Annotated in this window: 390 protein-coding genes, 9 tRNA genes, 5 rRNA genes and 1 pseudogene (2 of these 405 running past the window's edge); 172 read left to right on the top strand and 233 right to left on the bottom strand. The window is 30.4% G+C overall.

Annotation, left to right across the window (positions count from 1 at the left end; translation table 11 throughout):
• A protein-coding gene (locus CXF68_RS07005) for a crotonase/enoyl-CoA hydratase family protein (RefSeq protein WP_101043632.1) crosses the window boundary here: on the top strand, nt 1-35 show its end. Its footprint begins 673 nt before the window's first position; only the last 35 of its 708 coding nucleotides appear in the window; the start codon falls outside the window, past its left edge; the stop codon is at nt 33-35.
• A gap of 8 nt (nt 36-43) precedes the next feature.
• On the opposite strand, the gene CXF68_RS07000 is transcribed toward CXF68_RS07005, so the two are convergent.
• Nucleotides 44-649: a DUF1684 domain-containing protein gene (locus CXF68_RS07000; protein WP_101043630.1), complete on the bottom strand. Its 606-nt coding sequence runs from the start codon at nt 647-649 to the stop codon at nt 44-46.
• A gap of 496 nt (nt 650-1,145) precedes the next feature.
• Here CXF68_RS07000 and CXF68_RS06995 point away from each other — a divergent pair, with 496 nt between their 5' ends.
• The 12 genes from CXF68_RS06995 to CXF68_RS06940 all read left to right on the top strand — a co-directional run bounded on the left by CXF68_RS06995 (nt 1,146) and on the right by CXF68_RS06940 (nt 14,959).
• Entirely contained in the window at nt 1,146-1,376 is a 231-nt protein-coding gene (locus CXF68_RS06995) for a hypothetical protein (protein ID WP_028888642.1), read from the top strand.
• Between the two features lie 402 nt (nt 1,377-1,778).
• A tRNA-Thr gene (locus CXF68_RS06990) sits at nt 1,779-1,852 on the top strand.
• Nucleotides 1,853-1,953: 101 nt separating this feature from the next.
• Complete coding sequence (gene udk / locus CXF68_RS06985) at nt 1,954-2,559, top strand: uridine kinase (protein ID WP_101047396.1); 606 nt, start codon at nt 1,954-1,956, stop codon at nt 2,557-2,559.
• Nucleotides 2,560-2,561: 2 nt separating this feature from the next.
• Nucleotides 2,562-2,879 (top strand): septum formation initiator family protein, encoded by a 318-nt coding sequence (locus CXF68_RS06980; protein WP_101043628.1) that lies wholly within the window; start codon nt 2,562-2,564, stop codon nt 2,877-2,879.
• Nucleotides 2,879-4,228, top strand: coding sequence for a methylmalonyl-CoA mutase subunit beta (locus tag CXF68_RS06975; RefSeq protein WP_101043626.1), 1,350 nt, complete (start codon nt 2,879-2,881; stop codon nt 4,226-4,228). Before CXF68_RS06980 ends, CXF68_RS06975 begins: the two co-directional genes overlap by 1 nt.
• Nucleotides 4,221-6,284 (top strand): methylmalonyl-CoA mutase, encoded by a 2,064-nt coding sequence (gene scpA, locus CXF68_RS06970; protein WP_101043624.1) that lies wholly within the window; start codon nt 4,221-4,223, stop codon nt 6,282-6,284. The genes CXF68_RS06975 and scpA overlap by 8 nt, the downstream gene beginning before the upstream one ends.
• Nucleotides 6,285-6,422: 138 nt before the next feature.
• Nucleotides 6,423-7,313 carry a sterol desaturase family protein gene (locus CXF68_RS06965; RefSeq protein ID WP_101043622.1) on the top strand — a complete coding sequence of 297 codons (891 nt, stop codon included), beginning with the start codon at nt 6,423-6,425 and terminating at the stop codon, nt 7,311-7,313.
• Nucleotides 7,314-7,450: 137 nt separating this feature from the next.
• A complete protein-coding gene (gene asd / locus CXF68_RS06960) occupies nt 7,451-8,329 on the top strand; it encodes an archaetidylserine decarboxylase (protein ID WP_101043620.1) in 879 nt (292 codons plus the stop codon).
• A 107-nt stretch (nt 8,330-8,436) separates the two neighbouring features.
• Nucleotides 8,437-11,583: a cytochrome c biogenesis protein CcsA gene (gene ccsA / locus CXF68_RS06955; RefSeq protein ID WP_101043618.1), complete on the top strand. Its 3,147-nt coding sequence runs from the start codon at nt 8,437-8,439 to the stop codon at nt 11,581-11,583.
• Nucleotides 11,584-11,640: 57 nt separating this feature from the next.
• Nucleotides 11,641-12,156, top strand: a complete 516-nt coding sequence (locus tag CXF68_RS06950; protein WP_101043616.1) for a hypothetical protein — start codon at nt 11,641-11,643, stop codon at nt 12,154-12,156.
• Nucleotides 12,157-12,195: 39 nt separating this feature from the next.
• Nucleotides 12,196-14,094, top strand: coding sequence for a nucleoside-diphosphate sugar epimerase/dehydratase (locus CXF68_RS06945; protein ID WP_101043614.1), 1,899 nt, complete (start codon nt 12,196-12,198; stop codon nt 14,092-14,094).
• A 13-nt stretch (nt 14,095-14,107) separates the two neighbouring features.
• Nucleotides 14,108-14,959 carry an N-acetylglucosamine kinase gene (locus tag CXF68_RS06940; protein ID WP_101043613.1) on the top strand — a complete coding sequence of 284 codons (852 nt, stop codon included), beginning with the start codon at nt 14,108-14,110 and terminating at the stop codon, nt 14,957-14,959.
• On the opposite strand, the gene murF is transcribed toward CXF68_RS06940, so the two are convergent.
• Both murF and gldJ read right to left on the bottom strand, forming a co-directional pair.
• Entirely contained in the window at nt 14,956-16,209 is a 1,254-nt protein-coding gene (murF, locus tag CXF68_RS06935; RefSeq protein ID WP_101043611.1) for a UDP-N-acetylmuramoyl-tripeptide--D-alanyl-D-alanine ligase, read from the bottom strand. The genes CXF68_RS06940 and murF overlap by 4 nt on opposite strands.
• Before the next feature lie 67 nt (nt 16,210-16,276).
• Nucleotides 16,277-17,986, bottom strand: a complete 1,710-nt coding sequence (gene gldJ / locus CXF68_RS06930) for a gliding motility lipoprotein GldJ (RefSeq protein ID WP_101043609.1) — start codon at nt 17,984-17,986, stop codon at nt 16,277-16,279.
• 333 nt (nt 17,987-18,319) lie between these two features.
• On the opposite strand from gldJ, the gene porV reads away from it, so the two are divergent.
• The 5 genes from porV (at nt 18,320) to CXF68_RS06905 (ending at nt 24,659) form a co-directional block, all read left to right on the top strand.
• A complete protein-coding gene (gene porV / locus CXF68_RS06925; RefSeq protein ID WP_101043607.1) occupies nt 18,320-19,396 on the top strand; it encodes a type IX secretion system outer membrane channel protein PorV in 1,077 nt (358 codons plus the stop codon).
• An 82-nt stretch (nt 19,397-19,478) separates the two neighbouring features.
• Nucleotides 19,479-19,961 (top strand): cytidine deaminase, encoded by a 483-nt coding sequence (cdd, locus tag CXF68_RS06920; protein ID WP_101043605.1) that lies wholly within the window; start codon nt 19,479-19,481, stop codon nt 19,959-19,961.
• A gap of 158 nt (nt 19,962-20,119) precedes the next feature.
• Nucleotides 20,120-21,184 (top strand): 3-oxoacyl-ACP synthase III family protein, encoded by a 1,065-nt coding sequence (locus tag CXF68_RS06915; RefSeq protein WP_101043603.1) that lies wholly within the window; start codon nt 20,120-20,122, stop codon nt 21,182-21,184.
• Between the two features lie 62 nt (nt 21,185-21,246).
• Nucleotides 21,247-22,782 (top strand): glutamine-hydrolyzing GMP synthase, encoded by a 1,536-nt coding sequence (gene guaA / locus CXF68_RS06910; RefSeq protein ID WP_101043601.1) that lies wholly within the window; start codon nt 21,247-21,249, stop codon nt 22,780-22,782.
• Between the two features lie 26 nt (nt 22,783-22,808).
• A complete protein-coding gene (locus CXF68_RS06905) occupies nt 22,809-24,659 on the top strand; it encodes a LysM domain-containing protein (protein WP_101043599.1) in 1,851 nt (616 codons plus the stop codon).
• 58 nt (nt 24,660-24,717) lie between these two features.
• Here the strand turns inward: CXF68_RS06905 and galE are convergent, their stop codons facing one another.
• The 46 genes from galE to CXF68_RS06680 all read right to left on the bottom strand — a co-directional run bounded on the left by galE (nt 24,718) and on the right by CXF68_RS06680 (nt 71,216).
• Nucleotides 24,718-25,728, bottom strand: coding sequence for a UDP-glucose 4-epimerase GalE (gene galE, locus CXF68_RS06900; protein ID WP_101043597.1), 1,011 nt, complete (start codon nt 25,726-25,728; stop codon nt 24,718-24,720).
• An 18-nt stretch (nt 25,729-25,746) separates the two neighbouring features.
• A complete protein-coding gene (locus CXF68_RS06895) occupies nt 25,747-26,712 on the bottom strand; it encodes a UDP-GlcNAc--UDP-phosphate GlcNAc-1-phosphate transferase (RefSeq protein ID WP_101043596.1) in 966 nt (321 codons plus the stop codon).
• A gap of 9 nt (nt 26,713-26,721) precedes the next feature.
• Complete coding sequence (gene rfbB, locus CXF68_RS06890; protein ID WP_101043594.1) at nt 26,722-27,768, bottom strand: dTDP-glucose 4,6-dehydratase; 1,047 nt, start codon at nt 27,766-27,768, stop codon at nt 26,722-26,724.
• The gene (gene rfbD, locus CXF68_RS06885; RefSeq protein ID WP_101043592.1) at nt 27,765-28,634 is read right to left on the bottom strand and encodes a dTDP-4-dehydrorhamnose reductase; all 870 of its coding nucleotides are present in this window, start codon (nt 28,632-28,634) and stop codon (nt 27,765-27,767) included. The genes rfbB and rfbD overlap by 4 nt, the downstream gene beginning before the upstream one ends.
• 2 nt (nt 28,635-28,636) lie before the next feature.
• Nucleotides 28,637-29,191: a dTDP-4-dehydrorhamnose 3,5-epimerase gene (gene rfbC, locus CXF68_RS06880; protein ID WP_101043590.1), complete on the bottom strand. Its 555-nt coding sequence runs from the start codon at nt 29,189-29,191 to the stop codon at nt 28,637-28,639.
• Nucleotides 29,188-30,063 (bottom strand): glucose-1-phosphate thymidylyltransferase RfbA, encoded by an 876-nt coding sequence (gene rfbA, locus CXF68_RS06875; protein ID WP_101043589.1) that lies wholly within the window; start codon nt 30,061-30,063, stop codon nt 29,188-29,190. The genes rfbC and rfbA overlap by 4 nt, the downstream gene beginning before the upstream one ends.
• A 1-nt stretch (nt 30,064) precedes the next feature.
• Nucleotides 30,065-30,964: an NAD-dependent epimerase/dehydratase family protein gene (locus CXF68_RS06870; protein ID WP_101047394.1), complete on the bottom strand. Its 900-nt coding sequence runs from the start codon at nt 30,962-30,964 to the stop codon at nt 30,065-30,067.
• 13 nt (nt 30,965-30,977) lie between these two features.
• Entirely contained in the window at nt 30,978-32,126 is a 1,149-nt protein-coding gene (locus CXF68_RS06865) for a glycosyltransferase (protein ID WP_101043587.1), read from the bottom strand.
• Between the two features lie 33 nt (nt 32,127-32,159).
• On the bottom strand, nt 32,160-33,032 hold the full coding sequence (locus tag CXF68_RS06860; RefSeq protein ID WP_101043585.1) for a glycosyltransferase family 2 protein: 873 nt from the start codon (nt 33,030-33,032) through the stop codon (nt 32,160-32,162).
• A 3-nt stretch (nt 33,033-33,035) separates the two neighbouring features.
• Nucleotides 33,036-33,935, bottom strand: a complete 900-nt coding sequence (locus tag CXF68_RS06855) for a glycosyltransferase family 2 protein (protein WP_101043583.1) — start codon at nt 33,933-33,935, stop codon at nt 33,036-33,038.
• 6 nt (nt 33,936-33,941) lie between these two features.
• The gene (locus tag CXF68_RS06850) at nt 33,942-34,877 is read right to left on the bottom strand and encodes a UDP-glucuronic acid decarboxylase family protein (protein WP_101043581.1); all 936 of its coding nucleotides are present in this window, start codon (nt 34,875-34,877) and stop codon (nt 33,942-33,944) included.
• A 6-nt stretch (nt 34,878-34,883) separates the two neighbouring features.
• Nucleotides 34,884-36,203 carry a UDP-glucose/GDP-mannose dehydrogenase family protein gene (locus CXF68_RS06845; protein ID WP_101043579.1) on the bottom strand — a complete coding sequence of 440 codons (1,320 nt, stop codon included), beginning with the start codon at nt 36,201-36,203 and terminating at the stop codon, nt 34,884-34,886.
• Nucleotides 36,204-36,217: 14 nt separating this feature from the next.
• Nucleotides 36,218-36,991: a hypothetical protein gene (locus CXF68_RS06840; protein ID WP_157821867.1), complete on the bottom strand. Its 774-nt coding sequence runs from the start codon at nt 36,989-36,991 to the stop codon at nt 36,218-36,220.
• A 441-nt stretch (nt 36,992-37,432) separates the two neighbouring features.
• Nucleotides 37,433-38,383 (bottom strand): NAD-dependent epimerase/dehydratase family protein, encoded by a 951-nt coding sequence (locus CXF68_RS06835; RefSeq protein WP_101043575.1) that lies wholly within the window; start codon nt 38,381-38,383, stop codon nt 37,433-37,435.
• The gene (locus CXF68_RS06830; protein ID WP_101043574.1) at nt 38,358-39,611 is read right to left on the bottom strand and encodes a glycosyltransferase family 4 protein; all 1,254 of its coding nucleotides are present in this window, start codon (nt 39,609-39,611) and stop codon (nt 38,358-38,360) included. Before CXF68_RS06830 ends, CXF68_RS06835 begins: the two co-directional genes overlap by 26 nt.
• Nucleotides 39,612-39,617: 6 nt before the next feature.
• Nucleotides 39,618-41,186, bottom strand: a complete 1,569-nt coding sequence (locus tag CXF68_RS06825) for a lipopolysaccharide biosynthesis protein (protein ID WP_101043573.1) — start codon at nt 41,184-41,186, stop codon at nt 39,618-39,620.
• A gap of 117 nt (nt 41,187-41,303) precedes the next feature.
• Nucleotides 41,304-42,560 carry a hypothetical protein gene (locus CXF68_RS06820; protein ID WP_101043572.1) on the bottom strand — a complete coding sequence of 419 codons (1,257 nt, stop codon included), beginning with the start codon at nt 42,558-42,560 and terminating at the stop codon, nt 41,304-41,306.
• Between the two features lie 3 nt (nt 42,561-42,563).
• Nucleotides 42,564-43,415, bottom strand: coding sequence for a CatB-related O-acetyltransferase (locus CXF68_RS06815; RefSeq protein ID WP_101043571.1), 852 nt, complete (start codon nt 43,413-43,415; stop codon nt 42,564-42,566).
• A 1-nt stretch (nt 43,416) separates the two neighbouring features.
• The gene (locus tag CXF68_RS06810) at nt 43,417-44,715 is read right to left on the bottom strand and encodes a DUF4910 domain-containing protein (protein ID WP_198553765.1); all 1,299 of its coding nucleotides are present in this window, start codon (nt 44,713-44,715) and stop codon (nt 43,417-43,419) included.
• Entirely contained in the window at nt 44,712-45,689 is a 978-nt protein-coding gene (locus CXF68_RS06805; protein WP_101043570.1) for a sulfotransferase, read from the bottom strand. Before CXF68_RS06805 ends, CXF68_RS06810 begins: the two co-directional genes overlap by 4 nt.
• Nucleotides 45,690-45,712: 23 nt before the next feature.
• Nucleotides 45,713-46,972 carry a sulfate adenylyltransferase subunit 1 gene (locus CXF68_RS06800; protein ID WP_101043569.1) on the bottom strand — a complete coding sequence of 420 codons (1,260 nt, stop codon included), beginning with the start codon at nt 46,970-46,972 and terminating at the stop codon, nt 45,713-45,715.
• A 20-nt stretch (nt 46,973-46,992) separates the two neighbouring features.
• Nucleotides 46,993-47,898 carry a sulfate adenylyltransferase subunit CysD gene (cysD, locus tag CXF68_RS06795; RefSeq protein WP_101043568.1) on the bottom strand — a complete coding sequence of 302 codons (906 nt, stop codon included), beginning with the start codon at nt 47,896-47,898 and terminating at the stop codon, nt 46,993-46,995.
• Entirely contained in the window at nt 47,891-48,487 is a 597-nt protein-coding gene (cysC, locus tag CXF68_RS06790; protein ID WP_101043567.1) for an adenylyl-sulfate kinase, read from the bottom strand. The genes cysD and cysC overlap by 8 nt, the downstream gene beginning before the upstream one ends.
• A complete protein-coding gene (locus tag CXF68_RS06785; RefSeq protein WP_101043566.1) occupies nt 48,480-48,716 on the bottom strand; it encodes a DUF2061 domain-containing protein in 237 nt (78 codons plus the stop codon). The genes cysC and CXF68_RS06785 overlap by 8 nt, the downstream gene beginning before the upstream one ends.
• A complete protein-coding gene (gene cysQ, locus CXF68_RS06780; RefSeq protein WP_232771621.1) occupies nt 48,716-49,528 on the bottom strand; it encodes a 3'(2'),5'-bisphosphate nucleotidase CysQ in 813 nt (270 codons plus the stop codon). Before cysQ ends, CXF68_RS06785 begins: the two co-directional genes overlap by 1 nt.
• Before the next feature lie 12 nt (nt 49,529-49,540).
• Nucleotides 49,541-50,581 (bottom strand): pseudaminic acid synthase, encoded by a 1,041-nt coding sequence (gene pseI / locus CXF68_RS06775; protein ID WP_101043565.1) that lies wholly within the window; start codon nt 50,579-50,581, stop codon nt 49,541-49,543.
• Nucleotides 50,578-51,600 (bottom strand): GNAT family N-acetyltransferase, encoded by a 1,023-nt coding sequence (locus CXF68_RS06770; protein WP_101043564.1) that lies wholly within the window; start codon nt 51,598-51,600, stop codon nt 50,578-50,580. Before CXF68_RS06770 ends, pseI begins: the two co-directional genes overlap by 4 nt.
• A 5-nt stretch (nt 51,601-51,605) precedes the next feature.
• Complete coding sequence (locus CXF68_RS20810) at nt 51,606-52,913, bottom strand: aminotransferase class III-fold pyridoxal phosphate-dependent enzyme (RefSeq protein ID WP_198553764.1); 1,308 nt, start codon at nt 52,911-52,913, stop codon at nt 51,606-51,608.
• A 1-nt stretch (nt 52,914) separates the two neighbouring features.
• On the bottom strand, nt 52,915-53,670 hold the full coding sequence (locus CXF68_RS20805) for a cytidylyltransferase domain-containing protein (RefSeq protein ID WP_198553763.1): 756 nt from the start codon (nt 53,668-53,670) through the stop codon (nt 52,915-52,917).
• Nucleotides 53,671-54,546: an aldo/keto reductase gene (locus CXF68_RS06760; RefSeq protein ID WP_101043563.1), complete on the bottom strand. Its 876-nt coding sequence runs from the start codon at nt 54,544-54,546 to the stop codon at nt 53,671-53,673.
• Nucleotides 54,547-54,549: 3 nt separating this feature from the next.
• A complete protein-coding gene (gene pseC / locus CXF68_RS06755) occupies nt 54,550-55,704 on the bottom strand; it encodes a UDP-4-amino-4,6-dideoxy-N-acetyl-beta-L-altrosamine transaminase (protein ID WP_101043562.1) in 1,155 nt (384 codons plus the stop codon).
• A gap of 3 nt (nt 55,705-55,707) precedes the next feature.
• Nucleotides 55,708-56,739, bottom strand: a complete 1,032-nt coding sequence (pseB, locus tag CXF68_RS06750; protein ID WP_101043561.1) for a UDP-N-acetylglucosamine 4,6-dehydratase (inverting) — start codon at nt 56,737-56,739, stop codon at nt 55,708-55,710.
• A gap of 138 nt (nt 56,740-56,877) precedes the next feature.
• Nucleotides 56,878-57,984: a Wzz/FepE/Etk N-terminal domain-containing protein gene (locus CXF68_RS06745; protein WP_101043560.1), complete on the bottom strand. Its 1,107-nt coding sequence runs from the start codon at nt 57,982-57,984 to the stop codon at nt 56,878-56,880.
• Between the two features lie 10 nt (nt 57,985-57,994).
• Nucleotides 57,995-60,421 carry an SLBB domain-containing protein gene (locus tag CXF68_RS06740; RefSeq protein WP_101043559.1) on the bottom strand — a complete coding sequence of 809 codons (2,427 nt, stop codon included), beginning with the start codon at nt 60,419-60,421 and terminating at the stop codon, nt 57,995-57,997.
• A 285-nt stretch (nt 60,422-60,706) separates the two neighbouring features.
• A complete protein-coding gene (locus tag CXF68_RS06735; protein WP_101043558.1) occupies nt 60,707-61,642 on the bottom strand; it encodes a Gfo/Idh/MocA family oxidoreductase in 936 nt (311 codons plus the stop codon).
• Nucleotides 61,642-62,925, bottom strand: a complete 1,284-nt coding sequence (locus tag CXF68_RS06730; protein ID WP_101043557.1) for a nucleotide sugar dehydrogenase — start codon at nt 62,923-62,925, stop codon at nt 61,642-61,644. Before CXF68_RS06730 ends, CXF68_RS06735 begins: the two co-directional genes overlap by 1 nt.
• 113 nt (nt 62,926-63,038) lie before the next feature.
• Nucleotides 63,039-63,113, bottom strand: a tRNA-Val gene (locus CXF68_RS06725).
• Nucleotides 63,114-63,138: 25 nt separating this feature from the next.
• Nucleotides 63,139-63,216: transfer RNA gene (locus tag CXF68_RS06720), tRNA-Val, on the bottom strand.
• Between the two features lie 68 nt (nt 63,217-63,284).
• Nucleotides 63,285-64,493 carry a folylpolyglutamate synthase/dihydrofolate synthase family protein gene (locus CXF68_RS06715; protein ID WP_101043556.1) on the bottom strand — a complete coding sequence of 403 codons (1,209 nt, stop codon included), beginning with the start codon at nt 64,491-64,493 and terminating at the stop codon, nt 63,285-63,287.
• 110 nt (nt 64,494-64,603) lie between these two features.
• Entirely contained in the window at nt 64,604-64,828 is a 225-nt protein-coding gene (locus CXF68_RS06710; RefSeq protein ID WP_157821865.1) for a hypothetical protein, read from the bottom strand.
• A 374-nt stretch (nt 64,829-65,202) separates the two neighbouring features.
• Nucleotides 65,203-66,021 carry an energy transducer TonB gene (locus CXF68_RS06705; RefSeq protein ID WP_101043554.1) on the bottom strand — a complete coding sequence of 273 codons (819 nt, stop codon included), beginning with the start codon at nt 66,019-66,021 and terminating at the stop codon, nt 65,203-65,205.
• Nucleotides 66,022-66,023: 2 nt separating this feature from the next.
• A complete protein-coding gene (locus CXF68_RS06700; RefSeq protein ID WP_101043553.1) occupies nt 66,024-66,416 on the bottom strand; it encodes a biopolymer transporter ExbD in 393 nt (130 codons plus the stop codon).
• A gap of 31 nt (nt 66,417-66,447) precedes the next feature.
• Nucleotides 66,448-67,134, bottom strand: coding sequence for a MotA/TolQ/ExbB proton channel family protein (locus CXF68_RS06695; protein ID WP_101043552.1), 687 nt, complete (start codon nt 67,132-67,134; stop codon nt 66,448-66,450).
• Nucleotides 67,135-67,245: 111 nt separating this feature from the next.
• Nucleotides 67,246-68,718: a sodium/proton antiporter NhaB gene (gene nhaB / locus CXF68_RS06690; protein WP_101043551.1), complete on the bottom strand. Its 1,473-nt coding sequence runs from the start codon at nt 68,716-68,718 to the stop codon at nt 67,246-67,248.
• A 15-nt stretch (nt 68,719-68,733) separates the two neighbouring features.
• Nucleotides 68,734-69,966: a Glu/Leu/Phe/Val dehydrogenase dimerization domain-containing protein gene (locus tag CXF68_RS06685; RefSeq protein WP_101043550.1), complete on the bottom strand. Its 1,233-nt coding sequence runs from the start codon at nt 69,964-69,966 to the stop codon at nt 68,734-68,736.
• Nucleotides 69,967-70,154: 188 nt separating this feature from the next.
• Entirely contained in the window at nt 70,155-71,216 is a 1,062-nt protein-coding gene (locus CXF68_RS06680) for an anhydro-N-acetylmuramic acid kinase (protein ID WP_101047388.1), read from the bottom strand.
• A gap of 89 nt (nt 71,217-71,305) precedes the next feature.
• On the opposite strand from CXF68_RS06680, the gene CXF68_RS06675 reads away from it, so the two are divergent.
• Nucleotides 71,306-72,448: an acyl-CoA dehydrogenase gene (locus CXF68_RS06675; RefSeq protein WP_101043549.1), complete on the top strand. Its 1,143-nt coding sequence runs from the start codon at nt 71,306-71,308 to the stop codon at nt 72,446-72,448.
• A 198-nt stretch (nt 72,449-72,646) separates the two neighbouring features.
• Here the strand turns inward: CXF68_RS06675 and CXF68_RS06670 are convergent, their stop codons facing one another.
• The 8 genes from CXF68_RS06670 to CXF68_RS06635 all read right to left on the bottom strand — a co-directional run bounded on the left by CXF68_RS06670 (nt 72,647) and on the right by CXF68_RS06635 (nt 82,255).
• Nucleotides 72,647-73,429, bottom strand: a complete 783-nt coding sequence (locus CXF68_RS06670; RefSeq protein WP_101047386.1) for a tRNA pseudouridine synthase A — start codon at nt 73,427-73,429, stop codon at nt 72,647-72,649.
• Nucleotides 73,430-73,431: 2 nt separating this feature from the next.
• Nucleotides 73,432-74,613 (bottom strand): acetate/propionate family kinase, encoded by a 1,182-nt coding sequence (locus tag CXF68_RS06665; RefSeq protein WP_101043548.1) that lies wholly within the window; start codon nt 74,611-74,613, stop codon nt 73,432-73,434.
• Between the two features lie 2 nt (nt 74,614-74,615).
• The gene (pta, locus tag CXF68_RS06660) at nt 74,616-76,712 is read right to left on the bottom strand and encodes a phosphate acetyltransferase (protein ID WP_101043547.1); all 2,097 of its coding nucleotides are present in this window, start codon (nt 76,710-76,712) and stop codon (nt 74,616-74,618) included.
• A gap of 397 nt (nt 76,713-77,109) precedes the next feature.
• Nucleotides 77,110-77,218: ribosomal RNA gene (gene rrf, locus CXF68_RS06655) — 5S ribosomal RNA — on the bottom strand.
• A gap of 100 nt (nt 77,219-77,318) precedes the next feature.
• Nucleotides 77,319-80,202: ribosomal RNA gene (locus CXF68_RS06650) — 23S ribosomal RNA — on the bottom strand.
• Nucleotides 80,203-80,423: 221 nt separating this feature from the next.
• Nucleotides 80,424-80,497, bottom strand: a tRNA-Ala gene (locus CXF68_RS06645).
• Between the two features lie 86 nt (nt 80,498-80,583).
• Nucleotides 80,584-80,657: transfer RNA gene (locus CXF68_RS06640), tRNA-Ile, on the bottom strand.
• A gap of 80 nt (nt 80,658-80,737) precedes the next feature.
• Nucleotides 80,738-82,255 (bottom strand): 16S ribosomal RNA (locus CXF68_RS06635).
• The 16S, 23S and 5S rRNA genes sit together here with 2 tRNA genes alongside, the layout of an rRNA operon.
• A gap of 823 nt (nt 82,256-83,078) precedes the next feature.
• On the opposite strand from CXF68_RS06635, the gene thrS reads away from it, so the two are divergent.
• The 5 genes from thrS to CXF68_RS06610 all read left to right on the top strand — a co-directional run bounded on the left by thrS (nt 83,079) and on the right by CXF68_RS06610 (nt 86,973).
• On the top strand, nt 83,079-85,025 hold the full coding sequence (thrS, locus tag CXF68_RS06630) for a threonine--tRNA ligase (RefSeq protein ID WP_101043546.1): 1,947 nt from the start codon (nt 83,079-83,081) through the stop codon (nt 85,023-85,025).
• A 73-nt stretch (nt 85,026-85,098) separates the two neighbouring features.
• On the top strand, nt 85,099-85,617 hold the full coding sequence (gene infC, locus CXF68_RS06625; protein ID WP_101043545.1) for a translation initiation factor IF-3: 519 nt from the start codon (nt 85,099-85,101) through the stop codon (nt 85,615-85,617).
• Nucleotides 85,618-85,659: 42 nt separating this feature from the next.
• On the top strand, nt 85,660-85,857 hold the full coding sequence (gene rpmI / locus CXF68_RS06620; RefSeq protein ID WP_101043544.1) for a 50S ribosomal protein L35: 198 nt from the start codon (nt 85,660-85,662) through the stop codon (nt 85,855-85,857).
• A 92-nt stretch (nt 85,858-85,949) separates the two neighbouring features.
• Complete coding sequence (gene rplT / locus CXF68_RS06615; RefSeq protein WP_101043543.1) at nt 85,950-86,294, top strand: 50S ribosomal protein L20; 345 nt, start codon at nt 85,950-85,952, stop codon at nt 86,292-86,294.
• A 94-nt stretch (nt 86,295-86,388) separates the two neighbouring features.
• A complete protein-coding gene (locus CXF68_RS06610; protein ID WP_232771620.1) occupies nt 86,389-86,973 on the top strand; it encodes a tRNA (guanine-N1)-methyltransferase in 585 nt (194 codons plus the stop codon).
• A 697-nt stretch (nt 86,974-87,670) separates the two neighbouring features.
• On the opposite strand, the gene CXF68_RS06605 is transcribed toward CXF68_RS06610, so the two are convergent.
• Nucleotides 87,671-89,347 (bottom strand): formate--tetrahydrofolate ligase, encoded by a 1,677-nt coding sequence (locus tag CXF68_RS06605; RefSeq protein WP_101043541.1) that lies wholly within the window; start codon nt 89,345-89,347, stop codon nt 87,671-87,673.
• Nucleotides 89,348-89,553: 206 nt separating this feature from the next.
• Between CXF68_RS06605 and secDF the strand changes: the two genes are divergently transcribed.
• The 3 genes from secDF (at nt 89,554) to obgE (ending at nt 94,862) form a co-directional block, all read left to right on the top strand.
• Nucleotides 89,554-92,541, top strand: coding sequence for a protein translocase subunit SecDF (gene secDF, locus CXF68_RS06600; protein ID WP_101043540.1), 2,988 nt, complete (start codon nt 89,554-89,556; stop codon nt 92,539-92,541).
• Between the two features lie 87 nt (nt 92,542-92,628).
• Nucleotides 92,629-93,747 carry an adenylate kinase gene (locus CXF68_RS06595; protein WP_101043539.1) on the top strand — a complete coding sequence of 373 codons (1,119 nt, stop codon included), beginning with the start codon at nt 92,629-92,631 and terminating at the stop codon, nt 93,745-93,747.
• Between the two features lie 125 nt (nt 93,748-93,872).
• Nucleotides 93,873-94,862, top strand: a complete 990-nt coding sequence (obgE, locus tag CXF68_RS06590) for a GTPase ObgE (protein ID WP_101043538.1) — start codon at nt 93,873-93,875, stop codon at nt 94,860-94,862.
• A gap of 245 nt (nt 94,863-95,107) precedes the next feature.
• Here the strand turns inward: obgE and CXF68_RS06585 are convergent, their stop codons facing one another.
• The 12 genes from CXF68_RS06585 to surE all read right to left on the bottom strand — a co-directional run bounded on the left by CXF68_RS06585 (nt 95,108) and on the right by surE (nt 109,955).
• Nucleotides 95,108-95,734 (bottom strand): hypothetical protein, encoded by a 627-nt coding sequence (locus tag CXF68_RS06585; RefSeq protein ID WP_101043537.1) that lies wholly within the window; start codon nt 95,732-95,734, stop codon nt 95,108-95,110.
• 67 nt (nt 95,735-95,801) lie between these two features.
• Entirely contained in the window at nt 95,802-96,815 is a 1,014-nt protein-coding gene (locus CXF68_RS06580; protein WP_101043536.1) for a hypothetical protein, read from the bottom strand.
• 74 nt (nt 96,816-96,889) lie between these two features.
• Nucleotides 96,890-98,209 carry a RagB/SusD family nutrient uptake outer membrane protein gene (locus tag CXF68_RS06575; protein WP_101043535.1) on the bottom strand — a complete coding sequence of 440 codons (1,320 nt, stop codon included), beginning with the start codon at nt 98,207-98,209 and terminating at the stop codon, nt 96,890-96,892.
• An 11-nt stretch (nt 98,210-98,220) separates the two neighbouring features.
• Nucleotides 98,221-101,529, bottom strand: coding sequence for a SusC/RagA family TonB-linked outer membrane protein (locus tag CXF68_RS06570; RefSeq protein ID WP_101043534.1), 3,309 nt, complete (start codon nt 101,527-101,529; stop codon nt 98,221-98,223).
• Between the two features lie 2 nt (nt 101,530-101,531).
• Nucleotides 101,532-104,057: a zinc-dependent metalloprotease gene (locus tag CXF68_RS06565; RefSeq protein ID WP_101043533.1), complete on the bottom strand. Its 2,526-nt coding sequence runs from the start codon at nt 104,055-104,057 to the stop codon at nt 101,532-101,534.
• A 97-nt stretch (nt 104,058-104,154) separates the two neighbouring features.
• Complete coding sequence (locus tag CXF68_RS06560) at nt 104,155-105,768, bottom strand: sensor histidine kinase (RefSeq protein ID WP_101043532.1); 1,614 nt, start codon at nt 105,766-105,768, stop codon at nt 104,155-104,157.
• Nucleotides 105,769-105,773: 5 nt separating this feature from the next.
• On the bottom strand, nt 105,774-106,541 hold the full coding sequence (locus tag CXF68_RS06555) for a LytTR family DNA-binding domain-containing protein (protein WP_101043531.1): 768 nt from the start codon (nt 106,539-106,541) through the stop codon (nt 105,774-105,776).
• A 126-nt stretch (nt 106,542-106,667) separates the two neighbouring features.
• Entirely contained in the window at nt 106,668-107,162 is a 495-nt protein-coding gene (locus CXF68_RS06550) for a C40 family peptidase (RefSeq protein WP_101043530.1), read from the bottom strand.
• 3 nt (nt 107,163-107,165) lie between these two features.
• Nucleotides 107,166-107,681 (bottom strand): C40 family peptidase, encoded by a 516-nt coding sequence (locus tag CXF68_RS06545; protein ID WP_101043529.1) that lies wholly within the window; start codon nt 107,679-107,681, stop codon nt 107,166-107,168.
• Nucleotides 107,682-107,790: 109 nt separating this feature from the next.
• Nucleotides 107,791-108,900 carry a lipid-A-disaccharide synthase gene (lpxB, locus tag CXF68_RS06540; protein ID WP_101043528.1) on the bottom strand — a complete coding sequence of 370 codons (1,110 nt, stop codon included), beginning with the start codon at nt 108,898-108,900 and terminating at the stop codon, nt 107,791-107,793.
• Between the two features lie 9 nt (nt 108,901-108,909).
• Nucleotides 108,910-109,197, bottom strand: coding sequence for a hypothetical protein (locus CXF68_RS06535; RefSeq protein WP_101043527.1), 288 nt, complete (start codon nt 109,195-109,197; stop codon nt 108,910-108,912).
• Nucleotides 109,185-109,955, bottom strand: a complete 771-nt coding sequence (surE, locus tag CXF68_RS06530; RefSeq protein ID WP_028887182.1) for a 5'/3'-nucleotidase SurE — start codon at nt 109,953-109,955, stop codon at nt 109,185-109,187. Before surE ends, CXF68_RS06535 begins: the two co-directional genes overlap by 13 nt.
• Nucleotides 109,956-110,311: 356 nt before the next feature.
• Between surE and CXF68_RS06525 the strand changes: the two genes are divergently transcribed.
• A complete protein-coding gene (locus tag CXF68_RS06525) occupies nt 110,312-112,432 on the top strand; it encodes a carboxy terminal-processing peptidase (RefSeq protein WP_101043526.1) in 2,121 nt (706 codons plus the stop codon).
• 47 nt (nt 112,433-112,479) lie between these two features.
• Here CXF68_RS06525 and CXF68_RS06520 read toward each other — a convergent pair whose 3' ends face one another.
• The gene (locus CXF68_RS06520; RefSeq protein WP_101043525.1) at nt 112,480-113,274 is read right to left on the bottom strand and encodes a DUF2797 domain-containing protein; all 795 of its coding nucleotides are present in this window, start codon (nt 113,272-113,274) and stop codon (nt 112,480-112,482) included.
• 66 nt (nt 113,275-113,340) lie between these two features.
• Here CXF68_RS06520 and CXF68_RS06515 point away from each other — a divergent pair, with 66 nt between their 5' ends.
• The 3 genes from CXF68_RS06515 (at nt 113,341) to CXF68_RS06505 (ending at nt 116,019) form a co-directional block, all read left to right on the top strand.
• Nucleotides 113,341-114,849: a GH3 auxin-responsive promoter family protein gene (locus tag CXF68_RS06515; protein ID WP_101043524.1), complete on the top strand. Its 1,509-nt coding sequence runs from the start codon at nt 113,341-113,343 to the stop codon at nt 114,847-114,849.
• Between the two features lie 3 nt (nt 114,850-114,852).
• On the top strand, nt 114,853-115,413 hold the full coding sequence (locus CXF68_RS06510) for a Crp/Fnr family transcriptional regulator (protein ID WP_101043523.1): 561 nt from the start codon (nt 114,853-114,855) through the stop codon (nt 115,411-115,413).
• A gap of 66 nt (nt 115,414-115,479) precedes the next feature.
• Complete coding sequence (locus CXF68_RS06505; RefSeq protein ID WP_101043522.1) at nt 115,480-116,019, top strand: hypothetical protein; 540 nt, start codon at nt 115,480-115,482, stop codon at nt 116,017-116,019.
• On the opposite strand, the gene CXF68_RS06500 is transcribed toward CXF68_RS06505, so the two are convergent.
• Genes CXF68_RS06500 through CXF68_RS06480 form a run of 5 tightly spaced genes read right to left on the bottom strand, consistent with a single transcriptional unit; the run spans nt 115,988 to nt 119,640 of the window.
• The gene (locus CXF68_RS06500) at nt 115,988-116,464 is read right to left on the bottom strand and encodes a hypothetical protein (protein WP_101043521.1); all 477 of its coding nucleotides are present in this window, start codon (nt 116,462-116,464) and stop codon (nt 115,988-115,990) included. The genes CXF68_RS06505 and CXF68_RS06500 overlap by 32 nt on opposite strands.
• A gap of 36 nt (nt 116,465-116,500) precedes the next feature.
• Entirely contained in the window at nt 116,501-117,013 is a 513-nt protein-coding gene (locus CXF68_RS06495) for a tetratricopeptide repeat protein (RefSeq protein WP_198553762.1), read from the bottom strand.
• Between the two features lie 12 nt (nt 117,014-117,025).
• Nucleotides 117,026-117,754 (bottom strand): lipopolysaccharide assembly protein LapB, encoded by a 729-nt coding sequence (locus CXF68_RS06490; RefSeq protein WP_101043519.1) that lies wholly within the window; start codon nt 117,752-117,754, stop codon nt 117,026-117,028.
• A gap of 6 nt (nt 117,755-117,760) precedes the next feature.
• Nucleotides 117,761-119,275, bottom strand: a complete 1,515-nt coding sequence (locus tag CXF68_RS06485) for an energy transducer TonB (protein ID WP_101043518.1) — start codon at nt 119,273-119,275, stop codon at nt 117,761-117,763.
• Nucleotides 119,272-119,640 (bottom strand): BlaI/MecI/CopY family transcriptional regulator, encoded by a 369-nt coding sequence (locus tag CXF68_RS06480; RefSeq protein WP_101043517.1) that lies wholly within the window; start codon nt 119,638-119,640, stop codon nt 119,272-119,274. Before CXF68_RS06480 ends, CXF68_RS06485 begins: the two co-directional genes overlap by 4 nt.
• 147 nt (nt 119,641-119,787) lie before the next feature.
• Between CXF68_RS06480 and CXF68_RS06475 the strand changes: the two genes are divergently transcribed.
• Both CXF68_RS06475 and lysS read left to right on the top strand, forming a co-directional pair.
• Entirely contained in the window at nt 119,788-120,288 is a 501-nt protein-coding gene (locus CXF68_RS06475) for a DUF456 domain-containing protein (RefSeq protein ID WP_101043516.1), read from the top strand.
• A 354-nt stretch (nt 120,289-120,642) separates the two neighbouring features.
• Nucleotides 120,643-122,340, top strand: coding sequence for a lysine--tRNA ligase (lysS, locus tag CXF68_RS06470; protein ID WP_101043515.1), 1,698 nt, complete (start codon nt 120,643-120,645; stop codon nt 122,338-122,340).
• A 255-nt stretch (nt 122,341-122,595) separates the two neighbouring features.
• On the opposite strand, the gene CXF68_RS06465 is transcribed toward lysS, so the two are convergent.
• The 5 genes from CXF68_RS06465 to CXF68_RS06445 all read right to left on the bottom strand — a co-directional run bounded on the left by CXF68_RS06465 (nt 122,596) and on the right by CXF68_RS06445 (nt 129,653).
• Nucleotides 122,596-123,672, bottom strand: coding sequence for a M12 family metallopeptidase (locus CXF68_RS06465; RefSeq protein ID WP_101043514.1), 1,077 nt, complete (start codon nt 123,670-123,672; stop codon nt 122,596-122,598).
• A gap of 479 nt (nt 123,673-124,151) precedes the next feature.
• A complete protein-coding gene (locus CXF68_RS06460; protein WP_101043513.1) occupies nt 124,152-125,081 on the bottom strand; it encodes a M12 family metallopeptidase in 930 nt (309 codons plus the stop codon).
• An 815-nt stretch (nt 125,082-125,896) separates the two neighbouring features.
• Nucleotides 125,897-126,829: a M12 family metallopeptidase gene (locus tag CXF68_RS06455; protein ID WP_101043512.1), complete on the bottom strand. Its 933-nt coding sequence runs from the start codon at nt 126,827-126,829 to the stop codon at nt 125,897-125,899.
• 549 nt (nt 126,830-127,378) lie between these two features.
• Nucleotides 127,379-128,308, bottom strand: a complete 930-nt coding sequence (locus tag CXF68_RS06450) for a M12 family metallopeptidase (RefSeq protein WP_101043511.1) — start codon at nt 128,306-128,308, stop codon at nt 127,379-127,381.
• Nucleotides 128,309-128,867: 559 nt separating this feature from the next.
• Complete coding sequence (locus CXF68_RS06445) at nt 128,868-129,653, bottom strand: energy transducer TonB (protein WP_101043510.1); 786 nt, start codon at nt 129,651-129,653, stop codon at nt 128,868-128,870.
• A gap of 208 nt (nt 129,654-129,861) precedes the next feature.
• Between CXF68_RS06445 and CXF68_RS06440 the strand changes: the two genes are divergently transcribed.
• The gene (locus tag CXF68_RS06440) at nt 129,862-130,290 is read left to right on the top strand and encodes a GNAT family N-acetyltransferase (protein ID WP_232771619.1); all 429 of its coding nucleotides are present in this window, start codon (nt 129,862-129,864) and stop codon (nt 130,288-130,290) included.
• A gap of 80 nt (nt 130,291-130,370) precedes the next feature.
• On the opposite strand, the gene CXF68_RS06435 is transcribed toward CXF68_RS06440, so the two are convergent.
• Complete coding sequence (locus CXF68_RS06435; protein WP_101043509.1) at nt 130,371-132,404, bottom strand: YgiQ family radical SAM protein; 2,034 nt, start codon at nt 132,402-132,404, stop codon at nt 130,371-130,373.
• Between the two features lie 121 nt (nt 132,405-132,525).
• Between CXF68_RS06435 and CXF68_RS06430 the strand changes: the two genes are divergently transcribed.
• Both CXF68_RS06430 and CXF68_RS06425 read left to right on the top strand, forming a co-directional pair.
• A complete protein-coding gene (locus CXF68_RS06430; RefSeq protein ID WP_101043508.1) occupies nt 132,526-134,385 on the top strand; it encodes a peptidase M61 in 1,860 nt (619 codons plus the stop codon).
• Nucleotides 134,386-134,787: 402 nt separating this feature from the next.
• Nucleotides 134,788-135,723, top strand: coding sequence for an ImmA/IrrE family metallo-endopeptidase (locus CXF68_RS06425; protein ID WP_101043507.1), 936 nt, complete (start codon nt 134,788-134,790; stop codon nt 135,721-135,723).
• A 75-nt stretch (nt 135,724-135,798) separates the two neighbouring features.
• Here the strand turns inward: CXF68_RS06425 and CXF68_RS06420 are convergent, their stop codons facing one another.
• The 6 genes from CXF68_RS06420 to CXF68_RS06395 all read right to left on the bottom strand — a co-directional run bounded on the left by CXF68_RS06420 (nt 135,799) and on the right by CXF68_RS06395 (nt 141,975).
• Nucleotides 135,799-136,431, bottom strand: coding sequence for a MarC family protein (locus CXF68_RS06420; protein ID WP_101043506.1), 633 nt, complete (start codon nt 136,429-136,431; stop codon nt 135,799-135,801).
• A gap of 38 nt (nt 136,432-136,469) precedes the next feature.
• Complete coding sequence (locus tag CXF68_RS06415; protein ID WP_101043505.1) at nt 136,470-137,093, bottom strand: DsbA family protein; 624 nt, start codon at nt 137,091-137,093, stop codon at nt 136,470-136,472.
• A 92-nt stretch (nt 137,094-137,185) separates the two neighbouring features.
• Nucleotides 137,186-137,725: an OsmC family protein gene (locus tag CXF68_RS06410; RefSeq protein WP_101043504.1), complete on the bottom strand. Its 540-nt coding sequence runs from the start codon at nt 137,723-137,725 to the stop codon at nt 137,186-137,188.
• A gap of 14 nt (nt 137,726-137,739) precedes the next feature.
• Nucleotides 137,740-139,506: an aminotransferase class I/II-fold pyridoxal phosphate-dependent enzyme gene (locus CXF68_RS06405; RefSeq protein ID WP_101043503.1), complete on the bottom strand. Its 1,767-nt coding sequence runs from the start codon at nt 139,504-139,506 to the stop codon at nt 137,740-137,742.
• Between the two features lie 4 nt (nt 139,507-139,510).
• A complete protein-coding gene (locus CXF68_RS06400; protein WP_232771618.1) occupies nt 139,511-140,962 on the bottom strand; it encodes an aldehyde dehydrogenase family protein in 1,452 nt (483 codons plus the stop codon).
• Entirely contained in the window at nt 140,962-141,975 is a 1,014-nt protein-coding gene (locus CXF68_RS06395; protein WP_101043502.1) for a homoserine dehydrogenase, read from the bottom strand. Before CXF68_RS06395 ends, CXF68_RS06400 begins: the two co-directional genes overlap by 1 nt.
• A 116-nt stretch (nt 141,976-142,091) precedes the next feature.
• Here CXF68_RS06395 and CXF68_RS06390 point away from each other — a divergent pair, with 116 nt between their 5' ends.
• The 3 genes from CXF68_RS06390 to CXF68_RS06380 all read left to right on the top strand — a co-directional run bounded on the left by CXF68_RS06390 (nt 142,092) and on the right by CXF68_RS06380 (nt 147,447).
• Nucleotides 142,092-142,562, top strand: coding sequence for an Lrp/AsnC family transcriptional regulator (locus tag CXF68_RS06390; protein WP_101043501.1), 471 nt, complete (start codon nt 142,092-142,094; stop codon nt 142,560-142,562).
• A 276-nt stretch (nt 142,563-142,838) separates the two neighbouring features.
• Nucleotides 142,839-146,006: a TonB-dependent receptor gene (locus tag CXF68_RS06385; protein ID WP_101043500.1), complete on the top strand. Its 3,168-nt coding sequence runs from the start codon at nt 142,839-142,841 to the stop codon at nt 146,004-146,006.
• A gap of 13 nt (nt 146,007-146,019) precedes the next feature.
• The gene (locus CXF68_RS06380) at nt 146,020-147,447 is read left to right on the top strand and encodes a RagB/SusD family nutrient uptake outer membrane protein (protein ID WP_101043499.1); all 1,428 of its coding nucleotides are present in this window, start codon (nt 146,020-146,022) and stop codon (nt 147,445-147,447) included.
• A gap of 212 nt (nt 147,448-147,659) precedes the next feature.
• Here the strand turns inward: CXF68_RS06380 and CXF68_RS06375 are convergent, their stop codons facing one another.
• Nucleotides 147,660-148,277, bottom strand: coding sequence for a glycoside hydrolase family 19 protein (locus CXF68_RS06375; protein ID WP_101043498.1), 618 nt, complete (start codon nt 148,275-148,277; stop codon nt 147,660-147,662).
• A 214-nt stretch (nt 148,278-148,491) separates the two neighbouring features.
• Between CXF68_RS06375 and CXF68_RS06370 the strand changes: the two genes are divergently transcribed.
• From CXF68_RS06370 to CXF68_RS06335, 8 genes are all read left to right on the top strand, one after another.
• Nucleotides 148,492-149,805 (top strand): hypothetical protein, encoded by a 1,314-nt coding sequence (locus CXF68_RS06370; RefSeq protein ID WP_101043497.1) that lies wholly within the window; start codon nt 148,492-148,494, stop codon nt 149,803-149,805.
• A gap of 316 nt (nt 149,806-150,121) precedes the next feature.
• Nucleotides 150,122-151,123 (top strand): nucleotidyltransferase, encoded by a 1,002-nt coding sequence (locus tag CXF68_RS06365; RefSeq protein ID WP_101043496.1) that lies wholly within the window; start codon nt 150,122-150,124, stop codon nt 151,121-151,123.
• A gap of 1 nt (nt 151,124) precedes the next feature.
• A complete protein-coding gene (locus CXF68_RS06360) occupies nt 151,125-152,021 on the top strand; it encodes an S-4TM family putative pore-forming effector (protein WP_101043495.1) in 897 nt (298 codons plus the stop codon).
• Nucleotides 152,022-152,377: 356 nt separating this feature from the next.
• Entirely contained in the window at nt 152,378-153,046 is a 669-nt protein-coding gene (locus CXF68_RS06355; RefSeq protein ID WP_101043494.1) for a hypothetical protein, read from the top strand.
• A gap of 181 nt (nt 153,047-153,227) precedes the next feature.
• Nucleotides 153,228-153,638 carry a hypothetical protein gene (locus CXF68_RS06350; protein WP_101043493.1) on the top strand — a complete coding sequence of 137 codons (411 nt, stop codon included), beginning with the start codon at nt 153,228-153,230 and terminating at the stop codon, nt 153,636-153,638.
• A 376-nt stretch (nt 153,639-154,014) separates the two neighbouring features.
• Nucleotides 154,015-154,656, top strand: coding sequence for a hypothetical protein (locus CXF68_RS06345; RefSeq protein ID WP_101043492.1), 642 nt, complete (start codon nt 154,015-154,017; stop codon nt 154,654-154,656).
• Between the two features lie 94 nt (nt 154,657-154,750).
• Nucleotides 154,751-155,434 carry a response regulator transcription factor gene (locus CXF68_RS06340; protein WP_101043491.1) on the top strand — a complete coding sequence of 228 codons (684 nt, stop codon included), beginning with the start codon at nt 154,751-154,753 and terminating at the stop codon, nt 155,432-155,434.
• A 297-nt stretch (nt 155,435-155,731) separates the two neighbouring features.
• Nucleotides 155,732-156,109, top strand: a complete 378-nt coding sequence (locus CXF68_RS06335) for a hypothetical protein (protein WP_101043490.1) — start codon at nt 155,732-155,734, stop codon at nt 156,107-156,109.
• Nucleotides 156,110-156,113: 4 nt separating this feature from the next.
• On the opposite strand, the gene CXF68_RS06330 is transcribed toward CXF68_RS06335, so the two are convergent.
• Complete coding sequence (locus tag CXF68_RS06330) at nt 156,114-156,449, bottom strand: helix-turn-helix domain-containing protein (protein ID WP_101043489.1); 336 nt, start codon at nt 156,447-156,449, stop codon at nt 156,114-156,116.
• A gap of 93 nt (nt 156,450-156,542) precedes the next feature.
• On the opposite strand from CXF68_RS06330, the gene CXF68_RS06325 reads away from it, so the two are divergent.
• Nucleotides 156,543-157,289 (top strand): SDR family NAD(P)-dependent oxidoreductase, encoded by a 747-nt coding sequence (locus CXF68_RS06325; RefSeq protein ID WP_101043488.1) that lies wholly within the window; start codon nt 156,543-156,545, stop codon nt 157,287-157,289.
• Nucleotides 157,290-157,363: 74 nt separating this feature from the next.
• Here CXF68_RS06325 and CXF68_RS06320 read toward each other — a convergent pair.
• Nucleotides 157,364-157,445, bottom strand: a tRNA-Leu gene (locus CXF68_RS06320).
• Nucleotides 157,446-157,546: 101 nt separating this feature from the next.
• Between CXF68_RS06320 and CXF68_RS06315 the strand changes: the two genes are divergently transcribed.
• The 4 genes from CXF68_RS06315 (at nt 157,547) to CXF68_RS06300 (ending at nt 164,484) form a co-directional block, all read left to right on the top strand.
• Nucleotides 157,547-158,935 (top strand): dipeptidase, encoded by a 1,389-nt coding sequence (locus CXF68_RS06315; protein WP_101043487.1) that lies wholly within the window; start codon nt 157,547-157,549, stop codon nt 158,933-158,935.
• Between the two features lie 508 nt (nt 158,936-159,443).
• Nucleotides 159,444-160,544 carry a DUF4407 domain-containing protein gene (locus tag CXF68_RS06310; protein ID WP_101043486.1) on the top strand — a complete coding sequence of 367 codons (1,101 nt, stop codon included), beginning with the start codon at nt 159,444-159,446 and terminating at the stop codon, nt 160,542-160,544.
• A 61-nt stretch (nt 160,545-160,605) separates the two neighbouring features.
• Nucleotides 160,606-162,513, top strand: coding sequence for a DUF3857 domain-containing protein (locus CXF68_RS06305; RefSeq protein ID WP_101043485.1), 1,908 nt, complete (start codon nt 160,606-160,608; stop codon nt 162,511-162,513).
• A gap of 6 nt (nt 162,514-162,519) precedes the next feature.
• Nucleotides 162,520-164,484, top strand: coding sequence for a DUF3857 and transglutaminase domain-containing protein (locus tag CXF68_RS06300; protein WP_101043484.1), 1,965 nt, complete (start codon nt 162,520-162,522; stop codon nt 164,482-164,484).
• Nucleotides 164,485-164,542: 58 nt separating this feature from the next.
• On the opposite strand, the gene CXF68_RS06295 is transcribed toward CXF68_RS06300, so the two are convergent.
• The gene (locus tag CXF68_RS06295; protein WP_101043483.1) at nt 164,543-165,001 is read right to left on the bottom strand and encodes an Lrp/AsnC family transcriptional regulator; all 459 of its coding nucleotides are present in this window, start codon (nt 164,999-165,001) and stop codon (nt 164,543-164,545) included.
• A gap of 160 nt (nt 165,002-165,161) precedes the next feature.
• Between CXF68_RS06295 and CXF68_RS06290 the strand changes: the two genes are divergently transcribed.
• Nucleotides 165,162-166,376, top strand: a complete 1,215-nt coding sequence (locus CXF68_RS06290; RefSeq protein ID WP_101043482.1) for an aminotransferase class I/II-fold pyridoxal phosphate-dependent enzyme — start codon at nt 165,162-165,164, stop codon at nt 166,374-166,376.
• Between the two features lie 47 nt (nt 166,377-166,423).
• Here the strand turns inward: CXF68_RS06290 and CXF68_RS06285 are convergent, their stop codons facing one another.
• The gene (locus CXF68_RS06285; protein ID WP_101043481.1) at nt 166,424-167,446 is read right to left on the bottom strand and encodes a metal-dependent hydrolase; all 1,023 of its coding nucleotides are present in this window, start codon (nt 167,444-167,446) and stop codon (nt 166,424-166,426) included.
• Between the two features lie 81 nt (nt 167,447-167,527).
• On the opposite strand from CXF68_RS06285, the gene nhaC reads away from it, so the two are divergent.
• On the top strand, nt 167,528-169,012 hold the full coding sequence (gene nhaC, locus CXF68_RS06280) for a Na+/H+ antiporter NhaC (protein WP_101043480.1): 1,485 nt from the start codon (nt 167,528-167,530) through the stop codon (nt 169,010-169,012).
• A gap of 424 nt (nt 169,013-169,436) precedes the next feature.
• On the opposite strand, the gene CXF68_RS06275 is transcribed toward nhaC, so the two are convergent.
• Both CXF68_RS06275 and CXF68_RS06270 read right to left on the bottom strand, forming a co-directional pair.
• Nucleotides 169,437-169,691, bottom strand: a complete 255-nt coding sequence (locus CXF68_RS06275) for a hypothetical protein (RefSeq protein WP_101043479.1) — start codon at nt 169,689-169,691, stop codon at nt 169,437-169,439.
• A 37-nt stretch (nt 169,692-169,728) separates the two neighbouring features.
• Nucleotides 169,729-171,693 (bottom strand): putative porin, encoded by a 1,965-nt coding sequence (locus CXF68_RS06270; protein WP_101043478.1) that lies wholly within the window; start codon nt 171,691-171,693, stop codon nt 169,729-169,731.
• A 149-nt stretch (nt 171,694-171,842) separates the two neighbouring features.
• On the opposite strand from CXF68_RS06270, the gene CXF68_RS06265 reads away from it, so the two are divergent.
• Together CXF68_RS06265 and CXF68_RS06260 are read left to right on the top strand one after the other, a co-directional pair.
• On the top strand, nt 171,843-172,442 hold the full coding sequence (locus tag CXF68_RS06265) for a ribonuclease HII (protein WP_101043477.1): 600 nt from the start codon (nt 171,843-171,845) through the stop codon (nt 172,440-172,442).
• Between the two features lie 33 nt (nt 172,443-172,475).
• Entirely contained in the window at nt 172,476-173,525 is a 1,050-nt protein-coding gene (locus tag CXF68_RS06260) for a nucleoid-associated protein (protein ID WP_101043476.1), read from the top strand.
• A 137-nt stretch (nt 173,526-173,662) separates the two neighbouring features.
• Here CXF68_RS06260 and CXF68_RS06255 read toward each other — a convergent pair whose 3' ends face one another.
• From CXF68_RS06255 to CXF68_RS06245, 3 genes are all read right to left on the bottom strand, one after another.
• Nucleotides 173,663-174,253 (bottom strand): alkylphosphonate utilization protein, encoded by a 591-nt coding sequence (locus CXF68_RS06255; RefSeq protein WP_101043475.1) that lies wholly within the window; start codon nt 174,251-174,253, stop codon nt 173,663-173,665.
• Nucleotides 174,254-174,803: 550 nt separating this feature from the next.
• Nucleotides 174,804-175,334, bottom strand: a complete 531-nt coding sequence (gene rimM / locus CXF68_RS06250; protein WP_101047380.1) for a ribosome maturation factor RimM — start codon at nt 175,332-175,334, stop codon at nt 174,804-174,806.
• 19 nt (nt 175,335-175,353) lie between these two features.
• Nucleotides 175,354-175,857, bottom strand: coding sequence for a 30S ribosomal protein S16 (locus tag CXF68_RS06245; protein ID WP_101043474.1), 504 nt, complete (start codon nt 175,855-175,857; stop codon nt 175,354-175,356).
• 396 nt (nt 175,858-176,253) lie between these two features.
• Between CXF68_RS06245 and dnaE the strand changes: the two genes are divergently transcribed.
• Nucleotides 176,254-180,627: a DNA polymerase III subunit alpha gene (dnaE, locus tag CXF68_RS06240; RefSeq protein WP_101043473.1), complete on the top strand. Its 4,374-nt coding sequence runs from the start codon at nt 176,254-176,256 to the stop codon at nt 180,625-180,627.
• Between the two features lie 42 nt (nt 180,628-180,669).
• Here the strand turns inward: dnaE and CXF68_RS06235 are convergent, their stop codons facing one another.
• The 20 genes from CXF68_RS06235 to CXF68_RS06145 all read right to left on the bottom strand — a co-directional run bounded on the left by CXF68_RS06235 (nt 180,670) and on the right by CXF68_RS06145 (nt 212,169).
• On the bottom strand, nt 180,670-182,097 hold the full coding sequence (locus tag CXF68_RS06235; protein ID WP_101043472.1) for a hypothetical protein: 1,428 nt from the start codon (nt 182,095-182,097) through the stop codon (nt 180,670-180,672).
• A gap of 126 nt (nt 182,098-182,223) precedes the next feature.
• Nucleotides 182,224-183,048 carry a hypothetical protein gene (locus CXF68_RS06230; protein WP_101043471.1) on the bottom strand — a complete coding sequence of 275 codons (825 nt, stop codon included), beginning with the start codon at nt 183,046-183,048 and terminating at the stop codon, nt 182,224-182,226.
• Nucleotides 183,049-183,053: 5 nt separating this feature from the next.
• Entirely contained in the window at nt 183,054-184,406 is a 1,353-nt protein-coding gene (locus tag CXF68_RS06225) for an ATP-binding protein (protein WP_101043470.1), read from the bottom strand.
• A 230-nt stretch (nt 184,407-184,636) separates the two neighbouring features.
• The gene (locus CXF68_RS06220; protein ID WP_101043469.1) at nt 184,637-185,374 is read right to left on the bottom strand and encodes a hypothetical protein; all 738 of its coding nucleotides are present in this window, start codon (nt 185,372-185,374) and stop codon (nt 184,637-184,639) included.
• Nucleotides 185,375-185,384: 10 nt separating this feature from the next.
• Nucleotides 185,385-189,392, bottom strand: coding sequence for a hypothetical protein (locus tag CXF68_RS06215; RefSeq protein ID WP_101043468.1), 4,008 nt, complete (start codon nt 189,390-189,392; stop codon nt 185,385-185,387).
• A gap of 3 nt (nt 189,393-189,395) precedes the next feature.
• A complete protein-coding gene (locus tag CXF68_RS06210) occupies nt 189,396-190,784 on the bottom strand; it encodes a DUF4157 domain-containing protein (RefSeq protein WP_101043467.1) in 1,389 nt (462 codons plus the stop codon).
• An 18-nt stretch (nt 190,785-190,802) separates the two neighbouring features.
• On the bottom strand, nt 190,803-193,019 hold the full coding sequence (locus CXF68_RS06205) for a contractile injection system tape measure protein (RefSeq protein WP_101043466.1): 2,217 nt from the start codon (nt 193,017-193,019) through the stop codon (nt 190,803-190,805).
• Nucleotides 193,016-198,166 (bottom strand): hypothetical protein, encoded by a 5,151-nt coding sequence (locus CXF68_RS06200; protein WP_101043465.1) that lies wholly within the window; start codon nt 198,164-198,166, stop codon nt 193,016-193,018. The genes CXF68_RS06205 and CXF68_RS06200 overlap by 4 nt, the downstream gene beginning before the upstream one ends.
• A 46-nt stretch (nt 198,167-198,212) precedes the next feature.
• Nucleotides 198,213-200,930, bottom strand: coding sequence for a hypothetical protein (locus tag CXF68_RS06195; RefSeq protein WP_101043464.1), 2,718 nt, complete (start codon nt 200,928-200,930; stop codon nt 198,213-198,215).
• Nucleotides 200,918-204,100 (bottom strand): baseplate J/gp47 family protein, encoded by a 3,183-nt coding sequence (locus tag CXF68_RS06190; protein WP_101043463.1) that lies wholly within the window; start codon nt 204,098-204,100, stop codon nt 200,918-200,920. Before CXF68_RS06190 ends, CXF68_RS06195 begins: the two co-directional genes overlap by 13 nt.
• A gap of 7 nt (nt 204,101-204,107) precedes the next feature.
• On the bottom strand, nt 204,108-204,521 hold the full coding sequence (locus tag CXF68_RS06185; RefSeq protein ID WP_101043462.1) for a GPW/gp25 family protein: 414 nt from the start codon (nt 204,519-204,521) through the stop codon (nt 204,108-204,110).
• 6 nt (nt 204,522-204,527) lie between these two features.
• Nucleotides 204,528-204,818 carry a PAAR domain-containing protein gene (locus CXF68_RS06180; protein ID WP_101043461.1) on the bottom strand — a complete coding sequence of 97 codons (291 nt, stop codon included), beginning with the start codon at nt 204,816-204,818 and terminating at the stop codon, nt 204,528-204,530.
• A gap of 4 nt (nt 204,819-204,822) precedes the next feature.
• A complete protein-coding gene (gene vgrG, locus CXF68_RS06175) occupies nt 204,823-206,568 on the bottom strand; it encodes a type VI secretion system tip protein VgrG (protein WP_101043460.1) in 1,746 nt (581 codons plus the stop codon).
• On the bottom strand, nt 206,569-207,255 hold the full coding sequence (locus CXF68_RS06170) for a hypothetical protein (RefSeq protein WP_101043459.1): 687 nt from the start codon (nt 207,253-207,255) through the stop codon (nt 206,569-206,571).
• Nucleotides 207,255-207,416, bottom strand: a complete 162-nt coding sequence (locus CXF68_RS20800; RefSeq protein ID WP_198553761.1) for a DUF5908 family protein — start codon at nt 207,414-207,416, stop codon at nt 207,255-207,257. Before CXF68_RS20800 ends, CXF68_RS06170 begins: the two co-directional genes overlap by 1 nt.
• Before the next feature lie 2 nt (nt 207,417-207,418).
• Complete coding sequence (locus CXF68_RS06165; protein WP_028887244.1) at nt 207,419-207,859, bottom strand: phage tail protein; 441 nt, start codon at nt 207,857-207,859, stop codon at nt 207,419-207,421.
• On the bottom strand, nt 207,859-208,305 hold the full coding sequence (locus CXF68_RS06160; RefSeq protein ID WP_101043458.1) for a phage tail protein: 447 nt from the start codon (nt 208,303-208,305) through the stop codon (nt 207,859-207,861). Before CXF68_RS06160 ends, CXF68_RS06165 begins: the two co-directional genes overlap by 1 nt.
• Nucleotides 208,306-208,348: 43 nt before the next feature.
• A complete protein-coding gene (locus CXF68_RS06155) occupies nt 208,349-210,502 on the bottom strand; it encodes a phage tail sheath C-terminal domain-containing protein (protein ID WP_232771617.1) in 2,154 nt (717 codons plus the stop codon).
• A 21-nt stretch (nt 210,503-210,523) separates the two neighbouring features.
• On the bottom strand, nt 210,524-211,594 hold the full coding sequence (locus CXF68_RS06150; protein WP_101043456.1) for a hypothetical protein: 1,071 nt from the start codon (nt 211,592-211,594) through the stop codon (nt 210,524-210,526).
• Entirely contained in the window at nt 211,594-212,169 is a 576-nt protein-coding gene (locus tag CXF68_RS06145) for a DUF4255 domain-containing protein (RefSeq protein WP_101043455.1), read from the bottom strand. The genes CXF68_RS06150 and CXF68_RS06145 overlap by 1 nt, the downstream gene beginning before the upstream one ends.
• Nucleotides 212,170-212,396: 227 nt before the next feature.
• On the opposite strand from CXF68_RS06145, the gene CXF68_RS06140 reads away from it, so the two are divergent.
• The gene (locus CXF68_RS06140; protein ID WP_101043454.1) at nt 212,397-212,759 is read left to right on the top strand and encodes a hypothetical protein; all 363 of its coding nucleotides are present in this window, start codon (nt 212,397-212,399) and stop codon (nt 212,757-212,759) included.
• Nucleotides 212,760-212,815: 56 nt separating this feature from the next.
• Here CXF68_RS06140 and gldA read toward each other — a convergent pair whose 3' ends face one another.
• The 9 genes from gldA to CXF68_RS06095 form a co-directional block, all read right to left on the bottom strand.
• The gene (gene gldA, locus CXF68_RS06135; protein WP_101043453.1) at nt 212,816-213,709 is read right to left on the bottom strand and encodes a gliding motility-associated ABC transporter ATP-binding subunit GldA; all 894 of its coding nucleotides are present in this window, start codon (nt 213,707-213,709) and stop codon (nt 212,816-212,818) included.
• 131 nt (nt 213,710-213,840) lie between these two features.
• Nucleotides 213,841-214,329 (bottom strand): dihydrofolate reductase, encoded by a 489-nt coding sequence (locus CXF68_RS06130; protein WP_101043452.1) that lies wholly within the window; start codon nt 214,327-214,329, stop codon nt 213,841-213,843.
• A gap of 20 nt (nt 214,330-214,349) precedes the next feature.
• On the bottom strand, nt 214,350-214,535 hold the full coding sequence (locus CXF68_RS06125) for a hypothetical protein (protein ID WP_101043451.1): 186 nt from the start codon (nt 214,533-214,535) through the stop codon (nt 214,350-214,352).
• A gap of 62 nt (nt 214,536-214,597) precedes the next feature.
• The gene (locus CXF68_RS06120; protein ID WP_101043450.1) at nt 214,598-215,422 is read right to left on the bottom strand and encodes a thymidylate synthase; all 825 of its coding nucleotides are present in this window, start codon (nt 215,420-215,422) and stop codon (nt 214,598-214,600) included.
• Between the two features lie 36 nt (nt 215,423-215,458).
• Complete coding sequence (locus CXF68_RS06115; RefSeq protein ID WP_101043449.1) at nt 215,459-218,341, bottom strand: VIT domain-containing protein; 2,883 nt, start codon at nt 218,339-218,341, stop codon at nt 215,459-215,461.
• 111 nt (nt 218,342-218,452) lie between these two features.
• A complete protein-coding gene (locus CXF68_RS06110) occupies nt 218,453-220,207 on the bottom strand; it encodes a NupC/NupG family nucleoside CNT transporter (RefSeq protein ID WP_101043448.1) in 1,755 nt (584 codons plus the stop codon).
• A 13-nt stretch (nt 220,208-220,220) separates the two neighbouring features.
• A complete protein-coding gene (locus tag CXF68_RS06105; RefSeq protein WP_101043447.1) occupies nt 220,221-220,829 on the bottom strand; it encodes a bifunctional nuclease family protein in 609 nt (202 codons plus the stop codon).
• 145 nt (nt 220,830-220,974) lie between these two features.
• Nucleotides 220,975-221,928 (bottom strand): electron transfer flavoprotein subunit alpha/FixB family protein, encoded by a 954-nt coding sequence (locus CXF68_RS06100; RefSeq protein ID WP_101047378.1) that lies wholly within the window; start codon nt 221,926-221,928, stop codon nt 220,975-220,977.
• A gap of 84 nt (nt 221,929-222,012) precedes the next feature.
• The gene (locus CXF68_RS06095; RefSeq protein ID WP_101043446.1) at nt 222,013-222,753 is read right to left on the bottom strand and encodes an electron transfer flavoprotein subunit beta/FixA family protein; all 741 of its coding nucleotides are present in this window, start codon (nt 222,751-222,753) and stop codon (nt 222,013-222,015) included.
• Nucleotides 222,754-222,970: 217 nt separating this feature from the next.
• Here CXF68_RS06095 and CXF68_RS06090 point away from each other — a divergent pair, with 217 nt between their 5' ends.
• The 4 genes from CXF68_RS06090 (at nt 222,971) to CXF68_RS06075 (ending at nt 229,656) form a co-directional block, all read left to right on the top strand.
• Nucleotides 222,971-223,954, top strand: coding sequence for a pyruvate dehydrogenase complex E1 component subunit beta (locus tag CXF68_RS06090; protein ID WP_101043445.1), 984 nt, complete (start codon nt 222,971-222,973; stop codon nt 223,952-223,954).
• Between the two features lie 14 nt (nt 223,955-223,968).
• Nucleotides 223,969-226,533, top strand: coding sequence for a DUF5686 family protein (locus CXF68_RS06085; protein ID WP_101043444.1), 2,565 nt, complete (start codon nt 223,969-223,971; stop codon nt 226,531-226,533).
• A 90-nt stretch (nt 226,534-226,623) separates the two neighbouring features.
• Complete coding sequence (locus CXF68_RS06080; RefSeq protein WP_101043443.1) at nt 226,624-227,151, top strand: inorganic diphosphatase; 528 nt, start codon at nt 226,624-226,626, stop codon at nt 227,149-227,151.
• 117 nt (nt 227,152-227,268) lie between these two features.
• Nucleotides 227,269-229,656, top strand: a complete 2,388-nt coding sequence (locus CXF68_RS06075) for a sodium-translocating pyrophosphatase (protein WP_101043442.1) — start codon at nt 227,269-227,271, stop codon at nt 229,654-229,656.
• A gap of 76 nt (nt 229,657-229,732) precedes the next feature.
• Here CXF68_RS06075 and CXF68_RS06070 read toward each other — a convergent pair whose 3' ends face one another.
• The 5 genes from CXF68_RS06070 to CXF68_RS06050 are packed head-to-tail and all read right to left on the bottom strand — an operon-like array spanning nt 229,733 to nt 234,343.
• Entirely contained in the window at nt 229,733-230,581 is an 849-nt protein-coding gene (locus tag CXF68_RS06070) for a biotin-dependent carboxyltransferase family protein (RefSeq protein ID WP_101043441.1), read from the bottom strand.
• Nucleotides 230,574-231,308 (bottom strand): 5-oxoprolinase subunit PxpB, encoded by a 735-nt coding sequence (gene pxpB, locus CXF68_RS06065; protein WP_198553760.1) that lies wholly within the window; start codon nt 231,306-231,308, stop codon nt 230,574-230,576. Before pxpB ends, CXF68_RS06070 begins: the two co-directional genes overlap by 8 nt.
• Nucleotides 231,286-232,020 (bottom strand): 5-oxoprolinase subunit PxpA, encoded by a 735-nt coding sequence (gene pxpA, locus CXF68_RS06060; protein WP_101043440.1) that lies wholly within the window; start codon nt 232,018-232,020, stop codon nt 231,286-231,288. The genes pxpB and pxpA overlap by 23 nt, the downstream gene beginning before the upstream one ends.
• Nucleotides 232,021-233,247, bottom strand: a complete 1,227-nt coding sequence (locus CXF68_RS06055) for an Nramp family divalent metal transporter (RefSeq protein ID WP_101043439.1) — start codon at nt 233,245-233,247, stop codon at nt 232,021-232,023.
• On the bottom strand, nt 233,240-234,343 hold the full coding sequence (locus CXF68_RS06050; protein ID WP_101043438.1) for a DUF2891 domain-containing protein: 1,104 nt from the start codon (nt 234,341-234,343) through the stop codon (nt 233,240-233,242). The genes CXF68_RS06055 and CXF68_RS06050 overlap by 8 nt, the downstream gene beginning before the upstream one ends.
• 79 nt (nt 234,344-234,422) lie before the next feature.
• Between CXF68_RS06050 and CXF68_RS06045 the strand changes: the two genes are divergently transcribed.
• From CXF68_RS06045 to CXF68_RS06005, 9 genes are all read left to right on the top strand, one after another.
• Entirely contained in the window at nt 234,423-235,745 is a 1,323-nt protein-coding gene (locus tag CXF68_RS06045) for an anthranilate synthase component I family protein (RefSeq protein WP_101043437.1), read from the top strand.
• Between the two features lie 28 nt (nt 235,746-235,773).
• Nucleotides 235,774-236,700 (top strand): sterol desaturase family protein, encoded by a 927-nt coding sequence (locus tag CXF68_RS06040; protein ID WP_101043436.1) that lies wholly within the window; start codon nt 235,774-235,776, stop codon nt 236,698-236,700.
• Nucleotides 236,700-236,933: a hypothetical protein gene (locus CXF68_RS06035; RefSeq protein WP_101043435.1), complete on the top strand. Its 234-nt coding sequence runs from the start codon at nt 236,700-236,702 to the stop codon at nt 236,931-236,933. The genes CXF68_RS06040 and CXF68_RS06035 overlap by 1 nt, the downstream gene beginning before the upstream one ends.
• Before the next feature lie 3 nt (nt 236,934-236,936).
• Nucleotides 236,937-237,758, top strand: a complete 822-nt coding sequence (locus CXF68_RS06030) for an alpha/beta hydrolase (protein WP_101043434.1) — start codon at nt 236,937-236,939, stop codon at nt 237,756-237,758.
• Nucleotides 237,759-237,777: 19 nt separating this feature from the next.
• Nucleotides 237,778-239,091: a tRNA lysidine(34) synthetase TilS gene (gene tilS / locus CXF68_RS06025; RefSeq protein ID WP_101043433.1), complete on the top strand. Its 1,314-nt coding sequence runs from the start codon at nt 237,778-237,780 to the stop codon at nt 239,089-239,091.
• 26 nt (nt 239,092-239,117) lie between these two features.
• Complete coding sequence (locus CXF68_RS06020; RefSeq protein WP_101043432.1) at nt 239,118-241,085, top strand: cytochrome c biogenesis protein CcdA; 1,968 nt, start codon at nt 239,118-239,120, stop codon at nt 241,083-241,085.
• 71 nt (nt 241,086-241,156) lie between these two features.
• Complete coding sequence (locus CXF68_RS06015; protein WP_101043431.1) at nt 241,157-241,738, top strand: DUF4126 domain-containing protein; 582 nt, start codon at nt 241,157-241,159, stop codon at nt 241,736-241,738.
• A 59-nt stretch (nt 241,739-241,797) separates the two neighbouring features.
• Nucleotides 241,798-243,336: a YifB family Mg chelatase-like AAA ATPase gene (locus CXF68_RS06010; protein ID WP_101043430.1), complete on the top strand. Its 1,539-nt coding sequence runs from the start codon at nt 241,798-241,800 to the stop codon at nt 243,334-243,336.
• A 74-nt stretch (nt 243,337-243,410) separates the two neighbouring features.
• Entirely contained in the window at nt 243,411-244,424 is a 1,014-nt protein-coding gene (locus CXF68_RS06005) for a TlpA disulfide reductase family protein (RefSeq protein ID WP_101043429.1), read from the top strand.
• 405 nt (nt 244,425-244,829) lie between these two features.
• On the opposite strand, the gene ahcY is transcribed toward CXF68_RS06005, so the two are convergent.
• On the bottom strand, nt 244,830-246,146 hold the full coding sequence (gene ahcY, locus CXF68_RS06000) for an adenosylhomocysteinase (RefSeq protein WP_101043428.1): 1,317 nt from the start codon (nt 246,144-246,146) through the stop codon (nt 244,830-244,832).
• Nucleotides 246,147-246,209: 63 nt separating this feature from the next.
• Here ahcY and CXF68_RS05995 point away from each other — a divergent pair, with 63 nt between their 5' ends.
• From CXF68_RS05995 to CXF68_RS05955, 9 genes are all read left to right on the top strand, one after another.
• Nucleotides 246,210-246,836 carry a 4'-phosphopantetheinyl transferase superfamily protein gene (locus CXF68_RS05995; protein WP_101043427.1) on the top strand — a complete coding sequence of 209 codons (627 nt, stop codon included), beginning with the start codon at nt 246,210-246,212 and terminating at the stop codon, nt 246,834-246,836.
• Nucleotides 246,837-246,918: 82 nt separating this feature from the next.
• On the top strand, nt 246,919-247,179 hold the full coding sequence (locus tag CXF68_RS05990; RefSeq protein ID WP_101043426.1) for a thiamine-binding protein: 261 nt from the start codon (nt 246,919-246,921) through the stop codon (nt 247,177-247,179).
• Nucleotides 247,163-247,795, top strand: a complete 633-nt coding sequence (pnuC, locus tag CXF68_RS05985; RefSeq protein WP_101043425.1) for a nicotinamide riboside transporter PnuC — start codon at nt 247,163-247,165, stop codon at nt 247,793-247,795. Before CXF68_RS05990 ends, pnuC begins: the two co-directional genes overlap by 17 nt.
• Complete coding sequence (locus CXF68_RS05980; protein WP_101043424.1) at nt 247,756-248,409, top strand: AAA family ATPase; 654 nt, start codon at nt 247,756-247,758, stop codon at nt 248,407-248,409. Before pnuC ends, CXF68_RS05980 begins: the two co-directional genes overlap by 40 nt.
• Nucleotide 248,410: 1 nt before the next feature.
• Entirely contained in the window at nt 248,411-248,815 is a 405-nt protein-coding gene (gene arfB / locus CXF68_RS05975; protein WP_101047374.1) for an alternative ribosome rescue aminoacyl-tRNA hydrolase ArfB, read from the top strand.
• 381 nt (nt 248,816-249,196) lie between these two features.
• A complete protein-coding gene (locus CXF68_RS05970) occupies nt 249,197-251,521 on the top strand; it encodes a TonB-dependent receptor (RefSeq protein ID WP_101043423.1) in 2,325 nt (774 codons plus the stop codon).
• A gap of 68 nt (nt 251,522-251,589) precedes the next feature.
• The gene (locus CXF68_RS05965) at nt 251,590-252,744 is read left to right on the top strand and encodes a hypothetical protein (protein WP_101043422.1); all 1,155 of its coding nucleotides are present in this window, start codon (nt 251,590-251,592) and stop codon (nt 252,742-252,744) included.
• A gap of 197 nt (nt 252,745-252,941) precedes the next feature.
• Nucleotides 252,942-253,529, top strand: coding sequence for a 2OG-Fe(II) oxygenase (locus CXF68_RS05960; RefSeq protein ID WP_101043421.1), 588 nt, complete (start codon nt 252,942-252,944; stop codon nt 253,527-253,529).
• Nucleotides 253,530-253,570: 41 nt separating this feature from the next.
• Nucleotides 253,571-255,229 carry a HEAT repeat domain-containing protein gene (locus CXF68_RS05955; protein ID WP_101043420.1) on the top strand — a complete coding sequence of 553 codons (1,659 nt, stop codon included), beginning with the start codon at nt 253,571-253,573 and terminating at the stop codon, nt 255,227-255,229.
• Between the two features lie 52 nt (nt 255,230-255,281).
• Here the strand turns inward: CXF68_RS05955 and CXF68_RS05950 are convergent, their stop codons facing one another.
• The 13 genes from CXF68_RS05950 to CXF68_RS05890 all read right to left on the bottom strand — a co-directional run bounded on the left by CXF68_RS05950 (nt 255,282) and on the right by CXF68_RS05890 (nt 271,789).
• Complete coding sequence (locus tag CXF68_RS05950) at nt 255,282-255,557, bottom strand: heavy-metal-associated domain-containing protein (protein ID WP_101047372.1); 276 nt, start codon at nt 255,555-255,557, stop codon at nt 255,282-255,284.
• The gene (locus CXF68_RS05945; protein ID WP_101043419.1) at nt 255,554-255,937 is read right to left on the bottom strand and encodes a rhodanese-like domain-containing protein; all 384 of its coding nucleotides are present in this window, start codon (nt 255,935-255,937) and stop codon (nt 255,554-255,556) included. Before CXF68_RS05945 ends, CXF68_RS05950 begins: the two co-directional genes overlap by 4 nt.
• A 5-nt stretch (nt 255,938-255,942) precedes the next feature.
• Nucleotides 255,943-257,349 (bottom strand): rhodanese-like domain-containing protein, encoded by a 1,407-nt coding sequence (locus CXF68_RS05940; protein ID WP_101043418.1) that lies wholly within the window; start codon nt 257,347-257,349, stop codon nt 255,943-255,945.
• Nucleotides 257,350-257,357: 8 nt separating this feature from the next.
• Complete coding sequence (locus CXF68_RS05935) at nt 257,358-259,088, bottom strand: SulP family inorganic anion transporter (protein ID WP_101043417.1); 1,731 nt, start codon at nt 259,086-259,088, stop codon at nt 257,358-257,360.
• Nucleotide 259,089: 1 nt separating this feature from the next.
• Nucleotides 259,090-260,112: a Holliday junction branch migration DNA helicase RuvB gene (gene ruvB, locus CXF68_RS05930; protein ID WP_101043416.1), complete on the bottom strand. Its 1,023-nt coding sequence runs from the start codon at nt 260,110-260,112 to the stop codon at nt 259,090-259,092.
• A 152-nt stretch (nt 260,113-260,264) separates the two neighbouring features.
• Nucleotides 260,265-262,052: a cbb3-type cytochrome c oxidase subunit I gene (locus CXF68_RS05925; protein ID WP_101043415.1), complete on the bottom strand. Its 1,788-nt coding sequence runs from the start codon at nt 262,050-262,052 to the stop codon at nt 260,265-260,267.
• Nucleotides 262,053-262,080: 28 nt separating this feature from the next.
• Nucleotides 262,081-263,088, bottom strand: a complete 1,008-nt coding sequence (locus tag CXF68_RS05920) for a cytochrome c oxidase subunit II (protein WP_101043414.1) — start codon at nt 263,086-263,088, stop codon at nt 262,081-262,083.
• 148 nt (nt 263,089-263,236) lie between these two features.
• Nucleotides 263,237-264,799 carry a quinol:cytochrome C oxidoreductase gene (locus tag CXF68_RS05915; protein WP_101043413.1) on the bottom strand — a complete coding sequence of 521 codons (1,563 nt, stop codon included), beginning with the start codon at nt 264,797-264,799 and terminating at the stop codon, nt 263,237-263,239.
• A gap of 22 nt (nt 264,800-264,821) precedes the next feature.
• Nucleotides 264,822-265,370, bottom strand: coding sequence for a cytochrome c (locus CXF68_RS05910; RefSeq protein ID WP_198553759.1), 549 nt, complete (start codon nt 265,368-265,370; stop codon nt 264,822-264,824).
• Between the two features lie 9 nt (nt 265,371-265,379).
• Nucleotides 265,380-265,907, bottom strand: coding sequence for a DUF3341 domain-containing protein (locus tag CXF68_RS05905; RefSeq protein ID WP_101043412.1), 528 nt, complete (start codon nt 265,905-265,907; stop codon nt 265,380-265,382).
• Nucleotides 265,897-267,297 carry an NrfD/PsrC family molybdoenzyme membrane anchor subunit gene (gene nrfD, locus CXF68_RS05900; protein WP_101043411.1) on the bottom strand — a complete coding sequence of 467 codons (1,401 nt, stop codon included), beginning with the start codon at nt 267,295-267,297 and terminating at the stop codon, nt 265,897-265,899. The genes CXF68_RS05905 and nrfD overlap by 11 nt, the downstream gene beginning before the upstream one ends.
• A 27-nt stretch (nt 267,298-267,324) precedes the next feature.
• Entirely contained in the window at nt 267,325-270,465 is a 3,141-nt protein-coding gene (locus tag CXF68_RS05895; RefSeq protein ID WP_101043410.1) for a TAT-variant-translocated molybdopterin oxidoreductase, read from the bottom strand.
• A gap of 31 nt (nt 270,466-270,496) precedes the next feature.
• Nucleotides 270,497-271,789, bottom strand: coding sequence for a c-type cytochrome (locus tag CXF68_RS05890; RefSeq protein WP_101043409.1), 1,293 nt, complete (start codon nt 271,787-271,789; stop codon nt 270,497-270,499).
• Nucleotides 271,790-272,004: 215 nt separating this feature from the next.
• On the opposite strand from CXF68_RS05890, the gene CXF68_RS05885 reads away from it, so the two are divergent.
• The gene (locus CXF68_RS05885) at nt 272,005-272,367 is read left to right on the top strand and encodes an SPOR domain-containing protein (RefSeq protein ID WP_101047368.1); all 363 of its coding nucleotides are present in this window, start codon (nt 272,005-272,007) and stop codon (nt 272,365-272,367) included.
• A gap of 79 nt (nt 272,368-272,446) precedes the next feature.
• Here CXF68_RS05885 and CXF68_RS05880 read toward each other — a convergent pair whose 3' ends face one another.
• Nucleotides 272,447-274,345 carry a hypothetical protein gene (locus CXF68_RS05880; RefSeq protein ID WP_101043408.1) on the bottom strand — a complete coding sequence of 633 codons (1,899 nt, stop codon included), beginning with the start codon at nt 274,343-274,345 and terminating at the stop codon, nt 272,447-272,449.
• A 76-nt stretch (nt 274,346-274,421) separates the two neighbouring features.
• A complete protein-coding gene (locus tag CXF68_RS05875) occupies nt 274,422-275,348 on the bottom strand; it encodes a PfkB family carbohydrate kinase (RefSeq protein WP_101043407.1) in 927 nt (308 codons plus the stop codon).
• Nucleotides 275,349-275,421: 73 nt separating this feature from the next.
• Between CXF68_RS05875 and CXF68_RS05870 the strand changes: the two genes are divergently transcribed.
• The 5 genes from CXF68_RS05870 (at nt 275,422) to CXF68_RS05850 (ending at nt 278,932) form a co-directional block, all read left to right on the top strand.
• Nucleotides 275,422-275,847 (top strand): SufE family protein, encoded by a 426-nt coding sequence (locus tag CXF68_RS05870; RefSeq protein ID WP_101043406.1) that lies wholly within the window; start codon nt 275,422-275,424, stop codon nt 275,845-275,847.
• A gap of 11 nt (nt 275,848-275,858) precedes the next feature.
• Nucleotides 275,859-276,179, top strand: a complete 321-nt coding sequence (locus CXF68_RS05865) for a DUF59 domain-containing protein (protein ID WP_028887299.1) — start codon at nt 275,859-275,861, stop codon at nt 276,177-276,179.
• 82 nt (nt 276,180-276,261) lie between these two features.
• A complete protein-coding gene (locus CXF68_RS05860) occupies nt 276,262-276,777 on the top strand; it encodes a DUF2480 family protein (RefSeq protein WP_101043405.1) in 516 nt (171 codons plus the stop codon).
• 72 nt (nt 276,778-276,849) lie between these two features.
• Nucleotides 276,850-277,764 (top strand): DUF3078 domain-containing protein, encoded by a 915-nt coding sequence (locus CXF68_RS05855; RefSeq protein WP_101043404.1) that lies wholly within the window; start codon nt 276,850-276,852, stop codon nt 277,762-277,764.
• A gap of 94 nt (nt 277,765-277,858) precedes the next feature.
• Nucleotides 277,859-278,932 carry a CNNM domain-containing protein gene (locus CXF68_RS05850; RefSeq protein ID WP_101043403.1) on the top strand — a complete coding sequence of 358 codons (1,074 nt, stop codon included), beginning with the start codon at nt 277,859-277,861 and terminating at the stop codon, nt 278,930-278,932.
• A gap of 422 nt (nt 278,933-279,354) precedes the next feature.
• Here CXF68_RS05850 and CXF68_RS05845 read toward each other — a convergent pair whose 3' ends face one another.
• From CXF68_RS05845 to CXF68_RS05750, 22 genes are all read right to left on the bottom strand, one after another.
• Nucleotides 279,355-282,273, bottom strand: coding sequence for a TonB-dependent receptor plug domain-containing protein (locus CXF68_RS05845; RefSeq protein WP_101043402.1), 2,919 nt, complete (start codon nt 282,271-282,273; stop codon nt 279,355-279,357).
• Nucleotides 282,274-282,305: 32 nt separating this feature from the next.
• Nucleotides 282,306-283,112, bottom strand: a complete 807-nt coding sequence (locus CXF68_RS05840) for an energy transducer TonB (protein ID WP_101043401.1) — start codon at nt 283,110-283,112, stop codon at nt 282,306-282,308.
• 125 nt (nt 283,113-283,237) lie between these two features.
• The gene (locus tag CXF68_RS05835) at nt 283,238-285,859 is read right to left on the bottom strand and encodes a TonB-dependent receptor domain-containing protein (RefSeq protein ID WP_232771616.1); all 2,622 of its coding nucleotides are present in this window, start codon (nt 285,857-285,859) and stop codon (nt 283,238-283,240) included.
• A 115-nt stretch (nt 285,860-285,974) separates the two neighbouring features.
• Nucleotides 285,975-286,646, bottom strand: a complete 672-nt coding sequence (locus tag CXF68_RS05830; protein ID WP_232771615.1) for an energy transducer TonB — start codon at nt 286,644-286,646, stop codon at nt 285,975-285,977.
• Nucleotides 286,647-286,837: 191 nt separating this feature from the next.
• The gene (locus tag CXF68_RS05825; protein WP_101043398.1) at nt 286,838-287,506 is read right to left on the bottom strand and encodes an energy transducer TonB; all 669 of its coding nucleotides are present in this window, start codon (nt 287,504-287,506) and stop codon (nt 286,838-286,840) included.
• Between the two features lie 325 nt (nt 287,507-287,831).
• Entirely contained in the window at nt 287,832-289,034 is a 1,203-nt protein-coding gene (gene hflX, locus CXF68_RS05820; protein WP_101043397.1) for a GTPase HflX, read from the bottom strand.
• 65 nt (nt 289,035-289,099) lie between these two features.
• Nucleotides 289,100-289,666, bottom strand: a complete 567-nt coding sequence (locus CXF68_RS05815) for a uracil-DNA glycosylase family protein (RefSeq protein ID WP_101043396.1) — start codon at nt 289,664-289,666, stop codon at nt 289,100-289,102.
• Between the two features lie 318 nt (nt 289,667-289,984).
• Entirely contained in the window at nt 289,985-290,344 is a 360-nt protein-coding gene (locus CXF68_RS05810) for a Na(+)-translocating NADH-quinone reductase subunit F (protein ID WP_101043395.1), read from the bottom strand.
• The gene (locus CXF68_RS05805; protein ID WP_101047366.1) at nt 290,344-291,696 is read right to left on the bottom strand and encodes a DEAD/DEAH box helicase; all 1,353 of its coding nucleotides are present in this window, start codon (nt 291,694-291,696) and stop codon (nt 290,344-290,346) included. The genes CXF68_RS05810 and CXF68_RS05805 overlap by 1 nt, the downstream gene beginning before the upstream one ends.
• A 278-nt stretch (nt 291,697-291,974) precedes the next feature.
• Complete coding sequence (locus tag CXF68_RS20795) at nt 291,975-292,145, bottom strand: hypothetical protein (protein ID WP_198553758.1); 171 nt, start codon at nt 292,143-292,145, stop codon at nt 291,975-291,977.
• Nucleotides 292,146-292,159: 14 nt separating this feature from the next.
• Nucleotides 292,160-297,277, bottom strand: coding sequence for an Ig-like domain-containing protein (locus tag CXF68_RS05800; RefSeq protein WP_101043394.1), 5,118 nt, complete (start codon nt 297,275-297,277; stop codon nt 292,160-292,162).
• A gap of 265 nt (nt 297,278-297,542) precedes the next feature.
• A complete protein-coding gene (locus tag CXF68_RS20790) occupies nt 297,543-297,713 on the bottom strand; it encodes a hypothetical protein (RefSeq protein WP_198553757.1) in 171 nt (56 codons plus the stop codon).
• Between the two features lie 14 nt (nt 297,714-297,727).
• Nucleotides 297,728-303,289, bottom strand: a complete 5,562-nt coding sequence (locus tag CXF68_RS05795) for a T9SS type A sorting domain-containing protein (RefSeq protein WP_101043393.1) — start codon at nt 303,287-303,289, stop codon at nt 297,728-297,730.
• Nucleotides 303,290-303,547: 258 nt separating this feature from the next.
• Entirely contained in the window at nt 303,548-304,279 is a 732-nt protein-coding gene (locus CXF68_RS05790) for a LytTR family DNA-binding domain-containing protein (RefSeq protein WP_232771614.1), read from the bottom strand.
• A gap of 3 nt (nt 304,280-304,282) precedes the next feature.
• Nucleotides 304,283-305,035 carry a sensor histidine kinase gene (locus CXF68_RS05785; RefSeq protein WP_101043391.1) on the bottom strand — a complete coding sequence of 251 codons (753 nt, stop codon included), beginning with the start codon at nt 305,033-305,035 and terminating at the stop codon, nt 304,283-304,285.
• Nucleotides 305,028-305,351 carry a hypothetical protein gene (locus CXF68_RS20495; protein ID WP_157821863.1) on the bottom strand — a complete coding sequence of 108 codons (324 nt, stop codon included), beginning with the start codon at nt 305,349-305,351 and terminating at the stop codon, nt 305,028-305,030. Before CXF68_RS20495 ends, CXF68_RS05785 begins: the two co-directional genes overlap by 8 nt.
• 497 nt (nt 305,352-305,848) lie before the next feature.
• Nucleotides 305,849-307,162, bottom strand: coding sequence for an NADH:ubiquinone reductase (Na(+)-transporting) subunit F (gene nqrF / locus CXF68_RS05775; RefSeq protein ID WP_101043389.1), 1,314 nt, complete (start codon nt 307,160-307,162; stop codon nt 305,849-305,851).
• Nucleotides 307,162-307,896, bottom strand: coding sequence for an NADH:ubiquinone reductase (Na(+)-transporting) subunit E (nqrE, locus tag CXF68_RS05770; protein WP_101043388.1), 735 nt, complete (start codon nt 307,894-307,896; stop codon nt 307,162-307,164). The genes nqrF and nqrE overlap by 1 nt, the downstream gene beginning before the upstream one ends.
• A 63-nt stretch (nt 307,897-307,959) precedes the next feature.
• Nucleotides 307,960-308,604 (bottom strand): NADH:ubiquinone reductase (Na(+)-transporting) subunit D, encoded by a 645-nt coding sequence (locus CXF68_RS05765; protein ID WP_101043387.1) that lies wholly within the window; start codon nt 308,602-308,604, stop codon nt 307,960-307,962.
• A 2-nt stretch (nt 308,605-308,606) separates the two neighbouring features.
• Nucleotides 308,607-309,347 carry a Na(+)-translocating NADH-quinone reductase subunit C gene (locus CXF68_RS05760; protein ID WP_101043386.1) on the bottom strand — a complete coding sequence of 247 codons (741 nt, stop codon included), beginning with the start codon at nt 309,345-309,347 and terminating at the stop codon, nt 308,607-308,609.
• Between the two features lie 2 nt (nt 309,348-309,349).
• Nucleotides 309,350-310,555, bottom strand: coding sequence for an NADH:ubiquinone reductase (Na(+)-transporting) subunit B (locus CXF68_RS05755; RefSeq protein WP_101043385.1), 1,206 nt, complete (start codon nt 310,553-310,555; stop codon nt 309,350-309,352).
• 3 nt (nt 310,556-310,558) lie between these two features.
• Complete coding sequence (locus tag CXF68_RS05750) at nt 310,559-311,911, bottom strand: Na(+)-translocating NADH-quinone reductase subunit A (RefSeq protein WP_101043384.1); 1,353 nt, start codon at nt 311,909-311,911, stop codon at nt 310,559-310,561.
• 157 nt (nt 311,912-312,068) lie between these two features.
• Here CXF68_RS05750 and CXF68_RS05745 point away from each other — a divergent pair, with 157 nt between their 5' ends.
• Genes CXF68_RS05745 through CXF68_RS05735 form a run of 3 tightly spaced genes read left to right on the top strand, consistent with a single transcriptional unit; the run spans nt 312,069 to nt 314,841 of the window.
• A complete protein-coding gene (locus CXF68_RS05745; RefSeq protein ID WP_101043383.1) occupies nt 312,069-313,289 on the top strand; it encodes a DUF5103 domain-containing protein in 1,221 nt (406 codons plus the stop codon).
• A gap of 50 nt (nt 313,290-313,339) precedes the next feature.
• Complete coding sequence (apaG, locus tag CXF68_RS05740; protein WP_101043382.1) at nt 313,340-313,726, top strand: Co2+/Mg2+ efflux protein ApaG; 387 nt, start codon at nt 313,340-313,342, stop codon at nt 313,724-313,726.
• Nucleotides 313,726-314,841 carry a DUF3667 domain-containing protein gene (locus CXF68_RS05735; RefSeq protein WP_101043381.1) on the top strand — a complete coding sequence of 372 codons (1,116 nt, stop codon included), beginning with the start codon at nt 313,726-313,728 and terminating at the stop codon, nt 314,839-314,841. Before apaG ends, CXF68_RS05735 begins: the two co-directional genes overlap by 1 nt.
• Nucleotide 314,842: 1 nt before the next feature.
• On the opposite strand, the gene CXF68_RS05730 is transcribed toward CXF68_RS05735, so the two are convergent.
• Genes CXF68_RS05730 through CXF68_RS05720 form a run of 3 tightly spaced genes read right to left on the bottom strand, consistent with a single transcriptional unit; the run spans nt 314,843 to nt 318,577 of the window.
• On the bottom strand, nt 314,843-316,174 hold the full coding sequence (locus CXF68_RS05730) for a hypothetical protein (RefSeq protein WP_101043380.1): 1,332 nt from the start codon (nt 316,172-316,174) through the stop codon (nt 314,843-314,845).
• A 4-nt stretch (nt 316,175-316,178) separates the two neighbouring features.
• A complete protein-coding gene (locus CXF68_RS05725) occupies nt 316,179-317,897 on the bottom strand; it encodes a hypothetical protein (RefSeq protein ID WP_157821862.1) in 1,719 nt (572 codons plus the stop codon).
• 8 nt (nt 317,898-317,905) lie between these two features.
• The gene (locus CXF68_RS05720) at nt 317,906-318,577 is read right to left on the bottom strand and encodes a hypothetical protein (RefSeq protein ID WP_101043378.1); all 672 of its coding nucleotides are present in this window, start codon (nt 318,575-318,577) and stop codon (nt 317,906-317,908) included.
• A gap of 405 nt (nt 318,578-318,982) precedes the next feature.
• On the opposite strand from CXF68_RS05720, the gene pruA reads away from it, so the two are divergent.
• Nucleotides 318,983-320,608 carry an L-glutamate gamma-semialdehyde dehydrogenase gene (gene pruA / locus CXF68_RS05715; RefSeq protein ID WP_101043377.1) on the top strand — a complete coding sequence of 542 codons (1,626 nt, stop codon included), beginning with the start codon at nt 318,983-318,985 and terminating at the stop codon, nt 320,606-320,608.
• A gap of 145 nt (nt 320,609-320,753) precedes the next feature.
• A complete protein-coding gene (locus CXF68_RS05710) occupies nt 320,754-323,588 on the top strand; it encodes a pitrilysin family protein (protein ID WP_198553756.1) in 2,835 nt (944 codons plus the stop codon).
• A 161-nt stretch (nt 323,589-323,749) separates the two neighbouring features.
• Here CXF68_RS05710 and CXF68_RS05705 read toward each other — a convergent pair whose 3' ends face one another.
• Nucleotides 323,750-324,394: a YceI family protein gene (locus tag CXF68_RS05705; RefSeq protein WP_101043376.1), complete on the bottom strand. Its 645-nt coding sequence runs from the start codon at nt 324,392-324,394 to the stop codon at nt 323,750-323,752.
• A 263-nt stretch (nt 324,395-324,657) separates the two neighbouring features.
• Between CXF68_RS05705 and CXF68_RS05700 the strand changes: the two genes are divergently transcribed.
• The 7 genes from CXF68_RS05700 to CXF68_RS05670 all read left to right on the top strand — a co-directional run bounded on the left by CXF68_RS05700 (nt 324,658) and on the right by CXF68_RS05670 (nt 331,874).
• Nucleotides 324,658-325,572, top strand: a complete 915-nt coding sequence (locus CXF68_RS05700) for a glutaminase (RefSeq protein ID WP_101043375.1) — start codon at nt 324,658-324,660, stop codon at nt 325,570-325,572.
• A gap of 162 nt (nt 325,573-325,734) precedes the next feature.
• Nucleotides 325,735-327,000, top strand: a complete 1,266-nt coding sequence (locus CXF68_RS05695; RefSeq protein WP_101043374.1) for a DNA cytosine methyltransferase — start codon at nt 325,735-325,737, stop codon at nt 326,998-327,000.
• Entirely contained in the window at nt 326,997-328,076 is a 1,080-nt protein-coding gene (locus tag CXF68_RS05690) for an HpaII family restriction endonuclease (RefSeq protein ID WP_101043373.1), read from the top strand. Before CXF68_RS05695 ends, CXF68_RS05690 begins: the two co-directional genes overlap by 4 nt.
• Before the next feature lie 59 nt (nt 328,077-328,135).
• Nucleotides 328,136-329,257 (top strand): chromate efflux transporter, encoded by a 1,122-nt coding sequence (chrA, locus tag CXF68_RS05685; protein ID WP_101043372.1) that lies wholly within the window; start codon nt 328,136-328,138, stop codon nt 329,255-329,257.
• Nucleotides 329,258-329,325: 68 nt separating this feature from the next.
• Nucleotides 329,326-330,558: a DEAD/DEAH box helicase gene (locus tag CXF68_RS05680; RefSeq protein WP_101043371.1), complete on the top strand. Its 1,233-nt coding sequence runs from the start codon at nt 329,326-329,328 to the stop codon at nt 330,556-330,558.
• 299 nt (nt 330,559-330,857) lie between these two features.
• The gene (locus CXF68_RS05675; protein WP_101043370.1) at nt 330,858-331,256 is read left to right on the top strand and encodes a heme-binding protein; all 399 of its coding nucleotides are present in this window, start codon (nt 330,858-330,860) and stop codon (nt 331,254-331,256) included.
• 39 nt (nt 331,257-331,295) lie between these two features.
• Nucleotides 331,296-331,874, top strand: coding sequence for a hypothetical protein (locus CXF68_RS05670; RefSeq protein WP_101043369.1), 579 nt, complete (start codon nt 331,296-331,298; stop codon nt 331,872-331,874).
• Nucleotides 331,875-331,985: 111 nt separating this feature from the next.
• On the opposite strand, the gene CXF68_RS05665 is transcribed toward CXF68_RS05670, so the two are convergent.
• Nucleotides 331,986-332,585, bottom strand: a complete 600-nt coding sequence (locus CXF68_RS05665; RefSeq protein WP_101043368.1) for an NAD(P)H-dependent oxidoreductase — start codon at nt 332,583-332,585, stop codon at nt 331,986-331,988.
• A 93-nt stretch (nt 332,586-332,678) separates the two neighbouring features.
• On the opposite strand from CXF68_RS05665, the gene CXF68_RS05660 reads away from it, so the two are divergent.
• The 4 genes from CXF68_RS05660 to CXF68_RS05645 all read left to right on the top strand — a co-directional run bounded on the left by CXF68_RS05660 (nt 332,679) and on the right by CXF68_RS05645 (nt 335,542).
• Nucleotides 332,679-333,587, top strand: a complete 909-nt coding sequence (locus CXF68_RS05660; RefSeq protein WP_101043367.1) for a LysR family transcriptional regulator — start codon at nt 332,679-332,681, stop codon at nt 333,585-333,587.
• A gap of 486 nt (nt 333,588-334,073) precedes the next feature.
• Nucleotides 334,074-334,403, top strand: coding sequence for a helix-turn-helix transcriptional regulator (locus tag CXF68_RS05655; RefSeq protein WP_101043366.1), 330 nt, complete (start codon nt 334,074-334,076; stop codon nt 334,401-334,403).
• Nucleotides 334,404-334,451: 48 nt separating this feature from the next.
• Entirely contained in the window at nt 334,452-334,919 is a 468-nt protein-coding gene (locus CXF68_RS05650; protein ID WP_101043365.1) for a DUF6428 family protein, read from the top strand.
• Nucleotides 334,920-334,936: 17 nt separating this feature from the next.
• Complete coding sequence (locus CXF68_RS05645) at nt 334,937-335,542, top strand: protein-tyrosine-phosphatase (protein WP_101043364.1); 606 nt, start codon at nt 334,937-334,939, stop codon at nt 335,540-335,542.
• A 75-nt stretch (nt 335,543-335,617) separates the two neighbouring features.
• Here the strand turns inward: CXF68_RS05645 and rsmG are convergent, their stop codons facing one another.
• Nucleotides 335,618-336,247 carry a 16S rRNA (guanine(527)-N(7))-methyltransferase RsmG gene (gene rsmG, locus CXF68_RS05640; RefSeq protein ID WP_101043363.1) on the bottom strand — a complete coding sequence of 210 codons (630 nt, stop codon included), beginning with the start codon at nt 336,245-336,247 and terminating at the stop codon, nt 335,618-335,620.
• 146 nt (nt 336,248-336,393) lie between these two features.
• Here rsmG and CXF68_RS05635 point away from each other — a divergent pair, with 146 nt between their 5' ends.
• The 3 genes from CXF68_RS05635 to CXF68_RS05625 all read left to right on the top strand — a co-directional run bounded on the left by CXF68_RS05635 (nt 336,394) and on the right by CXF68_RS05625 (nt 339,684).
• On the top strand, nt 336,394-337,485 hold the full coding sequence (locus CXF68_RS05635) for an acyl-CoA desaturase (protein WP_101043362.1): 1,092 nt from the start codon (nt 336,394-336,396) through the stop codon (nt 337,483-337,485).
• A 23-nt stretch (nt 337,486-337,508) separates the two neighbouring features.
• Nucleotides 337,509-338,696, top strand: coding sequence for a pyridoxal phosphate-dependent aminotransferase (locus CXF68_RS05630; protein WP_198553755.1), 1,188 nt, complete (start codon nt 337,509-337,511; stop codon nt 338,694-338,696).
• 136 nt (nt 338,697-338,832) lie between these two features.
• Nucleotides 338,833-339,684, top strand: a complete 852-nt coding sequence (locus tag CXF68_RS05625) for a hypothetical protein (RefSeq protein WP_101043361.1) — start codon at nt 338,833-338,835, stop codon at nt 339,682-339,684.
• Nucleotides 339,685-339,737: 53 nt separating this feature from the next.
• On the opposite strand, the gene CXF68_RS05620 is transcribed toward CXF68_RS05625, so the two are convergent.
• On the bottom strand, nt 339,738-340,220 hold the full coding sequence (locus CXF68_RS05620) for a retropepsin-like aspartic protease (RefSeq protein ID WP_101043360.1): 483 nt from the start codon (nt 340,218-340,220) through the stop codon (nt 339,738-339,740).
• A gap of 34 nt (nt 340,221-340,254) precedes the next feature.
• Between CXF68_RS05620 and CXF68_RS05615 the strand changes: the two genes are divergently transcribed.
• A complete protein-coding gene (locus tag CXF68_RS05615) occupies nt 340,255-341,019 on the top strand; it encodes a TatD family hydrolase (RefSeq protein WP_101043359.1) in 765 nt (254 codons plus the stop codon).
• A complete protein-coding gene (locus tag CXF68_RS05610; RefSeq protein ID WP_101043358.1) occupies nt 341,012-341,512 on the top strand; it encodes a methylated-DNA--[protein]-cysteine S-methyltransferase in 501 nt (166 codons plus the stop codon). The genes CXF68_RS05615 and CXF68_RS05610 overlap by 8 nt, the downstream gene beginning before the upstream one ends.
• A gap of 180 nt (nt 341,513-341,692) precedes the next feature.
• Here the strand turns inward: CXF68_RS05610 and CXF68_RS05605 are convergent, their stop codons facing one another.
• The gene (locus tag CXF68_RS05605) at nt 341,693-342,145 is read right to left on the bottom strand and encodes a nucleoside deaminase (protein WP_101043357.1); all 453 of its coding nucleotides are present in this window, start codon (nt 342,143-342,145) and stop codon (nt 341,693-341,695) included.
• A 62-nt stretch (nt 342,146-342,207) separates the two neighbouring features.
• On the opposite strand from CXF68_RS05605, the gene CXF68_RS05600 reads away from it, so the two are divergent.
• Nucleotides 342,208-342,975 carry a UDP-2,3-diacylglucosamine diphosphatase gene (locus CXF68_RS05600; RefSeq protein WP_198553754.1) on the top strand — a complete coding sequence of 256 codons (768 nt, stop codon included), beginning with the start codon at nt 342,208-342,210 and terminating at the stop codon, nt 342,973-342,975.
• A gap of 64 nt (nt 342,976-343,039) precedes the next feature.
• Here CXF68_RS05600 and CXF68_RS05595 read toward each other — a convergent pair whose 3' ends face one another.
• Nucleotides 343,040-345,691: a TonB-dependent receptor gene (locus CXF68_RS05595; RefSeq protein ID WP_101043356.1), complete on the bottom strand. Its 2,652-nt coding sequence runs from the start codon at nt 345,689-345,691 to the stop codon at nt 343,040-343,042.
• A 209-nt stretch (nt 345,692-345,900) separates the two neighbouring features.
• On the opposite strand from CXF68_RS05595, the gene CXF68_RS05590 reads away from it, so the two are divergent.
• The 11 genes from CXF68_RS05590 to CXF68_RS05540 all read left to right on the top strand — a co-directional run bounded on the left by CXF68_RS05590 (nt 345,901) and on the right by CXF68_RS05540 (nt 357,086).
• Nucleotides 345,901-346,890, top strand: a complete 990-nt coding sequence (locus CXF68_RS05590; protein WP_101043355.1) for a MoxR family ATPase — start codon at nt 345,901-345,903, stop codon at nt 346,888-346,890.
• Between the two features lie 8 nt (nt 346,891-346,898).
• Nucleotides 346,899-347,762, top strand: coding sequence for a DUF58 domain-containing protein (locus CXF68_RS05585; RefSeq protein ID WP_101043354.1), 864 nt, complete (start codon nt 346,899-346,901; stop codon nt 347,760-347,762).
• A gap of 30 nt (nt 347,763-347,792) precedes the next feature.
• Nucleotides 347,793-348,707, top strand: a complete 915-nt coding sequence (locus CXF68_RS05580; RefSeq protein WP_101043353.1) for a hypothetical protein — start codon at nt 347,793-347,795, stop codon at nt 348,705-348,707.
• Nucleotides 348,694-349,701 (top strand): VWA domain-containing protein, encoded by a 1,008-nt coding sequence (locus CXF68_RS05575; RefSeq protein ID WP_101043352.1) that lies wholly within the window; start codon nt 348,694-348,696, stop codon nt 349,699-349,701. The genes CXF68_RS05580 and CXF68_RS05575 overlap by 14 nt, the downstream gene beginning before the upstream one ends.
• 2 nt (nt 349,702-349,703) lie before the next feature.
• Nucleotides 349,704-350,750 carry a VWA domain-containing protein gene (locus CXF68_RS05570; protein ID WP_198553753.1) on the top strand — a complete coding sequence of 349 codons (1,047 nt, stop codon included), beginning with the start codon at nt 349,704-349,706 and terminating at the stop codon, nt 350,748-350,750.
• A 9-nt stretch (nt 350,751-350,759) separates the two neighbouring features.
• A complete protein-coding gene (locus tag CXF68_RS05565; protein ID WP_101043351.1) occupies nt 350,760-351,563 on the top strand; it encodes a tetratricopeptide repeat protein in 804 nt (267 codons plus the stop codon).
• A gap of 51 nt (nt 351,564-351,614) precedes the next feature.
• Nucleotides 351,615-353,378 carry a BatD family protein gene (locus tag CXF68_RS05560; protein WP_101043350.1) on the top strand — a complete coding sequence of 588 codons (1,764 nt, stop codon included), beginning with the start codon at nt 351,615-351,617 and terminating at the stop codon, nt 353,376-353,378.
• Nucleotides 353,378-354,130, top strand: a complete 753-nt coding sequence (locus CXF68_RS05555; RefSeq protein ID WP_101043349.1) for an SH3 domain-containing protein — start codon at nt 353,378-353,380, stop codon at nt 354,128-354,130. Before CXF68_RS05560 ends, CXF68_RS05555 begins: the two co-directional genes overlap by 1 nt.
• Nucleotides 354,131-354,180: 50 nt before the next feature.
• On the top strand, nt 354,181-354,483 hold the full coding sequence (locus tag CXF68_RS05550) for a hypothetical protein (RefSeq protein WP_101043348.1): 303 nt from the start codon (nt 354,181-354,183) through the stop codon (nt 354,481-354,483).
• A gap of 99 nt (nt 354,484-354,582) precedes the next feature.
• Nucleotides 354,583-356,445 carry a SulP family inorganic anion transporter gene (locus CXF68_RS05545; RefSeq protein ID WP_101043347.1) on the top strand — a complete coding sequence of 621 codons (1,863 nt, stop codon included), beginning with the start codon at nt 354,583-354,585 and terminating at the stop codon, nt 356,443-356,445.
• Between the two features lie 11 nt (nt 356,446-356,456).
• A complete protein-coding gene (locus CXF68_RS05540; RefSeq protein ID WP_101043346.1) occupies nt 356,457-357,086 on the top strand; it encodes a carbonic anhydrase family protein in 630 nt (209 codons plus the stop codon).
• 53 nt (nt 357,087-357,139) lie between these two features.
• Here the strand turns inward: CXF68_RS05540 and CXF68_RS05535 are convergent, their stop codons facing one another.
• On the bottom strand, nt 357,140-357,655 hold the full coding sequence (locus CXF68_RS05535) for a CvpA family protein (protein ID WP_101043345.1): 516 nt from the start codon (nt 357,653-357,655) through the stop codon (nt 357,140-357,142).
• 99 nt (nt 357,656-357,754) lie between these two features.
• On the opposite strand from CXF68_RS05535, the gene CXF68_RS05530 reads away from it, so the two are divergent.
• Complete coding sequence (locus tag CXF68_RS05530; protein WP_101043344.1) at nt 357,755-358,111, top strand: hypothetical protein; 357 nt, start codon at nt 357,755-357,757, stop codon at nt 358,109-358,111.
• A gap of 40 nt (nt 358,112-358,151) precedes the next feature.
• Here CXF68_RS05530 and CXF68_RS05525 read toward each other — a convergent pair whose 3' ends face one another.
• Complete coding sequence (locus CXF68_RS05525; RefSeq protein ID WP_101047356.1) at nt 358,152-358,946, bottom strand: SDR family oxidoreductase; 795 nt, start codon at nt 358,944-358,946, stop codon at nt 358,152-358,154.
• A 127-nt stretch (nt 358,947-359,073) separates the two neighbouring features.
• Here CXF68_RS05525 and CXF68_RS05520 point away from each other — a divergent pair, with 127 nt between their 5' ends.
• On the top strand, nt 359,074-360,450 hold the full coding sequence (locus CXF68_RS05520) for a TlpA disulfide reductase family protein (protein WP_101043343.1): 1,377 nt from the start codon (nt 359,074-359,076) through the stop codon (nt 360,448-360,450).
• A 56-nt stretch (nt 360,451-360,506) separates the two neighbouring features.
• Here the strand turns inward: CXF68_RS05520 and CXF68_RS05515 are convergent, their stop codons facing one another.
• The 3 genes from CXF68_RS05515 to CXF68_RS05505 form a co-directional block, all read right to left on the bottom strand.
• Nucleotides 360,507-360,866: a YraN family protein gene (locus tag CXF68_RS05515; RefSeq protein WP_101043342.1), complete on the bottom strand. Its 360-nt coding sequence runs from the start codon at nt 360,864-360,866 to the stop codon at nt 360,507-360,509.
• A complete protein-coding gene (locus tag CXF68_RS05510; RefSeq protein WP_101047354.1) occupies nt 360,867-361,781 on the bottom strand; it encodes an LD-carboxypeptidase in 915 nt (304 codons plus the stop codon).
• Between the two features lie 328 nt (nt 361,782-362,109).
• The gene (locus CXF68_RS05505; RefSeq protein WP_101043341.1) at nt 362,110-362,889 is read right to left on the bottom strand and encodes a hypothetical protein; all 780 of its coding nucleotides are present in this window, start codon (nt 362,887-362,889) and stop codon (nt 362,110-362,112) included.
• A gap of 420 nt (nt 362,890-363,309) precedes the next feature.
• Here CXF68_RS05505 and metG point away from each other — a divergent pair, with 420 nt between their 5' ends.
• The 3 genes from metG to CXF68_RS05490 all read left to right on the top strand — a co-directional run bounded on the left by metG (nt 363,310) and on the right by CXF68_RS05490 (nt 367,718).
• On the top strand, nt 363,310-365,376 hold the full coding sequence (gene metG / locus CXF68_RS05500; RefSeq protein ID WP_101043340.1) for a methionine--tRNA ligase: 2,067 nt from the start codon (nt 363,310-363,312) through the stop codon (nt 365,374-365,376).
• A 71-nt stretch (nt 365,377-365,447) separates the two neighbouring features.
• Entirely contained in the window at nt 365,448-366,896 is a 1,449-nt protein-coding gene (locus tag CXF68_RS05495; protein WP_101043339.1) for a hypothetical protein, read from the top strand.
• Between the two features lie 48 nt (nt 366,897-366,944).
• A complete protein-coding gene (locus CXF68_RS05490; RefSeq protein ID WP_101043338.1) occupies nt 366,945-367,718 on the top strand; it encodes a hypothetical protein in 774 nt (257 codons plus the stop codon).
• Nucleotides 367,719-367,789: 71 nt separating this feature from the next.
• Here CXF68_RS05490 and CXF68_RS05485 read toward each other — a convergent pair whose 3' ends face one another.
• Together CXF68_RS05485 and CXF68_RS05480 are read right to left on the bottom strand one after the other, a co-directional pair.
• Nucleotides 367,790-368,890: a serine hydrolase gene (locus CXF68_RS05485; RefSeq protein WP_101043337.1), complete on the bottom strand. Its 1,101-nt coding sequence runs from the start codon at nt 368,888-368,890 to the stop codon at nt 367,790-367,792.
• An 87-nt stretch (nt 368,891-368,977) separates the two neighbouring features.
• A complete protein-coding gene (locus CXF68_RS05480) occupies nt 368,978-369,769 on the bottom strand; it encodes a LytTR family DNA-binding domain-containing protein (RefSeq protein ID WP_101043336.1) in 792 nt (263 codons plus the stop codon).
• Nucleotides 369,770-369,872: 103 nt separating this feature from the next.
• Here CXF68_RS05480 and CXF68_RS05475 point away from each other — a divergent pair, with 103 nt between their 5' ends.
• Nucleotides 369,873-372,005 (top strand): Tex family protein, encoded by a 2,133-nt coding sequence (locus CXF68_RS05475; protein ID WP_101043335.1) that lies wholly within the window; start codon nt 369,873-369,875, stop codon nt 372,003-372,005.
• A 23-nt stretch (nt 372,006-372,028) separates the two neighbouring features.
• On the opposite strand, the gene CXF68_RS05470 is transcribed toward CXF68_RS05475, so the two are convergent.
• Together CXF68_RS05470 and CXF68_RS05465 are read right to left on the bottom strand one after the other, a co-directional pair.
• On the bottom strand, nt 372,029-372,886 hold the full coding sequence (locus CXF68_RS05470; RefSeq protein WP_157821861.1) for a YitT family protein: 858 nt from the start codon (nt 372,884-372,886) through the stop codon (nt 372,029-372,031).
• A 146-nt stretch (nt 372,887-373,032) separates the two neighbouring features.
• The gene (locus CXF68_RS05465) at nt 373,033-373,368 is read right to left on the bottom strand and encodes a single-stranded DNA-binding protein (protein ID WP_101043333.1); all 336 of its coding nucleotides are present in this window, start codon (nt 373,366-373,368) and stop codon (nt 373,033-373,035) included.
• Nucleotides 373,369-373,527: 159 nt separating this feature from the next.
• Here CXF68_RS05465 and CXF68_RS05460 point away from each other — a divergent pair.
• The 3 genes and pseudogenes from CXF68_RS05460 to CXF68_RS05450 all read left to right on the top strand — a co-directional run bounded on the left by CXF68_RS05460 (nt 373,528) and on the right by CXF68_RS05450 (nt 376,768).
• Nucleotides 373,528-374,070 (top strand): annotated as a pseudogene (locus CXF68_RS05460) (GNAT family N-acetyltransferase).
• Nucleotides 374,060-374,410, top strand: coding sequence for a hypothetical protein (locus CXF68_RS05455; protein ID WP_101043332.1), 351 nt, complete (start codon nt 374,060-374,062; stop codon nt 374,408-374,410). Before CXF68_RS05460 ends, CXF68_RS05455 begins: the two are co-directional and overlap by 11 nt.
• 57 nt (nt 374,411-374,467) lie before the next feature.
• On the top strand, nt 374,468-376,768 hold the full coding sequence (locus CXF68_RS05450; protein ID WP_101043331.1) for a M20/M25/M40 family metallo-hydrolase: 2,301 nt from the start codon (nt 374,468-374,470) through the stop codon (nt 376,766-376,768).
• A 59-nt stretch (nt 376,769-376,827) separates the two neighbouring features.
• Here CXF68_RS05450 and pyk read toward each other — a convergent pair whose 3' ends face one another.
• From pyk to CXF68_RS05425, 5 genes are all read right to left on the bottom strand, one after another.
• The gene (gene pyk / locus CXF68_RS05445; RefSeq protein WP_101043330.1) at nt 376,828-378,255 is read right to left on the bottom strand and encodes a pyruvate kinase; all 1,428 of its coding nucleotides are present in this window, start codon (nt 378,253-378,255) and stop codon (nt 376,828-376,830) included.
• A gap of 3 nt (nt 378,256-378,258) precedes the next feature.
• Nucleotides 378,259-378,729 carry an IPExxxVDY family protein gene (locus tag CXF68_RS05440; protein WP_101043329.1) on the bottom strand — a complete coding sequence of 157 codons (471 nt, stop codon included), beginning with the start codon at nt 378,727-378,729 and terminating at the stop codon, nt 378,259-378,261.
• An 84-nt stretch (nt 378,730-378,813) separates the two neighbouring features.
• Complete coding sequence (rnc, locus tag CXF68_RS05435; RefSeq protein ID WP_101043328.1) at nt 378,814-379,551, bottom strand: ribonuclease III; 738 nt, start codon at nt 379,549-379,551, stop codon at nt 378,814-378,816.
• A gap of 6 nt (nt 379,552-379,557) precedes the next feature.
• On the bottom strand, nt 379,558-380,808 hold the full coding sequence (gene fabF / locus CXF68_RS05430; protein ID WP_101043327.1) for a beta-ketoacyl-ACP synthase II: 1,251 nt from the start codon (nt 380,806-380,808) through the stop codon (nt 379,558-379,560).
• A 6-nt stretch (nt 380,809-380,814) separates the two neighbouring features.
• Nucleotides 380,815-381,051: an acyl carrier protein gene (locus tag CXF68_RS05425; protein WP_004569249.1), complete on the bottom strand. Its 237-nt coding sequence runs from the start codon at nt 381,049-381,051 to the stop codon at nt 380,815-380,817.
• A 177-nt stretch (nt 381,052-381,228) separates the two neighbouring features.
• On the opposite strand from CXF68_RS05425, the gene CXF68_RS05420 reads away from it, so the two are divergent.
• Nucleotides 381,229-381,798 carry a phosphoribosylglycinamide formyltransferase gene (locus CXF68_RS05420; RefSeq protein WP_101043326.1) on the top strand — a complete coding sequence of 190 codons (570 nt, stop codon included), beginning with the start codon at nt 381,229-381,231 and terminating at the stop codon, nt 381,796-381,798.
• Nucleotides 381,791-382,426 carry a viroplasmin family protein gene (locus CXF68_RS05415; protein WP_101043325.1) on the top strand — a complete coding sequence of 212 codons (636 nt, stop codon included), beginning with the start codon at nt 381,791-381,793 and terminating at the stop codon, nt 382,424-382,426. Before CXF68_RS05420 ends, CXF68_RS05415 begins: the two co-directional genes overlap by 8 nt.
• 46 nt (nt 382,427-382,472) lie before the next feature.
• On the opposite strand, the gene CXF68_RS05410 is transcribed toward CXF68_RS05415, so the two are convergent.
• Nucleotides 382,473-382,820, bottom strand: a complete 348-nt coding sequence (locus CXF68_RS05410) for a toxin-antitoxin system YwqK family antitoxin (protein ID WP_028887386.1) — start codon at nt 382,818-382,820, stop codon at nt 382,473-382,475.
• Between the two features lie 159 nt (nt 382,821-382,979).
• Between CXF68_RS05410 and CXF68_RS05405 the strand changes: the two genes are divergently transcribed.
• The 3 genes from CXF68_RS05405 (at nt 382,980) to CXF68_RS05395 (ending at nt 384,489) form a co-directional block, all read left to right on the top strand.
• Nucleotides 382,980-383,180, top strand: coding sequence for a dodecin family protein (locus CXF68_RS05405; protein WP_101043324.1), 201 nt, complete (start codon nt 382,980-382,982; stop codon nt 383,178-383,180).
• Between the two features lie 122 nt (nt 383,181-383,302).
• The gene (locus CXF68_RS05400) at nt 383,303-383,674 is read left to right on the top strand and encodes a DUF1304 domain-containing protein (RefSeq protein WP_101043323.1); all 372 of its coding nucleotides are present in this window, start codon (nt 383,303-383,305) and stop codon (nt 383,672-383,674) included.
• Nucleotides 383,675-383,676: 2 nt separating this feature from the next.
• Entirely contained in the window at nt 383,677-384,489 is an 813-nt protein-coding gene (locus CXF68_RS05395) for a mechanosensitive ion channel family protein (protein ID WP_101043322.1), read from the top strand.
• On the opposite strand, the gene tsaB is transcribed toward CXF68_RS05395, so the two are convergent.
• The 10 genes from tsaB to cyoE all read right to left on the bottom strand — a co-directional run bounded on the left by tsaB (nt 384,486) and on the right by cyoE (nt 391,822).
• The gene (gene tsaB / locus CXF68_RS05390; protein ID WP_101043321.1) at nt 384,486-385,163 is read right to left on the bottom strand and encodes a tRNA (adenosine(37)-N6)-threonylcarbamoyltransferase complex dimerization subunit type 1 TsaB; all 678 of its coding nucleotides are present in this window, start codon (nt 385,161-385,163) and stop codon (nt 384,486-384,488) included. The genes CXF68_RS05395 and tsaB overlap by 4 nt on opposite strands.
• Before the next feature lie 90 nt (nt 385,164-385,253).
• Nucleotides 385,254-386,588, bottom strand: coding sequence for a TolC family protein (locus tag CXF68_RS05385; protein ID WP_101047352.1), 1,335 nt, complete (start codon nt 386,586-386,588; stop codon nt 385,254-385,256).
• A 217-nt stretch (nt 386,589-386,805) separates the two neighbouring features.
• Nucleotides 386,806-387,018: a hypothetical protein gene (locus tag CXF68_RS05380; RefSeq protein ID WP_101043320.1), complete on the bottom strand. Its 213-nt coding sequence runs from the start codon at nt 387,016-387,018 to the stop codon at nt 386,806-386,808.
• Complete coding sequence (locus CXF68_RS05375; protein WP_101043319.1) at nt 387,011-387,532, bottom strand: DUF420 domain-containing protein; 522 nt, start codon at nt 387,530-387,532, stop codon at nt 387,011-387,013. Before CXF68_RS05375 ends, CXF68_RS05380 begins: the two co-directional genes overlap by 8 nt.
• 1 nt (nt 387,533) lies before the next feature.
• Nucleotides 387,534-388,181, bottom strand: coding sequence for an SCO family protein (locus CXF68_RS05370; protein ID WP_101047350.1), 648 nt, complete (start codon nt 388,179-388,181; stop codon nt 387,534-387,536).
• Entirely contained in the window at nt 388,168-388,848 is a 681-nt protein-coding gene (locus tag CXF68_RS05365; RefSeq protein WP_101043318.1) for a hypothetical protein, read from the bottom strand. The genes CXF68_RS05370 and CXF68_RS05365 overlap by 14 nt, the downstream gene beginning before the upstream one ends.
• 62 nt (nt 388,849-388,910) lie before the next feature.
• On the bottom strand, nt 388,911-389,252 hold the full coding sequence (locus CXF68_RS05360; protein ID WP_101043317.1) for a cytochrome C oxidase subunit IV family protein: 342 nt from the start codon (nt 389,250-389,252) through the stop codon (nt 388,911-388,913).
• A 19-nt stretch (nt 389,253-389,271) separates the two neighbouring features.
• Complete coding sequence (locus tag CXF68_RS05355) at nt 389,272-390,255, bottom strand: cytochrome c oxidase subunit 3 (RefSeq protein ID WP_101043316.1); 984 nt, start codon at nt 390,253-390,255, stop codon at nt 389,272-389,274.
• Nucleotides 390,256-390,311: 56 nt separating this feature from the next.
• On the bottom strand, nt 390,312-390,896 hold the full coding sequence (locus CXF68_RS05350) for a cytochrome c oxidase subunit 3 (protein WP_101043315.1): 585 nt from the start codon (nt 390,894-390,896) through the stop codon (nt 390,312-390,314).
• A complete protein-coding gene (gene cyoE / locus CXF68_RS05345) occupies nt 390,896-391,822 on the bottom strand; it encodes a heme o synthase (RefSeq protein ID WP_198553751.1) in 927 nt (308 codons plus the stop codon). The genes CXF68_RS05350 and cyoE overlap by 1 nt, the downstream gene beginning before the upstream one ends.
• A gap of 150 nt (nt 391,823-391,972) precedes the next feature.
• Here cyoE and CXF68_RS05340 point away from each other — a divergent pair.
• From CXF68_RS05340 to CXF68_RS05240, 20 genes are all read left to right on the top strand, one after another.
• Nucleotides 391,973-392,044: transfer RNA gene (locus CXF68_RS05340), tRNA-Gly, on the top strand.
• A 52-nt stretch (nt 392,045-392,096) separates the two neighbouring features.
• Nucleotides 392,097-392,180: transfer RNA gene (locus CXF68_RS05335), tRNA-Leu, on the top strand.
• Between the two features lie 66 nt (nt 392,181-392,246).
• Nucleotides 392,247-392,330, top strand: a tRNA-Leu gene (locus CXF68_RS05330).
• A gap of 254 nt (nt 392,331-392,584) precedes the next feature.
• The gene (locus tag CXF68_RS05325) at nt 392,585-393,292 is read left to right on the top strand and encodes a DUF547 domain-containing protein (protein WP_101043313.1); all 708 of its coding nucleotides are present in this window, start codon (nt 392,585-392,587) and stop codon (nt 393,290-393,292) included.
• A 63-nt stretch (nt 393,293-393,355) separates the two neighbouring features.
• Nucleotides 393,356-393,691: an arsenosugar biosynthesis-associated peroxidase-like protein gene (locus tag CXF68_RS05320; RefSeq protein ID WP_028888674.1), complete on the top strand. Its 336-nt coding sequence runs from the start codon at nt 393,356-393,358 to the stop codon at nt 393,689-393,691.
• 138 nt (nt 393,692-393,829) lie between these two features.
• Complete coding sequence (gene arsS / locus CXF68_RS05315) at nt 393,830-394,885, top strand: arsenosugar biosynthesis radical SAM (seleno)protein ArsS (protein ID WP_101043312.1); 1,056 nt, start codon at nt 393,830-393,832, stop codon at nt 394,883-394,885.
• An 8-nt stretch (nt 394,886-394,893) separates the two neighbouring features.
• Nucleotides 394,894-395,319, top strand: a complete 426-nt coding sequence (locus tag CXF68_RS05310; RefSeq protein WP_101043311.1) for a hypothetical protein — start codon at nt 394,894-394,896, stop codon at nt 395,317-395,319.
• Between the two features lie 4 nt (nt 395,320-395,323).
• On the top strand, nt 395,324-395,818 hold the full coding sequence (locus CXF68_RS05305; protein ID WP_101043310.1) for a rhodanese-like domain-containing protein: 495 nt from the start codon (nt 395,324-395,326) through the stop codon (nt 395,816-395,818).
• Nucleotides 395,811-396,413, top strand: coding sequence for a TIGR04282 family arsenosugar biosynthesis glycosyltransferase (locus CXF68_RS05300; protein ID WP_101043309.1), 603 nt, complete (start codon nt 395,811-395,813; stop codon nt 396,411-396,413). The genes CXF68_RS05305 and CXF68_RS05300 overlap by 8 nt, the downstream gene beginning before the upstream one ends.
• Before the next feature lie 67 nt (nt 396,414-396,480).
• Nucleotides 396,481-397,296, top strand: a complete 816-nt coding sequence (locus CXF68_RS05295) for a purine-nucleoside phosphorylase (protein ID WP_101043308.1) — start codon at nt 396,481-396,483, stop codon at nt 397,294-397,296.
• The gene (locus CXF68_RS05290; protein WP_101043307.1) at nt 397,296-397,718 is read left to right on the top strand and encodes a DoxX family membrane protein; all 423 of its coding nucleotides are present in this window, start codon (nt 397,296-397,298) and stop codon (nt 397,716-397,718) included. The genes CXF68_RS05295 and CXF68_RS05290 overlap by 1 nt, the downstream gene beginning before the upstream one ends.
• Nucleotides 397,719-397,721: 3 nt before the next feature.
• Complete coding sequence (gene arsM / locus CXF68_RS05285; RefSeq protein ID WP_101043306.1) at nt 397,722-398,690, top strand: arsenosugar biosynthesis arsenite methyltransferase ArsM; 969 nt, start codon at nt 397,722-397,724, stop codon at nt 398,688-398,690.
• A 323-nt stretch (nt 398,691-399,013) separates the two neighbouring features.
• Complete coding sequence (locus CXF68_RS05280) at nt 399,014-400,672, top strand: erythromycin esterase family protein (protein ID WP_157821859.1); 1,659 nt, start codon at nt 399,014-399,016, stop codon at nt 400,670-400,672.
• Nucleotides 400,673-401,173: 501 nt separating this feature from the next.
• Nucleotides 401,174-402,628, top strand: a complete 1,455-nt coding sequence (locus CXF68_RS05275; protein ID WP_101043304.1) for an NAD(P)/FAD-dependent oxidoreductase — start codon at nt 401,174-401,176, stop codon at nt 402,626-402,628.
• 30 nt (nt 402,629-402,658) lie between these two features.
• Complete coding sequence (locus CXF68_RS05270) at nt 402,659-404,860, top strand: transglycosylase domain-containing protein (RefSeq protein ID WP_101043303.1); 2,202 nt, start codon at nt 402,659-402,661, stop codon at nt 404,858-404,860.
• 66 nt (nt 404,861-404,926) lie between these two features.
• Nucleotides 404,927-405,490 carry a Crp/Fnr family transcriptional regulator gene (locus CXF68_RS05265; protein WP_101043302.1) on the top strand — a complete coding sequence of 188 codons (564 nt, stop codon included), beginning with the start codon at nt 404,927-404,929 and terminating at the stop codon, nt 405,488-405,490.
• Nucleotides 405,491-405,599: 109 nt separating this feature from the next.
• On the top strand, nt 405,600-406,022 hold the full coding sequence (locus tag CXF68_RS05260; protein WP_101043301.1) for a DoxX family protein: 423 nt from the start codon (nt 405,600-405,602) through the stop codon (nt 406,020-406,022).
• A 431-nt stretch (nt 406,023-406,453) separates the two neighbouring features.
• Complete coding sequence (locus CXF68_RS05250; RefSeq protein WP_157821858.1) at nt 406,454-406,771, top strand: hypothetical protein; 318 nt, start codon at nt 406,454-406,456, stop codon at nt 406,769-406,771.
• Nucleotides 406,772-406,812: 41 nt separating this feature from the next.
• Nucleotides 406,813-407,016: a hypothetical protein gene (locus CXF68_RS05245; RefSeq protein ID WP_101043299.1), complete on the top strand. Its 204-nt coding sequence runs from the start codon at nt 406,813-406,815 to the stop codon at nt 407,014-407,016.
• Nucleotides 407,017-407,322: 306 nt separating this feature from the next.
• The gene (locus CXF68_RS05240; RefSeq protein WP_101043298.1) at nt 407,323-407,955 is read left to right on the top strand and encodes a hypothetical protein; all 633 of its coding nucleotides are present in this window, start codon (nt 407,323-407,325) and stop codon (nt 407,953-407,955) included.
• Between the two features lie 460 nt (nt 407,956-408,415).
• On the opposite strand, the gene radA is transcribed toward CXF68_RS05240, so the two are convergent.
• From radA to panC, 4 genes are all read right to left on the bottom strand, one after another.
• Entirely contained in the window at nt 408,416-409,777 is a 1,362-nt protein-coding gene (gene radA / locus CXF68_RS05235) for a DNA repair protein RadA (protein ID WP_101043297.1), read from the bottom strand.
• A 176-nt stretch (nt 409,778-409,953) separates the two neighbouring features.
• Complete coding sequence (locus CXF68_RS05230; protein ID WP_101043296.1) at nt 409,954-410,901, bottom strand: lysylphosphatidylglycerol synthase transmembrane domain-containing protein; 948 nt, start codon at nt 410,899-410,901, stop codon at nt 409,954-409,956.
• Nucleotides 410,902-410,907: 6 nt separating this feature from the next.
• The gene (gene panD / locus CXF68_RS05225; protein ID WP_028888691.1) at nt 410,908-411,258 is read right to left on the bottom strand and encodes an aspartate 1-decarboxylase; all 351 of its coding nucleotides are present in this window, start codon (nt 411,256-411,258) and stop codon (nt 410,908-410,910) included.
• 50 nt (nt 411,259-411,308) lie between these two features.
• Nucleotides 411,309-412,154, bottom strand: coding sequence for a pantoate--beta-alanine ligase (panC, locus tag CXF68_RS05220; protein WP_101043295.1), 846 nt, complete (start codon nt 412,152-412,154; stop codon nt 411,309-411,311).
• A 96-nt stretch (nt 412,155-412,250) separates the two neighbouring features.
• Between panC and CXF68_RS05215 the strand changes: the two genes are divergently transcribed.
• The 3 genes from CXF68_RS05215 to glmS are packed head-to-tail and all read left to right on the top strand — an operon-like array spanning nt 412,251 to nt 416,532.
• Nucleotides 412,251-413,069 carry a glycogen/starch synthase gene (locus CXF68_RS05215; RefSeq protein WP_101043294.1) on the top strand — a complete coding sequence of 273 codons (819 nt, stop codon included), beginning with the start codon at nt 412,251-412,253 and terminating at the stop codon, nt 413,067-413,069.
• A 7-nt stretch (nt 413,070-413,076) separates the two neighbouring features.
• Entirely contained in the window at nt 413,077-414,666 is a 1,590-nt protein-coding gene (locus CXF68_RS05210; RefSeq protein WP_101043293.1) for a DUF4270 family protein, read from the top strand.
• Nucleotides 414,667-414,675: 9 nt separating this feature from the next.
• Nucleotides 414,676-416,532, top strand: coding sequence for a glutamine--fructose-6-phosphate transaminase (isomerizing) (glmS, locus tag CXF68_RS05205; protein WP_101043292.1), 1,857 nt, complete (start codon nt 414,676-414,678; stop codon nt 416,530-416,532).
• A 64-nt stretch (nt 416,533-416,596) separates the two neighbouring features.
• On the opposite strand, the gene CXF68_RS05200 is transcribed toward glmS, so the two are convergent.
• Together CXF68_RS05200 and gdhA are read right to left on the bottom strand one after the other, a co-directional pair.
• A complete protein-coding gene (locus tag CXF68_RS05200; protein WP_101043291.1) occupies nt 416,597-417,553 on the bottom strand; it encodes an endonuclease/exonuclease/phosphatase family protein in 957 nt (318 codons plus the stop codon).
• 83 nt (nt 417,554-417,636) lie between these two features.
• A complete protein-coding gene (gene gdhA / locus CXF68_RS05195; RefSeq protein WP_101043290.1) occupies nt 417,637-418,980 on the bottom strand; it encodes an NADP-specific glutamate dehydrogenase in 1,344 nt (447 codons plus the stop codon).
• Between the two features lie 225 nt (nt 418,981-419,205).
• Here gdhA and pheS point away from each other — a divergent pair, with 225 nt between their 5' ends.
• The 4 genes from pheS (at nt 419,206) to CXF68_RS05175 (ending at nt 423,459) form a co-directional block, all read left to right on the top strand.
• Nucleotides 419,206-420,225 (top strand): phenylalanine--tRNA ligase subunit alpha, encoded by a 1,020-nt coding sequence (gene pheS, locus CXF68_RS05190; RefSeq protein ID WP_101043289.1) that lies wholly within the window; start codon nt 419,206-419,208, stop codon nt 420,223-420,225.
• Nucleotides 420,226-420,294: 69 nt separating this feature from the next.
• Nucleotides 420,295-420,690, top strand: a complete 396-nt coding sequence (locus CXF68_RS05185) for a hypothetical protein (protein WP_101043288.1) — start codon at nt 420,295-420,297, stop codon at nt 420,688-420,690.
• A gap of 145 nt (nt 420,691-420,835) precedes the next feature.
• Nucleotides 420,836-421,954, top strand: a complete 1,119-nt coding sequence (locus CXF68_RS05180; RefSeq protein ID WP_232771613.1) for an SDR family oxidoreductase — start codon at nt 420,836-420,838, stop codon at nt 421,952-421,954.
• Nucleotides 421,955-422,091: 137 nt separating this feature from the next.
• Nucleotides 422,092-423,459, top strand: a complete 1,368-nt coding sequence (locus tag CXF68_RS05175) for a sodium:alanine symporter family protein (RefSeq protein WP_101043287.1) — start codon at nt 422,092-422,094, stop codon at nt 423,457-423,459.
• Between the two features lie 200 nt (nt 423,460-423,659).
• Here the strand turns inward: CXF68_RS05175 and CXF68_RS05170 are convergent, their stop codons facing one another.
• The 3 genes from CXF68_RS05170 to CXF68_RS05160 are packed head-to-tail and all read right to left on the bottom strand — an operon-like array spanning nt 423,660 to nt 426,688.
• Complete coding sequence (locus CXF68_RS05170) at nt 423,660-425,555, bottom strand: ATP-binding protein (protein ID WP_101043286.1); 1,896 nt, start codon at nt 425,553-425,555, stop codon at nt 423,660-423,662.
• Nucleotides 425,556-425,586: 31 nt separating this feature from the next.
• On the bottom strand, nt 425,587-426,291 hold the full coding sequence (locus tag CXF68_RS05165) for a M50 family metallopeptidase (RefSeq protein ID WP_101043285.1): 705 nt from the start codon (nt 426,289-426,291) through the stop codon (nt 425,587-425,589).
• Nucleotides 426,292-426,343: 52 nt separating this feature from the next.
• A complete protein-coding gene (locus tag CXF68_RS05160; RefSeq protein ID WP_101043284.1) occupies nt 426,344-426,688 on the bottom strand; it encodes a HopJ type III effector protein in 345 nt (114 codons plus the stop codon).
• A gap of 153 nt (nt 426,689-426,841) precedes the next feature.
• On the opposite strand from CXF68_RS05160, the gene aspS reads away from it, so the two are divergent.
• Nucleotides 426,842-428,596, top strand: coding sequence for an aspartate--tRNA ligase (gene aspS / locus CXF68_RS05155; protein ID WP_101043283.1), 1,755 nt, complete (start codon nt 426,842-426,844; stop codon nt 428,594-428,596).
• Nucleotides 428,597-428,654: 58 nt separating this feature from the next.
• Here the strand turns inward: aspS and CXF68_RS05150 are convergent, their stop codons facing one another.
• Entirely contained in the window at nt 428,655-429,107 is a 453-nt protein-coding gene (locus CXF68_RS05150) for an RDD family protein (RefSeq protein ID WP_101043282.1), read from the bottom strand.
• Between the two features lie 465 nt (nt 429,108-429,572).
• On the opposite strand from CXF68_RS05150, the gene CXF68_RS05145 reads away from it, so the two are divergent.
• From CXF68_RS05145 to CXF68_RS05135, 3 genes are all read left to right on the top strand, one after another.
• A complete protein-coding gene (locus tag CXF68_RS05145; protein ID WP_101043281.1) occupies nt 429,573-432,065 on the top strand; it encodes a DUF2339 domain-containing protein in 2,493 nt (830 codons plus the stop codon).
• Nucleotides 432,031-433,293, top strand: a complete 1,263-nt coding sequence (locus CXF68_RS05140; RefSeq protein WP_101043280.1) for a hypothetical protein — start codon at nt 432,031-432,033, stop codon at nt 433,291-433,293. Before CXF68_RS05145 ends, CXF68_RS05140 begins: the two co-directional genes overlap by 35 nt.
• Nucleotides 433,294-433,362: 69 nt before the next feature.
• The gene (locus CXF68_RS05135) at nt 433,363-435,138 is read left to right on the top strand and encodes a chloride channel protein (protein ID WP_101043279.1); all 1,776 of its coding nucleotides are present in this window, start codon (nt 433,363-433,365) and stop codon (nt 435,136-435,138) included.
• Here the strand turns inward: CXF68_RS05135 and glpQ are convergent.
• Genes glpQ through CXF68_RS05100 form a run of 7 tightly spaced genes read right to left on the bottom strand, consistent with a single transcriptional unit; the run spans nt 435,128 to nt 441,344 of the window.
• Entirely contained in the window at nt 435,128-436,114 is a 987-nt protein-coding gene (gene glpQ, locus CXF68_RS05130; RefSeq protein ID WP_101047346.1) for a glycerophosphodiester phosphodiesterase, read from the bottom strand. The two genes, CXF68_RS05135 and glpQ, sit on opposite strands and share 11 nt — an antisense overlap.
• 5 nt (nt 436,115-436,119) lie before the next feature.
• Nucleotides 436,120-437,658, bottom strand: coding sequence for a polyamine aminopropyltransferase (locus CXF68_RS05125; protein ID WP_101043278.1), 1,539 nt, complete (start codon nt 437,656-437,658; stop codon nt 436,120-436,122).
• A gap of 5 nt (nt 437,659-437,663) precedes the next feature.
• Nucleotides 437,664-438,428 (bottom strand): hypothetical protein, encoded by a 765-nt coding sequence (locus CXF68_RS05120; protein ID WP_101043277.1) that lies wholly within the window; start codon nt 438,426-438,428, stop codon nt 437,664-437,666.
• A 2-nt stretch (nt 438,429-438,430) separates the two neighbouring features.
• The gene (locus tag CXF68_RS05115) at nt 438,431-438,916 is read right to left on the bottom strand and encodes a DUF4178 domain-containing protein (protein WP_157821857.1); all 486 of its coding nucleotides are present in this window, start codon (nt 438,914-438,916) and stop codon (nt 438,431-438,433) included.
• Between the two features lie 2 nt (nt 438,917-438,918).
• Nucleotides 438,919-439,719 carry an ion transporter gene (locus tag CXF68_RS05110; protein ID WP_198553749.1) on the bottom strand — a complete coding sequence of 267 codons (801 nt, stop codon included), beginning with the start codon at nt 439,717-439,719 and terminating at the stop codon, nt 438,919-438,921.
• Nucleotides 439,720-439,721: 2 nt separating this feature from the next.
• The gene (speD, locus tag CXF68_RS05105; RefSeq protein WP_028888714.1) at nt 439,722-440,084 is read right to left on the bottom strand and encodes an adenosylmethionine decarboxylase; all 363 of its coding nucleotides are present in this window, start codon (nt 440,082-440,084) and stop codon (nt 439,722-439,724) included.
• 48 nt (nt 440,085-440,132) lie between these two features.
• Nucleotides 440,133-441,344 (bottom strand): aminotransferase class V-fold PLP-dependent enzyme, encoded by a 1,212-nt coding sequence (locus tag CXF68_RS05100; protein WP_101043274.1) that lies wholly within the window; start codon nt 441,342-441,344, stop codon nt 440,133-440,135.
• A gap of 92 nt (nt 441,345-441,436) precedes the next feature.
• Here CXF68_RS05100 and CXF68_RS05095 point away from each other — a divergent pair, with 92 nt between their 5' ends.
• The 4 genes from CXF68_RS05095 to CXF68_RS05080 all read left to right on the top strand — a co-directional run bounded on the left by CXF68_RS05095 (nt 441,437) and on the right by CXF68_RS05080 (nt 445,731).
• Complete coding sequence (locus CXF68_RS05095) at nt 441,437-442,762, top strand: serine hydrolase (RefSeq protein WP_101043273.1); 1,326 nt, start codon at nt 441,437-441,439, stop codon at nt 442,760-442,762.
• A gap of 4 nt (nt 442,763-442,766) precedes the next feature.
• Nucleotides 442,767-443,108, top strand: a complete 342-nt coding sequence (locus tag CXF68_RS05090) for an SdpI family protein (RefSeq protein ID WP_101043272.1) — start codon at nt 442,767-442,769, stop codon at nt 443,106-443,108.
• Between the two features lie 26 nt (nt 443,109-443,134).
• Nucleotides 443,135-443,761 carry a tetratricopeptide repeat protein gene (locus tag CXF68_RS05085; protein WP_101043271.1) on the top strand — a complete coding sequence of 209 codons (627 nt, stop codon included), beginning with the start codon at nt 443,135-443,137 and terminating at the stop codon, nt 443,759-443,761.
• Nucleotides 443,762-443,898: 137 nt separating this feature from the next.
• Nucleotides 443,899-445,731, top strand: coding sequence for a hypothetical protein (locus tag CXF68_RS05080; RefSeq protein ID WP_101043270.1), 1,833 nt, complete (start codon nt 443,899-443,901; stop codon nt 445,729-445,731).
• Nucleotides 445,732-445,805: 74 nt separating this feature from the next.
• On the opposite strand, the gene CXF68_RS05075 is transcribed toward CXF68_RS05080, so the two are convergent.
• The gene (locus tag CXF68_RS05075) at nt 445,806-446,483 is read right to left on the bottom strand and encodes an SCO family protein (protein ID WP_101043269.1); all 678 of its coding nucleotides are present in this window, start codon (nt 446,481-446,483) and stop codon (nt 445,806-445,808) included.
• 156 nt (nt 446,484-446,639) lie between these two features.
• Between CXF68_RS05075 and rseP the strand changes: the two genes are divergently transcribed.
• Nucleotides 446,640-447,989 carry an RIP metalloprotease RseP gene (rseP, locus tag CXF68_RS05070; protein ID WP_101043268.1) on the top strand — a complete coding sequence of 450 codons (1,350 nt, stop codon included), beginning with the start codon at nt 446,640-446,642 and terminating at the stop codon, nt 447,987-447,989.
• A gap of 315 nt (nt 447,990-448,304) precedes the next feature.
• Here rseP and CXF68_RS05065 read toward each other — a convergent pair whose 3' ends face one another.
• The 4 genes from CXF68_RS05065 to CXF68_RS05050 form a co-directional block, all read right to left on the bottom strand.
• A complete protein-coding gene (locus CXF68_RS05065; protein WP_101043267.1) occupies nt 448,305-450,113 on the bottom strand; it encodes a lysophospholipid acyltransferase family protein in 1,809 nt (602 codons plus the stop codon).
• A gap of 56 nt (nt 450,114-450,169) precedes the next feature.
• Nucleotides 450,170-451,417 (bottom strand): aspartate kinase, encoded by a 1,248-nt coding sequence (locus tag CXF68_RS05060; protein WP_101043266.1) that lies wholly within the window; start codon nt 451,415-451,417, stop codon nt 450,170-450,172.
• The gene (locus tag CXF68_RS05055) at nt 451,404-451,889 is read right to left on the bottom strand and encodes a GNAT family N-acetyltransferase (protein WP_101043265.1); all 486 of its coding nucleotides are present in this window, start codon (nt 451,887-451,889) and stop codon (nt 451,404-451,406) included. Before CXF68_RS05055 ends, CXF68_RS05060 begins: the two co-directional genes overlap by 14 nt.
• Nucleotides 451,890-452,064: 175 nt before the next feature.
• On the bottom strand, nt 452,065-453,654 hold the full coding sequence (locus CXF68_RS05050) for a hypothetical protein (protein ID WP_101043264.1): 1,590 nt from the start codon (nt 453,652-453,654) through the stop codon (nt 452,065-452,067).
• Nucleotides 453,655-453,847: 193 nt separating this feature from the next.
• On the opposite strand from CXF68_RS05050, the gene fbp reads away from it, so the two are divergent.
• Complete coding sequence (fbp, locus tag CXF68_RS05045) at nt 453,848-454,870, top strand: class 1 fructose-bisphosphatase (protein WP_101043263.1); 1,023 nt, start codon at nt 453,848-453,850, stop codon at nt 454,868-454,870.
• 122 nt (nt 454,871-454,992) lie between these two features.
• The gene (locus CXF68_RS05040) at nt 454,993-455,601 is read left to right on the top strand and encodes a superoxide dismutase (protein ID WP_101043262.1); all 609 of its coding nucleotides are present in this window, start codon (nt 454,993-454,995) and stop codon (nt 455,599-455,601) included.
• Nucleotides 455,602-455,672: 71 nt separating this feature from the next.
• Here CXF68_RS05040 and CXF68_RS05035 read toward each other — a convergent pair whose 3' ends face one another.
• From CXF68_RS05035 to CXF68_RS05020, 4 genes are all read right to left on the bottom strand, one after another.
• On the bottom strand, nt 455,673-456,155 hold the full coding sequence (locus CXF68_RS05035; RefSeq protein WP_101043261.1) for a thioesterase family protein: 483 nt from the start codon (nt 456,153-456,155) through the stop codon (nt 455,673-455,675).
• A gap of 53 nt (nt 456,156-456,208) precedes the next feature.
• Nucleotides 456,209-456,802, bottom strand: a complete 594-nt coding sequence (locus CXF68_RS05030) for a TetR/AcrR family transcriptional regulator (protein ID WP_232771611.1) — start codon at nt 456,800-456,802, stop codon at nt 456,209-456,211.
• Between the two features lie 92 nt (nt 456,803-456,894).
• Nucleotides 456,895-458,043 (bottom strand): cystathionine gamma-synthase, encoded by a 1,149-nt coding sequence (locus tag CXF68_RS05025; RefSeq protein ID WP_101043260.1) that lies wholly within the window; start codon nt 458,041-458,043, stop codon nt 456,895-456,897.
• A 49-nt stretch (nt 458,044-458,092) separates the two neighbouring features.
• A complete protein-coding gene (locus tag CXF68_RS05020) occupies nt 458,093-458,548 on the bottom strand; it encodes a DinB family protein (protein ID WP_101043259.1) in 456 nt (151 codons plus the stop codon).
• A 43-nt stretch (nt 458,549-458,591) separates the two neighbouring features.
• Between CXF68_RS05020 and CXF68_RS05015 the strand changes: the two genes are divergently transcribed.
• Complete coding sequence (locus CXF68_RS05015; RefSeq protein ID WP_101043258.1) at nt 458,592-458,939, top strand: arsenate reductase family protein; 348 nt, start codon at nt 458,592-458,594, stop codon at nt 458,937-458,939.
• Between the two features lie 110 nt (nt 458,940-459,049).
• Here the strand turns inward: CXF68_RS05015 and CXF68_RS05010 are convergent, their stop codons facing one another.
• From CXF68_RS05010 to CXF68_RS05000, 3 genes are all read right to left on the bottom strand, one after another.
• Nucleotides 459,050-459,943, bottom strand: a complete 894-nt coding sequence (locus CXF68_RS05010) for an IS1595 family transposase (protein ID WP_101043257.1) — start codon at nt 459,941-459,943, stop codon at nt 459,050-459,052.
• A 367-nt stretch (nt 459,944-460,310) separates the two neighbouring features.
• A 5S ribosomal RNA gene (rrf, locus tag CXF68_RS05005) occupies nt 460,311-460,419 on the bottom strand.
• Nucleotides 460,420-460,519: 100 nt separating this feature from the next.
• Nucleotides 460,520-461,373, bottom strand: a 23S ribosomal RNA gene (locus CXF68_RS05000) (it continues 2,030 nt past the right edge of the window).

Genomic DNA, 461,373 nt, shown 5'->3' with positions numbered 1-461,373 from the left:
TAAAAAACGGATTAACACCTCCTGCTATAAAATAAAAATAGTTTTATTTCACATACGCCTTTACTCCTGCCTTTATATCAATATCTAGATAATTATCTCTGGGAGTTATAGGGCATGAATACCTATTACTATAAGCACAATAAGGATTATATGCCGTATTAAAATCAATAACTATAGTTCCTGTTTCACTTTCATCAGTAGTTAAAACATCAATAAATCGACCTCCTTCATAAGAGGTTTTCCCATTGGTATTATCTAAAAAAGGCAAAAACAAGTGATCTATATATTCCAGCTGCGGCTTCAACTCTTGGTAAATAGCTAAATCAAAATCTTTTTCATCAATAGAGAAAGAAACGATTCCGTACTTTTTATATACAGCAACCCTATCGGTTGTAGTAGGAAAACTAAATGTAGGCGCATCTGGTGTTTTAACAATTTTCGCAATTATCCTATACTTATCATCTTGCCTAAAAAAACTTAATCCTTTAAATTTTTTCAAACCCTTTTTAGTTAAAGGCGATATAGTAGCGTCCTTAAACTTAGCATTCATTTCTTTTTGAAAACTAGAGTTCCCACTATTTTTTCTTTTCTTCTGACTACTGCATGACTGAATAGTAATTATAAGAATTAACAGTAAAATATTCTTCATTAAATTTATCTTTTTAAACTTTTGGCACCTCTATTAATATAGTTCTAATAATCCACTTTCGTTTATCTGCTTCAGTTAATTATTTTTTAAACAAAAGACACCAATAAAAAAACTCGTTTTAATCAAAACTAAACACATCAAAAATACTATATTTTCATCTATTTATTCATAATCTGATGCTGTTTAACCAAGAAAACCTCTGTTTTTTATTAAAATTGCGTTAATAAATTTGATATATTAATAAAAAAATACTATATTTAGCTAAGTAGATTACATCTATAATTGATAAAAAAAGAGAAAATCAGGCTCTAAAGAACTATATAAATAAAATTTATAAATAAATAAAACAATTTGATCGTTTTATTACAAATTATAATAAAGATTAATATATATTTGTCGCCCATTTTACTTTATGATTTGGCCATTTTGTTTAAAACAAAATCAATTACCAGACTAAAATCTAAAAGATAATTTAATTAATATAAGTAAGTATTTTATGAATTCAGAATTAATTAGCAAAGCAGATGAATTTGAGCACAGAAAATTCAAATTTATTACTACTAGCGATAGAATATTAGCTTCAAGAGAAGTCAAAGCCTTAATACTAGAAATAAACGACGTATATAAAGAAACGAAAGACACGGCTCTTATGGACGCTATGAAACGATTGACAGTTGTAAAACAAAGAATTGAAAAACGATTAAAAGGTAAACCCTTAACTGCATAAATTTAGCACAACAATAAATAACGCTTTGTTGCGTTTAGTATGATGAGAAGAATAATCTTCATCAATTATTGTTCTCAATAATATTTATTCTTGATAAAAGTTCTAGTGTATAACTAGAACTTTTTCTTTTTTCATAACTATAGGCATGTAGCAAAATTATTAAAAAGCACTTTTTCAAAACAATAAAGTGAAGTAAAAAACCAATAACCTCTTCCTTTTTATTATTTTTTTTAGCAAAAAAAAATATTTTTTTTCAACTCAAAAAAAACATATACTAATAAGAATCAATCAATTAATAACCTCTTCTAAAAAAGGGTAAAAACATCACTTAAAAAAAAATAAAAAAAAGTTTGCCAGTATCCAAAAACATTATATATTTGCATCGCTTTTAAAGGCAAACAAGCCGATGTAGCTCAGCTGGCTAGAGCAGCTGATTTGTAATCAGCAGGTCGTGGGTTCGAGTCCCTCCATTGGCTCATAAACAAAAAAGTGCTAACTTAAGTTAGCACTTTTTTTATGCACATATTTTATTAAATTTGTTTCCATAATTTTATCTTAATAAAGTTCAATGAAAAATATATTTGTAATAGGAATTGCGGGAGGAACTGGAAGTGGTAAAACAACCGTCGTTAATCAAATAATAAACGAGCTCCCTCAAGATGAAGTATGTATTATATCTCAAGACTCATACTACAAACAAACAGATAATTTAAGCTACGAAGAGCGCACAAAAATAAATTTTGATCATCCTAGAGCCATCGACTTCGAATTGCTTGTTAAACATTTAAGCGATTTAAAGAGTAATAAAATCATTGAACAACCTATTTATTCTTTTGTAGCACACAACAGAACAAAAGACACTATAAAAACACACCCTCGAAAAGTTATAATTATTGAAGGTATTTTAATTTTTAACAGCAAAGAATTAAGAAATCTTTGCGATATAAAAGTTTTTGTTCATGCTGATGCTGATGAACGATTGATAAGGCGTCTACGCAGAGATATTAAAGAACGAGGTAGAGATATTGATGAGGTTTTAAGTAGGTATCAAAGCACATTAAAACCAATGCACCAACAATTCATTGAACCCACAAAAAACTATGCTGACATTATCATACCTAATGACAGATACAATACTGTAGCTATAGATATCGTTAGAACAGTAATTAACGATCGCCTATAATTATGAACTTAAAATCAATAAAAAACAAACCCTCTTTTAAAATAGCAACAAACATTTATGTTGTTATTTTAACTGTATTTGTTATATGGATGCTTTTTTTTGATGAAAATTCTTACCTTACACATAGAGAATTTAATAAAGAAATTAAAGAACTAGAAGTTTGGATAGATTACCATAAAAACAAAATTGAGAAAGACAAAGAAACCATAAAAAAGCTTCAAAACGACCTTCAACTAGAGCGTTATGCTCGTGAAAGGTATTTAATGAAAAAGGAAAATGAAGATATTTATATTATCGAATTTGATACCATACAAAAATAATGGACAATTATCTATTTAACGAATTTAGAGAAATTAGCGCTCCTGAATGGAAGCAAAAAATTCAAGTAGACCTAAAAGGAGCTGATTATAATGATACGCTGCTGTGGAAAACAGATGATAGAATTACCGTTAAACCTTTTTACACAAAAGAAGACAGAACCAACGCAAAAATAGACACCTCCGAAAAAGGGTTCGCTATTTGTCAGTCAATTTACATTGAAAACGAAGAAAAAAGTAATTCATCAGCTATAGACTCCTTAAAAAGAGGAGCTAAATCAATCGAATTTAAAGCTAAAAAAAAATTTGATTACAAAACTCTTTTAAGAGATTTAGATTTAAAAAACACAATACTCTATTTTAATTTAAAATTTATAGACGCTGATTTCACTATTAAATTATCTGACTACATAAAATCAAAAAACTGCTATTTTAATATAGATATAATTGGCAATTTAGCGAGTAGTGGTAATTGGTTTACAAATTTAACAGACGACCACAAAGAACTTGAGAGAATCGTTGATAAAACAAACAACTCTGTTTGCATAAACACCTCTGTATATCAAAATGCTGGAGCAAGTATTACACAACAATTAGCATATGCTCTTGCGCATGCAAATGAATATTTAAACCATTTCGGAAGTAAAATAGTTAATAAGATACACTTTAACTTTTCTGTTGGGAGTAATTACTTTTTTGAAATATCAAAACTAAGAGCTTTTAGAGTTTTATGGACATCTCTATTGAAAGAATACGATGTTAAAAACAATAAAACTCACTTATTTGTATTGCCAAGCTTACGAAATAAAACGCTATACGACTATAACGTAAACATGCTACGCACAACATCAGAATGCATGAGTGCTATTTTAGGCGGAGCAGATACTGTTAGCAATATTTCTTATGACGACTTTTTTCATCACTCTAATGAGTTTGGCGAACGTATTTCAAGAAATCAATTACTAATACTACAACTAGAAAGTGAGTTATCTGAAGCTCAAAATTTTGCCAATGGAGCTTACTACATAGAATCAATCACTCATCAAATTTCTCAAAACGCACTAGAAGTCTTTAAAACAATTGAAAAAGGAGGTGGCTTCTTAAAACAACTAAAAGAAGGTATTATTCAAAGAAAAATTAAAGAATCAGCGAACAAAGAACAACTAAAATTTGACTCTGGAGAAATCGTTTTATTAGGATCTAATAAATTACAAAACGATAAAGACAGCATGAAGGATGATTTAGAGCTTTTTCCGTTTGCTAAAATTAGAAATGACCAAACGCTTATTCAACCAATTATTCAAAAAAGGTTAGCCGAAAAGTTAGAACAAAAACGTTTACACGATGAGTAGAAAAGACGTATCAAAAATACAACTAGACAAAAGTCAAAATTCAAATACTGAAAACAAACAACACGAAGGCTTTATTGCAGGTATTGCACCAAACTTACGCGGCCCTTACTCTACAATGTATGTTCGTAGACCTTGGACTATTCGTCAATATGCAGGATTTTCAACAGCTGAAGAAAGTAATGCTTTTTATAGAAGAAATTTAGCCGCTGGTCAAAAAGGGCTTTCTGTTGCTTTTGATTTAGCTACACACCGTGGCTATGATTCAGATCATGAACGCGTACAGGGTGATGTTGGTAAAGCTGGTGTAGCTATTGACTCAGTAGAAGACATGAAAATTCTATTCGATCAAATTCCTTTAGATAAAATGTCTGTTTCAATGACAATGAATGGAGCCGTTTTACCTATTCTTGCTTTTTATATTGTTGCAGCAGAAGAACAAGGTGTCGCTCCAGAACTCTTGTCTGGAACTATTCAAAATGACATTTTAAAGGAGTTTATGGTACGTAACACATACATTTACCCACCTACCCCATCAATGAAAATTATTGCAGATATTTTTAAATATACGTCTGCCAATATGCCTAAATACAATTCAATCTCTATTTCAGGTTACCACATGCAAGAAGCTGGTGCTACTGCCGAAATAGAATTAGCCTACACCTTAGCGGATGGATTGGATTATATCAAAAAAGGGCTCGAGTCGGGTATGGACATTGACTCTTTCGCCCCTAGGCTATCTTTTTTCTGGGCAGTTGGAATGAATCATTTTATGGAAATTGCAAAAATGCGTGCAGCGAGAATGTTATGGGCTAAAATTGTAAAACAATTCAATCCTAAAAACCCAAAATCATTAGCTTTACGAACACATTGCCAAACAAGTGGATGGTCTTTAACAGAGCAAGACCCCTTTAACAATGTTGCCAGAACAACAATTGAAGCTATGGCTGCTGCTTTTGGCGGTACACAAAGCTTACATACAAATGCTTTAGATGAGGCAATTGCATTACCTACAGATTTTTCTGCACGTATTGCTCGTAACACACAAATATATTTACAAAAAGAAACTCATATTACTAAAACTGTTGACCCTTGGGCCGGAAGTTATCATCTTGAACAACTAACTGAAGACATAACCAGCAAAGCTTGGGAATTAATCAAAGAAGTTGAAGAATTAGGAGGAATGACGAAAGCCATTGAAAAAGGAATTCCTAAAATGCGTATTGAAGAAGCTGCCGCTAAAAAACAAGCTAAAATTGATAGCAATCAAGATATAATTGTTGGGGTTAATAAATATCAATTAGAACAAGAAGATCCCTTACATATTTTAGAAGTTGACAATGAAGCCGTACGTTTATCCCAAATCAACAGACTAAATGATATAAAATCTAAAAGAGATCAATCTAAAGTTAAAAAATCTTTATTCGATTTAACTGAATGCGCAAAATCAAATGATGGAAACTTATTAGATCTAGCTATTAAAGCAGCTAGAAACAGAGCTACCTTAGGTGAAATTTCTGATGCTTTAGAAAGTATATTCGGTCGCCACAAAGCTGTTCATAAAACTATTTCAGGTGTGTATAGTAAAGAAATAAAAGACGATAAATTATTCAAAAAAGCGATCAAACTTGCCGATAAATTTGCTGAGCTTGAGGGTAGACGACCTAGAATTATGATTGCTAAATTAGGTCAAGACGGTCATGATCGTGGCGCAAAAGTTGTTGCTACTGGCTATGCCGATTTAGGGTTCGACGTAGATATAGGTCCTTTATTTCAAACCCCACAAGAAGCTACAAAACAAGCTATTGAAAATGATGTTCATATTTTAGGAATATCTTCTTTAGCTGCTGGCCATAAAACATTAGTACCACAAGTAATTGGTGAATTAAAGAAATATGGAAGAGAAGACATAATGGTAATTGTTGGAGGTGTAATTCCTGCACAAGATTATCAATTCTTATTCGATGCTGGCGCTGTAGGAGTTTTTGGTCCTGGAACAAAAATAGCACAAGCTGCCATCGACATGTTAACTATTTTAATTGATAGTACAGAGGAGTAAAACGTTATCAATGACGCTTATTTATTTTATAATCTAAAAACAAAATAGCTAAGCGTCTTTTTTTTTTCTACAAACGTCTTTTTCTTCATTAAAGTCTTACTAATATTACATTAAAAATCAATTAAACTTGTTTTTATAATGTACTCCAATTTTGTAAACTTGCTAGAAAAGATATCTACTATCACCACTCCTTTATTATTTATTGTAATAATAATTGAATTAATATTTCTTTTTGTAGGGAAAAAAATAAAATTAAAAAAAGAAAGCCTAGTTAGCTTACTATGCCTTGCTTTTGGCACCATTCCTTACTTACTTTTCTATGCTTCTTTAGAATTAAATGTAATGAATTGGGTTTACGAAAACCTAAGAATATTCACACTTAAAAACACTTGGTATGTCTGGCTACTTGGCTTTTTGTGTTATGACTTTATGTGGTGGGTTGTGCATTACGCAGGACATAAAGTAAGAATTCTTTGGTGTATCCATGGCGTACACCACACACCAAAAGAAATGAATATGAGCGTTGCTATTAGAGGCTCTCTATTTGACTTCGTACAGTATTTTCATATACTAGCCTGGTTACCAATAATTGGACTTAACCCATACATGATTCTAACAATAGATTTATTATCTCGTCTATATGGCGTTTTCACGCATTTAAACGAAACCAGATTCAGAAAAACACCAATACTAAACAAACTACTTATTACACCAATGCTACATCGTGTACATCATTCTAGTAACAGTACTTATTTAGACACCAACTTTTCTAATGTTTTCTCTATTTGGGATCGATTATTTAAAACTTACCAAGAAGAATTAGATCATGTGAAACCTGTTTACGGAATTACAGCTGACGAAAGTAAAACAATTAATACCGAAAATGTTTTTAGTAGCCAATTTGGATTATTCAAAGACTTAATAAAAGATTTAAAATCTACCAACAGCCTAAGTAATAAAATAAAATACTTAATTATGCCTCCCGACTGGAAACCATCCCCTAACAACACTTGCAAAAAACTAGCATAAATTAAAAATAAAATCAATATCAAAAGGAAAATAAAATAAGTAGTATATTATATTCTTGTTTTCTAACTTTGTGTTTTTTTAATAATCTCGGCTATTACCTTTTCCAAAACCTAATACCGTTTTAATAATTTTTTCAAATGCAAATACAATTCATCGATAGAAAATCTGGTAATTTAATTACAGAAAAACCACCTGGTGAAGGTTTTTTAAAATTATTATACAATAATCCGTTTGGAAAAATGGCTATCTTACCAATTGCCAAGCGTAAATTCCTATCAGCTTGGTACGGCAAAAAGATGAACAAACTAGGTTCTGTAAAAAAAATACCTTCTTTTGTAAAGCAATTAAATATTAATATGACTGAGGCTGAAAAGTCTATTTCAGATTTCACTTCATTTAATGATTTTTTCTATCGAAAATTAAAACCAACAGCAAGACCTATTGAAAATGGGTTTACTTCCCCTGGTGATGGAAAAATGTTAGCTTTTGAAGATATATCAGACATTCATAACTTTTTTGTAAAAGGACGACAATTTACACTAAAAGAGTTTTTAGGCAGTCACGAGTTAGCTAAAAAACACAAAAACTCTTCTTTGATTATTTTAAGACTAGCTCCAAATGATTACCATCGCTATCATTTCCCGTTCGCTGGAACGCCTTCTCAGATGATAAAAATAAAAGGGGATTATTTTTCTGTTTCGCCATATGCATTAGCATCAAACTTTACTAAAGTTTTTTGTGAAAACAAACGTGAATACTGCATTTTATCAACTAAAGAAAAAGGGGATATTATAGTAGCGCCTGTTGGTGCCACAATGGTAGGAACAATTATCGAAACTTTTAAACCACACCAATCAGTAAAAAAAGGTGATGAAATGGGGTATTTTGCTTTCGGAGGCTCAACAATTGTATTACTTGCTGACAAAAACAAGCTAAAAATTGATTCAGACATTATTAAAAACACCAAAAATCGTATTGAAACTTTTGTTAAAATGGGAGAAAAAATAGGTTTATAACACATTTAATTTTAACGATTCCTTTCTTTTAAAAATGACAGAAATCATAAAATTATTAGCGCATTAATACGTAAATTTGCCAAGTTTTACACTTAGCAGATTTACAGATGAAAAAAATCTTAGATATTCTTTACTCTACCCGCTTAACGGCTGTTTTATTTTTATTATTCGCCGTAGCTATGGGAGTCGCAACTTTTATAGAAAATGATTTCGGAACACAAACCTCAAAAGCTTTAATTTATAATACTTGGTGGTTTGAATTGATAATGCTATTTTTTGTTGTCAATTTTTTTGGAAATATTTTCAGATACCGTTTATTCAGAAAAGAAAAATGGGGAGTTTTACTCTTTCATACTTCTTTTCTACTAATTTTAATTGGTGCAGGTGTTACTCGTTACATCAGTCATGAAGGAATTATGATTATTGACGAAGGAGAAACTACCAATACTTTTTTTTCGGATACTAATTATTTGAATGTTATTGTAGACAATAATAAGTTTCAAAAAGAAACAAATAACGAATTATTACTTTCTGCATGGGGTAGCAATTCAGCTAAGTTTACGGAGACATTTCAACCCAATAAGAATGAAACACAACATAACATTACGTTTAAACTAGTTGAATATATTCCATGGTCTGAAGAGAAATTAGTGCTCGATGAAAATGGAGTTGAACATTTGTTTCTAGTTGAGAGTTCAAGCGGAAGCAGACATGAACACTATATAAAAAGAGGTACAACCCAAAATATTCATAACATACTTGTTAGTTTTGATGTAAAAGAAAATAATGCTTCTGTCAATTTTTTCTATGAAGATGATAATTTAAAAATGGTCTCTAAAGATAATGGTGATTGGCTTCGAATGTCTGATCAAAAAAGAGGGCAAATTGTTAAAGATAGTGCGCAACATTTTCAATTTTTAACACTTCATACTATAAAAGGATTACAATTTGTTATCCCTAAATCTCCTGAAAAAGGAATTATGAAAACACTTTCAGGAAAAAAAGACGATAAAAAGTACGACACCGTTATTTTTGATGTTACTGCTAATGGAGAAACAAAAAGGGTTGATTTTTATGGAGGTAAATTTAATGTTGATAATATAGAAGAGTTTAATTTAGGTGACTTAAATTTTAGGGCTTGGTATGGTGCTAAAAAATTACAAATACCTTTTAATGTAAAATTAAACGATTTTCAATTAGAAAAGTACCCAGGCTCAGAAAGTGCAGCAGCTTATGCTAGTGAAATTACTGTTATAGAAGAAAAAGAAACTTTTGATTTTAGAATTTTCATGAACAATATTTTAGATTATAAAGGCTACAAATTATTTCAATCTAGTTATAAAATTGATGGTGAACATGAACAGACTCACCTCTCTGTAAATCACGATTTTATAGGTACTTGGATTACTTACATTGGGTACTTCTTGTTATTCTTTGGCTTAATCTGTATTTTATTTATTAAAAATACTCGTTTCGATGATTTAAAAAAAGCCTTAAATAAGGTAAAAGCAAAGAAAGCAAGTTTATCAGTAATCATATTATTTTTCTCTTTGAATACAATTGGTCAAGAGCATGAGGCTCATAAACCAAAACAATTTTCAGAGTCACAAATAGATTCTATTTTAACAACCAACAAAGCAAGCTTAGAGCATACGACTAAATTTAGTTCTTTAGTAATACAAGATGTTGGAGGAAGAATGAAACCCACACATACTTTAGCTTCTGAATTACTTAGAAAAGTAGCACACACCAATAATTTTAAAGGGTTGAATCCTACACAAGTTTTGCTTTCTATAACAGAGATGCCAATGCTTTGGTTAAATGTTCCTTTTATTTATTTAGAAAAAGGAAACACACAAATAAGAGAACTTCTTGGTGTATCGAAGGATACTAAGTATGCTAAATTCATTGATTTCTATGATGATAAAGGGACTTCTATAATAGGCAAACGAGTGGTAGAAGCTCAAAAGAAAAAGATTAAAAGTAAGTTTGATACAGACATCATTAAAATTGAACAAAGGGTTTGGTTATTATCTCAAACTTTAGGTGGTGGCTTGCTAAGAATATACCCAATACCTAATGATAAAAACAACAAATGGGTGTCACAGCCAGAAACATTAAATGCGGGTTTTAAAGGAACAGACTCTGTATTTGTTCGCCAATCACTACCTGTTTATATGCAACTTTTACAAAGTTCAAAAAAATCAGGAAATTATACTGAAACCAATAAGGTTTTAGACGGAATTAAAAAATTTCAAAAGAAATTTGGGAAAGAAGTATATCCTTCTGAAGATAAAATTGAATTAGAGATTGCATACAATGAATTCAATGTTTTTAATCGATTAATTAAGTATTATGGATTATCAAGCATCCTTTTAATTATCTTTTTAATAACTCAAATTCTTTCATCTAAAAAATGGATTAATTATATAGTAAAAGGTTTAATTATTTTTATTATAGCTTTCTTTATTCTACATACTTTAGGACTACTTTCTAGATGGTACATTAGCGGAAGTGCTCCTTGGAGTAATGCTTATGAAGCAATTGTATTTGTTGCTTGGGCAACTATGTTATTTGGCTTGTTACTTGGTCGAAAATCAACACTAACAATAGCAGCTGCTACTTTCATTACAGCTATTACCTTGTTTTTTGCAAGTCTGAATTGGTTAGATCCAGAGATAGCAAATCTTCAACCTGTATTAAATTCTTGGTGGTTAAAAGTCCATGTTTCTATTATTGTGGGAAGTTATGGACCGTTTTCTCTAGGAATGATTTTAGGTGTTTTCACTTTATTCTTAATGATTTTCACAAATTCAAAGAACAAGAAGAAAATGGATCTTCATATAAAAGAACTAACAATTATTAACGAAATGTCTATAACTGTTGGATTGGTAATGTTAACCATAGGTACCTTTTTAGGAGGTATGTGGGCTAACGAAAGTTGGGGGCGTTACTGGGGATGGGACCCTAAAGAAACTTGGGCATTAATATCAATCATGGTGTATGCATTTGTTTTACACATGCGTTTAATCCCAGGATTAAGAGGTCGTTATACTTTTAATCTTTGGTCTATTATTGCTTATGCATCTATAATGATGACTTTTATGGGAGTAAACTTTTATTTATCTGGGTTACATTCATACGCTAGTGGAGATAAGGTAATCACTCCTACTTCAGTTTATTACTCAATTGCTTTTGTTTTTATTTTAGGTTTATTTGCTTGGTTTAAATATAAAAAGTTTTATAAAAAATAAACATATTAATATTTTAACAGAAAGATGTACTTTTGTGCATTGATTAAAAAGAAAAACATGTTCAATAAAAACATAAAGTTAGTTATAGCCGCAATCATAGCCTTGTGGGGAGTTTATGAATTTACTCAAATTCATATTATGAATGGAATTTCTATTCTTTTACTTGCTGGTCTTTTCGTATTTTTTTACTTTAAAAATGAATTCATTTTACTTGCATTCATGCAATTACGTAAACAAAATTTTGAAGGTGCTAAAAAATGGTTAGATTATATAAAAAACCCATCGACTGCTTTAATTCAAAAACAAGAAGGCTATTATAATTACTTACACGGAATTATGCTAAGTCAAACTAATATAACCCAAGCAGAAAAATTCTTACGTAAATCTGTTAAACTAGGTTTAGCAATGGATCATGACTTGGCAATGGCTAAATTACAACTGGCAGGAATAGCTATGACTAAACGCAGAAAACGTGAAGCTACAAACTTAATGGCTGAAGCAAAAAAGTTAGACAAACACGGTATGCTAAAAGAACAAATGCAAATGATGAAGCAGCAGATGAAGAAAATTTAATTTTCCTTATTTATTGTTTTTAAACTTTAACTGAAAAGAATGCGAAAGAAACTGGTTTTAAAAGCTTTTGAAAAATATGCTTCACGATGGGTCGTTTTAACTATAGATATCATTTTGATATGTATCTCATTTATTTTAGCATATACTGTTCGTTTTAATGCTAGTTTGAATTTTGATATTGAAAACTTATATTATCAAATTCCTTTTATTGCTTTTATTGCCCTCATCAGCTTTCTTTCTGTTGGTTCATACCGAGGTATCATTAGACACACAGGAACTCGTGATGCTTTTAATGTATTTGTTGGTGTGACTTTACTTTCAATGATTACAATTAGTATTGTTTTAATTAACACTACTTTTAAAATAATTCCAAGTTTTACTATTCCTAAAGCTATTGTAATAATACATTATTTAATATCTATTCTGGTTTTAATTATCAGCAGATATGTTTTTAAAGCTTTTTTTGAGATCATGTCTACAGAATTAAGTACCATAACTAATGTACTCATTTACGGTGCAGGTAATTCTGGACTAATTACCTACGGAGCACTAAATAGAGATACGAAAAACAAATACGAAGTAATTGGTTTTGTTGATGATGACGAAAAAAAAATTGGTAAAAAAATTGATCGAATTAAAATTTATAACGGTCAAAAAATAGATAAAGATTTTATCACGAGTAAGCACATTAATGAAATTATAATTTCTATTCAAAAAATAAAACCAGATAAACTTCTTTACTTAACAGACAAGTTATTACAATTAGGTGTAAAAGTTAAAATTGTACCTCCTCTCTCCAAATGGATTGATGGTGATTTAGAAGCTAATCAAATTAAAAGTATTAAAATTGAGGATTTACTTGATAGAAAACCAATTTTAATTGATAACCCTATAGTTAAAAGAGATGTAAACAATAAAGTTATTTTAGTAACTGGAGCTGCTGGATCAATTGGGTCTGAAATATCAAGACAACTTAGTTTATATCAACATAAACAACTGGTATTAATCGACCAAGCTGAATCTCCTTTATATGATTTACAACAAGAACTTCTTCAAAAAGGAAGAAAAAACATCACTTTTATAGTAGCTGATGTTAGAGATACTGTAAGAATGTCTCTAATATTTAAAGATTATAAACCTCAAAAGGTTTTTCATGCAGCTGCCTATAAACATGTACCATTAATGGAGACCAGCCCTTACGAAGCTGTAAAAATAAACATAGCTGGCACAAAAAACATAGCAGACTTATCCATAAAAAATAATGTTGAACGTTTTGTTATGGTTTCAACAGACAAAGCTGTAAACCCTACCAATGTTATGGGAGCAACTAAACGAGTAGCTGAAATGTACATTAGTTGCTTGAGTAATTCTAACGATCATAATACTAAGTTTACGATAACTCGTTTTGGTAATGTTTTAGGATCTAATGGCTCTGTTATCCCTCTTTTTAAACGTCAAATTGAAAACGGTGGTCCTTTAACTGTTACCCATAAAGAAATTACTCGTTACTTTATGACAATTCCTGAAGCATGTAGTCTGGTACTAGAAGCTGGAACCATGGGTAATGGTGGAGAAATATATATTTTTGACATGGGTAAATCTGTAAAAATATATGAAATTGCTAAGAGAATGATTTATTTATCTGGTTTAAATTTCCCAGACGATATTGATATTAAAATAACTGGTTTACGTCCTGGTGAAAAATTATATGAAGAGCTTTTAGCTAACGGAGAAGACACAGCTCCAACATATCATGAAAAAATAATGATCGCTAAAAATCTACAAATAAACGCTCTTGCTATAAGCAATAAAATTAAAGACTTATGTGACTCTAACAAAGATCATAATAATGAAAAAATAGTACAATTACTTAAGATAATTGTCCCTGAATACAAGTCGAAAAACTCAATCTATGAGCAATTAGATAATATTCAATAAAATATAATATTTAATGATTTTAATAGCAGATGGGGGCTCTACGAAAGTAGATTGGATTCTTCTTAACGCCAATAAAGAAGAAATTTTCAGGATTAACTCATTAGGTTTAAACCCTGCTGTTCTTAATGAAAGTGAATTACAAAAGAGAGTTGATAGTATTTCTAAACTCTCAAAAGTAAAAGAAAATGTAAAAAAAATTTACTTTTATGGAGCTGGTTGTGGTACTAAAAAAGCAGTTGCTGTTTTATATAAAGTGTTACAATTAAATTTCACAAATGCACAAATAATTATTTCTGAAGATATGCTTGCCGCTGTCTATGCATGTACTCCAAAAGAACCTGGAATTGTTTGTATTTTAGGTACAGGCTCTAATAGTTGCTATTATGACGGTTATAAAGCTAATAAACTCGCTCAATCATTAGGATATACAATTATGGATGAAGCTAGTGGTAATTATTTTGGAAAACTACTACTTAGAGACTTCTATTATAAAAAAATGCCTGAAAGTATCGCTAAATCATTTGAGGAAGAGTTTAATCTTAATGTTGATTTCGTTAAAACAAATTTATACTTAAAAGCAAATCCTAATATGTATTTAGCTTCATTTGCTAAGTTTATGTTTGATTATAAAAATGAAAAATATATTAATAAATTAATAAAAAAAGGTTTTCGAAAGTATTTTAAATATCAAGTACTACCCTACAATAAAGGAAAGGAAACTTCTATCTATTTTATCGGTTCAATTGCATACTATTTTAGAGATATACTAAAAAAGGTAGCTTTAAAAAATAATTTGGTTATTACTGACGTAATCCAACGTCCAATTGATAACCTGGTAAGATTTCATCAAAATAATAATTTTTAACACAACTCAACAACTCTTTCTAAAGCCATACTTCTTGACCCTTTAATAAAAATAGTGCTTTCTTGTAAAGGTTCATCTAAAAGGTATTTTTCTAGTTCTAAAAAAGTTTTAAATTTTTTATATTTCGTTATTGTTTTATTGAAGTTTTCTCCTACAAGAATTAAATTATCAAACTCAAGTTTTGCAACTAAATCTACAGTTTTTTGATGCTCATCAGCACTAAAATCACCTAACTCAAACATATCACCAAGAATAACTGTTTTATGAGCTCCTTTATACATTTTAAAGCTATCTAGTGCTGCTTTCATACTTGTTGGATTTGCATTATATGCATCTAGTATAATTGTATTCCTCTTTGTCTTTATAATTTCTGAACGGTTATTTGAAGGAATGTAATTTTCTATAGCTTCTTTTATATTCTCTTCAGAAATATTAAAATGATTACCAATGGTAATAGCTGCTGATATATTTGAAAAATTGTATGAGCCAATTAAGTTACTTTGAATTTCAACGGATTTAAAAGATAATTTAACAAACGGGTTTACTTCAATAAAAAGAATAGATTCTTCAAATAAAACTATATCAGCTTTTTCTGTTTTCTCTAATTGAATTGTGTCGCTAGGGTTTACAAAAATTAGTTTTTTATTTCTGATTAAAAAAGTATATAATTCAGATTTTGCTTTTATTACCCCATCTAAAGAACCAAAACCTTCTAAATGTGCACTACCAAAGTTAGTGATATATCCAAAATTAGGTTTTACCATATTTGATAAAAAAGCGATTTCTTTAGCATGGTTTGCCCCCATTTCTATAATACCTATTTCAGTCTCTGAATTCATAGATAACAAGGTTAATGGTACTCCAATATGGTTATTTAAGTTACCTACTGTTGCTCTAGTATTATACTTTGACGATAATACACTATTTATAAGTTCTTTTGTTGTTGTTTTACCATTACTACCAGTTAAAGAAATAATAGGTATATCTAGAAAATCACGATGAAAACTTGCTAATTCCTGAAGTGTTCTTAACACATCATCAACCAAAATTATATTCTCTGACGTTTTAAATTCTAATTCATCAACAATCGCAAATTTTGCCCCTTTAATTAAAGCTTCTTTTGCAAATTTATTACCATTAAAGTTATTTCCTTTTAATGCAAAAAAAATAGTATTTTTTCTTATCCTCCTTGTATCAGTATCAACTAAACAATGTTGAGTATATAATTTATGTAAATCCGCTATCTTCATATTGTAAAAATAAAAAACCTCATTGAAATTCAATGAGGTTTATAAATATAAATTTTATTCGTTTTTATTAATTTTTATACTTTGGTGTAGCTGTTTTACGCTTATTTAACATCATTGGCCCCATTTTATCTGTTGCACATCTAAAGCCTATAAAGTTTGTAGCCATATATTCAGGGAAATATCTTCTCTGAGCAGGATCTAACCAGTATTCTCTATCTGCCCAAGAACCACCTTTATATACTCTAGATTTATCACTAACTAAAGTAGTTCTTCTTTTTGAATCGTATTTATAGTTATTAATAGCATTCCCTAGAGAATCTAATTCTTTTTCAGGCTTTTGCGGTGAATTATACATTCTTGATGCAAGATCTAATTGATCTTTATCTAACTCATAATCTTTTGATGATGCTTGATCTCCATCTCCTAAACTTGAATTATTTGCTAAATTATAATTTCTTCTCATGTAAGTATCCTCTTTTGTAATTGGGATATACTTAACACTTCCAGGTAAATCTTTTGGTACAATTCTACCATTTTCTAAAGTATCATATTCGACCTCACCTAATTCATCTCCAACGATAACTACTTTTCCGTTTTGATCTATTAATTTCTTAGTAAAAACATTTCCTCTAAAATAATTAAAATCATTTGCTTCAGAATCAATTATAGGTCGATAAACATCTTCTACCCATTCAGCAACGTTCCCTGACATATCATATAAACCAAAAGCATTTGGCGGATAACTTTTAGCTGCATTAGGAATATCAGAACCATCACTACTCCAACCAGCAATACCACTATAATCACCTTTACCTTGCTTAAAGTTAGCTAATTGATCTCCTCTTCTTCTCTTATCTCTATCTCTTGTATATTTACCAGTCCAAGCATATTTCTTTCTACCTCTAATATTATTATATTCACGGTTTTCAAAAATAGCTTTTGCTGCATATTCCCATTCAACTTCAGTAGGAAGCCTAAATTTCTGAGCTAATATACCGTCTGATGATGTTACTTGTCTTCCAGAAAAAGCATCTTTAGATGGTTTTGGTTCTCCTTTTTTTCTAGGTAATGGAATTCCTTTTTTGTAAATAGTTGAATCCCCATCAAATAATGCATAAGGATTCGTTAAATATGTATCTGTATCAAAATTATTCTTTCCTTTAAAACTTAACGAATCTTCTTTAAAGATATTTTTTATAACACCTTTATCCATTAATATTTTTAAATTAACTGCGTTTGTACGCCATTTACAATATTTATTTGCTTGTAACCAACTAACACCTACAACTGGATACTCAGCATACGAAGGGTGTCGCAAATAACTTTCAGATAACAAATTAGTATTTCCTAATCCTTTTCGCCAAACTAAAGTATCTGGTAAAACAGATTGGTAAATGTTTTTAAATTGTGGTTCTTCTGGAGGGAATATATCTTTAGTGTACTGCATAAATAATCCATATTCTGCATTTGTAACTTCAGTTTCATCCATATAGAAAGAACGTACGTGCATTTTTTTCGGAGTAGTATTCCAATCAAACATTACATCATCTTGTACCAGTCCCATTGTAAAACTACCACCTTCAATATGTACCATTCCAGGAGGAGCTTTCTTACTGTTTCTCTCCTCACCTTTAATATAACCACCATAACTAGGGTCATTAAAGTTCCATCCTGTTAGGGAAGATTTACCTGAACCACCACTTTTACCACTTTTACAAGAAGTAACAAACAAGCTAATGATTACCAATAAACTAAATAATTTAAATGTACTTTTCATCTATTTTCAACTATTTTAAGGGTGCCGCAATTTACAATATTTCTAATTCCTTACAACTAAATTGCAAACAAATTACAGCGTAAAGAACTTACTTATGTAAGATTAAAACGAGATTGTTTGACGTTTAGTATTACGAATTTAAGAAAAAGATTAAAATATCTAGCCTAAATCTTATAATTTTATAATCATATTTGTTTTATTTTAAGATTTAAGAACTATAGAACATAATAATTCTTACTCTGTATCGTTAAAGTAATTATTAAAATTAAAGAAACTGTAGCAGATTTTTAAGAAAATCATATATTTGCTGAACTAAACTAATCGAATTTGTACATGAAAAAATTATCATTTTTATTGTTTTTTGCATGTTTTGCCCTTCAAACCAAAGCACAACAAATCACAACCGCAACTCCATTTTTATTAATATCATCTGATGCTCGTGCTGGAGGTATGGGAGATGTAGGTGTAGCAACATCTGCTGATGCCTTTTCTATTTTCCACAACCCTGCTAAAACAGTTTTCAATAAAAACAAAATAAGTGTTGGTTTAAATTACACACCATGGTTACGTAATTTAACTGATGATATTTTTGTTGGAAACGCTTCATATGTAAATAGATTTAAAGAAAACGCTGCTTGGGGAGTAGATATTAAATATTTTTCTCTAGGAGAAGTTGAATTAACAGATCAAAGTGGTGTAGGTACTGGAACTGAAAACCCAAATGAATTTGCTATCTCTGCTATTTACTCAATGAAATTGAGTGAGAAATTCTCTATGGGAATTGGTTTAAAATACATCAATTCTAACTTAGACATTAATGATAGTAATGTTAATGCTGTTAATTCATTTGCTGTTGATGTGTCTGGTTACTACCAATCTGACGAAAAAAATTACGGAAACTTCAATGGGCGTTATCGTTTAGGTTTCAATATTGCTAATATTGGACCAAAAGTAGAATACACACCTGGTCAAGAAAATTTCATTCCAACCAATGCTAAATTAGGTGGTGGTTTCGACTTTATATTAGATAGCAAAAACATTGTTGGTCTTAATTTAGAATTCACCAAATTATTAGTACCATCAAGTCCTAATTCAACAAGAGGTTGGTTTGACGGAATGTTTACTTCTTTAGGTGATAGAGGTTTTAGTGAAGAACTTAAAGAAACAACTTGGGCATTAGGAGCTGAGTATTTATACAACAATGCGTTTGCACTTAGAGCTGGTTATTTTCATGAAAGTGAAGAAAAAGGTCAAAGACAATTTTTAACTTTAGGAACTGGTTTTACAGCTAAAGCATTTACGTTAGATTTATCTTATTTGGTAAACACATCTTCCGTAAATAATCCATTAGAAAACACTTTACGATTCTCTTTATCATTTGATTTAGGAGAAATATATGAAGATTATTAATAAATTAATTTATTTTTAATAAATTCGTGTAATAAAAAAAGCAGTCTATCTAGACTGCTTTTTTTGTCCAATACTATTTCTCATGAAAAAAATAGAAGTAAAAACTTCAGCTACCGTTTTTAATACATTATCAGAATTAGATCAAGAAGATCAATTATTAATGAATAAAGCTATTGAAGCAAGAGCAAAAGCATATGCTCCATATTCTAAATTTAAAGTAGGTGCAGCTTTTTTATTAGAAAACGGCACCATTGTTTTAGGAAATAATCAGGAAAATGCGGCATATCCTTCTGGTATGTGCGCAGAGAGAGTTGGTGTTTGGAAAGTAGGTTCTGAATTTCCAGGGATAAAAATAAAAAAAATAGCAATTACAGCTGCCTCTGAAAACACTATCGTTAATAAACCTGTTGGACCTTGTGGGGCGTGTAGACAAACTTTATCTGAATATGAAATTAACCAGAAAGAATCTATAGAAATTATTTTTATGGGAGAGGTTGGAGAAATTATTAAAACAACGTCTTTACTCTCTTTACTGCCTTTTTCATTCGATAGCTCGTATTTATAAACAGTAACAAATTCAAAAAAAACACCATTTTTTTTTAGAACATCTAATTATAGCTTGGTTTTTTAAGAATTATATAATTCTTAAAAAATGACTACTAATTAATATCTTAATCTGATTAAAAATGCTTTAATTGTATTATAATATCCTAAAAAATCACAATGGCGTCAGCAGTAATTACTGGAACAGGTTCATATATACCTTCGATAAAAAAAGATAATAGTCAATTTTTAGAAAATTCTTTTTTGAATACCGATGGAACCTCTTTTGAAAGTACCAATACTATAATTATTGAAAAGTTCAAATCAATAACTGGTATTGAAGAGCGTCGTTATGCTAAAACAGCATACAATTCATCTGATTTAGCATTTTTTGCAGCTAAAAATGCTATAAACGATGCAAATATAAATCCTGAAGATCTAGACTATATTATATTTGCTCATAATTTTGGAGACGTAAAAGAAGGTGCTATTCAAAGTGATATCCTTCCTAGTTTAGCTAGTCGTGTAAAGCACTTACTCCAGATAGAAAATCCTAATTGTGTTGCTTATGACATTTTATTTGGGTGCCCTGGATGGATCGAAGGAGTTATTCAAGCACAAGCATTTATAAAAGCTGGTATTGCTAAAAAATGTTTGGTTATTGGTAGCGAAACTCTTTCTAGAGTTGTTGATAAATTTGACCGTGATTCGATGATTTACAGTGATGGAGCCGGTGCTTGTGTTCTTGAACTAAAAGAAAATAGCAATAGTGGTATTTTAAGCCACGCTACTCAAACCTTTACTAAAGACGAAGTTTATTTTTTATTCTTTGGAAACTCTTTTAATAAAGGTCTAGATCAGAATGTGCGTTATATTAAAATGCAAGGACGTAAAATTTATGAATTTGCTTTAAATAATGTACCAAAGGCAATGAAATTTGCTTTAGACAAAAGCAAAATTGATATTAGTGAGGTTAAGAAAATATTTATCCATCAAGCAAATGAAAAAATGGATGATGCTATTATTAAACGGTTTTATAGATTATACAAAAAACCTCTACCTAATGACATAATGCCTATGAGTATTCATAAATTAGGGAATAGTTCAGTTGCTACAGTTCCAACTTTATTAGATTTGGTTTTAAAAGGAAATATAGAAAATCAAGAAGTAAAAGAAGGAGATATTATTATACTTGCCTCTGTTGGTGCAGGAATGAATATAAATGCAATTGTTTACCGCTATTAAAAAACTTCAAAAAATCTAAAATCAAATACTTAAAATCTAAAATCTAAGTACTATTTTTGCGCATGCAACAACACAACGTACTTATTTTAGATTTCGGATCGCAATACACACAACTTATTGCGCGCCGCGTTAGAGAATTGAACATTTATTGTGAAATTTATCCATATAACAAGATACCAAAAAATTTAAACGACTTTAAAGCTGTAATTTTATCAGGTAGTCCAAACTCTGTTAGGGCTGAAGGTGTATTACATCCAGACTTATCAGAAATTAGAGGCAAAAAACCTTTACTTGCTGTTTGTTATGGTGCTCAGTACCTAGCACATTTTTCTGGTGGATTAGTAGCTCCATCTAATACGCGTGAATATGGTAGAGCAAATTTATCATATGTAAAAGAAAACGAAGTCTTCTTTAGTGGTATTTCTACAGGAAGTCAGGTTTGGATGAGTCATTCAGATACAATTAAAGAACTACCTACTGGTGGAGCTTTATTAGCAAGTACTCATGATGTAGATAATGCCGCTTATAAAATTGAAGGAGAAACAACGTATGCTATTCAATTTCATCCAGAAGTATATCATTCTACTGATGGTAAGCAATTGTTAGAAAACTTTTTAGTTACTATAGCTGGTGTAGCTCAAACATGGACTCCAGATTCATTTGTTGACGAAACGGTTAAAGGAATACAAGAAAAAGTAGGAGATGACAAAGTTGTTTTAGGACTTTCAGGCGGTGTAGATTCTACTGTTGCTGCTGTTTTATTGCACAAAGCTATTGGTGAAAATTTACATTGTATTTTTGTTAACAATGGTTTACTTCGTAAAGATGAGTATAAAAATGTATTAAAACAATACGAAGGAATGGGGTTAAACGTTAAAGGAGTAGATGCTTCTGATCGTTTCCTGAAAGATTTAGCAGGATTATCTGATCCGGAAGCAAAACGTAAAAGTATTGGTAAAGTTTTTATTGAAGTTTTTGATGATGAAGCTAACCAAATTGAAAACGCAAAATGGTTAGCGCAAGGTACTATATACCCTGATGTTATTGAATCAGTTTCTGTTAATGGAGGTCCATCTGCAACAATAAAAAGTCATCATAATGTAGGAGGTTTACCTGATTTTATGAAACTAAAGATAGTAGAGCCTTTACGAATGATTTTTAAAGATGAAGTACGTCGCGTAGGTGCTTCTATGGGTATAGATAAAGACTTATTAGGTAGGCACCCTTTTCCTGGACCAGGTTTAGGTATTAGAATTTTAGGAGATGTTACTTCTGAAAAAGTTCGTATTTTACAAGAAGTAGATGCTATTTTTGTTAATGGATTAAAAGAAGATGGTTTGTATGATAAAGTTTGGCAAGCTGGAGCGATGTTATTACCTGTAAACTCTGTTGGAGTAATGGGTGATGAAAGAACATACGAAAAAGTAGTTGCTTTACGAGCTGTTGAAAGTACAGATGGTATGACCGCAGACTGGGTAAATTTACCCTATGAGTTTTTACAAAGAATATCAAATAAAATAATAAATAATGTAAAGGGTGTTAACCGTGTTGTTTACGACATTAGTTCTAAACCACCTGCGACCATTGAATGGGAATAAAGTTCTTATAATAAAAAATAATGTAGATGAAGAAATTTCAATTTTTACTTTTAATTTGTATTTTAACCTTTACCGTTTCCTGTGGTCAACAAAAACGGTATATAACCTATAAAATCCAAGAAGGAGAAACAATACGTGACATTGCTAAACGACTGGATATGAAAACGAAAGATTTACTTCGTTTAAACCCTGATGTTGGCCGAAGACCTGAAGCGAATACACTAATTGTTATTCCTAATCCAAAGATAAAAAAGGGAATTTCTTCACCTTCTTCTGATGATAAAGGTGAAGTCGTTATTACTGACTCTGAAAAACTAGAGAACTCAGATAATAACTCTAATGAAAATTCAAAAAATGATATTTTTCAACAAACAGTATATGAATATGACACCCATACTGTTGCCACTGGAGAAACTGTTTATAGAATAACTAAAGAATATAATATTTCTAAAGATGATTTAATTAAATGGAATCCTGAATTCCCTGGAATTAAAAATAATGACTTAAGTATTGGTCAGGTTTTAAAGGTAAAATCAATTGAAAAAATAATTACAATTGACAGGAAAGAAGTTTTAATAAAATTTTTAACTCATACTGTTAAGAGTAAAGAAACGGTTTACAGTTTAACTCGATTTTATAATATTTCAAAGGAAGATTTAATTCGTTTAAATCCCGAATATCCGAATATAGCAAACAATGAGTTGTCTATTGACCAATTATTAAAGATCAAACCTATTGAAGATGTTAACCCTAATGAAAACTATGCTTTTTACAAAGATAGTATTCAAGAAAATACATCTATTAACTTATCAATACTACTTCCTTTTAAAGCTAAAGAATACAGCTTAGCTTCCGCAACAAACATATTTAATAAGAAAAAAAATAAATATGCTTCTTTAGCCAATATGGTTACCGATTTTTATTTGGGTGCTGAAATCGCCATAGATTCAATTAAAAAACAAGGTATTTATGTAAATGTAAATCTTTTTGACACAGGTAATAGAGGCGATAATATTTCAGTAATTTTAGATGAAGGTAAGTTAGATAATACTGATGTTGTTATTGGTCCTTTTTATTCAGAAAAAACGGAAACTATAGCGAATAAAGTTAATATCCCTGTTGTTTTCCCCCATTTTTCGAATAAACAACAAAAATTTTCTTCTCCTAAACTTATTAAGTCGGCTCCTGATAAAAATAATTATACTGATTATTTAATTTCTTATTTAAAAGAAACCTACAATGGTGAAGAAATTTTTGTTGTTGGTGATGGTACAACTAACTCTAATCAGAAAGTAGAAAAAATTCTTAGTAGATTAAAAACTCATGATTCAATTAAAAAAATTCATGTTTTAAAACCAAAAGATGGCTATATAAAAAGAAATCTTTTCACTAGAAAAATGGCTATAAAAAAGCAGAATTGGGTTATCGTAACATCAGATAAAAATGCTGCCGTAGCAGATGTTTTAAATAGTATGATTGGCTTACCTGATGATATTAATATTCATGTCTTTGCGATAGAAAAGAACAAAGCTTATAATAAAATAGATAATAATAAATTAGCTAGTGTAAATTTCACATATGTATCCGATGTTTTTACAGATGATTCTTCTGAAAACGTAAAAGTGTTTAACAAAAATTATAACAAAAAAAACAACACAATTCCTTCTGATTATGCTATTAAAGGTTTTGATGTTACCTATGATGTGCTAATGCGATTGGCTTCAGGAAAAAAACTAATAACAACTTTTAAAGAAGGAGTATCTCTCCGTGTAGAAAACAAATTTGATTATTACAAAAAAAGCTCAGGCAGTATTACCAACAAAGGTTTATTCGTTGTAAAATACAATGCGGATTTAAGTTTAACAAGACTTAAATAATACTCATAAAAAAGCGGTAAAATTTAAAATCTTACCGCTTTTTTATTTTTAAAGAACCTTATTTTTGTTTCTCTTGCCATTTCCATGAAGACAATAATGCTTCTTCTAATTTTTTTTCACTTCTCCACCCCAATACTTCATTCGCTTTAGTTGTATCTGCATAAGCAGCTATAATATCTCCTAAACGCCTTTCAACTATTTCATAATTTAGTGATTTTTGAGATATTTTTTCAAAAGTTTTAATAACTTCCATTACAGAACTTCCTTTACCTGTACCGATATTAAATGTTTCAAAATTTTGATCATTTTTTTTATTTATTAATCGCTCTACGGCTTTTACATGAGCCTTAGCTAAATCAACTACATGAATATAATCACGTACAGCTGTTCCATCTATAGTAGGATAATCATCACCAAAAACTAGTAATTTTTCTCGATCACCTATTGCTGTTTGTGTTATGTAAGGAATTAAATTTTGTGGTACGCCGATAGGTAATTCTCCTATTTTAACGCTTTCATGTGCTCCTATTGGGTTAAAATAACGTAGTGCTATTGCATTTTTACTATAAGCATTACAACTTTCTTTGATTATTTCTTCACCAATTTGTTTTGTATTTCCATAAGGAGATTCAGCAGGTTTTATAGGTGCTTTTTCTGTAATAGGTAATTCATCTGCTTGACCGTATACTGTACATGATGAGCTAAATATAAAATTATCTATATTTCTATCACGCATTTCTTGGAGCAAATACACCAGACTATTTATATTATTCTCATAATAATCTAATGGTTTCTCAACACTTTCACCAACAGCTTTAAATGCAGCAAAGTGAATGATTCCATCAATTACATTCTCTTCAAAAAACTCTTTTACTACCTTTTTCTCTCTTAAATCTAATTGACTAAAACTTGGTTTTATTCCTGTTATTTCAGTTATACTATCTAATACATTTATTTTGCTATTAGATAAATTATCAATAATGATTACTTCGTATCCCGAATTTTGAAGTTCTACTACAACATGAGATCCGATAAATCCCAAGCCTCCGGTGACTAATATTTTTTTCATTTTTTCTTTTTTTCTTTTTTATACTGATAAAAGCTTTCTTCTTTCAATCATCTTAAACAAGATAAGGTAAACTAATATAAAAACTGAAATACAAAAAAGCATAATTATTAATTGATTAACAACACTTAATGTATACCCAAAATATATAATTATACAGATGAGAACTTGAGTAGATGCGTAAAGAACAGCTACTTTTAGGTGCGATAATTTCATTATATGTATCAACTTTTGATAAATATGTTTTCTGTGTGGTTCCATCACATTTTCTCCTATAGACTTCCTATAACCTAATGTTAAAATCGCATCTACACCATAAATTAAAACAAATAATAACAATATTGGTGATTTTAATTCTTTCATAAAACAAACACCTATAAAAAAAATTAATACAGATATAGAAATACTTCCTATATCTCCAGCAAACATCCTTGCCTTTTTCCTAAAATTATAAAAACCAAAAACTAGTAATGACAATATCACATAGATTATTAAATTATGATCAATTATATGTTCATTTAAGTTAATAAAAAATAACCCCAATAAAATAACAATACTATATAAACCTGTTATACCGTTAATTCCATCCATAAAATTATAGATATTTATGAAGCCCACTCCTATAATTAAGAAAGGTATAAATAATAGAAAATCACTTGCAGTAAACCCAATTTGAATCAAACAAAATCCTATCGATATAAATTGAAAAGGTAGTCTTATAGTAGAGCTTAAAGTTACGATATCATCAATAAAACTAACAATAGCAATTAAAGAGATTCCAATTACGAAAAAAGGGTACTGAAAGTCTGATAAAAAAAAATAGATTAATACTGCTAAAAAAAATAAAACACCTCCACCTCTTACTGTTTGCATCGTATGCGAACTCCTATGATTTGGTTTATCTATTATATTAAATTTATTAGCTAATCTAAAATAAATTATAGACAGAAAGATTAAACTAATTAATACTATGAAATACTCAATCATTATTATATTTTAGTTGTACATTTCATCATAATATGTTTGATAATCACCACTAGTTATGTTATCAATCCATTCTTGATTTTCTAAATACCATTTTACTGTTTTTTCTATTCCTTCTTCAAACTGTAATGAAGGTTCCCAGCCTAGCTCATTCTTTAACTTAGATGAATCTATAGCATATCTTTGATCATGACCAGCCCTATCAGTTACATATGTAATTAATTTTTCTGAAGTACCTTCTGGTCTTCCAAGTAACCTATCAACTGTACTTATTAAAACCTTGATTAAATCAATATTTCTCCATTCATTGAACCCTCCTATATTGTAAGTATCTCCTAATTTACCATTATGAAATATTTCATCAATGGCTCTTGCATGATCGTTTACAAATAACCAATCTCTTACATTATCCCCCTTTCCATATACTGGTAAAGCTTTATTTTTACATATATTATTTATAAATAAAGGGATTAGTTTTTCAGGAAACTGAAAGGATCCGTAATTATTAGAACAATTAGAAATTACAGTAGGAAAACCATATGTATCCTGAAAAGATCTTACAAAATGATCTGAGGAAGCTTTAGATGCTGAATATGGAGAATGAGGATCGTAAGAAGTATTTTCTGTAAAGAAACCTTCTTCTCCTAAACTTCCATATACTTCATCTGTTGAAACGTGATAAAAAAGTTTGTCTTTAAAATCTTCTTTCCATTTGTTTTTTGCTGCTTGTAATAAACTTAAAGTTCCCATTATATTTGTTTTTGCAAATGAAAAAGGGTCTTTAATAGATCTATCAACATGAGATTCTGCAGCTAAATGAATGACCCCATCAATATTAAAATCAACAAATAATCTTTCCATTTTCTCATAATTACAGATATCTTCTTTAACAAATCTGTAATTAGATTTATCTTTTATATCATTTAAATTCTCTAAATTACCAGCATAGGTTAACTTATCTAAGTTAATAATATTATAATTAGGATATTTATTCACAAATAATCTTACGACATGAGAGCCTATAAAACCAGCTCCTCCAGTAATTAATATATTTTTCATTTTTTTTCTTTTTGTAATTCCTTAATACATTCTTTTAATGAATTCCTCCAATACGGTATGTCAATATTGAAATCTTTTTTAATCTTTGCCTTATTCATAAGAGAATAATTAGGCCTTTTTGCAGGTGTTGGATACTCTTTTGTTTCTATCGGATAAACATTACATTTAATATCTGCCATTTCCATTATGGCTATAGCAAAATCATACCAAGAGGCAACTCCTTCATTTGAATAATGATACAACTTCGAATTTAAATCAATTTTTTCTATATCCAATAAACTTACACATAATTCAGCTAAATCTCTTGCGTAAGTTGGAGAACCTATTTGGTCAAAAACAACACCAAGTTTATCTCTTTCTTTACCTAGATGCAACATTGTTTTAACAAAATTACTTCCAAAACTCGAATACAACCAAGACGTTCTAATAACAACACCCTCAATACTCGAACTTAAAACATATTCCTCACCAACTCTTTTAGTTTCTCCATAAACTCCAACAGGCCTTACTTCTTGACTTTCATTATATGGTATAAAACTTTCTCCATTAAAAACATAATCTGTAGAAATATGAATAATTTTTCCGTTGACTTTCTCTAAGGCTAACACTAAGTTATGAACACCTAAAGCATTTACATCAAATGACTTAACATACTCTTTTTCAGCCTTATCCACAAATGTATAGGCTGCGCAGTTTATTACTAATTCTATTTTATTTTTAACTATATATTTTTCTACTAATAATACATTAGTAATATCAAGATCTATTGAAGTTTCAAAAAAAAAATTGTGTAGCCTTTTCTTTTTAGAAACACTCCTTATTTCCGACCCTAATTGGCCAGTAGCACCCGTTACTAAAACATTCATAATTAAGACTTAAAAGGGCTTGTAAATTCATTAAAATATTGAAGTTTTGTGTCTTTCTCAGACAACTTAATGTCAGCTTCATTAAACCTCCAGTCAATACCTAAATCTTTATCATCCCACTTTATACCACAATCATAAGCTGGAGCATAACTATTATCTACTTTATAAGAAAAAATTGCTTCTTCAGATAAAACCATAAAACCATGAGCAAACCCTCTAGGTATAAATAATTGCTTTTTATTATCTTCAGATAATTCAACTGTTATATGTTTTCCATATGTTTCCGAACCAGTTCGAATATCAACGACAACATCAATAACAGCACCTTTAATACATCTTACTAATTTTGCTTGCGCAAATGGCGGTTTTTGAAAATGCAACCCCCTTAAAACTCCTCTAATTGACTTAGATTCATTGTCTTGAACAAAATCTACCTTTCCTATATTTTTCTCAAATTCATCTTTATTGAATGATTCTAAAAAATAGCCCCTGTCATCTTCAAAAACTGAAGGCTCGATAATTACAACTTCAGCAATCCCTGTTTCTACGAATTTCATTCTTTAATAAGGTTCAATAAATATTTACCGTACGCATTTTTATTCAATGGTTTTGCTAATTTTTTTACTTGATCTGCATCTATATATTTCATATAGTAAGAAATCTCTTCCAAACAAGCAACTTTTAACCCTTGACGCTTCTCTATTGTTTCTATGAATTGCCCAGCTTCCATAAGAGAATCATGCGTACCTGTATCTAACCAAGCGTAACCTCTTCCCATTAGCTCTACTTTTAAGTTATCCTGATTTAAATAAGCTTGGTTTACTGATGTTATTTCTAATTCTCCTCTATGAGAAGGTTTAACTTCTTTTGCTATTTGCACTACATCATTGGGGTAAAAATAAAGCCCTACTACTGCATAATTTGATTTAGGATTATTTGGCTTTTCTTCTATAGAAGTCACATTTCCTTCATTGTCAAATTCAGCAACTCCATATCTTTCAGGGTCTTTTACATAATACCCAAAAACAGTTGCTTTCTTTTCTTTTTCAACGTTAAAGCGTGCATTTTGAAGCATTTTAGTTAGCCCATCCCCATAAAAAATATTATCACCAAGAACTAAACAAACATCATCTTCTCCTATAAATTTATCACCAATGATAAATGCTTGAGCTAATCCATCAGGGCTTGGTTGTACTTTATAACTTAGTTTGATTCCTAAATCTTCACCGTTTCCTAATAGTTTTTCAAAATTAGGTAGGTCTTCTGGTGTTGAGATAATTAAAATTTCTCGTATGCCGGCCAACATTAAGACTGATAGTGGATAATAAATCATTGGCTTGTCATATACTGGTAACAACTGTTTTGATACTCCTTTTGTTATTGGATACAACCGTGTTCCACTTCCTCCTGCTAATATGATTCCCTTCATTTTATTTCTTTTTAAAAGAATTTATTGTTTTTATCATCCCTTCTTCTGAAGAAACTGGTAATATTTTTTTTATTGAGTTCTTTACTTTAAGATTACTAACTACATAATTACTCGTTAGTTTTTGTAATTTTTCATTATTAATTGGTAGCCGTATTATATCTCCTAATTTAGCGACAAAGCTAATAATAAATTTAGGAACTTTAAATATTCTTGTTTCGACACCTAATTCATTAGAAATTAAAGTAATTATTTCATTTGTAGAAAGCGTTTTATCATCTGCTAAATTATATATTCCACTAGAAATTTTATCATTACTTAGAAATTCATTAACACAAAACATTAAATTATCTATACTTAGAAATGATCTTTGATTTGGATAATTCCCTAAGGGCCATGGAATTCTTTTTTTAACAAGTTTATATAATAAATTTAAATTCCCTTTATTATTAGGGCCATGAATCATACAGGGTCTTAAAATATAGGCTCTTTTATTAACAGGTAATTTTTTATTTAAAATATATTCTTCTGCTTTTTGCTTTGACAATCCATAATGTGTTTTTGGGTTTGGAATATCTTCTTCTTTTAAACTTTCTTTAACCTCGTCTGCACAAGCCTTAACAGTACTCATAAAAATAAAAACACTTAGATCTGATTTTATGAAAGAATCAAACAATTGCTTCGTTAACTCAAAATTAGACTCATAATAATCATTTGGAGTAGATACATTTCTTAAATCATGTGCTTTACCTGCCAAATGAATCAGAGCATATCCCTGAAGAAAAAACTCTTGAACAGGCTTATACCTAGCACTTAAAGATGACACACTAAATTTAGAATTATCAAAATATTCCAATAGATTAGTACCTACAAAACCTGAAGTTCCTGTTATTGTTACTTTCATATTATTATATAGATTACAACAATGATTTATAAAACTTGTCATGTAAAGAGTAAATTACATCCGCAGAAAAATATTTGAGTACTCTACTTCTTGCATTTAACTTCATTTCATTTAATTTTTTTGAATTTTGATATAAATTAGTCATTTCTACAGAAAACTTATTTATATCCTTAAATGGAACTAAAATACCTGAATAATCATGTTCAATAGAGTCAGAAAGGCCTACAATATCAAATCCAACACATGGAATACCTAATGCAGCTGCTTCAATAACGATTGTCCCAAACCCTTCACTACTACTGGGCAAACATAATACATCGCTTGCAGCAATATATTTTTCATGATTTTCAACTATATCTAAACTAATAATTTTGGATTCAATTTTTTTATGTTTCTCGAACAATTCATCTAGATAGCCTTCTGATTCATCTGGCCCAATAAAAAGTAGTTTAACATTAGGAAAATGTGTGATTTTAGCAAAACTTTCAATTAATTCTACTATTCCTTTAACTATTGATTTTCTAGCTAAAAATAAGTATACAAAATCATTGTTTTTTATCCCTAAATCACTTCTTAAAAGATTCCTGTCTTTTATTATATTGATATCAAATTTTTTTAAATCCACCCCAGAAAGAGATCCCTTACCAAGGTTCTGTATTGGTTTTCCATCAATATGAAACCCATTTTCATACAAGAAATTAGATTGTGACGGACTATCTGTAAGACAAACAGTTGATAACCTAAAAATTAATTTATCAATACTTTTATAAAATTTTCTAATACCTCCTTTTTTTGTTGCCCAAACTTGCCCTGTAAAAGTATGAATTCTTATAGGACAAAATGTAATGTACCCAGCAATTGAGGTTAAAAACCCTGATTTAGGCATTATCGAATGTACAATTGTAGGACGGACCTTTATACAAATAAAAATTAAAACAATTAATGCTTTAAAATCATAAAAAATTGATGTTTTTCTTAGGATTTTATTATCAATAAACGTAACGTAAGGATATTCTTTCTTAAATCGGCTAACGTTATTCCCTGTTACAAATAATTCATAATCGTTTTCGCTTCTTTCTATGAAATTTTTTAAATGCCATGGAACAACTTCTGCCTGTGTAACAACCCTAAGTAATCTAACTTTATTTTCATTACTACTCATTTTCAATAAACATTTCTACAAATTAATAAAAAATCACATTGGTAGATTTATACTTTTTATGTTTTCAATAATTCCTTTTAACTTATTTTTCTCTTTTAAATCTAATTCTTCGTTTCTCCTTTTGGTCAAACTCCCTTGTAAATTAAACATCCCAAAGAGTCTATAAATAAAAGCTTTAAAGTACGTTTTAATAATTTCTTTTTTTAATTCATTCTTTGATAAAATACCACCTCCATAAGTGTATATTATTTTTCGTATAGTTTTTATTGCTCTAATATAATTAGCTATATTTATCTTTCCCTCTCTAACAATGTATAAAGGTTCTTTAACACGTTTAAATTTCGAAAATTTATAAGTCCTAATCCAAAGTTCACAATCTTCTCCTCTAACATAACTAGCATCATATTTATTTTTAAGATACCACTCCTTTTTCCCAACTACACTTGCGTGTAAAAGCATCGCCTTTCCTAATATCTCTTTTGGATTATATTTTATAGGAACAATTCCTCTTTTACCTTCTGGTTCTCCTTTTTCACTTATTGAATAAGTACCTGTATCTACTAGATCTACTAGATTATCAGATAAGAAAACATTCATCTGCTTTGAAATTCGTTCTGGATGCATTAAATCATCCGCATCCATTCTTGCGATATAACTTCCTTTAGCAATAGTAGGTGCTTGATTCAATCTAAACACTAAGCCTTTATTAACTCCGTCACTTACAACTCTTACTCTCGGGTCTATTATACTTTTAGCTATTTTCAAGCTTTTATCTACTGATCCATCATCAAGAAGTATTAATTCCCAATTTTGATATGATTGATTAAATACGGATTTTATAGCATCTAAGAGTGTTGTTTCATTATTATAAAATGGAATAACAATGCTTATTAATGGTTTGTCCATTATTTATAATTTTAAATATTTTCTAAATCCTAACAGGATGATATTAATCGACCTCAATTTTATTGGTATAGTTCCTTTAAATAAAGATTTAATTAAAAAAGAATATCCTTGAGACAAATCTCCCTTTCTAATCAAGATATTTCCTATCTGATAATTCAAAGCAGCTTCTATTTTATCTTTATCAACTTTACGCTTCTCTTTGTCTATAAAATATTGATATAAACTTTTAAATCTATTTATTTGTCTTTCATCATGGCAAGTTATATTATCATCACCTAATCTATAAAACCCTAAAGCAACTTGTAAATAATGGAACCTTACTCTTTTTTCAGCTAATATTAGCCATAATTGAAAATCTTCAACTCCAATAATTTCTTTTTGTTCTTTAAATCTTACATTACCTTTAAAACATTTACTTCTTATACAGGTTGAAGAAGTTGGGATAGCATTTAAATTAAATAACATATCATGATAAGGATCATTTCTTTTTAAATCTCGAGAAGTCATTTTACTATTAACCGCTCCTTTTTTAAAAATATTCAAATCATGATATATAAAATCTATTTTATCTAAATCTAACTTTAATATTGTTTCTAATCTATCCTTAGTATACCAATCATCAGAATCTAAAAAGCAAATCCATTCACCTTTAGCAGAATCTAGCCCTATATTTCTAGGACGGGCTGGACCTCCCCAATTTTCATTCCAAAAATACTGAACATTTAATGTATCTTCAAACTCTTTAGCTATTTCTCGAGAGTCATCATTACTCCCATCATCACAAATCAGTACTTCAAAATTTTTGTAAGTCTGATTTTCTAATGAGATCAAGCATTCTTTTAATTCTTCAGCTCTATTATAAGTCGGTATAATAATTGAAAATTTATATGAAAATACTGACATATTTCTTTATATAATAGATTTAAAATAATCGATAGTTTTTATCAAACCACTTTCAAGATTAACATCTGGATACCATCCTTCTAATTTTTCTTTTGCTAGTGAAATATCTGGTTTTCTTTGCTGTGGATCATCAGATGGTAATGGCATAAAAATTAATTTCGATTTTGACTCCGTAAGTTCAATTACTTTTTGTGCTAATTCAAGCATCGTAAATTCATCTGGATTCCCTGTATTTATAGGCCCTGTAACATCCTCAGAGGTATTCATCATCCTAACCATAGCCTCAACTAAATTATCAACATATTGAAAACTACGAGTTTGAGTTCCATCTCCATAAATAGTAATATCTTCTCCTCTTAAAGCTTGCACTATAAAATTCGAAACAACTCTACCGTCTTCTGGATTCATTCTTGGGCCATATGTGTTAAATATTCTGATGATTTTAATCCTCACCTGGTTTTGACGGTGAAAATCAAAAAAGAGCGTTTCTGCGGCTCTTTTTCCTTCATCATAACAAGAACGAATTCCTATCGGATTTACATTTCCCCAATAATTTTCTTTTTGAGGGTGTACATTAGGGTCTCCATAAACCTCACTAGTAGACGCTTGTAAAATCTTTGCATTTGTTCTTTTTGCCAAACCTAACATATTCATTGCTCCATAAAAAGAAGTTTTCATTGTTTTTATGGGATTTGATTGATAGTGTATTGGAGATGCTGGACAAGCTAAGTTATAAATCTCATCCACTTCTGCATAAAAAGGCTCTACAATATCATGTCTAATCAATTCAAAATTTTTATTTTCTAACAAATGATATATGTTAGATTTTGCCCCTGTAAAATAATTATCTAAACACAAGACTTCGTGTCCATCGTTTAAAAGTCTTTCGCATAAATGTGACCCTAAAAAACCTGCTCCTCCTGTAATAAGTACTCTCTTCATTATATTTTATTTTTTCCCTATGCATAAATATTTAAATCCATGAGATTGAATCTCTTCTGAATTATATATATTTCGTCCATCAACTATAATATTTCCTTTCATTGTTTTCTTTATAACGTCCCAAGAAGGCAACCTAAATTCTTTCCATTCTGTCATTAACACAACAGCATCAGCATTAAGAGCAGCTTCGTAAATATTTTCACAATAAACAACTTCTTCTCCAATTCTACGTTTTGTTTCTTCTATAGCAATAGGATCGAATACCTTAATCGTTGCTCCAGCATCTAATAACTGTTGGATAACTATTAATGAAGGGGCTTCTCTCATATCATCAGTTCCTGGTTTAAAAGCCAACCCCCAAAGTCCTATAATTTTCCCTTTTACGTCTCCTTTAAATTCTTTTTTTAATTTCTCAAAGACAATTTGTTTTTGATTTTCATTTACTTCTTCAACAGCTTCAATAAGAGTCATTTTATATCCATTCTCTTTACCTGTTTGTGCTAATGCCTTCACATCTTTCGGAAAACAAGAACCTCCATAACCTGTACCTGCATACAAAAACTTACTACCTATTCTAGTATCTGACCCTATTCCTTTTCTAACCATATCGACATCAGCTCCTACTATCTCGCACAAATTTGCTATTTCATTCATGAAAGAAATTCTAGTTGCTAACATACCATTAGCTGCATATTTAGTCATTTCTGCTGAAGCAACATCCATAAAAATAATCGGAAAATCATTTAGTGTAAATGGCTTATATAATTTCTCCATCATTTTACGAGCTTCATTCGAATCTACACCAATAACAACTCTATCTGGGTTTAAGAAATCTTTAATAGCTGCACCTTCTTTTAAAAATTCTGGATTAGAAACTACATCAAAATTCATCGAGTTTAGGCCTCTTTTATCTAACTCCTCTTTAATTACCTCCTTTACTTTTATTGCTGTTCCAACTGGGACCGTACTTTTAGTTACTAAAACAAAATATTCTGTAACATATTTACCTACAGTTTTTGCAACATCTAAAACATATTTTAAATCTGCAGAGCCATCATCATCAGGGGGTGTACCAACTGCACTAAATATAACGGGAGTGTCTTTTAGAGATTCTTTTAATGATGTTGAAAAAGATAACCTTTTATCTTTTACATTTTTATGTACTAATTCTTCAAGCCCAGGCTCAAAAATAGGCATAATCCCATTTTTTAAATTATTGATTTTATCCTCATCAATATCTACACAGGTAACATTTGTACCCATTGCAGCAAAACAAGTTCCAGTAACCAAACCTACATATCCAGTCCCTACAATTGTTATCTTCATATTCCTTATTTTTTTTATTTTAATCTTAAATTATTCCGTTCCTCTAACCATCTAGCTACTAATAAATTTACAATTATTAACGGAGTAAATAAAATCACTGCTCCATTTAAAAAAATAAGAACAGTAAGCATATACCATTTAGTTTTTCTTGTGCAATATACTATAAATATCAATATTAGTAGAGTTGAAACAATTCCTAATTCTATCACATTCTTAATAATTTGATTTGACTCTCCTTTATCAAATACTCTTTCAATGTATCCTGGCGACCTTCCAAAAAACAAATCTGGGACAGAAGAATTTGCTATTAATAATAATGACACGAATGCTCTTTCTTCCCTATCGTCAGCTGATGATGTTCCTAAACTTTCAATAATTTTATCTTTTGGTAAAATCAAAATAGCACTTATAAAACCAATTATTAAGAATATATTAACTGTCTTTTGTTTTAATCTTAATTTAGCTAAAATTAAATTTGCTCCTTGTATTCCATAAACAACAATTAACACCACCCAAGACATTGTTGAAAAAGTAGAGATAATTGCTAAAAAAATTATAATTCTAGCAATCAGCCTTTTCTTTTTATCTTTAAAATAACTTGATATTAAAAAAAAATTCGATGTAAAAAAGAAAGCTGTGTAACTTGGTTCAAAAAAATAACCAGCAACCCTACCTATTGATCCCCATTCAAAATATTTCAAATTCACATATCCTAATATTGGGTAGTAATAATAAGTGTAATACTCTTCATCTCCAATCTTTTCTAATTGATAATTAAGTATATCCAAATTAAAAAAAAGGAAAGACATGATTGCTATGATCGCTAATGAAAAAAGAAGTATTAAATAAAATTTAATAATTAAAAAACGGACCCTTTTTATTCGATTAACTCCTATAAATGTACAAACACCTAAAAGCATATAAAAAAAATAATACATCGCTAAAGAGAGTGAATTCCCTACATACAACCAATAAACTAAGCAAAATATATAAAAAATAAAAAAAGGAAGGTAATAATAAAAAAAACGGACTCTCTTATATACAAGAAAAAAAGAAATAGTTGCCAATATACAAAGCGTAGGAACTCTTATGTAAAAACTAACATCTAAAGAAATGATAAAAGGCGCCGAAGCAAATATCAATACTATTAAAAAAAAAGAAAAAATTAATTCTAAAAAATTAAATTTCATTGTAAAATACTTAAAACTATATATATATTACTATCCTTATTACTTTAACTGAGATTTCTCCCATAAAATTGTATCTCTTATTGCTTTATCTAATTCAGTAAACTCAAAATTTAAAATAGATTTTAATAATGAAATATCCAAACAAAATTCTCTTACATCAGATGTTTTAGACTCAACGTATGTAACGTTAAAATTAAGTGTATTACTTTTAATAATGTTTAAAATTGTATTTAATTGTATAGACACCCCTGAACCAATATTAATTGTTTTATTGCTTATCTTTTTTTCTATTAATTTAACTACAATATTTATTAAATCTTTTATATATATATAATCTTTTGACTGCTTACCATCTCCCCAAACTGAGAATACATTTTTATTTACTGCTTTTCTAGCAGCTATGTTAATTGCCCCTTGATTTTTTGACTTATGAAACTGGCCGAAAGGATTAGATATCCTTAAAATTAAGTAGCTAATATTATGTTCTCTTTGATATAAATATAAGTATTTTTCTATAGTTAATTTAATAATACCATATGAGCTTATTGGCATACATAATTCGTTTTCACTCGTTATACCTTGTTTTTTCTCACCATACACTGCACCTCCCGAAGAAATATATAAAATGAAACGACAACTAAACTCTTTCATTACATCTAATAAATTTATCGTCGCTAACAAGTTATCATCAATATCTTTTTTTATATTCTGATTTGATGATACTGGTATTGAAGAAGATGCTAAATGAAAAACTTTTGTTATTTTCCATTTAGAGAATATTCTTTTAAGAAATATATCGTCGCTGTAATTTCCTTCAAAATAATGTATGTTCTCATACATTTTCTCAGGTAAACTTCTTGAAATAACTAAAATATTATTACACCTTACTTGATCATTATTAACATAATAATCAAGTAAATTTTGGCCTATAAAGCCTGTACCTCCAATAATTAATATTGTTTCGTTATCTAATAGCATCTTCGTAAACATTTTTTAAAGATAATCCATAATTTTCAGGAGAAAATTTTTTATATCTATTCTTCGCATTTATTGATAAACTATGTCTTAAATCTTTGTTGTTATAAAGGTTTAAAATTTCACGTGATAGATTTTCTATAAAGTTCTTTAGATTATTTTCAATTAAAATACCATTTGCTTCAGATTCTATTACTTGAGTAATTCCTGCAAAATCTGTAGCAATGATAGGTTTACCTAAACCTAATGCAGAAAGCAACACAAGAGGCATGTCTTCATCTCTAATAGAAGGCAGCATAAAAACGTCTGCTAAATCTATATAATCTTCACTATTATCCTTGTATCCTAAAAGAAAGACATTCTTTTGTAAATCTAATTCAGTAATCTTATCTTTTATGAGGTCCTCATCTTCTCCATTTCCAACTAACAGACACACTATTTTTTCTTTAATTTTTGGTTGCTTTTTTATTAATAAAGCAATTGCATCAATAAGATATTTCTGACCTTTTCTTTCTGTAAGAAAACCTACTTGAGTTAAAATAAAACTATTTGCCGAAATACTTAATTCATCACAAATTTCGTTTTTTGTTTTTTGCACTTTTACCATTGGTGCACAATTATTAACTATTCGAATTTTACCTTCAGAAAAGCCTCTATTTTTTATTAATGTATTTTTCGCCTTTATAGAAGCATTAATAAAATAGAAAACCTGTTTATTTATAAATTGGTCTATTAACTTAACGAAAAAACCTTTTCTTATTCTTGCTTGATTATTTACTTGATAAATAATTTTTCTTTTAATCGTTAAGTAATTTGCAAAAACCAAAACATTACATGTTTTAGCTCCTGGATATCCTCCATTATTAATATGAATAAGATCTGGTTTAGACCTTATTAAGAAAAATATTAATGTTATTAAGTTCCAAATGAAATATAATTTTAATTTTTCTAAAATATAGAACGGTAATTTAAATATAGTTTTAATTAAAAAATGTACTCTTAGACAATTTATTCTATGGAATAAGGATTCGTTTGACAGTAAAAATAAAGGGTAATTATCATTTCTATCAAATACATTATCATTTTGAAGCCCTAACTCATATTTATTATATTTTCTATAAGAAAAAAGGAATTTATAATGTTCATTTAAAACCTTATTTTTCAATAAAAAAGTCATTAGTTTTTCACTTCCACCATAGATATAGCAATCACTAAAGATTAATATTCTTTTATTTCGTGTCATATTCCCTTATCTTTTTAAAGTTTTCAGAACTTGAGATCGCCAATTATTAGAAGATAAATAATGTATTATAAATGCTCCTACAACAATTACTCCAATGGATAACATAACTATTAATAAATTAATTTTATTCTTTTCAAAAGGTAAATAATTCTTTATTAAGATTGCTGATATTATTAAAAAAAGTAAAGACAAAAACATTGGTTTAAATATAATCAATATAGATTTCCAAAAACTCATCCCCATATATCTCATCATTATTCTATAATAAAAAACCATAGAAATAGTAAAAGCTGTAAATTTAAATATAGCAAACGCTAATACTCCGATATGTGATACAGACAAAATAATTCCTATCCAAAATATAAATGGAAGAAGAGCTGCTAAATAATATAATTCCTTTAATCTTTCTTTTGCTACCAACAAATTACTTATTGGATAGGTGATAAAAGCAAAAAGATAGCACATTATAAGTAATTGAGAGATATACACGGAATTACTATAGTTCTCACCAACCCAGCACAAAATAAGAGGTTTTAAAAGCATTGCCATTGTTAGTATAGGAAACACGACTACTGGAGCTAACATAACTACTATATGTTTTAAAAATGACTTAAGTCCTTCTTCATCATCAAGACCTATAAAATGATTAAAACGTGTGTTAAATGGCGAAAATAAAATACCAAAAATACTTCTAAAAAAAGTTAATACAGTTAATCCTATTGCATAAACTGCTACTTGATTTACACCTAAAAACTTTCCAATTATTACAGAATCTAACTCATAATATAAAATCCAAGAAAAAGTTATGAAAAGACTCGCAAAAGCTAACTTCTTAGTTTTATTAAACACCTTTTTATTAAATTTCAATGAATTGATTAATAACTTGAAATCATATTGATACCTTTTTCTTGCTATTATTAGAGCAAAAGATGATGTCGCTAAATTTACTATTTGTGTAAAAAGAAAATAACCTATAATATTATACTTCCCATTATTAAAAAACCACAAAACAGAAATAATTTTTAATAAGCTTCCAACAATATTAATCCTCTGGCAAATAAAATCATCTAATCTTATTCCAAAAATCATTTGAGAAAGCCTTTGAAGTAATGTAACAATTGTAAAAAGCCCTAAAATTAACAACAATGTTGACGCTATATATTCTTGACCATTTCCTTTAATATCTTTTATAAAAAATGTAGGATAAAAACTAACTATTATGAAAAAAGAAGAAAATAACAATAAAAATATAAGCAAGACAAAACTAGTAAAACCAATTGTTTTTATTTCATTCTCTCTATCTCCTTTAGCAAAGTATTCAGTTGCATATTTTTTACCAGCACCTACAAAACCAAAGTCAGCATAGGTTAAAAATATTGAAAAAGAGATGCATATAGTATATACCCCATATGTAGTTTTATCTGAAGTTAAATATGGTATAACAATAAATAATGTCAAAAAATTCAGCAATAAAGAAACTCCTTGCCAAAAATATATTTTTAAATAGTTTTTAGAATATGATTTTTGCACTATAGTTTTATAATTGTATTGATTATTTTTTTCATAAGTAAACATTCGATTTATTAAATGTTAAAAACTTATAATTAGTTTTCTGATTGGATTCTTTTAATAAAAAATTTTATTAGTTAGCGACTCCTTAAATCGAACATATTTTAGTAGTAATCTTTTTCATTAAATAATTTTTTTAAAAAAGCTTAAATCTTTTGGGGTTTTTGCAAAATCATTATAAACAGAAACGTCCATTTTTCTTTTTTCTTTTATAATTATTTCCAATTCTTCTTCAGAGTTTGCAATTGGTATTTTCGGGTTTAGTCCATCTAAAGGTGGTGTAGGAAATACTCCATAGACGTTTTTACCATTAGTTAAAGGTTCGTAAACAAGATAATTAACAGAATAATGTAAAGAATCTATTAAAGAAGTTGAAACTGGTCCTATTACTAACGTTGCTCTTTTTAAAGACTCTGAAAACACAAGTTTATCCTCCACAAAAAAATCATTATCAATATATTTTTCATACCAAGAAAAATTTTCTGAAGGATGTGGTCTTAATAAAACTTTCTTTACGCCTATTTTTTCAAGAACTTTCTGTATTGAATATAAATACATTATAGCATTACCTCTATCTTCCATTTGGTGGTGACTTTGGGGACTAACTCCTGTTAAACTTTTAGTAAGTACTGTTATATTTTCTAAACTAAATTTTAATTCTTTAGGACACGTATTGTAAATAGGGTGACCTGAGATAAAAAATTTAGAAGGATCATATCCATTCTTAACAAAAGCATCTACTTGCGCTTGTCCCCATTGAATGGAATAATCTGTCCTATTACTCATAATACCATCATATCTATTAGGCATACCTCCATGAGCCCAAAATATAGTTGGTAATTTTAATTCTTTAAAAATATGTATAGCCATTTTCTCAAAAAAACCTACGTCTTGTGGTAAAATTAAAGCTTCGTATTTATTAGCTATACACTCTTCTTTAAATAATACAGAAAATTCATTAATCAAAGAAAAAAAATCTTTACTTATTAAATAATTAAAATCTTTTAGTTCAAAGTATCTATTAATTTTTTTAGTTAAAAAATATAATTTAGAAGAACTTTCTATTTTCATAGCCCTCGTAAAATTCCAACAAGGATTATATACATCGTATCCAATAATTTCTAATTGCTTATTCCATGAAGAATAAGCTGAAGACAGTATTTTTTTTTGTCCTTTTGATTTTGATTTTTTAAAAAAAATGATAGCCACAAACTCTAAAAAATCTCTAAGTTTTCTTTTAATAGGATTCTTTTTGTGTTTTTTAAATTGATCGCCATAGTAATATATTTTACTACCAATATTATACCTGATTAAATCAACTTTCTCAGCATTTTCTTTATCAAGATTTTCTATAAGATAATCTATAAGATCTTCTTTCATACTCTATTTTAATTTTATTAAATCTTTCAAATTGCCTTTAAAATCATTAAAATTTGTATCAAAGAAGGCTTTATTTTGTTTTATTTTTTCAAAAGACCAATCCCACCAATCTATTTCTAACAATTGATTTATTATTTTTTTATCAAACCTAAATTTTATAAGTTTTGCCGGAGATCCAACATAAATACCATAAGGTTGTAAACTCTTTGTTACTATGGATTTTGAGCCTATTACACAACCATTAGGAATACTAACACCAGGCATAATCATTACATCTCTACCTACCCAAACATCATTTCCTATATATATGGATTTATTTTCTTTTAAGTGTTCTATCTCTTTACAGAAATTAGGTAAGAAAATATTAGTTTTATTTTCTACTAATCTAGAATTACTATGAAGATTAAAAGTTGTTGCAAAACTTAAAGGATGGTTTATATTAGAAGTGAAAAATTCAACTCCGTTAGCAATAGATGTAAAACTACCGATTTCAAGGTTTTCACTACCATTTATTTCACAAGCTCCACTTACATAGGATGAATTTCCTATTTGAACTTCCACATTACCATTTACTGAGCATTTACCTAAATAAGATTTTGATGTTTTTCCGTCAATAGTCCATCCAAAAATTTCATGGTATGAAACTTTTACTGGTTCTATATATTTATTACCTTCTTTTATTTTTAGCTTATCATGAAAGTAATCTAATGTATTATCAAACAGATTCCTTAAACTTCCTGTATCTTCTTTTAAGAAACTTTTAGAACCTCCAAGGAAATAAAACATATCTTTATTTGATTGAGACCTAATACAATGATCGCTTTTAAACTTTATAAAACTTTCTTCTTTAGACATTTCAATCAACCTTTACAATTACTTTTGCGACCATTAATTGTTTAATTATTGAAATACATTTACCTCCGTCTGCCTCTATTATATTTGCCACATCAATAAGATCTTTTTCACCATCAGAATAGGCTATAATATTCATCATAACTTCTATTTTCTTTTGAGTATCAATCGTACTAATATTAGGGTATAATCCACGTTTTCCTAATTGAGGCTCACAAGGTAAAGCTACTTTATATTTATAGTTATTTTCTAATAAATAAATAGATTTTCTATGGATTTCATAACCTCCTAATAATCCTTTTGGAGAAATATAATTAAGATTATCTAAAGAAGTATGGTATTCTTTGTATTCCCCATATTTTGATCTCATTAAATTTATTATCGGAAGATCTACCCCAACACTAGAATACTGTCTTTCATCACTACCTCTTTCTAAAAAACTATACATCTTAAAATTATCATTTGTATGATTTTTTAGAACATTTAACCCTATTTTATCAAACAAACTATTGCCCCATTTAGAAGTTAATATAGAAAAATTATTATCATCTCCTACACAGGTAACAACAAAACCACCTAATACATTTTCTTTTAAAGATTTAAAATTTTCACTGATATATGCTACAGATCCAATTGTTTCTGGCACAAAAACTATACGATAAGTATATCTCAATTGATCCTGTTCCTTCAACCATTTTACCAATTGCATTGTTACAACTGGTCCTGATAATTCATTATTCGCCATTGAAGGATGACATATATAGGTCGAAATCAAAATTTCTTTACTTTCTGTTCCTGGAAGTATTATTTCAGCATAATTTAACTCTCCTTTTTCTAACTTAGAGTCAATTACGATTTTATAATCCCCCTCTTTTAATTGTAATCTTTCATTTTCTGAAATACAGAAGCCCCAGTTTTCATTATAATAGCTAGTTACGTAAGGTATTGCATTGGGCATTTCTTTTATTGTATGTAAATGCAATTGTAAATCATCTAAAGAAACAGTTTCATTTATAGGTATAGAATACCCCATTAAGTGAAGGTTATTTTCTTTAAAATTAGCTATTTTTTTTCCTTGTGGTGTTTCTATATAGGCATCTTTAACATTCCATTCATTTGGTATTTCCCAATCAAAAACTTGTTCTCCACTTGCAATACTTTTTACAGTTAATTCTGGTAGAACATTCTTTATATAGCGTAATGTTTCTCTAACTCCTTCACCTGTTAAACTTCTATTTATTGGAAATAAATCTGTAGCCCATTTGTACATTAAATCTCCAATTTCTATTTGTTTTGTATTCATAAACTTAGGAATCTATCACTAAAGAAATATTTATAATTTTGCCATTTATAGAATTCTGCCGCTATAATTGCGCTATCATTATAGTCAAATTTTAAATCAAATTCAAACTGCTTCATTAGTTCTCCTAAATGAAATTCAATAACCTTTGCTTCTTCTTCTGAAATTCTTTCACTCCATCTACCAATATTTTTATTGGTTACTGTATTAAACTTATTTCCGTCAAAATTATTCCCTTTTATTTCATTTCCAAGACGTGTCGGAACTAATAAAGAATCTTTAAAACTAATTCCTAGAAATTTTATTATTTCTTTTATTTCTGCATCTATGTTATTTACCAACTGAGTAAAATTAACAAAAATATACTTTTCTTTTCCGTATTTATTAATATTCGCTAATCCCATTTCTAATCCAAACCTAGTTCTATAAATTAAACTAGCTAATGTTTGTTTTTCATCCTCCCCCATTTTAGAGTAATATTTTTTTACACCCGATTTTAAAGCGGCATAATTATCTCTTGGATCTCTAACTAAATGAAGAAATTTAGCATTGGGAAACCAATTAAAAATCTCATTACTATAAATTTCTATACTCGTTTCTTTTATTACGGGTATTCTATTAGGCTTATCCATAACCTTTGAAAAGGCTTCCATTAGTTTTGTTATAATAATTTTCATGTCACATAAATCACTGTTTTCTAAAGATTCAAAAAACAACTCTCTAAATGACTGAATATTTATAGCATTAGATAAGTTTTCATTTTTTAATTGAAATTCTAAATCTTTAAACAGGACTATATCTAATCGTTCTAACCTTTCATTATCTGAATAATTATCAGATAGATATACTGGAAAATATGCATAAAGTAAATTTAAATCTGAAGGGTAAACTAAAAGTTCATTATGCCCGTCAAACAAATTATGAAACATAGTTGTTCCACTTTTTCTATGACCACAAATAAAAATTGGATCTTTCATTAATAAAGTATTTTGTTATAAAATTAATTTACAATCATTCCAGCTGCAACAGTTTCATTTGTAGCTTCATCAACTAAAATAAACCCTCCTGTAGATCTGTTTTGCAAATATTCATCAACCATCATTGGAGCAGTAGTTCTAATTTTCACTTTACAAATATCATTCATATTTAAATCTTTGCTATCTTCAATCCTTTTAATTGTATCGATATCAACTTTATAAATAACTTCTTTTATTATCGCTTTTTGGTCGTTTGTAGTATGTTTTATAATATATTTAGCTCTTGGCCTAGCACTTTTTTCATTAAACCAACAAAGCATTGCTGTTATATCTTGAGTTACTTCTGGTAAATTGTTAATTTTCACGAGCATATTCCCTCTACTAACATCTATATCGTCTTCTAAAGTTATTGCGACTGACATTTGAGAGAAAGCTGTTTCTATTTGTTTATCAAAGAAATTTATTTCTTTGATTTTTGACTGAAATCCAGATGGTAGAACTCTAACATCGTCCCCTATTCTAAAAATCCCACTAGATACTCTACCTGCATAACCTCTATAGTCTCTATATTCATCTCTTTGTGGTCTTAGTACCGTTTGAACTGGAAACCTAGCATCTATCATGTTATGATCGCTACTGATATGAATAGTTTCTAATGTATGTAACAATGGTGCATTTTGATACCAATTCATGTTCTCTGATCTGTGAACTACATTATCTCCTTCTAAAGCACTAATTGGAATGTACCTAACATCTTTTATTGTCATTTTTGATGATAACTCTTCGTATTGACTTACAACATCATTAAATACCTCTTCTTTGTATGCTACTAAATCCATTTTATTGACACATACAATAATATGTGATATATTTAACAAAGATGCTATATAAGAATGTCTTTTAGTCTGCTCTATAACACCTTTTCTTGCATCTATCAATATAAGTGCTACATTTGCAGTTGAAGCTCCAGTTACCATATTTCGGGTATATTGAATATGACCAGGTGTATCAGCTATAATAAATTTACGTTTTGGTGTCGTAAAGTATCTATAAGCTACATCTATAGTAATACCTTGTTCTCTTTCATCTTTTAAACCATCTGTAAACAATGCTAAATCTACTGTTTCATGTCCTCTTCTCTTGCTTGTTTTTTCTATGGCAGAAAGTTGGTCTTCAAAAATTGATTTAGAGTCATATAATAATCGCCCTATTAAAGTACTTTTACCATCATCAACACTACCTGCCGTTGTGAAACGTAATAATTGGTTTTTTTCTATTTCCATTTTTTAAATACTTTCAATAATTAAAAATAACCTTGTTTTTTTCTATCTTCCATAGCCGTTTCTGATCTTTTATCATCGGACCTGTTTCCTCTTTCAGTTTCTTTCATTGCGGCAACTTCATTAACAATTTTCTCTAAGGTATCAGCATCACTTTCTATACCTCCTGTTATTGTTATGTCTCCAAGTGTTCTAAACCTTATTCTTTTTTTAAAAATTTCTTCTCCTTCTATTTTTGGAAGGTGCTCGGACAACGGAATCCAACTGTTTGATCTCCAAACAACTTTTCTTTCATGAGCAAAATATAAAGAAGGAATTTCAATTTGTTCTCTTTTAATATAGTTCCATACATCCATTTCGGTCCAATTACTAATTGGAAACACTCTAAAGTTTTCTCCCATATGCATTCTGCCATTAAAGACATTCCATAATTCTGGTCTTTGGTTTTTAGGTGTCCATTGACCAAACTCATCTCTATGAGAAAAAAACCTTTCTTTTGCTCTTGATTTTTCTTCATCTCTTCTTCCTCCTCCAATAGCACAATCTATCTGATTATCTTCAATAGCATCTAATAATGTTCTAATTTGCAAGCTATTTCTTGTAGCGTTTTTCCCTTTTTCTTCTATAACCCTTCCTTCATCTATAGCATCCTCTACAGAACCAACTATTAACTCTACATTGAGACTAGTTACAAGTTTGTCTCTAAAATCTATTGTTTCAGAGAAATTATGTCCTGTATCTATATGCATTAATGAAAAAGGTATCTTACTTGGGTAAAATGCTTTTTTAGCTAAATGTGCTAAAACTATTGAATCTTTTCCTCCAGAAAATAGTATTACTGGATTTTTAAATTGTGCATATACCTCCCTTAAAACAAAAATAGCTTCAGATTCTAGTTCATCTAAATAATTTAAAAAGTACTTATTCATTTTTTAGCTTTTTATTTACTACAGTCATTATCTTTATAACAGACTCTTCAATTGACATTTTTTCTGTGTTTATCTCAACATCTGGGTTGATTGGTTCTTCATAAGGAGCATTTATCCCTGTAAAGTTAGTTATCTCTCCATTACGTGCTTTTTTATACAACCCTTTTACATCTCTTCTTTCACATTCTTCTAGAGGTGTATTTACAAATACATCAATAATATTATCTTTTCCAACAATTTCTTTTATATATTCTCTATCTTGACGATAAGGTGATACAAAAGCAGATAAAACAACGGTTCCTGCATCCACAAATAAATTTGATATTTCAGAAATTCTTCTAATATTTTCTTTTCTATCTTCTGGAGAAAAGGTTAAATCCTTATTTATTCTCCTACGTATATTATCTCCATCTAGCAGATAAGTGCTTACGTCTTTTTTATAAAGTTCCAATTCTAAAGCATTAGCAATAGTAGATTTCCCAGAACCAGAAAGTCCTGTAAACCATATTAAAAAAGAGTTGTGTCCATTTTTACTATGTCTATCTTTTTTTGTTATAGTAAAACTATGAGGAATAATATTTTTAATCATTCTTCCATTTTTTAAACTTTCTTTTAATCAGCCCAAAATCAACTTTATACCAAGCTCTCTCATGCAAATAGTATAACCCCATTTTTATCAGAAATTCCCATCCACCTACTTTTAACCCAATCATTGGATCACCTGAAATTAACCAAGCTAATATAACAGTTGTTCCAGTGGCTATTAGCCTCCAAGTAATTGTTTTAGCAACATGCCTTTTTCTAGATATATCTTTCATTATTTACAAATAAACCAAGGGTTTAATAGATTTTTTTTATTGTATGTCAGTTCTTCTTTAGTATCTTCTCCGATTATACTAACACCACTTGCGTTACAAATAGCATGCGCTGCTGCTGTATCCCATTCCATTGTAGGTGCAAATCTAGGATAAATATCTGCTTTATCCTCAACAACCAAACAAAATTTCAAAGAACTTCCTTTAGAAACAACTTCAACTTTAAATCTTTTTGCTCTTAAATTATCTATAAAGGTTAAAGTTTCATCATTCATATGAGATCTGCTGCCAACAACTTTTATTTTTTCCTTTTCTATTTTATCCCTTTTCTTTATTAAAACAGACTCATTGAATAAGAAATCATCAGAAATACTCTCTTTATTAATATCAATTACATAAGCTTTTCCTTTTTCTACATCAGCATAATATAATTTCTCTTCTACAGGTATATATATAACTCCTATAATAGGTTTACCATTATCTATTAACGCTATGTTTACTGTAAATTCTCCATTCCTTTTTATAAATTCTTTAGTCCCATCTAATGGATCTACAATCCAGCATTGTTTCCATTTTTTTCTTACTTCGTAATCTATTTGTGTATTTTCTTCACTAATTATAGGAATATTTGTGGTTTCTAAATACTTATTAATTACATCGTTTGCATTTTTATCAGCAGCTGTTAGAGGAGATAAATCGTCTTTAAGTTCATAATTAAATTTTTCATTATAAACTTTAAGAATCTCATGTCCAGCATATATAGAAGCTTTAATAGCTACCATTAGATTATTGTTAATTAAAAGATTTTTATTCATTTAAATAAATGTTTATTTAATAATATCTGTTAATTTTAATCTAGATCCTTTATCTAAATTTACTTTTATTTTTTTCCCTAAGATTTCATTATAATATTTAGGGTGTAATCCAAAACCTGGACGAATAGACCTAATGTTTTTTTCTGTAATTATATCACCTGCTTTAGTATCTTCTACAACATATAGTGACCTACTAAAATCTCTACCCTTTTCTTGTTTCTGGGTTAAATTATAATCAATAATTCCGATAGATTTTTCAGCATCTCTAACTGACTTTACCATACTTGTAAATTCTTTTTCATCCATAGAAAAAGAAGCATCAGCACCACCTATAGACCTATCTAAAATAAAATGTTTCTCTATTATTTTAGCACCAAAACATGTTGCTACAATTGGGCCAGTTGCCCCCAATGTATGATCAGATAAACCACTTATCACTCCATATTTAGTTCTTAAATCCTTGACCATAGAAAGATTTGCTTCTTCTAACGGTGCTGGGTAACTTGATGTACATTTTAAAAGAGCTATTGTATTATTTCCCATTCTTCTACATGCATCTAATGCTAACTCAATATCTTCTTCTTTAGCTATTCCTGTTGAAATAATTATAGGTTTTCCTTTTGATGCTACGTATTCTATTAATGGTATATCTGTTATTTCAAATGAAGCTATTTTATATGCTGGCGTATTTAGCGTTTCCAAAAAATCAACAGCCGTTTTATCAAAAGGAGAAGAGAAACAAACTAATCCTTCTTCTTTAGCTACCTTATATAATTGTTCATGCCATTCCCATGGGGTATATGCTTCTTTGTATAATTTATATAAGTTTTTACCTTCCCAAATTGTTCCTTTTATTAAAAAATCTTCTTTATTACAATCAAGAGTAATTGTATCTGCTGTATATGTCTGTAACTTAATACAATCTGCACCAGAACGTTTTGCTGCACGTATAGTTTCTATTGCTGTATTTAGGTCTCCATTATGATTTGCAGAAAGTTCTGCTATAATAAATACCTTACTTTTTTCATTTATCTCAAAAGAATCTATCTTCATTTTGTTTTATTTATATAATGAAAACTTTTATGTTTTTCATATTCTACAATATTTTCTAATTCAAAGCCTGAATTTTTAAAAGCTTTTTCCGATTTTGTATTTTCAATTTTTATAAATGCATTAATTATAAAATTTGGGTTTAAACCTAGAAAATACTCTGATGCAATTTTTAAGGCTTTACTTGCATAATTATTACCCCTATGTTTTTTATCTATTGAAAGCCCTATTAATGCTTCTCTCTCTTCTGTTTTTTGAATTCTGATTTGACCTATATTCTGTTTCTCTGAATTTTGAAAAATTAACAATAAAGTTTTACTATCTTTAATTTTAGATTTGAACCATTTAACATGATCTTCAAAATTCACTTTATTTGAATTATATGATTGGTTTCTTACTTCAGAGTCATTTAACCATTTAAAATAATCATCTGCATCATCAAATTTCGCTTCTCTAAAATACAGATATTCTTTATTTATTTTCGAATGAATAACAACATCTATGTATTCTTCATTAAATAGACAATGATCTTTAAGTATAGCTTCTTTACAGAATAGTGAATCTTCTAAAGCTTTGTATAAATTTGGTCTTAAATCAAATGCATAAGTAAAAATTTTATATAAATTTAATTCTTCAAAAGCTACCTTTTGCAATAAATTTAAAAAAGTTGACCAATGATATTTAAAATACTCTTTCTCTAGACTAGTATTCATTATAAAGGAAATTTCTGCATTTTTATCAATCCAATTAATATGCACTAAGCCTCCATATCCAATGCATACATCATTTTCTAGGTAAGAAAATAGAATTTGATTTGGTTTATTATCATTAAAAATTTGAGAAATAACATTTGAGAAATAATTATTTTGATCTTCTAATGTTAACAGTGTCTGCTGTCTTAAATGATACATTTGTTCATTTCTCCAATTCATTATATTAATTCTGTCTTCGTAACGAATAGGAATTATTTTAAAATTGTTCTTTTCAAAAAATTGTGTATTTAAAACTTTATATCCATTCATAAAATTTAATTCAGTCTTTTAAATCCTCCATGGCAAACAGGTCCTTCTATTAATCTGTCTATCTCCATTTCAGCTCTCTCACATTTATCTATTATATTAAAAATTGAATCCAATTCAAACAAATAATTATCTATAATAACCTTACTGTGAGCTGTAGAACTGTACAAAACTGTTGATGCTAAATAACCTTTTTTTAACATCTCTTGAGTTATATAGGTTTTATATTTTAACGCATCTTTTGATACAAAAGAAAAACCTGTTAATGCTGGTATTCCAAAAGTATCTATACTAATATGGTGCTTTTCAGCTATAGATTTCCATTGTTTAGTTACATAACTTCCCATTTCTGTAATGTAATTCCATGGTTGCTCTTTTTCAAAAACTTCCAAAGTTTTTAAAGCTGCCGCTGGCCCAATTCGTTCAGTCCAAAAAGTAGAGCTAATAAAAGTGTTCTGTGCAGCTTCCATAACTTCTTTTTTACCAACTACAGCTGTTAAAGCATATCCATTAGCTATTGTTTTTCCTAATACAGTCATATCAGGCTCAACACCATACTTTTTAAAAATAGGACCATACGTCTCTCTAAAACCTGAAGTACATTCATCAAAAATTAAAACAATATTATTATCTGTAGCTAGTTTTCTTACTTTTTGTAAATAACCTTCCTTGGGAGCTTGATTACGTTGAACTTCCATCTTAATCACTCCAATACTATGATTTTTAACCAAGTTCTCTAACTCCTCATAATCATTATACAAAAAAGGTAAAACACTACCCTTTAAAGAATTAGGAACACCTGCAACATCCAGACCAGGTAATAAATGCTGATCTAAACCTTCATCATTTCCTAAATTTGTAGATAAATACCAATCATGCCAGCCATGATAACCACAAATGGCAACTTTATCTTTACCGCTTGCAGCTCGGGCAATTCTTATTGCAATAGCATTCGCTTCACCTCCAGTTCTAGCAAAACGTACCATATCTGCCCACGGATTTATCTCTATCAATTTTTCAGCTAAATAAACTTCTTCTGGACAACTAAAAGTAGACATATTTCCTGTTTTAACCACATTAGAAACCACGTCATCTACTTCTTTATTTCCGTACCCTAAAATATTAGTTCCAATTCCCATAATTGAAACATCTGTATATTTATTATCATCTAAATCCCAAACATAACATCCTTTAGCTTTTGAATAATAAGAAGGCCATTTATCAGGCAAGAACATTTCTGGTCTTTTTGAAAGTAACATAGTACCACCTGGAATTATTTTTTTTGCTTTCTTATATAAATCTTGACCAGTGTTCATATTATTCTTTTTTTAATGATTTTTTATATCCTTCATTTCTTATTATTGACTGGTTTATTGATCTTATTTCTTGATTATTTAAATAAAAATCTGCGTATGTTTTCCAGCCCTTTTCTACTCCCAATTTGGCAATCACCTCACTAATAGCCTCTAAATCTGACTGTTCATCAACAGTAAGTCTAACATGATTATAATTTTCTTCTAAAAAATGGTTATCAGAACTAAATAATTTTCCATCTTTATAAGATGAATTATTTCTAATATAAGGCGTCACATGTTCTCTTTCTGATTTTAAATCAGCCTCTTTCCATGCTTTTTCTAATGCTTTAAAAGTAAATACTTCTATATCTTGGCCATCTGGATAACGTTCTAACAGCACATTACTATAGTAATCTAATTTTTTATTAATTGCTATTTCTACTACTTCATCTATTAATTTAGGGTCTATAAGAGGACAATCTGAAGTTAATCTAACAATATAATCAGGTTTTACATCTTTTACTGTCTGATAAAAACGGTCTAAAACATCTTCTTCACTCCCTCTTGAATAATTAACTTTAAATTCTTTTGCCAAATCTACAATACAATCATCAGATTTATTAGTTGTAGTCGCAATATATATATCATCTATTTTCTTTGATTGTTTAATTCTATCAACATGAATTTGTAATAATGTTTTATTTTCAATTTCTAGAAGTACCTTTTTCGGTAATCTAGTAGAACCTGATCTGGCTTGTGTTATAGCAATGACTCTCATTTAATTCCAATTTGAAGGATTCAACATTTTTTTTTCTTTAACATGTATTGAATCAATTAATTCATGCGGTATCATTAAACAATTTTTACTATTTAGAATGTTTGTTTTCAATTGTTCTGGTGTATCAACCCCTATCAAAACATAATCTATATAGTTTTTTTGTAAAGCATATTGTAAAGCTAAACTTTCAATCTTTATGTTATTCGTTAAACTTATTTCTTTTAGTTTTTTAATATATACTTGCAGTGGAAATATATTTACCGACAACTTATCTATTTCTTTAAAAAACAAACCTTGTAAAAAAACAGATCTTGTATGAACTTCTATATTATTTTGTTTTGCTTTATCTAAAATAGGTTTTCTTATATATTCATTATCTAACAAATTAAATGGTATTTGAATCAAATCAAATTCTGGATAATTTGTTATAATATCTTCTACTTCTTGATTATCATAAAGTGAAACACCTACTTTTTTTATAATCCCTGTTTTTTTTGCTTCTAGAATAGTTTCATACAAGTTAATATTATCTTTAAAACTTTCATAATTATGAAACATATACCCATAAAGTGAATCACAGCAAAGTATCTTGCAATTATTTTTTATATGAGCTAAAAACTGATCTTTTCTTAGTTTTTTATTTGCTGATAATTTAGTAACTATATTAAACTTTTTTTGAGGAAATAAACGGTGAAATTCACCTATAACTTTTTGAGAATCTCCATACGCTTCAGCAGTATCTAAAATGCGAATACCACTATCATAAGCAACTGTTAAAATATCAAAAGCTTCTTCTAATGATGGTTTTCCTTTTGTATTATTAACTCCATAATCCAACCCTAGCTGAACTGTTCCTAAGATGATTTTATGTATCATGGTTTACTTACGTTTTATGTAATCAAATACTTTTTGGATTACATATATCTGTTCCTCATTTTTTAAACTAGGATACATAGGTAAACTAATGCATTTTGAATAATAAGCTTCAGAATTATTCAAATCAGCAGCTCCATATCCAATTTGTTTATAATATGGTAATGTATGCACAGGTATATAATGGACTTGAGCAAAAATTTGTTGATCTTTCAAATAGTCATACAATCCCTTTCTATCGTCAACTTCAATCACAAATAAGTGGTGGGCATTGTAAGCTCCTATTGGTAATTTTTGATATTTTATTTTTCCTTCAAAGTATTTTTTGTAAACCTCAGAAATTTCATTGCGTCTAAGAACTCCTTTATCGTTTTTCGATAATTGAGTAATTCCTAAAGCTGATTGAATATCTGTTAATCGATAATTATATCCTAACTCTTGCATTTCATAGAACCATCCCCCATGATTCTCTGACATATTGTCTTTAGTAATTCCATGGCTTCTTAATTTAGATAACCTATCATACAACTCTTTAGAGTTTGTTGTTACCATTCCTCCTTCTCCACATGCAATATGCTTTACTGGATGAAAAGAAAAAACACCTACATCAGCATAATTACCATTACCACAATTTTGTTTATTTCCTTTTGAATCCGTAAAATATCCACCTGGAGCATGACAAGCATCTTCTAACACCCATAAGTCATGTATATTTGCTAGCTTTCTAAACTCTTCCAAATTTACAGGAAGACCAGCAAAATCTACCGGAATAATCCCTTTAAAAAAACCTTTTGGCTTACTCTCTATAAGTTTTTTAGTGCTTTCAACTGATAATAGGTACGTATCAGGCTCAATATCTGCAAACCAAACTTCTCCACCAACATATCGTATACAATTTGCAGAAGCGGCAAATGTAATAGGTGTTGTGATAACTCTATCACCTTCTTTTAAACCCAAAGCAGAAACGGCAATGTGTAATCCTGAAGTTGCATTATTAACTGCAACGGCATATCTTGAACCAACATACCTTGCAAACTTTTCTTCAAATTCTTTAACTTTTGGTCCTTGTGTTAAAAAATCAGCTGTAAGTGTATCTACAACTGCATCAATGTCATCTTGCTCAATATGTTGTTTTCCATAAGGAATATTCTGCTTTAGCATATACTATACTTTAAAATTAATATCTACATGTTTTATTACCAAGCTTCTTAAACTTTCAACTGTTTCCCATTCACTATTATTACCTGAATCGTATGAGAACCCTTCTGGAACATCTACTCCATTAAATGCTTTCTTATACTCTTCTTTTGTATATTCAGAATAAGGTGAATTCTGAGGTAAAATTGCATAATACTTACCTAAGTCAACCGTGTTGTAAGAATCTGAAGAAGTAATCATCTCTTCATGTAATTTCTCTCCTGGTCTTATCCCTACTACTTTTTGCTCTAATTCTGGTGCGATAGCTGTAGCAACATCAGGAATTCTATATGAAGGAATCTTTGGTACAAAGACCTCTCCTCCCCATGCTTTATCTATAGCATAGAAAACCATCTCACATCCATCTTCTAAAGAAATATTAAAGCGTGTCATCCTATCGTCTGTAATCGGTAAAAAATCAGCTCCATTTTTCTTTTTATTTAAGAAAAATGGCATAACAGAACCATTAGACCCCATCACGTTTCCATAACGAACGACAGAAAACTTTATGTTTCTTTTTCCTTTAATATTGTTAGCTGCTATAAACAATTTATCTGATGCTAATTTTGTTGCTCCATATAAATTGATTGGAGCAGCAGCTTTATCTGTAGATAGCGCTACTACACTTTTAACCCCGCACTCTAACGCTGCATCTATTACATTTTCTGCTCCATTAATATTTGTTTTCACACACTCCATCGGGTTATACTCTGCCAAATGCACGTGTTTCATAGCTGCCGCATGTATAACAATATCAATCCCTTCAAATGCTCTAACTAATCTATTTTTATCTCTTACATCACCAATAAAATATCGTATTTGTGAATATTGTTCTTCAGAAAACTCTTGAGCCATTTGAAAATGTTTTTGCTCATCTCTAGAAAGAATAACTAGTTTTTTTACATCAGGAAACCTATTTAAAATTAATTTAGTAAACATTTTACCAAATGAACCTGTCCCTCCTGTAATCAAAATTGATTTATTATTTAAATCTAACATACTATCTTATTTAACAATTCTATAATTTTTTACCTTTCCTTATCTAAATCGTATACAATATTTTTATATTAGACACCAATATAAGAAAGAACTTTTTTTTCTATAAAAACACATCTTTGAAGCTAACAAAATAAATTACTAATGGGTTACTTTGTTATCAGTATTTAGACTCTTTAACCATTTCTTACCTAAAAGAAAACCCATACCAAAGACAGTTCCTAAAAACAACCAAATGAATAAAATCATAATCCTCTTAGGTTTTGATTTTATCACTGGTACACTTACAGGCTCTATTATTGTAAATATAGGTGTATTCTCTTTTAATTTAATTTTTTGTGTTTCTAATTGTTTTGCTAGTTCAGAATAAATACTGAAAGCTAAATTAGACTCTGATTGAAGGCTTTCTAAACGTGATTGAGACCTAGACGTAATCAATCCTTGATTTCGATCTCTAAAACTAGCTAAAACAGCTTGTTTTTTACTAAAATCTTTTTTTAATTCATTATACCTCTCTTCAATAAACGTATATTCTTCTTTAGTTTTCTGTATTTTAAAATTAGTTATTGACTTTTGTAATAACTCACGTGCTTTTTGTGCCATTTGTGCCGAAGGCAAAGCTTCTGGCATTGAAAAAGAAATTTTAATGAATCTTCCTTTTTTATTGTTATCTATCCCTAATTGCCCTTTTAATTGTTTAAAAAGACTATACTCTTTTACAGATACTCTATAGATAGAATCTTCAGGCATCTCAGTTATGCTATTATTATTATTAGGATCTTTCTTGAATAAATTAATCACTTTACCTGGTAATCCTATGGTGTAATTTCTTATTACAGAGAGAATGTTATTTTTTTTATATTTTTCATAATACTCTCTATAAGTTATTTCTTCTTTTACATTCGAAAATTTTAAAGAAACATTTAATAATTCTCTTTGAAAAGGTACACTTTGCACAATTTGAGGATACAAAGCAGTAGAAAGACCTCCTGTAGATCCTCCTCCTAAGTTAATTCCTGCAATAGCTGCTAACCCCCCTAAATTACTTCCTACTTTACTTCCACCTGTTTGGAGAACAACTGTCGTTGAAGCAACATACTGTTTTTCAGAAAAGATAGCTATAAATAAACCTATTACACCAAATATAGTAACAAAACGAATTATCGTTTTTTTACCTCTCCAAATCGTTCTAAACAACTCTGATAAATCAATCTCCTCTTCCGAATTGTGAATTTTATCCTTTTCCATGATCACTTAATTACTTATCCGTTAAACTCTTTACCAAAACCCCTAGGGTTGCTAAACCTGTTGTGATTGCAATAATCTCCTGTGTTGATATCTTCTTAACATTTTCAGGCTTGTTAGGTATCAAAATTACAGATCCTGGTTTAACATCTGGATATGATTTAAAAAACAAAAAACGCTTAGTTGTCTTTATGTCTCCATTCGCATGAATTACATAAGCCCTACTCTTTTTTGCATTTGCAGAAAAGCCTCCAGAGTTTTCTATATAATGTTTAAAGTTTTTTCCTTTTTCATATCTTACTAATGAAGGAGACAATACTTCTCCTTCGACTTTTACGGTTTGCCTTTCTGATGGAATAAAAAGTTCATCCCCTTCCTCTAAAATTAAATCAAATTTTGAATTCTCAATACCTTTATTTTCTAAAATTTTCTTTAAATTTATACCGATTTTAAATGTCTTTTTTACTTCATCAGAGGTAACACTCAATGTATCTTTTTTTGCAAAATCAGAAATCATTTCTAATTGCTTTTCGTCTTCTAATGCATTATTCTTTCTTGTTAAAAAAGCACCTTCTATATAAGCAAACTTAGTTAACCCGCCTGCTTGTTTTATTAAATCAGAAATTTTTTCGTTTTTTGCACCTATAGAATATTCTCCTTCAAAATTAGCCTCCCCTTTAATAAAAACAGTTTTCTGCTCAGTATATCCTTTTAAATAACGAACAGAAACAACGTCAAAAGGCTGCAAAATAAAATTATTACTAGCAGTACCTTCTAAGTTTTGACCTGCTTTAAGATCAAAATTCTCACTAATTGTTTCAAAACTACCATCTTTTAATCTTCTAGAGACATCAATAGTATTAGAATCTGCACCGTCTTTTAATCCACCTCCAAGTACAATTAAATCTTCTACTTGCATCCCTCTCATAAAATCAAACTTATCTGCTTTATTTACTGCTCCATTAATTGTGATAAATTCTTTTTCTTTTAATTCTTCTTTATTAAAAATATAAATACTATCATTTTCTCTTAAAAATAAGTTTTTATTTTTATTTCTCAAAGAGAATGAAATAGTTTCTTTATTTGTTTCATCATAGGTTCTGACTATAATCCCTCTATCTAAGAAAGCTTCTCTGGTTACCCCTTCTGCCTTCTTTAATAAAGCACCAACTGATAAATTTTCTTCATACTCGTAGTTTCCAGGTTGAAATATTGCCCCTGCTATAATTATTCTGTTAGAAAATTCATCAGCAATTTCATTTATTTTTATAAAATCACCATCTTTTAACTTTTCAATAGACAACTCTTTAAATGGAATTTCTACTATTTCTTTTTGTATGCCGCTTACTCTTTCTATAACTATATTCTGTTTGTAAGCGTTCGAAACGAAACCACTACAATACCTTAACAGGTCTGCAACTGTTTCAGATTCTTTCATTTCGTACAAACCTGGCCTTTTAACAGCTCCTTCAATCGTAACTAATTTCTCATAAGGCTTTATAATAATAACATCTTGATCTTGTACCGTTATATTTCCAGCTTCAGATCCGTTTACTAAAAAATCGTAAAAATCAAAATCAGCTATCTTTTGTCCAGCTCTAAAAAGCCTAACATTTCTAAAAGTTCCATTTTTAGTAGGTCCTCCAGCAGCATACAATGAATTTAAAACTGTTGAAAAAGCACTCAATGAATACGAACCTGGAACTTTTACCTCACCAACAATACTCACTTGAACATTTCTAACTTCTTTAATAGATACCGCTATGTTAACTTTGTTATAGCTATTAGATGAAGCTCCAATTCCTGAATAAATTCTTTTTAAATAGTTTTTAATTTTAGCTCTTACGGCTTTAATTGGCAAACCTATTAAATGAATATTACCAACACCTTGGATATTAATAGCTCCTTGCCTATTAACTTTTTTCTCATAATTAGCTTCAGCTGCTCCCCATAAATCAACAGAAAGAATATCTCCCGCTCCTACAATATAATTTTCTGGTGTTGCTACATTTAAATTGGGGGTAAATGAAATATTTGGGTTATTAAAAAAGTCATACCCAAAAAGTTTTTCTTTTTTTTCTTCCTTATCCTTTTCTTCTCCAGTTAGTCCAAAATATAGACCTTCTTCTTCTTTTTCTTCATTTTCATTAACTTTTTCTTCATTTTTACTCAAACTAGTATTTCCAAGGTTCCTAATTCTAGTCTGAAGTTTTTGAGCTTGTAGTTCTGACATCCCCCTAGTTTTAGCAATCGACAATGCCTGTTCTAAAGTATAGCCCTCTTTTTTTATTTTACTCCAATAATTAGCAACTTCTTTATCTGAAAGATTATCTACTTCAATTTGGCTCAAGTTACCTTGAATATCTTGAGCTTTAATTGTATTAATACATAAACTAAGCAATAAGAATATTAATAAAATATTTAGCTTTTTTAATATCATTTTTTTATTTATTTCCCGATTGAATAACACTCTTTTTTTTCTAAAAAACCACCTAAAACATACTGATTTCGGCCGTCAAAGATAATGGTATTTTTCATTAGTTCTAACTTTTTATTAAAATGAGAATAATGAAATTATTTTCATTATTAAACAATAATACTTCTAAGCTCTGAATTTATTTACACTTATCACAACAAATAAAGTACCATCATTTATTATTTAAAAAAACAAATTCACAATTATTATTAAAAGTCATAAAAAACGACTTACTTAATTCTGTTATCTTTATCTTACAAAATAATGTTTCTCTCCAAAATTAACCAACTCAGCATTCCTTATACCATGTACTATTTCAATTGATGACTTAGCATCTACTAAACCAAAACCGCGCCCTTTTAAAATCCCTTTATAACTTTCTGTATGTAATTCTGTAAAACCTCCACTAAACTCAATTTCATCACCATCAACAGTAATTGAACGGTAAGTTCGTTGCTGCTTCTCTTTAACTTCTATAGGTAAAGAATTTTCATCTATTGATAAAAACCAACGCACTCTAGCCTTTTCAAACTCTAAATATCCTGCAGATTTATCTTTCTCTCTTAAATGCACTATATTTTCTTGTACTTCTCCAAAAACCCAAGAGAGCATATCGTAAAAATGAATTCCAATATTTGTTGCTATTCCTCCTGATTTACTTTCATCTCCTTTCCAAGAGACATCATACCAATTTCCTCGAGAAGCAATATATGTTAAATCAACATCGTATTTACCTTTTTTACTTTCAGAATCAACTTTTTTCTTTAACGCAATAATACTTGGGTGTAATCGTAATTGCAATATTGTATTTACTTTATTTTCTGATTCTTTCTCTATAGCTTGAAGAGCCTCTAAATTCCAAGGATTCAATACCAAAGGTTTTTCACAAATAGCATCAGCCCCTCTTCTTAATGCCATTCTAATATGTGAATCATGTAAGTAGTTTGGTGTACATATGCTTACATAATCAAGCTGTACACCTTGTTGCCGTTTAATTTTTTCTATGTAACGATCAAATCGTTCAAACTCTACAAAAAAATCAGCTTTCGGAAAATAACTATCCATCACACCAACACTATCAAATTTGTCGAGAGCTGCTACTAAATTATTATTAGTATCCTTTATAGCTCTTAAATGACGTGGAGCAATATATCCTGCTGCTCCAATTAAAGCAAAATTCTTCATTATAATGTTTTATCTATTAACTCTTTAGGTAGAAAATTCTTCACATCATAAACAACTCCTTTATTTTTCTTTAACCTAGATAAATCAATTTGTTTAAATTCATTGTGCGACACTGCTAAAACGACAGCATCATATTTCTTATCATACAAATTAGGCTTCAACCCTAAATCATACTCGGTAAAAACTTCTTCTTTTCTAGCCCAAGGATCATAAATATCTACAGCAACCCCATAGCTTTTTAAAGCATGATATACATCAATTACTTTTGTGTTTCTTATATCTGGACAATTCTCTTTAAAAGTGATTCCTAAAATTAAAATTTCAGCATTTTTCACTTTTACATCTTCTGAAATCATTAATTTCACAACTTCTGACGCCACATGATTCCCCATACTATCATTCAATCTTCTACCAGATAAAATTATTTCAGGGTAGTACCCAAATTGTTGTGCTTTTTGAGCCAAGTAAAAAGGATCAACACCAATACAGTGCCCACCAACTAATCCTGGCTTAAAAGGTAAGAAATTCCATTTTGTAGAAGCTGCTTCTAAAACTTCGTTGGTATTAATATTCATTAAGTTAAATATTTTAGCCAACTCGTTAACAAAAGCAATATTAATATCTCTTTGACAATTCTCTATAATTTTTGAAGCTTCAGCAACCTTTATAGAGGGAGCCATATGAGTTCCAGCCTTAATTACCGATTTATATAAATCGTCAATTTTTTTTGCTATTTCTTCGGTAGAACCAGAAGTAACTTTTAAAATATTTTCAACTGTACGAATTTTATCACCTGGACTTATTCTTTCTGGAGAATATCCCACATAAAATTCTTTGTTTAATTTTAAATTTGATACAGCTTCAAGTACAGGAACACAATCCTCTTCTGTAGCTCCAGGGTACACTGTAGATTCATATATAACAGTATCACCTATATTAAGAACAGTTCCTATTGTTTTACTCGCACTTAATAATGGGGTTAAGATCGGTTGATTATTTTTATCTACAGATGTTGGAACTGTTACAATATAATAATTACACTGCTTTATATCTTCTGAATTAGATGTAACAAATAATCCTTTTTTATTAGAATTCTCATCTACTAAAACAGATTTCAATAATTCATTATCAACTTCCAGTGTTACATCTACACCTGACTTTAATTCTTGAACCCTTTTAGTTTTTATATCAAAACCAACAACGGAATATTTAGCTGCAAATAACCTAGCCAATGGTAAACCAACATAACCTAATCCTATAATTGCAATTTTGGGTGTATTCATCTTTTTCGTTACTAAAAATACCTTGTAAATAGCCTACAAAAGTACAAAAAACATTATCAAACAAAATATTATAAACAAAAAAAAGTCTCATCAAAATTTGATGAGACTTTCAGTGGGCGCGAAGGGATTCGAACCCCTGACCCCTTGGGTGTAAACCAAGTGCTCTGAACCAACTGAGCTACGCGCCCGTTTGCAATTAACTTTAAGACTTATTGGTGGGCGCGAAGGGATTCGAACCCCTGACCCCTTGGGTGTAAACCAAGTGCTCTGAACCAACTGAGCTACGCGCCCTTATGTGCTAATTGCGGGTGCAAATATACAATCCTTTTAGAGACTCACAAATTTTTTTTACGTTTTTTTTATAAAACTTGAGCAACAACGAACGTGCTCCCCCCTATATAAATCACATCTTGGCTCCCTGCATTCAATTTGGCCACTTCAAAAGCCTGACTAACAGAAACAAACGATTCTCCTATTAAATTATACTCATTAGCCTGCTTCTTTAATTTTTTTTCTGACAAACCTCTTACAATATCTGGTTTACAAAAATAATAAGTTGCATTTTTCGGAAAAAGAGGTAATACCTCATTCAATTTTTTATCAGAAACTACCCCTAAAACAATATGCAAATTTTCATACTTTTCATTTTGAAGCTGTTTTAAGGTATAATTTAATCCCTCTTTATTATGAGCTGTATCACAAATAACTTTAGGTTCTTCTTCCAAAATCTGCCAACGACCTTTTAAATTTGTGTTTTTCACCACATTTAACAAACCTTTTTCTATATGTTTTTCTAAAACATTAAAATCTTTAAGTTGTTTTACTGTTTTTATCGCTGTTAATATATTTTTAGATTGATAATCCCCTAACAAATCTGTTTTATAATCGTCCTCTTCATCAGAAGCAAATAAAATTTCAGAATTACAACCTTTTGCTTTAGTTAAAAAAACTTGTTTAACTTCCTCTTGTTTCTCCCCTATAATAACAGGAATTCCATTTTTTATAATACCAGCCTTTTCATATGCAATTTCAGGTAACGTTTCTCCCAAAAACTGTGTATGATCCAATCCTATGTTTGTTATCACCGAAACTTCAGGGGTTATAATATTAGTAGAGTCTAATCTTCCACCCAAACCTACTTCAATAATTGCTATGTCTACTTTTTGATTTACAAAATAATCAAACGCCATACCTACTGTCATTTCAAAAAACGACACCTTTTGTTTCTCTAAAAATTCTTTATTTTCTGAAATAAAAGCAACAATATTTTCATCAGGAATTTCTATACCATTAATTCGAATACGTTCTGTGAAATTCTTAAGGTGTGGAGATGTATACAGGCCTACTTTATAACCTGCTTCCTGTAAAACAGATGCTATCATGTGACTTGTCGAGCCTTTTCCGTTAGTACCTCCTACATGAACCGATTTAAACATCTTTTCTGGATTTCCTAACTCATTACTTAAAGCTTGAATATTAGTTAAATCTTTTTTAAATGCTGTTTTACCTTGACGCTGGTACATTGGCAATTGTGTAAACATCCAATCTAAGGTTTCTTGATATGTCATATGTATTATTTATAAACTATGTATGGAGCAATATATGCTATAATTATGTAATGTCTTTTAAGACTGAAAAAACGTATTATATGCTCACATATATTTATGTTTAATGTTTTCTATATTAATGGTGGTGGTGGTGGAGATATTTCAATTCTTCTATTTAGAAATACATTTAGTTTCAAAGAATCAGATGAATGTTCTTGAATTTCGTTAAACGCAGCAACTACTTTCATTAATAAAAAATCAAGCTCATCTATTTTACATGTTAAGGAAACAACAAGCTTTTCAGGCGAATCTGAGTACTTGTCATTTTTTCCATGATTTAATAAATCCTTCTTCAATATACTTTTTAGATCACCTATAGGGTATTTCTTTTCTTTTAGTATACTTTCTTTTGAAATACTCAAAATATTCTTAAATTTCAAAAAAGGCGGCCCTCCCTTACCAAAAATTGTTGATACTAAAATATTATATTCTTGTTTATTCTTTTCTAATTTGAAGTAAGCTTTTTTATCATAGTAATTTACCCCCTCTAAACTATCAATTAGATCCTCAAAGTTTTTAAATGATTTAAAGTTTAATACTTCATAGTTTTCTTTTTTAGGAAAGGAAATTTCACTGGGATAATAAAACCTTCTTCAATTCCTTTCTTACTGTTTTCACAATAAAACAGGAGTAGTAATACTATTATTAGTTTCAATTTTGTAAAATACAACTATTGAGACAAAGAGAACTTGTAGATAATTGTTCCTCTTTGTTTTGATGGGGCTTTACCATCTGCATTCCATCTTGTTTTTAAAGCAGCTTCTTTAGCAGCTTTCTCTAAACATGCAGCAGAGCTAGTACTTCCTTTTACACCACCAACCTGAGCTTTAATAACTTTTCCGTTTTGGTTAACTTCAATATTTACCACAACAGTACCCTCTTCTTCACAATTTGGTTTTTTTATAGGCTTAGATAATGCTTTTCTTCCTGCTAAATTATAATTACCCCCAGATCCACTTCCTGAATTACCGTAATATTTATTAGAATTCGAATTTCCATTCTCATTACCTTTTACACCTTCTTTGTTATCATCTCCTTCTCCTTTCGTTGCACCGTCTTTAGAGGCACCATTTAAAAGACTATTTAGAGCATCCGTTGTTTGTTTTGATGGCTTTGGTTTTTGTTCTTTTATTATTTTTTTAGGCGTTTCTTTTACTTCTTTCTTTTCTTCTTCTGCTTTCTCTATAGCAGGAACATTTTTAGCACTATCATCAGTGATTACTTCTTCTTGAATAGTCTCTTGTGAAGTTTCTTTTACTTGCTCTTTAACAGTTTCTTCTTGTTGCTCTTGTGCAGCTTGTTTTTTGGTATTCTGCACAGGTTCTCCACTACCTACTTCGGAGATTCCAAAATTAATTGCTAGTCCGTATTCAATTGGTGGATCTAGATACGTCATTCCATAGTTAAACACCCCAACTACCAAAAGCATTAGAATAATAGCAGTGATAATTGCTGATTTACGTTTATGTTCTGTATTTAAAACTAACATTATTATTTACCTTTAACAGCTAAAATCATTTTTAATTTATTTCTATTTGCGATATCTATAATTTTCATCACATTTTTATATGGCGCATTTTGATCTCCTCTAATTACTACCGTTTTCTTTTTATCTGCTCCTACTTTTGTAAGTATCGTTCTTTCTAAATTAACTTCGCTTACTTTTGTTTTATCAATATAAAAAGAAGATTTGTCAGTTATACTAACAGCTACTGCTGTATTATTTTCTGTTTTCCCTCCTGCTTTTGGTAATAACACATCAATTGCGCTCACTGTAACTAATGTTGATGTTAACATAAAAAAGATTAATAATAAGAAAACAATATCCGTCATAGACGACATATTAAAACTTGGATCAACTTTATTTCTTCCTTTTAAATTCATTTTATTTATTCTAAAATTAAAAGACTAATTATTATACAGGTTCATTTAACAAATCTAAAAACTCTACAGATTTGGCTTCCATTTGATATACAACTTTATCTGTACGAACGACTAAGTGATTATAAGCAATATAGGCAATAATACCTACAATTAAACCTCCTACAGTTGTTGTCATTGCAGTATACAACCCATCTGACAGTAGCTTTATATCTATTTGTCCTCCTGAATTTGCTATTTCATGTATAGCAACTATCATTCCAATTACAGTACCTAAAAAACCAATCATCGGTGCAGCACCAGCAATTGTTGCTACTACTGAAACATTTCTTTCTAATTGATATACCTCTAATTTTCCTGCATTTTCTATTGCCTTGTTAATATCTTCTAACGGCTTTCCTATTCTTGAAACCCCTTTACCAATTAATCTTGCCGTTGGTGAATCTGTGTTTTCACATAATGCTTTTGCACTTTCTAACTTACCATTAGTTACATGATCTCTTATTTGGTTCATGAAGTTTTCATCAACTTTAGAGGCTGCTTTAATAGCGAAAAAACGTTCAAAATAAATATAAAGTGCTACCGCTAATAACACAAATAAAATCGCAATTATAACTTGTCCTCCAACACCACCATCTATAATTAAATTATAAATTGATAATGTTTTTTCTTTTGTTACTTCTTCTAGCAACTCTGTTTGTTCTTGAAAATTAGCTATCATTAAATTAATTTTATAAATATATTAACGGTTATCTTGTTTATTAATTGCTTAAAAAAATCCTGAATTTTTTTAAAAACTCAGGATTCTTTAATTAAATCATTATCATTTTATTTATCCTAACACAAATTTCACCATAACATACCCTAATGTTCCTAAAACTATAGTATATGGTAATGCCATTTTCACCATTTTACCATATGATAAATTTATTAATGGTGCTAATGATGATGTCAATAAGAATAAAAATGCAGCTTGACCATTTGGCGTAGCTACACTTGGTAAATTTGTACCTGTGTTAATAGCAATTGCTAATTTTTCAAAATGCTCTCTAGTAATAACTCCATTTTTAAAAGCTTCTTGTACTTCACCTATGTAAACCGTTGCAACAAAAACATTGTCACTTATTGCTGATAATACACCGTTTGCAAGGTAAAATAACCCTGGTTGTGAAGCTGGATCTTGATCTAGTGCCCAAGCTATTATTGGTGTGAATAAATGTTGATCATGAATCATTGCTACAATTACAAAAAATACCACTAACAAACCTGTAAAGGGTAATGCCTCTTCAAACGCTGGTCCTAATTGATGCTCATCAATCATCCCCATAAATGCCGTTTGAACAATAATTAAAGCTAAACCAATAAAACCAACAGGTGCAATATGTAATGCTAAACCTGCAATTAACAATATAGCAGAAGTAGCTTGTACTATTAAACCATACTTTTCTTTATCTGTACGTTTACTATCTTCTTCTTCTGTATATTTTTCAATTATACTTGCAGCTATTTTAGGCAACTTAGCACCAAAACTAAACCATCCCGTAAGTTCAAGAACAACTGTAGTTGCCATACCTGCAAATAATACAGGAATCGTAATTGGAGCCATTTGCTTAAAGAATTCTATAAAATCCCAACCTAAGCGTTCTCCTATTAATAAATTTTGAGGTTCACCAACTAAAGTACATACACCTCCTAGCGCCGTACCTACAACACCATGCATTATTAAACTACGCAAAAAGCTACGAAATTGCTCTAGTGTTTCTCCACTTAATTCATCTCTATCTAAAATTCCATCTTCGTTATAATCTTTTGCACTCGAATGAATTTTATGATACACTCCATAAAAACCAACTGCAACGCTAATTAATACTGCTGTTACCGTTAATGCATCTAAGAAAGCCGATAATAATGCTGATAAGAAAACAAATAATAATGATAAAAGAACTTTTGATTTTATTTTAGTGAATACTTTACTAAAAATAAACATTAATAAAGGTTTCATAAAATAAATCCCAGCCACCATAAACACTAAAAGTAATATTACTTCTAAGTTCTGACTAACTTCATGATATGCATTTTTCGGTGTCGTTAATCCTAATGCTATTGCTTCTATAGCTAATAAGCCCCCCGATTGTAATGGGTAACATTTTAAAGCCATTGCCAGAGTAAAAATAAACTCCCCTATAAAAAGCCATGCCGTAATTGTTTTTCCTAATATGAACAACGAAAATATATTGAAAATTAAAAAACCAATCATGGTCATTTTAAACCATTTCGGACTATTACCTAAAAAATTTTTAAACATATCTTTTTTTATTATTTATATCAATTCTTTTAATGCTATTTCAAATGCTGTTGAGCAAATTTTTGTTTTTGATGCACTCTTTGCAAATGATCTTTGTAATGCCTTTTTTATAATATTTGATGTATCATCAAATATTGCTTTATCTTCCATAGGTAAAGCTACTTTAGCTTCCATTAAATAAGCAAAAACTCTGGCAATACCACAATTAGAAATAAAATCTGGCAATAAACTTAAATGACTATCTGTATATTCCATAATTGGTCCAAAGAATATTTCCTTATCAGCAAAAGGTACATTTGCTCCTGGAGAAATCACTTCCAAACCTGTATCAATCATTTTTTGTACTTGCTCTTGAGAAACTAACCTTGAAGCTGCAGCTGGAACAAATATTTCCGCTGGTAAACTCCATATTTTTTGATTAATTTCATCAAAAGGAATCATTTCACTAGAAACTAACTTATTTCCGTCTTTCGCTAAAAATAAATCCTTCATTTCCTCCATAGAAAATCCATTTTCATTTATAACCCCTCCTTCTCTATCAATAATACCAACAACTTTTGCTCCTAATTGAGTTAAATAATATGCTGCTGCTGAACCTACATTACCGAAACCTTGAACAATTGCTCTTTTCCCAGAAATAGTTCCCCCATAAATATTATAATAATGTTTAACTGCTTCGGCAACACCATAACCAGTTAACATATCTGCAACCGTATATTTTCTAGATAAATCTGGTGAAAATTGTTTATCTTCTATCACCTTAATTACACCTTGACGTAATTGGCCTATTCTATTAATTTTATCTGCTTCTGTTGGCTTAAAATGTCCATTAAAAATTCCTTCTTGAGGATGCCAAACTCCACAGCTTTCTGTAATTGGAATTACATCTTTATCTGCATCAACATTTAAATCTCCTCCTGTACCATAATAATGTTTTAATAGCGGAGTAACTGCTTTATACCAACGCTCTAAAACACCTCTTTTTCTTGGATCATTAGGATCAAAGTTAATTCCTGATTTTGCACCTCCAATTGCTGGTCCAGAAACAGTAAACTTAACTTCCATTGTTTTTGCTAAAGATAAAACTTCGTTCTTATTTAATCCTTTACGCATTCTAGTTCCACCTCCAGCAGCTCCTCCTCTTAAAGAGTTTATTACAGTCCATCCTTCAGCTTCAGTTTCTTGATCTCTCCAGTGAAAAACAATTTCTGGTTCTTTTTGCTCGTATATTTTAAGTAAATCTTTCATAATATTCTTTAATAAATTTTCAACTTTAATTTGTTATAATCTTTAAAATAATCTGTGTAAAATGTTCTCGCTAGGAGAAGCTAAAGCTGTCTCATTTAAAAAATTTTATTTATTTAATTTAGGTTTAAAAACATACTGTCACAAAACTACCATAAAAAAAATAATAGGTCAAATTTTTTGATTCTAAATTACTGCGGATTAAAAATAACACCTGCTGAATGATTTTTTCTTGCGCCTGTTACACTACTTAAACAATTCACTTGATTATCAACACGTAACAATCCTAAAAAAGCAAAAATTAAAGCTTCTTTATAATTAATAAGCTCTATCGTCTGAATTTCTACTTTCCTTTTTGAATAAAATTCTATTCTTTTCATTAAAAAAGAGTTAAAAACACCTCCTCCTGTTATTAAAAGAGCGCCATTATTCTGAATTATTTTTCCTATTTGAATAGCTGAATGTTCTATAAATGTTCTTAAAATAATTGAAATATTTTTTTCTTTCCCATCAATTATTGGTAAAATATTTGACAGCACCCACTCTAATCCTAGAGATTTAGGTGCTGTTTTTTTATAAAATTCTAAAGAATTTAATTCTTTTAATAAATCTTCATTTATCTTTCCTTTAGCCGCAATATTCCCTTTATCATCATAATCAAATCCTAATTTTTGAACATAATGATTTAACACAATATTTACAGGACAGATATCAAACGCAATTCTATGCCCTTTTTCTTTAAATGAAACGTTTGCAAAACCACCAAGGTTAACACAAAACTCATAATTAGAAAATAATAATTCATCACCAATAGGAACTAATGGAGCTCCTTGTCCTCCAAAATTAACATCTTGCGTTCTAAAATCACAAACAACTTTTTGATTCGTTATTTCAGATATTATTTTTCCACTACCAACCTGAAGTGTAATACCTTTATCTGGTTGATGTAAAATTGTATGGCCATGAGAAGCTATAAAATCAAGATCTACAATATCATTTTTTTCAATAAAAAAATTAATTTCTTTTCCTAATAATTTACCATATTCTATATCAAGTATGATTAGATCTTCTTTAGAAAAATGAATGGCTGTTTTCAGTTCATTTTTCCATTTATCGCTATAAGAAATAGTATTAGCTGCTAATATTTTAAAACTCTTATAATTCTTTTTATTAAACTTAACATAAACTAAATCAATTCCATCTAATGATGTCCCAGACATCAAACCTATTGTAAAGCAATAATCTCCATTCATATATGTAAAAATAATAAAACTCTGTTGAAAATATGCCATTAAAAAAGTATATTTGTAGACATTTTTTACGAATATAATAATCATATATAATGGATTTTAGTTTAACAGAAGAACATATAATGATTCGTGATGCAGCTCGTGATTTTGCTCAAAACGAATTATTACCAGGAGTAATTGAAAGAGATAATGCGCAAACCTTTCCAGACGAATTAGTTCGTAAAATGGGTGAAGTTGGTTTTTTAGGTATTATGGTAGATCCTAAATACGGAGGAAGCGGAATGGATGCTATTTCTTATGTATTAATAATGGAAGAACTTTCTAAAATTGATGCTTCTGCCTCTGTTATGGTTTCTGTAAACAACTCTTTAGTATGTTATGGCTTAGAAGCTTATGGAACTGAAGAACAAAAACAAAAATACTTAACAAAATTAGCTACAGGTGAGCAAATAGGTGCTTTTTGTTTAAGTGAACCTGAAGCGGGTTCTGATGCTACCTCTCAAGCAACAACTGCTGAAGATAAAGGCGATTATTACTTATTAAATGGTACTAAAAACTGGATTACCAATGGTGGTCGTGCAGGTGTTTATTTAGTAATTGCGCAAACTGATCGTAGTAAAAAACATAGAGGTATCAACGCTTTTATTGTAGAAGCCGGAATGGAAGGTTTTCACGTAGGTCCTAAAGAAGATAAATTAGGAATTCGTGGTTCTGATACACATACTTTACAATTTAACGATGTAAAAGTACCTAAAGAAAATAGAATTGGTGAAGACGGATTTGGTTTTAAATTTGCCATGAAAACTTTATCAGGTGGTAGAATTGGTATTGCTGCTCAAGCATTAGGTATTGCTTCTGGAGCTTACGAATTAGCTTTAAAATATTCTAAGGAGCGTAAAGCATTCGGAACTGAGATTTGTAATCATCAAGCAATTGCTTTTAAATTAGCTGATATGCATACAGAAGTTGAAGCTGCTAGAATGTTAGTTATGAAAGCTGCCTGGGATAAAGACCAAGGTAATAATTACGATATGTCTGGGGCTATGGCTAAATTATATGCCTCTAAAGTTGCGATGGAACAATCTGTTGAAGCTGTGCAAATTCACGGTGGTAACGGTTTCGTAAAAGATTATCATGTTGAACGTTTAATGCGTGATGCTAAAATTACTCAGATTTACGAAGGAACATCGGAAATTCAGAAAATTGTAATTTCAAGAGGAATTATTAAAGGATAAAACCTCTCTATACGAGCGGAGTCGAGAACTATAAATTTTAAAGTCCATCATTAATTTGATGGACTTTTCTTGTATTGAGCGTAGTCGAAAGATGGGCGTTACCACAAGGGTCGCGCTTTCCGTACTCGCTTTTTATTCATACTTCATAAAAGAGCTCAGTCAAAACTTCAATCGCTAACGCAACGTGTACTTATGTCGCTAATCTTTAAATTCAATGTTATGTAAATGCAAACCAGAAGCTGGGGCAATATTCTTTATAAACTCAATATCTGATGCAGGATTTAAACTTTCTTTAATAAAATTTAAATCAACCTCTCCTTTACCTAAATCATGTAATCCACCCATAATTAAACGAATTTGATTTCTCAAAAAACCTTCTCCTCTAACTATTAATACAAAGCTTTCTTTTGGAAAAAAAGAAGCCGTTAATTCAGTGTTTTTTTCAATTCTACAAGACACAATTTCTCTTTCAACCTTAGTTTCTTCAGATGGTTTTGTACAATATCTTTTAAAATTATGTAATCCTTCAAAGAACTTGGCTCCTTCTTTCATCAAATCAACATCTAAATTTTCTCTAAACCTAGTTAAAAATGGAGCAGCATATGGATGATTTTTTTCTCCGTATGAAAAGTAATATCGATATTCCTTTAACTTCGGATGCTGAATAATATTGAAATTTCTATCAATATCTTCAATCTTTAAAGCTCTCATGTCTCCAGGAGCATTTGCATTAAAGTCTATCATAAATTGATCAAAATCTACTTTCTCATCAATAAACAATTGAAAAGCAAAATGAGTTGCAGATACTCTTGCGTCAGTTCTACCAACACCCAAACTTTTAAGACGAATTCCTTTATAGATAAACTTTAATGTTTTGTCTAAAAAAAGATGTCCCGTTTTTAAGTTTGGTTGCTTTTGCCATCCATGAAACCTGAATCCTAAATATTGAAGCGTAACTAAATACGTGTGCTTATAATTCATCATTATAATAAACCGTATGATTGTTTCGCTATTTCTAACTCTTCATTTGTAGGAATTACTAATATTTTTACATTAGATGTTTCTTTATGAATTTCTGTTAATACTTTTGCTCGCATATCGTTTTTAACTTCATCTAATTCTATCCCGAAAAACTCCATAGAATTACAAACTAATTTTCTAATAAGAACTGAGTTCTCACCTATACCTGCTGTAAAAACAATAGCATCTAACCCATTCATAGCTGCAATATAAGAACCTATATACTTTTTAATTCGGTATGCATTCATGTCTAAAGCTAACTGACAATTTTCATCTCCTTTTTCCGCCGCAGCTTCAATATCTCGCAAATCACTAAATCCAGTTAACCCCAGCATTCCGCTTTCTTTTTGCAACATACTATTTACATAATTCACATCATAACCAAGATTATTTATCAAATAGAAAATTAAAGAATGATCAATATCACCACAACGTGATCCCATAATTAGTCCTGTTACTGGCCCGAAACCTAAACTATGATCAATACTATTTCCGTTTTCGATAGCAGTAATACTACAACCATTTCCTAAGTGAATTGTAATAATTTTAGATTTTTCTTTACCTAAATACTCAATTGTTTTTTCCGATACATATTTATGACTCGTTCCATGAAAGCCATATAATCGAATTTTATCTTCTTCTAAAAATTTATTCGGAATTGCATATTTATATGCTTTTACAGGGATCGTTTGGTGAAACGCTGTATCAAATACTGCAATTTGTTGAGCCTTTGTAAATATAGTTTCTGCAACTTTTATCCCTTCTAAATTAGCTGGGTTATGTAATGGTGCTAATGAAAATAATTCCTCTATTTTTTCCTTAACTTCATCTGTTACAACCGTAGTTTTTGTAAATGAATTTCCTCCATGCACAACTCTATGAGCTACTATTTGAATATCATCTGTAGAGGCTATTACACCTACATTTTTATCAAGCAATAAACCAACTACTTTTTCTAAACCTGCTTTATGATCTTTAATTTCAATTGCTTCTTCAATATCATTCTTTACTGATTTGTAATGAACATTACCTACTTCTAATCCAATTCTTTCTATCAATCCAGAACAAATCACTTCTTGTTGTGGCATTTCAAATAATTGATATTTTATAGATGAACTACCAGAATTTATTACTAATATTTTCATATTTATTTATCTTGAGCTTGAATTGCAGTTAAAATTATCGTGTTAAAAATATCATCAACAGTACATCCTCTACTTAAATCGTTTACAGGTTTATTTAATCCTTGTAACATTGGACCAATTGCTAATGCACCAGTTTCTCTTTGTACTGCTTTATAAGTATTGTTCCCTGTATTTAAATCTGGAAAGATTAATACATTTGCTTGGCCTGCTACATCTGAATTTGGTAATTTCTTTTTACCAATAGCTGGGTCAACTGCTGCATCGTATTGAATTGGTCCTTCAACTTTTAAATCTGGTCGTTTTTCTTTAATAATTTCTGTTGCCCTTCTAACTGTATCGACATCTTCTCCTTTTCCAGAAGCTCCAGATGAATAAGATAACATTGCAATTTTAGGATCAATTCCAAAAGCAATACTAGAATCCGCAGATGAAATTGCTATTTCAGCTAATTCTTCTGCTGACGGATTTGGATTAATTGCACAATCTCCAAAAACAGAAACCCTATCTTCTAAACACATAAAAAAAATAGATGAAACTACTGAAAATCCAGGTTTCGTTTTCACAAACTGTAATGCTGGTTTAATAGTATGTTGAGTAGTATGCGCTGCCCCAGAAACCATTCCATCTGCAAGGCCTTTATGTACCATCATTGTTCCGAAATAAGAAACATCTCCCATTAAATCTTCTGCCATTGCAGGGCTTAATCCTTTATGTTTTCTTAATTCATATAATGTATTAGAGAAATCGTTGAAATAATCAGACTCAATCGGATTGATAATTTCGGTTTTATCAAAATCAAAAGAAATGTTTAATCGTTTTATCGAAGCTTCAATGTTTACTCTTTTACCTAAAATAGTTAATTTAACAATATCTGATTTTTGAAGTTGTGAGGCAGCTATTAAAATCCTGTCATCATTTCCTTCAGGCAGTACAATATGTTTTCTTACTTCTTTTGCTTTTTTAAACAGATTGTATTGAAACATTCTTGGTGTAAGAATATCTGTTCCTTTATAACTTATTAATTTATCATTCAGCGTTTTAACATCTACGTATGTTTCAAATATATTTAAAGACATTTTAATTTTGTCAACATTCTCTGCATATATATGAGATCGAACATTTCCTAATTTAGTCGTAACAGCAAAAGTTCCTTCTTTAACCCATAAAACAGGTACAATTTTTTCTAAACCTTCAATTAATTTAAGTATTGATGGATTTAATTCAATACCACCAGTAAGTACGATACCAGATATTGAAGGATAATTCGTAGAAATATTCGCTTGTAAAGTACCTAATAATATATCAGATCTATCTGCAGGAGTAACTACAACACTACCTTCTGTTAAGTGATGTAAAAAATGAGATAATTGCATTGCTCCTACCTTAATGTCACCTGTTGTATTATTTAATAATTCTTTTCCAAATAATACATCAGCATTAATTTCTTTTAAAAATTCTTTAACCGTTGGGTTATTTAATTTTTTATTAATTGGTATTGCGTTAATTGAAACTGAATCAGGTAAATTTCTACCAACTTCTTCTATAATAATACTAATGTTTGTTTCTTCAACTTTATTAGCTATCACCGATATAACCTCTACATCTTTATTTACAAAAGAATCATAGGTTAATTTTAAACTTTGAATAAACTCATCAAGTGTTTTATTTACTCCTCCCGAAACTATAATAACAGGAACTCCAAGATTCTTAGCTATTAACACATTTAAGTCCATTTCAATAATAGCTCCATGGTCAGAAAAATCTGTTCCTTCAACAATTACAAAATCATTTTTATCTTCTAGATTTTTATATTTTTCAATAATACTAGTCATCACTTCATCCTCTTCGTCATTATTTAATTTATTAATTAAATCTGATCGTGTAAAAGCATAGCAATCGTCGTAAGAACATTTTATATTAAAATAATTAAGAACTGTATTAATATGATTATCTCTTTTATCACCTATTTGATTATCAATTATAGGTCTAAAATATCCAACTTTTGGTTTTTTACGAAGCAATAATTGCATTAAGCCCAGACTCAGCATTGACTTTCCTGAATTTGCTTCACTTGCAGCGATATAAACAGCTTTATTCATATTTCTTATTTTATGCAAAATTACACGAAATAAAATTAATTTTTTATGATAATTGTTGGTATAATTACCAAATAAATAAAATTATAACTATATATAAACAAATTAATTTAGAGTTATTCTTCTTTTATACTTTCAATCCTAATTAAAAACTAGATAATAATGTTATTTTTTGAGTATAAAACATTATTAGAAATAGAATATTAAAGTGTGTCATCTTTTTAAGGCATTCTATTCTTATAATCTTCTACAGCATAACTATCTTTTTTCTAATAAAATTATTTATCACTATTTAAATAAAGATCATTCTATATAAAGCTTCATACTTAGATATTCGTTGTTTTCATTTGAGTTTAGGGCAAAAAAAAACCTCAATCTATAACTAGATTGAGGTTTAAAAGAAAGGCAACGACCTACTCTCCCACCATTGGCAGTACCATCGGCGCAAATGGGCTTAACTTCTCTGTTCGGGATGGAAAGAGGTGAGCCCCATTGCGATAATCACCTTAAATTGTTTCAGTATATTACAACTGTATAAGTTAACATATTAGTAAAATCATATCGTAAATTATCAAAAGAGTTTGCGTCCCGACCCGAAGGTCGGGAACTATACATAAGCCTATGGGTTATTAGTAATACTCGGCTATGACATTACTGCCTTTACACCTGTATCCTATCAACGTGGTAATCTTCCACGACCCTTTAAAGAAATCTCATCTTGTGGTGGGTTTCGCGCTTATATGCTTTCAGCGCTTATCCCTTCCCAACGTAGCTACTCTGCAATGCTCCTGGCGGAACAACAGATACACCAGAGGTTAGTTCAACTCGGTCCTCTCGTACTAAAGTCAAATCCACTCAAATTTCTAACGCCCACAGCAGATAGAGACCGAACTGTCTCACGACGTTCTGAACCCAGCTCGCGTGCCACTTTAATGGGCGAACAGCCCAACCCTTGGGACCTTCTCCAGCCCCAGGATGTGACGAGCCGACATCGAGGTGCCAAACCCCCCCGTCGATGTGAGCTCTTGGGGGAGATCAGCCTGTTATCCCCGGAGTACCTTTTATCCTTTGAGCGATGGCCCTTCCATGCGGAACCACCGGATCACTATGCTCTACTTTCGTACCTGATCGACCTGTATGTCTCTCAGTCAAGCTCCCTTATGCCATTGCACTCTACGCACGGTTACCAAACGTGCTGAGGGAACCTTTAGAAGCCTCCGTTACTCTTTTGGAGGCGACCACCCCAGTCAAACTACCCACCACGCACTGTTCTCATTGCTGAGTTAGATTCTAGATAAGCAAAGGGTGGTATTTCAAGGACAACTCCACAACGCCTAGCGACGCCGCTTCATAGTCTCCCACCTATCCTACACATTACTTATCCAAAACCAATACGAAGCTATAGTAAAGGTTCACGGGGTCTTTTCGTCCCGCTGCGGGTAATCGGCATCTTCACCGATACTACAATTTCACCGAGCTCATGGCTGAGACAGTGTCCAGATCGTTGCACCATTCGTGCAGGTCGGAACTTACCCGACAAGGAATTTCGCTACCTTAGGACCGTTATAGTTACGGCCGCCGTTTACTGGGGCTTCATTTCATTGCCTCGCCGAAGCTAACAACTCCACTTAACCTTCCAGCACCGGGCAGGTGTCAGGCCTTATACATCATCTTTCAATTTAGCAAAGCCCTGTGTTTTTGATAAACAGTCGCCTGGACCTTTTCACTGCGGCCCATCCGAAGATGGGCGACCCTTCTCCCGAAGTTACGGGTCGATTTTGCCTAGTTCCTTAGCCATGAATCACTCGAGCACCTTAGAATTCTCATCCCAACTACCTGTGTCGGTTTACGGTACGGGTTCTTATAATCTGAAGCTTAGAGGTTTTTCTTGGAAGCCTTTAGGCACACTATCAACGCATCCGAAGATTTGTTGTACTATCACATTTCACCTAGATCAGCGGATTTACCTACTGTTCCAATAGCTACATGTTTCAACGAACTATTCCGTCAGTTCGCGGTGCTTTCATTACTCCGTCACCCCATCGCAATTATAAGAAGTACAGGAATATTAACCTGTTATCCATCGACTACTCCCTTCGGATTCGCCTTAGGACCCGACTAACCCTCAGCTGATTAGCATCGCTGAGGAAACCTTAGTCTTTCGGTGAGGGGGTTTCTCGCCCCCTTTATCGTTACTTATGCCTACATTTTCTTTTCTATCCGCTCCAGCATACCTTACAGTACACCTTCGGCGCAAATAGAATGCTCCCCTACCACTTAATTAATTTAATAACTAAATCCATAGCTTCGGTAATATGTTTATGCCCGATTATTATCCATGCAAAACCGCTCGACTAGTGAGCTGTTACGCACTCTTTAAATGAATGGCTGCTTCCAAGCCAACATCCTAGCTGTCTAAGCAGTTTCACCTCGTTAGTTCAACTTAACATATATTTGGGGACCTTAGCTGATGGTCTGGGTTCTTTCCCTCTCGGACATGGACCTTAGCACCCATGCCCTCACTGCTGAGTAACATTTTATAGCATTCGGAGTTTGTCAGGAATTGGTAGGCGGTGAAGCCCCCGCATCCAATCAGTAGCTCTACCTCTATAAAACTTTCGCTCAACGCTGCACCTAAATGCATTTCGGGGAGTACGAGCTATTTCCGAGTTTGATTGGCCTTTCACCCCTACCCACAGGTCATCCAAAGACTTTTCAACGTCAACTGGTTCGGTCCTCCACTGTATGTTACTACAGCTTCAACCTGCCCATGGGTAGATCACTCGGTTTCGCGTCTACTACTACTAACTATGGTCGCCCTATTCAGACTCGCTTTCGCTACGGCTCCGGACCTTAAATCCTTAACCTTGCTAGTAACAGTAACTCGTAGGCTCATTATGCAAAAGGCACGCCGTCACACAGTAAATGTGCTCCGACCGCTTGTAGGCGTACGGTTTCAGGTTCTATTTCACTCCCTTACTTAGGGTTCTTTTCACCTTTCCCTCACGGTACTAGTTCACTATCGGTCTTTCAGGAGTATTTAGCCTTACCGGATGGTCCCGGTGGATTCATACAGGATTACTCGTGTCCCGCACTACTCAGGGTACTGCTATATTATCTTCGCTTACCTATACTAGACTATCACTATCTTTGGTTTGTCTTTCCAGACAATTCTAGTTCACTTAGATTCTAATGTCGCAGCCCTACAACCCCAATACTGCCGTAACAGTATTGGTTTGGGCTAATCCGCGTTCGCTCGCCACTACTAACGGAATCACTATTGTTTTCTCTTCCTCCGGTTACTTAGATGTTTCAGTTCACCGGGTTTGCCCCTATTGCTAGGTAACATGTCTTCAACATGCTGGGTTGCCCCATTCGGAAATTAACGGATCATAAAATATGTGCTTCTCCCCGTTACTTATCGCAGCTTATCGCGTCCTTCATCGCCTCTGAAAGCCTAGGCATCCGCCATACGCCCTTATTTAGCTTATTGTACTTTTTGCTCTAAACATAAATGTTTAGAACGAGCTCTTTATAATTTATTATAAAAATATTGTTGTTAATCTTTCAATTAACTCTCTATCTTGATTTCTTTACGATATCATTTTACCAATATGTCAATGAACATGGCGAATCGCAATTGATAAGTATTTTATCAACTTTAATTCTGCAATACTCTTGGAATAATTTTACTTATCCCTAGGCATTACCTAGTGGAGAATATCGGAGTCGAACCGATGACCTCTTGCGTGCAAGGCAAGCGCTCTAGCCAACTGAGCTAATCCCCCATTATAAATCCTAGAATACTATTCAGAGATTTGAATGTCGAATCCTCTAATTTCTAGAATTTCCTTTCTAATAACTTGCCTTTTTGTAGTCTCAGGCAGACTCGAACTGCCGACCTCTACATTATCAGTGTAGCGCTCTAACCAGCTGAGCTATGAGACTATAATAGCTTGTTATTAGTGTTTTTTAAAATTAACAGCAAAGAGTAAAATTTCCTTTTGTAACTCACCATCTTTCTCTAGAAAGGAGGTGTTCCAGCCGCACCTTCCGGTACGGCTACCTTGTTACGACTTAGCCCTAGTTACCAGTTTTACCCTAGGTCGCTCCTTGCGGTAACGAACTTCAGGCACTCCCAGCTTCCATGGCTTGACGGGCGGTGTGTACAAGGCCCGGGAACGTATTCACCGGATCATGGCTGATATCCGATTACTAGCGATTCCAGCTTCACGGAGTCGAGTTGCAGACTCCGATCCGAACTGTGATATGGTTTATAGATTCGCTCCTGGTCGCCCAGTGGCTGCTCATTGTCCATACCATTGTAGCACGTGTGTAGCCCAGGACGTAAGGGCCGTGATGATTTGACGTCATCCCCACCTTCCTCACGGTTTGCACCGGCAGTCTCGCTAGAGTCCTCAGCATTACCTGTTAGCAACTAACAATAGGGGTTGCGCTCGTTATAGGACTTAACCTGACACCTCACGGCACGAGCTGACGACAACCATGCAGCACCTTGTGATCTGTCCGAAGAAAACTCTATCTCTAAAGCTGTCAGACCACATTTAAGCCCTGGTAAGGTTCCTCGCGTATCATCGAATTAAACCACATGCTCCACCGCTTGTGCGGGCCCCCGTCAATTCCTTTGAGTTTCAGTCTTGCGACCGTACTCCCCAGGTGGGATACTTATCACTTTCGCTTAGTCACTGAGTCGAAACCCAACAACTAGTATCCATCGTTTACGGCGTGGACTACCAGGGTATCTAATCCTGTTCGCTCCCCACGCTTTCGTCCATGAGCGTCAGTATATACGTAGTAGACTGCCTTCGCAATCGGTATTCTAAGTAATATCTATGCATTTCACCGCTACACTACTTATTCTATCTACTTCCGTATAACTCAAGTCAACCAGTATCAAAGGCAGTTCCATCGTTGAGCGATGGGCTTTCACCTCTGACTTAATTGACCGCCTGCGGACCCTTTAAACCCAATGATTCCGGATAACGCTTGGACCCTCCGTATTACCGCGGCTGCTGGCACGGAGTTAGCCGGTCCTTATTCTTACAGTACCGTCAAGGATCTACACGTAGATCGGTTTCTTCCTGTATAAAAGCAGTTTACAACCCATAGGGCAGTCTTCCTGCACGCGGCATAGCTGGTTCAGAGTTGCCTCCATTGACCAATATTCCTCACTGCTGCCTCCCGTAGGAGTCTGGTCCGTGTCTCAGTACCAGTGTGGGGGATAATCCTCTCAGACCCCCTACCTATCGTTGCCATGGTAAGCCGTTACCTTACCATCTAGCTAATAGGACGCATAGTCATCTTGTACCCATAAATGTTTAATTAATAAGTGATGCCACTCATTAACATTATGGAGTGTTAATCTTCATTTCTAAAGGCTATCCTCCTGTACAAGGCAGATTCTATACGCGTTACGCACCCGTTCGCCGGTCGTCATCTGTGCAAGCACAATGTTACCCCTCGACTTGCATGTGTTAAGCCTGCCGCTAGCGTTCATCCTGAGCCAGGATCAAACTCTTCATTGTATATTTTAAATAATATTAATGAATAAGTTTCAAAAGAATTTAACTTAATTAAAAGTTATGGTTATTCTACTCTTTGTTTACGCTGTCAATTTCAATATTTTCAATGAACGTGTCGAGTTGACACTTCAAGTGTTTTCAACTTGATTGCCCTCTCAGACTTTTGTAGAAACGTTAGAATCGAACTAACTGATTTTTATTAATAAATCATTTCCAAATTTTCTTGATTTTTTCGCTTTCTTAAAGCGGTTGCAAATCTACAAACTATTTTAAAACTGACAAAACTATTTTTGAAGTTTTTTTTAATTTGTTTTTGCTGTATTTTAATGAACTATCGTCTTTAAAACGGACTGCAAATATACTTTCTTTCTTTCGATTTAAACAAATTATATTTAACTTATTTTTAACCTTTTATTGAAGATATAATAACAACTATTTTAATGAACTTTTACCAATCTCAAACTTGCGTTTTACCCTTAGCGGGTGCAAATATAGATTCCTTTTCTAACATGACAATACTTTATTTTGCCTTTTTTTATTGTTTCTTACTCTTAGCCTATTTATCAATCTCTTAACTACAAAATTGTATATAAGTATACTTAATTCACATTACGAAAAACACCTCGCGAGAAGGATTGAACGGTTTGTTTGAGCTCTTTTTATCTTGAAAAGTAAAAAAGCGAGTAGTGAAAGCCTGACAATTTTGAAAAAATTGACTCGCCATAAAAACATTGTACCTATTATATTGTACAAAAACAGGTTTTACAATATCTTTGCCTCTTAAAATTCTCACTTGTAAGAGAATTAAATATAACACATATATATAATGATCAAAATTACATTACCAGACGGTAGCGTCAAAGAGTTTGAAATAAACAGCACACCTATGGATGTTGCTAAAAGCATAAGCGAGGGATTTGCTAGAAATGTTATTTCTGCTAACTTTAATGGGATAACCATTGAAACCTCTACCCCACTTACTACAGATGGCTCTTTAATACTATATACATTTAATGACAATGACGGAAAGAAAGCATTTTGGCATTCTTCTGCTCACGTATTAGCACAAGCTATTTTAACTTTTCATCCAAATGCTAAATTGACAATTGGACCTGCTATTGATAATGGTTTTTATTATGACATTGACTTAGGAGATGGAACTATTTCTGATAAGGATTTCTCTGCGATTGAAAAGAAATTTTTGGAATTCGCTAGAGGGAAGCATGAGTTTAAATTACGTTCAATTTCTAAAGCAGATGCTTTAGCTTATTATAAAGAAGAAGGAAATCAATACAAAGTTGAATTGATTGAAAATTTAACTGATGGAGATATTACTTTTTGTGACCATAGTGACTTTACTGATTTATGTAGAGGTGGACATGTTCCTAATACTGGAATTCTAAAAGCTATTAAAGTGATGAGCGTTGCTGGTGCTTATTGGAGAGGTGATGAAAAGAATAAGCAATTAACACGTATATACGGAGTTAGTTTCCCTAAACAAAAGATGCTTACTGAGTATTTGGAGTTATTAGAAGAAGCTAAGAAACGTGATCACAGAAAACTAGGTAAAGAATTAGAGTTATTTACATTTTCTCAAAAAGTTGGAGCTGGTTTACCTTTATGGCTACCTAAAGGAGCTGCACTTAGAGGTCGTTTAGAAGATTTCTTAAAGAAGGCTCAGAAGAAAGCTGGGTATGAAATGGTAATGACTCCACATATTGGGCAAAAGGAACTATACGTTACTTCTGGACATTATGAAAAATATGGAGCTGATAGTTTTCAACCAATAAAAACTCCTAAAATGGATGAAGAGTTTTTATTGAAACCTATGAACTGCCCTCATCACTGTGAAGTTTATAACTTTAAACCACATTCGTATAAAGATTTACCAAAACGTTTTGCAGAATTTGGAACTGTATATCGATATGAGCAAAGTGGAGAACTACACGGATTAACTCGTGTAAGAGGATTTACACAAGATGATGCTCATATTTTTTGTACGCCAGAACAACTGGATCAAGAATTTAAAGATGTAATTGATTTAGTATTATACGTGTTTAGATCTTTAGGTTTTGAAGACTTTACAGCTCAGGTTTCTATTAGAGATATGGAAAATCCAGATAAATACATCGGTGATGTTAATACATGGGAACTTGCAGAGCAAGCTATTATTAATGCTGCTACTGATAAAGGTTTAGATTTTGTTGTAGAAGAAGGTGAAGCTGCTTTTTATGGACCTAAATTAGACTTTATGGTAAAGGACGCTTTAGGCAGAAGTTGGCAGTTGGGAACGATACAAGTAGACTATAATTTACCTAAAAGATTCGAATTAACCTATAAAGGAGCCGATAATCAGTTACACCAACCGGTTATGATTCATAGAGCTCCATTTGGCTCTATGGAACGTTTTATCGCTGTGTTATTAGAGCATACAGGCGGAAATTTCCCTCTTTGGTTAACTCCAGATCAAGTTATCTTATTGCCTATCAGTGATAAATATCAAATATATACTAAAAAAGTTTTAACTTTGTTAGAAAATTCCGAAATTCGCGCCCTCGTAGATAGTCGAAGTGAGAAGACAGGAAGAAAGATTCGCGATGCTGAAGTGAGCAAAATACCATTTATGGTTATTATAGGCGAAAAGGAAGAACAAGACGGCACGGTATCTGTAAGAAAACACGGTGAAGGAGATATTGGAACATTCACTATAGAAGAATTTATTTCTTTAATACAAAACGAGGTTAACAAAACATTGGTTCCTTTTGGAAACTAAAAAAAAGAATAATAATTTAAAATCATGAGTCATAGCAATTAGAAGAAGGGGCGGACGTAGACCGCTAAGGGTAATTAAAGAAGATCAACATAGAATTAATGATAAAATTAGATATGTTGATGAAGTTCGTCTTGTAGGCGAAAACATCGAAGTAGGTGTTTATCCTTTAGAAAAAGCCAAAGAAATGGCAATTGAACAAGAGCTAGATTTAGTTGAAATCTCACCTAAAGCTGTTCCTCCTGTTTGTAAAATTATTGATTACAAAAAGTTTTTATACGAACAAAAGAAACGTGATAAGGCTTTAAAATCGAAAGCAACAAAAGTTATCGTAAAAGAGATTCGTTTTGGACCTCAGACTGACGAGCATGATTATGAATTTAAGAAAAAACATGCTATTAAGTTTTTACAAGATGGAGCTAAATTAAAAGCTTTTGTATTCTTTAAAGGGCGTTCGATTGTATTTAAAGAACAAGGGCAAATTTTATTATTAAAATTAGCACAGGAATTAGAAGAACACGGTAAGGTAGAACAAATGCCTAAACTAGAAGGAAAACGTATGATTATGTTTATTGCTCCTAAAAAAGCGAAATAGAATCATTTACAATATATAAGCAAGATAAACTAAAAAACAGAGATGCCTAAAATTAAAACAAAATCTAGTGCCAAGAAACGTTTCAAAGTAACTGGTTCTGGTAAGATCAAAAGAAAGCACGCGTTTAAGAGTCACATCTTAACAAAGAAGTCTAAAAAACGTAAGCTTGCTTTAAGACACGCTACATTAGTACACAAATCTGATGTATCGAACATTAAGCGACAATTAGTTTTAAACTAATTGTTAGCACAGGGAATTTAATTATTAACCATGGAGTTAGGCTTAATTAAGTATCGAATTTCGATCGCCTACTACAAAAAACCATTTGAATTATGCCAAGATCAGTAAATTCAGTAGCCTCAAGAAAAAGAAGAAAAAAAATCTTGAAGGCAGCAAAAGGTTACTTTGGAAGACGTAAAAACGTTTACACAGTAGCAAAAAATGCGGTAGAAAAAGCGATGACATATGCTTATCGTGACCGTAAAAACAATAAGAGAAACTTCCGTTCATTATGGATTCAACGTATTAACGCTGGAGCCCGTCAGTATGGAATGTCTTACTCTCAGTTTATGGGTAAAGTAAAAGCTAACAGTATCGAATTAAACCGTAAGGTTTTAGCCGATTTAGCTATGAACAACCCAGAAGCTTTTAAGGCTGTTGTAGAAAAAGTAAAATAAAGTTTCATATACTTGCTTATACTAAAAACCCAAACTTAAACGTTTGGGTTTTTTTAAACCAATTAGATTAATTATTGAAATGAAATTATCATCTATGAAAACCTTAAGAATACTTTTATTTTTCATTCTTACTCAGAGCGTTATTGCTCAAACGGTAATAACCAACGAACCAAACACTGTTAAAAACCAGTTTAAAAAACTTTATAAAAATTCAAATAATTATCAAATTTATAAAGTTGTAAAAAAGAACGCTTTTTTGAGCCTTCAAAAAAACATATTAGACAGCATTAAAATCATTAAAGAGGATGCTGTTTCAAAACAACTAAAAATAAACCAACAACAAAAGTCCATTACTTCTTTACAAACCAAAATAGATACATTAAACAGTAATTTATCTGTATCTATTGATAAAGAGGATGCTTTTTCTTTTATAGGAATTCCTTTAAATAAAGGAACGTATAACACTATTTTATGGAGTATTATCGGGATACTTTTAATTGGTTTAGCTTTTTTTATCTACCGTTTTAATAACAGTAATTCAGTTACTAAAGAAATTAAAAATTTATTAACTGACGTTGAGCTTGAACTTGAACAGTATAAAAGAAATTCTATTGATAAAGAACAAAAATTAAGACGTCAACTACAAGACGTAGTTAATAAACAACGTGGGGTTAATTAACTTCACCTAGATAAACGATATAAAAGCAACCTAAAAAGAGGTTGCTTTTTTTTTTGGAAATAGATTAGTTAATCCATTAAGTTCATTATTTTAAATTAAGTATAATGTTAAGGGAGTATAAATAAAAAGGAACACCTTTATATTTAACAAGAATACTTAAGCTATTGAGCTAAAAAAAATAGCTCAATTAATATATTACTCCTCCTCCATTGAATTTACTGAAAAAGAAAAATGACTTAATAAAAATAACGCATTACTTATCAGATTAATATTGGTTAGGTACTAATTTATGTCTTCTTTAAGTTTTCAATATATGTTCAGAGGTTAGAGACAATTATCTTTAAAAGATTAGATCGTTTATTTGTCTATTCAACATAATAGGATTAGAAACATAAAGAATCGTTTTTCTAAAATCTCTTTACCAGATGAGTACAACGATGTCATTTCAATAATTTTTGAAAATCAAATAACCAGTAATAAATCTAATTGATAAAAAAGAAAACGTATCTGTAGATAAATTAGTTTTTATTATCCTGTAAACCCTAATACTCAAATTAATTACACGATTAGTAATTCAATCTTTGAATCAATAAATATTGATGAATCGGTTTCCAAGTACAAAAACTGAATACAAGATTACAAAAAATCCCGAATGTTACACATTCGATATTTTCAATTTACAACCTTCTATTATTCTTTATGACAATCCGGAAATTACTCCATTATTATCAATACTCATGTTTTCTGAAGCAGGTATAGCTGGTAACCCAGGCATACGCATCATTTTTCCTAAAACAGGAATTACAAATTGTGCTCCAGCAGCGATTTCAATTTCACGAACATTTACGGTAAAACCTTCTGGTCTTCCAATTAATTTATCATTATCTGAAAATGATTTTTGTGTTTTTGCCATACATACAGCAAAATCATTAAAACCTAACCTATCTATTCTACGTAAGTTTAATTCTGCCTTTTTATCATATGTCACAGCTGTTGCTCCATATATTTCTTTTGCAATTATTTCTATCTTATCTTTTATAGGGCTTTTCCAATCATATAAAGGCTTAAATTGTGTTGCTTTATTTTCAACAACATCAACAACGGCTTCCGCTAATTTTTTGGTTCCCTCTCCTCCTTTTGCCCATCCTTCTGAAACAACAGCTTCAACTCCTAATTTGCTGCATGCTTCAATTACAAAATTTACTTCTTTTTCTGAATCAGAAATAAATGAATTGATTGCAACTACTGGCTCTATATTAAACTTCCGAATATTTTCAATATGTTTTTCAAGGTTTTTAAATCCATTTTGAACTCTTTCTAAGCTTGGTGTATTATATTCTTCTTTCTTAGCTCCTCCATGATGACGTAATGCTCTTACAGTAGCAACTAGCACAACACATTTCGGATTTAAACCTGCAAATTGCGATTTAATATTTAAAAACTTCTCCGCACCTAAATCTGCACCAAATCCTGCTTCTGTTACTACATAGTTAGATAATGACAATCCCATTTTAGTTGCAAGAATAGTATTTGTTCCTTGTGCAATGTTTGCAAAAGGACCACCATGAATAATTGCTGGATTTTCTTCTAAGGTTTGAACTAAATTGGGTTTAATTGCATCTTTTAACAAAATTGACATTGCGTCTTGTGCTTTTAAATCACTTGCAAAAATTGGCTTTTTATCAAATGTAAAACCTATAAATATATTACCTAATCTCTTTTTTAAATCATTAAAGCTTACCGCCATACAAAGTATTGCCATTACTTCTGATGCTGGTGTGATATTAAAACCATCTTCACGAGGAATTCCGTTTCCTGTTCCTCCTAAACCAATAGTAATTTGGCGTAAAGCACGATCATTCATATCAATTACACGTTTCCATAAAATAGTTCTAGGATCAATGTTTAAATTATTAATTTTGCTTTGTAAATTATTATCAATTAATGCTGATAACAAATTATTAGCTTTTTCAATTGCGTTAAAATCACCTGTAAAATGAAGATTAATATCTTCCATAGGAACTACTTGAGAGTAACCACCTCCAGCAGCACCACCTTTAATTCCAAAAACTGGCCCCAATGAAGGTTCACGTAACACAACTGTAGCTTGTTTGTCTATTTTATTCAACCCTTCTGTTAATCCTATAGATACTGTTGTTTTCCCTTCACCAGCAGGAGTTGGGGTTAAGGCTGTAACTAAAACTAAATTATTTTTTTTTACTTTTTCTTCATCGATTAAATCTAAAGGTAATTTAGCTTTATATTTCCCATACATTTCTAAATCATCTTCCTTTACATTAAGTTTTTCAGCGATATACTTAATATGTTGTAAATCTTTTGATTGAGCTATTTCAATATCAGTTAAATGCGCCATAAGTCATTGAATAATTTAAGTTATTTATTTATATTAAAATTTCAGGTAAATATACCTAATATAATTTCTGAACATAATGACATTTATTAGCTTTATTTAATTAAAAACATGCTATTTACATAAATATGGCAAAAGAATTGGCAAATCTTTTTTGAAATACTATATTTGCACGTTTAAAAAAAAGAACTCGAATTAAACTATTATAGATGCAAAACAAAGGTCTTATTAAATTATTTGCTGTCCTTTTCGGATTAGTAAGCTTGTACCAATTGTCGTTTACATTTTTTGCTAACAAAGTAGAAGATAACGCTAAAGTATATGCAAAGGAAAACGTTAAAGGTAACAACGGTAGAGAGTTAGCTAAGTTCGAAAGAAAGTATCTAGATAGTGTTTCAAATAAACAAGTTGTAGATTTAGGAGTTACTAACTATACTTTCAACGAAGTTAGAGAACGTGAAATGAACCTTGGTTTAGACTTAAAAGGTGGTATAAACGCAATTTTACAGGTATCTGTGAAAGATATTTTAATTGCTTTAGCAAACAAGTCAAACAACACTGTTTTTAGAAGTGCTTTGGAAAAAGCCAGTGAAGCTCAAAAAGAAAGTCAAGAAAATTATCTTGATTTATTTTTTAATGAATTCGAAACTTTAAGTAACGGAAGTGTTAAATTGAGTGACCCTGCTATTTTTGGAACAAAGTCTTTACGTGAAAAAATTGACTTTAATAAAACAAATACAGAAGTAAAAGAAGTTCTTCAACAAGAAATTAATACTTCTATTAATACTTCTTTTGAAGTATTACGTAGTCGTATTGATAAATTTGGAGTTACACAGCCAAGTATTCAACGTATTGGTACTTCTGGTAGGATTCAAATTGAATTAGCAGGTGCAAAAGATATAGAGCGTGTTACTAAATTAATTACCAGTACTGCTGAATTACAGTTTTGGGAAGTATATACAAACGCAGAAATTCAAAACTTTTTCTTTGCAGCAAATTCTAAGGTTGCTGAATTATTAAAAGATGATTCTTCTGTTGAACAAGTTAAAGATTCTACCAAAACTGACGATATTGATGATTTATTAGGGGAATCAGCAGATTCAACTAAAGTTGAAAATAAAAAGAACTTATTTACTTACTTATTTCCTAATGTAGCTCAAAACCAACAACAAATGAGTTCTTTAGTTGCACAAGCTAGAGTACAAGATACAGCTAAAGTAAATAGTTTATTAGCTGAAAAAAGCGTAAGGGCTTTACTACCAAGCAATTTAAAATATGTTAAGTTCTTATGGGATTATAAAGCACAAGCAAATACAAATGCTGAAGGTGTTACTTCTGAAATTATTGGTTTATATGCAATAAAATCAAACAGAAACAACAAGCCTGCTATTGACGGTGACGTAATCGCAGATGCTAATCAAGATTTTGACCAAATGAGTAAACCTGTTGTTTCTATGTTAATGAACGGTACAGGTACTAAGAAATGGGCAAAAATGACTGGTGAAAACGTTGGTAAATTCGTAGCTGTTGTTTTAGATAATTATGTATATACTGCGCCTGTTGTAAATGGTGTTATTGCAGGAGGTAGTACTCAGATTTCTGGAGGAACAATGACTGTTGAAGAAGCTCAAGATATTTCTACAGTATTAAAGGCTGGTAAATTACCTGCCCCTGCAAGAATTATTCAAATGGAGGTTGTTGGACCATCTTTAGGTCAGGAATCTATTGATGCAAGTATTTGGTCTTTTGGATTAGCTATCTTGTTAATATTAGGTTGGATGATTTTATACTATGGTAAAGCTGGTTTATTTTCAAACATTGCTTTATTAGTAAATATCTTATTTATTTTCGGGTGGTTAGTATCTTTTAATGCGGTATTAACTTTACCTGGTATTGCTGGTATTATCTTAACAATAGGTATGTCAGTAGATGCAAACGTTATTATTTTCGAAAGAATTAAAGAAGCTTTAAGAGGTGGTAAGAGTTTAGAAACAGCTGTTGATGAAGGTTTTAGTTTTAAAGGAGCTTTATCTGCCATTATTGATGCAAACATTACAACTTTTTTAACTGGTCTTATCTTATTTGTTTTTGGTACAGGACCAATTAAAGGTTTTGCTTATACTTTAATGTTAGGTATTGCTACATCTTTATTTACAGCCATTTTTATTACTCGTTTATTTATAGACGGAGCTGTTAATAAAGGAACAAACTTAACATTCAATACCAATATTTCTAAAAACTGGTTTAACAGTATTAGTATTGAATTTTTAAAGAAACGTAAGTTAGCTTACATCATTTCTGGATTCTTTATTTTAGCTGGTTTAATATCAATATTTACTTTAGGATTAAAGCAAGGTGTTGATTTTAAAGGAGGACGTTCTTACGTTGTTCGTTTTGATCAAGATATGAATGCTACTGAAGTTGCTTCTTCTTTAAAAGGTGCTTTCCAATCTGCTCCTGAAGTTAAAACATATGGTTCTGACAATCAATTAAAAATAACAACTGCTTTTAAAATTGATGAAGAAGGTAGAGAAGTTGATGAATTAGTTCAAAATTCTTTATACAAAGGATTAAAGTCATACTTAGGAACTACTTCTTATGAAGACTTTAAGCCAGGTTTCGAAAAAGCGGGTAGCGGAATTATGAGCTACATGAAAGTAGAGCCTACTATTGCTGATGACATTAAAAAATCTGCTTTATGGGCGGTAATCGGTTCATTAATCGTAGTGTTTTTATATATCTTATTACGTTTTAGAAAAATGTCTTATTCAATTGGTGCGGTAGCAGCAGTATTTCATGATGTATTAGTCGTACTAGGAGTATTCTCTATCTTTTACAAGTTTATGCCTTTTGATATGGAAATTGGTCAATCATTTATCGCTGCAATTTTAACAGTAGTTGGATATTCATTAAATGATACCGTAGTAATTTTTGATAGAATTAGAGAGTATGCCGATAATAGTAATTCTTTAACTGCTGGTTTAGTAGATAAAGCTTTAAGTAGTACTTTAGGTAGAACAATAAATACTTCTTTAACAACATTATTAGTAATGTTAGCCATCTTTTTCTTTGGAGGAGATAGTATTAAAGGATTTATGTTTGCATTAATCGTAGGTGTAGTTGTTGGTACGTATTCATCATTATTCGTTGCAACACCAGTTATGTTTGATGTTTCTAAAAAAGAAGACAAAGAATAATATTCTTTTATATATAAGAAAAACCGTTTTGAATAATATTCAAAACGGTTTTTTCATTTACTATCAAGCGACTATCTTTGCACTATTATGAAAATCACAAAACTCCACGATTTATATTTTAAAGAATTCATTTCTAGTGATGAAATCTCAACTATTGTTAAAAGAATAGCACGTCAAGTAAAAGCTGATTTGCCTAAAGATGAAATCCCTTTATTTATCGGAATTTTAAATGGTTGTTTTGTTTTTACCGCAGATTTTTTACGTGAATATAAAGGTGATTGTGAAATTAGCTTTGTAAAATTAGCTTCTTATGAAGGTACTAAATCTACAGAAAACGTAAAAAAATTAATCGGGATTAATGAAGATTTAACAAATCGTACCGTTATCATTTTAGAAGATATTATTGATACAGGTACAACTTTACATGAAATATACGAGCTTTTTAAAGCTAAGAATATTAAAGAACTAAAAATAGCATCATTATTTTTTAAGCCTGACGTTTATCGTAAGGAGCTGCCAATAAACTACATCGGAAAGAGTATTGAAGATAAATTTATTGTTGGTTATGGCTTAGATTATAAAAATTATGGTAGAAATTTACCTGCTATTTACCAATTAACAACACAACCCAAAATGACAAACATTGTATTATTCGGCCCTCCTGGTGCCGGAAAAGGAACGCAAGCAGATTTATTAAAAGAAAAATATAACTTAGTACACATTTCTACTGGAGATGTTTTCCGTTTTAATATTAAAAATGAAACAGAATTAGGTTTACTTGCTAAAACATATATGGATCATGGTAATTTAGTTCCTGATGAAGTTACTATTAGCATGCTTAAAGCTGAAGTAGAAAAAAATACAGAAGCTAATGGATTTATTTTTGATGGTTTTCCAAGAACACAATCACAAGCAGAAGCTTTAGATGCTTTTTTAGGTGAAAAGAACGAACGTATTAACGGAATGGTAGCTTTAGAAGTATCTGAAGACCTATTAGTTGAACGTTTATTAGAGAGAGGTAAAACAAGTGGGAGAATTGACGACACTGACGAAAGTAAAATTAGAAACCGTTTTAACGAATACAATACTAAAACGGCAATTTTAAAAGATTTTTATCAAGATCAGGATAATTATTACGGAGTAAATGGTGTTGGTTCTATAGAAGAGATTACACAACGTTTATCTGACGTATTTGATACATTATAAGACGAACGTCATTCCGAATGAAATAAAGGAATCTTTAATCGGATTACTTCGAAATTAGTATTTCTCGTAATGGCGTCAATTAACTTAGTTCTGTTTAAATAAAAACAGAAAACAACTTAGAAAAAATGACTGAAGGAAATTTTGTTGACTATATAAAAATCTACGCATCTTCTGGTAAAGGAGGTAGAGGATCTGTACACTTACATCGTGAAAAATTTATTACAAAAGGTGGTCCTGATGGAGGTGACGGTGGTCGTGGAGGTAATATAGTTTTACGTGGTGATAAAAGCATGTGGACACTTTTCCATTTAAAATTTAAACGTCATTTTAGAGCTGAGCCTGGTGGTGATGGTAGTGCAAGTCGTAGTACTGGACACGATGCAAAAGATATTATTGTACCAGTACCATTAGGTACTATTATTCGTGATGCAGATACTGATGAAATTTTATATGAAGTTTCACACCACGATCAAGATATTATTTTACTACAAGGTGGTAAAGGAGGTCTTGGTAACTGGCATTTTAAATCATCAACAAATCAAGCACCACGTTATGCCCAGCCAGGTATTGATGGAATAGATGGATGGTTTCGTATAGAACTTAAATTGTTAGCAGATGTTGGTTTAGTTGGTTTCCCTAATGCAGGTAAATCTACTTTACTTTCTGTATTAACAGCTGCAAAACCAAAAATTGCTGATTATGCTTTTACAACTTTAAAACCTAACTTAGGTATTGTAGAACATCGTAATCATAAGAGTTTTGTGATGGCAGATATTCCTGGTATTATTGAAGGAGCTGCTGAAGGAAAAGGATTAGGACATCATTTTTTACGCCATATTGAACGTAACTCAGTCTTATTATTTTTAATTCCTGCGGATAGTGACGATATTAAAAAGGAATACGAAATTCTATTAAACGAATTACGTAAACACAATCCTGAATTATTAGATAAAGATCGTTTGTTAGCAATTTCTAAGTCAGATATGTTAGACGACGAACTAAAAGAGGAAATTAAACAAGATTTACCTGAAGGTATTGATGCCTTATTTATCTCTTCTGTAGCTCAACTAGGCCTACAGGAATTAAAAGATAAGTTATGGGATATTTTGAATTAATATTTTCTGTAAAATAACTTTATAAAAAGCAACCTTAAATAAGGTTGCTTTTTTTGATGGCTTTATATTCTTATTTAAAACAATAATCTCCACTTATAAAACTCAATTAACTTTATATTAAATGATTAACTACATGAAGAAATTAAACAAGTTATAGCTAATTACACAAAAAACTTTTTCTTCTGTTGTTTATCTAAAATTAATAGCTTCTTACAATAATTATGGAGATTATTTAAAGAATCCTTTTAATTCATACTCCATATTTCTTTAAACATTTCTTTAAATGCATTTGAGGGGTTATCATTTTTTTCTTTAGTTAAATACTTTTTCATTAAATTAACTCTTTCATTACCTCCTGGATGCGTAAACGTTTTATTACCTAATAAATCTTTTAATGTTTCAAAATTTGATTGTAATATTTCACTTAATTTTTTTTCATGAATGTTTATTAGATGAATTGCTATTAAATCAGCTAAATACTCTGTTTTTTTATAATCATTCGTTACAATACCTGAAGGGATTGATCCTGATAACATAAAAGTGTCTGCTTGATTAAGAGTTACTATATGGCTTATCTCATGAGCTAGCACAAAAATTTTTACATATTCTTTTTTAGAACTCACTAAACCTTTACTAACTTCTAAATAGTTATCTGCTGCTCCTGCATTAATTGAATTATCATCCTCATCTATTCGAAATTCGTTTGGAATGACAACATCTTTATACGTTTTAAACAAGGGTTTTATTGTTGTAATAAATAATTCTTTTAATTTTTGTTCTTCTGTTAAAACAACTGAAATTTCTTCTTGTTTTATTGAAGTTGACTCGCAGCTTAATATTGTTAAAAACAATATTAATAGTAGTATTTTCATATCTATATGGTAAAAAAAACACCCTTAAAAACTATATTTAAGAGTGTTACAATTATGGGGATTCGAATTATTCGTAATAAGTATAAGCTACATTTGTATTAATGAAACCAAATACGACATAAGAAGCTGTTAAAGGATAGTTATCTGTATTATATGTAAAAGTAATTGGGGTATCACTCGAAAAACTACCTTGAGATGGGTTGTTAATATTTACTTCACCTAAGCCAACTCCTATATTAATTTTTGCATAAGACGCAGGATAGATTCCTTTAAATGGATTGTTTTTATCATCATAAGTGTTTTCTAAAGTTTGAGCACCAATGGTTACTGATTTTACGTTACCCAAATCATCATAAATATAACTAGTGTTGGTTACTTTATCGTTTTCTTTATTTACTCTTTCTAATTTTTCTAATCTGTTATTAACATCATAAGTATAAGTATAGCTAAAAGTATCGTTGCCTTCGTCTTTTTGCCCAGCACTAATAATTAAACCTTCATCGTTATATATATATACAATACTACGTGTGTCAGATTTCTTTTCTAATACTTGGTTCTTATCGTTATAAACATAAGTATACTCAGTAGTATTACCTCCCTCTTCAATCGAATATGCTTTAACAAAGTTAGATGTATCATCATAACTAAATGTTGTTATGTTTTCACTAAAATCATCTTTAAAATGATAAACTTTAATTTTAGATCCACTACCAACTTCTCCACGAATATTAATAGTAACGTTATACACTTTTTTATCACCGTTTTCAGCTGTAACAGTAAAAGGCATAATTACACCATCCATAAAATTAACAGATTCACCAGATGTTGGTGTAACAACCGCTTTATCTGATACTGTAATAGTTGGTACTATTCCTGTAATATTAGTTTTATAAGGGACACTTACTGTAATATCATTTCCTAAATCATATGTAACATCTTCATCACTTACTCCATCAAAATTAATTTTAAAGCTTGTAATACTATTTAGTGATGAAATCGATATAATATCATTATTATCACTTGAGCAACTTACTATTACAAGTGCTAGAATGAAAGATAAAAAAGGGAAAACTTTTTTCATAATGTAAATATTTAAAAATTAGTAATTAGATATCGATTATTTTATTCCGTTCGATACTTACCGGATTAATATTTTTAAAAATTTGGGTTATTTATTTTTGCGTCATTAGGAAATGATATTACATATCTACTATCATTTTTTTGTAATGTATACGTTTTACCTTCATAAACTCTTGTTATTTCTGGTTGTTCAGTTCTTTTTAAATCATTCCAACGCTGACCTTCAATAGCAAATTCTCTCGCTCTCTCTTCTAATAACTCTTTGTATAAATTTTCTTTATTTAAAGAATTTATTTGAGTTATATATAATGCCATTTTTACAGGTGTATATCTCTTTTTTACAAATGATATTAATTCTAATTTTGCTAAATCTATTTGATCAGTTTGTATATAAGACTCTGTTAAGTTTAAAAATAATTCTGCAACTCTAAAAGTTGATTTATACTTAATATCTGCATTCTTATTAGCCTTATAAACACTACCATCTTTAGTAAAATATAAATTGAATCTTAAATCGTTTATTCTATCATATTTATTTAGAAATTCATCAGACATAGAAGCATGTGTTGAAATATCAAAAGAAGAAACAATATCTAAGGCTAAAATTGATTCTATTGAATTAAATTCTGATGGCATTTGAGTATTAACAGTATTTAAATCTTGTAAATTAGCTTGTATAGCTAACGCTTGTTTACTAATTTCGATAACTTCTTGCCATTCTTTTAAATACAGGTATACTTTAGATTTTAAGCTTTTTAAAGCAATCATAGAAAATCTATAATTTAATCCTATCTGTTGCTTATCTATATTGATAAGATTCTCTGCTTTTTCAATATCTTTTACAATTAAGTTATATACTTCTTGCAAAGATTGGATATCATATGTTTGTTCTATATTATATTCAGTAACAATTGGAACCCCTTTATCCGTATCCGCAGTCAATTTATTATAAGGTTTTGCATATAAATTAACGAGCTGAAAATATTGCAATGCCCTTAACGCATAGGCTTCACCAACTAATTGATTTACGGCCAAATCATCACCAATAATATTTTTTTGATTCGCTATGACATGATTCGCATGAAAAATTATTTTATAAAAATTTGCATATGAAAAACTTAGGGTCAAAGGTGATGCGCTAGTATCATTCCAAAGATAAATGTCTTCATACTGCTCTATACCGAAAGAATTTTTACTAAGTTTTAACTCATCTGTTCTATAAGTAGTTAAAATATGATGAGTTTCTTTTACTGTAGCATAAGCTGTAGTTAAAAAACTTCTATAATCCTCTACTGATTTAGGAATTACTTTTCCTACTGGTTCTATATCTAAATAATCATCGCATGAAACAATGCTCATTACAGTTATAAATAATATGTGTATATATTTTTTCATATTTTATATTTTTAAAAAGAAAGGTTAAAACCAAAAGAAATAACTTTTGGTATTGGCTGTGCATAAGAGCTTCCTAAAGTTTCTGGATCAAAATAACCATCATAGTCTGTACCGAATACAAATAAGTTTCTTCCTGATAGATTAAAGCTCAACCTTGATAAGTTTATTCTTTCTAAATATTTAGCAGGTACGTTGTATCCTAGTTTAATATTATTTATTCTTATGTATGAGATTTTCTCTACCCAAATATCTAAATCTTTATAAGTATTTCCTGTATCGTATTGGTTATACCAATTGTATACTAGATCTGTTTCAAAACCAGGTGTTGTTGCCCCTATAAAAGAAGGGTAATTACCTGTACCTGCATTTAAAACTTCTTTATTGTAATTATAAGTTGGACTTATTTGGGTTGGATGATATGTTGGAGATCTCTTAATCGTTTGATTTAAATTAAAATTTGTAGCAATCGTTAAATTAAAATCTTTGTATTGAAACCTATTAGTAAAGCCCCCTGTAAATTCTGGGTCTCCATTTCCAACATAACTATATAAATTTCTATGCTCTTCTCTAGTTAATTGACTACCATCAACACCTTCGGTTAAATTGTAAAAATCTACCGCTGTTATTTTTTTTCCATCTTTCCAAAATAACGGTAAGCCATTACTATCTAAACCAGCTGTTTTAATAGCAAATATTGCATTAACTCCATACCCTTTTAATGACGGTTTAAAATCATTATCTTTAATTTGAATTTCTTCTACTTTATTTTTATTCTGCGAGATATTAAAACTACTTGTCCAACTAAAATCATCAGTTATAATATTTTTAGTATTTATAGCCAGTTCTACTCCTCTATTACTTAATGTTGCCCAATTGGTATTAATAAAGTTAAATCCACTTTCTAAAGGAACTGATTGTAAACCTATTAAATCGGTACTTTTACGATAATAATAATCTGCTGATATATTTATTTTGTTATTAAATAATCCTAAATCAAAACCAATATTCGAGGATACCGTTTTTTCCCAACGTAAGTCTTTATTAGGTGCTGAAATAACAGCTATACTTTCCTCTGTATTGTCGGGTAATATGTTAACATCATTATATATACCTGTTACAAATGGAGAGGTAGATTTATCAATATTTCCTTGTACTCCATAAGATGCTCTAATTTTAAATTCATTAATAGCATCAAAATCAAAAAAGCTTTCTTTAGTAACGTCCCAAGAAGCCGATACCGACCATAGTGGTAAATATCTAAACTTAGGATTTACACCAAATAAATTAGAACCATCATATCGTAAGCTTCCAAAAATGGTGTATTTTCTGTCGTACGTGTATGACATTGTACCAAAAAAGGATGCATAAGCATTTTCATTTATACTTTTTTTATAAGGATTAAACAATGCACTTCCCAAAACTCTATCGTTTGTGATTTGTATTGTGTTTAAAGTATTAGGATTAAACCCAAAACCTTTAGTATGAATTTCCGTTCTTTTATCTTCCCTAAATTCGGTACCAATTATAGCATCAATTTCATGAATACTGTTTATAGTTTTATTGTAATTTAAAGTAGTTTTCCAATTATATTGAAAAGAATCACTATTCCAATTTTGAATAATTCCTCCTTCTGGTAAAAAATAAGCGCTATTCCCATCCTTATCTAAGTACCTTGAATTATATCTATATTTTCGAGTATAATAAGTTTCTTTACCTGCAAATTTTTCTGTTTTATCAAAATCAAACTGCATCCCTAATTGAGTATAGAGAGTTAAACGATTATTATATTTATAGGTAAGATCTATAATAGGCTTTACAGAAAAAGTTGTAAGTTCTTGATTTGTATTAATTCTTTCTTCTAATGGATTGTATTTAAAATTTAGACTACTACGTTCAACTAAATCTAAATCATAATTATAAGAACCATCACTATTTAATGGTGTAAAATAAGGGTTTACTCTTCTTGAATAATATGCTGGGTTTGTATTTGCATCAGCTCCGGTAATGTATGATTTACTTTTATTTCTACTTGTAAAAACACTTACACCTACATTTAATTTATCATTAACATCATAATCATTTTTAAATGTTATGTTGTATCTATTTAATCCTGTTCCTTTAGTGGTTCCTTCTTCATCATAATAACCTAAAGAGAAGTAGTATCTCGATTTTTCACTCCCCCCAGAAACATTTAATCCATATTGTTGGTTCAATGCTGCTTGATATAGTTTATCTCCCCAATTACCATTTAAATCTCTTAAATTATTAATTTCTTTTTGTGCCTGAGGAGCTATGCTTGAAAAACCATTTGTTTGAAAATTATCATACTCGTTGTGTAATTGTAATATACGAGCAACTCCACCTCTTTCTTTTTGGTAATTTAAATCTGATCTACGGGCTAATTTTAATTCAAAATCTACTTTCTCACTAGAATTCATAAGATTTAACTTACTAAAATTTGGCTTTAAAGTTAAAAATGTGTTAGAATTAAAATTAATTCTCATAGCACCTTCTTTTCCTTTTTTTGTTGTAATAACAATAACCCCATTAGCTGCTCTTGCTCCATAAATAGATGTCGCTGAAGCATCTTTTAAAATAGTAATGTCTTTAATATCTTCTGGGTTAATACCTGCTATAGCATATGATTGTAAATTATCGATGTTATCTTTATCGTTAAAATCTTTTGGAATATCATTTCCTTGCAAAGGAATTCCGTCTAACACCCATAATGGATCTGATGAACCATTTAAAGTAGATGTACCTCTAATTTGAATTTTAGCAGGAGCTCCTGGCCCTCCATTAGTAGGTTGAATAAATACTCCTGAAATTTCACCTGATAGCATTTGATCAATATTAGCAACGCCTGAACGTTTAACGTCATCTGCTTTAAGCTTAGCAAAAGAAGAAGTTACTTTTCTTTTTTCTATTTTTTGATATCCTGTAACTATAATTTCGCCTAAGATTTCTTCTTTTTCTTCTAGTTTTATAATAAGATTTCTACTTTTACTCTCTACATTAATTTTTTGTGTTTCAAATCCCAAATAAGAAATTATAATGTATTTGATTTCTTTTGGTCCATTAAATGTAAAATGACCATCAAAATCAGTAGTAGAACCAATCATTGATCCTTGAATTACATTATCAATATCTGTTTTATTTCCAATAATTCTTGTTGAAGCAAAAACGGTTACCCCTGGCAAAGGTTCATTTCTAGGTCCATCTATAATGGTACCACTTATTATTTTTGTTTCTTTTTTTGTTTTTTGTGCAAAAACCGAAAATGATGTAAGAAATAGTAAGTAAATTATTATTTTTCTCATAATTATTGATTATTCAAATTATATTGTATTCTAGCTATAATATCGTTGTAATGATTCTTTGTAATTTTATCTCCTTTTTTTCTTTTCTTTTTTAACAATTTTAAAATTCGTTTTAGCTCTGCTCTTTTACTTGAACCTATGTCTGAAACTCTAGGAATATATGTAAAGTGCACATTTTTAAATTTATTACTCTCTATTGTTAGACCTTTATTTCTTGTTTTCTTCAATAATTGATTCCTACCAACAGTTAAAACATCTATGTAATTTTTCTGTGTTATACGATCCAACATATTTAAAGATTCATTATTAACTGTTTTCTTAAAAATAGTTTCAAATAGTCTATCAAATAAATATTCTTCTGAAAATGAAGTGCTTTTATCTAATGTTAAAGCTATATTTTCAGTTACCCTCATTAATCTATCTGTTTTCAATAAATGATACATCATGTTTGTTTGATAAACACGAAACATTGAAATTGGAGAATAAAAACGTTCTCCATCTGGTGCGTCTCTAACAGGATATACTTTATGAATTAGTTCGGGTACAAACAACCATTTTTGTGGTAAAATTGAATTGTTAATTATATAATCAAGTGATTTTTTTTGAATAGACGTTGGCACTGGTACATAAGTGTTTTTATTATCTCCATAAACTGTATTATTAATGTATATACCACCTATGTTAGCCATAACATGGTTACTATATAACTGCCACTGATCTATTACAGCCTTATAAAGTTTAGATGCTTTATAATAATCTTCACCTTCTTGCTTTGTCCATTCTAAAATATTAGGTACTATTCTTTTTAAATTTTTCACCCCGTACTCGCTAGCTTTTACGGCATCGTCCCCTAAATCTTCGCTCTGAGATCTCGGATCGATGACTTTACTTTGCTGCTCTCCATAAAAATAAAGCGAATTGTTTTCGTGTTTTCTTATCCATTTATTTAAAATAGATAGTTCTTCATGAGATGTTTTTGAATCTAACCAACGGTACCCCCAATTAATAGCATATTTATCATATACTCCTATTTTTGGACTTACTTCAGCAACATTATCTTCAGGTTGTGCTACATAATTGTAACGAGCATAATCCATTATAGATGGTGCTGTTCCTCCCATTTTTTTAGTGAATTTTGAAGATCTAAGTGAATCTACAGGGTAACTAAATGATGCACCCATATTGTGCTTTAATCCAAAAGTATGACCGACTTCATGAGATGAAACAAATCTAATTGATTCTCCCATAATTTCATCTGAAAACGTATTGGCTCTTGCTTTAGGATTTATTGGCCCTGTTTGAACTCGAATCCATTGATGCAAACCTTTCATTAAATTATGCCACCAAATAATATCAGCTTCTAAAATCTCACCACTTCTTGGATCAATAACAGATGGCCCCATAGCATTTTGTTTTTCTGAAGCCACGTAAGTTACAACTGAATAACGAACGTCATCTGCGTCAAAATCTTTATCCTTTTCTGTTACTTCTTTTACAACAATAGCGTTTTTAAAGCCAGCTTGTTCAAAAGCCTTGTTCCAATCAGAAACACCATTTTTTATATACGGTCTCCATTTTTGAGGTGTAGCAGGATCAATGTAATACACAATCTGTTTTTCAGGTATTACTAACTCTCCTTTTTTATACTTCTCTATATCTTCTTTTTTAGGAACTAACCTCCATCTAGTAATTAACTCACGATGTTCTACTTCGTGCTGATTATCAGAGTAATAATCCATAGGCTTACTAAAATACCCAATTCTTTTATCTGCAAAACGAGGTTTCATAATTTTTGACGGAAGCAAAACTATATTCGTAGTGACTCCTATAGATAGTGGTAATGCAGCACTTTTACCTTCAGTTACAGATGTTGTTAAAAGAGATTTTACTACAATATTTTTATGAAATGTTTTTACTACTTCTATTTTAGATAATTTTGTTTTAATACTTCCTCCTAGCCCTATATTAGCCAACAAATCATTAAAACTTTTTTCTTTACCATTAAAAATCTTATTTACTTTTATTAGTGCAGACGTTGAAGTTTTATTTTCAGACTCTATTTTAAATTCTTCAATGATAGACTCACCAAAGTTTTCTTCTACAGAAAGAGTTATAGCATTATTTTTGGGAGATTTCACTCTTGGGTTTATTGTTTTAACCCATATTTTATTTGAGACAGTATCCTTATAAAACCTAATTAATTTAGTTTCATAGGTCATTCCTTTATTCAATCCATGTCCGTTTAACTCAAACGGTACTCTTGAAATTTTATTAACTATTAAGAAATCTTTAGAAAATAAAGAATCAGGTATTTCAAAATAAATATCTCCTTTTAATTTGAAAATGTTAAATATTCCAGTTTTTTTATTTCCTTCTTTATTTAATTTAGAATATGATATTTTATTATTCTTCGTGATAGAATCCTTTTTTTCATCTTCCTTTTGTGCAAAAACAGAAGTAGTTATGATTAAAAAAAGTAGGCTAATCGCTTTTAAATTAATATTATTTATTTGAGAGTGACTCTTCATAAGTTTATTCTAGTTAACAAAGAGTCAAAACTATAAAAGAAGTATCTCTTTAAAAATTAAACTAGAGTGAAATCATTTTTTGACGGAGTGAACTTTGTTATTTTGATAACAAAGGCAAGTAACACTTGAATTTTCCTTCAGAAATAACCGTTTTAAATGAACTTATACCATGAAAATTATAAAAATTATTCAAATAACTTAATCCTATACTATGGCTTATTTCTTTTTTATTTATTCTGGGATTATAATAATTACTAACTGTAATTCTATCATCTTCAATTAAAACTTCAATAAGAAGCGGTTTTATTTTTGTAATCTTATTATGCTTAATAGCATTCTCTGCAAGCGTTTGTAAAGCTAAAAAAGGTATCTTTTTTAATAACACGTTATCTGTATTGCAATAACTAATTTCTAAATTTATCTTATTATTAAATCTAATTTTATTTAAAAAAAAGTATTGCTTTAAAAAATAAAGCTCTTCTTTAACTGTTGCAAAATTTGCATCTTTATCTTTTAATAAATATCTATAAACTTCTGATAATTTTAAAACAAATTCTTGAGATGTTTCTTTATCTATATCTATTAAGACATGTAAAGAATTTAAACTATTAAATAAAAAATGTGGGTTTAATTTTTTTCGTAATTGACTTAGCTGCAGCTTTGCGTTTTTTTGTTGATATTGCTCATTACTTATTGCTAATTTTTGTTTTTCTTGCTCATATTTAAGCATTTTAAAGTATTGGTAGCGTAATTTGTTTCTAGAAAATCCTAGTATTAGGATAAAAGAAAGTAACACTAAAAAACCTACCCATAATAAATATTGCTTTATATTATTGACAGATTCTTTTATAAAAATATTAATAGGAAAACTTGTTATTGAAACTAATTCAGATTCACCTACATGTATAACATCATAATATCGTAATACTTCTAAGTTTAAATACTCTGATATAGCAATTGTTTTTATTTGTTGACTCTTTTTACCCTCTTTCTTCTCTAATTCTTTATAGATCTGATTTAAGGAAGTTTTATCAAAAAAAGAATTTACTAATTTCCCTATATACTTTGTTTCTGGGTGTAACAAACAAACTCCCTCTTTATTTGTTACAATAACATAACCTCCTTTACCGTTGTGTTTTTGAGAAAAATAACTCCAATATTTTAATAAATTAATATCATAACCAAAAACAATTACCGAACCATTTGGTACCTTACATATCATTGTTTTTCTATAATATATTTTACCTTTTGAGTTTATGACACTATCAAATACAAGTTTTTCGCCATTTAAAGAATAGGCTTTTGTTAATGTTTTTTTTTCAAATTCGTTCTCTTTATCACCAAAAAAAGATGAAAATGTAATTTTGTTTTCTTTTAAAAAATAAACAAAACTTGCATCAATATTATCTTCAAAAAAAACTAATTCACTATTAAGTATTATTTTATTTTTAAGCTGATTTTCATCTAAATTATAGCTATTCTCAATAATTTTTTGAGTATCTGAAATAAATTTATTGAAATCATTAAAATCAAACTCTAAGATGTTTTTCTTCTCCTTTGCGTATTGTTTTATAACGACTTCAACTACATCCTCGGCTTCTGAAGTAATTTTATTGGTTACTAACCTATATCCTAAAAAAAATAATATTATTAATAAAACACTAATTAATAAATAATATTTGTGTTCTCTTTTTTTTATTAAAAATTTCATGAAAATCAATTATCTAACCATTTTTTAAAATCTTTAATTCTTTGAGCACTAACTAATAGTGTTTCTTCTACTTTTAAATCGGGTGCAAGTTCAATTTTTATGCGATTATTACTATACTTTAATATATTTTTAATAGCTGAATGTTGAATAATATATTTTCGATTTATTTTAAAAAAATATTTACTAGACAACTCTTCTTCTAAATTAGAAATTGTACCATCATAAAGGTAGCTTTCATTACTAAACGTATATAGAAAAAGGTGTTTTCCTTGGGCCATAAAATAAGTAACATCTTCTCTTTTTATTGAAATAGATAGATTTCCTTTTGATACTAAAAAACGTTCTTTTTCTTTTTCATTCTGAATTTTAGTATTCATTTTTAGTAATAACTTTTCTAATTTATCACTATAGTTAGTATCTTTTTTAAGATTTATATATTTTTCTATTGCTTTATGAAGCAACTCTTCGTTATATGGTTTTAATAAATAATCAATTGCAAAAAATTGAAAAGATTTAATCGCATATTCATCAAAAGCTGTTGTAAAAATTATAGGTGTTGAAATTTTTAATTTTTCAAAAATTTCAAAACTATATCCATCTCCAAGGTGAATATCACTAAAAATTAAATCACAACTATTTTCTTTAAACCATTCAATCGCTGTCTCAACGCTTTCTAATCTTTTCTTTACAAAAACTGAAAAAGGACATTTTAATAATAATTTTTCTAAAGATAATGATGCCAAATCTTCATCTTCTATTATAACTACATTCATTATTTTAGACTATTTTTAAAATGTGATTAGCTTCAAAAGTATTAAATTATTTTTTATATCATTCAATAAATAACATGTTGTTAACATAATATGACAGTAAATAGTTAAGAAAAAACATTAAATAAACTATAAAATACGTTTTGCTTTTACAAACTCATTTTTCCAATAAGTTTGTTTCATTGAAGAAATAATAACCCCCTTTGAAGTTGTAGAATGAATAAAAAATATTTCTCCATTTTTTATTAAGGTTACTAAGCCTACATGATTTATTTCTCCTTTTAATCGAGCGATGTTAAAGAATAATAGATCTCCAACTTTAACATTCTCTAAAAAAATTTCTTTCCCGTTGTTACTAATTGCACTTGACGATCGTGGTAATTTAATTCCTATTTTATTAAATGAAGTACTTACTAAACCTGAACAATCCATTCCTTTTCTAGTAGATCCTCCTGCAAGATATAAAACACCTTTATAAGAATTTGCAAATTCAATTAATTCTTCAATTTTAGGATTTACTACTGTTTTAAAATTATTATCGGGTAATGGTTTCTCATTCTTTTGATTGAAAAAAAGAAAACTTATAAAACTAATAATAATTAATAAGAGTAGTTTTTTATCCATTTATTATAATATTCTTTTCGCTCTCACAAAGGCTTTTTTCCAATAATAAGTATGTAAAGAAGTAACTATAACACCTCTAGAACTGGTAGAATGTATAAAACGGATATCTCCGTTTTTTATAGAAGTAACTAAACCAACGTGATTAATTCCACCTCTTTTTCTAGAGGTTTTAAAAAATAATAAATCTCCACGTTTTACTTTATTTAAAGATATTTCATAACTTTTAGCATACATTTCACGAGATGTTCTAGGTATTTTAACATTACGCTGTTTAAAAGAAGTATGAATTAAACCAGAACAGTCCATTCCTCTTTTTGTCATTCCACCAAATTTATAAGGAACTCCTTTGTAGGTTACTGCTGTCCAAACAATTTTATCAGCAATTGTAGGTTTATTTGTTGAATTTGAAGACTGCTCTATTTGTTTCCTTGGTTTTTTATAACCTGCTACATTTTTTGATGACCCACAAGAAATCATTACAAAAGATATTATAAAAAGGAATACTATTTTTTTACACATATATTTAATTTATAACCTAACAAATTAACTCATTACTTACCCAAATTAGAAAAACAATATTATTATCATATAGGCGCTATGAACAACAAAATAATGTTTTCTCGGAAAATTATTTTAAACCTTTTACGATCAATCTTGCCGTTTTTTCTGAAGCTCCTTTACCTCCTAATTTATCTTCTAATTCATGATACGATAAAAATAGTTGCTCTCTATGATTAGCTTCAAGAATATGTAATAATTCCTTTTTAAGATTCTCTTTTGTAAAATCATTTTGAATTAATTCCTTTACAACCTCCTTATCCATAATTAAATTTACCAACGATATATACTCTAAAGTAATAATCCGTTTAGCAATTTGATATGATATATTACTTCCTTTATAACATACCACCTGTGGTACTTTAAATAATGCTGTTTCTAAAGTTGCCGTACCTGAAGCTACTAGAGCAGCATGAGAAACACTTAATAAATCATACGTTTTATTGTTGATAAACTTTACATTTTTATCACCAATAAAGCTCTTATAGAAATCGTAAGGTTGACTTGGAGCTCCTGCCACAACAAATTGATAGCTAGAAAAATCATCTACTAAAGATAGCATAACAGCTAACATTTTTGTTATTTCTTGTTTTCTACTTCCTGGTAATAAGGCAATAATTTCTTTATTACCTAAATCATATTCTTTTCTAAATAACTTTTCATCAACTTGATTTCTACCTGCAATTCCATCAATTAATGGATGCCCAACAAAGTTTACATTGTAATTGTATTTTTTGTAAAACTCTTTTTCAAACGGAAGAATAACAAACATTTCATCAACATCTCTTTTAATATCTTTTACTCTACCTGCTCTACTTGCCCAAACTTGTGGTGATATATAATAATTTGTTTTAAATCGCTGTTGTTTAGCCCATTTAGCTATGCGAAGATTAAAGCCTGAATTATCAATAAAAACAATTACATCTGGTTTAAATTCTGCAATGTCCTTTTTACAAAAAGACATCATTCCTAATATCTTTCGCAAATTCATTATTACTTCAATGAACCCCATAAAGGCACGCTCTTTATAATGTTTAACAAGCTCACCTCCTACTTCTTGCATTAAATCTCCACCCCAAAAACGAATATCAGCATTAGGGTCTTCTTTCAACAAAGATTTCATTAAGTTAGCTCCATGTAAGTCTCCAGAAGCTTCTCCTACAAGAATATAATATTTCATAAAGTAACTTTATATAAATTTTAAAACAAGTGTAACTAAAGCAATTCCTACTGTCGTTATTAAAACACCTCTTGCTCTGTAATCTTGATTCTTTTTTAAAAACACCCAAAAAACAAACAAATTAGGGATTGCCGCCAAAGCCAACACAGGTCCTAAAACACCACCCTTTCTCACTTTTTTAAAAGTTTCAGTTACATTATCATCTGATATAAATTCTAAATAAATAAAAAGTCCGCAGCTAGTAGCTATTATAGACATTAAAATTCCGATAAGAACTTCTTTTCTTATATTTCCCATGAATTTATTTTTTGTATTGCGTGATGTGCAGTCATATCAAACTGAACTGGAACCATTGATATATAACCATTTTCTAATGCCCAAATATCAGTATCTTGACCTTTGTCTCTATTTACAAACTCTCCAGACAACCAATAATATTCTTTTCCGTGAGGGCTCTTTCGTTTCTCGAAATCTTCTTTCCAGTACCCATTTGCCTGACGACAAACACGAACTCCTTTTAATTCACTTTCTTTTAACTTCGGAATGTTTACGTTTAAAACTACCCCTTCAGGTAATCCATTTAATAAAACATTTAATACTATTTTTTCAATGAATTTTTTTGCCGCTCTAAAATCAGCATGCCAATCAAAATCTAATAATGAGAAACCAATTGCAGGAATTCCTTCAATACCTGCTTCAACAGCTGCACTCATCGTTCCTGAATAAATAACGTTTATTGATGAATTTGCCCCATGATTAATTCCTGAAACACATAAATCTGGTGTACGGTTTAAAATTTTATTCTTTGCCATTTTAACACAATCTGCTGGCGTACCAGAGCAACTATACTCTATTTGTGGTCCTTCATCAATTGTAATAGGGTTACAATGCAATACGTTATTAACAGTAATTGCATGTCCCATACCGCTCTGTGGACTATCAGGAGCTACAACTACTACGTCTCCTATTTTATTCATTATTTCAATAAGCATACGAATACCTGGAGCGGTAATTCCATCATCATTAGTTACCAAGATTAAGGGTCTTTCTTGCATAGTATGTAAGTTTTACAACAAATGTAACATAAAAAAAGCATTCTTATTTTAACATTTCCTAAAGACAGATTCCTTTATTTTATGTGTAAAATTGTAGTAGTCAAAGAGAAACAAAAAAGCGTATTTTATTACTTATATAGTTCCTATTATTATTTCTACATTTATTTAGTGAACATATACTTAAATAAGCTAGTATACTTTATTGTTTTTAAAAAACGGTTAATTATTTAAAGATGAGTACTATTAAATTACCCAGATTAAAAAATAAGTATAAGTAAAGCACCTAAAAATTAAAAAAATGGCATTATTTTAGTAGATTAGTAATGCAAATACACCTTTAAAAAGAAAAAAGATACATGAAGACGAGATATATCATTCCACTTTTAGCAATTACATTATTATTCTCAAATACAATATTCTCAAATACAATCTCTGAAAAAGACCCTGAAAAGGATCGCGTAATTATATATGTCTTAAAAAATATTCTAAGTAGATACCATTATGTTCAAAAAGAATTAAATGATGATTTCTCTGAGCATGTTTATAATACGTTTATTGATGGTTTAGATCCTAGCAAAAGATATTTCACTCAAGAGGATCTAAAAGAATTTTCTCAATTTAAATATCAAATAGATAATCAATTAAAAGACACTAAAATAGATTTCTACAAATTGGTCTACAATCGTTTTTTGAAGAAACTAGGTACTGCTAAAAATAATTACCGCTCTTTATTAACGCATTCTTTTAACTACAAAAAAAATGAAGTAATAGATGTAGATTATGAAAAAATTCCTTTTGCTAAAAATGAAAGTGAATTAATTGATTATTGGAGAAAACAATTAAAACTATCTATATTAAGTAGAATTGAAGATGCCGAAAATCAACAAAAAGAAAAACTTAAAAAAGATAAGGCATTTAAAAAGAAAACATTCTCAGAATTAGAAAAAGAAGCTCGAAAAGAAGTTTTAAAAAACATGAACGAGTTATATGAACGTATTGATGAACTTGAAAATTCTGATTGGTATTCTACTTTTTTAAATAGTATTGTTAGTGGATTTGGACCACATACAACCTATATGTCTCCTCGAATAAAATCTCGTTTCGACCAAGAAATGTCTGGTAAATTAGAAGGTATTGGAGCCCGTTTACAAAAAAAAGGTATTTATACACATATTGTTGAACTTATTTCTGGTGGCCCTGCATGGAAGCAAGGTGAATTAGAGCCTGATGATATTATATTAAAAGTAGCACAAGGTGATGCTGAACCTTTAGATATTGTTGGAATGCGTTTAGATGATGCTATTAAGTTTATAAAAGGTAAAAAAGGAACTGTAGTTCGTTTAACTGTTAAGAAAAAAATTGATGGTTCAACTAAAATTATTCCAATTACTAGAGATGTTGTTGAGCTTGATGAAACTTTTGTAAAATCGAGTATTGTTGAAAAAAATGGTAAAAAATATGGCGTTATCGATTTACCAAGATTTTATATTGACTTTAATGATTTAAGCCGTAGAGATGCTGCTAAAGACATGGAAAAAGAAATTGAACGTTTAAAAAGTGAAAACGTAAAAGGTTTAATTGTTGATTTACGTGATAATGGAGGTGGCTCTTTAAAAACCGCTATTGAAATTGGAGGATTATTTATTAAAAAAGGTCCTATAGTACAAGTTAAATATAGAGATGAAGAACCAGTAATTAAAAATGATACTGATTCTAAAATTCAGTGGAATGGTCCTTTAGTTGTTATGGTTAATGAATTTTCTGCTTCGGCTTCTGAGATTTTTGCAGCTGCAATGCAAGATTATAAACGTGGGGTAATTATTGGAGGTAAACAAACCTATGGTAAAGGAACCGTACAAAACGTTTTACCTATTAATCGTTTTTACGAACAATACCCTAGTGATTTAGGAGCTTTAAAAATGACCATTCAAAAATTCTATAGAATAAACGGTGGATCTACTCAAATTGAAGGTGTATACTCAGATATTTCATTACCGACTAGATATAGTTATATGAAATTTGGCGAACGTGATTTAGACGGTGCTCTACCTTGGGATAAAGTTCAGCAAGCAAAATATAGTGCACTAAACTCATACAGTAATTATAGAGATGTTGTTTATAGTAGCCAGCAACGAGTGTTAGGTGATGAGAAATTTAATAAAATTAATGAGTATGCTAAATGGTTAAAGAAAAATCAAGAAGAGAGAGTTTATTCTTTAAACTATAATGCTTACAAGAAAGAAAGTAAAGTAAAAGTAAAAGAAGCTGAACAATTTAAAGACATATTTAAGTTTGATTCAAACCTGACTTTTAACTCACCTAAATATGAATTAAATTTATTTTCAAAAGATACGGTTTTAAAAGAAAAACGTATTGTCTGGCATAAAAACTTAAAGAAAGATATTTATTTAAACGAAGCGTTAAATGTGCTAAGTGAACTTAAAATGAGTAAAAACTATACGATTGTAAAGCAATAAAAAAAGCAGCCATATGGCTGCTTTTTTTATTTATATTTTACACTTAATTAAATAACATTTAAATTTACAACTAGTCCCTCATTAGAACGAACGTTAAAAACTCTTTCGTCTTCAAATATTAAATACTGTCCTTTTATTCCTACTAACTTACCTGTATAAGTTTGTTCCTTCACTATATTTAAACTTTTAGGTTTTAATGGGTATTTTTTTACAGGAAAATTAATTAATGTTTCTTTATTATTTTCAATAATATACTGTTGTGCTTCTTCGGGAATAAAACTTTGTAATTTTTCTTTCCAAGCAACCAAGTTTTCATCATCAATATCATTTTTCAACATTTTTCGCCAATTGGTTTTATCAGCGACATGCTCTTTTAAAGCAACCTCTGTAATTCCTGCTAAATAACGATTAGGCACCTCAACAATTTCAATTGCTTCGTGTGCTCCTTGATCTATCCATCGTGTTGGTACTTGTTGCTTTCTTGTAACCCCAACTTTTACATTACTAGAATTTGCTAAATAAACTATATGGGGTTTTAATTGTACGCTCTTTTCATATTCTAAATCACGATCTTCTTCACCTAAATGCGCTTTACTTAATTCAGGTCGCATAATCCAATCTCCCGCATTTGGTGTTTCAAAAAAACATTTTTTACAAAACCCTTGACGATACACTTCTTTCTCTAAATGACAATTTAAACATTCATAAGTAACAAAACTTAATGTTATTTCTCTGTTTAACAACTGATTTACATTTATAAAATCAGACTTCATGTCTAAATAATATTGAACCGTATCTAATTTTTCGGTTGTCATTTTTTTTAAAACTCCTTGGTACTGCATGTCTTAAATTTTATTACTTTTAGCTTTACAAACTTACTGTAAAAAAACTAAATTAAGAGTTAATCTATGTCGTTTCCATTTATAAATTCAATCATCTCTTGGTTTTTAAAAAAACGAAAACATCAAGTAGAGTTATTTTTAAAATATCCTATTGATGTTCAAAATGAGTTGCTTCAAAAACTATTAAATACTGCTAAGAATACTGAATTCGGAAAATCGCATAAATTTTCTTCCATAAAAAATTATACTGATTTTTCTAACATTGTACCTATTCAAAAATATGAGAGTATTGAACCTTTAATTGAGCGATGTAGAAAAGGGGAACAAAATTTATTTTGGCCCACTCCTATTCATTGGTTTGCAAAAAGTAGCGGAACAACAAATGCTAAAAGTAAGTTTATACCTGTTAGTGACGAAGCTCTTGAAGATTGCCATTTAAAAGCAGGGAAAGACATGTTGTGTTTATATATTAATAACAATGTAGATACACAAATGTTTACAGGTAAAGGCTTAAAGTTAGGTGGAAGTACTGCTATTTACGAAGATAACAATTCGTATTTCGGTGATTTATCAGCAATTATAACAGAAAATTTGCCTTTTTGGGCAGATTTTAGCTCTGCTCCTAGCTCAGAAGTTTCATTAATGGCTGAATGGGAAACTAAAATGGAAGCTATTATTGAAGAAACCATTAATGAAAACATTACAAGTTTAGTTGGTGTTCCTAGTTGGATGCTAGTGCTTTTAAACCGTGTTTTAGAAAAAACCGGTAAAGATAATATTTTAGAAGTATGGCCTAATTTAGAAGTCTATTTTCATGGTGGTGTAAACTTTAACCCATATCGAGAACAGTATAAAAAATTAATCCCGAAAAAAGATTTTAAATATTATGAAACCTATAATGCATCAGAAGGTTTCTTTGGTATTCAAGATCTAAATAACTCAGAAGAATTACTACTAATGTTAGATTATGGAATCTTCTATGAGTTTATTCCTATGAATGAATATAATGGTGAAAACTCAACTACAATTCCGCTTTCTAAAGTAAAAAAAGATATTAATTACGCGATAATAATTACTACGAATGGTGGTTTATGGCGTTATTTAATTGGTGACACTATTAAGTTCACATCAACAGATCCGTATCGTATAAAAATTACTGGTAGAACCAAACATCATATTAATGTTTTTGGGGAAGAATTAATTATTGAAAATGCAGAAGAAGCCTTAAAATCTGCAAGCGAAAAAACCAATGCAAGTGTTAAAGATTATACTGTTGGCCCTGTTTTTATGGATGATAACAAAAGTGGCGCACATGAATGGGTAATAGAATTTAGTAAACCTCCTGAAAATCTTAAATATTTTACAGAATTACTTGATAATGCTTTAAAATCTATCAATTCAGATTATGAAGCAAAACGGTATAATAACATGACTTTAGCAATGCCTATTATACATGAAGCTCGTAAAGGTTTATTTTATGATTGGTTAAGGGAAAAAGGAAAGTTAGGTGGGCAACATAAAGTACCCCGTTTATCTAACAAACGTGATTTTGTTGATGAATTACTTAAATTATAAGTTATGAATTCTTTCTTAGAACAAAATGCCTCTTTATTATTAGAAGATCCTGAATTAGCAGCAGCTTTTCAAAATATAATGAAATTTGAAAAATACCCAAAACATCACATTCTACATGAAGCTGGTAAAGTTTGCAGTTATATGTATGTAATTACATCTGGTATTGCTCGTATATTTTATTTTAAGGAAGACAAAGATGTTACCGTTCATATTTCAGCTGAACAAGAAACTGTTACAGCTATAGATAGTTTTATTCAACGTAAAAAAAGCAAATATACTATTGAAGCCTTAGAAGATTTAGAGGTTTTAAGAATTGCACATGCCGATTTAGAAAACCTGTTTGAAATAAACCCAAAATTTGAACGCTTTGGTAGATTCTTTTTACAGCAAATTTATATCGAGCTTGTTGAGCGAATTGATGATTTGCAGCTACATACTGCACAAGAACGTTATGAAATTTTATTAGATAAAAAACCGTATCTTTTTAAAAGAGTTTCAGCAAAACACATTGCTTCTTTTTTAGGTATGACTCCAGAAACTTTTAGTAGAATTAGAGCAAAGTAGTTTTCTTGATAATTGTCAAGAATATATAGCAGACTATAAAATACCTTTGTCTTATAATCTACAATTATGATAATAGCAGACGCTTTACAACAGTTTTATAAAGAAAATAATTTTGCAAAAGATGGTGGTGAAAGTGAAGGCACTTTTAACTTAAAATTTAAACTATTCACTTTAAAACTCCCTAATTCTCAATTCAGAAAAGAAGTCGTTCACATTCATGATATTCAACATATTTTATATAATTGTGACACAACATGGAAAGGAGAAGCCTTTATTGCGGGCTGGGAAATATCAACAAATTTATGGAAACATTTCCCTATCGGCTTTATGAGTTTATGGGCAATGGGGTTTTCTTTATTAAACTACCCTAAAGAGGTTTATAAAGGTTATAAAGCTGGAAGAAAAGTAACGGGAATTATTGACTTACAACTTAACAAACAACAATTATTAGCTTTATCAGTTAAAGAATTAAAAGAAAAAATTCAAAAGAAAAACACGGCTAAAATGGGTGTTATTCAATTTACAGGTTTTATTTTTTGGGCTTTTATAAGTATTATAGTTTTTTTGTTCCCTATTAGTCTAACACCTCTTTTATTGCTATTTTAATAGGTAACTGATATTGTGATATAACAGGTATACCTCTTTTAAACGCGGGTATTATTATGGGTAATTTTTGAATTACATTTTTTAAAACACTATCCAACTGAGGTAATTGTTTATTAATTTTATTTGATGCTGTAATTTTTTTTAATTTAAAACTACCTTCTGCATCAATTAGTAAATCAATTAAAATAGTTTCATTAATAAACTCTTCTGTTCTAAAATTATGTGCTACTAAAGATTCTTGAATTCTTTTATTTATTTCTTTTCTAAAACAAGTTTTTTTTGCTTTTACAGGTAAATCTTTACATTTTTTAAAACTTGGTGAAATGTCTACTTTCGAGTAATCAACAACTGTATTTACTTCATTTTTTTTAGGTTCTTTAAAAAATGAGTCGCATGATAAAAATAATAAAGAAATTATAAGAAAAGCAACATAACAATACCTCATCTCATTGATTTTGAGATGAAAGTACGAAAAATTGTTTTATTCTAACACTTCTCCTTTCAAGAAATAATACTTTTTAATTTCTTTAAGTCTAATTTTTGCTTGACTAGTTAATAAAGAATCTTTTTCTTCAAACTTATTCATATAAGTTTTGTAAAATTTATAAGCTATTTTCTTGTCTTTATAAAAACTTTCTGTTGTATTTGCAATCTGAAATAAAGCTCGGTAATTACTTCTATTTTCTTTGTAAGCATCTTTATATGCTTTTATTTCCTCTTTTGGCTTATTTAATTTTTCATAAGCTCTTGCTAATTGATAATACTCTATATCTCGGTATTCTTTACCTATAAAAGTAGCATACATGTAATTATACATTGCTTTTTTATATTCTTTTTGATCAAAATTTATATCTCCTATATAGGTGTAGGATTTAAAATCTGATTTATCAACTTTTAATGCTCTCTTAAAATGTTCTTTTGCCCTTTCATAATCTTTTAACTTGTAAAAAGTACGTCCTAACATTTTATATGTATAATGTTCATTTGGTTGCAAAGAATCTATTTTTTATAATAAATTAATAGCTGATAGATAGTCTTTTTTTCTATATAGGTTATTAATTTTAAGTTTATTTAATGCTATATGGTTCGTATTAACTTTTAATCCTTTATTTATAAATAAATTAGCTGAATCTTTATCTCTTAAAAAAGTGTAAGCCAATGCTAATTGATGAATTGCGTTTATATGCTCATCGTCTTTCTCATATGTTTTTAAAAAACTATTAATTTTTAAATTTCTATTTTTAAGCATCGCATATACAATTCCCATTTGATAATGATAATTTGCATTACTTCTATCTTTTTCTAGTAATTCTTTAAAAATAATTTTTGCTTTTAAAGCCTGTTTAGTTTTTAAGTACAATTTACCAAGTTGATAGCTTATCAATAAGTTGGCTGAATCTTTTTTTAGTATTTTTTGATAGATTGAAATTGCTTCGTTCAATTTTTTTTCTTTCTGATAACTTTTTCCTAAACTAATTTTCGCGCTATAATCATCTTTTAACAACAGTGCTTTCTCAAAATATTTTGTAGCTAACTTATAATTATCAATCGATGTATAAATAGCTGCAATTCTTTTATTTGATTGAAAAGTAGGTTCTTGTTTTTTTAATAAAATAATTGCTTTTTGGTATCGTCCAATATGCACCAAACTATCTATGGATGTAAAAACCGAAGTTTGTGCTTCGGCTTTTAAGAATCCAATTACAAGAACAATAATTAAAATTCTCTTTTTCATATAAATTTACTCTACATTAAATGTTATTGGCAATGTGTAACCTACTCGTACTTTTTCACCTCTTTGTTCTCCTGGTTTCATTTTTGGTAATTTTTTAGCCACTCTAATAGCTTCTTCTTTTAATGCTGGGTGAGGTGCACGTGCTTTAATATCAATGATACTTCCGTCTTTATCAATTTTAAATTGTACATAAATTCGTTTTTTACCACCTTTTAACCCCAATGTGTTTGCCAATTTAACATTGAAATTATCTACTACAAAACGCTGAATACTTATATTTAAACACTTTTTATCCCCCTCTTCACAGCCAGGGTATGTTGGTGCTTTTTCAATAATTGAAAATGGAACATCCTCTCCTTCTTTATAACTTTCTTTTTTAATTTTAGAGAAATCAAATAAATGAGCTACAACTTTTCTACCATTGAGTCCTGAAAAAATCTTCAACTTCATTATTGATGCTGCTTTACTAGAACTAACCTTATCATTTAATCTTAAAAATTCTTGTTTTTCATCTTCTGATAAATCTTTTACTGATAATTCCTTTCCTAAATCAACTTTATTATCTCCGTAATAAAAATCTAGAAAACTAGTCTTCTCTCCTTTTAATGAAGTTAAGTTCCCTTCTTTACTATTGTAAATTGTTGTCAATTCTTTTTCAACTCCTAGTTCTTTATTCTCATTACAAGAGGTATATAATACCATACTCACTAATAACGGAATTAACAATAAATACTTTAATTGTTTAATTTCTTTTGATCTTCCTTTTGTCATCATAATAACTCTTTTTTTGATTAATGAATGCTTATAAAATTGATTTATAAATGAAATGTTCTCTACTTGAAAAATATCAGAGAGTAGATTATTTATATAGTTTTCCTTTTTTGTGGTTTTGCTAACTACATCGTCTGAAATATATTCATGAACTAAGGTTATCCTTTTTTGATACATATATACCATCGGGTTAAACCACATAAGTATTCTAAGGAGTTCAAAAAACAATAAATCAAATGTGTGCTTTTGTGAACTGTGTACTAACTCATGTTGAATTATCTTTTTTTGTTTTTCCGTAGGAATTCCTTTTCCTAAAAATATATAATTGAAGAATGAAAATGCTTTTGAATTTTCTGGTAATAAGACGAGTTTATAAGTATGTCTATTTTCACTTCCGTATTTAAAAATTAACTGAATTATTCGCTGTAGCTTTATTATAAAAATTAAAAAGAAAAGTGTACTTCCTATAACAAATAATACATCTAAATAATTTACAGACTGATACCAAACAGCTTTTTCTATTACCTTTTGTGGAGATAAAACTACTTCTGGTAATAATATTGAATATTCAATCGGAACCGCTTTTTTAAGTGTTGGTATTTTTAACAGCGGTAATAAGAAAGAACCTATTGCTGTACTTAACAAATACCATCTGTTTTTAGTAAAAAAAGTCTCTTTACTCAAAAAGAAATCATACACCGCAACAAACAATACTTGAAATAAAATTACTTGAATTATATAATTTATCATTGCTTTTTATTTTTATCAACTTCCTTTAAGATACTTTCCAATTCTTGGATATCCATTTTGTTTTCTTTCATAAAAAACGATACCATACTTTTAAATGAACCTTCAAAATACCCATTCATTAATTTATGTAAACTCTCGTTACTATAGTCAGATTTTTCAACCAGTGGATGGTATACAAAACCTCTTCCTTTTGGTTCATGCCCAACGAAATTTTTAGTTTCCAAAATTCTAATAATTGTTGATACGGTATTATATGCTGGTTTTGGCTCTGGTAATTCTATTATTACTTCTTTTACTGAAGCTGTTTTTAAAGTCCATAACACTTGCATTATTTGCTCTTCTGCTTTTGTTAATTGTTTACTCATGCTATTATTTTACTTTTATCTTCCTCAAATGTAACTAAAAAATTAGTTTAAACTAATTTTTTAGTTGTAAATATTTGTAACAAAGCTTTCATACCTTCGTCATATAGTTATAAAACCTAGTATTTTTCAAAAAAAAAAAATTAACCTATGGATATTCTTTTAACGATACTTGGCTTTCTATTTGTATGCCTAGGTATTATTGGTGCTTTTTTACCTGTATTACCTGGCCCTATTACCAGTTGGCTAGGCTTATTGTTACTTTCTTTAACGAAAGCAGTACCGCAAGATTGGTTGTTTTTAGGAATTACCTTAGCTATTGCTATAATTATTTTTTTTCTAGATTATATGATTCCTGCTATGGGTGCCAAACGTTTTGGAGGCACTAAATATGGTGTTTACGGTACAACTATTGGGCTTATTATAGGTTTGTTTTCTCCAATACCATTCGGAATAATTATTGGTGCTTTTTTAGGTGCACTTATTGGTGAGTTAATTTATGACAGTAAAGATACTAACAGAGCAATTAAAGCTTCTTTTGGTGCGCTTTTAGGTTTTATTACTTCTGCAACCATTAAATTTTTGATTGCTGCTGTTTACTTCGTGTTATTTTTTACAAAACTTTGGGAGTATAAAGATGCTCTTATATAATATACAAAACTTACGAGGTTAGTTTAGTCCCGATTGTAGTATTTACTTGAACTCCTCGTAGAGAGCGAGTGCGAAAAACGGGAAATAGCTTCAAAAAAAATTAGGAATAAAAAAAAAGCGTCCCATTTCAGGGAAGCTTTCCATTGGTTAACAAAACCATGACACTATTTAAAGTGCCTAACAACACAACTAAATGCTACTTTAAAAAAAAGCAGCCTGCAAATATACAACCTTTTTTAATATCTTCAAGTTTTATTTTCCTTTTAACATAAAACCTGTTATTGTTAATTCATTGTTTAATTCTGCAATTGATTGTATCTTTACAGCTTCATTAAAAATTATAAAAAACAACCCATGCAATTATCAGAACAAGAAGTTGTACGTAGAGACAAATTAGGGAAATTACGTGAATTAGGTATTAATCCGTACCCTGCTGATTTATTTCCATTAGATTCAAATTCAAAAATTATAAAACAGGAGTTTGAAGAAGGGAAAAAGGTGATAATTGCCGGTCGATTAATGAGTCGTCGTATTCAAGGAAAAGCTTCTTTTGCTGAATTACAAGATAGTGAAGGTCGTATTCAAGTTTATTTTAACAGAGACGAAATTTGTACTGGTGAAGATAAAACTTTATACAACGATGTATATAAAAAATTATTAGACATTGGTGATTTCATTGGTATTGAGGGTGAGTTATTCACTACTCAAGTTGGTGAAAAAACAGTAATGGTTAAAGGTTTTAAATTATTAAGTAAATCTTTAAAGCCGCTACCTTTACCAAAGGTTGATGCAGAAGGGAACACTTTTGATGGATTTACAGATCCTGAGATGCGTTACCGTCAGCGTTATGCTGATTTAGTAGTAAACCCACACGTAAAAGAGGTTTTCGTAAAGCGTACAAAATTATTTACAGCAATGCGTAACTTTTTTAACGATGCTGGTTATTTTGAGGTTGAAACACCAATTTTACAACCAATTCCTGGTGGTGCTGCTGCGAGACCGTTTATTTCTCATCATAATGCCTTAGATATTCCGTTATACATGCGTATTGCAAACGAGTTATATTTAAAACGTTTAATTGTTGGTGGTTTTGATGGTGTTTATGAGTTTTCTAAGAACTTTAGAAACGAAGGGATGGACAGAACTCATAATCCGGAGTTTACTGCTATGGAAATTTATGTAGCTTATAAAGACTACAATTGGATGATGGACTTTACTGAAAAGTTATTAGAGCATTGTGCTATTGCAGTAAACGGAACAAGTAAAACAACTTTTGGTGAACATGAAGTTGATTTTAAAGCGCCGTATGCAAGAGTTACTATGGCCGATTCTATAAAGCATTTTACAGGATTTGACATTAATGGAAAATCTGAGAGTGAGCTTTTTGAAGCTGCTAGAGCAATGGGAATTGAAGTTGATGCGACCATGGGTAAAGGAAAATTAATTGATGAAATGTTTGGTGAAAAGTGTGAAGGAAATTACATTCAACCTACTTTTATTACTGATTATCCGAAAGAGATGTCTCCTTTATGTAAAGAACACAGAGACAACCCTGAATTAACAGAACGTTTTGAGTTAATGGTTTGTGGTAAAGAAATTGCAAATGCATATTCTGAATTAAACGACCCTATTGACCAACGTGAACGTTTTGAAGCGCAGCTTAAGTTAGCTGAACGTGGTGATGATGAAGCTACTGAGTTTATTGATCATGATTTTTTACGTGCTTTAGAGTACGGTATGCCTCCAACATCTGGTTTAGGTATTGGTATGGATCGTCTAGTTATGTATTTAACTAACAATCCGTCTATTCAAGAGGTATTATTTTTTCCTCAAATGAGACCTGAGAAAAAGGCTCCTTCTATCGAGTTAAATGATGATGAAAAAGCTGTTTTAGCGATTGTTGAGAAAGCAGAAAAAATTGACTTAAATAACTTAAAAACACAATCTGGTTTATCTAACAAAAAATGGGATAAAACGATAAAAGGTTTAACTAAAAATAAATTAGCTAAAGTTGAAAAAACGGAAGAAGGTTTATTTGTTGAATTAGTATAAATATTTTCTTTTATAAAATTAAAAAGCAACCCTTTCTTTGGGTTGCTTTTTTGTTTGATTATAGTTAATTACTGAGTAATGAAAACCAATATCTCTTGTATTATTTATAAATGGATAAACAACACCCATTCTTTACCTAGAATAACGAAATACAGTTCAGAAGCATTTCATATAATAATTATACATACAAAATGCTCTGGAAATGAAATCAGAGCATTTTTTTAAACTTATGCCTCAAATAAATTAGGGGTGTTCTTAATTACCACAAGCCCCAAGATTGTTCCATCCGTTAGATGCTCTTTGGTATAAAGTTCCTTGAGAGGTTACTTTATCTCCTACAGAATAAGAAGAATTACCATTATATGCAGCAACACCATCACATATATCAGCTGGAGTTGAAGCGCCACATGCACCAAGGTTAATCCATCCGCTAGATGTTCTTTGATATAAAGTTCCTTGAGAGGTTACTTTATCTCCTACAGAATAAGGAAAAGATCTACCTTTATATGGAGCTACACCATCACAAATATCACCAGTAGGAGGCGTTGTATCTGCTTTAGGATATACTTCAGCAATATATTCTTTATCTATTACTGATAATTTGTTATTATTTCCTACAGAAAAATTATCAAGAGTATGCGCGTTTCTTACAGAATAGTGCATTATTGATTTTGGATCATATTCACTATAGTTTGTCGTGTTTTTATCAAGACGTCTAAATAAATTATGATCTACTTTTTGTTTATCCCAATAATTAGGTGCCCCTGCAAAGTACTTATACACAGCTGGTTTATTCCATTTAATTCCTGCAACAGGGTTTTGATGTTCGTGGCTTAAACCAAGTGCATGTCCGAATTCATGAATTGTAGTACTTCTAAACCCTCTATCACTAGACCCATCATCTTCATATCCTAAATTCATAGACTGTCCTCCACCTTTAGATTGAGTTCCTAACCTAGACCAATGCCCTCCAGCTTTATTAAAACGAATTCTAATGTCTGCAGAACTATTTGATGATACCCATTTAAATTTAATATTTGCATATTTTTCCCATTCTGATGCGTATTCTTTTGCCCTAGCTTGATAATTAGCGCTTCCATTTAAAAAACTTACTGTAATAGTCTGTCCATTTTTCCAATGCAATGATGGAGTACTTACACCTCTTGATTTATCATCATTTGAATTCTTCATCTCAAATAGACACATACGAGCTTCTTCTACAGATGTAACAGGGTCTACTTCAATAACTTCTTCAGAATTACTTTCACAGTTGTAAAGTAAAAACGAAAGGGCTGTCATTAAAACAACTTTCATTAAATTTAATTTTTTCATAATTGATTATATATTTTAGTTAATAAAAACAACTTAAATCTTAACCCTTTATTGCATAACTATCCTTTTTTATTAACATTTATTTAATGTTTAATATATTTTTTTAACTAAAAAAACAATATTTCAATAAAAAAAGCAAGATTATAATTATCCTTATAAAAACATTAATAATCAACTTCAAAACCTTACTTTTAATGCCTTTTATTAAAATATATAAACAAAACTTACTTATAATACAACACTTAACGACAGTATTTTAAAGAGAAATAGCGCACATAAAAACCTATTAATTTCTTTAAAATTGAGATTCATTCACATAAAGCTAATCTAAAATTTCGTAAAATATTTTTAAACAGCTTATATTTAATTCCTATGTCATAAAAATAAAGAACTATCGTAGTATAAATAAAAAATACTCCGGAAATAAAACCGGAGCATTTTTTGAAAAATATTTTTTAATCTAAAAATTAGGCATGCTATTAATTAGCACAAGCCCCAAGATTAGTCCAGTCATTACGTGTTCTTTTGAAGACATATCCTTTAAAGATTACTTTGTCTCCTACAGAATAAGAAATATTACCATTATAGTTAGCAACTCCTTTACAAATGTTACCTCCACCAGTATTAGCTCCACCAGGGTATACTTCTGAAATATACTCTTTATCAATTGCAGATAACTTATTATTATTTCCTACAGAAAAACCATCAAGAGTATGGCTTGCATTTACAGGATAGTGCATTATTGATTTTGGATCATATTGACTATAATTCGATGAATTTCTGTCAAGCTGTGCAAATATATTAGAATCTACCGTTGCTTTACTCCAGTTATTAGGAGGCGCTGCATAATAATTATATACTACAGGTTTATTCCACTTAATTCCTGCATTAGGGTTTCGGTGTTCATGATTTAAACCAAGTGCATGACCGAATTCATGAATTGTAGTACTTCTAAACCCATAAGTACTAGAGCCATTATCTTCATACCCTAAATTCATAGAATGACTATAATCCTTAGAATCAGTTCCTAAATTAGACCAATGTCCTCCATTCGCGTCAAATTTAATCTTAATATCCGCCTGACTATTTGATGATACCCATTGAAATTTAATGTTTGCATATTTTTCCCATTCTGATGCGTATTCTTTCACCTTAGATTGAAACCTAGTAGTTCCGTTTAAAAATTTCACTCGAATCGTTTGACCGTTTACCCAATGCTTTGTTGGAGTACTTACACCTCTTGCTTTATCTCCTTCTGCATTCTTTACATCAGATAAACACATAGAAACCACTTCTACACCTGCAACAGGCGCAACTTCTACAATTTCTTCAGAATTGCTTTCACAGTTATAAAGTAAAAGCGAAACGGCTGTTGCTAAAACTAGTTTAGTTAAATTTAATTTTTTCATAATTGATTATATGTTTTAGTTTATAATTGAGATAGAGAACACCAACGACACAGCTTTATTGTATTGATGTCATTTTTTTTTAACACATATTAACTATTTCATGTATTTTTTTAACTAAAAAAACAACATTTTAATAAAAAAAATAAAACTCTAGTTATCTTTAGAAGAACATTAATAATCAGCTTCGAACTCTTATTCTCAGTGCCTTTTTATTAAAAAAATATAAACAAATTTTACTTATGATACAGACTTAACGACAGCTCAAATTGATTATTTTATAAAAGATAATTATTTTTCAGAACTTTCGTATTTTATGAAAAAATTGCTCCAATACTTATTATTGATTTGTGTTACTCTATACTAACATTTTTAATTATAATTTCAATATTTTGTAGGTTACTACTATTTTTATATTTTAAAGAGAAATAGCACACATAAAAACCTATTAATCTCTTTAAAAATTGATGTTTATTATTTAAACATCTTCAAAACAAGGAAAAAGTAATATTGATAGCGTTGGTATTTGACTGACAAGGTATAGTAATGCTATTTTAACTTTTAAAAGCTCTTTAAAGAACATAATAATACTTTAAATAGCAGCTATTGAGAGTTATTAAAACAGGTATTCATTAATATTTACATAAAGCTAATCTAAAATTTCGTAAAATATTTTTAAACAGCTTATATTTAATTCCTCAGTCATAAAAATAAAGGGCTATCGTAGTATACATAAATGGGTAAATAAAAAATACTCCGGAAATAAAACCGGAGCATTTTTTGAAAAATATTTTTTAATCTAAAAATTAGGTCTACTATTAATTAGCACAAGCCCCAAGATTAGTCCAGTCATTACGTGTTCTTTCAAAGACATTTCCTTTAAAGATTACTTTGTCTCCTACAGAATAAGAAGTACTACCATTATAGTTAGCAACTCCTTTACAAATGTTACCTCCACCTGTATTATTAGCTCCTCTAGGGTATACTTCAGCAATAAATTTTTTATCAATTGCAGATAACACATTATTATTTCCCACAGAAAAATTATCAAGAGTATGTCTTTGAAGTACAGTATAGTGCATTATTGATTTTGGATCATATTCACTATATTTCGATGAATTTTTTCTAAGCTGTCCAAATATATTAAAATCTACCGTTGCTTTACTCCAGTTATTTGGAGGTCTTGCATACTCTTCATACACTACTGGTTTATTCCATTTAATTCCTGCAAGAGGGTTTTGATGCTCATGACTTAAACCAAGTGCATGCCCAAATTCATGAATTGTAGTACCTCTTAACCCATAAGGAATAGGGCCTCCATTATCATGATAGCCTAAATTCATAGAATGGTTACGCGCCTTAGAATCAGTTCCTAAAGCAGACCAATGTCTATCTCCGCCAATATAAACCTTAACATCCGCAGGACTATTTGGTGACACCCATTGAAATTTAATGTTTGCATATTTTTCCCATTCTGATGCGTATTCTTTCACCTTAGCTTGAAACCTAGTACTTCCGCCTAAAAATTTTACTCGAATCGTTTGACCGTTTACCCAATGCTTTGATGGAGTACTTACACCTCTTGCTTTATCTCCTTCTGCATTCATAATATCAGAGAAACACATAGAAGCTACTTCTGCTGCTGCAACAGGTTCAACTTCTACAACTTCTTCAGAATTACTTTCACAGTTATAGAGTAAAAGCGAAACTGCTGTTGCTAAAACTAGTTTAGTTAAATTTAATTTTTTCATAATTGATTATATATTTTAGTTTATAATTGATAAGAGAACACCAACTATACATTTTTATTGTATTGATATCGTTTTTTTTTAACATTTATTAACACTTGTATTTATTTTATTAACTAAAAAATTAACATTTCAATAAAAAAAATAAAATTCTAATTATTTTTATAAAACATTAAAAATAAGCAACACCCTCTATTTAGACTGCCTTTTATTAAATAATATAAACCAATTTTCACTTATGAGACACACTTAACGACAGCTTAAATTGCTCACATAAAACCCTATTATTCTCTTTAAAAATTGATACTTATTATTTTAAACATCTTCAAAATAAAGAAAAGTAATATTGGTAGCGTTGGTATTTCACTGACAAGATATGGTAATGGCTATTCTAACTTTTAGAAGTTCTTTAAACAGCTTATATTTAATTCCTCTGCCATAAAAATAAAAGACTATCGTAGTATACATAAGTGGGAAATAAAAAATACTCCGGAAATAAAACCGAAGCATTTTTTTGAAAAATATTTTTTTATCTAAAAATTAGGTCTGCTATTAATTAGCACAAGCCCCAAGATTAGTCCAATCATTAAGTGTTCTTTTGAAGACATATCCTTTATGGATTACTTTGTCTCCTACAGAATAAGAAGTACTACCATTATAGTTAGCAACTCCCTTACAAATATTACCTCCACTTGTATTACTAGCTCCTCTAGGGTATACTTCAGAAATAAATTTTTTATCAATTGCAGATAACTTGGTATTATTTCCTACAGAAAAACCATCAAGAGTATGTCTTGAGTTTACAGTATAATGCATTATTGATTTTGGATCATATTCACTATATTTAGATGAATTTTTGTTAAGCTGTTCAAATACATTAAAATCTACCATTGCTTTAGTCCATTTATACCAAGCTGCATAATCCTTATACACTTGTGGTTTATTCCACTTAATTCCTGCAAGAGGGTTTTTATGTTCATGATCTAAACCAAGCGCATGTCCGAATTCATGAATTACAGTACGTTTAAAGCTATAAGGAATAGATCCGCCATTATCTTGATACCCTAAATTCATAGAATGTTGAGAACGCTTAGAATCAGTCCCAAAATTAGACCAATGTTTATCCCCTCTAATATGAATCTTAATATCTGCAGGACTATTTGATGATACCCATTTAAATTTAATATTTGCATATTTTTCCCATTCTGATGCGTATTCTTTCACCTTAGCTTGGAACCTAGTAGTTCCACTTAAAAATTTCACTCGAATCGTTTGACCGTTAACCCAATGCGTTGATGGAAGACTTACAGCTCTTGATTTATTTCCTTCAGCGTTCTTGATATCAGAGAAACACATAGAAGCTACTTCTGCAGCTGCAACAGGTTCAACTTCTACAACTTCTTCAGAATTACTTTCACAGTTGTAGAGTAAAAGCGAAACTGCTGTTGCTAAAACTAGTTTAGTTAAATTTAATTTTTTCATAATTGATTATATATTTTAGTTTATAATTAAGAAGAGAACACCAGCGACACACCTTTATTGTATTAATTTCATTTTTTTTTAACAATTATTAACATACATATGTATTTATTTAACCAAAAAAATAGCATTTACATAAAAAAAGAAAAATATAATTATTCTTAATAAAAATATTAATAATTAGCATTAACAACATTACCCCCTTATTACAGCTAGCTTTCATTAAAGTATATAAACAAATATTACTTACAACTCAGACTTAACGACATGTCAAATTGATTATTTTGTAAAGGGTAATTATTTTTTAAAACTTTCATGTTTTATGAAAAAATTACCTCAATAATTATTTTTAACTCATTGATTTGTACACTTATTAGAATTATCAATATAGAATTGTACTAGTAATTTCAATATTTTGCATGCAACTACTATTATTTTTTTTTTGATTTTGATTTCTTACTGACTAACTTAATTACTGTTGGGTATAAATAATTAAAACTGACTTCCACTTAAAAAATTCAGGCATAGTAGAATAGCAACTAACCTTCCACAAAACGATAAACTAACAACCATCGCCACCAATAACTAATTCAAATTGTTGGTTAACTGTTTCTCCTTCTGTGTTTTTTGCAGGTGACCATCTAGGCATCTTATATAGTAATTCTTTTATTGAAGCATCTACTGATTTAATACCTGTAGATTTTGTAATATTTACATCGGTAACCTTACCTTCTTCATTTACTATAAAGTATGCCGTAGCATTTTGCATTGGTTTAAATTGCCAGTTTATTATTTCTTGGCTACTATTTTCAACTAGATATTCTTTTAATGTGTTATTATCATCAATAAAGCTTGCTGCAACTTCAGGAACAACTGTTAACAGTATATTTGTTTCATTCGTATTCGTACTATTTGTTAATGAATTTTTGCTTTTATACACAACTCTAACGAGTATATCATCACCAGTATTTGCATTTTTAAAGAGCGTTATTTGTTTTTTATTTAAAGTAATATCTTTACCTAAAATTTTAATTTCGCTGTTCTTTGTTATTCTATATATTTCTACTAAAACATACTCCCCTATCCAATTAGAAGGAAAATGTGCTACAATGTCTTCTAAGGTTTTAGCTTTACTTAATTTACTTTTTGTTATCGTTCTATTACTTGCTCCTCTTACAAAATAATTAAGTGTTACTTTGGGTGTATCATTAATATTTAGGTCTATACTCTTGCTACTAGAATTTGTAATAGCTAAACATTCTTTTTTTATTTCACTTTTATCTATAAAACTAAAAGCTGTAAAACTTCCTATAATTACTAAAATTCCTATAACCGCTAATCTTTTCATAAGTAAATGATTTAATATTTGTTAGATACTATAAAGATACTAGGTAAGCTGTAACTCACTAAAAATGAAATGTAAAAAAAGTGTAAAAGAAGTGTGAAAGAAATGTGAACTCTAAAAAACAGTTTTAAAATCATTAAAAAATCTAATTTAAAGACTAGTTTCTTATTCAATATTTTAAATTAGCATAAAACCAAAAACACTTCACTAAGTGAAAAATACAACTCAAACATTTAAAGAAATTAACGCTTCTGAAACTTTACCTATTCGACACAAAGTTATGTGGCCAAATAAACCTCTGGAATATGTTGAATTACCAAATGACGCAAACGGAAAACATTTTGGTTTGTTTGTAAATGAAGAAATAACATCAATAGTTTCTTTATTTACAGAAAATAATGAAGCTCAATTCAGAAAATTTGCAACATTAATAGAATACCAAGGTTTTGGGTACGGAACAATATTATTGAACAAAGTAATTGACTTAATAAAAAAAGAAAAAACTGCAAAACTATGGTGTAATGCTCGGGTAGAAAAAGCAAAATTCTATGAGAGATTCGACTTACAAACTACAGATAAAAAGTTTACAAAAGGTGGAATTGATTATGTTATAATGGAAAGAGTATTTACTTATAACTAATATAAAAATAATGCATTGTATTTAATCGAAACTTAGCAGTTCTCAAAACTAGTAAGTTTCGATTAAAATATCTTTATAAATTACCTTCTTCTTCTTTTATTTTTAGGAGCGCTATATTTTTTACTTTCTCTTTCCTCAGTTTTAGAACCGTTATTATTCTGCCCTTCTTTTATGTCAGCTTTAGAAGCTCTATAATTTTTACTTTTACGTTGATTAAAAGGAACAGCATCATCAAAAGTATTTTTAGCATCTTTTGCAGCATTATTCTTTTTCCAAGAATTGTTTTCAGGTAACAAAACTTTTAATAAATCTTGTCTTCCTACTTTATTAAGCGTGTTACGAATCCAATCTTTGTTCTCTTTTTTATACCAAAAGAAAAACTTGTGTTGATCTTCTTTTTCTTTAGCTGTCTTAGGTGTTTTAGTTGGCTTTAAAGTATATGGATGATATCCACTATAATAAATTACCGTAGCAACTGTCATTGGTGTTGGCGTAAATCCCTGTACTTGCTCTAACTGAAAACCCATTTCTTTTGTTTCGGCTGCTAAATTTGCCATATCCTCTTTTTCACACGCTGGGTGATTAGAGATAAAATAAGGTATTAGTTGAAGCTTTAATTTTTTCTTTATATTAATACGGTCAAATCGTTCTTTAAACATGTGAAAATATTTAAATGACGGCTTACGCATTAACTTTAAAACAGGATCAGAAGTATGTTCTGGCGCTACTTTTAATCGTCCAGAAATGTGATTTGTCATTACCTCTTCGGTATAGGCATCTAATTCTTTCGGATCTGCATTTTTATTAAACTCTGGCACCAACATATCATGTCGAATTCCACTTCCAATAAACGATTTCTTTATTTTCGGATGCTTATCAACTGCTTGATATAATTCTGTTAATGGCTTATGTGAAGTATCTAAATTACTACAAATTACAGGTGAAATACAAGACGGAGCAACACATTTATCACAAATAGATTGTATTTTACCTTTCATCTTATACATATTCGCAGATGGCCCACCAATATCAGATAAATATCCTTTAAAATCATCCATCTCAGCAACCTTATCTACCTCTCTTAAAACAGATTCTTTACTACGACTTGCTATAAATTTTCCTTGGTGTGCAGAAATTGTACAAAAACTACAGCCTCCAAAACATCCACGGTGAATGTTAATAGAAAATTTTATCATTTCAAAAGCAGGAATTGGTCCTCGCTTATGATATTTAGGATGCGGCAAACGTGTAAAAGGTAAATCGAAAGATCCGTCTATTTCCTTTTCAGTCATTGTAGGATATGGAGGATTTATCATCAATCGCTTATCTCCTACTTGCTGAAAAATACGTCGCGCATTTAACTTGTTTGATTCTTGCTCTATTACTTTAAAGTTAGACGCAAATGTTTTTTTATCCTTTAAACAAGCTTCATGAGAATTGATTTCTATGTCTTCCCAATTTTTATTTTTAGGAATATCCTCTCCTTCCTCAACAAAAACAGCTGTTTGTTTAATCGTTTTTAAACTCGAAAACGGAACTCCTTTTTGTAACAACTCTACAATTTCTCGTAAAGGCTGCTCTCCCATTCCGTACACCAACATATCTGCTTTAGATGTTTCTAAAATCGATGGTAATAATTTGTCAGACCAATAATCGTAATGTGTAACACGACGTAACGAAGCTTCTATACCTCCAATTAAAATTGGTGTATCAGGAAATTTTTCTTTTAATATTTTTGAATATACTGATGTCGCATAATCAGGTCTAAACCCTTTATCACCATTTGGTGTGTATGCGTCTTTATCACGACGACGTTTACTAGCCGTGTAATTACTCACCATAGGATCCATACACCCGCCAGTAACTCCAAAAAACAAACGTGGTTTCCCTAACTTCTCGAAATCTTGTAAATTATCATTTACACTAGGTTGTGGTACAATTGCGATACGCAACCCATAACTTTCTAGTATACGCCCTATTACTGCAGGACCAAATGATGGGTGATCTACATATGCATCTCCACTAAAAAGAATTACATCTAATTCTTCCCATCCTCTTAACTTAACCTCCTTATTTGTAGTCGGTAACCAATCTGAAACTCGTCTTATTCTCATGCCGCTGCAAAGGTACAACGTTTTAGTTGATATTACGGTTCTTAAAATGGTGTTAAATAAGTAACAAAAAGTGTAACATTTCGTCAATAATTAATACCTATGTAACAAATCAAAACTAATCATGAGAAAAATATTATTAGGAATTGCTTCTTTAGCTTTATTAGCAAGCTGTGCTACTTACAAAACAGTTAAGAACACCAAACAAACTGTAGCAGTAGAAATCAACCTAAATACTGTTGTTAACGACAAAGTAATGGTTGAGGTTAATCCACAAAAAATTAAAGAAGAGACCTTAGTATACAATATTCCTGCAATTGTACCAGGAACGTATGCAATGAGTAATTACGGAAAATTTGTTTCTGACTTTAAAGCTTTTGATTATAAAGGTAAAGAATTAGCTACTAAAAAGTTAAACGAAAACTCTTGGCAAATTAACAATGCAAAGAGTATGGATAAAATTTCTTATTGGATTGATGATACTTTCGATTCTAAGAAAGAGCATAAAATTTATGTAATGGCAGGTACAAATATTGAAGAAGGTAAAAACTTCTTATTAAACTTACCTGGTTTTATTGGTTACTTTAATGGTAAAAAAGAATTGCCTTATGAAATTTCTATAACGCACCCTACCAACTTATATGAAACTTCTTCTTTAATTAATAAGAACACTACAAAAACGGATAATAGTAAAGATATATTCTTAGCGCCTAGGTATGATGAAATTTCTGACAACCCAATTATGTATGCGCCATTGAATAATGTTAATTTCACTGTAAACGGAATTGATGTTAATTTAGCAATCTATTCTCCAAACAACAAGCATAAAGCAGCAGATTTAAAGGAGGCTTTAAAAACAATGATGACTGCTCAAACGAATTTCTTAAAAGGTTTTGAGACTACAAACGAATACAACGTTTTGGTTTATTTATTTGATCCTGAAATCTATAAATTTCAAGGTTATGGAGCTTTAGAGCACAGATCGTCTACGACTGTTGTGTATCCTGAAACAATGAGCAAAGAACAGTTTGCTAGTAATATGATTAACGGAACGATATCTCATGAGTTTTTTCATATAGTTTCGCCATTATCTGTACACTCAGAAGAAATTCACTCGTTTGATTTTAACAAAGCAAACATGTCTGAACATTTATGGATGTATGAAGGAATGACTGAATATTTTGCTAATCTCTTTCAGGTAAATCAAGGATTAATCTCTGAAGATGAATTTGTTAGTGAAATGAATACTAAAATTGGATCTTCATTACGTTTTAACGATGCGATGTCTTTTACTAAAATGAGTAAAAACATATTAGATCCTGAATATGCTAAAAACTATGGTAATGTTTATCAGAAAGGAGCATTAATAGGTATGTGTTTAGATATTATTTTAAGAGAAGAAAGTAAAGGTACTTACGGTGTAAGAAATATGATGTTAGATTTATCTAAAAAATACGGAAAAAACAGCGCTTTTAAAGATGAGAATATTATTGCTGAAATTGTAAAAATGACTTACCCTTCGGTTGGTGAATTCTTTAAAACTCATGTACAAGGAGCTACACCAATTAACTACACTTCTTTTTTTAACAAAGTTGGGGTAAAGAGCGAAACAAAAACTGAAAAATCAGCTTATTTTATTGATGCTAAAGGACAACCTTTTATATCTGTAAATAGTGATAAAAAGATATTCTTTACTATAAAAACTAATTCAGCTTTAACAGCTTTAGGAATTATAGCAGGTGATATTTTAGAGTCTGTAAATGGTGAAAAAATATCTTTAGCTAACATTCGCCCTATTATAGGAAAAACAATGCAATGGAAAGCTGGTGACAAAATAACAATAGAGGTTACTAGAGACGGCAAGTTAATACAAGCATCAGGAAACTATGTACAACCAACTAGTGAAAGTACTGGTTTAGTAATAGAAAAATTACCTGCAACCAACCCTAAAGTAATCTTAAGAAATGCTTGGTTAAAAAATTAACCAAATTTTTTATAAAAACAAAAAAAGGCAACCAGTTTGGTTGCCTTTTTTTGTTTTACCTTTAAGTATACATCAAATTAAACTGCTTGTTTTTTAACTAGAAACATTTTAGTAAGTAAATAATAACAACTCCCTACTTAACTACAAAAAACAACGCTAACACCCCGAATAATAATAGTTTAAACTATTAAAAAAACACTTTTATCCGAATTATTTTCGTTTTACTATAAAAAAATGAAACTTAACAAAATGTTAACATGTCTTTTTACATAGTTTTACCCTATAGTTAACTTTATTTCTATGAATATAAAGAAAATAGTTTTTCGTTTGATCACCGAAAAATTGAAATAATAAGAATAGGAGTTCTTATTATAATATTACTAACAAAAACTATTAATTATAATGAAACTTAACATAATTAAAACTTCAATTGCATTTACTACATTAGTATTAACAATGTATTCTTGTCAAAAAAATGAAGAAACGATTCCATCAGAAACACAAAATTTAATATCAACAACACATTTAAAAGAAGAAAACCTAATAGGTGCTGCTTCGGCTACTCCATTTAACACAGGTTATTATGGAGGCTACAAAACATACAAAATGCAATACGGACAGAGCTACATAGAATGGGCTATTCCTAATCTAAAATGGTTTTTTGGTGTAAATCCTACTGTTTATAATTGGAGAGGTGCAAATACTAATAACATGCTCGCATATTCTAACCCTAATCGAGTTTTTATTGGAGAAACTTGGTGGAATAGTATGTTATCAAACTACGATGCTTATGCCGCTAAATCAATTATTGCACACGAGTTTGGTCACATATTACAATATGATAACAATTGGTATTGGTCTAGTGGTAAAAACCAAGAAATTGGGGCTGATTTTTTCGCTGGTTACTGGCTAGCTAGTAATACCGGGCAAAATATTACTTGGCAAGAAGCTTCAATCTCTTTCAGAAATTTTGGCGCTATTGGTAATGGAATTTCCCATGGTTCTTCTACAGAAAGACAAGCCGCGGCTAAATTAGGATACTACACTGGTTTTTATGCCAATACTAAAGGTTTTTTAGGTTGGGATAAAGTATACAAATTATTAGTTCGTTATTGGAGCTACATTGGTCAAGGTAAATATTGGTATGATGGCTCTGGTTATTACAGAACTAGTAAAAGTAGCAAGGCTAAAGAATTATATAAAGATCTTTCTAGTAAAGAAGCTGAATTTCTTGAATTTATGATGCATAATTTTAATGAAATTTTAGATATTAAAAACGGTAAAGTTTCAAAAAAACAATTTGCTAAATTTAATTTAAAGAAGGTTGTTAACCAATAGCAACTATAAATGAATTCTATTAAGAAAAAGCTACCTAAATTGGTAGCTTTTTTTATTTGAAAAGGTACTTATATCTTATTTTAAAATATCGAGTATTATTGGCTTTAGCCCTGCAAAAAAGAATTCAACTGCAATAACCATAACAATTAACCCCATTAAACGCATCATAACATTAATACCTGTTTGCCCTAGTACTTTAATTATTTTTGATGAACTATAAAGAATCAAATACGTTAAAAGCATCACTAAAAAAACGGCTATAATTAATGTGATTTTTTTTTCAATTGAATCTGCATCTTCCATCATAACAATTGCGTTTGTTAATGCTCCTGGCCCACAAATCATAGGTATTGCAAGTGGTGTTATTGAAATATCATCTACATACGTTTTAACCTCAGCACTATTCACTTTCACTTTACCTAATCGTGCTTGCAACATATCCATTCCCATTAAGAAAAAAATAACACCACCAACGATTCTAAAGCTATGTACTGAAATACCAAAAAAGTTAAATAATAACTGACCTGAATAAGCAAAAATAACAATGGTAATAAATGAAACAATTGAAGCTTTTTTAGCTGTTTTCGTTCTATGACAACTGTCCAATTCAGCTGTCATTGTCATAAAAATTGGCATCGTTCCAAAAGGGTTTATTAATGTAAAAAAGGAAGTGAAACTTAATATTCCAAAAGCTATAAAATCTGCCATTCTTTTTTAATTTTTATGTTATTAACAAATCTTTACCCTTAATATGTTTTCTTAATCATTTCTAAAAAAGTTTCTTCAGATTGAGCTCCAGAAAGTGCTTGCTTGTTGTTAAACACAAAAAAAGGAACACCAGAAACCCCAACTTCTTTTGCTAATTCCTGATCTTCACGTATACGAACTTCTAAACTCTTATCTTTCAATTTATCTTCCAAATCTTCTTTTGAAAAACCTAAATCTTCTCCTATTTTTAATAAAACATTAGCATCATCAATATTCTCACCATCAGTAAAATAAGCTTTCAACAATAATTCTTTTGCTTCGTTTTGCTTATTAATTGTTTTAGCAACATGCACTAATTTGTGTGCTTTAAAAGAATTAGCTACTATAATCTCGTTTAAATTAAAAGTGATCCCTACTTCTTTAGCCATTCTTGTTGCATTAGAAAACAAATCTGTCATTTGCTGCCTACCAGCCCCTTTACTCACATAATAATCTATTGTATTTATTTTGGTATTCGTTTCTAATCTAGGATCTAACTCAAAACTTTTCCATTCCACCACAACCTCTTCTTTATGTTTAAACTGTGAAATTGCTTTTTCTAACTTTCTCTTTGCGATGTAACAAAAAGGACATCTTATATCTGACCAAACTGTAATTGTCATATTTATATTATTTAATAATTATTAATGCTATTGAAGTAATTAAGGGGCTCACAATGTGAGCCCCTCGGTAACCTACTATGAATAATTATACGTTACATAATATTTAAAGTTGCTATCATCTTCACTTTATTAGCCATCGTTGCATAATTAGGTGAAAACTTAATTACCTCATCTGCGGCTTCTTGATATTGTGCTTTTGTACCATTTCCTTTTACAGTAAATGCATACTCAATAGCATCAAAACCTACAGGAGATGTTTCGTTAACACCCAAAAAACCTTGCAAGTCTAATCCTGATTTAATATCTAAAGTAACAGACTCTAATTCAATGCTCTTCATTGAACACATTGCTACGAAAGTTACCATCATACATCCTGATAATCCTCCTAACACGTAATCTTGAGGTGTTGGTGCTGAGTGCGCCCCTAGCAATTGAGCTGGTTCATCAACAGTAAATGAAAAGTCATGAGGAATCGTTTCATCACCTAAAGTAAGGTTGTTTGTTTTAACACCTACTTTAGTGCCTCCCATCCAAGTAGCTTTAATACCACCATTATACATTCCGTTTTTTGCATCTTGTTCTACAGTTGCCTTGTAAGCTCCTAGCGCTTCTAAATTTAATCCGTTAATCATACTATTATTTATTTTTAGTTTAAATATCCGTTATCAATCAATTGCTTTTGTACCTCCATATACGTTTCTGTATATAAGGTATCTATCTCTTTTATAGACATGAATGCATCAGAGAATCCAGGTTTTTCTGGGTCGATCATTAATTTTACAGACTGCACAAAATGCTTGGCTAATTCCTTAGGATTTTCATTACCAACAGATATTCTCATTGTTGTTTTATGAATTCCTGATTTTAATAAAGCTTCTTCATTTAATTCTGAATGCGATGTAAATGCAGGACATAATAATGTGGTATTTATCTGTCCTAAACTTACCTGAAAACCAAAAGCCGGAGCCAACGTATCAAAGAACTTTTTAAATGCTGCATCACTTACTTGAGCTTTTTCAAAATCGATTGTAAATAATGGTGCCGCTAACTGATATTTACTAACTTTTTTCATAATAGCATTGTTCGGGTTATTCTCTAAAGCGTTGCATATTACCGACATTTCTGGATTTGAATTAAAGAATTTAGCCAACACTAATGTATTTACACATTTTTGAGTCATTCTTAAATTCATCGTTTTCATTCCTGATAAAACCTCAAAAGCAGTATCTGCATTTAAGAAAGCACCTTTAATATAGTATACATTCCAAAACAATGATTCATCCCAATTAACGCCATCAATTTTTTCTCCTTTTGGCACAAACATTAAGCTATTCTTACCTATAATACCACCTGAAATTGCATTACCAGAACCCGTAATATCTTTTGTGTAACTATGAAATAAGTAATCGGGTCTACAATCTTCATCTTCTTGTTGTAAAGGTTTAATTAAAAACGGCGTTGCTACAGTACCATCTAACATCACCATTGATCCGTTTTGTTTCGCATACTTACAAATTGCAGGAACATCTAACATATACCCATGTGGGTTACATGGAGATTCTATATATACATGTATTTTTTTGCCGTTTGCTATTTGCTCTTTATAAGCTATCTTAGCTTGATCCATTACTGGCTTAAAATCTTCTAATGCATAGCCATCAAACCAAACCACCTGAATATCCATCTTTGTTTTCTTAGCAAAGAAATCTTCAATCAACTGATAAGCTCCTCCATAAATATTTCTAGAAACAATTATGATATCTTGGTAGCTAAGTACATTACACAATAAGGCATCAATTGCAGCCATACCACTATTAAAATTCCAAGCAGTATATTCATCTGCATATTTACCAGCCTCTAAATGCACCATGTGTGTACCTAAAGCCATAGATGTTGGATTCAATGATCTTGAATAAATATGATGAATAGATTCTTTACCATTAAAAGCATCATCAATCCATTCTGTACAAGAATAATCGTATGTAGAAGTACGAGCAATTACTGGTGTTGCAGAAAATAATGCTGCAATATTATTAAACAAAGGCATTGGTCCTTTTGCTGTTAAAGTAGCGTCAGACTGCTCTAACGATTCGTAAGTTTGCTTTAATGGCCCTTGTAAAGTTTCTAAAACTTTAGCAATTTGAAAAGACATGAAACGCTTTGCATTAAAATAGGCAACTTTTTCACTCGCATCTAATTTACCAACAGTATCATTTGTTATTTCTTTTAATCTAGAAATATCTGCTTGTGCTGTATAAATATCAATTGCTGCTTTTTTTAATGTTTCTCCGTACGCACTATTCGCATTTATTTCAAAATACGCTAACTGCTCAGTAGCTAACTGCTCTATCGTTGTACAAACGGTAGAATTTCTTTTTGGAGATAAAACTCTCGTATTAATTAAGTTACTCATTTTTTTAATTTTTAAGATTGAAACAAATTATTTTAGTTGTGCTCATTTCTCGTATTGCAGATTTAACACCTTCACGTCCAATTCCGCTTTGTTTAACCCCTCCAAAAGGCATCATATCTATACGATAATCAGAAGAATCATTAACCATTACGCCACCACATTGCAGTTCATTTGTAGCTTTAAATGCAACTTCTATATTATTGGTAAAAATTCCTGCATGTAATCCGTAAGGCGAATCGTTACTTGCAGTAATACCTTCTTCTAATGAACTAATTTTAGATATTGTAGCAACTGGCCCAAAAATTTCTTCTTTTCCGTTTAATACATTATCAAAATCACCTTCAATAATCGTAGCCTCAAAACTGTTGTTTACACGTTTTCCACCACATAAAACTTTATAGCCTCCTTTTTCTAAATCGGCAATTGAACTTTCAATTTTATCGATTGCTTCATTGGTAATAATCGGCCCCATGTCTGTAGCTTCATCTTCAGGGTTTCCTAATTTTACAGCTTTAGAAAGGCTGACTACTTTTTCTTTAAAAGCATCATAAACGGCATCGTGTACATACATTCGTTTTACACCAACACAGTTTTGCCCTGCTGCCCAAATCATACCACCAACACAGTTTTCTGCTACAGCGTTAACATCAACATCATTCATAATAATTACGGGGGAACTAGACCCAAGTTCCATTCCAATTTTCTTAACTCCCGCAGCTTTAGCAATCGCTTCTCCAGATTTAGAACCTCCAGTAAAACTTACCATATTTACTCTTGAATCTGTAACAAGAATATCTCCGAAATTACTTATTGGTCCCGTTATAATATTAAGAACGTGACTTGGCAAACCTGCTTCTAAAAAAAGCTCCCCTAACTTGATTCCAGAGATTGGTGTAAAATCAGAAGGCTTTAAAATAATAGCATTTCCTGCTGCTACTGCGGGCCCTAGTTTATGAGCAACTAAATTTAACGGATCGTTAAAAGGCGTAATTGCCGTAACAATACCTACAGGATCGTATACATAATGCCCTTTTTTTGCTGAAGCGCCTGCAAAAGCATTAAAAGGAACCGTTTCTCCCGTTAACCTTTTTGCCTCTTCCCCGCAAAGTGTTAATGTATTAATACACCTATCAACCTCTTTACCTGCCTCCATTTTGGTTTTAACACCTTCGTTTACGATCGTTTGCGTAAATTCTTCTTTTCTTTCTTTTAAAAGAGAAGCTACTTTTAAGATAATTTCACTTCTATCGTAAGCAGATAAATTTCTAGCTATTATTTTTCCTTTTGCTGCTGACTTTAAAGCATCATAAACATGTGTTTCGGTTGCACAAGAAATAGCGTATACTTCTTCTCCTGTATGTGGATTTAAAACAGGCAGTTTTTCGGTAGTTTCTACCCAATTACCACCTATAAGCATGCCTTTTGTTACTACTTTTTCTACTAAATTTATTAACATTACTTATTGTTTTTTAATATTGTTAATACATCAGAAAACACAGCATACCCCGTTTCTAACTTCCCTGCTCCAGGACCTGTAATCATTACTTTTCCTAAATATTTTGTGGTAATTTCTATAGCATTTGTTACCCCACCGATGTTAGATAACGCATCAGATGTTGGCAATGCTTCCGGTTGTACTTTTCCAGTTATAATATTTCCCTCTTTTTTAAGACTTCCTATTAAACGAATATTTTTCCCGTCATTTTTAGCAGTATCTAATGCTTCTTTCGAAATAGCATCTATACCAATAGTAGGTATATTCTCTAAGCCCAATTCAACACCAAAAACTTTGTGCGAAAGAATGGCTACTTTACCCCTAGCATCATATCCTTTTACATCATTCGTAGGGTCAGCCTCTGCATATCCTTTTTCTTGCGCAACACTTAATGCGTTTTCAAAAGAACCTCCTTCAGACATTTTTGAAAGAATGTAATTACTCGTTCCGTTAAGTATTCCTCTAATTTCAAGAATTTCATCACCTGCCAAACACTCTTCAATAAGTGAAAATGTTGGGGTACCACTTAACACCGTACCTTCATAACGAAGCGACACATTATTTTCTTCAGCTATTTTGTTTAACTCCGTAAAACGCAAAGCAACCGGCCCCTTGTTAGTAGTTACAACATGTTTACCGTTAGAAAGTGCGTCTTTTATAAAAGTATAAGCAGGATCACCTGTTTTGTAATCACTATAAGTAGCCTCTACAATTAAATCTATAGCATTTATAGAGGCGACTGTAGTATCTTCTGACAAACTACCATCACTAAGATTTTCATTATTATTTAATTTACTTAAAAGTTCAATTAAATCTATACCATTGGAATTATATACATTCCCCTTCTGTATATCTTTAACTGCAACCAGTTTAATATGTGTTCCATATTTTTCTTGTAACCAATTCTTTTTTTCAGATAAAATTTCAATAAACCCTTGAGTTACCGTTCCAAGACCTATAATACCAATATTCATTATTTATTTATTTTAAATTTTAATACTGAACAATATTCCGTATTTTTGCACCAACCACGAATAATTGATTTGTTTATTTTTAAATAAATGAAAATAATTCTAAAAAACATTAAAAAATGAAGTTAGATCAAAAGGATATTCGAATATTAACATTATTACAGAATAATGCTCGGTTATCAAATAAAGAGTTAGCTGTTGAGTTAGATATAGCGCCGTCAACCTGCCATGAAAGATTAAAAAAACTAACTAATGAGGGTTATTTTAAAGCTTTTAATGCCGATCTAAATTTAAAAAAACTAGGAGCTACGATAGAAATGTTAGTTGCTGTTCGTTTAAAAAGGCACGAAAGAGAAATAGTTAATTCATTTATAAAGAAAGTAAAAACTATTAAAGGGATTATACGTTTTTATCATCTTGCTGGCGATACCGATTTTATGATTCACGTAGCGGTTAAAGATTCTGATAGTTTACGCTCTTTTATTATGGATGAGCTTGCAGGTTTTCATAATATTGATCATATAGAATCATCAATGATTTATCATAGCGAGTGTGTGCACAACTTATCGTATACAGACATCATTTCGTAAAATACTTATATCCTATTAAAAATTAAGCAATTACACATTACCACTTCTTAACTGTAAATTTGTTTACAGTAAAAACACACCTCTTTCTCGAATATAGTTCGATAACAACAGGTGTGTTTTCTGTTCTTTAGAATTAATTTCGATATCCATCAATTTCACATTAGTTAATTATTTTTTATTAAAAAAAAGACACAATATTTAACGCAAATATGTTTAAAACATAACTTAAATATTAGGACAAGAACTAAAAAATTAATTAACAAAAACTAAAAAATTATGGATAAAAAAAAACTTAGCTCATATTATAAGCTTGAGTATTCTTTTTTAAAAAAACTTTTATTCACCTCTTTTAATATTTTGTTTTTGCTGTTTTATTTAAACGCAAATTCTCAAGAAAAAATAACGGTTAAAGGTAAAGTAACAGACAATACAAATGTGCCGCTACCTGGGGTATCGGTTCTAATTAATGGCACTACAACTGGTACCGAATCAAATTTTGAAGGAGATTACAAGATTAAAACCAACATAGGAGAAACTCTAACCTTTTCTTATGTAGGCATGAAAACTGCACAAATAATTGTAAACAACAACAACAATATTAATCTTACAATGCAAGAGGATGCCAGTTTATTAAATGAAGTTGTGGTTGTTGCTTACGGTAAGCAAGCCAGAAAGGCAATTGTTGGCTCTGTTGCTTCTATAGATTCTAAAATTCTTGAAAAACAACAAGTAACTACAATAACAAGTTCTTTGCAAGGAACCACAGCTGGTGTTAATATAATGTCTGTCGGAGGACAACCAGGATCAAACCCTGTAGTAAGAATTAGAGGTTTTGCCTCAATAAACGGTAGCAACTCACCATTATATGTTGTTGATGGTGCTGTTTACAATGGTAATATTAATGTTTTTAGTCCAGATCAAATAGCATCAATAAGTGTTTTAAAAGATGGCGCCTCTACCGCTCTTTATGGTTCTAGAGCTACCGCTGGTGTTATAGTTATTACCACCAAAAAAGGACGCAGAAACAGCGCACCCAAAGTAACTATTAAAACGCAAATAGGTATTGCTAGCCAATCTGTTAAACCTCATGAAATTTTAAACATAGACGACCAGTTTAAATATACTTGGGAAGCAATAAAAAACGACAAACAATATATAGAAGGAGACAATGCAATACTAGCAGGAACAAAAGCTACAAACGGACTTATAGATTTTATAGGCTACAATCCGTATGGACCAAACACACCTACACCTGTTAATGCAAACGGTAATTTAGTTAGTTCTAAAAAAATTTGGGAGACCGACTGGAGAGATGTTATTTTTAATAATGCCGCAATAAGATCAGAACATAGTTTTTCTATTTCTGGCGGTAACGAGAATACAACTTATTTTTTATCTGGTAATTATTTGAATCAAGACGGATCAGTAAAAACTTCAAATTTTGAGCGTATTACAACTCGTTTAAATGTTGATACACAAGCTAACAAATGGCTTAGTGCTGGTTTAGGTGTAACCTACTCTACATCGAAACAAAATGTTCCCATACAAACTGGTGGTTCTACCACAAGTGCAACCGCATGGGCTTTAAGTTTGTCTCCCATTTATCCTGTTTACCAACGTGATAAAAATGGTCAATTAATAAAAGATGCTGGTGGAAATTTAATATACGATCTCGGTGCTAGCCCTTTACAACCAGTTAATGGTACAAGACCCTACGCGCCTAACCAACATGCATTTGGTCAATTATATTTCAATAACCAATCTCATATTAGAGATAATATAAACCTTAATGCAAATGTAAAAATACATTTAACACCAGATTTATCGTTTAAAACAATGGTTAATCACACATATTTCGTGTATGATTATTATAACTATGCTAGCAATCAATTTGGTTCGTCAGTTTCTAACGGAGGTGCCATTTCTCAAACCAAAGACACTTATTTAACCACAACAATAAACAACTCTTTATCATATCGCAAAAAATTAGGAGACCATAGCATTAATGTTTTAGTATTACAAGAAGCTTACAAATACAAATACGGTGCACTAAGTGCTACAGGTGAAGGTTTACTAGGAAACAGCAATACTTTAGGCGCAACAACTACCCCTACTTCAGTTAGTGGTGGTGATATATTGCACAGAATATCGAGTTATTTAGGAAGACTTTCTTACAACTACAAAGAAAAATATTTTGTAGAAGGTTCTTACAGAACCGATGAATCTTCTCGATTTGCACCCGATGCTAGAAGAGGAAACTTTTATTCTGTCGGTGGATCATGGATTGTATCAGAAGAAGCTTTTCTTAAAGGAAACAAAATATTAAATAATTTAAAACTAAAAGCATCGTATGGGCAATTAGGTAATGAATCAAATGATAACGGTTATTTCTTATATCTTACTAATTTCTTAACAGGTTACGATGAAGGTAGCAATCCTGGTGTTTTATACGATTGGCCTAGTGATCCTAAAATAACATGGGAAGAGGCTGTTGCTACTAATTTTGGTGTTGATTTTAAATTATTCAATTTTCTAAACACTTCTTTTGAGTACTTTAATAAACAAACCAATAAATTATTTTACGATCTTCCTTCACCTCCTTCAACAGGGTTTAGTGAGGTTACCACGAATAACGGAAGTTTAAGAAACTACGGATGGGAACTATCGTTAAATACTCAAAATATTTCTACTAAAAACTTCGAATGGTCTAGTAACTTTAATATTTCTACGCTTAAAAGTGAAATTTTAGCACTCGAAAATGAAGACAACAGTAGTAATTTAAAAGAAGGTGGTTCTCGTTTTGAGTTTTACATGAGAAAATATGCTGGTGTAAATCTTGATACTGGTGAGGCGCAATGGTACAAAGATGTTTTAGATACCGACAATAAACCTACAGGCGTAAAAGAAATTACGACAGATTATAGTGCTGCAACAAGGTATTACACAGGTAAAGAATTTATTCCAAAATTTACTGGAGGATTTAATAACTATTTCCGTTTGGGTAATTTTGACCTTAATATATTACTTAACTATAGTTTCGGAAGCTATTTATATGATTACGACTACGCTTCTTTAATGAATGGTTTTAAATCGCAAGGGTATGCTGCATCAGTAGATCTTAAAGATCGATGGCAAAAACCTGGAGATATTACCAATGTACCACGATTGCAAACAAGCACGAATTCATTTAACTCATATTCCGATCGCTTTTTATTTAAAAATGATTACGTACGATTAAAAGCGTTGACTTTTGGATACTCTTTACCACAAGACGCTATTAAATCAATCGGAGCATCCGCTTTAAGAATTTACTTTCAAGGAGATAACTTATTTACCTATCAAAGTCATAAAGGTGTTGATCCTGAACAAGGTTTTGGCGGAGGTACAAACCAACGGGCTTTAGGACAAAAAACATACACTTTTGGACTTAAACTACAATTTTAAAAACATAAAATACATGAAACACACATATATTAAAATAGCATTAATAGCGCTATTTACTTTTAATACGGTAAGTTGTAACAAAGAATTTATTGACGAACCTCAACCTACAGGAATTGCACCAACAGTAATTTTTGCCTCTTTAGAAGGTATGGAAGCCCATATAGCTGGTATGGTAAGATGGCTAAGAACTTATAGACTTAGTGTTGATTCTGCGGCATTAAACTCAATATATTATGCTCGTGCTGTTAAAGGAAATGATTTAATTAACAGAACCACCTGGTTTCAATACGACTATGGCAATGCTTATAGAGAACCAACGTGGAATAGAGCAAAGTTTACTTGGGAATATCTTTATATACTGGTTGATGAGGCCAATGTTTTTATTGAAGGTGCAGAAAACTCTTCTGTACCTAATGCTGATAAAAAAACGTTAATTGCACAAGCCAAAGCAATGCGTGCTTTAGCTTATTTTGAACTCACTTTAGAATACCAACACACCTATTCTTTTGATACCTCATTGCCTGCACCTCCTTTATACAAAGAACCTTCTGTTAATACAGGACCTTTAGGAATGAGTACCCTGCAAGAAATGTATGATTTTATTATAGAAGATTTAACTTTTGCAGTAAACAATTTAACTGAAAACCGTATTAGCAAATCATACATAAACATGCATGTTGCCAACGGTATTTTAGCACGTGTTTACCAAACATCAAATAACTGGCTTGGTGCAGAAAAAGCTGCAAAACAAGCATACGGAGGCGGAAATCCCACTAGTGTATTACACCCAAACCAATATAATAATGGTTTTGATGACATTGCAGAGAGTAATGAATGGATATGGGGCGCTATACAAACCAAAGAACAAAACCAAGGTTGGGCAGCGGCACCTCACGTAATTTCCGATCACAACGCATTAAGCTACTACGGTACTTTTGTAAATAACGATTTTGTAAACTTATTTTCTGATACTGATGTTAGAAAACTATTTAGAAATCATTACAATGCTGCAAACGATAGCTACCGCCATTGGGTTACCGACAAGTTTGCTTTTTCTTTCTCTGCAGACATTCCTTTTATGAGAACACCAGAAATGATTCTTATTGAGGCGGAAGCTAAATATCATAACGGAGACACCACTGGCGCTCATAATTTATTATTTACATTACAAGCTAACAGAGATGTTAACGCTGTAAAATCTAACAATACAGGGCAATCTTTACTTGATGAAATTTTAGTTGAAAGAAGAAAAGAACTGTATGCAGAGTTTGGTGTAGAGTGGTTTGATGCTAAAAGGTATAGAAAAGGAATTACAAGAACAGGAAATCACAGAATACTGAGCGGATTAGAACCTGATGATAAAAAATTCTTTTTAAAAATTCCATTGGTTGAAATTGAGTTAAATAAATTTATTGATCCTAGCATAAACACTAATCGATAAAAAATTATCTCCTTTATTTAATTTATGAAGACCATTTTATTTTCATAAAATGGTCTTTTGTTTTACACATAAATCATCTATAATGTGCTGCTAAAAAGTAACGAACACTTAAGTCAGTTTAATCATAATTTTTTTTTAAATATACCTACTATTATCATTATTTTATTCTATTAAATATCATTTTTTATAACGCCACTTTAGTAATGCTAACTTTACAAAATACTCTTAAAAATATCAACACATTTCTGACGGTCTTCTATACCATTCATTCCTCCATTAATTTTTCGTGTAATGATTTTTAGAGCATCCATATTAGCATATTTATTCAAATTATGTTTGTTCCAATACCACACAGCAGAATCTACCGCCCATTTTGGTTGTGCAATCAAATCTGGATTATTTACAAAATCTACCCCCCTATCTTTAGCATAGCTATGGTAATTTTCTTTTCCTGTAATTTGTATCAATCCCCTTCCTCGATATTTCCATCCATCTCCAGACGATTCTTCTCCATTTCCCATTCTATTTGCATAAACTTTATTAGCTATCTTTTCAGGTTGTCTTCCATAAGCAGTTGCTATATCTTCTGTAGGAAAATATTTTCTGAAAATCTTACTCAAAGCATAATGAGAATAGTTTAAATTTTCTGAAGAGTGCCTAAACCAACCACTTTCATGTGCTAATTGCCCAAAAAAGTGTGCTTTTTCTAACGGTGTAACAATTCCGTTATCTTCCGCTATAGGCTCTAAAAAATCTATAACTTCTAAAATTTCTTTTTTAGCAGACGTAACAGGGGTTAATGGGTTTTTTATTAATTCTTCTGATAACATATTTATATAATTAGTTCATTAATTCTGTTTTAAATTTAATTCATTTCTAAAAACAAAAAAATTAAAATGACATGAACGCCGTAATTTTGTTCTGAACGATATAAATTCACACTTATACTTTACCTACAGCTATAAAATAGTAAATATTTACAATATATAAACAAGGCTTTTAAAACGGAATAGGATATATTTGATAACAACTTTACCACATTTAATGGATTCAGAAACAGGTCGCATATTTACAAGTATCAGTACCGTAATAATGCTTGTAATACTTACAACCCTAATTTTTGCAAGTGCAAATTACTTAACCATACTGTTAGTTATCTATGCTGTTATAGGAATCGGCTTGTCAGTTTTAGGAGGCATTTTATTAAGTTGGGGAAAACAATACAATCCTGCAAACTCACTTATTTGCTGTCTTATTTTTTGTTTCGCTCCGTTTTTGGTTGCCTATGCCATTAACTACGGTGTTATTATTCCTTTGCAAAAAAACGGATTGCTAACCCTAATTAATAGTGTTCTCTTTTTCTCTACAATCGCATTGATAGTGCTTTATATAAAATACTGGAACCAATATTTATGGAAAGCTTATGTAATTGAAGAAAAAAATCTTGACGCTACCATTCTTTCCATTAATCTAATAGGCTGCAAAAACCCGAAACCTAATTTATTAACCAATCGGTTTTATAGCAAACCAGATGTATTTGATAAAAAACGAGTAGCTACTAAAAACAAGCTTTGGGAGAATCAAGAACCACAATATGTTGGGCTGCCACAGGGTTTAGAAATAACTTATTATTCAAAAAAAGAAAAACAGTTATATAAAGGAGTGTTTCAATTTAAAAAGCATTCGTTACGAAAAATACTAGGAACCGGTATCTTCTTTCCTATTACAAAACATCAACAATACAACCATTTAAACCTGGTACTATTTACCAAAGGTGCATTTACTTTACAAGTAGGAAATAGTAAAAATGATGTTACTTTTTTTGAAGGAACCTGTACTCCTATTACCAAAGAAGAATTATCTAATTCAGCGCTAAAAAAATTCAATAAGAAAGAACTAAAACTCAGTACTGAAACTGCAATAAGTGAAGCTCTTGATGCTGATTTGGCATTTCTTAGAAAACAGCAAATCACCATTAAACATAGCATTACGGGTTTAACCAATAAAATTGTTTCGGTTGCTGCTATTACCGCAAATGGTGAACGTTATTTTTTAAACAAACACTATTTTAAAGGGAAAACACTCCCCAAAACACACGCACCAATTGTTGTTTTATATTTTACCATACTAAATAACAAAGGAAAAACGCTTACCTGGCATTACCTATACGACATACACGATATTGCCAACCACTTAAAAAAACTGACTCCTAACAGCACACACGAAATTGATTATAAATTTCATCTTACCACCAAAGAGGAAAATTTACTGAATGCCACTTCTTTTGAATTTATTAATAATAAAAAAGAGGAAATTAAATTAAACACCGCAGTCTCTGGAGTTACTCTTATGCGCTAAATTCTTTCGCTTACACCAATATTAACCTCTCTTATACTTAAATAACCAACTCTTGTGTTATTTTTTTAGAAATCAAATTGTTATTACTCCACATTTGTAATAATAACATTTACGGTTTCCCCTTACTTATGTTACGGCTTCTCGTAAAGATAGTACGTTTTATAGATTTATTTTTGAACACTGTAAAAACGATGCTAAAAATTATTGATTGCACAGCTGTAGTAGGTGTGTGATTGTATTTTTTCTACGTATATAAATAAATTTAGATTTTTTATAAAAAAAAAGAACTTCTAACTATGAAAAATAATTTCACAATATGGCAAAAAAGGTAATAGCTGCTTTTAATGAGTTTATGTCTGACACAGTAAACTTAAACAAAAACAGAGTTAAAGAAGCTAGAAGTAGCAGAGATTGGTTAGTAAAACAAATTAAAGGTTTTCCTACAGATGATAATGACTTTCCATTCATTCACCCTGATTTATATGTTTATTTTGGTTCATTTGCAAGAAGAACAAAGAAAAGACCTCTTGACGATATTGATATAATAATTGTTTTACACGCAAAAGGAAATAGTTACAATGAATATTTAAGTAACATAGAAATAACAGCAACGGAATCAGCTGATAGACAATTGAAGTTATGTCATGATAATACTAGAGACATTAATTCCGTAAAGGTGATAAATAAATTCATTAAAGCTTTAGAAGGAATTGACCAATACAAACATGCGGAAATAAAAAGAAATCAAGAATCAGCAACCTTACAATTAAAGTCAAAAGATTGGAATTTTGATATTGTACCTGCTTTTATTACAAATGAAGATATAAATGGTAAAACTTTTTACTTAATACCCGACGGGAAAGGTAATTGGAAAAAGACTGATCCAAGATTAGACAGAGATAGGACCACAAAAGTAAACCAAGATAATAAAGGTAGAATTTTAAATGTTATACGAGCGGTGAAATACTGGAATAAAAGGCCTACAATGCCCACAATGGGTTCGTATTTGTTAGAAAACATGATACTAGATTATTACGAGAACTCTAATTCTGAAGCAAGTGAATATGTAGATATTGAACTTGTAAATATTTTTAAAGATTTAAAAAGCAGAGTTCATAATAATGTCAATGACCCTAAAAATATTCAAGGAAATATAAACAACCTAAGTTCGGTTGAAAAAAACAAAATTTCTAATAGAGCGAGTATTGACTACGACAGAGCAAAAGAAGCTAGAAAATTTGAAAGAGAAGAAAATCATAAAGAATCAATAAACAAATGGAGAGAAATCTTTGGAATCGATTTCCCTAAATACGAGTAATATGGGTGAAGAAATAATAAATAAAGAAAACTATTCAGAGAATATTGAATTACTAGCAGCTCAAAAACAATTATACATAATTGCCAAAAGAGTATTTGCACTTCAAATTATCTTGACCTCCGTAATAGTAGTTGCATTATCTATAATAAACTTATTTACAGATACCGGTAAGCTCCTTTCAGTTTATAGTGTTTTAATTGCATTTCTTGATTTGTTACTTATTAAAGATTTAATAAAAAATTATAAAGACAAAGCTGCAAAAATTCAAGAGCAATTTGATACTATAGTACTTTCAATACCTCCTAATACTTTAATTGAGAAAGTTGATTTAGAAGAAATAGGAAGATATGCTAGAAAACACAAGGAAATAGACCCAACATATTCTAAACTTAAAAACTGGTATTCAATATCAATTAAAGAAATTAACAATTCAATTGCCAAAATTGTTTGTCAAAGATCTAATTTTGTTTATGACTACACACTCAGAAAAAATTACAATTTAGCACTATCAATACTTATTGGCGCAATGTGTCTAACTGTCATTGTTTTAGCAATTATTAATGAATCAAATTTAATTGACTTCTTCCTCGTAGGCGTATTACCAATCTTACCAATTTTAATGTTATTTGTTCAAGTTTTAAAAGACAATAAAAACTCCAATACTAATTTAGTCAAACTAAAACAAGTAGCTAATGAAAGTTGGAATAAAGTACTAAATAATCAACCAATCGATATAAGTCAAACTAGTAGAAACTTACAAGATATGATATATCAGAATCGGATTAATAGTCCATTAATATTTGAATGGTTTTATAATTTAAAAAGAAAACAACTTGAGGATGAGATGTATTATTCCGTTGATAGATTAGTAGCAGAGTACAAAGTAACAAGTGCATAACAATGTCTACAATCAATACATTGTTATGTTGGTGTTTAAGCAAAAAACTAAAACTAAGTCCGCCAAAATTTTTAATTTGATTCTGAAAAAAGAAAAGACAAAACAAGGTTAAAAAACTTTAGCTAATTACAAGAACGAAAATTCAACCCTTCGAAATCCCTTACTAACGATAGTCTAAGTATTTTAATTACATTACCCCCTTTTAAACTAAATTTTACAGTTTTAGTTTATTTGTGTTATGGTTTGTCGTAAAGGTACTGCGTTTTAAATATATACTTTTAAACACTCTAAGACCGTGCGGAAAATTATTGGCTGTATAGCTGTAATTAAACACTTATAAATTTTAAACAAGCATTATGAAAAAAGTATTATTAATTACAACATTTTTATGTTTAACATTAACATCATTTGGACAAAACGTAAAAAAGATTAAACGAATTTACGGGGGAATACCTACGGTAAATGAAAATATGAAATGGGAAGAAAAAGAAACTATAAATGAATATTATACAGGAGTAATTCAAGTAAACCCTCAAATAAAAGCTCCACAAATAATTGAAGCTTTTATATCTACATTTCAATCAATACAGGATGCTAATATTATGACTAAACAAATGCGTAATAATAATGCATGGGGAGGAACTTTATCCGCTATAAAAGGAGACCATAAATCAATGAGTGAATTCACAAAATATGGAAATTCGAAAACAAGAATGCAAAATCAAAAACAAAATTCTTGGGCTGTTCAATTTATAGATGGAGTACGTATAAGTCGTTTTTATTATAATATTAGTGTAAAATCCAAAGATGGCCGATATAAACTAACAGTTACCCCTACTGGTCTATCTGGTTATGCAAATGACCATATCCAAACAGAATGGAGTGATTTATTTAAAAAAGGGGAAATAAGAAAATCTTACTCAAAATACTACAATCAAATAAAAACCAAATTGGCATACACAATTGACCAATGGATTCAGAAAGTAGAAAAACATTTGAATAATAACGAGAAAGATGATTGGTAAAATTCCTTTCAAACTAAAACTTACAGTTTTAGCTTATTTGTACTACGGTTTCTCGTAAAGACACTGTTTTTTTTAGAGGTGTTTTACGGAAGTATAATGATTACATACACGTATTAGACGTGTGAATAAAATCATATTAATTAAGCCCTGTTCTCAAATAGAATCTTTAAAAACAATCAAAATGAAAAAAAAGCAACTTTTAATCATCATTATTCCATTAATAATTTTTGGGATTTTTACATATAACAAATATATTGATTACAAGATTGATAAAGAAAATCCGATAAAAGAATACTCAGAAAAAGAATTAGAGGATTACAATAAAAATTCAACCAAATATTATAGTGATGATAAATTAGCTTTGATTGCTCAAATACATGTAAAACGAATACTTAAAGCGCCTTCAACAGCAAAATTCCCTACTCTTTTTAAATCCAAAATTATTACAACAAACTCTAAATCATATTCAATATCCTCGTTTGTAGATTCTCAAAATAGCTTTGGAGCTATGATAAGAAATTATTATACAGTAGAATTAAAACAAAATAAAAATGGAGAAATTTCTTTAATTGACATTAAAGTATCAGAATAAAAACACATTAAACTATTAGTAATATCCCACGATTCAAACCCCTCTACTTTGCGTTTATTTTCAAATAATTAGTGCAACTATTCTGTACACTTCAAAAAAAATAATTTTAAGAAATGTACAGCCATGTACATTTTTAAAAACAAAAAAAACAGGAACGTACAGCCGTGTACATTCCTAAATTAAAATTTTTTAAAAATGTACGAGCGTGTACGTTTCAATAAATATACTGTTTAAAAATGCACAAAAAATCGCTTTTAAACAAACACTAGGCTAACGTTTCACCAATTCATCACGAAAAATTAACAGTTGAGAAATTCAAATTACTAAAAGCACAATTATAATTCGACCTTTGAATCAAAAACTTAACTGATTACAAATGGAAGAAATAATTACGGTTTTTATTTACATTCACGCATTTTTTGGCGGACTTGGATTAATAACAGGATTTGGAAGTATTATAGTAAAAAAAGGAAGTAAGCCACATAAGAAAATGGGAAAGCTATTTTCTATCGGAATGCTAACGAGTTCTTTAATTTCAATTCCTATTTCTTGTTTACCTAAGCACGAAAATATATTTCTTTTTCTAATTGGGCTATTCACTATTTATTTAGTTGTTTCAGGAAATCAAATATTGACTTTTAAATCAAAAGACAAAAAATTTACAAAGCCAATTGACAAAATCATTTCTGGGGTGATGTTAATGCTATCTGCACTTATGGTTTTATTCGGTGCATATGGTTTACTAAAAGGGAATTCAACATATTTACTGTTCGTTTTTTTTGGTGGTTTCGGACTTTCATTAACAATAAGAGATTTTATTTATTATAAAAATTTCAGCAAAACAAAAAATGGTTGGCTTGCCAATCACATAGGGAAAATGGTTGGAGCATTTATTGCCTCAGTTACCGCATTTGTAGTTGCTGGTTTAGGTATTGGAACTTTAATTGCTTGGACTTTACCGTCTGTTTTAGGAACAATATATATCGTATACTGGAGAAGAAAACTGAAAACGGACTAAAAAAATGGGTTTGGTGTTTGGCGTAAAAATCAGTAATTTTAAATCTTGACTAAGCTTAAACCAACAAGAACCACATTTATATTTTTAACAGAAAATGGAAGACAAAAACATACACATAGCACTAGTAGACGATGATACATTAGTTGTACAATTACTTACAGCGTTTTTAAAAGAACAAGAGAATATAGAAGTTGTATTAACAGCCAACAGTGGAAATTCTTTTTTAGAAAAATTAGAAAGAGAAGAAAAAACACTAGATATTGTTTTACTAGACTTACGTATGGAAGATGGTGATGGGCTCCAAACGATAGATATCCTTAATCTACAATACCCAAAATTAAAAATAATAGTATTGTCATCGTATTACAAAGCATCTTCTATCGGGTATATGCTAAAATTAGGTGTACATGCTTTTTTACCTAAAGAAACTGATAAAGAAGACCTAATACATATTATACAAGAAATAAATCATAAAGACCATTTTTTTACAACAGAACAAGTAGCCGTTTTACGAAATCAAATTAGCCATAAAACACCTAAGCAATACGCAAATACTAAAGAAACTTTAAGTACAAGAGAAATAGATGTTTTACAATTGATTTGCCAACAATTAACTGCCAAACAAATTGCGGAAAAATTATTTGTTACCACCAAAACCATTGAAGCGCATAAAAGTAATTTACTTTTAAAAACTGGCGTTAAAAATACGGCTGGTCTAATTATTTATGCAATACAAAACCAATTGGTAGACGCTAATGATATTGTGTTATTAGATTAGTTTTTTGTTAACCTAAATTCTACGGTTTTCCCTTACTTATTTTATGGATTTTCAAAAACATAGTGTGTTTTTTGGGTGTATTTTTAAAAACTGTAAAACAGTATGAAAATACATCGGTTGCTTATAGATAGCTTTTTTTTATTGGTGCTGGTAGAGGAAGAAATAAATCTTACATGGGAAGTATCGAAAGTGATGGAGTTTTTAGCTTTTTCGGAAAAAGAGAATTAAATAATAATGACCACACCTACTTCTACATATAAATGAAAAAAATTTTATGCTATAGCTACCTTAATCAATGTGACTATCTTAATTATAGTTGGTCAAATAATAATTCCTTTACTTGAAGTTACTGCAAACGCATATATTGGTAATTATGTTGAAATTAGCAGTTATGTGAATTATGCCTACTATTTTTACATCTTTATCTTTTGGTGGCTTGCTCCTTTCACAATTTTATTAATTAAAAATTATTTTCAACATCTATATTACTTTATAGCTGTAAGTATTATTTTAGGAATAATAGTTCTTGTTAAATCTTTTAGTCACAGCTTTGATGCCTTTTTATATGATCTAATACTATTCATTATTCCAACTATTTTAATTTCAATAGTAACTTACTTCTCTCAAAAGTTAATTGGTAAAAAACTACTACCAACGATGTACAAACAGCATTAAAAACTTACTTCAAAGAATTTTCAACCACATTATTACCCCAATCTGCAATAGCTTTTATTAAAGGAATTAGTGTTTTTCCGAAATCAGTTAAAGAGTATTCTACTTTTAAAGGTGGTTTAGAAGTATACACCTTTCTATTTATTATACCATCCTCTTCTAATGTCTTTAACTGTAAGCTTAAAGTTCTTTCTGTAACCGTTGGCATTTCTTTTCTTAACTCATTGTATCTTAATTTTCCTTCTAACAAATGAAACAAGATTACTGTCTTCCACTTTCCGCCAATTATTCCCATTGTTAAACTTGTGCAACAAGGGTATTCTTTATCTTTAAATTTATACATATTTATACTATCCTTTTCGACCGTTATTGCAAAGATAAAAAACTATACTTAGTTTTGCTACTATAAATAGTATAGTAATTAAATAATTTAAAAATGAAAGAATTCGAAAAAAAGGTAGCCTTAGTAATTGGCGGTACAAGTGGTATTGGAAACGCCACAACAAATGCTTTATTAGAAAATGGAGCAACTGTACATATTGTAGGTAGAAATGTAAATAAAGTAGCTGACGCTGATAATCTGATTAAACACACAGTAAATATTTCTAACACAGAAGAAGTAAACGCATTAATTTCTGAAATTGAAGCATTAAATAACTTAGATTATTTAGTAAATGCATCTGGTATTTTTGGTCCAAAACCATTTTTAGAGCACACCCTTGAAGATTACAATTCGTACTTAGATTTAAACAGAGGTTTCTTTTTTATTACGCAGAGTGCTGCTAAAAAAATGAAAGCCACAAAAGGAGGAGCTATTGTAAATGTAGGTTCTATGTGGGCAAAACAAGCCGTAAAAGCGACTCCATCATCAGCTTACTCAATGCAAAAAGCAGGTTTACATTCTTTAACGCAACACTTAGCTATGGAATTAGCTGACGATAACATTAGAGTGAATGCAGTATCTCCCGCAGTTGTAAACACCCCTGTTTATCACGGCGTTTTTGGAGGAAAAGAAGAAGCTGAAAAAGCACTAGAAGGTTTTAATAACTTTCATCCTATTAGAAGAAATGGAACACCTGCCGATATTTCTAACAGTATTTTATTTCTACTTTCAGAAAAAGCGTCTTGGGTTACTGGTGCTATTTGGGATATTGACGGAGGTGTAATGGCTGGTAGAAATTAATAAAAACACCCTTTTTTACAAACAACAAAAAACCTTAACTAATTACTAGTTAAGGTTTTGCTATTTAAAAATTGTACGGGCAAAGAGACTCGAACTCTCACACCTTGCGGCACTAGATCCTAAGTCTAGCGTGTCTACCAATTCCACCACACCCGCATACAAATTTAATTGTGGCTGCAAATATAAACAATACTTACAAACTACAAAGAAGAAGCATATTTTTTTTATTATTTTTGATGCACATTAATATACTATACATGAAAGACGTTCAAGAATATATTGCGCAACATAAAGATAGATTTATAAACGAGCTTGTCGAATTATTAAAAATACCTTCTGTAAGTGCAGATGCTGCCTACAAAAAAGATGTATTAAATACTGCCGATGCTGTTAAAAATAGTTTAGAAAAAGCAGGCTGCGATAAAGTAGAGATTTGTGAAACTCCTGGATACCCTATTGTTTATGGAGAAAAAATAATAGATCCTAACCTACCAACCGTTTTAGTGTATGGACATTACGATGTACAACCTGCTGACCCGATTGAATTATGGACTTCTCCTCCTTTTGAACCTGTAATTAAAAAAACAGAAGTTCATCCTGAAGGTGCAATTTTTGCGCGTGGTGCTTGTGATGATAAAGGGCAAATGTACATGCATGTAAAGGCCATGGAATATATGACCGCTACAGGAAACCTACCTTGTAATGTGAAATTTATGATTGAGGGTGAAGAAGAAGTTGGATCTGAAAGTCTAAGTTGGTTTGTACCTAGAAACATAGAAAAATTAGCCAATGATGTTATTTTAATTTCTGATACAGGAATGATTGCAAACGACATTCCATCTATTACAACAGGTTTAAGAGGCTTAAGTTATGTTGAGGTTGAGGTTACCGGCCCAAATAGAGATTTACACTCTGGTTTATATGGTGGTGCTGTTGCAAACCCTATTAATGTATTAACAAAAATGATTGCCTCATTACATGATGAAAACAATCATATTACCATTCCTGGTTTTTACGATAATGTAGAAGAATTATCTTTAGAGGAAAGAGCTGAAATGGCAAAAGCACCTTTTTCTTTAGAAAATTATGAAAAAGCATTAGATATAAACTCAGTTTATGGTGAAGCAGGATACACAACAAACGAACGTAACGCTATTAGACCTACTTTAGATGTAAACGGAATTTGGGGTGGCTATACTGGTGAAGGTGCTAAAACTGTAATTGCTTCTAAAGCATATGCTAAAATTTCAATGCGTTTGGTTCCAAATCAAGATTGTCATGATATTACCGATTTATTTAAAAATCACTTCGAAAGTATCGCTCCAAAGGGTGTTACTGTAAAGGTAACTCCACATCACGGCGGACAAGGTTATGTTACACCAATAGACAATATAGGTTACAAAGCTGCAAGTAAAGCATATCAAGATACTTTTGGTAAAACACCAATACCACAAAGAAGTGGAGGAAGTATTCCTATTGTTGCTTTGTTTGAAAAAGAATTAAAAAGTAAAGTTATATTAATGGGATTCGGATTAGATTCTGATGCCATTCACTCACCTAACGAACATTTTGGGGTTTGGAATTATTTAAAAGGAATTGAAACAATTCCTCATTTTTATAAATATTTTACTGAGTTATCAAAATAATACACTTTTTTAATAATATTAAATAGCCTTGATTCAACTTCAAGGCTATTTTTTTCACCCACCCACAATGCTCTACACTTGTAGAATTGAGATTCAATAATTTAGAAACGCCGTTAATAAAAAGTTAAGAACACCTCTCCTCCTCACGCTGTTTGTGCTTTTGATTTAGTTTTAAAATACCCTAATGCTACTTATTATTACAATGATAAAAAAGTTGGCTATAAAAAAATTCTAAGAATAGCGGAAAAAGAAAAAGAGCTAAGTGTGCTAACCCAACTTAACACGAATAAAGAAGTAATTAAACTTACATCTAAAGATTATAAAAAATAAGGCATAATAGCCATTAACAATCAGCCTCTTTTTATATTAAAAAAGAACCAACTTACACAGATTCTCATTCACTAAAAATATTTTTAAAAACCTATATTTTTGTTAAAAGCTTCTTAATTGAGGCTTTTTTTGTAACATTTTCCTAATAAATTCGTTCTTACTACATATAATCGGTTGTATGTTAAAACAATTTTTTCTCATTTGTTCTGGAGTAGACTTGGTATTAATTAAAGATTGCTCTAACGGTGAACAAAATAAATACGCAGGTATAGGTGCTACAATATTTTTTACTGCATTGATGGCTACCATTGCTTGTAGCTATGCTTTATATACTGTTTTTGATAATATATACACTTCTATCTTTTTTGGCTTTATCTGGGGACTTTTAATATTTAACCTAGATAGATTTATTGTTTCTACCATTAAAAAAAAGGCTTCAAAACGACAAGAAATAGCACAAGTTGTTCCTCGATTAATTTTAGCCTTTATTATTGCCGTGGTGATATCAAAACCATTGGAATTAAAGATTTTTGAAAAGGAAATAAATCAAGTATTGTTAACTGAGAAAAACCAAATGACACTTGATAATAAAACACAAATAGCTCAGCAATTTACCCCAGAATTAACAAAATTAACCTCAGAGATTTCAACCTTAAAAGATGAAATAACTGCTAAAGAAAACGAGACCAACAAACTCTACGAAACATATATTGCAGAAGCTGAAGGTAGAAAAGGCACCAAACGACTAGGTAAAGGGCCTGTTTATAAAGAAAAAAGAGCCAAACATGATGCCTCCCTCGCAGATTTTAATCAATTTAAAAAAACAACTACAGAAAAAATTACGCTAAAGGAAAATGCTATTGCTGATTTAATTGAAAAGCAAAAATTAACAGAAGCCAAAACACAGCCTGTTATTTCAAATTTTGATGGTTTAATGGCTAGAATTAATGCCTTAAATACATTACCATGGTTACCTTCGTTCTTTATTTTCTTGTTATTCTTAGCAATTGAAACGGCTCCTATTTTCTCTAAATTAATCAGTTCGAAAAGTGAATATGATTTTAAATTAGAAAATCAAGAGTCAATTATAAAAACATGGATTCAACAACAAGTACATCAGCGTGAAGCAATTTTACAAACAGATGTTGATATAAACAATAAAATTTATTCTGATTTAAAAACTGAAGAAGAACTATACAACTACAAACAAAAAATAGCTCGTAACCTACTAAAAAGTCAAGCAGATAGCTTTTTTAAAAATCAACAAGAGATTTTATAAGGATAAATTTTCTCATATACCTTTTTTTTCTTTCTTTTGCTGAAAAGAAAAATTTGCTTGTATGAAAAAAATTACTCCTGCTATTTTATTAATAGTACTATTCTTTTGTGCCAATATAGTAGCTCAAAAAAACAATAATTTATCTTCTTTATTTATACCTAAAGAATTAAAAGAAAATGCTAATGCTATAATTAGGCATAACGAAGTTTCTATTAATATTTTGGCATCAGATAAAATGGTAGTTACAGAAAAAAGAATAATAACGGTATTAGATAAACTTGGAAAAACACATGTCGATGCTTATAAAAATTATAGTAACGATACAAAAATCATAAAGTTAACGGCAACTATATATGATGCTTTAGGTAATAAAATAAAGAAATATTCTAAAAACGAATTTAAAGATATAAGCGCTATAGACGGAGGTACTTTATATTCTGATTCTAGAGTAAAATTTTTAGAGTATACACCTACTTCTTACCCCTACACTGTGGTTTTAGAATCTGAGTATAAAAATTCTTCTACCGGATTCATCCCTAAATGGTTTCCTATTGAAAATTATAATATAGGTATTGAAAAAAGTATTTACAATATAAATAACCCTTTAAAAATCTCTTATAGAAAAAGAGAAAAAAACCTTAATGGGTATACTATTGAAAAATCTTCCAATGAAAATAGTTTAAGATATTCTTTAACAAATCAGAAAGCTATTAAACACGAAAAAAATACTGTTAGCCGTGATGATTTTTTGCCTAATCTTTCAATTTCTTTAAACCAATTTAGTTTAAAAGGAGTTAAAGGTATTGCAAAAGATTGGAGTGAGTTTGGAGGTTGGATGTATTCTAAATTAATAAAAAATCAGAATCAACTATCTCCTAATACTGTTGCTAAAGTTAAAAACTTAGTTAAAAACACAAGCACTTCAGTTGAAAAAGCAAAGATAATTTATGAATATGTACAGAATAAAACCAGATATATTAGTGTTCAAGTTGATATAGGTGGTTGGCAACCAATAGCTGCTAGCAAAGTTGACAATGTTAGTTACGGTGACTGTAAAGGTCTTACAAACTACACAAAAGCTCTTTTAGATGCTGTTGGTGTTAAATCATACCACACAATTGTATATGCTGGTAACAATAAAAATATTGATAAAAATTTCACTGCTCTTCAAGGTAATCATATGATTTTAAATCTTCCTAATGAAGGAAATGATATTTGGTTGGAATGCACTAGTCAAACTGCTCCTTTTGGTTTTTTAGGTAGCTCTACTGACGCTAGAGATGTTCTGGTTATTACTCCAAATGGAGGAATAATTAAAAGAACACCAGCTTACACAAATAATAATCAATCCATTAGCGCAACAATTAAGTTACTTGCTAATGGAAATACTAATGCTACTTTAACAAGAAAATCATATGGAACCCAATATGGAGAAAAATACCATATTAAAAATTACACTAAAAAAGAACTTGATAAATATTACAAATCAAACGTTTGGGATTACAATAACAACTTAGAAGTTGAAAACGTAGTACTTGAAAACAATAAAGAAAAAGTTGAATTTATTGAAAAAATTGATGTGAAAATTAAAAATTTTGCAACAGTTAAAGATAGCAGTTATTTATTTAAACTGAATGTTTTTAATAGAATTACAAGCATTCCTAAAAGGTATAGAAATAGACAACGGAAATTAGCTATTAAAGGAGCGTTTACAGATAACGATACATTTATTTTTAAAATACCAGAAGGGTTTACCTTTTTAAGTTTACCACAAGACAAAAGTATTTCTAATAAGTTTGGAAGCTATAAGATCGCTTTTAAAAAATTAGATGATTCTTCTTTTCAATACAACAGAGAGTTTTCTTTAAAGAAAGGAATACATTCAAAAGAAGATTATAAAGCCTACAGAAAGTTTAGAAAAACAGTTGCTAAATACGATAATATTAGAACCGAATTGAATAAAAAATAAAATGCTATGAAAATCATTAACCTCATTATTACACTACTTTTTTTAGTGAAAATTAATGCCCAAGAAATAAAATTTGGCAAAGTATCAAAATCCGAACTTGAAGAAAAATTTCACCCTTTAGATTCTACTGTTGATGCTGCTTATCTTTTAAAAAAAAGAAGAACTTATTTTAGATATGATGTTCAAAATGGCTTTAAAGTCGTTACCGATTACCACGAAAGAATAAAAATATACACGAAAGAAGGTTTTAAATACGCTAACAAAAAGATAACTTATTATAAACCTAAATCTGGAGATAAAGAAAAGATAAATTCTATTAAAGCATATACTTTTAATATTGAAAATGGAAAAATTGTAAAACAAAAATTATTAAAAAAAGAAATATTCGATGAACAAATAAATAAGTTCAGGAGTCAAAAAAAACTTACACTCCCGAATATAAAAAAGGGAACTGTTATTGACATAGAATATACTTTAACATCACCATATTATAACATTGAAACATTAAATTTTCAATATAACATCCCTGTCAAGCAATTAACTTATAAAATAGAAATTCCGGAATATTTTATTTTTAATAAACGATCGAAAGGTTATTACAGCATACCTTTAAAAGAATCTTCAGAGAGAGGTCAGGTTAACTTTGGTCAAAATAACTATGTAGACTACACCTCTACAAAATATTCTTTCACACACAATAATATTCCTCACATAAAAGAAAACGAACCCTTTTCAGGAAACATAGATAACTATATCGGTGGTATTCAATTTGAACTCTCTGCTACTAACTTCCCAAACTCTATGTATAAAAATTATTCGACTAATTGGGAAGGTGTTTGTAAAACAATTTATACATCATCAAGTTTTGGTAATGAACTTAAAAAAAGTAAGTACTACGCAAAAAGCTTAACAGCCCTCCTAGAATCAAAAAAAAATGATTTTGAAAAAACAGAAACTATATTAAATTTTGTAAAATCGAAAGTAAAATGGAACGAATACTACAGTAAATACACTAACGAAGGTGTAAAAAAAGCTTATAAAGATGGAGTTGGTAATTCTGCCGAAATAAACCTTATGCTTACTTCAATGTTACGTTTTGCTGGAATAGATGCAAACCCTGTTCTAGTTAGTACTAAAAACAACGGAACTCCTTTATTTCCAACAAGAGAAGGCTATAATTACGTTATATCAAAAGTAAATCTTTCAAATGGAAAATATATTTTATTAGATGCTACAGAAAAATACTCTCTCCCTAATACACTTCCATACAGAACATTAAACTGGAATGGTAGAGAAATATTAAAAAACGGTGCTTCAAAAACAGTAAATCTAATACCTTTAAGCCATGCAAAAGAAAATAACACTTTATATATAAATCTAGACGAGACTGGTACCGCTGAGGGATTACTAAGAAAAACATTTACTGGGCATTCTGCATTATTTTATCGTAAGGAAAATAATATTAAAAAAGAAGAAGATATTATCACTTCTTTAGAAGAACAATATAATGTAGAAATCGAAGATTTCAAACTATTAAATAAAGAGAAGTTATCTAAACCCATATTACAAACCTTAAAATTTACTGGAGATGATTTCATTGAAGATATAAACAATAAGTTATATTTCTCTCCTCTTTTCTTTCTCGCTACAAAAGAGAATCCTTTTAAATCAAAAGATAGAAATTTTCCTGTAGATTACGGAATGCCATGGAAAGATACTTTTTCAGTTGTAATTTCTATTCCTGAAAACTACACTGTAGAATCTTTTCCAGAAGATATAGCTATTGGCTTACCAGAAAATATGGGTGTTTTTAAACATCAAATTACTATTAAAAGAAATAAAATTAAACTTTCAGCTGTATTACAAATAAACACAAATATAATTACTCCTGAATATTACACTGTTTTAAAAGAATTTTACGGCCAACTGGTAAAAAAACAAACTGAAAAAATTGTATTAATAAAAAAATAATCTCAAGACACTTTTATTGATATTTAAAAAATGAGCAATTAAACAAATTGCTCATTTTTTATAAAGCTATTACATTTGAATTCTTAACCTCTCCTATAGTAAAAGTACTATGAGTACTTCCAATATGCTTTAGCGCCGTTAATTTATTCACCATAAATTCACGATATTCATCCATATCTTTCACATATATTTTTAATATATAATCATAATCTCCACTTACATGAAAACATTCCGTTACTTCTTCTAACTTATTAATTTCTCTTTCAAAAACTACAATATATTCTTTGGTGTGTTTTTCTAATTTTATATGACAGAATACCAAAAAAGATTTATCAATTTTATTTTTATTTAGTAACGCTACATATTCTGTTATTACTTTCTCTCTTTCTAATTTTTTAACACGCTCATAAACAGCTGTTACCGACAAACCTAAATGTAAAGACAGTTGTTTTGTTGTTTGTTTACTATCTTTTTGAAGCAATCCCAAAAGTTTTTTATCAATCTTATCTAATTTCATCTGAAAATTTTACACTTTATTAAACATAAATAGCTTAATTACAATTATAAAAACTATAATAAATCAAATTTAAAGAAAATTAATCTACAAATTAATATTTAATTTGATTTATAATTAAAAAAACAAGTGCTTTATTGTTACAAATTAAAACATTTTTATTATGGACTTTAAACCAGCTAACGACATTCAAGATTTACAATATTTTGGAGAATTCGGAGGAGTTAACCCTTCTATTTCAGATTCTTCTACCTATACTTTTATAAAGGCAAAAACGATGTTTGATACTTTTGAAGGAAATACCGATGGTTGTTATTTATACTCCCGTCACACATCACCTTCAAATTTATATTTAAGTGAAGCTTTAGCCGCTATGGAAGGTACAGAGACAGCGAATGTTTCAGGTACTGGTATGGGGGCAATTACAGCAACTATATTGCAAATTTGTGGCGCTGGTGATCATATTGTATCTAGTAGAACTATTTACGGAGGTACTTATGCTTTTTTAAAAAACTTTACTCCAAAAATGGGGCTACAAACATCTTTTGTTAATATTACAAAACTAGATACTGTAGAAGCTGCAATTACTAAAAACACGAAAATGATTTATTGTGAAACCGTTAGTAATCCATTATTAGAAGTAGCTGACATAAAAGGATTAGCTGCTTTAGCTAAAAAATATTCTTTAAAATTAGTGGTTGACAATACTTTTTCGCCTTTATCAATTTCTCCAGTAAAGTTAGGAGCAGATATTGTAATTCATAGTTTAACCAAATTTATTAATGGTTCTTCCGATACTATGGGAGGCGTTGTTTGTGCTAGTGCTGACTTTATAAACTCCCAAAAAAGTGTGATTGATGGAGCTAGTATGTTATTAGGCTCTTCTATGGATTCTTTACGTTCTTCTTCTATCTTAAAAAACATGAGAACCTTGCATATTCGAATAAAACAACATAGTAAAAATGCTGCTTTTTTAGCTGAAAAATTTGAATCTGACGGATTAAAAATAGTATACCCAGGGCTAGCATCGCACCCATCTCATGAAATTTATAAATCGGTAATGAATCATGAATATGGTTTTGGAGGGATATTAACTATTGATGCAGGCTCTTTAAATAAAGCTAATAAGTTAATGGAATTACTACAAGAAAAAAATGTAGGATATTTAGCCGTTAGTTTAGGGTTTTACAAAACGTTATTCTCTGCCCCTGGAACTTCAACTTCATCTGAGATACCTGAAGATGAACAAACAGAAATGGGGTTAACCAATGGCTTAATTCGTTTTTCTATTGGTTTAGATAACGACATTGAAAGAACATATAAAACAATGAAATCATGCATGCTAGAAGTTGGTGTTTTACAAAGACATCTCATTTAAGAGAATGTATCACCACTTACACTCAATAAAAAGCCTTGGGGAATTCATTAAATTCCCCAAAATCGCTTTGAAAATGCTTTTAAATCTTCTTTTGAGGGACGATTACCAGAAAATGGAGCCATATCCCAACGATTCTCATCCTTTTTTAATTCAAAACGAAATATAGAACTTCCTATACCTTTTGGATTTAATAAAGGGTAACGTAAATCTAAATACTGAATATTCTTTGAACTATCCATCGGCATCAAGTTATAATAGCCATTACTAAACCATGTTAACGTTTTTATATCAGCATGAGTAACATCTAATAAATCACGTCTTTTAGGAATTGTTAAAATAGTATCTAATTCAGCTTTAGAATCAAGCAAAGAATAGAAACCTACTTTATAATCGTTTTCAGTTTCAGCAATTCCATACCATAAAATATTATTCATTATTGTTGGCTGGGTAGAGAACCGACTATAAGATATATTTCCTTTGTCAAATGATTTTTTAAAAACAGCATCTACATAAATTTTGTTTCCTATAGTAAATAACATGTAAGCAGAACTAATATAAACCCCTGCTTTTACCCAAGTGCTTCTTCTTGTTTGTTGTCTTTTATAAAACATCGCTATGACTAAGCAAACTAAAAAAGGTAGTGTGTATAAAGGATCTACTACCGAAATGTTGTTAAAAGCAACTCTATAATCAGAAAATGGCAAAAACAATTGTGTGCCATAAGGTGTAAAACTATCTAAAATAGGATGTGTGAATATGGATAAAAAATAAAGCCAAATCCAATCTCTTAGCGTTGTTGTTCCTTTACGTTTTTTGCTATTATAAAGTTTAAAAGTGATCCATCCAAAAAGAAAAGATCCTAAAATAGCAAATAGAATAGCATGCATAAACCCACGATGAAAAGCCATTGCATCAATTTCATTTCCATACAATAAACTACCAATAAACACGTCTAAATCAGGTATAGTACCACCTATTGCACCAAACAATAAAGCTTTGTTTCCAATCTTTTTTCCGAGCACTATCTCACCACAAGCAGCCCCTAAAACAATTTGAGTTAATGAATCCATAGACAACAAAAGTACTAAACAGTTTCTACTTGTATAATCCTATACAAAATCGTAACATTACAAACCGAAAAATACTACATAATGCAAGACGAAAAAAACATCTCTGAAATTAAGATAGATGATCAAAAAATTATTGAGAATAAGGAGTTAAATATTTGGGAAGCTTTAATTCCTGTATTTGCCTTAATAACAATGCTAGCTTATAATGTTTTTGTATACGGAGATGATGCACTAAGTGGTAGTAATCAATTTATTTTATTGTTAGGAGGTGCTGTTGCTGCAATTGTAGGCTTTAAAAATAAAGTTTCTTACGAACGAATGATGGAAGAAGTTGCTGAGAATATAAAATCAACTGCGGGAGCCATTTTAATATTACTAATGGTTGGCTCTTTAGCTGGTACTTGGTTAATTAGTGGTATTATTCCTTCTATGATTTATTACGGATTACAAATTTTAAACCCAACCATCTTTTTAGCAGCTTGTTTAATTATTTGTGCTATAATATCTATTGCTACAGGAAGTTCTTGGACTACTTCTGCAACGGTAGGTATTGCATTAATTGGTATTGGAGAAGCTTTAGGAATTTCATTAGGGATGACTGCTGGAGCTGTTTTATCTGGTGCTTATTTTGGAGATAAAATGTCTCCAATGTCTGACACAACAAACCTTGCACCTGCAATGGCTGGTACAGATTTATTTACTCACATACGCTACATGACATATACTACAATTCCTACTTTTGCAGTTACCATGTTATTTTTTATAATCTTAGGTTTCTCACAAACAACTACAGGTGAAGCCAACACACAAAGTATACTTATTGATATTGATAAAGCTTTTAACATTACGCCTTGGTTATTTTTAGTACCTGCCTTAGTAATTGTTTTAATAATAAAAAAAACACCACCTCTAATTGCCTTATTAGGAGGAACTCTTTTAGCAGGAGTTTTCGCTTTAATTTTTCAACCAAACGTAGTAGCACAAATTGCTGGTGTAAAAGTTTTAGATTTTAACTCAGCATATAAAGGTGTTATGCAAGCAATAACAGTAGAAACCTCTGTTCCTACTGATAATGAAGTTTTAAAAGACTTATTTACTGCTGGAGGTATGAAAAAAATGCTTGGAACTGTATGGTTAATTTTATTAGCAATGGTTTTTGGTGGAATCATGGATGCTATTGGTGCATTAGCAAGAATAAGTAGTTTTATGTTAAGTTTGTTTGATTCTATATTTGGTTTATTTGCAAGCACTGTAGTAACCTGTATTGGATTAAATTTTACAGCTTCAGACCAATACCTAGCAATTGTGATTCCTGGTAAAATGTATGCAAAAGCATATAAAGATAAAAACTTAGCTCCAGAGAATTTAAGTAGAACTTTAGAAGATTCAGGAACAGTAACATCTGTTTTAATTCCTTGGAATACCTGTGGTGCATATCATTCAGGAGTACTAGGTGTACCTGTTATAGATTATGCTTTTTACGCAATGTTCAATTGGTTAAGTCCATTTATGACTTTATTATTCGCAGCATTTAGATTTAAAATTAGAGAAATTTCAAAAAAATAATATCAAGCCTCACTTTTTAAAAGTGAGGCTTTCTTTTTTATGATAACGAAAGTAACTTATAGAAGATTCTGAATTACTAACCAATATTGCATTAAAATCTAAAGGCTATTAGGGGTGTTCTAACGAACTAATTGATCGTTAAAGTAATGATTTAACTGTTACCCCTAAAATGATTAAAAAACTGTTCGTATACAAATTTATTCAGAACCACGAAACTGTAAGATTCCATATACTAAATCAACCTATAAAACAATCTCTTTAATTAGAAATACTATTTGTACTTCCCGAATTTATTGGTAAAAAACTATTAATTCATGCCTTTGAAAATGCATTAAAACTAAACGCTAGTAATTTAAAATTATTAGGCGCCTCTAATGCTGAAGTTGTCTATAAAAGTTTATAATTATCGATAAAAAAGAAAATTCTATACCAAATCATCTTTTGTCAATAATGCAGAAAGATTTAACACAATAGAAATTACTAAAAGAATCCAAGGGCTTCCGTGTAATAAAACATCAAACCAATCTTTAAATTGCATTGCCAGTTCTCCCGAAAAGGCACCGCCTCCAAGAATCCAGTTTAACTTACCAACAATATGTGGTGGTGTAAAAGGCGCTAACCCTAATGTTAAACTAGCTATTAGAAATAGTTTCCAGCTTTGTCTTAATTGCTGTTTCATACCTACAAATGAATTATATATTATTTATCACGTTGTACTATATAAACCAGTTCCAAACAATTCCAAAACGAATTACAAAATCTCTATAAGGGTAATTAGGTGCCGATAAATAATTCTTTTTCAAGAAAAAAGAACTCACGTTATCTGCTTTAAAGTAGATACGTGTTCTACGCACTCTTGCGTTGAAAAACAAATCAATGGTTGGATAACCAACTTCCGTATCGTTTTGCAATCTAAATTCTGCTAATAACGGATTGTAAGCATTCGCTTTATACTTTGAAAAATAATTAAACGTAGCCCCTATTTGTACAAATAATGGATCTCCTTTAAACCAGCTATCAGAATAATACAATGTATTTCTTGTTACAAATTCTGGCACTCTAAAAACACTATTCCCACTCGCTACTTTTTGGTACATCAATGTATTATCTAATGCAAACTTCCCAAAAGTAAATTCTTTTGACATTTTTGCTTTTAAGTAATTAACACTTCCTGAAAATTGTTTCGGTAAACTATTAGTATCAAAATACGTGTAATTATTAATATTTGTAATATCTACTGATGCATTTCCCCATTTAGACTCTATAACTCCTCCTAAGTTTCTAGTTCCTATTGATGCAAAATCATTTTCCCAATTATAGGTATTGTAATTACTTTGATGTAGTAAAAAATTAAAATTTGGTGATTTATTGTTAATCTCTAATCGAGCTTTCACCGTAAATAAACTATCTTTTTTATAAAAAGCTTCTGCCTTAATATTGTTTCCAGATAACCTCCCGCTACCAGGTGTTATATTTGCTGATGCATTTATATAAAAGTTTTTTATTTTCCCATTCCAATCTGCTCCAAACGAAACAGCGCTACCTTTTAGCTTATTTTTTGTTATACCTACTAAACTATTTTGTAAGTTTTCATATCCATAATTATAAGTAGTATATCCCGTCTTTACTCTAAATTTACCTAATACATATTTCGAATTAAAATCTAAAAATACCTGATTATTATATAATAAGAAATCTGTTTTATTATTTACTGCTCCTGTAAAATTCGCTGCTCCAAAAACAGCTGTTGTTCCTGCTGTTTCGGTAAAACGATAAGATTTAGAATCTCTTGTAAAAGAGTGACCTAGTTTGAGGTTTGAGAAATCTTTAGTATGCAAACTATCTTTTACTGACACTAGTTTAAAAGTATGCTCAAAATACAATCTTTTTCCATCAAGAGTATTCTCTGCATCATTTAAATTAATATCCAATCGACCTCTGTTTCCACTAAAATTAGGATCATCATTAAGAAAAGCGATTAAAGAATCGTCTGTTAACCCTCCGTTTTCTTGATTTAAAAAATCTTGATTCACTGCCTGACCTCTTATCTCATATTGCCCCTTTGGACTTTCATACCTAAAACTCATTCTAAAGTTACCTGAACTCGCTAATGAACGCCTGTAAGCACCTAATGAACGAAGTCCTTTATAAGAAAGCCCCACATTAAATCTTTTCGAAAAATTTGTTGTAAATAAAATATCTAAAGCTTGTCCTTGCTCTAAACCTGTTCTATAAAAAGCTTCTGTTGTTGGTGTAGGTACATGATAATAATCTATATCCTCAATTTCAAAAAAACCAAATTGTTTTGCTCGAAATCCAATATCAGGAAACTGAGGTATATTACTAAAATCGTAACCTAAGTTATTAAATGTTTGCCCTTGGTTATGAAACGGTAATAGTTCAAAATTATCTTTTCTTAAAAAATTAAACTTATAATGTTTTTTTAAAGTAAGCGTAGTATCAACAATTGTAGTATCATTTTTAAATGATATTATTTTATAATCAGTATACTTTGTTTTTCCACTAAGTTTTACATTAATTTCATTATCAGATATCGAATCTAAACCTTGATTCAAACCACCTCTATTAAAATTCCCAAACCCGCTATCTAATTGTCTTATTTGAGAAAAAAGTGTTTGAATACTTATCAAACAAAAAAACACTAAAAAACTTTTCTTCATGGTTACAAAAGTAAAATAATTAAACGAAACCGATACGACCAAACCAATATAAACCTATGTTAAAGTATATAATCAGTTCTATTTAACATCGCTTTCTTATTTCTCAAAAAAACTATGAATAATTTCTATGAAAACTGTTAATTTGTAAAATGTTGAAATTTAACTATAGTGGATGTGTATTAGAAGCAGGAACTGACGAAGCAGGCAGAGGTTGTTTATCTGGCCCAGTAGTCGCTGCTGCTGTTATTTTACCTAAAAACTTTAAGCATGATTTATTAAATGATTCTAAACAGCTTTCAGAAAAAAAACGTCAAGAATTACGCCCATATATCGAAGAACATGCCTTAGCCTATGGTGTTGCCTTTGTAAACCATGAAGAAGTTGACGAGATAAATGTTTTACAAGCCTCAATAACTGGCATGCATCGGGCTATTGAACAACTTTCTATACAACCTAAATTTATTATTGTTGATGGCAATAAATTTAAACCTTACAAGGAAACACCTCACGAAACTATTGTAAAAGGTGATGCCAAATACATGAGTATTGCAGCTGCATCCGTTTTAGCAAAAACATATAGAGATGAGTACATGGAGAAAATTCATAAAGAATACCCTCAATATAACTGGAAAAAGAATAAAGGCTATCCTACCAAAGAACACAGAAATGCTATTCGAGAATTTGGTATAACTCCGTATCATCGCAAGACTTTTAAATTACTTCCAGAACAATTTAAATTAAAACTTTAGTTTCTCTATTTTTGTCTTCCAATATTTTAGAAAATGATTAAAAGAACACGTGCAGAAATCAGCAAATGTATTATTCATAAAGTTGCTAATAAATATAATAGCGGACAAAATGCTTTCTCTGAAAGCTTAGTTCGTTTTGATGAAGAAAGCTACGAATTATTAATGCCTTTTTTATTAAAAAACTTTGGAACAGTTACTCAAAGTTATCGTTTCAACCATCATGCTGATGTTCGTTTAAACGAAATTAACAAGTATACTTCTGATATTTTTGAAGACGAAAATACATTTATCGAGCATTCTAAAAACATTGTAAATCATTTATATGAGCAATCGAATTCTGCCAATATAAAAACAGGCGATGTACTTATTGTTTATTTTGAAGGTATTGAATACAAAGATGTATTAACAGAGGCCGTTGGTATTTTTAAGATTGAAAGTAAAGTTGATTTTCTTCAAACATACTTAGATGAGGATAGTTTTGATGTAGTAGTTCAAAAAGGAATTTCTACTAAAAAATTAGATAAAGGTTGTTTAATTGTAAATTCGTCAGATACTGAGGGAACTGTAATACTATCTGTAGATAATAACCAATACGATGCGCAATATTGGATTAAGAATTTTTTAAACGCTAAATTTGCTGACGATCGTAATTTGCATACGCAAAACTATTTAGAGATGTGTAAAGATTTCTCTGAAGAAATTATTAAACCTGAGTTTGGAAAACAAGAACAAAGTAACTTTTTAGCAAACACTGTTGATTACTTTAAAGAAAATGAAAGTGTAGATTATCATGGTTTTAAAGAAGAAGTTTTTGAGGATGAAAAACACCAAGGAATGTTTGAAGATTACAAAAAACATTTTGAAGGTTTAAACGATGTTTTAATCCGAAATAATTTTGAAGTATCAGATGCTGTACTAAAAAAAGAAAAAAGCAAGTTTAAAACAGAAATTAAACTTGACACAAATATTCAAATTAAAATTGATGTAGATGCTCCTGATGCCTCTTCTGACTACTTAGAGCAAGGATATGATGAAGATAAAAAAATGAAGTATTATAAAGTATTTTATAATACTGAAAAATAATTTTTCAGTATTATAGTTGCAAAAAGGTCAAAGTATTTAATACTTTGACCTTTTTATATTATTAAAAATAGTGATATAAAATCACTTTAAATGATATTTTTCTTTATCTAAGTTTCTTAACCTTTTTAGATAAATCACTACTCTTTTTCTGCCATTTTCTTCACGTAATCTGTAATAATTACAATTTGAGTAGGCCCTACCTTACCTTCAATATAATTAGCATTTTCATGATCTAAAGAAATTCTACGAACTGCAGTACCTTGCTTAGCAACCATACTTGATCCTTTTACTTTTAAATCTTTAATTAACACTACAGAATCTCCAGCCTGTAAAATAGCTCCGTTAGCATCTCTGTGAATTATTTTTTCACTTTCATCTAAATGATCTCCACTTTCTTTAGCAAAACGTAAATCATCATCTTCTAAATACATCATGTCTAATAAATCTTGCGGCCAACCTTCTTTACGAAGTCTAGATAACATTCTCCAAGCAACAACCTTTACAGCTCTGTACTCACTCCACATACTATCATTTAAACAACGCCAGTGATTAACTTCTGTTTTTTCTACATCTTCAATTTGCTCAACACAAGTATCACAAGCTAATAAGCTTCCGTCAACACCACTAATTGGCATCGGTTTAACTTCATAAATTGATAAATTATCTTTTGAAGCACATAGCTCGCATTGATTTCCACTTCTATCTTCCAACTCTTGTAATAAACTCATTTTTTTACGCTATAAATTAAGGTTTGTAAAAATACATTTTTCTTTTATCTTTATTTGGTATATTAAGAAAGCAAACAACTAATTACTGGAAATACACAAGGAAGTGACTTTTCTTTTCAGCTACAAAAACAACTTCAATTGAAAAAACTGAAACTTTTTAAAAAATTACTTTCTTAAAAAATAGGTAAAACACTGGATTTCAACCAACCTTAAAAGAACAACAAACAATAAATTAACACGACATCTTTTCTATGAAAAAAGGCACACAATTAAGGTTTATCTAAAATATAATAAATTATAGGGAATTCAAAAAAATAACGTAAGCTCCTAAAAAACACCAAAATAAATCAGTTCAGAATCGTCCAATTCAGAAGTTTTCGGACTCCTAATGTAATTTATCTTTATATATTTAGGTATAACTAACTAAACTATCCCCCCGGTGTATGAAAAAACCTTGCTGCCTTTTAAAAGACAGCAAGGTTTTTTTTAAAATTTCATAAAATGTTTAGCTCTTATTTTGCTTTTTTATAGCAAAAACAGTAATTAAAAACTACTCTTCAAAATATAGTTCAATTAATCCTATTGGAGCCTCAACTTCTATTCTTTTATTTTCTCGGTCTACTTTCTTAATAAAATCATCAATCATGGGAATAAAAATTTCTTTATCTCCATTTTCAATCTCAAACAAAGGCTGCGCAGCTTTATCATTTATGTAAGCTAAAGTCCCTACTTCGCCAAAATTTACATCAACAATAGTAAAACCAATAACCTCATGATAATAAAACTTATTTCCCGAAAGTTTTGGCAACAAATTTAAAGGTAAGTAAATTCCCGATCGCATGATGGCATCTGCATCAGCTTCAGAATCTACGTCTTCAAATTTTACGCGAAACATAGTACTTTTACTTAATGAAGATTTTTCAATAAAAAAAGGAACCAGATTATTGCCTAAATCGACAAAAACTGATTCCAAATTTTCGTAAAGATCAGGTTCATCGGTATCTAACTTAATAACTACCTCCCCCTTAAAACTATGTTTTTTAACGATTTTGCCAAGATAAAAGCAATCTTCTTTTTGCATCATCATTATAGTCCAGTTTTTATTCTTCGCTATCTGCTCCTTTTTCAGCAACAACTTCCTCTGTATCTTCTACAACAGGTTTGTTAGCTTCAATACGAGCTGCGTTTACAGCTTTTTCTGCTTCAATTGCTTTTGCTTTTGCATCTGCTTCAGCTTTTGCTAAACCTTCAACTTTACCAGCAACCTCACCAGTTTTCCCTTCTAACCAAGCAGCAAATTTAGTTTCAGCTTGCTCTTCTGTTAAAGCACCTTTTTTAACTCCACCAGCTAAGTGATTCTTCAATAAAACTCCCTTATAAGATAAGATCGTTCTTGCAGTATCAGTTGGTTGAGCTCCTTTTTGTAACCATTCTACAGCTGTATCAACATTTAAGTCAATAGTTGCAGGGTTTGTGTTAGGGTTGTACGTTCCGATTTTCTCTAAGAAACGTCCATCTCTTTTTGATCTTGAATCAGCAGCTACTACCCAGTAAAAAGGTTTTCCTTTCTTACCGTGTCTTTGTAATCTAATTTTTACAGGCATAATTTTAATTTTTAAGGTACGCGACCTTGATTATTAACAAATCTTATCATCTCGTGATAAGTGGCGGCAAAAATACAAAACCTTTTTCAACTAGAAAGTAAAAAAGAACATTATTGCAACAAAAAAACAACTGAAACACAAGGCTTTAAGAAAACAAGCTAAAACATCAAAACATCACCTTTCATTTACTTCATCAAGTTTACATAATACACCTACAAAACATTCTATACTTACACTTAACTTAAAAACATTTCGCCCATTTAAAAACTAACATCTGTATATCAATTCTATCATCTAACTAAAGTAACCTCGTTAATAACTTCTGCTAAAAACACCGTAAATTCTTCGTATTTTTACACTTTGTTTTTATCTAAACACCTCAACAAAATATTCTAGATGTATTTAATTTTTGATACTGAAACTACCGGATTACCTAAAAGTTGGAACGCTCCAATTACTGACACTAATAATTGGCCTAGAGCTACACAAATTGCTTGGCAATTACATGATGAATTAGGTAATTTAATTGAACATAATGATTTTCTTATTAAACCAGACGGATTTAATATTCCGTATGATGCAGAAAGAATTCATGGTATTTCTACAGATTTAGCAAAAGAACAAGGAATTGAACTTTCTGAGGGTTTAGCTTTATTTAATGAAGCATTAGGTAAAACAAAATTCATCGTTGGTCAAAATCTTGCTTTTGATATTAACATTATGGGATGTGAATTCCATCGTTTAGGTGTTGAGAATGATTTAACCGAATTACCTATTTTAGATACCTGTACAGAGCATACGGCTAAAATGTGTCAAATTCCTGGTGGTCGTGGCGGTAAATTTAAGCTACCCACATTAACAGAATTACACAATCATCTTTTTGGAATTGGTTTTGGTGATGCACACAATGCAACTGCCGATGTAGAAGCAACCACTAGATGTTTCTTAGAATTAATTCGTTTACGTCAGTTTACCAAAGAGCAACTTGATGTTTCTGATGATTTCTTTGATAAATATACAGAAAACAACCCAAGTGCAATTCAAGTAATTGGTTTAGATCACTTAAATCTTAAAAGAGAAAGCGAAAAGATTCGCAATAGAATTGAGAAAGCAAAAGGTGTAAAAACAACAATAAATACCAATGAGAGTTTAGCAGAATTAGAAAATATTAAGTTTGCACACCTTCATAATCATACACAATATTCAGTATTACAATCAACCATACAAATTGGTAACATTGTAAAAGCTGCCGCAAAAGATAATATGTCGGCAGTTGCAATGACAGATACTGGAAATATGATGGCTGCTTTTCATTTTGTACAAGCTATTATAAATCATAATAAAGCTGTTGAAGCTGCCAATAAAGAAGCTATTGAGAAAGGTGAAGAACCTACTCAAGAAATATTAAAACCTATTGTTGGGTGTGAGTTTAATATCTGTGAAGATCATTTAAATAAAAGTCAAAAAGACAACGGATACCAAGTTGTATTACTTGCTAAAAATAAAAAGGGATATCACAACTTAGCGAAAATGTCTTCTATCGCTTTTGTTGATGGGTTTTACTACATCCCTAGAATCGATAAAAAAGTAGTTGAACAATATAAAGAAGATATCATTGTGCTTACCGGAAGTTTGTATGGTGAAGTTCCTAGTAAAATTTTAAATGTTGGTGAAGCACAAGCAGAAGAAGCTCTGCTTTGGTGGAAAGAACAATTTGGGGCAGATTTATATATTGAATTAATGCGCCACAACCAAGATGATGAAAGAGTCGTTAACGAAACGCTGTTAAAATTTTCCAAAGAACACAATATAAAAACAGTAGCTTCAAACAATACTTTTTACCTAAGTCAAGAAGATGCAAATGCGCACGATATTCTATTGTGTGTAAAAGATGGAGAAAAACAAGCAACACCAAAAGGAAGAGGAAGAGGTTATCGTTATGGTTTACCAAACGACCAATATTACTTTAAATCTTCTGAGGAAATGAAAACATTGTTTGCTGATCTTCCTGAAGCAATTATTAACATTCAAGAAATTGTAGATAAAATTGAACCTTATACATTAGCTCGTGATGTTTTATTACCTGCTTTTGATATTCCTGATGAGTTTAAAGATAAAAAAGATGAAGAAGATAAAGGAAAACGAGGTGAAAATAACTTCTTACGTCATTTAACATACGTAGGTGCAAAAAAACGATATGGTGAAATAACCGATAGTATTCGTGAACGTTTAGATTTTGAATTATCTGTAATTGAAAAAACTGGATATCCAGGGTATTTCTTAATTGTAGAAGATTTTATTAGAGAGGCTAGAAACATGGATGTTGCTGTTGGTCCTGGACGTGGATCTGCAGCCGGTTCAGTAGTTGCTTACTGTTTATGGATTACCAATATAGATCCTATTAAATACGATTTACTTTTTGAGCGTTTTTTAAATCCTGAACGTGTATCGATGCCCGATATTGATATTGATTTTGATGATGAAGGTCGTGGTAGAGTAATGGATTATGTAATTAATAAATATGGCGCAAATCAAGTAGCACAAATTATTACGTATGGTACAATGGCTGCAAAATCTTCTATTAGAGATACAGCCCGTGTATTAGATTTGCCTCTTTTTGAAGCTGATAGAATTGCCAAGTTAATTCCGGGAATGAAGCTGAAGAAAATATTTTCTTTGGACGATAAACAACTAAAAGAAAAACTTCGAGCTGAAGAAATTGAATTAGTAAATGAACTTAAAAGACTTTCTAACGGATCTGATTTAATGGCAGAAACCATTAATAAAGCTCGAATTTTAGAAGGCTCTGTTCGTAATACAGGTATTCATGCCTGTGGAGTAATTATTACACCAGATGATATTACAAAGTTCGTACCTGTTGCGCTTGCAAAAGATTCTGACATGTATGTTACCCAGTTCGACAACTCGGTTGTTGAAGATGCTGGTTTACTAAAAATGGATTTCTTGGGGTTAAAAACATTAACCTTAATTAAAGATACCGTTAAAATTGTAAAGGCTAGACACGATGTTCTTTTAGATCCTGAAAACTTTCCGCTTGATGACGTAAAAACCTACGAGCTATTTCAAAGAGGAGAAACTGTTGGTATTTTTCAATATGAATCTCCCGGAATGCAAAAACACATGAGATCTTTAAAACCAACTGTTTTTGAAGATTTAATTGCAATGAATGCCTTGTATCGTCCAGGACCAATGGAATATATTCCTTCTTTTATTCGCAGAAAACACGGAGACGAAGAAATTGAATACGATTTACCTGCAATGGAAGAATACCTTGCTGAAACATATGGAATTACCGTATACCAAGAGCAAGTAATGTTACTATCGCAAAAATTAGCAGATTTTACCAAAGGTGAAGCCGATGTACTGCGTAAGGCAATGGGGAAAAAACAAATTTCGGTTCTAGATAAAATGAAACCTAAGTTTGTTAAACAAGCAAGTGCAAACGGACATGACGCTAAAAAATTAGAAAAAATTTGGACAGACTGGGAGGCATTCGCTTCTTATGCCTTTAACAAATCTCACTCTACATGTTATGCTTGGATTGCCTATCAGACAGCTTATTTAAAAGCACATTATCCTGCGGAATACATGGCTGCAGTGCTTTCTAACAACATGAATGATATAAAATCGGTATCATTTTTTATGGAAGAATGTAAACGATCTGGAATTACTGTTTTAGGACCAGATGTAAACGAATCGTTTTCTAAATTCTCTGTAAATAAAGAAGGTGCCATTCGTTTTGGAATGGCTGCTATTAAAGGAGTTGGTGGTCTTGCTGTTAAAGCGATTATTAATGAACGTGAAGAAAACGGTCATTTTTCTTCTGTTTTTGATATGGCAAAACGTGTTGATTTACGAGTTGCAAACAAGAAGGCTTTTGAAGGTTTAATTTTAGCTGGTGGTTTCGATTCTTTTTCAAATACACACAGAGCTCAATATTTTGTGGAAGATGAAAAAAATCAAAAGTTTATAGAAAAAGCAATGCGCTTTGGTAATAAACATCAAGAAAATCAGAATTCGTCTCAAGTTTCATTATTTGGAGGAGCTTCTGAAGAAGAAATGCCTGAACCAATTATTCCTATTTGCGATACTTGGGGTACTATGGAGTTATTAGGAAAAGAAAAAGAGGTGGTTGGTATCTACATTTCTGCACACCCTTTAGATGATTTTAAAAACGAATTAAAATTCTGTAACGCTGCACTATCTGCTTATAACGATTTACCTAAGCATGAAGGAATGGCATTGTCTTTTGGAGGGATTGTTACCGATGTACAACACCGAGTTTCGAAAGCAGGAAAAGGGTGGGCAACTTTCTTTATTGAAGATTATACTGAAAATTTCGAGTTTAGAATTTTTGGCGAGGAATATTTAAAATTTAAACACTTCTTAGTCCCTAACTCTTTCTTGTTCGTAAAGACAATGGTAAAACCTGGATGGACCAATAAAGAAGGTGTAAAAGGAGACCCAAGAGTTAGTTTTACTGACTTTTTATTACTGCATGACATTATGGATAAAATGTGCAAGAAAATCACCATGAAAATGCACTTAAAAGAAGTAAACGAAAACAGAATTAAAGACTTGCAACATTTATTCGCAACCAATAGAGGTTCTCAAAATTTACATTTTACTATTTGGGATGCAGAAGAAAAAATAGAATTAAGCTTACCTAGTAGAAATACAAAAATTAAAATTTCTAATGAATTTTTAAAAACGTTAGAGGAGCAACATATTAATTATAAACTAAATTAAAAAACTTTTAAAAAAGTTTTTTAATTTAGTTTCTTAAGACTATTATTTTGCTAAATTATAAGTGAGCCCTATAAAAAGCCCACCTTTATAAACATCATTATATTTAAGATCTATATCATTAGTATTAACAAATTTTAAATCTGTGTCTAAATTACTTCTATCTAAAGTTTTTACACTAGTTAGTGAGTACCCCATTGAAATTACTAATCGATTTTTTTCTGTAAACAAGAACGAAACCCCACTATAAAAACCTAAATTCCCATTCGAATTCACACTTAAACCTGCTGATAATGCTGGTTGAAAACCATCGATACAATCAAAATACGCATGTATTAACCCTCCTAAGGCATGATTTATTTTATTTTTTTCTGACTCTTTAACTCCAATAATTCCAGATGTATCTTTTTTATATGAAAAACTTTCATCTCTTTTAAAGTTTAATAGATATCCTGAACTAAAATTCACCTTCCATTTATATCTCGTTTTTATTTGCAACGGATTAAAAGAATAGACTTCTTTACCTTTAGCGTCTAGTAACTTTGGCGTTAATGTAACTACATCTTCTAATAATTGATGCGCTTTTGTGAATACTTCATATTTTTCATTTTGTATTTTTTTATATAAACCTACTCCTATAGATACCTTTTTCTTAATTAACTTCTGAGTTTCTGGTTTAGCTATTGAATCTCTCAACTTACTAGCGTATGTCATTTCTTCTTCGAATAATTTTTTTCTATCAATTTTAATATTAGCCTCCACTACTTTAAGTACCGTTTTTTTATCAGCACCCTTTAACTCTCCATTTAATTTAAATTCTTCCTTTTCTAATGTTTTATTAATCAAGTTATAATTAAACTTCATTAAACTATAGTTTTCTAATAACTTACTAATAGTATTATCTACTTCTTTTAAGTTATCTAAAACACTTTTACCTTCAAATACTACGTTATAATATGCCTTTGTATTCTTTTTTAAAAAAGTTACGTCTCTTATAAAAATTGAATCTTTTAATTCTGTTTTTAGCTGTTCTTCTAAAGAGAGGAAATTATTTATTTTTTGGAGATTTCTTATAAAATTATTTTTATATTTTATAAAATTATGTTGAGATGCAATTATTTTTTTTAGGCTATCATTTAGTCGTAAACATTCAATTAATTTAACCTTTCGTTTCTTTCGTTTTGATCTCTCCTCTGTTTTATCTAATCCCTCTTCCTCTTCTATCCCCCCCTCAGTTTCCTTAAATATTTTCGGAATTTCAAATACAGAAGTTTCACTCGTGCTACTTACCCCTCCTGTTAACTTAAACACATTAACGTTTGTTATTTTAAACTTTACCGTATTACCATAACGATTATTTTTTAGAGGATACTTGTTTGCCCCAAAAGGATTTATTACTATAATACTATCCTTTTTTTGAGAGTAAAGCGTAAAAGTTGTAAATACAACTATGAAAATTATAATTTTGTTCATGACAATAGTTTTATTAGTTAGTTATTGTCAAAATTAAGTGCCAAAAGCACCTTTTTTAATACCCATATATAGGTAATTAAGTTTCTTAATTTTAGGATTCAATCCTACATAAAAAACAACGATCTTTTATAAATTTAAAACAGTACTAATTACAGTATCTAAATCATACTTATCAGAAAAATTACCTAACCATAATTCAGTTTCATTATGATCTAAAAAACTATTAAGAGCTTCTCTAGCAGCAATACGGTTTTGCTGTGGCAAATCTTCAATAACTTCGGTTAAATTATTTAAAAGATGTATAGGTGTTCTTTTTTCTTCACAAAGTTTAAATGCTATTTTACCAGTTATATCTAAAAATTTTATATAATTAACTTTGGTACTTATTGGAGTATTAATTCCTAATTTATTAAAGACCTCTTTTACAGTACCTGCTGTTTGTCTACCCCAAATACCATCTACTAAAATTTCTTCTTTATAAATATGTTTTAAGACTAATTGCACATAAAGTGTTTCTGATTTTGAGCTTTCATTATAATCAACAGGTACACTTGTATCTATGTGCCAATGGTCTTTATGATTTGGGTAATGATAGTTTAATACAATTCCAAAATGTTTTCTTAAAAAAGATTCTATACCTAAATACAATTCTTTTTGATGTACAAAGTTCATCGTAATTAAGGTTTCCTCTTCCCAAAAAACAGCATCTAAATCAAATGCTTTTCCATGACTATGTTGCCCTGGTTTATTAACAAATATTCCTGCTGTTGTTATTATTTCTGGTACTCCTAACGGGCAGTGTTCAAAAACTTCTTGTAAAGCTTTTTCAAGTGTTATTAAGAAGGCTTCATCAACTAAAAAATTACGTTGTTCGCCTTTGCTACCATAAGGATGGTTTATTAATCTTGCATAATGTAAAGGAATTCCGTTAATGCTATTTATCGATTTCATAATTGTTATATGTTTATATTAATGGTTTTTCCTTCTTTACTATACTCTCGCTTTATACCTTCTAAAAGATATTGCCTTTGTATTTCTTCTTTATGGTTAGCTATTGTTTTTAAACAAGCATACTGAATAACATTTACAATATTTGCTCCTGTAATACTGTATTTTTTAGCAAGTTCTTCAGTGGTTATAGAGGTTTCTAACAGAATATTTTTTGGTAAGTTTTTTTTCCACAATAAAATTCTCTCTTCATATCCTGGTGCCTCAAATTCTATAATATTATGGAATCGTCTTGTAAAGGCTGAGTCTATATTGTTTCTAAAATTTGATGCTAAGATTATTAATCCTGGGTGTGCTTCTATCCGCTGTAGTAAATAAGAAACTTCTTGATTTGCATATTTATCATGTGCATCTCTAACACTTGTACGTTTTCCGAAAATAGCATCTGCTTCATCGAAAAAAAGAATCCAATTTTGATTTATAGATTTATCAAATAATTTAGATAAGTTTTTTTCTGTTTCACCAATAAATTTTGATACAACCATAGATAAATCTACTCGATATACATCTTTACCCGTATATTTCCCTAACAAACCAGCAGTTAATGTTTTTCCTGTTCCTGGCAATCCACAGAATAACACACGGTAACCTGGTTTTATTTTAGCCTTCATACCCCAATCATTCATCAATGTATCTTTATACGCTAACCAATTCTCTATTTCTTTAACATCTTCTAACGTTTTTGTATTCAATACCAAATCTTCCCATTCTAAATCAGTTGAAATTAAACTTGCAGGAAAATCTTGACTCATTTGTGGTTTTAACTCTTTTCCTGTTAAAAATAAATGAACATATTCTTCTGCTAGAATTAGTTTTCCGCTCATAAAAGGTTCACCATAAGCAACCTTTTCTAACTCTATAACTCCTTTTTCAAATAAAACGCTTTCATGTAAAATAAAATTCAACACCTTAGTACGTTCTTCGATAGCATTTCCTGCTAAAATATATAGAGCTGTTTCACCTGTGGGAATAATTCCTCTATGATTTTTTCCTTTCACACCACCAAACTCTGAAAAATCTCCTCCTTCAGGCAAAAATTCAGTAATTATACTATTTAGAAAACTTGGTGATATTTCAGGTACTATTGCTAATAACAATAGAACTTTATCTTCATTAGTTAACAGATGTTGATTCACATATAAAGCAACAGGAGAATCTTCATCTTCAAAATTTAAAATTATTTCTTGAAACTCTTCTTGATGAAGTTCAAAAGACAATCTATTATAGATATACTCTTTAAAAAGTGTAATTGCTTTTTTTAATCCCAATTCTTGTTCAACCTCAACTGCTATATTTCTCATATACTAATTGTAATTTTATATCGTATTTATTTTATTTGTAACCTAAATCATTATACATATATTCAAAATTTACCTATTCAAATAATGTTTTTAAGTTTAAATTCTCTAACTATCTGTATCTTTTCCAAAATATTCTGACACATATACTTTATATCCAAGTTTTATTAGTATTTCTTCTAGTATGTAAACTACTTATCCTTCTGAACGGTATTTTAATAGTTGTATATTTTTTAGTTTTTTGTTGTATTACTTTTTAATTCTTTAAATAAAATTGGTTCAAAATCTGAACCATAAGGAACTTCCTTTAAAATCAAAGGATTATCCTTACACTTCGAATAATAGTCTAATAACATTCCTCTACTATCTATAAGTCCACGAGTTACTGCTAAAAAATTTAAATAACTTTCAAAGAAAGTAACCCTTGAACTATTCCATACCACATAATAATCTAATAATTGAATGACTTTTGGTTCTTCTTTATTTTCATCTGGAACAAAAGCCATACAATTGGTATCACTAAATAAATCAAAAACAAATAATATTTTTCCAAAAGAATTTCCTTTGTAAGTATAATTTCCAAAGTGCATATAATCTTCCCCTTCATTTGATTTATCAAAATAATTTTGTTCATAGATAAATACATCTTCAAAAGGAAGAATATTTATACTTCCAATTTCTGCATCTTTATTAATGGAAAAATCAATATCTGGATAACTCTTTGATAACTCACTATATTCATCTATATCTGATGATATTTTATACTTGATAACCAAACCATTACATTGTTTATAAAATTCAAAAACAGATTCCATTTGTACTGTTTCAAAATAACCCAAACATTCATAAAGTTCTTCCTTTGTTTTTTCTATATCAACTAACCCTTCATTGATTTTGAAAGTTACTAACTCTAACAAAGGATGGTTTTGAATTTCATTTTTAATTTTTTTGAAAATTTTTATATAATCCATAAGTTTTTATTTATAATGTAAGCTTACCTGTATTTATTCTATTTACTGTGCTTACAGATAAACCTACTTCTTCTGCTATTCTAGATTGGCTTAATTTTGTTTCTAAAAGCTTCTTAACCTCAAGTATTTGGTTATAAGTTGCATTTGGTCTATCTGGTCTTGAGTTTGCTGAGTTTCGTTTTTTCTTACTCTCTTCTTTTTTCTTTTTTATAGCATCGTGATCTAATTCTTTTTTCAAGACATATTTTGATGCTTTTCTTTTAATATTATTTGGAGCCTCTTTATTCGTGAATTTCTGTCCTTTATTTGTTGGTTGAAGTTTATGATCAAGTGGCGTAGCATTAACTAAGAACTTAGTTGGCACATTATCTTCCGCGTCAACAATAGCTATCTTACTAGATAGTTCATTGTCAAGACGTTGTAGTGAAACATTATCATTTATTCCTGCTTTTTTCTTTTCATACTTATTTTCAATAGCTTCTTTTAAACTATCTCTATCAGATCTACCTTCATAAATCGCTTCTACTTTATATGAATAAATCATTGGAGAAGTTCCTTTATTTACGTTACCTTTTATTTTGCTCTCAATACTGTTATGAAATTTTTGATTTCCAGATTCTGACTGAGGAGATAAATTTTTAAAATCTTTCCCAGGCCCGTGTAATTCTTGACTTAATAGATGTCCGAGTACATAAAATCTTTTTGATGATGTTTTACTCTCATATCGATCTCCCAAATCACTTGATGCTAAAAGTTCGCTTTTAGCTCCAGTTCCATTAACACCTTTTTTAGTTAAAACATCTATTTTCATTGATGTTGCAAATCCTCCTGCTGACCTTCCTCCATAAACTGGTGGTGTAGATTCTGGAATTTCTCCTTGAGCTGACTCCATAAACACAGCTGTTTTTTGACTTAAAATGCTAAGTTGTTTCTCAAACTCTACAGAGTTTTTTTTCGTTTTAGTATCTGTCGCTGTTTTACTTGCTTTAAGTTTTTCTATTTCTTTTAATGCTTCTATAGCTGCATTTTTAGCAGCTTCTTTTTCTGATTTTTTAGGATCTGAAGTGGCTATTTTAAGATTAGTTACAAACTTTTTATAATCTTGTTCTTCACTGCTGACCATTAATCTTGATTTTTCTTTACTTCCTTTAAAATATAATTTATGTTTTTTACCATCTTTTGCTGTAAACTTCCTCTTCTTCTTCCACCATTGAAATAATCCTTTTACAACCCCCTTCACCTTCGCTTTCCCTTTCTTAACTAAACTCTTAAACTTCTTTTTAGCTTTCTTAATCATTTTTGTAACCGCACGATCGATACGTTTACGTACTTTTTTAATTATTTTCTGTACTTTTTTTACAAGTCCGCCAAGTCCAATTAATTTCGCAAAAAGACTTATAACAAGTGGTAATAACATTGCTAGTCCTTTTTCTATTGCTTTTGCAACACCTGCTACATTACCACTAGCTAACGATTTAATAGCTTGAATTAATGATGGAATTAACATGATTGCTGATTGTACAAAAAACACAATAAGATCTTTAATGGCCATAATAGCTTTTATAAACCCTGCTCCTGGAATTAATAAACTTAATAACCATTTTATACCAGCCTCTATTACTTGCGTAATTAACATGCTCTTTATAGATTCTATAATAGTTTCTTTAAGATCTGTAAACTGCTCTTTGATATATTCCCACATTCCAGAAACTCCTTTTTCTCTAATAATCTGAAACATTTCAAAGCCTTTTTCCATAGCAGCTACCATTGGCTCTCCCATGAGTAATACTGATTTTTTACGCACAAAACTCCATGACAAACCGAGTACTTGCATCACCAAACTAAAAATCCCCTTAAGACTAAATAGATTATCTGGAATAGTAATCCCTACTGGCCCCATAGCTCCTGTTAACCAAGTTACAAAACCACCTAACATGTGTTTTTGAATGTTGGCCATAAACATATCAATTCCTTTTCCTACACCTTCAAATAATGTAGCAACAAAACCTATAGGATCTTCCATAATAACATCCATAGCATTTTGAATTTCGGCTAATAATGTTGCTATTAAATCTCTCAGTTTTTTAATGGTTTCTATAATACCATTTATAAAACCTAGTGCTGCATCTATAAGCCCCCTATTTGCAGCTTTCATTTCTTCAATTCGAGCATCAACAGCATTTAAACCTTCCATATATTGCTCTGCTAAACTATCAACTAGTTCGTCTTGTTTGCTATTTACAGAATCTTCTAATTCGTCAAATTTATCATTGATTTCTTCTGCTGCTTCTTTCCCTAATTTTTGAAGATTTTGAGGCAACGATGTTACATATTCTTGTACTTCTTGCTTTCCTGTAGTTACTCTTGTTTTGGCTTCGGTTAACTTAGTTGCAACATATTCTGCTACTTTAGTTATTACCTTATCCATCGTATCTATATACTCTTTACGACCCGTAACAAAGAAATCATTTACTTCATCTGGCATCCCAGCAAACTTATCTTTAACCCATTTTAGCTTTCCTGATACACCACTATAACGCCTCGCTTTATAAGCGCTCATTTTAGAAGCTACATGACTTTCAAATTTCATTTTAGCGAGAGCAGTTCCTGCTTTAAAAACTGCTTTTACTTTTGTATCTAAATCAGTAAGTATTTTTTCAACAGCTGTTTTAGAGTTTTCATAAATTTTGTTTATTTCAGTTGCAATTCGGGTACGTTCTGAGGTATCTTTTCCTCCAGTTTTTGTTTGTGATCCTGTAACCTGGTTTAATAGTTTACCTCTATCTTGATGCATTTCTGCTAAACCTGTTTGCTCTTTCCCTGCTGCTCCAGCTTTCGCGTTTTGAAGTACTCCTTTTTCTTTTTGGCGTAATTGTCCTGGCGCAGTTGATGCATCTTTTTCAGCTTCATTTTTAGCGTCTAAACCTTGCGTAAAAGATGGCTCATTAGATTTTTCTAATTGTTCATCTGTTACTTTATTAGTTGTCATTTGTTGATCTACCTCAGCAACATTATCTTCAAGCGGTTTATTAACTTCTGCATTTCCCCGTTTAGGAGGCATTGCTTTTTTGGGATTTGCCGTTGCGGGTTTATTCCCTATTGGAGCCGCCGGTAATGGTGTTACTTCTCGTTGTGGTATTGCTCCTACATTTGGCTCTTGTTTAGATGTTTGTTCTACTGGTCCTGCCGCGGCTGTTTTTTCACTTTCTACATCTTGAGTTGCAGATTGATTTACCTCATCTATATTATTATTTTCATCAAAATCAGCAGCTTCATCCTGATTTTTTGGCAACTGCATTCCTTCAATACGCTCCATTAACTTCGCTTTAAAGTCCACTGCATTGAATGTTCCTGGTTCAGCTTCAGCCATTGCTTCAACCTGTCCAGATTGTGCCATACTCACACGCTCATTTTCTGGAGAAACCGCAGCACTTTGTGCTACTGATGCTGACGATTTTGAATCTTCGTGTTGTTGTTGTTCTTTTGATGTTTTTTTTAGTTTCCCTTCAAGTTTCTTAAAGTTTGGGTCTTCTTTTGGATTTCTTGGTGTTGTTTTTTCTGCTACCTTCTTACCTAAAGCTCCTTTCTCTTTTTCACCTGCCGGTTTTTGTTTTTCTCCTTTATTTTTAACGTCGATTAATCCTTTCTTATCTTTCCCTTTTGCTACCTCTTTTATTGTGTTTTCATCACTACTATTCTCTATGGTAACTTGTTTCGTATTTACTTCTTTTACAACTAATTCATCTCCACTTTCTTTCTCTTTTGAATTCTCCTTACCTTCTTCTTTTTGCTTCTTTTTAGAATTAGCTACCGTATCTAATCCTTTTGTTTGTGTTTTTGCTGCAAAGAATTTTGATGCTTCTTGAGTTTTCTTGTTTGTTTCTTGTTTCTTGTTTTTTGTAGCTTCTTGTTTATCTTCTGACTTTACAACTTTCAATTTAGGCTGTATAAAGCTATTCGACTTTGAGGCCGGTGATGAAGATGGTTTACTTGAATTATTTTGTTTAGCTACAAACATTTTTTATTTTATTTTAGGTATTGGAGGTATTAAACTTTTATCAATCAATGAAGGATCTTTTTCTATTTCTTTAAGCGTATTAGGATCCAAATAAATTCCTTTTTCATGTGCTGCATAGTTTTGTAGTCCTTCTATCATTGAGGTTCCATAAAATTCAAAAATTTCTGCTACAGCTTCATTTCCTTCATCGTAAGCTGAAGTAAAATTACCTTCCAATCCTTCTCCAGGTGATGGATTATTTACTACTTGACCTTGGGTATTCTGTATCGCATCGATATCATCTAATGCATCACCATAATGTGTAAATTCGTTTATTAAAACTTGATTTAAACTTATACTTATGGCATTTTTTTGCTCAGCTGTTGCATTAGGGTTCGACAATACTTCTTCATACTTCTCTACTAGTTTATAATTTAATTTAATTATATTCCCTTGATAAAAATATTCTCCATTTTGATTAGGATTCGAAAATTCTACTAATTCTATTTTAGGGCCATTCCCTTTTTCAAAATCAGTTGTTTCTTTAATTTTTTCAGGAGTTAAAATACCTACAGAATTTTTGAGTAATGCTGTTTTTATTTTTTCACTTCCTGTTAAATATTCTCCAAAATGATTATTCATGTAAGCATAGAAAAAAGGAAATGCTGTTTTATATTTTTCTAAAATGTTTTTATCTTTTTGATTATTCGCAGGAACTGCTGAATCGGGTTTTCTTTGAACTTTCTTTTGCACCATACCTTTTTGTTGAATGGTATGCGTTAACTCATGCGCTAATAAATGCTTTCCTTTATTAGAATTAGGATTGTACTTTCCTTTATTAAAATAAATATCGTTTCCATTTGTGAATGCCTGCGCTCCTATTTCTTGACTCATTTGAGATGCCCCCAAATCATTATGTATTTTTACATTATTAAAATCTGCACCAAAACTTGATTCCATTTCTTTTAACGTTTGAGCATCCATTTTTTGTCCTCCACTCCCTTTTCTTAATTTACCTTCAAAAGAGGGTTGTGATTTAGTCCTTGTTTTTGATTTCGTTTGTATTTCTTCCTCTTCTTTAGCTTGAACAGCCTCTTCTTCTTGTTTTTGAATCGTTTCTTCTTCCTCCTTTTTTTGAAGAGGTTGTTCTTCTTCTGAATTTTCCTTTTTTTGAATCAATGATGTTATTTCAGAAGCTAACGGTTTTTGCTGTACCTCATCTTCTCCTTTTTTTCTTTGTAATAAACCACCTTCATTTTTTTTACTAACCACTTTATCAGCCATTTTATCGGCTTCTACCTCGTGTTTATCTCCAGAACTTCCCATTTTCAACTTTGCTTGAATACTTGGTTTAAAAAAAGGCGTTTCTTTTTTTACGATTTGTGGCTGTAGTCTTCTTGTTCTTCGCTTCATTGTTTCCGTTTTTAAAGCTTACCAGTTTGTAAAAATTAGTATATCCATCCACGGCAGTTTACACATACTGTAATTCCATGGTAACTTGTCTAACAGTATATCTTGCGCTTTTCTTTCTATAGTAATACTAGGATTATCTTTGGTTAAATCTAATTTTCCAGCCCTTTGTATAAATTCATTTCTAATAAGATCTGGAGATGATTTTTTAAGTACTTCCCAGTTTTGGGTTACTGCTTTTAATAATTCTTCTGCCTTTTCTTTTAGTTCTTCTGATAGCGTAATATTTCTAGGAATTGAATGATTTATAGGAACATTACATAAAAACTTCTCAAAGACTAAATTACTTTCAACTTGCTTTTCTCTTTTTGTTGCGACATAGTGTAATAAGTGAACTGCTTGAATTGGTTTTATTATTTTATTTTCTTCGTTTAGAAAATTACACGAATTAAAAAACTGTTTTAAAAATGGATGAATTAAAATTAGTCCAGCATTATCAACAAAATATGAAGTGTTTTGATTTACAACACCTGTTTTATTTTTAATTATTTGACTATTTAATTCATTAAATGATTCTTGAGTTTTTATTCTGTTGTCAACTATTAACTCCTTTTCTTTATTATTTTTTGAGAATCTATTTACCTCTAATCCTTTTGCTCTTTCATCTGTATTTTTAAGAGAAGTATTATCTTTACTTATTTCGTTTTCTCTTTCTAAAACTTCCTTATCACTTTTTTCTGAGTGAATTTTAACATCTTTAGCTACTACATAAGATTCATTATCTTCACTTTTTTCATTTGTAAATTTATTACCTAACTCTTCTTTGTTCGTTTTAATAATTTGATTTTGAAAGACGTTTTCTTTACTTAGCTTATCTCCTATTAGATTTAGTTTTTTATTATTCGTTTCTTCTATCTTTTTTTCTTTCGTTATTCTTAATTTTTCTTTTTCAATAAAAGCTTCCTTACTTTCGCTATCTGTTAGTTTATTTTCAGTTCCTTTTTCTAATTCTTGCTCAACAAAATCACGAATTTCTTTTTCTCCTTTAATGTTATTCTTTACCTTTTTAAGTTCTTCAGTAGTTATTCTTTTTTCATTTACTTTTTGATACTCCTTTCGTTCTAAGCTTCTTTGAGCTGTTTTTAGCGCTAAAAATTCCTGTTGTTCTGAAGTCCCCTCTTCCTGTTCTTTAATTGAATCCTGTTTATTCTTTTTCAAAAAAATTTCTTTCTCTTTCGTTATATTTTTTGGAGTATTTATGTCTTTTCCTTTTTGAAAAATATTTTTTTCACCCGCCTTTTCTCTTAATTTATTTTTGCTCAAACTAACAGAAATTCTTTTTTCGTTTTCTACTTTTTCTTTTAATTCAGGTAATGCTTCATAAAAAAGTTCTAGAATATATTCTAGCTTACTTTCTCCTTTATAATTTTGAATATTTTCACTAACTTTCTCTTGTAACTGTGTATATTTTTCTTTGAACTCAGTATTTTCTTTACTTTTAGCTGTTAGTTGAGTACTATCCTTTTTAATAGCAGTAATTATTTTAAGAAAATCTTTTACCAGAACTCCTTCAATAACACAAAACCATATATTTTTTCTTTTTTCTTCTGATTGTATTTTAGCATTAGAAATAGTTGATAATATTTCTTTCAAGCCTTTTGATTTGTTTAAAATCCCTAAAAACAATAGCTGAAGTTCATCATCAAAAAATTGATTTATTAATCGTTGTTTTATCTTATTATTTCGAATAGCTTTTAAAAATTGCGTCTCAAAGTTTTCATTTTCGGTAATTTCAAATAATATTTTTCTAGAAAAAACAGCCTTACCGTCGATATTACTCCACCAAGGAAGTGTTCCGTTTTCTAAAAAATAAAAAAATGTATTTAGGTTAGATTTTGATACAGTTAATGAATTAACTTTTACATCATGTGCTGTTGGCTTATCTAAAACTATCTTTAATTGCTCTAAAATTTGCTGTTTTACTTCTTGTTGTGCTGTTTTAAAATTTAAAACGCTATTTCTGTTAGATAAATTAACTTCTAATGTTAGTTTTGATATTTGTTGAATAACTTCTTCTGAACTTAATTTTAATGAATTAAAATACTTTTCAATTTGCGGAAACACTTCTTCTTTTAAAAAAGTTTCAATTGAATTTTTATATTCTTCTGCTACTTTTTTACTTTTTGTATTTACCTCAACAAATACTTTATTGATTGTATGCTCTTCACCTGTTATCATAATTTAGACACTAGGTTTTCGTTAATAAAGTTTGTTACAAGTACTGATTTAATAACTTTTGCACATCGTTCTAAAAATGTTTTTAAAGACATTACTTCTGGTAATGAATCTTTGACATCTACTATAATTCTAATTTCTTTGTATTCTCCTAAATCATCATTAATCGTATCTAAGATGTTTTTAATTCTAGAAGTTATATTCTTTTCATCTAATTCTAAACTCTCTATATCTTGACAATGGAGTATACCAATGAACAATTTTACTTGAGCTCTGTAATATTTTTTAAGAACCTCACTATTAAGGTCTTTCTTTAACAAACTTGATGTTTGATCTAATAAGATTAAAAACAGTTTCTCTAACCCTGAGTTCTTTGAACCATTTAAGAAAATTGGCAATTCTTTAAGTACAGTAGCATATAAATTTTTAGTTGGTACTACGACTCCCTCAACAACTTCTCTTATTTCTGAATTATTTGAATCTAAAATTTTATCTTCTTCCTTAAAAGTATCTTGTTCTGACAACAAAAAGGTTGCTACTTTTTCTTCACATGTCTTTCCTCCTTGACTCCTAAAAACTTCTATTATTCTTGTCTCAGTATGATCTCCACAATCACTAAATACAGTTAACGAAACCTTAATAAATTCTTCATCAAAAGTACTTAAATCTTCTACTATTGTAGTTTTTTCTGTTGTTGGTTTTTTATCTAATCCATTAATCGTCCAAACATATTCTTTACCATCTTCTGAAATATTTACAAGTGTTAGTTTTCTTGTTTTTTCATTAAAACTATCTGTAAAATTGGCTTTCGATTTTTCTATTAAATTAATTGTTTTAGTGACAAAAGTTCCTGGAATACTAAAAATTATAGCTCCTGCACTGTTTAATCCTGATTTACTAGAACTAAATTCCCATACTTTTTCATCTTCATTAAATGTTACATTTCCGCCAGTTAATTGAGTTCCTTCAATTTTTGGTTCTATGGTTATTTTATGAAGCTTGTCATCTAAACATAACTCATCTTCTAATCCGTTAATTGTAAACTTTGGAAAAGGAATTGTTTTAGTAAAATTTGCTGTTGAAGAACAACCACTCTCATCAAAAATAGTTAGTACTATTTTAAATGTATTTTCTCTACCTTCTTTAATTAATAACTGAGGAGTAAATAATTCAGCGCTAGCGTCTATATTATTAATATTCCATTCATATTTTAATCCACTAGGTTTAATTCCATCAGGTAATATCGCTTCAAATGCGCCTTCATAAAATAATTGTCCTTCTTTCCAAACAAACCTCGATTCATTTCTTTCAGAAATAGCAATTTGTTTCACCTCACGTATTATAATTCTTGCATTGGTTGTTTGCCCATTTTCTAAAAACACTATAGTTTGATCAAAGGCTCTAAATAATGCTACATCTATTACTAATTCTTCTCCTTCAATTTTCACTCCTTTTATAACATCTCCTAAAAGTGTAATAACTCCATTAACGTTAGAAAACTTAATTCTAGCAATCTTTTCTGTTGTAAAGTCTAAACAATAACTTGGCTGAATATCTAATTCCGATGGTGTAAACGTGTCAAAAATTATTGTTTTTATTGCTATTGTTTTTTTACATGAGCCTAATGAAACTTCTAAGGTTGGGTTTATTTCATTTTTTAAGTCATCTATTGGTAATGTATAACTTTCAATAACTCTATTATTCACAGGAGTTCGTTGTACTTTTGTACCATCTCCTATAAAATCCCAATTATAAGTAATTGAATTAAAGAAATCAGTATTTACAAACTCTGAGTCTTTCCAATTTAAAATATAAGTAACTCTAGCAAGGCTTTTGTCTGCATTATACTCAATAGGCTCTTCTACATTAATAAATAATTCTAATGCTGGGTATACGATAAGTTCACAGTTCGTAGGTTGATCATTTACGGTGAATTTTATTGTTTTCCCTAATTCACTTTTAGCGATTTTAGTAACATCTACTTTATACTTATTGTCTTCTTCGTCTTTAAAAACTCCAGATTCTATTCCTTGAGGTAAATCAGCTTTGACTTCTCCGTCTTGTGGTTTAACTGTAAAAACAAGAGGTTCAATTACTGTATCTTTTTTCAAACAAATTACAGTTTCTGGTAAACTTAAAAAAGGTGGTTCTTTTGGTATAATAAAGTTTATTGGTGAACAGTCAGAACAACACATATATGGTAAAGAAAAATCTGCTATTACCGTATTTCTTAGTGTTGCATTATCTACAATCACTTTACTTTCATCAAAAAACAATCTTTTATTACTCCCTAAAATAGCAGGATTATAAATTTGGAAAAAATACTCATCTTTAGGTACTAGATGATCTTTTATTCTTATTTTCATCCCTACTGACCTTAACTTATCATCAAACATTATTTCTTCTCCTGCCTGAATAACTTCAGAGACTCCTGCTCTTTCCCAAGTTTTATTCAAAAATTTCGTGAAATTCATAACAGTTTCTGCTAATGTTTTCCCTACTTCAACAACATTTTCATTCTGAAAATTTATCTTATCAAAATTTGTAAACCCTTTCTTTATAAAAGTAAATTCTGTACTCACTTTTTCATTCCAAAGCTTAAGAACACCTCCATTTCTATACGAAAATTTATTAATTGTTCTTCCCAGAAACAAGCTTCCTTTTTCTCTTTCCTTTTCTTTTTCAAACTCAAAATCTTCTTTCCCTGTGATTGGTTGTTGTTGAAAAACAAGATCTAAAACTACATCATTAAATGTGTTTTTATCAGCAGTATTCTCAGTTACATATACCATTACAAAAGTTCCTCCAGGTACAACTCCTGCTTTATGTTCTAACCCTGGATGCTCTTTTACAAATTTAGAAAATTGTATTTTTTCTAAAATTTTCTTCTTTCTTTTATCAATTTCTTCAAGTAATGTTTCTAATTTTTTTCCTGAGCAACAAACAATCGATAATTGGTTTACAAGTAGTCCTAGTATCTGTTTGGTTGTTAATTTTAAAGATGTGCTATTATAGCGAGCTTGCAATTTTTTAACTTGTTTGCACAACTGTTCAATCGTTAATTTATAACTCATTAAAACTGTGTGATCAATATCTCTTATGTTCGACGGGACTTTAGTATCTAAAATATAAGCATGTACTAATGTTTCTATGATATCTGTTAAAATAAAATCGGTAAGAACTGGTTCTTCTTTCCATATTTCTTTATCTCTAATAGCTTCAGTTTCTTTATTTACCTCTAGAATAATATCACTTGCCGATCCTTTTTTGTTTTTCTCAAAAACTTGTGCTATTAAAAAGCCTAAAGAATCTTTGTTCTTAGTTAAGCTGTCTTTTACAATGTTTTTTTCTTCTAAAAAACGACTGTATTCTTTTACTTTCTCACCATATCTTGTAACTTCCTGATAGCCTGATCTTGATAACTCTTTCATACTACGCATAGGCTCTTTACCCATTGGTACTGAACTTGTAAGAACATCAGCAGTTTTGCCTTTGTTCTTTTTATAATCGAGTTTATCTACTTCTGAATTAGCTTTAGGGTCTGTTAATTTAAATGCTGAAAAGGTTTTACTTACTTCTGATAGAATACAATTTTGTTCTGCTCTCCACGCATTCAAAAGCATTTTTAAATCTTCAAATTCACACTCATAGTTATTTATGTTTATATGTAAATCTGTAGCGTTAATTGAAAGTGTTTTAACATCAAAACTTAATCCGTTATCTTTTTTAAGCTTTTGTATTTTTTCCAAAGCTTCTCGATACATTTTGCCTTGATGGCCTTCAATTCTATAAAAATCATTTTTATCAATGTTGTATGATAATGGTTTTCGAATTGCTAACGCTGATGATAATTTATCTTTGTGGTAGCTTAGGTTTTGATTTTCTGTATAATTTTTTGTTTTATTAAAATCCCATTTATTTAAAAACTCTGAGGAAACATTATAATAAAAAGGAATTGCTTTATCACTTAATAAAGTATGTGCACGCGAAGGTGTTATAATAATTTCTTCTGATTTTTCTTTTCCAATATAATTGTTAACTATTGCAATAGCTCTATCTATTAGAAGCTGTACTTTTTGAAGGTTTTCATTCTCATGACCTATAATAGCCGATTTATAAAAACGATGACGTAATTCTGGATATGCTATAGTTTGTTTTAGTTTACCAAGCATTATATGTTTTGGAAATGCTCCTATATTTGGGCAACAGTTTACGTTTATATGTAGTAGTAATTCTTTTATCTCGTTATAGGTATCTATTAAATCTTTTAAAACATCATATCTGTATTGAAAATCTAACGGAATAGCTAAGGGACTATAATTTAACAATGCTTCTATTTTTGCTAAAATTGAAGGTTTTTGAAATTTCTCTAGCAATATATCATAGCCTGAAATTAAATCTACCCTAATACTTTCATCTTTAACAACAACATCAAACTGTGCTTTTAATGCCGAAAACGTTTTTGTATTCCCCTCACTTAACACAACTCTTTTTGCTTCTACGACTGGTAAAATATTATTAATTTTATACCAATTATGATCTGAAAAAATTTTGTCTTTAGACGCTATTGCTTCCAAATCGTTACTGTCTACAAGTAATACTCGTAAATTGTTTATTTGCTCTATACCTTGGTTATCGCATGATAGTTTATTACATAATACATCTTCTTTAGAATACTGTTCTAAGTACAACAAAACAGCCATTTTTTGTATGTCTTTAAAACTTGCCAAATCGGTATGTGATTCATTTTCGTTAGCATGTAACTCCCATAATTTAAACTGCTTCTCTTGTGAGTTTAAAAAACGAGGGTATTGCCCTTTATCATCTTCAAATTTCTTAAAGTATGAAAATGTCTTAGAAGTTAAATTCTCTGCTATTAAATCAAAAAACTGAACTAAATCTCCATCTGTTGTAACTGCGGTTCCTTGGGTAATTTCAATACTTTTAACCGCTGTTTTATCAACATTAAATTGAGGTGTTACTTTAAAACCACAAACAAGACCAACACCACTTAAACCTAACCTTGATAAACGATCTTGATCATCAAAATAATCAATAAATGCATTTAATTGTTTTTCAGTTAATACTTGATTTGCATTAAACCGACTGTATTCTGTTGTTATATTATTTAGTTTTAGTTTAGTTTCCATACGTATTAATTTTTGGCAGTGTTAATTGATAAACACGTACTATTTTTTATGTCTTTATTATTTTATTTTCTGTATCTATACTTCCTATACTCGATTGTCCTAAAATTATCCTTCCGTCTAAAGCTTCATCTTCTGCACTACAATCTGTTAATCTTCCCGCAGGATAAATCGTATTTAATTCATGCATTGCAGTCATTAAATTTTGTAGCTCATTATTTACTACAGGTTGTTTTTGTTCTAACACCGTTTTAGCAAACAGGTATTCTTTATACCTTTTTTCGAACCTCAACAAATCATTTTCATTTTTATTTGCAACTTCTTTTCTGTCTCCTACCCAACATATTCTTGGTAGTATATGCGCGGGTAATTCTTGCCTTATTACATCTTCCATATAGCGTCTAAAATCAGGGTTTGAAAAACGATACGTATACCCAGGTAATACAATACTTACTCTATATGAATATGGATCTATGGTTCCACAATCTTCACAATCATCTGCGCAAATCGGTAAAAAGTTTCCTGAATAATTATTAGTAACATCTGGTCGTAATAGCATGTGCTCTACCAAAAACATTCCTTCTTCTGTAAACTCTTTTTTCATAAAAGTGATTGTTTTTAACAATGCCTTTTTTAAATCATTAAGAGTAGTGTAATACGTGTATTGCTTAGCTATAATATAATCAGGACTACTTTCTTGTTTTTCAGGATTAATAACATCAAAAGAGTATTTTACTGGAATTGAAGGTTTTGATGGAGTTGATTTATGTATTCTTATAAATCCTATGATAGTTTCGTCTTTAATATTGTTTTTAAAAGCTTCTTCTATTTCGTTTTCACTTGTTTGTACAATTTGGAGTACCGCAAAGTATAATTCTCTTGTAGCAAGTGCTACTTTATGGTAATTTTCTGTTGCCGATAACACAGTGTTTCCATCATTATCTTTTAATCTCCATCTGTATACTTTTTTGTTATTACTATCTAATAAATCGTATACTTCAACATTTGCTTCTGTTAAATGCCTTCTTTTCTCATTTGTAATCCCCATTAAACGGGCTATACGTTTCTGAAAACCAGAAACATTATTGGTATCCCATAAATTCTCTTCAGATTCTTTATAGTTAAATGCGAGCCCTCTATTACTACTAATTACCTTGTAATCTTTTAAAAAGGCTTCTTTGTTTGATAATACAATTTCATCGGTAGCAGTTCCGTACAATGCTTTCATTAAAAAAGTATATTCTCCAAATCTTTCGGCAAAACGGGCTAATAAATGATCTAAAATGGAATTTCTTCTTTCAATATTATTATCAAACTGACTTAATAATAATTTTGTTAGTTCTGTATCGTTTGATTCGGGATATTCATTTACAATATCTTTAAAGTCTTTAATATCTTTAACTGCTTGTGTAAAGTAGGTTCGCTTTTCTTGTCCGCTAACAGATAACAGTGTTTTTACTTCTGATAAGTGTTTGAAATAAGTTGCTAAAATTTGATCAAAAAAAGTTAAGTATCCTTTTAATTGTTTTGCTTTTGATTTTCGTTCGTTTGTAACATGAACCGACAATCCTTCTTGACCAATTCCATAAGTATCTGGAAAATCATTTTGAATAGTAGTATATTCATTGGTGTTTATTTCATTTCCATCAGGTAATGATATATCCTTCTCTTCTTCTTTTATTTCTTGAACTTCATCTTTTTTTATTTGTAGTAAATACGCATCTGTTCTATCGTAGTTTAAATTTAGCGGCAGAAATCCTTTACTAAAATTAAAAGTTCTCTTATCGCATAATACTGGTTTTTTACCTTCATCTATACAAACTACCCATTTATTATCTTGTGTTATCGTTTTATCACAAAACCCTACAGATATATCTTTAATCAATTTTACACCTTTAACATTCATTATAATTTTCATAATGTCAGATAAACGTACTTCTTTTCTTAGCGTTGCTTCCTTAAGTTCTTTGGTATCAATAAATCCGTTTTTTAATACAGGCCCATCAAATATTTCATCGGTAGTGTACTCTTTGTCTAGCATTTGCTGAACAGAATAACGTTTTAAAGAGGGTGATAAATAATTTTCTATCTCAAATAAAATAGTAGCATATATCCATTCTTCATCTGCTTCAGGCATAACATCTACATTAGCACAAATGGCGATTGGTTGTTCTTCTACTTGCTTTACCTCAATTAAATCTTCACATAAATTTCTATTCTTGTGATATGCTGTTTTAATATCAGAAAATACTTCTTCTCCGTAGCTTTCTTCAAGGTCTACCAATAAAGTGTACAATCCTTTTAATTTAAAATCTTTTTGAAACTCCGGTAAAATGTTATTAAACTTTTTATAAGCTAGCTTATTATTTTTACAATCTACATATACTGGTTTTTCATAAATTCTTAACCAGCAATTCTTTACTCCATCTATGTCAATAAATAATTTTCTATAATCTAGCTCGTTTACTGGTTTTGATGGAAATATTTCAGAAGCTTTATAAAACTGCGCTTGTAATGATAAATCAGGTTCTTTAGATGCTAATAAATCCTCTAAAGGTGTATTCATTCGCATTCCTAAATCGGTAATTGCATAACACAGCATCTCTAAAATAGTTACTCCTGGATCGTGCGAATTAAAGTCAGTCCATAATTTACCGCCTAAGTTTTCTAGGTATGATATTCCTTCTTTTCTTAAAAAAGAAAAATCTAAATCATCATTTGTTGTTATATTTTTAGGAATACTTATAGGTTTGTTTATAACTGACATATCTGTTCTATAACTTTTTTAGTTCCTTTACAGGTAGTTAATACTGTGCTTACCGTATGTGTTTTTGCGGATACTATTATTGATTTTGGATTGCTAGGCATTATTTTATAAATGTTAGTATCTCCATTCATTTTTACATTTTGTAAATAATCTATATAGGGTAGTTTTTCTATATAATCAATCAATATGCTTTTATGTAATGCAATACCAAAGGTTACTTCTTTTGTTTCATCGTAAGCCCATGGTGACAAAAATTTTGTGATATCTGATTTTAATTGTTCTGTATAAAAATTATCATCAAAACCTTCATAAAAACTAGCTTCTAAACCAATACTTATTTCTTCATAATTCGGATTCACTACTTCAGCATTTACATGCAAAGTGTTTAATGAGTTTATATACTTGGTTATACTATTTAAAGTTGCTTTGCTTACTCTTGGTTGATAAATATCAAACACATTTTTATTTACGGTATCTGGTACTACTACAATTGTAACGTGACCTGCTGCTGTAAAACTCGTTTTTGAAGTATGGTTTAAACATTTCACTTTATAAATTTCTGGAAATTTTTGGAGGATTAAATGCTCGTAATCCCAAAGTGTTATTGCCCTATTTTTATGACGTAAACGTTCACTTATTCTTCGGTAAAAGTTCTCATCAGACTCTTCAGTACTTCCTCCAAAGGCATTATAAGGTTGTGATAATGATTTAATTTGTGGTATACGAGTTACCATCTTCTTTATAGTACTACTGGCTAGTCCATTTTTTAAATGACTTACCTCATTATCATTATTTTTAAAGGTCGCGACAACAGCTTGTGCATGAATATTAATAACTTTACATACTGCATCAAATGATTTATTCATTTGAACTTTTATCCAGATATATCCTGCTGGTAATAATGTATTATCTATACTAGCCTCTTTTGGTATAGAAATCTTAATAATTCCTGATTTTAAAAAATTATCTGTATTATTAGAAATAATATCATTTTCAAGACTTTTCCATTTATTTTTACATAAAATAGACCAGTTTACTTTTTCATTTCCTTTAAAACTTTCGACTTCTGGATTTTCACTTCCTTCAAGAACTTGAATTAATAGAGATAGATTTTGCTGAGATTCAATATTTTCTATTCCTAAAAACAAATGTCCGCCTAAACAGTATTTTGGCACTAAAAAAGTTTGAATAGTATCTTTATCAAAAATATCTATGATGTTCTTTTCTGTTTGTAAGTGTTTTTTTTCTGCGTAATTTTCTTCATGTTCTCCGAATGGATGATTATGAAAGAGTTGAATGCGATTATCATCTCTATTTACCCCAGACATCAAAATAGTTTCTTCAGCAACATAATCAACAGTTAATGTTTCCACCAAAGGTGTGTATGCTTCATTTGGAAGATTAATTTCTTTATCTCCCGAACTAACTGCTAAAGCATATAAACGAGCATATAATCCATGTAAAAAAGACCGTTCTAATGTTAATTGCAAAGCTCCTGCTTTATCAACTTCATAAGTATTACTTGAATTTACGGCTGTGTAATTCCCTGTATAAAAAATTTCTTCAGTATCTCCATCCTCAACAACGTTTCTGGTAAATAAACTTACAATCTCTCCAACAGTTTCTTTTGTTTCTCCCGCTACATGTAACATTCTATTCTTTACTTGAAAATATTTTTCATCAGTAACGAGTAGACTTCTATCATCTATATCTTTTTTAAGTTCGACTGCGTATGTAGAGATTGAAGAGTAGCTTGTTGATTTTAAATATGCTTGACACCAAATTTTAAAATCTTCGGGAACATTTTTCCAACGTAAATTAACCGTAAAATCTTTCCATTTTTTAGAAAAAGCTTCTTCATAATTTACACTAAAATTAGAACCTTCGGTAGGGCGAGTTGTAAAAGGGTGAAAAGGTTTTTTAGTTTTTATGAGCCCATTATCATTTTCAACTTTTAATGATTTAACTCCTTTAACAACTGTTTTTATGGTAATCTCATTTACAGTGTTACTTGCTAAAAATCTATAAAAATTATATCCAGTATCATTAGAAATATCAAAAATAAAACGAACTAATGGATGTGTTGTTTTGTGTTTTTTTAAGAGAAATTCTTCTTTATAATTTACTATTGCACCTGAATCATACCCTAAGAAAAATGTGAAAATTATTTGATTAGAAACGTCTAAATTACCATCATTAGCATTGTTAATTGCGATTAAAGTAGGTTCAATCCACTTTTCTTCTCCACTTCCGTACAGTTTTAAATTTTCAATAAGTGTATCAACTTTAAAAGATTCTTTTTCAAAATCAGCATCAAACTTAATAGTTATTGTTACTGTTCTTTCTCCTTCTTGAAGTAATAACATAGGAGAAGCAATACTAAAACCTACTTCAGCATCTTGTAACTCATCTACATTTTTTCCTTTAGAAGGATATCCGAAAGGATACCAATACGGTTCATCAGCAAGAAGTGGTTCTTCTAGACCATCTTTTGTATTGGCTACATGACTTGCTTTAATCTTTTTTAAATTATCAGAATTGTTATTGTAAATAGTTTTTATTGCTCCAACTGAAGCTTTATTTACAATTAATTCTTCGTTCGTTTTATAATTTAAAGGTTTTCCTAAAGCATCTTTTTTTGCATCTAGTAAAGTATCCTCTTTAATTTGTTGATTGGTGATTTTCTTGGCTAATTCAAAAATTACATGAGCTTGATCTGGAATTGCCTCTTTCTTATCAACTTGAAGAATTTCTTTGTAATAAAAATCTAAATGACGTTTGGTTAATTTATTAAATCGCTCTTTTGAAAACTCTAACAGTTTTAAAAAACAAACAAATAAGGTTAAATGCGGAGAGAGTTTAGCTTCTTTTGTAAAATCGTTAAGTGTTTTAGCGATGTCCTCTTTTAGTTTTCCATATTCTCGTGTACCTCTAAACGGAACTTCTGATGTTATTAATTTCTTAAAAAAAAGCTGCCAATCACTAGAAGCAACCTCATGGTTTTCTTTAGAGAAATAATTTAATTTTTCTGCAAAACTATATGCAAATAAAATCCAATCTTCTATAGTAAAATCATGAAGTTCGAAATTTTCAGGATCTAAAGCTTTTATCATACGTTGCTCTTGTCCTGTTCCGTTTCGTTGTAATATATTAGGAATGATTTTACTCATGGTTTGTTTAATTTATATCGGTTCCTTCTCCTTTATAAAAAGGAAACACCACATTCGTTCTACTATTCGTAGCTCTAACTCTATATTCAATTTTTATAACTAACATTCCTTCTAAAGGGTCTGTTTCTGAAACATCAATGTGAATTACATCTATTCTTGGTTCATGATATAAAATTGCAGTTGCAATCAATTCTTTTGCGTAGGTTATCAGCGTTCTATCTAATCGTTCAAAAAGCAACTCTTGTAGATTACAACCATAATTAGGTAATAGTACTCGTTCACCCAATCGGGTAGTTAATAATATTTCTAAACTACTTTTAATATCTTCTTCATCAGATATCATTACTACTTCATTCAAGTCTTCTGAAAACTCTGGAGGAAACCCCCATCCTATTCCTAAAAAAGCTTTTTTATTTTCCATCGTTAACTATCCTATTAATACTGTTGGTTCTCCAAGTACTATAGTACCTCCGTGTGAAGTACTATCACCCATTCTTGCTGCTGGTAATCCTCCTATTAAAACTGTTCCAGAACCTGCTACAATACTATCTGGTGGTCCAACACAAACTGCCATATCTCCAACTCTTGCTGCTGGTAAACCTCCTATTAAAACTGTAGGTTCTCCTGCTGGTAAAATTGGACCTCCTACATGAGGTACTGGTCCTGTTGTCATCGGACAAACATGCATATCTGTAATTCTTGCTGCTGGACTCCCCATATTTTTAATTTATTTGAACTAATGAGCCTTTTAAAACGGCTATTGCACTTGTTGACATTTCTGCCCCAGCACTACCTTCCGCCTTAAACTCTGCATTCGCTGTTAAACTTATATTGGTTCCTTCAATAGTAACATCTCCTGAAGCTTTTAAGGAAATATCTCCTGCGCTTTCCATTGCTATTCCATCACTGTTTATAGTAATTACATTTGAGTTGTCATCTTCAATAGTAATAGCTCCCTTATCTTCATCAAGAGAAATAATTTTTCCTGCTGGTGTTTCAATGGTAATTATCTTTTTATCATCATCAAATAGCACTTTCATTTCGCTTCTGGTAATAATTCCTTTTTCATGATTATCATCTGTAGCAGTAATTGGTGAGGGTTTTGCACTACTATGCAACATTCCTAAAACAATGGCGTCATTAGGGTCTTGATTGATAAATCCTACAATAACTTCATCTCCAATCTCTGGACGAAAGAAAATCCCCCTATTTTCTCCTGCATCTGGTGAAGCTACTCTGCACCAAATACCTTCTTCTTCATTATTGATGATTGGAATTTGGACTAAAATTCTATCTTCTCCGTCAGGATCTTCTTCTAATTGAGAAACAATACCTACTTGTAATCCTTGAATGGCAGGTAATAACCCAGAAGCTGGTTTTGCAGAGATCTCAAAAGTTTCAGAAAACCATTCTGTTGACAATCCAAATTGTGCATTTGACACCCAATTTCCTTCTGAAATAACATGTTGAACACCTGTCACATAAACATTACCATTAAATCGGTCGCCAACTCCTTCTAGTTTTAAAATTGTATTTGGTTTTACTGATGGTATTCCTTGAAATTTTACTCTACCTCTTACTTTTGCTAATTGTTGAAATAACCATTTTGCATCTGCCCAATCTTGTAATTCGGTATCTGTAACAACACCTCCATGTCTTAATTCTAAACTTTCTAAACCTATCGTTTTATTTAAATCTGAAACTGATAAATTTCCATTTAAATCAACATTTGGATCTTTTCCTTCAACTTCAACCAATTCTTGATCAGCATGATTCCAACTATATGCTGCTACTTTTTTAATTTGATGACGAGCATCTATTTCTGCATCAAAATCTAATAAAGAACCTCCAAAGGTTACTGTTTCTATTTCTGATTGCCCAACATCTGGTTTAGCGATCGTAATCGTTCCATCATCTACAAAGCACAATTTTCCATTAGCTTGTGCCCTTGAAACTACAAAGTCCCAATCTGATGCGTTATACTGAACTAATTCAGGATGAGAATAATTTGTTGATTCTACTTCTTTAGATAATCCATATTCGCCTATAATTTCTTCAAAAATGTCGCTATCCGTACTTTCGTAGAAGTATTTACTCTTTCTACCTATCGTCATTTTTACAGCTTCATCTTTACATTCAATAACCAATTGTGCTGAATCAGCTCGTATTCTTAAATTATGCTTGATAACAATTCCTTTAAATATAGTTTCTTCATCTGAATGATAACCAGCAGTAACTTCAACTTCTTTCCCAGGAATTAATAAATCTTCGTTACTTAATTTAAAATCTCTTTTAGAAGCGTCTCCATCAATCAAAACAATTTGAGCAGTTGGTACTTTGTTTACTTCTTTAGAAACAGTAATACTTTTAACTTCATATAGTTTTGATAACTCCTCTCCTTCAATAAGGATTTTAAAAGTGACTAAATCGGCACTTTTTGAAGTTTGTATAGTTCCTGTGCTATTCATTTAGGCGAATTTTTGTAATGGTGGAAAAAATATTTCTTTTCCTGGTTTTAATTTTCTGAATTGCATTATTTTATTTACACGAGCAACTTCTAAATAATATTTAGAATCTCCATAAATACGATAACACATTAATGCTAAAGTGTCTCCTGCTTTTACTTTACGATAGTGTGTTAAATCTGGCGATTGATTATTTTCTTTTGCTACTCGTAAATCATCATCAATAGTTCCTTTTACTTTTAGCTTTGCATTGGCTCGTAACGGAGTTCCATCTGCAGCAAATAATCTATATTCTATTGAAAGATCAACTAAAGAGCCTTTAAAAAGTAAAGCCCCCCATTTAATCATTAAGTAATTGGGTTTATGTTCTTCTCCTTTATATTCAAAAACAATTCTCTTGAAGGCTTCTATTTTATCAATGATTCCGTTTGTTAAATCACCTTTTCCGTCAATTACTCCACTACTGTCAAATAATAAATCTAAATCTAGTTCTTGAGGCGGAATTTTAGTAAACTTCGGTTGAGAACCACTTGTTCCTTGTCCTTGAACTTCAGTATACTCAGGTTTATAAGCAATCATATACTTCTCTGGGTTTACCAGTGTTGTAAATTCTCCATTGGCTACCTCATCATTAAACTTATCATCTTTATAAGCTTTTATGACTAACTTTTTTAACTGTCCTTGACTCATTATCGTTGTTTTTGTCTTTCAAGAATATCCATTACTTCTTCAACACAAGTGGCAACTATAGCAGCTGTATTATGACTAGATACTCCACTAGTTTGCCCTTGTATTTCAGACTTTTCATCTACATTTATTTTAATATGTAATTCTTTAATAGTAATTGGCATAATTAAACGACTTTAAAATAATTATAGGTTAGCTCAAGAGTTTCTATTACTAGTTTACTTTCTTCAGCATTAAAATCACCAACATTCCATTTTACAGGGTATGCATGAACAATATTCCAAGTTTGAATGGCTTGTTTATCTTCTCCGAGCAACATTACATTTATGTTTACTGGTTGAATTTCAAAGTTTTCTAATGCTTTTTTACACCATTTTATGACTTCTGAATTCACCAATGCTCCTCTTTTTAAAACTAAGTTTGGGTATTTTGATCGTACTGGTATTTTATGCTTAAACCTGTTTTCTCCTCCTTCCGCAATTTCTTCAGTTTCGAGGTCTACTGAAAGCCCCGAAACTGATTGAAATGAGTTATCTCCTTCTGATGATGAAATCGTTTCAAACTCTACTTTAAAACTAAAGCCTACTGGTGGATGATAACTAGTCATTAACTTATCATTGTTAATTTTTCATGAACCCATTCAGCAGTTTCAATTGCTATTTCATTACCATCAGCTTTTAAATCTGTTGGAGTTACTTTTGTGATGTAAGCATTTTGAGCTTTCCATGTTACTGATGGGTCTCCGTTTTCATCTAGTAAAATAATGGTTAAATCTCCTCTAAACTGCTCCCCTCCTTCTTGGAAATAAACTGTTTTTGCCCATTGTTCGTAAAACTGTTTACTTTTATCGGCAAATACCCCCCTCTTTACAGTAATATTAGGATATTCAAATAGCCCTGGTTGTTTAGATTTATGATATTCACTATCTGCTCCTCCACGATATTCAATCATTTTATTTTCAAAAGTCAATCCCGATACTTCGGTGCAATTAAACTTTGTGTCTCCGAAAGCTACCTCAAAGGAAAACTTTGGAAGTGGATATAATTCTGCCATGATTTTTTATTTTATTTTTATTAAGTTTTATTTAGCGTATTAATTATGCTTCTTGCATTTTATGTGAGAATTTTAAAATGATAAATTCTGCTGGACGAACAACTGCCATTCCAATTTCAATAATCATATTTCCTTCTAAAATATCTTGTGCAGTCATTGTTTCACCTAAACCAATGTTTACATAAAAAGCTTTTTCTGGTGTTGGTCCTGCTAATGCTCCTGCTCTCCATTGTTGTGTTAAGAAATTATCTATCATTGCTTTTACACGAATCCAAGTATTTTTATCATTGGGCTCAAAAACAAATTGTTCAGTAGCTTTTTTAATCGACTCTTCAGCCATGTTAAAAAATCTTCTTACTGAAATATATCTCCATTCATTATCGTTCCCTGCAAGAGTTCTTGCTCCCCATACTAAGTTTCCTTTCCCCACAAAAGTTCTAATTGCATTTATAGATTTTCCTGAGTTAACATCTACATTAAGATTTTGCTGATCTTCATGAGAAACTTGTACTGTCGGTTCTATAACATAAGTAAGGCCAACATTTGCAGGCGCTTTCCAAACACCTCTATCTGAATCTACTCGCGCATATACTCCTGCAATAGCACTACTTGGAGGTAATTCTAATGGTAAATTAGCTATTTCAGTTAAAATTAAATTGTATGTTTCATTATCTGAACTTTCAATACTAGTTAAGTTTCTACCATGTAATTCACCATTATTGGTATCTAAATCAATATTCTGAGCTCCCACTGCAGCTTCATCTATTATCGATGCCTTTAATACATTCAAGGATATTTCTATACCATCAAAAATTGTTACATCCCCTTTAGTTACAGGTGTTATTTCTGCTGGTGATGCTGGAAAAGTAATAGTTATTAACTTGTTTATTTCATTAACAATGTTTGACGTGTTATTTTCGACAACATTTTTAATTTTTGTATCATTACCGCCATCAATGAATGTTTTTAAGTTTTCCGTTAACTTAGTTAACTCTTCAAATACAGACTCTACCTTATCAGCTCCTTCAAATAATAAATTAAAGGCTGCCAACTGATTTTTAATATCAGTAACATCCGCAGCTGCTACTAACTCATCTTCTAAAGCTGAAATTGCTGCATTTGCTTCAATGTTTGCTTTGGTTTTAACCGAAATTAGTGCTTCAAAATCATTCAATAAGCTTACTAAATTCCCATGTAATGTTAATGATCGTGCTCCTGTATAATTTTTAAGTTCAGTGTTTCTTTCTTCTAGATTAAACCCTTCTTTTCCTCCTGTATTTATATTGTATAAATAGTTAACGATGTCTGCTAAAGATCCTGTTAAATCAGTTAGTCCTGATTTGTCTGAGATTGCTGTAATTGGTAAAGCGACATTCAGCGCATTTACATTCGTTGTTATTACTACTTTTGCTTGAGGATCTGCTTCATTAACATGCTTGATAACCATTGAATTTTTATCAAACTTATAATCTAAAATAGTTTTTAAATGAGGGTAATAAACTGCTCCATATTTTAAATAGTCCTTTCCTAACCCTATTTCAGTTCTTAAAGTCCCAATATTAGGATCTGTAGGGCTAGTAGCGTCATAAGCTCTAGTATCAATAATTGTAAAACGATCTTGTAATTCTTTACATTGCTTTAATGCTAATTCATAAAGGTCATAGAATGTTGTATCAGATGAAATTGCTGTTGCATCAGGAAACAAAATTAATGTCGGCTCATCTACTTTTCTAACATCATTTAACCCTTGAGTAAAATGGTTCATTAAATCAATATCATTAACATTAGTAATTTTAACATCACTTGTATCTAAATCAACTCCATACCTACCTACCGAAACTATATAACAAGGTCCACCTCCATTTGCAAAATACATTTGCATAGAATAATACATTAAAAAAGGTTCTCTATCTGATGGTTGATCAACCACAATACCTCTTTTTAAAGCACCATTAACTTTTTTATCAGTAACTTTTACTTGAATAGTTGTTTCTGCTTTAGCTCCTCCAAAATAAGTTTCATATTCTAACATTGAAGTAATACGGGTAGGTTTACCTTTTAAATCTCCCTTCACTTTATTGGTTGCTTTTTCAGTATAACCTATAAAGGCTGGAATTGCTGTTTCTACTTGAGCTACTGATGGTGGAAATTTTACAATTTCTTCAATGTAGACTCCTGGTGTTTTGTAAGCTGACATAATTATTAATTTTAGTTTTTATTATATAAATATTTCTGAATAGTAATCTTGATTATTGGAATCTAGCGTAATACTTTCTACTGTTGGGTTTGGTAAAAAAACCGAGTTTATAGGTTGTGGTGTTACAGCTGTTTTACTAATTTCTACTTTACCATTTTTGGTTAAAGGTTGTTTCGTATTTGTAGTCATTTTTAAACTTTTTGATATTTGGTTGTACCTCCAAAAAGTTTTTCTATTTTCTATATATATCTGAAAAGTTGGTGCTTCTTTTAGCAAACAGTTTTTATTAATATCAAAATTGTTCGTTTCAATATTTTTCACCATTACATTTTCAGTTAAATTCGAATTATTATCACCTAAAACTTTTAACCGAACAACACCAATAATCCCTTTATTTTTAAGTTTTTTTATACTTGAATTTAAATTTTCTATTATTTCAGATTCGTCAATATTTAATGAAATATTATTATCTATTTTAGTCTCAATAGCATTTATCTTATCTGAATCTATATCAGCAATTGTTACTCTTTTTGGTGCAATACTGTTTGCTTCATTTTCTTTTTCCAATTCATATACCAATCTTCTAGATTCTCTTTCTGTTATTAAGAAAGAACTCCATTCTTCAATGTTTCCATTAGAATCAAAAACATTTGTAGCTGTTGTTGAAATATTAGATAAATTATAAAGCTGATTGCTTTTCTTTTCTACAATGTCTGTATAGTTTTCAAAATACGTGTCTGTTACTCTAACAAAAAAAGTAAGTATTAAATCATCTGGTAATTCAATAAATGGACAATATCTTTCTATTTCACTACCATTCTCTTTTGCTATTTCTTTTTGTGATGTTACAAGAATTCTTATTCCTTTTGAATCATCCCTAACCATTAACCTAAAATTATTTATTACACTTAAAGTAGTTCTAGTAGATATTATTTCTAAAAAATTAGTACTCTTATAAACCTTTTCTGCCTCTTCTTTTTCTTTATCATTTAACTCATTCGTAAGATTATTTGGGTTATGATATTTTTTAATTCCGCTATCAAGAAAATAAGCGTGTAATAGGTTTATATTTAAAAGTGTTTTATAGATCATTAGTTATTGATTGTTGCGTTTTTATTCATCTCAGAAATAACAGCTCCTTCTTTTGTTACTGCATCTCTTTCAATTTCTAATAATGTTATTTTATAAAGTACTGATGGGTTTTGTTTTCCTCCTAAAGTTCCCCATATAAAGTTTAACTCCTCAAAACTTGGCGTATAGAGTTCTGTAATAAACTTAAAACTCTTAATATTCTCAGAACCTTCAACTTTATCATAATTACTATTTGCTTGTGTAAAGACTTTTTTACCTTGAAAAAAAGCGATTACTTTAGTCAAACTTTTTAATGATTCTGTATAACTGGATTTATTAAGGCTAAAGAGCACAAATAAGTTTAAATAAATTTTTGAATTTTTATAAGAAACAGCAGTTCCTCTTACTAAATTATTACGTGTGTTTTTTAAAGCAAATTCTTCTTGAAGGTTAATTAACGACAATGATATTTCGGGAAAACTACCCGATGAATTTCCTTCTGAATTGGCATCAGCTATATTTGCCAACGCTACTTCATTTCCTTCGAGATAATCATTTAACTCTTCTGTAATAATCTGTAGTATTTCGTAAATCACTTATAGTTATTATTGGTTATATTAACTGTAATCCGAATAAACAGAATTCGAATATATTGTAAAATTAACCGTAACAACTCAAAGAACTAGCAATGAAAATCTCCTTTAAATAAGTTCTTTTCCTTTGATTATTTTCAGGTTTAATTGGATTAAAAAAGGGGAAAACACCTGTTTATTTTTATAAAAAAAAGCGTACTATTCTCTTCCTAATTTGTTAACTTTATAGAATGCTACCTAGTTATCAAAACAGTAATGACTTATTAATAAATGCAGTTAAGAATAATTATTATTTTATGTTAATAGCACAGCTTAATAAAGATTTTAATTTAGCTGGTTTTGACTTTAAGTTATCTAAAGATAACTCACCTATAGCATTAAAAGAAGCGCTTAAAAAAGGAATACAGTATTTAATTAGCAATGACACTTCTACCTATAATAACCTTTTATATGTCGTTGATGTTCCTGAAGAGGTGATAAAAAATATGGATGCATCAAATATTGATGAGTACGTCGAGAATATTACTTTTTTATTATTAAAAAGAGTTTGGAAAAAAGTATGGTTTAAAAATAAATACGCTAATAATTCTTAATATTAAACCTAGGTGAATGTTAAGAATGGACTTCTTTTAAATAAAATTACAAAAAATTAACTAGTTAACTCTCTAAACAGACTTTCTAAATCTTTATTTTCAGCATTTAAACCTAAGATTTTCAGTCCATTTTCTTGGGCGAAGTCGAAAATTACAGCGCGCATATCTTCTTTTGCTTCAAAAGTAAGTCTCCAATTGTTATCTACAGTATTTTTATAATGAATAAGGTTTGGTAAACGTTGTATAAACTGCTCTTCTAACTTATAATCAAACGTTACTTTAATCACCTGTTCATTACTTGTTTTAAGTTCTGAAATTGCTTTATCAACAATCAATTCACCTTTATTGATAATAATTACCCGATCACATACAGCTTCTACTTCTTGCATAATATGTGTAGAAAATAAAACCGTTTTGTTTTTTCCGAGTTCTTTTATTAATTCGCGGATTTCAACCAACTGATTTGGGTCTAAACCTGTTGTTGGTTCATCTAAAATCAACACTTCAGGGTCATGTAAGATAGCTGCTGCTAACCCTACTCGCTGACGATATCCTTTTGATAACTGTTCAATTTTCTTATGAGCCTCACTACCTAAACCAACCTTCTCTATTACTTCTGCTATCTTATTTTTGGAAACTTTATATATTGATGCTTGAAATTGTAAATACTCACGCACATACATATCTAGATACAACGGGTTGTGCTCAGGTAAATACCCAATACATTTTTGTGCCTCAATAGGATTTTTAACCACATCTATTCCGTTTACAGAAACGACTCCTTCACCTGGTTTAATAAAACCTGTTAAGATTTTCATTGTGGTAGATTTTCCTGCTCCATTTGGACCTAAAAAGCCAACTATCTCTCCTTTTTTTGCTTTAAAAGAGATACTATTTACAGCTTTTTGAGTTGCATAAGTTTTAGATATAGAAGTAAGTTGTATCGACATATTATTATCAATTGAAATTCTGAAGTAAATTCAGAATAAAATATTTTTTATTGTATTTTCTCTGTTAGAGTCTATAGATTCATAACAAATGAAAATCTCGAGAGCGCTCTATCTGATATTTTAAAAATCAGTTATTTTCTTATATAAGAAACGAAACTATAATCGTATTTATTTTTTTCATCAGTTTTAAAGTTTTCTCTCGATGCCTCTTTCCAAACATTCATATCAATTTCTGGGAAGAAAACGTCTGCTTCAAAATCATGATGTACAATCGTAATGTCTAATCTATCAACCAATTCCCTTTCAAGAGCCTGTTTATAAATCTGTGCCCCTCCAATAATAAAAACAGCTGCATCTTCTTTTGATAACTCAATAGCTTCTTCAATTGAATTAGCAACCAAACATCCATCTTTAAAATAGTCATTATTTCTAGTTATAATAACCGATGTACGATTAGGCAAAGGTTTGCCAATACTTTCAAAAGTATTACGTCCCATTAAAATATGATGCCCAGAAGTAACCTTTTTAAATCGTTTTAAATCGGCAGGAAGATGCCAAATTAAATCGTTATCTTTTCCTAAAGCTTTATTATTTGCTATTGCAGCAATTATTGTAATCATAAATTGTATTTAATAAATAGTTACATATTCTTTGCCCATTCTTTAATGTAACCTGTTAAATCTCTTTTTTCTGTAACAGTTCCTTCTAAAACTTCTGCTTTCATTGTATCAACCAAAGTTTTAATTGCATTCAGAACTTTTACATCATTAATCTCTCCTATTTTTTCATAAATAGTTTCTTTTAAAACATCAAGGTCTGTAGTCATTTTTATCTTTTTTAGCGCTTCTTACAAAGCTACTAAAGAAACTACTAAAAATAAAGTTAAAATTACACCGCTACAATACCTTTTATGTGTGGGTGTGGATTATAATCTACTAATTCAAAATCTTCAAAAGTAAAGTCTTCAATATTCTTAACTGCTGGATTCATTTTCATCTTAGGCAATTCTCTTGTTTCTCGAGATAGCTGTAGCGCTAATTGCTCTTTATGATTGTTATAAATATGAGCATCTCCAAACGTATGAATAAATTCACCTACCTCATAACCACAAACTTGTGCCATCATCATTGTAAACAACGCATAAGAGGCTATATTAAAAGGAACTCCTAAAAATATATCAGCACTTCGTTGGTATAATTGACATGATAATTTACCGTCAGACACATAAAATTGAAAAAATGCATGACATGGTGGTAAAGCTGCTTTTCCGTTAGCTACATTTTCTGAAAATGACTTTGAAGTATCCGGTAAAACTGAAGGATTCCATGCAGAAATTAACATTCTACGACTATTCGGATTTTTCTTTAATGTTTCAATTACATCTTTAATTTGATCTACCTCATCACTATTCCAATTACGCCATTGATGACCATACACAGGTCCTAAATCTCCATTCTCATCTGCCCAATCATTCCAAATACGTACGCCATTTTCTTGTAAGTACTTTATATTTGTATCCCCTTTTATAAACCATAACAATTCATAAACAATCGACTTTAAATGTAACTTTTTGGTAGTTACCATCGGAAAACCTTTACTTAAATCAAAACGCATTTGATGACCAAAAACACTTTTCGTTCCTGTCCCTGTTCGATCACCTTTCTCGTTTCCGTTTTCTAAAACGTGTTGTACTAAATCTAAATATTGCTTCATGTTCGTGCTTCTTAAGAGAAAACAAATATATATATTTTAAAACTCAATTTTAGCAATGACTTCTTCTTTGTCCCCTTTTACTAACCTGATCACTTGCACTATTTTCTCTTCGTTTCTTCTTCCTTGATTTTTAAAAATAGTTACCTTCATAAAGGTAGGTGTTTCTATTTTCTGTTTACGATCTCCAAAATATTTAATCTTCACATAGTATAATCCTTTTTTTGCTTTCTTTAAAACAAATTGTTCTGGTCCAAAACCTTGTGTCATATCTTTAGATATCCTTCCTCCTTGCCTTGTCTTTGGATGACTATAATAACATTCTTCTAGATTTGGATCTATAATATGTAAATCGATATCTGTATCGTTATGGTTCCAATCTACTATTACCCTAAAGTCAATAGGTTCAATTTCTTCTGATAAAATATATTCTTTTGGTAATTTCTTTTTATCAAGATCGTTTTTGTGTTTTTTGTATAATAATTTTATTTCTTCTTCGGCAATATCTTGTAAACCTTTAAAAACTCTTCTATGTGAATTATTTTCATATATTTTATTGTTTACAATATCTAAAAACAAATCAAATGCTTCTTGACACAAACCGATGTTTTGATATGCTAATGCAACATCTCTATAAGATTGAGCATCTTCTGGTCGTAATTCTAAAATTCGTTTGTAAACAAACAATGCTAAATCATATTCTTTTCGTTCTTCTAGTTTATATGCAAATGCTCTTAACAACTGATAGCTATCTGCATCTAATTCTGCTACGTTAGACAAAATTCTTTTTGCATATTCTTTTGAATTGTATTTTCTATAGAAATAGTCAGCAACATCAATATAATAATGTGGTACTTTTTTATAACTCTCTCGTTGCTTTATGTAAAATAAATATGCTAATTTTTCATCCTTAAAAAAATCTAATGCATTTAAATATACTTCTTTCGGAGTTCTATCTTTTACAATTAAACTTCCTGTATATTTAGTAAAAGAGGTGTTTTTTCGTGAAGATCTTGGTGTTTCAGCTTGAGATATGTTAGAATTAACTTCATTACGAGATCTCCTTATTGGTTCTTCAGAAAAGTTTTCTATAACTTCTTCTACTTCTATGATTTCTGACTCATCTGATTCCGTCGATTCTATAACTGTTTCTTCAACCTCCTTAGCATCTTCTACTATTTCAATTCTCTCTGGTACTGGTGTTGGTCCTGATGGTGGCATTAACGCACTTTTTTCTTCTAATAAATTAGAAGAATTACTAAAAACCACTTTTGTGTTTTTTTTAACTACACCATTTTTTATCCTATTGTATTCCTCCAACAATTCTTCTGGTGGTGTAATATTATATTTAATATAGTCTTGAACATCTTCTAAGACGATTAACGATGTATAATCGGTTACTAAGCTATAGCTAGTTGCTAAATCTATTATTTGCTTTTTCTTTTCTTCTTTCTTTTCTAAAAGCTCGCTTAATTTATTTTTTGCCCAAATACGTCTCAACCTTTCATCACTTCCTTCTGTATTTGGTTTTAAAATAACAGAAACTTTCTTAGTTATATTGTCTCCATACCCAAAAAAAAATATTATTTTTTCTCCTGGTATAAAGTTTTTACCTGCTACAGAAAAATCTAATAATCCTTTAGATGATACGGTATGATATACTTCTATATTTTTAGTAGATGATGTATATCCTAAATACTCAAAAGGAACATTCGTTAAGTTAAATAATCCTTCTTTTATACTCGTTGTGTTTAAGTTCACATACGATCCTTTTGTTTTTTTAGCAATACTAAACAAATCTTTATGAGCAACTTCCGTTGTACTATTAACTACAAAAACAGGTATTTGTTTCCGAAGAGAAACCTTACTTAAGGTTGTTATACCATCCGAGAAAAGTAATATTGCATCTGATGTTTCTTTTACATTCTCTATAGCTTTATACGATGTTCCTCCATCATAAATTGTTTGTCTTAACTCTTTTTTCAGCAACTCCCAATTTCCTTTTCTAACAGTGTATTTTTCTTCTTTTACAACAGTATTACTAAAAGTTATAAACTTCACTTTTATTGTTCCTAAATTTTTAAAATATGCATCTAGTAATGCTATTTCTTTTTCTACGTTTCTATCTATCATAGACAAAGAAACGTCCCAGTAGAGTGTTATTTTTTTTGGCTTTTTTCGTTTTTTTATAGCAGGAGTTAATGTTTTATAGAAATAAAAATATTCTGGTGATACACTTACTTTTTCATCACCAGATAACAGTGGAATTTTAACTAAAATACTTTTACTAGGTATATAATTTTCTTTCTTTAAAGAAGTTTTATAGGTGTTTTTCCAGTTAGAAAAAGCCATAACACTTTCTCCTTCCACAACTATTGGCTTTTCGTTCTGATTTAGTGCTTCTATAAAAACAGTGAACTTATCTAAGCGATTTTTAAAATTTAAAGGCAAATGATAATAGTGTGCTTTCTCTTTATATAAAAGTTCTTGTTCATAAGCTATAACGACTCTTTTATAGCCTTTTGCAGGAATAGGATACACACGCACATTATACGTATTTCCTTTTCCTTTTTCTAGTAATGCTGGATCAACTCCTTTTCTAACAATACCTTCAAAAGCAATTCTACCCAATTCTTTGTCTACAACAACTGCTTCTCTAAGCTTCCCATTCATTTCTAGTGCTAACCTAGATATCTCTTGATTTTCGGCTAAAGGAAATTTTAAATTCCCTTCCAAAATACGTGAGCTAGAATTATAAAACAACATGTCGTAAGTAGTCGTTGCTGTATTACCAACTATAACTACTTTAACATCTAAAGACGATAAGGCTAATTGTTTTTCCCCTGCCTGTAAAACAGGTGTTTTTTGACTATAACCAATGGTTACGGTACATAATACGAATAGTAATAATAGTTTTTTCATAACATTTTTTTAATTTATATAATAAACAAAAGTCATACCTAAAGTGTATTTACAAAAAAAACATCAACAATAAATGCTGATGTTTTCTATGTAATATTATTAAGATTAAAATTATCCGATAATCATACCAGCAATTGTTGCTGACATTAAAGAAGCTATTGTTCCTCCGATTAAAGCTTTCATTCCAAATTCTGACAATGTTTTTCGTTGCCCTGGTGCTAATGACCCAATACCACCTATTTGAATACCTATTGATGCAAAGTTTGCGAAACCACATAACATATAAGTTGCCATAATAATTGACTTACTATATGTTAGATGAGAAGCATTTGCAACGTTTTTAAGTTCTGCTAATTGAATATACCCAACAAATTCACTTGCTGCTAATTTAATACCTAAAAGCTGCCCCATTAATGCTACATCTTCTATTGCAACACCTATTAACCACATTAAAGGTGCAAAAATATAACCTAAAATAAACTCTAAAGAAAGTGCTTTATACACATTTTCAGTTGAAACTCTTATAATATTATTTAGTGAAGTAAAGTTCCAACCAAAATATTCAATTCCGTCAAAACCTCCAATACCACCTAAAATTCCATTTATCATTGCTATAAAAGCCACGAAAACTAACAACATTGCACCAACATTCATCGCTAATTGTAACCCTTCAGTTGTTCCGTTTGCGATCGCATCTAATATATTTGCTCCTATTTTATCTGAAGATACATTTACATCTGTATTTACTTCTTCTTTTTGTGGGTATAATATTTTAGCTATTACAATTGCTCCAGGTGCTGCCATAACTGATGCTGCTAGTAAATGTTTTGCGTAAAACAATTTCATACTTTCATCACTACCTCCAAGAAAACCGATATAGGCTGCTAAAACGGCTCCTGCTACGGTTGCCATTCCCCCAATCATTACCAGTAACATCTCAGACTTATTCATTTTTTCTAAATAAGCCTTAATTAATAATGGTGCTTCAGTTTGTCCTAAAAAAATGTTCCCAGCAACAGATAAACTTTCTGCTCCTGATATTTTTAAAATTTTACTTAACGACAAAGCCATTACTTTTACCAACTTCTGTATCCATCCTAAATAAAATAACACAGATGTTAATGCAGAAAAAAATATAATTGTTGGTAATATTTGGAAAGCAAAAATAAATCCAAACGTATCCATATCTGAAATAAGACCTTTAAATAAAAATTCACTTCCAGCTTGCGTAAAATCTAAAATTTTCACAAATCCTTTTCCTATAAATTCAAATATCGCTTGAACAAAAGGTACTTTTAATACCCCAATAGCAATTACTAATTGAAATGTTAATCCTAAAACTACAGTTTTCCAATCAATTCCTTTTCTGTTTGCGCTAAATAAAAAAGCAATCATTAATAAAGAAAGCATTCCTAAAATCCCTCTCCACAAACTATTTATAGAAAAACCCTGACTTGGTACAATTCTATTTACAGTCGTTTTCACTTCTTTAACAGGCTTAACAACGGTAATACTCTCTAGATCTGAAGTAAAATTATATAGTATATTTTTTTCAGATAATATTAATTTATTATCTGTTAATTCAACCACATTATAATAACGAACCGTATCTTTAGGTTCTTTATGATTAAAAATTAATAAATTATTTTGGTGAATATAATTCCCTTTAGCCTGTAAACTATCTTTAGCAACTAAAGAATAATTGAAGTTTCCTTTAACTAAATTTAAAACATCTGATTGATTTATAGATATTACCTGACTACCACCAGCAGTAGTAATCGATGAAAAATTCCACTTTTTCTCTATGCTTTGACCAAAAGTTATTATGGATGCACAAAGCATTATAAGCGTAAATATTTTCTTCATTTTATTTTTTTTGTTAAGAACGCTTACTAATTTCGTCTCGAATTTCTGCAGCCAATTCATAATCTTCATTTTCAACCGCCTCATTAAGTTGCTCATTTAATTCCTCTAATGATATATTTGTATAGTTTTTATTATCATCAAGCTCATCCTCTAAAGAAAACTCAATTTCATCAGATTCTAAATCTTCTTCTATAATTAATTCTTCATCCATCTTTAAATAAACACCTGCTTTATCTAAAATATTCTCATAAGTAAAAATAGGTGCTTGAAAACGAACAGCTAAAGCAATCGCGTCAGAAGTACGTGTATCAATAAGCTCTTCTACCCCATCTCTTTCACAAATTAAACTAGAATAAAAAACACCATCAACCAACTTATGAATAATAACCTGAGTTACTTTAATAGAAAACCTATCTGAAAATGTTTTAAATAAATCATGCGTAAGTGGTCTTGGCGGACGAATTTCTTTTTCTAAAGCTATTGCAATAGATTGTGCTTCAAAAGATCCAATAATAATAGGAAGTGTTCTTACACCGTCCATTTCACTCAACACTAATGCATAAGCACCACTTTGAGTTTGGCTATAAGAAATACCTTTAATAGTCAATTTAATTAAACTCATGTACAATTATCATAAATAAGAAAAAAGCTGTCTAATTTTAGGCAATACGCTTCAAACTTAGACAGCCTTCTTTAGTCGGCACAATTTACTAAAAATTATGGGTTCACCTCTAATTTCTGTAAAAAGAAAATTTTTACTTGTAAAATTATGCTTGCTTAAAAGCTTTTAATTTCTCTATTAATTGAGGTACAACCTCAAAAGCATCACCAACAATACCATAATCTGCGGCTTTAAAGAAAGGTGCATCAGGATCTGAATTAATAACTACTTTTACTTTTGATGCATTAACACCTGCTAAATGCTGAATTGCTCCAGAAATACCAATCGCTATATATAAGTTTGATGCTACTGGCTTACCTGTTTGACCAACATGCTCTCCATGAGGTCTCCAACCTAAATCTGAAACTGGCTTAGAACATGCCGTTGCTGCTCCTAATACGCTCGCTAACTCTTCTATCATCCCCCAGTTCTCAGGACCTTTCATCCCTCTTCCTGCAGAAACAACGATATCAGCATCTGCAATAGATACAACACCTGTTGCTTTACTAATACTTTCTGACTTTACTCCTAAATCAGGTAAAGTTGCATCGAAACTTTCAACTGATCCACTAACTACATTTTCATGAGCTCCGTATGAATTTTTTGCAACACCAACTACTTTGTTTCCTGTCGAAATTTCAGTGTTGTTAAAGCCTTTGTTCGAAAAAGCTTTTCTCTTTACAATAAACGGACTTGTACTACTTGGTAAATCAACTACATTAGATGCATAACCTGCTTCAATAGCTACAGCAACTAATGGAGCAACTGTAAATCCATCAATACTTGAATCAATAATTACGGTATTTGCTGCTTTAGCTTCCACTACCTGTTTAATAACAGCTGCGTATGCTTTTGCATTAAAAGACGGTAAATCATTTTTTACTTCAATTACTTTTTCTGCTCCGTAAGCATACAATTCAGAAGCATCACCTCCATTGATAGTTAAAACTAACATATCACTTCCTTGCTGCTCTGCTACTTTTTTTCCGTACGAAACTACCTCAAAAGCAGTTTTTTTAAATTTTCCTTCCGATGAATCGGCAAAAACTAATACAGACATATTTTTTATGTTTTTTATATCATTAACGATAAAAAGTAACATTATCTTACTCTACTCGTTATGATGTTATTGTAAATCTTTCTTTTAAATTGCTTTCGCTTCGTTATGTAATAAATCGATTAAAGCATCAACATTATCTACTAACTTAATTGCTCCTTTTTCAGCAGGCTTTTCAAAATCCTTAGTAGCAGTACTTGTAGCAGCACCAATAGGTTCTACAACTGATAATGGTTTTTTACGCGCCATCATAATACCACGCATATTAGGTATGCGTAAATCTTTCTCTTCTACCATTCCTTTTTGACCAGCAACAACCATAGGTAAAACTGAAGACACTTTTTCTTCACCTCCATCTATTTCTCTATCCAATGTTACAGCCGTTCCATCAACCTCTAGCCCTACACAAGCATTTACGAAGTTAAAATCGACTAAAGAAGCTAACATTCCTGGTACCATTTGACCATTATAATCCGCAGATTCTTTTCCTGCTAAAACCAAATCGTAACCTCCGTTTTTTACAACTTCAGCTAATTCTTTAGCAACCATTAAACCATCTGTTGGGGCTACATTTACACGAACAGCATTATCTGCACCAATAGCTAAAGCTTTACGTAAAGTTGGCTCTGTTGAAGCATCTCCAACATTTACCACTGTTACACTAGCACCTTGTTTTTCTTTAAACCACATAGCGCGAGTTAAACTGAACTCATCATAAGGGTTTATAACATATTGAACTCCGTTAGTATCAAACTTTGTATTGTTATCTGTAAAGTTAATTTTCGAAGTAGTATCAGGAACATGACTGATACAGACTAATATTTTCATATATCGTTGTTTTTAAGAAACTTAATTTTGAACGACGAAGTTACGTTTTTTTTTGATAATTTATTATGCATGCATAATAAATATTTTACTTTTTTGCTCAAAAACAACGATAAAACGCTATAAACATAAGTAATTATTTGTTTAAGTTAAAAACCTATTTTATTATTTCAATTTTTATTATTTTTGCAATCTTGATAAACAACTACTAATAAAACGTATGAAAACAGTACAATTTAGAGAAGCTATTTGCGAAGCTATGAGTGAAGAAATGCGAAGAGATGAAAGCATTTATTTAATGGGGGAAGAAGTAGCAGAATATAATGGAGCTTACAAAGCTTCTAAAGGAATGTTGGATGAGTTTGGAGAGAAAAGAGTTATCGACACTCCTATTGCTGAATTAGGTTTCGGGGGTATTGCAGTTGGTTCTGCAATGAATGGAAACCGTCCGATTGTTGAATACATGACTTTTAACTTCTCTTTAGTTGGTATTGATCAAATTATCAATAACGCAGCTAAAATTCGTCAAATGTCTGGTGGTCAATTCAATTGCCCTATTGTTTTCCGTGGCCCAACAGGTGCTGCAGGTCAATTAGGCGCTACACACTCACAAGCTTTTGAAAACTGGTTCGCAAACACTCCAGGACTAAAAGTAATTGTACCATCTAACCCTTACGATGCTAAAGGATTATTGAAAGCAGCTATTCGTGATGATGATCCAGTAATTTTTATGGAATCTGAACAGATGTATGGAGATAAAATGGAAATTCCTGAAGGAGAATATATCATTCCTATCGGAGTTGCAGATATTAAAAGAGAAGGTACTGATGTAACAGTTGTTTCTTTTGGTAAAATTATAAAAGAAGCTTACAAAGCTGCTGATGAGTTAGCTAAAGAAGGTATTTCTGTTGAAGTTATTGACTTACGTACAGTTCGTCCGATGGATCATAAAACAATTCTTGAATCAGTAAAGAAAACTAACAGATTAGTAATTTTAGAAGAAGCATGGCCTTTCGGTAGTATTTCATCTGAAATAACTTTTAGAATTCAAGATGAAGCTTTTGATTATTTAGATGCTCCTATAAAAAGAATTACAACAGCAGATACTCCTGCACCGTATTCACCTGTTTTATTAGAAGAGTGGATGCCAAATGCTAATGATGTTATTAAAGCGGTAAAAGACGTTTTATACATTAATAAGTAAGAGAAAATAAAAAATTGATTAAAAACAAAAATCCTTTTGACCTTGGTCAAAAGGATTTTCCAGTAATAAAAATGATGAAGAAAACGCTATTACTATTACTACTACTCATTGCCAGTACATTATATTCTCAAATTACATTAAAAGGTAAAGTTGTTGATGAATTTAACAATCCTATGCCTTTTGTGAATGTTTTTTTAAAGAACACAACTTATGGAACCACCACTGATGATAATGGTAAGTTTTTCCTGAAAACAAAAAAATATCGAGGCACCCTAGAAGTTTCTTTTATAGGTTTTCAGGCACAAACGATAAAAGTTAATAAAAAAACTAAGTATTTAAACATTGTACTTAAAGAAGGAGAAAACCAATTAGAAGAGGTAATCATTGTTTCAAAGCCAAAAAAACGTTTAAGGAAAAAAGAAAACCCAGCTTATCGAATTTTAAAAGAAATCTGGAAAAGGAAAAGAAAAAATGGTCTCGATTTGGTAAATCACTATCAATATAAAAAGCATACAACTATTGAAATAGGTCTTAATAATTTAGACACGCTTTTCTTAAAGAAAATTTTTAAGAATGATTATAAAGAAACCATTAGTAAAATAAAATATGATAGTGACGGGATTAATTATTATCTACCTATTTATTTAAATGAGGAAATTGCGAACATTTATGGCGATAACAAAACTAAAAATATTAGAACTGATATCGAGGCTGAAAAATTTGAAGGCTTAGGAGCACAAGGTTTTGTTTTCGATAGAATGTCTAATACATTTCAAAATGTTGATGTTTTTAAAAACAACATCACTTTATTAAGAAAGTCTTTTGTTAGTCCATTATCTACAGATGGATTTTCAACTTATGATTATGTTTTATATGACAGTATCGTTAAAAACGATAAAAAACTATATAACATTTATTTCTTTCCTATTAGAGATGGTGATTTAGCTTTTCAAGGAAACTTTTGGGTAACGGACAAAACATTCGCTATAAATAAGTTAAAAATGAAAGTTCATAAAAGTATTAACTTAAATTTTGTTAGAGGCTTGTCTTTTGAAAAAGAATTCGAAGTAAGAAATGATAGCATCTACATTCCTACCAAAAACATTTATGAAGGAGATTTTACTTTTCTAGATAAAAATGAAAGCAACAAAGGCTTAACCATCAAAAAGACAATCCTTTTTGATAAATACATATTAAACAAACCTCTACTTAAAGAATTTTACACTAAAAATATTGTAAAACTAAGACCAGATCAATACACTAAAAAGGATACGTATTGGAAGTCAAAAGAAAATGAAGAAAGTAACTCAACTTACAACTTTATAAAAGAGGTAAAAGAAAAAAAACAAATTAAAAACATTACAGGTTTAATAAACACTGTAGCAAGTGGATATGTAGATACTAAATGGGGGGTTCAGTTTGGTCCTTTATGGACTCTTTTTGCTAATAATCAAGTAGAAGGATTCAGAACAAAACTTTCTTTTAGAACTTTTAAAACAAAAGATGATCGTTTTCGTTTAAGTGGACATTTAGCTTATGGCTTTAAAGACAAAAAATTAAAATACGGTATTGAAGGACGTTACCTACTATCATACCAACCAAGAATTTCAATTGGATTAGCATATCAAAAAGATATTGAACAACTAGGGAGTTCATTACTAAACACCTCTCAACTTTTAGGTACAACTTTTGGTACTGATGCATTGTTTTCTAGAGGAGATAATTTTTTCTTATCTAAAGTAGAAAAAATAGCAACTAATTTTGATTATCAAGTCAAAAAAAATCTACACGTAGGAGTTAATTTTTCTCATGCTAAAATACAATCTGCCTCTCCGAAGCATTTCTCTATGGATTATCTTGATAAAAAAGGAAAAACTCAATCACAAATAACTGATGTAGCTTCTGATATTTATCTTTCATATACTCCTGGCAGGTTTGTATATGGTTTAGGGGTTCAAAGACGTTTTGGTCGAAACATATTTCCTACACTAGTATTAAACTACCGCAGAGGATACAAAGGTGTTTTAAACGGAACACATACCTATGATAAATTACAATTTAAATACAACCACCCTATTCTCTTAAGTAAATTTGGTATTCTAGATGCAACTGTAGAAGCTGGAAAAACATTCGGAAACCTACCTATAGGATTATTAAATATAATTCCTGCAAACCAAACGCTTGCATTAACAAAAAACTCATTTGCTTTATTAAATTATTATGATTTTGTAACTGATGCTTATTTAGCTACTCATTTCGAACAACACTTTAACGGTTTTATCTTAAATAGGATTCCTTTATTAAAAAAATTAAAACTACGAAGCTTAGTTACTTTTAGAGCCGCTTACGGAACAATATCTGACAAAAATTTAGCTATTAACAAATCAAATATTAATTACAATGCTCCTAATAAAGTTTATTATGAGTACAGTGTTGGTCTTGAAAATATTGGCTACGGTAACTTACGTTTTTTACGTATTGACGCTATTTGGAGAAGTAATTACACACCGCCCGCAGGCTCAATGACACCACCTAGTCCTAAGTTTGCTATTCGTATTGCAATAAAACCTGGTTTATAACGATAAAATAACATGGCTTTTTTCTTTTAAACACCCAATAAATCACTACTTTTGCAATCGATTTTTAGAAACAGAAGAAAAGCAAGATATATGACTGCAAAAGAAAGAAAAACAGTAGATGTTTTAATTGAAATACCAAAAGGAAGTAGAAATAAATACGAATATGATTTTGATTTAGGTAAAATCCGTTTCGATAGAATGTTATTTTCATCAATGATGTATCCTGGAGATTATGGTTTCATTCCTGAAACTTTAGCTTTAGATGGTGATCCATTAGATATATTGCTTTTAGGAGCTGAACCAACATTTCCAATGTGTGTTATGGAAGTTAAACCTATCGGTGTTTTCCATATGGCAGATGAAAAAGGACCAGATGAAAAAATTATCTGTGTACCAGTTTCTGACCCTATTTGGAGCCAATTGAATGATTTAAAAGACATGAATCCTCACCAAGTAAAAGAAATCACTCACTTTTTTCAAGTTTACAAAGACCTTGAAAAAAAGCAAGTAGATGTTGGTGGATGGGGAGATGCTAATGAAGCTTATGAAATATTAGATAAATGTATCGAACGTTATGAGAATAGCGAGCATAAAACTAATGGTGATTTCAAAATTTAATTAGTAAATTTCTATATAAAATATCAAAAACCTCTCAGAACATTCTGAGAGGTTTTTTGTTTAGTCTCTGATTTTGTTATATTTACGAATATTAACTAACTAATCAAACTATAATATATGGAATCAATAATGATTTGGATGCCAATCGTTGCGGCTGTTTTAGGTTTAATTTACATGAGTATTAAAAAATCTTGGGTAATGAAACAAGATGCAGGTGATGGAAAAATGAAAGAAATTTCTGACCACATTTATGAAGGCGCACTCGCTTTTTTAAATGCAGAATATAGACTTTTAGCCATTTTTGTAATAATTGTAAGTGTTTTGCTCGCAATTGTAGCCTTTTTTGTACCTACAACAAGTTACTTAATCGTAATTGCATTTATATGTGGAGCTATTTTTTCTGCTTTTGCAGGAAACATGGGAATGAAAATAGCAACTAAAACGAACGTAAGAACAACGCAAGCTGCCCGAACAAGCTTACCAAATGCTTTAAAAATATCATTTGGAGGAGGAACAGTAATGGGACTTGGTGTTGCTGGTTTAGCTGTTTTAGGCTTAACAACATTCTTTATTGCATTCTTTTATTTTTTTATGGGAGGTGTTTGGACAAATACAATGGATATGACTATTGTTTTAGAAACCTTGGCGGGATTTTCTTTAGGAGCTGAAAGTATTGCTCTATTTGCACGTGTTGGTGGAGGAATATATACAAAAGCTGCAGATGTTGGTGCTGATTTAGTAGGTAAAGTTGAAGCTGGTATTCCAGAAGATGATCCTCGTAACCCTGCTACAATTGCTGATAACGTAGGTGACAACGTAGGTGATGTTGCTGGTATGGGAGCCGATTTATTTGGATCTTATGTCGCAACGGTATTAGCAGCAATGGTTTTAGGAAATTATGTAATTAAAGATATGGGCGGAAGTATTTCTGATGCTTTCGGAGGGATTGGGCCAATTTTATTGCCAATGGCAATTGCAGGTATAGGAATTATCATTTCTATTATCGGAACAATGTTGGTAAAAATAAAAAGTAATGAAGCTAAAGAGTCTCAAGTAATGGGAGCGTTAAATCTTGGTAATTGGGTTTCTATTGGCTTAGTAGCCATTGCTTGTTTTGTATTATGTAAATGGATGCTTCCCGAAACTATGCAAATGGAATTCTTCGGAGAAGGTTTACAAGACATTTCTTCAATGCGCGTTTTCTACGCAACATTAGTTGGTTTAATCGTTGGAGCTGTTATTTCTTCAGTTACTGAATATTACACAGGATTAGGAAAACCTCCAATTTTAAAAATAGTACAACAGTCAAGTACTGGTGCAGGAACAAATATAATTGCAGGTTTAGCAACAGGTATGATTTCTACATTTCCTTCAGTTTTATTATTTGCAGGAGCAATTTGGGCATCGTATGCATTTGCAGGATTTTACGGAGTTGCCTTAGCTGCTTCTGCAATGATGGCAACAACAGCTATGCAATTAGCAATTGATGCTTTCGGACCAATTGCTGATAATGCGGGTGGTATCGCAGAAATGAGTGAACAAGAACCTATTGTTAGAGAACGTACAGATATTTTAGACTCTGTTGGTAATACAACTGCTGCAACTGGTAAAGGTTTTGCTATAGCATCTGCAGCATTAACATCACTAGCGCTATTTGCTGCCTATGTAACATTTACAGGAATTGATGGAATAAACATTTTTAAAGCACCAGTTTTAGCAATGCTATTTGTTGGAGGAATGGTTCCTGTAGTATTCTCTGCTTTAGCGATGAATGCCGTAGGTAAAGCTGCCATGGAAATGGTAGAAGAGGTTCGTCGTCAATTTAAAGAAATTCCTGGAATTATGGAAGGTACTGGGAAACCAGAATACGATAAATGTGTCGCAATTTCTACGGAAGCATCTTTAAGAGAAATGATACTACCTGGTTTACTAACTATTGGTTTTCCTTTAATTATAGCTTTTGTTCCAATGCTATTTGGAATGAATAATTTAGCAATTGCAGAAATGCTTGGTGGTTATATGGCAGGTGTTACTGTTTCTGGTGTACTTTGGGCGATCTTTCAAAATAATGCTGGTGGAGCTTGGGATAACGCTAAAAAATCATTTGAAGCTGGTGTAGAAATCAACGGAGAAATGACATACAAAGGTTCTGACGCACACAAAGCAGCTGTAACTGGTGATACCGTTGGAGACCCTTTTAAAGACACTTCTGGTCCGTCTATGAATATCTTAATTAAACTTACTTGTTTAATAGGGTTGGTAATTGCACCCATTTTAGGAGGGCACAACACTAACGCTCATGCTAAAAGTGAAGTAATGATTGAAAGAAAACAAACTTCTGGTAACTTAGCTATTACTACTTTAACTACTTCTAAAACCATTAATGGTAAAACCGTTACTAAAACTGAAGGAACTGTTGCCGAAATAGAAAAGAAAGCTAATAAAACTGGAACAATAGTTTCTGTAGATGTTAAAAAACAAGACAACAATATTATAAAGAAGTAAAAGTTAAAGTTGACACAGAGCAATAAATAATTTTAATATGATTAAATAATAAAGCACCTAAAGGGTGCTTTATTATTTAATCATATAGAATGAACTTTACCAAATTATTTGTAGTTTTCTGTGCCATTTGATTGATTGCACTATCAGTTAATTGCAAAACCCTTGGGTAACCACCTGTTACCTGACAATCTCGCATTAATATAATTAGTTTTCCTGAAGGAGTTAATTGCACCGTTCCTGGTATAACTGCGGAAGTTAAAATAGAAGGAATTTTATTTTCAACTATTTCATTTAAACGACACCCCATCCTATTATTATCATTAGAAATAGTAAAAATATGTGTTTCTATTTCTTTTTTTTGAAATTCGTCAAGCAAATCAAATTCGGGGCCTTTATAACACCCTATTTTATTAGACACAAAATGTAATTCATCAATTATTACAGCTGCATTTAATGGTCTTAAATCACTTATATAACTTTCTATTGGTAGTAAATCATCTTTTTTAATTAAAAAGTCTTCAGTTATATTCTGATAAAAACTTCTACTTTTTAAAACGCTATTTGTTAAGAAACCTCCTTTTACAGCTAAATAACATCGAACCCCAAAAACTATTTTCCCGAAAGACAATACATCATTTATATTTACTTTAATTCTTGAATTAAGCGTTATAGGTTCATTATTTATTTTTGCTGAAAAATTAGCTCCAGAAATACAAATAATCGTTTCATTTGTAAACTCAAATTCACATCCGCCAAAAGTAATTTCTAATACAGCATTCTCTAACGAGTTTTTTAAAACACTATTTGCAATATTTGCAGAATAACTATCCATAACACCTGAAATAGGAACACCTATTGACCCAAAACCTTTTCGCCCCCTGTCTTGAACTGATGTATAAAAACCCGATTTTAAAACTTTAATCATTCAATAAAAGTTTAAATGGTGTGAAATTATTATTTCTAGCTAACTCGTAAAATTCTTCTAAAGAAATTGGTTTAAATTTTATTTTATCTCCGGCATTCGCAAAACATGGCTTGTCTTTTTTTACATCAAAAAAAATCAAAGGAGTTTTTCCTATAATATTCCATCCTCCTGCTGATTTAGATGGATAAACACCTGTTTGACTACCTCCAATAGCAACAGATCCTTTTTCAACGTTTAATCTTGGAGTAGGCCTCCTATCAAAAAACAACTTTGAATCTAAACCTCCTAGATACAAGAACCCTGGTAAAAAACCAATAAAGAAAACTGAATATGTTTTTTCTGAATGAAGATTTATTATTTGTTCAATTGATATTTTAGATTTACTTGAAACTTCTTCTAAATCAATTCCAAATTCTAAATCATAACAAACCGGAATCTCCCAAAGAAATTTACCTTTTACTAAAAGCTTCAAATCCTTCTTATAAATTAATTCTAAATTAGAAACTTCATCAAAATAATTTAAAACTTCTTTTTCATATATTAATGTCAAAGAATTATATCCAACTATAAAGTCTATAATTGAGTTCCTTTTTTCTTTTTTAATTTTCTCTTTGAAAAGAAGTATTTCTTCTAAAATTACTTCATCAATAATTGAGCTCCATTCAATAAGAATAGTCTTATTTCCAAAAGCTTTATATGTATGTTTAAAACCCAAATTTAACACCATCTTCTTTTAGTCTTTCTGATATTTTTTTCACAATTTCAATTGCATTTTTAGTATCTCCATGAACACAAATAGTGTCAGCTTTAATTGCTTTTTTATAGCCAGAAATTGTTTTTACCTCTCCACTCTTAATCATTAAAAAAATATGCTGAAAAACTTCTTCTGAATTTATTATTATAGCATTCTCTTTACTTCTACAAACTAATGTTAAATCTTCATTATAGTTTCTATCTGCAAAAGCTTCGTATTTAATTTTAATATTATTATTAATAGCTATTTTTTCTATAATTGAATTGTACGGAACATACAAAAAAGCATCTTTAATATGTTTTTGTATCGATTTTATAAACAACTCTGCAAAGGTGACATTTACAGCTATTAAATTATACAAAGCTCCATGTGGCTTTACGTGATGTAATTTTTTATTAACCAAAGACATCCTACTTACAAATAAGTCTAATTGGTCTTCTATGCTATTTTGTAATTCTAAATCTGAAATACACATCGTTTTTCTTCCAAAATTTTCTTTATCTGGAAACGATGGGTGTGCACCTATTAAAACATTATTTTTTATAGCCAAACCTATAGTCTCATCAATAGTTTTTACATCTCCAAAATGACCTCCACAAGCAATATTACAAGAAGAAATATACGGCATTAATAAGTATTCATTTGCAACTCCCTCTCCAACATCACAATTAATATCAATCTTCATTTAAATAAAATTAAAAACTTTTAATATTCCTTTTACACCTAAGAAAATAGTAATTGCTAAAATTACAAATCCTAAAACATTTTGTGTTTTAGTGTTTATAAAACTTCCTAAAACAGATTTTTTATTCATAATCCATAATAAAATACCTGCGATTACTGGCAATAACATTCCGTTAGCTACTTGTGCAAATTTTATAATTTCTATTGGCTTTATTCCTATTGACGAGAACAAAACTCCTAAAAACAAGATAACTATCCAAACAAATCGAAAACGTTTCGATTTTAACCCTCCTTCCCAACCTAAGCAGCCTTTTGCTACATAAGCAGCTGCCAAAGGTGCTGTGATTGCTGATGTTATACCTGCTGCGAACAAACCTAATGCTAAAAAGTATTTAGCAAATTCACCGTATAATGGAGCCAATCCTTTTGCTAAATCTGCAGCATTGGATATATCTCCGAACGGAATTGCTGCCGCAGAAACAATAATTGCCATGGAAACCAAACCTCCTAAAATAATCGAGACAACGGTATCTTTTCTTGCTAACTTTAAATCTTCACTTTTACTCCATCTTTCTTTTACTAAAGAAGCGTGTAAAAACAAATTATATGGCACTACAGTTGTACCTATTAATCCAATAATAGTAAGTAAACTTTTTTCTGGAAACCTAGGAATAAACATTCCTTTTAACATTTCTAAAACATTCGGTTTTGTAACAATTGCTGTTATTAAAAATGAAATACTCATTATTAAAACAAGCGCAACAAGTGCTCTTTCTAAAAATTTATAATTACCAATATATAATAGAACAAAAGCAATAACACCAATTAACAAGCTCATTAAATTAATTGACATATCACCAATATCTAAAGTAGATTTCCCGAAAATTGTTTCTAAACCTAGAATTCCTCCGCTTATGTTTCCTGCTTCGTAAGATGCGTTTCCAACAACAATTGCCGACAAAATTAAAATAGTTATAAAGTCTCTTAAAAACGGCACCTTAATTTCTTCTCTTATAACTTCTGATAATCCTTTTTGAGAAATAATTCCTAACCTAGCAGCCATTTCTTGCAAAACAATGGTAGCTATTACAGAAAGTAGCATTGCCCACAACAAATTAAATCCAAAATTTACACCAGCAAGCGTACAAAGTGTTACTGTTCCTGGACCAATAAAAGCAGCAGCTATTAAAGTTCCTGGGCCAATATTTTTGAATATTTTTTTAATCATTTTTCCCAGAATTTAAAGCATAAATAGCAAAACTTCCTAACCAATGCCCACCTTCATAACTATCTCCAACAACATTTGGCAATGAATAATTTATATGTTGATTGGCTATATTTTTTAAATGCTTGTATTCTGGCATATGCTTAACAATTTTGTTTAAAGCCCAAGCTCTCGAGAAATTCACTCCATCTAAGTGCACTAATTTACCGTCTGTTCTATCTAAAACTTCGCCTACAGGAAAAGTAAAATTAACATCTTTTAATTGTGGTAAGAAATCACCGAACCATAAACGAAACTCAGCTGCAGACATAATTCTTTTCATAATTGCCGCTTCTTGTAAACAAGGTGATAAGAAATCATACCCACTAGGTTCCCATGACAATGGACAATGCGCGTCTTTTAAATAAAACGCTCTAGCTCTTTTTTTTATTAAATCTCTTAATTTAAAATTTTCTAAAGTAGTTGCATAATCCCAAGCAAAAGTCAACCCAAAAGCAGTATTAGTATGTTCTCCAACTCTAATTGGATATTTCAACTTAGGTAAAAAATCAAAATATTTTTGAACAATAAGATCTGTTAAAGGTTGTAAGTTTTTTTCTAACTTTCTAGCTGTTTCATCATCCCATGTATGAATTTCTTCTGCTAGTTTTAACAACCACGCCCAACCATAAGTACGTTCATAATTAATGTTATGTTTTTTTTGAAAATAAGCAACTTCTTTATCTATATTTTCTTTAGAAATATTAGTTAATAATTGTTGTTTTATCTCTTCATAATTTTTTAAATCAGGAAATTGTTTTAATAAAGAAACTAAACTCCAATGTCCATGCACAGATGAATGCCAATCAAAACAACCATAAAATGTAGGATGTAATTCTTTTGGTGTTTGCAAATCTTCAGGACTTCCAATTGTTTGATTTAATTTATTTGGATATTCTACATTTATACAACTTATAGGTAATGACACCAACTTTTCGGCTTGTTTCAAATTTAAAACAGCTGCTATTGCCACATCACTTTTCACTCCCTCTTTCTTTTTCTCTGTTCCAACGCATGCTGAAACTACTATTATTAATAGTAAAAAGTAGATTTTCTTCATAATTTGTTTTATAAATTTCGATATAAATGTAAATAAAATAAAATGAACCAATCATCTCCATTTTTCTTATTTTTGCCCCATGTCTTTAAGAACAATCTGCACCTTTTCTATAGATTCTCCTTCAGAATTTAAACAACATTTATTCCAATGGTCAAAACAGTTTGAAACCACACTTTGGTTAGATTCTAATAATTACGAGCAAAATTATAGTTCTTTTGACTATTGTTTGGCTGCAGAAGAATTTACTTCTATAAAAACAGATTATTATAATGCTTTTGATAAACTAAAAGAATACCAATCATATACTAAGGATTATATTTTTGGCTATATTTCTTACGATGTAAAAAACGATGTTGAAAAATTAAAGTCAACTAATTTTGATGGACTTCACTTCCCTGATTTATATTTTTTTCAACCGCAAAAATTAATTTTTATTAAAGGAAATACTGTTGAATTCCATTACCTAAGAATGATCGATGATGAGCTGGAAGAAGATTTTGAAGAAATTATTGCTACTAACATAATTACATCTTCAAAAGAAATAAAGAATACATCAAAAGAGGAGAAAATAAAAATAAAACTTAGAATTCATAAAGATCAATATTACAAAAAGGTAAATACCATTTTAGATCATATAAACAGAGGTGATATATATGAAGCTAATTTTTGCCAAGAGTTTTATGCTGAAAATACAGTAATAGATCCTTATAAAATATATCAACATTTAAACGATATATCTGAACCTCCTTTCGCTACATTTTTCAGACACGAACATCAATATTTATTATCTGCTACTCCAGAAAGATATATAAAAAAAATAGGCGATAAAATAATATCTCAACCTATAAAAGGTACAGCTAAACGTTTAATTGATAAAATTGAAGATGATAAAATTGCATTCGATTTATCGCGTGATGAAAAAGAACGTTCAGAAAATATAATGATTGTTGACTTAGTTCGTAATGATTTATCTAAAATAGCAAAAAAAGGGAGTGTACATGTTGAAGAATTATGTAAAGTATACTCTTTTAAACAAGTACATCAAATGATTTCAACAGTAGTCTCTGAAACAGAAACTAATACGCATCCTGTTGATATAATCAAAAACACTTTTCCAATGGGAAGTATGACCGGAGCTCCAAAAATATCTGCAATGCAAATCATTGAAAAATTAGAAGAAACTAAACGTGGATTGTATTCAGGAACTATCGGTTATTTTACTCCAAGTGGAGATTTCGATTTTAATGTTATTATTAGAAGTATTTTATATAACGCTGATGAAAAATATGTTTCATATTCAGTCGGCGGAGCTATTACAGCAAAGTCTACACCTGAAAAAGAATACGAAGAATGCTTACTAAAAGCAAAAGCAATGAAATATGTTTTACTAAATAGTAAATAGATTACTATCTTGACCCAAAAAATAGAAAATGAATTTTACAAACCCATTAGTATATGGTGTACCTTGTTTTTTAGGGCTTATTTTACTAGAACTCACATATAGCAAAACGCATGATAAAAAAGAACTTTACAGTTGGAAAGATTTAGGTGCTAGTTTAACTATGGGTATTGGCTCTGCTATTCTTGCTCCTTTAATAAAGACAATTTCTGCAATTATTATTTTTAATTATGTTTATGACGTTTTTAACCCTCTAGTAAATGGTATCCGTACCAATATCATGGGTTGGGAATCTTTTGGTTATGCTTGGTATGTATGGATTGTTTGTCAACTATTAGACGACTTTAGCTATTACTGGTTTCACCGACAAAATCATATGGTTCGTTTCTTGTGGGCAGCACACATTGTACATCACTCTTCAGACAATTTTAATTTAGGAACCGCAGTTCGTAATGGCTGGTTTACAATTTTATATAAACCTTTTTTTTATATGTGGCTTCCTGCAATTGGTTTTCCACCAGAAATGGTCGTCGTTTGTTTAGGTATTGAAGCTTTATGGCAATTTCAATTACATTCAGTATATATTCCAAAACTTAAATTTATTGATGTAATATTTAACACACATACAATGCATCAAGTACATCACGCTAAAAACGTAGAATATATGGATAAAAATCATGGAGGGTTTTTAAATATTTTTGATAGAGTTTTTGGAACATGGAAAGAGCTTGACGAAAAAGTCGAAATCCAATACGGTGTAACACATGCTCCTGACTCATATAATCCTTGGGTAATTTTAACTCATGAATATAAAGATATTTGGAACGACACCAAAAAGTCTAGCAATTGGATTCATAAATTTATGTATATTTTCGGACCTCCAGGGTGGAGTCATGACGGAAGTACAATTAGCGTTAAGCAGATGCAAAAAATTATTTTACAAAAAAATAAGGATTAATGATTATAGAACAAGAAGAGAAATTCAAACACGTGCTATCTAAAATAGAAGGTACCGTAAATGAACAAAGTTTTTTTAATAAATTTTTAGACTTATACCCTGAAGCTTGGAAAAAACATAAAATTACATTTTCAAAATTTAAGAGAAGTAAACAATTCGGCCGAACAATTCCATTACCCAAACCAGAAGTTTCTTTAAGAAAAGAAATTAGACAATGGTTACATAAACAATAAATTATGCTGCATCAAGAATTTAACTTCAAATATCATAAAACTACTTTTTTTGGCCAATTCTGGAAACCTGAAACTATAAAAGGAGTTGTTATTATTATTCACGGAATGGGAGAACACTCTGGTCGCTACCAACATGTTGCCAAAAAGTTAACTGACAATAATTTTGGTGTTATTGCTTTTGATCATTTTGGCCATGGCAAAACACTAGGTAAACGTGGTCACAACCCTGGTTTTGATACTGTGTTAGAAAGTATTTCAAAATTAATTGATAAAACAAAAGAAATTTTTGATAGCAAACTACTCTTTTTATATGGACACTCGATGGGTGGTAATGCAGTAATAAATTATACACTTCGTAGAGAAAATAATTTAACAGGTGTCATTGCTACAAGTCCTATGCTAAAATTAGCATTCGATCCGCCAGCATGGAAGCTATCATTAGGTAAGATTATGCAAAAAATTGCTCCTGCTATAACATTAGGTAATGAACTAGATGCTAATGATATTTCTCGTGACAAGGCAGAAGTTAAAAAATATATAGACGACCCATTAGTACATGATAAAATTAGTCCTAACTTTTCTTTATCATTTATTGATTCTGGTGAGTGGGCAATTCAAAACGCTTCATCATTAAAAGTACCAATGTTATTATTACATGGTACAGGTGATAAAATTATTGATTTTAAAGGAACGGAAGCTTTTGCAAATAACTCTGACAAAGCAAACTTAAAACTTTACAAAGGTGGTTATCATGAATTACAAAATGATTTATGTAAAGAAGAAATGTTACAAGACATTGTTAATTGGCTAAACAGCCAGCTATAAACCAATTACAAGAATTAAAATGCTTCAAAAACTAGCAGAACATATTGATGAAAATTTTTCATTTTTAAAAAACAAAAAACTTCTAATTGCTATTTCTGGAGGAATTGATAGTGTTGTTTTGTCTCATTTATTACACCAATTATGTTATACTATTTCTTTAGCTCATTGTAATTTTCAGTTAAGAGGAGAAGAAAGTAATTTAGATGAAGAATTTATTAACAACTTAGGAATTAAATTAGATATTACTACTTTTTCAATTCGATTTGAAACTAATAAATATTCAAAAAAAAATAAACTTTCAACTCAATTAGCTGCAAGAAAATTGCGTTATGATTGGTTTCAACAATTAACTGAAGAAAATAATTTCGACTATATCTTAACAGCTCATCATGCTGATGATAATTTAGAAACTTTTTTAATTAATTTAACCAGAGGTACAGGCTTAGATGGTTTAACAGGAATCCCACCTGTTAACAAAAATATTATACGCCCGTTACTTGTATTTTCAAGAGAAGAAATAGAAGAACATGCTTTAAAAAATAATATTAAATGGCGAAAGGATGCTAGTAATTTAGAAACAAAATATGTTAGAAATAAAATAAGACATAAAATTATTCCTATTCTTAAAGAACTAAATCCAAGTCTATTAAAAACACATAACAAAACTACTGAGTCTTTAAAGCAATCTCAGCAAATTATTACTGACAAGATAAAGGAAACATCAATAAAAATAACATCTAAGCAAGATGACATACTAAAAATAAATATTTCTGAATTAGTAAAATTATCAAACCCAAAAGCTTATTTATACCAACTTTTAAAAAGGTATAAATTTACATCATGGAATGACATTTATGATCTAATTTATGCGCAATCAAGCAAGAAAGTATTAACAAATTCATATACTTTAATAAAAGACAGGGATTTTTTATTACTTTTACCCTCTGATAAAAAACTCACTTCTAAAAGTGAACAAATTATCATACACAAAGGAGATGTTAAGGTAATAAATCCTATAAACTTATTGTTTGAAGATGTAAATAAAAAAACAATTTTTGACAAAAATAGTATTTATGTTGATAAAAATTTGTTAAATTACCCCCTAATCATTAGAAGATGGCAAGAAGGTGATTTTTTTTACCCAACAGGAATGTTAGGTAAAAAAAAGATTAGCAAATATTTTAAAGACGAAAAATTATCAATTTTGGACAAAAAAAACATTTGGTTACTTTGCTCAAATAATAATGAAATCATTTGGATTATTGGTAAACGACAAGACAGACGTTTTTCATCTACTAATAACACAACACAATTATTAAGATTAACTATTTAAAAATAACCCACTATAAACTAAATCGAATGAAAAAACTCATTACTCTTTTTTTATTATTCTTAGGTTTAACGGTTTACTCGCAATCTGATGATAACCCAATTGTCGTAACCCCTACCGTTGAAAAAGTTTCGGAAACTGAATACGACTTAATTTTTGAAATTGAAATAGCAGAGGATTGGCATTTATATTCTCAATACAACCCTGAGGATGCTTCTTTACCTATGACTATTTCTCCTGCTGAAGGACAAAGTGGATACACACTTAACGGAAAAGCAAAAGAAGGAGAAACAGAAACTGAATTCAGTGAAATTTGGGGAAAAGATGAAATATTCTTTGTTGATGAAGGAAAACTAGTACAAAGAATAACTGTTTCTGATGCAACCTTAACTCTAATCACTCTTAATTTAGATGCACAAGTTTGTAAAGAATACTGTTTACCTTTCGATGAAGACTTTACTTTTTCATTAATTGGAGAAAAAGTATCTCAAACTGTTACTGAAGTAGATGATAAGAGTCAATCTTTATCACAATCACTAAACTTAAACTTAAAAAACACTGCTTTATTAAAAAATACGGCAGAAAAAAACACTGAAGAAAAAGGCGGTGATACATTACTTAATATTTTTCTATTAGGTTTTGTTGGAGGTTTATTAGCCTTTTTAACACCTTGTGTTTTTCCAATGGTACCTTTAACTGTATCATTCTTTACAAAACATACTGAAAAGAAAGGAAAAGGAATTGGTAGTGCTGTTTTATATGGGTTCTTTATTATATTAATTTACGGCCTGTTAAGCTTACCTTTTCACTATTTAGACACTTTAGATCCTGAAATTTTAAATAGTATTTCAACCAATATATGGTTAAATGTATTTTTCTTTGTAGTGTTAATTTTCTTTGCTGGTTCATTCTTTGGTTTTTATGAACTAACATTACCTAGTTCTTGGAGTAATAAAGCTGATAGTGCTTCGAATATTGGAGGAATTATTGGTACATTCTTTATGGCTTTAACCTTAGCAATTGTATCATTTTCTTGTACAGGTCCTATTTTAGGTTCACTTCTAGCTGGTTCATTAGGATCTAGCGGAGGAGCTATGCAATTATCAGCTGGTATGATCGGTTTTGGTACTGCTTTAGCATTACCTTTCGCTTTGTTTGCTATGTTCCCAGGATGGTTAAATTCGCTACCAAAATCTGGTGGATGGTTAAATACTGTAAAAGTTTTCTTAGGATTTTTAGAATTAGCATTCGCATTTAAATTTTTATCAAATGCTGATTTAGTAGGTCACTGGGATTTATTTAAGAGAGAAATTTTCATAGGTCTTTGGGCGCTAATCTCTTTATTAACTGCATTATATCTATTTGGTATTATTGGTAAAAAATACGGTAAGATTTCTTTCTTTAGAATCTTATTAGGTGTTGCAGCTTTAGCATTTTCGGTATATTTAGCTCCAGGTGTTATGGAAAAACCAGCATGGAATCAAAATAAATTTTTAAGTGGATTTGCTCCACCTCAATTTCATAGTATTTACAAGAAAGACAATAAATGTCCGTTAGGGTTAAATTGTTTTAAAGATTTTGAAGAAGGTATTGCTTATGCAAAATCTGTTAACAAACCTGTTTTATTAGATTTTACAGGTTGGGCATGTGTTAACTGTCGTAAAATGGAAGAAACTATTTGGGTAAAACCAGAGATTTATTCTTTAATTAATAATAATTTTGTTTTAATTTCATTGTACGTAGATGATCATGAAAGACAATTACCTAAAGATGAACAATTCGACTTTATTAAACCTAATGGTAAAGTAAAAAGAATTAGAACTTACGGTGATAAATGGGCGACATTACAAGTAGCTAATTTTAAAACAGCTTCTCAGCCATTTTATGTGTTGATGAGTCCTGAATTAGAACTTTTAAATTCACCTCAACAATATTCTGATCACACAGCCTATTATGATTGGTTAAAAACTGGATTAGATAACTTTAATAAAAACTAATCAACTTTTAAAATATTTCAAAAAGCCTCTTTTATAAAGAGGCTTTTTTTTATATCTTAACATAAAAAAATATGACTCCAGAATCAATTATTAGTGTTTTTTTAGGAATTGGACTAGCAGCTTCAGTTGGCTTTAGAGTATTCCTCCCACTTTTTGCACTAAGTTTAGCGGGTTATTACAATATAATTCCTATAAATGAAAATTGGAATTGGGTAGCAAGTTCATCTGCTTTAATTACCTTAGGCATTGCTACTCTATTAGAAATATTTGCATACTATATTCCTTGGTTTGACAACTTATTAGATACTATTGCGATTCCCTTAGCTGCTATTGCAGGAACAGCTGTTATGGTATCAACAGTCGCTGACTTATCTCCTATAATCACCTGGGCTTTAGCAATAATAGCTGGTGGAGGAACAGCTTCTGTAATTAAAGGAACTGCAGCCTCTACAAGATTAGCATCAACTGCAACAACGGGTGGTATAGCAAATCCTATAATTTCGACTGTTGAGACAGGCACATCAATTCTTATGTCATCCTTCTCAATCTTTTTACCAGTAATTGCAATACTATTGGTAATCTTACTTTTTTTTAGTTTCAGAAAGTTATACAAATTATTTTTTTATAAATCATCCACTTCAAAAAAACAGTAAATACTTCTAAACCAAATTCCTAAAGAAATTTAGCTATCTTTAACAGAAAAAAGAAAGCTATGCTTATAAAAACCTATGGATCTGCTGTTTTTGGTATTGAAGCTACCACAATTACCGTGGAAGTAAATATAGATAAAGGAATCGGCTACCATTTAGTTGGCTTACCTGATAATGCTGTACGAGAAAGTTCTTATCGTATTTCTGCTGCACTAAATAATAATGGTTTTAAACTTCCTGGAAAAAAAATTATCATTAATATGGCTCCTGCTGATATTCGTAAAGAAGGTGCTGCTTATGATTTAACCTTAGCTGTTGGAATACTTGCTGCATCTAATCAAATTAAAGCTACCAACATTAGTGAGTATGTAATTATGGGAGAACTTTCTTTAGACGGAAGTTTACAACCTATTAAAGGTGCATTACCAATAGCAATTAAAGCCAGAGAAGAAGGTTATAAAAATTTTATTCTACCAAAAGAAAATGCAAAAGAAGCTGCCATTGTTAATGATATAAATATACTGGGGGTAGAAAATATTATGGATGTTATTAATCATTTAGAAAATAAAGAAATGATTAAACCAACAATAGTTGATACTCGCGCTGAATTTTATAAGCATGTAGATTTTCCCGAATTTGATTTTTCTGACGTTAAAGGTCAAGAAAGTATTAAACGCTGTATGGAAATTGCAGCAGCTGGAGGTCATAATATTATTTTAATTGGTCCACCTGGGGCTGGAAAAACAATGTTAGCCAAAAGGTTGCCGTCTATATTACCTCCTATGACATTGCAGGAAGCTTTGGAAACTACAAAAATCCATTCCGTTGTTGGTAAGGTAAAAAACTCTGGACTTCAATATAGTCGCCCATTTAGATCTCCACATCATAGCTGTTCAGATATTGCTCTCATTGGTGGGGGGAATAATTTACCACAACCTGGAGAAATTTCTTTAGCTCATAATGGTGTATTATTTTTAGATGAACTACCCGAATTTAAAAGAGGAGTTCTTGAGGTTTTACGACAGCCTTTAGAAGATAGAGAAGTTACTATTTCTAGGGCTAGATTTTCGGTAAACTATCCAAGTAGCTTTATGTTAGTCGCAAGTATGAATCCAAGTCCATCGGGCTTTTTTAACGACCCTGATTCTCCAATGACATCATCTCCTGCCGAAATGCAACGTTATTTAAGTAAAATTTCAGGTCCACTGCTTGACAGGATTGATATACATATAGAAGTAACTCCTGTACCCTTTGAAAAATTATCAGAAGATAGAAAAGGGGAAACTAGCGTTGCTATTAGGGAACGTGTAACAAAGGCTAGAGAAATACAAACTGAACGTTATAAAAATTCAAATACTGTACATTACAATGCTCAAATGAATGTAAAACAAATTCGAGAGTTTTGTAAACTTTCTAAAGAAAGCAGTAATTTACTAAAAGTTGCTATGGAAAAGCTAAACCTTTCAGCAAGAGCCTATGATAGAATATTAAAGGTTTCTCGTACTATTGCTGATTTAGACGCCTCAAACAATATAAAATCCGATCATATAACTGAAGCCATTCAATACAGAAGTTTAGATCGTGAGGGTTGGTTAGGATAAAAGATTAAAAAAACATTCCTTTTCTAGAAAAATTAGTAATTTAGTACACTGTAAATAATTAAACTTACCAACCAATGAAAAAAATAGTTTTCTTAGTGGCAATTGCCATTACTATGGTTTCTTGTAAAAAAGAACAAAACAACTTTGTTTCTTTTTCAGGGAAAATCACCAATAAAAATTCGGATTCGATCGTTATTTCTAATCCTCAACTTAAGTTCAATAGAGTAATTAAGGTTGATGAAAATGGTGTTTTTAAGGATACAATGAATCTTAAAGATGGATTTTATCGTCTTTCTGACGGAAAAGAAGGTACTACTTTGTACTTAAAAAATGGTGCTAATGTTAACATGACACTTGACACTAAAGAATTTGATGAAACTGTTGTTTTTACAGGAGAAGGGGCTAGTGAGAGCAATTTCTTAGCGAAAGCAGCTTTACTACAAAAAGGTTTTTTTAAAGATAAAGCTTTATTTGAATTACCTAAAGAGGAATTTGAAACAAAGACAAACAACTTTATAAATGAGTTTAATAAAAGAATTGAAACTACAAAGTTAGATTCTACTTTTGTTTCTTTTCAAAAGAAAAACATAAAAGGTTTAAAACAATATTTAAACAAAACACATGCAGACAAGTTATATTTAGCTAAAAACTTAGCGAAAGGAATGGCTTCTCCAAAATTTGTTGACTATGAAAACATTAAAGGAGGTACAACTTCTTTAGATGATTTAAAAGGAAAATATGTATATTTTGATGTTTGGGCTACTTGGTGTAATCCTTGTAAAAAAGAAATTCCTTTTTTACAAAAAATGGAAGAAAAATACCATGGAAAAAATATTGAATTTGTAAGTATTTCTGTTGATCAAATGAAGGATCATGAAGCTTGGAAAAAAATGATTGCTGATAAAAAATTATCTGGAACACAATTATTTGCTGATAAAAACTGGAAATCTAAATTTGTTACTGATTATGTTATTAATGGAATTCCTAGATTTATTTTAATCGATCCACTAGGAAACATTGTTAATTCAAATGCTCCAAGACCATCTGACCCTAAGTTAATTGAGTTATTTAACTCTTTAGAACTTTAATTAAAATATTAATAATATATAAAAATCCCGTGACTAAGTTGCGGGATTTTTTTGTAACCTTAAGTTCATTTGTTTCTTATCTTATATGTGATACTGAAATAAATTTAGACTGACCTCAATGGCCGAGAAACGGCATCCTTTTTATAACTATTAAAGAAATGTGTCATTACGAGAAAGCGAAGTAATCTTCATCTTAAAATGAGATTACCACTGTACAAAAAAGTGAATTTAGTAAAAAACATAGTGGATAGCCTATTAAAACTCCAAAAAAGATAATCAAAGCATTAGTAAAAGATTCCTATGTCATCCTTTATTGTAACGACAAATAAAAACCCCTTACAAATTAAAGCAAGGGGTTCGTATTTTTATATGATTCTGAAACAAGTTCAGAATGACAGCTATTTATTAGTATCTGTAGTGCTCTGGCTTATATGGCCCTTCAACAGTTACACCAATATAAGATGCTTGATCAGAACGTAATTCTGTAAGCTCTACTCCTATTTTTGCTAAGTGTAATTTTGCTACTTTTTCATCTAAATGTTTTGGTAACATGTACACTTCATTCTCATAAGAACTACGGTTTGTCCATAATTCAATTTGAGCTAAAGTTTGGTTTGTAAATGAATTAGACATTACAAAACTTGGGTGACCAGTTGCACAACCTAAGTTTACTAAACGACCTTCTGCTAAAATAATAATATCATTTCCTGCGATATTATATTTATCAACCTGTGGTTTAATAGTATCTTTTGTACTTCCATGGTTTGTATTTAACCAAGCCATGTCAATTTCGTTATCGAAATGCCCAATGTTACATACGATAACTTTGTCTTTCATTGCTTCGAAATGACGACCTTGAATAATATCTTTATTTCCTGTAGTTGTAATAATAATATCAGAATTACCAACAACAGTTTCTAATTTTTTAACTTCAAAACCATCCATTGCAGCTTGTAAAGCACAAATAGGATCAATTTCTGTAACAGTTACAATAGAACCTGCACCTTTAAATGAAGCAGCTGTACCTTTACCTACATCACCGTAACCACAAACAGTTACACGTTTACCTGCTAACATAATATCTGTTGCTCTACGAATTGCATCTACTGCAGATTCTTTACAACCATATTTGTTATCAAATTTAGATTTAGTTACAGAATCGTTTACGTTAATTGCTGGCATTGGTAATGTACCTGCTTTTACTCTATCGTATAAACGGTGAACTCCTGTTGTAGTTTCTTCAGATAATCCGTTAATTCCAGCAGCTAATTCTGGGTAACGATCTAAAACCATATTTGTTAAATCACCACCATCATCTAAAATTAAGTTTAATGGCTTCTTATCCTCTCCAAAAAATAATGTTTGTTCAATACACCAGTCAAATTCTTCTTCTGTCATATCTTTCCAAGCATATACAGGTGTTCCTGCAGCGGCAATAGCAGCAGCAGCCTGATCTTGTGTAGAAAATATATTACAAGAACTCCAAGTTACCTCAGCACCTAAAGCTTGTAATGTTTCAATTAAAACCGCAGTCTGAATCGTCATATGTAAACATCCTGCAATTCTTGCTCCTTTTAATGGTTGCTCGTTTTTATATTCTTCACGAAGACTCATTAATCCTGGCATTTCAGCTTCTGCCAAGTCCATTTCTTTTCTTCCCCAATCAGCTAAAGAGATATCTTTAACTTTAAAAGGTACGTATGTAGCGGTTTTTGTGCTCATATTTATGTATATTTATGTATCTAAATTTTTGAGTCGCAAAATTACGAAATAACTTTCTAAAATATGCCTGTTCACAAAACATTAACTGTAAACGAAACTACTAAAGTATTGATTTGGAAGATTGAAGAATCTTTTGAGGATCTATCTGAAGGTATCGAACTGACTAAGAGAAGTAACGATCGCGTTAACGGTATGAAGTCTGATTTACATCGTAGAGGCTTTTTAAGCGTTCGTCATCTATTAAATGAAATAGGTTATACTGATGCTGATTTAATGTATGATGAGTTTGGTAAACCTCATTTAAAAGATGGTAAATTTATTTCGATAACACATTCTTTTACTTTTTCTGGAATTATAATTTCTGATGATAGTCCAGTAGGAATAGACATCGAAAAACAACGTGATATGATTTTAAAAATAGCGCATAAATTTACACCTATTGAAGCCTATAAATCAATAGCAAATCACGACGCTTTAGTTAGTAAGTTAACAATTGTTTGGGGAGCTAAAGAAAGTTTATATAAAATTTACGGAAAGAAAAAATTACTCTTTTTAGATAATATTTACATTGAAGATTTTTCTTTTGAAACGAATGAAACTTCTGGTAAAATTTTATATGAGGGTGTTACCGATGAATATAAAATTCACTTTTTAGAAACAGAAGGCTTTACTTGTGTGTATGCGCAATAAAAAGGCTTTCTTAAAAAGATTACTTTCTTCTCAGAAATGACATCCACAAACTTTGTAACTTTGCTTCTTTGAAACTTTTTTTATGAAAATATCAGTAGAACTTACCTTAACACCACTTCAAAACAAATTTGAAGAACCAATTATCAATTTTATAAAAAAGCTGAGAGCTTCGGGCTTAACAGTACTTGAAAATCCGTTAAGTACACAAGTGTATGGAGATTACGATACTGTAATGAAATTAGTAACTGATGAATTAAAAAATACTTTCGAACTAATTGATAGCGGAATATTATTTATGAAAATTGTAAAATCTGACCGTAGCAATTATGAACCAAGTTTTTGATTTACTTTTTAGTCAGTATGCGACGTATACTACTTTAGATATTTGGTTAGAAATTATAGCAGTTATTTTCGGTTTTTTATCGGTTTGGTTTTCTAAAAAGAATAAAATTTGGGTATTTCCTACTGGTATGATTAGCACCATAATTTTTGTATATCTATTACTAAAATGGCAACTTTTAGGTGATATGATGATTAATGGGTACTATTTTATCATGAGTGTATATGGTTGGTATATTTGGACTCGCTCTGTTGATAAAACACATGTTACTCCTATTTCAAGAACAACTACAAAAGAAAAGAAAATTAGTATTTATATATTCTTTGGTACGTTAATTTTCGTATATGCTGTATATACTTATTTTGATAAATGGAATAATTGGACAGCATATGTTGATACTATTACCACAGCTATTTTCTTTGTTGGAATGTGGTTGATGGCAAAAAGAAAAATTGAAAATTGGATCTATTGGATTATTGGTGATGTTATTTCTGTTCCATTATACCTCTACAAAGGTTTTACTTTTACAAGCTTTCAATATTTAATATTTACCTTTATTGCCGTTAGCGGTTATTTAGCATGGAAAAAAAACTTAGACAACAAAGCAGCAATCTTGTAAAGGTTGTTTTATTTGGTCCTGAAAGCACAGGAAAAACTACGTTATCTGGACAATTAGCGCGCCATTATAATACAGTTTGGGCACCAGAATTTGCACGTGATTATTTGCAAGAAAAATGGAATAATGAACGTAAAATTTGTGAACAAAAGGATATTCTTCCTATTGCTGAAGGACAAATAGCATTAGAGAACAACTTAGCTAAAAAAGCAGACAAAGTTTTAATTTGTGACACCGATTTATTAGAAACAAAAGTATACTCAGAAGAATATTATGGTGGTTTTGTAAATCCTAAACTTGATAAAGCTGCTATCGAAAATTCGTATGATATTTATTTCTTAACTTATATTGATACTCCTTGGGAAGCTGACGATTTACGTGATAAACCTAGTGAACGTCTAGAAATGTTTGCTGCTTTTGAGAATACGTTACAAAAATACAACCGCCCTTATATTTTACTTAAAGGAGATAAAGAGACGCGCCTTAAAAAAGCAGTTGAAATTATTGATGATTTACTTTCTAAAAAAGAAAACTTATATTCTTTCTCTGATACATTAACAGATTTAGATATGCATTTTATGCATCAAAATATTGATACAAACGATTATTCTATATAAGATGAATACTCATGAACTTATAAAAGAACTAAAATTTAAAGCAATTAGAAGTTCTGGTGCTGGTGGACAACATGTAAACAAAGTGTCTTCAAAAATTGAACTGACTTTTGATGTAGTAAACTCAAAAGAATTATCAGAAAACCAGAAGGAAGTACTCTTTAAAAAACTAGCTACTCGGCTTACAAAAGAAAATGTGCTACTTCTTTTTTCTGATGAAAGTCGTTCTCAACATAGAAACAAAGAACTTGCTATAAAACGTTTCTTAGAAATCATAACACAAGGTTTAAAAAGACCTAAAATTAGAAGAGCTACAAAACCAAGTAGGGGTTCTATTCGAAAGAAAGTAGAAAACAAAAAACGGCAAGCATCAAAAAAAATACTTCGTAAAAAACCATCCTTAGAGTAGTTTTCATTTTCTAAAGCTTTTTCTTTTTTGGATTAAAAAATCCATTTTAAAAAAAGATGAATTAAGGCTATTAAAAATTATCAATTCTTTATATGCTATTCACAAAATCTGTTTTACATTTGCAGCGTTCTCATAAAGGGGTGCCTATATCGGCTGAGATCATACCCAATGAACCTAGAACAGGTAATGCTGTTTAGGGAGGCGATAATCGCCATTTTGTAAAACAAGTAATTGTGAACGAAGTAAAATAATCTTTATATACAAGATTGTTTCACTATACTCGCAAACAACTAATTATTCGACAATAATAAAAGAATAATTACCTCTTTTTATTCGATTTTATTTTATAAAAAAATGAGACCGATCTCTTTTAATAAACAAATGAAAACGCTAGCTTTTCTAATCGTATTATTTACTACTATAACAGTAAATGCACAAAACTTCATCTTATCTGGTAAAGTAGTTAATAGCAATCAAAAACCACTTGTTGGCGCTACAATTGTTGTTAAACAATTAAAAAAAGGAACTTCTTCTGATTTTGAAGGGGGCTTTAAAATAAAACTAACAAAAGGAACACATCGTATTGCCGTTTCTTATGTTGGATTAAAAACTTTAATTCAAACTATTACAATAAAAAAAAATGAATCTATTACATTTCAATTAACATCAAATGAAAATGTATTAGACGAAGTATTAGTTTCTGCTGTTCGTGTAAAATCAGATGCTCCTGTAACGCATTCAAACCTAACAAAAAAAGAAATAGCTAAGCGTAATTTAGGACAAGATATTCCTATTTTATTAAACTACTTACCAAATGTTATTTCTTCATCTGATGCTGGTGCTGGAGTTGGATACACTTATATTCGTGTTCGTGGTTCTGATGCTTCTCGTGTTAATGTAACCGTAAACGGTATTCCTTATAATGATGCTGAAAGTCAAGGAACTTTTTGGGTAAACATGGGAGATTTTGCCTCATCAACTCAAAGTTTACAGTTACAACGTGGTGTTGGTACATCTACTAATGGTTCTGGCGCATTTGGTGCAAGTTTAAATATTCTTACTGATGCTGTTGCTGAAAAAGCTGGTGGAGAAATTTCCAATTCTTTAGGCTCTTACGGAACCAGAAAACATACTGTAAAATTTACAACAGGTAAAGTAAATAAGCATTTTGAATTTGCTGGTCGTTTATCTAATATTTATTCTGATGGTTATGTTGATAGGTCTTCATCTGATTTAAAATCATACTTTTTACAAGGGAGTTATACTGATGAAAACACGTTGATAAAAGCCCTTGTTTTTGGAGGAAAAGAAAAAACAGACCAAGCTTGGTATGGTTTATCAGCTGCAGAATTAAAAGAAAACCGTCGTCAAAACCCTTATACCTATGATAACGAAACTGATAATTACCAACAAGACCATTACCAATTACATTGGAATGAGAAATTAAACGACAATTGGTCAACTAATATTGGACTAAATTACACACGCGGTAAAGGATATTATGAACAATTTAAAGAAGGGAAAGATGCTGCTGATTACAATAATTTAATTGTTGATGGTAGTGATGTTATTGTTAGACGATGGTTAGATAACCACTTCTACGTTATTAACGGAAATACAACATATAAAAATGATAGACTAGAAGTTATCTCTGGTTTTTCTTATAGTAAATATGATAATGATCATTACGGAGAAGTAATTTGGGGAAGTGATTTAGCACCAAATGTTAGTATTCGTGATCATTATTATGACAGTACTTCTAACAAACATGACTGGAGTGCCTTTTCTAAAGCAACGTTTAATGTTTCTGATAACTTGAAAGCTTATGTTGATTTACAAGGTAGAATTGTAAAATACAAAACAGTAGGGTTAACATCTGATAGAAATCCAATTAATATAAACAAAAAATATCGTTTCTTTAATCCTAAGGTTGGATTAACGTATAACGTAAACAAAGAAAATAGTTTATATGCTTCTTATGCTAAAGCTAACAGAGAACCTAACAGAAATGATTTTGAAGGAGGAAATTCTAAACATGAAAGTTTAGATGATTATGAGTTAGGATGGCGTTTAAAAAACAAAACTGTAAAACTAAGTACGAATGTGTATTATATGAATTACAAGAATCAATTAATTTTAACTGGAGCTATTGATTCAAATACAGGGGAACCATTAAGAGCTTCAAGCGGTCGTAGTTATAGATTAGGTTTAGAAATTGATGCTGACATCAGTTTAACAAAAAGTTTTTCTGTGCGCCAAAATATTGCAGTTAGTCAAAATAAAAATGTTGATTTCTTTACTAATAGAGACAACGCCTTGCAAGAGTTAGGAAATACGACTATTGCTAATTCTCCAAATATTGTAACTGGTAACACTTTTGTATATCATCCATCAGATAATTTTCAAATAGCGTTTTTAACAAAGTTTGTTGGAGAACAATATTTAAGTAATACAGATACTAAAGCATCAAAATTAGATAGTTATTTTACTAGTGATTTTAATATAATGTATGAATTAAAAACAAAATCAATATTTAAATCTATTGTATTTACTGGCTTGATAAATAATGTTTTTAATAAAGAATATGTAGATAGGGGTTATATTTATTTAGATGATTGGTCTACACCAGGAACTACACAAGAAGCACAAGGTTATTATCCGCAAGCTACCATTAATTTCTTAGCAGGTATTACTTTGAAATTTTAAAAATACTTTTAAAAAAATAGAACTTAGCTACTTAATGCAGTAACATCTTTAAAATTAAATAAAAAAATATGAAAAATTTAAAAGTAACAACAATTTTAGTCTTATCCTTATTTACTTTAATACTTAATAGTTGTAGTAGTAATAATAATGACCTTGAAGACACTCCTAAAGTAATCAATCTTGAAGATGTTAAAATATCAGATTTTCCCTTATTTGGAATTACTCCTGTATCTATCGAATTTGTAGCCCCTACTATTGTAAATAATAAAGAAACAAAATTTGGAGAAATTAATATCATAATCCCTAATACTATTTCTTTGAATGGAATTGCTTCTTCTATTACATCAAACGAATTAAACTTAAGTAAATTCAATATTTTACCTAGTAACAATACTATGCTTAATTTTGAAATGCAAACCCATATTTATACGATTGTAAATGTTTTTGATGAATCAGAAGAGTTATTGCATTATGCTGTAAATATTAAACAAGAAACAGCTCCTGTACATTCTAGTTTAACCATTAGTGATTTTAAATTTGAGTCCACAAAAAACACTCAATTAACTGAAGATATTATTATCGAGCATAAATTTGATAATGGAGACAGACAAGATATTTATTTATTCGCACCTGAAGGAACAAACTTTTCAAACTTAACTCCAACAGTTACATTTGATGCTGAAGAAGTTTTTTTTACACAAAATTCTTCTATTCCTATTGTAAATATAGATACGCCATATCCAACTGTAGATACTAATTTTGATTTTTCATATCCAAAAAGTTTTATTATAGTATTAAGAGATAACACTAGTAATAGAATGAAATGGGTAAATGTTTTTGTGGATGTTAAAAACCCTGTACAACTAGAAAGTACTGATATTACAACACCAAACATAACAGCACTTGGTTCTTCAAAATATTTTAATGGTATTACAAAATGGAAGAATGTAGGTAATCATAAAATTGAGTTTAAATCGGCAACTACATATGAAAATAAAGTTCCTGATATTACTGGAAATATTATAAAGGCTGACAGAGTTTTGGTTGCAGGTGGTTTAGTTCCTGGAGAAAGTGCAAGCGTTAATATTTTAGTCAAAGAAAATTTACCTATGGGAGAATACAAAACTACAGCATTATTCCATACTAGTTTTTTGGGACACAATACTGTTAACAACATCGTTAAACCAATAAAATTGAACATTATATCTAACCTAGTAAATTAATATCATTCTTCTTATTAAGAATGAAAATCGTTTATTCTTAATTAAGAATTTGATTATGTAACTGCTTCACTTTTTTTTCTTATAAGACCTAACTTATCCATATTGACTTTCTTTATAAAAAGAGATAACTTAGCTAACTACTTATTATCACGAATAAAGTAATATTTAATTTAAAATTTATAAGAAATAAAAATATTATGTCTATAAACTATTCTTTTGGTCTTCCTCTCAAACATAATTTCGCTGAATATGTATATTATCAAGGATTAATTCTTCCTCATGAGATAGATAGAATACTAAATTTTTGGGACGATAATAAAACGATAAAAGCAACAGTTGACGGAGAAAGTAAATATAACGATGAACTAAGAAAAAGTGCTGTTATGTTTATTGAAAATAACCAAGAGAATGATTGGATTTACAGTAAGTTGGCAGGTCTTGCTGTTAATTGTAATAATGAAAGATATTGGTTTGATTTGTTAGGTTTTCATCAAGAATTACAACTTACAAGGTATTCTGAAGGTGATTTTTTTGATTGGCATTTAGATTTTGGTGCTGGTGAAATTTCAGCTCGTAAACTAAGTATGACTATTCAATTATCAGACCCTGATGATTATGAAGGTGGTGATTTACAATTTATGATTAATCAAAAAATAGTAAGTGCTCCACGAGAAAAAGGCACAATAATTATTTTTCCGTCCTTCATTATTCATAGAGTTACTCCAATAACCAAAGGTACTCGCCAATCAATTGTTGGCTGGGTTTCTGGTCCTCCTTATAGATAAAATGCTCATAAACTAGCACAAAAAACTATTAATTTTAAAAAATGAAACTTAAAAAGAAAAACTTAAACAAGATAGAGGAGTTCTTAGAAAAATTTAGTGAAAAATATTCTTGTTATTATGAATCTTTCTATGAAATAAGAAAAGGACGAAAACTTAGTTTAAAAATTGGTAAAAAAATAGGCAGTGATTTAACTAAACTAGAAAAAATTAATGAACAAATATGGGATTTTTCTTCAGTTTACTCATGGAATTTCACTTCTTTTTTGTGTAGCTCACTTTGGAATACTGATGAAGTTTTACATAAAAACGTTAGTACATTTGTAAATAAAATATTACTAAAACATAACCAGGTTTCAGAGAAAAAAACAGAACAAAAAAAAGAAATTAATCTCAAAAAATTAAAAAAAAATGTTGATATTTCCCCCTACACGGTTTTCTGGGAAGCTAAAAGTATATTACCTAAAAATAATGATAAAGAAGGTTGTTTAGACGTTATATTAAAGGCATTATCTAATATTGATGAGGACATAGGTGAACACGGTATAAGTAATTATAATTCTTATTTTGAACCTGTAAATGAAGATGCACCATCTTATGATGAACATTTGGAGTATCAGGAATACTATATAAAACTTTTAAAAAAGGTAAAAAGAATTGAAACTGTTACTCAAAAAGAATTTGAATACACCTATACTATAGAAATAAATGAACCTACTGGAGTTATAAACATAGATACTCATAAATCAGACCATGATGACTCATATTATATTTCGTTTCTATCTTCTATTTACTGGGATACACCAGAAAAATATCGAAAAAATATTTACACTAGTTTTCACAAATCACTCGATCAATTTAATAATAGACCCGAGAAACCAATTTCTATTGAGCTCTTAAAGGCACGAAATAACACTTATGATTCTCCAGAAATAGCTCAACTATTAATTGATTATGCAACTCCTTTATGGGGAAAGATAAACGAACTTTATAAGTTTAATTATGTTATAAAAATAATAAACGAAATGCCCTTATATGGGCAGGAGGTAAAAAAGGAATTAGCTAATGAATTAGCTAAAAAAGAGAAAATATCTGAAATTAAAAAATATCTAGATTTTTTCAAAGAAAGTAGTTTTCATTTTATATTAAATCATGAAAAACTCAAAAAATCTCTAATAAAAAAAGTATCACAAACTAAAGGTAATAGAATAATAGCAATTCAGCACCTTGCTTATTTTAGCGATGAAGAAGTACAGCAGGTTTTTATAAACTGTTTAAGTGATTCTAATTCATCGATTGTATATCAAGCTATAAAGGCACTTTCACACCAAAAAAACCTAACTTTAAGTATACAACACATTAAAGAATTATTTTTAAATAATGATAAATTAGAATATTATTTAAAAGATACAATTTTTGTGTTTTCAAAAATAAAAGACCCCGTATTATCTGAATTTTTAATATCCTTAAAAGAAACATATATTAAAAATATAATAAGTGATGAATCTTGGTTTTATTATAAGACTAATTTAAAAGATGATGTTAATTTTAATGAGTATGATACCTGCCATTTTGATAAATTTTATTCAAGCACATTAAATTGGTTTGATCTAATACCTGAAGATATTACGAACCTAGACTCATACGAAAATAATATTAACGGAATTATTAAGTTAGTTTTAGATTACTGGAAGTGTGAATGATGCTAATAAACAATTTTAAAACATAAAAAAGCGAGCATTAAGCTCGCTTTTTTTATAAATCCATTTTACCAACTGCGCAACTAACAAATGATTTTGCTTTATGCAGTACGGTATTTTTATCACCAACCTCAGGATAACCAAGCTTAGATAATTTTTCTTTTACTATCAGTAGAGTAGTTTCGTTTGTAAATAAAGTAACTAATGATTTTTCTACATTAACATTTACTTCGCTTACTTCGCTTACTTCATTTATTGATTTTAGTCCATTAATAATTGTATTTGCACAACCACCACATTTTAAATTCTCTATATAAATTTCTTGTTTCATTTTATTTTGTTTTTTTCTTCCCATTCTAAATAACCTCCTAAAACATTGTATGGTCGAAAACCTTGTTTTAATAAAATATCTGAAGCAATTTTAGATCTTCCTCCAGATCGACAGTACAAATAAACTGGTTTTGTTTTATCTAATTTATCTAAAGCTATGCTTTTAAAATCATGTTCTGTTACATTTATTTCTATGGCGTTTTCAATAGTTCCTTTTGCGCATTCCTCAGGAGTACGCACGTCTAGTAACTGAATATTTTTATTAGCTTTTAAAATAAATTGTAAATCACCAATAGTTATATCTTTTACTGCATTTTCTTTTGAAGTACAAGACATTATAATTGTAAAAATTAATCCTATAAAAAGAAGATTATTTTTCATTATTTTTATTTTAAGGTTGACGGACAAACATTTGCTGTTCTTGAAATATTCGTTTCTTTTATTGCTTTATAACCACCAGCTACATCAATTACATTATGGTAACCTCTTGCTTTTAAAATTGATGAAGCGATTACCGAGCGATACCCACCCGCACAATGAATATAAAAATTCTCTTCTTTAGGAAATTCTTGAATATGATCGTTTAAAAAATCTAACGGAGTATTTGGCACATCAATAATATGTTCATTTTCATATTCTCCTGGTTTACGAGCATCAAATACTTTCGAATTATTATTTATAGCTACTTCTAAATCATTAGCAGAAACTGAACGTAAAGTATCAATTTCTTTTCCTGATACTGCCCAAGTATCAAAGCTACCATCTAGATACCCTAAAACATTATCAAAACCTACACGTGATAATCGTGTAATTGTAGTCTCTTCTTCACCAATAGGAGTTACCAATAAAATTGGTTGTGTTACATCTTTTATTAGAGCACCTACCCAAGGTGCAAACGTACCTCCTAAACCAATAAAAATTGATTGTGGTATAAATCCTTTAATAAAGTCAAATTGATGACGGACATCTAAAATTATAGCATCTGTTGTATTCGCTACTTTTTCAAAATCAGAAACTGATAACGCTATTGCTCCGTTTTTTATAACTTCATCAATAGATTGATATCCTTCTTTGTTCATTTTTACATTTAAAGGAAAATAAGCTGGTGGAGGTAATAATCCGTCAGTTACTTCTTTTACAAATTCTTCCTTAGTCATATCAGCTCGCAAAGCATAGTTAGTTTTCTTTTGGTCACCAATAGTACCAACAGTTTCTTTACTTAAGTTTTTACCACAAGCTGATCCTGCTCCGTGTGCTGGATATACAATAACATCATCTTGTAATGTCATGATTTTCGTACGTAAACTATCATATAAAAGCCCTGCAAGATCATCAATAGTAAGCGTTCCTTTTTGTGCTAAATCAGGACGACCAACATCTCCTAAGAATAAAGTATCTCCACTAAATATTGCATGATCTTTGCCTTTCTCATCTTTTAATAAATAAGAAGTGCTTTCCATAGTATGCCCTGGCGTATGCAATGCCGTAATTGTAATATTCCCTACTTTAAAAACCTCTCCATCGGTTGCTATGTGAGCTTTGTAACTTGTTTTAGCTGTTGGTCCATAAACAATTGTTGCTGCTGTTTTCTCTGCTAAAGTTACATGTCCACTAACAAAGTCGGCATGAAAATGAGTTTCAAAAATATATTTAATCGTACCATTATCTTTTTCTGCTTTTTTTATATACGATTGTACTTCACGTAACGGATCTATTATAGCAACTTCTCCATTACTTTCAATATAGTAAGCTCCTTGTGCTAAACAACCTGTATAAATTTGCTCTATCTTCATAATATTAATTAGTCATACGCTTGGTGTATATACTGTGCGTATTTTTTTTGATTTTGATTATCTCCTGTTTTAAAAAAATTTACTGCGCCATTTGCCCGCATGAAAAAATGATCTAAACTAACCACTTCTAAGACTCCTCCTCTAAAAAAAGCATCTCTCACAGGGCCTTTTACTCCTGCAAAATAAAATGCTATATTTCTTTTATTATAATATTTAATACGTTCTTTTAACATTTCAATACCAGTACTATCAACACGATTTATACTTTCTGCATCTAATACGATTAACTTTAATGTTTTACCTTTTTCTTCAACCATTTCCTCTAATTTCTCACGAAAATAATTTGAATTTGCATAAAACAATTGTGCATCAAAACGAAATACTAATACTTCTCTATCTGTTACGACTTCATTAAATCTATGTTTATTTCTGTAAAAATCAGAATTTGGGACTTTTCCTAATTCAATTACATAAGGTCTTGAAGTTCTAAAAATTAACACTATTAAAGATAAACCCACACCTATTAAAATTCCATGTTCAATTCCAAAAGTTATTGTTGAGAAAAATGTAGCTATTAATAACCAAAAATCTAAATTATTAGCCCTCCAAAGTCTTTTAGCTTCTTTAATATTTATTAAATTAAACACTGCTACGATAATAATTGCAGCCAATATTGTTTTTGGTAAATGGTAAAATAAAGGTGTTAAAAAAAGTAATGTTAGTATAACTATTAAAACAGATACTATTGCTGAAACGCCAGTTTTTCCACCAGCTTCCTCATTTATAGCTGAACGGGAAAAACTAGATGTTGACGGGTATGATTGAAATAGAGAACCAACAATATTACTTAACCCCAAAGCTACTAATTCTTGATTAGGTCTTATTCGATATTCATCTTGTTTTGCTTCAAGTGTTTTACCTATTGAAATAATTTCGAGATATCCAACCATTACCAGTGTTACTGCAATTGGAAATAACTCTCTTACCAAAGCAATATCAATAATAGGAATTGTAAACTTAGGTAAACCTGAAGGAACACCTTTTACTATTGCAACGTCTAAAAAATAATTTTCAAAAAAGCGAAGTACTATTATTCCTAAAACAACAACGATTAGTGCATTCGGTATTTTTTTATTTATTTTTCTAAAAATCATAATTATAATACAAGCTATAACTCCAATAATAGTTGTATTTATACTAAAGTATGATATTCTATTAATAATATCTTCTAAAAGAATGTGTACTTGATCACTTTGTAAAAATTCTACTCCAAATAAATTTCTAAATTGATTTAACCCAATAATAAGTGCTACAGCCGATGTAAAACCTATAATTACTGGTCTTGACAAAAAGTTAACAATAAACCCTAAACGAAACAGTCCCATTAAAAGCTGAATACTTCCTACCATTAATGCTAATAAAATTGCTATTGCAATATAACTTTCAGAACCTATTAGCGCCAATGTAGACACTCCTGTTGCTACAATTAAAGAATCCATTGCTACAGGACCAATCGCTACTTGTCGTGATGAACCAAAAACAGCATACATTAGTTGTGGCATTAAAGCTGCATACAAACCATAAATAGGTGGTAAACCTGCAATTAAGGCATACGCAATTCCTTGAGGAATTAGTACAGTTGCAACAGTTATACCAGCTACAATATCACCTCGCAATTGTGATTTTTTATAACCTGGTAACCATTCTAATATGGGTATGAGTTTTTTTAATAATTTCATTTTAAAAAAGACCTCCTTGGCTTGGTTTCTTTATTCTTCCTAAATGTTTATATGCTAAATCAGTTACTTCTCTTCCTCTTGGTGTACGCATTATAAAACCTTGCTGAATCAAGAAAGGTTCATATACCTCTTCAATTGTTTCTGTATTTTCACTAACAGCAGTTGCAATTGTACTTATTCCTACCGGACCTCCCTTAAACTTATCTATAATCGTTGATAAAATTTTATTATCCATTTCATCTAAACCATGAGCATCTACATTTAAAGCCTTTAAAGCATAAACAGCTATTTCTATAGTAATACTTCCATTACCTTTTATTTGTGCAAAATCTCTAACTCTTCGTAATAATGCATTTGCAATACGTGGTGTTCCTCTACTCCTACCAGCTATTTCAATGGCAGCTTCCATAGAAATTGGTACTCCTAATATGTGTGAACTTCGTTGAATAATTGTAGTTAATAATTCAGTTGAATAATAATGCAAACGACTACTAATTCCGAAACGAGCTCTCATAGGAGCAGTTAACAAACCTGAACGCGTTGTTGCTCCAATTAATGTAAAAGGCTCTAAATTTATTTGAACAGTACGTGCATTTGGCCCAGATTCAATCATTATATCGATTTTGTAATCTTCCATCGCCGAGTACAAATACTCTTCTACAATTGGGCTTAATCGATGAATTTCATCTATAAATAAAACATCTCTTTCATCAAGGTTTGTTAATAATCCAGCTAAATCACCTGGTTTATCCAAAACAGGTCCTGATGTTACTTTTATTCCAACTCCCAATTCATTTGCTAAAATATGAGCAAGTGTTGTTTTACCTAATCCTGGTGGTCCATGAAATAAGGTATGATCTAACGCTTCGTCACGCTGATTTGCAGCTTCAACAAATATTTTTAGGTTATCAATTGCTTGATCTTGACCTGAAAAATCATCAAATGATAAGGGACGTAATTTTTTTTCTACGTCTAGTTCTTCGTTTGATAAATTAGTATTATCAGGGTTTAAGTTTTCGTTCATGTGGGCACAAATATACTTGAAATATACTATTTGATTTGTAATAATTGTTACGTAGTCATATTAACTATGCTAAGATACGTATTACACTTTAATAGTGTAAAACAAAAAAGCCTTCCAAAATTGGAAGGCTTTTTTTAATCTTTAATATATTTTTAAGAAGGTTCTTCTCCTTCTAATAAAGGTGTTGTTTGTAATACGAAATCTTTACCGTGTACATATTCACCAAATCTAGGATCACTTTCATCATCCCAAACTTTACTGTAATCATATGCCCATCTGTGAACTTCAGGAATGGCACCTGGCCAGTTTCCATGAACATGTTCTACTGGAGTTGTCCATTCTAAAGTATTAGATTTCCAAGGGTTTTGTGTTGCTTTTTGACCTCTATACATTGAGATAAAAAAGTTAGCTAAAAATATTAACTGAGCCGCTCCCCCTAAAAATGCCATTAATGTCATAAATACATTAATTTCTACTAAATCATCAAACATTGGAAAGTTTGAATTTGTGTAGTAACGACGAGGTAAACCTGCCAATCCAACAAAGTGCATCGGGAAAAATACTCCATAAGATGCTATTATAGTTAACCAAAAGTGCCAGTAACCTAATGTTTTATTCATCATTCTACCATACATTTTAGGGAACCAGTGATATACACCCGCAAACATACCAAGTAATGCAGATACCCCCATTACTAAATGGAAGTGAGCTACTACGAAGTAAGTATCGTGTACGTTAATATCTAATGCAGAATCACCTAAAACTAATCCTGTTAAACCTCCTGTAACGAATGTAGATACCAGTCCGATAGAGAATAACATAGCAGGATTTAATTGTAAATTACCTTTCCATAAAGTAGTAACATAATTAAATGCTTTTACGGCTGATGGTATTGCAATTAATACTGTTGTAAATGTAAATACAGATCCTAAGAATGGATTCATTCCTGAGATAAACATATGGTGTCCCCATACAATTGTAGATAAAAATGCAATAGCCATTATAGATCCAATCATTGCTCTGTATCCAAAAATTGGTTTACGTGCGTTTGTTGAAATAACTTCAGATGTAAGACCTAATGCTGGTAATAATATAATATAAACTTCAGGGTGACCTAAAAACCAGAATAAGTGTTCAAATAATACTGGTGATCCTCCTTGATAATGTAATACCTCACCTGATATAAAAATATCTGATAAGAAAAATGATGTTCCAAAGCTTCTATCAAAAATTAATAATAAAGCTGCTGATAACAATACAGGGAATGAAATTACACCAATTATAGCTGTAATAAAGAAAGCCCACATTGTTAATGGCAATCTTGTCATTTTCATACCTTTCGTACGCAAGTTTAAAATTGTTACAATATAATTTAATGATCCGATTAAAGATGATGCTATAAAAATAGCCATCGAAACTAACCATAATGTCATTCCCGTACCTGAACCTGGTATTGCCTGTGGCAATGCAGATAACGGTGGATATATTGTCCATCCAGCTGACGCTGGTCCTGATTCAACAAATAATGAAATTATCATAATTACTGATGATAAGAAAAATAACCAGTAAGAAACCATATTTAAAAAACCAGAAGCCATATCTCTAGCTCCAATTTGTAATGGTATTAATAAGTTTGAAAATGTACCACTTAAACCTGCTGTTAGTACAAAAAACACCATTATGGTACCATGTATTGTTACTAATGCTAGGTACATATCTGGGTCCATTATACCATCTGTTTGATGGTCTCCTAAAAATGCTTCAATAATTGAAAATGATGTTTCTGGCCATGCAATTTGCAAACGAAACAACATAGACATAAAACCTCCTATAACTCCCATAAATATACCCGTAACAAGAAATTGTTTCGAGATCATTTTATGATCTTGACTGAAGATGTATTTAGTTACAAATGTTTCTTTGTGGTGGTGATCTGACATAATCTATATATATACTTTAAAAAATATCTTATTTAATAACTTGAGCTAATGTTTGTTGCTTTGATAACCAACTGTCGTACTCTTTTTGTTCAACAACTGTAATCTTCATTTGCATATTGTAGTGAGATGCACCACAAATTTTATTACACAACAATAAATAATCAAACTCGTAAGGATCTTCTCCTTTTGCTTTTCTAATCTTGTTAATTCCATCCGTCTTTGCAATTACTTCTTTATTCAAACGCATATCAGCAGTTGTATACTTAGGCGTAAATGCAAATTGAGTTATCATACCTGGTACACAATTCATTTGCGCTCTAAAGTGAGGCATATAAGCTGAGTGTAATACATCTTGAGAACGGAACTTGAATAATATTTTTTTACCTACAGGTAAAACTAATTCAGTTACTTTTTTATCATCTTGTGCACTAGGGTCAGACATATCAACTCCCATTGAATTGATTCCTTTAATAAAGTTCACATTTCCTAAACCTAGTTGATTATCTTCTCCTGCATAACGTGCTTGCCAATCAAATTGTCTTGAATAGACTTCTATTTCGATAGGGTTTTCATCATCTCCAACATACATAATGTTGTTCCATGCCCATAAACCGTATCCAATTAATAAAACAATTGTTATAGCAGGAATTACAGTCCATATTAACTCTAATTTATGACTATCAGCATAAAACAATGCTTTTTTATCTTTATTACCTCTGTATTTATAAGTAAAAAAGAAAATTAAGAATTGCATTGCAAATTGAACAACTCCTATTAACCAAAATGTAATATTAAATAAGTTATCATCGTGTTCTCCTTCTATAGAAGCAGATTCAGGTAACATTACAACATTCATTCCTATTAAACAGTAAATCATCATTGCATATAAGAAAACTAAGAATCCAATTCCTATTTTGGCTTGTGTTTCATTGTCTTTGTCTGTAGCAATTACAGAACGAAGATTCATGATACGTGTAATTTGCCAGAAACTAACTCCGATTGCAACAGCTATGAAAATATAAAATAAAGCGAGCATAAATATTAATATTTAATAGTATTAAGAAAGACTATTATAAAGTCTTCAAATTTAATGTTTTTTTAACTCCTATGATAAAAGTCATAAGACAATTTTAAAGCAAAAATCACCTTTTTATCACATAAGATAAAAGGGTGATTCTATATATTTAATGATTACTATCTTCTCCTCTGTGTTCGATGTTATAGTAATGGTGTGTTTCACTTTCGTGTAAGAATGGATTTCCTTTAGCTAATGGATTTGCTTTGGCAAATGCACTAAATGTAGCGTATATAAATAATCCTAAGAAAAATAGAATTCCACTAATTTCACCAATTCCGAATCCATATTGTGCACCAACTGTTCCTGGCATAATCATTACGAATAAATCTAAATAATGGCCTGCTAATATTACAACACCTCCTATTGTTACAAACCAAGGTACACTCTTAAAGTCACTATTGATTAATAATAATATTGGGAATATGAAGTTCATAACTACCATCGCTAAGAAAGGCACTTTATACTCATTGAAACGCAATAAGAAATATGTTGTTTCTTCAGGGATATCTGCATACCAAATTAACATAAATTGAGCAAACCATAAGTACGTCCAGAATACTGAAAAACCAAACATATACTTTGCTAAATCATGAATATGACTATCGTTTACAAATGGTAAATGACCTTTAGCTCTTAAATAAATTGTTACAAATGCAATTACTGTTAATGCAGACACTAAGAAAGTAGCCAATACATACCATCCAAATAATGTAGAGAACCAGTGTGGGTCAATACCCATAATCCAATCCCATGACATCATCGATTCAGTAATTAAAAACAAAAATAAAAAAACTACAGAAATATTATAATTCCTTTTGTGTAATTTTAAATCTCCATTTTCTTGCGCTATAGATCCTTTTCTAATTACAAAACGATATACATTCCATACTGTTAAATAAAAGATACTTCTAATTAACCATCCTGGTGTATTTAAAAACCATTTCTTACCATCTACAACTGGATCATAGTTTGGACTTTGAGGGTCAAAAACCCCCTCATTCATCCAAGGGAATAAATGATTCATATGCATAAATGTTAGAATTAAAAACACTAACATAATAACACTTACGTAATGTAAATTAGCTGTAATAGCTTCCATTACTCTAAATAACACAACAGACCAACCTGCTTGTGCAACTCTTTGAATTGCATAGAAAGCTAATACTAATAATGTAACTCCTAAGAAAAACATTAAAGCTACAAAAAATGCCGCCCAAGGACGATTTTGCATTTGATGAAAAGCATGTATTGCATGTTCTTCTTCATGATTGTCAGCATGTGCTTTAATGGTATCATTATGTGCCACTGTTACAGCAACATGTTTCTCTGTTCTTTTTTCTGTATGAGCTGTATCTACTGCATGAACATTTGTGCTGTCTGCTTTATGCTCTTCAGTATGTACTGCTGTACTATCAGCCCCGTGTGCTTCTGCTGCATGTTTTTCAACTTTAGCATGTGCTTCAGTTTTAACCTCTTCAGCGTGTGCTTTTTCTTCTCCATGAGAATCTGCAGCTTCATGTTCACCGTGATGAGCATTTTGTTTAGCTAAAATTTCTTTTGCATCTTCTAATGTTTTAGGTGCCGACATAAAACTTGCGACGGTACCTAACGCTCCTAAAATCATAAGAGCAATAGCAAGTATTTTTAATTTTCCTGAAAACTGGTACATATCTTAACTATCTATTATAGAATTATTTTAATTCGCTTCTTAACTTTTCTACATACTGCACAACTTGCCAACGCTCTTTGTACTGTAATTGTCCTGCATGAGACCCCATTAAGTTTTTACCATACATAATAACATGATAAATATTTCCTGGTGTTAATTCTCTGTCTTTATAATTTGGAATACCATTAAATTTATCTCTCTGAGATAAAACCCCATTACCATCTCCTTTCGTTCCATGGCAAGTTGCACAATATATTCCGTATAACTCTTTCCCTTTTGCTAAACTTTTTTCAGTTGTAGGTAATGGGTTCTTCAATTCTACTTTTGCTTTTTCATAACCAGCAAAAGTATCAGGAATATCATAAGCTACAATACCTTTTCTACTAACTGTACCAGCAACTGGTAATCTATCAACCATTTGTCCATTTAATCCATTTTCACCGTTTGGTTCATAAGGAATAGCGACATACATATCTGGCATATATTGCACTTGCGGTGTACGTTTGTCTCCACAAGAAACAATACTTGACATTATAACTAAAGCGACAATTATTTTTACAAAACTTTTCATATCTCTGTATTAGTGCTTATCTACTATGTTAATTTCTACAGCTCCTGTTGTTTCTAACAAAGCTTTTAACTCTTCTTCATTACCATTTACTGGAATCTCCATTAAAAAATGATCATCTGTAGTTCTTGGATCTGGATTTTCAGCTTCTTTAAATGGCCATATTCTACTTCTCATATAAAAAGTAATTACCATTAAGTGAGCTGCAAAAAACACTGTTAATTCAAACATAATTGGCACAAATGCTGGCATGTTTGCAAACCAACTAAAGTTTGGTTTACCTCCAATATCTTGTGGCCAATCTTGAATCATCATATAGTTAGTCATCCAAATTGCAAAGCATAAACCTGTAATTCCGTAAAAGAATGCAGTAATAGCTAAACGTGTAGGTGCTAATCCTAATGCTTTGTCTAATCCGTGAACTGGAAATGGACAAAATACTTCTTCAATGTGATGATGTTCTCCTTTTATTTTCTTAACGGCATCCATTAAGATATCATCATCATTATAAAATGCGTGAATTACTTTACTAGTGCTCATTGTTCTTCTCTCTTAATTTTTTAAAATTCTCTCCTGAAGATTTCAAGATTGTCTTAACTTCTGCTTGTGCTATTACTGGGAACGTTCTTGCATATAATAAGAATAATACAAAGAAGAAACCAATAGTTCCAACAAAAATACCTACATCCACAAATGTTGGTTCAAAACGCCACCATGTTGACGGTAAATGTCCTTTACTTAATACAATTGCAATAATATCGAAACGTTCGAACCACATACCAATATTAATTATGATTGACATAATGAAAGAAAATATAAAACTTCTTCTTAGTCTCTTAATCCATAATAATTGAGGTAATATAATATTACATATTAACAATGCCCAAAATGCCCATCCATATGCTCCTGCTTCTGCTCCAAATGATAAGTATGTATAGTTTTCATAAGGTGATCCTGTATACCATGCAATAAAGAATTCTGTTGCATAAGCTACAGCTACAATACCACCTGTTAAAAGGATTACGATGTTCATATACTCTACGTGTAAACGAGTAATATATGATTCTAAATTTGTAACCTTACGCATAATACCTAATAAGGTTTGTACCATTGCGAATCCTGAAAAGATTGCTCCTGCTACGAAATAAGGTGGGAATATTGTTGAGTGCCATCCTGGGTTAATAGAAGTAGCAAAATCCATAGATACAATTGTATGTACTGAAAGTACTAATGGAGTAGCTAAACCTGCTAACACTAAAGATACTTCTTCAAAACGTTGCCAATCTTTTGCTCTACCTGACCATCCGAAAGATAATAATGCGTAAATTTTCTTTTGAAAAGGTTTTACTGCTCTATCACGAATCATTGCAAAATCTGGTAATAAACCTGTCCACCAGAAAACAAGTGATACAGATAGATACGTTGAAATGGCAAATACATCCCATAATAATGGTGAGTTAAAGTTTACCCATAACGAACCAAACTGGTTTGGCATTGGTAATACCCAATATCCGTTCCATGGACGACCCATGTGAATAATTGGAAATAACCCTGCTTGGAATACCGCAAAAATAGTCATCGCTTCAGCAGAACGGTTAATTGCCATTCTCCATTTCTGACGGAATAATAATAGTACTGCCGAAATTAATGTTCCTGCGTGACCTATACCTACCCACCATACGAAGTTGGTAATATCCCATGCCCAACCTATGTTTTTGTTTAATCCCCATACTCCGATACCTGTACCGACCGTATAGAAAATACATCCAAATCCCCATAACATTGCTGCTAAAGAAATATAAAATGCGATATACCAATTTTGATTTGCTTTACCTTCAATAGGTTTTGCAACGTCTTCAGTGATATCGTGGTAACTTTTGTTACCCAACACTAAAGGTTCTCTATAAGATGATTCGTAATGAGACGACATAAATCTATATACTTATTAGTTTTATTATTAAGCTTCGTTTGTATTTCTAACTTTCACTTGGTAAACTACGTTTGGTTTTGTACCAATATAGTCTAATACGTGAAATGCTCTAGTATCTTCTTTTAAAGTAGCTACTTTATCTTCAGAGTTATTTATATCTCCAAACACCATTGCTCCTGTAGAACATGCTGATGAACAAGCTGTTTCAAACTCATCTTTATTTACTGCTCTACCTTCCTTTTTAGCTTTTAAAATTGTTGCTTGTGTCATTTGAATACACATAGAACATTTTTCCATAACTCCACGAGAACGAACTACTACATCTGGATTTAATACCATCTTACCGTATTCGTTATTCATGTTAAAGTCAAATTCGTTATTTTCAGAATAGTTAAACCAGTTGAAACGACGAACTCTATATGGACAGTTGTTTGCACAATATCTTGTACCTACACATCTGTTATAAGCCATTTGATTTTGACCTTGACGACCGTGTGATGTTGCTGCTACTGGACAAACTGTTTCACATGGTGCATGATTACAGTGCTGACACATCATTGGTTGGAAAGCAACCTCTGGGTTTTCAGCAGAGTTTTCTAAAGCATCAAATAAATCTCCTTTACTTAATTCTAAAACTTTTTCTGTATACTTTCTTTCAACGTCTTTATTTGCTAAGTTAGGATTCTGAGTCTTGAACTCTTCAATAGTCATTGAAGCTTCATGCTGCTTATCTACTACTGTAGAAGAATAATAACGGTCAATACGCAACCAGTGCATATCTCTACCTACACGTACTTCATCTTTACCTACAACTGGCACATTATTTTCTGCATGACATGCTACTACACATGCCCCACATCCTGTACAAGATGTTAAATCGATAGATAAGTTAAAGTGGTGACCTACTTCACGTGGATGATCATCCCATAAATCTATTTTACTAGCCTCTGTTTCTTGGTGATCATAAGAAACCATTGCTGGTTTGTTCCAAGTATGTTTTGGATCTAAATGTTTATCCGTTACTTGTTTTAATGTAGCTTCTTTTAAAATATCATGACGACCGGCAAGTGTACTTTGTACCTGAGTACAAGCAAACTTATGCCATCCTGAAGTTTTCTCTATAGAAACATTATATTGAATATTACTTCCGTCTTTATATAAAGGATACGCGTTTAAACCAACTTGCATCTCTTTTTTTAATCCTTCAGTTCTACCGTATCCTAATGCTAAACCAATAGATCCTTTTGCTTGACCTGGTTGAATCATTACTGGAACCTTTTCAATGCTTACTCCGTTTACTGTTACAGTAGCGTAGTTACCATTAATAGCACCATTATCTTTTACCGGATTTTCGAAACCTAATTCTCTAGCATCAGCCATAGAAACAGTTAAGTAATTATCCCAAGCTGCACGAGTAATAGGATCAGGTAATTCTTGTAACCAAGGATTATTTGCTTGTTTACCATCACCTAATGCAGTTGATGAGAACAAGTTTAATTCGAAACCAGATGCGCTATTTGCACTATTCACTAATTGAGTTGCTACAACGTTTATTACTACAGTTGATTCAAAAGCTTCTTCTTCAGAGTTAAAATCTGATTTAAAGTAACCATCATGTAATGCTTGATTCCAAGATGCTCCATTTAAAACAGTAGTACTCCAAAATTCTTTTAAAGTATCATAATAGTTAACAGAACTACCAGACCATTTTAACAACACATCTTGTAATTGACGTGTATTAAATAATGGAGAAATAGTTGGCTGCATTAAACTATAAGTACCTTTTGTTGACATTACATCTCCCCAACTTTCTAAGTTATGAGGTGCAGGTAATGAATATTGCGTTGCAATAGCTGTTGCATCCTTTTGAGTAGATATTGCAACAGATAATTTTAATTTTTTAATTCCTTCGGCTAATTCAGCTGCATTTGCTAAAGTGTATAAAGGGTTTGTGTTATAAGTAACCAAACCTTTTACTTTACCTTCTTTAATGTCTGCTACTAATTGAGCTACTTGAGTATCGTTACCTTGACGCGTTAAATTAACCGCTTCAGTATCGAATATCTCACTATTTAACTTCTCATTAATTGCAAAAGCAATTAACTGAGCATTTTTATCATTTAAACCTGTAATTACAACACCTTTTGAACCAGCTTTCTTTAAATCGCTAGCAAGCTTTTTAATTTCAGCGTCAAATTTAGTTGCTTTAGAAGGAAGTGATTCCCCTGCTACAGCATTATATAAATTAACTAAAGCATATACTTGTTCAGAAGGCTTTACAACCATTCTTTTATCAGCATTTGCACCAGCTAAAGACATGTTGCTTTCTATTTGAACATGATAAGACATTTTACCAGATTCAGCTCTACGTCCTTCAGCATATGACTTCTCATAACCACCTTGCCAGTCACCAATAAAATCAGCACCTACAGAAACAATCATTTCTGCCTTACTAAAATCATAGTTTGGTAAAGCACGCTTACCATACATTGCTTCAAAAGCGTCAGCTGTTGCACTTTCTGAAATCGCATCGTAAACAACGTGTTTTACATTTGGATAAGCAGTAGTAAAATCAGCAATTACTTTTTCAGTAGAAGGACTCGCTAAAGTACCTGTTAATAACACTACTGGTTCACTAGCTAATTTTAATTCGTTTAATTTTGCTATAATTTGAGCATCAGCATCATCCCAAGTTAAAAAAGATTCTCTATTCTGAGGTTCTTTTAAACGCAACTCATCATCATATAATGACAATACAGATGCTTGAGTACGTGCATTTGTTTCTCCTCCTGCTTGCTTATTAGGCATTACAAGAATCGGACGACCTTCACGTGTTTTTACTAATACGTTTGCAAAATCAAAACCATCAGCAATTGTAGTTGCGTACCAATCAGCAACACCAACAACAATATCATTTGGTTGTACTACATATGGGATTGATTTTCTAACTGGACCTTCACAAGCTGCTAAAGATGCCGCAGCAGTTGTAAACCCAACATATTTCAAGAAATCTCTACGTGATGTTGATGAAGTTTCTAATGTTTCTTTATCACCTAAAAACTCATCTGTAGGAATATCTTGTACAAACTCATTGTTACGCAGCGTTTCAACAACAGAACTACCTTTTAGTTCTTCAACACTTTGCCAGTATTTTTTGTTTGAAGCCATTTATATATGTGTTTTTCTACTTTCTAATTGATTAATAGTGGCACTTACCACACTCTTTTCCACCTAATTGTGCTATTGTCACTTGGTCAACATTATACTTTGCTGCTAATTCTTTATGAATTTTAGCATAGTACTCGTTACCTTTTAAGTCAACCTTTGTTGCCTTATGACAGTCTATACACCAACCCATTGTTAATGGAGAGTATTGATATACTTCTTCCATTTCTTCAACCGGTCCGTGACATTTTTGACATTTAACACCACCAACAGTAACGTGTTGTGAGTGATTAAAATATGCAAAATCTGGCAAATTATGAACTCTAACCCATTTTACAGGTTTTGTAACACCAGTATACTCTAAGTTTTCAGCATCCCATCCGGCAGCTTCATAAATCTTAGCGATTTCTTTATCTAAATCTGTTTTAACTAACGTATGGTCATCCATAACAACTTTAGTATCATCAGCAACTTCTGAAATGTTTTTATGACAATTCATACAAACACTTACTGAAGGAATACCTGATGTTTTACTATGTTTTGCTGAAGAGTGACAATATTGACAATCTATCTTATTATCACCAGCGTGTATTTTATGTGAAAAAGCTATTGGCTGAATTGGCTGATATCCTTCATCAACCCCAACCTTAAACAAAGTTCCAAACAAAACATAAATTCCTATTAACGCTCCGAATATAACAGCTAACACATGTAAAAAAGTATTCTTTTTAATACCTTCCCACAACTCTGCTGTTTGCCCTAACATACCAGGTGTTTTAGGAGCTCCTTTTAACTCGCTAATTGTTTTTAATAAACTAGCAATAATTAAAAATGCTACAATAATTGCCGCAGCTAAAACATACAACAACCACTTAGGGGCATCACCTTTTTCAGCACCTCCAACAACTGCTACTGCTGGTTCACCTGCTTTCTTGACTTCGCCTACAGTTGTATAATAAAGAATATCGTCGATATTTTTATCAGTTAACTGAGGAAAAGCTGTCATGTTAGATTGCTTATACTCTTCAAAAATTTCGTTTGCATCTTTATCTCCAGAAGCTCTTAACGCGGCGTTGTCTTTAATCCAAGACTTCAACCAATCGTTTTCTCTTCTTTCTTCTATGCCTGCCAACTTAGGCCCTACAAGTTTCTTATCTAACTTGTGACATGAAGCACATAAAGACTTAAATAATTTTTTACCTTCCTTTTGACGGATTTCATCAATTTCTTGTGAAAATGCCGAAAAGCTTACGAATAAGACTAAAAAGAAAGCTAGACTCTTTACGAGTGTCTGGGTTAATCTGCTGTGATGTTTCACACTTTTCATACTATTAAATATAAGTTTTGTATCTATTTTGGTACAATTTTTTCTATAACACCATTATGAAAACAGCACTTAGAAAGTTGGACAAAAGTACTACTTATCTCTAAATTGTGAAAAGTTAAGAGATTGCTAATTTATAATTTATATTTGTTCTAAATAAGTGACGCAGACAATCTATTAAATTGCAAGTTGTTATTTTTGTAAAAAGTTTTAATAAAATGAAAAAAAGAAATATTATAATTACCCTTTTTCTAATTCTTATAATTGGTGTTTTTAACATCAAAGCTCAAGATAATCAGACTGATAATAAAGACATTATCTCTTTAATAGCAAAAAAGAGAGCATATAATAAAAATAATGGAAGCGGCTACAGAATTCAACTATATAACGGGCTAGAAAAGAGAGCTAAGAGCCTCCGTTATAGATTTCAAGTTGAATACCCAGGTGTTTACACAAAGCTTAAGTATGACCAACCAGACTGGAAAGCTCAGGTAGGAAATTACAAAACAAGGTTACAAGCCGACAAGGCTTTAAATATAATCAGAGAGAAATTTAATGGAGCTATTGTTATTCCAATATAAATAAACTTTCATATAAAAAAAGCGAAATCAATTGATTTCGCTTTTTTTATACACTTTGGAATTAGCTTAATAACTATATTTAATATGCTCTTTTATCACTTCCTTCATAGAAATTAATAAATGCCTGATTTACCACTCGATTACCTCCATCTGTGGGGTAATCTCCTGTAAAATACCAATCTCCTAGGTTATCAGGACATGCTTTATGTAAATTACTTACACCTTGAAAGATTACCTCTACCTCAGATGTAATATCTGGTGTTTTTAACATTTGAGCTATTTTAGCAGAAATTTCTTCGTCTGTGAAAGGAGCATAAACCTCCTTTACATAATTAATAACATCTCGATCTTCACTAACTTCTTGCTCTTTACATTTTTTGTATACTTCATCAATAATATGATATTGATTTGTCTCTTTCAGCAATTCTAAAGCAGCTTTAAAAGCAATAAAATCATTAATCTTCGCCATATCTATACCGTAACAATCTGGATAACGAATTTGAGGAGCAGAAGAAACAACTACTATTTTCTTCGGGTTTAACCTATCTAATATCTTTATGATACTCTTCTTTAAAGTTGTACCACGAACAATACTATCATCAATAATTACTAAATTATCAGTTGGTTTTACAACACCATAAGTAACATCGTATACGTGAGCAACTAAATCATCTCTACTACTATCATCAGTAATAAAGGTTCTAAGTTTAGCATCTTTAATTGCTATTTTTTCAAAACGTGGCCTTTTAGAAAGTATGTCAACTACTCTTTCTTTTGATAACTTACCACCTCCTGCTAAAATAGCTGCAGTTTTTTGCTGATTTAACACATCTTCAGCAGCTTCCATCATTCCAAAAAATGACGTTTCTGCCGTATTAGGAATGTAAGAAAAAACAGCATTTTCTATATCGTTATCTATCGATTTTAAAACTTCTGGAAACACATATTTTCCTAGATTTTTACGTTCTTCATAAATTGAAGCATCACTACCTCTCGAAAAGTAAATACGCTCAAATGAACATGCTTTTTTAACGCGTTGTTCTAAAACAGGAGCCATTGATGTTTCTCCACTCTTTTTAATAATTAACGCATGTCCTCTATCAATTTCTTTAATTTTATCAATATCTACATTAAATACTGTTTGAATTGCAGGACGCTCTGAAGCAACAACAACTACTTCATCATCTTGATAATAAAAAGCTGGGCGAATAGCAGACGGATCTCTTAATACAAAAGCATCTCCATGACCTAGCAATCCAGCCATTGCATAACCACCATCCCAATTTTTAGCTGAACGTTGTAAGATTCGTTGAATATTTAAATGTTCTTCTATAAATGGTGACGCATTTCTTTTACTAAAACCCGCTTCTTTTGCTTTTAAATAAAGTTCTGAAACTTCATCTTCCAAAAAATGGCCTATTTTTTCCATTACAGTAACAGTATCAGTAAACTCTTTAGGATGCTGACCTAGATCAACTAAATCTTCCATTAACTGCCTAGAGTTGGTCATATTAAAGTTACCCGCAACCATTAAACTTTGATGTTTCCAATTACTTTGACGCAGAAAAGGATGTACATTTTCTATAGAATTTCCTCCAAAAGTACCATAACGAACATGTCCTAAAAATAAGTTTCCTAAGTATGGCACATTCTCTTCTTGCCATTTAGTATCATTTACTTTATCAGCGTTCTCTTCTAAAACACCATTAATTCTTTCATTAATTTTCCCAAAAATATCTTTAATCGGTTGTGGCTGATTAGATCGAATTCTACTAATATATCTTGTACCTGGCTCTACATTAAATTTAATACTTGCTAAACCTGCACCGTCTTGACCACGATTGTGCTGTTTTTCCATTAACAAATACATTTTATTCACACCATAAAATGCGGTTCCATATTTATCTTTATAATATTGTAATGGTTTTAATAAACGAACCATTGCAATACCACATTCATGTTTAATAGCGTCACTCATTTGATAAAATATTTAATTGCGTGTTGTTGTTGTTTTATTTTATAAAAAATCCGCAGCAAAAAGCGCGGATTTTCATTTATGATAATTCTATATCAAATTGTGTTAGTTCTTTAAAAGACTGCAAGCGCGTAAGGACTTCATCTTTTGTTAGCTCTTCCATTCGCTGTGTTCCAAATTTTTCAACACAGAAAGAAGCTAAATTAGAACCATAGATAATTCCATTTTTCATATTTTCAAACGAAACATCTTCTGTTTTTGCTAAATACCCACAAAAACCTCCTGCAAATGTATCTCCTGCTCCGGTTGGATCAAACACCTCTGCTAATGGCAATGCTGGTGCAAAGAACATTTTTCCTTCATTAAATAACAAAGCTCCGTGTTCTCCTTTTTTAATCACCACATATTTTGGCCCCATTTCATGAATCTTCTTAGCTGCATTCACCAACGAATATTCTCCACTTAATTGTCGTGCCTCTTCATCATTAATTGTAATAACATCTACACGTTTTAAAACCGTATGTAAATCTGCTAAAGCAATATCCATCCAAAAATTCATAGTATCCAATACTACCAATTTTGGTCTCTCTATCATTTGATCTAAAACTGATGCTTGTGTTAATGGGTGTAAATTACCTAACATTACAATACCTGCATCTTTAAATTCTTCTGGTACTACTGGTTGAAAATGCTCTAATACATTTAACTCAGTAACTAAAGTATCGCGAGAATTCATATCGTTGTGATATTTACCGCTCCAAAAGAAAGTTTTTCCTTCTTTAACAACTTCAATACCATCAGTATTAATTCCTTTATTATTCATCATATCTAAATATGACTGAGGAAAATCGCCTCCAACTACAGAAACCACACCTGTTTTAACTCCAAACTGAGAAGCTGCCAAACCAACAAAAGTTCCTGAACCTCCTAATATTTTATCTGTTTTCCCAAAAGGTGTTTCAATAGCATCAAATGCAACTGTACCAACTGCTAATAATTTACTCATTTCTTATTTTTTTACTGTAATTTTGCACTTTTAAATAACGTGTCTTTAGACAGCGCAAAAATAGTTTTAAAAAATGACTATCAAAGAAATACAAGAAGAAATTATTGACGAGTTTTCTATGTTTGATGACTGGATGGAGCGTTATGAGTATATTATAGACTTAGGAAAATCGTTACCTATAATAAATGATACGTATAAATTAGATGAAAATTTAATTAAAGGGTGTCAATCTAAAGTATGGCTATATTCTGAGTTAAAAAACGATACTATCGAGTTCACAGCAGATAGTGACGCTATTTTAACAAAAGGTATTGTAGCTTTATTATTAAGAGTCTTTTCAAACCAAACTCCACAAAACATTATAAAAGCTGAAACCAGCTTTATAGATGAAATTGGATTGAAAGAACATTTAAGTCCAACACGTGCAAACGGATTAGTATCGATGGTTAAACAAATAAAAATGTATGCCATTGCACAACAATCAAAATTAACGAATTAAAGAAGCAGAAAATGACAGATAAAGAATTAGACGATTTAGGAGATAAAATAGTACGTGTTTTAAAAACAATTTACGATCCTGAGATTCCTGTAGATATTTATGAATTGGGATTAATTTATGACGTATTTGTTTCTGAAGAAAACGATGCTAAAATATTAATGACTTTAACCTCACCAAATTGCCCTGTAGCCGAAAGCTTACCTGTAGATATTGAAGAAAAGGTGAAGTCATTAGAAGAGATTAATGCTTGTGAAGTAGAAATCACTTTTGATCCTACATGGACACAAGATATGATGAGCGAAGAAGCGAAGTTAGAATTAGGAATGCTTTAAATAAATTTGTCTTTTCGAAAAAAAACGAAGTAAGCTGTTATATGAGATTACTTCACTTTTATCGTAATGACGTTTCATACAAATGGCAAAAGAAATTATAAATAGAGTAGCAAGTAGTAAATTAATAACTATAGATCTTGAAGATTACTACCCTCAAGGAAAACGTGTTGTTTTTGATATTAAAAATTGGCTTTATGAAGAGTTAATTCTTCGTGAAAAAGATTTTAGAGAGCAGGTAAAGAACCATGATTGGTCTCAATACAAAGATAATTACATTGCTTTAACTTGTTCTTCTGATGCGATTATTCCTTCTTGGGCCTATTTATTATTAACGGCTCATTTATCTAGTTTTAGTAAAAAAATAATAGTAGGTGGTTTAGAAATGTTAGAAACTGTTCTTTACCAAGAAATAATTACTGATTTAGACCTTTCTAAATATCAAAATGTTCCTGTGATTATTAAAGGATGTACTAACAAACCTATCCCTCCCTCTGCTTATACTTTATTAATTAGCAAAATTCAACCTTTAGCAAAGACTATTATGTTTGGAGAAGCTTGTTCTACCGTTCCTTTATTCAAAAAAAATGCGAAAAATTAGTGACTTTTATAAAATAGAGTTGTCTAATAAAAGGCGTAGATTCGCGCTCTTAAAAAATTTAAAAATAATATAATGAAAAAAATAATTTTAACATTAGCATTTGTATGCTCTATTGCTTCTTTAAAAGCACAAACAGCAGAAGAACTAAAAAAAGATCTTGCAACTAAAAATGCCGAAATAGGTAAATTACAAGGTGAGGCTAATGCTTTACAATCTAAGATTGATGCTTTTCCTGGATGGAAATTTGGTGCTTTTGGTACTATTGGCGCAAATCTTTCAGGTTTTAACAACTGGTACTCTAATGCTGTACCTAACTCTTCGGCAGGTAATATAGGCATTACCGTTAATGGTTTTGCTAATTTAGATAGAGAGAAATATTTTTGGAGAAACTCTGCTAACGTAAACTTAGGTTGGGTTAAATTAGATGATAAAAACAACGCTAATGATGACACTGAATTTAAAGGAACTACTGATGTTTTTACAATAACATCTTTATTTGGTTATAAATTAACTAAAACTTTAGCTGTTTCTACATTAGCAGAATACAGAACTTCTTTTATTAAGAACTTTAATGACCCAGGTTATTTAGATTTTGGAGTTGGTGCTACTTGGATACCAATACCTGAATTAGTTGTTGTTGTGCATCCTTTAAACTACAATTATGTTTTTAGTAAATCAGGATCTGAATATACATCTTCTTTAGGTACTAAAATTGTTGCAGAATATAACAAGAAAATTGGTAACTTTAAATTTAGATCTAATTTATCTACCTTCCAAAGCTATAAATCTTCTGATTTATCAAATGCAACTTGGATAAATTCTATAGGATTTAATATATGGAAAGGTATTGGAATAGGAATTGAGTCTGGTTTAAGAGCTAATAAACAAGAAACGTTTAACTCTGATTTAACTAATTTTCCTTCATTAAATGCAACTCCAGGTAAAGTTCAGTCATACTGGTTAGCTGGTTTAAGCTTCGGTTTCTAATAAAAAAATATTAAAATATTTTACAAAACCTCAAGGAATCATATCCTTGAGGTTTTCTTTTTTGTTTACTTTAGCTTAATAAAATTTAAAAATAATGACTCTATTAATAATTTATGCAACAGTATCTATATTTTTCTCTTTCATATGTTCAATATTAGAAGCTGTATTACTAAGCGTAACCCCTACATTTGTTAATGTTAAGAAGAAAGAAGGAAAACTTTTTGCAACACAATTAGAAACTTTAAAAAAAGATGTAGACAAACCATTGATTGCTATACTTACCTTAAATACACTAGCACACACTGTTGGTGCAATTTTAGTTGGTACAGAGGCTAAGAAGATATTTAACGATGATGGATATGGTGTTTTTATCGTATCTGCATTAATGACTATTTTAATCTTAGTAGCCTCAGAAATCATCCCTAAGACAATTGGAGCTACCTATTGGAAGCAATTAGCTAACTTTACTACTAAGGCTTTAAAAGTAATGATTTTTCCTTTAAAATGGACAGGAATCTTATGGGTACTACAGTTAACAACTAAACTTATTGGCGGAAAAGGAGGTCATGGTGAAAGCGTTTTAAGTAGAGAAGATTTTTCTGTTATGACAGATATTGCAGAACAAGAAGGTGTCTTTCAGGAGAATGAAAGTAATGTAATTAGAAACATGCTAAACTTTAAAGATATTCAAGCAAAAGACATTATGACGCCTCGTACAGTTATCACAACTGCTGATGAAAATATAACGGTGCAATCATTTTTTGAGAACAACAAAGAATTACATTTTTCAAGGATACCTGTTTTTACTGATAAACCTGATAATATAACAGGATACATCTTAAAAGATCAAATGCTATTAGCTTTAATAGATAAAAGGGGTAATGAGCCTTTAAAATCTATTAAAAGAGATATAATTATTGCTAATAGAGATTTATCTATTCCTGATTTATTTAATAAGCTAGTTAAAAAACGTGAACACCTAGCCTTAGTTGTTGATGAATATGGATCGGTAAGTGGATTAGTAACACAAGAAGATGTTATTGAAACTTTACTCGGTTTTGAAATTATGGATGAAAGTGATAGCGTTGCTGATTTACAGAACTTAGCCAAGAAAAATTGGGAGAAAAAATCTAAAAATATAGATATTATTGATAAATCTGGTAAGTAGTAGTAGTAGTTACTTAAACATTATACCTCGCTCTAAAGCAGTTTTAAATCGTATAAAAAGACAAAAGGCAGTAATATAATATTACTGCCTTTTGTCTTTTTATACGATTTTGTTCTTCAACTATTTTAACTTACTATTCTATCTATAGAATAGGTTATACTAGTCTTTGTAACTGCAAATAAAATCACACTATTCTTAACTAATTTTCAACACCATCTTTTTTTAATTAAATAGTGTGTTGAAAGCAACCACATAAATCTTCCTTAACAAGTTTTGTCTATACATTTAAACTGCAGGTTTGGATTATTAGACACGACAGTTCGTTTTTATAGCATTAAGCTTAATTCCATTATAACAATATAAAAAGAAAAGTTCGAGCAATGCTCGAACTTTTCTTTTTAAGTGGTATTTACGATATATACTTAGTTATTAATAACCCAAGAGATATAATATAATTGTCCTATTTGACCAGATCCTGGTGCAACAACGTATTCTTTACCGAATAAATTTGTTCCTCCAATTTTAAATTTAGATTTCATTACAGGTATACTGTAACTTATCTGAGCATCAAGTACAGTTCTTGAACCAACATTTCCTTTTACGAATTGCGATACCCATCTATATTTATCTTGCCACCTAGCATTAACATTAAAACCAAAATTCTTAAATAAACTATTGTTTCCTAATTGAACTTTTACTGTATGCTTTGGTGTATTAAAATTAGGTTCAAAAAAACCTAAATCTTTATCTATAACTTCAAAATCAATAAAATTATAATTTATTCCAAAATCAAAAGACTTTAGCAATTTTGTGTTTAAAGCAATACCAAAACCATAAGAATTAACTTCTGATTTACTGTTTGTTGTAATGAAAGACTCTCTACTAAAATTACTCGGGTTATTTGTATTACCATAAATTGATTGTGTCGCTAAGTAATCCAAAACTAAAACATCATCAGTAATCGTTCCTTGTTGAATAATAGGATCTGCTAGTTCAGCCGTTGTTAATTTTCTATTTCCAAAAGGGTATACAAGACCTACTCCTGGAGTCACAACATCCTGCGTAAATAAAAAGTCTTTGTGTAAACTATAAAAACCATTAATATCTATATTAATATTATTGGTTTGAGTTATACCAAACATACTTCTATAACCTAATTCAAATGTTTGAACTTGTTCTGGTGTAACTTCTTTATATATAGATTTTACACGTGTAACAGGGTTACCTGTATCGTTAAATGTCGTTTGTGTTAATAAGGAGTTATTTATAATGTCATCACCCGTAATTGTACCTGGGTAAGTTGTAGATAATCCTGTAAAAGTATCAAAGTGAATTACACTCCCTTCTATAGAAACTCTATCTAAGTTATCTTTAGATGTACCTAAATTAATTTTCCTACCTGGTTGATTATATACATATTGTTCTTGTATCGTTGGATTTCTAAAACCTGTTTGATAAGAAGCTCTTAAAAAATGATTTTTCTCATCACCTAATGCATAATTTACAGCAAAACGAGGAGAATAATTACCTTCAAAATTTTGAGATTTATCATAACGAACAGAACCTGTTAATTTTAATCTATCTTCTAAAAATTTCTTTTGAATTTGAGTATAAAAACCAAATTCTTCTACTTCTATTTCTTTTTCTCCATCATTAAAAATTGTACCCTTAGAATCTGGGTTATATTGTCTAAAAGACCCACCTATTTGTACATCTCCCCAATCATTTAATAAACTAGTAAAATTATAATTTCCTTCAAAATGTTTATAAGAACTTTTATCATAAATTTTACTCCCTCCTTCAGTAATTAAAGTTTGTCTAATCCTATTCAATTCAGAATTAAATTCTGGTGTGCCTGGTTGTAAACCAAATGAGTCAGCATATTCTCTTGCTTTTCTTAAAATATCAGAATCGGCAGTTATATCATTAAAATCTACACCATTATCATTTAAACCTATTAAATAATCTGCCCCCCAAGACCCAAGTGTATTATTTACACTAGATGAAGCAGTAAGTACCGTACCTGTTCGATTTAAATCAAATGAATTACCTGCATCATTAACAGTGTAATAAGATCTTACATAGAAATTATCTCCTTTTATTTCAAACTTAGATTGATTTATGTAGTAATCTCTTTGCGCATACCTTGATGAAGCTTGAAATATATTGTCTCCTCGAGCTAATCTTGAACTTAATATTAATTCTAATGATTCATCTTTAAAAGGTCTATAATGAAAAGATGCATCAAACTTTAAATTTTTAGATTTATAGTCATCTAACAACTCTATTTCTGAATAACCAGTTCTACTAACTCGTGCATCTTGAGGTAAATTTACGTTGAAAAATCTTTGTCCGATATCTACAATACCTATACTGTTATTAAATTCATCACCGTATACGTTTACTCCGTCGTAATTAAGAGGACTATCTACCTCACCTTCAATAATTTCATTAGAGTCTATTTGTTTATTTCTTGTATCGTTTGTATGCCATTCTTCAGCTTCAAAATACGAAAAATTCACTTTTGCAGCAAAAGACTCACTAAATTTATAAGCCATACGTATAGAAGCATCATAAATATTATTGTTTCCTGCTAGTTTTTGGTAAGTGTAACCACTTTTCAGTAAAAAACTAATCCCTGTAAAATCAAAAGGACTTTTAGTATTCATTAACATCATTCCATTATAGGCATTTGCTCCATATAATGCAGAAGATGCTCCTGGTAAAACCTCTACACTATGAATATCTAAATCTGACACACCTGTAAGATTACCTGGACTAAAATTTAAAGCTGGTGCAGTTGTATCCATACCATCTACCATTTGAACGAATCTAGAATTACTAAAATCCGAGAAACCTCGTGTATTTATTGATTTAAATCCGTAACTCCCTTCCCTAGATTGTACACCTTTTAGGTTTGCTAAACCATCATAAAAAGAACTTGAAGATGTAGTTTTAATATCGTTTAAACCAAGTCTTTCTATAGTAACTGGAGACTCTATGATTCTCTCAGGTACTCTAGAAGCAGATATTACTATTTGATCTAACAAAAAGCTTTCTTTTAAAATAACCCTAATTGATTTCTCTATACTTGTAATAAGTATTTCTTCATCTTGATAACCGAAAGCAGAAACCCTTAAAGTTACAGGTAACTTTTGGCTAAGACTCAACGTGAATTCTCCTTCCTGATTTGACACAGTACTTTTACCTCCTAAAGTAACCTTAGCATTATAAAAAGGCTCTAGATACTCATCATATACTAAACCCTTTAGCTCTACTTGTGCGTAAGACATTAACGCACACATTGTAAAGACAACTATTAATAATTGTTTTTTGAACATTTTAAAAAATTTACTATTATATAATTATGAAATTATTCTTCTAAAGAGAAATTAATTGGAAAACCATATTTTGTAGATATACGTTTTCCCTCTTTTTTAGCAGGTTTAAATCTAGGTAACTTTGAAACTACACGAATAGCTTCATCATTTAGTATTTCACCATTATCTGGACCTAACGTTTTAATATTTTTAACATAGCCATCCTTATCGATAATAAATCGCACCCAAACCTCACCTTCTAAATGAGATCTTACAGCCTCTGCTGGGTAATTAAAGTGTTTAGATATATGGCTTACCATTTCGTTATTAAAACAGTCTGACCTTTCACCTTTCTTTGCTTTTTCGCACCCTTTAAAAGTTGGTATTCTATCTGCATATGTAAATCTTAATGCTTTACTAACTTCTTCTTTCGAAAGCTTATCTTTTAACCTTTCAATATTACTTTTTGCTTTCGTTTCCTTTAAAGCACTTACAGATTTTAAATTAGCTGTTTGTTCTTTTACGGGCAATGAACTTACTCCTGAAGTAGTTAAACCACTAACTGGAGCTGTCGCATTTTTAATAGATGATGCATCTACACTAGAAGCGCTTAAACTATTAGCTGAAGCTGTTGCTTTTCTTTTCAATACTCTTCTTCTAGCTGATACTTTAACTCTAATTTGACGTGATCTTTTATCTTTCGATTTTTTTAATGGGGTAATTGCACATTTTGTAATACTGTTTAAATCAACTTCAGAACTTTCATCAGGCGATTCACAAACTTCTTGCGAAGAAGCAATACATACACTAAAAACAAAAAACACAAAAAACAATAAACTTCTCATAACTAAGGGTTTCATTTAAATAAATTCATTTAACAAATACTTTCTTAGGGGGGTGCAAAGGTACTTACAAAAAATATAATTTACAAAAAAAAGAGGAATGAATTAAATTCATTCCTCTTTTTTTTGTAAAAATCTTATTTTTAATCATTTATCACCCAAGAAATATAGTATAAAGACCCTATTAAACCTGAACCTGGCGCAACGGTATATTCTTTACCTGATAAGTTTGTTCCTCCGATTTTAAATCTAGATTTCATTGAAGGTATTCTGTAATTAAGCTGTGCATCTAAAATAATTCTATCTTCAACAGCACCATTTAAGAAGCTAGATTGCCATAAAAACTCATTTTGCCATCTAACATTAACATTAAACCCAAAATTCTTAAACAAATTAGCATTACCCAGCATAAATTTAACTTGATGTTCTGGAGTATTATAACCTGGCTGAAAGTTTGGATCTGAGACTTGATCAAAAATCATTTTACTTAAAGTATAGTTAGCCCCAAAATTAAAATCTTTAAACACCTTTGTTGTTATTCCAACACCAACACCATAAGAGTCAACATTAGCCTTAGTATTTGTATTTAATGTGAACTGTGTTAAATCTTCATTATCAAAAGCACTATTACCATTAGCTGCTAAACCATCATAGTTAGGTACTAAAACATTCTTAAATGCAACAAAGTCTTTATATTGATTATAATAACCATTAACATCTAATTCAATAATACTAGTAGCACCAACATTAACAATACTTCTATATCCTAATTCGTAAGAAGTTACTCTTTCTGGTTTTATTAGATCAATATTAGATTTAACTAAACTCCCATTTTCTAAAATAAATGCTTTTTTAAAAGCATCTTGTCCTGTTAATGTATTTGTACTTCCATCATTATTATTAACTATACCAGAAAATCGGTCTAAATTATCAAGAGATGTTCCTAATATAAATCTATTAGGACCTGATTGTAATCCAAAATACTGTTCTGTTGTACTCGGATTTCTAAAACCAGTTTGATATGAAACTCTTATTATTTTATTTTTACTTCCACCTACATCGTAGGTTAAAGCAATTCTTGGCGAATAATTCCCTTTAAAATTCTTAGCTTCATCATAACGTAATGACCCTGTAAACTTTAAACGTTCGTCTAATAGTTCTTTTTGAACTTGCGCATATAAACCAAACATGTCTGACTTAATAGGACCGTCTTTATCAGTAAACAAAGTTCCTTGAGAATTAATGTTAAATTCACGATAAGAACCCCCTACTTGAATTTCAGCCCAACTAATTAAATTTTTAAAATTATAATTACCATCAACATGATAATAACCAGTTTGATCAGCAACGCCAGCACCTCCTTGATTTATCGGTCTATCTTTAATCCCTTCTAAAGCGTCTTTAAACTGAGATGTACCTGGCTTTAACCTATTTCTATCTGCGAAAGTTCTTGCTTGAAGATCACTTCCTCCTAAAACTCCAGGCACAAATCCTGAATACGCTGTAGCATACTCAGTAAACCATGCTCTAGACGGGTTATATGTTTCATTTAACGCAGCTCCAGCAAATCGCAAATCATGTGCTCGGCCAGATTCGTTACCTGTATAATACCCTCTCAAAAAGAAATTCGCACCTAAAATCTCTAATTTATGCTGCTCTAAATAATAACCTTCTTGAGAAAACCTATTAGTACCTTGGTATAAGTTGTTACCCGTTGAAAAACGAGAGTTAAAAACTATTTCTAGCTTATCATTCCCCATAGGTCTATAATGTAATGAACCATCAAATTTTACGCTATGTCCATCATACTCATATAATTCTTTTTCAGAATATCCAGTTCTACTAACTCTACCTATTCCAGGTATCGTTATAACAAATTCATCACCATAAAAATTAACACCATCATAATCAGAAGTATCATTTCTATTTCCTTCTTTAACAACTCCACCTACGCCTGATGTGTTACGATCATCATTAGCATGCCATTCCTCTGCTTTATAAGCAACCATGTTAACTTTTCCTGCAAAATAATCACTAAACCTATAGGCCATTCTTATTCCACCATCATAAAATTGATTATTTCCAGCTTCCTTTTGCGATGTTATACCTGTCTTAAAATAAGCACTGATTCCATCATAATCAAAGGGGTTTTTACTCGTCATTAATAAAATACCATTAAATGCATTTGCACCATACAAGGCTGAAGAAGCACCAGGTAATATCTCTACATTTTTAACATCTAAGTCCGACAATCCTAAAAGATTACCTGCAGAAAAATTTAATGCTGGAATTGAGGTTTCAACTCCGTCTACTAACTGAACAAACCTTGTGTTATCAAAAGTAGAAAAACCACGTGAATTTATCGATTTATAACCATAGCTAGCCTCTCTAGATTCAATTCCTTTTAAATTCGTTAATCCATCATAAAAAGAAACAGAAGTGTTTTTTCTTATATCAGAAACACCTATTCTTTCAATCGTTACAGGCGATTCGATTATACGCTCTGGTGATCGTGATGCTGATATTACAACTTCATCTAAGGTCGTATTCTCTTTAAGAATAATATTTAACTCCTGATCTCCGTTAAGAACATCGACCTCTTCTGATTGATAACCTAAAGCCGTAACTTTAATTTTAAAAGGAAATTTAGCAACTCCTTTTAACGTAAAACTACCATCAAATTCAGAACTAATTCTTTGATTTCCAAAAGTAATTAGAGCACTTGGGAAAGGCTCTAGATACTCATCATAAATTTTCCCAGCCATAGACACTTGCGCTGATATTGACGCACTGCATATAATAAAAAAAACTGTAAGTAATTTTTTAAACATATATAATAGTATTTAATTAATAATAATTGAATAAGATTCTAATAGTAAATTATTCTTCTAAAGCAAAGGCTATGGGAAAGCCATATTTCACAGCAATCCTTCCTCCATTTTTTCTCGCCGGAATGAATTTTGGTAATTTTAAGACCACCCTAACAGCCTCTTTATTAAGTATACTAGCATTTTTAGGTCCCAATGTTTTTATATTTCGAATATCACCGTTTTTGTCGATAATAAAACGAACCCAAACATCTCCCTGAATTGACTCTTTTACTGCTTTACTCGGGTACCTGAAGTGTTTAGATATATGGCTAATCATTCCTTCATTGAAACAATCCATACTTTCAGATTTTTTCACTTTCTTACACCCCTTAAACATTGGTAATTTATCTACTGTAGTAAATCGTGAAGCTTTTTTAACTTCTTCTGCAGATAATTTCTCCTTAAGACTTTCAATACTATTTTTTAAAGACAATGTTTTTGTTATTTCTGTCTTTTCATTAGTACTTTTTACACTAGCAAGACCAACACCCGTTGCTCCTGACACATTTTGCTTCTTCAAAGCTTCTCTTTTCTTAAGATATCTTCTACTAGCAGATACTTTAACAGATATTTGCCTAGTTTTTTTATCTCTCTTATTTTTAGACTCTTTAATAGAACATTTAGTTATACTATTTAAATCTAATTCGTTTTCTTCTGGAGATTCACAAACCTCTTGTGACATAATGTTAACTGAAATAAAAAAAACGAACATTAATGTTATCTTTTTTCTCATACTACTTAGGGTATTATATTTTTAAATCAAACATTTAATATATACTGCAAAGATAGTAAAATCAATACATGCATAAAAAACATTAATATAGCTAAAAACAGATAAATACTATTATAGCTTAACATAATACACTCTTAGCTTTAATCTAAACTAAAACTCATCGAAAAACTATAAAAAACATTCAACTCTTTACCATCTTGTTTCCCTGCTTTGAAAACAGGTAATAAGGAAACTATTCTTTTTGCCTCAATATTTAAAACCTCCTGATATTTATCTCCTGACGCTTTTATATTTTTAATTTCACCTTTTTTATCAATAATAAAACTTACAGTTATGTCTCCTTCAATTCCTTGTTGGATTGCTTTATCAGGGTATTGAAACGTAGTATTTATATGCTTCTGAATTTCAGAATTAAAACACACTAGTTTGTCTACCGTACTATCTAAACAAGAGGTAAATAAAGGTATTTCTTCTACTGAATCGAAAGAAACTTCCTTTTCTTTAGATTCTAGTGCCTCTAACACCAAATCTATTTTAAAATCATTGACAACCTGAATATCAGAAATAGTTTTTTCTTTTAGGCTACTTGCTAATTCAGCAGCTTCTTCTAAATAAACTCTCTTTTTAAAGTATCTTTTACTAGATACAATTACGTCATCAACCTTTTGTTTTTTTTGTTTTTTCTCTACAGCACATTTATTAAGTGTATTCACATCAATTAGCGCCTTGTCTTCCAACAAACAAACCTTTTGTGAAAAAATTTGAAATACAGAAAAACACATCAACAATATTACAGTTATATTTTTCATCTTTATTTAATTTTAAGTAAACAAATAACCTGCTTTAACGAATTGCTAAAGCCCATTAAATATTATTTACATAAGGTTATTTAATAAAAATGATGCATGTGTCGTTACTTTTTTTCTTTGCAAAATTTCATCAGCAAAAATTGTTACTAATTTCAAACGGAGGGGATTGTAGTTTTTCATTTTTAGGGGGTTTTGGGGGGCTTAATATATTTAAAATAAACTTATTAACTATTTTAGTAAAATGAGTCTAAATATAATAAAAAAACGCAAAAGTAAAAAATATTTTTACATGTTTTCACTTTTAAAAATTCACTTATCTACTTATTTACTCGTATTCTTGGTATAAAAAATTATTATAAGGAAAACGCTGAATATGTATTTTCTTAACTAATTCATACACCTTTTCTTTAAAATTTTCTAAATTATCTTTATTAAGTGCAGAAATAAATAGACTTTCTTCTTCTAAATCATTCATCCATGTTTTTTTCCAATCATCTAAAGTATAATGAGCTTTTGTTTTTTCTGTAATTAAGTCATCCTCATCAATTGTTTCATATGTATACGCGTCAATTTTATTAAATACCATTACGGTTGGTTTATTTGCGCTACCAATTTCATCTAAAATTTTATTTACAGATGCAATATGGTCTTCAAAATTTGGGTGACAAATATCTACGATATGCAATAATAAGTCAGCTTCACGAACTTCATCTAAAGTAGATTTAAATGATTCTACCAATTGCGTTGGTAACTTTCTAATAAAACCAACAGTATCTGTCATTAAAAACGGGAGATTCTTTATAACAACCTTTCTTACCGTTGTATCAAGCGTTGCAAATAACTTATTTTCTGCAAACACATCACTTTTACTTATTACATTCATTAAAGTTGACTTACCAACATTAGTATACCCTACTAATGCCACACGAACCATTTTACCTCTATTTTTTCTTTGTACTGCCATCTGCCTATCAATAGTGGCAAGTTTCTTCTTTAACAAAGTGATTTTTTCTCGAATAATACGACGGTCAGTTTCTATTTCTGTTTCACCAGGCCCACGCATACCTATACCTCCTTTTTGCTTATCAAGGTGAGTCCATAATCTTGTTAATCTAGGTAATAAATATTGACATTGAGCCAACTCTACTTGTGCTTTAGCTGAACTTGTTTGAGCTCTACTTGCAAAAATATCAAGAATTAAATTTGTTCTATCTAACACCTTACAATCTAAAATATTTTCAATATTTCTTAATTGCGCAGGTGATAGTTCATCATCGAAAATTGCTGTACCTATATTGTGTGATTCAATATACATTCTAACCTCCTCTAACTTCCCTGTTCCTAAAAAAGTTTTAGGATTCGGTTTCTCCATTTTTTGCACAAAACGCTTTACAGCAACACCTCCAGCAGTTAAAGTTAAAAATTCTAACTCATCTAAATATTCTTCAGATTGCTTTTCGTTTTGATGCTGGGTTATAATACCAATTAAAACCGCTTTTTCTGATACTGCTTCACGTGTTTCTGTCATAGTATGCAAAAGTACAAATTTATCAATTGAACCTATCTCTTTTAATTTGTTCTTTATATTGTAGATTATTGTACTATATCAGCGACTTTATTTTTAAGTATCGGTAATACACTTTGTGAGAACCAAGGGTTTTTAGTTAACCAAAATCGATTTCTTGGTGATGGATGAGGCAAAACCATGTATTTAGGTAAATATTCTTCAAAAGAACTCACTGTATCAGTTAGAGTTCTTTTTGCCGTATTTTTCAAATAATATTTTTGAGCATACATTCCTATTAAAATTACCAGCTCTACATTTAACATTTTCTCTAATAATAAATGATGCCATTGAGGTGCACATTCTTTTCTAGGTGGTAAATCTCCAGATTTTCCTTTTCCTGGATAACAAAACCCCATAGGAATAATTCCAAAATTCTCCATGTTATAAAATTGTTTATCGGTAACTCCAAGCCATTTTCTTAACTGTTTTCCACTCGCATCATCCCAAGGAACACCTGAAGTATGAACTTTAACTCCTGGTGCTTGACCTATAATTATAATTTTTGACACTTTTTGAGCAATTACAACTGGTCTAGGCTCTATAAAATTTTCACAAATTTTACATTGTTGAATTTCTAATAATAAATTTTTCATCTTATAAAGTTAACATTAAAGCATAAAAAAACACTCGCTTTTCTTAAAACGAGTGTTTTCTTTCAAAACCTTATAATAACTTAATGGTTTATTGCATAACCAGCTGCTTTACCAAACTCGGCTAATTGCTCTAAAATGTTTTTGAAAAAGTTTTGAATCCCCTTTAGTAATTGTTTTTTCATAATTATAATTATTATTATTTCCCCACCACAAATACAGATATTTAACTAACTGTCTTTTAAGTAAATAACAATTATTGTGTGTTTGGTATATAATTATGTATAACTGGTGATTTCTGTTTTATAAGTTACAAATAAATTAAATCTTTATGAAATCATTAAATGCGACATAGTAAGGTTGGTCCTTAAAAACAGGTAATTCTACACTCTCTGCATTTGCAATACCCACACCTGCAAACCATATTTTTGCATTTTGTTTTTTTGCATGTTCTTTAAATGTTTCCATCCATAAAACATCATATTCTTCTGGTGTCTGAATATTATTCGTTGTTTTTACTAAAACAAAAATGGTAGGTTCTCCTTTTTTAAATAGAACAAACTGCGGATGCTTTTTTAACTGACTATTAATTGCAACAAATTCATAACCTTGTTCTTGCAATTTTTTACCCACAATATTCATCCCTAAGTTATGAAGTTCTTGCTTGTTAAGTATCTGCATTATTTTCTCTTGCGTCGTAAATTAAAGTTTTTATCTCCTTTTGTCTTTGGTTTTTTATATTTTTTCGCAATCTCTCTACGATAAGATCCCCCTTGATTCGTTTTACTATTCTTTTCACTCTTTTCATGAAAAGCAGGACCAGGAACATACTCTAGAGAAGTTCTGTTCTTATCACGCTCACCTTCTTCTTTAGGTCGCTCTTCTTCTGTTAATTGCTTAGTAATTTCAACCTGTTCAGGAATTTCAACTTTCGGAATTTCATAATTCATCAATTCCTCAATACGCTGTTTAGCCTCTTGTTCTTTTACTGTTGAAAAAAGGATTGTTTTACCTTCACGTTCTGCACGACCTGTACGACCAATTCTGTGCATATAATTTTCTGGAAAATACGGAGTATTAAAGTTTATTACATGTGTAACTTCCTCTAAATCTAATCCACGAGCAATAACATCAGTTGCTATTAATATTCGTTTTTCGCCTTTATTAAATTGTTCAATAGAACGTAAACGATAATTTTGTGTTTTATTAGAATGTATTACACACGATTGTGATGGAAATTCTTCTTTTATACATTCAAATAATCTATCTGCATTTCTTTTGTTTGGAGCAAAAACTAAGACTTTACTATACTCTTGTCTATTAGATAATAATTCACTTAATAAATTAACCTTTGTATAAAAGTTAGGAACATCGTAACTAATTTGCTGAATATTATCTAATGGAGTTCCACTAACTGCTATAAATATTTTTTTAGGTGCAGTAAAAAAATCATCAATCAATATCTCTACATCTTCAGTCATTGTTGCCGAAAACATAATGTTTTGGCGACGTACTGGTAATAGGTCGAAAATATTTAATAATTGAAATCTAAAGCCTAAATCAAGCATTACATCTACTTCATCAATCACTAATTTCTGGATTGATTTCAATTTTAAAACCTTACTTACTGCTAAGTCATACAAACGCCCCGGAGTAGCCACAATAACATCTGCACCTTGCGCAACAGCTTGTTTATGTCTATTTAAAGGAATTCCTCCAAATACACCAACAGTACGTAAGTTCATGAATTTCGAAAGTTTTTCAATTTCATTTACAACCTGAACTACTAATTCACGTGTTGGTACTACAACAAGCACTCTTGGGTGTTGTTGATTAGAAAATTTCAAATCACGAAGTATAGGCAACATATAAGCAAATGTTTTACCTGTACCAGTTTGAGCGATACCTACAACGTCTTTACCTGATCGTATGATAGAAAAGGCTTCTTCTTGAATTGGTGTTGGTTGTACAAAACCTAATTCTTCAATTGAATTTCGTAATGGATTTGATAAATCTAAATCTTGAAAAGTAATCATTTACAGTAATTTGCCGCAAAGGTACGGTTTCTATACTCAAATACCATAAGTATATTTCTTTGACGAAAAGTAAAGTTTTTAACGTTATTTTCATCTTTTTTAAACATAAAAAAACCGATACACTACTGTACCGGTTTTGTAAATTATTCATAGTTCTTCTTACCTAAGAATAGTTTTTTTTCTAGGATTAATATCTAATCTATAATTCACTCTTACATAACGATAAGTTAAGAATTACATTAATATTATCATACCTATTTTTAAGCTTATAATTCCTAAAAATTATTACCAGGGTTTTCTGGGCTTCCAGCTTGCGCTTTTTGCGGATTTAAAATCATATAGGTTCCAATAGCCGTTAAAGCAGCGTATTTACTATAACCTCCTATTTTTTTCAATGCCTCTTTTCTAGAAATATCTTTACTTTTATTTTCAATTTGTTTTTTCATAATGATATGTTGTATTACTCTAAAATAATTTTCTTGCTAACTTTTCCTAAACTAGAACTTAATTCTACGATGTAAACTCCTGCAGCAGTTTTTGGTAATTGAACTACATGAACTCCTATTGATTTAAGTTCTGTACTAATTACTTTTTTACCTAAAATAGAATATACATTTACGGATGCTTTATCAGCTTGTAAACCAGCAATAGTTAAACTATTATTAGCAGATTTGTATATGCTTACATTTTCTAAATCTTGTATAACATTAATATCTTCTGGATTTTTAGCACTTGTATGAATGTAGAATTGACCGATACTATTTGTATCCGTTTTTAAAGTAATCGTATAATCTTCTTTAGATAAGTTCGTAAATACATTATTATCTCTATCTTCTAAATACATTTCAATACCGTTTGGTAAATTTGAAGTCTCTGCAGAGAAAACTACCGTTTTTCCAGCTTTCGCTTTTAAACCAACAGGAACTACTGTGGTTTCATAGTCTTGATTAGGTAATGCTTGGATTGCAAAATCAATACCTTTACTGTTACCAACTAAATGAGAGAATACTTTAAAATTAGAGTTTGTACCTGTAAAAGTTCCAACATCAGAACCAGGATCTAAACCTTTGGTTTTGCTGTTTATGTATCTAATTTTTGTTGAAGATGAATTTTTATCTTCAGTTATATTTAAAACTATTTCTGGGTAGTTTACTCCACTACCTCTTAAGAAAACATTTCCAATTTGATGAGTTTCCATTGCTTCAGTAAAACTAACAGAAGTTCCACCTGCATCAGGAGCGTGCACAAAGAATCCTTGTCCTGGAGCAATATAGAAAGCTGCATCATCTACAGATTTTTCTACATAAGCTGTTCCATTCCATAAATATAAACCAGCTCTTGAAGGATCAAGATTTCCTGCATCAATATTTACTTTCAAAAAGTTATTCGTTGCATCGGCAGCATTACTAGCATTTAAAGATGCTGTATATGGGTTACCTACTAAATTCCATCTATTTCCTGCTGGGTTATCCCCACCATCAGTAATTGGAAAAGTTTTATCAGTAGTATTTAAAGTTCCTGAGAAATTTAAAGTACCTCCAGTATTTTTTTGCATTGAATATCCTTTACCTGTAGTAAATGTTCCGGCAGTCGTTAATGGGTTTGCTCCTGTACCTGCACCTGTTGCTCCTGTGTAGTAGTTCCAACGAGAAGCACTTACAACGTTATTTTCATAAGGAGCAATTGCATATTTATTTCCACTAGTATTAACATTTCCAGAGAAAGTACTAATATTTCTACCTGAAATTGGAGCGGAAATTAAATGCCAGCTTGTCGATAAATATCTGTGGTAATCTACATTGCTAATCCCTGTATGATTTCCTTTAACAATTAAAGAACCGTTAGTAGAAGCATTTGATAATATATTAACTGTTCCATTTTGGTTCAAGTTACCATTAATTGTAATAGATGAATTACCAAGAAGATTAAAAGCTCCACCTATACTTACACTTAAATCGTTCACAGTAACATTACTTATATCTAAGTTAATAGTATTAGTCGCTACATTCACATTATCTGTACTAATAGGCAATCTTCCTAATGACCAGTTACTTGGCACTGACCAACTTCCGCTAGCTAACGTATATGAATTTGTTTGATTTGACTCCGATGTGAAATTTAAAGAAGTCGCATCAGCAATACCTGCATAATTGTTATTAGCAGCATCTTTAAAAGCGGTATTATCTATTTGGATATAATATCCAGTATTTAAATCAAAATCAGAAAAAGGATTGATAGTCGCAGTAGTCGTACTTACGGTAACAGCAGCTGTAGTAACATCTATCATTTCAATCGTGCTATTATCTGAGGTCTTTTTTATAAGTATGTTTCCTGTTCCTTTGCTAATGTTTTCATTAAAGGTCAATACAATATTTTGACTAAGAACTGCTCCTGTAGATCCATCTGAAGGGTTTGAAGAACTTAGAGTAGGGACAGTATTATCTGAAACTATTGATACCGTGGCGTCAGCAATTCCAGCAATTCCAGGATCATCAGTCAACACATCAGAAAAGTTACTCCCTGTAATAGTTCCTTGAGCAGAAATTTGGCTACCTCCACTAAAAGGGTTATTAATTAATACATCGTAAGTAATCGTAACCGAACCACCTGCCGCTATTGTTCCTAAACTAATAGAAACTCCCGTGTTCCCTAAAGTATTTCCTAGAAAAATAGTTCCTTGGTTTGTGGTTACAGAACCTACAACCAATGTTGAATTTGCGTCAGGTGTTACGTTATACATAACCAGTGTTGCATCGACATCTGGATTAGAAATAACCACAGTATATCGTATAGTTTCTCCTGCATTTAATTCGCCATTAAAGTCATTATCTATCATTAAAGCATCTATTTTGGTAGCAGATAACAGAGCAGCTGAATTTACATCTATCTTAGTTGGGCTAGTTTGTAAGTTAGGGCTACCTGCATCATCTTCGGCTACTACATACACATCATAAGCAGTTGCATAAGTAAGACCGGTAACACTAAAAGCGTTGGTAAAACCACCAGAACTTACCGTAGCATTAGCACTTTTTAGGGCAGCACCTCCGTCTGATGCAGTTCCTGCTTTTACCTCTGCTGAGGTAGGTGCAGAAGCGCCATTGGAAACGATAACATAATATATTGTTCCTCCTTCATTAATATCTGTATTTAATGTAAAACTTGTTCCAGCTATACTTGCCGCAGATGGCGTACTATTTTCGAAAACTGGAGCAGTGGTATCTGCTACTACAATTTGGATAACACTGGTCACTACTGTCCCAATATCATCTGTTACCCAATAAGTATAAGCCCCAGCAACTAACCCTGTAATTGTTGAAGTCGTAGCTCCATTACTCCAAGCATAAGAATAAGGAAACAAACCTCCAGTTGCATTAACCGTTATGCTTCCATCTAAAGCTCCACTTGAGGAAACATCATTTTTGGTAACGACTACGCTTAAAGGTGCTTCAGTAGTTACATCAATTTTTGTGGGACTGTTTTGTAAGTTAGGGATACCTGCATCATCTTCGGCTACCACATACACGTCATAGGCAACCTGAGAAGTAAGCCCGGTAACACTAAAAGCATTCGTAAAACCACCAGAATTCACCGTAGCATTGGCGCTCTTGAGTGCGGCTCCTCCACCTGATGCAATTCCCGCTTTTACCTCTACTGAGGTAGGTGCAGAAGCTCCGTTGGCAACGATAACATAATATATTGTACCTCCTTCATTAACATCTGTATTTAAAATAAAACTCGTTCCTACAATACTTGCCGCAGATGGAGTACTGTTTTCAAATACCGGAGCAGTAATATCGGTAGTCGTTACATCTACTTTGATTGGGCTGGTTTGTAAGTTAGGGATACCTGCATCATCTTCGGCTACTACATACACATCATAAGCCGTTTCGGAAGTAAGCCCGGTAACACTAAAAGCATTCGTAAAACCACCAGAATTCACCGTAGCATTGGCGCTCTTGAGTGCGGCTCCTCCACCTGATGCAATTCCCGCTTTTACCTCTACTGAGGTAGGTGCAGAAGCTCCGTTGGCAACGATAACATAATATATTGTACCTCCTTCATTAACATCTGTATTTAAAATAAAACTCGTTCCTACAATACTTGCCGCAGATGGAGTACTGTTTTCAAATACCGGAGCAGTAATATCGGTAGTCGTTACATCTACTTTGATTGGGCTGGTTTGCAAATTAGGGCTACCTGCATCATCTTCGGCTACCACATACACATCATAGGCAACCTGAGAAGTAAGACCAGTAACACTGAAGGTATTGGTAAAACCACCAGAATTCACCGTAGCATTGGCACTCTTGATAGCGGCTCCTCCTCCCGATGCAGTTCCTGCTTTTACCTCTGCTGAGGTAGGTGCAGAAGCTCCGTTGGCAACGATAACATAATATATTGTACCTCCTTCGTTAATATCTGTATTTAAAGTAAAACTCGTTCCTGCGATACTTGTCGCAGAAGGTGTACTATTTTCGAAGACCGGAGCGGTCACATCGGCAGCCGAAATATTAACTTTATAAATCATATCTAAAGCGCTCTGTGCGCCACCATTAAAGTACAAAAACCCATCACTTACACTAGCTCCTCCACTTTGATCATAATAGATATTTGCCGCACCTTTTACATCAAAAGTATACGTTTGACCAGAGATAAGGATAATCCCCCCACTGGACAAATCAAATGTTTCAAAACTACCAAGTCCGCTACCCACTGAAGCGAGTCCTGACACCGTTGAACCAACCTGAACTCCTCCTGTTCCTGCACCATTGTATACATCAACACTGAAGCTGGCATCCGCTGCGAGCCATTGCAATTCAATAGAACCTAGTGTTCCTGAACAATCGGCAACAAATGATTGGCCAAGATCACCCGTGGCAGTATTTGTATTTGAAACATTAGTATTGGATTCAACACATGGGGCAACAACAACAGCAGTAGCAAAATCAAAATTATCGAAAGCAATAGACACCCCATTGGTAGTACCTACACCTGCGTCTGTTCCAATAAAAGCGACCCGTACAATATTCTCCCAATCTCCATTGAAAGTAAGCGTACCAGACTCTGCTCCAGAAGCATCTTTAGTATAGGTAATAGAGCCAGCGGCATCGCTTGTAGTGAAATCTACATTGTCTGTAGCTACTTCTGTATCTCCAGCATCATAGCCCTTTATAATAAAATTTTCAGTACGAACACCAGCTGATCCAGTAAAAACGCTGGCATCCAGTGAAACTAATTTAAAAGAATTGCCGGTAGAGCTCTTAAAACCTACTTCGGTCAAAACTGCGAGAAGCGTATAATCCAAGCTCATAAAACGTGCATTACCTATCGGAAAAAAAAGAGTCCCCAGTTCACTACCACCACTATTTGCGATTACACTATTTGCTGTTACTTGAACACCTGCTTTACTGGTAGTATAGGTAATACCATCTACAGTTCGTCCACTTGTAGTAGTTGGAATAAGTGCCCCATCGAATGCATTACCAGAGTAATTTTCATCAGCAGGAGCTTGAGAATAAGTTTCATGTGAAAAAACAAAAAACAGAAAAAAAGTAAATAGAAAAGTAATGTTCTTCATATTAGTTTGATTTAGGGATAATAATCAACAAATATGAGAAGAAAAAAATGTGAAGAAAAAAAAATGTTATGTTTGGGGCTTTCTATGGGAATCTATAGTAATCTGTTCTATTTTAATCGTAAAAAACCGATACATTACTGTACCGGTTTTGTAAATAATTTCTAATCCTTCTTAATCTAAGAATTATTTTTAGAATGGATATCTAATCTATTATTTATAAGAATTACTATAATATCATCAGAACTGTTTTTTTAATATATAGTTCCTAAAAATTATTACCTGGATTTTCTGGACTTCCAGCTTGCGCTTTTTGTGGGTTTAAAATCATATAGGTTCCAATAGCGGTTAAAGCAGCGTATTTGCTATAACCTCCTATTTTTTTTAATGCCTCTTTTCTAGAGATATCTTTACTTTTATCTTGAATTTGTTTTTTCATAATGATATGTTGTATTACTCTAAAATAATTTTCTTGCTAACTGTTCCTAAACTAGAACTTAATTCCACGATGTAAACTCCTGCAGCAGTTTTTGGTAATTGAATTACATGAACTCCTGTTGATTTAAGTTCAGTACTAATTACTTTTTTACCTAAAATAGAATATACATTTACGGATGCTTTATCAGCTTGTAAACCAGCAATAGTTAAACTATTATTAGCAGATTTGTATATGCTTACACTTTCTAAATCTTGTGCAATATCAACATCTTCTAAGTTTTTAGCACTTGTGTGAATGTAGAATTGACCAGTACCTTTAGCAGTACTTTTTAACGTTACTGAATGATTCTCTTCAGAAATATTTACTAAAGTATTATTAATTCTATCTTCTAAAAATACATTAGTGTTATCTGGTAGGTTTTGTGCTTTTACAGAAAAGGTAATTTTCTTGCCAGCTTCAGCAATTAAACCTACAGGTATAACAATTTTTTCAAGGTTTTGATTCGGTAAAGTTTGAATCGCTAATTTTTTACCTTTGCTATCAGAAACCAATTCAGTATATACTTTGAATTTGTAATCTGTACCTCCAAACATTTTAGAATCGTATCCATTATCAAAACCAGTAGTTTTACTATCAGCATAAAAGACTTTAGTAGCACTCTTATTAGTTCCTTCTTCTACAGATAATTCAAAAGTAGATTTTGGAGCTTCTCTCATAAATGTATCCGCATTTTGATGACTTCTGTTGGCAGTTGTAAAAATTACAGCGCCTCCAGTTGAAGCTTCTACAAAAAATGCTTGTCCTGGAGCAACTTCTATAGGGCTTGCGTTATTGTATGTTACATACGCTGTTCCGTTCCATAACCAAACAGTCTCTTCAGTTAAAACTGCTGTATTAGTAGTTGTAAATGTTGCAGAATTTATAAAAGCAGTAAAAGGGTTACCTAGTAAGTTAAAATTTGTAGTAGTTCCTGTTGATACACCAAATATTACATTAGAAGTGTTTAAAGCGGTACCTGTAGAAGATATATCACCAGCAGTAGCTAATTGTGCCGATATTCCCATTCCTGGAGTTACGTTACCTGTACTACCTGCGTTTACATATGCCCATTGAGAAGCATTACTATTTTCATAAAGACCAATACCAATATTACCTGGAGTACTACCTGTTGCAAAAGTATTATTTGCTATTACATTTTGTAATGTTTCATTAGCAATAGGTGTAGAAACTAAATACCAATCACCTGTTGTAGGTAAGTTTCTTTTATAAGTAACAGTACCTGTTGTTGTACTATTAGGAATAAAACTTGCTCCAGAATTAATGGTTAATGAATTAAATGTTACCGAAGCATTAGCTGTTGGGTACATCATTAAACCACTAGGAATAGTAATATCTGCATTTGCAGTAGGAATAACAGTTGGATTCCAGTTTAATGATTGCGCCCAATCAGTATTCAATGCCCCTGTCCATGTAGCCATAGGAGGTGCATTATTTACTATAAAAGTATTATTATTTGTTCCTGTTGGTGTTAAATTAGTTAATGAGTTACCAATGCCATCAGCAATGTTTTGACCGCCAGCAAACCCTAAGGTAACTGTTGCATTCAACCCTGCTAAGTCTCCACCAGAAGCTGTTACTCTGTATACATTACCACTTGGGTTTGTTACTGAAGCAATTGTAGCTGTTGTTCCACTTACTGTAAAATCTGTTGCATCTACATTTACTACTGCTCTATCAAAAGTTATATCCCATGCTAATGCATCTGCATCTGTTGGGCTTGTAGTTGGGCTTTGACGAGTAATGCTACTAATAAATGGTTGAGTATTTATGGTTGTAAAAGTTAAAACCGTTGCTTCCGTTACACCAACACTGTTGGTTGCAAAAGCAATAACACTATAGTTACTATTTGCGATTAAACCTGTAAGTGCTTTGGTAAATACTCCTGTTGTACCAGTAACAACAACTTTAAAAACAGTTGTACCGTTTACTTCTGCTAATGTTGGTGAATTATCATCTGATGTTAACGCATACACAAAACCTCTTTCTATAATTGTTGTTCCGCCATTTGCAGTTACGTTTCCGTTTACTGTAGCTCCATTTTCTGTAATTGTTGTTGCTGCTGCTGTAGTTACGGTAGGTTTTCCTTTTACCGTAATTGTAAAAGATTGATTAGTAATACCTCCATTTCCATCAGCGGCTTTTAACACGACATTATGTACCCCTGTTTTACCAGTTGCATCTCCTGTAATTACAGCACGTTGTGTTATTTTTCTGATTTTATCATTGTCACTATCAGCAACATACACAGTACCTGATACATCCACATAAACTCCTTTAATTTCTTTAAACTTAGCTACGGTTGCTAGGCCATCTTCAAAACCTCTCGTAGACCCCGCCAACGTATTAACCAACCCTGAAGGAGTTATTTTACGTATTATATTTCTATTTCCAATATATACATTTCCTGATGTATCTACAGAAACTGCTTTAGGAGAGTCAAATTGAGCTGCGGCTCCTATACCATTTGCAAAACCAGATGTGCTCCCCGCCAAAGTACTAACCACACCAGATGGACTTATTTTACGTATTTTATGATTACCAGAATCCGCAACATAAATATTACCTAATGCATCTACAGAAACTCCATAAGGAGAGTCAAATTGAGCTGCGATTCCTGTACCTTCTGCAAAACCAGATGTGCTCCCTGCCAAGGTAGTAACCACACCAGATGGACTTATTTTACGTATTTTATGATTACCAGAATCTGCAACATACACATTACCTAATGCATCTACAGAAACTCCATAAGGAGAGTCAAATTGAGCTACAGTACCCGTACCTTCTGCAAAACCTTGCGTAGATCCCGCCAACGTAGTAACCACACCAGATGGGCTTATTTTACGTATTCTATGATTACCAAAATCTGCAACATACACATTACCTGAAGCATCTACTGCAAGCCCAGAAGGAGAACTAAATTGAGCTGAGGTTCCTGTGCCATTTACAAAACCTTCCGTAGACCCCGCCAACGTAGTAACCACACCAGATGGATTTATTTTATATATTTTATGACTAGGCCTAGCAACTGCAACATACACATTCCCAGATGCATCTACAGAGACTCCTCTAAGTGGTACATTTCGAATTAAATCTCTAATATTCAATCCCGTGCTAAACGAAAGAGAGCTTACTGTAGTAGTCACAGCAGACAAACTTAACCAATCAGGTTTTGTAGTCGCAGTAACTGTTACAGCATCACCATCTACATCATTGGTAGTAATATTGTAAGTATATGTACTGCCTTCATTAATAGCAGTTATTGCTGTTGATGTAAATGTTGGTGGGGTGTTTATGGTTGTAAAAAAAATTACTGAAGATTCTGTTACCCCAACACTGTTGGTTGCAAAAGCAATAACACTATAGTTACTATTTGCTATTAAACCTGTAAGTGCTTTTGTAAAACCCCCTGTTGTTCCTGCAATAACTTCTTTAATAACAGTTGTGCTATTTACTTCTGCTAATGTTGGTGAACTATCATCTGATGTTAACGCATACACAAAACCTCTTTCTGTAATTGTTGCTCCTCCATTTGCAGTTACGTTTCCGTTTACTGTAGCTCCATTTACTGTAATTGTTGTTGCTGCAGCTGTAGTTACGGTAGGTATTTCTTTTACTGTAATTGTAAAAGACTGATTAGTTATGCCTCCACTACCATCATCTGCTTTTAATACTACATTATGTACTCCCGTTTTTCCAGTTGAATCTCCTCTAAGTAAAGCGCTTTCCGCTATTTTTCTAATTTTATCACTATTATTATCGGCAACATATACAGTACCTGATGCACCTACACAAACTGCATTAATGGAACTTGTAATATCTGCCAACGCACTAACCAATCCTGAAGGAGTTATTTTACGTATTCTATTATTATTTGAATCTGCAACATATACATTTCCTGATGTGTCTACAGAAACTCCATAAGGAGAATTAAATTGAGCTGCGACTCCTATACCATTTGCAAAACCGAATGTACTCCCTGCCAACGTAGTAACTACACCAGATGGACTTATTTTACGTATTTTATGATTATCCGAATCTGCAACATAAACATTACCTAATGCATCTACAGAAACTCCATAAGGAGAACTAAATTGAGCTGCGGTTCCTCTACCATTTGCAAAACCAGATGCGCTCCCAGCCAACGTAGTAACCACACCAGATGGGCTTATTTTACGTATTTTATGATTACCAGAATCTGCAACATACACATTACCTAATACATCTACAGAAACTCCATAAGGAGAGTCAAATTGAGCTGCAGTACCTGTACCTTCCGCAAAACCTTGCGTAGATCCCGCCAACGTAGTAACCACTCCAGATGGGCTTATTTTACGTATTCTATGATTACCCATATCTGCCACATACACATTTCCTGATGCATCTACTGCAAGCCCAGAAGGAGAGCTAAATTGAGCTGCGGTTCCTGTGCCATTTGCAAAACCTCCCGTAGACCCTGCCAACGTAGTAACCACTCCAGATGGGCTTATTTTATATATTTTATGACTAGGCTTAGCAACTACCACATATACATTACCTGATGCGTCTGCAGAAACTCCCCTAAGTGATTGACGGCGAATTCGCTCCCTTTGACTTATCCCTGTACTAAAAGCAAGAGAGCTTACTGTAGTAGTCGCAGCAGAAAAGCTTAACCAACTAGGCTTCGTAGTCGCAGTAACTGCTACAGCGTCTCCATCTACATCATTAGTGGTAATATTGTAGGTATATGTACTGCCTTCATTAATAGCAATTACTGGGGTAGAAGTAAAAGTTGGTAAGGTATTAGCTGCGGTTGTAATCTTTATTTTTATTGGGCTTGTCTGTATATTTGGTATGCTTTCATCATCTTGAGCTACTGTATATACATCATAAGCTGTACCTGCGGTTAAGCCTGTAACATTAAAATTATGACTATTATCCCTTGTATTTACAACTGTATTACCTGAAGTTACTTGAATAGAACCTCCAGTTCCAGTTCCTACTTTTACTTCTGCTGAAGTTGGACCGGTTGCTCCATCAGCTAGTACTACATAATAAATGGTTCCCGCTTCATCTATATCTGTTTCTAAGGTGAAACTTTTTTGATGTATTGAAGATGCCACTGGTTTACTATTTTCAAATAAGGGTGGTGTAATATCTGACCAAACTATGGTACTTTGTACATCACCTGTTAAAGTGGTAAGTAATGCTCCACAGATGTTACCAGTTTTAACCCAGTTACCCAATGTGAGATCAGGAGGGTTAGGGTAAGAAGCGGTATCGTTATAAAAAGCAGTCGGTATAAAAGGGAAATCTTTAATAATTTCCCATCTTGCTTGACCAACATTCCATATTATTTTCACGTCTCCATTTACATAGGTATTTCTAGTATGTCCATCAGCCCCTACAGTCGTAGACTGTTTGGTTAGAAATGTATTGGAACAACCAACATAAGTAATTTGTCCATAGGAGAAATGTGTTATAAATAGTAGTATAAGAACTGCGGCTAATTTAGGCGCATTAAGTAAAGGTTTATTCATAATGAGTTTGATTTAATTTAGGGATAAAAAATTAATAAAAAGGGATATCAATGTTCATAAAAAATCCAGTAAAACTGGAGTAACGACATAGGTAGCTGTTGTTATTGTATGGGTTAATTTTACATTATGTAATAACATGGAATTATAAAAATTTGCGCAATGATACTTATAAAATTTATAAACTTTATAAACTTTATAAAAAATGTGATGTTTGAGGCTTTTTATGGTAATTCTATCTTTTACTACAGAAAGTAAGGGCTAAAGAGTAGGGAATAATTTTTCAATTTCCTTTTTATACTTTTGAGATATAGGAATATCTACACTATTTATTTTTACAAAGTCTTTTCCTAAAACTGTTATTTTAGTTGTATTGATAATATACCGTTGATGACTTTGAAGAAACAATGGTTTAGGTAGTTCTTGTTTAAATACTAACAGTTTATTTCTTACAACATGTGTTTTTTCTTTAAACGTAATTTCTATATAATTTCCATCAGACTTCACATAATAAATATCATTAACATTTATTTTAATTTTCTTGTATCCGTCTTTTATAAAAATGAAATCATCTGGATGATCATTCGAATTTGAAACATTATTTAGTTGTGTGTTTTCAAAAAAATTATGTAGTGCGATATCGATAGTTGTTAATAATGTAGGTTCTTGGTATGGCTTCATTAAATAACCATTTGGTTTCGTTTCTAATACTTCTTTAAGTGTTTGCTGATCGCCAAATGCTGTTAAGTATATAATAGGGATGTTTAAATACTTTCGAACTTGTTGCGCTAACCAAACACCGTTTTTTTCTCCGGCCAAATTAATATCTAGTAAAACTAAATCAACAGCTGAATTCTGAATCTCTTTCCACGCAGTTTCTGCAGATGCTGCTGACCCTGCAATTTCGTATTTATTTTCTAACAACATTGTTTCCAATGACATTCTCGAAATTGCTATATCTTCTACTATATAAATATTTTTTGACGCTATCACTTATTATATCCTTGTTTTAAAATTAAAGTTATAAGCTAAGCCGTTTTCATTTTTAATTATTAAATCGGCTTCAATTTCTTCAGCTAGCATTTTTATCAACCTTCGTCCTAAAGTTTTATTTGCGCTTTTTTCGTCATCAACCTCATACCCTTTTCCGTTATCTGCATAGGTAAAAAGGAATTCGTTATTACTTATTTCATATAAAGATAAAGTAATAGTACCTTCTTTAGCTGTAAACGCATATTTTAAAGAGTTTGTAATCAATTCATTTACTATAAGTCCTAAAGTTGTAGCATAATCAACTGGTAATGAAACATTATTTACATTCAATTTAAATTCAATTGCTTCAATACTTGAAACTTGAAGTAATCTAGAGCCTAACTCATTAAAGTATTTCTCCATTGAAACTAAAGACAAAGTATCATCTTTATACAGCATTTCATGAACCAACGCAATAGAGTTTATGTGCTTTTGAGATTCATTTATCATTTCAGTTACTTCCTTATTTTTATGCTTAACTGATTGCAAATACAATAGTCCTGAAATAAGTTGCAGGTTGTTTTTTACTCTATGATGAATTTCCTTAAGTAAAACTGTTTTTTGCTTTGCAATTATTTCTATCTCTTTTTTCTTCTCTTCTATTTTAATTCTATCATTTCTAGATTTTACTATAAAAATAATTATTGAGATTAAAAAGACGAATAAAAATAGTATTGCATAGGTAACAATTAGTAATAAATCTTGTTTACTATTCATCACTTATTCCATGCTTATTTATATATCTCCATTCAGTAAATATTAATGCTTGATAAATAATATAAAAGAGCGTATTAAATATCCAAATATCAATATAAGGGTCCTCAATAAAAACTAATTCATAATTACCGAATAAAAATATTAATGAACTACATAAAACGTAAAGTATTAAACCTATTGTTAGGTAGAATAGTTTTTTACTCTTCCCTAGAGTATTAAACATGTGTATTAATGAATACACAATTAATAATGCAGAAGTTGAAGCAATTTCAAATAAATTAAATTGCCAAAACAATTCATTGTTATAGATATACATTCCAATGATTATAAATGTAACCACAACATAATTAAATATTACTATTTTTTTTAATTTATTGTTATTAAAAAGTCGATAAAAAACAATGTTTAATAATATAAATTGCGCGTTGAAATAAAAATGTGATAAGTAAAAATTTTGACCTGGATAAAGAAAACCAATACCATTACAAAATAACTCTACCACAAATAAAACGAGTAAATAAATCGTTACATATTTATATAAATTACTTTTAAATTTATTTCTTTTGCTAAAAAAAAGAACTGCATTTATTAGTAATAATAATAAGCTAAAAACACTCAGTGAAAATCCAAATAGAAAAGGGTCCATATTTAGTATTTGTTTTTTAAATATACTATAATTATTCAACCTAAAAAAAAAGCAATTTTAAATTACTTCTTTTATATAAAAAAACAATAAAAACCGATACATTTCTGTATCGGTTTTTATATTTATTTATTGTCTTATTTATGCCATTTTAGAGTGATACAAATTATCTATCCTCCAAAATCATCAAATCGGATATTCTCGTCAGCAAGACCAAAATCTTCTCCCATTTTTTGAACAGCATTGTTCATTAATGGTGGACCACAGAAATATAATTCTAAGTCTTCCGGTGCTTCATGCTTCGATAAATATTCGTTAATTACTACTTGGTGAATAAATCCTGTAAAACCGTTTCCTACTTCATCATTAACATCCGTTTTAACTTTCCAGTTATCTGCTTCTGTAGGGTCTGATAAAGCAATAAAGAACTTAAAGTTAGGGAAATCTTTTTCTAAAGCTCTAAAATGATCTACATAAAATAATTCTGCTTTAGAACGACCACCATACCAATAAGTTACTGTTCTACCAGTTTTTAATGTTCTGAATAAGTGATATAAATGTGAACGCATTGGTGCCATACCTGCTCCACCACCAACATATAACATTTCTGCTTCAGATTCGTTGATAAAGAATTCTCCATAAGGTCCAGAGATTACACATTTATCACCTTTCTTTAAGTTAAAAATATAAGAAGAAGCAACTCCTGGATTTACATCCATCCATCCACCTTTCACTCTATCAAAAGGAGGTGTTGCAATACGTACATTTAACATAATTTCTCTTCCTTCAGCAGGGTAAGAAGCCATAGAATATGCTCTTTCTACAGTTTCTGTATTTTTCATTACCAATGGTCTTAAGTTAAACTTATCCCATTCTCCTTCAAACTTATCTGGTGTATCATGTTCTTCTGGATGCGCTGTAATGTCCATATCAGCATAGTTTACTTCACAAGCTGGTATTTCAATTTGAATATAACCACCTGCTTTATACCCCATATCTTCTGGAATTTCAACTACGAATTCCTTAATAAAAGTAGCTACGTTGTAATTTCTTACAACAACTGCATCCCATTTCTTAATTCCAAAAATTTCTTCTGGAATAGAAATATCCATGTCTTGTTTTACTTTTACCTGACAAGATAAACGTACACCACTTGCCAATTCTTTACGTGTAAAGTGAGGTGTTTCTGTTGGTAAAGCTTCTCCACCACCAGAGTTTACATGACACTCACACTGAACGCACGATCCACCACCACCACAAGCTGATGGTAAAAATATTTTTTCTGCTCCTAAAGTAGATAACAATGTACCTCCTGAAGCAACTTCAATTGTTTTGTCTCCGTTTATTGTAATTTTTACAGGCCCAGATGGTGCAAGTTTTTGTTTTACAAACAATAATAACCCTACCAAAATTAATAAGATTATTAAAAAAGATATAACCGTTACAGCTACTGTACCTCCTGTACTTACTTCTAAAAATACCATTATTCTATAATTTTTTTAGTGTTATCAGCTAATTTTTCAGCTTGCTGCTTTACTTCGATTTTTTTCTCTATTTTGATTTCTGCTTTAGGTGCTGCTTCTTTCTTCACTTCTTCATCTCCTCCTGTTAGCATTCCTCCAAAACTCATAAATCCTATAGCCATTAATCCAGTAATAATAAAAGTGATTCCTAATCCTCTTAATGCTGGTGGCACAGATGAATATCTAATTTTTTCACGAATAGCTGCAATTGCTAAAATTGCTAAAAACCATCCGATTCCTGAACCAATACCATATGTTAATGATAAACCTAATGTTGGAATTTCACGAGATTGCATAAATAAAGACCCTCCTAAAATAGCACAGTTTACTGCTATTAATGGTAAGAAAATACCTAATGAATTATACAATGCTGGTGCAAATTTCTCAACAATAATTTCTACCAATTGTACCATCGTTGCAATTGTTGCAATGAACATGATAAATGATAAGAAACTTAAATCGTAATCTGCATATTCAGCTCCTAACCAAGATAAAGCCCCTGGTTGCAATAAATATTGATCTAATAACCAGTTAATAGGTACTGTTACAGCTAGTACAAAAATAACTGCTGCTCCTAAACCTACTGCTGTTGCTACTTTTTTAGATACAGCTAGGTAAGAACACATTCCTAAGAATGTAGCAAATACCATATTATCAATAAATATCGACTTGAAAAATAATTCTAAATGTTCCATATTTTATATTTTTCCCTCTTTCAACTTCACCTCTAAATTCTTCATAGAGATATTGAAGAGGATTTAATCCTCGATTAGTGCTTTGTTTCTACTACGTTGTATCCAAATAATAATACCTACAACAATTAATGCCATTGGTGATAATAACATAAATCCGTTATTTTCATATCCGAAAGCATACAATCCTGTTAGTTCAATTGGATCTCCTAATACTTTAAATCCTAATAAAGTACCAGAACCTAACAACTCTCTAAAGAAACCTACTGCTATTAAAATAGCACCGTAACCTAATGCATTTCCTATTCCGTCTAAGAACGATCTCCATGGTCCGTTTCCTAAAGCAAACGCTTCAAAACGCCCCATAATAATACAGTTGGTTATAATTAACCCAACAAATACCGAAAGAGTTTTACTTAACTCGTAAGCAAAAGCTTTTAATACTTGATCAACAATAATTACTAAAGCTGCAACTACAATTAACTGTACAATAATTCTAATTTTTGATGGAATAATGTTTCTCATTAAAGAGATAACAACGTTTCCGATACCTAGTACAAATAATACAGAAACTGCCATTACAATAGAAGCTTTAAGCTCTGCTGTAATTGCTAATGCTGAACAGATACCTAATACCTGAATCGTAATTGGATTGTTATCTAATAACGGATCTGTAATTAATACTGCGTCTTTTTTTGATAAAAGTCCCATATTTATTTCAATGTTTTAAAGTAAGGCACGTATAAACCTAATTCAGATTTAATCATTGCTGCAACTCCATCACCTGTAATGGTTGCACCTGCAATTGCATCTACCTCGTTATCATTTTTATCTTCGTTCTTTGGATCATTGTTCGATTTTGAAACTTTAATTCCTTTAAAAGAACCATTGTTCATTAAATCTTCTCCAATGAAATCATCCATAAAGTAACGTTGCTTAATGTTAGCTCCTAAACCTGGTGTTTCTCCTTTGTGATCGAAAAAAGCACCTTGAACCACCATGTTTTTATCCATTGCAACATATGCCCAAACAGCATCCCAAAGACCTTTACCTCTAATTGGCGCGATATAAAACGTTTTACCATCTTTTTCTCCTACAAATAATGGTAATTTCCTTACATTTCCTGCCTTTGCAGCTGTTTGTTCTTTTTTTACATTTATTAAATATGCTTCAGTATTTTCAGTGATTTTATCACCTTCAATAACTAATTGCTTTTTAATGTATTTTGCAAACTCACCAGCTACTTTGTCTTTAGATACAAAAACTGCACTACTTTCATCATTATCATTTACACCCATAGCATACAAAATATTTTGTTGCTTTTCGATACGTTTGTTTGCATCAATCATTGGGCGAAGCGATGAAGCTGTAAAAGCTAACAACGCACCTACTATTAATACCATACCAATGGCAAAAAGTAGCGTATATCCATTACTGTCTGTTCTCTTACTCATAATTAGGCAGTTTTAACTTTAGCACGTTTTAATCTTCTCTTTACATTTCCTTGAACCACATAATGGTCAATTGTTGGAGCAAAAACGTTCATTAATAAAATAGCTAACATTACTCCTTCTGGATATGCTGGATTGAATACACGAATCATAATCGAAATAAATCCGATAAAGAAACCGTAAATCCATTTTCCTTTGTTGGTTTGCGATGCTGATACTGGATCAGTAGCCATATATATAGCTCCGAATGCAAAACCTCCAATTAATAAATGTTTCCAAAAATCTAAGCTCATTAATCCGTAAAACTTACTTGTTTCACCAATCCATCCTAAACCAACTACTTGATTAAAAATGAATCCCATTACTAAAGCTCCGATTACTGCAGATAACATTATTCTCCAACTTCCAATTTTTGTAAAAATTAAGAACAACCCTGCTAATAAAATTAATAAGGTTGATGTTTCTCCTACTGAACCAGGAATAAATCCGAAGAACATATCAGAAACCGAATGTGTTACTGGTTGTGATTGCGCTAAAGTTCCTAAAACTGTTTCACCAGAAATGGCATCAGCAGTTCCTGCTAACTCTCTTGCTCCTTCTACCCATACTTTATCTCCCGACATCCAAGTTGGATATGCGAAGAATAAAAATGCACGTATTGTTAATGCTGGGTTTAAGATATTCATTCCTGTACCACCAAACACTTCTTTACCGATAACTACACCAAAAACTACGGCTACAGTTAACATCCATAAAGGTAAATCGATAGGTACAATTAAAGGAACTAACATTCCTGTAACTAAATATCCTTCTTCTACTTCGTGCCCTTTAATTATTGCGAAAATAATTTCAACAGCTAAACCAACAACATATGATACAATTACTAATGGTAAAATTTTAAATAAACCAATTAAGAAATTACTCATATTCCAGAAATCTCCACTAAAGAAAGACATTCCTTCTGTAAATCCATTAACAGCAGCGTTATGTTGATAACCTGCGTTGAACATTCCGAAGATTAAACACGGTACTAATGACATAATTACTATGTTCATTGTACGTTTTAAATCATCAGCGGCCTTTATATGAGTTCCTCCGTGAGTTGTCTCATTTGGCAAATATAAAAAGGTGTGGATTGCGTTAAACGCAGGTGCCATCTTAGTGCCTTTATATTTTTCTTTTAAATTATGTAAGTTTTGTTTTAAGCCCATATCTTATCCTAATTCTTCTCTCATTAAATCTAATCCTTCACGAATTATTTTCTGGTGAGGCTGTTTAGACACACAAATAAATTCTGTTATTGCAAAATCTTCTGGTGCAATTTCATAAGCTCCTAATCCTTCCATTTCGTCAAGATCTTGATACTTACAAGCTTTTAATAATTGCATTGGAAAAATATCTAACGGAAATACTTCCTCATACGATCCTGTAACCACAAATGCTCTGTGCTCACCGTTTGTATTTGTATTTAAGTCATATTTTTTCTTTGGGTTTAACCAAGAAAATGTAAATGCTCTTGATGTAGAAACCTTATTAAAAACAGGTTTATTCCAACCGAACAGTTCATAATCATTTCCTTCAGGAATTGCAGTTACCATGTTTTCATAGTATCCTAAATATCCTTCTTCACCAACTTGCGCTCCGCTTAATACGTTTCCACTTATTACACGAGCGTTGTCTGCTTCTAAATTTCCTTTTACAAGTTCAGCTATATTAGCTCCTGCTAAAGCAGTAACATATTGTGGCTTGCTAAATTTAGATCCTGCTAAAGCAATTGTACGCTTAGCATTAAATTTACCAGTTAACAATAACTCACCAATTACCACTAAATCTTGTGGTGTAACTACCCACACAACTTCTCCTTTATTAATAGGACTAATTTGTGCTATTTGAGTACTTACATTACCAACAGGGTGTGGTCCTGACACGTTGTGCAAATCAACTCCTTTCATCTCTTTAAACGGAGACAACATTGAGTCTTTTGCAACAGAAACGTGTACTTTACCTTCTGTTAATTTTGTTAGCGCAGTTAAAGCAGCCTGTAATTCAGCTTCTTTACCTTTTAATGCATAATCATAATCTGTTGCTAAAGGTGCACTTGCGTAGGCAGATACAAAAATCGATTTTGGAGTTTGATTCGGATTTGCAATCACGTCGTAAGGACGTTGTTTTACAAATGGCCAACAACCTGAAGCAAGTAAGTGAGTTTTCACTTCTTCGCTTGACATTGCATCAATATCTTTTTTACCGAAATCTTTGTATTCCTGCTGTGCATCAGCAGTGATTTTAAATGCTAAAACTTTTCTTCTGGCTCCACGAACGATTTCTGTAATTTTACCACTTACCGGACTAGAAAATAAAATGCGTTCATCACTTTTTGAATAAAAAAGTGCTTGACCTGCTTTTACTTCGGTACCTTCTTTTGCTAAAATTTTTGGAATAACGCCATGAAAATCGCTTGGCTTAATTGCAAACAAGCTACCTAACGAAAGTTCTGTAGTTATTTGCTCTGCGTCGCCAACGAGCTTGATGTCCAAGCCTTTCTTAATACGGATGTCTTTTGACATAGGAACTGATTAAATTGATTTTCTAAAAACAAGCAAATTTACAGGTTTTGAATTTTTTGGATACGAATTTGTATTTTTATCTTTTGAATAACTCTTTATTTATACCTGTTCTAAATAATCAGTTACCTTTGGCTTACATTTTGATACATTTGCATTTATGAAAAAACTACTTTTAACCTTCTTATTTTGTGCATTCTCTGTAATAATAAATGCTCAAAACATTAAAACAATTCAGTTACGTCCAAAATACAATACGAATCAGTATTCGGCAATTGTGCGATTAGGAGAAGTTTTAAAATTATCGTTTGACGATTTAGATGCTGACAATAAAGAATATCAGTATAAAATTGAGCATATGACTCATGATTGGAAATCTAGCAACTTAACATCAAATCAATATATTGATGGTTTTGATGAAAATGAAATAACCAACGTTACTAATTCTTTTAACACATTACAGCCCTACACGCATTATTCAGTTGAAATTCCGAATCAAAATACGATTATTACAAAAAGTGGAAATTATTTAATTTCCATTTTAAATGAAGATTATGAAGTCGTTTTTTCTAGACGTTGTATTTTTTACGAAGATATTACCATGGTTGGAGTTGCCGTTTTTAGAAGTAGAGACACAAAATCAAACAACAAAAAACAAACAATTCAGTTTTCGGTTAATCATCAAAACATATCAATTAACAACGCTAACCAAGAAATTAATGCTGTTTTAATTCAAAACCACAATTGGAACACTGCTATTAACAACATTAAACCTCAGTTTATAAAACCTCAACAACTATTATACAATCACACACTTAAAACAAATTTCTCTGGAGGGAATGAGTTTTTAAACTTTGATAGTAAATATTTACGAAGCACTAGTTTAAATATAGCCAAAACTGAAAGAAAAGAAATCTACCATAGCTACCTATATAGTGATGAAGAAAGAATTGATAAAACCTACACCTATAACCCAGACATAAATGGACAATTTGTTGTGAGAACCTTAGAAGCTAACGATGCTAACACAGAGGCTGACTATTCAATGGTTCATTTTTCTTTAGATGCTTTTGAACCTTTAGAAAACAAAGATGTTTTTGTATATGGAGCCTTTAACAACTACCAACTATCTACTGAAAATAAAATGAAGTACAATGCTGCTAACGAAATGTACCAAACAACAATTAAATTTAAACAAGGATTTTATAATTATAACTACGCTACACTAAGTAATAATGGAATTATTGATTTAAACGAAATTGACGGCTCCTTTTATCAAACTGAAAATGAATACACTGCAATTATATATTACAAACCTTTTGGTGAAATGTACGACAGAGTTATTGGTGTAGGAAATGGATATTTTAACCAAAATAGGTGATTTATAGCCGTAAAAGTTGACTAAATCATAAAAAAGTTTATATTTAGGCGATGTTTCAACAAATAACAAAAGGCATAAAAATAGCCGTCAAGACCACTTTTAATGGTCTAATACAGCATAAAGATCAAGAATATTATTCTTTTAGTTACTACGTATCAATTGAAAATAAATCAAAAGATACCGTAAAACTTTTGGAACGGTTTTGGGTAATTTTAGATTCACTTAACAACACAGAATATGTTGAGGGAATTGGTGTTATTGGTAAAACCCCTATTCTTAAACCGAATGAAACATACAGCTATAAATCTAATTGTTTTTTACACTCACCCATTGGGGCAATGAAAGGAAACTACAAAATGATTAACTTTGAAAACTCAGAAGAATTTCTAGTAACCATACCAACATTCAAACTAACCTCTACTCCTATTTTAAATTAATGGTCAAGAAAAATAAGGTTGCAATTATACAAGAACCTAATTGCTTAAATTGCGGCTATCCATTTACTAAGAATGAAAATTATTGTCCTGAATGTGGCCAAAAAAATAAAGGAAAAAAAATCACATTGAGTAATTTTATTCGTGAGGTTTTTGCAGGTTTCTTTTCTTGGGATGCTAAATTTTGGAGAACATTAATACCCTTATTAATAAACCCAGGTAAAGTATCTAAAGATTATATTGAAGGCAAAAGAGACAGATACTCTAACCCTTTTAGATTCTATCTTACCGTATCTGTTATTTTCTTTTTAATCATTGGAGTTACTGAAAGTTATAACAAATTTAACGAGCTACAAAACGGAAAGTCTTTTAAAGAAAAAACATCAAAAATAAAAATTGACGAGAACGGCATAAAAGCACTCGAAGTAAATTTAGATTCAATTCAAGAAGTTGTTTTCAAAGAAATCGACAAACAGGATTCAGTTAAAGCAAAATTGATTAAGCAGAAATTTGATTCTTTAAAAATAGATGGAAACCCTAATCAATCAATGTTAAATATTGGCTTTAGTGACTCTGATAGAATTACTAAGTTCATGAAGTTTCAGAAAAAAAATTCAGAAATAAGCCTTGACAACGCCTTAGATAGCTTGCATTTGAAAAAAGATTTCGGAAACAGGTTTTTATACTCAAGAGCAAAAGTATTTAACTCTTTTCTTTCTAAAGAAGATGAAGCACAAAAATTTTCTCGTCAGATATTATCATATGCTTCAATTGCTCTTTTTATCCTATTGCCACTTTTTACGTTATTTTTACGTATTATTTATATTAGAAGAAAATTCACCTATGTAGAACATTTAGTTTTTGTTTTTCACACTCAAACTGTTTTCTTTTTACTCTTTTCTATTTTTTATTTAATCGGTTTTTTTAAAGATGCTGAATATTTACTTGGTGCATTTTTAACACTCTTTTCAATATACTTATTCATGGCTATGAAGAAATTTTATGGTCAAAAAATTTTTAAAACTTTTATAAAATACCTTATCGCTAATTCTATATTTTTTATACTTGCAATACTTGGCTCCTTAACAATTTCGTTTATAGCTTTTGCATTATATTAAATTACTTTAGCAATTGAATCATAAAGTTTTGAGGAGAGGTTTTTAAACAAACTCTTACTTCTACTTTATTCTCTTTAGTAACAAAAGCATTAATCTTTTTTACTAAAGAGAGCTGTTTATTAGAAATACCATAAGTGCCCTTCTTCGCTTTCATGTATTTATCTACATCAAAAAAAAGTAAAAACTTGTTAGCTCCCTCTCTTTGAAAATCACTCGCATCAATTCCTTTTGAAGATAAAGAAAAGTTACTTTTCCTTTTACCTGCGTAAGTTTTAAAAAAAGGGTTTACAACCAACAAAGTATCGCCATCAACCCTTTTAACAGCTTCTTTAGAATACAAATAACCAAACAAACTACTTCCTCCTATATTAACATTAATAGCTGGTATTGTATTTTTCTGAATGGTCATTTTTTCCACTTTATTAAAATCATCGTCATACTCATATGTTACTATTGTATCATTTTCATGAACAAAAGATTTTAATTCAACATCAAAATTACCATTCCAATGACTAGTAATAGAATCTAATGATAAGTTTGTTAATTTTTTAAACTTATTTTTTTGTTCTTCTTTTAACAAACCAGACAGTAAATGACTCTTAACTCTTCCTGAAACTGATAGTAAAGAATTTGTTTTTTTTAATGCTGTATAAGGTAAAAACAAACTATTTCCTTTTATCAATTCCCCACTTAACAAAAAGTTTTCATTATCTATTCCTAATTCAAAAAAACCTTCTTTTTTAGTTGACACCGTAACAAGCTTATCACTATTCTTTACATTAAAAAAAGTTTTATCTCCTTCTTTTAAATAAGCCTTGTTTTGTAAAATAAATTTTATTTCCTCTTCAATTTTAGTAATTCCACCAAAACCAAACAGTATTCTTAAGTTGTTATTATCTAGAATGTAAACATTGTTTTTATAAAAAAAGCAATCAATACCTTCAAACCTTTTTTTAATATAATTTTCTTGTTTAAAAAACGACGCTAACTTACTCTTATCTTTTACCTCAACAACGCTACTAATCCAAATATCTTTTAAACGACTGTAATTTGTATAAAAAAGAAGGTTTACTGGCATCTTTATCTGATCAAATAAAGACAATTTAGTTTTAGAACTAGATGAACTACTCGTTGATTTAAAATACAAAAAAGGATGCTTTACAACATCCTTTATAATAGTATATTCAATTTCACGTAAATTAACACGAACAATTGCCTCTGCATAAACAGGTATCTCTTTAGTAAAATTTACAGTTGGGTTATATCTAAAATACCCAACTGTAAATAATATACCAAATATAATTATAACAGTATAAACTATTTTTTTAATCATTTATTTACTTTGCCATATGGTCTATAAACTTAAACAACGTTTTTAACGTGTTTCCATTTTTACCATTTGTATTTAATCTTAATTCTGAAGACATTTTATTTCCTTTTACTTTTGAAACTTTAAAGTAAGCATCTTTGACATTCTCTTTAGAAAAAGCACTCATTTTTCTTTCATCTCTACCAAACAAATTTGTAGGCAAATTCTCAATTAACCTATTTACGTCTGTATATAACACACTAGAATTATTTTTTATTAATTTACGATATTTAGTAGACTTGTAATCACCTCTACCGACTCTAATACCAACAGCTCTTGTTTTTGATGTTGTTACATATAAAACATTATTTTTAACAACTGCGTATAAGTTAAAAGGAAGTTTCCCTATTTTTTTATCAAATTCAAAAACACCATTAAACTCACTTACAGCTTTATGTTTTTTCCCTAATCTAAACATCTTGTTTAGCAATTCTTTTTTCTCTGACCCAATCATTAATGTAAAGTCAGGAACTAATATTTTTTTGGTTTTAACTATTGCCTTACGCTTATAATCATCATCATATTTATAACTAGTGTAACTAACATCTTGTTCCGAAAAATCATTTAAAACAAATAAAGCATCACCTGTAAATAATTCAGCAATCGCTTTTTCATCTAATACTAATGATAATAAATCTCCTACAATATCAATTTCTTCTTTAAACTTTGGCAACATACCTCCGTACATCTTATCCATCATTCCTGGGTACTCAAGAAGTAACTCTTCCGTATTCATAGAAACACTCCAAAAAGCTAAAGCTTTATTATGATCAAAACTATTAATCAAAGTGTTATTCATTTTTTTATTATAAATCTTTTTGAAAGATTTTTTCATATCATCACTAATAAACATATCTAATGAAATACTTGCACTACTTTCATTAAAGAATAAATTAGCTGTAACCTCTTCTATCCCGTATATGTTATTACCTTTTTGCAGACTTAAATAAGGCATAGCCCCGTAAACACTGCTACCTAATGACCCAATAACATCAGACATTAACATTCCATAATTACGAACCCAAAGAGTTGCCGACGCACCTTTTTTCTTACCTTTTTGAAAACTTGAGTTGGTTGCTATAGAACTAGACAAACCATTATTCTCTAAAATTGAAAAAGCTTTCTTTAATGTCCATAATTTTGAAAATCTCTTTTTAACAGCGTACATAGATTCTCCTTCTTCCTTTAAAGCCTCAAAACGCTCTTTATGTTTCTTAAAGTAACTATATGATTTCTGAGCATTAACAATTAAAAGCAGCTTATCGTTCCATATTGTTACCTCTCTACTTCCTCTAATAAAACTATACCCATTTTCTTTTTGTATTTTCTCTACATTCCTTTTCTTCAGCATAGATTCATATAACTTTCTATCATTAAGCTCTACTAAAATCGTATGATATGATATACTATCCGTTTTCTGAAAGAAGTAATATGCGTTTGATTTTATATTAACTCCCGTTTTACTTACTGAAGTTACTTTGTTTTCTCTCCTTCTATTAATATTTTTTAATATCTCCTCTCCTAACATGTTATTATTTATGTCAGAAACATTAATTAATTTAAATAAATTTTCTGCATTTGCTTCAATAACAATATCTGCATTATTAGGCACTTTACTCTCTAACTTTTGCGCTTGCATAGCAACAAAGGTGTGTACTAATAGTAGTGTTACAATAATTTTTTTCATAGTCATTTTTAATTATTAAGTTGAATTTTATTTTTTATAGTTTGCTTGTTCGTTATTATATTTTGCGCTTTAATTCGCAACATTACAGCCTTCTTACTTCTAGAAATTTTAGCTTGTTTATTTGTACACGATTTTACAGATCCATCAAAGCGATACACACCTGTATAAGTGGCTGTTTCAAAAACTTCACGATCTTTCATTTTTGTATTCTGAAACTCTTTACCTAAATTAAAATGATGACTACGAGTAAATGTTTTTTCAGTTTTATTATACGTAAAGTGTTTGTTCTTTTTTATTGCCAGTGCTTGCTTTTTAGAACTAAACGTTGACAAAACGGTATTAAGAGCATCCACATTATCAAAATCACAAGACAGCGTAACAATAAATTCATCAAAATTCAAGGTGCTTTTTACATTATGAACCCCTTTAGTTCTTTTTATTTTTTGAACAATTTCTGATAGTTTATTTTTAATCGTTGTTTTTGATGGTATTTTATATCCATTAACGCTATCTAGCAACATTATCGATGCTATCTTGGTTTTACTTTTACTTAAGTTTATTGTTAACATAGCTGCTCCAGAACCATCTTTATTAAAAGATATTTCCTCAACAAACTCAAAACATCCTGTAAATAAAAAGAGTGAGATTATAGATAAGAATAACAGTCGTTTTTTACACATAATTTTTTATTGCAAAAATAATAAAAAACTTCGTTTCTATATCCCTACAAGTAGCCATAAATGAAGATTATGTAACAATTAGATTCCAATTCGCATTTTTTTTATCATATTTCATCAAAAAACAAGTTACATTTATTATTTCTACAAATAAACACTTAACATTATTACATATTCAAAAAAGTTCTAATATTCTATTAAAAACTACAACTAATATTCTTATTTTTTATGGTCTACAACACTTAAACCCTATATAAAACGATAGGTTCTTAAAGGTAAATAAATTACCATGTAAATATTGTATTACCTTTCGGTAAATGAGAACTAAAAACTATTTAATTATTACTAAAAATAAACTTAACTTTGTTCCCTTAAAATTAAATCTAATTTAACAAACAACATACTAAAATGGGAAGAGGTTTTTTTAACGTTCCAGCTGCTGTAAACGAGCCTGTTAAGGGTTACGCACCAGGTTCTCCTGAAAGGGAAGAACTTTTAGCAAAATATAAAGAAATGTTTAATAGCAATATTGATGTGCCAATGCACATTAATGGTGAAGAGGTAAGAACTGGTAATACCAGAAATATTACACCTCCACACGACCATAAACACGTTGTTGGTCAATATCACATTGCTGATAAATCGCACGTAGATACTGCAATTTCTACAGCATTAGCTGCAAGAGAAGCATGGTCTAGCGTTAGTTGGATGGAAAGAGCTTCTATCTTCTTAAAGGCTGCTGAATTATTAGCTGGTCCTTATAGAGCAAAAATGAATGCTGCAACAATGATTGCACAATCTAAAAATGTACACCAAGCAGAAATTGATGCTGCTTGTGAAATGATTGATTTCTTCCGTTTTAATGTAGAATTCATGATTGACATATTTAAAGAGCAACCAGATTCTGCACCTGGAATATGGAACAGAGTTGAATATAGACCTTTAGAAGGTTTTGTATATGCAATTACACCTTTTAACTTTACATCTATTGCCGCAAACTTACCTGCTGCTGCTGCTTTAATGGGTAATGTTGTTGTTTGGAAACCATCTGATCATCAAGCATACTCTGCACAAGTAATTGTAGATTTATTTAAAGAAGCTGGTTTACCTGACGGTGTAATTAACGTTGTTTATGGTGATCCTGTAATGATTACTGATACTGTATTAGCTTCTCCAGATTTCTCTGGATTACACTTTACAGGTTCTACACATGTTTTTAAACATTTATGGAAACAAATTGGTAACAATATTGACATTTATAAAACATACCCAAGAATTGTTGGAGAAACAGGTGGTAAAGATTTTATCTGGGCACATAACTCAGCAAATCCTTTACAAGTTGCTACAGGAATTACTAGAGGTTCTTTCGAGTACCAAGGTCAAAAATGTTCTGCAGCTTCACGTGCTTACATCCCTGCTTCAATGTGGAAAGAAGTTAAAGGTCATTTAATTGCGCAAGCTTCTGAATTAAAAATGGGATCTCCAGAAGACCCTTCTAACTACGTAAATGCAGTTATTCATGAAGGTTCTTTCGATAAAATTGCTAGTTTCTTAGATGCTGCTAAAGCTGACGCAAACGCTGATGTAATTATTGGTGGTGGTCATGATAAAACTAAGGGATACTTTATTGAGCCTACTGTAATTGTAGCGAAGTCGCCAACATATGCAACAATGACTACTGAATTATTCGGACCTGTTATGACTATTTTCGTTTACGAAGATGCGGAATGGGAAGCGTCATTAAAATTAGTAGATGAATCTACTCAATATGCATTAACAGGTGCAATTTTCTCTACAGACAGATACATTGTTGAAAAAGCTTCTAAAGCGTTAGAAAACGCTGCTGGTAACTTTTATATTAACGACAAGCCAACTGGTGCAGTTGTAGGTCAGCAACCATTTGGAGGAGCAAGAGCTTCTGGAACAAATGATAAAGCTGGTTCTCCTCAGAACTTATTACGTTGGACATCTGCTCGTTTAATTAAAGAGACATTTGTAACACCAACTGATTATAAATATTCTTTCTTAGGATAAGAATTAAGTAACATATTTTTAAAAAACCTCATCAAATTTTGATGGGGTTTTTCTTTACAAAAAACGCTAGCATTTCTTTAACAATATTAAAAATCAATATTATGTATATTTATCGTCTTCAAAAACGCATATAAATAACAAAATAATGATAAAAAAAATTCTACTATTTACAACCGCAATACTCTTTATTGCTTGTAGCACAGAAAAAAAGGAGAAAACCACTGCTCTTAATGTTCCTTTTGAAAAATTTGAATTAGAAAACGGTCTTCAAGTCGTTTTACATACCGACAAGTCAGATCCTGTTGTAGCCGTAGAACTTATGGTTCACGTAGGTTCAGCAAGAGAAATTGAAGGAAGAACTGGTTTCGCTCATTTATTTGAACATTTATTATTTTTAGAATCTGAAAACCTTGGAAAAGGTGGATTAGACAAAATGAGTGCAAGAATTGGTGGTTCTGGTGCAAACGGATCTACTTCTAGAGATAGAACAAACTATTTACAAACTGTACCAAATGATGCTTTAGAAAAAATGATTTGGGCAGAAGCTGATAAATTAGGTTGGTTTATCAATACAGTAACCGATCCTGTTTTAGCAAAAGAGAAACAAGTAGTAAAAAACGAAAAAAGACAAAGTGTTGACAATCGTCCGTACGGATTTAATCAACAAATTATCGATCGTAACTTATACCCAAAAGATCATCCATATAATTGGCAAGTAATAGGTTCTTTAGAACATTTACAAAACGCAACTTTAAGCGATGTAAAAGCATTCTTTAAAAAATGGTATGTTCCTAACAATGCAACTTTAGTTTTATCAGGAGATTTTGATCCTGCAAAAGCAAAAGAATGGGTTCGTAAATACTTTAATGAAATTCCTAGAGGAGAAGAAATTACGCCTTTAGTTAAAAAACCAGGTAAAGTTGATGAATCGAAGTCTTTATATTTTGAAGATAACTTTGCAAGATTACCAATGTTAACATTTGCGTGGCCAACTGTAGCATTATACCATAAAGACTCATACGCTTTAGATATCTTAACCGAATATTTATCTCAAGGAAAAAAAGCGCCCTTAAATACTGTTTTGGTTGATGATTTAAAACTTACTTCATCTACTAGTATGTGGAACTGGTCTTCTGAGCTAGCTGGTCAAATTCAATTAGGTATTCGTGGATTTAATAATGTTGATTTAAATAAAGTTAGCGACGGTATTACTACTGCTTTTAACAAATTCGAAAAAGAGGGTATTTCTGATAAAGATTTAAACAGAATTAAAGCTGGACTAGAAACTAATTTTTACAACAGTTTATCTAGCGTACTTGGTAAAGGAACAAATTTAGCTTCTTACAATACGTATGCGGGAGACCCTGGGTTTATCAATAAAGAAATTGACTTAACTTTAAATGTTACCAAAGAAGATGTAATGCGTGCTTACAACACCTACATTAAAGGTAAAAACTTTATCGCTACTAGTTTTGTTCCTAAAGGAATGGTAAAATTAGCTTTAGAAGGGTCTAAAGAAGCAATTATAAAAGAAGAGAAAATTGTTATTGGAGCTGAAGAAAAATTCGATTCTAAAACTGCTGCTGAATACACTAAAACTCCATCTAAAATAGAAAGAGCAACCGAACCTGTTTATGGTAAATCTCCTGCTTTAAATGTACCTACTATTTGGAATAACGAATTAGCGAACGGAATTAAAGTTTTCGGTATCGAAAACAGTGAAGTTCCTTTAGTACGTTTCAACTTGGTTATGGATGGTGGTCAACTATTAGAAAAAATGGATAAATTAGGTGCAGCAAACCTAACTGCTCGTTTAATGAATAGAGGAACTAAAAATAAAACAGTTGCTCAATTAGAAGAGGCTATTCAAGAATTAGGGGCATCAATTAGCGTGTATGCATCTAAAGAGAACATTACAATAAGCGGTACTACTTTAGCTAAAAACTACGATAAAACCATCGCTTTAGTTGAAGAAATATTATTAGAACCACGTTGGGATGCTACTGAATTTGAATTAATAAAAAAATCGGTAGTTGGTAATTTACGTCAGCAAGAAGCAAGCCCTACAACGGTAACAAGAAATGTATATAATGAATTGATTTACGGTAAAGATAATATCAGATCTAAAAACACCTTAGGTACCATTGCATCTGTAGAAAAAATATCTTTAGACGATTTAAAAACATACTATTCTAATTACATATCTCCATCAGTTGCAAAAATGCATATTGTTGGTGATGTTGCTAAAGAAAAAGCGTTAACTTCTTTAACGAACTTAACAACTAAATGGACTGCTAAAGAAGTAACAATTCCAGTTTTTAAAACTCCAGAAGCTCCTACAAAACCAACAGTTTATTTTTACGATGTACCTAAATCAAAACAAACTGTAATTAGTTTTGGTGCTCCTGCTTTAGCTGCAACAGATAAAGATTTTTATTCGGCAACGGTAATGAATTACATTCTTGGTGGTGGTGGTTTTGCTTCTCAATTAACGCAAGAGTTAAGAGAAGGAAAAGGATATACGTATGGTATTGGCTCTCGTTTTACCGGTACAAAAGCGAAAGGTACTTTTACTATTTCTAGTAGAGTTAGAACCAATGTTACGTTAGAATCTGCTCAATTAGTAAAAGACATCATTACAAATTACCCTATTAATTACGCTGAAAAAGACTTAGCAACTACCAAAGGTTTTTTAATTAAAAGTAATGCGAGACGATTTGAAACTATGGGCGCTAAATTAAACATGTTAGAAAACATTAGTACTTACAATTTAAATGCTGACTACGTTAAAGACAGAGAGAAAATTGTAAATGAAATGACAATTGAAAAAGTACAAGAATTAGCAAAGAAATATGTGAATCCTAATAAAATGATCTGGTTATTTGTTGGTGACGCTGAAACACAATTAGATCGTTTAAATGAATTAGGTTTTGGTAAACCTGTTTTATTAAACAATACCAAAGAAAAAATTAAACTTTAATCTTTTCTTAGCTATATTTTAAATAGCGTTATGAAACTATTATTATAAAAAAGCAACCTCATTTGAGGTTGTTTTTTTGTTTAATTGGCAACCTGTTTTTTAATAATTTTACTATCGTTGAAAGCTAATTGATATTTTTAAAAAGATAGCGAAAAAAACATCTAGAAAAGAGTTTCTAATTCAACTTTCATATTTATATACAATAGTTTAGTTGGTACAGTATCTAACTTTCCGTTAACAATCTTATCATAATCAATTCCCCAATCAAATAAATTTATCTGACCTTGTAAAACTAACGAACTTGCTACTTGTTCTTTTGGATTTCTAATTCCTGTAGCGAATAACTTCATTTCTTTTTCAACTCCTTTTATCGACATAATTCCATTAACTTGATACCAGTCGATTCCCATAGTATAAACATTAGTAGATTTAAAGGTGATTCTTTCATCATTCTCTCCAACAAACACTCCTGGTGTTTTAATTCTTGCTGTTAAATCATCTTTATCTCCTCTACATACTCTAAATGAATTAGGATTTACCTCAAATGAAATATGCATGTTTTCTAGTGGATTTCCTAAATCTAATCGTATTGGGTAATCTACTTTTAAATCGTCTACTACACCGGTAAAAGGAGTACTACAATGTCCGTGAGTTACAAACATATTAATAGTGCTATGCTGCTTATTATATAACTTCGCTGTTGTTTCGTTTTTTTTATCAGTATCTGCAGTTTTAGTGTAACCACTTACAATAATTACCGTAGCAAATACGGTTAACAACAGCATACCTTTTTTTATTTTATCCATGATTTTTATATTTAATGTTTCTACAAAAGTAGCTGGGAGTTGACATCAAATGTGTGAATCAAATGTAAAAAAAGTGCAAAATCATTATTTAACTTAAAATAGTAGCAAGTAAAAAAACTTATATGTTTACTTTTGAAAACCAAAGCGTAAAATGTATAAGGTGTCTCAAAAAAGGACTTAAAAAACTAAAACGATACTTAATCGACAAGGGTATTTCACCTTCAATCATTCACTAAATAGTAAAAAACATTGAAATTAACAATATGAATCATAAGGAAGTAATTCAGGAAGTTTTTAAGAAAATAAGTGACATTAAAGACGAAGGAAAACTGGCTTCTTACATACCTGAATTAGCGAACATAGATGCTACTAAATTCGGTGTTCATATTTCTACAACCTCATCTTTAAAACATGGCTTAGGAAATTTTCAAGAAAAATTCTCAATCCAGAGTATCTCTAAAGTACTATCACTTTGCTTCGCTTATAAAATACTTGGTGAAGCGATATGGGACAGACTTGGTGTTGAACCTTCTGGTACTGCATTTAATTCCCTTGTACAGCTAGAAAATGATAATGGAATACCAAGAAATCCTTTTATAAACGCAGGTGCAATTGTAATTTCAGATATCCTTATCAGTAATTTAAGCAATCCTAAAGAAGATTTATTGGCATTTATTAGAAGTCTTTCTGGTAACAACGATATTAACTATTCAGCAAAAATAGCTGCTTCAGAAAAATCTGTAGGTTACAGAAATATTGCACTTTGTAATTTTATTAAATCTTTCGGAAACATAAAAAACGAGCCCACTAAAGTGCTTGATTTTTATTTTGACCTATGTTCTTTAGAACTAAGTTGCGAACATCTTTCTGATTTGTTTTTATTTTTAGCCAACAATGGTAAAGCACCGCATAACAACAATCAGATATTAACAAAAAGCCAATCGAAAAGAATTAATGCATTAATGCAAACTTGTGGTTTTTATGATGAGTCTGGTGAATTTGCTTTTAAAGTAGGACTAGCAGGTAAAAGTGGCGTTGGTGGCGGTATTATTGCCATACTACCAAACCAATATAGTATTGCGGTTTGGAGCCCTAAATTAAATGAAAAAGGGAATTCTTATAAAGGAATGAATTTTTTAGAGAATTTTACAACACTGTCGGAACAGTCTATTTTTTAGAGAACTTAGTTCTCATTCAACAGATGCTAGCTTAGCTAGTTTAATTTAACTATACAGTTAATCATAAGTAAAAAGCTAAGAAAACTATCACCTACATTGCTTTTCACACACTTAAGGATGATAAATTTTTCGTAACTTGCCGCTCTTATAACTTAGATAAAAGTGCTGCTAAAAGAAAAAATATCGATTGAAAATTTTGAAGATAAAAAATTCAAAATAAAACTTATAGAAGCTGATAAAGATACAGAAGCTGCTTTTACACACTATTTGCATAACCATAGAAATGGGGTTTCTCAATTCTACAAACCTGATGCAATAGAGCACGTTAAAAATTTATTTGAATATAAATTTCCTGAACAAAAAACATCAAATTTAGTTGCAGAAGAAGCATTACAATATTTAATTTTTCAACAAGAAAAAGTCCCTTTTACAGCTCCTAAAAACCCTGATTTCAAATTCATTGACCTATTTGCAGGAATTGGTGGATTTAGATTAGCCTTACAAAACTTAAAAGGAAAATGTGTTTTTACAAGCGAATGGGATAAGTATTCAAAACAGACTTATAAGGCTAATTTTGGAGAAACACCATTTGGAGATATAACAAAAAAAGCAACTAAAGATTATATTCCAGACGGGTTTGATGTTTTATGCGCTGGATTCCCTTGTCAAGCATTTTCTATTGCAGGAAAACGAGGAGGATTTGAAGACACTAGAGGAACTTTATTTTTTGATGTTGCTGAAATCATTAAAAAGAAAAAACCTAAAGCTATTTTTCTAGAAAATGTAAAAGGCTTAAGAAGCCATGATAAAGGAAAAACTTTAGCTACAATATTAAATGTTTTACGAGAAGATTTGGGGTATTTTGTACCAGAACCGCAAGTAATGAATGCGAAAAAATTTGGAGTTCCACAAAACAGAGAACGAATATTTATTGTTGGATTTAGAAAAGATTTAAACATTACCCAATTCGAATACCCAGAACCAATAAATAAAACAACAACTCTTGAAAATATTTTAGAAACTAAAACTGTTTCTGTAAAATATTATTTGTCTGAAACTTATTTAAATACATTAAGAAATCATAAAGCAAGACATGCTAGTAAAGGAAACGGGTTTGGCTATGAAATTATTCCAAATAATGGAACTGCAAATGCAGTTCTATGTGGAGGGATGGGAAGGGAAAGAAACTTAGTTTATGATTTTAGGTTAAAAGATTTCACACCAATAACTCATATAAAAGGAGATGTTAATCGAGAAGGTATTCGAAAAATGACACCTAGAGAATGGGCTAGATTACAAGGGTTTCCTGACAGTTATAAGATTGTAGTTTCAGATGCGCAAGCATACAAACAATTTGGAAACTCTGTTGCGGTTCCAGCTATTCAAGCAACTGCAAAAAAAATCATAGAAAAACTTAAGGCTTTATGATTACGGGAAATAAAGGAGAATGGAGTGAAGTTTACACTCTTTTTAAATTACTTGGAGATAAACAGTTATTTCTTGGAAATAAAGAAATTGAAAAACTAGAAGGAATTGTTTACCCGATTTTACGTGTTTTAAGAACAGAAAAAAATGATGATTTTGAGTATTCAATTCAAGATGAAATCATACTTATTTCTGGAAGGGAAGAAGTTCTAAAAATTGCAATTACAGAATTTAAAGAAAAGGCAAAAATTTTACTTGAAAAAATAAAAGCTAGCAAAGAGAGAACTTTTTCAGTTCCCGAGATTGAAAAATTTATGCAATCTATTAATTGCATTTCTTTAAAAGCCAGTTCAACTGTAAAAACAGATATTACAATTGTTATTCACGACCAAAGAACAAATCAACAACCAACTTTAGGGTTTAGTATAAAATCACAATTAGGAAGTCCTTCGACTCTCCTCAACGCAGGAAAAACAACCAACTTTATTTTTAAAATCTCAAATTTAAAATTAAGTAAATTAGAAATTAATAAGATAAATTCTATTGATTCTAGAAGTAAAATAATAGATAGAATTAATTTCGTTTTAAACTCAAATGGGCAATTTAATTTTGTAAAAACTGAAAGACAAATATTTTCAAACAATTTGATTCTTATCGACAGTAAATTACCCGAAATATTATCTCAAATTATTTATGAATTTTATTCTAGCAGTAAATCAAGTGTTACTGATTTAACTCATAGAACAGCTGATAAAAATCCTTTATTTTTTGATGTTTCTAACGAACATAAATTCTACGAATACAAAGTCAAACGTTTTTTAACTGATGTTGCTTTAGGAATGATGCCTTCTAAAGTATGGACTGGACAATATGATGCTACTGGTGGATACCTCGTTGTAAAAGAAGATGGAGACATCTTATGCTACCATATTTACAACAAAAACGAATTTGAAAATTACTTATTCAATAACACAAAACTAGATACAGCTAGCTCTAGCAGACATGATTTTGGTTCTATTTACGAAGAAAATGGAGAGTTATATTTTAAACTTAATTTACAGATTAGATTCATAAAATAGGTTAATGCAACTTAAACTGCTTTTAAAAATAAAATACCTCCTTTCACAAACACCTTTAAATGCCTCAAAAAAACGACTTAAAAGAAATAGCAAAACTCTTTTTTAAACTAGGAAGTATTGGTTTTGGTGGTCCTGCTGCTCATATTGCTATGATGGAAGATGAAGTGGTGAAAAAGAGAAAATGGATGACGCAAGCCCATTTCTTAGATCTTATTGGAGCTACTAATTTAATTCCTGGCCCTAACTCAACAGAAATGACGATGCATTGCGGTCATGAAAGAGCAGGTTGGAAAGGCTTAGTCGTTGCGGGATTCAGTTTTATTTTTCCTGCGGTGATTATCACATCAATTTTTGCTTGGTTGTATCAAGAGTATGGTCAGTTACCAAAAGTTGAACCTTTTATTTACGGTATAAAGCCGGCAGTAATTGCTATTATAATAATGGCAGGCTACAGACTTGGTAAAAAAGCAATAAAAAATACGGAGTTAGCCATTTTAGGAATCATTGCTTTGATTTCTTGCTTATTAGGCGTTAATGAAATTGCAACACTTTTTGGTTGTGGACTTTTAGGTATCGGCTTGTATTTTTTCAAACAAAACAAAAACAATTTATACAGTTTTATTCCGCTATTTGCTTTTCAAGCAAGTGAGTTTATAAACTTAAGTAATATAAAAATATTGTTGACTTTCTTAAAAATAGGAACCATATTATATGGTAGTGGCTACGTGTTATTCGCTTTTTTAGATTCAGAATTAGTAGCAAATGGTTGGTTAACTAGGCAAGCATTAATAGATGCTGTTGCAGTTGGTCAAATAACACCTGGTCCTGTTTTATCTACTGCCACTTTTATTGGGTGGCAACTAAACGGAATAACCGGAGCAATTGTAGCTACGCTTGGTATTTTTCTTCCTTCGTTTGTTTTTGTTTTGGTATTAAATCCGTTAATACCAAAAATGAGGAATTCTAAAATTATTCGTTCGGTTTTAGATGCTGTAAATGTTGCCGCTGTAGCTTTAATTATAGCCGTTTGTATAAATATGGCTAAAGATACTTTAGTAGATTGGCGAACAATTGTTATTGCTATTACTAGTTTAATTGTTGTTTTTGGTTTTAAAAAACTAAACAGTGCTTTTATCGTTTTAGGTGGTGCTCTTCTTGGTTTTGTTTTAACTTTTATATAAGTATTCAAAAATAAAGCAAACGAACTTATATCGCTTCATTTAGATTATCTTTGCAAAAAAAATAATCAATGCAGTTTTCAGATTTACATCTTAATCCATCAATTTTAAAAGTATTAAGCGAAGAAAGGTATCACAAAGCTACTTTAGTACAACAAAAAGTGATTCCGTTAGTACTAGATAAAAAAGATGTAATTGTTGGTTCTCAAACAGGATCAGGTAAAACAGCTGCTTTTGCTTTACCTATTATTCATAATTTAGAACAAGAACAGGAAGCTGAAAAAGGTCCAAAGAAAATAAAAGCTTTAATTATAAGTCCTACTAGAGAGTTGGCAATACAAATTGAAGAAAGCTTTAACACCTATGGTAAACACACCAATATAAGAGCTGCTGTAGTATACGGTGGTATTTCTATAAAACCTCAAAAAGAAACTTTAGCAAAAGGAATTGATGTATTAGTTGCAACTCCAGGTCGTTTTATCGATTTACATGAACAAGGAAGTATCGATTTAAGTGTACTAAAAACCTTTGTTTTAGATGAAGCTGACTTAATGTTAGACATGGGTTTTATTCAAGATGTAAGAAAAATTGAAGCCCTGTGTCCTCGTAAAAAACAAACACTACTTTTTTCTGCAACCATGCCAGAGAAAGTAAGTGATTTAGCAAAAGCAATGTTATATAAACCAGAAACGGTTAATGTAATTCCTACAAACAATACAGTAAACAAAATTGGTCAATTATTATATTATACGCCTAAAAAACATAAAGTAGATTTATGTTTACACCTATTGCGTAATACCATACAAGGACGTATTATTATTTTTAGACGTACAAAATACGGAGTTGATAAATTAGAGCAAACACTTACAAAAAATGGTTATAAAGTAACAAGTGTTCACGGAGATAAAACACAAATTTTACGTAACCAAGCCATTGAAGATTTTAAAAGCAATAAAGTAAATATTTTAATAGCTACCGATGTTGCTGCCCGTGGTATTGATATTAGCAAGATTGATGCTGTTATTAATGTAGACATACCAAATGTACCTGAAACATATGTACACAGAATTGGTAGAACTGGTAGAGCAGGAAAATCTGGAATTGCATTTTCTTTTTGCGGAGCCGATGAAACTAGTTACATTAAAGCAATTCAAGAATTTACTGAAAGGCCAATAAAAATTATTGACGATCATCCTTTTCTTTTAGTAAAACCAAAACATATAAAACAACCGAATACCATTAGTAAGAACAAAAAAGGACGTAAGTCTGAAGCTTCTAAAAAGAAGAAAAAACGTTGGTATTAAATAAAAGTTACTCGTAATATATATATTTTCAAAACCTCTTCAAATCTATTGGAGAGGTTTTAAATTTTATATAAAAATTAGTCGAAGCCACTTCCCACTTTCCGCACTCGCTCTCTGCGAGGAGCTCAAACAAATGCTGCAATCGGGGCTAAGCCTATTTACTAAGTTTTGTAAATATATTTAAAGGTCTCTTAAAAATAGAAAAGCTCCTTTTTTAAGATAACTGTCTATTCTTATTATAAAAAACAAATCTTTACTTTTACTCCTCTATTTAATAGTTTTTAAAAACTACAAACATTATGAATATAACTTTAACAGAAGCAAAAAAAGTAATTGCGGCTGCTGCATTAAAAGCCGAAGCTTTAAATACTAAAATGAGTATCTCTGTGGTAGATTCAAGCGCAAGTTTAGTTGCTTTCGAACGCATGGATGATGCTTTTTTGGGTCCTATTGATATTGCTATTAAAAAAGCAAAAACAGCGAGTCTTTTTGGTAAAAACACTGGAGCACTTGGACAATTATCGCAACCTGGAGGTCCTTTATACAATATTGAACATTCTAATAATGGTTTAATTACTTTCCCTGGAGGAATACCAATAAAAAACGAACAAAACATAATTATTGGCGCTATTGGAGTAAGTGGTAGTACGGTTGAAAATGATTTTGAAGTAGCCCAAGCTGGTGCAAATGCTATTTAATAATAATTACATTTTTAAATAAACACTAAACAATTAAGCATGCTAAAAAATATTGTATTCGGTTTAATTTTAATCTCTTTTTTAAATTGTAAACCACAAAAAGAAAAAGAAGTTAATGATAAAATTAACACATCTAAGGTTAAAGAATTAAAAAGTGACACTCTTAAAAAAACAACAAATAAAGCAAGTAAAAAAGACCGTATTAAAATTCAAAAAAACAACGTTGTATTAGCTACTTTAATTCCGATCGAAATTTTAAATGCAAAAGAAAAGGATGTATATAAAAAATATGGATTAGCTTTTTCAGGAAACTGCTATAACTGTGATTTAGCTAAATTTAGAATTGAGAATCATAGTATTTTTATAACCAATGTCTGTGATACTCAAACCGAATTAAATTTTAAAATTATAAAGCTTTCAACCAATAGAAATAAGATTGAAATTAATACTAAGAATTATAGCTTTCAGTTTTTAAGAATTGCCAATGATCCAGTATATGAATTAAAAATCATTAATGCTGATTTTAAAAATAAAGACCTATTAATTAGTAAATATTTTACCTTAAAAAAAGACTTAGTAAAATTTGAAGTTCATGATTGTGGAGATTTTGACGGATAACAAGAAATTAATCTACTCTCTAAACACAAATAGAACCGCTTATTTAAAGCAAAGTACAAATAAACGGTTTTAGAAAACGACCTTAACAGCTTAAAATTAAATCAACTAAAACTAGTTAAAAGACTTAAAGCACATATCAATAAATAACTCATATTTCTTAAGTTCTTCAATAATATTTGCGTTTTTTTCAACATCATAAAACGGTATAGACGCTATTAAACTTAATCCCAAATACTTATTCATTGCATGAAAGCCAGATAAAGCACTATTATCAACACTTAATTCATTAAACAACCCGTTTTGTAAACTAAATGCTTCTTCAGGCGCATTCCAACTTGTTGTTACAATATAACTCTTACCATTTAACAAACCTCCTGTACCATAATTAATTTTTGGTTTTTCTGCATTCCTTCCATCACTATTCCAAAGTCCATTTCTATACCCTGCTGTTAACACCTCATCCAAGTACTTCTTAAACTTAAAGGGTACAGAAAACCACCAAATAGGTGTATGATAAATTATAACATCAGCCCAAACAAACTTCGAAACTTCCTTTTCTACTTCGTACACTTCATTTATTTCAGTCACTTTAATTTTATAATTATTTTTATCTTCAAAAAAACATTTACTAATTGTAAATAAAGATTTATTGAATTCCCCTTTTGCAGCTGCAAACGCATGCCAGCCATTTATTATTAATATATTTTTCATTGATATTTATTTTTATATCACACAAAAATATAGCAAGATAACGTATAACTAAAATAACACAAATCATACCTTTGTATTATAAAATTAATAGTAATGATAAACCTAGAATGGTACAGAACGTTTAAGGCAGTATATGAAGAAGGAAATTTAACAAGAGCTTCTAAAAAACTATTTTCCTCACAACCAGGAGTTAGTTTACATATTAGTTCTTTAGAATCGTACGTAGGCTACAAACTCTTTGAGAGAACATCTAGAAATATGATTGCTACAGAAAGAGCAATAATTTTGTATGACTATATTTTAGACTCTTTACAAAAATTAGAAAAATCAGAAAATCATTTCAAAAAAATAGGAAACGGTATTAGGCAAACGCTAAGTATAGGAATGTGTTCTGAAGTTTTTCAAACTTTTTTCGAACCCAATATGAGTAGTTTTGATTTTGACATTATAGCACATTTTGGGGAATACCCACAAATGCTAAAAGAATTAGAAGAAGGTATTTTAGATTTAGTTATTACACCTAAAAAAAACACAAATCAAAATATCGATTACACTCCTTTTTTTCATCAAAATATATGGTTAGTTGCAAATAATAAAACAGACACTCAAAAAGTAGAAGATGCTATTAAGGACAAAGATTGGAAATCATTGGAAAATGAACTTAAAAAGCAAATTTGGTATAGTTCTTCTAATGTAACTGGGTTTATAAAACAATTTTGGCTTACAAACTTTAATAAAAAAGAGTACAATAAACCGAATTACATTGTTCCAAACATGAATTCAATTATTAGATGTTTAAAAACAAGTAAAGGAATTGCGTTAATTCCAAGTTTTTTATGCACTAAGGAACTTGAAAATAAAAACCTAAAGCTTGTATGGAAAAGTAACAATCAATTAAAAGATATTTTTTACTTCGCTAAAAAAAAGAACAAAAAATTAAAAGTTGCAGCAACCATAATAGAAACTATCATAACCGAAGAATCGTTAAAATACAAAGAGTAAAAGCAACACGTTTAATTACAACAGTGTATAAATAACTTAATTAAAACATTTAGAGGTCAGTATCTATATTTTAATTGAAATACCTTGAGAAATGTCTGGTTAAGCGCAGTCGAAACCTATTTTTAACAGGCTAACAGTAGTTCTCGACTGCGCTCGAACCGACAATAAAAATTTAATCAAAAAAATCAAAACCAAACACTTAACAGTATGTATTTAACTACTAACCTCTGAAAACATTAATACCCCTCTAAAAAAGCATACCTAAACGATGTAAAGTGGTTAGCCCCGATTGCAGCATTTGTTTGAGCTCTTTTTTATTTTTCTTAAAAAAAGCGAGTGCGAAAAACGGGAAATAGCTTCAAAAAAAATTAAAGAATCAAAACCTATTTATTTTTTTAACAGCCAAGCATAACTACTATAAAAAATAAGCCAAATTTTGTTAGATCAATTATTAATCGTAATATTGCAATATATTAATTAAGCAAAATGGGACTCACCAAGTCAGAAATATTTACACCAGAACAAAATGATCTTGCTAAAATAGCAAAGGTGCTTGGGCACCCTGCTCGCATTGCCATTTTACAACATTTATTTAAAATAAACTCTTGTGTTTGTGGTGATTTAGTAAACGAAATCGGATTAGCACAACCTACTATTTCTCAACACTTAAAGGAACTAAAAAACATGAAACTTATTAAAGGCAACATAGAAGGTACGAGTGTTTGTTATTGCATAGACCAAGACAACTGGAAACAAATAAAAACATTGTTAAATAGCTTTTTAAATCTTGATGGAAACTCAAGTAATTGCTGTTAAAAAAATTTACAATAATCCATCGTAATATTACAATTAAAATAAAAAGACATGAAATTATCAGAAATTAAAAGACATTTAGCGTCATTAAAAACAATTGCTTTTAAATTACCTAATGGAGAATTAGTACCTAATCATTTTCACGTAACTGAGGTTGGAAAAATAACTAAAAACTTTATTGACTGTGGCGGAACTATAAGAAACGAAGAGGTTGTAAACTTTCAATTATGGAAAGCTGATGATTATGATCACAGGTTACATCCAGAAAAATTAGTTCACATTATTGAACTTTCAGAAAAAACATTAAATATTCCTGATTTAGATATTGAGGTAGAGTACCAAGGTGCTACAATTGGTAAATATGGCTTAGATTTCGACGGAACAAATTTTTTACTCACAACAAAACAAACTGATTGTTTAGCAAAAGATAATTGTGGAATTCCTGAAGCAAAGCCAAAAGTAAAATTATCAAACATACAAGTACAAAACAGTTGCGACCCAAATTCTGGTTGTTGTTAATTTTTAAAACATAAAAAATGTACGCTCAAATAAATAAAAGCATCCATAACTTACCTGAAGTTTCTAACGAAAGAAAAGAAATATTGGCTTCCTTAGCACAATATATACAAGATAAAGTAAACAAAAAAAAGGTTATTAACCTCAACTTTATTTGTACTCATAATTCTAGGCGAAGTCATTTATCTCAAATATGGGCACAGGTAATGGCTTATAATTATAATATTAACAATGTTTATACATATTCTGGCGGTACAGAAGCTACTAGAATGAATGGTACAATTGTTAATACTTTGGTTGATTTTGGATTTAAAATTCAACAATTATCAGACAATAACAATCCCGTTTTTGCTATAAAATATACGAATAACGGGCTACCGATAATTGGTTTTTCTAAAAAGTATGACAATAATTTTAATCCTGTTTCAGAATTTGGAGCAATTATGACGTGTTCGCAAGCAGATGATGGGTGCCCTTTTATAACAGGAGCTGAAGGTCGTTTTCCTATAACTTTTGAAGACCCGAAGGCATATGATAACACACCTTTAGAAAAAGAAAAATATGCTGCATGTTGCTTATTAATTGCTTCGGAAATGGACTACGTATTTTCGGTTATTAAAAAATAAAAACTTTGATTAATATAAAAAAGGCATTCGATTTTTAATCAAATGCCTTTTTTTATTACTTTTTAGTGAACTTATTTAGCTCTTAAATTTCATTCCTAAATGCACCACTTTTTTAGTTTCAAAAAATTCTTCTTCAAAAAAATCTGGCAAATTATAAATTGTTGCTGATGTATATTTCTCTAACTCTTCGGTTAAATCGCCACCTTTTAAATACAAAATTCCGTTTTTTAAATCGTGGTTTTGCTTTTTAGCAATCCTTCCTTTTGTCCAACCAACAAAAGTCTCCATTTGTGCAACGGCTCTGCTTACAATAAAATCATACGTATCTTTAACCTCCTCTACACGTCCGTTCGTTGTTTTTACGTTTAACAAACCCAAACCTTCAACTACTTCGTTTACTACTTTTATCTTTTTACCTATAGAATCAACTAAATGAAATTGTGTTTCAGGAAATAAAATAGCTAACGGAATTCCAGGGAAACCTCCACCTGTACCAACATCCATCACTTTAGAACCTGGTTTAAAAGACACAACCTTAGCAATACCTAATGAATGTAAAACATGTCGCAAATATAATTCATCAATGTCTTTACGAGAAACAACATTAATTTTCAAGTTCCAATCTTCATACAAACCTTGTAATTTAGAGAACTGTTCTAACTGTGTTTCAGTTAAATCGTTAAAGTATTTTTTTATAAGTTCCATTGATTATTTTTTTCACTGCAAAAATAAAAAACTAATTGGTAATTGTCATTTATATAACAAAAGATATGTTTCTTGTTAAAAAATTACCTAAGAGCCATAACCATCTAGTAAAAACGTTTACTTTTGCAATTTATAATACACAATAAATGAAGACAATAAACTTCTCTAGAACAAACAACGTAAAGTTCTTTCGAACTCTTAACAAACGAGTTAACACATATTTTAAAGAAAACAATATTAAACGTACAGGTAATTGGAAGCTATATTCAAAAGCCATTATTATGTTTGCTGCTTTCTTAGTTCCTTTTATATTAATTTTAACCGTAAGTATGCCACAATGGGCAATGGCTTTACTTATTACGATTACGGGTATAGGTATGGCTGGAGTTGGTATGAATGTAATGCACGACGCTAACCACGATTCTTTTTCAAGTAGAAACTGGCTAAATAAATTAATGGGTAGTAGTATTTACATTTTAGCAGGAAATGTATATAATTGGAAAGTACAACACAACGTATTACACCATACCTTTACCAATATTAAAGGGCATGATGAAGATATTGATGCTGGTAGAATTATTCGCTTTTCTAAACATTCAAAATGGTTACCTATACACCAATTTCAAAAATTTTATTCAATTTTCTTATACGGATTATTAACTATTAATTGGGCTATTACTACTGATTTCAAACAAATGAGTAGTTATTTAAAACGTAAATTATCGTACGGTAAGTTCCCAAACCCGAAGGTAGAATGGACAAAATTAGTTGTTTCTAAAATTGCTTATTATACTTTATGGCTTGTATTACCATTACTTGTTATGGATATTGCTTGGTGGAAAATTCTAATAGGTTTCTTTATTATGCACTATACAGCAGGGATGATTTTAAGTGTTGTTTTTCAATTAGCACACGTAGTACCTAATACAGAAATGCCTTTACCAGATAAAGACGGTAATTTAGAACACACTTGGGCAGTTCATCAATTATATACTACTTCTAATTTTGCGCCTAAAAACTGGTTAGTTAACTTTTATACTGGTGGATTAAATCACCAAGTTGAACACCATATTTTTCCTCATATCTCGCATGTTCATTATAATAAATTAGCGAAAATAGTAAAGGAAACGGCAGAAGAATTTAATTTGCCATACAACGAATATAAAACAATGACAAGAGCTTTTATCGAGCACTTTAAACAATTAGGTTCTTTAGGTAAAGAACCAAAATTAGCATAAACAACACACAACTTAACAACACAATGTCAAACGCATTATCAAACAGAATTAACAGTTTACCTGTTTCGCAAACTTTAGCAATGGCAGCTAAAGCAAGAGAGTTAAAAGCAGCCGGAAGAGATATCATTAGTTTAAGTTTAGGTGAACCAGATTTTAACACACCTGACTTTATTAAAGATGCCGCTATTGAAGCAATTAACCAAGATTATAATTCATATACTCCTGTTGATGGATATGTAGAATTAAAAGAAGCAATTTGCGTAAAGTTTAAACGTGATAATAACTTAACCTATGCTCCTAATCAGATTGTAGTTTCAACTGGTGCTAAACAATCTATCGCTAACATCGCACAGGTTTTATTAAACCCCGGAGATGAAGTTTTATTACCAGCTCCTTATTGGGTAAGTTATTCAGCAATTGCTACTTTATGTGAAGCAAAATTTGTTGAAATCCCTTCTTCTATTGAAGATGATTTTAAAATTACTCCAGCACAATTAGAAGCAGCAATTACGCCTAAAACAAAAATGATTTTCTTTAATTCACCTAACAACCCAAGTGGTACTATTTATAGTGAGGCTGAATATAGAGCATTAGCTAAAGTTTTAGAAAATTATCCGAATATCTATATTTTATCTGATGAAATATATGAACATATTAATTATGGTACCAAGCCTTTTAGTTTTGGTGCTATCGAAAGCATGTATGATCGCACAATTACCGTAAATGGTTTAGCAAAAGCATTTGCTATGACTGGTTGGAGAATTGGCTTTATTGGCGCTCCACAATGGATTGCAAAGGCATGTACAAAAATGCAAGGACAAATTACCTCTGGAACAAATTGTATTGCACAACGTGCTGCAATTACAGCTGTTTTAGCTGAGCCAAGTAAAGTTCAATACATGGTAGACGAATTTAAAACTCGTAGAGATTTAGTTTTAGATTTATTAGGTAAAATTGATGGTTTTAAATTGAACGTACCTGAAGGTGCTTTTTATGTTTTTCCAGATATATCTGCTTTCTTTGGTAAAACGATTAAAGGAAAAGAAATTAAGAATGCTAGTGATTTTTCTATGTTATTATTAGAAGAAGCAAATGTAGCTACCGTTACTGGTGAAGCTTTTGGAGCACCTGCATGTGTTCGTATGTCTTACGCAGCATCAGAATTACAATTACGCGAAGCTATTAAAAGAATTAAAGAGATCTTAAGTTAATCTTTATTCAAAATATTTTTAGATAAAAAGGGTAGTAATTTTAAAATTACTACCCTTTTTTATTTCTTTTAAGATATTTTTACAAAACCAGAGCTTAGAGAAAACCAAACATTCAAAAGTTTTTATTGAACCTAAAATGAATATATTACTTGCTATTACTAATATACTTTTTAACCCTTTTTCTTTTTTAATTTTTATAACTTTTTCATTTAAAAAAGATTCACATTTCTTTACTAAAGAAGGAACAAATGTTACGAGACTTAAATTAGTCCCGTATTTACTCTTCTACTCAATTTATCTAACCGCTATACTCGGTTTAACTTATCTTTGTAATCTTTATGTAGATTTTAATTTCTGGGAAGCTTTTGTACCTAAAAATTTATTTGTTTCATCTATTACTTGGCTAATAACAGCTTTTACTTTACGTACTTATTTAAAAGGAATGGAAGGTAATATTATGGGCTTTATATTTTTCCCTTTACTTGTACTATCGATACTTACCTTAACTGTATTTAATTTTTTTGATATATTATCTTATCCAAAATTCTTAACATCAAACCTACCTATACTAAAAATAGACTTATGGCTTAGGTTACTCATACATTCCTTTTGCCCTTTTTACATTATAATTTTTCTTAATTCTAAAGAACATGAGAAAAGAGAAAAAGATGATTTTATTACACCACTTTTAAGCAGTCTAATCCTACAGCTTATGTTTTTTAGTATTAATTGGATTGTTACTTATTTATTTGGTAATTCGCTTAGCTTTTCGCTATTTTTTGGGGAAGGACAAACTATTGTTTACTATATGCCAATGATTGGTGGTTTTTTGCTTTTCGTGCTATTCTTTTTATCTAAAATAGTACCTGTTGAGAAAAGTAAACGATACAAATTAGAAACCATATCCTATTATGTAACCTTTATTAACTTTGGTCTTATCATTTTAGAACTTATAAATTACCTAAACTTAATAAGTGCTGCTTTTTAATAAAAAATAATAATTTACAAAGAGTATTTCGATATCCTAAAACTAGAAAAAACCTAAAACGGAACTTTCATCATTTTTTTTCGCTTCTTTTTATTTAATTTTTTAAGATAAAGTACTTTCTTGTCATAATCAATAAAAGCTTTTCCACTCTCTAAGATATCAGCACCGATAATTCCATCAACTTTTTCAGCATCATGTTGCGTTAATGCGGTATTAACATGACTTAAATCAAATAATACCAAATTGCATTGAGCCGTTTTCCATTTACCTATTTTTAAACTATTACTTTCTGATTTTCGAGTCTCCATATCTGTAGCTCCTGCGCCAGCAGCTTTTATTTCGCTTTCTTCAGATATCAATTTAAAATGTTCAATTAAATCTAATCCAACGCAAGAATTTGATGCACCTGTATCTAAAATAAATCTACCTTTAACCCCATTTATCTCTGCTTTTAACTCTAAATGATTTGTTACTATCTTTTTGAGCTTTATTTTAAGGTATTTCTTTTTCTTTAATATTTTTTTCAAACTTGCCATTTCTCGTACTTTTGCTTATTGTAAATATACATAAATGATTACCGATACACATACACATTTATATTCAGAAGAATTTGACCAAGATAGAGACGAAATGATGCAACGCGCTAAAAGCGCTGGAGTATCCCGTTTTTTTATACCAGCAATAGACAGTGGATCTACAGAACGAATGCTTGACTTAGAAAAAAACTACCCTAACGACGTATTTTTAATGATGGGACTGCACCCAACCTATGTTAAAGAGAATTATAAGGAAGAACTTGCTCATGTAAGAGAATGGATTGATAAACGTAATTTTTATGCTATTGGAGAAATAGGAATTGATTTATATTGGGATAAAACATTTCTAACACAACAACAAGAAGCTTTTAGAACTCAAATTCAATGGGCTAAAGAAAAGAAATTACCTATTGTAATTCATTGTCGTGAAGCTTTTGATGAAATTTTCGAAGTATTAGAAAGTGAAAAAGGAGATGACTTATTCGGTATTTTTCATTGTTTTACAGGTACTTTAGAGCAAGCTAAAAAAGCCCTGTCATATAATATGAAATTAGGAATTGGTGGTGTTGCTACTTTTAAAAATGGAAAAATTGATAAATTTTTAAACGAAATAAATATTAAACACATCGTTTTAGAAACTGACGCACCCTATTTAGCACCGACTCCTTACCGTGGTAAAAGAAATGAAAGTGCTTATGTTAGTAATGTTGTAGATAAATTAGTTGACATTTACGGTTTAACTTTCGAAGAAATTGCCGAAATTACAACACAAAACTCTAAAGATATATTTGGTGTCTAACACACAAACCACATATTATAAAACTCCAATAGGAACCGCCAAAATTGTTGGTAATGAAAATGGAATTCAATCAGTATCTGTTTTAGATGATGACTTCTCGACTCCGCTCGAAATGACAAAAACTAAAAATATTCCAATTTGTTTACAAAACTGTGTAACTCAATTAGAAGAATATTTTGCAGGAACAAGAACTGTTTTTGATTTAAAATTAAATCCGAAAGGAACAGTTTTTCAACAAACTGTTTGGAACGAATTATTAAATATATCTTTCGGAAAAAGCAACACTTATTTAGAACAAACAAAACAAATTGGCGACCCGAAAGCAATTAGAGCTGTTGCTTCTGCAAATGGTAAAAACCCAATTTGGATTATTATTCCATGTCATCGAGTTATAGGCTCAAATGGCTCTTTAACAGGTTATGCTGGTGGAATATGGCGAAAAAAATGGTTATTAGAACATGAAAGTGGCTGTAAACAACAAACATTGTTTTAATCGCAGAGCGATAGCCAAAAATTTAATTTAACTAAGCTTGTCTAAAAAATGAAAAAAAACTATTTTTATAGATAACTCGCATACTCCTATCTAAATCATTCATTTTGTTATTACTAATGTAGTGAAGTAATCTATTCATTCTAATTAATAGATTTCTTACTCTTAGTAGCAATAATTGAGTTAATTCAAATTACGTTTTTCTATAAAAAATCGTTTTATCAAAAAGCTACATTCTTCTTCTAGCACTCCTGATACAATTTTGGTTTTTGGATGTAATTTCGTTCCCAAAATACTAAACCCTAATCTTGGTTCACTTGCTCCATAAACAATTTTACCAATTTGCGTCCAATAACTAGCTCCTGCACACATTTGGCAAGGCTCTAAAGTAACATAAAGCGTACAGTCTTTTAAATATTTACCACCTAAAAAATCTGCAGCAGCAGTAAAAGCTTGCATTTCGGCATGTGCGGTAACATCATTTAAAAGCTCTATTAAATTATGAGCCCTTGCAATAATTTTATCTTTAAAAACAATAACTGCCCCTACAGGCACTTCCCCTTTATCAAAAGCAATATTAGCTTCTTTCAAAGCTTTTTTCATAAAATAAGTATCGTCAAACGGATTTATTTCCATGGTATTCTAAGCGTTTATTACAAAAGTAGCTCAAATTAGTTATTTTTACCAAAAAATACAATTTGATTTCAATTAAAACAACCAACAATAAAAAAGTATATTTCGCTTCAGATCAACATTTAGGAGCACCTACCACTGAAACTAGTTTTCCTAGAGAACAGAAATTTGTTCGTTGGCTAAATGAAGTTAAAGAAGATGCAGAAGCTATTTTTTTATTAGGTGACTTATTTGATTTTTGGTTTGAATATAAAACCGTTGTTCCAAAAGGCTTTGTTCGAGTTTTAGGAAAACTTGCTGAAATTAAAGATAGTGGAATTCCTATTTATTTTTTTGTTGGAAATCACGATTTATGGATGAATGATTATTTTGAAAAAGAATTAAACATTCCTATATTTCACACCCCTCAAAAATTTAATATTGACGGTAAAACGCTTTTAATAGGGCATGGTGACGGTTTAGGTCCACATGACAAAGGCTATAAAAGAATGAAAAAAGTTTTTATTTTTAAACCTTTTAAATGGTTATTTCGTTGGTTACACCCAGATTTAGGAGTGCGTTTAGGACAATACATGTCGGTTAAAAACAAAATGATTTCTGGTGATGAAGACTTTAAGTTTTTAGGCGAAGACAAAGAATGGCTAGTACAGTATTGTAAACGCAAACTAGAAACAGAAAATTATGATTATTTTGTTTTTGGACATCGCCACCTTCCTTTAGAAATTAAATTACAAGAAAACAGTATGTATATAAACACTGGTGATTGGGTAAACTATTTTACTTATGGTGTTTTTGAAAATAAAAAATTGTCTTTAAAAGAATATAACTCATAAAAAAAGCACCTTTAAAAAGGTGCTTTTTTTATGAGTTATATATTTCATTTTGAATAGTATTACACTAAAATTTAAATGTTAAACCAGCTTTAAAAATTGTTCCGCTAAACCCAAATTGGTTTACTTCCCAAGGGTATTTAAAACGCCCTCCTAAATCAGTTACAACATCACCTTTAGTATCTATCTGATCTGGATATACGTCAAATAAGTTATTTACTTGTGCAGTGAAAGAAATAACTTCTGAAAATTCATATCCAAAAGATAAATCAGTTACTATTTTACCTCCAAATGTTTGATCTTTACTAGCATCAACAGCATGTTGCCATGTTACTTCACCAAAATACGTATTATTTAAATTTGCAGTAAACTTATTAAGCTTATAGTTTGTCCCGAATAAAACTTTAGTACTTGGTCTAGCACTAATAATTCTTGACTGCTCTTTTCTATTAAAAATAGCATTTTTATATCCTGATAATTTAGTTGGTGTTTTTACTTCTCCCTCTAATTTTGTACTATTTATATTTAAAGCTAAATTAAGTCCTAATTTCCCTGAAGCAAAATCAATATTTTTATAACGCATTGAATAGTCAAAACCTTGTGTTTTAGTATCGGCAGCATTTATAAAAAATTTAATACTAGTTACACTGTTATCATCTAACACTTGTTGTACTGCCGCGTTTGCATTACCATTATCATCAACTCCACCTATTTCACCAGAAAACACAACTCTATCTTCGACTGTAATATTATAATAATCTAACGAAATTGTAAAGTCTCTAGATGCTTTAACTGTTAAACCGGCAGAGAAACTTCTAGATGTTTCAGCAAATAATGAAGCAACTCCTAAACCACCTATTCCAGTTACTATTGGATTTACATTATTGAATGTTCCTTGATTAGAAATTGTACTTCCAGAAACCAATGTTTGTACATTACTTAAATATACTTGATGTAATGACGGCGCTCTAAACCCTGTACCATATGAAGCACGTAATACCCCTGCTTCTCCTAACTTATATCTTGAATTTACTTTCCAAGAAGTATTACCTCCAAAATCAGAATAATTCTCATAACGAGCAGCTCCTCCTATTAAGAAATCATCAGAAATATCCCAATCTAAAGTCGCATACCCACCTATATTAGTTCTTGTTTCATCTAAAGCATTGCTTGGCTGTAATCCTGGAAATGATTGAACTCCTGCTCCATAAAGATCTCCATTTATATCTCTTTCTGGTCCTTGAACATACGACGCTTCTTCTCCTGCTGTAACTTCAAAACGTTCTTGACGTCCTTCAACCCCCAAAGCAATACTTACATCTCCAAAAGAACGACTCACATCAAAATTCCCTATAATATTACTAAAAGCATATGCTCCAGCATCGAAAGACTTTGGACTATTTGTCCCTAAGCTCACATTAAAAGAGTTTCCTATTGTATACCCCACTGAATTACCTCCATAAGAAACACTCGCATCTGCGTTAAATCCTCCTAACTTGAATTTACTTCCCGCAGTAAGCAAAACATCTTTAATATCTGTTTCAAAAGTTGGTTGAAAACCTTCATAAACCCCTGCCGTGTTAAATGGGTTCTCTGCTGAACCTGTAGGTATCCCAGGGAAACCAGGTAATCTATAAAGTGCAAAACTTTTACCTTGTCTAATATTAAAACCACCAAAAGCATATAATATTGTATTCTCGCTTAAAGGGTACTCTCCATTAATAAACAAATCTCCTTTTTTCATTTCAGGCTGACCAATGATCATACCTAAAGATGGGTTATCTTTTGTCCATTGATTATCAATTCCAAATAAATTATCTCTACCAGGCTCTCCTGCTCTATTTGTTTTTTCTTGATAACTTACACCTAATGTTGAATTTAAAAAACCTCCATCTCCAAATGTAAAAGTATGATTTACATCAGCTGCTGCATTAAAACCATCTCCTTCTTTTGTTACCCCAGAGCTTACATTTACTTGCGTAAAATCAACACCTTTCTTTAAAATAATGTTTATAACACCTGCAACTGCATCAGAACCATATTGAGCAGATGCTCCATCACGTAAAACTTCAACTCTTTCAATTGCCGCTGTAGGTATACTTTTCATATCAACCCCTACTTCTCCTTTACCAGGTGTGTCATTTACATATACCAAAGCACTCTGATTCTTACGTTTACCGTTTACCAATACTAAAGTTCTACTTGGCCCCAACCCTCTTAAATCCGCTGGATCAAAATGAGCAGTACCATCAGAAACTGTCTGACTACTAGCATTGTAAGAAGGTATTGCGTATGTTAACATTTGGTCAATACTAGTTTGACCTGTAGCTTGTAGTTCTCTTACACTTACATTATCAATAGGCACTGCTGAATCTAAAATAGTTCTAGGCTTTGAACGGTTACCTGTTAATACTATTTCATTTAATACGTTACCTGCTATTAGAGTTATAGTTATATAGGAATTATCAGAAATTATTTGCTCTACTGTAGCAAAACCGACTGAAGAAAACACTAAAGTGAGTGGTATCTTTTTTACATTTAAAACAAATTCTCCTTGTCCATCTGTACTAACACCTTTAATCGTGTTTTTTTCTAAAACATTAACAAAAGGTAGCGGAGCACCGCTTTCATCAACAACCTTACCTTTAATTTGCTGAGAGAAAATTACAACCGTGGTTAAGAAAAAACTCAAAAAAAACAACTTTAATTTTAAATTCATAATTTATAGTTTTACAGATTAGATATAACAATAATAACAATTTTTTAACATAAAAACATACTAATAACACATTAAAACAACTAAATCTTTAAAAATCACATTTTTTACCTTTTAAAAAAATCCTTTTTATCTTTAACCATACTTTAACAGCGCTTATTTTCTTATTATTGTAGTTTTGTTTCACGAAATTATAATATATTTTAATTACTATGGATGTAGATGTAAGAGCTATTAATGAGAAAATCGAAAGAGAAAGCGCTTTTGTTGATTTACTAACAAATGAAATGAGTAAAGTCATCGTTGGTCAAAAATACATGATTGAACGATTACTTATTGGACTTCTTGGTAATGGACACATATTACTAGAAGGTGTTCCTGGACTGGCAAAAACCCTAGCGATAAACACTTTATCTAAAGCTGTACAAGGTAGCTTTAGTCGTGTTCAGTTTACTCCCGATTTATTACCTGCGGATATTGTAGGTACCATGATTTATAATGTAAAAGAAAGTGACTTCGTTATTAAAAAAGGCCCAATTTTTGCCAATTTTGTATTGGCTGATGAAATTAACCGTGCTCCTGCTAAAGTGCAATCTGCTTTATTAGAAGCAATGCAAGAGCGTCAAATTACAATTGGTGATGAAACTTTTAAGTTACAAGAACCTTTTTTGGTAATGGCAACTCAAAATCCTGTTGAACAAGAAGGAACATATCCTCTTCCTGAAGCTCAGGTTGACCGTTTTATGTTAAAAACAGTTATTGATTATCCAAAGCTTGAAGATGAGCAGTTAATTATGCGTCAGAATTTAAGTGGAAGTTATGAAAAAATAAATCCTGTAGTTTCAATAGAACAAATTATAAACGCTCGTAAGTTTGTTAACGAAGTATACATGGATGAGAAAATTGAGAAATATATTCTTGATATCATATTCGCTACTCGTTATCCAGAAAGATATAATTTAGAAAAATTACAACCATTAATTAGTTTTGGTGCCTCTCCTCGTGGAAGTATTAATTTAGCAAAAGCAGCAAAATGTTATGCTTTTATTAAACGAAGAGGTTATGTAATACCAGAAGATGTTCGCGCAATTGTAAATGATGTTTTGCGTCATAGAATTGGAATTACATATGAAGCTGAAGCTGAAAACATCACTTCACTTGATATTATTAACTCAATTATAAACGAAGTACAAGTGCCTTAAATTATTATATGGACACGAAAGAATTACTAAAAAAAGTTCGTAAAATAGAAATTAAGACCCGTCGTTTGTCTAATCATATTTTTGGAGGAGAATACCACTCAACCTTTAAAGGTCGTGGTATGACTTTTTCTGAAGTACGCCAATACCAATACGGAGATGATGTTCGAGCTATTGATTGGAATGTAACTGCACGTTATAACGAACCTTATATAAAAGTTTTTGAAGAAGAGAGAGAACTAACCATGATGTTGGTTGTTGATGTTTCTGGTTCGGAGTCTTTTGGTACTTCTGAACAATTTAAAAAAGATACCGTTACCGAAATTGCAGCAACACTTGCTTTTTCTGCTACTCAAAATAATGACAAAGTTGGATTGATCTTATTTTCTGATCAGATGGAGCTATTTATTCCTCCTAAGAAAGGGAAAAGTCATGTTTTAAGAATCATTCGAGAATTAATAGAATTTAAACCAAAAAGCAGGCAAACAAATATTAGTGAAGCTTTAAAGTTTTTATCAAATATTATGAAAAAGAGAGCTATTGTATTTGTGCTTTCTGATTTTATGGATGATAATTACGAACGTACCTTAAAAATTGTTGGAAACAAACACGATGTAACAGGTGTTCGTGTATATGACAAACATGATGAAGAAATTCCTAATTTAGGAATGGTACCGATGGTTGATGCTGAAACAGGAAACACACATTTGGTAAACACAAGCTCAGCTTCTGTAAGAAATCAATACAAAGCCAATGCTTTACGATTAGCTGATTATTTTGAGACTACTTTTAAGAAAAGTGGTTCTGGAACAATTAATACTCGTGTAGATGAAGGTTACGTAAAAAAATTATTAGGCTATTTTAAACGAAAATAAAAATTGTTTACTTTAATTGACAGAATAAAAATGAGAACTAAATTACTCTATATACTCTTACTTATTTATAGTGTTGGATTTTCACAATCTAGCAAAGTAAAAGTTGAAATTGACACTACTAATATTCGTATCGGGGAGCAATTTCAGTATAAAATTTCTGTGAATGAAACTGAAAATGTTATCATTCCTAAATTAAAAAATTTAAAAGGCTTAGAGATTCTTGATACTCTAAAAATTGATACGATTAAAAACAAATTAGTTCAAAAATACATTTTAACTGGTTTTGATAGTGGTGCTTTTTACATTCCTCAACAACAAATTTTCATTAAAAACCAAGCATATTTAACTGATAGCTTACTTATTAATGTTACGACTATAGCTATTGATACTACAAAAATAAAAAAATTCCCTATAAAAGGCATTAAAGGAGAGGCATATCAGTTTGATGATTTCAAAAACTATATTTGGTGGATATTTGCAGTACTCGCTATAATTATAGTATTACTTTATTTCTTTGTTTTCAAAAACAAAAAAGAAGAAATAGAAAAAGTCATTATTCCTTTATTACCTCCTTATGAAGAAGCTATCGAAAAATTGCAGCAATTAGATGACAAATTACTTTGGCAAAATAATAAAGTTAAAAAATATTATAGTGAGCTAACAGAAATTGTTAGAGGTTACATAGAAAGAGAGTTAAACGTACCAGCTTTAGAAATAACAACAGATGAGTTAATTGATCTTTTAACTGATTTTAATGACGTAAAATCTATTGAGACGGATAAAGAAACTATTTATAAATTAAAAAAATTATTACAAGAATCCGATTTAGTGAAATTTGCAAAATCTAAACCGATGGCGCATCAAATTGAGCAAGATCGTAAAGATGCTAAAATTGTAATAGATAATTTAAAACCTAAAGAAGAAGTAGCAGATGAATTGGAATAATTTTGAATTTCATAGTCCTGAATTTTTATGGTTACTCCTATTAATTCCGTTATTAGCTTTCTGGAATTTTTATTCTAGAAAAAAAGACAGCGCTCAATTAACAATATCAAGTGTTAAGGGCTTTAAAGTACAAGGTTCTATAATAAGTAAACTAAAACCTTTACTTTACTTATTACGGTTATTAGCATTAACTTGTTTAGTTGTTGCTTTGGCAAGACCTAGAAATGTAGCGGTAAGCAAAAAAACTAAAACAAACCGAGGTATTGATATTGTTATGGCAATTGACGTATCTGCAAGTATGTTGGCAAAAGATTTAAAACCAAATCGATTAGAAGCTTTAAAGAAGGTGGCTATCGATTTTGTAAATCGTCGACCTAATGACAGAATAGGTATCGTAGCTTATGCCGGAGAAAGTTTTACCAAAACACCTATTACAAGTGATAAATCTATCATAAAAAGAACCATTTCTGAAATTAAATGGGGACAATTAGAAAGTGGTACCGCTATTGGAATGGGGCTAGGTTCTGCTGTAAATAGATTAAAAGAAAGTAAAGCAAAAAGTAAAATTATTATCCTTTTAACTGACGGTGTAAATAACGCTGGATTTGTAGACCCAAAAACAGCAACAGAACTAGCAAAAGGAAACGATATTAAAGTTTATACTATTGGAATTGGAACGAATGGAATGGCTCTTTTTCCTTGGGCAAAAGATCCAAGAACTGGGAGGATTTCTTTTAGAAATCAACAAGTAGAAATAGATGAGAATTTATTAAAACATATTGCTAAAGAAACAGATGGTAAATATTTTAGAGCTACAGACAATTCTAAACTGAAAGCTATTTATGATGAAATTGATAAACTAGAAAAAACAAAAATAGAGGAATTTAAATACTATAATTACACTGAAGAATACCGATTACTGGTATTAATAGCAGGTATCTTTTTGTTACTAGAATTCTTATTAAAAAACACACTTTTTAAAAGTTTTATATAAACATGTTATATAGATTCGAAGAACCAGTATATTTTTATCTTTTTATAATTATTCCAATAATAATTGTAGTTTTCTTGTTGGTTTTATGGTGGAAAAAGAGAACGCAGAGAAAATTTGCAAGCGCAAAACTTTTAGCTAAAATAGCTCCGAATTCATCAACCTTTAAAGCGGTTTTAAAATTGATTTTCTTTTTAATCGGAATTTCATTTTTAATCATTTCTTTGGTAAACCCAAAAATGGGAACTAAATTAAAAACTGTAAAAAGAGAAGGTGTTGATGTTGTTTTTGCTTTAGATGTTTCAAAAAGTATGTTAGCAGAGGATATTGCTCCAAATAGATTAGAAAAATCAAAACAAATAATTTCTAAAATTATAGATAGATTAGGAAGTGACAGGGTTGGAATTATTATTTATGCAGGAAATGCATATCCTTTACTACCAATTACAACTGATCATGCGGCAGCAAAAATGTTTTTACAAAATGCAAATCCAGATATGGTTTCGAGCCAAGGAACAGCAATTAACGAAGCATTAAACTTAGCTAAAACTTATTATAATAACGATGAGCAAACTAATCGCTTTTTAATCATAATTTCTGATGGTGAAGATCATCAAGAAGAAACAAAACAGTTAGCGCAAAACATATCTAACGAAGGTGTAAAAGTATATACTATTGGTGTAGGTACAGAAAAAGGAGGGCCTATTCCTATAAAATTAAATAGTGCACTTATTGGCTATAAGAAAGATAGAAGAGGTGAAACTGTAATTACCAAAAGAAAAGCCGTTGTTTTACAAGATATAGCTCATGCTTCTGACGGAAAATATATTGATGGTAACAAAACGGACAACCCGGTTGAAATCATTGAAAAAATTATTACCAATGCACAAAAAAGTGAATTCGAAACGAAACAATTTTCTGATTATAAAGATCAATTTCAATGGTTTTTAGGAATAGGGTTACTATTCTTAATAATTGATTTATTTTTCTTCGAAAGAAAAACTAAATGGGTTAAAAAAGCAGATTTATTTAACGAACATTCAAAAAAGTAACTAAATAAGATGAAGATTTTACCATACGTTATGTTCTTAATGCTAATTATGTTCTCTGTAAATAATTATGCGCAACAAGACACTTTAAAGTTACAACGTGAAGCACGTAATTTACTGCGTGAAGGAAATAAACTATATAATAAACAAAAATTTGGTGACGCTGCAATTTCTTACCGCAAGGCATTAGGAAAAGATAGTCAATACGATAAGGCTAGTTACAATTTTGGAAATACATTATACCAAGAAAAAAAATACAAAGAAGCTGTTGCTCAATTTGAAATAACAGCAAAAACATCAAAAGATAAGTTTGCAAAAGCAGAAGCATATCATAATATTGGAAATGCCCAAATGGAGCAAAAACAATATCAACAAGCCGTAGATGCTTATAAGAATGCATTGAGAAAAAATCCTAATGACGATGAAACTCGTTATAATTTAGCTGTCGCCCAAAAGAACTTAAAAAAACAACAGCAAAAGGATAAAAACAAAGACAAAAATAAAGATAAGAAGGACAACAAGGATAAGAAAGATAAAAAGGACAAGAACGACAAAGACAAAAATAAGGACAAGAACAAAGATAAAAAAGGCGACGACAAAGACAAAAAGGATGAAAAAAAGAATCCTGAAGATCAAAAAAAGCCTAATGAGAAAGATAAAAAAGATCAAAAACAAAAGCCTCAACCAGGAAAAATGTCTCCAGAACAAATGAAACAATTGTTAGAAAGTCTAAACAATGAAGAGAAGAAGACTCAAAAGAAAATGAATGTTAAAAAATCGAAAGGAAGGAAAGTAAAACAAGAAAAAGATTGGTAAATTTCCAATTGTTAACATCTTAAATTATTTTTACGTTTTTTTAAAATGAATATGAAGTTGAAATTATACATATTGTTATTAATTTGTTTTACTACACTTGGTATTAATGCACAAAAATCTGCATTAAAAGCTAGCGTTAGTAAAAATAAATTGGGTGTAAACCAACGTTTACGTATTGAATTTTCTACAAACAATCAAGCTGCAGATAATTTTAAGGTTCCTAATTTTACTAATTTTAGAATTGTAAGTGGCCCTAGTCAATCTGTAAGTCAAACTTGGATAAATGGAAAATTTACTTTTTCTAAATCATATACCTATATAATCCAGCCAAAACGTAAGGGGGAATTCAATATACCAGCTGCTACAATTGATATTGATGGAAAAAAAGTTTTATCTAATACCATAAAGATATTTGTTCTAAGCGCTGTTGATATTCCGAAAAATCCTAATGACCCCAATTATATTGCTGATCAAAATATACATTTAGTTGCTGAACTTTCTAAATCAAAACCTTATGTAGGCGAGAGTATTTATGTTGAATATCGTTTATACTTTAGTAATAATGTAGGTATTTACGATAATGCAATTACTCAAAACCCACAATATAATGGCTTCTGGAATCAAGAAATTAAAAGAAACGGAACTTCTGTAAAAAAAGGAAAGTATAACGGAGAAAATTATCGTTACGCAGTACTACACAAAGCGCTGTTAATCCCAACAAAAGAAGGTAAATTAACAATAGATCCTATGAAAATGGAGATTATTGTTGCTGTTCCTACTGGTGGTGCCGATTTTTTTGGAAATTTATCTACAAAACAAATTCGTAAAGAATTCTTTTCTCCTAAAAAGACTATTTATGCAAAAGCATTGCCACTTAATAATAAACCTTTAAATTTTACAGGTGCAGTTGGTGAATATTCTTTTAATGTTTCTTTAAATAAACACACCTTAAAAGCGAATGAATCTTCACAAATAAAAGTAGCTGTTAGAGGAAAAGGGAATTTAAAATTATTTGAACTTCCAAAAATAACAACACCTAAAGAATTAGAAGTATATCAACCAGAAAGACAAGAAAGAGTTAGTGTTACATCTAATGGATTAAGAGGATCAATTGCTGACACCTATACTGTGGTTCCTGAATTTAAAGGAAAATATAAAATTCCTAAAACTAGTTTTTCTTACTTTAATCCTAAAGAAGAAGTATATCAAACGATAACGACAAATGACTTATACGTTGATGTTTTAGAAGGAAAAGAATTACCTATAAGTACAGATAACAAAATAACAAACAAACAAGAGGTAAAAATTACTGGAGATGACTTTAAATATATCCAAACATCAAGTGATTTTCAACCAATAACTACAAATGATTTCTTTAAATCTATATTTTTTTATATTTTGTTACTCTTACCTATCATAATCATCCCTTTAGCTATTTATATTAATAGAAAAAAAGAAGAGCGCGACGGTGATATAATTGGTAATAAGCAAAGAAAAGCTAATAGATTAGCTAAAAAATATTTATCTGAAGCACAAAAAAAACTAGGAAACAAAGAACCTTTTTATGAAGCCTTAGAAAGGGCATTGCATAATTATTTAAAAGCTAAATTAGGTATAGAAACCCTAGATATTAGTCGTGATAAAATCACTCAATTATTAGAAGAAAAGCGTGTTAATATAGAAACCATAAAAAACTTTATTGCCGTTTTTAACGATTGTGATTTTGCTAGGTATACTCCTATTACAAAAGTGCAAATGAAAGAGGAATATGAAAAGGCAAAACAAGTAATAACAGAATTAGATAAGCAATTATAATGAAACAGGTTATTATACTATTATTGTTTTTAATTTCAAACATTATATCAGCACAAACAGCTGATGAACTGTTTGCTAGTGCTAATAATTTATATAAAGATGGTAAATATCAGGAAGCTATAAAATTATACCAGAAGATAGAAAGCACTAAGAGTGTTTCATCTGAATTATATTTTAATTTAGGTAACTCATTTTCTAAATTAAACCAAATTGCTCCTGCTATTTATAATTATGAAAAAGCACTTCAATTAAACCCTTTAAATGAAGATGCTCAGAATAATTTAATTATAGTAAAACGTTTAACTTTAGATAGAATTGATGAATTACCGACCTCTATTCTTCAAAAAATAAATAAAAATTTCTTTCAAAAATTCTCATATAACACTTGGGCTGTCTTTGCCATAATACTATCTTTCTTGGCATCTCTTTTGTTTTTATGTTATTATTTTTACTTCACCCCTAGTAAAAAAAGACTTTTTTTCACCGCTAGTATTTTAGCTTTTTTAATGCTGATAATTACTTTAACCATTACCTATACACAATATAATCTATCGAAAAACGCTATTGAAGCTATTGTTTTTTTAGAAAAAATTAAAGTAAAAAATGCACCTACAAAAGATGCTGACAAATTATTTACTTTACACGAAGGAACAAAGGTTAACGTACTCGATACCGTAGATGAATGGAAAAAAATTAAACTAACAGACGGAAAAACAGGATGGGTGTTAACTAAAAATTTAAAAGAATTATAACATTTAAACTATAAAAAATTAACTACTTTCGTTAGCATATATATGTATATATGGCTCAATTATTCAAAAACATCTATTTAAAATATTTTATTTTAGTAATTCTTGCACTAAAAGGAGTATATTTTGTTGTTGAAAACATAGGATATATAAGTGATACTGAAATTTGTTACCAACTAGATGCTGATGGTTTAGAAAAGGAAACTGAAGAACTGAATGAACTTGAAAAAATAAATCAAGTTTCACACACTTTCTATGATTTTAACAGGAACAATGTCATAAATGACCATATTGTAATTCTTAAATACAAAATTGAATATGTAGAATTCACTACACCTCCTCCCCAATTCACATAATTTTATTGCATTTAAAAGTAACTTACTTTAAATACATTCACACATATTTAATGAAATTTCTTATCTAAAAAAGAAAAGAATTCTCGCATATTTAAACACATGAAAAATTTATTTAGCAATTTTAAAGGAGATTTATTTGGTGGTATAACCGCAGGTATTGTAGCACTACCATTAGCTCTAGCCTTCGGGGTAAGTTCTGGTTTAGGGCCGAGTGCAGGATTATATGGTGCCATTTTTATTGCATTTTTTGCTGCTTTGTTTGGAGGTACTGATACTCAGATATCTGGTCCTACCGCACCAATGACTGCTGTAAGTATGGTTGTAATAGCAAGTATCCTTGCTACTAACGAAGGAGATATTGATAAAGCTTTACCAACCATTTTAATGGTTTTCTTATTAGCTGGTGTATTTCAAATATTATTAGGAATATTAGGGTTAGGTAAATATATACGATACATACCCTACCCTGTAGTTTCTGGCTTTATGACTGCAATTGGTGTAATTATCTTAGTAACACAGATATTACCTTCCGTTGGTTATTATGCTAAAGAAGATACTAAATTTGTTGAACAATTTAAACCGCTAGCAGAAGAGTTAATTTTAGAAAACATTTTAAAAGATGAAGCTGGTGAAGGTATTTTAGTTCTTGAAAATTTTAAAGAAACGATTAAAAGATCTGAAGCAACAACGCAAGATGATATTTTAAAAGAAAGTAAAACTTTAGCAGGTAAAGAAGCTTCAGGTGTATTAGGAACTTTTAAAGTATTACCAAGAGCTTTACAAAACATTAATTGGTTAGAGCTGGCTTTAGCTTTAGGTACTATATTTATTATATATGGTTTTAAACGTATTACAACTGCCGTACCAAGTACTCTAGTTGCTCTAGTAGTGATGACTCTTATTGCCATTGGTTTTGCATTACCTTATCGTCCTATCGAAGAAATTCCAGGAGGATTTCCAATGCCAAATCTAAAAATATTTACAACCTTTAGCCTATCTAGTATCACTCCATATATTTTTACTGCCTTAACCTTATCGTTATTAGGAGCAATTGACTCATTGCTAACTTCGGTAGTTGCAGATAATATGACGAAGACAAAACATAAACCAAATAAAGAATTAATTGGTCAAGGTCTCGGAAACATGATTGCTGCCGTATTTAACGGAATACCTGGTGCAGGTGCAACAATTCGTACTGTTGTAAACATTAATTCTGGAGGTAAAACTAAATTATCAGGTATGGTTGCTGGTGTTATGCTTCTTATAATATTATTAGGTTTAGGGCCTATTGCTTCTTTAATTCCTGCTGCTGTGTTAGCTGGTATTTTAATTACGGTAGGTATTGGTGTTATGGACTATAAAGGTTTAAAGGCTATTCCTAATTTACCTCGTGATGCTAAAATTGGACCTTTTAAGGTAAGTTCTGAAGTTATTATTATGCTAGTCGTATTACTATTATCAACTTTTTGGAATTTAGTATATGCTGTTGGTATTGGTTTAGTAATTGCTTCTTTAATGTTTATGAAGAAAATTGGAGATTTAAGTGCTGAGCGTTCTGATGTAAAATCATTAGATGAAGAAGCTTGGGGTGATGAAAAAGATTTTCCTAAAAATTTAGCTGAGGAAGTATTTATTAAACACATTAAAGGACCTTTGTTCTTCGGTTCTACTAGTGACTTTCAAGCACTAACAAAACAAATTCCTACTACAGCATCTACTGTGATTGTTCGTATGGGAAGAATGCAATATATAGATCAGTCTGGTTTATATGCACTAGAAGATATGTTAATCGATTTAGAAAAAAACGGAATTACAGTTTTATTAGTAGATCTTTTAAAACAACCACGTTATATGATGGAACGTATTGATATCATTCCTGATTTAATTTCTGAAGAACATATTTTTACTAATTTTAATGAATGTCTGGCTTGGATAAAGTCAAACATAAAAGATAATAACTAAAAAAATATAAAATGAGAGATACAGCTTTAACTAAAAACATACAAAATGCATTAACACCGAAAGGAGTTTTAACAAGTTTATTAGAAGGTAACGAACGTTATGTTGCTAATAACTTAACCCCTTCTAACGTTAACAAGTTAGTACAACTGACTATTGACGGACAGTTTCCGAAAGCAGTAATTTTATCATGTATTGACTCTCGTGTGCCTGTAGAATTAGTTTTTGATCAAACTATTGGTGATGTTTTCGTTGCTCGTGTAGCTGGAAATTTTGAAAATGTTGATATTCTAGGGAGCTTGGAATACTCTTGTGCTGTTGCAGGAAGTAAATTGGTTTTTGTTTTAGGTCACGAAAGTTGTGGTGCTGTAAAAGCTGCTTGTGACGGTGTGGAACTAGGAAACATTACTGCAATGCTAGATAACATAATTCCTGCTGCAAAAATGGCATCTGACCAAGTAGAAGGAGAAGCAAATTCAACAAACAAAGCATTTGTTGCTAAAACCGTTGAAAATAACGTAAAACTTACCATTGAACGTATTCGTGAAAAGAGTAAAATTTTACAAGAAATGGAAGACAATGGTGAAATCAAAATTGTAGGCGGAGTTTATTCACTACATACTGGTAAAGTAAACATGTTGTAATTCAGTACTATTTATAAAACTAAAAAGCCGAAGTTAATAACTTCGGCTTTTTTTTATATCTCTGGCACTTCAATTTCTATTTCTCCATCTCCTTTAATGATAGATGGAAAAATCATCGGAGCTATATTTTTAACAGGCTTATACAATATTGACTCATCTAAATTCTCTTTTTTTACAAACGGAATAGTATCATTCATTTTTCCGAAAAAAATAAAAATTACACTTAAAATTAATCCGATTTTTAAAGCACCAAAGACACCACCTAATATTTTATTTAAAACTCCTAGAGAAGCAAAATCTGCAATTTTTGTTAATACTTTTCCTAACAAAGCTATCGTAATTATAATTACCACAAATGTTGCAGCAAAGGCTGCTAATGAAATATATTTCTCATCCCAAGTAACACTATCCTTTAACCAATCTCCAATAAAATAAGAAAAATGTATTGCTCCATAAACTCCTGCAATTAATGCTACCAATGAAGCTACCTCAACAAATAAACCTTTCATTAATCCGCGTACAAAGCCGAAAAGTAACAATGCTGCTATAATAATATCAAATGTATTCATGCTATATTTAAAATAAAAACACTCAAAACAATTATGTGTGTCAATTCGACACAAATATACATAACTCAGTTGTATCTTTGTTTATTCAAAAAAATACAGATGACTAAAGAAGTTAACTTAAAAGAGAAATGGAATTTTCTAATAAAAAATTTATCAGATCAATTTGCTGATGGAGATGAGTTAAATGTAGATGCTATTATTTACCTAATCGGTGTACAAGAATTAGGGCAAGGGCAACGAAAATTTAAAAAAGATGAAAAGGTAAATCTAATGCATATTGCTATATGTAAGCTTTTAGAACCTTATGGATATTATGAATTTGACTTTTTTGACGAAGAAGGATGGCCACATTATAATACTTTAACTGAACTACCTAATTTAAAACCTGGAGAACAATCAGTACTAATAAAAGAAGCTATTATTAATTATTTTGAAATAATTGAATTTTTTAAATAGTAGTTATTTTCATCTCTAATTAAATAAATATAATTGAGAATTAAGTAACTTTTATTTTTCGAATCATTTTTGATAAAAACTTAGGAAAAAAACGCTTTGCATATACTGCTAACTTTTCTTTAGCTCCAGCTATGTAAACCTCTTCTTTTTTATTCTTTATTGCTTTCACCATTAATTTAGCAAATATATCTGGATGAATTCCATTAGCTGTTGCTGTATCCATTTTATTTTGAGGAGCTCCATCTCCAGTTAAAGCATTTTTAGACACATTTGTTTTTACAAACCCCGGACAAATCAATGTAACAGCTATATTATCTTTATAATGTTCTGCTCGTAAACTATCAAAAAAACCGTGTAAAGCATGTTTTGTTGCTGCATATGTAGATCGTAATGGCGTACCTATTTTACCTACAATACTCGTTGTAACAACAAAATAACCTTCTTTTCTTTTAATAAAATGAGGTAACAATGCTTTTGTTAAAGCTATTGTTCCTAAATAATTAACATCCATTAAGCGCTTGTCTACAGAAATATCAGTATTCTTTACCAATGAACGTTGACTAATTCCTCCATTATTAACTAGAACATCTACTCTTCCATAACATGAAATTGCTGCTAATACTTTAGAATTCATGCTTTCATATTTTTCTAAATCTAATACTACTATTTTTACATTAGATGGGTTTTTACATTTACTTTTAACCTCATTTAACTTATTCTTATCCCTTGAAGATAAAATTAAACTCACACCATAGTTTGATAATTCAATCGCTAATGATTTACCTATGCCAGAAGAGGCTCCGGTAACCCAAAATACTTTATTTTTGAACTCCATATTTTTCATTTTGTTTGTAAGACTCCCCTAAAATAAACAAGAAAAAATAAAAATGGTACACTTCTTGGAAAGAAGTTAGCAAATGATTAGTTTTAAAACCTTATTAATAATCCTTTAAATTATAATAATGAAAAAATTACTGGCTCTTTTAATGTTCGCCACCTCAATAGTTAACGCTCAATACACCATTAAAGGAACGATGACTCCTCCTGAAAAAAGTGATTGGTTAGCTCTTTATAAAATTGAAGGTGCTAAACAAAAGTTTATTACCAATACAACCATAAAATTTGATACAATAGCTGTTGGTGGAGAAAAACAAGTATTAGGAAGATTTCAACTTGATTTACCAAAAAACACTAAACCTGGTGTTTATAGAGCTACTTATAGAAATAAAGGTGCTGGTTTTGTAGATTTCTATTTCAATAAAGAAAACGTTGAATTTATATTCAATCCTAAATACCCTGATGAATCAGTTGTATTTACATCTTCTAGAGAAAATAAATTATTTAATGAATATTTAGAAGCTTATACCTTAGTACAAAACAAAATTGACAAGAACCAAATTGCTTATATTAAAAGTGAAGATAAAGACGCTAAAAAAGCTTACAAGAAAGCAATAAAAGAACTTGAAGACGTTCAAGAAACTTATGAAAATAAGTCTGAAGGTATGTTAGTAAATAATTTTATTGTAGCTTCACAAAGATATAATCCGTCAAACCCTTTTGACAATATGGAGGAGTATTTATCATCAACTGTAGGTAATTTCTTTAAAAATGTTAATTTTAATAATGATGCGCTTTATAATTCGTCTTTTATAATTGATAAAATTACTGACTATGTTTTTTACTTAAACTCTTCAGAGAATAAACAATTACAGCAAAAATTGTATAGAACATCTATTGTAAAAGTAATGGAAATTCTACCTAAAGGTAAATTAAGAAAAGGGGTAACAGAATTTTTAATTACTTCTTTAGCTGATAAACGTAATGGAGAAGCTGTAGATTGGATGTTTTCTACCTACTATGATGTATTACCAGAAGATCAAAAAGATGCTGAATTTAAAAAGGAAAAAATACAATTATTACTAGCTTCTGTTGGTAGAATAGCCCCTGATTTTTCTTGGAAAGAAGAAGGTAAAGAAGTTATGCTATCTACTTTAGATGATGGTGAAAGATATTTATTAGTTTTTTGGAGTACAGCTTGTCCTCACTGTGTTAAAGATGTTCCTAAACTATATGAGTTTATGCAAGCACATAAAAATGTTTCTGTAATTTCTTTTTCTGTTGAAGATGCTAATGGTATTAACAATTGGAATGAGTTTATTAAAAAATTACCAAATTGGCATAATGTTATGGGAACACACCCTGACCATAAATGGGATAACGAAACTGTTAGATCATATAATCTATTAGGTACACCTTCTTTCTTTGTGTTAGATCAAAATAAGAAAATAATTGCTGCACCAGATCAATTAGAAGACGTTAATAATTATTTCGCGAAATAATTATTAATTACAATTTTAAAACAAAAAACCAACAATTTAATTGTTGGTTTTTTGTTTTAAAAATATAAAAAAGCATCTTTTATATGATGTATATTATAAGTCTCTTTATTTCTTAAAATTGCAATTATATCAAAGCGTATTTCTACATCTAAATCTCTTTTTACTACATAATTATCTATTGCAGAAACCAGTAATTTTATTTTTTTAGGATTTACGAAATCTTGCGGATTTCCAAAATAGTTAGAAGATCGTGTTTTAACCTCAACAACTACTAGCATTGCCTCTTTTCTTGCTATTATATCTACCTCAGCTTTTCTATATCGATAATTCTTCTCTACAATTAAATACTCATTTTTTTCTAGATACTCAATCGCTAGTTTTTCTCCCTTTAAACCAAGATCGTTGTGTTGTGCCACTTAGTTAAATTTTATAATTGCTTTTTTTTCTAGAACACTAACATTAACAGTTCTACCCATTATTAAAGCCCTATTATCAGGCTCATGACCAGCAGGGAAATTAAATACAATCGGAACGTTTTTAGGAATAACTTCTAAAATTAGTTGCTCTATCGAGCTTCCCCAAGGTGTTGAATTTTTCTTAATCTTCGTCATATCACCAACTATAATCCCTTTAACTTTCGTAAAATACCCAGCGCGTTTTAAACTCTGCAACATACGATCTATCGAATATTTATATTCTCCAATTTCTTCAATAAACAAAATTTTATTATCTGTTGATATCTGGCTATTAGATCCTAACATTGATGTTAAAATAGCAATGTTACCTCCTACTAATTCTCCTTTAAATTCACCTTGCCTGTTATATTTAGAAAAAGATGTTTCATAACGTAAACGTTCTCCAAATAATGCTTTTCTAAGCGATATAACGCTCTTTTCAATTACCTCTGGTTTATCTTGCATACTTGCACCCATTATTCCATGAATCGTCTCTACTCCTATAGTATGAATATGGTTATGAAATGCAGTTATATCAGAATAACCAATAATCCATTTAGGGTTTTGCTTAAATTTTGAAAAATCTAATTTATCTAATATTCGAACAGAACCATAACCTCCACGAGCTGACCAAATTGCTTTTATATTCGGATTATCTAAAGCATCTTGAAAATCTTGACATCGTTCATCGTCTGTTCCTGCAAAATGATGTGCTTGATTAAACATGTGTTTACCATAAATAACTTTCAAACCCCAACTTTCGGCAAGCTTTTTCGCATTATCAATAACATATTTTCTATTTTTTAAAATTCCTGCAGGAGCAACAATTGCAATTGTATCACCCTTTTGCAAAGAAGGTGGTGTTATTAATTTCATAGCTTTATTTTGAGCATTTATTAGCGTTAGAAAAAGTAACGAGAGACATAAAAAAAATTGCTTCATAGAAAAATCGATTATTTAAATTAATTCCGCTCAAAGTAATAAAACTAACAATAACAGACTAATAATTAAAAAGAATTGTACTATTATAAGTTATATGGTTTTATAAACATCAATTCGAGTGAATTTCACGAAGTAATAATACAGAGAACTAAACGAACAACTAAAGCTCTTATTTCTATATATAATTTTCATTTACTTATATCGCAAAACCCACTCTAATTGACTGCATCTAATAAAATACACTACAGGGGACTATCTATTATTATTCAATATTTAAATTAGTTATAACTTTTACTCTAGTAGTGTTATATTTTTTTCCTTTATAAACACCACTTATTTTCTTTTTTGTTTGATAAATAGCTTGATAGGTTCCTTTTACATAAGGTGTAAAATTAAACATACCCTTTTTGTCCGTTTTAGCTATTGAAATCCATCCATCAGGACTATAAACTTTTATTTCTTTTTTAATAGCTGCTTTTCCATCAATATAAAATACAGCAAATACTTTTTCTTTTACTCTCCAAGTAGCCTTATGACTATTATAGTTTCCGTAACCGTTTTTAGCGGGAAAAGGAACAATATCATACTTCATCATTGGTAATAAATTAACCTTCCCTTTTTGCTTTTCTCTCCACGAAGTTGCTTCGAAGGTAGTACGCAAATAAGTAGAATCTTTTAACAAACCTAAACCATGCTTTGTATAATCTTTTACAGCACCTGTTTCATTAAATGCAATGATTTGATAAATACCTGCTGTTTTAGGGATGAAAACTGCTGATACCGATTCTTTTGAGGGAGTTAATAATAAAACTTCTTTATTAAAAGAATTATGAGGTTTTACATAGGCCTTAAATTCTTTAAAAATTTCACCTTCATACCATTTTAAACCTTTTTCTATAACCTGTTTTCTTATTTCTCCAAAATACATGTTTACGGTAGCCTTGCTTCCAACTTTACCCGTATTGTTTACATATATCCAAACACTATGAGACATTAGTATTGGAATTACAATTAACAATATTAATAACTTACTTCTTTTCATTTTTTTGTTTTTAAAACCGACACGATTATAATAATCGCATCGGTTCTTAGGGTACAGGGGGAATTAAAAACTTATATATTGTACTAAATTGCTTCGATTATATTGGGTTAGCTAACCTTTAAGTAAAAAAGTGGATCCATCTAAATATTTATTATTTTCAAATTAATATCAACCTTATTATACTCTAAAGTAACACCAGTACTTAACAATATGTATATCTTTTAAATTTTTATAAATGTTACTCATGTAATTAATAATATTATCACATTATTTATTTATAATTATTTTAAACAAGACAAAAATAGGTTCTTATTTTTATTTAGACAAAATATAAATAAGATTTTTTAAGTGTTACGCTATAACTTTAAGTGAAGTGCTTAATTTTAAGTATTTTTGCGCTTTAATTTTTAGGCTAAAAAAATGAGTACACCAAAAAGATATACAATTACAGCAGCATTACCTTATACAAACGGACCAATTCATATTGGTCATTTAGCAGGCGTATATGTTCCTGGAGATATTTATGCACGCTTTCTTCGTCAAAAAGGAAGAGACGTAGTTTACATTTGTGGTTCTGATGAACACGGTGTTGCAATACCAATGCGTGCTAAAAAAGAAGGTGTTACTCCACAAGATATTATTGATAAATATCACGGGATCATTAAAAAATCTTTTGTTGATTTTGGAATTTCATTTGATAACTATTCACGTACTTCTTCTGAAATCCATCATAAAACAGCTTCAGAGTTCTTTATAAAATTATATAATGATGGTGAATTTATTGAAGAAGTTACCGAACAATTATATGATGCAGAGGCAAATCAATATTTAGCTGATCGTTTTGTTGTGGGTACATGTCCAAAATGTGGAAACGAAGAAAGCTATGGAGATCAATGTGAAAAATGTGGTACAAGTCATAATGCTACTGATTTAATCAACCCTAAATCGGCAATTACTGGTAATGTTCCTTCTTTAAAAGAAACTAAACACTGGTTTTTACCTTTAGATAAACATGAAGATTTTTTACGTAAATGGATTGTTGAAGGACATAAACATGATTGGAAACCTAATGTTTTAGGTCAATGTAAATCTTGGATTGATGATGGTTTACGACCTAGAGCCGTAACTCGTGATTTAGATTGGGGAATTCCTGTACCTATTGAAGGAGCTGACGGAAAAGTATTGTATGTTTGGTTTGATGCGCCTATCGGTTATATTTCTTCAACCAAAGAATGGGCTGCTCGCGAAGGTAAAAACTGGGAAGATTATTGGAAAAAAGACGACACTAAGTTAGTGCACTTTATTGGTAAAGATAATATCGTATTTCACTGTCTTATTTTCCCTAGTATGTTAAAGGCACATGGTGATTTTATTTTACCAGAGAATGTACCTGCAAACGAATTTTTAAATTTAGAAGGTAATAAATTATCTACTTCTAAAAACTGGGCAGTTTGGTTACATGAATATTTAGAAGATTTCCCTAACCAACAAGATGTGTTACGTTATACCTTAACGGCAAACGCACCAGAAAGTAAAGACAATGATTTTACTTGGAAAGATTTTCAGGCAAAAAACAATAATGAGTTAGTTGCTATTTTTGGTAACTTTATAAATCGTGTAGTTGTTTTAACTAACAAATATTATGGAGGTAAGGTACCAACTGCAGGAGATTTTTCTGAAGTAGATGAAGACACTTTAGCTACATTAAAGGAATTTCCTAATGTAATTGCAAAATCTATAGAGCGTTACCGTTTTAGAGAAGCTTCTCAAGAGTTAATGAATTTAGCCCGTTTAGGTAATAAGTATTTAGCTGATGAAGAGCCTTGGAAAATGATTAAGGTTGATGAAGAGCGTACTAAAACAATTATGAATGTTGCCCTACAAATTGCCACAGGATTAGCTGTCTTATCAGAACCTTTTTTACCTTTTACTTCTACTAAATTAAAAAACATCTTAAATATCAGTTCTAATGCAGACGAGAATCTAACTTGGGAAGATGTTTCTGAAAAAGAAGTTTTAATTGCAGCTGATCATAAAATTAACGAAGCTGAATTATTGTTTTCTAAAATTGAAGATGTTGAAATTGAAAAACAACTAGCAAAATTAGAAGCGACTAAAAAGGCAAACGAAGCTGAAAACAGAGTTTTAGAACCTCAAAAAGAAACTATTGAATTTGACGACTTTACAAAAATAGATATTCGTATAGGTACAATTATAGAAGCTGAAAAAGTAGCTAAAACTAAAAAGCTTTTAAAACTTACCGTTAATGTTGGTTTAGATACTCGCACCATTGTTTCGGGTATTGCTGAAAGCTTTAAACCAGAAGCTATTATTGGACAACAAGTAAGTGTTGTTTGTAATTTAGCACCACGTAAATTAAAAGGAATAGAAAGTCAAGGTATGATCTTAATGACCGATACTCCTGATGGTAAACTAGCCTTTGTTCAGCCTTCTGAAAAAGTAACTAACGGAGAGTTTGTTTCTTAAATAAAAACAACATTTTAGTATATTCGTAGCCTCGCAATAATTTGCGAGGCTTTTTATTACAATTAAAAACTATGAAAAAAAAATACTTATTTATTCTTATACTAGTGTTTATCTTTGGTTCTTTATCTGCTCAAAATGAAATTTTCAGCTTTAAAAACTCTCTAAAAGAAAATTCTACTGATATTAAAAATGTTATTCCTATTGTAAATAAAGAAAATGGAAACCTTGCTTATTTTATAGCAGATGCAAAAAATGTATATGCTTATAAATTCAATGAAAATTTTGTTTTACAGGATAAACTATCTTCAGAAGAAAAAAGAAGGAAGTTTAAAACATTAATTGGTTATAGTATTTCTAAAAATGGTAATTATAGTGCTTTTCTTACCAACAAGAATAAAAAGAAATTCTTAATCGTTAATTTTTCTTTTTTAAATAAAAAAACTACGTCAAAAGAATTCAAACTTGAATCTAATGGTGAGAAATTTATTCAAACTGCTTCAGTTAAAAACAATTTTTATTTAATTTCGACCAAAACAGGTGTTGATGGCCTTTTTATTTATGAATTCAATGAAAAAGGTACTATTAAAAGAAATAAGATTGATTTATCTCACTTAAAATTTACCTCAAGATTAGGACGAAAAACTAAAATAGTAAATTTACTTTCCTACTCTAAAAAAGACATTAATAAAATAGATGAAAACTCACCTAATCCAATAGAAATTGTAGCTGATAAGGAAAAAATGTACGTTAGAAAAGACAAAATTATTTTCACCTTTGATAGCAACAAATCATTTACACAAATTCTTATTATTGACTTAAACACCTTTAAAGCAACTTCAAAAATATTCAACAAACCACTTTCTGAAATAAAGTCAATTAAAAAGAAGACGAATTCTTTCATTCTTCATAATAATATTTTTGTTTTAGCTTCTACAAAAAACGAATTGATTTTAGATATTATTGATTATGATTCTGGTAAATCGAAAAAGGAACTTACCATTCTTAAAGAAGAACCTATTCTTTTTAAAAATACTCCAATAATTCAAGAAGGTGGTTACTACGCTAACTATAGAGAGCTGAATAAAACAAAAAAATTTCTCCGAAAGATAAACGCTGGGAAAATAGGAGTTTCAGCAAGAAAATATAACGAAAAATTTCAGCTAACTATTGGTGGTTATACAATACAACACAATTCTGGAATGATGATAGGGAGTATGATTGGAGGAATATCAACTGGAATAGCTATCGCTTCCTTAGGAAATACTACTGTTTTTTTCAACCCAACACAATTTACCTTTAACGCTACCCTTAACTCAAAATCTACTAGAATAGAATGTCTGTTTGATCAAAATTTTAATCATATTAATGGAGAAATTGACAAAAATGTTTTTGACAAAATGCAAAAAGATAATGCAAATTTCACCAATGACATGACAGTTATAAAATATAAAAACTATTTTATTAAAGGCTCGTATAATAAAAAAATGAAAATGTATACTTTAAAAAAGTATACTGATTAAAAGATATTCGCTAGCTATAACTATAACCTTTTATTTAATATTTCACTTATGAAAAAACTATTTAAACGCATATTTTTAATCATCAATTTAAAAACAGTTATTATTGCTGGGTTATCTGTCTTATCAACTATTGTTTGTTTACATTTTCACATTAAAGCTAATTTCCCTTTAACTTTAATAAGTACCGCTATTGTATTTCCTATTGTGTTTTCTATTGGTGGTGCTTACAAACGTAGAGAAGTTGCTTTAGATGAATACGGTTCAATAAAAGCACATGGTAGAGCCTTATATTTTGCAGTAAACCATTGGTTAGAAAACCCTCCTAAAGAATTAACTACAGAATTAAAAAACCATTTAAGAGAATTGCTGCAATCTTGTAAGGAAATGTTTACACACCCTATACCTGAATTAGAGAAAAGAGAAAAAGATATTTACAATAGCTTTGAAAGCTTATCACTATTTATAAAAAAATTAAGAAGCCACGGATTGCCATCTGGTGAAGCTTCTCGTTCGAATCAATTTTTAAGTAAAATGATGATTTCTTTCGAACGCATTAAACATATTTATCAATATAGAACTCCGAGAACACTACGAACATACAGTGATATTTTCATTGTACTTCTTCCAATAGTTTACGGTCCTCATTTTGCAGAAAATGCTACCAATTTTAATTACGGATTACAATTCGCTGTTCCAGTTTTATTTAGTGTAATTTTAGTAGCTTTAGATAATATTCAAGCACATTTAGAAAACCCTTTCGATCAACAAGGAGAAGATGATGTAGAAATTAACGTAGATAAATATATTAAAAACTTAGGATAAAATAGTACTTCTTTAAATACATCTAACAAACCTCACAAGTTTTAAAAAAACTGTGAGGTTTTTAATTTTAATTATTCCTTTACAACTTCTTTAATTTTTGATAAAAAATTTTCTCCATCAGATTTTCCTAAGCGGATAATAATTAAATCCTCACTAGGGACTATATATACTATTTGCCCTAAAATACCCAGTGCATAATAATCTTCTGAACATTCGTAACTATACCATTGGTATTGGTAACAATCATTGTCCTTATTTCCTTTTGTTAATTTGTTAATCCATTTTTCTGAAACAATCTGTTTCCCATTAAACTTACCTTTATTTAATACCAATCGCGCCAATTTAGCTAAATCAATAGCTGTCGTATTTAAACAACAAAATGCTTTTGTATTTCTACGTATTTTATCATCAACACTCCAGGTTGCATTGTTTTCCATTTGCAATGGTTTCCATATTTTTTCTTCTAAATATTTTCCTAGTTCTTTTTTTGTAGCTCTTTCAATTGCAATTCCTAAAAGTGTTGTACAAACACTTTGGTAATCATGGTACGTTCCTGGCACATGAATAAATTCCAATTTAGAAATTTGTTTAATCTGATTTGTTCCATAATACAGTTTACTCACCTCATCAAATGGGCTACGGTAACTTTCACTGAATTTTAATCCAGAACGCATATTTAATAAATGCTTTATAGTTAATTTATCAAATGTTTTATTTGACTTAGAAAGTTCTGGTATATATTTAGTAATTGGATCGTTTACACCTTTTATAACACCTTCGTCTATAGCTATTCCCATTAATAAAGAGGTTACTGATTTTGATACCGAAAATATATTTGAAATAGAATCACGCTTATAGCCTTCATAATATTTTTCAAAAAGGATCGTATCATTTTTTATAACTAAAAAGGAAGTTGTTTCAGTTTGATTGGTTAAAAAATCATTTATAAAATAATTTTTATCACCTTTTGAAATACTGATATTGTTTATCCTATTCGCTAATTCTGAATTTGTACCATCTTTAAAATAAAAGGTTTCTTCTCCTTTGTTAACCTCTGTGTAAGGAAAAATTTTATGATCATCTATATCTGCCTTATAATATCTAATCATCCTTCCAATATGGCAAGATTGTAAACATACTATTATTAAAAAGAGTGTGATTTTTTTTATCATTATCTTATTTTTTAATTAATTTGATATGACAAAAATATCTTAGATATTACTTAAAGCCCCTTTAAAAATAAAGGTTGTGGTGAAACGCTACTTATTTGTGGTAACTAGTAATTGCTTTTTTACTTGCGTTTGTAAATTTCTAGAAACAGGTATGTGATTACCAAATCCTACATCTATCAAAAGCTTTTTGTTTTCAGTTTTAAACTGTTTAAAGTGTGATGGATTTATTAAAAAAGAGCGATGGGTTTTTAATAAAAAAGGAAATGATCTTTCTATTTCTGAAATGGTTTCTCTTATTATTATTTTTTTAATAGTATTTTTTTCAATAAGATTAACCTCTATATAATTATCTGAAGCTTGAACAAAAACTAATTCATTTGGTTTTAATGCAATAAAATCAAGTTTACCTTTTCCTTTTATTACCATCTTATCTTCAACAATATTATTCTGAGAGAATTTTCCTGTGATATATCTTCCTATTAAAATGAATGGAAGTATGATAGCCAATGCAGGTAAATAAATCCATTTAAAATAATGATAATAATTATAGGTTTCTGCCTCATTGTAAGCAACAAAATTTTTGTAAAACAAAAAATTAATACAAAAACCAATAAAAATCATTAATCCAATAAAAATAAATTCTTTTTTAAACGACCATTTATTCTGGTTGAATTTATGTTGATACCATAAAGGAATACAATAACAAATACTTTGAATAATGCCATAGATAGGTAATAGTGTAATTTTCTCAATTTTGGTAAATCGATTAATATCAAAGGGTTCTGCAAAATATAAAAACATAAAAACCCAAATACCTAATGCCAAAGAAATCCATAAGTGATTTTTTATATTTTTATTTAAAGGATATTCTTTATTCACAATTTTATTTTTAAATTCAAATCTAACAAATTAGATTGTTTATCTAAGACTACATTCAACTCATTTTTATCTATTTTTGTTATTAATACAGTAATTAACGCCTATTCCTTTGATAAACTACATTTCATCTCGCACAGATATTTCTCTAAAATCAATTCAAAACACTGTTGAATTATTAAATGAAGATTGTACCATTCCTTTTATTTCTCGTTACCGAAAAGAAAAAACAGGGAACTTAGATGAAGTCGAAGTCGGTAAAATAGTGCAGTTAAAAGAACAGTTTGAGATTATTGAAAAGAGAAAAACAACCATTCTTAAAGCATTAGAAGAACAAGCTTGTTTAACAAGTGAATTAAAGAATAAAATTAACAAAACCTACGACCTTACCGTTCTAGAAGATATTTATCTTCCATATAAGAAGAAGCGAAAAACAAAAGCTGAAACTGCTCGTAAAAACGGACTGGAGCCCTTAGCTAAAATGATTATGGGTCAGCGAGTAAATGATTTAGAGTTTACAGCCTCTAAATACATAAATGATTCCGTTGATACTGATGAGAAAGTTTTAGAAGGTGCACGACATATTATTGCTGAATGGGTAAATGAACGTACTGATGTTCGTAATAACATTCGTCATCAACTAGAACGATATGCTGCAATTTTAACCAAAGTTGTCAAAACTAAAAAAGACGATGAAGCCGCTCAGAAATTTAAAGATTATTTTGATTGGGAGGAAAATTTAAATCGTATTCCTTCACATAGGTTACTAGCTATTTTACGTGCCGAAAAAGAAGGTTTTATTCGTGTAAAAATTGAGATAGATGATGAACGTACGCTTCAAAAAATAGAAACCAGAATTATTAGTTCTCAAAATGAGTGTGCTTATCAAATTGAACTAGCAATTGCTGATTCTTATAAACGATTATTGCTTCCTTCATTAACAAACGAAGCTGTATCAATTGCTAAAGACAAAGCTGATGAAAGTGCCATAACTGTATTTGCTAAAAATTTACAACAGCTTTTATTAGGAGCGCCATTAGGAGAAAAACGAATTTTAGCTATTGACCCTGGTTTTAGATCAGGTTGTAAAGTCGTTTGTTTAAATGAACAAGGTGATTTATTGCATAACGAAAACATATATCCGCATGCACCTCAACATCAATCTACCAAAGCTATAGAAAAAATTAGTTCGTTAGTTGAACTACATAAAATTGAAGCCATTGCTATTGGTAACGGAACAGCTTCTAGAGAAACTGAACAATTAATAAAACGTATTCCGTTTAAAAACAATGTTGAAATATTTGTAATAAGTGAGGCTGGCGCTTCTATTTATTCAGCTTCAAAAATTGCACGTGATGAGTTTCCTACATACGATGTTACCGTACGTGGTGCCATCTCTATTGGACGTAGATTGGCTGATCCACTAGCCGAATTGGTTAAAATTGATGCTAAATCAATTGGTGTAGGACAATATCAACATGATGTAGAACAATCTAAATTAAATAAATCATTAGATACCGTCGTTGAACATTGTGTTAATAAGGTAGGTGTTAATATTAATACGGCAAGTACTTCTTTACTAAGTTATGTTTCTGGTATTGGACCAAAATTAGCTGAAAAAATTGTGAATTACCGAAATGAAAACGGTGCATTTATTAATAGAACTGCTATAAAAAAAGTACCTCGATTAGGCGGAAAAGCTTTTGAACAGTCTGCTGGTTTTTTACGCATTAAAAATGGTGATAATCCACTTGATGATTCTGCCGTTCACCCAGAACGTTACGCTTTAATTAAGCAAATGGCTAAAGATTCAGGTAGTAAAATAATTGATTTAATAGGAAACACTGCTGCTTTAAAACAATTGAAATTACAACAGTATGTTACTGATTCTTTCGGGTTACCTACGTTACAAGATATTGTAAAGGAACTAGAAAAACCTGGACTAGACCCTCGTGAAAAAGCAAAATCTTTTAGTTTTAACGAACATATTAAAACAATTGAAGATATAAGAACTGGTATGATACTCCCTGGAATTATAAATAACATTACCAATTTTGGTTGTTTTGTCGATATTGGTGTTAAAGAAAGTGGTTTAGTACATGTTTCTAATCTATCAAATACGTTTGTTAAAGATGTAAATGAACATGTAAGTTTAAATCAACACGTACAGGTAAAGGTATTAGAGGTAGATGTTAAAAGAAAACGCATTCAACTTTCTATGAATTATAATAATTCGTAGAAAGTTAAATACATTGAATACTACTATTTAATTTCTCTAGAAGAACCTAATAACTCTGTTGCTTCTAAAACAATCATATATGCTTTCGGGTCATGTCTTTCAACAAGATTTTTAAGTGTCATAATCCTATTTTTATTTATAGACAAGAATATGATGTTTCTTTGATTGGTTTGAGACAAATCATTTCCTTGTATTAAAGTACCTGAAATACCCATTTTAGATGCTATTATGCTTTTAAGTGCATTTAAATCTTCTGAAGCTATATGTACAATTTTATTTTGTTTACGCCCTGTAAGCACTAAATCTATAAATTTACTTGCTACAAAAATACTAAGCATAGCCCATAACGCAAGTTCTAAATTTTTAAAAACAATTGCAGATAAAAGGACTATTAATATATCTAATGTTAAAATTACTGTACCTGGTTTAATATCGTATTTATCTTTTAAGATACGTGCTATAATTGCTCCTCCTCCTGCAGAAGCATCTCCTTTAAATATAATTCCAATACCTACTCCTACACATAATCCTCCATAAATAGTAGAAAGTAGTGTATTAGTACTTAATGTTGGAAAATGTATAATTTCCCTAAAAAAATCTATAAAAAAAGCCAAAGAAATAATAGAAATCATTGTTCTAAACGCAAATCGTTTCCCAATATATTTTACACTTATTAAAAGTAATGGAGCATTTAAAAACAGCAGTAACAATCCTATAGGAATATTAGACACATAGTTTAATACAATTGATAAACCAGCAGTACCTCCTGTCGCTATTTTATTTGGTGCTAAAAAACCAACAACACCAATAGCTAAAATTAAACTACCACTAAGTATAAATAAATAATTTTTTAATTCTCTCTTTAGTTTCTCCTTAATCATTTTCTTAATTTTTACTAGTGCAAAAGTACTCTTAAAAACAAAACATGTTCTTGTTCTTGGCTTTAAGTTTAAAACAAAAAAACTCAAAATTAAATATAATTCTGAGTTCTAAAACATAAAAATGATTATGATTTTATCTTATTTACCTACTTGTTACCTAACATTAACAACTCATTACAAACGACCTCAGTTACATATCTCTTTTCTCCCTCTGAAGTTTCATATGAACGAGAAGTTAATTTACCCTCAATAGCAACTTCGTTTCCTTTTTGAAGGTATTTTTCTATGATCTCAGCAGTTTTATTCCACGCAACAACATTGTGCCATTGTGTATCCGTTATCTTCTCTCCTTCTGAATTTTTATAACTTTCATTCGTTGCTATAGAAAATTTTGCTAGTTTTTTACCACTATCTAAAGTAATAATTTCTGGGTTATTTCCTAAATTTCCAATTAACTGTACTTTGTTTCTTAACGTACTCATAAGATAAGTTTTAATGATTATGATTTGCCAATTCGTTTTGACACTGCAAAGATGAAACACTACACAAATTAAAATCGGTTAGTAATCGTTTGTTTTCGTTTGTAAATGAATGTAATCGTTTGTTTATTTTTAATACATTTGTTATCAAACAATTAAAGCATGAAATTCTATTTAGAAACAGACAGATTAATTTTAAGGGAATTAAAAGAAACAGACATTGAAGGAATATTTGCATTAGATTCTGATAAAAAAGTTCATCAATATTTAGGCAACAACCCTATAAAAACAATACTAGAAGCTGAAAAAAACATTCAGTTTATTCTTAATCAATACAAAGAATTGGGTATTGGTCGGTTTGCCTGTATAGAAAAGTCTTCTGGTGAATTTATTGCATGGTCTGGATTAAAATTAAACACTGGAGAGAAAGAAGAGCTAAATGGATATCAAAACTTTGTTGATATAGGCTACCGATTTATCCCTAAATTTTGAGGTAAAGGTTATGCTTCTGAAACAGCTTTTGCTTGTTTAGATTTTGGCTTTAAAAAAATGAACTATGATATAATTTATAGAGCTGCTGATACACAAAATATAGGCTCTAATAAAATTTTAAAAAAGGTAGGCTTACGATTAGTAAATCAATTTAATTTTAAAGAAATACCAGTAAATTGGTATGAGCTAAAAAGCGCTGATTATGGAAAGTAAAAAATGTTTAGAATGCAACGATAAAGTAATCGGTAGAATTGATAAAAAATTCTGTTCAGATTATTGTAGAAACTCTTATAATAACAAAATTAATAAAGAAAGTAAAAATCTAATAAGAAATACTAATAATCGCTTACGTAAAAATTATAAAACTCTTACAGAACTTAACATTTCTGGTAAAACAAAAGTTAGTAGACGTATGCTATTTGATAAAGGTTTTGATTTTAAATTTATTACATCATTATATATTACTAAAACAAATAACACTTATTTTTATGTGTACGACCAAGGATATTTAGAATTAGAAAATGAACGCTATTTATTAGTTAAGCAAGATTAATGATTGCTTTAATTAACTAATTAATTTTCTTATTTTTATAACATATAAAGTATTACTATGAAATCATCTAATAATTTTATTGCTGTTATAATTATTTTATTTACTGTTTATTGGAGTTTTAGTGATATAACACCAACACTTATACCCGATGAGAAAGAATTAAAAGCTACTGATTTCTCTATAAATAATGCACTCTATCATTTAAAAAAAATATCAAAAAAGCCACATCATACAGGTTCTCCAGAGCACAAACTAGTTCAATACTATATTATTAATGAATTAAAAAAATTAGGATTAACTGCTGAAATTCAACAAAAAACAGCAATAAATAAAAAGTGGAGAGCAAGTACAACAACCGAAAATATTGTTGCAAAAATTAAAGGGACAGAAAAAGGAAAATCGCTGTTACTTTTAACACATTACGATTCAAACCCACATTCATCACTAGGAGCAAGTGATGCTGGCTCAGGCGTTGTAACAATTCTTGAAGGGCTTCGCGCTTTTTTAGCAAAAAAGAACCAACCAAAAAACGATATTATTATTCTTTTTTCTGACGCAGAAGAATTAGGATTGTTGGGCGCTCAGGCTTTTGTTGAAAATCACCCTTTTGCAAAAAACATTGGATTGGTATTAAATTTTGAAGCTAGAGGAAGTGGTGGTGCTAGTTATATGTTGATGGAAACAAATGGAAAGAACAAAAAAATACTAACAGAATTTTTAAATTCAAATCCAAATTACCCTGCTGCCAACTCTCTAATGTATAGTATCTACAAAAAACTACCTAATGATACTGATTTAACAATCTTTAGAGAAAATGGAAATATAAATGGCTTTAATTTCGCTTTTATTGATGATCATTTCGATTACCATACCGTTCAAGATTCTTACGAGAGACTAAATAGAGAAACATTACAACATCAAGCTGAATACTTTACTACTTCGCTTAACTATTTTTCGAATTCAAATTTAAACGATACCAATAGTAATGAAGATTATATCTACGTTAATTTTCCCTTTACTAAACTTTTAATTTATCCATTTTCATGGGTTTTACCTATGTTTATTCTAGCATTAGTAATTTTCTTAGCATTACTATATCTAGGTATTAAAAACGAAAAATTAACAATCAATGGATTACTAAAGGGGTTTATTCCTTACTTTATATGTATTATTCTTTGTGTAGGTATTTCATACGGATTATGGAAATTAATTTTATTAATTCATCCTGAATATACCGACATTCTACATGGCTTTACTTACAATGGATATCAATACATCATTGCATTTATATCCTTAAATAGTTGGATTTTATTTAAAATTTATAATAAATTTAATACTAAAAAAACTGCTGATCTTTATATCGCACCAATTTTTACAGGACTTATTTTAAACTATTTTATTATGCAGTATATGCCTGGTGCAGGATTCTTTATAATTCCTATCTACGCTTGCTTAATAATTTTAGCAATTTTAATTTATATGGACATTAGAGATCGGTCTAGAGCTACATTATTTGCCATAATTTCTATACCAACTATATATATGATTGCGCCTATGTTACAATTATTCCCAGTAGCTTTAGGTTTAAAAACATTATTCATTTCAGCTTTTTTACTAACACTAATATTTAGCTTTACCTTACCTGTTTTTCATCAGTACAAAAAGAAAAATAGTTGGCAAGTAGTTGCTGGGTTCATTTCAATTCTATTTTTCGGACTTGCAACTTTTAATAGTGGGTATTCTATTGACAAAAGAAAACCTAACAGTATTGTTTTTATACAAAACTCAGATACTAATACTTCTTATTGGGCAACTTATAACAAAAAGCTAGATGGTTTTACTAAACAAGTTTTTAAGAATGATTATTTAGAAGGAACCATCCCTTTTATTGAAGGAAAAAGTAAATACAATACTGGCTTTAGTTATCATAAAAAAGCAGAAAATAAAAACTTCCCTATTTCTAACATAACTATTAATAAGGATACTATTATTAATAATGAAAGAGAATTAAATTTCACAATAACTCCTACTCGCAAAATAAATAGATATGAATTTAATAACAATTCAATTCTTAAATTAAAAAATTTAACAATAAATGGTGTTTTTTATGATGATGGTAAAGAATTTACAGCCAATAAAGGAACTCTTCTAATTTATCAAATGGCTAATTCGGATAAAAACGTAACTATCTCTTTTACAATTGATAAAAACATAAAACCAGATATTACATTAAATGAAATATCATACGACCTGTTATCTAATAATAAATTTAATTTAAAACCGCGAAGTGAAATTATGATGCCAATGCCTTTTGTTGTAAACGACGCAATTATTTGCTCTAGAAAGATTAAATTATAGCAAAAGAGCCTTTTTCTTATAGAAGAAAAAGGCTCTTTTTATATCTTTGAAAAAAGATATTATTCTATATGTGAAACACGTAAAGTATTTACCATTCCTTTTGCTTTTACAGGCATAGATGATAAATTAATCATAAAATTCCCTGCCTTAACAAAACCTTTTTCTTTTGCTATTTCATTTATATCTTCAAGCGTATCATCAGTACTTAAGTCTCTATCGTAATAATAAGCTCTAACACCCCATAAAAGATTTAACTTACCAAGTATCCTTTTTTCAGATGAAAAGGCTAATACGTGTGATTTTGGCCTCCATGCTGAAACTTGGAATGCAGTATATCCACTATTTGTTAATGTTGTAATAGCTGTAGCATTCATATCATCTGCCATTAAAGCTGCATGATGACAGATTGATTTTGTAACAAATCTATTCGTACGAATATGTGGTGGTGCTTGTGGTACTTTTATTAAATCAGAAAACTCAACGCTACCAATAATTTCAGTCATCTTTTTAATAACTCTTAAAGGATGCTTCCCTACTGATGTTTCTCCTGAAAGCATTACAGCATCCGCACCATCCATAATTGAATTTGCAACATCATTTACTTCTGCTCTTGTTGGAACAGCGTTTTCAATCATCGTTTCCATCATTTGAGTAGCAATAATAACAGGTATTCTTGCTTCTTTCGCTCTTCTAACCAACATCTTTTGAATTAGCGGTACGTCTTGCATTGGTACTTCTACCCCTAAATCGCCACGAGCTACCATTAATCCATCACAATATGGAATCAGTGCATCTATATTTTCTACTGCTTCTGGTTTTTCAATTTTAGCAATTACAGGAACTCTATATCTTGATTTCTGCTTAATTAAATCACGTAAAATACGTAAATCTTCAGGTGTTCTTACAAACGATAATGCAATCCAATCAACTTCTTGCTCTAAAGCAAAAGCGGCATCTTTTTTATCTTTATCAGTTAAAGCAGGTAACGATATATTTGTGTTTGGTAGATTAACACCTTTCTTAGATTTTAAAGCTCCACCAATAATTACCTTTGTTACTACTTCTTTATTCTTATCTGTAGAAACTACTTCAAATAATAATTTACCATCATCTACTAAAATCTGTTCTCCTACTTTAACATCTTTTGGAAAACGCTGATAGGTCATAAACGCTTTTTCTTTAGTTCCTTCACATTCCTCTGTTGTAAAAACAAAAGCATCACCTGCTTTTACTTCTACCCCTTCTTTCATTACTCCTACTCTTAATTTTGGTCCTTGTAGATCAGCTAAAATTGCCACGTTGTAACCTTTCTCTTCATTAATTTCTCTTATTTGTCGAATGCGTTCTTTTACATCATCATAATCGGCATGAGAAAAATTAACTCTAAAAACATTTACTCCAGCAGCAGCCATATCAGCTAAAATCTCTTTTGTGTTTGTTGCGGGTCCTAACGTTGCTACAATTTTTGTTTTTTTGTTGTGTGGCATAATTTAAAATATTAAAAAGTCTTTCGACTTTAAAGATTCTACCTCTACTTCGTATGAGGTTATAATTTGTGGAACTCGATTTATAATTTCAATTGTCTTTACGATATAATCAAAATCGAAACCTCCTTCTATTTTTAAAAAAAAATCAACTTTCTTCTTCTCAGGAATAAGACGACTTATTGAATCGCTTTCAATAAAAAGGTTTGTTGAAGCTGTTTTAAGGGTTGATTTACACACATTAGCTATTAAAAACCAATCATAATCTAATTCTGTATTTGTATATTCATATACGGTATAAGAAGCTTGATTTTTTTTTTCAGTAAAATCTAAATTATAACTCGCTTTGCTAAATTTTATCTGTAAATGCTTATTTAGCAAATACGCTAATTGATATTCACTAAGTACTGTATGAATAGCTATTAACGCAAAATCATTAGTAGAAAATTCATTAATATTTAATGCATAAGTAACCATAAAAACAACTGTTTGTTTTTTGCTAAATTACTGAATGTATCTAAAATATAATGTAAAATTTACGAAAAGGTTTTCGTTCTAATGTTAAGGGTTTTCCATTTGAGTTTGCATAGCATAATATACTCTTTTCGCTGCAATTTCCTCTGCTTTTTTCTTTGAAGTGGCTCTTCCTTTACCCATAACGTTACCATCAATGCTAACCCTTACGCTAAAGTGTCGTTTACTTTGGTTACCAGAATCTTCATATGATTCGAACTTATACTTCTTCTTATTCTTTTGGCACCATTCTATAATATATCCTTTATAACTCGAAATTTTACCTTCTAGCTTCTCAATATCAACATAAGGTAATACAATTTGTTCGTAAATAAATTGATGACAATAATTGTACCCCCTATCTAAATAAATGGCTCCAATTAAAGCTTCAAAAATATTTCCGTAAAGATTATTACTAATATGCTCTTTAGCTATATTACTTTTTACAAATCTAATTAAGTCTAAATCCTTACCTAAAGCATTTAAATGCTCCCTGCTAACAACTTTAGATCGCATTTGAGTTAAGTACCCTTCGTCACCTTCTGGAACTTTCTTATACAAGTATGAAGCCATTACTGACCCTAAAATTGCATCTCCTAAGAACTCTAGACGTTCATAGTTAATAGGATTTCCCTTTTTATCTACTAATTTCAAAGACCTATGTGTAAAAGCTTTCTTGTAATGCGAAAGCTTTATAGGTTTAAAATTAAGCAGTTCTTTTAATTCGTAGTAAAAATTCTCGTCCTCTTTATTTTGGGGTTTAACTATTCTACGAAGAAAATTCATAAAGGATTAATCTAGTTTTCTAAAAGCTACACAAGCGTTATGCCCTCCGAAACCAAATGTATTGCTCATTGCAACTTTAATCTCTCGTTTTTGAGGTTTGTTTAACGTTAAGTTTAACTCTGGATTAATATTTTCGTCAACATTAACATGATTAATTGTTGGTGGAATAATACTATGCTCCATCGCTAAAATAGATGCTATAGATTCTACAGCTCCAGCAGCACCAAGTAAGTGCCCTGTCATAGATTTTGTTGAATTAATATTAATACTCTTAGCATAGTCTCCAAAAACTTCAGAAATTGCTTTTAATTCAGCTACATCTCCTAATGGTGTAGAGGTACCATGTGTATTAATATGATCTACATCTTCTGGTTTTAAACCTGCATTTTCAAGGCAATTTTTCATTACAGCAATTACACCTATACCTTCTGGATGTGGTGCTGTCATATGGTAAGCGTCTGACGACATACCTCCACCAATAACTTCTGCATAAATTTTTGCTCCTCTTGCCTTTGCGTGTTCGTATTCTTCTAATACAAGTGCTCCTGCTCCTTCACCTAAAACAAATCCATCACGTTCACTATCAAAAGGTTTTGATGCTGATTTATGATTCTCGTTGTTTGTCGAAAGTGCATGCATTGCATTAAATCCGCCAACACCAGCAATTGTAACTGCAGCTTCACTACCACCTGTTACGATTACATCACAGTGTCCTAATCGAATATAATTTAATGCATCAATCATAGCATTTGCAGATGATGCACATGCAGATACTGTTGTATAGTTAGGCCCCATGAATCCATTTTTAATAGAAATCCAACCTGGTGCAATATCAGCAATCATTTTTGGTATAAAAAAAGGGTTAAATCTTGGCGAACCGTCTCCAGCTCCAAAATTTATAGCTTCGTTTTGAAAAGTTTCTAAACCTCCAATACCTGCTCCCCAAATTACACCTACTCTTAATTTGTTTATTTTGTCTAGATCTAATTTCGAATCTACAATAGCTTCATCTGAAGCAACCACTGCATATTGCGTAAACCTATCCATTTTACGTGCATCTTTCCTATTAATGAAATCTGTTACGTTAAAGTTTTTTAACTCACATGCAAAACGAGTTTTGAACTTGGCAGCATCGAAATACGTTATAGGGGCAGCTCCGCTAACTCCGTTAACTAAGCTATTCCAATACTCATCTTTATTATTTCCTATTGGCGTTAATGCGCCAAGTCCAGTTACTACAACTCGCTTTAATTGCATATAAATTTATTTTTTTGCTTCTTCAATATAGCTTACTGCCTGTCCAACAGTTCCAATGTTTTCTGCTTGATCGTCTGGAATTTGGATATCAAATTCTTTTTCGAATTCCATGATTAACTCAACAGTATCTAAAGAATCTGCTCCTAAATCATTTGTGAAGCTTGCTTCGGTTGTTACTTCGTTATCGTCTACTCCTAATTTGTCTACGATAATTGCTTTTACTCTTGATGCTATGTCTGACATAATTTATTTATTTTAAAATTTAAAATCGATGCAAAAATACAAATCTTACTTATAAATTCTAATTTTTGCTCAAAAATGTGATGTCTAATGTAAAAAAAAAATGAAACTTTTCCTACAAACACCACCGTTGTTAATAATTATTCTTTTTTTTGTAGTAACAAAACACGCTAATTAAACATGAAACGTATCGTAATTTTTGCTTCAGGTTCTGGTACCAATGCCGAAAATATCATAAAACACTTTCAATCTACTAAAACTGCTACAGTTACTCATGTGCTGTCTAACAATGAACATGCCAAAGTTTTTAATAGATGTGAACGCCTAGAAATAGAGGCTTCTCTATTTGATAAAGAGAGCTTTACAAAAGATGACACTGTTTTAAACTTTCTACAAGTTGAAGCTGACATAATTGTACTTGCTGGTTTTCTATGGCGTATTCCAGCCAAAATAGTTGCAGCCTTTCCTAATAAGATTATAAATATCCACCCTGCTTTGCTTCCTAAATATGGTGGAAAAGGTATGTATGGAATGAATGTTCATAGAGCTGTAAAAGAAAATAATGAAATAGAAACTGGTATTACAATTCATTATGTTAACGAAAATTACGACGAAGGTGCTGTTATTTTTCAAGCTAAAACGTCACTTACAAGTAATGATTCTTCTGATGATATTGCCGAAAAAATTCATATTTTAGAGCAAAAACACTTTCCAAAAGTTATTGAAGATGTAATTCTTAAAAATGTCTAAAAAAAAATATTACGTTGTTTGGAACGGTAAAAAAACAGGAGTATTCACTTCTTGGAATGTTTGTAAAAAGCAAATAACAGGATATGAAGGCGCGCAATACAAAGCTTTTATAGATAAGAAAGAAGCCGAACTTGCCTTTACAAAGAGCTATAATGACTACAAAGGAAAAGACACCAAAAAAGTTACCCTATCTGCCAAAGAAAAAGCAGCCTATGGAACTCCACTTTTAGAAACAATCTCTGTTGATGCTGCTTGTGCCGGAAACCCTGGTGTAATGGAATACCGTGGTGTTTTAACTAAAAGCAAAAAAGAAATATTTAGAATGGGGCCTTATAAAAAAGGAACTAATAATATTGGTGAGTTTTTAGCTCTTGTGCACGGAATAGCATTGCTAAAAAACAAAAAAATGGACACTTACCCTATATATTCTGATTCTAGAATAGCTATGAGCTGGGTTAAAAAGAAACAGTGTAGAACCAATATAACTTTTGATGCTAGTAACAAAGATATTTTAGATCTGATAAAACGTGCAGAAAAATGGTTAAAAGAAAACTCTTTTAATAACCCAATATTAAAATGGGAAACAAAGGCTTGGGGAGAAATCCCTGCAGATTTTGGTAGAAAATAAAAAAACCGAGTAAGAACACTCGGTTAAAACAACTTTAATTTAAAAACTATTTAATCGCAATTTGCGTTTCTTCTTTCCAAGTTTGAACACTTGCTATAGAATTATCTTTATATGATATTTCTTTTAAACCATCTTCCTTCCAGATAAACCATTTACCGACTTTTTTACCAGATTTATAATGTGCTATGGTATTTTTGTTACCATTCACATCAAAAGACGTCCATGTTCCCGTTAATTTCTTATCCTTGAAAAAACCTTGCTCTTTAACTTTACCATCTTCATAGAAATAAGTAGCTTTTACTAAATCTCCTTCCTTTTCAAATTTCGGTGCTGTTTTTTGAGCTTGCAATAATGATACTGATAAAATACAAACAGCTATTATTAATTTTTTCATATTTTAAATTTTTGTGGATTAATACTATTCAAATATAGTTAAAATTTTACACAAAACAAACATTTACATAACATTAAATTAACATTGAAAGTTTTTTTGAAGAAAAACCCAGTGCAAAAATCATTATATTTACGATGTATTAATCATTAAAAAAATATTATGGCTATAATGAAAGTTATTGAAGTATTGTCTAATTCTGAAAAAAGCTGGGAAGATGCTACAAGAAAAGCAGTAAAACAAGCTTCTAAATCTGTAAAAAACATTAAATCTGTATTTGTACAATCACAGAGTGCTGTTGTAAATGAAGATGAAGTTACCGAATTTAGAGTAAACTTAAAGATTACTTTTGAAGTAAAGTAATTACATAATAATTAACTACTATTAAAGCGGTTTTGTAAAAGCAAAACCGCTTTTTTATTTTTAAATTTCTATTATAAAATAGCTAAAACGATATATTAAACCAATTTTAATCTTTACTCACTATGAACACACTACAGCCTTTTTTTATTGGATTAGTTGCATTAATTCACATTTACATATTAATATTAGAAATGGTACTATGGACAAAACCAAAAGGAATTAAAACATTCGGATTAAAATCTAAAGAGCACGCAGAAGAAACCAAAGTACTTGCTGCTAATCAAGGTTTATACAATGGTTTTTTAGCTGCAGGATTAATATGGTCTTTATTAGATAGTAATTACGGAAATAATATTGCACTATTTTTTCTAACCTGTGTGACTTTGGCAGGTTTTTACGGGTCTTATTCAACAAAGAAGATAAGTATACTTTATGTTCAGGCTATACCCGCAATTATAGCATTAATTTTAACCTTATTAAAAACTTACAATTAAAAATGGATTCTAAACAAATTATGAACAGCATTACCACATATGCTACAGAATATGGATTAAAAATATTAGCAGCTATTCTTATATGGATTATCGGTTCTTGGATTATAAAGAAAGTAATGAAAGTTACAAGTACCCTTATGATGAAGAGAAAATATGATGAAAGTTTGCAAAAATTTTTACTCAATCTTGTTTATTGGGTCTTTAAAATTTTATTAATTATTGTTATTTTATCTAAATTAGGGGTAGAAACAACTTCATTTGCTGCAATTATAGCTGCTGCAGGTCTTGCTATTGGTATGGCATTACAAGGATCTTTAGCTAACTTTGCTGGAGGTGTATTAATCATGATATTTAAACCTATAAAAATTGGTGACTTAATTAAGGCACAAGGGGAAGTAGGTGTAGTTAAAGAAATTGAAATTTTCACTACAAAGATAACAACACCAGATAACAAGTTAGTAATTATACCTAATGGTACGTTATCTAACGGTAATATTACCAATTTTACAGCAGAAGGTAAATTACGAGTTGATTTGACTTTTGGTGTAGGGTATGACTCTGACATTAAAAAAACAAAAGAAGTTTTATTAAAAGTCTTAACTGACAATAAGAAAATATTACAAGAACCAGCTCCTACTGTAAACGTATCTGAATTAGCTGATAGTTCAGTAAATTTTGCTGTTAGACCGTGGGCAAATGCTGCAGATTACTGGGATGTGTACTTTGAAACTACTGAAAATGTAAAATTAGCGTTAGATAAGGCTGGAATCGAAATACCATATCCTCATGCTGTTGAAATTAAAAAAGAAGCTTAAACTTTCTTTTTTTCAGGAATAGCAATAAAATCTTTTAAATAAAAAGGTTCAAAATAAGCGACATCTTCGATGTCGTTTTTTTTGTATTTAGCATAACTTAACATTGCCATTTCTTTAGATGAAGGAAACTCATCATCAATAAAGACAGCATTTTTATGAATAATTACCTCTTTACATTTAGCAGCTCCATCTCCTAAAAAATAAACTTTTCCGCTCGATAATTCAGATTCAAAAGAATTTTCATCTATTATTTCTGCTTTTATCTCACGTAATTCTTCATAATTAGCATCATAAACTGCCGAATACACCTCCATTCTTCTAGCATCTAACATTGGTACAATAACTCCTTCATCAACAGAAGTACTATAAGCTAAAGATTTTAATGTCTCTATTGATATTAAGGGCTTCTCTACAGCAAAACAAATTCCTTTTGCTGCTGATACACCTATACGAAGTCCTGTATAAGAACCAGGTCCTTTACTTACAGCTACAGCATCAATATCACTTAACAGAATCTTAGCCTCATCTAAAATTTCTTGAATAAAAGGATGTAATTTTTCTGCATGAGAATAATTACCATCGTTTAATTCTCTAATTACTAAAATCTCACCATTTTCTGCCAAACTAACAGAACAATTTTTGGTTGCAGTTTCTATGTTAAGTATAAGTGCCAAACTAAAATATATTTTTCACAAAGATACATTATAAAGAAAAACCTCGTTAATTTTTAATTAACGAGGTTTTATCTTTTATATATTTATTTATTAATCTACAATCGACTCTCCAAAATAAAACTTCAACACTTTAGTTTTAAAAACATAATCATATTTAGATCTAATCATCGCTCCTTCTGCATTCACTAAACGATTACGAACTTGGTCAAAATCAAACTGCGTCATTGACCCATAGTCATAACTTACTTGTGCATTTTTAAAAGCTTCTTTTTGTGCATTCAAAGATACTTCAGCTGCTTCAAATGTTTTTACTGCTGCTTTTGCATCTAAAAACGATTTTTCTATTTCTTGCTGGAGCTGCAACTTCTTACTTTCTAACGCATACATAGTTTGCTCCTTATTTATCACAGATTTTGCTACTCTATTTTTAGTTTGGAAACGGTTAAATATTGGAATATTTAAAGATAAGCCTACGCTATAATTAATTCTATCTTTTAATACTTGCTTAAAAAAATAAGTATTTGATTGACCTGGTGCCAAATTATTAAACTGATGAACAAAAGAACTACCCATACCTAAAGAATAATTTAAAATAGGTAAATACGCGCCTTTCTCTATATCAATACTCAACTTTGCATTTTCAGTATCTAATTTAACTTTTTTTATCTCTGGTCTATTTGATAACGCTTTTTGGTACACTTGATTTGCATTATCATAAAGTAAAGATGCTGATGGAGAATCAATATTAATTTTTTCTACATCAAAACCTTTAGAAGACACTTGTAAAAACTGTGAAAGTCGTAACAATGCTAAATTCAAAGTATTCTCTTGTGTTATTACATTTTGACTATCATTAGCAGCTGTAGACTGTACATTTAATAAATCGCCCTTAGGAATTGCACCTGCATCAAACTGAGCTTTGGCCCTATCTATCTGTTTTTTACTTATTTCAGCTTGAGTTATTGCAACTAGCAAGTTTTCTTTAGCAAAAAGCACATTCAAATAGGTATTAACTACGTTTAGTGAGATATCATTTTCTATTACTTTTAAATCTAATTTACTACCTTCAACACCTAATAAAGCTTGTTTTTTAGTGTTTTTATTTCTAAATCCATTAAAAATACTTCCCCTACTAGATAAATCAAAAGATGTTCTAGCATTTTGAGTGTTTTGTAAAATCCCAGTTCTATCTGGCGATAGACCTGAATTGAACCCAGCACTTGAAGAACCGTTTAAATCAGGTAAAAAATTTCCTTTTGAAATTTCAACATCTTTTTCAGCAATATCAATATTAAGCTTATTCTGCTTAATTGAAATGTTATTTTCTAGTGCATGAGTAACGCATTCCTTTAGCGTCCATTTTTTTTGAGAAAAACCAGCTAACGAAATAAATAAAGCTGCGAATAGTAGAGTTTTTGTTTTCAAAACGAATATTTTTTTGTTCATTATAGTTAGTCAATTCATGTTCCAAAAAATAATAAAACAATAAATCGCTATATTACAAAGTGTTACATTAATTAAAACATATTATAACTGTTTGATTTTGAACATTTAGATACACAAAACCGAACAATTGTTTTTAGTTTTTTTTATATGACGACTAAAGATATAATATGTTACAAAAAACATTCATATTTGAATGTTAATTTTTTGAAATTTTTTTATGCCTGTATATAAAATAAGACAATACACCTACTAAAACATAAGGAAATACCATTAAATATGTAATTCCATTATTAACTCCCTCAGCAACTGACTCATTACCTCCTTCAACAACTGCTTTACACATTGCGCATTGTGACGATGCTTCTACAGAAACAATCAACAAAATAAATAGCACTATTTTTTTATACATAATATGGTGATATCATTAAATATACAACTACACCTGTTATAGCAACATATAACCATAAAGGAAATGTAATCTTTGCTATTTTTTTGTGCGCTGGAAAGTTACCTAAACGTGCTCTCATAAAAGTTATCAATACAAAGGGTATTACAACAATAGATAATATAATATGTGTTACTAAAATGAAAAGGTATATATATTTTACAATTCCTTCTCCACCAAACTTCGTAGAATCAGAAGTCATGTGATATGCCACATACATAACCAAGAACAAAGCAGAACAAATAATTGCAGTAGTATTTAATTGTTCATGCAATTTTTTATTCCCTTTTTTAATAGCAATAACTGATGCTATTAATAATATTGCTGTCAATCCATTTACACTGGCGTATATTGGAGGTAAAAATGATAACGGTTCAACGTTTGGTATTTTTATCCCAAATAAAGCAGCTACAGCTAATGGAATAATAACAGAAACTATAGTAATTAGTTTCTTATATTTTTTTTCTTCAATACTCATATTATTCTTTCAATAATAATTTAATATCTTGTTTTAATTCCTGAATTTGATTTCCGAAATCGTGTTCATTTAATGCTCTATAAAACATAATAGGATTTCCGTGCTCGTCATAACGTGAACGTATATACCCATCTTTATCTACCAAAGCAAATAATCCTGAATGCTCAAAACCACCGTGAGAAGCCTCCCCTTTTCCTGCATACAGTTTAAACCCTTCATTAGATAAATCATAAACAACATCTTCTGATTTACCTGTTAATAAATGCCAATTTTTATGGTTAATCCCATTTCTTTGCGCATATTCTTTTAATTGCTTAGGTGTGTCAATATCAGGAGTAATTGAAATAGAGGCTATTCCGAAATTAAGATTCCCCATAAATTCATTTTGGATATCTACCATTTTCTCATTCATAAGTGGGCAAATGGTTGGACAGGTAGCGAAGAAAAATTCTACAACATATACTTTATTGTCAAAATAATCGTTATTAATTGTCTTACCATATTGATTTATAAACTCAAAATCTGGAACTTTATTGAATTTATGTAAATCGGATGTTTTAAAATGTTTTATAATTTTAGGCACCGAATAAATACCAAACAATAAAATTATAAATGAAATTCCAACATATGAATACTTATTTCTTTTCATTTGATATGCTTTTTGTTCTTCTGTTTTCACTCCTATTATTCTTCTTTAATGCCATTTTATACTCTACTAAAACAACACTTATATCGTCAATCATATCGTTTTTAAGTTCAGCAACAGATTTCATCGTATATCCGAATAATTTTTTATCAGATAATGTACTAATTGTAGACTCTCCTCTTCTTAAATTAAATTCTTTATCAATAAGATACGCTTTTGGCGAGTGAAAATTTTCATCTAAAGAGCTTGAAGTTTTAAAACTTTCATGTAAAGCTTCCATTTCTTCAGCAGAAGCAAAAACAAAATTCCATCTACTTAAATCGGTATTAACACTTAACATTTTTTTCAAGTCTTCAACAGCTTCTTTTTGACTCTCATCAACCAAAGAAATCATCTGAAAACTTACGTAATTAGAAAATTTATTATAGATCTTTTCTTTTAAGTTATAAACCTCTCCCTTTACTTGGTCAATGTCTTTTCCTAAAAACGTAACTACGGTAACTCTTTTACCAAAAGAAACATCTTTATTTATTAAAGATATATCAATCACACTTTTAGATACTATTGGTAATTTCCCAAAATTATGTGTACCTAATTGCAGTAACACATAAAACAATAAAGGCACTATAAACAATGCAAATAAAACGATAAACTTTTGAACCTTTCCCATTTCAATTTTTAATTAAAAACAAAAAAAGGTGGTTAAAACCACCTTTTCTAAATTTTATTTAATTACCACTTTACCAATGGCCCTAATGTTTCATTTAAATAATCTCCTTCTATTAAGATTAGAATAAGCAAATAAGAAATTAAAAAAACTACGGTCCAAACAATAGCTCTTCTAAACCATGTTTTTTCGCCTTCTAAATGCATAAATGCCCAAGCAATATAATATGCTTTTACAAGTGTTAAGATAATAAAGAACCAGTTTAACCAACTTGTTCCGAATCCGTATAAATGCATTGCATCTGGTTTAACAATACCAAAGCCTACTTCTACAGTTGTTATAATTGTTAAGATTGCTAAAACAATCCAAATTCTTTTTTTGCTTGATTCGTGTGCTGCGTGCCCCATTTTTAATATCGTTTTTTAATTATACTAAGTAGAAAAAAGTGAATACAAATACCCAAACTAAATCTACAAAGTGCCAATATAAACCTACTTTTTCAACCATTTCATAATGCCCTCTACGTTCGTACGTACCTAAGACAACGTTAAAAAATATAATAATATTTATTATAATCCCAGATAATACGTGGAAACCGTGAAAACCTGTAATAAAGAAAAAGAAATCTGCAAAGATTGGATTACCGTATTCGTTTTCTTTTAAGTTGGCTCCTTCAACAACTTTATTAATTAATGGTAATTTCGCTAAACTTTCAGCTCTGGATAAAACTATTTTTTGCTTAGTTTTAGGATCTAATTTTTCAGTTCTTATTAATAAAGAAGGATCTGCTTTAAATGCTTCTTGAACTTGCGCTACTGAATACTGCGAAATAGTTTCTTCATTCTCGAACCACAATCCATTTTTACGAATATGTTGAACTCTATCATCTTTTCTATCGGTATGAACAAAATCGGCTAAAGCTATTTGATGACCATCTTTCACAAATTGTAAAATATGATTGTTCTCAGTTTTAACTGCTCCATAAGAACCGTTAATAAAGTTTTTCCATTCCCATCCTTGAGACCCTACGAAAATAATTCCGAAAATGATCGTTGCAAACATATACCAAGCAACTTTCTTTTGTTTCATTTGATGACCTGCATCAACTGCCAAAACCATTGTTACTGATGATATAATTAAAATAAATGTCATTAATGCGACATAGTACATCGGTGCGTGTACACCATGCAACCCCGGAAAGTGAGTAAATACTTCATCGGCTATAGGCCATGAATCTATAAACTTAAAACGTGTTAAACCATACGCCGCTAAAAAACCAGAAAAAGTTAATGCATCAGAAACGATGAAAAACCACATCATCATTTTACCATAACTAGCTCCAAATGGTTTATTACCACCTCCGCTCCAAGTCTCCTTGCTATCAGAATTCAAAGCATTATTTGCTTCCATAAATCTCTCTTTGTTAATTTTTGTTAAAACAGTGCGTCAAAATTACACATTTTTCATCATTTTATGAAATAGAAAAAGAAAAATAGATAAACCCACAAAACATCTACAAAATGCCAGAAGATTGCGCCTAACTCAAAACCAAGCATATCGGCCGATGAATATTTCTTTTTAAAATGATTATAAATTACTACTAGCAATACAATTACCCCTGCTAACAAGTGTAAAATATGCATAAAAGTTATTCCTATAATAAAAGATGTAGATACAGTACTTTCTGGCCCAGTAAAATATAAACCTACAGCTTTTAATTCATTAAAACCTACATATTGATACCATACAAACCCTAAACCTAACATAAAAGACACTAACAATAATAGTAATGACACCTTTAAATTATCTTTCTTTAAAAATTTTTGAGAAAAAAACATCATAATACTACTCAGTACAATTAAAACAGTACTAATATAAAATGACTGCGGTAGATCAAAACTTACCCAATCTTCACGACTCATACTAACAACATAAGCACTAGTTAATCCTGCAAAGAACATAACCATACTAATCATCGAAATCCATAACATTGGTTTCGCTGACTTTCTTCTACCTATTTTTAATTCTTCTTGTAACGTTTGTTCACTCATTAGTGTAAAAATTTATCTACCACATAAATTATGGGTACGATTGTAATATAAAAAACACTCGCTAGCATTAATTTACGTGCATCAGTGTTTTCTTCTGATTTATATAATTGAAAAGCGTAATACAACATTAATATTCCTAACAATAAAATTATTACCGCTGTTATAGGATATATATATAAGTTACCTGTTACTTTTAATACAGGTGCTACCGACATTAAAATCATAATACAGGTATAAAAAATTATTTGTACTATAGCTCCTTTATCTTTTTTATCCATAGGTAGCATATGTAACCCTGCTTTGTTATACTCTTCAAATTGTAGCCAACCAATTGCCCAAAAATGTGGGAATTGCCAGAAAAACTGTATTAAGAATAAAAAACCTGCTTCAATACCAAATTCACCAGTTGCAGCAACCCATCCTAACATAAAAGGAATTGCACCAGGAATTGCGCCTACGAAAACAGCTAAAGGTGTTACTGCCTTTAAAGGAGTATAAGCACTTGTGTATAAAAAAATAGAAATTGCACCAAATAAAGCACATTTCGGGTTTATTGAATATAAAATACCAATACCTACAATCGTAAAAACAATTGCAATTATTAATGCTGTCGTTACTGTCATTCTACCAGCTGGTAAAGGACGGTTTTTAGTACGTTGCATTAAGCTGTCAATATCCTTTTCTATAACTTGATTAAAAGCATTTGATGCTCCTACCATTAAGTAACCTCCAATCGCTAACAATAAAACTATTGTATAATCAATTGTTTCGGCTCCTAATAAATACCCTGTAATAGATGTAAAAACAACACTAATAGATAAGCCTACCTTTGTTAGTTGTTTAAAATCATTAAACATTGATTTTAAAGAGGTTTTAATATGTATAGGTGTAATAGAATCCACTTCGAAATTTAAAAATTTCTGCAAAGGTATTTCTTTCTTACCTAATGACAATAAAAAATAATAGTAATTGAAACAGAAAAAAAACCAAAAACTATTTTGTAGTTTAAAAAAAGGTGTTATATTTGCACCCGCATTGCAGACAATGCAACGTTCTTTAAAATAATTTTTGACTACGCGAAAGTAGCTCAGGGGTAGAGCATCACCTTGCCAAGGTGGGGGTCGCGGGTTCAAATCCCGTCTTTCGCTCTGAGACTTTCTTAAAAATACACCAATTTTTGATTGCATTGCAATCATATAAGCTGAAGTGGTGGAATTGGTAGACACGTTGGACTTAAAATCCAATGGCCCTTGGGCCGTGCGGGTTCAAGTCCCGCCTTCAGTACTAAACCTCGTTTTAATTAGCGAGGTTTATTTTAAGAAAGCAGTCAAAAAACATATACATATACCAGCTGAAGTGGTGGAATTGGTAGACACGTTGGACTTAAAATCCAATGACCCTTGGGTCGTGCGGGTTCAAGTCCCGCCTTCAGTACTAAACCTTAACATTTATTTGTTAAGGTTTTTTTATTTTAAATAATATTTGTTATTCTCCCTCCTTTTAAAACGCTCCCTTTTCTATAAACTTAACCTTGTTTATTTTTATCTATCTACAAGTTATACCTATAACAAAAGCAATAAATTAATGCCTTTACAAAATTAAATAGCCTTTCTTTTTAAAAAATGGAACATTATTTGTAATCCATTACTTAAATTAACGTCTAAACCATCAGATTAAAACAAAAGACTATGCGTAACATATTATTATTATTTAGTTTAACCTTCTTTCTAAACTCATTTGGTCAAACAAGTGTTTTAAATTCTTTATTAAAAACTCATGTTAGTGCTAAAGGCAACGTAAACTACAAAGCTTTAAAGAAAGAAGAAAGTAAATTAAACACTTACTTAGATTACCTGAACAAAACTAAACCTCAAAAAAACTGGTCTGCAACAAAAAAGAAAGCTTTTTGGGTGAATGCATATAATGCATATACCTTAAAAATTATACTAAACAACTACCCTATTAAAAGCATTTTAAAAATCAAACAAAAAGGAAAAGATGCTTGGAACATTCCATTTGCAAAAATTGGAGGTAAAACACATACACTAAACCATATAGAGCATAAAATTTTACGTAAATATTTTAATGACCCTAAAATTCATGTTGGTGTAAACTGTGCTTCAGGTTCTTGCCCTCAACTAGGAAACTTTGCTTTTACAGAAGCTAATTACGAACGCAAAACAGATATGCTAATTAAGAAATTTATTAACGATCCTAAGAGAAATAAAATATCAGAAAACAAATTAGAACTTTCAAAGATTTTTAAATGGTTTAAAGGAGATTTTACTAAAAAAGGTTCATTAATAAACTTTCTTAATAAGTACTCAGCTACCAAAATAGATGAAAAAGCAAAAATCAGTTTTTTAAAATACGATTGGAGTTTAAACGGTAAATAGCCGTATTGCTCTAATAATTTTTAAAACAATTTGTACTTTTACTTTTTAACTTAAAAAGAATACATGTCAAAAACATACTACGACCCTGCCGACTTACGTAAATTCGGAAAAATAACAGAATGGAATGAAGAACTTGGAAACAAGTTCTTTGATTATTACGGAAAAGTATTTGAAGAAGGCGCATTAACTGCTCGTGAAAAAAGCTTAATTGCCTTAGCCGTTGCCCATACTGAACAATGCCCTTATTGTATAGATGCCTATACAAAGGATGGTTTAGAACGTGGAATTACGAAAGAAGAAATGATGGAAGCGCTTCATGTTGGTGCCGCTATAAAGAGTGGAGCAACTTTAGTTCATGGAGTTCAAATGATGAACAAAGTGAATAAACTTGAAATGTAATAAATAATGAGTTTCTAGTTTTATTAGAAACTCTTAGAACTTCAATAATATTTAATGAGATATTATTGAAAATTAAAGCGCAGCTTAGGAACGGTTATTAATAAGGTTTCGACTACGCTCAACCAGACAGAAGTTTAGATGATGAAAAAATCGCTTTTAGCAAGAAATAACGACTTAGCAAATACACAACGTCAATTAGAAATTTTATCTAACGGAATTTTTGCTGATGGGGAACTACCTACATTTGCAAAAAAAATAAAGGAAACAAATCAATTTCCTTTACGTCCGAAGAAGTTAGAAATTTTACAAATTAACTTAGGCTATATGTGTAACCAAGTTTGCGCGCACTGCCATGTTGATGCCGGACCTGATCGTAAAGAGATTATGACAGTTGAAACCATGCAGCAGTGTTTAGATGTTATTGGAAAAACTGGCGCACATACGTTAGATTTAACTGGTGGCGCACCTGAAATGAATCCTAATTTTAGATGGTTTGTTGAAGAAGCTTCTAAAGCTGGTGTTAAAGATTTTATTGTTCGTTCTAACTTAACAATTATACGAGCAAATAAAAAGTATTACGATTTACCAGAATTTTTCAAGAAACACAATGTTCATGTAGTTTCTTCAATGCCACATTGGACTAAAGGGAAGACTGATAAACAACGTGGTGATGGTGTTTTTGATAAATCTATTAAAGCATTACAAATGCTAAACGAAGTAGGTTATGGTGTTGAAGGTTCTGACTTAAAATTAGATTTGGTTTACAATCCTTCAGGAGCATTTTTACCAGGAGATCAAATGGCTTTAGAAAATGATTTTAAAAAAGCTTTGAAAGATGATTTTAACATCGCTTTTCATAATTTGTTTGCAATAACAAATTTGCCAATTAGTCGTTTTTTAGATTATTTAATTGCTTCAGAAAATTACGAAGATTATATGTATGCTTTAGTTGAAGCTTACAACCCTACAGCAGTAGCAAGTGTAATGTGTACAAATACCCTTTCAGTAAGTTGGGATGGTAATTTATACGATTGCGATTTTAACCAAATGTTAAATTTAAAAGTTGCTAGTAAAGCTACACATATCTCTGAATACAATGAAGAGTTATTACAAAACAGAAATATTATTATAAATCAACACTGCTATGGTTGTACTGCTGGTGCCGGTAGTAGTTGCCAAGGTGTTGTCGCTTAACTTCTCATATGAATCACGAACAAGCAGCAATAGAAGAATTATTATTTCAAAGTGGAGCGCACTTAGATATTGAAAATCCAAAATGGGAAAATGGATTCATTGGTATGTTACGTCCTTTTAATACTAAGTTATCTGAAGATAACTTTCATAAAATAGTAAATGCATTGCATGTCCTTTCCGATGAATTCTCTCATAATAATATCAGAAAAGATATTATATCATCTATATGGGGAATTTGCCATTTAACTAAAACATGGGCTATTAATTCAGAAGGAATCTTACAAATTAATAGTTTAATAACATCTGAACAAATTAAACAACTTGAAAATTGGACTGAACATATTTCACATATAACATTTTGCTTAATAGATGGATGTAAAAACAATATAGCTTTTGAAGATTATAATATTGAGTTTAATAAAAACTTAATATAACCTAATGAATAAGTTTATTTTCTTTTTTTTACTGATTTCTTTAAACTCTTTCTCACAAAAGAATTTAAAACAATTATTAAAGAAACATAATACAGAAACGATTCCTTATATTTTTGTTGATAGCTTGCAAAAAATTACTGCTAATGTTATTTTATTAGATGCTCGTGAGCAAAAGGAGTTTAAAGTAAGTCATTTACAAAATGCTATTTGTGTTGGTTACGATAATTTTAGCATTACTAAAACTATAAAAATTCTTCCTAGTGATAAAAACAGCAAAATAGTAGTATACTGTTCTTTAGGTATTCGCTCAGAAGATGTTGCTGAAGGTCTTAAAAAGGCAGGATACACAAATGTTTACAATTTATATGGTGGTATTTTTGAATGGAAGAATAAAAACAATACTGTAGTAAACAGTAAAAATAACCCAACTAACAAAGTACATACTTTTAATAAAGAATGGAGCAAATGGCTCTTAAAAGGAGAAAAAATTTATGAGTAAAAACTTACTACTAGTTTTCACTAGGAACCCTGAATTAGGGAAAGCTAAAACTCGTTTAGCAAAAACAGTTGGAGATGAAACTGCTTTAACTATTTATAAGTTTTTATTAGATAAAACGAAAGAAATTACTGCTAATTTAAGTTGTGACAAAGCCGTATATTATTCAGTGAAAATTCGAGATAATGATATCTGGAATAAAGAAATTTATCAAAAACACCAACAAAAAGGAGAAGATTTAGGTATTAGAATGCAAAATGCTTTTCAAAATTCTTTTGATGAAAACTACGACAAAGTACTAATTATTGGTAGTGATTTGTATGATTTAACTCCAGCAATTATTGAAAATGCTTTTGAGAAGTTAAACACGAACGATGTTGTGATTGGCCCCGCAGAAGATGGTGGGTATTATTTACTGGGAATGAAAAAAATGCACGCTGCTGTTTTTAAAAATAAAGAATGGGGAACGGCAACTGTAAGAAGAGACACCTTAAATAATTTACAAAAAGTAACCGTACATTTGTTAGAAGAACTGAATGATGTTGACGTATTTGAAGACATTGAAAACCATTCAGCATTTCAACAATTTTTAAAATAATAAATGTCTTCTCGAGCGCAGTCGAGAGGTTATACTATAGATCTCGACTGCGCTCGACCAGACAAAAATGAAAAAACAACAATTACAAGAAACTACAGATTTTCTTAAATCAAACGGAATTACAAATCCACAAATAGGAATTGTATTAGGAACTGGCTTAGGTAAATTGGTTAACGAGATTGAAATAGAAAAAGAAATAGCATATGCTGATATCCCTAATTTTCCACAAGCAACTGTAGAGTTTCATTCAGGGAAATTAATTTACGGAACATTATCAGGTAAAAAGGTTATTGTAATGTCTGGTCGTTTTCATGTTTATGAAGGGTATAACCTTTGGGAAGTTACTTACGGAATTAGAACCATGCATAATTTAGGTATCTCTACCCTATTAATTTCTAATGCTGCTGGTGCAATTAATTTATCTTATAAAAAAGGAGATTTAATGTTACTTGAAGATCATTTGAATTTACAAGGTGGTTCGCCTTTAGCTTTTAAAGGAGCAAATGACTTTGGAAATATATTTGCTGACATGCTAGAACCTTATTCTAAAAAAATAAATACTTTTTTGAAAGATATAGCACAACAAAACGACATACAGTTACATGAAGGTATGTATGCAAGTGTTGTTGGTCCGCAATTAGAAACTAGAGCAGAATATAGAATGCTTCAAATATTAGAAGCTGATGCTGTTGGTATGAGTACGGTACCAGAAGTTATCGTTGCAAAACAATTAAATTTATCGTGTGCTGCAATCTCTGTATTAACAGATGAATGTGACCCAAAAAATTTACATCCTGTAGATATTGCCGAAATAATAGCTGTCGCCGGAAAAGCAGAGCCCAAGATGATTATATTATTTAAAGAATTAATAAAACAATTATAGTGCAAAAAAATCAACAAGTAGCTGTATTAATAATGCGATTATTATTAGGGTTTGTATTCTTTTTTCAAGGATTTGGAAAAGTATTTAAATTCGGGTTAGAGAACGTATATAAAAACTTTTTTCTAAGTAGTTATTCAGATTTATTACCCGATTTTCTATTATTAATCACAGCATATTATACTTCGTTAATTGAACTAATTGCAGGTTTATTATTAATTATTGGTTTAAAAACAAATTACGCATTATATGCTTTAGCTTCCGTTTTAGTTATTGTTACTATAGGGCACGGACTAAAAGAACCTATCTGGGATTTATCGCATGTAATGTACAGAACAGCTCTTTTAATACCATTACTATTATTACCAAGAAATTTAGACATTTATTCTATTGATAATCTAATCCGTAGAAAATTAAAAAAGTAAAACATGAGTTATTTAGAAACTACACATAACGTATACAAAGAAGCAGCTTTAACACCAGATGTTGGCTTATGTTGTACCACGAATCCTATTTGGGAATTACCAGGTTTAAAAATTCCGAAAATCATGCAAGAAATGAACTACGGTTGTGGTTCTACAGTACATGCACGTGATTTAACCAACAATCCTAAAATGTTATACGTAGGTGTTGGTGGTGGAATGGAATTATTACAATTCGCTTATTTCAACAGAAATAAAAGTGGTGTAATAGGTTTAGATGTAGTTGATGAAATGCTAGAAGCATCTCGCAAAAACTTTAAAGTTGCTGAAGAACAAAATGATTGGTTTAAAAGCGATTTTGTTGATTTACGTAAAGGTGATGCAATGGCGTTGCCTGTTGAAGACAACTCGATTGATGTAGCCGCTCAAAACTGTTTATTTAATATTTTTAAATCTGATGATTTAAAGAAAGCAATTGCTGAGATGTATCGCGTCTTAAAACCTCACGGTAAATTAGTAATGAGCGATCCTACTTGTGAACAACCAATGAATGATGAATTACGTAACGACGAACGTTTACGTGCTTTGTGTTTAAGCGGAAGTTTATCGATTGCTGATTATGTAAAAGCTTTGACTGATGCTGGTTTCGGAACTATAGAAATTAGAGCTAGAAAGCCTTACAGGATTTTAGACCCTAAGAATTACCCTACTGATGAATTGATTTACATAGAATCAATTGAAGTTGCAGCAATTAAAGATCCTATGCCGGCAGATGGTCCTTGTATATTTACAGGTAAAGCTGCTATTTATTATGGTGATGAAGATTATTTTGATGATGGTGAAGGGCATACTTTGTTAAAAAATCAGCCTTTGGCTATTTGTGATAAAACTGCGGCTGCTTTAAAAGCGCTTGGTAGAGATGATATTTTCTTTTCTGAATCTACCTATCATTATGATGGTGGTGGATGTTGCTAAGAATAAGTAAAGCTAGAAATAATGAACCCTCACAAAATGTGAGGGTTTTTTATTGAGTAGATTTAGCTTGATTATTAATTTGTTTACTGGTGATATGACAAATTGCAATTCTATATATAAATAAAATTGGGAATAATTTAAGAAATCAGCATAAAAATTCTTTGTTAATTATATTTTTTTGTTAAGAAATAAAATTATTGGGCAAAATAAAATTAATTAGACTTTCTTGTTGGCAAAAAAACATGAGAAACATTTCGCTAATAACATTTTTACTAATTTCAAATTTAATTTTTAGTCAAAATACTCAGCCAGTTTGCCAACCCATGTTCAATTCTAACTTGTTTAGTTTTGAAGGCGAAGAATTAGACGATTCAGACCCTCATTTAGTGTTCCGGAAAGATAAAAACTATCAAATAAACTTCGATTCATCAGAGTTTATGAACGGTAATAGAAGTATTTGTATAAAAGGTTTAAGTCAAACTACTACTCACGCAAAAATATCTATATACATACCTATTAAAATTAAAAGAAAATCAAAAATAGAATTGTCTGCTTGGGTAAAAACAGATTCAATACGTGGCAAAAACTCTGGAACCATATTACAATTATTAGGGTACGGAAATAATAGAAACGCAATTCCTACCGTATTTAAATTTAGTGGTGATATTCTGAAAGGAAGTAGAGATTGGACTAAAATGTCACTTTCAACTATTTTAAAAGAAGATGAACATTTGATTGCTTTAAATATATTGATGCAAGGAAAAGGAAAGGCTTGGTTTGATAATTTTGAATTAAAAATAAATGGAGAAAAGATAAATGACATTCTATTTTTTAAAGATACCGAAGGAGAAAATCAAATTAGGGAAATTTTAAAAAAGTATATATTTCCTATAAATATTAAAAATTCAATACAGATTTCTGATTTTATCTATACTCAAAAAAACAACGTTAGGGTAATAGGTTTAGGGGAAGCTACCCATGGAACAAAAGAAATTTATGAATATAAGGCAGAAATAATTAAATCATTAATAAAAAATAATGGAGTAAGGAAAATTGCTTTAGAGGCTCGTTATGCAAACGCTGAAAGCTTAAATACTTATGTGCTAACAGGAAAAGGAAATTTAAAAAAAGCAATCTCAGAAACAGGTTTTTGGCTATATAATACTGTTGAGTTTAAAAACTTACTAATATGGTTAAAAAAATATAATAAGAAGACAAAGGATAAAATTTCAATTATTGGAATCGATTCACAACCACATGGAATTTCATTAAAAAGGCTAACTAAAAAATTGAAAGACGAAGCTTCTTATTCAAAGCTATTACGCAAATTAAATAGTGATTCTACAAAAATTCCTCAGAAAATTACTATTTCTAATGCTTTATTTCAAAAACTGTTGAAATCTAATCAAAACAAAAATGTTTTAATGAATGCAAGAGAATTGTCTCAATCGTATTTTTTAGAGAAATATATAGGTAATTTAAAATATAATAGGTTTCGTGACAGTTTAATGGCGGTAAATATTGAGCATCTAGAGAAGAAATCACCTTCAAATGAAAAAATTATTTATTGGGCTCATGATAATCACATCCAAAAAAAGTCAGGTTGGGCTGGTGATTTTTTAAATAAGAAGTTAAAAGATAGTTATGTTAACATCGGTTTTCTTTTAGGAGAAGGAAAATATAATGCAGTTAATCTTGAAAATAGAAAACTCAATACCGATAATTATTTAACATCAGTTAATTGTAATTCATTAGAGAATTTAATTAGCACATATAATGGCCGTGATCTTTTGTTTAATTATAATTCCGCATCAAAGGATCTTTATTTAATGAATAATTTATTTAATAAGTATTTAGTAAAGAGATCGATTGGGGCAGGTGCTTCGACCTATCAATTTAATCTTTTAAGTAATAATGAAGAAAATTCATTTGACCTTCTAGTTTATATTGAGAATTCAAGTCCATCACAATTCCTTAAATAAATTAAACTCGTTTTTCAAACAAGTAAGTAACAAAAATACCTCTTTAGTTTAAAATATTCAAAAAGGATAAAATATGATAAACCTTTTTGTTATTCATTTTATAAACAAGAGAGAAACGAAAAATTATTGTCATCATCCTGTATAATTAATTCGTTTTATAACCTAATGAAAATATTAAAAAAAATACACTTATCATTTCGATGGTGGTGGGTGTTGCTAAGGGGAAATTTAAATACCGTTTCGAGTTATCAAGCTATTTCCAAATGACTTTATAATACTAAACCTTCACAAAATGTGAAGGTTTTTTTATTGAATAAATATAACTTGATTTTTTATCCAATTTCTAATAACTTCGCTAACCATTAAAACGAATCAATCTTAAGCATAAAGCAGTCTAAATCTCGTTATCAATAAAGAGATTATCCATCGTTTTCAAATAAAAACAAATTCATTCTCAACTAACAAAATTCTTCTCATTAACTAAAGAAACAAGTAAAAAAAATGAAAAATAAAAAGACTTGTTGGTCCGTTTGTGAAGAGTGTAAAGGAGAGGGTAAAAAAAAGCTAAAAGCTAGTAAAAAAGCCAGACTACGTTACAAAATAGCCTTAGAAAAATACGAAGCATCAGATAAAGGAGAAGAAGCTCCTACTCCACCGAAACCTAAAGGAGGAATATCTCCCTGTAGTATTTGTTTAGGATCGGGGTTAATTCCTACAGATAATAATCCTATTGCTGATACCGAAAATTATCCGCATATTGCTATTATTGGTGGAGGAATAGGTGGCGTTGCTTTAGCTGTAGCTTGTTTACATCGTAAAATACCCTTTACGCTTTATGAGCGAGATAGTAATTTTAATACAAGGTCTCAAGGTTACGGGTTAACACTTCAGCAAGCAAGTAAAGCTATTCAGGGTTTTGGTATTACTTCATTAAAAGAAGGGCTTGTTTCAACAAAACATGTTGTGCACAAAACAAATGGAGAAATTATTGGCGAATGGGGCGCTAAAAAATGGTTAGCAACCGACATAAAAAAGAGCACAAAACGCACAAACGTACATATATCACGACAATCTTTACGTTTAGAGCTACTTGAGCAACTTAATGATTCTAATGCAGTGCATTGGAATCACCAATTAATAGATTTTAAAGAATCTGAAAACGATGGTGTTCAACTTAATTTTAACGTAAATGGTGCAATAAAAAATGTAAAAGCAGATCTTGTAGTAGGAGCTGATGGTATTCGCAGCACCATGCGAAAAATATTAATTAGCGAAAAGAAAACGCCATTACGCTACTTAGGCTGTATTGTAATATTAGGTATTTGTCCTTTAAAAGATTTAGAAGACCTTAATAGTCCGCTATTAGATTCGTCTACCGTATTTCAAACAGCAAATGGTATTGAACGAATTTACATGATGCCTTATGATAAGGATACCATAATGTGGCAACTTAGTTTTCCCATGCCCGAAAACGACGCTATAAAATTAAGTAAAGAAGGTAGACAGGCGCTTAAAGAAGAAGCATGCCGTAGAACGCAATGGCACCATCCAATTCCTCAGATTTTAGCAGCAACTCACGAATCCAAAATTTCGGGCTACCCAGTTTACGATAGAGAATTACTTACCCCTGATTTATTAGAAAAAAGAAAACAAATAACACTTATTGGAGATGCAGCACACCCTATGAGTCCGTTTAAAGGTCAGGGAGCAAATCAGGCACTACTAGATGCGTTATCGTTAGCGCGAGAAATATTTGAAAAATGTGGACCTTTGTCTAAATGGAAAGAGGTTGGAATACGAAAAAGTGTATTAACAGCGTTTGAACTTGAAATGTTAACACGTAGTGCTTCTAAAGTAAAAGGCTCTGCTGCTGCTGCGGACTTCTTACATTCAGAAATTGTGCTTCAAAAAGGGAATAAAACAAGAGGAAGCTTTTTAAAAGAAAAAAAGGCGTAATAATAATTAAATCTGTAATTTTTTAGCTTAATGGATACATTTAAAAAAACGAACCATCAGTTTAAAGGTAAGAGAGTTTTAATTCGGCTGTTTAAATATATAGTAAGCCTTATTCTTTTTGCTTGCTTCTTAGTACTCACTTTATTTTCGTTAATCTATTTTAATGTGTTTGGTAATTTACCTAATAAAGAAAAATTATCGGCTGTATTTAACGAAGAGGCTTCTTTAATTTATTCTTCTGACACTATTATTATTGGAAAAATATTTGTTGAAAATCGAACGAATATTAAACTCAAACAAATTCCTAGCTACCTAAAACAGGCCTTAATTGCTACAGAAGACAAGCGTTTTTATGATCATAATGGTTACGATGGACAAAGTTATGCGCGCGTTTTCTTTAAAAGTATTCTAATGAGAGATGCTTCTGGTGGTGGCGGAAGTACCATTACCCAACAATTAATTAAAAATCTTTACGGAAGACAGTATCATGGTTTTTTAAGCATGCCAATTAATAAGATTAAAGAACTTATTATTGCTAGTAAAATGGAGCGCTTATACACAAAAGATGAAATACTACAATTGTATTTTAACTCAGTTCCTTTTGGAGAAAATATTTTTGGAATAGAATCTGCTGCCAATCGTTATTTTAATAAATCTGTTAATAAATTAAAGACTGAAGAGTCTGCTGTTCTTGTTGGGATACTAAAAGCGAACACTTATTACAACCCTCGGTTGAATCCTGAAAATGCTAAAAAACGTCGTAATACGGTCTTGCAATTAATGAATAACGAATCGTATTTAAGTAATAAGGTTACTGATAGTTTGCAAAAACTACCAATTATACTCAATTACAAAAATCTTGATATGAATGCATCCGCAGGTTATTTTACACATCAAGTAAAGAAAAAGGCTATAGAAATCATAAAAATTATTAATAACGCAACCAACAGTTCGTATAGTTTAGAAAACGATGGTTTAAAAATATACACGACACTAAATTACGATATTCAAAAAATCGCAGAAAAATCAGCAAAAAACCAACTTATTATTAAACAAAAGCAGCTTAATAATGAATTAGCTTCAAATAGTTTAAAAAGAAAATGGTTAAAAAAGCAACTGCAAAAATCACCTTTATCAAAAAAAGACAAACAAAACAGGGCTTTTAACCTATTTGATCATGATAGTACCAAAACGATTACTGGTACCACGATTGATAGTCTTTGGCATTATACAAAAATGTTGAATGCTTCTGTGTTGGTTACCAACCCTAAAAATGGGGCCGTGATTAGTTGGGTTGGTGGAAATAATTTTAATACGCTTCCTTTTGACATGGTGTTATCGCATCGCCAAATAGCTTCTGCCTTTAAACCTTTTTTATATGTTACTGCTTTAGAAAACGGAATCTCACCTTGTAAATATCTCGAAAACGAAGAGAAAACATACGAGGAATTTGGAGATTGGAAGCCACAAAATGCAGATCATAAATCTACTCCTGATAATAAAGTTGCTTTATGGTACGCTTTAATTAAATCGATGAACATACCTAGTGTTAATCTTTATTTTAAATTAGAAAAAGAGTTACTAGCCAATTCATGTGAAAAACTAAAGTTCCCTAAAACACTAGACAATACTCCTTCGGTTGCTTTAGGAACGCTTGATTTATCGTTACTTGAAGCAACAAGAGCCTATGGTTCTTTTGCTAATAATGGTGAAATGAACGATTTGTATATGATACGTAAGATTACCGATAAAAAAGGTACTATTATTTATGAAAGTAAAGAACAAGAAGCTGAAAGAGTGTTTAAAGAGGAAACTACTAAAACACTTACTGCCATTTTACAGCAAGCGGTTGAACAAGGAACTGGCGCCAAAATAAGAAGCGTTTATAATATTAAAAGTCAATTAGCTAGTAAAACAGGTACCGCACAAAATTATACAGATGCTTGGTTTCTTGCCTATACTCCCAATATTGTTTTAGGTACTTGGGTTGGTACTTCTAAAAATTCGGTACATTTTAGTAGCGGAAAAGGTGCTGGATCATCATTAGCATTGCCTATTGTAGCGAATATTCTTAAAGAGATAGAAAAAGATGCAGAATTAAGAAAAAAATATTTAACTTCTTTTGACATTTCTGAAGAGATATATTCCTCTATTAAATGTACTCCTTATAGGGAAAAAGGAATTAAAGGTTTTTTTAAGAGACTTTTTAAAAAGAAGAAAAAAAAGAACTGATTTTCACTATTGAATAAAGATTTTTAATTGAAATTCAGCACATCAAGAAAGCCACCTATAATTAAAATGAAACACCCTTTAAAACAACACATCGAAGAAATAATTGAACTAACTGACAAAGAATTTTCTTTTATTTTAAGTCATTTTAAAACAATTAACAAACGTAAACATCAGTACTTATTACAAGAAGGAGAAATTGCTGACAAAGAGTATTGGATAGTAAAAGGCTGTATAAAAAGTTATTTTTTTGATGAAGGAGGCAAAGAACATATTTTACAATTTGGAATGGAGCATTGGTGGATTACAGATTATGAGTCTTTTGTAAAACAATCAAAATCTAAAATTAATATAGATTGCTTGGAAGATTCTGAAGTTTTATACATAACATTCGAAGACAGAGAAAAACTTACTAAAGAAATGCACAAAATGGAACGCTTTTGGGCAAAGAAAAGTAAGCTTGGTAGAATAGCGCTTCAAAATAGAATCTTATCTTTATTAAAAAATTCTTCGAAAGAACGATATGAATTACTTCTCGAACAATATCCAAAACTTTTTCAAAGAGTGCCTAAAAAATTAATAGCTTCTTATCTAGGTGTTAGTCGAGAAACTCTAAGTCGATTAAATTCCTAAGAGCTCTTAATAACGTGACATTCATCACAAATTTATAGTGATAATTATCCTGTTTATTCGATTGCCTTTTTTTGACTTTTGTATCAAAATAATTTAAAAACTAAATGATATGAATATCTTAAAAAAAATTAATAAAAAAGAGACTGCGCTGCTATTACAAAGAGTCAGTATCGGCGGACTTATTCTATTTCACGGAATTGCAAATTTAACCACCAATTATTCATTCATTAAAAGCTTACTGAGTAGTATCGGAATTCCAGAATTTATTGCATACTCTGTTTTTATAGGAGAAATAATTGCTCCAATACTTATAATTATAGGTTGGAAAACAAGGTTAGCAAGTTTTGTTCTAGCTTTTAACATGTTAATCGCTATTTTAATGGCACATTCTGGAGATATTTTTGCTTTAAATAAGTTTGGAGGTTGGGCAATTGAACTACAAGGTCTATATCTATTTGGTGCCATTGTAATTTACTTATCAGGAGCTGGTAAATACGCTTTATCAAATAGTACATTAATAAACTCTAAGTAAATAATATAGCAAAGGCTTCTTCTATTTCACTAAGTAAAATTAGCTTTATAGAAGAATTTTGCTTGTTATGTTTCAAAATTATATATCCTAAATTTTCTATTGCTAAAAATATATTTAGAACTACCAAAAACAAAAAAAATAGGCAAACAAAGTCGCAAAAATTTCTTCAATTTCACCAACTAAGAGCAATTTAATAGTGTGATTTTTTGAAGATATCTTATTATACTTTGAAGCCACCAAGGTTTTATACCCTAATTTTTCAGCCTCCAGAATACGTTGATCGATTTTAGAAACTGGTCGTATTTAATCCCAAATAAACTACCCCAAATCCTTATAAGAAACCAACAATTTATTTTTCACTGAATTCAGGGTAAAAAAGTCATCTAGAAAATATGATATTTGTTGGAGACAAAATTATATGTAGAATAAATATGTTACTAAAAAAATTATCTACGCTAGAGGAATTAGAATTAACCAATGCTTTTATAGCTTATTTTAAACCATGGGCATTAACCCCTTCATGCATTAAAATATTAAATAAAATATCTACTAAAATTGTTGAAATTAAGTATGAAGATAACCTAAAGATCTATTTTAAAAATGAAGATGAAGACAAAGTCGCTATAACTTTTGGGGCATCTTACAAAGGAGATTTTCATAACAATTCCTTCACAATACCAAAATCTTATAAGACGGTAGTTCAAATGCACAATCCATATTATTTGAAGATGACGTACCCGATTACATAGATTTTTATGGTTCAGACGAAGGAGCTCCTTCGTCTGAGTTTATGTTAGAGGAGCTTGATGGTGATGAAGAAATACATCAAGGATTTTGTAATACTGGTCAAAATTGGATAATTTGGGATCATCAACGAAAAAATGCTTTAGGAGAACCCATAATTATAATAACTGACCATGGTTTAACAGTTGGAGATAATGATGATTTTCCAGAACAAAATGAAATTTCTTTCGGAACAGGAGGGCTTTTATAAGATTGATGAGTGAGTTTATTTTTAACGATACCGATTATGGCTGGGGATAAAATAAATCTACTATCACTAAATTTAAACCAGAATGTTTAGTTTAAAAAACATTTGTTTATAAAAACAAATCGAGTTCAAAAAAACATCTCACCAAAATTATAATCTATTCGGTTTCGAATTGAGCTAAATAAAACATCATTTGTTTTCTTCGTACTCCAAATAACCAACCACCCTTTTTTTAAAATAAATATAAAACCCAATAAACATAACTCAAAACTATCATATAATAGATTGAGTTACAAATAAAACAATTACATGAATAAATTAAGTACACAGGAAGTTGAATTTTTAAAAAATCATTTTAAAACATGGCTTTTAACAGAAACATGTGAAGAAACATTCAACCATATTTTAGAAAAAATAGTTTCCTATAGAATATTAGAGAATGAAGAAGAAATTATGGATAATACTTGGGAAAAAGGTTCCTTATCTATTAAATTACTAAATGAAAGCTCGACTGGAGAAGCAAAAATAGTACGCGCCCTATTTGCGCCTTCCGAAAGACCAGATACAAAAGATGTTATAGAATCACGACATAGTAGGTTACTACTTGTTGATGAGGAATATGATTTAGAAAGACTACACTACCCGTCTTATATGTATGAACATTTTACAGAAGACGAAGAAAACACCGATCGTTTTTTAGAATTTTGTGATTTAGGTCAAAACTGTGTGGTAATAGATACCGAAAGCTTAAACTCTTTAAAAGAACCGAAAATATGTTTCTTTAGTCATGGTAGTGCTTTAGAAGACTCTGATGAATACTCAGGGCAGGATGAAAACTCATATAATGAAGGAGGTTTTATTTTCCGTGTTTTAGCCTACTTTTTATATTCTGATGAAAATTCAGAAAGACATGAATTATATAGTGAATTTAACTGTGGTTAATTTCCCGCACCAAAATTCAAAAAAGAAAACAATAAAACGTTAAATAGATAAATTAAACACCTCTAGTGATTATAGCGTTACAACAGATGTGGATAAACACTAGAGGTAATTAAAACATAGCACCCAAGTTTCAGGATAAAATAGTTTTATTAAATTTGACTGCACCTAAGTAGAAAGAGAATGCCGCTAAATTAGGATTATTATAATGATTCATATTTAATCAAAAAAACATTACCTATTTAACGTAAGTTCTATATAAAAAATCTCCGTTTATAAATTGTTATTTCGAGTGGCTTTCCTTATAAATTATATAATTTAAAAACGAAAAATACTGTTCTCGATACTAAATTCTTTCAGAATTTCACTCGAACTGACACCTTTTTCTTACATCGAACTCACCTTATTTACAAAGTCGGAAAATGGAAATAATCACAAACTTTTATTAACTAAAATATAAAATCTAGGCAAATAGCGTAGCAAAAGCTTCTTCAATTTTACCAACTAAAAGTAATTTAATAGTGTGATTTTTCGAAGATATCTTATTATACTTTGAAGCCACCAAGGTTTTATACCCTAATTTTTCAGCCTCTAGAATACGTTGATCTATTTTAGAAACTGGTCGTATTTCACCAGCCAAACCAACTTCGGCAGCAAAACAAACATTTGGGTTTATTGCCATATCTTGATTTGATGATAAAATTGCAGCAACAACAGCCAGGTCAATCGCTGGGTCATCAACATGAATTCCACCCGTAACATTTAAAAACACATCTTTTGCTCCTAATTTAAAACCTGCTCTTTTTTCTAAAACTGCCAAAATCATGTGTAACCTTTTTAGGTTATACCCAGTCGTAGATCGTTGTGGAGTACCATACACAGCGGTACTTACCAACGCTTGAATTTCTATCATTAACGGACGAACGCCTTCTAAAGTTGATGCAATTGCGGTTCCGCTTAAATCTGCATCTTTTTTAGAAATTAATATTTCTGACGGATTCGATACTTCTCGTAAACCACTTGATAGCATTTCGTAAATTCCTAATTCAGCAGTAGATCCAAATCTGTTTTTCTGCGAACGTAAAATTCTATAAGCATGGTTTCTGTCTCCTTCAAATTGTAAAACCACATCAACCATGTGTTCTAAAATCTTTGGCCCTGCAATATGTCCATCTTTATTAATATGCCCGATTAATAAAACGGGAGTTCCTGTTTCTTTCGCAAATTTTATTAATTCAGCTGAAGTTTCACGTATTTGAGAAACACTCCCTGGAGATGCTTCAATAGAATTTGTATGTAATGTTTGAATAGAGTCAATGACCAAAACATCTGGCTGAACTTCTTCTATATGTTTAAAAATTTGCTGCGTATTTGTTTCGGTAAGAATCAAACAATTCGAATTACTTGCCTCTAAGCGTTCGGCACGCATTTTAATTTGCGACTGACTTTCTTCCCCTGAAACATACAGTACTTTTTGGGGAATATTTAAAGCAATTTGTAGTAATAATGTTGATTTACCTATTCCTGGCTCTCCTCCTAATAAAACGACAGCTCCTTTTACAATACCACCTCCTAAGACGGTATCTAATTCGTTATTTTTTGTTTCAACACGTTCTTCAGGGTTTAATAGAATATCCTGTACTTTTAAAGGTTTTGAAACTCTTTTTTTAACATTTTCTGGAGTTTTCCAAGTTCTTTTTTCTTCTTTCTGAATTACTTCTTCAACAATAGTATTCCATTCTTTACATGTATTACATTGCCCACTCCATTGTGCATGTTGTGCCCCGCAGTTTTGACAGAAAAAAGTAGTCTTGGTTTTAGCCATTTAATTTTGATTTTAAAGTACCAAAGTTAACTGGATACTTTTCTTTTAAATATTCTCTTACAAAAAGTACACTCTAACTAAAATTCACTAGATAGGTTGCATTAGCGATTGAGTGGTTTGTTTGGGTGTTTTTTATTTTTTCTAAAAAAAAGCAAAATCTGCAAGGCAACGTCCGACTAGTTTTTGTTTTTGTTGTAAATCGGCAATAGCAAAAATGCTAATCCACCAAAAACAACAATCATAACGGTTTGTGAAGCCCACATGACACTTCCAAAGGCAACTGCTATTTTTTCGTCAACAGAAAAAAGAGTTAATGCGGCTCCTACAGCTGCAGGATAAGCTCCTAAACCTCCATTAGTTGCTGCAATGGCAAAACCTCCTGCTATAAAACCGACTAAAATCCCACCAAAAGGAATCGATAATCCTTCAATAGAAGGGACAGTAGCCCAAAACATAGCTATATACATTGCCCAAATAAAAACAGTATGAAATATAAATGACCATTTGTGTTTCATTTTGAAAATACTAGTCACTCCTTCTGATAAGCTTAAAATGAAATTTTTAATTTTCAAACCAAAACCTGATTTTGCCTTCTTTACGTATAATGTAAAAAAAACAAAACCTAATACAAGAACTATTAGAATTACTCCGATTTTTATTGGGTTTACTTTTTGAACTAATAATTCATAAATAAAATCAAACTGAACAAAAAGGGTAACAGTTATAATAGAAAGCATCATAACTAAATCCGCTATGCGCTCTGCGACAATAGTTCCAAATCCTTTTTCAAAAGGAATTTCCTCATAGTTTGTCATTACTGTTGCTCTTGAAACCTCCCCTGCTCTAGGAATTGCTAGATTTACAAAATAGCCAACTAAAACAGCTAATACGGAGTTAACGAACTTAGGTTCATAACCCATTGGTTCTAATAAATATTTCCAACGATAAGCACGAGATAAATGACTTAAAACACCAAAAAACAACCCTAAAGCTATCCACCAATAATTCGCCTCTTTAAAATACCCAATTAATTCCTCTAAAGGAATTATAGATAATGAATACCAAACTAAAAAACCTCCCAAAGCGAGAGGTAATATAATTTTTAAAACTTTTTTTAAATCCACTTTTTTTTAATTAAGTAAATTAGTTTCTTCATTAGGAAAAACTAATTGTGGTTTAAATTTCTTAGCTTCTTCCAACTCTAAAAAACCATATACAATTAAAATTAACACATCTCCTTTAGCTACTTTTCTAGCGGCAGCACCATTTAAGGTAATCTCTCCGCTTTTTCGTGGCCCTGGAATTGCATATGTTTCTAAACGCTCTCCGTTATTGTTATTCACAATTTGAACACGTTCTCCTTCTATAATCCCTGCAGCATCCATTAAATCTTCATCTATGGTAATGCTTCCTATATAATTTAAATCGGCACCCGTAACTTTTACGCGATGGATTTTTGACTTTACTACTTGTACTAACATTGGGCTAAAATAGTTGTTTTTGGATGAATAGTAATTTGTTTTAACTTAATTTATTTCAATCTTATATTATCTATCAAACGAATCTCACCCGCAAAAACAGCTATAAATGCGCGGTATTTCTCGTTTGATTCTTTTTTATTAATTGTTTTTAATGTTTTTTCATCTGCAATTGTAAAATACTCCAATTCTAATAATGGATGTTTTTTAAACTTTTTATTCACCCATTTAACCACTTCTTCTGCGCTTTTAATGTTAAATTTTTTCTTAGCTTTTTTAAGCGTTTTATATATAAACGGAGCTGCATTTCTGTACTCTTTTGTTAAACGAGTGTTTCGAGAACTCATAGCTAAACCATCATCTTCTCTATAAATATCGCATCCTTTAATTTTTATTGGTAGGTCGTGTTTTTCTACCATTTTTTTTATGATTTGTAATTGTTGAAAATCTTTTTTCCCGAAATAAGCATTATTTGGCATTACTATTTCAAAAAATGCTTTCACAATGGTTCCTACCCCATTAAAATGACCATCTCGAAACTTACCTTCCATTTGATGCTCTAAACCATCAAAATTGAAGCTATCGGCTGCTACTTCTTTATTATATATTTCTTCTACTGATGGAAAAAACAGCGCATCACAATTTACACTTTCCAGTAATTTAACATCATTTTCGAATGTTTTGGGGTATTTTCCTAAATCTTCTTTACTATCAAACTGAGTAGGATTCACGAAAATACTTACTACTGTAAAATCGTTTTTTTTCTTTGCCCTTTTAACAAGCGACAAATGCCCTTCGTGCAAGGCTCCCATAGTAGGTACAAATCCTATTGTTTTTTTTGTCTTTTTTATCTTTGATAAAAATTCTTTTAATTCTGATTTAGTTTTATAAATTTTCATTCTATTATAGTTGGAATACTTGCAAAATTAGCAATTTAACACCATTTTAGCATAAATTTTCGTATTTTTGCATCTTCAATAAAAGAGACAGATTTAATGAAGGATAAGAGAATATTATATGTTTCATCAGAGGTAACACCTTATTTACCTGAAACAGAATTATCGTCTACTGCATTTAATGTTGCTAAAAACGCACATTCTAAAGGAGTTCAAACCCGTATTTTTATGCCTCGTTATGGTGTGATTAATGAACGTAGGCATCAATTACATGAGGTAATACGTTTATCAGGTATGAACTTAATAATTAATGACATGGATATGCCATTAATTATTAAAGTTGCTTCTATTCCTAAGGAAAGAATGCAAGTGTATTTCATTGACAATGAAGAGTATTTTAAGCGTAAAGCTGTATATTCTGATGAAGATGATACGCTATTTAGTGATAACGATGAACGTATGATTTTCTTTGCAAAAGGTGTTGTTGAAACTGTAAAAAAATTAAATTGGGCGCCAGATATTATTCATGTTCATGGATGGATGGCCTCTTTACTTCCTTTATATTTAAGAGAATTTTATAAGGAAGAACCATTGTTTGCCGAAAGCAAGATTGTAACTTCGCTTTACAGTAATAATTTCGAAGGTGAATTAAATAGTGAGCTAGCAAACAAAGTTCGTTTTGACAAGATTGATGCGTCAAAAATAGCTACTATAGAAATACCAAACCAAATTAACATATTAAAAAGTGCCATTGAAAACTCAGATGCTATTGTGAAAGGTAGTGAAGTTTTACCCGATGAAATCAATGCTTTTATTGATGAAACATCTGCTAAAGTTTTAGAGTTTCAATCAGAAGAGGTTTTAACTGAAGCCTATTTAGAATTTTATAAAGAAAACGTTTTAGAAATAAGCGAATAATTAAGAAATGATTAGAAAAATTGGTGTTTTAGGTATTAGCCTGCTATGTTTTGCGGCTATCGTATCATGTGAAAAAGATTTTAATAATATTGGAAACAGCGTTGTTGACAATACAAAATTCGAAACGGGAGAGATTCTATTAGATGTAGAAATAACTCCTATTAATATCGAAAGCGTTAGAGCTGATAATATTACATTAGGTAATAGTGCGCAATATTGGCTAGGTGGTTATAAAAGTGGGAACTATAAAACAATACAATCTTCTATTGTTAGTCAGTTAGGTTTATTAGGAAGTCTTAAAACTGAAGATGTAAAAGCTGCTACTGAAGATGGTCAGATCGACTCTTTTTATGTTTTAGATAAAGTAGTTCTTAAAATACCATACACAGCAACAAACACAGGTAAAGAAAGTGACGGTAAACCTAAATTTAGATTAGATTCTATATTAGGTAATACAGCTATTGCTACTTCTTTAAAAATATATAAGAACGGAACCTATCTAAACTCTTTAGATCCTACTAATCCAACAAAAAGCAACAGCTTTGAATCTAATTACGATTATTATTCTCAAATTTCAGATCCTATTAACGACCTTTTGAATGAGGATGCTAATTTTTCTTTTAAACCTAGCCCTGTAGACACAATGTTAGTATTAACCAGGAATATTAGTAATGGTAATACATATAAAGATACGGTTAGGCTTGCTAACAAAGCCCCTTTCTTAACCGTTCCTTTAGATATGGCAAAAATGAAAGCACTTTTCTGGGATGAGTTTAAAAATGATCAATTTAAAACAGCCGAAGCTTTTAACACTTACTTTAAAGGAGTCATTCTTAAAACCGAAGGTACTGACGGAGCTATGGTTCCAATTAGTTTATTAGGTACTAGTACTTCTGTTAGTATAGATTTTCACTATACTATTACCACTTTCGAAAGAAAGGCTGGTGAGTCTGCTTTAGTTTTAAAAGACACATTACCTAGCACCTATTCATTTCCATTATCTGGTGTAAGAAACAGTATTTACGCAACATCCGCAGCCACTACAGTAACTCCTGCAGACAATTTTGTACTTCAAGGAACAGCTGGCACAATGGCTAATGTTAAAATTATAGACGACACAAAACTACAAGAATTGAAGGCTAATAATTGGTTAATTAACGATGCTTCTTTAACTTTTTATGTTAACCAAACTATCAATACCGATAAAAACATTCTTCCTCAGAAATTACTACTATACCAAAACAAAGACAATGGTAGTGCAGGTGTAACTCCTACACAAATTTCTGATTCTTACAACGAAACTACTACTTTTGGAGGTAGTTTAGGATTATCTGAAGACGATAAACCTGAAAAATATAACTTTAGAATTACAGATTATCTTTCTGATTTATTAGACGGCACAACAAGTGATATCTTACCGTTAATTTTAAAAGTATACAATGATCCTACTGATAACGCAATAAAAAACAATGCACTTGACATAAATGTTAGGACTTATAATTGGAATCCAAGAGGAGTTACTTTATTAAACGGAAATGAAACTGCAAATGGAGTAAAAAGAGCTGTGTTAAAAGTATCATATTCAAAAGAAAAATAAGAAATTACTATGTGTGGAATAACAGGATATATAGGGAATAGAGACGCCTACCCTATTGTTATAAACGGATTGAAACGTTTGGAATATAGAGGTTATGATAGCGCTGGGATAATGATGTATGACGGAGAAAAAATACATTTATCTAAAACCAAAGGAAAGGTTTCTGATTTAGAAATCATCACCAACAAAGAAGAAAAAAGAAAAAAAGGAAATATTGGAATTGGGCATACCCGCTGGGCAACTCATGGTGTACCAAATGACACAAATTCTCATCCACATGTTTCTGAATCTGGAAATTTAGTTATTGTTCATAATGGTATTATTGAAAATTATGATACTTTAAAAAAAGAATTAATTTCTAGAGGTTACACTTTTAAAAGTGATACAGACACAGAAGTATTGATTAACCTTATTGAAGAAGTTAAAAAAAATGAGAATTGTAAATTAGGAAAAGCTGTTCAATTAGCACTTACAAATGTTATTGGAGCATATGCTATTGCTGTTTTTGATAAAAAGAAACCTAACGAATTAATTGTAGCTCGTTTAGGAAGCCCTATTGCAATAGGTGTTGGAAAAAACAATGAAGAGTTTTTTGTTGCTTCTGATGCATCTCCTTTTATTGAATATACAAAAGATGCTATTTACCTAGAAGATGGTGAACTAGCTATTATAAAAAAAGGTAAAGAAATAAAAGTTCGTAAAATTGAAAACGATAAAGAAATTGACACTAATATTCAAGAACTTCAATTAAGCTTAGATCAAATTGAAAAAGGTGGATATGATCATTTCATGTTAAAAGAAATTTACGAGCAACCAAAAGCTATTATAGATACTTATAGAGGAAGAATGCTACCAGACGAAGGTATTATTCGTATGGCTGGTATTGACGATAATCTTTCTAAATTCACAAATGCAAATAGAATTATTATAGTTGCTTGTGGTACTTCATGGCATGCAGGTTTAGTTGGTGAATATCTTTTTGAGGATATGGCTCGCATACCTGTTGAAGTAGAATACGCTTCTGAGTTTAGATACCGCAATCCGATTATTAACGAAAACGATGTAGTTATTGCTATTTCTCAATCTGGAGAAACAGCTGATACATTAGCAGCTATTAAATTAGCAAAATCAAAAGGAGCATTTGTTTTTGGTGTTTGTAATGTTGTTGGTTCATCTATTGCTAGAGAAACTCATGCTGGTGCATACACACACGCTGGACCTGAAATTGGAGTCGCTTCAACAAAAGCATTTACAACACAAATAACAGTACTTTCTTTAATTGCATTAAAACTTGCTAAAGAGAAAGGAACATTGTCTAAATCTGCTGTAAACTCTTACTTACATACATTACAACAAATTCCTGCTCAAGTAGAAAAACTATTAGAAGCCGATTCACAGATTAAAAAAATAGCTGAAGTTTATAAAGATTCTAAAAACTGTTTATATTTAGGTCGAGGTTTTAATTTTCCTGTAGCATTAGAAGGAGCTTTAAAACTTAAAGAAATTTCATATATTCATGCAGAAGGATACCCTGCTGCTGAAATGAAACATGGACCTATTGCTTTAATTGATGAAAATATGCCAATTTTTGTAATAGCGACTAATAAAGGCCATTATGAAAAAGTTGTTAGTAACATTCAAGAAATAAAATCTAGAAGTGGTAAAATTATTGCCATTGTAACTGAAGGAGATACAACAGTGAAAGAAATCGCAGATCATGTAATTGAAATTCCTGATACTGATGAAGCTTTCACTCCGTTATTAACGACAATACCTTTTCAGTTATTATCATACCATATAGCTGTGTTATTAGAAAAGAATGTAGACCAACCTAGAAACTTAGCAAAGTCGGTAACTGTTGAATAAAAAACTCCTATTATAAAATAAAAAACTCCCGAGATAAGATCTCGGGAGTTTTTTATTTCCAATTTTATCTTTTTTCAAAAGTAAGATATACTGGGAAATGATCTGAATAACCTCCTTGATACCATGGACCTATATAAGTTCTGAAAGGGCTATCTTTAAACTTCCCTTTATAAAACTGCAACCAATCTTTCTTAAAAATAGTTGCTTTTAAAAAAGTATGTATACTTTTTTCAGTGTCAAAAAAATCTCTAGAAAATATAATCTGGTCAAACAAGTGCCATTCTTTATAATAAGTTGAAGTCCCTTCCCCTTTCTCAAATAAAGATTTCATAGGGTTATACAAATCATCAATAACTAAAAAGTCTTTTACACTTTCACTTGTAGGGTCATCATTAAAATCACCCATTACAACAAATTTTGCATTTTCTTCTTTGGCTTTTATATCACTAATTACATGCTGCACCTGCTTAGCTGCTTTTATACGCTTCTCTTTTGTTTCTTCATCTCCATCTCTTCTTGATGGCCAGTGATTCACTAAAACATGTATTAATTCTCCATTTAACTTTCCTTTTACTACTAATAAATCACGAGTATAATCCACCTCCCCTTCATCATCTGTTAAATACAAAGAATGTGTATCAGTAGAAATTACTTCAAAAAAATCTTTATTATACATTAATGCTACATCAATACCTCTTTCATCAGGTGAATCATAATGAACATAACTATAATTAAATTTTGATAAATTTTTATGACGCGTTAAATCCTTTACTACTTTAGCATTTTCCACCTCAACTAACCCTACTAAAGCTGGAGGAAAGGCTGATTTATTCTTTCCAATTTGACTAATTACAGATGTTATTTTTTTTATTTTATGGTGATATTTTGTTGTGTTCCATTTAAGCTTACCTGATGGTGTATAATCATCATCCGCAGTTAATGCGTTATTTACTATATCAAATAAATTTTCAACATTATAAAAAGCAACAGTAAAAGTATTTTTCCTTTTTGATCTAGACATTCAATAAATTTTACCCGAAAATACGGAATAAAAAAACACGCTATAGATATAGCGTGTTTTAAATATTTATAAAAAAGAAATTCTTAAACAACTCCTTGATCTAACATTGCATCAGCAACTTTTACGAAGCCAGCAACATTTGCTCCTTTTACGTAATCTACAAAACCATCAGCTTGTGTACCATACTCAACACAAGAAGCGTGAATATCGTTCATAATAGCTTTTAATTTAGAGTCAACCTCTTCTCTTGTCCAGTTGTAACGTAAAGAGTTCTGACTCATTTCTAAACCTGATGTTGCAACTCCACCAGCATTTGAAGCTTTTCCTGGTGCAAATAATATTTTTGCAGCTACAAATACTTCAACAGCTTCTGGTGTAGAAGGCATGTTTGCTCCTTCAGCAACACAAATACACCCATTTGCTACTAATACTTTAGCCTCTTCACCGTTTAACTCATTTTGAGTAGCACAAGGCAAAGCAACATCACAAGTTACAGACCAAGGTCTTTCACCTGCAAAGAATTTTGCATTTGGATATTTCTCTACATATTCACTAACTCTACCTCTACGAACATTTTTAATCTCCATAACGAAAGCTAACTTTTCAGCATTTATTCCGTCAGCATCATAAATATACCCCGAAGAATCAGATAAAGTAACCACTTTAGCTCCTAGTTCAGTCGCTTTTTCAGTAGCATACTGTGCAACATTTCCAGAACCAGAAACAACTACAGTTTTACCTTTAAAAGAATCACCTTTTGTTTTTAACATGTTTTCAGCAAAATAAACATCACCGTAACCTGTAGCTTCTGGTCTAATTAAAGAACCACCCCAAGATGCTCCTTTACCAGTTAAAACACCAACAAACTCGTTACGTAATTTTTTATACTGTCCGAACATAAATCCAATTTCTCTTCCTCCAACACCAATATCTCCAGCAGGAATATCTGTATTAGCTCCAATATGACGGAATAACTCAGACATAAAAGCTTGACAAAAAGCCATTACTTCTCTGTCAGTCTTTCCTTTTGGATTGAAATCAGAACCTCCTTTTCCTCCACCCATTGGTAAAGTTGTTAAAGAGTTTTTGAATACTTGTTCAAATCCTAAGAATTTTAAGATAGATAAATTTACAGATGGGTGGAAACGTAAACCTCCTTTATATGGCCCAATTGCTGAATTAAACTCAACTCTGTATCCTCTATTTACTTGCGTTTCACCTTTATCGTCTACCCAAGCAACTCTAAACATTAAAGTTCTTTCTGGCTCAACCATTCTTTCTAACAATTTCTTCCCTTGATATTTAGGATTGTTTTCAATAAATGGAATTACTGTTTCAGCAACTTCATGTACAGCTTGCAAAAATTCAGGTTCATTAGAATTACGTTGTTTCACGTAATCGATAAAAGCATTTATTTTAGATTCCATAATTTTAATTATGTTGTATGTATGATTTAAACAATTTTGTTACGCAAATATAATTAATTTCCAATTTGTGAAATTTAAAAAAATAGAATATTTACCTATTTTTTTTATTTTCTCAATCGTTTTCGCTCATTTCACCTTAATATGTCAAGAACTCTTCTAAAAAGCAACACACATTTTCATTAAAAAAGCATAAATTTGCAACCTAATTATTCCGAAAAAATTAAGATGTTAGATAAAGTAAAAGAACTGATTGGTGATGTAAAGGCTTTTAAAGCAACTTCTAAAGAAGAAGTTGAGGCTTTCAGAATAAAATATTTAGGAAGTAAAGGATTATTAAAAGATCTATTTGCAGAGTTTAAAAATGTTGATGCAGCAATGCGTAAAGATTTTGGACAAGCTTTAAACAACCTAAAAAAATCTGCAGAAGGAAAAGTTACAGAGTTAACTGAAACTTTAGAAGGCTCAATAGAACATAAGAATTTTTATGGAGATTTAACACGTCCGTCAGAACCAATTAACTTAGGTTCTCGTCATCCAATATCATTGGTTAAAAATCAAATTATTGAGGTTTTTAATAGAATTGGATTTACAGTTTCTGAAGGTCCAGAAATTGAAGATGACTGGCATAACTTTACGGCATTAAACTTACCAGAATATCATCCGGCAAGAGACATGCAGGATACTTTTTTTATTGATAAAAACCCTGATACCCTATTAAGAACACATACCTCATCGGTACAAGTTCGTTATATGGAAAACAATACGCCACCGATTAGAACAATTTCTCCTGGTCGTGTTTTTAGAAATGAAGATATTTCTTCTAGAGCACATTGTATTTTTCATCAGGTTGAAGGTTTATATATAGATACTGATGTTTCGTTTGCTGATTTAAAGCAAACATTGTTATATTTTACAAAAGAAATGTTCGGTAAATCTAAAATTCGTTTGCGACCTTCTTATTTCCCATTTACTGAGCCTAGTGCCGAAGTAGATATTTATTGGGGATTAGAAACAGAAACTGATTATAGAATTACCAAAGGAACAGGTTGGTTAGAAATTATGGGATGCGGAATGGTAGACCCAAATGTATTAAAAAATGCAAATATCGATCCTACTAAATATTCTGGATATGCATTCGGAATGGGAATTGAGCGTATTGCCATGTTATTATATCAAATTCCAGATATTAGAATGTTTTATGAAAATGACAAACGTTTCTTAGAGCAATTTAAGTCAGTTATTTAATTCAAAAAAAATAGAACAAAAGACGAAAGAATTAAAAAACTTTCGTCTTTCTTTTTAAAAAAATTTTCAATGAAAAAAGACATTCATATACCAGGAGTTACTAATGTAGAAATAGCAATCGTTTTAGAAAAAAACGAAATTGATAATACTGATGAATGGGGTGTATATATTATCAATAAAAAAGAAGTTAATTTAGAAATGGTTGTTATTGTTTCTCAAGGTTTTTCAGAAACAAAGAAAACTTCTTTATTTAGAAGGAAAATTGATTTATTACCTGCTAATTCGTTTTCTAAATTTGAAATAATGCAACCTGAATTATTTGCTCTAGACAATCAATTTCAGGTTACTTTTTTTGAAAACAATGTATTACATGATAAAACATTTATTTTTCAAGAGGGTACCATTCAAGAAGGTTTTTTTAGAGACATTGACATTCTGAATAAAAAAGGAGTGGTTTGTAAGTAATTATCTAAAAACACAAAAACAACGTTTAAAAAAGAAGTACTACTTTTACACTGTAATAATTAATGCTTTTCTACACAATTGTTACTGTATTTCTTCCTAAAGCAAACCCATACCGCTAATCAAAAAAGATTAATTATATATTGAAATGGAACAAAATCAAATAAATGTTATTCTTACTGGTACAACTGGAACCTTAGGTTCTCAGGTTTTTTATGAATTATTACAACAAGATAATATTAAACATATATTTCTTCCTGTAAGAGAAAAAAATGGAAAATCAGCATTACAAAGAATTCAAAACATATTGAATAATGATGCTACTCCAACATTTATTTCAGAAAATAAAGATTTAATTTCTCAGAAAATAAAAGTTTTAGATATGGTTGCTTTCTTTAAACCAGCAACTTTTTTATCAAAAAAAGAAACTAATTTTTTCATTCATTCTGCAGGAAGTGTAAATTTATCTACTGATGAATCGCAACGTGATATAATTTTTACAGGTGTTTATCAATTTACAAAAGATGTTTTTAATGCATTTTCTTCTTACATCACAAAATTCACTTATATAAGTACCGCATTTAGTATTGGTAATATTGGCGGGTTAATTGATAATGATTATCACACTACAAAAAAACCTAAATACCGTAATTTTTACGAAGAAGCAAAACACACTACCGAAAAGTATTTATTAAAAAAGGGAAAAGAAAATAACATTGCCATTCAAATATTAAGACCTAGTGTTTTAGGGGGTAATATTTTTAAAAACTCTCCTTATTTTATTTCTAATTACATGGTTTATTATCTTTTAGGTAAGTTTTTCTATAAAAACCCATTGGCAAATACCTCTATTAGACTTGCAGCAAACTTTAAAACAGGTTTAAATATTATTCCTGTAGATTATGTTGCCAAAATAATAGCCAACGTATATCAAAAACAAATAGTACAACTTAACATTGTGCATTCTAAGAGTACAAACATTGTAAAAGGAATGGGAAGAATTTTAAAAGCGGTGGAATTCAATAATTTTACTATTTTAAATTCATCAACAGGAGGTGCGCTCTTAAAAGGTAAAAACAGATTAGAAAGTATTTACTACAAAACTATTGGTTTGCATTTAAACCAATACCTAACTTCCGAGCCTTATGAGTACGATACAAGCTTATTAGAATCAATACTACCAATACCAAAATACAATACCGAAGACTATTTAGAAAACACGATTAGTTACGCTAAATCAAAAAAATTTAAAGGAGAAGATTGGTAAGCCTAAAATTAAAAAAGAAGTAACCTTAGTGTAAATTAAGGTTACTTCTTTTTTATTATGGTATTGCTATTGAATTAGTCGAATACCTTTTTTTAAAAATTAATAGTATTAATTACACTTAAAATAAAAACGCTCATATGTTTATTGATATTCAAAATACAGTCGCCAGTTTTTCTTCATGGATATGGGGAATTCCATTATTAATATTATTAATTGGTGGCGGATTATGCCTCTTTATTTATTCAGGATTAGTTCCTTTTAGATACATGGGACATGCTATTGCTGTTTTAAGAGGTAAATACGACAAACATGATTCACCAGGAGATTTATCTCATTATGAAGCTTTATCATCTGCCATTGCAGCAACCGTAGGAATGGGAAACATAAGTGGTGTTGCCATTGCAATAGCCACCGGAGGTCCTGGAGCCATTTTTTGGATGTGGGTAAGTGCCTTTGTTGGTATGGCAACTAAGTTTTTTACCTGTAGTTTAGCTATAATGTACAGAGGTAAAGATGATGAAGGAAATGCTAAAGGAGGGCCAATGTATGTAATTACAGAAGGTTTAGGTAAAAAATGGAAACCATTAGCTGTGTTTTTTGCAACAGCTGGTTTGGTAGGAACTTTACCTGCTTTTCAAGCAAACCAATTAACACAAACAATAATTGATGTTTTTAAAGTAAATCAATCAAATGAATTTAGTGCAAAATTATTAATCGGAATATGTATTGCTTTTATTGTTTCTACAGTAATTTTTGGAGGAATTCAACGAATAGGAAAGGTAGCTGGTAAATTAGTACCCGTAATGGTAATTGTATATTTAGTAACCGTTTTAATAATTCTACTTTTAAAGATTGAAGATGTTCCTTCAATAATCTCCTTAATATTTACAGATGCTTTTTCAGGTAAATCAGTATTAGGAGGAGCATTAGGTGCCTTAATAATTACAGGTGTAAAACGTGCTGCTTTTTCAAATGAAGCTGGTTTAGGAACTGCACCGATGATGCATGGTACTGCAAAAACTGACGAACCTATTAGAGAAGGGTTAGTTGCTATGTTAGGCCCTGCAATAGATACATTGTTAGTATGTACATTAACCGCATTAGCTATATTAGTTTCAGGAATCTGGAAAGATTTTGATGGTAATGGTATTACAATGACTTTAGCTGCTTTCGATTCGGTACTACCTTACCACTTAGGAAGCATCATTTTAACTGTTTGCGTATTAATTTTTGCCTTCTCAACCTTATTTACTTATTCTTTTTATGGTTATAGTTGTTTAAGTTACTTAACCAACTCTAAAGCTGGTAAGTATTACAATCATTTTTATATTATAGTAATTATTGTAGCGTCTATTATTAAATTAGATTTTGTTATTAATTTAATGGATAGTGCTTATGCTTTAATGGCAATACCAACCGTTCTTTCTACTTTAATTTTAGCACCGAAAGTAAAAAAAGCAGCTACAGTTTACTTTCAGAAATTAAAAACAGGGGCTTTTGATTAAGTATTCATTTAAAATTTAATATAAAAATACCGTTCTTAATTTAAAACATTAGGGACGGTATTTTTTTTGAAGCTATTTCCCGCTTTCCTCACTCGCTTCTCGCAGAAAAAAGCGAAAGAGCTCAAACAAATGCTTCAATCGGGGCTAGGTGTGTTTACAAAGTTTATTGTTCTAATAGAAACTACTTAACATTAACAAATCTATCCTTTATCTGTTAAGTTTTCATTTTTAATAAAACGATACAAACCTTCAATCAGGTTTTTTAACTGATCGTTATCTTCAATTAAATCTTCATAAGTGTAATCACCATCAATAACAAAATTGGCTAGTTTATTTTTGTATTCACCTTTTAACGTAGTTGATGTACCATTTTGAACTTTAAACACCTTAAAATCCTTTTCCTCAACCTTATGTTTCTTAAATAAATCTTCATAAAACTGACCAATTCCTTCTGTAGAATAATCTTCTCTTTTAAACGTTATTTCTTTTGCTATTTTTTTACTGCTTTCGGTTTTTAGTAATTCAGGGATAAAATCTTTAAGAATTTTAACTGGCAGCAAGTTTTCTATTTCTTTAACTACCGTATTTTGATACTTAAAATAAGTATTTTCAATTGCTAAAGATTCTAAGTTTTGTTGTCTTAAATGTTTAGCATCCCCATCTTTGACATTATCATTATCAGCTAAAAGATATATTTTATTCGCATTTGCAAAAGCATTTATGTTTTCTCGAATCTCATCATCATCAAATTTCTCATTTTCATTAAATAAATAGTGAGCAATTAAATTACCACCATATTCAAAAAATGCAAAATTAATGTCTTCTTTTAAATATTGTTCATTTGTTGATTTACAGTAAAGCTTTAAAAATTTAGATAAATATTTTCTATCTGTTGGCCCTTCCACCCAAAGTGAAGTATTTGCTAAAAACACAGAAGAATTATTTACTCCTAATGCATCTAGAATACTTTTAGCAGGCTTAATATTATTTTTAATTAAGAAAGTATTATCATTTTGTTTAGTGAATTGAAAAATAGAAATATCTTTATTAACTATTGATGTATCTAAAAAATGATTTGAATGTGTAGTAAAGAAAAAACGTAAATTTTTACTTTTTAAATAATCATCTGTTAATAAAGTTTCTATAAAAACTCTTTGTAAACCGGGGTGTAAATGAGTTTCTGGTTCTTCAATAAAAAACCAATCATTTTCATTTGCTATATAAATCGGAAACAATATTAAAATTAGAGATTGTATTCCATCTCCAATATGGTGAACAGGGTATTCACTCTCTTCTACTGCAAAAAGAATTTCATAAGATTCTATATTTGGAGTAATTGTTACTGTTTTACCTTCAAAAAAATGCTTAGAGAGAAATATTTCAAACTGTTTAACTTTATCACGGTCTTTTAAAACTGACCCTTTAAGTTTTTGTATGTTATCAAAAATACTTAATCCTGTAAATACATCTTCAGATATTCCATACTTTTCCTTCACTGTCCCTCTAAAAGATTCCTTTCTTAATTGTGGGCTATCATGTAGGCTTCTTAAAATAGGTATGTATTTTTTTTTGTTAACTTGATTTCTTCTTATAAATAGAATTTCTTTCTTTAAATCACTTAAAGAATCAAGCAACTCTAATTCTCTTTTGAAACCTATGACAATATCTTTTCTTTTATACTTATTGTAATTCTTTTTAATATTGTCATATTGAGAAAGATATTTTTCAATTACTTCTTGATAATGACTATAATTAAAAACCAAATCAAATGATGGGTTTTTTAATGACTTAATAACTGATAAGCCATTTAGAACCTCACTTGATTTATTAACTTTATTATAATAATTTAAAAAGACTTGATGATATTTTAATACATTTTCCCTCTTATCAGAAACTTCAAAATTTTCCTTAACTTTTACTAATGCCCTTAAAAACCTACTTTTCCCGCTATTATTACTTCCAACAAATAAATTTACTCTACCGAAATTACCAATTCTAAAAAGTTCTTCTTCATTTTCATTATTAACTTTGTAAATTAATTTTTCTCCATCGAATATTTCTTTAATTCTTTTAGGTTCTTTAAAGTGTATATACATCTAGCTTTTTTTTAATATTATTATATTTTACCTACCTTTTAAAATAAAACCGAATGCTTTTCCATACTATAAAAGCACTTATAAGAATAATGAATAATCCCCAAATCCAATAAGTACCAAAAGTGTTTTCGGCTATAGACTGTGTGTCTGAAATACGAATAGCTCCATTTCTCTCAAACTGTTTGGTAAATAAATAATCTAATTGAAGATAGGTACTTAATACTGCTTGTAAACCTAAAAAAAGAATCGTTACAACTTCAATTTTTCTATTTTTAATAAGTGTAATTATAATAAGAATTACGGCAAAAACTCCCATTACAAGAATTCCCCAAAAAGAACGCACCCATAGCACTAAAGACAAAACAATCATCCCTATTAACACTCTAAGAAGAATTGCAGCCGTTTTTTGATATTTAGCTGAAGCTATAAATACAGCACCAGTTATAGCAGGCCCTAACAAGCCACCCATTGCAACTAACGCCTTACCTGTACTTAACGATAAAAAACGATTGGTAATACTATTATACGCAACCCCTCCTCCGTTTTCGTAAATTTCTAAGAATTTAAAATCGCCACCAATACACAATGCGGTAAGACCATGCCCCATTTCATGAAACCAAGTACCTAACAACCTAAAAGGATATTGAAAAGTGCCCAAGTAAGGTATTTGCAATAACAAAAAAACAGCCAAAGCAATACCTATAATTGTATAATCTAAACGTTTTGTAGTATTCATTTATAAAGTTAATCAACAAATAAAAATACTACAATTACAGTAAACAACGGTATTATTTATCTGCTAACGCTTGTTTATCAAAAGAAAGCCCTTCAAAACCTGTATTCATAAAATTTCTAATGTTCTGATGACCTGTTCCGTTTAAGTTTTCTAAAACATCATTAAAATAATACTGCGCAAAACAAGCCAATGTTTCTTCTTTAGTTAGTTCTTGTTTTACTGCAAAAGAAAACACTTTACACGAACCTAAATTTTCAGTATCACTATTTTGCAAATAGCCATTCTTAAAAGCTGTTGGAGTAAAAACATAGTTTTCTTCAATAACACTAATGGTTTCTGAAAAAACGACTTCTTTTGGTGTGTTTCTTAATTTATTTATAAAATCTTGTAAAGACATAAATTCTAGTTTTATTTTTTAAAAAAATCAATCATATCCCATAATTGACACGCTACCACAAAAAAACAGCGTAAAAAGTTAAAAAACTAAATAATAGTAATTTTTTACATACTAACAATTATCGTTAAATTTGCTGCTTATAAATTATACGAAATGTACAGAACGCATACTTGTGGTGAATTAAGAGCATCGCATATTACTACTGAAGTAACCCTTTCTGGTTGGGTACAAAAATCACGTGATAAAGGTTTTATGATTTGGGTAGATTTACGCGATCGTTACGGAATTACACAATTAATTTTTGACGAAGCACGTACCTCTAAAGATTTAATGGAGAAAGCGAAAACTTTAGGTCGTGAATTTGTTGTTCAAGTTACAGGTAGCGTTATTGAAAGAGAATCTAAAAACAAAAATATTCCTACTGGTGAAATAGAATTATTAGTTACCAAGCTAGAAGTTTTGAACGAATCAAAAACTCCTCCTTTTACTATTGAAGATAAAACGGATGGTGGTGAAGATATTCGTATGAAATATCGTTATTTAGATATTCGTCGTAACCCTGTAAAAGATAGTTTGATTTTTAGATCGAAAGTATCAATGGAGGTTCGTAAATATTTATCTGACCAAGAATTTATAGAAGTAGAAACACCTTATTTAATTAAGTCTACTCCAGAAGGAGCACGTGATTTCTTAGTCCCTTCAAGAATGAATGCAGGGCAATTTTACGCATTACCACAATCACCTCAAACATTTAAACAACTATTAATGGTTGGTGGAATGGATAAATACTTTCAGATTGTAAAGTGTTTTAGAGATGAAGATTTACGTGCCGATCGTCAGCCAGAATTCACACAAATTGACTGTGAAATGGCTTTTGTTGATCAAGAAGATATTTTAAATATTTTTGAAGGGTTAACTCGCCATTTACTAAAGGAAATTAACAATGTTAAAGTTGATAAATTTCCAAGAATGTTATTTGATGATGCCATGCGTTTATATGGTAATGACAAACCAGATATCCGTTTTGGAATGGAGTTTGGTGAATTAAATGACGTTGCACAACAAAAAGAATTTAAAGTATTTAATGATGCTGAATTAGTAGTGGGAATCGCTGTTCCTGGTGCTGCATCATATACAAGAAAAGAAATAGATAAGTTAATCGATTGGGTACGTCGTCCGCAAGTTGGAGCTTTAGGAATGGTATATGTAAAATGTAATGAAGATGGTACTTTTAAATCGTCTGTAGATAAATTTTATGACCAAGAAGATTTAGCTAAGTGGGCTGAAAAAACTGGTGCTAAAGCTGGTGATTTAATCTGTATTTTATCAGGAAACACCACTAAAATACGTGGGCAGTTATCTGCTTTACGTATGGAAATGGCAGACCGCTTAGGTTTAAGAGATCCTAAAGTATTTGCTCCGTTATGGGTAATAGACTTTCCTTTGTTAGAATTAGACGAAGAAACGGGTCATTACCACGCAATGCACCACCCATTTACATCACCTAAACCAGGACAATTAGAGTTGTTAGACACCAACCCTGGAGATGTAAAAGCAAATGCATATGATTTAGTATTAAACGGTAACGAAATTGGTGGAGGTTCTATTCGTATTCACGATAAAGAAACACAAGCCATTATGTTTAAACATTTAGGCTTTACTGAAGAAGAAGCTAAAGAACAATTTGGTTTCTTAATGGACGCTTTTGAATATGGTGCACCACCACATGGAGGTTTAGCATTTGGTTTAGATAGATTGGTTGCTATTTTAGGAGGACAGGAAACAATTCGTGATTTTATTGCATTCCCTAAAAATAATTCAGGTCGTGATGTAATGATTGACGCACCTGCAACATTAAATGACTCGCAACTTGCTGAATTAAGTATTAAACTTGATATAAAAGAGTAAACAATAACACTATAAAAAAAGCCTCAATATACTTTATACATATTGAGGCTTTTTTATTTTACTCTAATGAAGTCAGCGTTTTTCTACCAATTTCTTTCACTACAATTGTTTCTGACAAAGAATCATGTAAACATTGTTTTTTATCAGTCATAAAAAACATAATGTATCCTATTAAAAAAGTAAAAAGGTTTAAAAAGTTAGCAAAAAACCTTCCCGTAGCTTGCCCGAAAGTTACTTTTTGCCCATCAACACTCAATAATTGAATATTACATGCTCCTTGCCCTAGCGTTCTTTGTTTATCTCCACTTTGTTGTAAAGACCAATATAGCCAAGCTGGTATTATAGGTATACAAAATTGTGGTATTATTATTATAATTACATCAATTATTCTAGCTAAAAAACGCTCTCCAAAACTTGCGTATTTATACACAATAATCTCATTGGTATCTTTAATCGTTAATTCAATAGTGTTTTCATTCGTAAAACGAATTGTTTTTTCTGAAGTATACATAGTCTTTTTTTAGAGCGCAATGATACTAAAAACTATTATAAGTAGAATACTGTTAACACAGTAACTATATAAAATCATAGCATTTCAATATCGTTAAATTATAACTACTAAAAAAAGAATTACTCTTACAATTCAATCATTAAAATATAATCATTTGTTTATATTTTATAACAAAAAAAGAACTATCTATAAAACTAATATTTATGAAATAATAAATATTTAATAAAGTAGATTTAAAACAAAAACAATTTTAAAATGGAAAAACTACATCTTAAACACCAAACATAAAACAATAAAAATATTTATTTCTCCACCACGAAAAACAAAAAACGACTCAAAACAACAAAACACTTTAATAAAAACATATGATTACATTACACTAACAAAACACAATCAGCAACCACCTAAACCAGTCATTTGATTTTAAAGACTTACATTTGAGATAAAATCAAAAAAAGCTATCTTATGGAAGTAATTTTATTTATTACCTTAATATTGTGTTTTTATCTTATAAGCAATAACATAAACTCAAAATTTAAAGGTTTAAACGAAACTATTGACGACTTAAAGAAAAGAGTACAAAGCCTTCAACGTAACGCAATTGCAAAAGAGCAAGAAACATTGCTTAAAAAAGACGCTATTGTTAATGAGAACATAAAAACAACAGAAGTTATAAAGAAACCTATTGTTGTTGAAAAACCAAAGACTGTTATTCCTGAAAATACAGGAATTATAAAACCTGTTTCAGAAACAATAGCAAAACCTACTTCATCTCCAGAGATTAAAAATACTGTTAAAAAACCAACACCTCAAGTAAAAATACAGAAGCAAGCTCCTAAAAAATCTTGGATAGAAACATTTAAAGAGAAAAATCCAGATTTAGAGAAGTTTATAGGAGAAAACTTAATTAATAAACTAGGTATTTTAATTTTAGTACTAGGTATTAGCTTCTTTGTTAAATATGCTATCGATAAAGATTGGATAAACGAACCTGCAAGAGTTGGTATTGGTATATTATGTGGTTCGCTTGTAATGGCTACTGCTCATAAACTAAAGAAAAACTACGCCTCTTTTAGCTCCGTTTTAGTAGCAGGTGCCATTAGTATATTCTATTTCACGATATATATTGCATTTCACGAATATCAATTATTTAGTCAAACAGTTGCCTTTGTTATCATGTCATTGATTACTGCTTTTAGCACTTTGGTATCTGTTTCATATAACCGTCAAGAATTAGCAGTTTTATCATTAATTGGTGGTTTTGCAGCTCCTTTTATGCTAAGTACTGGTGAAGGAAATTACATTGTTTTATTTACTTACATTGCTATTTTAAATATAGGGATACTGGGTGTTTCTTATTTTAAAAAATGGAAAGTATCTACCATCTTAGCATTTATTTTCACAACAATATTATTCTTTGGTTGGTGTGCCGTAAAAATAGGAAGTTCTAAATTTTCACATACAGGTGCACTAACATTTGCTACCATATTCTATTTTATATTTAGTATTACTATTGTTTTAAATAACCTTAGAAATAAAGGAACTTTCTCAGCAATAGAATATTTTATTTTAGTAGCAAATACATTTGTGTTTTTTGGTATTGGAATGTTAATTTTAAATGACTTAGAGTCAAACTTCACTGGCTTATTTACCCTGTTATTAGCTGTTTATAATTTAATATATGCTTCTATTTTATATAGAAAATTCGGATTAGATAAAAACGCTATCTATTTATTAATTGGATTAGCACTTACCTTTGTAACGCTTACAATTCCTCTTCAATTTGAAGGAAATCATATAACATTATTTTGGGCAGCAGAAGTTGTATTATTATTCTGGCTTTCTCAGAAATCAAAAATAAGTTCTTTTAAAATCGGTGCAATAATTGTGCAGGTACTAACACTTATTAGTTTATTGCTAGATTGGGAAAAATATAGCTATTCAAAAGAACTATCTGTAATTCTTAATCCGTTATTTATTGCTGGATTTATGGTAAGTATTTCTCTTTTCTTAACCTATTGGTTGTTAAATAAAGAAAAAAGTATTGCTACGAAATCGTTTAAACTAAACCTTACATTTTACAAAGCAACTGTTTTAGTCGTTGCAATTATTGTAACGTATTTTACAGGAATTTTAGAAACTAATTATCAAGCAGGTCAATTTTTAGAAAATAAATTTTCTATACGCTCTTTCTCGGTAACCTATCATTTCATTTTTTCAGCGATTATACTCTACCTAGCACTATTCTTTAAAAAGAAAAGTATTTTAAAACTAACATTATCAATCGCAAGTGTTTCTATATTGTTATATATTCTTTCGTTTTATAAATACCCTGCAAATGAAATGATTGAGAATTTTGCTAGAAATACAAGTACTAAACATGCTTTTTATTTTCACTATATTATTTTAGGGTGCTTAGTCTATTTTGGTTATCAATTATTTAAAAAAACAAAATCAGTATTTAATATAAGTCCAAGAAAAAACAAGTGGCTACCCTGGTTATTTGTTTTTGCTGTTGTTTATACATTAAGTAATGAAATAATGATTCATGGTTTATATATTTCAAACACTGTTGATGTAATAGAATTAGCCGAAAAATTTCCAGAAGTTGAAAATAATTTTTATTCAAAGAAAAATTTTATAAACAACGAAATAAAAGAAACCAAAGCACAAATTATTAAAATAGGTTATCCAATACTTTGGGGTATTTTTTCTTTTATTTTTTTAATTATTGGAATAAAAAGGCAGTGGAAGGTATTAAGGGTAATAGCACTTTCGTTACTTGGTTTAACCATTGTAAAGTTGTTTGTTTACGATATTAAAAATGTTTCAGAAACAGGAAAAATTGTTGCCTTTATATTACTTGGAGTCTTAATTTTAGTTATTTCCTTTGTGTATCAAAAAATTAAAAAATTAGTAGTTGATGAAGTATCCGAAAAAGAAAATGATGATGAATAAATATAGCTTTTTAATAGCCTTCTTTATAGTTTTAACTAGTTTTAGTCAAAACTATAAAGGTACACTTAGTGTAATTAAAGAAGATGGATTACATAAAATAATACTTCCGCAAGAGGTACGTTCTTCGTGTAATGAAAATTTTAATTTTTTAAGAATTCAGGATGCACAAAAAAATGAAGTACCGTATGTTTTAGTTTACAATAACGATAAAACGTTCTCCACTTTTAAACCAATTAAAATTGCTTCAAAAAAAGTATTAAAAGACTCGATAACGTCTATTCTTTTCGAAAATAAAACGAGAAAAACACAAGATTATATTACTCTACAAATAGCAAATACTAAAATTATAAAAAGGTATACTGTTTATGGTAGTGATGACGGAAAAGAATGGTTTGGCTTAGTTTCTAATAAGAGCTTATCATATTTAAATAAACCTCAAAAAACGGCAACAGGAAAGGTATTCATAGAAAAAAAAATTAGTTTTCCTTTAAACACTTACACCTTTTTACGTATTGATTTCAATGATAAAAACTCTTTACCAATTAACATTTTAGGTGCTGGGGTTTATGAGAGTAAATTTTTTACGCAAACCCCTATAGAGATTGCTACTTATAAACAAGAAATCGTTTCTATAAAAGAAAAAAAAATTACACAACTTAAATTTACAGCTACAGATAATCATAGCATTAATGTTATTTCTTTTAAAATTAATACAGATTTTTTTCTTCGTAATGCGAAGCTAATTGTAAAGAAAACTCGAAAAGTAAAGAAGCGTGTGGAAACTTACAATCAAGTGATTTCTAGATTTCAATTAAATTCAAAAAGTAAAAACACATTTACTTTTAACAATTTAAATGAAAAAGAATTTATCATAGAAATCGATAATCAAGATAATCCTTCTTTAACGATAGAAAATGTACAACTATTACAGAAACCTGTATATCTGATTACTAACTTAAAGCAAAAACAGAGTTATGAAGTACTAATTAACAACATGCTTTCTAAACCTTCTTATGATTTAGGAAACTTTATATCTAACAAAACACCTACGATAAAAGAAGCTACTATTTTAAATTTTTCTGAAGTTGAAAAGAAAGAAGAAGAGTTAACAGAAAAATCTTTTTGGGAAACAACTTTGTTTATGTGGATTTGTATTGTTCTTGGAGGAGTTTTAGTTGTTTATTTTGCTGTAAGTTTAGTTAAGGATATTAGTAATCAAGAAAAATAATTAACCAATTACCAAACATTAAACACCTTTTCTCTATTTAGAGATAGGTGTTTTTCTTATATTTAAAGAATGCCTAAACCTAAAAATATATTTAAAAAAATACTAATTTGGAGATATAAACATATTTCTGAACGTCAATTTGTATACGTTTTAAGTGTTTTAATTGGTTTTTTAGCAGGAATAGGTACACTTATTTTAAAAAACATGACTTCCTTTTTTCAAACTATCTTAGAAGGAAAGTTTATTAAAGATATTCATTATTATCTCTATTTTATCTTCCCAATTATTGGATTAGTTTTAGTCTATTATATTAAAAAGAAATTCCTAAAGAAAGAAATCGGTCACGGTATTTCTACCACACTCTATGCTATTTCTAAACGAAGTGGAATTATAGAAAAATATAAAATTTATGCTTCAATAATTACCGCACCAATTACAGTTGGTTTCGGAGGTTCTGTTGGTTTACTTGGTCCAGCAATAAGTACAGGAGCTGCTTTAGGATCGAGAGTATCGCAACTATTTCACATGAACCGAAAAACAAGAATGTTGTTAATTGGTTGTGCAACTGCAGGAGCTATGTCATCAATGTTTAAAGCACCCGTTGCTGCTATTATTTTCGCTATAGAAATATTTAGCCTAGATTTAGCTTTTGCTTCATTAGTTCCTTTATTATTAGCTTCTGTTGCAGCTGTAATTACTTCTTATTTCTTTTTTGAAAAAGATGCGCTATTAGGTTTTGAATTAGTGGATGCTTTTAAAATAAAGGATATTTTTTATTATGTTTTATTAGGTTTTTTTACGGGTTTAGTATCTGTCTATTTTTCAAAAATATATTTTCGAATTACTAATTTTTTTAAACGTATTAAAAAACCAGTTCATAAATTAATTTTTGGAGGGGTCGCAATTGGGTTAATGTTATTTTTAATTCCGCCTTTATATGGTGAGGGTTACGGATTAATTAATAATTTATTAGAAGGAAACACCTTAGCTGCTTTAAAAGACATTCCTTACAATGTAGATTTCGAAAATGTTTGGATTGTTATTATATTCTTGTTGTTAATCACCGTATTTAAAGCCATTGCCATGACAACTACCTTTGCTGCTGGTGGTGTTGGAGGAATTTTTATTCCCACCTTAGTTATGGGTAGTGCTTTAGGAAATGTATCAGCAAAAATAATTAATCAATTAGGCGGTAACGTATCAGAATCTAACTTTACCTTAATAGGAATGACGGGATTAATGGCAGGAGTATTACACGCTCCTTTGACTGCGATTTTCTTAATTGCTGAAATTACTGGCGGTTATGATTTATTTGTTCCGTTAATGTTAGTAGCTGCAATTTCGTTTGCTGTTACAAAATACTTTATATCAAACTCAATTTACACGGTAGAATTAGCAAAAAGAGGTGAACTTATTACGCATGATAAAGACAAAAATGTGTTGATGATGATGACTATAAACAAACTAATAGAAACAAATTTTAAAGCGGTACATCCCGAAATGTTTTTAGGTGATATGTTAAAAAAAGCTGTTTCTAATTCTAATAGAAATATTTTTCCTGTAATTGAAAAAGACAAACAATTTTTAGGAATTGTTTTATTAGATGACATTAGACCTATTATGTTTGATAATGATATGTACGATAAAGTAACTGTTGAAACCTTTATGAGAAGTGCTCCATCAATTATACAACACGATGATTCTGTTGAGAAAGTAATGCAAAAATTTAAGGAAAGTGCCGCTTGGAATTTACCTGTTATAAAAAACGGTAAATACTTAGGGTTTATATCTAAATCGAAATTATTATCTGTTTATAGAACTAAATTAATTGAGGTTACTTCTTAGCTAAAAACTGTACCATTTTGTCAGAAAAATCAGTAAAACCACCGTCGATGTCAGCTTCAAAAAATAACACTTGCATCATTTCATTAAATGAAGAAAATTCATCTAATTGATCTGCTCTAAAAGTATAAGGATGCACTTTTAATCCTAATTCATGAGCATCGGTAACTAATGTTGTAAATGTAAACTTACCATTTATTTTTTTATTTAAAATTTGCTTGTACCAAGGTCCAATTCCATCTGCATACGTCGCAAAATGTCTTAGTTCTTTCGTTTCTTCAGGAAACTCTATTAATTGTACTAAAAATAAATTTGATTGCAATTCAACTCTAACTCTTTCTAACTCTTTTGCATCAAAACATTGAAGAATACAGTTATCTTTTTTTGTTTTATATCCATAATTAGAAAGAATTTCTAATGTAATTTTAGCAATGTCTTTTCCGTTTTTATGATGAAATTCTGGATTTTTAATCTCTGGATAAATCCCTATATTTTTTTCAGTACTATAGTTTAATCCTTGAATCAATTCTATTTCTTGTTCAAAAGAATGTAATTTAAAATTACCTTTTCCTTTCGGAAATCTTTTTGGATAAAATTGCTCACCTGTTGCAGGGTCAAATCGTTCAGTTACTTGTAATTGTTGTAACTCTTCAAATGTAAAATCAATTACATAATAACGGTTATCAGCTCTTTTTCTATCCGAAAACACCTCAGCAACATTAGTTACATCATCTAAATAAATATCATGAATAACAATAGCTATATTATCTTTACTTAATACTAAATCTTGTTCAATATAATCAGGATTCATAGCATAAGCCATCGCTTTAGCTTCCATAGAATGTTCTGGTAAATAGCCTGATGCTCCACGATGTGCAATAACAATTTTGTTTGATTTCATCTTTTTATTTTGAATAGTATTTTTACAGTTAACTATTAAAAATACAAGTAATACATATACTATTTTTACTTTATTCATATTTTTTAATATAAGTCCCAATTTCCCTGTCTATAATAAGTATATAGTTTTGGTGAAAATATTGTATTTACCTTAATACCTGTAGTATCTACTAATGGTTTTCCGAAAGACAGTAAATGTGGTACTGCTTTATTTGTTAACCACTTTAAATCTAAATTCGAAAACTTAATTGACTTTATTCTATCTAAGTGTACGTTCTTTTTTGTTGCCATAATCCAACCCCATTCACCTAACGTAAGTACTTGATTATGCATTGGTATTGTTTTAAACCCCGATGCTTTTAACGTTTTATCAATACAATAAAACGCTTTGGTTGCGTAATACGGGCTTCCTGCCTGCGTAATAAAAACTCCGTTTTCTTTTAATTTTAACTTACATAATTTATAAAACTCTTTGGTATATAATTTATTTAAATCAACATTATTAGGGTCTGGTAAGTCTATAAATATAATATCATACCTTTCATTCGTTTCTTCTAAAAAATTAAAAGCATCTCTTGTAACTGTTGTTAATTTAGGATTGTTCATCGCATTTTTATTCAACTCTTTAAAAACTGAAAAATCTTTTCCTAAATCGATCATATTTTGGTCTAAATCAACCAATGTTACTTTTTTAACCTCCTTATATTTAAAAACCTCTCTTGCTAAACAACCGTCTCCTCCTCCTAATATTAAAATATTTTCATGAATACCTGTTAATTGCATAGGCAAATGTACCATCGGTTCATGGTACATAAATTCATCAAAAGATGATAATTGCTGGTTTCCATTTATATATAACGAATACCACTCTTTCCATTTGGTTACTACTATTTTTTGATATTTGGTTTGCTCTGAGTATACTATTTTATCTTTATACTTTACTTGCTCACCAAATCGAACTATTGGCTCTGCAAAATACAAACCTGCTATTATTAAAATTAAAACCAAAATATAAGATACTTCTAGTTTTTTTATAGCATTTACTGATATATATTCTTTTAATACTTTAAATAGATAATAGGATACGCCTAAATTTAATAACCCTAAAACAAACGGAGTATATGTTAACCCTAAATATGGTAAACCTACAAAGGCAAAGAATAATCCACCTATTAAACTACCAAAGTAATCTTTCTCTAAAATATTAGAAATATTTAAACGCAACTCTTCAAATTCATCATTTATTCGAGTAGCAAATGGTATTTCTAATCCTATTAATAAACCAATACAAATAGAAAGTATATAAATTACTAACCAAGAAATATCGGTAATACCATAAACAACATATGAGATTAGTGCCGAAAAAGAAACTAATACTGATAATATTAACTCAGTAATTATAAAATATACAATTACCTGTTTAGTAAACCACTTGCTAAAGCGACTACCTAACCCCATTGCAAAAAGCATTATCGATACAATTAGTGTAAATTGTAAAATAGCATTCCCTATAAAATAGGAAGCTAAAGTAGACAGAATATACTCTGCTACAATACCACTAATACCTGTAGCAAATAATGCTACCTTTAACGCAAAAGACTTTTGTTTTTTTGAATATTTCACTATACTTATTTTCCGTATCCACCAGAACGAGATCGAGTAGATGATCCGCTAGAGTATCTTGATGAGCTTCTAGATGATTTATTCGATAAACTATTCCATCTTCCTGAATTCTGAGTTTTTCTTGAAAAGAAAGAACTTCTTGTTGATTTTTCATAATTACTTCTAGTTCCGTAATTATAATTACCGCTTGATGCATTACTTCCGTAATAAGATTTTCCTGAACTATAACTTCTCTGATACCCGTTATAATCATTTCTAGAAGTACTACGTCTTGACAATAACCAATACCATAAAAATGGACTTGTAGAATGAGTTCTCCATCTTCTTTCAGATGATTTATTACTAGCTGTTTTTGTTGAGTCACCTTGAACAGCTTCCCACTCACCATGCTTTTTATTTCCAATTGCCCAACCAAAACCAACAGGTTGTGCTACTTTAGATAGTTTCCCGTTGTGTTTAGAAACAATTTCCATTCCTAAATCATTTTCATGATCTTTAAAATATTTCTTATTTACTGTTTTCCATGGTATTTTTTTAACGTGTAAAGAATCTTTTAATAATGTTAACACCTTGTATTTATGTTGATACACCATTAAATTAGGTTCTTCTTCTATTTTCATATCATCTAAAACAATAGAAAAATCTTTAAATTTATAATCTCTACTAATTTCTTCTGATGGCTCAATAGAAATTGTTTTTGCAGGTTTAACGTTTGATGAACACCCTATTAAAACTAAAGATGCTAACAGCAAATAAATTCCTTTTTTCATAATTAATTTTCTTTTATATTTTTAATCTTTTTCGCTTTTATCTCTTCTCCTAAAAACACTTCATAACTTCCGTCTCCCCATTTCTCAATCGTTAACAGCTCATCATCTTCTGCATAAAAAAGAAAGCATTCTAAATTTTCTCTAGAAGTATGTGTTGTTAAGTTTTTATAATCTCCTTTATAAGTTTCATCTAATTCATACAACTTATTGTTAAATATTAATTGTTTTGAATGAATAGCATCTACCAATAAAGTCTCGCTAATAGCAATAGTTTCACTATAAGTTACTTCGTATTTTCCTTTATTAAATTCTACTTCTAAAAAGGCTTCTTTTCTTGATGATTTAATGGTGTATTCAATACTCGAATTATCCATTCGCCAATCGTATTGACCTATTTCTTCTATTTTCCAATTTGTATTATATAAATCGAAAGTAAAACCTACTTTTAATTTATCTAAATGGTATTCTTTTGAGTTGTTCCAAAACATAATTAATCTATTATTTCTTTTCCACAATGTGGGCAATTACATACTTCTTTTTTTGTTCTAAGTTCTCTTATCTCTTCTATATAAGCCGAACTTATTATACCTGTTGGTAATGCTACAATACCAATACCTAATAATGCTATAAATGCACTTAAAATTTTACCTAAACCTGTTACGGGATAAATATCTCCATAACCAACAGTTGTTAATGTTGCAACCGCCCACCACATAGCTTGCCCTATATTTTTAAACGCTTCTGGCTGTGCATTTTTCTCTATATTATACATTAAGGTAGAGGCTAAAATAAGTAAGATAAAAACCATAAAAACAGTAACTAAAATTTCACTTTTAGTTTTAACGATTACATTCTTTATAACACTTAACGATTTAAAATACCTATTTAATTTTAATAATCGTAATAACCTAAATAGGCGTAAAGTTCTAAGAATTCTTAAATCTATTTTTATAAAATATGGCAAGAAAAATGGTAAAATTGAAATTAAATCTACCACTCCCATAAATGAAGTAATGTATTTTACTCTTGCTTTCGTAGGTGAAATATCAGGATAAATTAAATCTGAAATCCATATTCTTAAAAGGTATTCTATTGAAAAAACTATGATTGAAAAAATTTCAAGAATATTAAAATATAAAAAATAAGATGTATTAATTCCTTTATATGATTCTAATATAATAGCAATCATATTTATAATGATTAACCATGAAATAAAATACTCAACAAACTTATCGCCTTTTAAATTTCCTTTTTTATCATCAAATAATAATGCTATTTTTTGTTTTATCATCATTATTCAATTTTGTCTAGAAAACCTCTCTGACTTGAATTCTTTTCTAATTTTTTAGATTTAAATTGCTCTTGTATCCAAACAATACCTTCCTCTAAATCAAAAGATTTATTACAAGTAAAAAAATCTAAAGCTACATAATTGTGTTCTGGCCAAGTATGTATTGCTATATGGCTTTCTTTAATTACGATTACGCCGCTAATACCAATTGGAGAAAATTCATGAATTGTTGTGTTAACCACAGACAGATTCATAATCATAGCAGCTTTTTCTAAAATACTTTTTATCGACGTAACTGAATCTATAATTGTAGCATCGCAATCATAAAAATCAACGGTCGTTTGATAACCTAAACTCTTCTTCATTTTCCAAATATACAAATTTTAGAATATTCTTAAAAAATGAAAAAAAGTTTAACTCAACATCATTTTTGCTTTTTTTACTGCTGCTACTAAAACATCAATTTCTTCTTTTGTATTGTAAAAAGCAAACGATGCTCTCACTGTACCAGGTATACAGTAAAAATTCATAATAGGTTGTGCACAATGATGACCAGTACGAACTGCAACCCCTAATTTATCTAATATCGATCCTACATCATAAGGATGTATTCCTTCTAAATTAAAAGAAATTACAGATGCTTTATTCGTTGTTCCGTAAATTCTTAATCCTTCTATTTTTTCTAACTCTTGTGTTCCGTACGCTAATAATTCGTTCTCCTGTTTCGCTATACTTTCAAAACCTATCGAATTCATATAATCTATCGCTGCACCAAAAGCGATTCCTCCACAAATATTTGGGGTTCCTGCTTCAAACTTATGAGGTAAACCTGCATAGGTTGTTTTCTCAAAAGTTACGGTTTCAATCATTTCACCTCCTCCTTGATATGGTGGTAACATATTAAGTAATTCTTCTTTACCATATAACATACCAACACCTGTTGGCCCACACATTTTATGCGCAGATGCTACGTAAAAATCAACATCTAATTCTTGAACATCTGGTTTTATATGTGGTACTGCTTGTGCTCCATCAATTAAAACATAAGCTCCAAATTTGTGCGCTGCATGAATAATTTCTTCAATAGGGTTTATGGTTCCTAATGCGTTAGATACATGGTTACAGAATACTATTTTGGTTTTATTATTTAGTAATTCATGATATATATCCATTCGTAATGAACCATCTTCATCCATAGGTATCACCTTTAATACCGCTCCTGTTTTTTCACAAAGCATTTGCCAAGGAACAATATTAGAATGATGCTCTAAAGAAGAAACAATTACCTCATCTCCTGCTTTTAAAATAGTTCCAAAACCTGAAGCTACAATATTAATACTATCTGTTGTTCCTGAAGTTAAGATAACCTCATACGAATGTTTTGCGTTAAAATGCTGTTGAATCTTAATACGAGCCTCTTCATACTTATCAGTAGCTTCTTGACTTAGTGTATGTACACCTCTATGAATATTTGCATTGTAATTAGAATAATAATCTACAATCGCATCAATTACAATTTGCGGTGTTTGCGAAGTTGCACCGTTATCAAAATACACTAAATTTTTTCCATGAATCTCTCTCTTAAGAATAGGAAAATCAGCTCTAATTTTATCTACATTAAACATATAAAACCTAAATTTAAAGCAAAGATACCTCTTGCTTTTTAAAAACAAACATCAAACAATTAAATTCTTACATTTGCTAAAAACTGTTTTGTATGAAGATTGTAAAAAGAATACTCCTATTAATTTTAATTATACTTGCTGTTGCAGTATATTACAACTACTCTAAGTTAAATATTCTTGCAGGATACTCTGCAAAAAACACTGCTTCATCAGTTTTTTTAGCCAACAGAAGTTTAGAATTTACAGATAATAATGACAATGATTTTTCTCCTATTAATTTAACTTCTGATGAAATTAATGAGCAACAAAAATCAGCGACAGGATCAGTTTTTGGTTTATTAAAAAGAAAAGCTATTTACAGAGAAGGTTTAGGTGCTGTGTTAATTAATGATGAATACGATTCTTCAAATAAGCCATTAACACCTAAACGTACGAAGCCAGATAACACAACTTCTTTTCCGTATGGAAATGCTGATCAAAAAGATACACTATTCTCAAATATTGATTATAAAAAACTAAACGAAACTATTGATACTATTTTTAATGATAGAAATAAAACTAGATCTGTTTTAGTTCTTTATAAGGGTAAAATTATCGCTGAAAAATATGATACTGGATTTAACAAAAATTCGAAACAATTAGGTTGGTCTATGACCAAAAGTATTACGAGTACCATTATTGGTATTTTACAATGCAAAGGTAAAATGAATGTTACATCTGCTAATCTGTTTGATGAATGGAAAAACGATGAACGTAAAAACATTACGACACATAATTTATTACAAATGAATTCAGGTTTAGAATGGCTTGAAGATTATAATACTATTTCTGATGTTACAAAGATGTTGTTTCTTGAAAAAGACATGACTAAAACTCAAATAGGAAAACCTTTAATAGGAAAAGCCAACCAAACATGGAACTATTCATCGGGAACCACAAATTTACTTTCTGGTATTATCCGTAAGCAATTTAATACGCATCAAGAGTATCTTGACTTTTGGTATAGTGCCCTTATCGATAAAATAGGAATGAACTCTATGGTTATAGAAACTGACATGAGTGGGAACTTTATTGGTTCTTCTTACGGATGGGCAACTACAAGAGATTGGGCTAAGCTTGGTCTTTTATATTTACAAAATGGTGAGTGGAATGGTGAACATCTTTTTGATAAAGATTGGGTAAATTACGCTACTACTCCTACTCCAACATCTAATAATTCATACGGAGCACAAATTTGGCTAAATGCCGGAGGCAAACATCCTGATGCTCCTAAAAACATGTACTCTTTTAATGGTTATAAAGGTCAAAATGTTTTTATTTTACCAAATCAAAATTTAGTAATCGTACGCACAGGTCTTACCAAAAATGCCGACATGAATACTCTTTTGAAAGGAATTATAACTTCTATTAAAAACTAAACTAATGAACCCATATTATTACGTACTTTCTGTAAACGGATTTCTTTTTTTATTCAGTGTTATTTTTTACTTTTTTCCTCCTAAAAAAATAAACCCTATTTATGGCTATCGTACTAACAAAACTATAAAGAATGATACTATTTGGAAGTTTGCAAACAATTTTTTCACCAAACAGTTTTTAAGATATTCATCTATTTCATTTATTGCTACTTTATTCCTAGCATACATTTCTAAAAGCTTAAGCTGGCAACCAATGGCAATTATGCTATTATCTTTAGCTGTTTCTGTGATTAAAACAGAACAAGAAATTAACAAGAACTTTGATCAAGAGGGGGATAAAAAGTAAATTGATACTGATTTACAACTAATATTATGCTAAAAAATACAATTTTTATTCTAATAATATCTTTAATTTTTTCTTGTAAGAAAAAGAAGCCTATCCTTATTACTGTAAACGATGATCCTTTAATTCAATACTATAGAGTTAATAAAGAAAATATTGTTTTGATTAGTTCTGATTTTAATGAAAAAGATTTAACTAAAAAGAATATAAATTTAATTATAGATAAGAATTATAAGGATTTGAAAGTTGCTCTTTTAAAAGACTTATCTATTAATCCTAAAAACAGTATTACTTTGCATAATTTAGGTAACTTAGAACTGATCTTAAAAAAATTCCCAAAAGCTATAACTTATTACAATAAATCTATATTATTATCTGATTCTACTTACTATCCATCTATTTTAAGTCTTGGTAAAGCATATGGAATTTTAGGTGAAGATAAAAAAGCTGAAAAACTTTATAATCATATAATTGAAAAATCAGAAATTGACTTTTTAATTGCTATATCTTATCTAGGTCTTTCAAAAATGTACTTAGATTATGGTTGGATTGATAAAGCCAAAACATCAATTTCTAAATCAGAATCTTTATTAGTTAATTATAATGACTATGATTTACAAATTGATGTTTTGAAGAAAAAAATTAATGATTACTAAATTGACGACCTCTTACGTTACTAAAAATCAGTAATTAAAATTTCAATTTTGTAAACATTAATTCTTATTAAAACATGATATAGATTAGCTTTTTTCATTTTATATCTAATTAAGTTTACAGCTTAATTAGATATAAAATGAAAAAAGGACATTCATTTCACATTCCGGTAATGGGAATTGGGTTTACTATTGATACACCAATAAAAGTCGCACAGTACGGAATTGATTCAGTTATTTTTATAAGTGATGATATACTTCTTGAAAAGATGCGTAAAATGTATTCAAATAAATTCAAACTACCTTATACAGAAATAGGTGAAAAAGAAGAAGATTCTAGAGCTAAAAGAATTACTTCTTATCTGAACTTAATGAAACAAGTTGCAGAGAAAAAACTAGAAAACATTAAAAATGCATCAATAGAAAAAAGTAACGAACTAAAAAAATACTTTAGCATGTTACCCGATTCTTCAACTTTAAAACAAGATTTTATAAAGTTGACTGATAGAATAACTGATGTTTCAGAAATTAAAAAGTGGTTACACGACAATTTATCATTAGGTGATATTAATGTTAATATCATGACTAAATTAGATAAGGTTAACTATAATCCTGCCAACAAAAAAGAAACTTTACCTATTGAGTTTAACGATGCACATGCAGCCTTAAGAGGTTTTGCAAATAGCAACTTAAATTCATCAATGGTGTTTTCTGCAGGTATGAATCCTCGTTTATTTACTTACTTAGAAAAATTTAACGATTTCTTTCCTGATTTAAACGGAGTGATTAAGAAAAAAGTAGTGATTAAAGTTAGTGATTATCGTTCTGCTTTAATTCAAGGTAAATTTTTAGCTAAAAAAGGTATTTGGGTTTCTGAATACAGAATTGAATCTGGCTTAAACTGTGGTGGACATGCTTTTGCTACTGAAGGTTTTTTAATGGGACCTATTTTAGAGGAGTTTAAGAAAAATAGAAACGAATTAATAAATTCAGTATATGGTCTTTTAGTAAATGCTTTAGAAGCAAAAGGTAAAACCATTCCCACAAAAACATTAGCCATAAAAGTTACCGCACAAGGAGGTGTTGGAACTGCTGAAGAACAAGAGTTTTTAATAAGTAATTATGGTCTTGACTCTGTAGGCTGGGGAAGTCCTTTCTTATTAGTTCCTGAAGCAACAACTGTTGACAACAACACATTAAAACAATTACAAAAAGCAAAAGAAAAAGATTTGTTTTTAAGTAATATATCACCCTTAGGTGTACCTTTTAACAACTTAAGAGGTAATACAAAAGACATTCAAAAATTGGCTTTTGTAGCCAAAGGAAGGCCTGGAAGTTCTTGTCCCAAAAAATTTCTAGCCTTAGATGGTGAGTTTTCTGAGAAAACAATATGTACTGCTTCTCGACAATATCAATACTTAAAAATTAAACAATTAGAGGATAAAAAAGCTACGCTTTCAAACATTGAATACAAAAAAAAATATGCTAATATTGTTGATAAATCTTGTATTTGTGTTGGATTAGGTACTTCTGCTTTAGTCGTAAATGATATGGATACAAAAGTTGAAGGAGAAGGAGTTTCTATTTGCCCTGGTCCAAATATAGCTTACTACTCAAAAGAAACTTCTTTGTCTGAAATGGTAGGACACATCTATGGAAAAAATAACGTAATTGAAAGATTAGACAGACCAAATGTATTTGTTAAAGAACTAGGTTTATACTTAGATTATTTAAAAACTAAAATAGATGAAACAACATCTGAAATGAATAAAAAGCAAGAAAAATACTTGGTTAGTTTTTCAAAAAATTTAGATGAAGGTATTCATTACTACAAATCGATGTTTTCAACTATAAAATCATCATTTGAAGACACCAAACATTTAATCTTAAAAGAGCTAAACGAATCTCTCAATGAATTAAAACTGATGAATAAAGATATTGACCAATTAATTTTAAATAAAATAAAAGCGTAAATTCTACACCATAAAAAAAAAGACCTTTAGATTAATTTCTAATGGTCTTTTTTATTTTATTACAGCTATAAAAATTACTTTAGATATTCTTTTTTCAATATTGTAATATCATCAATAATCTTTTGCATATTCTCTTTTTTTGTTCCGTCATAAGAACCTCTAATTTGTCCTTTCTTATCAATTAAAACAAAATTTTCAGTATGAACCCAATCATTCTCTCCCCCATCACCTTCATCTAAAACAGCAAAATAATGTTTACGAGCTAAATTATAAATATGCTTTTTATCTCCTGTAGTAACATTCCATTTACCATCTATTACACCCTTAGAGTCTGCATATTTTCTTAATTGAGGTACACTGTCCATAACAGGTGTTACAGAATGTGATAAAAACATAATATCATTATCATCTTTATAATGCTCTTGTAACTCACTCATATTATATGCCATTACAATACAAATTGTTTGACAACGCGTAAAAAAGAAATCAGCTATATAAATTTTATCTTTATAATCAGCATTCGTAATCGTTTCTCCGTTCTGATTAATTAATTTAAAATTTCCTATTTTATGGTTTCTAGTCTTTGCTCTTACTGATATATCTACCAATCGAGGATTTATATCTGCTGGATTATAAATTGGTAATTTTTCTTCGACTTTTACTAAATGATAAAAAACAGGAATTCCTACAGCACAAAATACAATTAGAAAAAGTAGCGTACTTTTCGATTTCTTAAAAAACTGTATGTCCATTTTTATTTTTTTCGTAAAAATACGACTAAAAAAAAGTTTAATTTAAACTAAAAATAAAAATTTTGTTAAAACCAAACCGCATATATGCTGTAAACTTTTTACAGCTCTACTGAAAAACGTACATTTGTTCGATTTTAAATTTAGATACAAATCTCTATGGAAATTTTAATAAAAGCATCACAATTTATTTTAAGCTTATCGCTTTTAATTGTTTTACACGAATTAGGTCATTTTATTCCTGCAAAAATTTTTAAAACTAAGGTAGAAAAGTTCTATTTATTCTTTGATTATAAGTTTTCTATATTTAAAAAGAAAATAGGTGATACTGTTTATGGTATTGGTTGGATTCCGTTAGGAGGGTATGTAAAAATATCAGGAATGATTGATGAAAGTATGGATACCGAACAATTAAACAAGCCTGCACAACCTTGGGAGTTTCGATCTAAACCAGCATGGCAACGTTTAATAATTATGCTAGGTGGTGTAACTGTAAACTTTATATTAGGTATCGTTATTTACATTTGTTTAATGTATGCTTATGGTGAAAAATTTTTACCAAACGAAAACCTAAAAGATGGTGTTTGGGTTCAAGATCAATTAGGAAAAGATTTAGGTTTACAAACAGGAGATAAGATACTTTCTGTTGACGGACAAACTGTTCGAAAATTTAGAGAGCTTACTTTAGAATTTATTAATGGAAATAATTATTCTATTGAAAGAAACGGTACTATTATTAATAAAGAAATTCCTACCGATTTTATTTCAAAACTTGTTGATAGAGATAAAAAATCTGGTAGTTTTATAACTCCAAGATATCCTTTTGTAATAGCTCAAGTATCTAAAGATTCACCTAATCTTAAAAGCAATTTGCAACCTAAAGATATAGTTACTTCAATCAATGGTATTTCTACAACTTACCTTGATCAAGCTAAAATTGAACTAAACAAAAATAAAGGGCAAGAAATTAATATTACTATTAAAAGAGGTACAGAGAATTTAACGGTTCCTGTAAAAGTTACAGAAAAAGGTAAATTAGGTGTTGCCTTAGGTCAGTTATCTTTAAAAGACTTAGAAAAATTAGGTTATTACCAATTAGCAGAAAAATCTTATTCTTTTGGTGAAGCTATTCCTGCAGGAACAGTAAAAGCATGGACTACTGTAACAAACTACGTTAAGCAAATGAAAAAAATATTTAACCCTAGCACAGGTGCTTACAAAGGGTTAGGGGGTTTTATTTCTATAGGTAGTATATTTCCATCAGAATTTAGCTGGGAAACTTTTTGGAACATTACAGCTTTCCTATCAATTATGTTAGGTGTTATGAACTTATTACCTATACCTGCTTTAGATGGAGGTCATGTTGTATTTACTTTATGGGAAATGATTACGGGTAAAAAACCAGGTGATAAATTCTTAGAATATGCACAAATAACAGGTTTTATATTATTAATAACACTATTACTATTTGCAAATGGTAATGATATATTTAGAACATTTTTTAAGTAAAACACATTATATATGAAAAGGAAAAGGGATTTGTTAAAACAAATCCCTTTTCCTTTTGTACAACTTCTATTAGACTCTTTTTAAAGAGTCGTTATAATTTAGTATCTAATTATAAACCCACAGTAAAACAACCTATTTACCTCTATTACCGCTTAAATTATATAACATATAATGTTTTAAAACCGAAAGTAGTAATATACTTATAAAATCTATCACCCTTTTTAAAATTACACATACAAAATACTTTAGTAAACAAAAAAGCATCATACTTAGTATGATGCTTTTTTATTTATTGCAGTACTAAAATATACTAATTTATTTATTCATGTTTTCTGAAGCACGTCTTTCTAATTCAGCCTGAAATTCTTCCATAACTGGTTTTACTGTGCTCTCTGGTATCTCTGCAACTTTAATATATAATAACCCATCTATTGCGTTGTTAAACTTAGGATCTACATTAAAAGCAACCAAACGAGCATTCTGTTTTACGTACTTTTTAATTAACACAGGCATACGTAATGCACCTGGTTCAATTTCATCTATTATTTTATCAAATTTTTGCATATCAGCCTTCGTTGCATCAAATACAAAATCTTTATCTGCATCCTTCAATTTCACTTTATATTCCTTTTTAGGATGAATATATTGTGCTACATATGGATCGTAATAATGAGACTTCATAAACTCAATCATTAATGATTTCGAAAAATCAGAAAACTGATTACTAATACTTACACCACCCATTAAATATTTATACTCTGGATAACGCAATGTTGTATGAACAATTCCTTTCCATAATAAGAACAAAGGCATTGGTTTTTGCTGGTAATTCTTTGAAACAAAAGCCCTACCTAATTCCATAGTATTTTGCATCATCGGGTACAGCTCTGGCTCTATTCTAAATAAAGTATGAATATAAAAACCATTAATTCCATGTTTTTTATAAATATCCTTACCTAAGCCCATTCTATAGGCACCTGCAAGCTCTTTTTTAACATTATCCCATAAAAACAGGTGATGATAATATCTATCAAACCGATCTAAATCAATCGCCTTGTTTGTTCCTTCACCGACATCTCTAAAGGTAATTTCTCGTAACCTTCCTATTTCATGTAAAATATTTGGAATTTCTTTTGCACTTGCAAAAAACACTTCATAATTTTTACTTTCTAGTAACCTACTTCCTTTATCTCGTAAGTCATCAACTTCTTTAACAAATAAATCAGGTGTTCTTTGAGGAGCAATATCCTTAGGAGTCTTAGGTATCTTTAAATTTTGAGTTGATAAAATCTTCTGAGATGTTTTCTCAAACGGATTTGCTAACATATATGTTTTCTTTCTTATAAACTCATAAAAAGAAGACACGTCTTTATATTGTTCCTGGTCTTTTACCGAAATAGGCTTTCCTATCCTTACCTTTATTACTCTATTTTTTTGTGAAATTATTTCAGATGGAAGTTTTGCCGTTCTTAAGGTATCACTAATTTTAGATAAAAGATAAAATAATCGGCTATTTTTTGCGTGAAAATAAATAGGAATCACTGGTACTTTTGCTTTTTTAATCAAACGTACTGCTCCATCTTCCCATGGTTTATCAACTACTAATTTACCATCACGATGTGTTGATACTTCTCCTGCTGGAAAAATACCTAATGGTTTTCCTTCTCGTAAATGCAATAATGCTCCTTTAATACCAGCCATACTTGACTTTGCATCTTTTCGATTTTCAAAAGGATTTACTGGCATTATATATGGCCTTAAAGGTTCAGCCCTATGCAATAGAAAATTTGCTATAATTTTATAATCTGCTCTTTTTTCAACCAATAATTTCATTAACAAAATACCATCAATCCCTCCTAAAGGATGATTCGAAATTGTAATAAAAGCATCTTTTTTTGGTATTCTTTTTAAATCGTCTTCATGTATTTCAAATTCAATTTTGCAATCGTCTAAAAGACCATTTAAAAAATCTAAATCAGATTTATCTTTATTGTTGTTATATAATCTATTAATCGCAGAAATACGCAAAAATTTCATCAACAACCATCCAATAAAAGTTCCGGCAGCACCGAACTTCCCAACTCCAATAACTTTAGCAATTTCTTTTGATGTAACTAATCCCATTAATTCAAATTTGGCATAAATGCAAATATAACGGATTTTTTCGAAATTTACACTTTTTATTGTATAACCAACTGAGCTGTTTCTGTATTAATTTGACTAATAATTGATTTACCTCTCTTACGTATTTTTGTTATCGCTTCACCATTAAAATGGCGAATAGTATATAGAGTTACAGCTTTATATGACTTTATATTAAATTTCACCTTTAAATCATTATAAAAAACATCAAAAAGATTGTATTTATCATCAATACACACAGAAAAGCTAATCGCTGAGTTTTGAATTAAGTTAACTTTTAATTTGTATTTATGTAATTTTTCGAAAACATCACTAATATTACTTTCAACCATAAAAGAAAAATCTTTGGCTGAAATTGAAACTAATATTTGGTTTTTCTTTACAATAAAACATGGTACTTCTGGTGTTATTTTTTTACCTCTTCCAACACAAGTCCCTTTATTAGAAATATCATCAAAAGAACGAACAAATAAAGGTATATTTTTTTGCTCTAGTGGCTGAATTGTTTTTGGGTGTATTACCGATGCTCCATAAAAAGCCATTTCTATAGCCTCAGTATACGATATTTCGTTTAGCAGCTGAGTTTCTGTAAAAACACGAGGATCTGCATTTAAAACACCTTCAACATCTTTCCAAATAGTTACACTATCGGCATTTAAGCAATACGCAAAAACACCAGCAGTATAATCAGACCCTTCTCTTCCTAGAGTAGTCGTTTCATTATTTACTCCACCGCCTAAAAACCCTTGAGTAATATTCAATTTAGAAGAAATTACTTTTTCTTTTATTTCCTTCTCTGTTAATTTCCAATTTATTTTTGCATCTCTATAGCTACTATCTGTTTTTATGTAATCTCTTACATCTAACCATTGGTTAGATACACCTATTTCAAGTAAATAAGCACTTACAATACTAGTAGATAGTAATTCTCCAAACCCAACTAATTGATCGTAAACATAATTATAGTTGTTTGATTTATTTTTAACCATAAAACTACTTAACTCACCTAATAAAAAATTGACTCTATTAAAAATAGAGTGTTGCTCTTGAAATAAATCATTTATTATTTCTTTATGAAAATCTTCAACAAAATCTATAGAACTTTTTAAATTTTCTTTTTTATAAAAAAAAGCATCTACGATTTTTTCAAAAGCATTCGTCATCTTTCCCATTGCTGAAATAACAACCAAAACGTTTTCAACTCCCTCATGTTGTATTACACGAGTTACATTTTTTACTCCTTTAGCATCTTTTACTGATGCGCCTCCAAATTTAAATATTCTCATTACAAAATTGCATTAAACTTTCTTCATTCATATGACAAACCCTCCACTCATTATAAACGGTTGCCCCTGTTTTTTTATAAAATGCTATAGCATTTACATTCCAATCTAATACTTCCCATGCGACTCTCTTAAATTCATTTTCTTGCGCATATTTCATAATTGAAGTATATAATTTTTTACCCGCTCCAATTCCTCTTTTTGCCTCTGTAACCATTAAATCTTCAAGATGAATTGACTTTCCTTTCCATGTAGAATAACGTGCATAAAAAAGAGTCATTCCTATAATTGTTCCATCAAGTTCTTCTGCTACAAAAGTTTTAAATTTAGGATTACTAGAAAAACCATCACGAATTAAATCTTCTACAGTGATTTCTACCGCATTCGGCTCTTTTTCAAAAACAGCTAACTCAATAATTAAATTTAATATTGCTTGTGCATCTTTTTTTTCTCCTGATCTGATTATAAAGCTCATTATAAAAATTTTGTGTAAATATAATTCTTAAAACATTCCTTAAAAAAACAAATAGAAAATTAAAACACATCGTTTCTTTTTGTTCAAAATTTTAAAATCATATATTCAAAATTAATAAAAAGCAAAAAGCACAATCTTAATGATTGTGCTTTTTGCTTTTTAATTCTAATGCTTTTTATTCAGCCTTACAATTAGTAAGGTCGTTACAAAATTTCAATAAACTTACTTCGTTATTTTTATATCTATTAGTCATCGCTTTTTTAGCAATATCAGGACAATTTTCTGCTATTTTTGCTAGCTTTTTCTTAAATGCAAAAACAAAACCCAATGCTGACGTTGACTTTCCTTTTTCACTCTCTGGCACAACAATAACTAACTCCTTATTATTAAACTTATATAAATTTATTTTATCAGATTCAAAAACTACTCTACATAATTTATCATTGGCACCTCCTAAAACTCCTTGAGTTAATTTTACTGAGCCTGGTTTTTTTGATGCTTCCTTAAAAACGATGTTTTTATAATGAAGCCCTTCTACAAATAAAAGTTCTTTACATCCTTTCGCTTGTTTAACTCTTGTTCCTATTGGACTACCATTTTTATTATATTGAACGTTTCTAAAACTATACCCTATTTTCTCAATATCTTTAGTATTTATATCAACTAAAGTAGTATCATTCTCTTTTGTAATTAAATAAGCTTGGTTTAATTCAAACTCTTGGTTTGCCTTAAATTCAGGAGCTTCTTCCTTCTTTTCTTCTTCAAGATTACTTATGTCTTCTGTAACAATCTTCATGTGACGAGATTTCATGTTGTTCTTCTCTAAAGATGTTGATAAAGATACTGCTGTTCTTAAAAAACTATTTCCGTCCGACTTATCATAATCGTTTTCTATTAATTTACCTGCATATTCCTCTACTTTTTGAGGCATATCTAAATAACTATAAATCTTCGCAAGATTATAATAACTAGCGTATTTTACTTTTCTCATTTTACGCTTAGTACCTGGATATCTTGAAATAACATTCTCAAAATAAGCTATAACAGGCTCCAATTCTTTTGCAATATCATCCATTGGTTCATCATAATGCATTTTACTAAAAATAGCCTTCGTTTTATTATATGCTTCATGGTGTTTTTTTGTTTCTGGATGCTTTTTAGAAGCCAAAATCCATAAAAATTCCGAATTAGTACTATATGACCTATAACCGTATCTTGAATCTAAGTAAGACTTTATATTCGATTTTATTATAGATTTATGTTTTCTTTTATGATTATCCTTTATATCATGTTTATTAAGTGCATAATATCTTTCAGCCTTATAATAACTATTAAAACTATTGCTAGTATAGTCAGTTTCTGCTGAAAACTTCTCTTCGTAACTTTTAGCCCTAACTCCATTTACAATATTTAAGATACCTTTAGACGAATAGTCTGTCTTAACCCTATATGTGTACCATGTTGATAAAATATTACCATCTTTATCTTTCTTTTGATGTTTCTCTTTATCTATTTTCACTTCACCAACTCTAGTACCAGTGAAAATATAATTAATATCAAGAACTCCAGGAGATTTCACTTTTGAAAATCCATTAATAGAAACACCACTTATATTAATCGAGTATGTTCTTTTACTATCATCTAAAATAGGATCACTTGGTAGTTCAACATAAGAAACATGAAATCTTTCTCTGTCTAAATTTGTGCTTTGAGCGAAAGAGTTTAAATATAAAATTAAAGCCCCTAATAGTACTATTTTTTTCATTTATCTATTCTTTTAAATGGCGAATATAAAAAACCTTTTTTACTTACAGACACTTAGTGTTTTATCTTAAAACACTACTCTAATAGCATATTTAATAAATAATAAGTACTATTTTAATTAAAATTAATATTCGAAATCATTGTAGTTACTCTAAAAAGTTGGCATCTTTGTACTGACAATACAAAATTTTGACATGAATAACAAGCACATGACTCTTGGTGAGTATATAATTGGTAATCAAAAAGATTTTAAATATTCTTCTGGTGAGCTATCTCGTTTAATAAACTCTATTCGTTTAGCTGCCAAAGTAGTAAATCATGAAATCAGAAAAGCTGGTTTAGTTGATATCACTGGAGCTTCTGGAGATGTTAATATACAAGGAGAAACGCAACAAAAGTTAGATGTTTTAGCAAATGATTTATTTAAAAGAACATTAATAAATAGAGAGATTGTTTGTGGGATCGCTAGTGAAGAAGAAGATGACTTTGTTGTTGTTGAAGGTCAAAATAAAACAAACGAAAACAAATATATCTTATTAATGGATCCTTTAGATGGTTCTTCTAATATAGATGTAAATGTTTCTGTAGGTACTATTTTTTCTATTTACAGAAGAGTATCTCCTAATGGAACTCCCGTAACTAAAGAAGATTTTTTACAAAAAGGATCTGAACAGGTTGCTGCTGGTTATGTTGCTTATGGTACTTCTACAATATTAGTTTTTACAACTGGAAATGGAGTGAATGGTTTTACTTTAAACCCTGCTATTGGAACGTTCTATTTATCACACCCTAATATTCAAATTCCAGAAAACGGTAATATTTACTCAATTAATGAAGGAAACTACGTGCATTTTCCAAAAGGAGTAAAAGAATATTTAAAATACTGTCAAGAAGAAAAAGAAAATAGACCATATACTTCTAGGTACATTGGTTCATTAGTTTCTGATTTTCATAGAAATATGATTAAAGGAGGTATTTATATTTATCCAACAAGTACTATCGGCCCTAAAGGTAAGTTACGTTTATTATACGAGTGCAATCCAATGGCTTTTATAGCAGAAGAAGCTGGTGGTAAAGCAACCGATGGTTATAAAAGGATTTTAGATTTAGAGCCTACCGAATTACATCAACGTGTTCCTTTTTTCTGTGGAAGTACACACATGGTAAAAAAGGCAGAAGAGTTTATGGCAAAATATCCAGAAGGCGCAAATTATTAGCATTATAACATATATTTATGCTGTTATAAATTTAGAATAAGGCAAACAGTTGTTTGCCTTATTTTTTTGAATTAAATTTACATTTATAAAAACAACAAATTAACTTATTAAAACATACAATTATGGCTTTTAACTTACCAGAATTAGGATATGCTTATGATGCATTAGTACCAAATATTGATGCTAAAACTATGGAAATTCATCATAGTAAACACCATAACGGTTATACAACTAAATTAAATGCTGCTATTGCTGGAACTGATTTAGAAGGTAAAACTATTGAAGATATTCTTACTAATTTAGATATGAGTAACGGAGGTGTTCGTAATAATGGTGGAGGTTTTTATAATCACTCATTATTTTGGACTGTAATGAACCCTGAAGATAGAGGTTATTTATCTGGTGAATTAAAAGATGCTATTGAAGCTGAATTTGGTTCTAAAGATGCTTTTATTGAAGCTTTCTCTAAAGCTGCTGCAACTCAATTTGGTTCAGGATGGGCTTGGTTATGTGTTCATAAAGGAGGGAAAATTGAAATTTGTTCTACTCCAAATCAAGACAACCCATTAATGCCTGGTGTTTCATGCGAAGGAACTCCTATTTTAGGATTAGATGTTTGGGAACATGCTTACTATTTAAACTATCAAAACCGTCGTCCTGATTATATTGATGCTTTCTTTAAAGTAATTAACTGGAACGAAGTTGAAAAAAGATATGCTGACGCTAAATAATAACGTAATTATTTTTAGTAATTCATTCTTATAGAAAAAGCCCGAAATTAAAAATTTCGGGCTTTTTACCTTTAAACTTTCTGAAACCGTAAGTTTCCTATTCTTTCTTCAAAACTTTTCTCTTTAAGAGGTAAAACTGCATTTTTAAATAATTCAAGTAGGTCTTCAGAATGTTTTTCAGAAGATAGTTTCATTAAGTTAAAATACACAAATGAGCTCCATAGTACAGCTTTAAGCTCAGTCTTTGTTTCATTCCACATTCGTATTTCAACTAACAAATTTTTACTTCCATAATTAATTAACTGAGAATCTATAACCACTGTCTCCATTAAAGTTGCAGGCTTTAAATAAGTAATTTGATGTGTTGCTACTACCCAACTCTTACCTGTTGTTTTTCCATGCTTATATACATCTAAATTATAGTTTTCAATTAATTGATCTTCTCTAGCATTGATAAGATAATTAAAATAAGACGCATTATTTAAATGATTAAAAGGATCACAATCCTGAAATCTTATTTTTGTTTTACTTTCTAAAATTTTTAATAATTCCATTGTATTAAATATTTTAAATATACCGATTGGTATATTTGTGATTAAAAAAATAGTTATTGTTGTAATTGTTCTTCTATGATTTGTTTAATTACTTCTGATAAATCAATAAGATAGCTATCATCTTTCATAATATAAGACATATATACAGCTCCTTCGATCATGTAAAAAAAACGTTTCGCATATAACATACTATCTACTGAATTTTTAATTTCATTAGATTCTTTCCCCATATCAATTAACTCAGCAAAACGATCTAAAATTCTATAATTGTATGATTGAACTAATTTAGATATTTTGTTATCCTGATTATCAGAATCTACCCCAATATTTAAGATAGGGCAACCTCCAAATTGCTTATTATAATGATAATATCCTTTATAAAAAGAGGCTATGTTTAATAACATAGCTAAAGGAGTTTCTCCTTTACTTACTTCTTCATTTAAATCTTTTAAAACTCTTCTTACCGAAAATTTAAAGGCTTCCAAAGCTAGGTTTTCTTTATTTTCAAAATGACCGTAAATTGCTCCTTTAGTTAAACCAGTTGCTTCTGTAATTTTAGATAAACTCATTGCCGAATATCCATTTTTGTTAAAAATAGGCGCTACAGTTTCTATAATAAAAGCTCTTGTTTTTTCTGACTTAGACAAAATAAAAAAATTATCATACAAATATATAAAAAATATACCAGTTAGTATATTTTAATATAAAATCAAAAATAACCTAAGTAAAGAGCTTTAAATTAGATATTCAATGCTTGTTCTAAATCTTCTAGCAAATCATTAATATCTTCCACTCCTACACTTAAACGTATCAGAGAATCGGTTATTCCTATTTTTAAACGCTCCACTTCAGGTATAGAACCATGTGACATTGTTACTGGGTGATTTACTAAGCTTTCTACTCCACCTAAAGATTCGGCCAATGTAAATATTTTGGTGTTTTCTAAAAATGCAAATGCTGCCTGTTTACTTTCATCTTTTAACCGGAAAGAAACCATTCCTCCAAAATCATCCATTTGCTTTTTAGCAATTTCATGATTCGGATGACTATATAATCCTGGGTAATATACATTACCAATTTTTGGGTGATTGACTAAGTATTCTGCTACTAATTTACCGTTTTCACAATGACGTTTCATTCGTAAATGCAATGTTTTAATTCCTCTTAAAGCTAAAAAAGAATCCATAGGTCCAGCAATTGCTCCAGCTGCAAATTGTATAAAATGTAATTCTTTTGCTATTTCTTCGTTTTTGACCATTAAAGCCCCCATCACTAAATCAGAATGTCCTCCTAAATACTTTGTAGCGGAGTGCATTACAATATCAGCGCCTAAATCTAATGGACGCTGAAGATATGGTGTTGCAAATGTATTATCAACAGCTATTAAAATAGTACTATTTATTGCTTTTACAACTTTTGCTATCTCAGTAATATCAGCAATTTTCATTAACGGATTAGTTGGTGTTTCTAACCAAATCAACTTTGTTTTATTAGATATAGCATTAGATACATTACTAATCAAATCCATATCTATAAATATAAACTTCAAACCATATTGTTGGAATAACTTTGTAAACATACGGTATGTACCTCCATATAGATCATCTCCTGCTATAACTTCATCTCCTGGTTTTAAAGTTCTTAAAACACAGTCTATTGCAGATAGCCCAGATGAAAATGCAAAACCATGTGTTCCATTCTCAATAGCTGCAAAGGCATATTCAAGCGCTTTACGGCTAGGGTTTTCACCTCTTGAATATCCATATCCTTTATGAACTCCTGGACTTGTTTGTGCATACGTAGATGTCTGAAATATAGGTGGCATTACCGCCCCCGTAGCCTCTTCATTTTGCTGACCACCATGAATCATCTTTGTATTTAATTTCATTTTAATAAGATATAAATTTAAACTTTAGTATAAAACAGTTATTTATAAATTACACTAACTTTGTTAAAGCCATTATAGTTCCTAGATGAATTCCTTCATGTAAATTATTAAAGGCAATAGCCGTTTCTACAGAATCTAATACAAAACCAAGACTCGTTTCATAAGTAGTAAACTCAGTAAAGATTCCTGCTTCGTAATCTTCTTGTAAGGTATCTGGTAACCCAATCAATAATTCTTTTACCTCTTCAAACTCTTCTTCTGAAAATATACCTGTAGGTAGAGTTCCCTTTTTATACCCTTCTATTAGTTCATCAGAAGCTAAGCAATTTAATCCTGACAATTTATAATGCAACAACTGTTGTGTTACTACTAAATGAGCTACATTCCATGCAATATTATTTTTAAATCCATCTGGAATTTTATGTAATTGCTCAATTGATAAGTTTTCAACTTTTTTTAATATTAATTGTCTCGATTTTATTAAAATTTCAAATTGCGTGTTCATTATTCTACTTATTTTAGCGTAGCTCAAAGATAATTATTAAACCATGAAGAAAGTATATTTTTTAAAAACTTGTGATACTTGCCGTCGTATCCTAAAGGAAGTAAACCTCGATAATATAGAGGAACAAGAAATAAAGACAAATCCAATAACAAGTGAACAGTTAGAGGAGATGAGAAGACTAACTGATAGCTATGAAAGCCTATTTAACAAACGCGCAAAACTCTATAAAGAAAGAGATTTAAAAAATCAACAAATTACTGAAAAAGATTATCGCCAATACATTTTAGATGAATATACATTTTTGAAACGTCCTGTTTTTATAGTAGAAAATGAAATTTTTATAGGAAATAGTAAAAAAGTAATTGATTCTTTAAAGGAAAAACTTAATTGATTCAAAAATCTAAATATTAGACTTATCGTTTAATTTTCATAACATAAATAAAATCTTTTTATTCGTGTTATGAAAATTACTTTTATATAAAACTTAATAGAGGTCAGTAGTTATCTACATATAATTTGTTCGTGATGTACTTTACCCTTTTCAACCATTTTTCTTATTAAGTTATTGAATATTGTTTCTTTGCTTTGTGAGCTATTAATTCTGAAACAAAATTCATTAAAATATCTGTTTATGTTAAAGTCACTTACCCAAGAGTAAGTTGTTCTTATCCAAGATTTCACTTGATGAATCATTGTATGAAGAGCTTTAAAGTTCATACCTCCATTACTTTCAATTTGGGTAATATCATAGGCTTTAGCAATAGGTCTGTAGCCTCTCCATTTATCAGTTATCACTTTAGCTTCTCGACTGATATGATTCACGAAAATATATTGTAAAGAAGTAGCTGAAAAATCTTCGATTCTCATTGCATACATTCTTTTTACTTTTCCATCTTCAGTTAGCTCAACAGCAGTTATAGCCTTCTTTTTCTTTGCTTTATAACTTCTGCCCACTTTATCTTTTTCACGACCACCTAGAACAAACTCATCAACATGAACAATCCCAGTCATAGGATTATTTCCACTACTTTTCATAGCCTCTCTAATTTTAAGCATAAATAAACGTGCTGTCTTTTCTGTGACACTAAAACGAACTGAAACATAGCTTGCAGAAAGACTTTTTGTACTTGTACTCATTTCAAAAACAATGAAAAAAGCTTTTCTAACTCCAAATTTAACTTTGTGGAAAAGTGTGTTTGACGTTGCAGATTCCTGATGAGAACAAATATTGCAAGTACGTGAGAAATCCTTTCTTATTTGAGCCTTTTTATGACCACATTTAACACATTGAAAACAATTTTTCCATTTAATATCTGCCAAATATTCCTTGCAATCTTCATTAGTTTTGAACCGATCAGCAAACTCTAGAAGGTTTTGGCCTTTAAAAATATTCATAATAACATTATATTCGTTGACTTTAAAGATATGAACTTATATACTGACCTCTATAACTTAATATTGCCTTATTTTCTTAAGAAGATTTTGTGTAGATAATTTACCTAAAAATCACCTATTCATTAGAAAAGCAAAGTTTCTGATCCCACAGAGCTGTTATATTTAAATAATAGAGTTCTAAGCATATTAAAACATCATTTTAATAATCTTTACTTATACCACATACAAATTAATCTGATTTACTTAATACTTATCACTTTTTAATAAAGATCATTCTATATAAAGCTTCATACTTAGATATTCGTTGTTTTCATTTGAGTTTAGGGCAAAAAAAAACCTCAATCTATAACTAGATTGAGGTTTAAAAGAAAGGCAACGACCTACTCTCCCACCATTGGCAGTACCATCGGCGCAAATGGGCTTAACTTCTCTGTTCGGGATGGAAAGAGGTGAGCCCCATTGCGATAATCACCTTAAATTGTTTCAGTATATTACAACTGTATAAGTTAACATATTAGTAAAATCATATCGTAAATTATCAAAAGAGTTTGCGTCCCGACCCGAAGGTCGGGAACTATACATAAGCCTATGGGTTATTAGTAATACTCGGCTATGACATTACTGCCTTTACACCTGTATCCTATCAACGTGGTAATCTTCCACGACCCTTTAAAGAAATCTCATCTTGTGGTGGGTTTCGCGCTTATATGCTTTCAGCGCTTATCCCTTCCCAACGTAGCTACTCTGCAATGCTCCTGGCGGAACAACAGATACACCAGAGGTTAGTTCAACTCGGTCCTCTCGTACTAAAGTCAAATCCACTCAAATTTCTAACGCCCACAGCAGATAGAGACCGAACTGTCTCACGACGTTCTGAACCCAGCTCGCGTGCCACTTTAATGGGCGAACAGCCCAACCCTTGGGACCTTCTCCAGCCCCAGGATGTGACGAGCCGACATCGAGGTGCCAAACCCCCCCGTCGATGTGAGCTCTTGGGGGAGATCAGCCTGTTATCCCCGGAGTACCTTTTATCCTTTGAGCGATGGCCCTTCCATGCGGAACCACCGGATCACTATGCTCTACTTTCGTACCTGATCGACCTGTATGTCTCTCAGTCAAGCTCCCTTATGCCATTGCACTCTACGCACGGTTACCAAACGTGCTGAGGGAACCTTTAGAAGCCTCCGTTACTCTTTTGGAGGCGACCACCCCAGTCAAACTACCCACCACGCACTGTTCTCATTGCTGAGTTAGATTCTAGATAAGCAAAGGGTGGTATTTCAAGGACAACTCCACAACGCCTAGCGACGCCGCTTCATAGTCTCCCACCTATCCTACACATTACTTATCCAAAACCAATACGAAGCTATAGTAAAGGTTCACGGGGTCTTTTCGTCCCGCTGCGGGTAATCGGCATCTTCACCGATACT

Origin of the sequence: Tenacibaculum sp. Bg11-29 (assembly GCF_002836595.1) — a bacterium.
Lineage (GTDB): Bacteria > Bacteroidota > Bacteroidia > Flavobacteriales > Flavobacteriaceae > Polaribacter.
Note: the sequence above shows the minus strand (reverse complement) of the source record. Positions and strands in the feature narration are given on the sequence as shown.

Bases quoted from the DNA above. Each gene is read 5' to 3' on its own strand.
- CXF68_RS07000 (WP_101043630.1), bottom strand. From the start codon at position 649: ATGAAGAATATTTTACTGTTAATTCTTATAATTACTATTCAGTCATGC.
- CXF68_RS06995 (WP_028888642.1), top strand. From the start codon at position 1,146: ATGAATTCAGAATTAATTAGCAAAGCAGATGAATTTGAGCACAGAAAA.
- CXF68_RS06980 (WP_101043628.1), top strand. From the start codon at position 2,562: ATGAACTTAAAATCAATAAAAAACAAACCCTCTTTTAAAATAGCAACA.
- CXF68_RS06975 (WP_101043626.1), top strand. From the start codon at position 2,879: ATGGACAATTATCTATTTAACGAATTTAGAGAAATTAGCGCTCCTGAA.
- scpA (WP_101043624.1), top strand. From the start codon at position 4,221: ATGAGTAGAAAAGACGTATCAAAAATACAACTAGACAAAAGTCAAAAT.
- CXF68_RS06965 (WP_101043622.1), top strand. From the start codon at position 6,423: ATGTACTCCAATTTTGTAAACTTGCTAGAAAAGATATCTACTATCACC.
- asd (WP_101043620.1), top strand. From the start codon at position 7,451: ATGCAAATACAATTCATCGATAGAAAATCTGGTAATTTAATTACAGAA.
- ccsA (WP_101043618.1), top strand. From the start codon at position 8,437: ATGAAAAAAATCTTAGATATTCTTTACTCTACCCGCTTAACGGCTGTT.
- CXF68_RS06950 (WP_101043616.1), top strand. From the start codon at position 11,641: ATGTTCAATAAAAACATAAAGTTAGTTATAGCCGCAATCATAGCCTTG.
- CXF68_RS06945 (WP_101043614.1), top strand. From the start codon at position 12,196: ATGCGAAAGAAACTGGTTTTAAAAGCTTTTGAAAAATATGCTTCACGA.
- CXF68_RS06940 (WP_101043613.1), top strand. From the start codon at position 14,108: ATGATTTTAATAGCAGATGGGGGCTCTACGAAAGTAGATTGGATTCTT.
- murF (WP_101043611.1), bottom strand. From the start codon at position 16,209: ATGAAGATAGCGGATTTACATAAATTATATACTCAACATTGTTTAGTT.
- gldJ (WP_101043609.1), bottom strand. From the start codon at position 17,986: ATGAAAAGTACATTTAAATTATTTAGTTTATTGGTAATCATTAGCTTG.
- porV (WP_101043607.1), top strand. From the start codon at position 18,320: ATGAAAAAATTATCATTTTTATTGTTTTTTGCATGTTTTGCCCTTCAA.
- cdd (WP_101043605.1), top strand. From the start codon at position 19,479: ATGAAAAAAATAGAAGTAAAAACTTCAGCTACCGTTTTTAATACATTA.
- CXF68_RS06915 (WP_101043603.1), top strand. From the start codon at position 20,120: ATGGCGTCAGCAGTAATTACTGGAACAGGTTCATATATACCTTCGATA.
- guaA (WP_101043601.1), top strand. From the start codon at position 21,247: ATGCAACAACACAACGTACTTATTTTAGATTTCGGATCGCAATACACA.
- CXF68_RS06905 (WP_101043599.1), top strand. From the start codon at position 22,809: ATGAAGAAATTTCAATTTTTACTTTTAATTTGTATTTTAACCTTTACC.
- galE (WP_101043597.1), bottom strand. From the start codon at position 25,728: ATGAAAAAAATATTAGTCACCGGAGGCTTGGGATTTATCGGATCTCAT.
- CXF68_RS06895 (WP_101043596.1), bottom strand. From the start codon at position 26,712: ATGATTGAGTATTTCATAGTATTAATTAGTTTAATCTTTCTGTCTATA.
- rfbB (WP_101043594.1), bottom strand. From the start codon at position 27,768: ATGAAAAATATATTAATTACTGGAGGAGCTGGTTTTATAGGCTCTCAT.
- rfbD (WP_101043592.1), bottom strand. From the start codon at position 28,634: ATGAATGTTTTAGTAACGGGTGCTACTGGCCAATTAGGGTCGGAAATA.
- rfbC (WP_101043590.1), bottom strand. From the start codon at position 29,191: ATGAAATTCGTAGAAACAGGGATTGCTGAAGTTGTAATTATCGAGCCT.
- rfbA (WP_101043589.1), bottom strand. From the start codon at position 30,063: ATGAAGGGAATCATATTAGCAGGAGGAAGTGGAACACGGTTGTATCCA.
- CXF68_RS06870 (WP_101047394.1), bottom strand. From the start codon at position 30,964: ATGAAAGTAACAATAACAGGAACTTCAGGTTTTGTAGGTACTAATCTA.
- CXF68_RS06865 (WP_101043587.1), bottom strand. From the start codon at position 32,126: ATGAGTAGTAATGAAAATAAAGTTAGATTACTTAGGGTTGTTACACAG.
- CXF68_RS06860 (WP_101043585.1), bottom strand. From the start codon at position 33,032: ATGGACAAACCATTAATAAGCATTGTTATTCCATTTTATAATAATGAA.
- CXF68_RS06855 (WP_101043583.1), bottom strand. From the start codon at position 33,935: ATGTCAGTATTTTCATATAAATTTTCAATTATTATACCGACTTATAAT.
- CXF68_RS06850 (WP_101043581.1), bottom strand. From the start codon at position 34,877: ATGAAGAGAGTACTTATTACAGGAGGAGCAGGTTTTTTAGGGTCACAT.
- CXF68_RS06845 (WP_101043579.1), bottom strand. From the start codon at position 36,203: ATGAAGATAACAATTGTAGGGACTGGATATGTAGGTTTGGTTACTGGA.
- CXF68_RS06835 (WP_101043575.1), bottom strand. From the start codon at position 38,383: ATGTTTACGAAGATGCTATTAGATAACGAAACAATATTAATTATTGGA.
- CXF68_RS06830 (WP_101043574.1), bottom strand. From the start codon at position 39,611: ATGACACGAAATAAAAGAATATTAATCTTTAGTGATTGCTATATCTAT.
- CXF68_RS06825 (WP_101043573.1), bottom strand. From the start codon at position 41,186: ATGTTTACTTATGAAAAAAATAATCAATACAATTATAAAACTATAGTG.
- CXF68_RS06820 (WP_101043572.1), bottom strand. From the start codon at position 42,560: ATGAAAGAAGATCTTATAGATTATCTTATAGAAAATCTTGATAAAGAA.
- CXF68_RS06815 (WP_101043571.1), bottom strand. From the start codon at position 43,415: ATGTCTAAAGAAGAAAGTTTTATAAAGTTTAAAAGCGATCATTGTATT.
- CXF68_RS06810 (WP_198553765.1), bottom strand. From the start codon at position 44,715: ATGAATACAAAACAAATAGAAATTGGAGATTTAATGTACAAATGGGCT.
- CXF68_RS06805 (WP_101043570.1), bottom strand. From the start codon at position 45,689: ATGAAAGATCCAATTTTTATTTGTGGTCATAGAAAAAGTGGAACAACT.
- CXF68_RS06800 (WP_101043569.1), bottom strand. From the start codon at position 46,972: ATGGAAATAGAAAAAAACCAATTATTACGTTTCACAACGGCAGGTAGT.
- cysD (WP_101043568.1), bottom strand. From the start codon at position 47,898: ATGAATAAGTACTTTTTAAATTATTTAGATGAACTAGAATCTGAAGCT.
- cysC (WP_101043567.1), bottom strand. From the start codon at position 48,487: ATGATTAAAAATATTATTCCTCATAGTTTTACTATAACAAAAAAAGAT.
- CXF68_RS06785 (WP_101043566.1), bottom strand. From the start codon at position 48,716: ATGAAAGATATATCTAGAAAAAGGCATGTTGCTAAAACAATTACTTGG.
- cysQ (WP_232771621.1), bottom strand. From the start codon at position 49,528: ATGAATAAAAATCTTTTAATTAACAATAATCTAATGGTAGCTATTAAA.
- pseI (WP_101043565.1), bottom strand. From the start codon at position 50,581: ATGAAGATAGATTCTTTTGAGATAAATGAAAAAAGTAAGGTATTTATT.
- CXF68_RS06770 (WP_101043564.1), bottom strand. From the start codon at position 51,600: ATGAATGGATATAAAGTTTTAAATACACAATTTTTTGAAAAGAACAAT.
- CXF68_RS20810 (WP_198553764.1), bottom strand. From the start codon at position 52,913: ATGAACACTGGTCAAGATTTATATAAGAAAGCAAAAAAAATAATTCCA.
- CXF68_RS20805 (WP_198553763.1), bottom strand. From the start codon at position 53,670: ATGAGAGTCATTGCTATAACACAAGCCAGATCAGGTTCTACTAGATTA.
- CXF68_RS06760 (WP_101043563.1), bottom strand. From the start codon at position 54,546: ATGATACATAAAATCATCTTAGGAACAGTTCAGCTAGGGTTGGATTAT.
- pseC (WP_101043562.1), bottom strand. From the start codon at position 55,704: ATGCTAAAGCAGAATATTCCTTATGGAAAACAACATATTGAGCAAGAT.
- pseB (WP_101043561.1), bottom strand. From the start codon at position 56,739: ATGTTAGATTTAAATAATAAATCAATTTTGATTACAGGAGGGACAGGT.
- CXF68_RS06745 (WP_101043560.1), bottom strand. From the start codon at position 57,984: ATGGAAAAGGATAAAATTCACAATTCGGAAGAGGAGATTGATTTATCA.
- CXF68_RS06740 (WP_101043559.1), bottom strand. From the start codon at position 60,421: ATGATATTAAAAAAGCTAAATATTTTATTAATATTCTTATTGCTTAGT.
- CXF68_RS06735 (WP_101043558.1), bottom strand. From the start codon at position 61,642: ATGAAGAATTTTGCTTTAATTGGAGCAGCAGGATATATTGCTCCACGT.
- CXF68_RS06730 (WP_101043557.1), bottom strand. From the start codon at position 62,925: ATGAATACACCCAAAATTGCAATTATAGGATTAGGTTATGTTGGTTTA.
- CXF68_RS06715 (WP_101043556.1), bottom strand. From the start codon at position 64,493: ATGACATATCAAGAAACCTTAGATTGGATGTTTACACAATTGCCAATG.
- CXF68_RS06705 (WP_101043554.1), bottom strand. From the start codon at position 66,021: ATGTTAGTTTTAAATACAGAACATAAACGTAAATCAGCAATTATCACT.
- CXF68_RS06700 (WP_101043553.1), bottom strand. From the start codon at position 66,416: ATGAATTTAAAAGGAAGAAATAAAGTTGATCCAAGTTTTAATATGTCG.
- CXF68_RS06695 (WP_101043552.1), bottom strand. From the start codon at position 67,134: ATGATAGCTAATTTTCAAGAACAAACAGAGTTGCTAGAAGAAGTAACA.
- nhaB (WP_101043551.1), bottom strand. From the start codon at position 68,718: ATGTTTAAAAATTTTTTAGGTAATAGTCCGAAATGGTTTAAAATGACC.
- CXF68_RS06685 (WP_101043550.1), bottom strand. From the start codon at position 69,966: ATGAAAGATTTACTTAAAATATACGAGCAAAAAGAACCAGAAATTGTT.
- CXF68_RS06680 (WP_101047388.1), bottom strand. From the start codon at position 71,216: ATGAATGGAGATTATTGCTTTACAATAGGTTTGATGTCTGGGACATCA.
- CXF68_RS06675 (WP_101043549.1), top strand. From the start codon at position 71,306: ATGGATTTTAGTTTAACAGAAGAACATATAATGATTCGTGATGCAGCT.
- CXF68_RS06670 (WP_101047386.1), bottom strand. From the start codon at position 73,429: ATGAATTATAAGCACACGTATTTAGTTACGCTTCAATATTTAGGATTC.
- CXF68_RS06665 (WP_101043548.1), bottom strand. From the start codon at position 74,613: ATGAAAATATTAGTAATAAATTCTGGTAGTTCATCTATAAAATATCAA.
- pta (WP_101043547.1), bottom strand. From the start codon at position 76,712: ATGAATAAAGCTGTTTATATCGCTGCAAGTGAAGCAAATTCAGGAAAG.
- thrS (WP_101043546.1), top strand. From the start codon at position 83,079: ATGATCAAAATTACATTACCAGACGGTAGCGTCAAAGAGTTTGAAATA.
- rpmI (WP_101043544.1), top strand. From the start codon at position 85,660: ATGCCTAAAATTAAAACAAAATCTAGTGCCAAGAAACGTTTCAAAGTA.
- rplT (WP_101043543.1), top strand. From the start codon at position 85,950: ATGCCAAGATCAGTAAATTCAGTAGCCTCAAGAAAAAGAAGAAAAAAA.
- CXF68_RS06610 (WP_232771620.1), top strand. From the start codon at position 86,389: ATGAAAACCTTAAGAATACTTTTATTTTTCATTCTTACTCAGAGCGTT.
- CXF68_RS06605 (WP_101043541.1), bottom strand. From the start codon at position 89,347: ATGGCGCATTTAACTGATATTGAAATAGCTCAATCAAAAGATTTACAA.
- secDF (WP_101043540.1), top strand. From the start codon at position 89,554: ATGCAAAACAAAGGTCTTATTAAATTATTTGCTGTCCTTTTCGGATTA.
- CXF68_RS06595 (WP_101043539.1), top strand. From the start codon at position 92,629: ATGAAAATCACAAAACTCCACGATTTATATTTTAAAGAATTCATTTCT.
- obgE (WP_101043538.1), top strand. From the start codon at position 93,873: ATGACTGAAGGAAATTTTGTTGACTATATAAAAATCTACGCATCTTCT.
- CXF68_RS06585 (WP_101043537.1), bottom strand. From the start codon at position 95,734: ATGAAAATACTACTATTAATATTGTTTTTAACAATATTAAGCTGCGAG.
- CXF68_RS06580 (WP_101043536.1), bottom strand. From the start codon at position 96,815: ATGAAAAAAGTTTTCCCTTTTTTATCTTTCATTCTAGCACTTGTAATA.
- CXF68_RS06575 (WP_101043535.1), bottom strand. From the start codon at position 98,209: ATGAAAAAATATATACACATATTATTTATAACTGTAATGAGCATTGTT.
- CXF68_RS06570 (WP_101043534.1), bottom strand. From the start codon at position 101,529: ATGAGAAAAATAATAATTTACTTACTATTTCTTACATCATTTTCGGTT.
- CXF68_RS06565 (WP_101043533.1), bottom strand. From the start codon at position 104,057: ATGAAGAGTCACTCTCAAATAAATAATATTAATTTAAAAGCGATTAGC.
- CXF68_RS06560 (WP_101043532.1), bottom strand. From the start codon at position 105,768: ATGAAATTTTTAATAAAAAAAAGAGAACACAAATATTATTTATTAATT.
- CXF68_RS06555 (WP_101043531.1), bottom strand. From the start codon at position 106,541: ATGAATGTAGTTATAATAGAAGATGAAGATTTGGCATCATTATCTTTA.
- CXF68_RS06550 (WP_101043530.1), bottom strand. From the start codon at position 107,162: ATGGATAAAAAACTACTCTTATTAATTATTATTAGTTTTATAAGTTTT.
- CXF68_RS06545 (WP_101043529.1), bottom strand. From the start codon at position 107,681: ATGTGTAAAAAAATAGTATTCCTTTTTATAATATCTTTTGTAATGATT.
- lpxB (WP_101043528.1), bottom strand. From the start codon at position 108,900: ATGAAATATTATATTCTTGTAGGAGAAGCTTCTGGAGACTTACATGGA.
- CXF68_RS06535 (WP_101043527.1), bottom strand. From the start codon at position 109,197: ATGGGAAATATAAGAAAAGAAGTTCTTATCGGAATTTTAATGTCTATA.
- surE (WP_028887182.1), bottom strand. From the start codon at position 109,955: ATGCAAGAAAGACCCTTAATCTTGGTAACTAATGATGATGGAATTACC.
- CXF68_RS06525 (WP_101043526.1), top strand. From the start codon at position 110,312: ATGAAGACGAGATATATCATTCCACTTTTAGCAATTACATTATTATTC.
- CXF68_RS06520 (WP_101043525.1), bottom strand. From the start codon at position 113,274: ATGCAGTACCAAGGAGTTTTAAAAAAAATGACAACCGAAAAATTAGAT.
- CXF68_RS06515 (WP_101043524.1), top strand. From the start codon at position 113,341: ATGTCGTTTCCATTTATAAATTCAATCATCTCTTGGTTTTTAAAAAAA.
- CXF68_RS06510 (WP_101043523.1), top strand. From the start codon at position 114,853: ATGAATTCTTTCTTAGAACAAAATGCCTCTTTATTATTAGAAGATCCT.
- CXF68_RS06505 (WP_101043522.1), top strand. From the start codon at position 115,480: ATGATAATAGCAGACGCTTTACAACAGTTTTATAAAGAAAATAATTTT.
- CXF68_RS06500 (WP_101043521.1), bottom strand. From the start codon at position 116,464: ATGAGGTATTGTTATGTTGCTTTTCTTATAATTTCTTTATTATTTTTA.
- CXF68_RS06490 (WP_101043519.1), bottom strand. From the start codon at position 117,754: ATGAAAAAGAGAATTTTAATTATTGTTCTTGTAATTGGATTCTTAAAA.
- CXF68_RS06485 (WP_101043518.1), bottom strand. From the start codon at position 119,275: ATGATAAATTATATAATTCAAGTAATTTTATTTCAAGTATTGTTTGTT.
- CXF68_RS06480 (WP_101043517.1), bottom strand. From the start codon at position 119,640: ATGAGTAAACAATTAACAAAAGCAGAAGAGCAAATAATGCAAGTGTTA.
- CXF68_RS06475 (WP_101043516.1), top strand. From the start codon at position 119,788: ATGGATATTCTTTTAACGATACTTGGCTTTCTATTTGTATGCCTAGGT.
- lysS (WP_101043515.1), top strand. From the start codon at position 120,643: ATGCAATTATCAGAACAAGAAGTTGTACGTAGAGACAAATTAGGGAAA.
- CXF68_RS06465 (WP_101043514.1), bottom strand. From the start codon at position 123,672: ATGAAAAAATTAAATTTAATGAAAGTTGTTTTAATGACAGCCCTTTCG.
- CXF68_RS06460 (WP_101043513.1), bottom strand. From the start codon at position 125,081: ATGAAAAAATTAAATTTAACTAAACTAGTTTTAGCAACAGCCGTTTCG.
- CXF68_RS06455 (WP_101043512.1), bottom strand. From the start codon at position 126,829: ATGAAAAAATTAAATTTAACTAAACTAGTTTTAGCAACAGCAGTTTCG.
- CXF68_RS06450 (WP_101043511.1), bottom strand. From the start codon at position 128,308: ATGAAAAAATTAAATTTAACTAAACTAGTTTTAGCAACAGCAGTTTCG.
- CXF68_RS06445 (WP_101043510.1), bottom strand. From the start codon at position 129,653: ATGAAAAGATTAGCGGTTATAGGAATTTTAGTAATTATAGGAAGTTTT.
- CXF68_RS06435 (WP_101043509.1), bottom strand. From the start codon at position 132,404: ATGAGAATAAGACGAGTTTCAGATTGGTTACCGACTACAAATAAGGAG.
- CXF68_RS06430 (WP_101043508.1), top strand. From the start codon at position 132,526: ATGAGAAAAATATTATTAGGAATTGCTTCTTTAGCTTTATTAGCAAGC.
- CXF68_RS06425 (WP_101043507.1), top strand. From the start codon at position 134,788: ATGAAACTTAACATAATTAAAACTTCAATTGCATTTACTACATTAGTA.
- CXF68_RS06420 (WP_101043506.1), bottom strand. From the start codon at position 136,431: ATGGCAGATTTTATAGCTTTTGGAATATTAAGTTTCACTTCCTTTTTT.
- CXF68_RS06415 (WP_101043505.1), bottom strand. From the start codon at position 137,093: ATGACAATTACAGTTTGGTCAGATATAAGATGTCCTTTTTGTTACATC.
- CXF68_RS06410 (WP_101043504.1), bottom strand. From the start codon at position 137,725: ATGATTAACGGATTAAATTTAGAAGCGCTAGGAGCTTACAAGGCAACT.
- CXF68_RS06405 (WP_101043503.1), bottom strand. From the start codon at position 139,506: ATGAGTAACTTAATTAATACGAGAGTTTTATCTCCAAAAAGAAATTCT.
- CXF68_RS06400 (WP_232771618.1), bottom strand. From the start codon at position 140,962: ATGTTAATAAATTTAGTAGAAAAAGTAGTAACAAAAGGCATGCTTATA.
- CXF68_RS06395 (WP_101043502.1), bottom strand. From the start codon at position 141,975: ATGAATATTGGTATTATAGGTCTTGGAACGGTAACTCAAGGGTTTATT.
- CXF68_RS06390 (WP_101043501.1), top strand. From the start codon at position 142,092: ATGAAGTTAGATCAAAAGGATATTCGAATATTAACATTATTACAGAAT.
- CXF68_RS06385 (WP_101043500.1), top strand. From the start codon at position 142,839: ATGGATAAAAAAAAACTTAGCTCATATTATAAGCTTGAGTATTCTTTT.
- CXF68_RS06380 (WP_101043499.1), top strand. From the start codon at position 146,020: ATGAAACACACATATATTAAAATAGCATTAATAGCGCTATTTACTTTT.
- CXF68_RS06375 (WP_101043498.1), bottom strand. From the start codon at position 148,277: ATGTTATCAGAAGAATTAATAAAAAACCCATTAACCCCTGTTACGTCT.
- CXF68_RS06370 (WP_101043497.1), top strand. From the start codon at position 148,492: ATGGATTCAGAAACAGGTCGCATATTTACAAGTATCAGTACCGTAATA.
- CXF68_RS06365 (WP_101043496.1), top strand. From the start codon at position 150,122: ATGGCAAAAAAGGTAATAGCTGCTTTTAATGAGTTTATGTCTGACACA.
- CXF68_RS06360 (WP_101043495.1), top strand. From the start codon at position 151,125: ATGGGTGAAGAAATAATAAATAAAGAAAACTATTCAGAGAATATTGAA.
- CXF68_RS06355 (WP_101043494.1), top strand. From the start codon at position 152,378: ATGAAAAAAGTATTATTAATTACAACATTTTTATGTTTAACATTAACA.
- CXF68_RS06350 (WP_101043493.1), top strand. From the start codon at position 153,228: ATGAAAAAAAAGCAACTTTTAATCATCATTATTCCATTAATAATTTTT.
- CXF68_RS06345 (WP_101043492.1), top strand. From the start codon at position 154,015: ATGGAAGAAATAATTACGGTTTTTATTTACATTCACGCATTTTTTGGC.
- CXF68_RS06340 (WP_101043491.1), top strand. From the start codon at position 154,751: ATGGAAGACAAAAACATACACATAGCACTAGTAGACGATGATACATTA.
- CXF68_RS06330 (WP_101043489.1), bottom strand. From the start codon at position 156,449: ATGTATAAATTTAAAGATAAAGAATACCCTTGTTGCACAAGTTTAACA.
- CXF68_RS06325 (WP_101043488.1), top strand. From the start codon at position 156,543: ATGAAAGAATTCGAAAAAAAGGTAGCCTTAGTAATTGGCGGTACAAGT.
- CXF68_RS06315 (WP_101043487.1), top strand. From the start codon at position 157,547: ATGAAAGACGTTCAAGAATATATTGCGCAACATAAAGATAGATTTATA.
- CXF68_RS06310 (WP_101043486.1), top strand. From the start codon at position 159,444: ATGTTAAAACAATTTTTTCTCATTTGTTCTGGAGTAGACTTGGTATTA.
- CXF68_RS06305 (WP_101043485.1), top strand. From the start codon at position 160,606: ATGAAAAAAATTACTCCTGCTATTTTATTAATAGTACTATTCTTTTGT.
- CXF68_RS06300 (WP_101043484.1), top strand. From the start codon at position 162,520: ATGAAAATCATTAACCTCATTATTACACTACTTTTTTTAGTGAAAATT.
- CXF68_RS06295 (WP_101043483.1), bottom strand. From the start codon at position 165,001: ATGAAATTAGATAAGATTGATAAAAAACTTTTGGGATTGCTTCAAAAA.
- CXF68_RS06290 (WP_101043482.1), top strand. From the start codon at position 165,162: ATGGACTTTAAACCAGCTAACGACATTCAAGATTTACAATATTTTGGA.
- CXF68_RS06285 (WP_101043481.1), bottom strand. From the start codon at position 167,446: ATGGATTCATTAACTCAAATTGTTTTAGGGGCTGCTTGTGGTGAGATA.
- nhaC (WP_101043480.1), top strand. From the start codon at position 167,528: ATGCAAGACGAAAAAAACATCTCTGAAATTAAGATAGATGATCAAAAA.
- CXF68_RS06275 (WP_101043479.1), bottom strand. From the start codon at position 169,691: ATGAAACAGCAATTAAGACAAAGCTGGAAACTATTTCTAATAGCTAGT.
- CXF68_RS06270 (WP_101043478.1), bottom strand. From the start codon at position 171,693: ATGAAGAAAAGTTTTTTAGTGTTTTTTTGTTTGATAAGTATTCAAACA.
- CXF68_RS06265 (WP_101043477.1), top strand. From the start codon at position 171,843: ATGTTGAAATTTAACTATAGTGGATGTGTATTAGAAGCAGGAACTGAC.
- CXF68_RS06260 (WP_101043476.1), top strand. From the start codon at position 172,476: ATGATTAAAAGAACACGTGCAGAAATCAGCAAATGTATTATTCATAAA.
- CXF68_RS06255 (WP_101043475.1), bottom strand. From the start codon at position 174,253: ATGAGTTTATTACAAGAGTTGGAAGATAGAAGTGGAAATCAATGCGAG.
- rimM (WP_101047380.1), bottom strand. From the start codon at position 175,334: ATGCAAAAAGAAGATTGCTTTTATCTTGGCAAAATCGTTAAAAAACAT.
- CXF68_RS06245 (WP_101043474.1), bottom strand. From the start codon at position 175,857: ATGCCTGTAAAAATTAGATTACAAAGACACGGTAAGAAAGGAAAACCT.
- dnaE (WP_101043473.1), top strand. From the start codon at position 176,254: ATGTATTTAATTTTTGATACTGAAACTACCGGATTACCTAAAAGTTGG.
- CXF68_RS06235 (WP_101043472.1), bottom strand. From the start codon at position 182,097: ATGAACAAAATTATAATTTTCATAGTTGTATTTACAACTTTTACGCTT.
- CXF68_RS06230 (WP_101043471.1), bottom strand. From the start codon at position 183,048: ATGAAATCGATAAATAGCATTAACGGAATTCCTTTACATTATGCAAGA.
- CXF68_RS06225 (WP_101043470.1), bottom strand. From the start codon at position 184,406: ATGAGAAATATAGCAGTTGAGGTTGAACAAGAATTGGGATTAAAAAAA.
- CXF68_RS06220 (WP_101043469.1), bottom strand. From the start codon at position 185,374: ATGGATTATATAAAAATTTTCAAAAAAATTAAAAATGAAATTCAAAAC.
- CXF68_RS06215 (WP_101043468.1), bottom strand. From the start codon at position 189,392: ATGTTTGTAGCTAAACAAAATAATTCAAGTAAACCATCTTCATCACCG.
- CXF68_RS06210 (WP_101043467.1), bottom strand. From the start codon at position 190,784: ATGAAGCGAAGAACAAGAAGACTACAGCCACAAATCGTAAAAAAAGAA.
- CXF68_RS06205 (WP_101043466.1), bottom strand. From the start codon at position 193,019: ATGATAACAGGTGAAGAGCATACAATCAATAAAGTATTTGTTGAGGTA.
- CXF68_RS06200 (WP_101043465.1), bottom strand. From the start codon at position 198,166: ATGGAAACTAAACTAAAACTAAATAATATAACAACAGAATACAGTCGG.
- CXF68_RS06195 (WP_101043464.1), bottom strand. From the start codon at position 200,930: ATGTCAGTTATAAACAAACCTATAAGTATTCCTAAAAATATAACAACA.
- CXF68_RS06190 (WP_101043463.1), bottom strand. From the start codon at position 204,100: ATGAGTAAAATCATTCCTAATATATTACAACGAAACGGAACAGGACAA.
- CXF68_RS06185 (WP_101043462.1), bottom strand. From the start codon at position 204,521: ATGGAAAATAAAAAAGCTTTTTTAGGAATAGGATGGGGGTTTCCTCCA.
- CXF68_RS06180 (WP_101043461.1), bottom strand. From the start codon at position 204,818: ATGGGGAGTCCAGCAGCAAGAATTACAGATATGCATGTTTGTCCGATG.
- vgrG (WP_101043460.1), bottom strand. From the start codon at position 206,568: ATGAATAGCACAGGAACTATACAAACTTCAAAAAGTGCCGATTTAGTC.
- CXF68_RS06170 (WP_101043459.1), bottom strand. From the start codon at position 207,255: ATGAGTCAAGGACAGTTAAAAAAGTTAGTCATAAAAGCTTATAAAGAT.
- CXF68_RS20800 (WP_198553761.1), bottom strand. From the start codon at position 207,416: ATGCCAATTACTATTAAAGAATTACATATTAAAATAAATGTAGATGAA.
- CXF68_RS06165 (WP_028887244.1), bottom strand. From the start codon at position 207,859: ATGACTAGTTATCATCCACCAGTAGGCTTTAGTTTTAAAGTAGAGTTT.
- CXF68_RS06160 (WP_101043458.1), bottom strand. From the start codon at position 208,305: ATGGCAGAATTATATCCACTTCCAAAGTTTTCCTTTGAGGTAGCTTTC.
- CXF68_RS06155 (WP_232771617.1), bottom strand. From the start codon at position 210,502: ATGTCAGCTTACAAAACACCAGGAGTCTACATTGAAGAAATTGTAAAA.
- CXF68_RS06150 (WP_101043456.1), bottom strand. From the start codon at position 211,594: ATGATCTATAAAACACTTTTAAATATAAACCTATTACACGCTTATTTT.
- CXF68_RS06140 (WP_101043454.1), top strand. From the start codon at position 212,397: ATGCTACCTAGTTATCAAAACAGTAATGACTTATTAATAAATGCAGTT.
- gldA (WP_101043453.1), bottom strand. From the start codon at position 213,709: ATGTCGATACAACTTACTTCTATATCTAAAACTTATGCAACTCAAAAA.
- CXF68_RS06130 (WP_101043452.1), bottom strand. From the start codon at position 214,329: ATGATTACAATAATTGCTGCAATAGCAAATAATAAAGCTTTAGGAAAA.
- CXF68_RS06125 (WP_101043451.1), bottom strand. From the start codon at position 214,535: ATGACTACAGACCTTGATGTTTTAAAAGAAACTATTTATGAAAAAATA.
- CXF68_RS06120 (WP_101043450.1), bottom strand. From the start codon at position 215,422: ATGAAGCAATATTTAGATTTAGTACAACACGTTTTAGAAAACGGAAAC.
- CXF68_RS06115 (WP_101043449.1), bottom strand. From the start codon at position 218,341: ATGAAAAAACTATTATTACTATTCGTATTATGTACCGTAACCATTGGT.
- CXF68_RS06110 (WP_101043448.1), bottom strand. From the start codon at position 220,207: ATGAAGAAAATATTTACGCTTATAATGCTTTGTGCATCCATAATAACT.
- CXF68_RS06105 (WP_101043447.1), bottom strand. From the start codon at position 220,829: ATGAGTTTAATTAAATTGACTATTAAAGGTATTTCTTATAGCCAAACT.
- CXF68_RS06100 (WP_101047378.1), bottom strand. From the start codon at position 221,928: ATGTCTGTATTAGTTTTTGCCGATTCATCGGAAGGAAAATTTAAAAAA.
- CXF68_RS06095 (WP_101043446.1), bottom strand. From the start codon at position 222,753: ATGAAAATATTAGTCTGTATCAGTCATGTTCCTGATACTACTTCGAAA.
- CXF68_RS06090 (WP_101043445.1), top strand. From the start codon at position 222,971: ATGAAAACAGTACAATTTAGAGAAGCTATTTGCGAAGCTATGAGTGAA.
- CXF68_RS06080 (WP_101043443.1), top strand. From the start codon at position 226,624: ATGACTGCAAAAGAAAGAAAAACAGTAGATGTTTTAATTGAAATACCA.
- CXF68_RS06075 (WP_101043442.1), top strand. From the start codon at position 227,269: ATGGAATCAATAATGATTTGGATGCCAATCGTTGCGGCTGTTTTAGGT.
- CXF68_RS06070 (WP_101043441.1), bottom strand. From the start codon at position 230,581: ATGATTAAAGTTTTAAAATCGGGTTTTTATACATCAGTTCAAGACAGG.
- pxpB (WP_198553760.1), bottom strand. From the start codon at position 231,308: ATGGTGTTAAATTTGGGTTTTAAACATACATATAAAGCTTTTGGAAAT.
- pxpA (WP_101043440.1), bottom strand. From the start codon at position 232,020: ATGAAGATTGATATTAATTGTGATGTTGGAGAGGGAGTTGCAAATGAA.
- CXF68_RS06055 (WP_101043439.1), bottom strand. From the start codon at position 233,247: ATGATTAAAAAAATATTCAAAAATATTGGCCCAGGAACTTTAATAGCT.
- CXF68_RS06050 (WP_101043438.1), bottom strand. From the start codon at position 234,343: ATGAAGAAAATCTACTTTTTACTATTAATAATAGTAGTTTCAGCATGC.
- CXF68_RS06045 (WP_101043437.1), top strand. From the start codon at position 234,423: ATGTCTTTAAGAACAATCTGCACCTTTTCTATAGATTCTCCTTCAGAA.
- CXF68_RS06040 (WP_101043436.1), top strand. From the start codon at position 235,774: ATGAATTTTACAAACCCATTAGTATATGGTGTACCTTGTTTTTTAGGG.
- CXF68_RS06035 (WP_101043435.1), top strand. From the start codon at position 236,700: ATGATTATAGAACAAGAAGAGAAATTCAAACACGTGCTATCTAAAATA.
- CXF68_RS06030 (WP_101043434.1), top strand. From the start codon at position 236,937: ATGCTGCATCAAGAATTTAACTTCAAATATCATAAAACTACTTTTTTT.
- tilS (WP_101043433.1), top strand. From the start codon at position 237,778: ATGCTTCAAAAACTAGCAGAACATATTGATGAAAATTTTTCATTTTTA.
- CXF68_RS06020 (WP_101043432.1), top strand. From the start codon at position 239,118: ATGAAAAAACTCATTACTCTTTTTTTATTATTCTTAGGTTTAACGGTT.
- CXF68_RS06015 (WP_101043431.1), top strand. From the start codon at position 241,157: ATGACTCCAGAATCAATTATTAGTGTTTTTTTAGGAATTGGACTAGCA.
- CXF68_RS06010 (WP_101043430.1), top strand. From the start codon at position 241,798: ATGCTTATAAAAACCTATGGATCTGCTGTTTTTGGTATTGAAGCTACC.
- CXF68_RS06005 (WP_101043429.1), top strand. From the start codon at position 243,411: ATGAAAAAAATAGTTTTCTTAGTGGCAATTGCCATTACTATGGTTTCT.
- ahcY (WP_101043428.1), bottom strand. From the start codon at position 246,146: ATGAGCACAAAAACCGCTACATACGTACCTTTTAAAGTTAAAGATATC.
- CXF68_RS05995 (WP_101043427.1), top strand. From the start codon at position 246,210: ATGCCTGTTCACAAAACATTAACTGTAAACGAAACTACTAAAGTATTG.
- CXF68_RS05990 (WP_101043426.1), top strand. From the start codon at position 246,919: ATGAAAATATCAGTAGAACTTACCTTAACACCACTTCAAAACAAATTT.
- pnuC (WP_101043425.1), top strand. From the start codon at position 247,163: ATGAACCAAGTTTTTGATTTACTTTTTAGTCAGTATGCGACGTATACT.
- CXF68_RS05980 (WP_101043424.1), top strand. From the start codon at position 247,756: ATGGAAAAAAAACTTAGACAACAAAGCAGCAATCTTGTAAAGGTTGTT.
- arfB (WP_101047374.1), top strand. From the start codon at position 248,411: ATGAATACTCATGAACTTATAAAAGAACTAAAATTTAAAGCAATTAGA.
- CXF68_RS05970 (WP_101043423.1), top strand. From the start codon at position 249,197: ATGAAAACGCTAGCTTTTCTAATCGTATTATTTACTACTATAACAGTA.
- CXF68_RS05965 (WP_101043422.1), top strand. From the start codon at position 251,590: ATGAAAAATTTAAAAGTAACAACAATTTTAGTCTTATCCTTATTTACT.
- CXF68_RS05960 (WP_101043421.1), top strand. From the start codon at position 252,942: ATGTCTATAAACTATTCTTTTGGTCTTCCTCTCAAACATAATTTCGCT.
- CXF68_RS05955 (WP_101043420.1), top strand. From the start codon at position 253,571: ATGAAACTTAAAAAGAAAAACTTAAACAAGATAGAGGAGTTCTTAGAA.
- CXF68_RS05950 (WP_101047372.1), bottom strand. From the start codon at position 255,557: ATGAAACAAGAAATTTATATAGAGAATTTAAAATGTGGTGGTTGTGCA.
- CXF68_RS05945 (WP_101043419.1), bottom strand. From the start codon at position 255,937: ATGAAAAATAATCTTCTTTTTATAGGATTAATTTTTACAATTATAATG.
- CXF68_RS05940 (WP_101043418.1), bottom strand. From the start codon at position 257,349: ATGAAGATAGAGCAAATTTATACAGGTTGTTTAGCACAAGGAGCTTAC.
- CXF68_RS05935 (WP_101043417.1), bottom strand. From the start codon at position 259,088: ATGAAATTATTAAAAAAACTCATACCCATATTAGAATGGTTACCAGGT.
- ruvB (WP_101043416.1), bottom strand. From the start codon at position 260,112: ATGAACGAAAACTTAAACCCTGATAATACTAATTTATCAAACGAAGAA.
- CXF68_RS05925 (WP_101043415.1), bottom strand. From the start codon at position 262,052: ATGTCAGATCACCACCACAAAGAAACATTTGTAACTAAATACATCTTC.
- CXF68_RS05920 (WP_101043414.1), bottom strand. From the start codon at position 263,088: ATGCTCGCTTTATTTTATATTTTCATAGCTGTTGCAATCGGAGTTAGT.
- CXF68_RS05915 (WP_101043413.1), bottom strand. From the start codon at position 264,799: ATGTACCAGTTTTCAGGAAAATTAAAAATACTTGCTATTGCTCTTATG.
- CXF68_RS05910 (WP_198553759.1), bottom strand. From the start codon at position 265,370: ATGAAAAGTTTTGTAAAAATAATTGTCGCTTTAGTTATAATGTCAAGT.
- CXF68_RS05905 (WP_101043412.1), bottom strand. From the start codon at position 265,907: ATGAGCACTAGTAAAGTAATTCACGCATTTTATAATGATGATGATATC.
- nrfD (WP_101043411.1), bottom strand. From the start codon at position 267,297: ATGTCGTCTCATTACGAATCATCTTATAGAGAACCTTTAGTGTTGGGT.
- CXF68_RS05895 (WP_101043410.1), bottom strand. From the start codon at position 270,465: ATGGCTTCAAACAAAAAATACTGGCAAAGTGTTGAAGAACTAAAAGGT.
- CXF68_RS05890 (WP_101043409.1), bottom strand. From the start codon at position 271,789: ATGAAAAGTGTGAAACATCACAGCAGATTAACCCAGACACTCGTAAAG.
- CXF68_RS05885 (WP_101047368.1), top strand. From the start codon at position 272,005: ATGAAAAAAAGAAATATTATAATTACCCTTTTTCTAATTCTTATAATT.
- CXF68_RS05880 (WP_101043408.1), bottom strand. From the start codon at position 274,345: ATGAGTGACGCTATTAAACATGAATGTGGTATTGCAATGGTTCGTTTA.
- CXF68_RS05875 (WP_101043407.1), bottom strand. From the start codon at position 275,348: ATGAGTAAATTATTAGCAGTTGGTACAGTTGCATTTGATGCTATTGAA.
- CXF68_RS05870 (WP_101043406.1), top strand. From the start codon at position 275,422: ATGACTATCAAAGAAATACAAGAAGAAATTATTGACGAGTTTTCTATG.
- CXF68_RS05865 (WP_028887299.1), top strand. From the start codon at position 275,859: ATGACAGATAAAGAATTAGACGATTTAGGAGATAAAATAGTACGTGTT.
- CXF68_RS05860 (WP_101043405.1), top strand. From the start codon at position 276,262: ATGGCAAAAGAAATTATAAATAGAGTAGCAAGTAGTAAATTAATAACT.
- CXF68_RS05855 (WP_101043404.1), top strand. From the start codon at position 276,850: ATGAAAAAAATAATTTTAACATTAGCATTTGTATGCTCTATTGCTTCT.
- CXF68_RS05850 (WP_101043403.1), top strand. From the start codon at position 277,859: ATGACTCTATTAATAATTTATGCAACAGTATCTATATTTTTCTCTTTC.
- CXF68_RS05845 (WP_101043402.1), bottom strand. From the start codon at position 282,273: ATGTTCAAAAAACAATTATTAATAGTTGTCTTTACAATGTGTGCGTTA.
- CXF68_RS05840 (WP_101043401.1), bottom strand. From the start codon at position 283,112: ATGAAACCCTTAGTTATGAGAAGTTTATTGTTTTTTGTGTTTTTTGTT.
- CXF68_RS05835 (WP_232771616.1), bottom strand. From the start codon at position 285,859: ATGGCTGGGAAAATTTATGATGAGTATCTAGAGCCTTTCCCAAGTGCT.
- CXF68_RS05830 (WP_232771615.1), bottom strand. From the start codon at position 286,646: ATGTCACAAGAGGTTTGTGAATCTCCAGAAGAAAACGAATTAGATTTA.
- CXF68_RS05825 (WP_101043398.1), bottom strand. From the start codon at position 287,506: ATGAAAAATATAACTGTAATATTGTTGATGTGTTTTTCTGTATTTCAA.
- hflX (WP_101043397.1), bottom strand. From the start codon at position 289,034: ATGACAGAAACACGTGAAGCAGTATCAGAAAAAGCGGTTTTAATTGGT.
- CXF68_RS05815 (WP_101043396.1), bottom strand. From the start codon at position 289,666: ATGAAAAATTTATTATTAGAAATTCAACAATGTAAAATTTGTGAAAAT.
- CXF68_RS05810 (WP_101043395.1), bottom strand. From the start codon at position 290,344: ATGCAGATACTTAACAAGCAAGAACTTCATAACTTAGGGATGAATATT.
- CXF68_RS20795 (WP_198553758.1), bottom strand. From the start codon at position 292,145: ATGAAAAAACAAATTGAAAATAAAAGTAAAGATATTTCTAGAAAAGAG.
- CXF68_RS05800 (WP_101043394.1), bottom strand. From the start codon at position 297,277: ATGAAGAACATTACTTTTCTATTTACTTTTTTTCTGTTTTTTGTTTTT.
- CXF68_RS20790 (WP_198553757.1), bottom strand. From the start codon at position 297,713: ATGAAAAAACAAATTCAAGATAAAAGTAAAGATATCTCTAGAAAAGAG.
- CXF68_RS05795 (WP_101043393.1), bottom strand. From the start codon at position 303,289: ATGAATAAACCTTTACTTAATGCGCCTAAATTAGCCGCAGTTCTTATA.
- CXF68_RS05785 (WP_101043391.1), bottom strand. From the start codon at position 305,035: ATGAATAGTAAACAAGATTTATTACTAATTGTTACCTATGCAATACTA.
- CXF68_RS20495 (WP_157821863.1), bottom strand. From the start codon at position 305,351: ATGTATATCTATAACAATGAATTGTTTTGGCAATTTAATTTATTTGAA.
- nqrF (WP_101043389.1), bottom strand. From the start codon at position 307,162: ATGGTATTTTTAGAAGTAAGTACAGGAGGTACAGTAGCTGTAACGGTT.
- nqrE (WP_101043388.1), bottom strand. From the start codon at position 307,896: ATGGAACATTTAGAATTATTTTTCAAGTCGATATTTATTGATAATATG.
- CXF68_RS05765 (WP_101043387.1), bottom strand. From the start codon at position 308,604: ATGGGACTTTTATCAAAAAAAGACGCAGTATTAATTACAGATCCGTTA.
- CXF68_RS05760 (WP_101043386.1), bottom strand. From the start codon at position 309,347: ATGAGTAAGAGAACAGACAGTAATGGATATACGCTACTTTTTGCCATT.
- CXF68_RS05755 (WP_101043385.1), bottom strand. From the start codon at position 310,555: ATGGGCTTAAAACAAAACTTACATAATTTAAAAGAAAAATATAAAGGC.
- CXF68_RS05750 (WP_101043384.1), bottom strand. From the start codon at position 311,911: ATGTCAAAAGACATCCGTATTAAGAAAGGCTTGGACATCAAGCTCGTT.
- CXF68_RS05745 (WP_101043383.1), top strand. From the start codon at position 312,069: ATGAAAAAACTACTTTTAACCTTCTTATTTTGTGCATTCTCTGTAATA.
- apaG (WP_101043382.1), top strand. From the start codon at position 313,340: ATGTTTCAACAAATAACAAAAGGCATAAAAATAGCCGTCAAGACCACT.
- CXF68_RS05735 (WP_101043381.1), top strand. From the start codon at position 313,726: ATGGTCAAGAAAAATAAGGTTGCAATTATACAAGAACCTAATTGCTTA.
- CXF68_RS05730 (WP_101043380.1), bottom strand. From the start codon at position 316,174: ATGATTAAAAAAATAGTTTATACTGTTATAATTATATTTGGTATATTA.
- CXF68_RS05725 (WP_157821862.1), bottom strand. From the start codon at position 317,897: ATGAAAAAAATTATTGTAACACTACTATTAGTACACACCTTTGTTGCT.
- CXF68_RS05720 (WP_101043378.1), bottom strand. From the start codon at position 318,577: ATGTGTAAAAAACGACTGTTATTCTTATCTATAATCTCACTCTTTTTA.
- pruA (WP_101043377.1), top strand. From the start codon at position 318,983: ATGGGAAGAGGTTTTTTTAACGTTCCAGCTGCTGTAAACGAGCCTGTT.
- CXF68_RS05710 (WP_198553756.1), top strand. From the start codon at position 320,754: ATGATAAAAAAAATTCTACTATTTACAACCGCAATACTCTTTATTGCT.
- CXF68_RS05705 (WP_101043376.1), bottom strand. From the start codon at position 324,394: ATGGATAAAATAAAAAAAGGTATGCTGTTGTTAACCGTATTTGCTACG.
- CXF68_RS05700 (WP_101043375.1), top strand. From the start codon at position 324,658: ATGAATCATAAGGAAGTAATTCAGGAAGTTTTTAAGAAAATAAGTGAC.
- CXF68_RS05690 (WP_101043373.1), top strand. From the start codon at position 326,997: ATGATTACGGGAAATAAAGGAGAATGGAGTGAAGTTTACACTCTTTTT.
- chrA (WP_101043372.1), top strand. From the start codon at position 328,136: ATGCCTCAAAAAAACGACTTAAAAGAAATAGCAAAACTCTTTTTTAAA.
- CXF68_RS05680 (WP_101043371.1), top strand. From the start codon at position 329,326: ATGCAGTTTTCAGATTTACATCTTAATCCATCAATTTTAAAAGTATTA.
- CXF68_RS05675 (WP_101043370.1), top strand. From the start codon at position 330,858: ATGAATATAACTTTAACAGAAGCAAAAAAAGTAATTGCGGCTGCTGCA.
- CXF68_RS05670 (WP_101043369.1), top strand. From the start codon at position 331,296: ATGCTAAAAAATATTGTATTCGGTTTAATTTTAATCTCTTTTTTAAAT.
- CXF68_RS05665 (WP_101043368.1), bottom strand. From the start codon at position 332,585: ATGAAAAATATATTAATAATAAATGGCTGGCATGCGTTTGCAGCTGCA.
- CXF68_RS05660 (WP_101043367.1), top strand. From the start codon at position 332,679: ATGATAAACCTAGAATGGTACAGAACGTTTAAGGCAGTATATGAAGAA.
- CXF68_RS05655 (WP_101043366.1), top strand. From the start codon at position 334,074: ATGGGACTCACCAAGTCAGAAATATTTACACCAGAACAAAATGATCTT.
- CXF68_RS05650 (WP_101043365.1), top strand. From the start codon at position 334,452: ATGAAATTATCAGAAATTAAAAGACATTTAGCGTCATTAAAAACAATT.
- CXF68_RS05645 (WP_101043364.1), top strand. From the start codon at position 334,937: ATGTACGCTCAAATAAATAAAAGCATCCATAACTTACCTGAAGTTTCT.
- rsmG (WP_101043363.1), bottom strand. From the start codon at position 336,247: ATGGAACTTATAAAAAAATACTTTAACGATTTAACTGAAACACAGTTA.
- CXF68_RS05635 (WP_101043362.1), top strand. From the start codon at position 336,394: ATGAAGACAATAAACTTCTCTAGAACAAACAACGTAAAGTTCTTTCGA.
- CXF68_RS05630 (WP_198553755.1), top strand. From the start codon at position 337,509: ATGTCAAACGCATTATCAAACAGAATTAACAGTTTACCTGTTTCGCAA.
- CXF68_RS05625 (WP_101043361.1), top strand. From the start codon at position 338,833: ATGAATATATTACTTGCTATTACTAATATACTTTTTAACCCTTTTTCT.
- CXF68_RS05620 (WP_101043360.1), bottom strand. From the start codon at position 340,220: ATGGCAAGTTTGAAAAAAATATTAAAGAAAAAGAAATACCTTAAAATA.
- CXF68_RS05615 (WP_101043359.1), top strand. From the start codon at position 340,255: ATGATTACCGATACACATACACATTTATATTCAGAAGAATTTGACCAA.
- CXF68_RS05605 (WP_101043357.1), bottom strand. From the start codon at position 342,145: ATGGAAATAAATCCGTTTGACGATACTTATTTTATGAAAAAAGCTTTG.
- CXF68_RS05595 (WP_101043356.1), bottom strand. From the start codon at position 345,691: ATGAATTTAAAATTAAAGTTGTTTTTTTTGAGTTTTTTCTTAACCACG.
- CXF68_RS05590 (WP_101043355.1), top strand. From the start codon at position 345,901: ATGGATGTAGATGTAAGAGCTATTAATGAGAAAATCGAAAGAGAAAGC.
- CXF68_RS05585 (WP_101043354.1), top strand. From the start codon at position 346,899: ATGGACACGAAAGAATTACTAAAAAAAGTTCGTAAAATAGAAATTAAG.
- CXF68_RS05580 (WP_101043353.1), top strand. From the start codon at position 347,793: ATGAGAACTAAATTACTCTATATACTCTTACTTATTTATAGTGTTGGA.
- CXF68_RS05575 (WP_101043352.1), top strand. From the start codon at position 348,694: ATGAATTGGAATAATTTTGAATTTCATAGTCCTGAATTTTTATGGTTA.
- CXF68_RS05570 (WP_198553753.1), top strand. From the start codon at position 349,704: ATGTTATATAGATTCGAAGAACCAGTATATTTTTATCTTTTTATAATT.
- CXF68_RS05565 (WP_101043351.1), top strand. From the start codon at position 350,760: ATGAAGATTTTACCATACGTTATGTTCTTAATGCTAATTATGTTCTCT.
- CXF68_RS05560 (WP_101043350.1), top strand. From the start codon at position 351,615: ATGAAGTTGAAATTATACATATTGTTATTAATTTGTTTTACTACACTT.
- CXF68_RS05555 (WP_101043349.1), top strand. From the start codon at position 353,378: ATGAAACAGGTTATTATACTATTATTGTTTTTAATTTCAAACATTATA.
- CXF68_RS05550 (WP_101043348.1), top strand. From the start codon at position 354,181: ATGGCTCAATTATTCAAAAACATCTATTTAAAATATTTTATTTTAGTA.
- CXF68_RS05545 (WP_101043347.1), top strand. From the start codon at position 354,583: ATGAAAAATTTATTTAGCAATTTTAAAGGAGATTTATTTGGTGGTATA.
- CXF68_RS05540 (WP_101043346.1), top strand. From the start codon at position 356,457: ATGAGAGATACAGCTTTAACTAAAAACATACAAAATGCATTAACACCG.
- CXF68_RS05535 (WP_101043345.1), bottom strand. From the start codon at position 357,655: ATGAATACATTTGATATTATTATAGCAGCATTGTTACTTTTCGGCTTT.
- CXF68_RS05530 (WP_101043344.1), top strand. From the start codon at position 357,755: ATGACTAAAGAAGTTAACTTAAAAGAGAAATGGAATTTTCTAATAAAA.
- CXF68_RS05525 (WP_101047356.1), bottom strand. From the start codon at position 358,946: ATGGAGTTCAAAAATAAAGTATTTTGGGTTACCGGAGCCTCTTCTGGC.
- CXF68_RS05520 (WP_101043343.1), top strand. From the start codon at position 359,074: ATGAAAAAATTACTGGCTCTTTTAATGTTCGCCACCTCAATAGTTAAC.
- CXF68_RS05510 (WP_101047354.1), bottom strand. From the start codon at position 361,781: ATGAAATTAATAACACCACCTTCTTTGCAAAAGGGTGATACAATTGCA.
- CXF68_RS05505 (WP_101043341.1), bottom strand. From the start codon at position 362,889: ATGAAAAGAAGTAAGTTATTAATATTGTTAATTGTAATTCCAATACTA.
- metG (WP_101043340.1), top strand. From the start codon at position 363,310: ATGAGTACACCAAAAAGATATACAATTACAGCAGCATTACCTTATACA.
- CXF68_RS05495 (WP_101043339.1), top strand. From the start codon at position 365,448: ATGAAAAAAAAATACTTATTTATTCTTATACTAGTGTTTATCTTTGGT.
- CXF68_RS05490 (WP_101043338.1), top strand. From the start codon at position 366,945: ATGAAAAAACTATTTAAACGCATATTTTTAATCATCAATTTAAAAACA.
- CXF68_RS05485 (WP_101043337.1), bottom strand. From the start codon at position 368,890: ATGATAAAAAAAATCACACTCTTTTTAATAATAGTATGTTTACAATCT.
- CXF68_RS05470 (WP_157821861.1), bottom strand. From the start codon at position 372,886: ATGATTAAGGAGAAACTAAAGAGAGAATTAAAAAATTATTTATTTATA.
- CXF68_RS05465 (WP_101043333.1), bottom strand. From the start codon at position 373,368: ATGAGTACGTTAAGAAACAAAGTACAGTTAATTGGAAATTTAGGAAAT.
- CXF68_RS05455 (WP_101043332.1), top strand. From the start codon at position 374,060: ATGGAAAGTAAAAAATGTTTAGAATGCAACGATAAAGTAATCGGTAGA.
- CXF68_RS05450 (WP_101043331.1), top strand. From the start codon at position 374,468: ATGAAATCATCTAATAATTTTATTGCTGTTATAATTATTTTATTTACT.
- pyk (WP_101043330.1), bottom strand. From the start codon at position 378,255: ATGCCACACAACAAAAAAACAAAAATTGTAGCAACGTTAGGACCCGCA.
- CXF68_RS05440 (WP_101043329.1), bottom strand. From the start codon at position 378,729: ATGGTTACTTATGCATTAAATATTAATGAATTTTCTACTAATGATTTT.
- rnc (WP_101043328.1), bottom strand. From the start codon at position 379,551: ATGAATTTTCTTCGTAGAATAGTTAAACCCCAAAATAAAGAGGACGAG.
- fabF (WP_101043327.1), bottom strand. From the start codon at position 380,808: ATGCAATTAAAGCGAGTTGTAGTAACTGGACTTGGCGCATTAACGCCA.
- CXF68_RS05425 (WP_004569249.1), bottom strand. From the start codon at position 381,051: ATGTCAGACATAGCATCAAGAGTAAAAGCAATTATCGTAGACAAATTA.
- CXF68_RS05420 (WP_101043326.1), top strand. From the start codon at position 381,229: ATGAAACGTATCGTAATTTTTGCTTCAGGTTCTGGTACCAATGCCGAA.
- CXF68_RS05415 (WP_101043325.1), top strand. From the start codon at position 381,791: ATGTCTAAAAAAAAATATTACGTTGTTTGGAACGGTAAAAAAACAGGA.
- CXF68_RS05410 (WP_028887386.1), bottom strand. From the start codon at position 382,820: ATGAAAAAATTAATAATAGCTGTTTGTATTTTATCAGTATCATTATTG.
- CXF68_RS05405 (WP_101043324.1), top strand. From the start codon at position 382,980: ATGGCTATAATGAAAGTTATTGAAGTATTGTCTAATTCTGAAAAAAGC.
- CXF68_RS05400 (WP_101043323.1), top strand. From the start codon at position 383,303: ATGAACACACTACAGCCTTTTTTTATTGGATTAGTTGCATTAATTCAC.
- CXF68_RS05395 (WP_101043322.1), top strand. From the start codon at position 383,677: ATGGATTCTAAACAAATTATGAACAGCATTACCACATATGCTACAGAA.
- CXF68_RS05380 (WP_101043320.1), bottom strand. From the start codon at position 387,018: ATGTATAAAAAAATAGTGCTATTTATTTTGTTGATTGTTTCTGTAGAA.
- CXF68_RS05375 (WP_101043319.1), bottom strand. From the start codon at position 387,532: ATGAGTATTGAAGAAAAAAAATATAAGAAACTAATTACTATAGTTTCT.
- CXF68_RS05370 (WP_101047350.1), bottom strand. From the start codon at position 388,181: ATGAAAAGAAATAAGTATTCATATGTTGGAATTTCATTTATAATTTTA.
- CXF68_RS05365 (WP_101043318.1), bottom strand. From the start codon at position 388,848: ATGGGAAAGGTTCAAAAGTTTATCGTTTTATTTGCATTGTTTATAGTG.
- CXF68_RS05360 (WP_101043317.1), bottom strand. From the start codon at position 389,252: ATGGGGCACGCAGCACACGAATCAAGCAAAAAAAGAATTTGGATTGTT.
- CXF68_RS05355 (WP_101043316.1), bottom strand. From the start codon at position 390,255: ATGGAAGCAAATAATGCTTTGAATTCTGATAGCAAGGAGACTTGGAGC.
- CXF68_RS05350 (WP_101043315.1), bottom strand. From the start codon at position 390,896: ATGAGTGAACAAACGTTACAAGAAGAATTAAAAATAGGTAGAAGAAAG.
- CXF68_RS05325 (WP_101043313.1), top strand. From the start codon at position 392,585: ATGCGTAACATATTATTATTATTTAGTTTAACCTTCTTTCTAAACTCA.
- CXF68_RS05320 (WP_028888674.1), top strand. From the start codon at position 393,356: ATGTCAAAAACATACTACGACCCTGCCGACTTACGTAAATTCGGAAAA.
- arsS (WP_101043312.1), top strand. From the start codon at position 393,830: ATGATGAAAAAATCGCTTTTAGCAAGAAATAACGACTTAGCAAATACA.
- CXF68_RS05310 (WP_101043311.1), top strand. From the start codon at position 394,894: ATGAATCACGAACAAGCAGCAATAGAAGAATTATTATTTCAAAGTGGA.
- CXF68_RS05305 (WP_101043310.1), top strand. From the start codon at position 395,324: ATGAATAAGTTTATTTTCTTTTTTTTACTGATTTCTTTAAACTCTTTC.
- CXF68_RS05300 (WP_101043309.1), top strand. From the start codon at position 395,811: ATGAGTAAAAACTTACTACTAGTTTTCACTAGGAACCCTGAATTAGGG.
- CXF68_RS05295 (WP_101043308.1), top strand. From the start codon at position 396,481: ATGAAAAAACAACAATTACAAGAAACTACAGATTTTCTTAAATCAAAC.
- arsM (WP_101043306.1), top strand. From the start codon at position 397,722: ATGAGTTATTTAGAAACTACACATAACGTATACAAAGAAGCAGCTTTA.
- CXF68_RS05280 (WP_157821859.1), top strand. From the start codon at position 399,014: ATGTTCAATTCTAACTTGTTTAGTTTTGAAGGCGAAGAATTAGACGAT.
- CXF68_RS05275 (WP_101043304.1), top strand. From the start codon at position 401,174: ATGAAAAATAAAAAGACTTGTTGGTCCGTTTGTGAAGAGTGTAAAGGA.
- CXF68_RS05270 (WP_101043303.1), top strand. From the start codon at position 402,659: ATGGATACATTTAAAAAAACGAACCATCAGTTTAAAGGTAAGAGAGTT.
- CXF68_RS05265 (WP_101043302.1), top strand. From the start codon at position 404,927: ATGAAACACCCTTTAAAACAACACATCGAAGAAATAATTGAACTAACT.
- CXF68_RS05260 (WP_101043301.1), top strand. From the start codon at position 405,600: ATGAATATCTTAAAAAAAATTAATAAAAAAGAGACTGCGCTGCTATTA.
- CXF68_RS05250 (WP_157821858.1), top strand. From the start codon at position 406,454: ATGTTACTAAAAAAATTATCTACGCTAGAGGAATTAGAATTAACCAAT.
- CXF68_RS05245 (WP_101043299.1), top strand. From the start codon at position 406,813: ATGTTAGAGGAGCTTGATGGTGATGAAGAAATACATCAAGGATTTTGT.
- CXF68_RS05240 (WP_101043298.1), top strand. From the start codon at position 407,323: ATGAATAAATTAAGTACACAGGAAGTTGAATTTTTAAAAAATCATTTT.
- radA (WP_101043297.1), bottom strand. From the start codon at position 409,777: ATGGCTAAAACCAAGACTACTTTTTTCTGTCAAAACTGCGGGGCACAA.
- panD (WP_028888691.1), bottom strand. From the start codon at position 411,258: ATGTTAGTACAAGTAGTAAAGTCAAAAATCCATCGCGTAAAAGTTACG.
- panC (WP_101043295.1), bottom strand. From the start codon at position 412,154: ATGAAAATTTATAAAACTAAATCAGAATTAAAAGAATTTTTATCAAAG.
- CXF68_RS05215 (WP_101043294.1), top strand. From the start codon at position 412,251: ATGAAGGATAAGAGAATATTATATGTTTCATCAGAGGTAACACCTTAT.
- CXF68_RS05210 (WP_101043293.1), top strand. From the start codon at position 413,077: ATGATTAGAAAAATTGGTGTTTTAGGTATTAGCCTGCTATGTTTTGCG.
- glmS (WP_101043292.1), top strand. From the start codon at position 414,676: ATGTGTGGAATAACAGGATATATAGGGAATAGAGACGCCTACCCTATT.
- CXF68_RS05200 (WP_101043291.1), bottom strand. From the start codon at position 417,553: ATGTCTAGATCAAAAAGGAAAAATACTTTTACTGTTGCTTTTTATAAT.
- gdhA (WP_101043290.1), bottom strand. From the start codon at position 418,980: ATGGAATCTAAAATAAATGCTTTTATCGATTACGTGAAACAACGTAAT.
- pheS (WP_101043289.1), top strand. From the start codon at position 419,206: ATGTTAGATAAAGTAAAAGAACTGATTGGTGATGTAAAGGCTTTTAAA.
- CXF68_RS05185 (WP_101043288.1), top strand. From the start codon at position 420,295: ATGAAAAAAGACATTCATATACCAGGAGTTACTAATGTAGAAATAGCA.
- CXF68_RS05180 (WP_232771613.1), top strand. From the start codon at position 420,836: ATGGAACAAAATCAAATAAATGTTATTCTTACTGGTACAACTGGAACC.
- CXF68_RS05175 (WP_101043287.1), top strand. From the start codon at position 422,092: ATGTTTATTGATATTCAAAATACAGTCGCCAGTTTTTCTTCATGGATA.
- CXF68_RS05170 (WP_101043286.1), bottom strand. From the start codon at position 425,555: ATGTATATACACTTTAAAGAACCTAAAAGAATTAAAGAAATATTCGAT.
- CXF68_RS05165 (WP_101043285.1), bottom strand. From the start codon at position 426,291: ATGAATACTACAAAACGTTTAGATTATACAATTATAGGTATTGCTTTG.
- CXF68_RS05160 (WP_101043284.1), bottom strand. From the start codon at position 426,688: ATGTCTTTACAAGATTTTATAAATAAATTAAGAAACACACCAAAAGAA.
- aspS (WP_101043283.1), top strand. From the start codon at position 426,842: ATGTACAGAACGCATACTTGTGGTGAATTAAGAGCATCGCATATTACT.
- CXF68_RS05150 (WP_101043282.1), bottom strand. From the start codon at position 429,107: ATGTATACTTCAGAAAAAACAATTCGTTTTACGAATGAAAACACTATT.
- CXF68_RS05145 (WP_101043281.1), top strand. From the start codon at position 429,573: ATGGAAGTAATTTTATTTATTACCTTAATATTGTGTTTTTATCTTATA.
- CXF68_RS05140 (WP_101043280.1), top strand. From the start codon at position 432,031: ATGAAGTATCCGAAAAAGAAAATGATGATGAATAAATATAGCTTTTTA.
- CXF68_RS05135 (WP_101043279.1), top strand. From the start codon at position 433,363: ATGCCTAAACCTAAAAATATATTTAAAAAAATACTAATTTGGAGATAT.
- glpQ (WP_101047346.1), bottom strand. From the start codon at position 436,114: ATGAATAAAGTAAAAATAGTATATGTATTACTTGTATTTTTAATAGTT.
- CXF68_RS05120 (WP_101043277.1), bottom strand. From the start codon at position 438,428: ATGAAAAAAGGAATTTATTTGCTGTTAGCATCTTTAGTTTTAATAGGG.
- CXF68_RS05115 (WP_157821857.1), bottom strand. From the start codon at position 438,916: ATGTTTTGGAACAACTCAAAAGAATACCATTTAGATAAATTAAAAGTA.
- CXF68_RS05110 (WP_198553749.1), bottom strand. From the start codon at position 439,719: ATGATAAAACAAAAAATAGCATTATTATTTGATGATAAAAAAGGAAAT.
- speD (WP_028888714.1), bottom strand. From the start codon at position 440,084: ATGAAGAAGAGTTTAGGTTATCAAACGACCGTTGATTTTTATGATTGC.
- CXF68_RS05100 (WP_101043274.1), bottom strand. From the start codon at position 441,344: ATGTTTAATGTAGATAAAATTAGAGCTGATTTTCCTATTCTTAAGAGA.
- CXF68_RS05095 (WP_101043273.1), top strand. From the start codon at position 441,437: ATGAAGATTGTAAAAAGAATACTCCTATTAATTTTAATTATACTTGCT.
- CXF68_RS05090 (WP_101043272.1), top strand. From the start codon at position 442,767: ATGAACCCATATTATTACGTACTTTCTGTAAACGGATTTCTTTTTTTA.
- CXF68_RS05085 (WP_101043271.1), top strand. From the start codon at position 443,135: ATGCTAAAAAATACAATTTTTATTCTAATAATATCTTTAATTTTTTCT.
- CXF68_RS05080 (WP_101043270.1), top strand. From the start codon at position 443,899: ATGAAAAAAGGACATTCATTTCACATTCCGGTAATGGGAATTGGGTTT.
- CXF68_RS05075 (WP_101043269.1), bottom strand. From the start codon at position 446,483: ATGGACATACAGTTTTTTAAGAAATCGAAAAGTACGCTACTTTTTCTA.
- rseP (WP_101043268.1), top strand. From the start codon at position 446,640: ATGGAAATTTTAATAAAAGCATCACAATTTATTTTAAGCTTATCGCTT.
- CXF68_RS05065 (WP_101043267.1), bottom strand. From the start codon at position 450,113: ATGGGATTAGTTACATCAAAAGAAATTGCTAAAGTTATTGGAGTTGGG.
- CXF68_RS05060 (WP_101043266.1), bottom strand. From the start codon at position 451,417: ATGAGAATATTTAAATTTGGAGGCGCATCAGTAAAAGATGCTAAAGGA.
- CXF68_RS05055 (WP_101043265.1), bottom strand. From the start codon at position 451,889: ATGAGCTTTATAATCAGATCAGGAGAAAAAAAAGATGCACAAGCAATA.
- CXF68_RS05050 (WP_101043264.1), bottom strand. From the start codon at position 453,654: ATGAAAAAAATAGTACTATTAGGGGCTTTAATTTTATATTTAAACTCT.
- fbp (WP_101043263.1), top strand. From the start codon at position 453,848: ATGAATAACAAGCACATGACTCTTGGTGAGTATATAATTGGTAATCAA.
- CXF68_RS05040 (WP_101043262.1), top strand. From the start codon at position 454,993: ATGGCTTTTAACTTACCAGAATTAGGATATGCTTATGATGCATTAGTA.
- CXF68_RS05035 (WP_101043261.1), bottom strand. From the start codon at position 456,155: ATGGAATTATTAAAAATTTTAGAAAGTAAAACAAAAATAAGATTTCAG.
- CXF68_RS05025 (WP_101043260.1), bottom strand. From the start codon at position 458,043: ATGAAATTAAATACAAAGATGATTCATGGTGGTCAGCAAAATGAAGAG.
- CXF68_RS05020 (WP_101043259.1), bottom strand. From the start codon at position 458,548: ATGAACACGCAATTTGAAATTTTAATAAAATCGAGACAATTAATATTA.
- CXF68_RS05015 (WP_101043258.1), top strand. From the start codon at position 458,592: ATGAAGAAAGTATATTTTTTAAAAACTTGTGATACTTGCCGTCGTATC.
- CXF68_RS05010 (WP_101043257.1), bottom strand. From the start codon at position 459,943: ATGAATATTTTTAAAGGCCAAAACCTTCTAGAGTTTGCTGATCGGTTC.